Raw genomic sequence first — 461,373 nt, forward strand, 5'->3', positions numbered from 1 at the left:
GGTGCATTTGCTCACGCAAATAGTCTAGAACAGTGGTGGTGCGGCGCTCGCCCTGGGCTTCGACGATGCGGCCGTCGAGCACAAAGCGCACGGTGTTGGTGACTTGGGTCATGGTGCGGGGAGGTGGGTAAATAAACGGTAAGACTTGGATTCTAAAGAAGCATCGCCTGCATGGCAGGCTTTTTCGACGGATTAATCGGGATCTGACCCACATGTCGCCATTGACTATCCAACGCATAGTGGCTCGTGAACAGATCTTGGTTCAACATGCACAAGGTAGTGCCATAGGGATCTCGCTCCATTTCATTTTTGACAAATTTTCACAAATAAATTCATTACAAGTTACAATTTCAACGCACAATTGGTGCGTCAAATGGAGAATCATATGAAAAAATTAGCTGTTGCAATAGCTTTACTGGCTTACGGTGCTGTAGTTATGGCGTCATGCCCACCTAATGCCCCATATCGTTGCTACACGGCTTACAACGGCAAACAAGTTTGCGGTTGCGGCGTCTAATTACGAAACTAAAAACGATAGTTCGAGGGACTCACTCCCTCGACCTTCAACTTAAGCGGCAACTATTAATCAAGATTAATTGGCGTCAGTTCCCCATGGCAGGATTAATTAGGGTCAGATCTTAATTAATTTCTTCGCGCAGTAATTTGCTGCTGCACGTCGATCACTTTTACGTTGAGCATCACTACACAACACAATTAAGGAGCTATATATGAGTAGCAAAATCAAACTAGCCTTGGTGTATTTAGGAGCGATCTTTGCGAGTATTGTTTTATTAGCGGCTGTTCAGTCGCTCGCAACAGGTGGGCCAGGTGGCGCAACAATTATTGGTTACGTTATGGTTTTTGGCTATTTCATTTTGAGATGGAAGCTTGTGGCAGGAAAAATTGTGATAAGAGACAAATGGGTATCTGGCTTGCTTCGAGGTTTTGTCCTGATATGTGCATTTGTTATTTTTACCGGTGTCAGTGGTTTCCATGGGGGCAGCGCGGAAGGAAAAATGTTTGCCGCAGTTATTGCCGTGGTCCTGGCGATAGAAGCGGGGAGGCAAGTTAAGCGACTATCTATCTTCCCAAGTGGACAATACAGAAGAAACCCAGCAAACGATAAAACCGCCAGAGTCGAATAAATTTTCAGAGAGTCGCTAGTGTTTAAGAAAGTGTCGAGATGGTTTTGCAGACCGAGAGACCCTTCAGGCCACGTCTACTACGCACGGCTAAAGGCTCCGCAAGGTACCTTTTACAAACTCGGCTACACATCAAAAACCAGCTTAGTTGACCGCATGCGCTTCGCGCAGCTTGGTGATGAGAAGTTGATCGAATGTGAGCTCTTGTTCGCATTCCGAAAGGATGCGTGGGATGTCGAACAAACTCTCCTTGATCATTTTGATAAGTATCGAACGTTTGGAAAGTTCAGTAACGATCCTCAGATGCCCCTGGCGGGAAGGGGGCAGTCTGAACTATTCCGAGACGACATTCTCGGCTTAGACAGCGATTTATACCACCCATCTGATGAAGAAGCCATAGACCTCAAGAAAGAGTTTGCCGAAACTGGCGAAGGTTGTCTGCTGACTCTTATCGGTCTTGCGCTTGTGCCATTCACATTTGGTCTTTCTCTATTGTTCATTGCAGGTGGCTTATCTGGCGTCTTTGGAAACGGGGTCAAGGTACCGCCGCTAAATAAACGGCCTCAACACCCTCCACACATCAAATCACTTATTGACTCACTGGTCCAAGCGCATTCAGCTGATATTGGCTTGGCGCAGCCTAACCCTTGATTAATTTGTCGTCCCTGCAAAACCCCTGCAACCCGCATGAATGCTCGTGATCTGGGTGAATCCGGATGGCCAGAACTCTCAAATATATATTCAATGGAGCCTGTTTTCTGGGAGTATTTGAAAGCAGCGCCATGACCGATGACTTTTTCCGTAACCGCTTGGATCAGATGATCGATTTACGCCACCCATTGGCGGTGCTGGCCAACCGCATGCCTTGGCAAGAAATCGAAGCATCTCTGGCCCAGTGCTGGCCTCGCCAAGTCAAGGCGGGCAAGAAGATCGAGGATCTGGACTTGTTTGGTCTGGTCTCTGTGGTTGCCAGTGTCAGCATTTACAAGGCGGGCCGACCTCGTCTGCCGACCCGTCAGATGGTGGCCCTGCTGCAGTTAATTGGGGTCAGATCCCGATTAATTGGAAGCTGCGTCTCCGTTGGGGCACGAAGCCGGAACTTTGGCATCTACCCCGTTTCGAAAGATCCAGGGGGCCACTGCAGGTGCGGCCCACAAACCCTGCGCCGCCGCCTTGGCCGATGCCTGCGCGGCCGCAAAAGCCGTGCGCTGGTGGCTGTCGATCTCGGATTAATTGGGGTCAGATACCGATTAATTTTTAGCCCCACTTCCGTTGCGTTGTAACCAAGGAGCCACAGCATTGGTGGCGCACATACCTTTTTGGCTTTAGGTCCGCTGCACTTGTCGTTGCACACGCTTGGCGATGCCGGATGTCGATTTCGCATTCGCAAGCTTCATGAAGACCAATCCGCACCCGACGCGACTGGGTTCAATCAGGGTCTTCGCCCAGCTCGTCAGTGCGGTCAGGGTTGGCGTCGCGCATCCATTTCCCGAATCAGCGCACGGGCCTCATCCCCCTCAGGAATCGGCTGGCCGCTGTCGCGCCACTGAACGGCCGACTTGAAGCCATGTTCCTGCGCATGGCGCCGGAACCAAACGCCCTCGGGGTTGTGGCGCGTGATGCCGTCGAAGACCGTTGCCATTTGCTGGCTCTGCTCCAGGCCCATGGCCAGCATCACTTGGTTGACCACCATCTTGTGCATGGCCAAGTGACTCGACGGCACACTGGCGATGCGACTGGCCAGTGCCATCGTGGCGGTTTCCAGTTCGCTCTGCGGCACCGCGTCGTTGGCCAAGCCCCAGGCCGCAGCGGTGCGCCCATCGATCACATTGCCGGTAAACATCATTTGCTTGGCCCGCGTGGGCCCCAGGCGGTAGGTCCACATGGCCGTGGTGGGGCAGCCCCAGACGCGGGTGGGCATGTAACCGATGCGGGCATCCTCGGCCATGACCAGCAAGTCGCAGCACAGCGCGATGTCGCTGCCGCCGGCCACCGCCGCGCCATGCACCTTGGCAATGGTTGGTTTGGCGCTGCGCCACAGGCTCATGAAGTCCTCTGTGTTGCGCTTCATGTAGGCGTAGTCGACCATCGGGTCCCATGGCGTGCGCTCCTGCTGACAGGGGTGGTCGATGTCACCTTCTCCGAAAATGCTAAGGTCATAGCCGCCGGAAAAACCTTTGCCCGCCCCTTCAACCACGATGACGTGAATCGAGGGCTCGGCGTTCGCCCACTCCACTGCGGCGCGGATTTCCCGAGGCGTCTCTTCGTTGATGGCGTTCAGGCGCTCCGGCCGGTTGAGCAACAGGCGTGCCACGCGCGGGTTACCTTGGTCGGGTTGGATACTCAGAGTCGAAAAATCGGGCATGTTGTCTCCTGTTGGGAATGATGATGCCGGGTCGGTCACCTCAAGGCGAACGCGGCCAGCGGGATAACAGTGCGCTTGACTATAGTGCTTGGCATGAGCCTAGAAAACGCAGTTGACCGCTTTGAACCCGCAGGAAACCCTTACATATCCTGAACTCCGTGATCACGAAGACGCTCACCTTGTGGGTGATACCGCTACGCACCCGATGGCACAGCCCTGGGGGGCACTGGCGGTGTTGCTCGTCGTTGCAGGGGTGCAGCCTGCGTCCTCCTCGCGCCTGGCCATTGCCCCCAGGACTGCACCCTCGGGCGCGTTCAACTGCGTTTTCTAGGTTGAATTGGCACTGAATTTCGGGTGAACGGGGACAGGCACTGATTCGGCATTCATGAAAACGGGGTCAGATCAGCAATTAATTTGAAGCCCCATCCCCGTTGGGGCATGAAGCGGGCACTTTGGCCTCCACCCCGTTGCGATGCACCCAAGGGGCAACTGCGGTGGTGGCCCACAAACCTTTTTTGACTGCATGGGCCGCTGCGTGTGCAGATGCATAAGCTTGGCGTTGCCGGATGTCAATTTCGCATTTGTAAGCTTCGTAATACCAAGCCGCACCTGACGCGACTTGGTTCAAGTTGACCTGACTGCAATCGGGCTTGAAAACGGTGCCCAACACCCGGTCGTACTGGTCTTTTCGGCATAAGTGACGGTGACACTTTGACCCAAGACCATGGCGGCCAAATGTGCACGCGAAGATAGACCATAGGCTTGATCCAGTTCGGGGGCGTCGATGCTGGCCAGTCGTTAATTGGGGTCAGATCCCGATTAATTGGAAGGTGCGTCTCCGTTGGGGCACGAAGCCGGAACTTTGGCATCTACCCCGTTTCGAAAGATCCAGGGGGCCACTGCAGGTGCGGCCCACAAACCCTGCGCCGCCGCCTTGGCCGATGCCTGCGCGGCCGCAAAAGCCGTGCGCTGGTGGCTGTCGATCTCGCACTTGTAGGCCTCGTAATACCAGGCGGCACCGGAAGCCACTTGGCTCAAGTTCACGTTGCTGCAATCGGGCTTGAACACCGTGCCCAACACCCGGTCGTACTGGTCTTTTTGCGCATATGTGACGGTGACTTGCTGACCCAGTACCAGCGCCGACAAATGTTCGCGTGACTGCGCGCCATAAGCTTGCGCCAATTCCGGGGCGTCGATGCTGTCAAGCCGGATGGACTGACCGTTTACTGTGATCGTGTCGCCGTCGTGCACCGATGTGACTTTGCCAGCGATGCGCTGCGCCCCCGTGACCGCGCCACAATAAGTCGCGCCCGAAACAGACTCCGGGGACACACCATCTCCGCCGCCGCAGGCAGCCAAAAACAAACACCAAAGAATTAATAAAACGCAGCGCATGCAGCATGGTAATCAAGCCTGAACTGCTCACAAAGAAGAAACAATCGGTATCTGACCCCAATTAATTCTGTTGGAGTGTTATGAATAATTTTGAAGGGAAACAATGTTCACACACTGCTGCAGGCAGACCCAACTTTCCAGCTGGGGTAGTGGCTTAAGTTCGATGGATTGCCCCCCGCGTGGGCTTTTTTACGATTCACCTCCTAAATCGCGTGATTGACAGCACGATCAACAACACCGAGAATCACACCCTCTTCCGTTCAATATCATGATGCCATGACACAACTCACAGCCAACGACCTCAAAGTGCGCGGCATAGCCGCCATTGAATCGGTGCTGACCGATCACACCGAGGCCACCATCTCGGTACGTGGCAAAGATCGGTTTGTCGTCATGGACATGGCGCAATACCACTACCTGCGTGAATGTGAGCTTGAAGCTGCACTGATGCAAAGCAAAGCTGACGTTGCAGCAGGCCGATCTGTGCAAGAAAGCGCGCAAGACCACATGGCACGCCTAGACGCTTTGCTCAACGACACAGCAGCACACTAAGGCCATGCCCTACACGCTGGTCATCACTGACAGCTACATGCGCCGTGCGGTGCGTTTTCTCAAACGCCACCCCGAGCTGCGCAACCCCTACGCCAAAACACTAGGGCTACTTGAGCTCAACCCACACCACCCGTCTTTGCGTTTACATGCCTTATCGGGTCGTCTGGCAAGCTTGCACTCGGTATCCATCAACCTGTCATACCGCATCACCTTAGAGCTGATCATTCAAGACCAGCAGATCATTCTCGTCAATGTGGGCGATCACGACACGGTGTATTGACTCACATGAATTGGCATGAATTGGGGTCAGATCCCAATTAACCACTCGGTCCATCCCCATTCGGACACGAAGCTGGAACTTTGGCATCCACCCCATTGCGAAAAACCCAGGGTGCCATCGCAGGCGCAGCCCACAGCCCACGCGACGATGCCTTGGCCGTGGTCTGTGCCGTTGCATACGCCATCCGCAGCTGGATGTCGATCTCACACTTGTAAGCCTCGTAATACCACGCGGCCCCCGAGGCCACTTGGCTCAAGTTCACGTTGCTGCAATCGGGTGTGAACACGGTGCCCAGCACCCGGTCATACTGGTCTTTTTCGGCGTAGGTGACGGTGACTTGCTGCCCCAGCACCAGCGCAGACAAATGGTCGCGTGACTGCGAACCGTAGGCCTGCGCCAATTCCGGGGCGTCAATGCTGCCCAGTCGGATGGACTCACCATTCACAGTGATGGTGTCGCCGTCGTGCACCGATGTGACCTTGCCTGCGATGCGCTGCGCACCTGAGGGCATGCCGCAATAGCTCGCACCTGAAGCCGACAGTGAAGAGATGCCATCACTTCCGCCACAGGCCGTCAAAAACAAACACAGAAAAATGAATGAAAAACGCAACATGCGGCATGGTATCGGAGCCGCCACTGCGGCGCAAAGTTTCAACGCTTAAGCATGGGTAGACGCATGGCCAGCTGTGAAAGTTATCTATATTCGCCTGAGCGAATGCTCAATTCAAGTAAACAACTTCTACCCCACATCATTCCGCATTTCACGGACTTACATTCCGAATTTCACGGAGTCAAATTCCGAGATTTACGACGGCGATGAAACCCTGCCCTTGGGCAACAACATTTGGGCTGCGCCTTTATCGACACTGTGGGGCGCGTAATCAGCCCTGACAACGACAGTCACCCCACCCGCACCGACCTCAAGACCCCCGATAAGTCGAATAGCTCCAAGGACTGGCCAGCAGCGGCACGTGGTAGTGCTGGTCTTCGTGCGCCACACCGAAGTCCAGGCTCACTTTGTTCAAAAAGTTGGGCTCGGGCAGTTCCACGCCTTTGGCCTTGAAGTAGCCCGCCACATCGAACACCAGGCGGTAAGTGCCTTTGCGAAGGCTGGCGTGGTCGTACAACATGCCGTCGGGGTTGCGGCCGTCGTGGTTGAGGGTGAAGCTTTTTACCAAGGTGGCCTGCTCGCCTTGCGTGGTGTACAGCGCAACCTGCATGCCCGCAGCGGGGCAGCCGTGCATTGTGTCCAGAACGTGTGTGCTCAATCCCATGGTGTGGCTCGCTTGTGTTGGTGAAGGGTCAAAAGGGTGTTTTTGGCAGGGCTTTTGGAGCTCAGCCAAACCGGTCGACCGAAGTGTATACAATTTTGCATTTAGTGGCTATGATTTGCGCCACAGGTCCAAAAACACCTATAAAAACACCCGTCAAAGGGACTGCGAGACATGGAAACCTCCACCACGCACCACATCGTCGAATCGCTGACCCGCGCCATCGTGGAGCACAGGCTTTTGCCCGGCTCCAAACTGGCCGAGCAAAAGCTGGCTGACCACTTTGGCGTGTCGCGCACTTTGGTCAGGCAGGCGCTGTTTCAGCTGTCGCAAAACCGCCTGATCCGACTGGAGCCCGCACGTGGCGCGTTTGTAGCAGCACCTTCAGTGGAAGAAGCCCAGCAGGTCTTTGCCGTGCGCCGCATGCTGGAGGCCGAAATGACCCGCGCTTTTGTGCAGCAGGTCACGCCTGAACAAATCACTGCGCTGAAAGAGCATATCAAGCAAGAACGCGAAGCCGTGACGCAAGGCGACGTGACGGGCCGCACAGAACTGCTGGGCGACTTTCATGTGCGCATGGCCGAGCTGATGCACAACGATGTGCTGGCCCAGGTGCTGGGTGAGCTGATCTCGCGCTGCGCCTTGATCACGCTGATGTACCAGTCGCGCAACGAGGCCGAGCATTCGACCGACGAGCATGTGGCCATCGTGGCCGCGCTGGAAGCACAGGACTCGGACTTGGCCGTGCAGCTGATGCACGAGCACCTGCTGCACGTCGAAGCCAGCCTGACCTTCGACCGCAAAGTCCCCACCCACGACATTTCCCTGGCCCTGGCCTGAACCCCTTTCATCGACTCACATGAGCACCTACGACAGCACCCTCCCCTACCCCCGCGACCTGAAAGGCTACGGCCGCCAAGTGCCGCACGCCCAATGGCCCGGCGACGCGCGCGTGGCGGTGCAGTTTGTCTTGAACTACGAAGAAGGCGGCGAAAACTCGGTGCTGCATGGCGATGCGGGTTCCGAGCAGTTTTTGTCCGAGATGTTCAACCCCGCGTCCTTCCCCGAGCGGCACATCAGCATGGAAGGCATCTACGAGTACGGTTCGCGTGCGGGCGTGTGGCGCATCTTGCGCGAGTTTGAAAAGCGCGGCCTGCCGCTCACCGTGTTTGGCGTGGCCACTGCGCTGCAAAAGCACCCCGAGTTGACCGCCGCCTTCCAGGAGCTGGGTTACGACATCGCCTGCCACGGCCTCAAGTGGATCCATTACCAAAACATCGACGAAGCCACCGAACGCGCCCACATGGCCGAGGCGATGGAGATCATCCAGAAGCTCACAGGCGAAAGACCCCTGGGCTGGTACACCGGGCGCGACAGCCCCAACACGCGGCGTCTCGTGGCCGACTTTGGCGGCTTTGAATACGACAGCGACTACTACGGCGACGACCTGCCGTTTTGGATGAAAGTGAAGAAGAGCGACGGCACCGATGCGCCGCAACTCATCGTGCCCTACACCCTGGACTGCAACGACATGCGCTTTGCGCTGCCCCAGGGCTATTCGCATGCCGACCCGTTTTTCCAGTACATGAAGGACACCTTTGACGCACTGTATGCCGAGGGTGACCCGAGTGGTGACAACGCCCCCAAGATGATGAGCATCGGCATGCACTGCCGCCTGCTGGGGCGGCCTGGCCGCATCACCGCGCTGCAACGCTTTTTGGACCACATCCAGTCGCACGACAAGGTCTGGGTGGCGCGGCGCATCGACATTGCGCGGCATTGGAAAGCCACGCACCCGTATGCCGGCTAAATCCATCCCCCTGTAGGAGCGGCGCCCCCGCCGCGAAGAATCCTCGCAGACCACGAGACATCGCCCCGAGGGCGGGGCTCCCACAAAAGTCTAAAACAGCACCAGGACACAAATGACACTGACCTTGGAACAACTCAACAGCGCATCGCACGCCGACGCCGCGCAGATGCTCGACGGCCTCTACGAGCACTCGCCTTGGATCGCCGAGCAGGCGCTCAACGAACGTCCCTTCACCTCGCTGGCTCACTTGAAGCACGCCATGTGCGAAGTGCTGGCGCACGCCGGGCGCGACGCGCAGCTGGGCCTGATCCGCGCTCACCCGGAGCTGGCGGGCAAGGCCATGGTCAGCAAAACGCTGACCGCCGAATCCACCAACGAACAAACCAAGGCGGGTCTGACCGACTGCACGCCCGAAGAGTTCGCCAAGATACAAAAGCTCAACGCCGACTACAACGCCAAATTCGGCTGGCCCTTCATCCTGGCCGTGCGCGGCCCACGGGGCGTGGGCTACAACAAGCAGCAGATCATCGACGCCTTTGAGCGCCGCCTGCACGGTCACCCAGAATTTGAATTGCAAGAGTGCCTGCGCAACATCCACCGCATCGTCGAAATCCGCCTGAACGACAAGTTTGGCGTGGAGCCCACGCTGGGCCACCAGGTCTGGGACTGGCAAGAAAAGCTGGCCCAACACTCTGACCCCGGCTTTGCCGAACTGGGCCAACTCACCGTCACTTATCTGACCGACGCGCACCGGGCCTGCGCCCAACGCATCACGCAAAACATGCGCGACTGCGGCTTTGACGAGGTCTACACCGACGCTGTGGGCAATGTGGTGGGCCGCTACCACCCGGCCGCTGCAGGTGGCAAATACCTGCTCACGGGATCGCACTACGACACCGTGCGCAACGGCGGCAAGTACGACGGGCGCTTGGGCATCTTTGTGCCCATGGCCTGCGTGAGCGAGCTGCACAAACAAGCCATGCGCCTGCCCTTCGGGATCGAAGTCGTCGCCTTTGCCGAAGAAGAAGGCCAGCGCTACAAAGCCACCTTCCTCGGCTCGGGCGCGCTCATTGGCCAGTTCAACCCCACCTGGCTGGACCAGCAAGACGCCGACGGCATCACCATGCGTGCGGCCATGCAGCACGCTGGCCTGTGCATCGACGACATCGCCAAAATCCAGCGCGACCCGGCGCAGTACCTGGGCTTTATCGAAGTGCACATCGAGCAAGGCCCGGTGCTGAATGAAGTGAACATCCCGCTGGGCGTGGTCACATCCATCAACGGCAGCGTGCGCTACCTGTGCGAAATCATCGGCACCGCCAGCCACGCGGGCACCACCCCCATGGACCGCCGCCGCGACGCGGCCTGCGCCGTGGCGGAACTGGCGCTCTACATGGAACAACGCGCCGCGAAAGACGGCGACTCGGTCGCAACGATTGGCCAGCTGCAAGTACCCAACGGTTCCATCAACGTGGTGCCGGGCCGCTGCCTGTTCAGCCTGGACATGCGCGCCCCGACCGATGCACAGCGCGACGCGCTGGTGGCCGATGTGATGGCGCAACTCGACCAAATTGCCGAGCGCCGTGGCGTGCGCGTCAAAGCCGAACTGACCATGAGCGCCGCCGCTGCCCCCAGCGCCCCCGAGTGGCAAGCCCGCTGGGAACGCGCAGTCAGCGCCTTGGGCGTGCCGCTGTTCAAGCTGCCCAGCGGCGCAGGCCACGACGCGATGAAGCTGCACGAAGTCATGCCGCAAGCCATGCTCTTTGTGCGTGGCGAAAACGCGGGCATCAGCCACAACCCGCTCGAATCCACCACCAGCGACGACATGCAACTCTGTGTCGACGCCTTCACCCATGTTTTGAACCAACTCTCTCAGGAATTGTCATGAGCAATCATCTTGCAATTCATTCGCTATTGCAGTGGCTTCCGTGGCTAGGTTGGGCGCTTGTGTTTGCAGGATGGATCGGCCAACGTAAAACCACGCAACATTGGGTCAACAAAATTCAAACTATCGGCTGGGGTAACCACGTTCACAACGAAGTCAACTTTTCGCAAACAGCAGCAAGCTCCGACGAAAAAACGGGCGATAGTCTTGGCCGTTGGAGCAATTGGGCCACGATTGCAGGTCTCTTTGTCTCCCTCTTTCCCCTGTTGCAAAGTGCTTTTCAAAAAACGCCTTAGGCGTCAGCAACGCGAAAGACAAAATATGTTCGGCCTAGCGCAAAGCAAATTCCTAAACAGTATCCGTATTTGGGGTTTCGGCAATTCGATGACCAACATCGTCACGATACAAGGCCAGCGCCCATTGAATGCCGGAGTGCCATGGGATGCCCCTGCTAGCAACCAAAGCTTCTCGACTCGACTGACATGGCGCAGCCGTTGGAGCAAATTCCTTGGCCGCGATGCCGAAATGGCAGAGCTGCGAAATTGGGCAAATACCCCCCAGCCATGCTCGATCTGCATCATTGAAGCTGATGGCGGCTATGGCAAAACACGTTTGGCCGCTGAATTTGCAACTGCACTACAAGTTGAAAAGAAACACAACGGACAATGCTGGCAAACCCTATGGATTAGTCAACTCGAAGACTTTTCTGAAAGCTTGAGCTTGCAATGGGGCAAGGGTCATGTTCTTGTGGTGGTGGACTACCCTGAACACTCGCCTGATCGGATGGCGTTGCTCTTGCGTTGTGTGGCCAGCACAGCACAGGCCTTGGGCCACGAAACAAATCAGAAAAACATCAAACGTCTGCGCTTGCTGTTGTTATGCCGCCAAAGCGCCCCAGTTAAAACCTTGCTTGAGCGCAACGATTGCAACGCCTACACCCTGCAGCAACCTTTGCAGTTGCAGGCATTACCCGAAATATCTGCCCTGGCTTTGTTGTACGAAAGCTTGCCTATCGAAAAGCAAGCATGGGTCACTGCACCCGAGAATCGCCCCCACCTAACACAATGGTTGAACAATAGCCCTCTGCATTCCACGCCTCTGTTTTTGGCTGCATTGGCTCTGTGTTGGAGTGAGCAGGCTCAAGCCGTTTGGCACACTGGCAGCCCATTGCTGCAAGCAGTGATTGAGCACGAAGCTAAGCACTGGTCCCGCGCGGCCCAAGGACAAGGGATGAACCCAGTGGAGGGTGAACACGCCATGATGCAAGTGCACGCCTTCGCTACGCTGATGAGCGGACTAGACCACGGACAACTGCAACTACTCGCACATAGCTGGGGATGGACATCTCAGAAGCACAAACAAGTCCTCAATGCCCTTGGGCAAGTGTTTCCCAGTACATCTAACAAGATTAACTTTGCCAGCGCAAAAGCCTACTCACCCATGCAGCCCGACCTGCTGGCGGCCCAGCTTTTAGTCCATTGGCAAAGCATCCGTCACCCCGCCCAAGCGACGGCCAGTCACATCCATTTCGATCACAAAGGACATGATGCCCAAGCACTTCATCAACTGCTGACTACTCTTGAGCCAGTGCATGCCGCCCCTCTGCTGCAACGCTGGAACATGCTTTGCTACGACCAAACTGTGCGCTTGCAAACAGCTGACCAATTAGAAAATTGGCTGATAACAGTTCTTCAACCGCCTTTTGGAACTGAAAAACAAGCCCATATCTGGCGTAACGCCACGACCACTCAAACCACTTGGCACGGCATGCCACGTTTGGCTGTGGTTTTGAGCCAACCCCAAGGGATTCAAACTACAGATCAATCGTCAGATGATGCCGTCATCTCAGCACGGGTCCAACGCGCACAAGAATTGAATAAACACGCTTATTTTTTGGCTAATTCAGGCGCGCGCGAAAACGCCCTAACCGTGGCGCAAGAGGCGGTGGACATTTACTTGGACTTGCTTCAGGCGCAACCCCAAACGTTTAGGCCAGACTTGGCCCAAAGCCTGAGGAATCTAGCTGCCCGTTGGAGCGACCTGGGCCAGCACGAAAATGCCCTAGACAATGCGCATGCAGCGTTGAACATTAATCGCCAACTACATCAGGCATATCCGCAATCATTTGCGCCCCACTTGGCCGCGAACCTGGGCGATTTGGCCAACTATATGAGCGCGCTGGGGCAGCGCGAAAATGCCTTGGCTGCGGCGCAAGAGGCAGTTGACATCTTTCGTCTAATGGCCCAGAAAAATCCCAACGCGTTTGAGAAGGACTTGACCGGGTACCTGAGCAACCTAGCCAATCGTTTGAGCGAACTGGGCAATCACGAAAAGGCCCTGCCGGTAGCACAAGAAGCGATTGATATTCGCCGCCGTCTAGCCTTGGAACAGCCGCACGCTTTTGAACCGGACTTGGCAGCAAGTCTGAACAACCTTGCCATTCTTTTGATCAAACTAGGTCAGCGCAAAAACGCCCTGGCGTTGTCACAAGAGTCGGTAACCATTCGCCGCCGATTAGCCATGGCACAACCCGAAGCATTTGAACCTGTCTTAGCTAGGAGCCTGAAAAACCAGGCAGAACTTTTAAGCGAGCTGGACGAGCGAGAAAACGCCATGGAATTGGCGCAAGAAGCGGTGGGCCTTTATCAGAGCCTGTCGAATCGATACCCACAAGCTTTTTCGGAACAATTAGTCAATGCTCAGCGCATCTTGCACCGTCTTCAAAACACTTCGCCTTTATCCATTCCCCCCAACCTTTGAACGACTTGGATTGACATCACCATGAACACTCCTACACAACAACAATACCAACAACTCGACGCCTGGATCGACGCGCACTTCGACGAACAGGTGAAGTTCCTGCAAGCGCTGGTGCAAGTGCCGACCGACACCCCACCCGGCAACAACGCCCCGCACGCCGAGCGCACAGCCGAACTGCTCAAGCCCATGGGCTTTGAGGCTGAAAAACACGCTGTGCCCGCCGCCGAAGTCAAGGCCTATGGTCTGGAGTCGATCACCAACCTGATCGTGCGCCGCAAATATGGCGAAGGCAAAACCATTGCCCTGAACGCCCACGGCGACGTGGTGCCGCCCGGCGAAGGCTGGACACACCCGCCCTACGGCGGCGAAATCCACAACGGCGCGATGTACGGCCGCGCCACCGCCGTGAGCAAGTGCGACTTCTCCACCTTCACCTTTGCCACGCGGGCGCTCGAATCACTCAAGGCCCCCCTCAAAGGCGGCGTGGAACTGCACTTCACCTACGACGAAGAGTTTGGCGGCGAAATGGGCCCCGGCTGGTTGCTGGCCAAAGGCCTGACCAAGCCCGACCTGATGATCGCCGCAGGCTTCAGCTACCAAGTGGTCACCGCACACAACGGCTGCCTGCAAATGGAAGTCACCGTGCAAGGCGAGATGTCGCACGCCGCCATCCCCGACAGCGGCACCGACGCGCTGCAAGGCGCGGTGCACATCCTGAGCGCCCTGCTCGCGCTCAACACGCAATACCTGCAAGTGACTTCCAAGGTCGAGGGCATCACCCACCCCTATCTGAACGTGGGCCTGATCGAAGGCGGCACCAACACCAACGTGGTGCCCGGCAAAGTCAGCTTCAAGCTCGACCGCCGCATGATCCCCGAAGAGAACCCGGCCGAAGTGGAAGCCAGCATCCGCCAAACCATTGCCGACGCCGCTGCCAGCTTCAAGCCCCCACGCGGTGGCCATGCGCTGAAAGTGGACGTGCGCCGCATGCTGCTGGCCAACGCCATGAAGCCGCTGGCGGGCAACCAACCGCTGGTGAGCGCCATCCAAAAACACGGTGAACAAGTCTTCGGCGAAGCCATCCCCGCCTTGGGCACGCCGCTCTACACCGACGTGCGCCTGTACGTGGAGCGCGGCATCCCTGGCGTGATCTACGGCGCAGGGCCGCGCACCGTGCTCGAATCCAACGCCAAACGCGCCGACGAGCATGTGCAGCTCGATGACCTGCGCCGGGCGACCAAGGTGGTGGCGCGGACGTTGCTGGATTTGCTGGCCTGAGTTACTAAACGTTGAAGCACGGAGACCGTCTCAAACGACGGGGCTCTGAGCTTGACGTGGGAAACCTTGCAATGCTACATTTGTAGCAATTAACTTCAAGGTGAATCTCATGGGCATGCCCGTACGCATCGACGACACGCTTTACGAACAGGCCAAAGCACACGCCAGTGCTGAACGGCGCACCATTGCCGGACAGATCGAATTCTGGGCCATGGTCGGCAAAGCTGCTTTGGACAACCCGGATTTGCCCATCGATTTTGTGCGCGAACTCATGATCGCTCGGGCAGAAGGCCCCGTTCTGGCAACGCCATTTGTGCCCCAATCCCGCGCAGCATGAGCCCAGTCCAGGTTCTTCAAAGTGCGGGTTTTGCGCGCGCCTACAAAAAACTCCACGCCCCTCAGCAGGCCGATGCAGACAGCGCGGTCGAAGCCATCGTCAACGACCCCGGCTTGGGTGAGGCCAAAAAGGGCGACTTATCGGGCGTTTTTGTCTACAAATACCGCAGCCAACAGCAACTGATGCTGCTGGCCTACGAATACGACCCCGGCACGCGCATGCTCCTGCTGTTGGGATCACACGAAAACTTTTATCAAAAACTCAAGCGGTGAACGGCTTATCGCACAGCGCTTGTTCTCTCGTTAAACAGATATCTTCACCGACATGACTAACCCAGCCCTCGCCACCCTGCGCCAACGAGTTCAAGCCTGCACCACCGACCAAGACGTGGCCGATTACCAGCGCGACGGCGCGGTGTGCATCCGCAACTTGTTTACGCCCGAAGAAGTGGCCCTGCTGCGGGACGGCATCGAGGCCAATCTGGCCCACCCCAGCCCGCGCGGCATGGTGGCCAGCAGGCCGGACGACCCGGGGCGCTTTTTTGAAGACTTTTGCAACTGGCAAGACATCCCGCAGTACAAGCGCTTCATCTTTGACACGCCCTTGGCCGCCCTGGCCCAGCGCCTGATGCAAAGTCAGACGGTGCGCCTGTACCACGACCACCTGTTGGTCAAAGAGCCCGGCACGCGCCAGCGCACACCCTGGCACCAGGACCAGCCTTATTACAACGTGGATGGTCTGCAAAACATCAGTTTCTGGATTCCGGTGGACCCGGTGTCTCGCCCGTCCACGCTGGAGTTCATCGCGGGCTCACACCGTGGCCCCTGGCTCATGCCGCGCACCTTCATGACGAACCAAGCCAAATGGTTCCCTGAAGGCTCCCTGGCCGAGTTGCCCGACATCGAAAACCGCCGCCAAGACTTTCCCATCCTCGGCTGGGATTTGCAGCCCGGCGATCTGGTGTGTTTTCACATGCTCAGCCTGCACGCCTCGGCTGGGGTGGACGGCACGCAGCGCAGGCGCGTGTACTCGGTGCGTTTTTTGGGCGATGACATGACCCACGCGCCGCGCCCTTGGGTGACCTCGCCGCCCTTCTCCGGGCTGGACCAAGAATTGCCCGCCGGGGTGCCGATGGACCATGCGCTTTTTCCCTTATTGATCAGGGGCTGAAGTTTGATTTTTTGTCTGAATTTCAACCCTTTCGCCGTCTTTGAAGCTGGTGGCCCTATGACTGCCGATTTAGAGGGCACGTTTGAAGCCCTTGGCAGGAGGCAAATCACACAAAAATGGCTCGATTACCCGGCTGATGTGAGTGCTGGTGATAGAGCAAGCTGAAGACTGAAATGTTCACCTCAGGTCACCCCGTTAGGTCGGTGGCTTCAGCCCCGACATGGGCCTGCGCAAAAACCAACACCGTTGGAGCTAATGCTCCGACCTACGAAGAAGCACCTCCCCCCTTAGGTCACTGGTTTCAGCCCCGACATACCACCTGTGCTGAAGCCAGCCATGTCGGACCTGAAGGTTCGGCCCGCACCACCTATGACAATTGAATACTTCACAGGGCCGGCGCACTGATGCATAAAACCGAGCGCCCATGAAAAAACCGCTGTAAGTCATAGACTCACAGCGGTTTTTTACTTTTTGGCGGAGTGGACGGGACTCGAACCCGCGACCCCCGGCGTGACAGGCCGGTATTCTAACCAACTGAACTACCACTCCTGGTAGATAGCTTTGCTCTAACTTGCGTTAAAGCCAAGTGCTACAAACTTGGCGACCCTACGGGGATTCGAACCCCGGTACTCACCGTGAAAGGGTGATGTCCTAGGCCTCTAGACGATAGGGTCATAACCTGGACTGATTCTTTCGAATCTTCTCGACACTTTGGTGGAGGTAAGCGGGATCGAACCGCTGACCTCTTGCATGCCATGCAAGCGCTCTCCCAGCTGAGCTATACCCCCCTTTGGTACAACGTTTTGCATTTCTGCTTTACCGTTATGCCTCGTTGGTGTCGAGACTTGAATTATAGACAGGTTTTTAGGCGTTTTGCAAACTGGCGATAATTTTTTCTCTTTTATTCAAAAAAAGTACGGCATCCAGAGATGGCGTCTGGGCCGTGCCCATGACCAGCACGCGCACGGGCATGGCCAGCTGCGGCATTTTGAGTCCGCTTGCAGCCAGCACTTCTTTGATCGTTGCAGAGATGGATGCTTTGTCCCAAACACACAAAGCCAACTTGTCTGCCAGCAATGCCAGCGCGGGTTTGACCGCCTCGGTCACGTGCTGGGCTTTCTCGTCGGCATTGGGCACTACATCGAGATAGAAAGCACTGACCCACTTGGCCAGCGCCACCAGCGTGTCGCAGCGATCCTTGAACAAACCACAGATAGCCGTCAAGCGTTCATCGGCTGTCACACCCAGCCTGGCGAGGAATGGCTGCACCTTGACTGCCAGATCGGCATCGTCGATGGCCTTGAGGTGCTGGGCATTGACCCAGGCCAGTTTGGCCGCGTCCCACTGCGCTGGGCTCTTGGACAGGTGGGTGCCGTCGAACCACTGCACCATCTGATCAAGGCTGAACAACTCGTCGTCGCCATGGCTCCAGCCCAGACGAGCCAGGTAGTTGTTCATGGCCTCGGGCAGGTAGCCCGCTTCGTCGTAGTTGGACACCGCCACCGCGCCGCGGCGCTTGGACAGCTTTTGGCCATCGTCGCCCAGGATGACGGGCAGGTGACCGAACTGCGGCAGCGCAGCGCCCAGAGCGCGGTAGATGTTGATCTGCCAAGGTGTGTTGTTGATGTGCTCGTCACCCCGGAAAACATGGCTGATGGCCATGTCCCAGTCGTCCACCACCACGGCAAAGTTGTAGGTCGGCACGCCCGGCGCGCCCTCAGGTGCGCCTTCTTCGGGTGCTCTTTGAATGATCAAGTCGTCGATCTCGGTGTTGCTGATGCTGATCGGGCCCTTGACCAGATCGTCCCAGCTCACCACGCCGTCTACAGGGTTGGCAAAACGGATCACGGGCTTCACGCCCGCAGGCACAGGCGGCAGCAACTTGCCCGGCGCGGGGCGCCAGGTGCGGTCGTACAAACGCTTTTCGCCACGCGCTTCCTGCGCGGCTTTCATGGCCTCCAGGTCTTCGGGTGTGCAGTAGCAGCGGTAAGCGGTGCCTGCGGCCAGCATCTGATCAATCACCGCTTGGTAGCGGTCCAGGCGCTGCATTTGATAGATTGGGCCTTCATCGTAATTGAGGCCCAGCCAATGCATGGACTCCAGAATCTGGTCCACCGAGTCTTGTGTGGAACGGGCCACATCGGTGTCTTCGATGCGCAGGACAAACTCACCGCCATAGTGACGGGCATAGGCCCAGGAATACAAAGCGGTGCGGGCGGTGCCCAAATGAAGAAACCCCGTGGGAGACGGGGCGATGCGGGTGCGGATTTTCGTCATGGTTTCAGCTCAAGAGAGGGCCACTGTCGGCCCCCGTTCAAATATCAAAAGGTTTCGAGGCCGCGGGCCAGATCGGTCTGGACGTCTTGCGGGTACTCCAACCCCACGGCCACGCGGATCAGGCCCTGGCCAATGCCTGCGGCCTGACGCTGGGCTTCGGTCAGGCGACCGTGCGAGGTGCTGGCGGGGTGCGCCACCATGGTTTTGGTGTCGCCCAAGTTCGTGGCCAGCGACAGCATTTGCATTTGATCCATCACATGGAAAGCACGTTGACGCGATTGCTCGGGGCCCTCGGATTTCACTTCAAAGGACAAGACTGCGCCACCGAGGCCCGACATCTGGCGCATGGCCAAATCGTGCTGTGGGTGGCTGGCCAGGCCCGGGTAATACACCCGCGCCACCGAGGGGTGCTTTTCCAGCCACTCGGCCAAGATTTGCGCACGCGCGGTTTGGGCACGCATGCGCAAGTCCAGGGTTTCCAGGCCCTTGAGCACCACCCAGGCGTTGAAGGGGGCCAGCGTCATGCCGCCGCTTTTGAGCACAGGCAAGAATTTTTCGGTGATGAGTTGTTGCGAGGCGCACAGAGCGCCCGCCATGACGCGGCCCTGCCCGTCCAGGTATTTGGTGCCCGAGTGCATGATGATGTCGGCACCAATGGCCGCAGGTCGCTGCAGCGCAGGCGTGGCAAAGCAATTGTCCACTGCCAGCAAAGCGCCTGCGTTGTGGGCCATGTCGGCCAGGGCCTGGATGTCGCACACCTCGGTCAGCGGGTTGGTGGGCGTCTCGGCAAACAGCAAACGCGTGTTGGGGCGAACCGCCTCTTGCCACTCTTTCAAGTCGGTTTGAGAGACAAAACTGGACTCCACCCCAAACTTGGCAAGGTCTGAACCAACAAGTTTGATGGTCGAGCCGAACATCGACTGCGAGCACACCACATGATCACCCGCCTTCAAGAGGCCCATGCACATCATCAAAATGGCCGACATGCCAGACGCCGTGCCCATGGCCGCCTCAGTGCCCTCCAGAGCGGCCAGGCGCATTTCCATGCTGCTGACCGTGGGATTACCGTAGCGGCCGTAGGTGTAACCCTCTTCGTCACCCGCAAAACGGGCAGCCGCAGCCGCGGCTGTGGGCTGCACGTAGCCGCTGGTCAGGTACAGGGCTTCGGAGTTCTCACCGTACTGGCTGCGTTCCACAGCGGCGCGCACGGCCAGGGTTTCAATGTGCAAATCGTCCCATCGTGAATTGGTGGTCATGCGGGTCCTCACTCGCTGGCGTTGGGCAAAGCCAAACGCGAATTGTCTTCGGCGCCCTCTTCGGTCTGAGGTCGCGACTCGTTCAAACGGCTGATGTCGTCCGCCGAGATGTCGCCGGTCACATACACGCCGTCAAAACACGAGGCGTCAAAGGCCGACAAAGCACCGGCACCCGAGACACGGGCCTGGGCCACGGCTGCTTTCATCGCATCCACGTCCTGATAAATCAGTGCGTCGCAGCCAATGATCTGCCGGATTTCTTCGATGCTCCGGCCATGCGCCACCAGCTCTTCCTTGGTGGGCATGTCGATGCCATACACATTGGGGTACCGCACTGGCGGTGCCGCACTGGCCATGTAGACCTTGCGGGCACCCGCGTCACGCGCCATCTGCACGATCTCGCGGCTGGTGGTGCCGCGCACGATGGAATCGTCCACCAGCAGCACATTGCGCCCCTTGAACTCGCTGACGATCACGTTGAGCTTTTGGCGCACTGATTTCTTGCGCACCGACTGGCCCGGCATGATGAAGGTGCGGCCCACGTAACGGTTTTTGACAAATCCCTCGCGGTACGGAATACCCAGCAAATGGGCCAACTGGGTTGCGCTGGGGCGGCTCGACTCGGGGATCGGGATCACCACATCAATGTCGCTGGGCGGCACGGTAGAAATCACGCGCTTAGCCAGCGTTTCACCCAAATTCAAGCGAGCCTGGTACACCGAAATACCGTCCATGGTCGAGTCCGGACGGGCCAAATAAACATATTCAAAAATGCAGGGGCTCAGCTGCGCTTTGTCCGAACAGGCCTGGCTGTGCAGCTTGCCTTGCAGGTCCACAAAAATCGCTTCGCCCGGAGCCACATCACGCTCGAACTGGTGCATGGTGCCGTCCAACGCCACCGATTCGCTGGCCAGCATGATGCTGCCGTCGGCGCCTCGGCCCAGGCACAGGGGGCGGATGCCGTGCGGGTCACGGAAAGCCAGCAGGCCATGGCCCGCGATCAGGGCGATCACGGCATATGAGCCTTTGATGCGGCGGTTCACTCCGCGCACGGCCTCGAACACATCGGCAGGCTTGAGGGGCAAGCCACGCGTGGTTTTTTCCAGCTCGTGGGCCAGCACGTTGAGCAGCACCTCGGAATCGCTCTCGGTGTTGATGTGGCGGTGGTCGTTGGAAAACAACTCGGCCTTGAGCGCATGGGCGTTGGTCAGGTTGCCGTTGTGCACCAGCACCAAGCCAAACGGGGCATTCACATAAAAAGGCTGGGCCTCTTCTTCGCTGAAGGCGTTGCCCGCTGTGGGGTAGCGCACCTGGCCCAATCCGCAGTTACCCGGCAGGGCCCGCATGTTGCGGGTACGAAACACGTCCCGTACCATGCCCTTGGCCTTGTGCATGAAAAACTTGCGGTCCAGCTGCGTGACGATGCCTGCCGCATCTTGGCCGCGGTGCTGCAAGAGCAACAAGGCGTCATAAATGAGCTGATTGACCGGTGCGCTGCTCACAACGCCAACAATTCCACACATACTTATTTCCGTTCAAAAATCGAACCACCCCGAAACACTCAGGGCAAATATTTCACAAAGGCTTCGGGCAATAAGGGCTTCAGCCCCTCAATCGTGATGTCCAGTAAGGCTGGGCCCCGGGCAGACTGCCACCAATCCCCTCGCGACAGCCCGGTGAGTTGCACCACCACGGTCAACGCCAGCAACAGCACCACGCCACGCGCCAAACCAAAACCGGCCCCCAATACGCGGTCCACAGGGCGCAAACCCACGCTTTCCACCAGTTTTTTGATCAACCAGGTCAGCACCCCCACGGCGAGCAAAATGAACACAAAAACCACCACAAAGGCGACGGCGTATTGCACTGCGCCGGGCGCACCATTCACAAAGGGCAACCAAGCGATCACATCGGCAGCCAACCACTGCGCACCAACAAAAGCCGCCACCCAGCCTGCCAGGGACAGCACCTCAAACACAAAGCCACGCCAAAGCCCGAGCAACATGGAAAGCGTGAGCACGCCCAGCAACAACCAATCGGTCAGAACAAGCGCCATCTCAAATTTTCAGAATCGAAGGCGCGAAATCGAGCTTGCGAATACGGGCCGCAGCCTTCTCCGCCTCATCACGGTTGTCAAAAGGCCCCACGCGCACGCGTGTGGTTTTCTTGCCCTCTTTGCCATCCACCACCTGGGTGTAGGTCTTGAATCCTGACTGCTCCAGTTTGCGACGCACCTCGTGCACCTTGTCTGCATCCGAGAAAGCGCCCACTTGAATGACGACGCGTTCTGGCACAGCTTTGGCGGGTTTGCCCTCCAGCAAGGCATGCGCCTTGCTGCCATCGTCTTTGGGCTTGGCGGGCGTCGCCGGTGCCACTGGTTTTTCGGATTTTGCAGGTGCCGCAGCCTTGACCTCTGGCTTGGGACTTGTGTCTTTGGCTTTCTCAACAGATGTCTCAGGTGCAGCCGCCGTTTTAGGGGCGAGGGCTTTGGCAGATGGGGACATGACAGCCGCAGGCTCAGGCACCGGCAAAACCACCTCCTCACGCGGATCCAGACTGGCTTGAGCGGGCACAGCACCCGATGCGGCCAACAAGGGTTTGGCCGGGGCTTGCGGGGCGGGCACCGCCTGTGGACTGGTCAATGGTGATGCCGTTTGCCGATCAGGAATCACGATCGGTGTGTCCACCGCCACCGGTCTGGGCTGGGTGTCAAACAGCAAGGGAAAGCCCACCACAGCCACCAGCACCAACACCACTGCGCCCATCAGGCGATGCCGTGCACGCCTGCGAACGATGTCGATGTTTTGGCTGGGCCCGGAGGGGACCGCATCGACCGAAGCAGAGGCGGCTTGACCGGGAAAACGGAACTTGAAAAAGGCCATGGCTGAGTATTCAGGGGCTGAGGTGTTTGGCTTGAAGACGGGGAATTCCCTCTTGCAAAACACCGCCCACGGTATGGAAGGAGCCAAAGACAACGATTCTATCAGCCGGGTTGGCCGCCTGAATGGCCGCTTGCAGCGCTGTCATGGGGTCTGGATGAACGCTGGACGAGGCATCTGCACGCGCGTTTTGCGACGTCCAAGTCTTCTGCAAATCCACCGCCTTGGCCGCCCGAGGCAAGGGCAAATCGGTGAAATACCAACGGTCAATCATGGGATTGACCCGCTGCAACATGGGCAGCAAGTCCTTGTCGGCCATGGCCCCCATGACCGCGTGAGTCGTCGGATAAAAACCCATGGCGTCCAGGTTGGCAGCCAAAGCCGCCACTGAATGGGGGTTGTGCGCCACATCCAGCACCAGCACCGGTTCGCCGGGCACAATTTGAAAGCGCCCCGGCAACTCGACCATGGCCAGCCCGTTGCGCACAGCCTGGGCGGTGACGGGAATGCGCGGGCGCAGGGCGTCGAGCGCCGCCAAAACGCCCGAGGCATTGACCAGCTGATTGGCCCCGCGCAAGGCCGGATAGGCCATGCCGCTGTAACGACGCCCGCGTCCGGCCCAGGACCATTGCAGCTTGTCCCCCGAGAAATTGAAATCCTGCCCAAACCGCCACAGGTCAGCGCCAATGGCTGCTACATGGTCCAGCACGCTTTGGGGCGGCACCGGGTCGCTGACCACCACAGGGCGACCGGCGCGCATGATGCCGGCCTTTTCAAAACCAATGCTTTCTCGGTCTTTGCCCAAAATGGCGGTGTGGTCAATGTCGATGCTGGTGATCACCGCGCAATCGGCGTCGATGATGTTGACCGCATCCAGTCGTCCGCCCAGGCCCACTTCCAGAATGGCCACATCCAGAGCGGACTTCGCCATCAAATGCAGGATGGCCAGGGTGCTGAACTCGAAATAAGTCAGGGAGACATCGCCACGTACCGCATCGACCGCCGCAAAAGCTTCGGCCAGCGCCGGGGCAGAGGCCGACTCACCATGCAAACGACAACGCTCTTCAAAGCGCACCAAATGCGGCGAGGTGTAAACGCCCGTACGGTAACCCGCTTGCAACAAAATGGCCTCCAGCATGGCACAGGTCGAGCCCTTGCCGTTGGTGCCTGCGACGGTGATGACCGGGCAGTCGAAGCGCAAAGCCATCCGGTCCGCCACGGTTTTCACGCGGTCCAGCCCCATGTCAATGGCCACGGGGTGTAGTTGCTCGCACCAGTCGAGCCATTCCTGTAGAGTCTTCATAGGCGGCGATTGTCGCCCACTCCCGACCTTTTCATCTTGAACAAAGACCCCATGGAACTGACTGTTTACGGCATCCCCAACTGCGACAGCGTGAAAAAAGCACGCACCTGGCTCACCGACCAAGGCCTGAGCTACACCTTCCACGATTTCAAAAAGCAAGGCGTGCCCGCCGCAGAGCTGGCCCAGTGGGTCGCCGCAGCGGGCTGGGAAACCGTGCTCAACCGCAAAGGCACCACCTGGCGCAAGCTCGACGCCGCAGTCCAAAGCAGCGTGACCGACAGCGCCAGCGCCCAGCAAGTGATGCAAGAACACGCCAGCACCATCAAACGTCCGGTCATCGCCTGGCCATCGGGCCAATTCACCGTGGGTCATGTCCCGGAGCAATGGCCGGCATGAATTTTTTGTAAAGGTTCTTTACCTGACAGCCACGCGCCAGCGCAGGCTCACCAGTTAAACTTCTTTCAAATTTGACGGAGATCCTCAACATGAAAACACTGACAAGCATCCTATTGCTGGTCACCGCCGGATGGGCACAAGCCCAGGAGGTCGGCCAGGTGATTTCGCGAGCAGCGGTTTACCAACAAGTGGCCGTTCCGCGTCAAAGCTGTAGCCAGGCCCAAGTGGCCGTGCAAAACCCATCAACGGGTGCGGGTGCCTTGATGGGCGCCATTGCCGGGGGTGCCGTCGGTAGCCAGATTGGCGGCGGCTCGGGTCAAGCCCTGGCCACCATGGTCGGCGTGATTGGCGGCGCGGTGATGGGCGACAAGATTGAAAACCCCGGCAGCCAACTGCAAAACCAGACCACCTGCACCACCCAGAACGTGTATGAAAACCGCTTGGTGGGCTACAACGTGGTCTATGAATATGCGGGCAAACAATACAACGTGCAATTGCCGCAAGACCCCGGCCCCACCATCCAGCTGCAAGTCACCCCCCTGGGCGCAACACGATCCGAGGCACCGGCTGTCGGACCGACCGTGGTCACCGCCCCCAGCACCACCGTGGTCACCCAACCTTCGGTGGTGTATGTGCCTGCGCCGGTTTACCGCACTTACCCGCCCATTTACACCAACCTCAACCTGGGTTGGGGCTGGGGTGGCGGCTACCGCCATGGCCACTGGCGCTGAACACAGCAGGGGCAAAGCCCCGCAACTGACCTAAAATCGCGGGTTGATCGTTTGACCCAAGAGCACAGGGGCCGCATCAGGCCCCTGTTTCATTTTCAGACTCGTTCTACCCGATACACACCATGACCACCCAAAGCATCGACGGCGTCTCCGTCAACACCCAAGCCAATGTTTACTTTGACGGCAAATGCGTCAGCCACGGCCTGACCCTGCCCGACGGCACCAAGCTGTCGGTGGGCGTGATCCTGCCCGCCACCCTGACCTTCAACACCGGCGCCCCTGAAATCATGGAATGCGTGGGCGGCTCCTGCGAATACAAGCTCGACGGCAGCACCGAATGGGTCAAGTCCAGCGCAGGCGAAGAGTTCAGCATCCCTGGCAACTCCAAGTTCGAGATCCGCGTGACCGAGCCCTACCACTACATCTGCCACTTCGGTTGATCGGATTCAGAACATGAGCACCATCTTGCAAAACCTGCCCAAAGGGCAAAAAGTCGGTATCGCCTTCTCCGGCGGCCTGGACACCTCCGCTGCCCTGCTGTGGATGAAACAAAAGGGCGCCCTGCCCTACGCCTACACCGCCAACCTGGGACAGCCTGACGAAGCCGACTACAACGAGATTCCCCGCAAAGCGATGGAATACGGCGCTGAAAAAGCCCGCCTGGTCGACTGCCGCACCCAGCTGGCCCACGAAGGCATTGCCGCCATCCAGTGCGGCGCCTTCCACATCTCCACCGGTGGCATCACCTACTTCAACACTACCCCGCTGGGCCGCGCTGTGACCGGCACCATGCTGGTGGCTGCCATGAAGGAAGACGACGTCAACATATGGGGTGACGGCTCTACCTTCAAAGGCAACGATATCGAGCGCTTTTACCGCTACGGTCTGCTGACCAACCCGAGCCTGAAGATCTACAAGCCCTGGCTCGACCAGCTGTTCATCGACGAGCTGGGTGGCCGCGCCGAAATGAGCGCCTTCATGACTGCCAACGGCTTTGGCTACAAGATGAGCGCCGAAAAGGCCTACTCCACCGACAGCAACATGCTGGGCGCAACCCACGAAGCCAAGGACCTGGAAAGCCTGCAAAGCGGCATGAAGATCGTCAACCCCATCATGGGCGTGGCGTTCTGGAAGCCCGAAGTGGACGTGAAAGCCGAAGAAGTGAGCGTGCGCTTTGAAGAAGGCATGCCCGTGGCCCTGAACGGCGTGGAATACGCCGACCCGGTCGAGCTGTTCCTCAAGGCCAACGAAATCGGCGGCCGCCACGGCTTGGGCATGAGTGACCAGATCGAAAACCGCATCATCGAAGCCAAGAGCCGCGGCATCTACGAAGCCCCCGGCATGGCGCTGCTGCACATCGCCTATGAGCGCTTGGTCACCGGCATCCACAACGAAGACACCATCGAGCAGTACCGCATCAACGGCCTGCGCCTGGGCCGTCTGCTGTACCAAGGCCGCTGGTTCGACCCACAGTCCATCATGCTGCGCGAAACCGCCCAGCGCTGGGTGGCCCGCGCTGTGACCGGCACCGTGACGCTGGAACTGCGCCGTGGCAACGACTACAGCATCCTGAACACCGACTCACCCAACCTGACTTATGCCCCAGAGCGTTTGTCAATGGAAAAGGTGGAAGACGCCCCGTTCAGTCCGCTGGACCGCATCGGCCAGCTGACCATGCGCAACCTCGACATCACCGACACCCGCGCCAAGCTGGGCATCTACGCCCACACCGGCCTGCTGTCGGTGGGCGAAGGCCCGCACATTTACAAACTGGACGGCAACGGCAAGAAGTGAAGTGGGTGTCGCTTCAAATGGGAAACGGCCCTCGGGCCGTTTTTTGTTGTCTTGCTTGGTTTGGTGGTGTTTTCCGCCCCGGTGCGGGCGCCTGCCGGCTCGCCTCATAACTCGCTTCGCTCGCCAAATCGGCGAGTCCGGCAGGCGCCCGCGCCAAGGCTGCGTTGCTGACGCATTCATCGTGACCAACTTCAATTCAACCCATACAATCCGCCCATGCCCACCATCAGCATGTTTTACGGAATCCTGGTCTCCATGTTCTTTGAGGACACGGACAGGCATCACCTCGCCCACATCCATGTGCGCTACGCAGGCGATAAAGCGGCCATTGCCATTGACGATGGCCGAGTGTTGGCTGGAGGCTTTCCACCCAAACAACTGAAGATGGTTCAAGCTTGGATCGAAATCCACAAAGATGAACTGCTGGCCGACTGGGAACTTGCCAAGGCTGGTGAGCAGCCCTATCCGATTGACCCTTTGCGTTGAGGAGCAGGACCATGCATGACTTGTTGGACGTGGTCTTTGTCAAACCCATGCAAGACCATTGGCTGGCTTTGTCGTTTGAAAACGGTGAAAACCGTTTGTTCGATGTCAAACCACTGCTGAACAAGAAGCCCTTTAAGGCATTGCAGCAAAGGCATGTTTTTGAGCAAGCTTATGTGTTTGCCGGCACAGTGAACTGGCCCGGTAACATCGACATTGCCCCAGAGACCTTGTACGAGAGATCTGTAGCTGTCTGACTGAATTGAGCATCAAAACGGCCTTCAGGCCGTATTTATTTACGAGATCAATTACTTGTCTGAATTTGGCGCTGCTGGCGATTTAAGCAAAACCCAGGGCTCCAATTCCAGCGCCAAAGCAAAACGCTCTATGTTAGACAGCGACACATTCCAACGGGCACGTTCTACAGCAGACACATAGGTCCTGTCCAACTCGCACTCCAAAGCCAAATCCTCTTGTGACCACCCTTTGGTCACTCTCGCCACACGGATGTTGTAGGCCAAAACCTCCCGCAAGTTATCGCTTGCAGGCAATTTTTTGGGCAACGAGGGCTTTGCAGACATCCCTCAAATATGTTTTCTTGTATAGTTTGCATCTACGGAGTTTGCTTCACATATTTGATGCAGCCAACGTAACCCAGCCAACTTATCAAACGAAGGGTAAAAATGAACACGAAATTCAAATTCAGTCTGATCGCCTGCGCTGCTGCGGTCTTGACGGCATGTGGTGGCGGAGGCGGCAGCACTTCCGTGAATACGGCCGAAGGTCTATGGCAAGGCCCATCCTCTACGGGCGCCAATGTCACAGTGGCGGTACTTGAAAACGGCGAAGCTTGGGGTGGCGCAACCTTTGGCAATACGCTCATCAGTGCCATTGCAGGAACCGCCACCGGAAATGGCACTTCATTTTCAGCATCCGGCTCCGAATTTGCGTTCAGCTCAAACAGCGTTGGTACAGGCACTTACACCGGAACAGTGACGCAAAAACAGCGCATTCAGGCCACCAGCAACAATGGCAGCACAATCAACCTTGCCTACAACCCCTATTACGACCAAGGCGTCACGGCTGCGGAAATCGCTGGAAACTACACACTGTCTGGCAGAACCGCTCGTTATTCGATCACGAACATGACCTTCACCATTGGCGCCAATGGAAATTTCACGATTGTGGACAACGGGTGCATTACCACAGGCACAGCAACACCAAGAGCATCGGGCAAAGCCATCGTGAATGTGACCGCGACAGGAACTGGCACTTGTGCTCTTGGCAACGGTGTTTCACTCAGTGGCATCGCAGTTTTAGACAAAACAACAACGCCGAACACGCTCTCTGTCATTGCATTGAACAGTGGCAAGACGGATGGTTTGTTCTTGCTAGGTCGCAAAAACTGACCTGATGAACGCATCCCCAACGTAGCGCCGGGTTGGGGCCTGAGCGGATCGGCCGATTTGGCGAGCGAAGCGAGTATGAGGCCGACCGCTCAGGCCACAACCCGGCGCGACAAACCACCACGAACAAGCCTCAAATCACCACAGGCTCCGGCTCCAGCCGAATCCCGAACCGCTCATACACGCTGGTCTGAATCGCCTTGGCCAGCGTCATCACCTCGCCCCCCGTGCAAGGATTCTCGCGCCCACCCCGGTTGACCAGCACCAGCGCCTGCTTTTCATAGACCCCGGCGTGGCCCACGGTTTTGCCTTTCCAGCCGCAGGCGTCGATCAACCAGCCTGCCGCCAGCTTGATCGTGCCGTCGGCCATGGGGTAATGCACCACCTTGGGGTCGCGGGCGATGATGTCGGCGCATTGCTCGGGGGTCACGGTGGGGTTTTTGAAGAAGCTGCCCGCATTGCCGATCACAGCCGGGTCGGGCAGTTTGGCGCGGCGGATCGCCACCACCCAGTCAAAAATCTGGCGGGCATCGGGGCTGTGGATGCCGGTCTCGGCCATCTTGCGCTCCAGGTCCAGATAGCCCAGCTCGGGCTTCCAGCGCTTGGGTAGCGCAAAGCGCACCCGCAAAATCACCGCACGGCCCGCCAGGCCCAGGCCATCCGCCCCCCCCGATGCGTGTTTGAACACCGAATCACGGTAACTGAAACCGCACTGCGCGGCGTTCAGGCTGAACAGCTCGCCCGTGAACATGTCCATGGCGTCGAGCGAGTCAAAGCGGTCTTGCAACTCCACACCATAGGCACCGATGTTTTGCACGGGCGACGCGCCCACGGTGCCGGGGATCAGGGCCATGTTTTCGAGGCCCGGATAACCATGATCGAGCGTCCAGGCCACCAGCTCGTGCCAATCCACACCGGCTCCGACTTCGACGATCCAATGTTTGTCGGTCTCAGACGCCAGGCGCAAGCCCGGCACCTCCACCTTGAGCACCAGCGCCTTGACGTCGCCCGTGAGCACAATGTTGCTGCCGCCGCCCAGCACTTGGCGCGGCAAGGTGGCCAGTTGGGGGTCGGCCAACACGGCCCGCAGGTCGGCCTCTGAGCGCACCCGCACCAAAGCCTGGGCTTTGGCGGCGATGCCGAACGTGTTGTAAGGCTGCAGGGGGACATTTTTCTCCAGGATCATGGGAGAATTGTCGCATTCTCAACCTTTGATTTTTTCCAACATGCCCTCGTTTGATACCGTTTGCGAACCCAATATGGTCGAAGTGCGCAACGCCGTTGACACCTCCGCCAAGGAAATCGGCACCCGTTTCGACTTCAAAGGCACCTCCGCCGCCATCGAGCTCAAGGACAAAGAGATCACGATGTTCGGCGATGCCGACTTTCAGCTCACGCAGGTCGAAGACATCCTGCGCAACAAGCTCACCAAGCGCAATGTGGACGTGCGCTTTCTGGACATTGGCAAGGTCGAAAAAATCGGCGGCGACAAGGTCAAGCAGGTGATCAAGGTCAAAAACGGCATCGAAACCGAAGACGCCAAGAAGATCACCCGCCTCATCAAGGACAGCAAGATCAAGGTGCAAGCGTCCATCCAGGGCGACGCGGTGCGCGTCACCGGCGCCAAGCGCGATGACCTGCAAGCGGCCATGGCGCTCTTGCGCAAGGACATGACCGAGCTGCCACTGTCGTTCGACAACTTCCGCGATTAAGGTCAATCGCTTGCAGGGCAAGCTCCCACAAGGGTTGCGGCTACGTTGCCTGTTCGATGTGGGAGCCAGCCTTGCTGGCGATTTGATCAACAGCGGTACACGAGCGATCGCTGGCAGGGCAAGATCCTACAGAGAGCGGCCCTCCAAAGCCTGATGCGTCAGGCTTTTTTTGCGCCCAGTTTCGACTCGGTGCCCGCCAACAGGCGGTCGATGTTCTCGCGGTGACGCCAGACCAGCAGCAAGGCCATCACGGCCAAGCACAGCACTTCGGCACCAGCGGCTTGCCAGGCCACGCCATCGCCAAACAGGAAAAACACCGGCGCAAACACCGCCGCCACCATGGACGCCAGCGACACATAGCGGCTGAAATACACCACGATGGCAAAGGTGCCCACGGTGGCCAGCGCCAGCAGACCGTTCACGCCCACCAGCACCCCCACCGCCGTGGCCACGCCCTTGCCGCCTTTGAAGCCAAAGAACACCGGGTACAAATGCCCCAGAAACGCCGCCAAGCCAGCCAAGGCGGCCACGCCAGAGCCCAAACCATAAGGCTGGCCCAAGGCCAACACCAGCGCCACAGGCAACCAGCCCTTGAAAGCGTCCAGCAGCAAGGTCAGGATGGCGGCTTTTTTACTGCCCGAGCGCAGCACATTGGTGGCGCCGGGGTTTTTGCTGCCGTAGCTGCGGGGGTCGTTCAGGCCCATCAGGCGGCTGACGATCACCGCAAAACTGAGCGAGCCCACAAGATACGCAGCAAAAACCGCGCCCACTTGAATCCACATCTCCATCTTGATCTCCCTTGTTTTTGAAGTGGCGTCATTCTGCCAGCGCGCAATGGACCGGCTTGGCGTCCAGTAGCTGCACGCACACCTGCGGGTCGATGCCCACCAGATAACCACGCCTGCCGCCGTTGATGCAGATGCGCGGCAAGGCGAGGATGGTCTCCTCGATGAACACCGGCATCTGCCTGCGCGTGGCAAAAGGCGAGGTGCCGCCCACCAGGTAACCACTGTGCCGGTTGGCCACCTCGGGCGCACACGGCTCGATGGATTTGAGGCCCACTTGCCGCGCCAGGTTTTTGGTCGACACCTTGCGGTTGCCGTGCATCAGCACCACCAGCGGCTTGGCGTCTTGGTCCTGCATGATCAGGGTCTTGACCACGCTGAAGGGGTCCATGCCCAGCACCTGCGCGCTGTGCTGGGCACCGCCGTGCTCTAGGTACTCGTAAGGGTGCTCGGTAAAGCTCACCCCGTGCTGGCGCAAAAGCGCCGTGGCCGGGGTTTCACTGACTTTGTCTTTTTTGGCCATGCGCCAAAACCCCCATCACAGGGATGGATCGCGGATTTCCCAGCGGATCTGGTCAATGGCCTTGAGCACCTCGGGCGAGAGTTGCACCGACCAAGCGGCCAGGTCTTCGTCCAGCTGCGCCAACGAAGTCACGCCAATGATGGTGCTGGTCACGTTCCAGCGGTGGTAGCAAAACGCCAAGGCCATTTCGGTGGGCGTCATGCCGTTGTCACGCGCCAGCTGGTTGTAGCGGCGCGCTGCGGCCAGAGACTCGGGGCGCGACCAGCGCTGCTTGCGCACCGACTCGTAGCGGGACACGCGGCCATCGGGGGCGCCAGGGCCTTCGAAGCCGGTTTCGTCGTACTTGCCAGTGAGCAAGCCAAAGCCCAGCGGCGAATAAGCCAGCAAGGACACATTCAGGCGGTGACAGGTCTCGTCCAACCCGTTGTCGTACACCCGGTTGACCAACGCATAAGGGTTTTGCACGGTGGCCACGCGGGGCAGGCCGTGCTGCTCGGCCAGGTGCACGAATTCATGCACGCCGTAGGGTGTTTCGTTGGACAGGCCGATGTGGCGCACCTTGCCCGCCTTGACCAGCTGGGCCAAAGCATCCAGCTGCTCGTGGATGGAGGTGGCCGACTTGTCCTTGCTCGGGTCGAAATAATGGAAGCCCAATGCCATCACATGGCGCTCGGGCCAGTGGATTTGGTACAGGTCAATCACATCGGTCTGCAGGCGGCGCAAACTGCCTTCGCACGAGGTCAAGATGTCTTGCGCCGTCATGCCCGTGCCCTCTCGCACCCAAGGCATGCCACGCGAGGGCCCCGCCACCTTGGTGGCCAGCACCAGCTTCTGGCGGGCGCCGGGGTTCTTGGCAAACCAGTTGCCGATGTAGGTTTCAGTCAGGCCACAGGTGTCGGCCGTGGCGGGCACGGCGTACATCTCGGCGGTGTCGATGAAATTGATGCCAGCGGCCAAAGAACGGTCGAGGATGGCATGGGCCCCTTCTTCGCTCACTTGCTGGCCAAAGGTCATGGTGCCCAGGCAAATAGGGGTCACCTGCAGATCGGTTTGGCCAAGTTGGACAAGTTTCATGGGGTTTCCTGTGAAGTTTTTTTATTCGGTCACTGCGGGCACACACTGCGCCCGGACAGATTGTGCTTATTTTGTCATGCCCGTTTATTGGGTCGCTGAGCTGACAGGTGTTCAATCATCAGGGCTGTAGCAGCTTGTACCTTCGGGTCTGACGTTGGGGCCTCCGGCAAAGGCCCATGTCGGGGTCTTCGACCACCGACCTACAAATGCTCCCGTAGGTCGGTACTCGGAGAGTCCGACATCTCTGCGCGTCACAACCATCGCCAGCACCGGCGCCACTCGCCTGTCGGCCACCAAACGTCGGGGTCTTCGACCGCCGACCTACAAATGCCCCCCGTAGGTCGGTACTCGGAGAGTCCGACATCTCTGCGCGTCACAACCATCGCCAGCACCGGCGCCACTCGCCTGTCGGCCACCAAACGTCGGGGTCTTCGACCACCGACCTACAAGCCCCCTGTCTCCGTAGGTCGGCACTCGGAGAGTCCGACATGGACTTGTGTTCAGGCCTTTCAGGTCGCCGCGCCAGTGGCACGCGCCTCTTCCTGCAAGCGCAGCACGCGGCGCTGCACCTTGCCGGTGGTGGTCATCGGCAACTGGTCGATGAACTCGATCTCCTTGGGGTATTCATAAGGGGCCAGCAATGCACGCACATGCAACTGCAGCGACTGGCGCACCTCGTCTTCAAACTGCGCGCTGCTGGCCGCGCGCGCACGTTGCGCCAGCGCGTCGGGCGACAGCACCACATAGGCCTTCACCAACGCGCCCCGGTCCTGGTCCGGCTTGGGCACCACGGCGGCGTTGGCCACGGCCGGGTGTTTGACCAGGCAGTTCTCGATCTCGCCCGGCCCGATGCGGTAGCCCGCCGCCTTGAACATGTCGTCGGTGCGGCCTTGGTACCAAAGGTAGCCGTCCTCATCGCACACGGCCATGTCCCCCGTGCGGCACCAGTCGCCCGTGTATTTAGCGGTGGTGGCCTTGTCTTTGTTCCAGTAGCCCAAAAAGAACACCGGGTCGAGGTGGCCGTGCACATCGAGCCGGTTCACCGCCACCTCGCCAGGCGTGCCTGCGGGGCACTCGCGCCCTGCCTCGTCGATCACTGCCACGCGGTGGCCGGGATAGCCCTTGCCCATGCTGCCGGGTTTGGCGGGCCACAGGCGCGCACAGTTGCCCACCACGTAGTTGATTTCGGTCTGGCCAAACATCTCGTTCACCGTCACGCCCAACTGCTCCTGGCAGTAGGCAAACACCGCGTCACCCACCGCCTCGCCCGCGCTCATGATGGCCTGCAACTTCAGGCTGTAGCGCGATTTCGCATCGGGCACGGCCTTCATCATGGCCTTGAGCGCGGTCGGGAACAAAAAGGTGTGTGTCACCCCGTGGCTGTGCAAAATCTCGAACGCCGCTTCGGGCGAAAACCGCCCGTTGAAGGCCACGATGGGCCGTCCAAAGTACAAGCTGGGCAGCAAGGCGTCCATCAGCCCGCCGGTCCAGGCCCAGTCGGCGGGCGACCAGAACACCGCTTTCGACGGACGCTCGGCCTTGAACGGGTCAAAACCAAACCAGTTTTGGCTGCACACAAAACCCGTGAGGTTGCCGATCATGGCGCGGTGCGGGATCAAGGCCCCCTTGGGGTTGCCGGTGGTACCGCTGGTGTAGATCAGCACCGCCGGGTCTTCGGCCCGCGTGCTCACGGGCTTGAACTGGCCCGACTCTTCGGCCAGCGCCGTGTCGTAGTCCAGGTCGGCCTGTTGGGCTGCCTGCCCGACGCCAATCAGGGTCTGCAAGCCGGGGCAGTCGGGGCGCGCTTGCAGCACAGCGGCTACGGCCGCCTCGTCGCAAATGACGACCCGTGACTGGCTGTCATTGATCCGAAATGACAGCGCCTCCGGCCCAAACAGCATCGACAGCGGCATGGCCACCGCACCCATTTGCAGCACCGCCATGTAGGCCACAGCCGTCTCAAAGCGCTGGGGCATGACGATGGCCACCCGGTCACCGCGCTGCACCCCTTGGCGAGCCAGCACCCGGCTCAGACGATTGGCCGCCTGCTGTAGCTGGGCAAACGTCCACTGCCGAGCAGCGCCCTCCTGCACATGTTCTCGGATCGCCACACGCCGCGCCGCATCGCCCCCCTGCGCCCAGCGGCCGCAGCACACCTGCGCAATGTTGAAACTTTTCGGCACCTTCCAGCCAAAACCCTGGTGCACGCTGGCGTAGTGGTCATGGGTGCGACTCTTTTTCATCGTTTGTCTCCGTATGATGTGGCCCATATGTACCAAGTTTCCAGAGAATCCACGAGCACTTTGGTGTCACTGCGTGGCTGCCGCTACCACGTGCGCCACTGGGGCAAGCCCTCAGGCACCGCCACACCGCTGGTGCTGGCCCACGGCTGGATGGACGTGGCCGCGTCCTACCAGTTCATGATCGACGCCCTGAGCGACGCCTTTGTCCAGCAGCGCCCCATCATCGCCTTTGACTGGCGCGGCTACGGCCTGACCGAATCGCCCGCCACCGACAGCTACTGGCTGCCCGACTACCTGGGCGACCTGGACGCCCTGCTCGACCACTTCTACCCCGGGCAAACCATTGATTTGGTGGGTCACAGCATGGGCGGCAACGTGGTCATGATGTACGCCGGGGCTCGGCCTGAGCGCATCCGCCGCCTGGTGAATCTCGAAGGCTTTGGCATGACCCCCACACGCCCGGCTCAGGCCCCGGGCCGCATGGCCCAGTGGCTGGACGAGCTCAAGGCCCAGCGCGAGGGCAAAAACGATCTCAAACCTTATGCCGAGGCTGCAGGTGTGGCGGCCCGCCTGATGAAAACCAACCGCCGCCTGCCCCAAGACAAAGCCGACTGGCTGGCCCAGCACTGGGCCAGGCCCGGTGCGGACGGTCAGTGGCGCATCCTGGGTGACGGGGCGCACAAGGTGGTCAACCCCTATCTGTACCGGGTGGAAGAAGCGCTTGAGATGTACAAACGCATCAGTGCCCCTGTGCTGGCTGTCGAAGCCTCAGACGACTCTCTGGGTCAGTGGTGGAAGGGCACTTACACCTTGGCCGACTACCACGAACGGCTGAAATCGGTACCGCAGGTGCGTGTGCAAGTGATCCAGGACGCCGGGCACATGCTGCACCACGACCAACCCCAAGCACTGGCCGAGATGCTCGAAGCATTTCTGGCCTGATACGCCAACCCAAGACGCTGCGATGACTTTTTGTCACGTTTTGACGCTCGCGAGCCTCTAAAATCGCCCTTTTGTGTGTGGGAGCAGTGGGTGAAATATTTCATATCTTGGTGCGCGGGCTTGCTGTGGGTTCTGAACCCTTTTTTGGCGCAGGCTCAAACCAATCAGTACTACTGCCCGGACTTTCTGGCCGTTCAAGGCGCCCCTGAACCTTCGCACAAGGGCGAGTTCACCTTCTCGCCTTTTACCCACCACTTCAGCTCCAGCCCGGAACACAAACCCGTGGTGATGGTGGCGCTGGATGAGCAACTGCCCGGTGGGCGCTTGTGCGGCATCAGCTTTTTCAGCAATTCCTTCGGCCAGCCCACGGTCTATGTGTACGCTGGCCAACAATTCAACGGCCTTTTGGGCAACCCCAATTTGTTTGTGAAGGTCACTGGCGGCATGCTTTACGGCTATGTGGGCAAATACCAAAACAAGGTGCCCTATAACCACAACGGTTTTTCACCTGCCGTGATCCCGTCCATTGGCTACAACTTCAATGAACACGACTCGGTGCAAATGAAAATACTGGGCACTGCGGGGCTGATGTTCTCCTACGGCCGCAAGTTTTAAAGTCCTGCGCCCGGGGTTGCCTGCGGCAAGTCATGAGAAAATCGACGGTTTAGTGAACCGCACAGAAAAGAATCCTCATGGACGCAGAACACATCAACCAAATCGGCGCAACGCTTTCAGACCTGTCCGCTCGGACCCAAGAACTTCGGGGGTATCTTTGACTACGATGCCAAATCTGAACGACTGAGAACCGTCAACGCATCGCTCGAAGACCCGGCCGTCTGGAACGACCCCAAGAAAGCCCAGGAACTGGGCAAAGAGAAAAAAGCCCTCGACGGCGTGGTGGTGACCATCACCAACCTGACCAGCGAGTTGGCAGACAACCTAGAACTCTTTGAGATGAGCAAGGAAGAAGGTGACGACGACGGCCTGCTCACCATCGAAGCCGAAGGCGCCAAGCTGTCCAAACTGGTGGAAGAGCTGGAGTTTCGTCGCATGTTCCGCCACGAAGCCGATCCGCTCAACTGTTTTGTCGACATCCAAGCCGGTGCCGGTGGCACCGAGGCCTGCGACTGGGCCAGCATGCTGCTGCGCCAGTACCTCAAATACGCCGAACGCAAAGGCTTCAAAGCCACTGTTGAAGAAGAAACCCCGGGCGACACCGCAGGCATCAAAAGCGCGACCATCAAGGTCGAAGGCGAGTACGCCTATGGCCTGCTGCGCACCGAAACCGGTGTGCACCGCCTGGTGCGCAAGAGCCCGTTTGACTCGTCGGGCGGACGCCACACGTCTTTTGCCTCGCTGTTTGTGTACCCCGAGATCGACGACTCGATCGAGATCAACATCAACCCGTCCGACGTGCGCACCGACACCTACCGCGCCAGCGGAGCGGGTGGTCAGCACATCAACAAGACCGACTCGGCCGTGCGTCTGACGCACATCCCCACGGGCATCGTGGTGCAGTGCCAAGACGGCCGCAGCCAGCACAGCAACCGCGATGTCGCTTGGCAGCGCTTGCGCTCGCGCCTGTACGACTACGAAATGCGCAAACGCCAGGAAGAGCAGCAAAAGCTCGAAGACACCAAGACCGATGTGGGCTGGGGTCACCAGATCCGCAGCTATGTGCTGGACAACAGCCGCATCAAGGACTTGCGCACCAACGTCGAAATTTCGGCCACCCAAAAAGTGCTCGATGGCGACCTCGATGCGTTCATCGAAGCCTCACTGAAACAAGGCCTCTGAGCTGCTCAGACCTCAACGAAAACGGAGTTAGTGATGCGTGAAGGACAACCCCAGGCGATCGAGCGCGAGGCGTACACAGCCCCCGCGTTCTGGATCGACACCGTCGATCTGACGTTCGACCTCGACCCCACCAAGACCCGCGTGCTGAACAAAATGCGCCTGCGCCGCAACCCCGATGTGGCGGCCCAGCCGCTGCGTCTGGACGGCGAAGAGCTCAACCTGGCACGCGTGCTCGTCAACGGCGGCGGCACCTCGTTCAAGATGGACGGTGATGTGCTGGTGCTCGAGAACCTGCCCGAAGGCCCTGAGGCTTTCGATCTGGAAATCTTCACCACCTGCAACCCCGAGAAAAACACCCAGTTGTCGGGCCTGTACGTCAGCCAGGGCACGTTTTTCACCCAGTGCGAGGCCGAGGGCTTTCGCCGCATCACCTACTTCCTGGACCGCCCGGATGTGATGGCCAGCTACACCGTCACGCTGCGCGCCGACAAGGCCAAGTACCCGGTGCTGCTGAGCAATGGCAACCTGGTCGAACAAGGCAACTTGGAAGACGGCCGCCACTTTGCCAAGTGGGTTGATCCGCACAAAAAGCCTTGCTACCTGTTCGCCCTGGTGGCCGGTCAGTTGGTCGCACGCGAGCAGCGCATCACCAGCCGCAGCGGCACCGAGCACTTGCTGCAGGTGTTCGTGCGCCCCGGCGACCTCGACAAGACCGAGCACGCGATGAACTCGCTCATGGCCAGCGTGGCCTGGGACGAAGCGCGCTTTGGCCTGCCGCTGGACTTGGAACGCTTCATGATCGTCGCCACCAGCGACTTCAACATGGGCGCGATGGAAAACAAGGGCCTGAACATCTTCAACACCAAGTTCGTGTTGGCCAACCCGAACACCGCCACCGACGTGGACTTCGGCAACATCGAATCGGTCGTGGGCCACGAGTACTTCCACAACTGGACCGGCAACCGCATCACCTGCCGCGACTGGTTCCAGCTCTCGCTCAAAGAAGGCCTGACGGTCTTCCGCGACCAAGAGTTCAGCCAGGACATGGCAGGCGTTGCCAGCGCCCGCGCGGTCAAACGCATCGAAGACGTGCGCGTGCTGCGCACCGTTCAGTTTGCCGAAGACGCCGGCCCCATGGCGCACCCGGTCCGCCCCGACAGCTACGTCGAGATCAACAACTTCTACACCGTCACCATCTACGAAAAAGGCTCCGAAGTCGTTCGCATGATGCAGACCTTGGTGGCCAGCCCCGCTGACCTGCAAGGCCGCGATGGTTTTGCCAAAGGCATGAAGCTCTACTTTGAGCGCCACGATGGTCAAGCCGTGACCTGCGACGACTTTGCGCAAGCCATTGCAGACGCCAACCCCGGTAGCGCCCTGGCGCAAAACCTGAGCACCTTCAAGCGCTGGTACAGCCAAGCCGGTACACCGCGACTGCAAGCACGCGGTGCCTACAACGCTGCCGAACGCAGCTACACCCTCACACTGGCCCAGACCTGCCCCGCCACACCCGGCCAGGACAGCAAACAGCCCTTCGTGATCCCGGTCACGCTGGGCCTGCTCTCGCGTGAGGGCCATGCCCTGCCCCTGCAACAGGCCGGCAGCGCCGAGACCCTGCCCCAGCAAACTTTGGTCTTGACCGAAGCCAGCGCCAGCTACACCTTCGTCAACCTGGGCAGCGAACCCGTGCCTTCCTTGCTGCGCGGTTTCAGCGCCCCCGTGGTGCTTCAAGATGGCCTGAGCAGCGCCGACCTGCTGTGTCTGCTGGCCCACGACAGCGACCCCTTCAACCAATGGGAAGCCGGTCAGCGCCTGATGCTGCAAAGCGCGGTGCAAGCCCTCGCGCAAGACCAAACAGGCCCTGTGCTGTCCGACGAGCTGGTCTCTGCCCTGCGCAATGTGCTGCGCCACCCCGAGCTGGATGCGGCCTTCAAAGACCTGGCGCTCACCTTGCCGTCCGAGAACTACATCGCTGACCAGCTGAGTGTGGTAGACCCGCAACGCGTGCACGCCTTGCGCGAAGCCATGCGCCTGCAACTGGCCACCGCATTGCAAGCCGACTGGCAATGGGCTTGGGATGCCCACAAAAACAATGGTGCCTACTCGCCCGATGCGCAATCCAGCGGCCGCCGCGCCCTGGCCGGTCTGGCCATGAGCATGTTGTGCATCGCCGCCGTGCAGGCGGGTGACGACGTGACGCCGGGCCGCGTGTACCAGCAGTTCAAGGACGCGGGCAACATGACCGACCGCTTCAACGCGCTGTCGGCCCTGGTGGTCAGTGGCCATGCTTTGGCCAACGACGCGCTGGCGCTGTTCCACAAACTCTTCCAGCACGAAGCCCTGGTCATCGACAAATGGTTTGCCCTGCAAGCCGGTGCGCCCGACCGCGCTGGCGACGTGCTGCCGCGTGTTCGCCAGCTCATGCAGCATGCCGACTTCAGCCTGCGCAACCCCAACCGCGCCCGCAGCCTGATCTTCAGCTACTGCACCGCCAACCCGGCCGCCTTCCACCGCACCGACGCCGCAGGCTATGTGTACTGGAGCGAGCAGGTGCTGGCCCTGGATGCGATCAACCCGCAAGTGGCCGCCCGCCTGGCCCGTGCCATGGACCGCTGGAGCAGCTTGGCCGAGCCCTACCGCAGCGCGGCCAAAGTGGCCATCGAACGCGTGGCCGCCAAAGCCGACCTGTCCAACGACGTTCGCGAAGTCATCAGCCGTGCATTGAATGCGGCCTGAACATACGCCGCTTGAACACGCGCCGCCTGAACCGAATCAAGGAAACCCCATGAGCAAAATCTCACTCTCCCGCTACCTGGTGGAGCAGCAACGCGACAAAGGCCACATCCCGGCTGATTTGCGCCTGCTGCTCGAAGTCGTAGCCCGCGCCTGCAAAAGCATCAGCCACGCCGTCAACAAAGGCGCTTTGGGTGGTGTGCTCGGCAGCGCTGAAAGCGAAAACGTGCAAGGCGAAGTCCAGAAAAAACTGGACATCATCGCCAACGAAGTGCTGCTCGAAGCCAACGAATGGGGCGGCCACCTTGCGGCCATGGCCTCCGAAGAAATGGACAGCATCTACCTGGTGCCCAACCGCTATCCGCAAGGCGAATACCTGCTGCTGTTTGATCCTTTGGACGGGTCTTCGAACATCGATGTCAACGTCAGCATCGGCACCATCTTCAGCGTGCTGAAAAAGCCCGAAGGCAGCCAAGGCGTGACCGAGCAGGACTTCCTGCAACCGGGCAAGCAGCAAGTGGCCGCAGGCTACTGCGTCTATGGCCCGCAAACCACGCTGGTGCTCACCGTGGGCGACGGCGTGGCCATGTTCACCCTCGACCGCGAGCAAGGCTCCTTTGTGCTCACGCAAGAAAACCTGCAAGTGCCCACCGACACCAAAGAATTCGCCATCAACATGAGCAATATGCGCCACTGGGACGAACCCGTGCGCCGCTACATCGACGAATGCCTGCAGGGCAAGGAAGGCCCCCGCGGCAAGGACTTCAACATGCGCTGGATCGCCAGCATGGTGGCCGATGTGCACCGCATTCTGACCCGTGGCGGCGTCTTCATGTACCCCTGGGACAAGCGCGAGCCGCACAAACCCGGCAAGCTGCGCCTGATGTACGAAGCCAACCCCATGAGCTGGCTGATCGAACAAGCCGGTGGCGCCGCCACCAACGGCAAAGAGCGCATACTCGACCTGCAACCCACCCAACTGCACGAACGTGTGAGCGTCATGCTGGGCTCGAAAAACGAAGTCGAGCGCGTGACCAGCTACCACGCAAAGGTATAATTTTGGAAGGTTAGCCGGTGTAGCTCAGTCGGTAGAGCAGCTCATTCGTAATGAGAAGGTCGGGTGTTCGATTCATCTCTCCGGCACCATTCACATCAAGCCCTGATTCGCAAGAGTCAAGGCTTTTTTGTTGAATCAAATATCCCCATGGGTCAAATTTCATGAAGCACCGTCTCAGGCGGCTATTGGTCAATAATTTTATTGCCTGACAGCCTAAACCCGCATGCATTACGCCTTGCAGTCGGGCATGGAACACACCCCAAAAGCCATGGAATGGCTCAGCATCTTGAGTTCATGCTGTTGCGTGATTGATTCTTGCAAGACTTCATTTGGACATCGATAAAAGTCGACGGCCGCCCCATAAACGACGTATTTCAAATCATCATGATGGCCGCCTTCGGTGAGCTCCAAAGTTGCCTTGGCCGCCTCAAAATGGTTTGAGACCAAAATGCCGACATCGCACAGTTGTGTCGAAAAAACGATAAACCGTTGCCACCTTACATCGTGCATCTCCCAGCGATTGAGAATGGAGAAAAACCATATACCGTTCACGCCTTACTTTGGCTGTCAACGAACCGCAATGAACGCCCCTGCACTGCAAACCCTTGATTTACCAAAGAAAAAGGGCGTTTACTGGAAGCCAGCGAACGCCCTTGAACTTGCATATGGGCTGGGGGACTTAGAACGATCACCTGAAACCCTCATGAATGCTAGCTTTTACAAATTACCGCTTAATTTTGTTCCCCGATTTGTTCCCCGGTTTGGTCTTTGCTACCCCCCTTTTTCAGGTCATCATCGGTCGATCAACACCAGGCCAAAATCCGGCCATAAAAAAAGGGTTGTCTCATTCATGCACCAGGCGGGCAAGCACACACCCGGCGAACAGGGGGGGGGCTTGAAGGCGTACACCCTGCCCGGCCATGCGCTCACCGTTCACCGTTCGCCTTTTCCAAAACTCGCCCGCTAGAAAAAATGCACGGCATGAATCACCAACACCCCAAAACGCCTCAGGGGTACATCGACAGGAGGGCAATCGGTAAATGGTTAAGACAAGTCAACCCCCTAAGTAAAACCATGCAACAGTCCGGTTTCATGCTCGCTTCGACCCGTGTGGGCTTTTCCCCAGGAGGACCCAACACGGGCGGGGGGGTATGGCCCAAACAGACCCAGCCACACCCCAGACAGGCAAAGGGAAAGCGGCCAAACCGGGGAACAATCGGCGGGGTGTTTGTGTGTTTTGCTTCCGCTATCGTTATTTTGTGCGGGGACAAGCGGGGACAGCGGGGACACCGCATAAACAGGGGCTTGTAGCTGTCCCCGCAACTTTGAGGGCAGCGGGGACAGCGGGGACAAAATGACACTTACCCACAGCACAAAACAAGTTATCAACAGATTTTGCTTAAATAATGCGCAACTCGCTTGAATCCTTGCAGTGCAAGTCACCATTACAAGTGGATTCGAAGCCTAGCCCGTTAACGTCCAGGCACCGGGCACCCGTGGCCCCCGCAAGATCGGACAGCAGCGCCAGCAGGGACAGGCCAAACGCTGGCGCTGCCCACCAGATCGGCGGGCACCGGGTGGGCGTGGGTATGGCACCAGGTCAAGGGCTTGGCTTTTCCCTTGCTTGGTGCGAGCCTCGCCTACCAGTTGCAGCGCGAAAGGAAACCCCGCCCGCCCCCTTATCGGGCGGCACAGCGGGTGGGCCTTCATGCCCACAGCATTGACGCTCTCATAAACAGCGCCGCCGCGTTTCAGCTTGCAGGGCGTTCATCGAATCAAACCCCAGCGCCAGGGCCGCATGGGTAAAGCTTTCCTGTTCAAAGTATCGGCTCCCGTTGGTGTCATGTTGCCGCCACAGCCTGCCCACCATGGGCACATGCACGGGCCACGATGTGGGCGGGGGGTTGGTATAGGGCTTCACAATGGCCAGGTCTAAATAAAACTCGCAAGCCTGCCCCACTGTTCGCATTGCAGGCAGGTGGGGCGTGACCTGTTCACGGCGATACAGCTTCACGCCGTGAACGTGCGTCCCCCTGCATACGTGTAGCAGCGGGTCATAACCCCCGGGCCACAGATTGGGGCGCACTGGCCAGGCTTCCAGCCTCTCATTCACCATTTGCTCACCAGCCCATGCAAAAGGTGCGCCCGGGTTGTCTTGCAGCACCTTCAACAGCGCGGCAAACGTGCCCGGGTTTATTCGGTCATCGGGATCAACCGAAGTCACTAAAGGGGCGCGGCCCAAAGCAAAGCCACAGGCCCGGGCCTCACCTAACTGGCCATCAATGCCGGGCAACCAATGTTGATTCACGGGCTGGGTGTCAAGGTCTGCCCGCATCTCGTTGACCCAGCCAGGGTGAAAGCGCGGCAATTCCAACACGTGGCAGTCTATGAGGTGCGGCAAAGCCGGGGCGGGGCTGTCTTGCTCGTTGCATGGGGTGGGCGTGGTCATGTTGGTGGTCATGGCTCACAAGTCCAATGCAAAGATAGCCGGGCTGATTCGGTAGCAGCGTGAAAGCCCTATCCCCGGCAATCGGGGTTTGCAGTCATGCCGCCCTTTAGCCTCAGGGATCAAGCAACCATGGTCAACCAACACCCGGGCCACAGCGCCAGCATCAAAGCCCCTGCACACCTCAGCCTTGAACACCTCAGCGTGAACGAAATATTCGGTACTGACTGATTCGGCCATGGTTGACGCCATGCGCTCCCCGTATTCCCGTTGGTGTTCAGCATCGTTCTTGATCGGCTTACCGTCCTCGCTCACCATGCGCCGGAACCCGGCCCGGTTCAGGGTCTTGGCTGCATGGTCATCCCCTGCCCTGTGCCACCAGGTGAACCGCCCTTCACCGTGCGATTCAAGGAATGCCCGCACTTGTCGCAGCATGGCGGTCACTTCACCGTCACCAGACCCGCCCCGTGAGGCCATCCAGGCATTGAAACAGGTGATCGCGGCCCGTTCGCTCTCGCCCGGCTCCCAGCCTGTCAGGCCCGCCTTTGTGGCCATCTCGCCCGCTGCACCCACCAGGGCAAAGCGCAGGCCCACCCTGTGAACCTGCCCGCCCCCGGATTCGGGGATCATGCGGGCTTCTATCGCCTGCACCCGCTGGCGTATGTCAGCTTTCAGCGTGTGGGCGTTGTCGGTCAACCACTGCAACCAGGCACGGCCCGGGCCACCGTAGCAGCGGCCCGCCTGTTCAACGATGTGGCGTGAAAACGCAGACCCGCCGCCCTCGATCCCGTGCAGGTTTTCCAGCATCCCCAAACCAGCGCCAGCATCGGCGGGAATATCGGCCATTCGCACTTCTTGCCCTGTTCGCGCCCGCTTCATGCCTTCGGCCATGTGATCGGCCAAACCCAATTCACCAGCAGACAAAAACAGCAGCCGCCATGAAAGCCGGGGCCGTGGTGCGCCGTTACGGGTTGCCCGTGCCTTGCTTGATTCATTGGCCAGCATGTAGGCGCACTCGCCCGCCGTTTTGGGGTCCACCTGTGCCAGTTCATCCAGCACCAGCAGCGAATCGCAGTGCTGGGCTGCAATCGCTTCAAGGGCGTTATCGGTGGTGCGCCAGCGTTGCAGGTAATTGGGGCCACCGTTCACGCTTGCCGCTACTTTCAGGGCCGTGGTTTTGCCCGTTGACGATCCACCGCGAAAGTGAAAACCGCCCGATTCAACACACCCAGGGCGCAGCAAAGGCCCGGCAAAGGCGCTGGCCACAGCGAACACCAGGCGCGAATTACCCGCACACATCGCGCCCACACGGTCACGCCATTGGTCAGCAGTACCTTTGACTGTGAAAGTGTTTTCCATGGCTTGGTCACTTTGGAAAACGATCTTTTCGGCTTCATCGCCCATGGTTTCGCGTGGCAAAACAAAGGCCAGGCCGTGCCACCCTATGCGGTCGGTGCAGGTGGTGAAATCTTCGGGCTGGCGCGTTTGAATGTATTGGGTCAGCAGGTTTCGGGCGCGTGGTGAAGTGCCAATTCTCAGACCCTGCCCCATCAAAAATGCTCGGTATTCGCCACCGTCACCCGCCAGCATACGGGCGGGCATGGCCCATGTTTTGACGTGCCCCAATGGATCGGCAAAGCGCAGGTGATAACCCCAGCCGCCGCCATCATGGTCACGGGTCAATGCCAGCACGTCCAAACGACTGCACAGCCATTCGGCCTTGGTGGGTTCGCCGTCCTTGTCCACACCAGCATAAAACACACCTTCATCGGTCACGCTGAATCTGTCCCACTCGTTCGCAGCTTTGCCGCCCGTGTGGCCACCGTCACCGCCGTGGCCACCATCGCCACCAGCAGCGCCAGCACTGGCCCCGCTTGAAGGCTTTTTGTTTCGTGCTGGGGGCTTGGTCTTGCCAGGCGCGTTTGTTTGGTGCGTGGCCCCGTCTGGTGCGTCCTGTGCGCCATCGTGCGCCGCCATCGCTGCCAGTTCGTGATCGGCAATCGCGGACAACACACAGTCACGCACAGCGTCAAGGCCGTGGGCTTGGTGCATGTCGTTGAAATCGCTTTGATTCGCTGCCAGGTCAACCGGGAACACGGCCAAACCCTTCACGGCCAAAGCCGCCGCCGTGGCTTTGATCTTGCCGGGGTTGTTGCCTGTTTTGATGAACGTGGCTTGGTCATCGTCACCACACAGCACCAGCAGCGCAGCGGGGTAAAGCTGGCGCAGGGCGTGGGCCACCTTGTCCATGTTGCCCGCATCAAAGGCCACCGCCACCGGATATCCCGTGGCTTCGTGCAGGCTTGCCGCCGTGGCGTAACCCTCAGCCACCAAAATGACGCGCACAGCCGCCCCTTGATCGCCCGCATGATCGCCCGCTTGATCGCCATCCCGGCCACCAGCGCCAGCTACAGCAGCCGGGGCAGGCACCGCACCCAGCAAGTGCCAAAGGCCCGATTTACGGCCATCCTTCAAAAATCGTTTTGTGCCCTCAGCGGTCACGCCTTGCAGGTTCCACAGCTTGCCCGCACCGTCAAACAGCGGGATCATCAAAGCGCCATCCACCGCACCAAAGCGCAGGCCGTGGGCCTTCACGCCTTTTCGCACCAGGTAAGCGGATTCGCCTTGATCGCTGCCCGCCTCCCATGCCTTCACAGCAGCAGCCGCCGCCGTTTCATGTCGCTGGCGCTGGGCTTCGGCTTCGCGGGTTTGTAGTTCGTGGTGATCGCGCTGCCTTTGTGCCAGCACTTCGGGCGAAGGTTTGGCCGCTGCCTGCCCGTCTTTGGGCACGGTGTAGCCGTGTTGTTTGGCGAGGTGGATCAATGAACCCATGGTCACAGACCCGCCCGCCATGAATGATCGCCAGGCCGTTCGGCAATCGTTGCCCTTGAAGTCTGGTGCAGTGGCAGACCATTCGAAAAACAGGTCATAGCCGCCCTCATCGGGGAATTCGGATTTGATCGCCATCCCTACCTTTGCCCATTCATCGCGGGGCAGGTTTGCCGGGATATGCGCCAGGGCTTGGCGGGTCGTTTCGTGTGTGTGGTGGTTCATGGTTTTTGGTTACTCCACATCACTGGATTCGGGGGGTGAAAATTCATCCTCTAGGTCAACCACCAAACGTGCGGACAACAACTCGCAGGTTGCCCGCACCCACTCGTTACGGGCGCTGGCAATCGTGTTCATCACTTGGTCACGCGCAGCTTCGGGCAAGTCAGGGCAGGTTTTGCGAAGTGCAGCGGGTAGCTGATCTAATCGTTCGACAACCGACTGACTCGCAGCGGCCAACACTTCGGCCAACAAGGTAATCGGGGCATATTCGCCCCGTAAAACTGCGTTTTTGATTTCTTGGCCCTCACGTTGTGCCCGCTTCAAAGCCGCCGATTCGTGCGCCGGGTCAAGCCCGCCCACCGTGTCACCCAATCGCCCCGCCGCTTGTTCGCGAAGGCGGGCGCAATAGGCCGCTATCAACTCCCCCGTTGTTTGACAAGGGGGGAGCTTTCCACTGTTCACCATGGCGCTGATCGCTTGTTGTGAAACTCCAACCACTTCGGCCACCGTGTATTGCAAAACGGGGGCGTTCATGTCGATCGATTTGTTGGGCGCTTTGGTTTGGTTTGGTTTTTTCATTTTTGCTTTGTTCAAACGGGGTTGAAGTTCAATTCACATTGCCGGGTGTTTGTGGTGGTCAACACATACAAGCCCACACGGTTCACGGAACCATCGGGGTTTGTTCGGTCGATCATTTGGGTTTCGATTCGGTGTCCATCGCTTCGCAGTTCGTGAACACGAGCGCGGGGGTCTGGTGCGTTGCATTCGGTGGTCAATTGCTCCACCGTGGCCGGGCCTTTGGCAAGCCTGCAAAGGATCGCCAGGCGCTGGCCTTCTATGCCGTTGTATCGGGGCGGGGTGTTGGTGGGCTTGTCCATCACGTCACCGCCGCATGGGTAAGCGCCGGGGCTTTGGGCTGGGGCTGGGCCTTGCCGTGGGCCGGGTCAGCACCAGCTTTTGAAATGCCGTGCTGCCCTGCCTGCCCTCGATCACGTCAAGCCCATGCAACCGAAGCCGCTGGGTTTGCGTGGTCTTGGTGTTGCCGCTGGGTTTGTCGCTTTTCATGGCTTCAATCCAGTTCTTCGGCAAAGCTAACCGGGGGGACAAAGGCCGGGGCCAGTTCGCACACCATGCCAGGCACCGACACTGCCAAAGGCTGGCCAGTTTTGGTATCCGTCACGGTCAACACACCGTCACCAGACAGGGCCACAGATCGCGCCCCGTGTGTGGCTTTCAGTGGCGTGGATCGCATCGCATCAAAGCCCCAGCGAAGGCACTCCAAAGCCTCAGCGGCCCGCATGTTTTGAATTCGCTCGGTCATTGGTGCGCCCCCTCTGTTTGCGCTTCCTGTGCTTTGCGTTTGCGCCCCAGGTGGTAAGCGGTCATCACGGCATAAACCGACACGTTCAAGCCGTGGCACTGGCCTTTGTTTTGATCGGCCCACACCGATATCGAAGCCTCGCCACTCACGGCCACTGAATCGCCATCGTCAAGGGCTTGCATCGCTGCAATCGCCTTTTGTGAAAAGGTGATACAGCTACAAAGCAGGCTTTCCCCGTCTTTGCCCGGCGCTGCAATGCGCCAGGTTGCAAAGGCGTTGCCGTTTGAGGATTGGCGAACCGTCACAGCGCCGCGAAGGCGTCCGGCAATCAGTGCATCAATCATTTGTCACCCCCTTGTGGTCTTGCCTCTGTACGGCCTGCAATCCATGCCAGAACATCGGATTCACGCCAGGCCACAGCGCGGGCACCAATGCGAACAGGCGTAGGGAACCCGTGCGACTTGCTGCCCATGTACGTGTAAATTGAAGATTTGCGAAGGCCCGTTAGGTTTTCAACGGCATCAAGGCGCAACAGTCGCCCGGGGGCTGGGGTGTTGAGTGGTGTTTTTTGGTTCAAAGCGTTTCCTAGAAAGTTGCAAAGGCCCGCATGGGTGCAGACAGGTGCAATGTCGTAGAACGTGAACTTAAAAGTAATCACCGCAAATAAACGATTTGCGGGCATTTGCGGGGATGTTTTCGGCGCTAGGTGGCGTTGTCAGCTTGGTGGGCCTTGATCGGCCTGCCATAGCTTGAGGGTCGTTGCTGCCAGTTTGGCGCTGAACGGGTGTCCCATCTTTTCACCCAGGTCGCTTAACCACTTGGTAAACCAGCCGCTTTCCGACAAGGGCGGGGCTTTGCCAAAGTGCGACAAATAGGCTTGGAAAACCGTCAAGATAATGGCCCTGCTCAGGGCGTGTTTATCAGCTTTGCCCGCCTGAGGGTTAAGCAAACCAGCCGCACAGCTTGCCGCATTTTCTAGGTTTTGCACGGCATCCCAAAACGCGCCGGGGGTGGTCAGTTTTGGGCGGGCATCCTCTAGAAAATCCACCTTTTGTGAAGCGTCACCCAATAAAGCCACTTCAACAGCACCAGCGCGAAACAACCTCAATCCGACAGGGTCAAGTGCTGCAAGGCTTTGCAATAAGGCGCGGGCTTGAGTCTTGACGTTTTCAATTTTTGCCTCGGTCACTTGTGCCCGTGCTTGCCCCTTTCGCATCAAGGGAATTCGAATCCTCACCAGAACATCACTCAGGAAAATTCTTCGCATTTCGTCTGGTGCGCGGCCCGGGATGTTTTTCAGAAGGGTCTTGAAGACTCCATCATTGATCGGGTTTTTATCAAGCCAGAAGGTACGGTTTTGGATGTCATGTTGCTCAAAGTTCGGCCTAATCAATGGGCGTTTTTTGGTTGCCATTGTTTTGGATTTTGGTTTTATTTGTTCGCTCACATCATCCCCCGTTCAGCCATGGACAACACAGCAGCGCCACCCACAATCATGTGATCCAACACCCGCACGTCAACGAATGAAAGCGCATGTTTCAGCGTTTGGGTCAGGTGTTCATCGGCCCGGCTAGGCTGGGCTGATCCGCTGGGGTGGTTATGCACCAACATCACCGACGCCGCTTCATAGCGCAATGCTGCAATGGCCACTTCGCGGGGGTAAACGCTCGTTTGTGAAAGCGTCCCCACAAACATGACTTCAAAGGCAATCACCGCGTTTTGACTATCCAAGAACAGCACCGCAAACACTTCACGCCGTTCACTGGCCAGGTGCAGCCGCAAATACTGTTTCACCGCATCAGGCGTTGTAAATGCCGCCCCAGGCTGGCGCAGGTAGCCGCCCAAAATGGTCAGGGCCGCATCAATCACAGCGCGTTCATGGTCGGGCATGACAAAGCGGGCAGACAGCACCCCGGGCGCTTCACGATGCACAGGCACCGCACAGCGGGCCGGGCTTTGTCGTGGTGCGCGTTTACGGGGCGTGGGCGGGGTTGCAGTGCCTACCCCTTGCAGGGCGTCAATCAGGGCCGTGGGCGGGCGTTCGCTGGCCTTGCTGGCGCGGCGTGTGGTGTTGGGCGTGGTGGTGGTCTTGATGTTCATCGCTCAACCCTTCACCGTTGGCAAGGTGGCATCAGTCGTGGGTGAATCCAAGTTCATCCAGTGGTTGACGTTCAACGGCTCAAACAGGCCCGGTATCAATGCGTTGCCTGTGATTTCGTTCACCATGCCCATTCGGGAAAGCAGAACATGCAGCGACTGTGCAAGGGCGAAGGTTTCCCGCCCGGTTGACGCAGTGGGAACCTCGTTTTTTTCTTGAATCATTTCCAGCAAAGCTAAGGCCGTGCTGATACCGGCGGCCATGTCGGTGAATCCACCGCCTACCAGGTCAAGGTCAAATGAATGAGCCATGGTTCAACCCTCCAGCGATGCAAAAGCACGAACACCAGCGCCAGCATGTGCAGACGTATGAACAGGCATGTTCAGGCGGTTCAGTGCGCCCAATGCCTGCACAGCTTTGCGGGTTGCGCCAGGGATGTTGGCCGCATTGGATCGCAGGTAATGCAGCGCCATGGACAGGGCGTTTTCTGCCTCTTGATGCGCGGCCATCGTGGCCAGGTTTTCGGCCGTAGTGCTGGCCAAGTCTTGCGGGGTGGTGGTGGGTGTTGCCGTGCTGGGTCGGCGGGTCAAGTGAATGACGTTGGTGGTCATGGTTCAGGCTCCTCTATGAGACTCTAAAACCACTCGCCACGTTTTCAAGCGCAGCGGGTGGACGGGATGTTGAAAACACGGATAGAGCCGTGCGCCGGGCGTTGCCGCTTCGGCCATCCCGCCCAAAAGCAAAGCCCCCGCCGCCGTGGCGTGGGCATGTTCAGACGTGACAAAACCTCACTATCGGGGAGGTTGCGCCGCTCTATCAAAAGGTGTTTTCAAGCACCGGCCCCGGTCAGGGGTTTGGGCGATTATGTCACGGGGTGGGGCGTGGGTGTCAAGGGCTAGGGCTTGAAGGGGTGGGCGGGCCGCATCGGTCCGGGCACAGGTAGACACTGCACCAGGTCAAGGGCAAGCGGCCACACTGCAAGACACAGGGCCGCAGGGGCCGGGCAATCCGGGGCCACCAGATCGGACGAAAACAACAAGCACCGACAGACAAAAACCGCCCGTGGGCGGTTTGTTGCGGGGGGTGCGGGTCAGGCTGCAAGGGGTTTGCGTTTGGCCCGTGGCGTGGTGCGTGTGGTGGTTCGTGCAGGTTTGGCCGTGGCCTCTGTGCTGGCCCGCCAGCCTTTGGCCGTCTCGCTCAGGGTCACGGTGAATCGTTCGGATTCATTCAGGGCCGTGACGATGTTTTTAACCTGTTCGTGTCCGTTGGTGTGGGCCGTGTAAAACAGGCGAATCATAGAGTCTGCCATTTTGGGCACCCGCCCGGTTTTCTCCCACAGGGCCACGGCCTGCCCGCTAACCCCCAGCATTTGCCCTAGGCTGGGCTGGGACAACATGAGGCCGTTTCGCAGGTAGCGGAATTCGGCGCCGGTCAGCTTGGATGGTTTCTTGGTCAAGGCCGTGCAAATGGTTTGCGTCAAGCCTTCCAGGTCATCAATCGCCATCGCTTCACCATAGGGTGTTTTTTGCACCCGGTAGCCGTTGGCCAGCCGCACATTTTGTAAGCCCCCGTCTGTGTAGTGGTACATGTTCATTCTCCAATCAATAACGCAGTGACAACAATTCCAGCCCCGGCGCTGGCATCTTCCAGCGCCAGCACAACCCCAATGTTTCGCCCTGTAATGGCCCGCTCCATGCGGCATAGGGTATGGCCGGTTTTTATGTCCGGCTCAGGCTCTCGCCGTATCACGCCCCGCTGCAAAACCTCCAGCACTTGGAGCCGTGTGATTTGCCGCTCTCGCATCCGTGCCAGTGCGTGGCGCGTGAAAAACACACTGCCGCTTTCAACGGACAAATGCCGTATCAGCGTCTCCCATTGGTTTTTTGTTGGCTTGCGTGGCATATAAAAATTATAGGTTACTCAGGCAGTATGAACGGCTGGGCATGTCTGGCAGGGTCTTTACTTTGCCCACAGGGCCGGGCAAGGCCAGCACCCAGCCGCTGGCGCTGGCCACCGCAAACACACAGGCAGGCAAGCCACACCCAACGGGTCAGCAGCGCCGCCGATAAGGGGGCAAAGGGGGGCACTTTTCGCGGCCATTTCCGGGGCCGTGCGTTCGCGTCCGTTGGCGGGGCATCGAATACCGCACCAGGGCAAACAGCAAAGCACCGGGGGCACCGTGCAGGCGTGTGGACAGCCGCACCGCCAACACCGCCCGAAAACGTCAAAACCATGGGCGGGCCGTTGCTCACTGGAACAAAACACCAAAACCGGGCACCAGCGCCAGCGATTCAGGCGGGCAAGGCAAAAACCAGCGAAGGCAAGGGGCGAAGGCAGGCGAAAAAAGGGGCCGAATATATGTGAATGAGTAAATTTTTTTCACATACTGATACTGTCCCGGCTTTGTCCCCGTTTTGTCCCCGTTTTGTCCCCGTTTTGTCCCCGTTTTGTCCCCGCACCTCAAACCGCTGCAAACCCGCATCAATCCTCACTTCCTCCAATTTGTCCCCGCTGTCCCCGCACTTTTAGAAACTAGCAGCCGGTAAAAAAAGGTGAAAACACTGTTCACACGCCTGCACGGGCGTAAAAAAACCGCCTCGGTGGGCGGTTCGGCCGGTCGCTGGGGCGGGTCATGCGGCCCTGTGCGTGGCCAGGTCGATCACGTTGCCATCGGTCAGCCGGTCCACGTAGTCGGCCCATAGCTGCACCTGTTCAAACCGTTTTTTGATGTATTGGGTCCGGTTGTAGCTTCGCCCGTTGGCATCCTTCACGGCATGGGCAAGGTTCGCTTCAATGGCCAGGTGATCGGCGTCCAGTTCATCTACCAGCATGGTGCGGGCGCTGGCCCTGAAGCCGTGCCAGGTCTGCTCCTTGCCAAACCCCAGCGCATACAGAGCGCTTCTCACTGAGTTGTCAGACAGCGGGCGGTCATGGCTTCGCTCACCCGGGAAAACGTATTTCCCGTGGCCGGTCAGGGGTTGCAGGTCACGCAGCAGGGCCACCGCTTGCGAAGGCAAGGGCACCACATGGGGTAAGCCGTGTTCCTTGTCTTTTTTGGTGCGCTTCATCTTGGCGCTGGGGATCGTCCACAGGGCTGCATCCAGGTCAAGTTCTACCCATTCCATTTCACGCAGGTTGCCGGGGCGTTGGTACAGCAGCGGGGCCAGTTGCAGGGCCGTGCGAACCAATGGCCCGCCCTTGTATGCCCGGATAGCCCGCATCAGTTCACCAAAGCGGCCCGGCTCAGTGATCGCTGCAAAGTGGCCTTTGACCCGGGGTGTCAATCGGGCCTTCAAGCCCTCGGTTATGTTGCGGTATTGGGGCGGGGCCATGGGCAACCAGTGCGTAAAGACCTGCCCCGCCGTGTCCAGGACTCGCCGGGCCGCTTCCATCGCGCCCCGTTCTTCCACCTTTTTAACGGCCTGCATCAATTCCATGGGGTGAATCTCGGTCATCAGCTTGGCACCAATGAAGGGGAACAGGTCTTTTTCCAGATTGCGAAGTGATCGGGTAGCGTGGCTTGGACTCCAACTTGGGGTTTGCAGTTTGAACCACTCCAAAGCAATCGCCTTGAAGGTGTCGCCCTCAGGGTTTGCCGCTTTGAGCTTTTCCAGCTTCCTCGCCTGCACCGGGTCAACCCCTTGCCCCTTGATCGCCTTTGCAGCGTCCCGGGCCTTGCGGGCCGCTGCAACACTGACAGCCGGGTAAGACCCCAGCGCCATGCGCCCTTCTTTCCCGTCTTGGTAGGTTTTCCAAAACCATCGCTTTGATCCAGCGGGGGAGACTTCCAGGTAAAGCCCCCCGGCATCGGTCAGGCGAAGGCGTTTTTTGTCAGCGGGGCAAAGTGCGTTTTTGCATTCGGCATCGGTCAGCATCGGGGGAATTCCTCAGGCGTCAGGGGTTAGAACCGGGGAACATTTTCCGATTTTCTCGGCTTTGCCCCGGTTGTTCCCCGCTATGTTCCCCGGTTTGGTCTTGGCTGTCAACGAACCCTAATGAACGTCCTTGCACTGTAAACCCTTGATTTCCCAAAGAAAAAGGGCGTTTACTGGATGCCAGTAAACGCCCTTGGATTTGCATATGGTGGAGCTGGGGGGATTTGAACCCCCGTCCACAAGCCTTCTTCGTACAGTTCTACATGTGTAGTCGTCTGATTTGGATCTCGCCGTGTGCGTCGCGCAGCGACACGCTACGCACCCAGCCAGCACCCTTTTTTCTCACACCATCCCAAGGTACCCGAGGTGATGCCAGCCCATATGTTTTCCCTTGCAGTTAGGAAGTCTTGCGACCCCCTAACCCAGCCTATCGGCCAACTGTTGCAAGGCTCACCGGATTAAGCGGCGAGTGCGAAACGTTCGTCGTTTGCAGTTAGTTTTTTTCTGCGGTTTTACGAGGTAACAGAACCTCGACATGCCCTGCCACGCGTCCGAACCCATGTCGAAACCAGTGCAGCCCCTGAACTTTCCATTTTAGGCGCTATGGAGGTATTTCAAGAGGTCGATCGGAAAATCAATGTGTAAATGGGCGTTCCAAGAGGAAATATCCGTCTGTTGCCCCAAATAACCATAGCTTGCTGCCACCGTGCCCATGCCTGCCGCCAAACCGGCGATGATGTCGCGTTCGTCATCTCCCACGTAGATGCAGCGTGCAGGGTCCACAGACAAACGGCGGGCTGCTTCAAACAAGGGCTCGGGATGCGGCTTGGCGTGGGGCGTGGAGTTGCCACTGACAATCGCTCGCGCCGTTGAGAACAAGGGCATGGCGGCAGTCAAAGGATCCGTGAATCGGCTGGATTTGTTGGTGACAACACCCCATGACAAGCCTCGCGCGACCAAGGCATTGATCAAGTTCACCACGCCATCAAAGATGCGGGTGCGCTCGGTCATGCAGTTTTCGTAATTGACGAAAAACTCTTCTTTCATGGCATCGAAATCGGGGTGATCCGGTGTCATGCCAAAGGCCAGGCCAATCATGCCTCGCGCCCCAGCACCAGCCATGTGCCGGTAGTGAGCCAGTGGAAAAGACGACAAGCCGCGATCAGTGCGCATTTTGTCCACGGCTGCACCCAAATCAGGCGCACTGTCGATGAGTGTGCCATCCAGGTCAAACAAGACGGCTTCAACGTGGTGAAACATGTCTGCTCCTCAAGCCTTGCGGCAAGCCATCAGGTAATTGACGCGGGTATCTGAGGTCAGGCTGTAACGCCGCGTGAAAGGGTTGTATCCCATGCCCTTGAAACCTTTTATATCCAAGCCCGCGTCGCGCGCCCAATTGGCCAATTCGCTGGGCTTGATCATGCGCGCAAACTCATGTGTGCCCCTTGGTAAAAGTTTGAGGATGTATTCAGCACCCACTATGGCAAAAAGAAATGACTTGGGGTTGCGGTTGAGGGTCGAAAAAAAGACCCAACCACCGGGCTTGACCATTTGCACGCAGGCGGTCACCACCGAAGCTGGATCGGGCACATGCTCCAGCATCTCCATGCAAGTGACAACATCGAACTGTTCAGTTTTTTCGGCCGCCAGCGCTTCGGCACTGATCTCGCGGTATTGGACACCGACCGTGCCAGCCTCTAGCGCATGCAATTGCGCCACTTTGAGCGACTTGGTGGCCAGATCAATGCCCATCACCTGCGCACCTTTGCGGGCCATGGCATCCGCCAAAATGCCACCACCGCAACCAACATCCACGACATTCAAGCCTGACAGCGGCACCTGGCTATTGATCCAATCCAAGCGCAGGGGATTAATCTGGTGCAAGGGACGAAATTCGCTTTCTGGATCCCACCAGCGGTGGGCCAAATCGGAAAACTTGGCCAATTCGGCGGGATCGACATTGTTTGCTGCGTGATTCATGGAATGAGATTGTGATGCAAGCACTCATGCATCAAGGCGAATCACCATAAAAAAAGCCCCATCGCTGGGGCTTTTTGCTTCACGTGAACTGTGAATCAGTTGGCGCGAGTGCCCACCACTTCGATTTCAACGCGGCGGTTTTTGGCGCGGCCGGCAGAAGTCTTGTTGTCAGCAACAGGCTGCTTCTCGCCCTTGCCTTCGGTGTAAACGCGGTTTTTCTCGATGCCTTTGGACACCAAGTAAGCCTTCACAGCGTCAGCGCGCTTGACAGACAGCTTCTGGTTGTAAGCATCGGAGCCCACGGAGTCGGTGTGACCCACGGCGATGATGACTTCCAGGTTGATGCCTTTGACCTTGCCGACCAGATCGTCCAGCTTGGCTTTGCCTTCAGGCTTGAGAGCCGACTTGTCGAAGTCAAAGAAAGCGTCAGCAGCGTAAGTCACCTTAGTGGCAGCAGCAGGAACAACAGCGGCAGCAGGAGCTTGAGCTTTTGGTGCGGGAGCAGCGGATGCAGCTGGAGCGGGTGCAGGAGCGGCTTTAGGAGCGACGATAGCGCCGTCGCAACCAGCAGCTGCAGTTGCAGGTGTCCAGTTGGCATCACGCCAGCACAGTTCTTGTGTGCCGTTTTTCCAAACCAGGTCACCGGAACCATTGCGCCAGTTGTCAACGGATTGAGCGCTGGCCACGGTTGCGAGAGCTGCGGAGGCCAACAACATTGCCACTTTGCTGAGTTTTTTCATGTTCTTCCTCTTGAGAGATAAAGCCGCAGACTCGCTGCGAAAAATTACGGATCGAGTGACCGTCACCCGATTCGTTACTAATAATTGTGCCATAGACAAGGGGCGCGATAGTGAAATGACCCACACACGAGCCTTCCTTCGCTCGGAATGTATGACAATTGTTGCAAGTAAGCGACACCCAGTTGCACCTAAAATCTCTTCTTTACTCCGCCTCTCACCTCTCCTTCTGAATATATGACCCAGTTCGCCAAAGAAACACTGCCCATCAGTCTGGAAGAGGAAATGCGGCGCAGCTACCTCGATTACGCCATGAGCGTGATCGTGGGCCGGGCACTGCCAGATGCCAGGGATGGCTTGAAGCCTGTTCACCGCCGCGCCTTGTTCGCCATGCACGAATTGAACAACGACTGGAACCGCCCTTACAAGAAGTCTGCACGTATCGTCGGTGACGTGATCGGTAAATATCACCCTCACGGCGACCAGTCGGTGTACGACACCATTGTGCGCATGGCGCAAGATTTCTCGATGCGCCACATGCTGGTGGACGGCCAGGGCAACTTCGGCTCGGTGGACGGTGACAACGCGGCGGCCATGCGTTACACAGAAATCCGCCTGGCCAAGATCGCTCACGAGATGCTGGGTGACATCGACAAGGAAACCGTTGACTTCGGCCCCAACTACGACGGCTCGGAAAAAGAACCCCTGGTGCTGCCCTCGCGCCTGCCCAACTTGCTGATCAACGGCTCGGGCGGTATTGCCGTGGGCATGGCCACCAACATCCCGCCGCACAACCTCAACGAAGTGGTGGACGCCTGCCTGCACATGCTGCGCAATCCAGACGCGTCCATTGACGAGTTGATGGAAATCATCCCGGCACCCGACTTCCCGACCGCCGGCATCATCTATGGCATCACCGGCGTCAAGGACGGCTACCGCACGGGCCGTGGCCGTGTGGTCATGCGCGCCAAGTGCCACTTTGAAGACATTGACAAGGGCCAGCGCCAGTCCATCATCGTTGACGAGCTTCCCTACCAAGTGAACAAAAAGACACTGCTCGAGCGCATTGCCGAGCTGGTGCACGAAAAGAAAATCGAGGGCATCAGCCACATCCAGGACGAATCGGATAAATCCGGCATGCGCGTGGTGATCGAGCTCAAGCGCGGTGAAGTGCCTGAGGTGGTACTGAACAACTTGTACAAGCAGACCCAGCTGCAAGACACCTTCGGCATGAACATGGTGGCCCTGATCGACGGCCAGCCCAAGCTGTGCAACCTGAAAGACCTGATCCAGGTCTTCTTGCAGCACCGCCGAGAAGTGGTCACGCGTCGCACCGTGTTCGAACTGCGCAAGGCCCGCGACCGCGGCCACGTGCTGGAAGGCTTGGCCGTAGCGCTGGCCAACATTGACGACTTCATCGCCATCATCCGCAATGCGCCTACGCCCCCCGTGGCCAAAGTCGAGTTGATGAACCGCGCCTGGGACAGCCAAATGGTGCGCACCATGCTCACTCGTGCCCGTGAGGACGGATCGACCATCAACGCCGACGACTACCGCCCAGAAGGCCTGGAGCGTGAATACGGTTTGAACCAGGAAGGCCTGTACCGCCTGTCCGACACCCAAGCGCAAGAAATCCTGCAAATGCGTTTGCAGCGCCTGACCGGTCTGGAACAAGACAAGATCGTTGCCGAATACAAAGAAGTCATGGCCGAGATCGAAGACCTGCTGGACATTCTGGCCAAGCCCGAGCGTGTGTCCACCATCATTGGTGACGAGTTGGGCACGGTGCGCCAGGAATTCGGCCAGACCAAGATCGGTGCTCGTCGCAGCGAGATCGAGCACAACGCACAAGACCTGGCCACAGAAGACCTGATCACACCCACCGACATGGTGGTCACGCTCTCGCACAGCGGCTACATCAAGAGCCAACCCCTGTCCGAGTACCGATCGCAAAAACGCGGCGGCCGTGGCAAGCAAGCTGCGGCCACCAAAGAAGACGACTGGATCGACCAGCTGTTCATCGCCAACACGCACGACTATTTGCTGTGCTTCTCGAACCGGGGCCGCTTGTACTGGCTCAAGGTGTGGGAAGTGCCGGCCGGCTCACGCGGCTCACGCGGTCGCCCCATCGTCAACATGTTCCCGCTGCAAGACGGTGAAAAGATCAACGTTGTGCTGGCCCTGACAGGCGAAATGCGCAACTTCCCAGCCGATCATTACGTGTTCATGGGCACCTCCATGGGCACGGTCAAGAAGACATCGCTTGACGAGTTCAACAACCCACGCAAGGGCGGCATCATTGCGGTCAACCTGGACGAAGGCGACTTTTTGATTGGTGCAGCGCTGACCGACGGCAAGCACGATGTGATGCTGTTCAGCGATGGTGGCAAAGCCGTGCGCTTTGACGAAAACGATGTGCGCCCATTGGGCCGCAGCGCGCGCGGCGTGCGCGGCATGATGATCGAAGATCACCAGAGTGTGATTGCCATGCTGGTGGCCGGAGACGAAACGCAAAGCGTGCTGACTGCCACCGAAAACGGGTATGGAAAGCGCACATCCATTGTCGAATACACCCGCCACGGCCGTGGCACCAAGGGCATGATCGCCATCCAGCAATCCGAGCGCAACGGCAAAGTCGTCGCCGCCACCTTGGTGCATGCCGACGACGAAATCATGCTGATCACCGACACCGGCGTGTTGGTGCGCACCCGTGTCTCGGAAATCCGCGAACTGGGCCGCGCCACACAAGGCGTTACCCTGATTGGCCTGGACGAGGGCGCCAAGCTGTCGGGCCTGCAACGCATCGTTGAAAACGATGCCAATGCAAACGACGGCGAAACCGACGCTCAAGACAGCACAGACGACAACACCCCCACTGCGGAATAAGGCATGAGCCGAGCTTTCAATTTCTCGGCCGGTCCGGCCGTCATGCCCGAAGAGGTCTTGCAACAAGCCGCAGCAGAAATGCTCGACTGGCATGATGCACAAGGCCGTTCCTCTGGCATGAGCGTGATGGAAATGAGCCACCGCGGCAAGGAATTCATCAGCATCTACGAGCAGGCCGAAGCCGACCTGCGCGAGCTGCTGGCCGTGCCTGCGAACTTCAAGATCCTGTTCATGCAAGGCGGCGGCCTGGCCGAAAACGCCATCGTGCCGCTGAACCTGTCGCAAGGCGGGGCGATGGACTTTGTGCTGACCGGCAGCTGGAGCCAAAAATCTCTCCAAGAAGCGGGCAAGTACGGCACAGCCCGTGTGGCCGCAACAGCCCAGGCCGATGGCTTCACCTCACTGCCCTCGCCCGCAAGCTGGCACATCGGCGCAGACAGCCGTTATGTGCACATCTGCGGCAACGAGACCATCCACGGCGTGGAATTTCATGAACTGCCTGACCTGAAAGCTTTGGGTTGCGATGCGCCTTTGGTCGTCGACTTTTCATCGCATGTGGCCTCGCGCCTGGTGGACTGGTCCCGCGTGGGCCTGGCCTTTGGCGGTGCTCAAAAGAACCTGGGCCCCGCTGGCCTGACCTTGGTCATCGTGCGCGAAGACCTGATCGGCCTCGCCCTGCCTCACTGCCCCAGCGCCTTTGACTACAAGCTGGTGGCTGACAACCAGTCGATGTACAACACGCCACCCACCTACAGCATTTACATCGCTGGCCTGGTGTTCCAATGGCTCAAAAAGCATGGCGGCATCGCGGCCATGGAACAACGCAACATCGCCAAAGCACAGCTGCTGTACGACTGCCTGGACAACTCGGCGCTGTACGTGAACAAAGTCGACAAGGCCTGCCGCTCGCGCATGAACGTGCCCTTCTTCCTGCGCGATGAATCCCGCAACGACGCCTTCCTGGCAGGGGCCAAAGCACGCGGCTTGCTGCAGCTCAAGGGCCACAAGTCGGTCGGTGGCATGCGTGCCAGCATTTACAACGCCATGCCTCTTGAGGGCGTGCGAGCGCTGGTGAACTACCTGCGCGAATTTGAAAAAACACAGGCTTAACGCCCCCTGGACCATGAGCCAACAACCTATCCAGTCCGAAGCGCTGGGCGCTTTGCGGGTGCAAATCGACTCGCTGGACAAGCAACTGCTGCAACTGCTCAACGACCGCGCCAAAGTGGCAGAAAAAGTGGGCGAAATCAAGCGCGCCGAAGGCTCGCCCTTCTTTCGCCCCGACCGCGTGGCGCAAGTCATCGACAAGATCACCCAAACCAACCCCGGCCCGCTCAAGAATGAACACGTCGCCTCCATCTGGCGCGAGATCATGTCAGCTTGCCTGGCGCTGGAAGCGCCACAGCGCGTGGCCGTGCTGGGGCCCCAAGGCACGTTTTGCGAGCAAGCGGCGATTGAGTTTTTTGGCAGCGCCGCCAACCTGATTTATTGCGCCAACTTCGACGAAGTTTTCCACGCCACTGCGGCTGGCTCCGCCCAATATGGCGTGGTCGGCATGGAAAACTCCACCGAAGGCGTGGTGGCCCGCTCGCTCGATTTGTTCTTGCGCTCGCCTGTGCATGTGGTGGGCGAAGTCAGCTTGCAAGTGCGCTTCAATCTGCTGCGCCAGCTCAACTCCGATGCAGGCATCGAAGTCGTCATGGCTCACCCTCAGGCCTTGGCCCAATGCCAAGGCTGGCTGTCCAAGCACCTGCCGCATGTGGAGCGCCGCGCGGTGTCGAGCAACGCTGAAGGCGCCCGCTTGGCTGCCTCCAACCCCGCCTGGGCCGCTTTGGCCAGCGAACGCGCCGCCAGCCAATTTGGCTTGCACATCGTGCACCACGCCATCCAGGACGAAGCCTTCAACCGTACACGCTTCGCGGTGATTGCTTTACCGCAAACCCTGGCCACACCACCCGCCTCGGGTAAAGACTGCACCAGCCTCGTGGTGTCGGTGCCCAACCGCCCGGGTGCCGTGCACGACCTGTTGGTGCCACTCAAAAACAACGGCGTGTCCATGACCCGCTTTGAGTCGCGTCCTGCCAAATCGGGCCAGTGGGAGTACTACTTCTATATCGACCTGCAAGGCCACATCAGCGAGCCACATGTGGCCGCCGCTTTGCAAGAGTTGCAAGGCTTGTGCGCGTTTTACAAGGTGCTGGGTTCTTTCCCTGTGCCCGAGTGAGCCCACAGTGAAGATCCAACGCTTGGCCCTGATCGGCTGCGGCCTGATGGGCGGCTCGTTTGCGCTCGCCTTGCGCAAGGCCGGTCTGGTGCAAACCATCGCTGGCTTCAGCGCGTCTGAAAAAACACGCCAACGCGCACTGGAACTGAAGGTCATCGACCAGGCTTGCACCAGCGTGGCCGAAGCCGTGCAAGGCGCTGATTTGGTTTTGCTGGCCGTGCCCGTGGGCGCGATGCCAAGCAGCTTTGCCGCCATGCGCGATGTGCTGGCACCGAGCGCCTTGCTGATGGACGTGGGCTCCACCAAATGCGATGTGATTGCAGCAGCACTTGCCACCTTGGGCGATCGCCTGAGCTGCTTCGTGCCCGCCCACCCGATTGCAGGCAAAGAAGTCGCGGGCATCGAGCATGCCGAGGCCACGCTTTACACAGAGCGCCGCACCATCCTCACGCCGCTGCCCAAAACCGGCATCCGCAAAATGCAGGCCGCGCACGATGTGTGGATGGCCATCGGCAGCCATGTCAGCAACATGACCCCCGAGGCACACGACGCCACGTTTGCCGCTGTCAGCCATCTGCCCCACATGCTGGCTTTTGCCGCGGTCAATGCTTTGACAGCGCAAACCCAAGGGGCTGCATTTCTGGAAATGGCAGGCCCGGGCTTCCGGGATTTCTCGCGCATCGCCGCCTCAGATGCATCGGTGTGGCGTGACATTTTGAGTGCCAACCATGCCGAGGTGCTCACGCAAGTGGCGCACTTCCGTGCGGCCCTCGATCAATTTGAAACCGCCCTGAAACAAGGGGACACCGCCGCGCTGCAACACCTGATTCAACAAGCCAGCGATGTGCGCTCGGCCTGGACACTGCAAGCGGGCAACGCTTGCAACAAAGCCTCTGAAGACTGAACGATGTTCTCCACCGCCTTCCTCGACCTTCCTGCGCTGCAAGGCGCGTCCGGCACTGTCACCCTGCCTGGCTCCAAAAGCATTTCCAACCGCGTGTTGCTGCTCTCGGCCTTGTGCCAAGGTACGACCGTGGTGCACGACCTGCTGGACTCGGACGACACCCGCGTGATGCTGGCCGCGCTGCGCCAACTGGGCTGCGGCGTTGAGGTGGCAGGCACCACGGTGACCATCACCGGCTTGGGTGGTCGCGCCTGGCCTGCAGAGGCGATCGAGTTTTTCATGGGCAACGCGGGCACGGCCATGCGTCCGCTCACGGCGGCACTGGCTGTGCAGGGCGGCGACTTCACGCTCAAGGGCGTGCCCCGCATGCACGAGCGCCCGATTGGTGACCTGGTGAACGCGCTGCGAGAGCTGGGCTGTGCCATCGACTACTTGGGCAACGCGGGCTACCCACCGCTGCGGGTACGCCAACCCACACTCCGGCTCGACAAACCCATTCCCGTGCGCGGTGATGTGTCCAGCCAGTTCCTCACCGCGCTGCTGATGGCCCTACCGCTGGCTGCGCAGGACCGTGCCATCACCATCGAGGTCGTGGGCGAACTCATCAGCAAGCCCTACATTGAGATCACGCTGAACCTGCTGGCGCGCTACGGCATCGCTGTGGAACGCCAAGGCTGGGAACGCTTTGTCATCCCGGCAGGCAGCCGCTACCAGTCGCCGGGCACGATCCACGTCGAAGCCGATGCATCCTCGGCCAGCTACTTCATCGCTTTAGGTGCCATCGCCGCAGGTGATCCATCCAAAGGCGCGCAAGGCAACGGCATCCGCATTCAGGGCGTGGGCGCCGACTCGATCCAAGGCGACATCCGATTCATGGACGCTGCCGCCCAAATGGGCGCAAAAATCACCAGCGGCCCCAACTGGCTGGAGATTCAGCGCGGCGCATGGCCGCTCAAAGGCATCACGCTCGACTGCAACCACATTCCCGATGCGGCCATGACGCTGGCCGTGATGGCGCTTTACGCCGACGGCCCGACCACGCTGCGCAACATCGCCAGCTGGCGCGTGAAGGAAACCGACCGCATCGCGGCCATGGCCACCGAAAGCCGCAAGCTTGGCGCCACCGTCGAAGAAGGCCCGGATTGGATCACCATCCACCCGCTCCCCGCAGGCCAGTGGCAACGCGCCAGCATCCACACCTACGACGACCACCGCGTGGCCATGTGTTTCTCGCTGGCCGCTTTCAACGCCGACCAGGTGCCGGTGCGCATCGAAGACCCCAAGTGCGTGGCCAAGACCTTCCCCGATTACTTCGAGGCCTTGTTCTCGGTAGCCCACACCAGCGCCCAAAACATCCCGGTCATCTGCATCGACGGCCCCACGGCCTCGGGCAAGGGCACGCTGGCCAGCCGCGTGGCCGCAGCTTTGGGTTACCACTACCTGGACTCGGGTGCGCTCTACCGCGTGACTGCCCATGCCGCGTTGCAAGCGGGCCTCACACTGGAGGCCGCCGATGAAGCAAAGATTGCCGATCTCGCCCGCCGTCTGCCCGTGCGCTTTGAAGGCGAGCAAGTGCTGCTGGACAATGTGGACGTGACCGACGCCATCCGCAGCGAGCAAGGCGGCATGAACGCTTCCAAGGTGTCCGTATTGCCCGCCGTGCGCGAGGCCCTGGTCGATCTGCAGCACAGCTTCCAGCGCCTGCCGGGCCTGCTGGCCGATGGCCGCGACATGGGCACCGTGATCTTCCCGAACGCCCCTTTGAAAGTGTTTTTGACCGCCAGCGCTGCCCAAAGGGCCGAAAGACGGCATAAGCAATTGATTTCTAAGGGTTTTTCGGCTAATATCGACAGTCTTCGCGCAGATTTGGAAGCGCGTGACGCCCGGGACATGTCCCGCAGTGTGTCGCCCCTCCAGCCCGCGCAAGATGCCTTGCAACTGGACAACTCCAGCCTCTCCATCGACGCTTCGGTGGCGCAGGTTCTGGACTGGTGGCAAGGCAAGAGCCGCTGACCTGTCAGCGGCTCAAAAGTAGTCCACACCGCTCCCTTCCGTGCCGACAGGCACACCGGCAGTGTGGGTTGTTCAACCTGACCGCGGTTCACTCCGCAAAACCAATCGCCACAGTCAGCTCCTGGAAACGACGCATTCCGCGCTCGTCAGTCCTGTTTGTGGATGAGGAAATCACATGTCTGAATCTTTTGCCGCCCTCTTTGAGGAATCCCTGCAACGTACCGAAATGCGCCCTGGTGAAGTCATCACCGCTGAAGTGGTGCGCATCGAACACAACTTCGTGGTTGTCAACGCCGGTCTCAAGTCCGAGTCCTACGTGCCCCTCGAAGAGTTCAAGAACGACCAGGGTGAAGTCGAAGTCCAGGTCGGCGACTTTGTCTCGGTGGCCATCGGCTCCATCGAAAACGGCTACGGCGACACCATCCTGTCGCGCGACACCGCCAAGCGTCTGGCTTCCTGGATGTCTTTGGAAAAAGCCCTGGAATCCGGCGAATTCGTCACTGGCGTGACCAGCGGCAAAGTCAAAGGTGGCCTGACCGTGTTGGTCAACGGCATCCGCGCTTTCTTGCCCGGCTCTTTGGTCGACACACGTCCTACCAAAGACCTGTCTCCCTATGAGAACAAGACCCTGGAATTCAAGGTCATCAAGCTCGACCGCAAGCGCAACAACGTCGTGTTGTCACGCCGCGCTGTGGTGGAAGCCTCCATGGGCGAAGAGCGCGCCAAGCTGATGGAAACATTGCGCGAAGGCTCCATCGTTCACGGTGTGGTCAAGAACATCACCGAATACGGTGCATTCGTGGACTTGGGCGGCATCGACGGCCTGTTGCACATCACCGACATGGCATGGCGCCGTGTCCGTCACCCTTCCGAAGTGGTCACGGCTGGTCAAGAAATCACTGCCAAAATCCTCAAGTTCGACACCGAGAAAAACCGCGTGTCCTTGGGCCTCAAGCAAATGGGCGACGACCCTTGGATGGGCGTGAACCGCCGCTACCCACAGGGCACCCGCATGTTCGGCAAGATCACCAACATCGCCGACTACGGCGCGTTTGTGGAACTCGAGCCAGGCATCGAAGGCTTGGTGCACGTGTCTGAAATGGACTGGACCAACAAGAACGTGGCACCTTCCAAGATCGTCGCTCTGGGTGACGAAGTCGAAGTCATGGTCCTCGAGATCGACGAAGACAAGCGCCGCATCAGCTTGGGCATGAAGCAGTGCCGTGCCAACCCATGGCAAGAGTTCGCTCAAAACACCAAGCGCGGCGACCGCGTCAAGGGCCCGATCAAGTCGATCACCGACTTCGGCGTGTTCGTGGGTCTGGCTGCCGGCATCGACGGTCTGGTGCACTTGTCTGACCTGTCCTGGAACGAGTCTGGCGAAAACGCCGTGCGCGAATTCAAGAAGGGTCAAGAAGTCGAGGCTTTGGTCTTGGCTGTGGACGTGGACCGCGAGCGCATCAGCTTGGGCATCAAACAGCTCGACTCCGATCCTTTCACCACCTTCACATCCATCAACGACAAAGGCCAGACCGTCACCGGTAAGGTCAAGACCGTGGATGCCAAGGGCGCTGAAATCGACTTGGGCGAAGACATCGTGGGTTACCTGCGCGTGTCCGAAATCTCGCGTGACCGCGTGGAAGACGCCAGCCACGTCCTGAAAGTCGGCGACGAAGTGACGGCTGTCGTGGTGAACGTGGATCGCAAGACCCGCAACATCCAGTTGTCCATCAAAGCCAAGGACCAAGCTGACCAGCAAGAAGCCATGGCTTCGCTGTCGCAGCAATCCAAGACTGAGAATGCTGGCACCACCAGCCTGGGCGCTTTGTTGCGTGCCAAGCTGGACAACAACTGATGTAAAGGTCAGGCGTTAGGCGTTCAGCGTTGAGCGGCAAGCCGGGTTTTCCGGCTTGTTCAGCTCAACGCTCAACGCCCTACGCTCAACGCCCAACGCACATGACCCGCTCCGATCTGGTTGAAGAACTTGCAGCGCGTTTCGCGCAACTGACCCACCGTGACGCCGAATTGGCCGTCAAAACGGTGCTCGATGCCATGAGCGACGCCCTGGCCAAAGGCCACCGCATCGAAATTCGCGGCTTCGGCAGCTTCTCCATCAACCGTCGCCCGCCCCGTGTCGGACGCAACCCCCGCTCGGGCGAAAGCGTTCAAATTCCCGAAAAACGGGTTCCCCATTTCAAACCCGGCAAAGCTCTTCGCGAAGCCGTGGATGCAGGCACTGCTGCCGCCACCCAGGCATCGCCCCCAAGCGCGTCGTAAATCGCAGGCCGAAGCCCCCATTCGATGCGGGCGCCACCCAAGACGTGGCCCAGATCACCCAAGCTGCCCATCGATCCTGCCAGCCGCTCCCAGGTGCGCCGTTAGAATGCTTGCAACGTCCCGAGGTCATTCATGAAACGTCTGCTCAGGCTGCTTCAGTGGCTACTGAAAGCAGCTGTTTTTTTCACCCTGTTTGCTTTTGCGCTGAACAACCAGCAAGAAACACGCGTGAACTTCTTTTTCGGCACTTTTTGGGCCGCCCCCACCGTGCTGGTGGTGTTGTCGGCGTTCAGCCTGGGTGTGGTGATTGGCGTGCTGGGCATGGTGCCGCGCTGGTGGCGTCACCGCCAGGCTGCGCGCCAACAATTGAACCCCACCGCCAGCCCAGCGCCCACCCCCGAGGTACCCCGTGGAACTTGATCTGACCTGGATTTTGCTGGGACTGCCCGCCGCATTTGCTTTGGGCTGGGTGGCCTCCAGACTGGATTTGCGCCAAATGCGCATCGCCAACCGCCAAGCCCCTCGCGCTTATTTCAAAGGACTCAATTACCTGCTCAATGAACAGCAGGACCAGGCCATCGATGCCTTCATTGAAGCCGTCCAAAACGACCCCGACACCTCCGAGCTGCACTTTGCCTTGGGCAATCTGTTTCGCCGCCGGGGCGAATACGACCGTGCGGTGCGCGTTCACGAACATCTGATCTCCCGCGGTGACTTGAACACTGCTGACCGGCAACGCGCCCAGCACGGTTTGGCCCTCGATTTTCTGAAAGCCGGTCTGCTCGACCGCGCCGAAGAAGCCCTGCGCAAGCTCGAAGGCACCAGCTACGAAGGTCAGGCCCGACTGGCGCGCCTGGCCATCTACGAACGCTCACGCGAATGGCCTGAAGCGGCCAACGTGGCCCGCTTGCTTGAAAACTCGGGGGAAGCCAACTTCGGCGTGCGCATGTCGCATTACCAATGCGAACAAGCCCGTGAAGCAGTGCAACAAGGCGACTCGGCCAAAGCATTGGCCATCCTGAGCCAAACCCTTCGCACCACCCCGGACGCTCCCAGACCACGCATCTTGCTGGGTCAACTGCAGTTGGCGCAAGGGCAAGCCCAAGCCGCTTACGACACCCTGGCCCCTCTGTTTGAGCGCTCGGATGTCGCGGCCCCGCTGGCCGCGGCCAGCCTGGCCAAAGCCGCGCAAGCCGCCCAGCAAACCCGCCCAGCACTTAAATTGCTGAGCACCCACTACCAGCGCCAGCCCGGCATGGATGTGCTCGAAGCCATCACCACCTTGCAAGCCAATGACCCGGCAGGCGCCGCAACAGCGCAACAACACTATCTCGACCACCTGCAAAAACAGCCCTCACTGATGGCCGCCACACGCTGGCTGACGGGCCAAAGCAGTAATGCCCATCCCTTGCCCGCCCCGGTGCAAAAAGCCCTGGAACAAGCCATCCGGCCCCTGGCCCGTTACCGCTGCGCGGCCTGCGGCTTTGAAGCCAAAGAGCACTTTTGGCATTGCCCGGGCTGCCAGGCCTGGGACAGCTACCCGCCCAGACGCATCGAAGAGCTGTGACACCCGCTTGAAACAAGTTGTTTCAAGTGATGCGTCCTCCCCCCTGCACGGCAGACCGGCTGGCGGCCCACAATGGCTGGCGCTGCAACGGGTTGCAGCCACCACCAAGGGAGAAAAGCAGATGATCAAAAAGATCGCCACCGCCGTCGCCACCCTGATGCTGGCAGGCATCGCCTGGGCACAAGTGGATTTGAACAAAGCCACAGAAATTGAACTTGACGGCTTGAAAGGCGTCGGCCCCACCTTGACCCGCGAGGTCATGACCGAGCGGAAAAAAGCCCCGTTTCGGGATTGGCCAGACGTGATGCAGCGCGTCAAGGGCATCGGCCCCAAAAAAGCCGCCAGCCTCTCAGAGCAAGGGGTTCGGGTGCAAGGCCAGGGCTATGCCCAGGCTCCTGCCAGCGCTGCGCCAAGGCGCTGAATTGGGCAACGTCGGACTCTGCGAGTGCCGACCTACAGGTACGTGCTTTGTAGGTCGGTGGTCGAAGACCCCGACATGGGTGTGCAGGGAGCTCGAGCCCCTGCAAGCAGTGAAGGTGTTCAGGGAGATGTCGGACTCTTCGAGTACCGACCTACAGGACATATCGTTGTAGGTCGGCGGTCGAAGACCCCGACATGGGTGTGCGGAGAGCCCGAGCCCATGCAAGCGGTGTAATTGATCAGGGAGATGTCGGACCCTGCGAGTGACGAGCTACAGGTACGTGCATTTGTTGGTTGGTGGTCGAAGACTCCGGCGTTGATGTCAACCTTGCTCAAGTTCGCCAAACCCACCACCGCCGGGCGTGTGAATCTCAAATACATCGCCCTCCTGCATCTCCACCTGGCCAATGTGACCCAGCTCTTGCACGCTGCCATCGACGCGCACAACCCGGTTGATGCCCGGCAGGCCGCTGTGACCGCCTGCCATGCCAAAGGCCGGATGGATGCGCCCGTTGGACAAAATGCCCGCCGTCATCGGCTCCAGAAAGCGCACGCGCCGCACACCGCCGTCACCGCCGTGCCAGCGCCCCGCGCCGCCTGAGCCCTGGCGAATTGCGTAACTTTCCAGCCGCACCGGAAAGCGGAACTCCAGCACCTCGGGGTCCGTGAGGCGTGAATTGGTCATGTGGGTTTGCACCACCGAAGTGCCGTCAAAACCACCCACCAGTTGGCCCTGCGCATCAAAGCGCCCACCCGCGCCACTGCCACCCGAAATGGTTTCGTAGTACTGCACCCGCGCATTGCCGAAGGTGAAGTTGTTCATGGTCGGCTGGCTGCCCGCCATCACGCCCAAAGCGCCAAACAGCGCGTTGGTGATGCAGGTCGAGGTTTCCACATTGCCCGCCACCACCGAAGCCGGGGGGTTGGGGTTGAGCATGGAGCCCTGGGGAATGGTGACCTTGAGCGGCTTCAAGCAACCGGCGTTCAAAGGAATGTCATCGTCCACCAGGCTGCGGAACACATACAGGACGGCTGCCATGCACACCGCACGCGGCGCGTTGAAGTTGTTGGGCAGCTGGGCGCTGGTGCCGGTGAAATCGATCTCGGCCGTGCGCTCGGCGGCATTCACGCGCACCGCCACCTGGATCTGCGCGCCGTTGTCCAGCGGCAAAGTGAATGAGCCGTCTTTGAGGCGTGTGATGACGCGGCGTACCGATTCTTCGGCGTTGTCCTGCACATGGCGCATGTAGGCCTGCACCACATCCAAGCCAAACTGCTCAACCATGCGGCGCAGCTCCTGCACGCCTTTTTCGTTGGCGGCAATCTGCGCCTTCAGGTCGGCCATGTTCTGCGCAGGGTTGCGCGAGGGGTATTCACCGCTTTGCAGCAGCGCCACCATCTCGGCCTCGCGCAGGTGTCCGGCATCGACCAGCTTGACGTTGTCGATCTGCACGCCCTCTTCTTCAATGCGCGTGGAAAACGGTGGCATGGAGCCGGGCGTCAAGCCACCCACATCGGCGTGGTGCCCGCGTGAGCCCACATAAAACACCGGCTCGGCGTGGCCATCTAAATACACCGGCGTGATGACGGTGATGTCTGGCAAATGCGTGCCGCCGTGGTACGGGTCGTTCAGCACAAACACATCGCCCGGCTGCATGCGGCCTTGGTTCTCCTGAATGACGGTCTGGATGCTCTCGCCCATCGAGCCCAAATGCACCGGCATGTGCGGTGCGTTGGCGATCAAATGCCCCTCGGCGCTGAACAAGGCGCAAGAGAAGTCCAGCCGCTCTTTGATGTTGACCGAATAGGCTGTGTTTTGCAGCTGCAGCCCCATTTGCTCGGCGATGTTCATGAACAGGTTGTTGAAGACCTCCAGCAGCACCGGGTCGGCCTGCGTGCCTGCGGCGTGTTGCACCGCCCGCGCTTGCACGCGCACAAGCAGCAAATGGTCCAGCGCGGTCAGGCGCGCTTGCCAACCGGCTTCCACCACGGTGGTGGCATTCTTTTCGGCAATGATGGCGGGGCCGTCGATCACGTCGCCGGGGCGCATGTCTTCACGCACCACCAGCGCCGCGTTTTGCCACTGGGCCACACCTTGCGCGTTAGCGGCGTAGACCTGCACCGTGTCGCGGCACGGCACATCGCGCTGTGGGTGCACGGCCAACACCGCTTCTTCGGGCGCATCGCCGGGCAACACGGCCTCGACCGACACGGCTTCAACCACCAAGGCCTTGCCCTGCATCAAGTAGGCAAAGCGCTGACGGTACGCCGCCTCAAAACCGGCCACCAATTGGGCTTGATCGTCCCAAGGCACCACCAACGCCGAGTCGGTGCCTTCGTAGCGCAAATGCGCGCGTTGGCGCAGCTCAATGCGGTTGGCACCTCCGACATCCACGCCCATTTGCGCCAGCAAGGCTTGGCGCGAGGTCTCGCCCAAAGCCTGCAAACGCTCGGCCATGTAGGGCATGGCGGCCGCATCCAAGCGCCGCTCAATCGATTCTTCGCGCATCACGTTCTGGTCGGCCAAGCCCATGCCGTAGGCCGAGAGCACACCCGCCAGCGGATGCACCAGCACCTGCGACATGCCCAGTGCATCGGCCACCAGACAAGCGTGCTGCCCACCCGCGCCGCCAAAGCACTGCAAGGTGTAGCGCGTCACATCGTAGCCCCGCGCCACCGAGATTTTCTTGATCGCATTGGCCATCTGCTGCACCGCGATCTGGATGAAACCATGCGCCACATCTTCAGCAGCACGCCCGGTTTGAGCGGCCAGTTTTGCAAAATGCCCACGCACCACCTCGGCGTCCAGCGGCTGGTTGGCTTCTGGACCAAACACCGACGGGAAAAACTTGGGCTGCACCTTGCCCACCATCACGTTCGCATCGGTCACGGCCAACGGCCCGCCGCGTCGGTAACTGGCGGGCCCCGGGTTGGCCCCCGCGCTTTGCGGTCCCACCCGAAAACGCGCACCGTCATAGGCCAGCAAAGACCCGCCGCCTGCGGCCACAGTGTGAATGCTCATCATCGGGGCGCGCATGCGCACACCGGCCACCTGCGTTTCAAACTCGCGCTCGAACTGTCCGGCAAAGTGCGACACATCGGTGGACGTGCCACCCATGTCAAAACCAATCACCTTGTCGTGCCCCGCCAGCTGTGCCGTGCGGGCCATGCCCACAATGCCGCCCGCCGGGCCGCTCAAAATCGCATCCTTGCCCGCGAACACCTGAGCGTCCGTCAGGCCGCCCGAGGACTGCATGAACATGAGCTTCACACCCGGCATCTCGCTGGCCACCTGGTTCACATAGCGTCCCAAAATCGGTGACAAATACGCATCCACCACCGTGGTGTCGCCACGGCTGACCAGCTTCATCATCGGGCTGGTCTGGTGTGAAGTGCTGACCTGCGTGAAACCCACTTCACGCGCCAAACGCGCAGCAACTTGCTCGTGCGCGGTGTGCCGCCAGCCGTGCATGAACACGATGGCGACCGAGCGCACACCTTGGACGTGCCAGTGCATCAATTGGGTGCGCAAATGGGCTTCGTCCAAAGGCTGCAAGACCTCGCCATCCACCGACACACGCTCTTGCGCCTCCACCACCGCGCTGTAAAGCAACTCGGGCAGGATGATCTGGCGGTCAAACAAACGTGGACGATTTTGGTAAGCAATGCGCAGCGCATCGCCAAAGCCTTGGGTGGTGACCAACAACGTTGGCTCGCCCTTGCGCTCCAACAAGGCGTTGGTGGCCACGGTGGTGCCCATCTTCACGCATTCCACCTGCTCTGGCGTGACCGGCTCACCGGGCTTCAGGCCCAGCAAATGGCGGATGCCCGCCACCGCCGCGTCGCGGTATTGCTCGGGGTTTTCGCTCAGCAATTTGTGCGTGACCAATGTGCCGTCCGGGCGCTTGCCGACCACGTCGGTGAAGGTACCGCCCCGGTCAATCCAGAACTGCCAACGGTTTTTGCCCGGGGAGGGGTTGCTTGCTTCGCTCATCTCTGGCCTCTGTTCACAATGATGCGGCGGCACGCGCCGCCTGGTCGTACATGCCCGACAACACACGCAGCAATCGGGCCAACTCGCCAATATCGCGGTTCAGACCATCGTCGGCCTTGAGGGCGTCAATCAGGCAGTTTTCGCGGATTTCGCGGTAGCGCTGCACAAACTGACGGCCACTGTCGGTGGCGGCGTAAGTCACGTCCTTGCCGTTCTTTTGCGAAGCCACCACACCCAGGCCCTGCAGCTTTTTAAGGGCGTAGTTCACCAGGTGCGTGTCTTCTATGTTCATGATGAAACAGATGTCGGCCAGGCGCTTGTCGCGGGCGCGGTGCGTGACGTGGTGCAACACCAGCACGTCCAGGGGCGTCAGGTCTTTGAGGCCCGCCGCGCTCATGCAGTGCACGATCCAGCGGTGAAAGGCGTTGCCTGCCACGATCAGGCCAAACTCGAACTCGCTCATCTCGGCGCTGTCGGCAGACACCAGATGGGCCGAAGACACGATGGGGCTGGCGGGTTTGGGTGAGGCTGGATGTTTGCTGGGCATGGGCACGCGCTTTCTGGGCAATCGAGAGAAAGTCTATTCGCCATCATGACAATTTGCCAACAATTTGTTGACATTAAGGGAAATCACCAATCCCAAGCCCCGCCAACTTGCCTACAGTGAACAACTGTTCAATGCACCACACGCGTGCTCATTTCAGGCACAGCATTTGCAGTGCTTCATGGCTTGGTCCCCTACTCAGGAGTTTTCATGAAACGTCGCGCCCTTCACCTCAGCCTGCTGGCTGGCTTGCTCGCTGTCTCCGGTTTTGTCTCGGCCCAGACCAAGTGGGACCTGCCCGCCGCTTACCCGTCCAGCAACTTCCATTCACTGAACCTGGCCCAGTTCGCCACCGATGTGGACAAAGCCTCCGGCGGCAAGCTCAAGATCACGGTGCACGCCAATGCGTCGCTCTTCAAAGCCCCCGAAATCAAGCGCGCCGTTCAGGGCGGTCAGGCCCAGGCCGGAGAAATCTTGCTGGCCAACTTCAGCAACGAGTGGCCGATTTACGCGGCCGATGGCTTGCCCTTTTTGGCCGACAGCTACGACGAAGGCATGAAGCTCTACAAGGCTCAAAAGCCCGTGATGGAGAAGAAGCTGGCCGAACAAGGCATGGTGCTGCTGTACTCGGTGGCCTGGCCACCTCAAGGCATCTACAGCAAGAAAGCCATCAACAGTGCGGCTGACCTCAAGGGCATCAAATGGCGCTCCTACAGCCCATCGACCGCCCGCATCGCCGAGCTGGTGGGCGCGCAGCCTGTTACGGTGCAGGCGGCCGAGTTCACCCAGGCCTTGGCCACGGGCGTGGTCGAGTCGACCATGACGTCGGGTGCCACAGGCGTGGACAGCAAGCTCTACGAACACCTCAAGTACTACTACGACGTGCAAGCCTGGTTGCCCAAAAATTCGGTGATCGCCAACAAGAAGGCCTTTGACGCACTCGACAAGCCCACACAAGACGCGCTCATGAAAGCCGCAGCAGATGCAGAAACCCGAGGCTGGAGCGAGTCGCGCAAAGTCAACGACACGACACTCGCCACCCTCAAGGCCAATGGCATGACCGTGACAGCCCCGTCCGCCCAACTCAAGGCCGACATGAAGAAAGTCGGTGACACCATGCTCAAGGAGTGGCTGGAGAAATCTGGCGCCGAAGGCAAGGCCTTGGTCGACGCCTACAACCACAAGTAAGTCCACATGAACACCAGCAGCACAGGCAGCGCCAGTTTGGGCAGGCGCTTTTTGGACGGTTTGTACCTCTTGGGGGGCAACCTCGCCGCCCTGTGCGTGCTGGCCATTTTGGTCTTGATGATCGCCGCGTCCGTGGGGCGCGTGTTCGAGTGGCGCGTCTCCTGGGTCAACGACATCGTGGCCTGGCTGTGCGCGGCCGCGGCCTTTTTGGGCATGGCTTACAGCTTTCGCAACGGCGACTTTGTGCGGGTGACGCTGGTGCTCGAATCGGTGTCTGCGCCCGTGCGCCGCTGGCTGGAGCTGATCTCGCTGGCGGTGGCCGCAGTGGCCATTGGCTACCTGGGCTACTGGGCCGCACGCTTCACTTGGGAGAGCTACGAGTTCAACGACATCGCAGGCAACATGGTGGCGATCCCGATCTGGATCCCGCAAATGAGCTTTGTGATCGGCTCGGCCATTTTGGTGATCGCCGTGCTCGACGAATGCGTGTGCGTGTTCCGAGGCGGCAAGCCCAGCTATGTGGCGCGTGTCGAAGAGCGGCACGCCCGTGGTGATTTTTCCGAGGAGATGTGATGGGCCTGCTTGAAATCGGAGGCCTGCTCCTCTTTTTGATGCTGCTGATGCTCAGCGGCGGCGTGTGGATCGCCATGACACTGGCGATTGTGGGCTGGGTCGGTCAGGCATTTTTCACGAACACCCTGCCCGGCAAAAACTTGTTTTCCTCATTCTGGGAAACCTCGGCCAGTTGGGAACTCGCTGCCCTGCCCATGTTCATCTGGATGGGCGAAATTTTGTACCGCACCAAGCTGTCCGAGCAGATGTTCGACGGCCTGTCGCCCTGGTTGTCCAAAGTGCCGGGCCGCCTGATGCACACCACCATTTTGGGTTGCGGCATTTTTGGCTCGGTTTCAGGCTCATCGGCCGCCACCTGCGCCACGATCGCCAAAGTGGCCCTGCCCGAACTCGAAAAACGCGGCTACGACCGCAACATCGCGCTGGGCTCTTTGGCCGCTGCAGGCGGCTTAGGCATTTTGATTCCGCCGTCCATCACCATGGTGGTGTACGCCGTGGCGGCTGACGCCAGCGTGATCCGTCTGTTTCTGGCTGGCTTTTTGCCCGGCTTTTTGCTCATGGGGCTGTTCTCGGGTTACATCATCTGGTGGAGCCTGCGCAACCCCGACAAAGTGCCCCCCGCCGAAGCGCCCACCACCTTCTTGGAAAAAATGCGGCGCTCGGGCAGTTTGATACCTTGCTCTTTGCTGATCGTGTTCATCGTCTGGGTGCTGGTGGCCGGCATTGCCACCGCCACCGAATGCGCGGCCTATGGCGTGCTGGGGTCGCTGGCCATTGCCGCCGCAGGGCGCAGCCTGACCTGGGAGAACTTCTGGCAAGGCCTGGTGGGCGCCACGCGTGTGAGCTGCATGATCATGTTCATCCTGGCGGGCGCAGCCTTCTTGACCAAGACCATGGCGTTTACCGGCATCCCACGCGAGCTGGCCGAGTTTGTGCACAGCATGAACCTCTCGCCCTTTGGCCTGATTGGCGTGCTGGTGGTGGTGTATCTGATTTTGGGCACGGCGCTCGACGGCATCTCGATGATCGTGCTCACCAGCGCGGTGGTACTGCCCATGATCCAGAAGGCCGGGTTCGACCTGGTCTGGTTCGGCATCTTCATCATCATGCTGGTCGAGATCGCTGAAATCACGCCGCCTGTGGGCTTCAACCTGTTCGTGTTGCAAAACATGACCGGCATCGACAGCAACCGCATCGCACGCGTCACCCTGCCCTTTTTCGCCTGCATGATCGTGGGCATTGGGCTGATCACGGTGTTCCCGTCCATCGTGACCATCGTGCCCGACATGCTGATGGGTGTGGCCAAGTAAAACAGCACCCCACTCCGGTAAGATGCCGCGCTGGCCTGACAAGGCATGAAAGAGTGACAGATGTTCAAAAATGTGATGGTTTACCGCATCGGTGAGGGTTTTGCCCCCACGCTCGCCGATGTGCAAGCGGCGCTGGAGCCGACCCAATTCGTTGAATGCGGCGCCAGCCAGGAAAAGTCCGTGGGCTGGATTCCCCCACGCGGTGAAGCCCATGGCCCACTGGTCGAGTCGGTAGGCGGTCAATGGATTTTGAAGCTGATGATCGAATCCAAGGCCGTGCCCGGCAACGTGGTGCGCCGCAAGGCTGACGAACGCATCGCCGAAATCGAAGCGGCCACCGGCCGCAAACCTGGCAAAAAAGAAAAGCGCGACCTCATGGACGACGTCCTGCTGTCGCTGCTGCCCCAGGCCTTTGCCCGCCAATCCACCGTGATCGTGTGGATGGATCTGGAAAACCGCCGCCTGGTGCTCAATTCGGGCAGCCAGGGCAAGGCCGACGAGGCCGTCTCGGCCCTGATGAACGTGCTGGCGGGCTTGTCGGTCTCGCTGATCCAGACCGTGACCTCGCCCCAAGCCGCCATGACCCAATGGCTGCTGGCCCCGACCGAAGACGAATGGCCAGCCGACCTGACCGTAGAACGCGAAACCGTGCTCAAGTCCACAGGCGAAGACGCCGCCAGCGTGCGCTTTACCCGCCACCACCTGGCCAACGACGACGTGCGCAAGCATGTGATGGAAGGCAAGCTGCCCACACAGCTGGCGCTCAGCTGGGACGGCCGCGTGGCCTTTGTGCTGACCGAAACCCTGCAGCTGAAAAAAGTGCAGTTCCTCGACGGTGTGATGGACGAATCGGGCACCGACAAGAACGAAGACCGTTTCGACGCAGACGTGGCCCTGTCCACCGGCTTGCTCGGGCCGCTGATCGACAGCCTGATCGAGGCTTTGGGTGGTGAGATGGAAATCGGTGCAGCAGCGGCCCCGGCCACGGCTGGAACTCCAGCACTGACCTCCTCCCCGGCAGTTGCCCACACGGATGCGTCCTCCACAGCGGTGGACGACGACGACCCGCCTTTTTGAAGCTGCTGACTGAGAACCTCCATGCTTGCCGTAATCGCCATTTGCCTGGGCGCCTGTGTCGGCGCGCTGGCCCGCTGGCAACTGGGCCTGTGGCTCAACCCCAACCCCGCCAGCAGCGGCCTGCTGCCCTGGGGCACCTTGGCGGCCAACCTGATCGGCGGCTATCTGGTGGGCCTGTGCGTTGGGGTGTTTCAGCAACTGCCTGAGCTGGACCCGGTCTGGCGACTGGCTTTGGTCACCGGCTTTCTGGGCGCCCTGACCACGTTTTCCAGCTTTTCCGCCGAAGTCGTCGGCATGCTGCAACAAGGCCGTTTTGCACTGGCCCTGGGCACGGCCGCCCTGCACCTGCTGGGATCGCTCACACTGACCGTGCTGGGCCTGCAAACCGCCGCACTGTGGCTCAGCCGCAGCTGAACGGCATCTCAAGTTCCGTCAAACACCTGAAGCTCCGCCCTACAAAGATGCCATGCAATTGCAGGTCGGCGGCTTCAGCCCCGACATGTAGCCTGTGCCAGAGCCAGAGCCAGAGCCAGAGCCAGCGTTGTCGGAGCTGAAGCTCCGACCTACGAAGGCAAGGCCTTGTAGGAGCCAGCAGCCCTGCTGGCGATGCGGCGCCTGTGCACCATTGGCTTTTCGCTTGCAGGGCAAGCTCCTCCAAAACCTGTTGTAGCGCTGATGGACCATGAGCCTCTTCAAGCACCTGGTTTTTTGAATACCGTCTGATCCAAACGGCTTGCATCAATCTGCAAATAAATTTTCTGCCACCTCAAAACCGACACACCTTGTCGCGGGAGATTTCTAGAATTTTCAGACCACCTCGCACCCGGAAAACTGACATGCACAAAATCTTGATCCGCATCGTTGTCGTTGTGACAGCTTTGCACCTGACCTGGATTTTGCTGCTCGTCTTCCTGGCCGTACTGCGACTGCTTTTGCCCTGGATATTCATGGCAGGACTGGTCTATCTGGCATGGCGCGTTGTGGCACAAGCCTGAAATTCATTCACCCGAGGAGCCACCATGAACACCCCACACACCCACAGCGCAGCCATCGTCCAGCCATCCACCCGCACGAGCCTGCCCGCCAACAGCTTTGAAGAACGCATGGCATGGCTGGATGCCGCTCCAGTCACCACCAGCGTGGACCTCCTGAGCGCACACATCTGCCCCGAGGACATCGCCACCGCAGAACAGGCACTCCAGCAAGCCAATCTCCGTTATTGGCAACACGTCCGCCAGTCACTGAGCACCTCCACCCAGCGCATCAAAAGCAGCCAGGCATTCACGCCCAAAGAAGTCCTGTTCAATTTTCTGGGCGTGCTCAAGGACGACGAGATGTGGGACAGCCTGCAAGCGCGGCAAGACCAAATACAAAAAGACTTCGACCAAGACGAGGCGCAAACCGATCGCCTCCAAGCCCAGATTGACCAATGGGAAGCACGCCTGGAAAAGCTCCAGCCGCTGCAAGCCGCATCCTCTGCTGCGCACTGATACATCGCATACATCAAAGATGGGAGAACCATGACACATCACCAACACCCACCCCAAAAACGCCTGCTGCTGACCGCCACCGTGTGCACCCTGCTGGCAAGCAGCAGTACAGCCCTGCATGCAGAAACCATCGACGGCGTCCTTGAAAAAGGCGCCACATGGTCGTCCCTGTTCACCGTCAGTGGCGAATCGGGCGACAGCATCGGCCAGATTTTTCGCAACCAATCAGCCCTGGGCAAAACCATTTTGGCCCACTGCCTACAGGGCATGCCCTGCCAAATCGAGCAAGGCCAACGGCGCCCCCTGGAGGGCCAGGTTCCGCAAAAGTTCAGCAGCCAGGCCATGGGCTGGTACGACATCACGGCCGGGCGCAACCCACGCATGACCTCAGCCATTTACAACACCCGCCAAGCGGTCGGCACACGCCAAGGGCCGCTGGTCATTGCCGAAGACAACACCTTGCGCCTGCGCGGCAAACCCATCTTGCCCCATGTGCAAGGCAACAACTTCCTGAGCATCGTCATGGACTACAGCATCGGCAACCAGGACGTGATCTTGCTGCAAAACACCGGCGGCAGCGCCTGCCCGGCGCTCTACCAGTTCATCATCGTGCAAGCAGGCAGCGTCAAAGCCACACCCGACTTTGGCAGCTGCTCGGACATCATTTACCCCCGCTGGGACGGCCAGCACACCATCACCATCGACATGCTCGGCTACTCCGGCCCCATGGGCTCGGAAAAAGAACAACGCCAAGCCGCCATGAGCAAAGAAACCTACCGCTACGCACAAGGCCGCGTCATGTTCCAGGGCAAGGAAATCAAGTAATTTGAAGCATGGGCAATGTGAGCCGCCGCATGTGAGGGCTATGCGGCGCACCCATTTGCAAGCAAACTGGTGCATCACATACTTAGCTGGAATCAGGCTATTTTCAAATTAGCTCAAATACAGCTATGATGCAAATATCTGCTTAACAGCTAAAACTGATGTCACCACTACCCCCACAAATTCTCATTTCTGGTGATCAACTGGGTCATCTTTTGCGCAGCACGCGCAAAAGTTTGAAGTTGTCGCAAACAGCGATTGCAAACCGTTTGAACTTGAGTCAAAACCGTGTTTCCTATCTGGAGCTCCATCCCGACACATTGAGCTTTTCTCAACTTCTGGCTTGGTGCTCAGCGCTGGGGCTTGATCTGAGGTTGGGGGCCCGTGACACGGCGACTGCATTGGACAGTGATTCTGCGGAGTGGTGACATGGGGCGCAAATCGGGCAGTCAAACTTTAGGACTTTGGGCAAACGGCGAACGCATGGGTCGCTGGACAGTGACGGCGCGCGGCGACATGGAACTGCAATATGACGATGCCTGGGTCCGGTCCCCACGAGGCAGACCCATATCGCTGTCTTTGCCATTCACCCCGTTTAATGAGGCGATCAAGGGTGATGCGGTTGCTCATTACTTTGAAAATCTTCTGCCCGACAGCGACAGCATCCGAAAACGGGTGGCCATCCGGTTCAAAACGGGATCTATTGCCGCGTTTGATTTGTTGCGAGCCATCGGGCGCGACTGTGTGGGTGCTGTACAGCTTCTTGATGAATCTGAAGTTCCGCACAATGTAGACAAGGTTGAGGCCGTGCCCGTTGATGATGCTGCGATTGAGCGTCACTTAAAGAGTGTTGTCACGCCGCATGCCTCGGATGCAGCTTTTGAAGCTGATGATGACTTCCGGATTTCCTTAGCGGGCGCACAAGAAAAAGATGCTTACCTGTGGTGGAACAATGCATGGCATAAACCTCGCGGGTCGACACCCACCACACATATCTTCAAACTTGCGCTGGGCTTGGTGGGCGGCAGGCAGGCTGACTTCAGCACATCGGTCGACAACGAATGGCTGTGCTTGCGCTTGCTCAAGGCTTATGGCTTGCCAGCAGCCTCGGCAGAAATTGCCAGCTTTGGCTCGCAACGTGTACTTGTGGTCGAACGGTTTGACCGCAGGCTTGTCGAAGGCCAACTTTTTAGACTCCCCCAAGAAGATTTCTGCCAGGCAACGGGGACTTCTGCGTTGATCAAGTATGAAAATGAGGGCGGACCTGGCTTGCGCAAAATTTTCTCGCTCCTTGCACAATCTCGCGCACCGGAATTGGACATGCGCACATTGATGGCGGCCCAAATTTTGTTTTGGCTTCTTCGGGCGCCGGACGGTCATGGCAAAAATTTCAGCATCCATCTTTTGCCCGGCGGGGCATTTCAGCTCACACCTTTGTATGACGTGATGTCGGCCTATCCCGTCATTGGAAATGGCCCCAATCTGTGGTCCGGTCGGGAAGTGAAATTGGCCATGGCTTTGCTTGGCAAAAACAAGCATTACCAAATGGCCAGCATTCAGCGCAGGCATTTCAACAGCACGGCCAAGCAAGTTGGATGGGGTCCTGATGCCGAGGCCATCATGGAAGACTTGATTGCCAAGACACCGCAGGCAATGGCCTCGGTTCAACGCGATCTACCGCCCGGATTTTCGCAAGTGGTGTTGGATCGTATTCTGGGTGGTTTGGAACAAGCGGTGGCTCAGTTAGCGTCTATGCCCGCTCAGTGATCAGACAAGGCGAGCACAACAACGCCGCCGCCACTGACCCTCAACAATCCCACACCCGCCACTGACTTGCATCCATGTGCTTTTGGCAACGGTGGGAAGTCAAGATGACTGTGCCAAGTCGTTTTCCAAGAGCATACGCACATACCTGGTGTAAGGCATTCCCTTCGCCTTGGCTCGGACTTTGAGCCCCTGCAAAAGTGCTTCAGGCAGGCGCAAATGAAGTGCGGCAGACTTAGGCGCAAAATCAAAGCGCATGGGTTTGAACTGCGAAAAATCGAGATCTGAGAGGTCTTGCTCCAAGAATGCCTCAGCTTCCTGATCAGTTTTGAGAACTGGAACTTTCTTCATAACGAACTACCTCCTTGTCATGCATGTATCGTTCACTGATTGGGCGAATGATATGCTGGCCATCATGAACGGCTCTGACAGCAAAAGCGACAAACCATTTTCTCCCCCTCCTTCACCGATCCCAAACCCGCCACTGACTTGCATCCATGTGCTTTTGGCACCGGTACTTGAGCAGCCGCAAAAAATTGTCCGAGTTTTCAAAATCACCCGTGACACAGCCCGATGAAAACTGGTGGCAGTTGTCCATGATCACGTTGTAGTCACGCCAGCTCCCCACCTGCGCCAGGGCACGCTGGGCAATGTGACGCCCGCCCTGCGGGGTGGCGTTTTCATCGCACGATACATAAATGCTGATCGCTGGATTGAAGCCCCCACCGCGCCATGGGTGCGCTCAACTTTGAACCTTCCAGCGATGACCCGCACACCCCCGTCGATTGGGCGCTGCAAGAACTCGCACAAGAAGTGCAAAACGTTGTGCAAGGACAAGACGGCGAAACACTCCAACAGCTCATCACCCTGGGCGGCTCACCCCAAGGCGCACGCCCCAAAGCCCTGGTGCAATACGAACCCGACACGGGCCGCATGAGTACCCTGGCCAGCGCCCTTGGCCAAGCGTGGATGGTCAAATTTCCGGCTGCAAACGAACACCCTGAAGTCTGCGCACTGGAACACGTTTATGCCGAAATGGCCCGTCTGTGCGGCATCGACATGCCACCCACACGGTACTTTGAATTGGCCCATTCACTGGCCGCATTTGCCGTACAGCGCTTTGACCGCGCAGGCCCCAAGCGCATCCCCATGCACACCTTGGCCGGAGCCCTGCATGCGGACTACCGCATCCCCAGTTGCGACTACCTCACCTTGCTGCGCATGACACGCCTCATGACACGCAGCGAGCTCGAAGTCCTCAAAGCCTTTCGCCGCTGCGTCTTCAATGTCGTCTTCCATAACCGCGACGACCACACCAAAAACTTCTCTTACCTGCTCAACCCGCAAGGCCACTGGCAACTGGCCCCCGGCTACGACCTGACCTATTGCGAAGGCCCACGCGGCGAACACCAAATGGACATCGAAGGCGAAGGCCTCACCCCCACCCGAACACACCTCCTGCGCCTGGCCGACAAAGCCGGGCTGCACGCCCCGACATGCCAAGGACTGATGTCGGACATTTGCACGCAAGCCAGCCAATTCCAAGCACTGGCCATGCAACACCCCATCCGCAAAGATACGGTGAAGCGGATTGCACAAGTCATTCAAAGCCACATCCAGCGGCTGAGCTGAATCGCTTGGGCATCGGATGCAGCTCAGCGACCCCAGCCCTTCGACTTCGACACGAAAACGCCGCTAGCGGTGCATGATTTCATTCGAAACTAATTCAAAATTTCCATAAGAACAGGCTCAATTGGGCCTCCGGTTCGGGCTAACTGATGTTCATCAGTCGCCGACGTTGAACAGTTGCGCATCTTCTTTACAAGAGGAAATGAGATAAGTATTTCTCCAATTTTTCAGATGAAAAATATAAATGTGCATTAATACCTATATCCTGCGCTACTTCAATGTTACGCACATCATCATCAATAAAGTATATATCCTCTGGCAATGAACGCTCAATATCAATAATTCTTTTAAATATCTCTGGATTTGGCTTCTTAACTCCCATTAAGTGAGACGAATAGACAAAGTCAAATATAGAATAGTTACCGAGACGGAGATGCTCTCTAAAATGACTTTCTATTGTGTTTGTACAGCAAACAACCCTATGCCCTCTTATTTTTAATTCATTTATAAGAAAAATTATAGAATTATCAACCTCTGGCTTATAAAGCTCCTTGAAAAGGTCTTCACTTATTTCAATATTTGAATTATGTGAAAAATTTGACCAATATTCTTCGGGACTAATTAAACCTAAGCTTAAATTTTGGTATGTATTTCCCCCATCAGAATCAAGTTGAAATATATAAAAGTCATCCAAACCAATACAAAGTTTTGTACAAATATTTTTCATACAAGATGAATTTGTTACAACACCGGCCATATCAAAGATAAAAAGCATAAAATTAATTTACATCCAATTAAAGCTGAACTTGTGATTCAAAAAAATATATTATTCAAAAATGCGATAACCCAGTTCAAATGATGAAATTCTTTCACTTGCATACCAATACGAAACCATCTAAAAAAGGTACCCAGTCATTATTTCCTGGATCGTAATTTCTTAATCCCAAAGCATAACCGAGTGCGGCAATTGTTCCTGACTGCGAAACAAACAATGAAATTTTTGATTCCATGGTAGTTTTTTCGAGAAATTTTGAGAGCTCTATACACAGCTCATCAGTGGTTCTAAGGGCATCATAATTTTTACCATTTTTCCATTGGGTATACATCGCACGCGCGCCATGCTCATTGAATATTTCTAGATACCTCTTATTGTTCCTAACTTGAACACCCGGCTGACCAAGAAATGAAGTTATCGTAATATCACTTTCGCACCCCTCTGAGATTTTAAAATTTAGTATCTCCGCAGTTTGAACGCAGCGCAATTCTGGGCTGGAATAAATCTTTATCGGAAGTTTAAATTTCCTAAGACTTAGCCCTAATTGTTCAGAGGCTATTTTAGCCTGTTGGGTTATCAACGCCGGGCCGCCCGCAAGAAGATCTTTTTCTCCATGTCTTATAAAGACAACCAGCCTAGAAGAATCATTGGCCAGGAACCTCGCTATTTCATTAACAATCACGGCAAAATTCTTTATTTGAAAGATTCAATACATGTGTTATTAAATGGTTGAAAAGCAAATGTATGTCCTCCGAAATTTGCATGTTATCAATCGGAACATTGAGGTGTATATCTGCAAATTTCATTATTTCACCTCCATCATAACCAGTCATTGCAACTATATTAGCTTGTACTGATTTTGCATAAACAACAGCATTTATAATATTTCTTGAGTTCCCACTCCCTGAAATAGCAATAACAAGATCACCATTATTTATTATACCCTGCAGTTGCCTTACGTAAATCAAATCATAAGAATAGTCATTTGCTATTGCTGTAATGGTTGCCACATTGTCTGAAAGGCAGTGAATATTTATTCTCTTACCCTTTAACTGGTAGACCGTATTTCCTAGGTCACTTTGAATATGAGAAGCAGTAGACGAAGATCCACCGTTACCCATGACATAAATACTTCGCCCATTCGACACAGCCAACTCTATTTCATTAATAACCCTAACCAATTCACTTACATCAATACGTCTTAACGTATTTATAAAGGCTAAGAAATAATCTTCTGCTAATTTCTTGTAAATCATCTTCTCTCCTTAAAAATAAATCGTGTCATTTTTTCAAAAATTTCCTTATAAAATTCTGACTGATAATGTGAAGGTGATGAACCGCCGGCTATTGGCGAGTTGACATCACTAATCCAGTTTGTAGACCTCATATCAATGTATTTCGCATCAGGGAATTCCTCTAGAAAAATTGAGTCATATACATCCCAATTATTATTAGTATTTTTAACCCAATTAATTTTTGTTTGCCAAATTTCAGAATTTGTTTTAAATTTCGACAGTCTCCCACCGACAAGGATAACTCTTTTTTCCAGGTTCAATTCGTGAAGGATAGAATATAAAATTCTTACGGCTTCACGATATTTATCTATGTGCTTCAATTCACCAGGAGTAAAAATTTTTTTGTTAGAGAATTTATGTTTAAAAATCGAATCAGCAAAATATTTGTTATAGGTTATAAAGCAATTTTCTTTCATTTCTATTGCTTCGAGAGTAGAGTCAGAATAGTTGTCGATCACTATATAGTCAATACTGGCTAAAAATATGCGCTCTTTAATGTTTTTCAGAAATTCAACTTCGATATAACGAAAAACCTTATCACTCATTAAATCAGCAGTTAAAGAATATTCAGGATCTTCAAAACAACTACTCATCAGTGAAATTATGGAGTTGTGGAAAAAAGTAAGCGGAACTAAAAAAAGATTTTTATAGCCTGGATTAAAATACTCCTCGCTTCGGAACATACTTCGAGAAAAGCAGGATCCGATGACAGCGATCGTGACAGGGCTTATTTTTGATTCAGATCTTTCAAAACCGTTTGAGGAGCAGCGCGAACTTAAATAGTCAAGATTCGCCGCCCAAATCGATTTAGCTTTTTTTCTTATGAATAATAGCAGTGCACCATTCTTTTCTTTTAAAAAAAACTCGGTATTCTCCCCTTGCATATATGGTGAGTAACTATTTTGCACAACGTAATGGAGCCTATCAGTATTATTTCCTAATGATAGTTTCAGGGATGCATGCGAAAAGAGATGAGGCAACTGACTACAATTAAAGCTATAAACACCAAAGTCAGTTTTTTCTAAATCATATACTTCAGGTATATGTTTGTTATCGTTTTCGAACCATGCCTTAAATCCAGATTTTTCAAAATAAAAATTAATTTTATCTTTTTCGATCGTAACTTTGAGAAGAGTTATTATATCTTCTGTAATGTGTGCATCTAGAGAAAAAACACTTCCGTTTGTCATAGTTAGGGCCTTTGATTACGCAAATGAAACAACCCTTGCTGGACAATTGATGTGAGTTTATTTCTCGATTCAATAATAGCTTCTACATCAGTCGTCCTCCCCCAGTCTTGGGCGAGCAATTCATTAATAGAAATTAGTGTAAATACCTCGTAGCATCTTGTACTTAAAGGGATACTGCGTCGATTCAGTGAGAACTCTATTCGATTAAAGTAAAAAATAAATTCCAAAAAAGATTTTTTAAGCTCAACAATGTACGCAGTGCCAAAAAACTCTAGCAGGACTTTATTAGACCACAATTCTGATATATTCATAGAGTAACTATCGGAGAAGTTCAATTTCTTTCTGAGTGATGCGATGAAAATATAGAACTCAACAACGCCCTTCGACTTCAATACTTGCTTTATTTCGGAAACCTGGAAACTATTCTTTAGTTCATATGGATCGAGATCAAACACATATCCGTCGCAAATATCGTATTTTTGTTCTAGTGCTGATAAATCACCAAGAAAATCATGCTTCGTAGAGTTTTCTAAAATTTTTATTGAATATAGACAGTCTATGTTGCACTTATATATGTACTTTTCTTCATACCCCGTAATCATAGATTGATAATCTCGAACGTTCTTAATGTGAATCAAGTTCTCAATCAGAGTCTCTGGTCCACATTTATAATCAATAGAGCCATCTTGGAAAACAAGCCTGTAGTGATTATCTTTATCAGAATATAAGTGGATCTCTGGCATGTCAGGGTAATGCTGAAACTTGCCATGAATATGATCAATGCTAAAACCCAAAATAGATGCTAAAGTATAATCTATTAAAACCTCCGCTACTTCATACTGCTCAGTTTTTGGTTCATCATAACAAATTGTAAAATCAAGATCACTGAAAATTCTTTCAGTTCTCTTTGCAAAGCTTCCAAATTCGGCAATTAAGCATTTATCAGGAAGATAACTCCTGTACTTAGAGATAGCATCAAGCATGATGCCGTAAATTATTTCAGAATATTCATATCTAAAACTCTCATATTTTTCAAAATCACCATCCCAACAAGACTTCTCAAGTGTTGAATATTTTTTAAATAAATCATCTTTTCTCTGTTTGAAATATGACATTTTTGCTTCGACGAAAAGGTCAAAATTTTTTTTAGTTGTGATGTTTTGAGCGTCAAATACAAACATTATCTAGCCTTTTAAAATTACAAAATTTCCTATTACAAGAACGTCAAAGTTACCGTGCAAAAAACAGGCAATAGCATCCTTCGGTGTATTTACCAATGGGGTCCCTTTAAGATTAAATGAAGTATTACAAAGAACTGGAATTCCTGTTCTTTCATAAAAAGCCTTTAAAAGGCCAAAGTATTTTTGATTTTCTTTAGTCACGACCTGAGGTCTTGCGGTTTCATCTACATGGACAACAGCCGGAATTAATTTCTGCTTATCTTTATGCACAAAAGCTGCAAAATTCATAAAATACTTATTGTCAGCAACTCCTGTGAAATAATCAGCGTAATATTCATACAAAATGCTTGGCGCGATAGGACGCCACATTTCACGATCTTTTATTTTGTTGAGTCGTATCAGACTCTTCCGCTCTCTTGGATCAGCCAGAATACTTCGATTTCCTAACGCTCTCGGTCCGGCTTCAAAAGCTCCCTGCATCCAGCAAACAATACTCCCAACCGAAATGGCTTCAGCAACATTCGAAAATAATTGATCATCAGTTAAAATTTCCCAATGTAGTCTGTCCTTGTATTTCTCAAGAGATAAAACTACTTCTGCATCAGTGTACGATGCTCCCAATGAAGCGGAATTTAGTATTTCAAAAGAAGGGCACCTATTATGTAGTTTGAAATCTAACTCCAGTGCAGCGCCGATTGCTGTACCTCCATCAGAGGCAAAAGGTGGTATATAGATATTATTGAAAACACCGGACCGTTCGATTCTGCCATTAGCGGAACAATTCAAAGCAACCCCTCCGGCAATTACGAGATTATCAAAGCCTGTGCTTTCTTTAAGCTCTTCTATAAATTCAATTATTACATCTTCTAATGCGTTCTGGGCAGAAGCTGCGAAGTTCGCATAACTCATTATCTCATCTTTATTACCTGACGCGTAAGGAAAACAATTATCTTTAAAATAAGCTTCCAACTGCATTTTTCTGGCGTTGATACATTCAAATACTGATAAACCATTTAAATCTTCTAGTTCTGAAAATATCTTCCCTTTCCGTGACGAAGTTATTGGCATCCTCATATTTGGAATACCATAAGAAGAAAGTCCCATGAACTTACCTACTTCACGGTACTTTCCATATAGACCTGTATATCTACAAGCACTATCATAAAAAATCCCTAAGGAGTTCGGTATATCAATAGTCTTTATGAAATTTATTTTACCGTCACGAGCGAATCCTAGTGAAGAGGAAGCATCTTCTCCCCTGTTATCCATAACAAGAACTGCAGATTCTTTAAAGCCGCTCAAGCGATAAGCACTTGAAGCATGTGACAGATGATGAGAAATGTAATGGACCGGCGGTTGGTAACCACCAAAAATAGATTTTGGCAGGTAGCGATTAATATCATCTATTTTTAGGTATTTTAGACTCTCAAAATCTGGTTCCTCATATACCTTGTTTCTATATTTCCAATCCATTCCAATAGCAATTGCATCAACATCCTCAATCGTAATTTTATTTATATTAAGGCAGTATTGAAGGGCATCTATAGGTGCTTCACCTATAGCCATCTTATTACGACTAAAGCGCTCTTGCTCTGCGTAGGAAAGTAGAACACCATCCTTAAGCAAACAAGCTGCAGAGTCGTGATTGCCAATATTCAGTCCAACAATATATTTACTCATTCACATTCTCAAGAAATTTTATACATAAGGGTTGGTCGTTTTATCGCGTTAAATAACTCTACGATCTTTAGGCATACTATAAATCAAACGATCAAACATCGCCTCCATATTCCATCCATACTTCGCACTGTAAAAAATTGGTTTCTTTATAGCTAAACCAACTGATTCTTTCAATCGATTCACAACTGAAAAAGATTTTTCATTCAAAAAATCCAGTAATATTTCATTTGGCTTCCCATTAGCATAATCCCAGTTTCGACCTTTCATGGCCATATCAGCTTGATTTATTCCTACGAATACACGATCTGGTGATATAGCTTTCAAAACGACAGACTCCAGCAGATTAAAAGTTGTTCCCAAATCACGGCTACCGCCTTCAAGAATGACAAAAACCATATCAATGAAACCATAGTCGGTACCATTAACTGAAACTCTTTTCATTAAAATGTCCGTGATGTTTTTGGCATGTCGGTGATCAGCCGATTTACCATCTCCAAGCCCTGCCGAGTCATGTATCCGTAAAAACTCATGCACTCTGTAATCCGAAACAATTTGTGTCTCTGGATCAACACCATCTCCTACTTTTGATACCGCATCTCCGAAAATCGCATTCAATGTTGAGCTTTTTCCTGAACCCGTTGCACCAACCAATAAGACATCTAATGGATAAAGCAATTTTCGCTCACGAATTTCTTTTTCTATGTCATTCGAACGATAGTTTTTCATATATCTCCTTTAAAAATGAGGATCGAGCATTCAATCCTCATTAATTTAATTACCAACCGAAAATACTTCCAATTGCACCGACTAAAGCACCACCAAGGGCCCCTACGCCGCGCCCAATAACTTCACCAAATTTGCCAGCTATTGCACCCCCAATCGCCCCAACAATATCAGCCCCCTGGGAAGCACCTGCTTTTAATGATTCCATAAATGAATTTTTAATTTCTTCTCTGTAATTCTCAAGTTGATCATCATCTTGCCACATTGCATTGTCTTTGTTTATATCTTGAGCAAAGACAATTCTTTTTTCTTCTTTGGTATGTCGAAGAATAAATGCAAGTAATTTTGAAAGATTGTAAGGTCGCTGCTCTTCGGAACCATCCTTATAACCAGCAGAATAATAAATAGGGTCCACATCGACCGACGTAGCTTCTTTAATACGTCGCTTAGTTGATTCAACTTTCTCATCCAAAAATTTAACCAGCTCCGGCTGTGGCTTATTATCTTTATAATTCCAGTGATTTCCTCCTTTCATGGCAATATCAGCCTGATTAATGGCTACCAAAAGTCGCTTTTTATCTTCACCCAAATTAGGAATGATGACATTATTAATTAATTCAAAAGATGTACCAAGATCACGACTGCTTCCATCAAGAATAACCAAGACCAAATCAATCAGCAGATCACCATCTTTATTTTTCTCATAAAGTTTATCAATAATATTCTTTGAATGGCGACGGTCAGCCTCCTTGCCATCACCAAGGCCAGGAGAGTCAAACAAAACAATATTATCCAATTCATATTTAGCGATATCCATCGTTTCCGGATCAACACCCTGGCCGACTTTGGCTTTATTTGAATTAAAAAGTGCATTGATCGTTGATGATTTACCACAGCCAGTGGCGCCTGTGATCAAAATATTTACTTTTGTATCTTTCAATTTTGCTAAATTTCTCATTATCAATGTTTTTGATTGTTCATCAAAAGATGGATCATCACGGAACACGCTGATCAAATCGTCTGTAAAGTGTTTGTTGCTCATTTGTATTTCCTTTTTGGTTGGTTGAAAATTAGTTAAACAGGTTTTTAAAAAAAGTTGACAGTGAAAGCTGCTTTTCAGTCTTCAGCTCCGATGCCCCACACCGCCCACACACACTCGGCGGTTTGAACATCATGGCGTCGCTGCGGTTGTGCGTGACGGTGCTCCAGCCGCATTTGGGGCAGGTGCTTTGGATAGGGCTGGGTGCAATGGGCATGGGGTCTCCGGTTGGTGGTGTGGTGTTCAAGTGGCACTGACGTAGGCGCGCAGTTCGTTTTCCATGTCTTGCTGCAGGCCTTCGGGGCTGATGATGCGAACGTGGGGCAGCCAGTAGCGCACGATGGGCAGGATCTGGTTGGGGTGAGCGACTTTGCCGCTGACGATGAGGCCGCCGTCTTCGAGTTGTTTTTCGATGGTTTGTGCGCCGATGAGTTTGCGGCGCTGAAAGTAGCCTGCGGCTTCTTTGGCCACTTTGATGACGACTTCGCTTTTGTCGGTGTTGAGCCAGATGCTGTCTTCGTCTTGCAGGTTTCGCAGCACGGCTGCGTCGGGTTCAAATGGCTGGCCATGCTCCAACAGGCGGGTGATCTTGCCCACTGCAAAGGCTTTGAGCCGCTCTTGGTGGGTAGCAGCCAGGTACCAAATGCCGCCGTGATTGACCAGTTTGTAGGGCTGCACGGGTTCGTACAGTTTGGGCGCTTGCGTCTGGCCTCCCAGGGTTTTGGTGTATTCAAAGCCGAGGCTCTGGTGCGCCAAAACGGCTTGTTCCAGCGCTTTGAACAGGGGCTCGTTGCCGCTGTGGTCTTCGTATTGGTGACCTTTGACGAGCCATGCGCTGTCCATGCGGCTGTCGAGCAGATCTTTGAGAAAGTCGGTGCTGAGTGCCGGAAACATGTCTTGCACACCGGCCAGGCAGGCAAAGCGTTCGAGGTCTTTGAGGGTGAGTCGACCCAGGTAACGGGGTTCCAGGCTGTAGTGGCCTTCGGTTTTTTGCAGTGGCAAAAAGGCCAGGCGTTCGTTGATGTCTCGCTGCACGGTGCGTTCAGAGACACCAAACTCTTGCGCCAGCACCTGGGGGTTGAGCCTTTCGCCTTGGTTGAGCTTGCCCAGGATGGCGGTCAGGCGAAAGGCCAGTTTGTCGTGTTCTTTCATTTTGAAAATTTTAGTATTCCAATTTCAAAAAATTGATCATATGTAAATTATTTTGTCTTTATTCGTTAACAATTTGCGTACTTTGAAGGTCATTGCCTGACCCACAATTGTTTGCTTGTCGGGCTTTTTGCTGCACATGGTCTGTGTAGGCCCTGAGCAAGCTGGCAGACAAAAAGCCCGCGACATAGGCGATGGCAAAGGCGGTCAGGTACTCCAGGGGGGATCGGTCTTTGTACATGTGGGTCTTTCGTGTGGTTCAACGGTTGCGCCAAATGCTAAGCATCTGGTTTGCACGGTGGTGTCGTTTTTCATTTCTTCTCACTCTTATTCATTTTTTGAACATGGCTCAAATTCATCCCTCCACCCCTTTGCACACCCCTTTGTCGGGCGGCGATTACCGCGAACGTGACATCCTGAATTTGCTGGAAAAGGGCTTGCCTGCTGGCTTTGATGTGTTTCACAGCCTGACCTGGGCGGTGATGTGGGACGATGCCGCGCACATGGGTGAAATGGATTTGGTGGTGGTGTCGCCCGGTGGGCATCTGCTGGTGCTGGAGGTCAAGGCGGGCAAGGTGAGTTCGCAAGGTGGTCACTTGAGCAAGGACTACGGACAGGATGGCCGCAAGGACATTGCGCAGCAAATTCGACGCCAACACCAAGGGCTGCTGGCGCGGCTGCGCAAAGCCAAACTTTCGGCCGTGCAAGCAGATGCCATGCTGGTCATGCCAGACGATGTGGTGCGGTCTCAGGTCTTGTCTTACCCGCGTGAACGGGTGATTGACGCCAGCGATATGCCTGAGTTTTGCCAGCGGGTGATGGCGAGTTTTCCTACCAAGGTCTTGGCAGCCGATGTGCGCCAGCAGGTGATCGATTTGCTGGCCAATCGTTTTGCGGTGCAACCCGATGTGTCAACCCATGTCGGCCAAGTCCAAAGAGCCTCTAAGCAGCTGGCCAATGGGTTGGCCACTTGGGTGCCTCAGATTCGGCATGAGGCGCAGATGTATGTGATTGAGGCCACGGCGGGTTCGGGCAAAACCCAGCTAGCCCTGACTTTGCTGTCGCAAGCCGCTCGTGAGGGTTGGCGTGCGGCTTATGTGTGCTTTAACCGCCCGCTGTCAGACCATGTGGCCGCTCTGGCGCCCGCTCGGGCAGAGGTGTCCACCTTTCATCAACTGTGCCGCGAACACGCCGACCGTGTGGGCTTGACGCCCGATTTTGCGCAGGGCGATGTGTTTGGCCAGATCACACAGCGCTTTCTGGACGATGCGCCAGGCTTGGCTGCGCGCTTTGATTTGCTGGTGCTTGATGAGTCGCAAGACCTGGAGGCCGAGTGGGTGCAGGCCCTGGCGCAGCAACTCAAGCCTGGCGGACGCTTGTATTTGATGGGTGACCCCAGTCAACAAATTTACGACCGTGAGGGGTTTGACTTGCCCGGGGCAGTGGTGGTGCAGTCGATGGACAATTTTCGTAGCCCACGCCGGGTGGTGGACGTCATCAATGCTTTGGGCTTGAGCGCGCAACAGGTGCAGGCGCGCAGCGTGTATGCGGGGCAAACACCGCATTTCAAAACCTATGCGCCAGGTCAAGTCAATGGCATGACGGCGCTGCATGCCTGCCTGGCCGAACTTTGGGCCGATGGCTACACGCCCGCGCAAGTGGCGGTGTTGAGCTTCAAGGGCATTAAAAACTCCGAAGTTTTGACGCAATCGCGTTTGTGCGGGCACAGTACGCGTCGCTTTGCAGGCCAATACGACGAAGCGGGCAACCCGATCTGGACAGAAGGCGATTTGCTGGTGGACAGTGTGTACCGTTTCAAGGGGCAAAGCGCCCCAGCGGTGGTGCTGTGCGAAGTGGATTTTGAAACGCTGTCAGACAAAGACAAACGCAAACTGTTTGTGGGCCTGACGCGTGGGCAAATGCGGGTGGATGTGGTGTTGAGCGACAGGGCCGCCAACGCACTGCTGGGCGCCAGCGCATGACGCAGGCCTGTGCCTTGGCCGTCAATGTCGGACTCTTCGAGTGCCGACCTACAAGGCACGGCCTTGTGGGAGACAGCCCTGCTGGCGATATGCCGCTAGTGCGCCACAAGCTTTTCGCTTGCAGGGCAAGCTCCTACAAAATCCGCACATCGCAACCCCCGCCAGCATCAACAAATTCACCGTCGTGTGGCCGGATCGATAACGCGTGTTGTGGTCGGCGGCAACAGCCGGACTGATGGCGCATGTTGTAGGTCGGCACTCGCAGAGTCCGACATGGGGCCTGTGCCTTGGCCGTCCATGTCGGACTCTTCGAGTGCCGACCTACGGGGTACGGCCTTGTAGGAGACAGCCCTGCTGGCGATATGCCGCTGGTACGCTACAAGCTTTTCGCTTGCAGGGCAAGCTCATACAACATCCGCATATCGACCCACCGCTTCAACAAATTCACCGTCGTGTGGCCGGATCGATAAAGCATGTTGTGGTCGGCGGCAACAGCTGGACTGATGGCGCATGTTGTAGGTCGGCACTCGCAGAGTCCGACATGGGGCCTGTGCCTTGGCCGTCAATGTCGGACTCTTCGAGTGCCGACCTACGGGGCACGGCCTTGTGGGAGACAGCCCTGCAGGCAATATGCCGCTGGTGCATTACAGGTCGGACTCTGCGAGTGCCGACCTGCGGGGGACAGCGTGGGGCGGCTCAGCCGCCGCCGCGCTGGGTTGTCAGATCGAAGTGGCGCATGAAGGTGTAGCGCTCTGGGGCGTTGATGCCTTCAAACTGGAAGTGCATGCGCAGCACGGGCAGGCGTATTTGTGCGATGGCGCGAGGGGGCATGACTTGCCAGTGCAGATGCAAGCGACCATGCCCGATGGTGATGTGTGCGCTGCTGCCTTCGCGCTGCATGGGGTGCTGGCCCACAGCACGGGGCAGCCACCCCAGCCATTCGGCTTCGGTGCAGCCCATGTCGCGCTGAAAGGCTTCGGCGTAACTCGCTTGCATGGCGGGCTTCAGCCGCCTGCCACGGGGGGCCAGATGGCCAGCACATCGCCGTCGACCAAGGCGTGGGTGTCTCGGTTTTCGGGGGCGATGTATTTGCCGTTGACGAGCACCAAGTGCACCAGCTTGGGCGGTAGGCCAAAGGGCTCGATCACTTGCATGATGGTGGTGCCGGGTGCCACGTCCATGACCATCTGGTTGCTACGGCGAACCTCGGCAGGCAGATAGTCAGTGAGCGTGGCAAACAGTTTGAAGGTGATGTTCATGCGAGGATTGTCACTTCTATCTGCGCCGCGCATCCGCCGCACCGCTCCACTGCCCTTGCCCTTGCGCACAGGCCAGATAGGCGTCCATGAGGCGTGTGGGGTCTTGCATCAGGCGGTCTTTCCAGTCGCCCAAACGCACTTGGCCTTCGACCAGCCCACGCATGACGCCCACATGCTCGGTCCAGCCGACCGAGTTGCAGCCCACCATGACATCGTCCTTGAACTGCAGGCTCAGGTGTTTGCCAGCGGCACGGTCGGTCAGCTGGGCTTGTTCGCCACCTTCCACACCTTGCCAATTGCCAAAGCTGGTGGAAATCAGGCCCAGGGTGTCGAGGACGTTGATCTGGGTCACGCCCTTGAGGGTGGTGTGTTGACCGGCCATGTTGAGCGCAGCCACACGGGCTTGTTCAGCGGCGTTGGGCTGGATGGCGCTGACGATGGTCTGGCCACTGACTTTGTCAAAAGCCTCGGCGCAGTCACCCGCCGCATAAATGCCCGGCACATTGGTTTGCAGGCACTGATCGGTCAGGATGCCCTGCAAGCAGGTGATGCCGCTGTCTTTGAGGAAGCCGATGGCCGGGCGCACGCCGGTGGCGCTGATGACGAGATCGGCCTCAACGGTTTGGCCGTTGGACAGGCGGACCTGCAAACCCTGAGCTGTGGGGGCTGGACCGCCCAGGCCAATGGCGCTGGCCAATTTGCCCAAGATGCCGCTGGGTGTACCGGCAGGCTCAATGGACTCAACACGGGTGCCCACATAGACCTTGACGCCTTTGGTTTCGCACCAGTCGCGGATCATGCCGCCAGCCATGGGGCCCATCATGCGGGGCACCATGCGGTCACCCATCTCGACCACCGACAGTTCGACGCCGCGCTGCTTGAGCGCTTCCATGATGATGCAGCCAATGAAGCCCGCGCCCATTTGCAAGACCTTGGCACCAGGCTGGGCCAGTGCAGCAATGGCACGGGCGTCGGCCAGCGTCCAGCAGGGGTGCACACCGGGCAGGTCCATGCCTGCAATCGGCGGACGCACGGGCTGCGAGCCGGTGGCGATCAGCAGTTTGTCAAAGGCCAGGCTTTGTCCGTTGTCCAGCACCACTTGCCGCGCTACGGTGTCCACCTGGGTGGCGCGTGCGTTCATGATGTCGATGCGCAAGTCGGCAAAGTGGTTGGCGCCCTTGCGCAGCCAGGTGCCTTTTTCTTCAACATTGCCAATCAGCAAATAGGGAATCGCCATGCGCGAGTAAGGCGCTTCTTTTTCGTCACCGACGATGGTGATGCGGTCTTGCGGGCAGTGCTTGCGCAAGGTTTCGGCGGCGATGACGCCTGCAGGGCCTGCGCCCAGAATCAAGTGATGGGTCATGGGTTTTTCTCCAAAAGCAGGCAGCGGCCACTGAAGGCCGCTGCGCATTTCATTCAAGCCTCACCAAGCGGTGACCATGGGTTTGACGACATGACCACGCCCTGTGGGCAATGACCGTCAAAGTCCCAGACGTTCCCGGGTGGCCGATGTGGGGCGGCCTTCGCCGTCCCAGCCACGCGCGTCGTAGTACTTGGGCAGCATTTCGTCCAACTTGCTGACCATGCCTTTGCCGGGGCCGGTTTTGGCGGCTTCGGTCATCAGGCGCTTGGGCAGGTTGTCGTCGGCCTTGGTAAAGCCTGCGGCGTTGTTGAAATCGCGCTCCATGTTCCAGATGCGCTCACCGATGTGGGCCAGGTGCTCCATGGTGAACTCTTCGCCGCATGCGGCTTGCACCTGCGGAGCCACGTCGGCCAGGGTCCAGGCGAAGCTGGTGAAGATGCAGATGCCGGCCGAGTCAAACGCCGCTGTGGCGTCCTGGAAGGCCTTGACCAGTTCTGGCTTGCCTTCGTGCTCGGTAGGCTCGGTCTTGACCGGAATGCCCAGCACTTCAGACGCGATGGTGTAGCCACGCAGGTGGCAGGCACCGCGGTTGGAGGTGGCATAGGCCAGACCAATGCCCTGGATCACACGGCCGTCGTAGGCTGGGAATTCCTGGCCCTTGACGCTCATGGACAGGTCGGGATGGCCGTACTTGGCAGTCAGGCGTTTGGAGCCCAGACCGATTTCCTTGCCAAAGCCGATGCCCTTGGCCGTCATGTCGGCGAATTCGCACAGGGCTTCTGCCGAGCCGAATGGCGCTTCCACACCAATTTGCTCTTTGGTCAGCACACCCATTTCATACAGCTCCATGACGGCGCCGATGGTGGCACCGAAGCTGATCGGGTCAAAGCCTTCTTCGTTGCAAATCATGTTGGCGTATTGCAGGGCTTCGAGGTCTTTGACGCCGTTGGCTGCACCGAGGGCCCAAGCGGCTTCGTATTCGAGGCCGCCCGATGCGCCCCAGTACTCGGGCTTGTTTTTGACCGAGAAGTGGCCTTCGTCCATCTTGCTGATGCGGCCGCAGGCGATGGTGCAACCAAAGCAGGCCTGGTTGGTCACCAGGTGCTTTTTGCCGTCGGTCTCGCGGGGCGTGACCATGGCTTCGGCCGAGATGTCCTTGGCACTTTCAAACTGCACGTCGCGGTGGTTGCGGGTGGGCAAAGCGCCCACTTCGTTGATCACGTTCATCAGCACCTGGGTGCCATAAGCGGGCAGACCCTGGCCTGTGACGCCGTTGTCGGCCAGCACTTTTTTGGCGGCTTTGGCAGCTGCCATGAAGGCCTTGGGGTTTTGCACATTGCCCACGCCTTTGGTGCCACGCACGGCAATGGCCTTGAGGTTTTTGCTGCCCATGACGGTGCCCACGCCCGAGCGGCCAGCCGCACGGTGCAAGTCGTTCACCACGGCCGCATACAGCACGCCGTTTTCACCGGCCTTGCCGATGCTGGACACGCGCAGCAGCGGGTCTTGCAGGCTGGACTTGAGGATTTCTTCGGTCTTCCAGACGCTTTGGCCCCACAGGTGAGCGGCATCGCGCAGCTCGACCTCGTCGTCGTTGATGTAGAGGTACACCGGCTTGGCCGATGCACCTTCAAAAATGATCATGTCCCAACCGGCCATCTTGAGCTCGGCGCCCCAGTAGCCGCCTGAGTTGGAGCAGGCGATGGCGCCAGTCAGCGGGCCTTTGGTGATGACGGTGTAGCGGCCGCCGGTGGAGGCCATGGTGCCGGTCAGCGGGCCGGTGGCCCAGATGATTTTGTTGTCGGCCGACAGCGGATCGACTTTGGGATCGACTTCGCTGATGAGGTATTTGCTGCCCAGACCGCGTGAACCCAGGTAGGCCTTGGCCCATTCCATGTTCAGCGGTTCAGATTTGACGGTGCCAGCCGTGAGGTTGACGCGGAGAATTTTTCCAGCCCAAGACATGTTGATGCTCCTTAAGGGTGGTGGGTTTAAGCCGCAGAGGGCTGATTGCCCAGCTTGTCGGCCCACTGTTTCATTTTGTCCATGCCAGTCCAGTTGGCATCGACGAAGGTGATGGCGCCAGTGGGACAAGCGTCAGCACAGGCTGGGTCGCCGCCGCAGAGGTCGCACTTTTGCACCTTGCCAGTTTCTTGCACGTAGTTGATCGTGCCAAACGGGCAGGCGATGGTGCACACCTTGCAGCCCACGCAGGTGGACTCGTTGACCACCTTGGCACCCGTGGCTTTGTCCACAGTGATGGCTTCCACAGGGCAGGCGTGCAGGCACCAGGCTTCGTCGCACTGGGTGCAGGTGTAAGGCACTTTTTTGCCGGTGTGGTGGAAGTCGAACACCTTGATGCGCGACTTGGAGGTGGCGTATGTGCCGTAGTTCTCGAAAGAACAGGCCATTTCGCACTGCAAGCAGCCGGTACATTTGTCCGGATTGATGTGCAGGACTTTCTGCATGGTGGGTCTCCTGTGGTGTGGCCGGTTGGTTCAAATCGGCACTTATGAATCAGAATGCATAGGCATTGTTGTTGCCTGCGCGACTTCACCGGATTCGTATTAACCCTAGATTTACGGGCTTGCCTGCATAATTTCTCAGCTTGAGACACATCTGACATGCCACTGACAACCCCCACCAGCGACCGATTGATGCGCATAGAACAAGCCCGTGACCGCGTGTTTCAGGGGCATGGCACCGATTTACAGGAAGGCGTTTCGCCCTGGATTGCCCAGTCCTGGCAACGCTGCATCGCGATGGGGCTGCAACCTGAGCAGCATGTGGGTTTTGACGCGGTTTCGGCGCAACACATGCACCGCGTGCAAGAAGCCAGCCGCCCGCTGGTGCGGGCGGCCCAGCCTGTGCTGGTGGAGCTGGCCCGGGCGATTGCCGACATCCGCTACTTCGCCGTCCTGACCAATGCCGAGGGCATCGTGGTCGATGTGCATGGCGCGGTGGACCGGCAAGACCGCCGTGCCGACGCCATCGCCCGCGTGGGCGTGGACCTGTCTGAAAAGTCGGTGGGCACCACATCCATCAGTGCGGCCTTGACCGAGCTGCAGCCGGTGTGGCTGCACCGGGGCGAGCATTTTTTCAATGACAACAGTGTCTACAGCTGCGCAGGCGCCCCGGTGTTTGGCCCCGATGGTTTGTGCGCGGGCATGCTGGATTTGACGGGCATCGAAACCATGGAGCGTCCCGCCCTCAAACACCTGGTGCGCCGCTCAGCCCGCAGCATTGAAAACAGCTGGTTGCTGTCCACCGGGCACGCGCTGGTCTTGCGCCTGAACTGGCCAGGCAACCAGCCGGGCGACGACAGCGATGGCTTGCTGACCCTCGATCAGGATGGCCACATCACAGGGGCCAACCCGACAGCGCGGCAAATGTTGTCGCTTTCACCCGCTGTGGCGGGCAAAACCCTGCACGCCAGTGAGGTGTTTGCCTCCCCCTGGGAAAGCCTGTTCGACACCGCAGGCCGCGCGACACAGGAGTTGCCTTTGTGGTCTGGGCTGCGCCTGCAAACGCTGGCCACGCGTCAGGGCGGGCGTGCCACACCCGTGACCACAGCAGTGGCCGAGCCGTCAATGGCAACCGGACCCAAGGCACTCAAAGACATTCAAACCGACATGATCCGGCAAGCCGTGAAGCAAGCCCGAGGCAATGTGGCCGAAGCCGCCCGGGCCTTGGGCATCAGCCGGGCCACGGTGTACCGCAAGCTCGGCGCGCCCAGGCACTCTTGATCCGGCAGGCTGAAGTCTGGACAGTGTGTTGACAGCTGGGATGATTTTCCAGGAGCTTGCCTTGCAAGCGAAAAGCTTGTGGTGCACCAGCGGCTTATCGCCAGCAGGGCTGTCTCCTACAAGGCCGTTTTCCTGCAGGTCGGCAGCTTCAGCTCCGACGCTGGCGACTTTTGCGCAGGCTTCATGTCGGGGCTGAAGCCACCGACCTACGGCAAAGCGTAGCCCTTGTGCATTGTCGGCACTCGAAGAGTCCGACATGGACGGCCAAGATACAGGCCCCTGTCGGGGCTGAAGCCACCGACCTGCAACCAATTTTGCAGGAGCTTGCCCTGCAAGCGAAATGCTTGTGGTGCACCAGCGGCTTATTTACCGGCATTCGGGAAGAACAGCTGCTCTCCCCCAATTTTGTAATCGGCAATGTTGGCCTGGCCCGCAGCCGAGGTCACCCAATCGACAAATTTTTGGGCATCGGCTTGCTTGACATGCGGGTGTTTGGCGGGGTTGACCACCATCACACCATACTGGTTGAACAGGCGCTGATCACCCTCAACCAACACCACCAGATCGGCGCGGTTCTTGAAGTTGAGCCAAGTGCCACGGTCAGCCAGCACATAGGCGCCTTGTGAGGAAGCGATGTTGAGCGCCGGCCCCATGCCGCAGCCACACTCCCGGTAGCCGCCGCCTTTGGCCGAGTCCAGATTGGCCATTTTCCAATAGCGCAGCTCGGCGGCATGGGTGCCGCTCTTGTCGCCCCGGGACACAAAGGCCGCGTTCGAGGCGGCCACTTTGGCCAAGGCCGCCACGATGTCACGGCCCTTGGTGCCTGCCGGGTCGGCCTTCGGGCCGATCAGCACAAAATCGTTGTACATGACGGGCAGGCGCTTGAGCCCAAAACCTTCGGCCACGAACTTTTCTTCAGCGGCCTGGTCGTGCACAAAGACCACATCGGCGTCGCCTCGCCGCGCCATGTCCAACGCCTGGCCGGTGCCCAGCGCCACCACCTTCACATCCAGCCCCGAGGCCTTTTTGAAGGCGGGCAGCAAATGCGCGAACAGGCCCGACTGCTCAGTCGAGGTGGTCGACGACATGACGATGGACTGCGCCTGCGCCCAGCTGGCCGAAACCGCCAGCACAGCACACACCAAAGCACGACGGGTCATTGCAAATTGGAAAGTCATAAACGTTCTCCTTGAACAAATGCATGGGCCGCCGGACTGTGCACAGACAGTTCGGCGGCATTGAAAAACACATCAACCGGCAAATCGGCCTGTACACGACCGCTCTCCAGGTAAATGACTCGGCTGGCCAGACGCTTGACCTGACCCAGGTTGTGGCTGGCCCAAATCAACGTCAGGGGCTGGCCCTGCCCCTGACCCTGAGCAAACTCAGCGATCAAGGCTTCGACCTCGCGCTTGGCATGCGGGTCCAGACTGGCGGTGGGCTCGTCCAGCAGCAGCACATCGGGCTGCCGGACCCAGGCCCGGGCCAGTGCCAGGCGCTGCTGCTGGCCGCCCGACAATTGCCGCCCCCCTTGGGCCGCCACCGCCGACAGGCCCACCCGCTGCAAGGCTTGTGCAGCCCTTGCCTTGGCATCGGTCCAAGACAAACCCTGCCAACGGTCAAGCCAGGCACCCAGCGCCACATTGTTCAGCGCCGAGGTGCGCAGCAAATGAGGTTTTTGGAACAGCATGGCCTGGCGCAGGCTGGCATGGCGCAAGGCCTGCCCCTGCGAGGCGGGCAGCAAACCGTGCATCACGCGCAACAAGGTGCTTTTGCCGGATCCGTTGGAGCCGACCAAGGCCACCCGTTCTCCGGCATCAATCTGCAACTGGACGCCGGACAGCGCCTGCACCGCACCCAGACGCACCCCCACGCCGTCGAGCTGAACCACGATCGATGACATCATGCCACCCACCCCTTAGGCGCATCCACAGCCTGTCCTTGTCCTTGTGCACCCCATCGGCGCAGCAAAGCCAGCAACAAATTGAGCAAAAGCACCAACGCCAGCAACATCAGCCCCAGTCCCAGCGCCAGCGGCAAATCGCCCTTGCTGGTTTCCAGCGCAATGGCCGTCGTCATGACCCGCGTGAACCCATCGATGTTGCCGCCCACAATCATCACCGCGCCCACCTCCGAAATGGCCCGGCCAAACGCCGCCACACCAATGGTGAGCAAGGCGTAGCGCTCATCCCAGGCCAGCAGCCAACTGCGAAAAACAGGCCCGGCCCCCAGCGACGCCCACTGCTCGCCATGTTGACGCTCCACGTCTTCGACCACCTGGCGCGTCAGCGCAGTCACCACCGGCACCACCAGCATGACCTGCGCCACCACCATGGCCTTGAAGCTGAACAACCAGCCCAAAAAGCCCAAAGGCCCGGTGCGCGAGAGCAACAGGTACACCATGAGCCCGACCACCACTGAAGGCAAGGCCAGCGAGGTGTTCAGCACCACCAGCACCGCGCCCCGCCCGCGAAAGCGCGCCACCGCCAGCCACGCCCCGAGCACCACACCCAAACCATAGGCCAGCACAGTGGCCGTGGCACTGACGGCCAAAGACCGCAGCACCACCGTCCACAAAGCCACATCCAGCGAAAAAATAAGTGTCAGCGCGGTCAGGACGCTGTCGGTCAAGGTGTTCATAAAGTAGCGGTCGATGCTACTGGAAGCCTGCCCCCCCAAGGCTACGGGTTGCCCACTATGAAATCACCTGCATAAGAGCCCACACACAGTTCGCAAACTGGCTGCATGATTCAGGCAAACTCTGGCCTGTGCAACACATCAACCTCTCCTACAGCTGGACACCCCACTCTGAAAACGACGCCTTGCGCAATCGGCTCAGCCCGATCCGCAACCCCCTCATGGACATGCTGCAAGCCGTTCGCGAGTCGGGCTCCATTGCGGCGGCGGCCAAAGCCATGCAACTGTCTTACCGGCATGTGTGGGGCGAACTCAAACGCTGGGAGCAGGCCCTGAACCAGCCACTGATTCTTTGGGAAAAAGGCCAGGCCGCCCGGCTGAGCGAATTTGCCGACAAATTGCTCTGGGCTGAACGCCAGGCCCAGGCCCGCCTGTCACCGCAAATCAGCGCGCTGCAAGCGGAGCTGGAAAAAACTTTTGCCGTGGCCTTTGATGCCAACAGCCATCTGTTGACCGTTTACGCCAGCCACGACGATGCGCTGGTCCATCTGCGTGAGCATTCCGCCCGCCAATCGCTGCATCTGGACATGCGCTTTTGCGGCAGCGTGGACGCGCTGCGGGCCCTCAACGAAGGCCGCTGCAATGTGGCAGGTTTTCATGCCCCTGTGCAGCCCTCGCCCCGATCCCTGGTGGCCCGAACCTACAAACCGCTGCTCAGAACCGGGCAGCACAAACTGATCGGCTTTGCGCTGCGCCAGCAAGGCCTCATCGTGGCCCCCGGCAATCCGCGAGGGGTTCGCCAACTCGGCGATCTCGCACAAGCAGGCCTGCGCTACGTTAACCGCAGTCTGGGCACCGGCACCCGACTGCTGCTGGACGATGCGCTGCTGACAGCAGGCATCTTGCCCAGCCAAATCATGGGTTACGAACACGAAGAAAGCTCCCACGCCGCCGTGGCCGCTTGCGTGGCTGCCGGTCAAGCCGATGCGGGCCTGGGCATCGCTTCGGCGGCTCAGGCCCAGGGGCTGGACTTTGTCCCCCTGGTACAGGAATGCTATTGGCTGGTTTGCCTGAAGTCGGTGCTGGAGACGCCCTCGGTCCAGGCGCTGACCCAGGTACTGCAATCCGACGCCTGGCGGCAGCACATGGACACCCTGCCCGGCTATGAAAGCACCGAATTGGCTGGACAAATCCAATCCCTCAAAAAAGCCCTGCCCTGGTGGCACTTCAAAACCGGGCACAACACACATACCCCGTAGGTCGGCACTCGAAGAGTCCGACAAATGGCCGTTCAGGCAACACCGCTTGCATCAGTCGTTGTTGGTCATCAAGCCCCAATGTCGGGGTCTTCGGCCACCGACCTGCAAATACCAGCAGCGTCGTAGGTCGGCACTCGAAGAGTCCGACTTTCCCTCGCTCAGCAGCCATCGCCCAAACAAGCACTGCGCATCATCACCAGTCATCGTCGGGGTCTGCGACCGCCGACCTACGCAAGACCTACTCCTCGCAGGTCGGCACTCGAAGAGTCCGACATGTGCCCTCGCCAAACCTCTAGGTACTTACCGCAAATAACCCCATGGATTCAGCCACTTAAAATGTCCAAAATCTTTGGAGAGATCATCTTGTCTGGACTGCTTAAATTGGCTTTTGGCATCGACTGGCTCAACGACCGAATGGGTCGGCTGGCCACCTGGACTGTTTTGCTGGCTGCGTTGATCAGCGCTGGCAACGCCTTTGTGCGGTATGGCGTGGACTGGAGCTCTAACAGCCTGCTGGAAATCCAGTGGTACCTGTTCGCCTACATGGTCATGATCGGCGCACCTTATGTGCTCAAGGTCAACGAACATGTGCGCGTGGATCTGATTTACGGCAAGCTCAAAAAGAACGGCCCCGTTTATGTGGACCTTTTTGGCCTGCTGTTCTTCCTGATGCCCGTCATGGGCTTTCTGGCCTGGATTTCCTTCCCCTATTTCTGGAACACCCTCGTCTCGGGCGAGGTCAGTAGCAATGCTGGTGGTTTGATCCGCTGGCCGGCCACTTTGGCCATGCCTCTGGGCTTTGGCATGGTCTGGCTGCAAGGTCTGGCTGAATTGATCAAGCGCGTGGCCTTTCTGAGGGGCAAATACGCCATGGACACCCATTACGAAAAACCACTGCAGTGAGCGCCCCCGCCACAACTGCTCTCTGTCTCGCTGCAAGGAATTAAAAAAATGCAAATGGAAAATTTTGCGCCCATCATGTTCGTGGGCTTGGTGTTTGTGATGCTGATCGGCTTCCCGGTGGCCTTTTCTTTGGCTGCACTCGGCCTGGCCAGTGGCTTTTTCGCTATTGAAATGGGCTGGTTCCCGCAGGCATTCCTGGGCAATTTGCCCATCTCGATTTTCTCGATCCTGAACAACGACCTGCTGCTGGCCATCCCCTTCTTCACCTTCATGGGCACCATCCTTGAAAAGTGTGGACTGGCTGAAGACATGCTGGACGCCATGGGCCAATTGTTTGGACCCATCAAAGGCGGTCTGGGTTACTCGGTCATCATCGTGGGCTTCATTCTGGGCGCCATCACGGGCACAGTGGCCGGCCAGGTGATTGCCATGGCGCTGATTTCGCTGCCAGTGATGATCCGCTATGGCTACAACACCCGTTATGCCACCGGGGTGCTGGCCGCCTCGGGCACCATCACCCAACTGGTGCCGCCTTCGCTGGTGCTGGTGGTGCTAGCTGACCAGCTCGGCCGCCCCGTGGGGGACATGTACAAAGGCGCCTGGGGGCCTTCGCTCATGCAGATCGCCATGTTCGCGATTTACACCTACGCACTGGGTGTCTTCAAGCCCCATTACGTGCCCGGCATCCCCAAAGAGGCCCGCACACTCAACGGCTGGCCGCTGTGGCGCAAGTGCCTCAAAGGCATCATTCCTTCGGCTGTGCTGATTTTCACCGTGCTGGGCTCGATGGGTGGCCTGCCCTTCCAGGACCGCGCCATTGCCACCCCCACCGAAGCGGGAGCCATGGGCGTGGTTGGGGCCCTCATCTTGGCGGCCATGCACAAACGCCTGAGTCCCAAACTGCTGTGGGAAGCCATGCACGGCACCATGCGCCTGACGGCCATGGTGGTGTTCATCCTGATCGGCTCACGCGTGTTCAGCCTGGTGTTCCAGGGCGTGGACGGTGCCAAGTGGGTCGAACACCTGCTGTCGGGGCTGCCCGGTGGTCAAGTGGGCTTTTTGATCGTGGTGAACGTCTTCGTGTTCTTCCTGGCCTTCTTCCTCGACTTCTTCGAGATCGCCTTCATCATCGTGCCCATGTTGGCTCCAGTGGCCGACAAGATGGGCATTGACCTGATCTGGTTTGGCGTGCTGCTGTGCGTGAACTTGCAAACCAGCTTCATGCACCCACCGTTTGGCTTTGCGCTGTTTTACCTGCGTGGCATTGCCGACACCATGTTCAAAGAAAAACGCATCCCCGCTCCGATCAAGACCAACGACATCTACATGGGCTCCATCCCCTGGGTGATCATGCAGATCATGCTGGTCGTGATCGTGATCTTCGTGCCGCAATCGGTCACAGCCTTCCTGGACAAAGCCGAGGTGGTGGACATCAATTCAGTGGTGCTGGAGGCGGCTCCTGCGCCCGATGAAGCGCCTGCCCCCGATGCCAATGCCCCGGCTACCGATGCGCGCACATCGGATGACCCGATGAAAGACTTGCCTGGCGCCAACGACAAGAAATAAACAACGACTACTCCTTGAGTCCAGGCACCTCGTCAGCATGGCCTGAATTGCTGACGCGGTGCTTTTTTTATTTCCCCTGTGGATCGCCATGCCCGTTACCGAAGCCTCTTCTACGCTGCCCTACCCCTACCAGTCCCCCTCACAGGCCATGAGCGAGCAGGCTTTTGGCCCGCTGTTCAAGGCATTGGCATGGAGCATGGTGCTGGCTTTGCTGGTTTGGTACTGGCGTCTGGGCATCGACTGGCAATCTCGCCAGGGCATCCTGAGTGCGGTGGTCATCAGCATGATGGCTTTCACCGCCTGGCACATCCAGCGCAGCCGCATCACGTTGGACACCGATGCCATCGAACAGACCTGGATGTGGCGCCGCCGCGTCACCTTGAAGGAGCTGGCTTTCGTCAAAGTCATGCGCGTCCGTGGGCTGGAGTTCCTCATCGCCCCCCGCATCTATGTGCGCAACCTGGGCGGCACATTCACCTTCTTTTACTGCCATGACCGGGCCATGCTGGACGAATTCGCCCGTCTGGCCGAAGCCCTGAAACGTCACGAACAGCGAGTCTGACACGCCGCCTCGTCGGACTCTTTGCGTGCCGACTTACGCGATGTGTGTCTGTTTGCAGGTCGGTGGTCAAAGACTCCGACGTTAAGGGTGAATCCACCACCACACTCATGCGGGCAATGGCTGCAAAGTGGAGGTTTGTCGGACTCTTCGAGTGCTGACCTACGGGATGCTTGTCCTTCGTAAGTCGCTGGTCGAAGACTTCGACGTTAGCGGCAGATTCACCACCACACCCATGCGGGCAGTGGCTGCAAAGCGGAGGCTTGTCGGACTCTTCGAGTGCCCACCTGCAAGAGGTGATTTCTGGCGAAAAAAACCCGCCGGGCATGCGCGCGGCGGGCTGGTTTGCAGATCGAAAAACGATCAGAGCTTCTGAGCCTGCATGAAGCTGTCAAAACGGGCTTCACCGAAACGGAACCACCAGTTCTGATCGGCACGGAACTTGGCGTAGTCTTCGTAGACTTTTTTCCAGCCAGGGTTCTTGGTGTTCAGTTCGGAATACACGTCCTGCGAGTGCTTGAAGGCCACGTCCATCATTTCTTTCGGGAAAGGCAGGACCTTGGTCTTCTGAGCCGCCAGCTGTTTGAGTGCACCGGGGTTGAATGCATCGTACTTGGCCTGGATGTCCACATGGGCGAAGGTAGAAGCGGCTTCAATGATGGCCTTGTTTTCAGGGCTCAGGGCATCGTAGGCTTTTTGGTTGACCATCAGCGTCAGCTGTGGGCCGCCTTCCCACCAACCGGGGTAGTAGTAGAACGGCGCGACCTTGTTCAGGCCCAGTTTTTGGTCGTCGTAAGGGCTGATCCATTCAGCAGCGTCGATCGTGCCTTTTTCCAGCGATTGGTAAATCTCGCCAGCAGGAATGTTTTGCGCAACCACGCCCATACGCTCGAGCACTTTGCCTGCAAAACCACCCACGCGGAACTTCAAGCCTTTCAGGTCGGCCGAAGACTTGATTTCCTTGCGAAACCAGCCGCCCATCTGGGTGCCGGTGTTGCCCATCATGAAGTTGACGATGTTGTACTTGGCGTAGTGCTCACGCATCAGCTTCATGCCGTTGCCGTGCACCATCCAGGCCGTCATCTGGCGGCTGTTCAGGCCAAATGGAATGGCGCAGTCCAGGGCGAAGGTCTCGTCCTTGCCAAAGAAGTAATAAGGCGCAGTGTGGGCACATTCCACGGTGCCGTTCTGTACGCCATCGAGCACACCGAAGGCGGGCATGAGTTCACCGGCGGCGTGGGTGGTGATCTCGAATTTGCCGCCACTCATTTCCTTGACTTTTTTGGCAAAAAGCTCAGAACCACCGAAGAGGGTGTCCAGCGACTTGGGAAAGCTCGAAGCCAGACGCCAACGAACGGCACTTTGGGCATGCACAGCAGGGGCCATGCCTGCGGCCAGCACACCTGCCAAGCCTGCATTTTTGATGATGGAACGACGATCCATGAATGAACTCCTCTTTGAAAAATAAACACACCCCAAACTTCAGGGCATGGACATAAGCGGTAATGTCTATTTTAGGAACATCCCATACGCGCACCGGGCCGGGTTTACCCTTCCAGAAGCAGATGCCCTGGCACAGGAGTGCGGCGTCTGAAGTCTTTTTAACTACTGGCCGATAGACTGACTGGCTGACGGAAAGCGTTGACGGATCGCAGCCTCGATGCCCGCAGAATCCAGACCCTGCAATGCCAGCAACTTGGCCGGATCACCGTGCTCAATGAACTCATCGGCCAACCCCAATTGCAAGACGGGTCGAACCAGAGCCAACTGTTGCAGGGCTTCCAACACCGCACTGCCTGCCCCACCCATGACACAACCTTCCTCCACCGTCACGATCTGGCCGTGATCTTTGGCAATCTGCGCCAGCAATTCGGTATCAAGTGGTTTGACCCAGCGCATGTTGACCACCGTGGCATTCAACGCCTCGCCTGCCAGCAGCGCCTGGGTCAGCAAGCTGCCAAAAGCCAAAATTGCTGTACCTTGCCCCACTCGGCGCACTTCACCCTTGCCAAAAGGCAAGGGTGTCAGATCGGCAAAGGGGGCCAAGCCCACCCCGGCACCGCGTGGGTAACGCACGGCCACAGGATGGTTTTGCGCGTACGCAGTGCTCAGCAACTGGCGGCACTCGCGCTCATCTGCTGGGCAAGCCAGGCTCATGTTGGGAATGCAACGGATGAAGGCAATGTCATAGGCCCCCGCATGGGTGGCGCCATCAGCCCCCACCAGACCCGCCCGGTCAATGGCAAACAGCACCGGCAGGTTTTGCAAGGCCACGTCATGGATCAGCTGGTCGTAGGCTCGCTGCAGAAAGGTCGAATAAATCGCCACCACCGGCTTGAGGCCTTCACAGGCCATGCCTGCTGCAAAGGTCACGGCATGCTGCTCTGCAATGCCCACGTCGTAATAACGGTCCGGGAAACGGCGATGAAAATCCACCATGCCCGAGCCTTCACGCATGGCCGGGGTGATGCCAACCAGTCGGGGGTCTTGCTCGGCCATGTCACACAGCCAATGGCCAAACACTTGGGTGAATGTGGTTTTGGGGGGCGCCGCTGGCGGCAGCAAGCCCACCGCAGGATCGAACTTGCCGGGGCCATGGTAGGCCACCGGGTCGGCCTCGGCCAGCTTGTAGCCCTGCCCTTTTTTGGTGACCACATGCAAAAACTGTGGCCCGGCCAGGTGTTTGATGTTTTCCAGTGTCGGAATCAGCGATTCCAGATCGTGTCCATCGATGGGGCCGATGTAATTGAAGCCAAATTTCTCAAACAAGGTGGCGGGCACCACCATGCCTTTGGCGTGCTCTTCCAGGCGCTTGGCCAGCTCGAACAGAGGCGGGGCATTCTTGAGCACGTTCTTGCCGACGTTCTTGGCGGCGGCGTAAAACTTGCCACTCATCAGCTGAGCCAGGTAGCGGTTCAACGCCCCCACGGGTGGGCTGATCGACATGTCGTTGTCGTTCAAAATCACCAGCAGTTTGCAATCTTCCACCCCGGCGTTGTTCAAGGCTTCAAAGGCCATGCCGGCGGTCATGGCCCCGTCACCGATCACGGCAATGGCGTGGCGTGGTTCCCCCTTTTGACGCGCGGCCAAAGCCATGCCCAACGCGGCCGAAATGCTGGTGGAAGAATGGCCTACGCCAAAGGTGTCGTATTCGCTTTCATCCCGACGCGGAAAGCCCGATAGCCCGCCCAACTGGCGCAAGGTGGGCATGCGCTCGCGGCGCCCCGTCAAGATTTTGTGGGGGTAGGTCTGGTGCCCCACGTCCCAAACGATGCGATCCTGGGGTGTGTTGAAGACGTAATGCAAAGCCACGGTCAGCTCCACCGTGCCCAGGTTGGAGCTCAGATGCCCCCCCGTTTTGGAAACATTGTTCAGCACACAAGCACGCAACTCGTCGGCCAGCTGCGGCAAATCGGTGCGCGCCAGTTGGCGCAAATCGGCGGGAGATTGGATGGAATGGAGCAAAGTGGTCATGACTTAATGGGTTCGTTGCACCACCATGGCGGCCAGGGCGCGCAAGGGCATCAGTCGCTCGGCGGGCAAACCGGTGTCTGTGAGTGCTTGCGCAGCTTCCTGCGCCAATTGATCGGCCAGGCGCTGCGCAGGCTCCAGGCCCATCAGCGCCACATAGGTGGGTTTGTCAGCCGCCGCGTCTTTGCCCGCTGTCTTGCCCAGGGTGGCGGAATCGGCGGTGACATCCAGAATGTCGTCCACCACCTGAAACGCCAGGCCCAAAACTTCACCAAATCGGGTCAAGGCTGCGGACGTTTGGGGTGCTACAGCGGGACAGCAGGCCGCCCCCATTTGCACACCGCACAGCAAAAGCGCACCCGTTTTGAGACGGTGCATCTGGCGCAACTGCGCTTCATCCAGGCGATGGCCCACGCTGGCCAGGTCAATCGCCTGCCCCCCGGCCATGCCGTAATAGCCACTGGCGCGGGCCAGTAAACCCACGCAAGAAGCCTGCACCGGGGCGGGCACCGATCCGTCTTGAGGGGTCAACAACTCAAACGCCAAGGCTTGCAGCGCATCGCCTGCCAGCAAAGCCTGCGCTTGACCAAACTGCACATGCACCGTGGGTTTGCCGCGTCTTAGCACATCGTTGTCCATGCAGGGCATGTCGTCATGCACCAGTGAATAGGCATGAATCAACTCCAGCGCGCAAGCCGCACGCAAAGCAGCGGGACTGTCCGCAGGCGCACCGACGGCTTCAGCCGTGGCGTGCACCAGCAGGGGACGCAGACGCTTACCGCCATCGAGCACGGCATATCGCATGGCCTCGCCCAATTGCGCAGGCGCCTGTGGGTCAACCCATTGCGACAGCGCTGCTTCAACACGGGCCAGATGCGCTTGCATCCAGCCTTTGAAATCCAAAGCCAAGTTCATGCGCCGTTCCAGGGTTTGAGTTGACCGCCATCCAGTACTTTGATTTGGTCTTCCACGGCCTTGAGCTTGTCTCGGCAAAACGCCAGCAAGGCCGCGCCCCGTTGGTAACCGGACAACAACAGATCCAGAGGCATTTGACCCGACTCCAACTGCCCCACCAACTGCTCCAGTTCCGACAACGCCGCCTCGTATGTGGCGGGCAGTGGCGGCGCTGCGTCCGGGGTCTGGATGGGGGAAGCCTTGGGCATGGGATGATCCGAAAAAACCCTGATTTTAGGCGCTTCGCCTTGCTTTGACGCATGCCCCAGACCTCACATCGATGCAAAAACCCTGGGAGGCCGGTCTCACAAACACTTGGGGCCAACAGGGGCAAAGGGCCAAACACCTCGCAGGGTACAATCCCTACCTCCTCGACAGGGCGTACCCTGTCATTTTTTTGCGCCAGGATCGAAGGATTCAGCGCTTTGTCCCTGCCCCTTCATAGGGGGAGTCTCTAGGTCAGGTCACCCATGTCTGATTTAAGTCTTCAACTGCAGCAGGCCGCAAGCCAACTACCAGTTTCAACTTATTTCGATGAGGCGCTGTTCCAGCGCGAATTGAAAACCCTCTTCCAGCAAGGTCCGCGCTACGTAGGCCACCAACTGGCTGTGCCCCATGTGGGCGATTACTATGCCCTGCCCCATGAGGCTCAAGGCAGGGCCTTGGTGCGAAATGCCCAAGGTGGCGTAGAGCTGGTCTCCAACGTCTGTCGGCACCGTCAAGCCATCATGCTGAACGGTCAGGGCAACCTGAACACACAGCAAAAAGGCCATGCGGGTGGCAACATCGTCTGTCCCTTGCACCGATGGACCTATTCGCCTGCAGGCGAGCTGCTGGGAGCACCCCATTTCTCGCACGACCCCTGCCTGAACCTCAACAACTATAAGCTGCAGGCATGGAATGGACTGCTCTTTGAAGACAACGGTCGCAACATCGCTGCCGACCTGGCCCATATGGGTCCGCGTTCTCAGCTCAACTTTGAGGGCTACGCGCTCGATCGTGTGGAGTTGCATGAGTGCAACTACAACTGGAAGACCTTCATTGAGGTCTATCTGGAGGACTACCACGTCGGCCCCTTCCACCCCGGGCTGGGCCAGTTCGTCACCTGCGACGACCTGAGTTGGGAGTTCAAGGAGCACTATTCGGTGCAAACCGTGGGTGTATCGGGCGGTTTTGGCAAACCCGGCTCGGACACCTACAAAAAATGGCATGAGGTGCTTCTGAAATACCGCAACGGCGCCTTGCCAGAGCGCGGTGCCATCTGGTTGACCTACTACCCACACATCATGGTCGAGTGGTACCCGCATGTGCTGACGGTCTCGACCCTGCACCCGATCAGTGTGGACAAGACCCTGAACATGGTCGAGTTCTACTACCCCGAAGAAATCGTTGCCTTCGAGCGCGAATTCGTCGAAGCCCAGCAGGCCGCCTACATGGAAACCTGCATCGAAGACGACGAGATCGGCGAACGCATGGACGCAGGACGCAAAGCCCTGCTGGCGCGGGGCGACAATGAAGTGGGCCCTTATCAGAGCCCCATGGAAGACGGCATGCAGCACTTCCATGAGTGGTACCGCCGCCAGATGCCTCCCCTCTGAACAGAAAACACCGATGCAAGCCTCCTGGATGCTCCTTGCTTCGCTGTTTTTCGCATCGATGAGCGTTTGCATCAAATATGCATCCACTCATTTCAATACATTTGAGTTGGTCTTTTACCGGGGCCTGATCGGCATCGCCTTCATGGCGGCCTTGTGCCGGGTGCAGCGAGTATCGTTGCGCACTGCGATCCCCATGATGCATATCTGGCGCTCGATCATTGGCGTGGCCTCCTTGTCGGCCTGGTTTTATGCCATTGCCCACTTGCCCCTGGCCACAGCCATGACGCTCAACTACATGAGTGGCGTCTGGGTGGCGGCCTTTTTGATCGGCGGCACCCTGGTCATGGGGCGCTTGCAAGATGCGGGCAAACAAGGCCCCATCGTGCTCACCGTGATTGCGGGCTTCAGCGGTGTGATCATGATCTTGCGCCCCACCATCGAACAAAACCAGCTGTTTGCGGGCGTGATTGGATTGCTTTCAGGTCTGGGCGCTGCAATGGCCTATATGCAAGTGGCTGCACTGGGACGTGTGGGTGAGCCTGAATCGCGCACCGTTTTTTACTTCTCGATCGGCAGCACCATCGTAGGGGCCATTGCCATCGTGTTCACAGGTGCCAGTGCATGGACCTGGCCAGAAGCCTTGTGGCTTTTACCCATCGGCGTGCTGGCTGCACTGGGACAACTGAGCATGACCAAGGCGTACAGCAGTGGAGCCACCTTGGTGGTAGCCAACTTGCAATACTCAGGCATCGTGTTTGCGGCCTTGTTTGGGCTGTTTTTGTTTGGCGACCAGATTCCCTTCATGGGCTGGGCTGGCATGGGGCTCATCATCGCCAGCGGCATTGCTGCCACAGTCCTGCGCAACAGAGCCTTGCCCACAGCTCCCGCAGAAGAACACTGACAAAGGAGAAGCACCTTGTACAACCTGTTGATCACCGTCGCCCAACTTCAAGCCTTGCAACAACAAGGCGCAGCGTTAGCCGTGCTGGACTGCAGTTTTGATCTCATGAAGCCTGATTCGGCTGACCAGGGGTTTCAGACTGAGCACATTGCCGGGGCAATGCAAGCCCACCTGGACCGTGACCTGAGCACGCATGATGCCAGTCAAGCCGTCAATGGCGGGCGCCACCCCCTACCCCAACGCGAGTCCGTGGCCCGCTGGCTAGGTCAAATGGGCATCCGCAACAGCGCGCAAATCGTGGTGTATGACCGCAATGCCAGCCAGTATTGCGGGCGCTTGTGGTGGATGATCAAATGGTTGGGGCACGACGCTGTGGCCGTTCTGGATGGCGGGTTGCAAGCCTGGAAAGCCCAAGGTGGGCCTCTGGTATCCGGCCCTGCCACAACAGGCCAAGCCACAAATTTTGAGCTCAAAGCGCCCTTGCGGCGCCTGGTTTTAACTGAAGACGTGGTGTCTCAACTGGCTCGCCCCACACAAACCATTATCGACGCCCGCGCAGCCGCTCGCTACCGTGGCGAGGTGGAACCACTCGACCCGATTGCGGGACACATCCCGGGCGCGCTGAACCGGCCATTCACCGACAATTTCACGACCCAGGGATTCTTCAAACCCACCGATGTGCTGAAAGCCGAATGGGAGCAAGTCCTGGCAGGGCGCAACGCAGAAACGGTGATTCACCATTGCGGCAGCGGCGTGACAGCGGTCCCCAACCTGTTGGCCATGGAGTTGGCCGGTTACCCTCCCGCTGCCTTGTATGCGGGCAGCTGGAGTGAATGGTCACGCACACCGGGCTTGCCCTGCGCACAAGGCTGAAAAGCCACGCCCCATAAAAAAACCGCCCTGGGCGCGAACCCGGGCGGTTTTTTGTACCGTCGAAAAGACTTTACGCAGCGGCCACGGGGGCTGCTTTGCGCTGAGGCAACTTTTCTTTGATACGTGCCGACTTGCCGCTGCGGTCACGCAGGTAGTACAGCTTGGCGCGGCGCACATCACCACGACGCTTGACTTCGATGCTGGCGATCACAGGGCTGTAGGTCTGGAACGTACGTTCCACGCCTTCGCCACTGGAGATCTTGCGCACGGTGAAGCCGCTGTTCAGACCACGGTTACGCTTGGCGATCACAACACCTTCGTAGGCTTGGACACGCTTGCGCGCACCTTCAACCACATTGACGCTGACGATCACGGTATCGCCGGGGGCAAATTCAGGAATCACTTTACCCAAACGGGCAATTTCTTCCTGCTCAAGAGTTTGAATCAAATTCATTTTTTGAACTCCGTCCGATCATGCCTCGCTACACAAGGGGCGTTCTGTGCTGTAAAGGCCATCTTTTGAAAAATGACTGAGCCAGATCGCGGCGGGTAGAGGATCGAAAAGCCTGCCATTATAGCTTTTTACAATCTCAAGTTTCCAAACCCTGTTCTGCCCCGCACCAGGGTTCCACAAGGCACGAAGCCGTCACTCACCCGAAATGGGCAGATTTTTCAAAAAAATCTCATCTTGACGACTCAATCGACCCTCTTCGCGCGCCTGGTGCAGTAACTCAGGGCGATGCTGGACCGTCAGGCGCAGGCTTTGCTCACGTCGCCACCGCTCAATGTGGGCATGGTGACCGGACATCAATTCGGCAGGCACTGCATGGCCTTGCCAGACCTCAGGGCGGGTGTAGTGCGGGCAGTCCAGCAGACCATCCAGCGCGGGGTTGAAGCTGTCAAGCTGGTGGCTGCCTTCGTCGTTGAGCACGCCCGGCTGCAAACGCGCCACGGCATCCAGCAGCGCCATGGCGGCAATCTCACCACCGGACAAGACAAAATCGCCCAAGCTGATTTGCTGATCGACATATTGATCGATGAAACGTTGATCGACGCCCTCATAGCGCCCACACAACAGTACAGCACCCGCACTTTGGGACCATTGAGCCACGGCGGTGTGCCTCAGGACCTTCCCGATGGGCGAAAACAGCACCAGAGGTGCGGGTTCGGCCTCGTTGCGCTCTGCACGGATGGCGGTGAGTGTTTTGAACAAGGGCTCGGCCAACATGACCATGCCGGGACCACCGCCAAACGAACGGTCATCCACCCGGCGGTAATTGCCTTCGGCATGATCGCGGGGATTCCACAAGCGCACATCAACCAAGCCACCTTCGTAAGCGCGACGTGTGATGCCGCTGGTCAAAAGCGACGCAAACAGTTCGGGAAACAGCGTGATGATGTCAAAGCGCATGGATGTGGCCCTCCACGGCCGAGGCCGATCAGTAGTCGGGCTGCCAGTCAACGGTGATGCGTTTACCAGGTAGATCGACGTCGGCGACAAAAGCACTGACAAAAGGAATCATGCGCTCGATGGGCTTACCGCCTTCGACTTCGGGCGCGGCTTCGATCACGAGCACGGTTTGAGGTCCGGTGGACATCAGGTCGCGCACTTCACCCAAGGCAACGCCTTCGCGGTTCACCACCTGCAGGCCTATGAGGTCTACCCAGTAATACTCGCCATCGGCAGCCGTAGGAAAGCTCGAACGCGGCACGAAAATGCGTGCGCCACGCAAGGCCTCTGCGGCATTGCGATCTTCGATGTCGTGAGCGGTGGCCACGATGGTGTCAGAATGGTTTTTGGACTCTTTGATGCGCAACAGCAATGGCTCGGTCCATGCAGCAGCTTCAGAATTGGCGGCTGCAGCTTCCACTGGTCGCTTGGGTTTCATGGGCCGATCGGGCGACAACAAAAACCAGCGCTTGGAAGAAAAAAGCGCCTCGGGCGAGGCGCTGTGGGGCAAGACCTTAAACCAGCCTTTGATGCCCCAGGCATCGGCAATGCGCCCGACTTCGATGGCGTCAGCGGGCAGAGCCGCTGTCTCCAGAGGTGGACGCATGGCCGACATCAGCCGATCAGGCTGCTGCTTTGCCAGCTTGACGGATCAGGCGTTCCACGGTGGGAGAAGCCTGAGCGCCAACGCTCTTCCAGTAGGTCAGACGGTCTTGAGCAATGCGCAGACCTTCTTCGCCACCACGGGCAGTGGGGTTGTAAAAACCGATGCGCTCGAGGAAGCGACCATCGCGACGCACGCGCTTGTCGGCGACGACGATGTTGAAGAAAGGACGTGCTTTAGAGCCGCCGCGGTTCAAACGAATAACAACCATGATTTATCCTTGGGTGGTTGGGTCTCTTCGGAACAAATGCCGAGACACCCGATTTCTTCCAGCGTTTGAGACACGCAACTGGCCACCCGGCCAGTGACACACTGAAAAGCCCACCATTATATAACGGGAGCAAAGATGCCCTTGATTCGACCCAGCCGTGATGAGGATGTCGCGGCCATCACCGCGATTTACAAACACCATGTTCTGACTGGAACCGGCACTTTCGAGATCGATCCGCCCTCAAATGCCGAGATGAGCGCCAGGCGTGCGGATGTCTTGAGCAAAGGGCTGCCCTATCTGGTGATTGAAGATGGAACAGAGATTCTGGGCTTTGCCTACTGCAATTGGTTCAGACCGCGCGCGGCCTTTCGCTTCTCCGCCGAAGACTCCATTTACATGGCGGCGAGCGCACACCAAAAGGGCCTGGGCCGTGCACTGCTGAGCGAATTGTGTCGCCAGGCTGAGCAGGTGGGCGTTCGAAAAATGATCGCGGTGATTGGCGATTCGGCCAACGCAGGCTCCATCGGCGTGCACCGCAGCCTGGGTTTCAGCCATGTGGGCATCGTCACCGCCTGTGGCTGGAAATTTGATCGCTGGCTCGACATGGTGTTCATGGAAATGCCTTTGGGCCTGGGAGACACCGCTGCTCCGCAATAATGGAGCAATGAAAAACAAAACACTGGCCACTTGGCTGACATTCTGGGGCGGCCCACTGGGCTTGCACCGTTTCTACCTCAAAGGTTTTGGTGACACCTTGGGCTGGCTGCTGCCCGTGCCCACGGCATTGGGCATTTACGGCTTTCAACGCGTCCAGGCCTTGGGGGTGGATGATCAACTCAGCTGGGTATTGATCCCGCTGCTGGGCTTCACAATTGCAGGCTGCGCCCTCAATGCCATCGTCTACGGCCTGATGGACACAGAAAAATGGAATGCCCGCTTCAACCCCCAAAGCCCAAGCGATGCCAGCGCAGGACAAACCCATTGGGGCACGGTCATTGGCGTTGTCACTGCCTTGCTGGTGGGAACCGCCATTTTGATGTCCAGTCTGGCCTTCAGCTTTCAGCGTTATTTTGAATACCAGATTGAAGAAGCCCGACTGATCAGCCAATGAAAAAGCCACCGGGCTTTTTTGAAGTCCGATGGCTTGGGGTCAAGGCCGGGCAACCAAACCCGGATCAAGGGGATCAGGAAAAGATCTGGAAGCTGACCCAATAGGCGATGGCGGCCACGAATGCGCTGGCAGGAATGGTCAAAATCCACGCCCAAATGATGTTACCAGCCACGCCCCAGCGCACCGCACTGGCGCGTTGGGTGGAGCCCACACCGACAATGGCGCCGGTGATGGTGTGGGTGGTCGACACCGGAATGCCCAGTGCTGTCGCCAGGAACAAGGTCATGGCCCCGCCTGTTTCTGCACAGAAACCGCCCACAGGCTTGAGCTTGGTGATTTTCTGCCCCATGGTTTTCACAATGCGCCAGCCACCAAACATGGTGCCCATGCCAATGGCCATGTAGCAACTGATGACCGTCCAAGACGGAGGCGACTTGTCAGCCGCTGAGGCATAACCTGTAGCAATCAGCATCATCCAGATGATGCCAATGGTCTTTTGCGCATCATTGCCGCCGTGACCCAGGCTGTAGGCGCCCGCAGAGATCAGCTGCAAACGACGGAACCATTTATCCACTTTGGAGGGGCGTGCCCGGCGAAAGATGTTGGCAACGATGACCATCATCAGCGAGCCGAGCAAAAACCCCAGCAAAGGCGAGACGAAAATGAAGGAAACGGTCTTGATGATGCCCGAAGACACCAAAGAGCCCGCACCCGATTTGGCAATTACCGCACCCACAATGCCGCCAATCAAAGCGTGCGATGAGCTGCTGGGGATACCGTAATACCAGGTGATCACGTTCCAGGTGATCGCCCCCACCAACGCGCCAAACACCACATGGGTGTCGACCACACCGGGCTGAACGATGCCTTTTCCGACCGTTGCTGCCACGCTCAGGTGAAAGATGAAAATGGCCACAAAGTTGAAAAAAGCAGCAAACACCACCGCCTGAGTGGGCTTGAGCACGCCCGTAGAGACCACAGTGGCAATCGAATTGGCTGCATCATGAAACCCGTTCATGAAGTCAAAAATCAGGGCCAGGGCAACCAGCAAGATCACCACCCACAAGGCCGCTTGTACGGTTTCCATAGTCAGAATTCCTGCTTCAGATCAGGAATTTTCGAGGACGATGCCCTCGATCTGATTGGCCACGTCTTCACACTTGTCGGTGATGGTTTCCAACAGTTCGTAAATGGCCTTGAGCTTGATGATCTCGCGCACATCGGCTTCTTCACGGAACAACTTGCTCATGGCGCTGCGCATCACGCGGTCGGCATCGGACTCAAGACGGTCGATTTCCTCACAGGTTTTGAGCGCGGACTCGGCCACCGCAGGCTCACCGATGCGGGCCAGCAGTTTGACCGCATCCTGCACACGCTCACAGCAACGCACAGACAAGTCGGTCAGGCGTGTGATCTCTTCGGTCATGTGGCGCACGTCATAAAGGGCCATGGTTTCGGCAGAGTCCTGGATCAAGTCGGCCACATCGTCCATGAGGTTGATCAAGGCGTGAATCTGCTCACGGTCGATCGGGGTGATGAAGGTGGTGTGGATCAGGCGGTTGACCTCTTGGGTCACTCGGTCCGCTGCGTGCTCGGCGTTGTCCACATCACGGTTGTACTTTTCGCGCAAGTGGGTGTCGCCGTAGTTAGCCACCAAATTGGAGAACGCGCGAGCGGCTTCAACAATGCGCTCAGCGTGTTGGTTGAACAGTTCAAAAAAATTGCCTTCTTTGGGCAGCAACTTGCCAAACAGCATGGGTAACTCCTGATTGCTTGAAAAAGCGAATGTGACATTCGCATGACTGCGGCGAGTTTAACCGCAGGCCATCGCCGGGCGTATCGCGAATGGATCACCCACTTCGGAAAATGAAATAAACCGCCCCTACCATGCAAAGTCCCGCCCAAAGGTAGTCCAGCTTGAAGGGTTCCTTGAGATAAATGACCGCAAAGGGCACGAAAACGGTCAAGGTGATCACCTCTTGCATGATTTTGAGCTGCCCCACACTGAACTGCGTGTGGCCAATGCGGTTCGCGGGCACCTGCAAGAGGTACTCAAACAACGCAATGCCCCAGCTCACCAAGGCGGCGATGTACCACGGCGCCGCCGACATGTTGCGCAAATGGCCGTACCAAGCAAACGTCATGAAAACATTGCTGCCCAGCAGCAGCACCACGGTTTGCAAAGACACAGGCCACGAAGTCCAGAAACTCATGACATGGACTCACTCAATGGTTCAATCTTCTGCCCCGCCACGCCAGTCCAGTGCGCAGCAGTGACCAGATCTGGCGCCAGATCAGCCAACGGATACAGCACAAAGGCACGGCCCCACATGCGCGGATGCGGCACCGTCAAGCGAGAGCTGTCAATTTGGGCGTCACCGTAGAGCAACACATCCAGGTCCAGCGTGCGCGGCGCATGGCGATAAGGCCTGAGGCGTCCGGCATCGTTTTCCAGGGCTTGCAAGGCATCCAGCAAATCGGGCGCACAAAGCCGAGTGCTCAGCCGGGCCACGGCGTTGATGAAATCAGGCCCCTGCGCCTCATGAGGGGCTGTGCGGTAAAGGCGCGAACGACCTGTACACACCGTTGCGGGCAATTGCGCCAGCGCTGCCAAACTGTCCAAAACGGTTTGACGCGCGTCGCCCAAATTGGCCCCGACTGCCACATAGGCCGTTACAGGGCTTGACTGCAGGGCGGGCATGAAACTTATTCTGCGCTGCCCGTGGGGCCGCCCTGCTCCCCATCGGGTTTGCGACGGCGACGGCGGCGTTTCTTCGGCGCTGCCTCGTCATCGGCGGCCTCGCCCAGATCGGGCGAAGGACCCGGTGCAGTCTTGGGCGCGGGTGCGCGGGCAGCAGCTGCGCCTTCCGGTTTGGGGGCACGACGCACCTTGGGTTTGGCCGATTGTTCGGCTTTGGCCGCATTGACCAGATCCTCACGCTCGGCATCGCTGGCCATGCTGAACTCCTGCCACCAGTCGGACAGGCGCTCATCCACCTCCTGCACATCGGCACGCAGGCGCAGGAAGTCAAACCCGGCCCGAAAGCGCGGCTGCTCCACCAGGCTGAAAGGGGTGGCGCCTACACGTTTTTCAAAGCGCGGCTGCATCATCCAGATTTCACGCATGTCGGCGGCCAATTTGCCGCGTCCCGAGACATCGCCAATGCGGGCGTCAAACACCTCATCAATCGCATCCTGAAGCGCCGGATAAGGATGTTCCTTGCGGGCCAGGCGTTGCGCCCAGCCATCGCGCACATCGGCCCAGAGCACGCACGCCAGCAAAAAGCTCGGGGCCACCGGTTTGCCCTCGCCCACACGCCGATCGGTGTCAGCCAGGGCGCCTTTGACAAAAGCACTGTCCGCACGCTCCACCACCACATCGAGCAGGGGGTAAATGCCTTTGGCCAAGCCCAGATGTTTGAGCTGCTCAATCGAGGCCAAGGCGTGGCCGGTTTGCAGCAGTTTGAGCATCTCGTCAAACAAGCGACTTTGCGGCACATCGGCCAGCAAGGCTTTGGCCTCCACCAGGGGTTTGGCCGTTTTGCTCTCCAGCTTGAAGCCCAAGGGGCTCAGTTTGGCCGCGAAACGCACAGCGCGGATGATGCGCACCGGGTCTTCGCGGTAACGGGTGGCTGGGTCACCAATCATGCGGATCGTGTGCTTTTTGGCATCCTGGATACCACCGTGGTAGTCCACCACGATTTGCGACTGAGGGTCGTAATACATCGCATTGACCGTGAAGTCGCGGCGTGTGGCGTCCTCGTCTTGCGGCCCCCAAACGTTGTCGCGCAACACACGGCCTGTCGAATCCACAGCATGCTTCATGCCTTCGAGCTGGCGCTTGCTGGTGCGTTCATTGCCCTTGACCTGCTCGGCGGCCGCATTGTCCAGATGCGCACGGAAAGTCGAGACCTCGATCACCTCGTGTTCACGGCCACGCCCGTACACCACGTGCACGATGCGAAAACGTCGGCCAATGATGAAGGCCCGGCGGAACAGCCCTTTGACCTGTTCCGGCGTGGCATCGGTGGCCACATCAAAGTCTTTGGGCCGCAAGCCCAAGAGCAAATCGCGCACGGCACCGCCCACGATGTAGGCCTCAAATCCGGCTTGCTGCAAGGTGCTCACCACGTTCACCGCACGCTCGTCCACCAATTGAGGGTCAATGCCATGAACCGATGCGGGCACTTCGGTGCGACGTCCGAATTGGGGCTTGCTGCCGCCAGCCGGTTTGCCCAGCAGCTTGGTGATGAATTTTTTGATCATTCTTGAAACAGTTCGAGGATGCGCCAGCCACGCTCTGTGGCCAGTTGACGCAACCGAGCGTCAGGGTTCGTTGCCACCGGATGGTGGGCTTTTTCCAAAAGAGGCAGATCGTTCATGGAGTCCGAGTAAAAACTCATCTCCACATCGCCCCAGTCCAGGCCACGCGCGGCCAGCCATTGGGCAACCCGGGTGACTTTGCCCTCCTGGAATGAGGGCGTGCCTTGAATCTCGCCAGTGATCCAACCCGTGCTATCCCTTTCGAGTTCCACGGCAATCAACTCGCTCACGCCAAATGCCTGGGCAATCGGTCGGGTCACAAACTCATTGGTGGCCGTCACGATCATTACCGTGTCTCCGGCGTGTTGGTGCGACTTAACCAGTGCCCGCGCTTCGGGCATGATGCGGGGCCGGATCACTTCATCCATGTAGCGCGCATGCGCCTGCGCTGCCTGGGCCGCGCCGCGCTCGCGTGCCGCTTGCGTCGCAAAGCGCACATAGTCATGAATATCGAGCGTGCCAGCTTGGTAGTGGGCATAAAACTCGTCGTTGCGTTGACTGAACACGGCAGGGTCATTCCAGCCCAACTCGGTCGTGAACACCCCCCAGGTGTGATCAGAATCGATCGGCAGCAGCGTGTGATCGAGGTCAAACAAGGCAAGTTTCATTCATTCTCCAGCATGGCTCGGACCAGCGGAATGGTCAGGGCGCGCTGCGTTTGCAAGGCAAATTGATCCAGATGATCCAACAACTGCATCAAACTGCCCAGATCACGCGAAAAGCGTTTGAGCATGTAAGACATGACCTCATCGCTCAAAAAAAGGCCCCGAGCATCCGCCTCCTGGCGCAATACAGCGCGGCGCTCGGGTTCGTCCAGCACACGCAGCGCATGCACATGCCCCCAGCCCAAACGGGTGCGCAAATCGTCGCGCAACTTCAAATCGGCTGGTGGCAGAGCCCCAGCAGCCAGCACCCAGCGGGGGGCGCCCCTGCGCGGCGTGAGCGCATTGACAAACCAGTTGAATGCCGAGTGCTGTTGCTCCGAATCGTACAAATGCACATCGTCCATCAACACCGCCGACCAAGCTTCATTGAACTCTGGCGGATTCATGGTCTGGGCATCGAGCCAGCCTACCTGCGCGCCCTGCTCTCTCAGAACATGGTGAACGGCTTGCAACAAATGGGTTTTTCCTGATCCGCTTTCACCCCACAGGTAGCTGGGCACAGGCGCCCGCGTGCCGCCTGCAGTCCACAAACGCAAATGCTCCAATGCAGCGACATTGGAGCCTGCAAAAAAATTGTCAAGCGTCGGTACTGAGGCCAGGCCGATGTCCAAAGCGAGTTGCTTCATGCCTGATCAGCGCCTTTCTCACTCTGTACAGTACCGCTATTTTGGTACAAGCTGCTGTCCAAATAACGCAGCCGCAAGCCTCTCAGCGCCACCAGCAACACGGCACTGGCAGGCAAGGCGATCAACACGCCAACAAAGCCCATCAATTGCCCAAAGGCCATCAAGGCCAAAATGACCGTCAGCGGATGCAAGCCAATACGCTCCCCCACCAAACGCGGGGTGAGCACAAAACTCTCAAGCAATTGCCCCAAGCCAAACACCACAGCCACCATGAGCAGGGCCTGAGATGACGCAAACTGCAGCAAGCCCGCCAGCAAGGCCAACACCAGCCCCATGCCAAAACCCAAGTAAGGTACAAACACAGCCAGCCCAGTAAAAACACCTATCGGCAACGCCAGGTCCAAACCAAACAAACTCAAACCCACCGCGTAATACGCCGCCAAAGACAGCATGACCAACATCTGACCGCGCAAATACTCACCCAGGACCTTGTCACTGTCACTCATGAACTGATCGACAAGGCTGCGCCAGGCAGGGGGCACCAATTCGATGAACGAATCAACCAACCGGGACCAGTCATACAGCATGTAAAACAAAGCCACCGGCACCAGCACCACATGTCCCACCAGGGCCAAGGCGGTGCTGCCTCCCAATTTGAGGGAGGACATCAGAGGTGCCCACCAGTCTTCTCGGTTGGCAGTGAGGTAATCCATCAACTGATCCTTGAGGTCTTGCACATCCAAAGACACATGCAAGCCCAATTGCTCAAGCCACGGGTTGATGACCACACCCAGTTTGTCAAAGAGCAACGGCAGCTGCTGCTTGAGCAAAGGCCATGCACGTACCAAGATAGGCGCCAGCAATAGGAAAATGCTCAGCAATGCCAACAAGGCCAGGCCTTCTACGCAAATCACTATCACCACCCGATGTATGCGGCCGCGAAACAGCGTCTCCATTTTGAGCACCAGGGGATGCAACACATAAGCCAGCACGGCCGCCACCACAAAGGGGGTCAACACAGGCGCCAGCAACCAGAAAACAAGCACAGCCAGCAAAGCCAAGCCCAGCCATGCGGCCAAGCGGGTCATCGAAAATGGGAAAGAAGCTTGCAAGATCGTCTCGTCTTTTGTGGAAGGATTGGCCGAAGGTCTAGGGTCAACCCTTAAAATAAGCGTTGATTTTAGTCTGCCAGCCCGTTTATTGGCCCCCCTGCCCCCTATTTAACTGCCCGCTTCGGGCCAAAACCATGAGCCACACACCCCTTTCCTACAAAGACGCAGGCGTTGACATCGTTGCGGGCGACGCGCTGGTCGAGCGCATCAAGCCCCTGGCCAAGAAAACCATGCGCGAAGGCGTGCTGGCCGGCATCGGCGGCTTTGGCGCCCTGTTTGAAGTGCCCAAGCGTTACAAAGAGCCAGTGCTGGTGAGCGGCACCGACGGCGTGGGCACCAAGCTCAAGCTGGCGTTTGAATGGAACATGCACGACACCGTGGGCATCGACCTGGTGGCCATGAGCGTGAACGACGTGTTGGTGCAAGGCGCCGAGCCCCTGTTCTTCCTCGACTACTTTGCCTGCGGCAAGCTCGACGTGGATACCGCCGCTGCCGTGGTCGGCGGCATTGCCAAGGGTTGCGAGCTGTCGGGCTGCGCCCTGATCGGCGGCGAAACCGCCGAGATGCCCGGCATGTACCCCGCTGGCGAATACGACCTGGCTGGTTTTGCGGTCGGCGCCGTCGAAAAATCCAAAATCCTCACCGGGCAGAACGTGAAAGCCGGTGACGTGGTGCTGGGCCTGGCGTCGAGCGGCGTGCACTCCAATGGATTCAGCCTGGTGCGCAAGTGCATCGAGCGCGCAGGTGCCAATGCCCCCGCCACCCTGGACGGCAAGCCTTTCAAGCAAGCACTGATGGAGCCCACCCGTCTGTACGTGTTGAATGTGTTGGCTGCGCTGGCCAAACACCCGATCAAAGCACTGGCCCACATCACCGGCGGTGGCTTGCTGGAGAACATCCCCCGCGTGCTGCCCGATGGCCTGGCCGCGCACCTGCAAAAAGGCAGCTGGCCCAAGACCGAGTTGTTTGCCTGGTTGCAAAAAACCGCAGGTATCGACGACATCGAGATGAACCGCACCTTCAACAACGGCATCGGCATGGTGGTGGTGATCGACGCCGCCGAAGCCGAGGCTTGTGCCGCCACCTTGCGTGCAGCCGGTGAACAGGTCTACACCATCGGCGTGATTGCCCCACAAGACACAGGTGAGCAAGTGGTGGTGGCCTGACCCCCGCAAAAAATCAACCGCCTGAGAGTTCGCTGATGCGATGCCTCAGCGCGGTCTGGTCGGATGCCTGGGGTTGGGCATCCAGGTAAGTCTGCAAATCCTGCTTGGCCTCAGCGCAATGGCCCAGCTCGGCATGCACCAATCCACGGTCACGCACCTCGGTCCAGGATTCGGGCAACAAAATCACCAGCCTGTTGAGCACCTGCAACATGCGCGGCCAGTCTTCTTGCGCACGGAAGATTTCCTTGAGATTGCGCAGCATGCGCGCCAACAAATCACGCGCTGGACAGGCCTGCAAGTACAAACCCAAAGGTGTTTCCCCATCGTCCAGGTCGGCACCCGCGGCCCAATCGATGTCATCACGGTAAGGCCCCAAGCGTTCGGCCAAGTTGTCAATGCCCAAGGATTCACCCGTTAACGGATCAAGCACAACCAAACCGCCCAAAAGCGTGATCTTGACCAGAAAGTGCCCCGGAAACGAAATGCCCTGCGCACGCAAATTGAGGCCCGCCGCCAACTCCAGCCAAATGACAGCGAGGGAAATCGGAATGCCCCGGCGCGTGCGCAGCACCTCATGCAAATAGCTGTTCTCGGGCGCGTAATAGTCATTGGCGTTGGCGCCAAAACCCATGTCTTTGTAAAACACCTGGGACAAAATGGCCAGGCGCGTCAGATCATTGGCATCCACCGGCAAGCTGGCCTTGACCCGCTTGAGCAGGCGCTCCACATCGTCCAACACATGCTGCACATCCAGCTCTGGCTCTTCGTCTTGCGCCAAACTCGCCGCCGCCTCCAGCACGGGGAAATGCTCATCGCTTTGCACCAGGCTCGCGAAATAGGCCAAGGGCGACGGAGGTTCCAGGTTCAATTTCATGTTGATCGCTCCACGCTTACCGTTTGAGGAAAGCACGATGCCGCAAGCCCGAGGCCCACAAGGCGCCAAAATACAACAAGGCAGAAGCCAGCAAAACCGCCACCATCCAGCCCATGCGCTGGCCTGTGTGTTCGCGCATCGCCACCCAAGGCAGATCATGTGCCGCCCACCACAGAAAACCCATCAACAAGGCCGTCGCCATCATCACTTGCAACGCAAACCGCAACCAACCGGGCTGGGGCTTGTAACTGCCCCGCTGCAACAAGCCCCATAACAACCAGGCTGCATTTACCAATGCGCCCAAACCAATGGACAAGGCCAGACCGGCATGCGCCAGGAAAGGCACCAGGGCCAAATTCAGCAGCTGGGTGACCACCAACACCACCACAGCAATTTTCACCGGCGTGCGAATGTCCTGGCTGGCGTAATACCCTGGCGCCAACACCTTGATGGCCACCAAACCCAGCAAACCGACGCCGTAACCCGTCAAAGCCAATGTGGTTTGCTGCACATCGCGCGCGCTGAAAGCGCCGTAATGGTAGAGCACGGCTACCAAGGGTTCCGAAAAAACCAGCAAAGCGGCTGCGCAAGGCAAGGCCAGCAAAACCACCAAACGCAGACCCCAATCGAGCATGGCGGCATAGCGCTCGATGTCGCCAGTGGCTTTGGCGGCTGCCAATTGCGGCATCAGCACCACACCCAAAGCCACTCCCAGCATGGCGGTGGGAAATTCCATCAAACGGTCGGCGTAAGTCAACCAACTGACACTGCCAGGCGCCAGATGCGAGGCGATTTGGGTGTTGATCAGCAAAGAAATTTGCGCCACACCCACACCCAGCAATGCGGGCGCCATCAACCGCAAAATGTTGCGTGTGGCCGGACTTTGCCAAGCGTGACGAATGGCCGATGGCGTCGACCCCAGACGCGGCATCAAACCCAGACGGCTGAGAACCGGAATTTGAACCAGCAGTTGCAACAAGCCGCCCAACATGACACCCGCGGGCAAGGCAAATACAGCCTCAATGCCTTGCACGGACAACCAAGGCGCCAACCACCAGGCTGCAGCAATCACACTCATATTGAGTAAGACGGGTGTGGCCGCAGGCACGGCAAAACGCCTCCAGGTATTCAAAATACCCGCCGCCAGCGCCACCATGGACATGAAGCCGATGTAAGGAAACATCCAGCGCGTCATCTGCACCGCAGCGTTGTACCCGCGGGGGTCTTGCTGCAAGCCGCTGGCCAAAGCCCAAACCAGCCACGGGGAAGCCAAAACACCGACCAAAGACAAAACCAGCACTGTCCAGCCCAGTGCCGTGGCCACACTGTCGATGACCTCCTTCGTCACCTCATCGCCATGCTGGGCACGGCTGGCGGCCAAAACCGGCACAAACGCCTGACTGAAGGCCCCCTCGGCAAACAAGCGACGAAACAGATTGGGTATGCGAAACGCCACATTGAAGGCATCGGTCAATGCACTGGCTCCGAAAGCCGAAGCAATCAACAACTCACGCACCAAACCAGTGACCCGCGAGGCCAGGGTAAACAGAGAAACGATAGAGGCAGAACGAAGAAGGCTCATTGTCCCGAGAGTGTAGCGACCCATGTTGACCTGCTCGGGTGTACTGCAAGCAGTTCTTGCTGCTTTTGTGCCAGCCCCCGGTGCATCAGAAGTTCCTGATTACTGCTAGAATGCTGGGTTCGCCGACAACATCCTCAGACCCCCAAAGGAAATCATCATGGCATCAGCCAAGCCCAAGAAAAAGAACCCCCGCCTTGCCTCCGGCCGCAAACGCGTCCGTCAAGACGTCAAGATCAACGCCGCGAACTCTTCGCTGCGCTCCAAATACCGCACCGCTGTCAAGAACGTCGAAAAGGCTGTTCTGGCTGGCGACAAAACCAAAGCCACTGAACTGTTTGCCAAAATGCAAACCGTCGTGGACACGATTGCTGACAAAGGCATCTTCCACAAAAACAAGGCTGCTCGTGACAAGAGCCGCCTGAGCGCCAAAGTCAAGGGCTTGGCCCTGGCTGCAGCCTGATCCGCTTTCAAAGATCAACAGCCCGGCCGGGTCACCTGGCCGCCGTTTGAAACGGGTGCGCTGTCAGCGAAATAAAAACCGCCTTCGGGCGGTTTTTTCATTTGTGGCTTTGGTTTGCTGGGGTGAAGGTGACGTTGTACGCCGCATGATTCGCAAGTTCATGAAATCAGCGCCCACGACAGCCCGCACCTCTGCTCAATGGCTGTATTGACACCATAAAAACCGCCCGAAAGCAGTTGGATTTTGTGCTGGAATTATTTGGCTGACGGCGGGTCAGGCAACAAACAAGCTTCTGCCACTTGCAGGCCATTGTCACGGGCGAAGTTCATGACGAAGTCCCAAGCCATGACATCGTATTCACGCAAATCGCGGTGAACCACCACACATTTGACGCCGCCCAATGTGGTGGGAATGCACCAGGGCGAATAACTGAGGTGGCTGCCCGGCGTTGCGCCGCCGGGGCGAAATGGGCTCATCACACCTGCCAAACGTTCGGCCCAGTCGCTGGGGCGGAATGTTCTGCCATCCTGGGTGATGCCCTGGATGAAAACTTCTTTGGCGTTGTTGGAAACCATCGGATAGAGGTGTGAGTGAAGACTTTCCAGTGACCGGGATCGCCGAGCACTGGTTTACCCGAGTATTGTATCTTATATAAGACTTGAGCCAGTCAGACGCTCGCCAATAAGCCGCCGCAAGCGCTGCGCTCAAGCTGCGCCGTTCTGCCTCTAAAATCTCGTTTCAACGGCCCTCTTCGTTGGGCCGCTTTTTATTTCAGGAGTTCACGCATGCCCGCTTTCATTGAAGCCGCCTCACCGCACACCATGAACACCTATGGCCGACTGCCGATTGCACTCAGCCATGGTCAGGGTTGCCGAGTTTGGGACGTCAATGGCAAGGAGTACCTCGACGCATTGGCCGGTATTGCCGTGAACACCCTGGGCCACAACCACCCAGAGTTTGCCCCCGCACTTCAGGACCAAATCAGCAAGATCATCCACACCTGCAACTATTTCCATGTGCCCAACGCCGAAGTTCTGGCGGCCAAGCTGGTGGAGTTGTCGGGCATGACGAATGTGTTCTTTTGCAACTCGGGCCTGGAAGCCAACGAAGCGGCCATCAAGCTCGCTCGCAAGTTCGGCCACGACAAAGGCATCACCAACCCCAAGATCGTCGTCTACGAAAAAGCCTTCCATGGCCGCAGCATCGCCACGCTCAGCGCCACAGCCAATGTGAAACTGCAGCAAGGCTTTGGCCCCTTGCTCGAAGGTTTTGTGCGGGTGCCGCTCAACGACATCGAGGCCCTGAAAAAAGCCACTTTGAACGACCCCGATGTCGTGGCCGTGTTCTTTGAAACCATCCAGGGCGAAGGCGGCATCAACCCCATGCGCGCCGATTACCTGCGCGACGTGCGCGCCCTGTGTGACCAGCAAGACTGGCTCTTGATGATCGACGAAGTGCAGTGCGGCATTGGCCGCACCGGCAAATGGTTTGCCCACCAGTGGGCAGGCATCGTGCCCGACGTCATGCCGCTGGCCAAAGGACTGGGCTCGGGCGTGCCGATTGGCGCGGTGGTGGCCGGCCCCAAGGCCGCCAACATCTTCCAGCCCGGCAACCACGGCACCACCTTCGGCGGCAACCCGCTGGCCATGCGTGCCGGTGTGGAAACCATCCGCATCATGGAAAAAGACGACCTGCTGGGCAACGCCGCCCGCCTGGGCGCTCACTTCCACGACCAGCTGACCGCTGCATTGGGCGGACTCAAGGGCGTCAAGGAAATCCGTGGCCAAGGACTGATGATCGGCATCGAATTCGATCGCCCCTGCGGTGTGCTGCTCAAGCAAGCCGCCGACGCGGGCCTGATCATCAACGTGACTGCCGACACCGTGGTGCGCCTCTTGCCCCCCCTGATCATGACCACCGCCGAAGCGGACGAGGTGCTGGCCATCCTCTTGCCGCTGATCAAAACCTTTTTGGCAGAACAAGCATGAGCCTTCAGTCCCCCGTGCCTGTTCGGCACTACCTGCAGTTCACCGACCTGAGCGCCGACGAATACGCGCACGTCCTGACGCGTGCCGCCGAAATCAAACGCAAGTTCAAAGCCTACGAAAAATACCACCCACTGGCCGACCGCACGCTGGCGATGATTTTTGAAAAAGCCAGCACCCGCACCCGCGTGAGCTTTGAAGCGGGCATGTACCAACTGGGCGGCTCGGTGGTGCACCTGACCACCGGTGACAGCCAGCTCGGCCGCTCCGAGCCCATCGAAGACAGTGCGCGTGTGATCAGCCGCATGACCGACATCGTCATGATCCGCACCTATGGCCAAGACAAGATCGAGCGCTTTGCCTCGCACTCGCGTGTGCCCGTCATCAACGGCCTGACCAACGAATTCCACCCCTGCCAAATCCTGGCCGACATCTTCACCTACATCGAGCACCGCGGTTCGATCACGGGCAAGGTGGTGGCCTGGGTCGGCGACGGCAACAACATGGCCAACACCTGGCTGCAAGCAGCCGAGTTGCTGGGCTTCACGGTCCATGTGAGCACCCCCAGCGGCTACGAAGTCAATGAAACCGTGGCTGCCCTCAAAGGCAAGGCCAACTTCAAGCTGTTCAGCGACCCGCTCGAAGCCTGCCGGGGTGCCGATCTGGTCACCACCGACGTGTGGACCAGCATGGGTTACGAAGCCGAAAACGAAGCGCGCAAAAAAGCCTTTGCCAACTGGTGCGTCAACGAAGCCATGATGCAAGTGGCCAAGCCTGATGCCCTGTTCATGCACTGCCTGCCCGCCCATCGCGGCGAAGAAGTCAGCGCCGAAGTCATCGACGGCCCGCAATCGGTTGTGTGGGACGAAGCCGAAAACCGCATGCATGTGCAAAAGGCACTCATGGAGTTTTTGCTCTTGGGCCGGGTTGATTGATCACAGAAATGTATGGAACTGATCGAACGGCTTCTCCCGCAATGGCAGTTCAGTGAACAACACGCCTTGGTGCTGGATGGTGTGACGCCCGCTCACGCTTACGCCAGCATCCTTCCAGGCCTCAGCACGCAAGACCCACTGATCAACCAAGCGATTGCGCTTCGCGAAGTGCCCGGTCGCTTTTTGCGTGCGCTAGGCCTGTCACGGAACGCCCTGCCATCACAACCCTTTGGCTTTCACAGTTTTACGCTGCTGGGTCAAGTGCCCAACGCGGAAGTCGCCTTTGGTCTGGCTGGCCGCTTCTGGCAACTGGATTACGGGCTATGCCCTGTTGCCAATGCGGAAGAATTTGCCGCCATGATCGACCAACCGAGGCTGGTGCTCAATGTCTGTGTGGAACCCTTGGGCGATCACAGCTGCCATTTGCTGACACACACCCGCGTGCATTGCCCCGACGAGGCACAGCGCCGCCGCTTCGCGCCCTATTGGTTCGCCATCCGTCCGGTCAGTGGTCTGATCCGCCAGCGCCTGCTGCGGCGCATCGCCCAACTCGCCCGAGCCACATCGCCATGAGCGCCTGCACCACCTGCGGCGCTTGCTGCGTGAGCTTTCGGGTGGACTTTTCCGTGTACGAATACGAAGAAGGCGGCGGGGATGTGCCCGCTGGGCTGGCCTCGCCCATCACCGAGCACACCTGCCGCATGCGCGGCACCGACCACAGCCCGCCGCGCTGCGCCGCGCTCTATGGCAAAACGGGCGAGAAAGCCATTTGCGGCATTTACGAATGGCGGCCCTCGCCCTGTCGTGAATTTGAAGAAGGCAGCCCCGCCTGCGAACAAGCGCGCCGCCGCCACGGCCTGCCTTTACTGAACCCCTGAAGTCTTTTTCCCGGGTGTTGGAAATAACCGACACCACGGGTTTTTGTGGGGTGCTACCTTCGCACACCATGAAAAAACTTTGGGACATTTCCCCACCTGTGCAGGCCAGCAGCCCGGTGTTTCCGGGCGACACGCCTTACACCCAGCAATGGGCCGCCACGCTCTCGGACACCTGCCCCGTCAACGTGAGCGCCATCACGATGTCGCCGCATGTGGGCGCACATGCCGATGCGCCACTGCACTACGACCCTCAGGGTGCGGCCGTGGGCGCTTTGGACCTGCTGCCCTTTCTGGGCCGTTGCCGCATCATCCATGCGCTGGACGCAGGCCCACTGATCACCCTCGCGCACTTGCAGCATGCCCTGTCAGATCTGCCCCCACGCGTGCTCGTGCGCACGTACCGCCAGTTGCCGCTCACGCAGTTCGACACCCAGCTCACCGGCTTTGACCCCGCCTGCGTGCAGCACCTGGCCGATCTGGGCGTGCTGCTGATTGGCACCGACAGCGCCAGCATCGACCCAGCAGACAGCAAGCAATTGCCCAGCCACCAGGTGATCCGCCAGCGCGGCTTGCGCGTGCTGGAAAACCTGCTGCTCGACGATGTGCCCGAAGGCGATTACGAGCTGATCGCCCTGCCCCTCAAACTCATGACCGCCGACGCCAGCCCGGTGCGTGCGGTCTTGCGCGAACTTTGAACACCACTTGAAAGACCACCCCATGATGAACCTCACCCCTTCTTTGCAAGACTGCGAACTGCTGGACGCGCAAGACCCTTTGCGTTCATTGCGCGAACAATTTGACCTGCCCGCTGGCGTGATCTACCTGGACGGCAACTCGCTGGGCGTGATGCCCAAAACCGCCCCGGCCCGCGTGGCCCAAGCCGTCACCCACGAATGGGGGCAAGATTTGATCAAAAGCTGGAACACCGCAGGCTGGTTCACCCTGCCCCAGCGCGTGGGCGACAAAATTGCCCGCGTCATCGGTGCCCAGGCCGGCGAAGTGGTGGCCGCCGACAGCACCTCGATCAACCTGTTCAAAGTGCTGGCCGCCGCGCTGCACATCGCCGCCGCTGACCAGCCGCACAAAACCAAAATCGTCAGCGAACGCAGCAACTTCCCCACCGACCTCTACATCGCAGAAGCCCTGTGCAAAGAACGAGGATTCACCCTGCAACTGGTCGAGGCAGACGAGATCGCCGCCGCCCTGCAAGCCGATGTGGCGGTGCTCATGCTCACCCATGTGAACTACCGCACCGGCGCCATGCACGACATGCAAGCCGTCACCGCCATGGCGCACGCGCAAGGCATCCTCACGGTGTGGGACTTGGCGCACAGCGCAGGCGCGGTGCCCGTTGATCTGAACGGCTCAGGGGCCGACTTTGCGGTGGGCTGCGGCTACAAATACCTGAACGGTGGCCCCGGCGCACCCGCCTTTGTGTGGGTGCACCCCCAACACACCGACCGCTTCTGGCAACCGCTGGCCGGGTGGTGGGGCCATGCCGCACCGTTTGCCTTCACGCCCGATTACCAACCCGCCAAAGGCATCACCCGCTACCAGTGCGGTACCCAGCCTATCCTGAGCCTCACCGCGCTCGACTGTGGCCTGGACGCTTTTTTGAGCGCCGAAGCGCTGGGCGGCATGGCTGCACTGCGCCAAAAGTCATTGGCCCTCACGGGTCTGTTCATGCAGCTGGTGCGCACGCGCTTGCACGGCCACGGCTTTGGCATCGCCACACCGGCTGACGAAGCCCTGCGCGGCTCTCAAGTGAGCCTGACACGAGCCGATGGCGCCTACGCCATCGTCCAGGCCCTGATCGCGCGCGGCGTGATCGGTGACTTTCGTGCGGGCGATGGCGGCCAGCACGCCGACATCTTGCGTTTTGGCTTCACGCCGCTGTACATCGGTTACGCCGACGTCTGGCACGCGGCCGAGCACCTGTGCCAGGTCATGCAAAGCGGCGAATGGCAAGACGCCCGCTTTGCCCAAAAACATGCCGTCACTTGAAGGGCCCCACATGAGTTCCTGTCCATTTCACGCTTCTGCACCTGAGCACGCCCAGAGCACTGACACCGCCCAACCCATCGCAGCTGGCGAGCGCATCGTGCAAGAAGAGCACGCCCAGCTCGACTTTGACGGCCGCATGAGCTACGGCGACTACCTGCAACTCGACGCCATCCTGAACGCCCAAAAGCCGCTCTCCCCCGACCACAACGAGATGCTGTTCATCGTGCAGCACCAGACCAGTGAGTTGTGGATGAAGCTGATGCTGCACGAGCTGCGCGCCGCCATGGCCAGCATCGCCACCGATGAACTGCCCGATGCCTTCAAGAAACTGGCGCGTGTGAGTCGCATCATGGAACAGCTGGTCCACGCCTGGGATGTGCTGGCCACCATGACGCCACCCGAGTACAGCGCCATCCGCCCCTACCTCGCGCAGTCCAGCGGCTTTCAGAGCTGGCAATACCGCTGCATCGAGTTTTCGATGGGCAACAAAAACGCCGCCATGCTGCAGCCGCACGCGCACCGCCCTGACCTGTCGGCCATCGTGCAAGCCGCCTACGAAGCGCCATCGCTGTACGACGAGTGCTTGCGTCTTTTGAAACGGCGTGGCCTGCCCGTACCCGACAGCCACACCCAACGCGACTGGCGCCAGCCCTATCCGGCCAGCGAGGCGGTGGAAACCGCGTGGTTGGAGGTCTACCGCGACCCCAAGCAGCACTGGGACCTGTACCAACTGGGCGAAGAACTGACCGACCTGGAAGACGCTTTTCGTCTGTGGCGCTTTCGGCATGTGACCACGGTGGAGCGCGTGATCGGCTTCAAGCGCGGCACCGGTGGCACGGGTGGCGTGAGTTATCTGCGCAAGATGCTGGACACCGTGCTGTTCCCCGAAATTTGGACGCTGCGCACGCAGCTGTGACCGCCAGAGCGCAGCGCGGGCGACCTCCCAGAAGGGACATTGATGTCTGTGGGAGCCCCACCCCCGGGGCGATGGCTTGTGGTCTGCACTGCTTTTCGCGACGAGGGCGTCGCTCCTACAGGGAAAAGGAGCCCAGCTCTTGGCGAGATGCATGTTGTGGGAGCCCCGCCCTCGGGGCGATGGCTTGTGGTCTGCAAGGCTTTTCGCGACGAGGGCGTCGCTCCTACAGGGAAAAGGAGCCCAGCTCTTGGCGAGATGCATGTTGTGGGAGCCCCACCCTCGGGGCAATGGCTTGTGGTCTGCACGGCTTTTCGCGACGAGGGCGTCGCTCCTACAGGGAAAAGGAGCCCAGCTCTTGGCGAGATGCATGTTGTGGGAGCCCCGCCCTCGGGGCAATGGCTTGTGGTCTGCACGGCTTTTCGCGACGAGGGCGTCGCTCCTACAGGGAAAAGGAGCCCAGCTCTTGGCGAGATGCATGTTGTGGGAGCCCCGCCCTCGGGGCGATGACTTGTGGTCTGCAAGGCTTTTCGCGACGAGGGCGTCGCTCCTACAGGGACAAGTCACTCCTGCACGTCAAGTTCTTGCGCAAGACCGTTAACATCTTGCACCAGCTACATTCCCGGGAGACTCCGTGCAACTGAACATCAACGGCCAAAGCCGCACCTCAACCGCCGACCCGAGCATGCCCTTGCTTTGGGTGCTGCGCGATGAATTGAACCTCACCGGAACCAAATTCGGCTGCGGCGTGGCCGCTTGTGGGGCCTGCACCGTGCACATCGACGGCCAGCCCGTGCGCTCGTGCGTGATGCCCGTGTCGGCGGTGGCCAATCAAGCGATCAAAACCATCGAGTCCTTGGGCACGGCAGAAAAGCCTCACCCACTCCAAGCGGCCTGGATCGCCGAGCAAGTGCCCCAATGCGGCTACTGCCAAAGCGGCATGCTGATGGCAGCGGCCGCCCTGCTCGACAAAAACCCCAACCCCAGCGACGCCGACATTGACGCCGCCATGACCAATCTGTGCCGCTGCGGCACTTACCAGCGCGTGCGCGCCGCCATCCACCGCGCTGCTGCGCAAATGAAGAAAGGCGGTGCCGCATGAAACGCCGCACTTGGTTACTCAGCGCGCTCGGCGCGACCGGCGCATTGGTCGTCGGCTGGGGCGTGATGCCCGCCCGATCACGTTTAGGTTCACCCGAACTCATGCTCCCAACCCAAGGCGATGTCGCCCTGAACGGCTGGATCAAGATCGCTGCCGACGGCGCCGTGGTGCTGGCCATGCCTCGCAGCGAAATGGGCCAAGGCGTGCACACGGCGCTGGCCATGCTGGTGGCCGAAGAACTCGATGTGCCTCTGAACCGCGTGCGTCTGGAGCAAGCCGGTGGCGACAGCATTTACGGCAACGTGGCCATGCTGGTCGCCAGCCTGCCTTTTCACCCGCTGGACAGCGAAGGCGAGCACAAGCCCACCAAGATCAAGATGGGCGAATGGCTGGTGGGCAAAGTCGCCCGCGAACTGGGCCTCAACGCCACCGGCGGCTCGTCGTCGGTTGCCGACCTGTGGGACCCTCTGCGCATGGCCGCTGCCACGGCGCGCGCCAGTTTAGTACAAGCCGCTGCGGCCGCATGGAAAGTGCCTGTGAGCGAAATCACTGTCGCGCAGGGCGTGATGCAACACGCCTCAGGCCAGTCCGCGCACTACGGCCAGATGGTGGCCGCTGCTTCGGGCAGCACGCCCTCGGGCATCCAAACCAAATCGCGCCAGAAGTGGCAACTCATCGGTCAAGCCGCGCCGCGCACCGACATCCCGTCCAAAGTCACAGGCCAAGCCACGTTCGGCTTGGACGTGCGTCTGCCTGGCATGCTGTTTGCCGCTGTGCAGATGTGTCCAATGATCGGTGGCAGCGCTGCGTCCATGGACACGAAAGACGCATTGACCCTGAAGGGTGTGTCCAAAGTTGTGCCGCTGGACGCCTGGGGTGGCGGCACCGCAGGCTTGGCCGTGGTGGGACAAACCACTTGGCACGCACGCCAAGGCGTGCAGGCCGTCAAAGTGCAGTGGCAAGCCCCTGCCACGGGCGCAGTAGACACCCAGCGCATCCAGGCCGACTTGCTCAAGGCTTTGAACGAAGACAGCGGCTTCACCTTCCATGAACAAGGCGTGCCCACCCAAGCCGAAAAAGCTGCCACCACCCGCATCGACGCGCTGTACCAAGCGCCTTATCTGGCCCACGCCACCATGGAGCCGATGAACTGCACCGCGCAGGTCAAAAATGGCAAGGTCGAGATCTGGGTGCCCACGCAAGTGCCGCAAATGGCCCGCGACATGGCCGCCAAAGTGGCCAAGGTCGACAAAGACCAAGTTACTGTCCACGTCACCCAATTGGGTGGTGGTTTCGGTCGTCGTCTGGACGTCGACTTCATCGGCCAAGCGGTGCAAGTGGCCATGGCCTGCGAGGGTAAACCGGTGCAACTGAGCTGGTCGCGCGAAGAAGACATGAAGCACGACTTTTACCGCCCCATGCACTTGGCCAAGTTCCAGGCTTCGCTGGACGAGAAAGGTGAAGTCACCAGTTTGCGCATCAAGTCGGCCGGTGACGCCATCACCCCGCGCTGGATGGCGCGTGCAGCGCCCCACCTGTCGGGCCCCATCGACATGCCCGACAAAACCGCGTCCGAAGGCCTGTTCGATTTGCCCTACGGTTTTGCCAGCCAGCACATGAGCCATGTGGCCACGAAGTCTGGCGTGCCGGTGGGCTTTTGGCGCTCGGTTGGCCATTCGCACAACGCCTTCTTCTCGGAAAGCTTCATCGACGAACTGGCGGCTGCCACGAAACAAGACCCACTGGCCTTCCGCTTGAAACTGCTGAAAGACGCACCGCGTTACGCAGCTGTTTTGCAGTTGGCGGCGGACAAAGCGGCTTGGAGCACGCCGCTACCTGCAGGCCGTGCGCGCGGCATTGCCTTGCACGAATCGTTTGGCTCCATCGTGGCGCAAGTGGCCGAAGTGTCCCTTGCCGACGGCCAGATCCGCGTGCACCGCGTGGTCTGCGCGATTGACTGCGGCACCGTGGTCAACCCCGGCACCGTGGCCCAGCAAATGGAAAGCAGCGTGGTCTACGGTTTGAGCGCGGCACTCTTTGGCAAGATCGACATCGTGGACGGCGTGGTGCAACAAGGCAACTTCCCCACCTACCCCATGGTCTCGCTCAGCCAGACCCCGGTGGTGCAAACCCACATCGTGCCCAGCACCCGCCACCCTGCAGGCGTGGGCGAACCGGCTGTACCCCCGCTGGCACCGGCCGTGGGCAACGCGCTGTTTGCCCTCACGGGCAAGCGGCAGCGGGCTTTGCCGCTGACCGCCTGAGCTCAACCGCCTCGCAGGGCCTTGAGGATTTTTTGGCCGCCACGGCCATTTGCCTCATGGCCCAGGCGCTGTTGTTCGGCGCGGATCGCTTGGCGCGATGCGTCGCCCAGCATGCCGTCGATGGGGCCGATGTCGTGGCCGCGCATCGTGAGCAAGCCCTGCAACTCGCGCCGCTCGGCGCGTGACAGACCCGCGTCGTCGGTCGGCCAGGGTGTGACAAATGGGCCACCGCCGCGCAGGCGGTCGCTCAGATGGGCAATCGCCAGGCCGTAGCTTTCGGCGGCGTTGTAGCTGTAGAGCGTGTCAAAATTGCGCGTCACCAAAAACGCCGGACCGTTGGCACCAGCGAGCGTCAGCAAGCCCACGTTGCCCAAGCTTTCTGGCAAGGCCGAGCCGTCCACCCGGCGCACGCCACGGGCAGTCCATTCAGACACCGGGCGCTTGGTGCGGCGGCCTTCTCCGGCCAATGACAAGCCAGCAGGCAGCTTGACCTCAATGCCCCAAGGCAGGCCGCGCTGCCAGCCCGCACGGGCCAAAAAGTTGGCGGTAGATCCCAGCGCGTCCACACTGCTGTCCATCAGGTCGGCGCGTCCGTCGCCATCAAAGTCCACCGCCAAGCGTTCAAAGGTGGTGGGCATGAACTGGGTGTGGCCAAAGGCCCCCGCCCACGAGCCCACCAAGCGCTCGGGCGCGATGTGTCCGGCTTGCAAAATGCGCAGCGCCGCAAAAAATTCGCCTCTGAAATAGCTTTGCCGCCGCCCGTGGCACGACAAGGTGCCCAGCGCCTGCACCAGCGGGTATTTGCCAAAGGTCTGGCCAAAATTGCTCTCCACGCCCCACACCGCCACCACCGTGGCCGGGTCCACGCCAAAGCGCTCTTCGGCACGCGCCAACGCTGGGCGGTGCTGGGCCAAACGCGCCGCGCCATCGGCCACGCGTTCTTCGTCCACCAGCGCCGACATGTAGTCCCAAATAGCAGTGCGAAATTCGGGCTGAAAGTTCAGCTTCTCGATCACGCTGAAGTCGGCTTGCAAGCCAGCCGTGTGGCGCGCCCAGGTGGCGTCGCTCACTTTGCCGCTGCGTGCTGCAGGGCGCAACTCAACCATGCAAGCCGACAAATCGGTGCTTTGCGCCCAGGCTGCTTGGGCAAGCCCCAATGAGGCAAACACCGCACTCATGCAGGCGGTGCGCACCCAAGCTGAGGCGCATGGGGTGGATGGACGTGGTGTCATGAAAAAAGTCCCTGAAAATTTGAATGTGTCTGAGTGCATCTCAATGCGCGCCAGCGAATGTACAGCGTGCAGCAGCTACAAGGCCAAAGGCCTGGGCATTGGGGGAAAAGGGTAGGAGTTTCAGGCCATCCAAGCATTCACGGTTTGGAACTGGTCGCGGTGATACAGCAAATATGGGGCATGTCCAGGCGCAAGCCAACGCAGCTTGAGGCCATTGGACAGCCCCAGCAAATGTCTATCGGCCAAGGACACTGAACTGCCGACCAGCAACTCACCTGCATCACTGAACGAGATCAAAAACTTGTCAAACAGCGCATCCAAGTTGGCGCTGAGCAAAAAGCCGTTGAAGACGTCTAAGCGCTCGGCGTCTGTGGTGCAGTCGGCCCAAGGCTTGGCGTGGCTGGCACGCAAGGCCGGGGCCAGCGACAGTCCGGTGACTGCGCAAGCGCCGCCCCAGTAGTCAAGCATGGCCTGGCGGTAACGGTCTTGACCCACACGCTGGCGCACCAAGCGCTGCACCTCGGTGCTCAGGCTGTCGGCTGCAGGCAGCTCGGCCAATGCCTGCTGCACCTGCGCATCAAAATCCACCGCCGCCTGATTGGGCAGGGACTGGGCCAGCACAGCTGCCCGATGCAGCCACTGGGCCAATTGCGCATCGGTAGTGGCCACGTAGGCATCGCCTGCACGGGGCCAGTCGGCAAAGCTGCGAGCCAGCTCGGAAGGCAAAGTGGCCGGGCCTTGCACAAGGGCCATGGCGTAGCCCTGCTGAGCCCAAGACACCTCGGCTTTGGCGGGGTGGCGGGCCGAGCCCAAAGTCACGGCAGTGCCCATTGCAGACACGGTGTGTTCAAAACCGTGGTCGTGACCCGCTTTTTCGATCAGGGCGCGTTTGAGAGGTGTCATATGTCCGGAAAAAACCCCCGTTTATTTTGATCCGCAAGGACCTAGACAACGTGGAATTTTGAAAATAACTATAAAAATCAATGACTTATCGAAATTTAATAATCCGCAAATGATCCGCAAATGATCCGCAAATGATCCGCAAATGATCCGAATCAAATGGCTTGCGGGTCACTTTGGCTCCACATAGGCGGTCGTTTTTCCTTGTCCGCGCATGACAATTTGCCCAGCAGCCAGCATTCTTTGCAACAGCCGCTTGACCTGCCCTTCCGTCAGGCGACACAACTCCATCACCTCAGCCCGCTTGATCTGCCCGTGCTGACGGATGTAGCTCAGCAACATCTGCTCGTGCTGAATGGGCCCAAACCCTACTTGCCGGGTGTAAGCCGCCTTGTCGCTCACCACCGAATACACGGCCGCAGTCAACGTATAGCTGCGGCCACGGGTGTTGCCGTGCGCCTCTACCAAACCGGCTTCGGTCAGCGCTTCCAGCGTGCGCTTGGCGCTGGCCGCGTCACGCTGAATGTGCTTGGCCAACGCGTCGGCCGACAGGCGCTTGAACTCACGCAAAGCGGCCAGGGCGATCAGTGAATCAATGGGCAGCTCGGCGTTGCGGTTGCGCTCAGCGTCCACCACCATGCGCCTGAACGCCACATCGGCGGGCACCGTCGGCAGGCTCAGCACCACGTTGTGAAGGTCGGTGCGGCCATAGTCTGGCGCGGGGCGACCAAACTTCAGCATGCCCCGGTAAATGGTGTCCACGCCGCGACCGGAACGCTCCACCACGCCAATGCGCTTCATGGCATCGGCCAGGGCGCGGTTGCGGGGGCGTGGCTCGGTCACCAGCAGGTTGGCCAGCGTTACGCCGTCTACCAAGCCGCCGGGGTTGCTGATCACCAAGGCATCGTCCTCCAGCCGCACATGCACTGCGCCCATGCGGTGGTAGTCGCGGTGTATCAGGGCATTGGCCACCGCCTCGCGAAACGCGGCCATGTCCACCAAGGGCACCGGCACACGGAACAAGCCCACTTGCAACTCCTGCTCGGGGTTGTAGGGGCGAAAGTTGGTCTCCAGCCAATCCAGCGCCTTGAGCAATGGAAAGCGCCGAAACTCGTTGAAGCGCACCGCCTGCTGCGCCAGCACCTGAAAAGCCAGCTCGTGGGTGGCCACGCGCTGCTGCAGCACCGACTCGCGCCCAATCAACAACAAGCCAGTCAGCGTGGGCACACGGGTGCCATCGGCCAAACGCTGCGTCAAGCCCAGTGCGCCATCCATGGCCTCGTCGTCCAGCTCCAACAACACACGGTCGCCACCGTATTGCTGCACCGCTTGGCGCAGGCGCTCGCGCTCAAGCGGGTCAAAGTCGGCCAAGGTGCAACCCGCAACTGGCTGGGCCGACACATCCACCAAACCAAAACTGCTGGCGCGGCTGATGCGCTCGTGCGGCAGCATGGGCACACACTCGGGCGTGCCGTCGTGCTTGATGCGGCGGCGCACATACACGCCCGCTTGCGTGGCCACCTCGCCCTGCGCTTTGGGCACGGTGATTTTGGCCACGGGTACACCATCCACTTGAAGCGCCTCCACCCTCACATGCAAAGCGGGCGACGTGCGCGCCGCCACCATGCCCGCCAAACCCGTCAGCACCATGTGCTCGGCATGCAGGCCCGTGGCTTGCCCATCGTCCTCCACCCCGAGCCACAACTCGCCGCCCTCGGTGTTGGCCAGGCACACCAAAGCTTCGACCAGTTCAGCATCCGGTAGGCGTTTGCGGTCGCTTTTGAATTCAACGGTGAGGGATTCTGATTGGGGAATCATGTGATGCCTCTCATGTGCAGCTGATCCCATGTAATCACCCAGCTGCTGGCGGGCAGCACATGCTCAAAGCCATGGTCGTGGCCAGCTTTTTCGATCAGGGTGAGCGGGGTCATTGAAAAATTTCTTGTAGTGACAGCGCAACTGTATATAATCACGGGTTACTCATCAGCCCAAGGCTGAAGGAGCTGGGCCAACGCCATGTGCGTTGGCCTTTTCTTTTGGCGAGCCGTATTTATAAGCGCCGAGCATATTTGGACTGCAAGGTTTTCCTCTTGCTTGGGTAGTCAATCCAGTAAGCGGTGATAAGCCTGCGGGCACCATCTGAGTAACGCTTCATCACCACCACATAATCCAAGTCCTTGAGCCAGACGTACGTGCGTATGTCACTCGCGCCCTCTTCAAAATCCCAAGCGAGCACGGCCGGATCGGTGTGATTCAGCAGCGTTGGACGCGCCCAAGTCAACCTTTCAGCACGTCGAAAATCTGGCAAACGAATCCCAGAGCGGGGAGGATCTTCACGCTCCACAAGGTGCCAGAAGATCAGCTCCTTGCCCCTTTCCATTTCCGGGAAGAACCAAACACGGCATCCTTGGTATGTGACGGGATTGATAACAAAATCTGTACGAAAAATGGCGTACAAGCGCTCCATCACCTCGTCTGACCAAGGTGACATGACGAACATCGGCGGTAACCAAGCAGGCACGGACATGCTCATGCGCTCCTTGGTGTGAACAGGAACACATTCAACTTTTGCTCAGCCAGGGATGTGGATGTCAACAAGCTGCGCCCCAGCTTTTTTTCCAAGTGTTCTATCACCGCCACTTTGGCTGTGTTGGACGACAGCGCCCTGTGACGATACGCCAACGCGCCCGTCAGGAAATCCGTCACCTGCATGATCTCCATCTCGTGCGAATGCACGTTCTGAACATGGCGAACCATTTCACTGGTGAAGTCATACACGTTGTTGCAAAGCACATCTTTGAGCCGCTTGAGCTTATTTCTGCCCTGCGTGTCCTTGATGTCAAGGTAGATCGCGTACTGGCTGTCTGGCGACAAGATTTTGCTCAGCAACGAAAATTGCATTTTGTAATAAAACAGATCATGGTCACCCTGATTGAAGGCGTCGTGATTCAAGGCCTGCTTATTGCGAACAACCAACCCACGGTAATGCAAAGGAGCCTCTGCCAAAAACCAATCCACCAACTCAATATAAAACGGCAAACGAGAGGCAGATACTTTTGCCCACTTGAGTTCACCCCTGGCGTTGTAACGCGCTTTGATGTCACGCAACTCGGCACCGATCCGGCGTGCCTCGTCTTGCGGACACCATGCTGCACCCAAAACCATGATGGGCTGGCCGTCATTTTCAAGATGGCAGCTTTCGTCGCAGTAAACATTGAATATAGGTTTTTCGCTCATGTTTAGACCACTTTAAATTCAAACCTTAATGACCTCAGCCGATTGAAACTTCACCATTCCAAAACGTTCGAGTGAAGACTTCACCATTCCAAAACGTTCGAGTGAAGACTTCACATACCGCTGACCGCGCTCAGGAAAAAGCACAAAGTTTTTTCCCGCTGTTAAAGCACTGGGGTAAATCAGCCCATCCAAAGGTTTTCCATCAGGAGAAAAGACTTGGGCGAGATATTCGCAAACCAGCTGGGTAGGCACATACTCAATTTCAGGAATGTCGTCTTTGCACAAAGGCTTAGAGATGTCCTCTAAAAAATGCCACAGAAAGATTGCATAGTCCTGTGTGGGATCACGCCCCTCGAAAATGGACATGCACTTCGGTTGGTGTGTCAGGTCTAACACCCGAAGTTCTCTGCTGGGCTGCCAACGACTGACAGTCACGGCATCACCCACTACAGCACGCGCTTCGTGAAGCGCCGTTGTTTGATCAAACGCCAAGTACAGATAGGGGATGCCCGCAGGGTTCATCCGCCCTCCAGTGGCTTTGGTGTGCGGCGGTGGTCCGGCTTCACCTGCAAGCAAAGGCCAAACACCTTTTCTAACCCTCAAAAACACTGCATTTGCTGAAATGGTTTGCACCATCTGGTTGTGCTCAAACACGTGCCCCAGAAAGCCCAGCATCTCTGCAGGACTGATAGGCCGATCGCCGTACTCATCAACGGACTTGTGAACATGAAAATGAAATCGGCTTTGGTGCTTCACTGCGGCGACAAAAGCAGACCAGGACCACCGATACCGTTGATGTCCGTAGCTCCCAAAAAAATCACCTTCAGGAGCCTCAACCCAACCTACTTCATGCAGTGCACCCGCTACGTCTTCAATCAGCTCGTTGCACCAATTCACACCTTCGTTACTCAATGTTCCTTCAAGCACATCTTGCGTCGACAAGTACTCAATTGGAAAGTCCTTGCTGTAAGGCACTCCGGCATTAGCTTCGTCATTGAATCCGTAGTGAATGCCAGTCTTTACTGCATCCAAAATACAACTGACCTCAGCTGTTGACACGCCAGTGTTATCGCAGTAGTCACAGCCCGTGTGGTGTGCTGACGCTTCTACCAAACTGGCCAGATAAACATCATCTACGCAGTCAACACATACGTGCCTGTCCAATCCATCCCACCCACGATCTTGCGCTTCCATCCATGCTTGTTTTGCTCTTCCCATGCTTCACTCCAAAGCATCCCAAGCCGCAAGCACCAAGCGCTGCGTCCGGTATTCGCCAAACTCGCGGAGTTCGCCGTTTTTGAGGACGCGGAATGTTTCGCTGGGGTAGTCGTCGCCCATGACGTCGGCGGGGTCGAGGATGTAGCGCAGTTCGTCGCGGGAGAGGCCGTAAAGTCGAGCATAGTAGGCATCGAGCTCGGCGCGAAGTTGGGCACGTCGTTCCGAGTTGAAGGGGAATGGCTGGCCACTATGGCCAAGGTCTTGCGCCCAAGCGGCCAGATCGTGGGCGGTGAAGGTGAGCTCCAGCACGCGGGGGACGATGTAGGCGAGGTCAGTTAAAGAATAGTTTTCAGGCGGCAATATAGGAAATTGTCGGAAAACATAATCTGAAAGATTGGTTCCGCCCAGCTTCTGACGAGCAATAAAATCCAAAGTTATTGAATTAAGATTTGCAAGTAGGGCAGCTTGATGTCTAGGCGCTTTGTTACTAATGCACAACCGAACGGAGTAATTTGTTGCACATCTCTTCAGTACAGATGCAATTATTGTTCTCTCATTAGTAGCATTTGTGATGTTTCGATAAGCAATCAGCCATTGAAATTTTGCGTTTCTTTCAATTAACCTACGCTCAGTCTCTGAAACCTCCATTACGTAAGAAGTATTTATAGAAAAATAAGGATCAGACTTAAACTCATCTTGTACAGTAATATCATTCCCCGATGAATCAATTGATGAATATCTATGATCATATTGATGAAAATATTTAGCCTCAATCATTGGGTAAGAATTAGTTCGCTCTGACTTCTCAGCAAGTAATTGATCTGCTGATTTCCCCATATCAAAAATTCGACTTAAATTTTCATTCCAAGGATCAGCAATCTGGAACTGATGGAAACAACCCGCTTTTTTATAGATTTTTTCAGTTAGTTTTGCATCCATCTGCGACCTAAACACAGGACACGTAAGAGTATTTGGATTAATGAGCTGAAACTCTTGCGGTGTAAGGCTGAAGCGGCGACGCTGGTCGGTGAGCTGGCTTGGATGGCTGGCAAAAAAAACAAACTCAGATACAGAAGCTTGACCGAGCGTGACCAAACTGAACTTGAAGCTGCGGTGCACTGACTCAAATAAAGCTTGTTTGTTTTCAATGTCATACAAGCTAATTAATTGCCCCGACTGTGAGATATGGCCAAAAAATTGCTTCGTGCTATCGTCGGTGGCAATGCCAGTTGGCACGATAAACCCCGCCCGCCCTGTTGGGGATTTGATTTGAAGAATGGTTTCAGCAAATAACGCGTAGGTGTTGACGTCGCCCACACCGGTGAGCGGGTAGCGACCGCCCTCGCCCCCTATGCCTGTGGTGCTGCCGCTCACATGCATGAACACGCTTGCGGCCTCAGCCGAGCGGCGAGCGGTGATGAACTCAGCGTAAAGGCGCTTTTCGGAGTCGGCCAGCATGCTACTGGCGGGGTTGGCTACATCGAACAAACCGCGTGGCTCCGCGTGTGCACCTAGGTGCTCGGCCAAGGTGCCTTCACTCAGCCATTGGATACGCTGTGCACGCTCGGCCTTGTTTTTAGCAGCGGCCACTGCGGGGTGGCGGGTGGCAAAGAACTCTTCCTCTTGCAGCTTGATGCGTTCCCATGGCGGGTTACCCAGCACGCAGTCAAAACCACCACAACCGAACACTTGAGGAAAAGCCAGAGACCAATGAAGTACGCGCGCCTCAAGGCAAGCAACTTGGGCTGCTACCAATGCGCATTTTTGGTCCTCGGGCAATTCATCACCCGACAAGGTAAGGTAAAGCGTGCCACTGGTGGGGATACTTTCCGCCCCCAGACGCTTGGGTAACAGATAGGCACCAACCAAAAGATCGGCAGCATGGGCTAGTCGATTGGTTTTGGCTTGCTCCAAAAACACACGGTAGGCCGATTCCTTAGCAGCGATCTCTTGGGTATTTTTTTCTGGCAGTGCCTCTAGTGCTTGCAGAGGCTTGAGGCCACTATCGAAAGCATTAACCACATCCAACTGACCAAAGGCATTGGATTTGCGTTTTTTTTCTAGGTCTTTCAATTCACCTACATTGATCTTTGCAAGCAGTTTGCAAACTTCCTTGTCGTCACCAGAAAGTGGCTTGAATGCATCTTTCGCAATGCCGAATTCCAACGCCTTAAGGTCAGTCAACCCGAGCAACGCATCACCCACTTGCAGGTGGTGGTCCAAAAAGCTCAGCGGCCTGCCCTCTTCAAAGCCTTCCAGCCACAGCGCGGTGCGAGCCAGTTCAATGGCCATGGGGTTGCGGTCCACGCCATAAATGCAACGGGCAATGACTTCGCGCAGCGCATGGCGATAGGCGGCGGGGGTGACCACGCCGTCGTCTGACCGCAGCGCGGCCAGGCGCTCGGCCAGCTTGCGGGCGGCGGCCAGCAAAAAGTGGCCGCTGCCGCAGGCCGGGTCGCACACCTTGATGCTGAGCAATGCGTCCACAGGGTTGTCAGGTTGGGCGGCGATGCGCTGGTCAATGACGGGCACCAGTGCGGACTGGATGAGTTCTTGCACCAGGCTGTCGGGGGTGTAGTAGCTGCCGGTCAGTTTGCGTTCGTTACCGGCGGTGCTGCCCTCGCTGGTCAGGCCCACAAAGCCAAATGTGCGGGCGGGCAGGTCCACCTCGGGCACGAGTTCGAGCAAGCTTTCGTAAACGCTGCCCAACTCCTCCACGCCCATGTTGCGGTAGTCGATGGGGGCCAAGCTGCCCCCCGCTTGCGCGGCCCAGCGCATGCTTTGCATGGTGGCCAGCAGGTGAGCGTTGCTCAGTTCGGCCACATCCAGCGCGGGGCATTGGCTGGTGTTGAACAAGCCGCCCAAGGCGGACAGGCCCAAGCGGGGCTCGCCGTGGTTGAGGCCTTTGAACACGATGCGCATGCTTTGCCACAAGTCGTCAAAGCGGTTGCGGGCGCGACGGCGCAGGGCCATGTCGCGCAGGCGGGCCAAGGCATAGCCTTGGGTGTATGCCGCGTTGGTTTGGCCATTGGCGTCTTTGAGCAAGCCGCGCTCTTCGATGCTGAAGACAAAGATGAGGCGGTAAATGAGGCGCAGCAGCTGGGCGAAGTAGGCTTCTTTGGTCAGCTCACCGTTTTGCAGGGCCAGGCGCAGGGCTTCGTTGGCTTGATGCTGTAAAAATCCGTTGCCAAAAGTGAGCAACGCTTGCGTGACGCCCATGCGCAAGCCGTTGCGCACGCGGGTGCCCTCTTCTTGACCGGCTTCTCGCCATGCTTCCCACACCACGGGTGCGTGGGCTTGGCTGTCGCTGGTGGCTTGCAGGCCTGCGCGGCTGGCGTGGAGCAAGCGCCAGGCGTAGGCAAATTCGGCATAGCGCTGGCCGCTGAGCAGGTCGGCCATGTCGATGTCGAGGTAGCTGGGGCGGGTGAGCGTGGCGGCGTCGCGCAACAGGCGGATGGTTTTGCCGTTGGTGACCAAGCCCCATTGGTGGTCAGGGCTGGCGTTGAGCAGTTCTTGCATCAACTGGAAAGGGGACTTTTTGCGGGTGCCACTGGCCGAGCCGTCGGCATGGCGCACGCCGTAACGCGGGTCGGCTTCGTCCAGGCCCAAGCTGTGCGGGGCAATGACGATGGGTAGCTGTGCGCCCAAGCCGTTGCTGGCGATGTGGGTGACGGTGTAATGCCGGTCGCCCACGGTAATGCCAGTGCTGGCCCCCACGGCGGGGTAGCCCAAGGCGTCGCGCAGCAGCTCGGTCACAAAGGTGGCGGTGGCGTGCGCGGCGTCCAGGTCGGCGCGTTCCATTTGCTTTTCAAAATGCTTCCACTGGGCGGATGCGATTTGAAAGGCGCGGCTGTATTCGTCTTTTTGCTTCAGGCCCTTGGGGATGCCGTAGTCGGCATCGGCTTGCAGGCGGGCAGTGCCCAGGGCGGCTTTTTCGAGGACGTCGGGCAAGAACAAGCCGCCTTCCAGGCGAAGGGTGGGCAGGTTCAGGGTGGCGAGCTTGTGGCAGGTGATGCGTTTCATGTTCTTGTTCTTTTCAGATCACAGCAATTCGGGCAGCAACACATAGACGCCGATCACATCCACCGGCAAGCAGGGGGTGACACTGTATTGGCCCACGTCGCGGGCGGCTTCGCGCACGCGGCGGTGGTCTTCCAAAAGTGCTTGGGCGCGTTCTTTGGCCAGTTGACCCAAGTAGTCTTGGTTGGCTTGTGCAAAGTCCAGCGATTGCTGGATCTCGCGAGTGATCAGCTCACGCGGCAAGTTGCTGGTGGGTGTGCTTTGCAGCAACTGAGACACGCCCTCATCGCTGAGCCAAACCGGGTTGGTGCGGCCCTGCACGGCAACCGCCACAGTTTCTTCGGCCATCATTTGGTAGGGCTCTTTGCGGCGGACATAACTGAGCTGGTGGCGCAAACGCAGCAAGTACACCGTGGTGACCACCTGCACTGCATCGGTCTCGGTGGCAGCGCAACGGGCGGTGATGCTGGTTTCGCCCTGCAAGGCGGTTTCGATCAGGTGATCGGCCAGCACGGTCACCAGCGGGTGGCTGCGGTGCAGTTCGGCAAAGTCGATCATCAAGCCTTTGGTATCGCCCTCTTTGACCAAGCCTTCGTCATCCAGGCGTTGACGCAGGGACTCAGGCAAGTGAACGGTGGGCAACTTGAAGGACTGGCGGCGGGCTTTTTCGAGTGGGGCGTTCAGGCGAGCGCAAGCGCTTTGCACAAAGCGCTGCACATCGTCTTGGGTGCCCAGGGCTTGCTGCTGCTTTTGCCATTCGGGCATGACTTCGTCGGGCCGAATGGCACGCTGGGCAAACACGGTGCGGTTGGCTTTGGCTTTTTCGAGTGCGTCGGTCCACTGCGCTTGCAGTGGAGCCAGAAGTTCTTCGGCTTCTTCAAAACCCAAACCCATTTGGCGGCTTTCAGCGCTGACACGCTTCATGAGTGCAGCCTTGACCATGGCCTGATTGATGCGGGTTTTATCTTCGGGCATGGGCACAAGCACGCCAAGCTCTTTCTGGATGGCTTCGCCTTTGCGCAAGATGACGTTAAGCACAAAGCCATCGACCGGGTTGTCTTGGCCGTAGAGCATGGTGCATCGCACTTCGGGGGCCTGCTGGCCAAAGCGGTCTACCCTGCCCTCGCGCTGTTCGTGCCGCGTCGGATTCCAGGCCAGGTCGTAATGCACCACGGCGGTGAACAGGTGCTGCAAGTTGATGCCTTCGGACAAACAGTCGGTGGCCACCAAAATGCGCGTGTCGCCGTCTTCCATGTTCTCCACCCGATCACGGCGCTCTTCGGGGCTGAGCTCACCAGTCACGGACAACACAGTGGCTTGTTTGAAGTGTTTGCGCAGTTCGTCGGCCACGTAATGGGCCGTGGCCACGTAGCGGCAGAACACCACGGGGTGGAAGCCTTCTTTCACCAAACCATCGAGGTGGGCAATCAGGTTGGCGAGTTTGGGGTCGCCCGACTTGCCGCTCAGGCGCTTGGCGTCTTCAATCAGGGCATGCAGACGCTGGGCATCTTGCAGTTGCGGGCTGAGCTGACCAGCGGGCTCCAGATCGGTGCCGGCCATGTCGTCGGCTTCGCCGTCGTGCAGGCGGTCGTCTTCCAGCAGGTCTTCACCATCGGCTTCCAGCGCGGTGCCGGTTTTGCCTTCAAGTCGGGTGGTCAGCGCTTTCACGGCAGCGGCTGGAGAAGAAGCCACGCACCGCAGCAGAGCCAAGGTGGCGTACCAAATCAGGCGGGCTTGGCCGGTCTGCTGCCCCTCCACCGATTCGGCCATTTCGCGGCAGTAGGTTTGCACGTTGTCAAAGAAGGCACCCCAGTCGCCCGTGAGCTTGTAGGTTTGCTCGGTCTTCATGCGGCGGGCAAAGCCACGCAGGTCTTGGGTTTGGGCTTGCCATTCCACAATGTCTTTGCGGCGGCGCTGCACAAAGTGTCGCGCCAACAATTGGCGCAAGGGGTCTTGTGCCGAGGTGCGGTTTTGCAGCTGCGCAAAGTCGGGGTTGAGCAAAGACAACAGGTTGTAAAACGCAGTTTCGTCACCCGAGTGGGGCGTGGCCGTGAGCAAGAGCAAGTGGCGGGCATCGTCTTTGGCCAAGCGCTGCAACAATTCAAACCGCAGTTGCTTGCCTGCGCCGCTGCTGGCACAGGTGTGGGCCTCGTCAACGATGATGCATGCGGGCGCGATGGACAAAAAGTGTTCGCGGTGGCGTTCACTCTTGATGTAGTCCAGGCTGACGACAACGATGGGGTAGTGGTCAAACAGGCTGACGCCGTGTGGCAACTCGCGCTCCACGCGGCTGGCACTGGCCGATGTGAGGGCCACGGCTTGCAGGTTGAAGCGGCTGAGCAGTTCGCTTTGCCATTGCTCCACCAAGTGCGGGGGGCACAAAACGGCAAAGCGGGTGATTTCGCCACGGTCCATCAGCTCGCGCACGATGAGGCCTGCCTCAACCGTTTTACCGATACCGACGTCGTCAGCAATCAACAGACGCACGGTGTTCAGGCGCAGGGCCATGAGCAAGGGCACCAGCTGATAAGCACGAGGCTCCACCGCGATGTTGCCGAACGAGCGGAAGGGACCACCACCGGCACGCAACTTGAGTCGCAGGGCGTCGCGCATGAGCAGCGCGGCCGCGTGGTTGCCTGGTTGGGTGGCGTCGGGCCAAGGAAAAGTGGCGGGTTCGACAGGGGTGAACTCTAGCTCTGGAATCAGGGCGATGGTGTCTTCGTCAGAGCCGCCCAAGGGGCGCAAGCGCAGCAGGCTGGTGGCTTCGTCAAACGATGAGTCGGCCTGAACGACCCATTCGCGCCCACGGGCGCGAACGAGGTTGCCGGGTTGGAAGTGTGCGGTGGCTGTGGTCATGGGGTGTTCTGATTTCCAGGGCCAAACACTTGGGTGTTGGCGGCAAACTGTTCGGGCCATTGGGCCGGGTCTGACATGACCAGCACGTCACGGCCTTTGTCGCGGAGGTGGCCAACGATGTCGTCACTGACTGCGCTGAGGAAGACCACTGTTCTGGCCGATTTGTAAAAAGCGTCTGCAACGGCGTTGGTGCCAGAGATGGGCACATTCATGTCTGAGGGCAATGCGAAACCACCTGCTTGCAAAGCTTGTTGCCACTGGCTGAGCAAGCTTGCCCCGGTTCCATCGTCAACAGGTGCGAGGGTTGTGGGCAAGGTGGATGCGCTTTGCGGCGCAGGCACAACTTGAGCATTGGCCAATGCAACCAAGAGCTTGAGAGCATCTTCATTGCGGCGGTTGATGTTGTCGTGGTCGGGTTGGTTGAAATAAGACAACAGACATTGGTAACAGCCCGCTTCGCAAATGTGATGACCGTTTTTGTCCAGTTGCTCCAGGGTGGGCAGTTCATCAAACTTCCACGGACCCGTGGGCGCGTTGTAGTGCAACAGCTTGAGGGCTGACGCGGCCACTTGGGCAAGGGCTTGGGGTTCGGTGGCCAAGCGTGTGAGCACACCTGCACCGCCCTCGGCAGCCTCGTAGAACATGATGGCTTGCCGGTTGTCTTGCGTGGGCAGGGCTTCGGCCACTAACTCGGATTCTTCGATCTGGTAGGTCATCTCGATGCCGCGCTTGAGAGCGGCTTGCAAGGTGGCCATGGTTTCCAAGTCCAGCGTTTGCTTTGCAGGCTGCAGGATCAGGATGTTGCGGTAGTCCTCTACAAACGGAACGATTTGCTGGTTGGGCACCTTGTCGAGCAAGTTGTCTTCAGCTTCGTTGGCTTCGGTTGCACCTGGTTCGTCTTTTTTGCTCCACTGCCCCGTGACGGGGTTGATGTAGAACCCCAGTTGGTTTTTGTCTTTGCGGCGACGCCAGCCCCGGTTGATGCGCCAGATGAGCGCGGCGGGGGCGTAGGTGAGTTCGGCCAGGGGTGCCTCGTTGGCATCTGAGCTCGGCTGGACGATGGTCTTGACCTTGGAGATTTGGCCATTGGGGCCGGGCAAAAACTTGTAGGTGGTTTGAAGCTCAAAGCCTTGACGCTGACGGTCTTCGTCGTTGATGGAAATGCGCTCGACGGCCATGGTCTCGACCGTTTCGATGCGGTAAAGGTTTTTGACCCAGTCGTTGTCGGTCAATAAGGCATCGCAGTTTTCGCAACGATCCACGATGGGATCGCTGCCCCCCAGCTGACTCATGTGGGCATAGCCACAGGCACTGCAAACACGGCTGGTAACGGTAGCCAGAGAGCTGTTGCCCGAGATGTGGTCGGTGTTGCCGACGTTGAGCTTGGCACGCACCACTCGGTACATGCGGCCCTGGTGGTAAATGAGGCTGCGCGGGCCAAACTCGGACAGAGCAAGAAAGCGTGGTCGGCTGACCATGCTGCCGTCGTCGTCCTTGCCCCCTGCACCGCCTTTGGCCGGTATCCACGCCATGAGGGGCAAACGCGGGAAGTTGTAGCCGGGCAAAAAGCCTTGACTGGCCAGGTAGCGGTAGGTGTAGAAGTCGTTGTTTTGGGCGTTGCCGGTTTTGAGCAGCAAAGCGTATTGCTTGGCGGCATCGCCGTAACGGCGCTGTGAGTTGAGTTTCTCAGCGTTGCTGCTGGTGTAGCTTTGGCTGACGGTGTTGGCCATGTCCATTTGCTTGCGCGTGGCCTCGACCAGGGTGCGCCAACGCTGGAAGGCTTCTGAAAAGTCCTTCGGTGCTTTATCAATGGTGTTTTTCGCATGTTCGGGCGAATACCATGGGCTGCTTTGGACTTCTGTCACCACCTGCTTCATGAAGGCCTGTGCGCTTTGGGCAGCCCGTTGGTTCACTTCGGGCGAATTGATTTTTTGCCACAAAGCGTCTTTGAGGGGTTGGTCTATTTTGTCCAGCTCCAACATGGGAGCGATGCTGGTGTCGAGCTGAACTTGTGCAGACGAGAGCCAGATGGCGTGGAGGTGGCTTTCGACAAGATCGCGGTTGGCCAAGTCCAGTGTGGGCGCCTTGACGATGCCGTGCACCATGTCGGTAGCGTGGTGAAAGAACCATTGATCGTGCGGGCTGAGGGCGGCGCAATAAGTGATGACCAGCGCCTGCATGCCGGAGCGGCCTGCACGGCCGCTGCGCTGAGCGTAGTTGGCCGGTGTGGGCGGTACGTTGCGCAAATAGACGGCATTAAGTGCCGAAATGTCCACGCCCAGCTCCATGGTGGGCGAGCAGAACATGACGGGCAAACGCTGCAATGGCGCATCGTTGGCGGGGTTTTCTGCCCAGTCCTGTCGGTCTTTGGTGGTGTAACGAAAGCGCTGCTCCAGAAGCTGGCGGCGTCCGGCATCGACCTGGGCGGTGTGCTCTTGCGCTTCAAAGTTGAAGAGTGCGTGTTGGGATTGTTGAAGCGTCTGTGCAACGGCCAAGTAGAGGTTGCGGAAGTAGGCGTTGTGGCGGGTGTCTGTGTCTATGTCTTCGTCGCGCACCAGCAGCCAGTCCATGCTGTTGGCGTTCAGGCGCCAGCCGAGCACCTGGGAGTCGATGTCGAACTTTTGTACATAGCCGTAATTGGATGCGGCCTTCAGCAGGTCTTCAATGAAGGCTGTCCATTGCGGGTCTTTCCAGCCGCTGACTACAGCGGCAGCTGAGCTGCTCTTCCACAGCGGGGACAACTTGATGTCTTTGAGTAAGCGGGTTCGTGGACCACCCGGTACCAGGTCTGTTCGAGGCTTTCCTCGGTATTCTGGACGCTTACCCAAGATGAGGTATTTGGAGGTTTCGAGGCTTTCGTCGTACGCGAATGCCCAGCGGTCGTTCAGGTATTGGAAGGCGGTGGTCTTGGCACGCTCTTGCTCGATGGGGTCGAGGTACATGCTTTGCAAGCAAAGACCGCGACGCATGTGGTCAAACAGGCACACCGAAAGCTCTGTTCTGTGTTGGGGCGAGAGCTTTGACAAAACCGGGTTGCCTACAAACAAGGATTCTTCGGTAGCAAATTCGGCAATGCCCCGGTATTGGATGTTCAGCAGGTTGAGCTGGTCCAGGTTGGGGTTGTTGAAGCGCCAGCCTCGACGCAGGTCGCGCATCAGTCTGTACCCAATGATGAAGCGCAAGGTCTTCTGGGCATCTTGCCGGGCAAGGCCCATGATCTTGGGGTTCTTGAGGTATTCGGTCAGTGTGCCTTGATCAACTTGCTCGAACCCCAGCGCTTTGAAAACTTGGCTGGCCAATACGTCTTCAGACAGCAAGCCCTGGTTGTTTTGCAATGCGCCAATGAGCGCTGCACGCAGGGTCAGCAAAAAAATGAAGTCGTTGAAGTGGCCCGCTTGCAGAGCGGCATCCTGCCGGTTGTCGGTGAAGCCCAGAATTTTGCGGGGATCGGGTTGATCCGTCTGCGGATCGCCTTCAGCAAACAACTGACGAATGGCGGTCAAGGTCAGGATGGTGGTGGCAGATGAGCGCCCCTCACCAGACAAGCTGGCCAGGCGGTTGATGTCTTTGCCATGGACCTCATGGGACAGACCGCAGCGCAGACAAAACCTGAACTTTCCGGGAATGAACCAGAAGTCTTCACCGCCCCGCCCGTGCAGGCCATCTGGCCCCAAGGTGACCGGTTGCGGCACGGCTTTTCGGTATGTGCTTTTGATCTTAGGTTCGGCTTTGCTCAGGTCGAGCCATGTTTCGGGCAATTCTTCGAGTTGACCTGTAAAGGTTTGACCCGTAGTTTGCGGGCACAAGAAGCCGTAATGCGCGTCTTCGTTTTCGTCGGAAGAAATGTCGTCAATTTCGCGGGGACTGTATTCCTGCTGGGCATTGTCGGATCGCCAGACGGGGTGGTATTCCTGCCCGCAATCACGGCAGAAGTGCACGGGATAAAGGCGCGTTCCCTCGTCTTGCCGGCCTGGTGCAAAGCGTTGTGCATCTAGCGTGATGTGGCGCTTACCTGCTGGCTCTAAAGTCGCGAGCACCTTGCCTGGTCCGCTGATGAATTGGTGCAGCTTGAAAGCAAATGGGGGGCGGCCTTGTTCGGTCTTGACTTCGTGGGCAGCCACCAAAAACAGTTGCAGGCCTGCACGGGCCAGATCAAAGTCACAACCCGCATCGTCGGCCAACCTGGCCGCCGCGTCCTTGAGGGTCATCGGTTTGGCGCGGCGCGGTGCTTCGAGTTCGGGAAGCTCAATGCCAAGGTTCAATTCGACCCAGATGGCCAAAGGGTCGTCTTGGAATGCTTCGTAATTGGGCCATGAGAAGCTGGTTTGAGATAAAGCCGACTTGAGGTAGGGCTTGATGGCGTCTACATTTTTGGCTGGGTTGGTCACTCGGTCCAGTGTTTCACCAATGACATCGTGCTCGGTGATGGTGGTGCCAAAAAGTTTGGAGGCCACTTCGGCGACGGTCTTGTTGCGGTCAGCTTGGGTGCCCGTGGATGACATGGTGGCGGATGTGCCAATGCAAACCAGCTTATTGGCTTGCAAGCGCTCGCGCAGGCGACGTACCAGCATTGCCACGTCAGCACCTTGACGTCCCCTGTAGGTGTGCAATTCGTCCAACACCAAAAACTCAAGCCCCTGGCAGTGGTCAACCACGCCACGGTCAATTTCTTCGTGCCGCGTGAGGATCAACTCCAGCATCATGAAGTTGGTCAACAAGATGTCGGGGGGGTTGTTTTTGATGCGTTCGCGCTCGGTTGCGCTTTCCTGTCCGGTGTAGCGGGCGACCGTGAAGGGCTGCTGGCCCGGTGCGTAGCCGTGCAAAAACTTGTCGAGCTCCTCCAGCTGGCTGTTGGCCAGTGCGTTCATCGGGTAGATAACGATGGCGCGTGTACGCGGCTTGGGATCGACCTGCTTGGCTTTGAGGATACGGTCGATGATGGGGATAAAAAACGAAAGCGACTTGCCCGAACCTGTGCCGGTCGTCACCACATAGCTTTTGTCCTGCCCGGCTTTGGCCAAGGCTTCCATCTGGTGTGCATACAAAAACAAATCGACAGGCGTGCCCTCGGGCTTTTTGGCCTTGAACAACTCGGCACAGGCGGCATGTAAATCGCCCTTGGCGGCCAACTGCTGAACGGTGGCACTGCGGCGGTAGTTGGGGTTGATTTGAATCAGTGGCTCGGGCCAATAACGGCCCTCGCTGTATTCACGCTCGACCTTGTCCAAGATGTCTGGTGCATGAATTTTGGAAAAACTTCTGGAAAAGGTGCTGTATTCACTGACCAGCTGGTCTCGAAAATTGAAGACGTTTTCCATAGGGTTTTTGCTAGGTTTTGGGGGGCAAAGTATTTGATGAGTCTAGCCCGGAAAAACGAGGTTTCGGATCAACCGATCCGCCGATTGTTGCCCCACCCAAACCTTTAAAAAAATTGGCAACTCCGACAAAAGTGGTCAACCGCCTCCATACAACCAAGGCACATCCATCAGCCGCTCGCCCATCAGGCGCATCGACACATTGCGCCCCCAAGCGACTGGGCCGGTAGCGTGGAAGATGCGGCCGTTGCGAATCGCCCGCGCTTGCACGCGGGCGTTACGCGCCCAGCGTGCTTGGGCATAGGCCTGCAATCGCTCGGCCACGCTGCCCGCGTCTGCGCCCAGGCACTGCCCCAACACCTGTGCGTCTTCCATCGCCATGCCCGCGCCTTGGGCCAGATACGGCCGCATGGGATGCGCGGCATCGCCCAGCAAAGCCACGCGGCCTTGGGCCATTTCACCGGCCCCGCTCATGGGGGCTCGGTCGTGCAGCGCCCACTGCCGCCAGGCGGGCACCGACGCCAATCGCTCATGCAAATCCACACCCACCGGGCCCATGGCCTGCATCAGGGCCTGTGCGTGCCCAGTGGCGTCCCAAGCATCGGCCTGCGCCGGTTTGTCGCCGTGCACGATGGCAATCAGGTTGAGCCATTGCCCCCCGCGCACCGGGTAATGCACCACATGCAGCCGCGGCCCCATCCAGACAGTGACTTGGTCGCTGCGCAAATGCGCGGGCAAATCGCCCTGCGCCACCATCGCCCGGTAGGCCAAGTGCCCGGTAAATCGGGCCGGGGCATCGCCCAGCAACTTTTGGCGCACGGCGCTCCACACACCATCGGCTCCGATCAACACATCGGCCATCAACGGGGGCTCTGTTGCGGCGGACTCCCCGCGCTGTTGGGCGGCACCAGCGGCCAGCTCTTGTGCCGTGGTCACGGCAAGACCCTCGGCGGTCTCGCGCCAGCCCTGCACGGTTTGGCCCAGGCGCACATCCACGCCCGCCGCCTGAGCTTCGGCGTGCAGCATGGCTTGCAAATCGGCCCGGTGGATGGTGGCGTAAGGCGCGCCATACAGCGCCTGCGCCCGCTCACCTAGACGCAAACTGCCCAGCACCTGCCCGGTCTGTGCGTCCCGCGCTTGCAAGCGCTTGGGAAAAGCCGCCACCTGCGCCAGCGCAGCCCCCAAGCCCCAGGCCTGCAAAATGCGCGTCACGTTCGGTCCGATCTGGATGCCCGCGCCCACCTCGCTCAGCTGCGCGGCCCGCTCCAGCAGCTGCACCGGCACGCCCTGCCGCGCACAGGCCAACGCCGCAGCCAAGCCGCCAATGCCGCCGCCTGCGATCAACACCTGTTTGAGCCCTGTTTCGGCCATGTTTCTTGTCATGCGTCAATTGTGCACGGCGCGTGGCAGGTTCAAAAAATTGGACAATCAAAGGCTATGACCGCGATCAAAACCCCTGAACTTTTATTGCCCGCCGGGTCGCTCGACAAAATGCGCGCCGCCTACGACTTTGGCGCCGACGCCATCTATGCGGGCCACCCCCGCTACAGCCTGCGTGCACGCAACAACGAATTCAAGCTCGAACAAATCGGCATCGGCATTGCCGAAGCGCACGCTCGGGGCAAGAAGTTCTTCGTCACCAGCAACCTGCTGCCGCACAACGACAAGGTGCGCACCTACCTGCGCGACATCGAGCCGGTGATCGCCATGAAGCCCGACGCCCTGATCATGGCCGACCCGGGCCTGATCATGATGGTGCGCGAGAAGTGGCCCGAGATGCCCATTCACCTGTCGGTGCAGGCCAACACCGTCAACTGGGCGGCCGTGAAGTTCTGGCAAAAAATGGGCGTGGCCCGCATCATCCTGAGCCGCGAACTGAGCCTGGACGAAGTCGAAAAAATCCGCCAAGAATGCCCCGACATGGAGCTGGAAGTGTTCGTGCACGGCGCGCTGTGCATTGCCTATTCGGGCCGCTGCCTGTTGTCGGGCTACTTCAACCGGCGCGACCCCAACCAGGGCACCTGCACCAACGCCTGCCGCTGGAGCTATGGCACGCAAGAGGCCACCGACGAGACCGACTCCGGCGAGGTCAAACCCACCCGCATGGAAGGCGATTTCAGCTTTGAGCAAGAACAAGAAACCGCCGAGAAAAACTTCTCAGCCTGCGGCGACGGCCAACGCCACCCCGCGGCCGACAAGGTCTACCTGATCGAAGAAGCCAATCGGCCCGGTGCGCTCATGCCCATCATGGAAGACGAGCACGGCACTTACATCATGAACAGCAAGGACCTGCGGGCGGTGGAGCTGATCGAGCGCCTGGTCAAGATCGGGGTGGACTCGCTCAAGATCGAAGGCCGCACCAAGAGCCTGTATTACGTGAGCCGCACCGCGCAGGTGTACCGCCGCGCCATTGACGACGCGGTGGCAGGCCGCCCCTTCAACCCCGAGCTGATCAGCGAACTCGACGGCCTGGCCTCACGCGGCTATACCTCGGGCTTTTTGGAGCGCCGCCCCGCGCAGGACTACCAAAACTACGAAACCGGCCACTCGGTGGGCCACCGCAGCCAGTTTGTGGGCGAGGTGCGCGCTGCTCAAGACGGCTGGGTTGAAGTCGAGACGAAAAACAAGTTCTCGGTGGGCGACACGATTGAGATCATTCACCCCAGCGGCAACCGCAAGGTTCAGCTGAACGCCATGAAAAACGGCAAAGGCGAAGCCATCGACGTGGCACCGGGCAGCCCACTCAAAGTGTGGATTCCAATGGAAGGCCCATCAGATGGCGCTTTGATCGCGAGGATGTTTTGACGGTCTGCAAGTTTGAGCAGGCCCTGTGAAGTTTTAAAGGGCTTTCAATTTTGCAGGTCGGCGCCTTCAGGTATGAATAGGGCTTGCGTTCAGCTCTTTCACGTCATGTCGGAGCTGAAGCCACCGACCTACAAAACAAGACTCGGCTTCAACTTCAGACCGCCTATCACCCCCCAGGAGTATCGGCAAGCCCTGCACCGCCGAATAATCCCGTTCGTGCGTGACCAGGGCAGCAGCGCCGATGTCGAGCGCCGAGGCCAGTTGCACGGCGTCGGGCAGCTTGAGGCGGTACTGAACCCGCAACTGAGCGGCCAGACAGGCCACGGAGGGCGTCATGGGCACCACTTGGTACTGGTTCAAGGCGGTTTCATAGCGTCTGGCCAAGGCCGTTTGGCCCGCTTTGAAAGGCCCGGTCAGCACTTCGGCCAGGGTGACAGTGCTCAGCGCCAACTGGAGCTGGCCACTTTCAGCCGCTTCAAACAAGCCCGCAAATCGCGGTGCAAATTCGGGATGGTCTTCCAGCAGGTAAATCCATGGCGCCGTGTCCACCAGCACGGTGGACCCTTCGGGCAAACCACACCAGACAAGCGAACGCTGACTCATTCGCGGGCTCCTCAAGCCTGCCATTCGTCCCGCAGGTCCGCCACGGCCTGCGATGCCCCCTCTGTCCACAAACCCCGCCCCGTACCGCGCAAGGCCAAGACACCAGCCTGCTGGAATGTGCGTGCCTGTTGATCGCGCCATTGCGCCACCGGCACCACCACCGCCACCGGTTTGCCGTGGCGCGTGATCACACTGCTGTAACCCGCCACGGCCTCCGTGGCAATGTGCGGCAACTGCGCGCGCTTGTTCCAATCCGTATTGCGTGATGTCTGACATGGTGACCGCCCAATTGATATGTACAGACTGCACGGATAAATTACCAATGGTGTCAAGAAATCACGTCTTCAGGAGATGGCCCTTGCGCAACAAGCAGGGTCTGGGCCATCTGCCCTAGGCGACTGAGCGCCTTTTTCTCCGCATCGCCCCAAGCCCCTGAAAAATTCAGGCGCAAACAATGGGCATACCTGTCCGTGGCTGAAAACAAAGACCCCGGAATGAAAGACATGCCCTCACCGGCCGCGACTTCAAACAAGCGCATGCTGTTCAGCGCCACGGGCAACTCCACCCACAAGGAATAGCCCGCTGCCGGATCGCTCACCCGCGTGCCCTTGGGAAAATGCGCACTCACCAAACGGCGGGCTTCATGCAAACGGGCTTTCATGGTGGCACTCAAACGCCGCATCTGCGACTCGTAAGCACTTTGGGTCAGCAAGTCGGCCAGGGCATGTTCCATCACTTCATTGGTAGCGCCCCCCTGCACGCGTTTGAGTGTGGCCACTTGGTCCTTCCAGCGACCCGCATCCACCCAGCCCAATCGGATGCCCGGCGCAATGGTTTTGGAAAACGAGCCGCAAACCATGACCGAGCCATCCTGATCAAAGGCCTTGACGGCCCGACGTCGTTCGTCAGACGCCAGCAAATCGTTGAAGACTACATCCTCAATGAGTGGCACACGGTACTGGGCCAACAGGTGCACCAAGGCCTTTTTTTCGGCCAGGGGCATGATCGCCCCCAAAGGGTTGGACAAGGTCGGCACGGCCAGTACCGCCTTGATCGGTTGGGTGTCCAGCGCCAGCTGCAAGGCGGGCAAAGACAAACCCGTGCGCGGGTGAGATGGAATTTCGACCACACGCAAATTCAGCGACTCCAGCAAGTCCAGAAACCCGAAAAACGTGGGCGACTCCAGGGCCACCACATCACCTGGTCGGGTCACCGCCATCAGGCACAGGCTGATGGCCTGCATGCAGCTGGCGGTGATCACCACGTCTTCCCCCCTGAGCGAACAACCCAGATGCAAGGCCCGCTGGGCCACGGCGTTTTGCAGGGCTTGCGTGCCTGCCACGTTGGAATAATCAACCAAGGTGCGCCGATGCACACGGGTGGCACGCGCCACCGCAACGCGCAGCCTGTCTTCATCAAACAATTGGGAGTCACGCGGGCAATAGCCAGTGAAATTCACAGCAATCCCCCCCTTGCGACCATCACGGTCAAGCACATCGGCACGGGTGCGCGGCACCAAGGGCACGCTGTGCGGGTGTGTTTGCCCCACCAAAGGCAATGCAATGCGCTGACGCTGCTTGCGCACAAAGTAACCCGCCTTGGGCTTGGCTTTCGCCAACCCCTTGTCTTCGAGCCAGCGAAACGCCTGCATGGCCGTGGAAACGGACACCCCCTCTTGGGCGGCAGTGTCGCGCACCGAGGGCAAGCGCTGCCCGGGCTGAAAAGCACCCGACTCGATCAGGTCGGCCATGCGCGTGGCCATCTGCACATACCTGGGCTGAATCGGGACGGATGAGGACAAAAGTGGTGCATTCATGGCTCGGCCATTGTGCATCAGCGCTTGCGGCCCATCGGGCACGCAAGCAGCACAGATCCGCTCAATTTTCACCAGACAGATGGCCGCCTTGCGATGCTTGTCAGGCCCTGCATGGTGGCCTGCTGTGTCTGTCGCCCGGGTCTGTTGTGCGAGACAGTCAAGGCATCAGCGTTCACATCTTCACGGGAGACCTTCATGCACTCAGAACAACGCCAAGCCTTGCCTGCACAAGGCATCCTGACACTGCGCAAACAGCCTGCCATGCAATTGCGTGTGATCTCTGGCAGGGTGTGGCTGACGGAAAGCCGCGATCCCGGCGATCATTTTTTGCAGGCTGGAGACACCTTTCGCTTGCACAGTGATCGGGCTGTGGTGGAAGCGCTCAAAGACAGTCTGATTGCCTTCACACCCCTCGCTGCCGCCGCTCAGCGCGCTCCTCAACAGGGCGCCAGTTTGCAAGCGCTTGTCGCGTCGAGGTGGCAGCATTGGCGGCAACCCCTCGCCGCCTGGTTTCAGCGACCATTCAGTGGATAAGCTGGATCGTTGTACCCGGGGGTCGAAGGGTGCCCAGGCGCCACCAGCGCGTTGACCACGGCCTCGTCTTCGGCGGTGATCTCCACATCCAGCGCGGTGGCGTAGTCTTGCCACTGGGCCAGCGTGCGGGGGCCAGCAATCACCGCGCTCACATGGCGATTGGCCAAGACCCAGGCGGTGGCAAAGTGGGCCAGTGAAACACCTTTGCGCTCGCAATGCTGCCCCAGCGTTTGCGCAATTTGCAGCGACTCTTGGCGGAACTCGGACTCCAGAATGCGCTTGTCACCCCGGGCGGCGCGGCTGCCCTCTGCGGGCGTCTGGCCGGGCGCATATTTGCCCGTGAGCACCCCGCGTGCAATCGGGCTGTAGGGCACCACACCCAGTCCATAGTACCCGCAGGCTTCCAGAATTTCCACCTCGGGTAAGCGGTTGAGCAAGTTGTAATAAGGCTGGCACACCACAGGCCCGGGCATGTTCATTTGCTTGGCCATGTTGACCAGCTCGGCGATGCGCCAGCCCCGAAAATTGGAAACACCCCAATAGCGGATCTTGCCGTCGCGCAACAAGGCCTCGATGGCGCGCAAAGGCTCTTCCAGATTCATGCCGTTGTAGTCGCGGTGCAGGTAGTAGATGTCCAGGTGATCGGTGCCCAGGCGGGCCAGACTGCCCTCGCAGGCGCGCAACACCCAAGTGCGCGAGTAAGCCCCTTCGTTGGGCAAAGCCGACATGGTGTTACCTACTTTGCTGGCCAGCACCCAGCGGTGCCGCTGGCCCGGCAACAACTGCCCCAGCATCTCCTCGGATTTGCCCACGCTGTAAACATCGGCGGTGTCCAGAAAATTGCAGCCCAGCTCCAGCGCATGATCCAGGATGCTTCGTGCCTCGTCCAGCGGCGTCTGATCCGCAAACATCATGGTGCCCACACACAGGCGGGAAACTTTCAACGGGCTCTTGCCCAAATTGGCGTATTTCATCAGCGGCTCCTGGGTCAAAGTGACAATCAGCTAAGCGTACGCCATCAGCCTGGCGCAGGCTGTCACGCACGCATGCACAGCACAGTTTCAGACGCTGCGTGTCCCAACCAGCACAAACTTCCTTGTAGGTCGGTGGTCGGAGACCCCGACATGGAATGGTTGACCGGTCATGTTCTTGCTGGCTTGGGCGGAGATTGGTCACATGTCGGACTCTTCGAGTGCCGATCTACGAGGAAGGAATTGATTTACCCGCCGAAGGCCTCTGGCACATGCCTGTTCGCAGCGGTAAGCGCCATAAAAAAGCCCCCGGGCTTTTCGGCACGGGGGCTGGGGCAGACCTTGAGGGGTCTATCAGGCAGCAACGCCCTTGGCGATGTCTACGTACTCTTCAATCTGGTTGAAATTCAGGTACTTGTAGATGGCTTCGCCGTCTTTGTTCACCACACCCATGGCTTCGTGGTATTCGGCCACAGTGGGGAACTTGCCCATCTTGGAGGTGATGGCAGCCAGCTCGGCAGAAGCCAGGTACACGTTGGTGTTCTTGCCCAGACGGTTGGGGAAGTTGCGTGTAGACGTCGACACCACGGTCGCGCCTTCGCGCACTTGTGCCTGGTTGCCCATGCACAGCGAGCAGCCGGGCATTTCAGTGCGGGCACCGGCGGTGCCAAAGGCAGCGTAGTGGCCTTCCTTGATCAGCTCGCTCTCATCCATCTTGGTGGGCGGCGCCACCCACAGCTTGACAGGGATGTCGCGCTGACCGCCAAGCAGCTTGGCCGCTGCACGGAAGTGACCGATGTTGGTCATGCAAGAACCGATGAAAGCTTCGTCGATCTTGGTGCCCGCCACTTGCGACAGGAACTTGGCGTCATCGGGGTCGTTCGGGCAGCAAACGATCGGCTCTTTGATGTCGGCCAAATCGATTTCGATGATGTGTGCGTACTCGGCATCTTTGTCGGCTTCAAGCAGGTTGGGCGCGGCCAACCAGGCTTCCACTTTTTCGATGCGGCGGGCCAAGGTACGGGCGTCGGCGTAGCCGTCAGCAATCATGTTCTTCATCAGAACCACGTTCGACTTCAGGTACTCCTGCACAGGTTCTTTGTTGAGCTTGATGGTGCAACCAGCGGCAGAGCGCTCGGCAGAAGCGTCAGACAACTCAAACGCTTGCTCGACCTTCAGATTGGGCAGGCCTTCGATTTCCAGGATGCGACCCGAGAACTCGTTGATCTTGCCGGCCTTGGCCACAGTCAGCAGGCCTTTCTTGATGGCGTACAGCGGAATCGCGTGCACCAAATCGCGCAGGGTCACGCCGGGCTGCATTTCGCCTTTGAAGCGAACCAACACGGACTCGGGCATGTCCAAAGGCATCACGCCCGTGGCGGCACCGAAGGCCACCAAGCCAGAGCCAGCGGGGAAGGAAATGCCGATGGGGAAACGGGTGTGCGAGTCACCGCCAGTACCGACGGTGTCGGGCAGCAGCAGGCGGTTGAGCCAGCTGTGGATCACGCCGTCACCCGGACGCAGGGCCACGCCACCGCGGTTGCTGATGAAGGCTGGCAGTTCGCGGTGAGTCTTGACGTCCACGGGCTTGGGGTAAGCGGCGGTGTGGCAGAACGACTGCATGACCATGTCGGCCGAGAAACCCAGGCAAGCCAGGTCTTTCAGTTCGTCGCGTGTCATGGGGCCTGTGGTGTCTTGCGAGCCCACGGTGGTCATCTTGGGTTCGCAGTAAGTGCCGGGGCGGACGCCTTGGCCTTCGGGCAAACCCACGGCGCGACCGACCATTTTCTGGGCCAGTGTGAAACCGGCTTGGGTTGCGGCTGGTGCTGTAGGCAAACGGAACAAGGTGGAGGCTGGCAAGCCCAGGAATTCGCGGGCCTTGGCAGTCAAGCTGCGGCCGATGATCAGGTTGATACGGCCACCGGCACGCACTTCGTCAAACAGCACATCACTCTTGAGCTTGAATTCGGCAACCGTAGCGCCGTCTTTCACAATCTTGCCCTCGTAGGGCAGGATGTCGATCACATCGCCCATTTCGAGCTTGGACACGTCGACTTCAATCGGCAGGGAGCCAGAGTCTTCCTGGGTGTTGAAGAAGATGGGGGCAATCTTGCCGCCCAAGGTCACGCCACCGAAACGCTTGTTGGGCACAAACGGGATGTCCTGGCCGGTGGCCCAGATCACGCTGTTGGTGGCCGACTTGCGGCTGGAACCGGTCCCGACCACGTCGCCGACGTAAGCCACCAGATTGCCTTTTTTCTTCAGGTCATCGATGAACTGCATGGGGCCGCGCTTGCCGTCTTCTTCGGGCTTGAACGCTGCGCCTTCGCGGGTGTTCTTGAGCATCGCCAGGTAGTGCAATGGGATGTCGGGACGGCTCCAGGCATCAGGCGCTGGCGACAGGTCGTCGGTGTTGGTCTCGCCGGGCACCTTGAAGACGGTGACCGTGATTTTTTGCTCGACTTCGGGACGGGTGGTGAACCACTCGGCATTGGCCCAGCTTTGCATGACATCCTTGGCTTTGGCGTTGCCAGCCTTGGCTTTTTCAGCGACATCGTTGAAGAAGTCGAACATCAGCAAGGTTTTCTTGAGGGCTTCAGCGGCCACGCCAGCGACTTCGGCGTCGTCCAGCAACTCGATCAGGGGGTGCACGTTGTAGCCACCCACCATGGTGCCCAGCAACTCGGTGGCTTTGGCTTTGGAGATCAGACCGACTTTGACTTCACCGTGGGCGACTGCGGCCAGGAAAGAGGCCTTGACCTTGGCCGCATCGTCCACGCCTGGAGGCACGCGGTGGGTCAACAAGTCCATCAAGAACGCATCTTCGCCTGCAGGCGGGTTCTTGATCAGCTCAATCAAGTCAGCGACTTGTTTGGCGTCCAGCGGCAGTGCTGGAATGCCCAGTGCAGCGCGTTCGGCTGCGTGTTCACGGTAGGCTTTCAACATGGTTTTTTCTCCGGTCAAACAAAAGGGGGACAGTCATCGCCCCATGCCGGTCGTATCGAACAGCTTGGGCGGGGGGTTGTGTTTCATGTCTTGAGCAAAGACGACTTGCTCAGGGTGTGCGCATTCATCGGCAATGCGTCGGCCTTTGTTCTGATCCATCAACATGGACTTGTTGGCCAGCTGGAGCCACACGGCTCCGGCTTTTTTGTCTTCAAGGCGAATGGCCCCCGTGCTGGTGGCGACAGGGTGCATGCGGTAACGAAAACCTTTACCGCGCACATTGAAATACCCTGGCTGAGAAGGGTCTGCGTCCAGACGAACCGTGGCCCCCAACTCACAAGCCAGATGGCCTTGGTGTACGCGGTCCGCGATGGCCAGTTCTTCGGCGCCCATGGCTCGGTCACCCGATGCGAGGCGCGCAGGCGGGAGTGCCGAAGGAACGGCAACGGGACTTGGCGGGCTGGACACCTGGACTGCGGCATTGACCGGCGCAGGTGAGGACTTGGCCTGAACGCTGGCCAAAGCTTGTGCGTTGGCCTGGGCCTGCAGGCTGGCAGTGACGTCTGCACTGGCGTGCGACGAGGAGACACTGGGCGCGGTGCGCACTTTGGTCGCGGAAGATGGGGCATTTTTCACAGGCGCTTGCGCACATGCGGAGCCCGTTAACAACACCCAGACCATCAGAATGGCTGTTTTGAACATGGGAAGCCCTTTCATGAAAGAAAGCGCCATCATGAACCCCGAACGGCCGATTGACCAGATTCGGCAAAAAACGAATGAATGTGGCTAGGCAGTGGGCGGCCCGTCTGGTGGGCACGCTCCAGCAATTGCCAGAAAAAGCGGTAACTGGCCCGATCATGCAATTGGCCAGCATGGCTGATGGGGGCCCAATCGGCGGCATGGGCCGCCTCAATGATCTCGCTGGCCTGGTCAATTTGTGATTCGCTGGGGGACATGGCCTCCAAAATGGGACGAATCTGATCAGGGTGGATGCTCCACATGCGGGTGTAACCCAGCTCACACGCCGCTTTTTGGGCCGCTTGCCGGATCGCATCGGGGTTCTTGAATTCGGTGACCACGCAGTGCGAGGGGACTTTGCCGTGGGCGTGGCAAGCGCTGGCAATCTCGAGCTTGGCGCGCAGCACCAGCGGGTGCGTGAACTGGCCCTGGATGCCCATGCCATCAGCGGGTATCGCGCCACCATGGGCCGACACGAAATCCATCAGGCCAAAGCTGATCGACTGCACGCGGGGGTGAGCCGCAATGTCAAAAGCGCGGTGCACGGCGGCGGGTGACTCGATCAACACATGCAAAGGCAAGCCTGCAGCGCCAGCAGTAATGAGTGCAGCCTGGGCGCGGTCCACATCGGCCACGGTCTCGACCTTGGGCACCATGATGTGGGTAAGAACTTGTCCTGCACGACCAGCAATGTGGGCCATGTCGGCATCAAAACTGGGGTGGTCCACGGGGTGGACTCGAACGGCAATGCGGGCGTTCGGGCGGGTGGCGGTCGTGGCAAGTGCCATTTCAGTGACCAGCGCAGCATGTTCGGCTTCGCCACCGACTGGCGCGCCATCTTCGCAGTCCAGGGTGACATCAAAGACGCAAGTGCCGAACTCTTGCGTCATTTCAGCCTGCAGTTGCAGGCTTTTGCGCATCCGCGCTTCCACTCCGCTGTAATGGTCACACACCGGCAGCTGAACGCTACCGGCTTGTGCCCCCAGCAAAATGGTGCGCGGATGACTCACTTGGGCTTCTCTTTCGAGAATCAGATCAGGTGAGCGACGCCAGCTTGCTCGTCGGTCAGCTCTTTCAGGGTCTTGTCAATGCAAGTCTGGCTGAATTCGTCAATGGCCAGGCCTTCAACGACTTTGTATTCGCCGTTTTCGCAGGTGACGGGGAAACCGAACATGACATCTTTAGGAATGCCGTACCAGCCTTGCGATGGGATACCCATGGTGACCCACTTGCCGTTGGTGCCCAGGGCCCAGTCGCGCATGTGGTCGATGGCCGCGTTGGCTGCCGATGCTGCCGAAGACAAACCACGGGCTTCGATGATGGCCGCGCCGCGCTTGCCCACGGTGGGCAAGAACACGTTGGCATTCCATTCCTGGTCGTTGATCATGTCCTTGACGGATTCGCCCTTGATGGTGGCAAAACGGTAGTCGGCGTACATGGTGGGCGAGTGGTTGCCCCAGACACACAGTTTTTCGATGTCGGCCACGGCTTTGCCGGTCTTGGCAGCGATTTGCGAAGCAGCGCGGTTGTGGTCCAAACGCAGCATGGCGGTGAAGTTACCGGGCTTGAGATCAGGCGCGGCCTTCATGGCGATGTAGGCATTGGTGTTGGCGGGGTTGCCCACAACCAGCACCTTCACGTCGCGCGAAGCCACAGCGTTCAAGGCCTTGCCTTGGGCAGTGAAGATGGCGCCGTTGATGGCGAGCAGCTCAGCGCGCTCCATGCCTGGGCCGCGTGGACGCGAACCGACCAACAAGGCATAGTCAACGTCTTTGAATGCGGTCATCGGGTCGCCATGGGCTTCCATACCCACCAGCAATGGGAAAGCGCAATCTTCCAATTCCATCATCACGCCCTTGAGCGCTTTTTGCGGGCCTTCAACGGGCACTTCCAGCAATTGCAGGATGACGGGCTGATCTTTGCCCAGCATTTCGCCGGAGGCGATGCGGAACAACAGTGCGTAACCGATTTGACCTGCTGCGCCGGTGACGGCAACGCGGACGGGCTTTTTGCTCATGGTGGAAAACTCCAGAAGTGTTGAAAACAAGGGTCGCAGTCCTTGGCCGACAAACAGTATCAGCAGGTCTGTCCGGTGCACCGGACTCGCGCCAAGTACCGCACAACGGACACCCAACGCAAGCAAACAGTTTTCAAGTGTACCCGCGAAAACCCTGATCCGTCAATTTGTCTTATGTCTTATATAAGATATGATGGCACACCTGACAGGCACCTGACCAGCATGTCGCCGCCCCCTAACAAAACACCCGCCAACGTGACCGATTCCAATCTTCCTGCCACAGACGTGTCCACGCCTACTCCGGCGTTCAGCCCGCTGTACCAGCAGATCAAGGGGTTGATCCTGCAAAGCCTGCAATCGGGTGAGTGGAAGCCCGGCGAATCCATTCCAAGCGAGATGGAGCTGGCCGCCCGCTACCGCGTCAGCCAAGGCACTGTGCGCAAAGCCATCGATGAACTGGCCGGCGACAACCTGCTGGTGCGCAGACAAGGCAAAGGCACTTTTGTGGCCACCCATGCCGAGCAGCATGTGCAGTACCGCTTCCTCAAACTCGTGCCCGATCAGGGCGGCGACCTCAACACCGAGGGCCCCGCCCAGCGTGTGATCGTGGACTGCAAGCGCTTGCGTGCCTCGGCAGAAATTGCCCGCGCCCTGGCTTTGCGGGCAGGCGATGCCGTCTTGCAGGTGCGCCGCGTGCTGTCTTTTGCGGGCGTGCCGACCATTCTGGAAGATTTGTGGCTGCCCGGCGGCCCCTTCAAAGGCCTGACCGCCGAACGCCTGGCCGATTATCACGGCCCCATGTATGCCTTGTTCGAAACCGAATTTGGCGTGCGCATGGTGCGCGCCGACGAAAAAATCAGGGCCGTACTGCCTGACGAGACACAAAGCCAGCTCTTGCAAGTGCCTGCCAGCACTCCCTTGCTGAGCGTGGAGCGCATTGCCTACACCTACAACGACACGCCTATGGAGTTGCGCCGGGGCATTTACAGAACTGACAGCCACCACTACCACAACGCACTGAATTGATCAAAAAAGCACGATCGAACGTATTTTTCCTTACGCATCTGAAATGCTCATGTCAGTTTGCTGCGTTGCAATAGAATCCGACGGTTTGTCATTCAAAATTACATCCGAGTTACCTCCCAGAAAGTGCCTACATGACTGAACTCGCCAAAAAGCGGCCAGAATTCCGCAACATCAACGCCTTCAAAGACCTGCCCACCTACCGTCTGCCGGTCGCAGGCATCGTCTCCATCTTGCACCGCATCAGCGGTCTTCTGATGTTTTTGCTGCTGCCACTCATCATCTGGATGTTTGACAACTCGATCACGTCCGAAATTTCGTTTGCCAAATTCTCGGCAGCCTTCAACGTCGGCATCGGCTTTGTACCCGGCTGGTTCATGAAACTGGTGGCTTTGGCACTGATCTGGGCTTACCTGCACCACTTCATCGCCGGTTTGCGCCACCTCTACATGGACGTGTGCCACGCCGTGACCAAGGAATTCGGCAAATCTTCTGCCATCGTGACTTTGACCCTGAGCATTGCCCTGACCGCCGTGTTGGGTGCCAAGTTGTTCGGTCTGTACTGATCCGCCTCCATTCATCACCCCAAGGAAACAGACTTATGTCCGTGAATTACGGCTCCAAACGCATCGTGACCGGTGCTGGTTATGGCTTTCGCGACTGGCTTGCACAGCGCGTCACCGGCTCTTTGATGGCCATTTTTACCGTGGTCTTGCTGGCTGAAGTGATCTTCACTTCGGGACCTATCGGCTACGAACAATGGGCGGGCATCTTTGCCGGCCAGTGCATGAAATTCCTGACCTTCGCGGTCATCATCGCCCTGCTCTACCACGCGTGGGTGGGTGTGCGCGACATCTGGATGGACTACATCACAGAAATGCATGTTTCCAACCCTGTCGCAATACGTCTGGTCTTGCACGTGATCTCCATCGTCTGGCTGGTCGGCTGTGCTGGCTGGGCTGTTCAGGCCCTCTGGCGCTTGTGATGCGTCTGCAATTGAGTTGACCCCACACCAAGATAAAGAATCATGAGCTATACCAAAGACCAAATCTCCAACCGCAAGTTCGACGTCGTGATCGTCGGCGCTGGTGGCTCGGGCATGCGTGCCTCGCTGCAACTGGCACGCGCAGGCCTGAACGTGGCCGTACTGTCCAAAGTCTTCCCCACCCGCTCGCACACCGTGGCAGCGCAAGGCGGCGTATCCGCTTCGCTGGGCAACATGAGCGAAGACAAGTGGGAATACCACTTCTACGACACCGTCAAGGGCTCCGACTGGCTCGGCGACCAGGACGCCATCGAATTCATGTGCCGTGAAGCACCCAAGGTCGTGTACGACCTTGAGCACATGGGCATGCCGTTTGACCGCAACCCTGACGGCACCATTTACCAGCGTCCTTTTGGCGGCCACACCGCCAACTTCGGCGAAAAGCCCGTGCAACGCGCCTGTGCTGCCGCTGACCGCACCGGTCACGCCATGCTGCACACCCTCTACCAGGCCAACGTGGCTGCCCGCACCACATTCTTTGTGGAGTGGATGGCGCTCGACCTGATCCGCAACGAAGCGGGTGACTGCGTGGGCGTGACCGCCCTCGAAATGGAAACTGGCGAGCTGTACACATTGCAAGCCAAGACCGTGTTGCTGGCCACTGGCGGTGCAGGTCGCATTTACCAGTCGTCCACCAACGCCTTCATCAACACAGGTGACGGCCTGGGCATGGCTGCTCGCGCAGGCATCGCACTGCAAGACATGGAGTTCTGGCAGTTCCACCCCACCGGCGTGGCCGGTGCTGGCGTGTTGCTGACCGAAGGCTGCCGCGGCGAAGGCGCCATCTTGCTCAACAGCAACGGCGAACGCTTCATGGAGCGGTATGCGCCCACTTTGAAGGATCTGGCACCCCGCGACTTCGTGTCGCGCTGCATGGGCCAGGAAATCCTGGAAGGTCGCGGCTGCGGTCCCAACAAGGACTACATCCACATGAAGCTGGACCACCTGGGTGCCGACACCATCCACAAGCGCCTGCCTTCCGTGTACGAAATCGGTGTGAACTTCGCCAACGTGGATGTGACCCGCGAGCCGATCCCGGTGGTGCCCACCATCCACTACCAGATGGGCGGCATTCCGACCAACATCAACGGCCAAGTCGTGCACACCGTGAACGGCGAAGACCGCCCTGTGAATGGCCTCTACGCTGTGGGCGAATGCTCTTGCGTGTCGGTGCACGGCGCCAACCGCCTGGGCACCAACTCTCTGCTGGACCTGCTGGTCTTCGGCAAGGCCGCTGGCGACCACATCATCGCCAACAACAAGCCTGGCACCGCTGTGCAAGACTTGCCTGCCAACGCCACCGATCTGACGCTGGCCCGCCTGAACCGTCTCGAAAACGCTCAGAGCGGCGAGTACGCCCAGGACGTGGCCAACGACATGCGCGCCATCATGCAAGCCCACGCTGGCGTGTTCCGCAGCCAGGAAGTCATGGACGAAGGCGTCAAGAAGATCGCCGAACTGCGCGCTCGCGTGGCCAACATCGGTCTGAAGGACAACTCCAAGGTCTTCAACACGGCCCGCATCGAAGCGCTGGAAGTTGAAAACCTGATGGAAGCTGCACAAGCCACCATCGAAAGTGCCGCTGCTCGCCAGGAATGCCGTGGCGCCCACCTGGTGCGCGACTACGAACACGATGTGACCCACGCCACTTGCCCACTGGGCCGCAACGATGCCGAGTGGATGAAGCACACCCTGTGGCACAGCGCCGACAACAGCCTGACTTACAAGCCTGTGCGCATGAAGCCCCTGACAGCCGAAACCGTGCCACCCAAGCCACGTACTTTCTGAGCGGCCCGCACGAACACAAGGAATCTGAAAAATGGCAAAACGCACCTTCAAGATCTACCGCTACGACCCGGACACCGACGCCAAGCCGTACATGCAGTCCATCGACGTGGAGCTCGATGGCTCCGAGCGCATGCTGCTGGACGCACTGGTCAAGCTCAAGGCCGTGGACCCTACGCTGTCCTTCCGTCGCTCCTGCCGCGAAGGCGTTTGTGGCTCTGACGCCATGAACATCAACGGCAAGAACGGTCTGGCCTGCCTGACCAACCTGAACACGCTCAAAGGCGACATCGTCTTGAAGCCCCTGCCAGGCCTGCCCGTTGTGCGCGATCTGATCGTCGACATGACCCAGTTCTTCAAGCAATACCACTCGATCAAGCCTTACCTGATCAACGAGACGCCCCCTCCTCAGACCGAGCGCTTGCAGTCGCCTGAAGAGCGTGACGAATTGAACGGTCTGTACGAGTGCATCTTGTGCGCCAGCTGCTCGACCAGCTGCCCCAGCTTCTGGTGGAACCCCGACAAGTTCGTGGGCCCAGCCGGTCTGCTGCAAGCCTACCGCTTCATCGCTGACAGCCGCGACCAGGCCACGTCCGAGCGTCTGGACAACCTGGAAGACCCCTACCGTCTGTTCCGCTGCCACACCATCATGAACTGCGTCGATGTTTGCCCCAAGGGTCTGAACCCCACCAAGGCCATTGGCAAGATCAAAGAGATGATGGTTCGCCGCGCTGTCTGATGACTGAAACAGCACTGCTCGAAGACGCGTCCTTGTTCGGCGCTGACCGCCATGCGCCCTTGAGCGAGCGGTCACTCAGCAAACTGCGCTGGCGCAGCCGCCGCGGTTTGCTGGAGAACGATTTGTTCATCGAACGCTTCTTCGCCCGGCATGATTCTCGCCTGACCGTGGGTCAGGCCCGGGGCATGTATGTGCTGATGGACCTGTCTGACAACGATCTCATGGACTTGCTGTTGCGCCGCAAGGAACTGCAGCCCGAGATCAGCACCGAAGAGGTGCGTGAAGTCCTGGACATGTTGAGAGCGTGATCCAAACTGGATCACATCTGGAATTTTTGAGGAAACCCGCCATGAAACTCGCCGATAACAAAGCCACCCTGTCGTTCTCCAACGGCAGCCCCAGTGTCGATATGCCTGTGTACTCCGGCAACATCGGCCCAGACGTCATCGACATCCGCAAGCTGTATGCCCAAACCGGCATGTTCACCTATGACCCGGGTTTCCTGTCGACTGCATCGTGCCAGTCCGCGATCACCTACATCGATGGCGACAAAGGCGAGTTGCTCTACCGTGGCTACCCCATCGAACAGCTGGCCAACAAGGCCGACTACCTGGACACCTGCTATTTGCTGTTGAATGGCGAGCTGCCCGTTGGAAACCAAAGCAAGGAATTCCACAAGCTGGTCAACCAGCACACCATGGTCAACGAGCAGATGCAGTTCTTCCTGCGCGGCTTCCGCCGTGACGCTCACCCCATGGCTGTTTTGACCGGCCTGGTAGGCGCCTTGTCGGCCTTCTACCACGACAGCACCGACATCAACAACCCTGAGCACCGCCACATCGCTGCGATTCGCCTGATCGCCAAGATGCCTACCCTGGTGGCCATGGCTTACAAATACGGCGTGGGCCAGCCTTACATGTACCCCCGCAACGACCTGTCGTATGCAGGTAACTTCCTGCGGATGATGTTCGGCACCCCTTGCGAAGAGTACAAGGTCAACCCCGTGCTCGAGCGCGCCATGGACCGCATCTTCACGCTGCATGCTGACCATGAGCAAAACGCATCGACCTCCACAGTGCGCCTGTGCGGTTCGTCCGGCACCAACCCGTTCGCCGCCATCGCTGCGGGCGTGGCCTGCCTGTGGGGCCCTGCACACGGTGGCGCCAACGAAGCTTGCCTGAACATGCTGGAAGACATCCAACGCATGGGCGGCATCTCCAAAGTCGGCGAGTTCATGGAAAAGGTCAAAGACAAAAACTCTGGCGTCAAGCTGATGGGCTTTGGTCACCGCGTTTACAAAAACTACGACCCACGCGCCAAGTTGATGCAAGAGACTTGCGACGAAGTCCTGAAAGAACTGGGCCTGGAAAACGACCCGCTGTTCAAGCTGGCCAAAGCCCTCGAAAAAATCGCCTTGGAAGACGATTACTTCGTCAGCCGCAAGCTCTACCCCAACGTGGACTTCTATTCCGGCATCGTGCAACGCGCCATCGGCATTCCAGTGAACCTGTTCACCGGCGTATTCGCCCTGGCCCGCACCGTCGGCTGGATCGCCCAACTGAACGAAATGATCAGCGACCCCGAGTACAAAATCGGTCGCCCACGTCAGCTGTTCACCGGCTCCCCACGTCGCGACGTGCAGCGTTGATCGGTTAACACCCGAACAGGAAAGCCCGCCTTGTGCGGGCTTTTTTCATGGTCAAAGCCAAGCCCGTGCAGGTCAGCCGAATTGACGCCACCGATGCGTCAAGCCACCACAACTTGAGTGGCTGTGGCCCGGGGCTGTCAGGCCGATTTGCTGGCGCGAAGCGACTGATGAGGCCTGGCAGCCCCGGGCCACAGGTACTCAAGTCCCTGTAACGGCAGCATCTCGTTAAAGCAAGTCCCCACAGAGACCTCCGTCCCTCAACGACAGGTCGAGATACAGCCCTCTCTCCGCATAAAATGGCAGGCTGCACAGAAGGAAGCCCCATGGCACGCACGCTTTACGACAAGATCTGGGACGAACACGTCGTCCACACCGAAGAAGACGGCACCTCCGTCCTCTACATCGACCGCCATCTGGTGCACGAAGTCACCAGCCCGCAAGCCTTTGAGGGCCTGCGCCAAGCGGGCCGCAAAGTCTGGCGTGTCAGCTCCATCGTCGCCACCGCCGACCACAACACCCCCACCACTGGCTGGGAACTGGGCTACGACGGCATCACCGACCCGATCAGCAAAGAGCAAATCACCACGCTCGACGCCAACATGAAGGAATCCGGTTCGGCCGCCTTCTTCCCGTTTTTGTCAAAGCGCCAAGGCATCGTGCACGTCATTGGCCCTGAAAACGGCGCCACCCTGCCCGGCATGACCGTGGTTTGCGGCGACAGCCACACCTCCACCCACGGCGCGTTTGGTGCACTGGCCCACGGCATCGGCACCTCCGAAGTCGAACACGTCATGGCCACGCAAACCCTCTTGGCCAAAAAAGCCAAGAACATGCTGATCAAGGTCGAGGGCACCCTGGCCAAAGGCATCACCGGCAAAGACATCGTGCTGGCCATCATTGGCAAAATCGGCACCGCTGGCGGCACCGGCTACACCATCGAATTCGCAGGCTCGGCCATCCGCAGCCTCTCCATGGAAGGCCGCATGACGGTCTGCAACATGGCCATCGAAGGCGGCGCGCGCGCTGGTTTGGTGGCGGTGGACGAGAAAACCATCGAGTACGTCAAAGGCCGTTTGCTCTCGCCCACAGGCGTGGAGTGGGACCACGCCGTGGCCTACTGGAAGACACTGCAGTCCGACCCCGGTGCGCACTTTGACGCCGTGGTTGAGCTGGACGCCAGCACCATCGTGCCTCAAGTCACCTGGGGCACCTCACCCGAAATGGTGCTGGGCATCGACGGTCACACGCCCGACCCAGACAAAGAAAAAGACGACGTCAAACGCGACGCCATCGAGCGCGCCCTGACTTACATGGGTCTGCAGCCTGGCAAAGCCTTGTCCGACATCACCATCGACAAAGTGTTCATCGGCTCGTGCACCAACAGCCGCATCGAAGACATGCGCGAAGCCGCTGCCGTCGTCAAAAAGCTCGGCCAAAAAGTGGCCAAAAACGTCAAGCTGGCCATGGTCGTGCCCGGTTCGGGTCTGGTCAAAGTGCAAGCCGAACAAGAAGGCTTGCATGAGATCTTCAAGGCTGCAGGCTTTGAGTGGCGTGAACCCGGCTGCTCCATGTGCCTGGCCATGAACGCCGACCGCTTGGAACCCGGTGAGCGCTGCGCATCGACATCCAACCGCAACTTCGAAGGCCGTCAAGGCGCGGGGGGCCGCACCCACCTGGTCAGCCCCGCCATGGCCGCCGCTGCGGCTGTGCACGGCCACTTTGTTGACATCCGCAAATTCGCCTGAAGCGTTCGAGGAAACCCAGCATGCAGAAATTCACCCTCCTCAAAGGCCTGGTGGCCCCGATGGACCGCGCCAACGTGGACACCGACGCCATCATCCCCAAACAGTTTTTGAAGTCCATCCGTAAAACCGGCTTTGGTCCCAATCTGTTCGACGAATGGCGTTACCTGGACGTGGGCTACCCCGGCCAAGACCCGGCCAGCCGCAAGCCCAACCCGGACTTCGTGCTGAACCAGCCGCGCTACCAAGGCGCCAGCATCTTGCTGGCGCGAAAGAACTTCGGCTGCGGGTCATCTCGCGAACATGCGCCTTGGGCGATTGACCAATACGGCTTTCGCTGCGTGATCGCGCCCAGCTTTGCCGACATCTTTTTCAACAACTGCTTCAAAAACGGCCTGCTGCCCATCGTGCTGCCCGAAGCGGTGGTGGCCCAACTGTTCGACGAAGTGGCCGCCTTCCCCGGCTACGAACTCACCGTCGATCTGGAGCGTCAAGTGGTGGTGCGCCCCCAAGGCCAGGAAATCCCATTTGAAGTGCAAGCCTTCCGCAAGTACTGCCTGCTCAACGGCTTGGACGACATTGGCCTGACCCTGCGCCACGCCGACAAGATCAAGGCCTATGAAGCCGAGCGTCTGGCCACCAAACCTTGGTTGGCGCACATTGCTTAAATGACCATTGGAATAGTAATGGCATGAAAGTTATTAGGCGTAATTCATGACAGCATCGATTCCATCGGCACCATTTACATGGACCAAACAACTTGAAACTGCTGCCAATCTGATTGAGACCCTTTCAAATCCGCAGCAATTTGCAAATAAATTCTTTCCAAACAACTGCTTGAGCCAGTCAAGCATCTATCCTCAATGGGTTTTCCGCGGTGTAGGCAACAGTAATTATCGTTTGACACCTACATCCTTACGAACGAAAACCGAGGATTCCAACACATATGCGTTACTCAAATCTTATGGTTTGAAAGAGTCCAATTGTTCAACCAAGACTTTCGATTCCAATAATCAAAAAAGAGTTGAATTAGAAATTATTTGCGAATTCTATAAACGCGCTCATCGTGCAGGCCTGGCATTACCTCGGTTGAGCTACACATTACATCAATACCTACTTGAAAGTAATGTAAGCGAGTTGATGCATATACAGCATGGATCAATGACTTGGCCCGATCACGAGTTGCTGCCGATTTTTGGAATTGCTCAACATTATGGTGTCCCCACTCGGTTACTTGACTGGTCACACAGTCCTTTTGTAGCAGCGTTTTTTGCAGCACAAAGTGCTGCAAAAGAGAACAAAAAAATTGAAACGTCCAAATTGGCAGTTTGGATTTTAAATTCCAAATTTCTCCAACATAATAATGCAAGTGGCGTGCCTAGAGAAGTACTACACATCATCGAACCTCCAACCTCAGATAATCCAAATTTGAGTTTACAACAAGGTGTTTTCACTTTACAGTCATACGAAAATGACAATCAAGAATTCGATCTATCTAAATATTTAATTGATAGCTTGGTGAAGTATCACATTAATCTACATATACCTATTCTGCTCAAACTAGAATTACCCGCATCCCAAAGTCGCGACTTGTTGCAACAACTAAGCGCCATAGGATATTCCGCCAATCGCATTTACAATGGATTTGAAGGTGCAGCCAAGTCGGTCTGGTTACGATAAGGAGTTTATAAATGCCTTGTGTTTACATTTTTTCAAACCCAACAATCCCAGGCCTTCTAAAGATTGGATACACATCCAGAAGTGCTGGTGATAGGTGTCGCGAATTAAGTGCTCAAACAGGAGTAGCCAGCCCTTATTCTGTTGTATGGTTTATTGAAACGACGACTATCGAATCAGCTCAAGACTTAGAACTGCGGGTTCACTCATCACTAAATCAACATAGATACAACCGTGCTCGTGAATTTTTTGATTGCTCTGAAGCTATAGCAAAAGATACTGTTGAACGCATTGCCCATATAACTGGAGCTGCCGCATCTCCAAATCTTGCATTGATTGCACAAATAAGAGAAGACGAACAAGCCCAACAACGTGCAGCCCAAATAGAAATAAATAATCGCCTAGCAGAGGAAAAAGCAATAATTGATAATAATATTTCCCTAACTCGAAATATTGCACTTTCAGCAGCAAAAGAAACACTGAAATTCATTGAATCAGAAGAGTTTATTCGGTCAAAAAAATATTTTATACTTCAACGTCACAGCGAATTTGAACGTGAATTACTACATAGATCTCGTTATATTGCCTTTAAAAAATTCACAACCAATGAAAATATAAGAACAATTATGGATGCACAAGGTATATTAGATTTTCATACTCAATCTTTCCATAATACATCACTCGCAGAGCACAAAAAAAGACTTTCAAATTTTATTAAAGAAGAGCAAGATAAAAACCACAAACAAAATATTATTCACCCTCAGTTATCAACAGTATTGTTACCCGAGAAATTTTAATTTTCTCTCTAAATCAGTAGATTAATTTAAACCACCCTTGCTCAGTTAACCATGGCTAAAGGTGTGTGGACAAAGACAACCCGAGCCTCGAAATCCACCACCGAGACATGTCAAAAATCCTGACGGATGAGGAAAAGAAAGATCTCAAACGAAGGCAAGCCATAGAACCGATGATCGGACACTTAAAGGCGGACCACCGGATGAACAGGTGCCACCTCAAAGGTGCGGTGTTTGTTAACAAAGTTTGCATGCTGTGCTGCGCATAGCGGGCTACAACATTCGGTGGTTGCTGCGCATGATCGCCAAAAAGGGCATTGGCTTTTTTTACGCCTGTTGTAGGCCAGCGGTTGGAGTCAACTTGACCGTCAATTCATGCGGTTTTTTGTTGGAAATTCGACTGCTAAAGGTTCAACGAGATTAGCTTTGCAGTGACAGTCAATTTGCAGGGGCGTCCAATCCCTAACAATGAGGAAAGCATCACTCGATTTTTAACCCATCTGGTATGTCCTGAATTCCAAAGCGCCTTAGCGAACGACATCTAGAATACGGCTTACCTTTTTTATTCTTTCTGCGAGCTCGCTCGCCTCACACCATGAAAATCGCAGTCCTCCCCGGTGATGGCATCGGCACCGAAATCGTCGCCGAAGCCGTCAAAGTCCTGAATACACTCAACCTGAAGTTCGAGATGGAAACCGCCCTGGTCGGCGGCGCGGCTTACGACGCCTATGGCCACCCCCTGCCCGAAGCCACGCTCAAGCTGGCCATGGCGTCTGACGCCGTGCTGTTTGGCGCTGTGGGCGACTGGAAATACGACAAGCTCGACCGCCCCCTGCGCCCCGAGCAAGCCATTTTGGGCCTGCGCAAAAACATGGGCCTGTTCGCCAACTTCCGCCCAGCGATTTGCTACGAGCAGCTGGTGGGCGCGTCCAGCCTCAAGCCCGAGCTGATTTCGGGTCTGGACATTTTGATCATCCGCGAGCTGACTGGCGACATTTACTTCGGCCAGCCGCGCGGCCGCCGCATCGCGACCGACGGCCACTTCCCTGGCGCCGAAGAAGCCTTTGACACCATGCGCTACTCCAAGCCCGAGATCGAGCGCATCGCGCACGTGGCCTTCCAAGCCGCCCGCAAGCGCAAAGCCGCAGGCAAAGAGGGCCGCGTGACCAGCGTGGACAAAGCCAACGTCCTCGAAACCTTCCAGTTCTGGAAAGACGTGGTCACCGAAGTCGGCCAGCAATACCCCGACATCGCACTGGACCACATGTACGTGGACAACGCCGCCATGCAACTGGTCAAAGAGCCCAAGCGCTTTGACGTGGTGGTCACCGGCAACATGTTCGGCGACATCTTGTCCGACGAAGCCTCCATGCTCACAGGCTCGATCGGCATGCTGCCCTCGGCCAGCCTGAACACGAAGAACCAAGGCCTGTACGAGCCCAGCCACGGCAGCGCACCCGACATCGCGGGCAAAGGCATCGCCAACCCGCTGGCCACCATTTTGAGCGCGGCCATGATGCTGCGCTTCAGCTTGAACCAGGGCGAAGCCGCCGAACGCATCGAAGCTGCTGTGCAAAAAGTGCTGGCGCAAGGCCTGCGAACCGGCGACATCTGGAGCGAAGGCACCACCAAGGTCGGCACCCGCGAAATGGGTGACGCGGTGGTCAGGGCCCTCGGCTGAGCCCCCAAAGGATGCTGTCAGGAAGCGCTCAGGCAGCATCCATTACAATTTCGGCCATGTTTCACGCCCGCCTGTTCACCCTGAACCTGATCACTGCCGCTGTAGTGGTTGTTGGCGCGCGTGCAACTTCCACAAAAACCACGACCATTAAGGGCTGATCCGGCCTGGTTCGTCGTGCGCCCTCCCGGCCAGACGAGCCGGGCAAACAGTCAGGTCAAACACTGTTTTAAAAACTGAAAGGGCGTTGAAATGAGCAAGTTAGTAGGTTTGGTCGGCTGGCGCGGCATGGTCGGCTCGGTTCTGATGGACCGCATGATTCAGGAAAAAGACTTTGACCTGATCGAGCCATTGTTCTTCTCCACCTCGAACGCGGGCGGCAAAGCCCCCTCGATGGCCAAGAACGAAACCACGCTGCAAGACGCCTTCAACATCGAGCAACTCAAGCGCTGCGAGATCATCATCACCGCCCAAGGCGGCGATTACACCTCCGAAGTCTTCCCCAAGCTGCGTGCTGCGGGCTGGAATGGCCACTGGATCGATGCCGCATCGACCCTGCGCATGGAAAAAGACGCCGTGATCATTCTGGATCCGGTCAACATGCCTGTCATCAAAAACGCCCTGGCCCACGGTGGCAACAACTGGGTGGGCGGCAACTGCACCGTCTCGTGCATGCTGATGGGTGTTGGCGCTTTGTACAAGGCCGGTCTGGTGGAGTGGATGAGCACCCAAACTTACCAAGCAGCTTCGGGTGGCGGCGCGCAACACATGCGTGAGCTGCTGACCCAATACGGCACCCTGAACGCCGAAGTCAAAGCCCTGCTGGACGACCCCAAAAGCGCGATCCTCGAAATTGACCGCATGGTGGTCGCCAAGCAGCGCGCCCTGACCGCCTCTGAGACCGCCAACTTTGGCGTGCCGCTGGGCGGCTCGCTGATCCCCTGGATCGACAAGGACCTCGGCAACGGCATGTCCAAGGAAGAGTGGAAAGGCATGGCCGAAACCAACAAGATTTTGGGGCTCGGCGAGGCATTCAACTCTGCCGCCATTCCAGTCGACGGTTTCTGCGTGCGTGTGGGCGCCATGCGTTGCCACAGCCAGGCCCTGACCTTCAAGCTCAAAAAAGACGTGCCCTTGGCCGACATTGAAGCCATGATTGCAGCAGATAATCAATGGGTTAAAGTGGTGCCTAATACGCGGGAAGCGACCATCAAGGATTTGACGCCTGTGGCAGTGACCGGGACGATGACCATTCCAGTGGGACGCATTCGTAAATTGGCCATGGGGCCAGAGTATGTAGGCGCTTTCACGATTGGTGATCAGTTGCTGTGGGGGGCTGCAGAGCCACTGCGGCGCATGCTCCGGATCTTGTTGGACGCCTGACCGCCGCTGCTTTCGATATAAGGATTCGGGGAAAACATGGGTAAAACACAACGCTTGACAGCAAAAGGCTGGAAGTTAAAAGCCATCAGCGGCTTGGTCATCTCTGCTTGGTGTTTATCTGCCCATGCCCTGGATTTGGGGCGATTTCAGGTTTTATCGGCCATCGGCGAACCCCTGCGTGCCGAGGTTGATCTTGCCCAGTACACCCCCGACGAATTGCGCGGCTTGCGTGCCCAACTGGCCTCTCCAGCCAGCTTTCAGCAAGCGGGTATGGAATTCAACAGTGCGCTGTACAGTGTCGCCACCACCGTGGAAACCCGCAGCAATGGCAAGCCCTATATTGCATTGAACGGCAGCGTGCCTTTACAGGACACATTTGTTGACCTGATTCTTGAAACCCAATGGGCGACCGGGCGATTGGTCAAAAACTATGCCGTCTTGTTGACCGCATCCAGTGAAAAACCGGCTGCACGAAGCACGCAGGAACAAAGCGCATCGTCCAGTTACTTGGCTGTGACGCCTGCTGCGCCCATCGCGCAAGCTACACCCGTGGCACTCTCGGCATCCAGCGATACGTCGCAAGTGACTCCTGCCAGTGTTGAACTCAATGCCCAGAATATTCCGGTTTACCGCTTTGATCCCGTTGACAACAGGACTCCAGCCAAAACCACAGGAAGCGCCCCCGAAACGCCTGCCGTCGCGGGGACCCAGCAATCGTATTCAAGATCCAGCGATAAATCAGCGGAAACCTTGACTGTTCGTCCAGGAGACACCGCCTCCAAACTGGCTTTAAGAAATCTGCCCTCGCATGTTTCGCTGGATCAAATGCTCTTGGCCATGGTCAAGGCCAATCCCGATGCCTTCATTGAAGGCAATGTCAATCTTGTTCGCGCAGGCGCGGTGTTGCGCATGCCTCAGGCTGACGAAGCGGCACAGATCCCACAAGCCGAAGCGCGACAAACAGTGATAGCGCAGACTCGCGACTTTGCCACTTACGCCAGACGCCTGGCCGAATCACCCTTGCTGGTAAGCAGCACTCGTGGTCGTGAAATGTCTGGAAAAGTGACCACTGACCTCAAAAATAACGAGGACAAGACACCACAGCAAGACAAGCTGACACTGTCGAAATCACAAGTGAGCACCAACAGTGCAGAAGCCGCGCTGGCTGCGGAGCGCGAAGCCAAAGACACGGCTGAGCAATTGGCAGCGCTGAACAAAAACATGCAGGAACTCGAAGCCTTGTCCAAAAGCAACGGCGCGGACACGGGCTTACTGCCTGACGTCAAGCGCACGGACAACGGTGCAAGCATGAGCCCCTGGAGCATTTCGATCCTGGATGAGTTCAATCAGAACAAACAGATGTGGATCTGGGGCGCAGGCTTGGCGGCTGTGCTTCTGGCATTTATTTTCTGGATGCGCCGGAAGTCATCGTCCAATGAGGAGGTGTTTGCGCCATCCTATGACGATGTGCCACCCCATGCATTCCAGACATCGACCAACTCGACGATGCGTCATCAGGACATTCCCCCACAAATGTCGGCACTTGATCTGAATCTGGGTCCGGTGGCACATGCAGCCCCGGCCGCTGCGGCATCACCCCAACATGCCGCAGTCAACATCATGCCGATGCACGCCGCACCAATGGCTACAGCACAAGCTCAAACCCTGCAGCAGCCCATTCATCAGCCCATGGCACAAGCAATGGCCATGGCGCCAATCCCTCAGCCGGCGCCAGCGGCACCTGTGGCTACGCCGATGCCAGCGCCACGCCCTGCACCGTCGCCAGAAGACACTGAAATGTCCAAGCTGAATCTGGCCAGCCAGTTGCTCGCGAAAGGTGACCAGGACCTCGCTCGCGCCCTGATCTTGTCCGTCGCATCGTCTGCCACGGGCGATCTCAAAGCACGCGCCTTGCAGTTGCTCGGTCAAATCCGGTGAGACTGGCGCTGGGGGTCAGCTACTCGGGCACGGCTTACCAAGGGTGGCAAAGCCAGTCCTCTGGCCAAACCATTCAGGACAAACTCGAAAAAGCCCTCGCCCAGTTTTGTGACACGCCCCGGGTCAGCACCTTGTGTGCGGGCCGAACCGATGCAGGCGTGCACGGCCTCATGCAGGTGGTTCATTTCGACACCGAGCTGGAGCGCGATCCCTATTCCTGGGTGCGCGGCACCAACCGGTATTTGCCATCCGACATTGCGGTGCAATGGGCGCAATACGTGCCCGACAGCTTTCACTGCCGCGCCAGCGCCACGGGCAGGCGCTATGTTTATGTGCTGCTCGACTCGATCGTGCGGCCCAGCCTGGAGGCGGGCCGGGTAGGCTGGGTTTACCGCCCCCTGAGCGAAGACGCCATGCACCAAGCCAGCCTGCACCTGCTGGGCGAACACGACTTCTCTTCCTTCAGGGCCAGCAGCTGCCAGGCCCTGTCGCCGGTCAAAACGCTGCGGCACATCCGCATTTCAAAACATGGCGCTTATTGGCGCTTCGAGTTTGAAGGCAACGCTTTTTTGCACCACATGATCCGCAACATCATGGGCTGCCTGGTCACCATTGGCCAAGACCACCAGTCGCCCGACTGGATGCGCGAGGTGTTGCAGGCCAAAAGCCGTGATGCGGCAGCGCCCACGTTTTCGCCCGACGGCCTGTACTTTGCCGGGCCGGTTTACAGCTCTGAGTGGGGCTTGCCCGACACCACCCCTGCTTTTGATTGGTTGCCATGAACGCGCCCTTTCAAACCCAACACCGTACCCGCATCAAAATGTGCGGCTTTACCCGCGAAGCCGATGTGCTGGCGGCCTGCGCCTTGGGTGCAGACGCCATCGGCTTTGTGCTGTACCCGCCCAGCCCGCGAAATGTCAGCATCGAGCGTGCCGCAGAATTGGCCCACTTGCTGCCTGCCTTTGCAACGCCGGTGCTGCTGTTCGTCAACGAGACCCCCGAACGGATTGAGGCCGCGTGTGCGGCCGTGTCAGGGGCCTTGCTGCAGTTTCATGGGGATGAGCCGCCCGAATTTTGCGAAGCCATGAGCCAACGCACGGGCCGCCCGCACCTCAAAGCGGCCCGAATCCCCCTGTCCGAGGTCGCCGACTTCGACTTGCTAGAATTTGCGCTTCTTCACCAGCAAGCCCAGGCCCTCTTGCTCGACGCGCATGTCGACGGATACGGCGGGGGCGGGAAAACATTCAATTGGTCACTGCTGCCACCAAACGTCAATGCTCACCTCGTTTTGTCTGGTGGACTCACACCTGCAAACGTGGCCGATGGCATTCGGACACTGCGCTCACACGGCCTGTCACTGGCCGTTGACGTGAGCTCGGGCATCGAAGCAGGCAAAGGCCTGAAAGATGTCACCAAAATGCAGCAGTTTGTCCAGGCGGTGCGCACCGCAGACAACGATCACTCCTTGTAAACCACTTCCGCAGGTTCGTCTCACCGCTGTTGACAGCGCTTGAACGCTGGCTCAATCACTGAGCGGCCTTGCCCCCTAACTGAGTTCCATCACATGTTCGAATACCAACAACCTGACCTCAAAGGCCATTTCGGCGTTTATGGCGGCAGCTTTGTCAGCGAAACCCTGACGCACGCCATCAACGAGCTGAAAGACGCTTACGCCAAGTACCAGCACGACCCTGAATTCATCGCCGAATTCAAGTCCGAGTTGGCGCACTTTGTGGGCCGCCCCTCGCCCATCTACCACGCCGCACGCATGAGCCGAGAAATGGGGGGGGCGCAAATCTTCTTGAAGCGCGAAGACCTCAACCACACCGGCGCGCACAAAATCAACAACACCATCGGCCAGGCCATGCTCGCCAAGCGCATGGGCAAGCCGCGCATCATTGCCGAGACGGGTGCAGGCCAGCACGGCGTGGCCACCGCCACCATATGCGCCCGTTACGGGCTGGAGTGCGTGGTGTACATGGGCAGTGAAGACGTCAAACGCCAAAGCCCCAACGTGTACCGCATGAAGCTGTTGGGCGCGACCGTGATCCCGGTCGAGTCGGGCAGCAAGACGCTCAAGGACGCCCTGAACGAAGCCATGCGCGACTGGGTGGCCAATGTGGACAACACCTTCTACATCATCGGCACCGTGGCCGGCCCGCACCCTTACCCCATGATGGTGCGCGACTTCCAAAGCGTGATCGGTGAAGAGTGCCTCACGCAAATGCCCGAGATGTTCAAGTCGCTCAAGATGGCTGAGGAGCAACCCGACGCAGTGATCGCCTGCGTGGGCGGCGGCAGCAACGCCATGGGCATTTTCTACCCCTACATCGCCCACGAAAACACCCGCCTGATCGGTGTGGAAGCCGCAGGCGAAGGCATGGACTCGGGGAAGCACTCGTGCTCGCTGCAACTGGGCAGCCCCGGCGTGCTGCATGGCAACCGCACTTACATCCTGCAAGACGAGAATGGTCAGATCACTGAGACGCACAGCGTGAGCGCCGGTCTGGACTACCCTGGCGTCGGCCCCGAACATGCGTTCTTGAAGGACATTGGCCGCGCCGAGTACGTGGGCATCACCGACAAAGAATCGCTCGAAGCCTTCCACTACCTGTGCCGCACCGAAGGCATCATCCCGGCGCTGGAGTCGAGCCACGCCGTGGCCTACGCCATGAAGCTGGCCAAAACCATGCGCGCTGACCAGTCGATCCTGGTCAACCTGTCGGGCCGTGGCGACAAGGACATCGGCACCGTGGCCGATTTGTCAAACGCCGACTTTTTCTGCCGCCCCAGCTGCCAAGGCCAGTCGGTCAAAGGCATCACCGTTCAGCGTTCAGCGTAAAGCGTGATGCGCCTTGCCAAACACCCTCCAACGCCCAACACTCAACGCTTAAGGCCAAACCCATCATGAGCCGCATCGACGCCACCCTCTCCGCCCTCAAAGCCCAGGGCCGCAAAGCCCTGATCCCGTATGTCACGGCCGGTTTTCCGCAAGCGGGCACCACCGTGCCCCTGATGCACGCCATGGCCCAAGCCGGGGCCGACATCATCGAGCTGGGGGTGCCGTTTTCTGACCCTTCAGCCGACGGCCCAGTCATCCAAAAAGCCGGTGACAAAGCGCTGGCGCTGGGCATTGGCACCGTGCAGGTGCTGGCCATGGTGCGCGAGTTCCGCCAGACCAACAGCACCACCCCTGTGGTGCTGATGGGCTACGCCAACCCGGTGGAACGCTACGACCAAAAGCACGGCACCGACAGCTTCATCCGCGACGCTTCGGCTGCCGGTGTGGACGGTGTGCTGATCGTGGACTACCCGCCCGAAGAATGCGTGGAATTTGCCGCCAAACTGCGCGCCCACAGCATGGACCTGATCTTTTTGCTGGCCCCCACCAGCACCGACGAGCGCATGCAACAAGTGGCCCAGGTGGCCAGCGGCTACGTTTATTACGTGTCGCTCAAGGGCGTGACGGGTTCGGGCACGCTCGATACCGACGCGGTCGAGGCCATGCTGCCGCGCATCCGCCAGCACGTCAGCGTGCCGGTGGGCGTGGGCTTTGGCATCCGTGACGCGCAGACGGCCAAAGCCATCAGCCGCGTGGCGGATGCAGTGGTGATTGGCTCGCGCCTGATCCAGCTGATCGACGCCGCCCCGGCAGACCGCATCAACGCCGTGGCGAGTGAATTCCTCTCGGACATCCGCCAAGCACTCGACGCCTGATGTTGCGCACCGTCAACCTGCCAAAATTACCAAAAGCGTTTCGACGATAATTCGCCCCTGAAGGAGAACCCTCATGAGTTGGCTAGAAAAACTACTCCCCCCAAAAATCCAGCACACCGACCCGGCTGATCGACGCCAAGTGCCTGAAGGCCTGTGGGTCAAATGTCCCAGCTGCGAGACCGTTCTTTACAAGACCGACCTCGAAGAAAACCAGAACGTCTGCCCCAGCTGCTCGCACCACCTGCGCATGGGCGCCCGCGCCCGCCTGAACGGCTTCCTGGACGGCGAAGGCCGCTACGAAATCGGCCAGGAAGTGGTGCCGGTGGATGCCCTCAAGTTCAAGGACAGCCGCAAATACCCCGAACGCCTCAAAGAAGCCATGGACAACACCGGCGAAACCGATGCACTGGTGGTCATGGGCGGTGCGGTGCACAGCATTGAGCTGGTCGCGGCCTGCTTCGAATTTGACTTCATGGGCGGCTCCATGGGCTCGGTGGTCGGCGAGCGCTTTGTGCGCGGCATCGAAACCGCCATCGCGCAAAAAGTGCCCTTTGTCTGCTTTACAGCCACGGGCGGTGCCCGCATGCAAGAGGGCCTGCTCTCGCTCATGCAAATGGCCAAGACCAACGCCGCTTTGACCCGTCTTGCCAAAAAGGGCCTGCCCTACATCAGCGTGCTGACCGACCCGACCATGGGCGGCGTGTCTGCGGGCTTTGCCTTCTTGGGCGACGTGGTGATTGCTGAGCCCAAAGCCTTGATCGGCTTTGCCGGTCCCCGCGTGATCGAAAGCACCGTGCGCGTGACCCTGCCCGAAGGCTTCCAGCGCGCCGAGTTCCTGCAAACCAAGGGTGCCGTGGACTTCATCTGCGACCGCCGCGAACTGCGCAAAACCATCGCCAGCACCCTGGCCATGCTGCAACGCCAACCCGCCGATGCGGTGAGCTGAGCGAAGCGTTCTTGCCCCACGACAAAGGCCCTCGCAAGAGGGCCTTTGTCGTGGGGGGCACGGTGGACGCTTGATGCGTAGACCTGCCAACCATCAAATGTCGGACTCTTCGAGTACCGACCTACGAGCAACCGAGCAACGGACAGGGCGGGCAGGTTTTTTGTCGGTCGGCGGTCGAAGACCCCGACAAACTTCTGATTCCTGCAATTTGGAGATCAGAACATCAAACTCATCTGCAAGCCTGACAACAACAAACCAGCCATTTGCAGCAAAAGCAACATTACGATCGGCGATAAATCCATGCCGCCAATCAATGGCACAAGGCGCTGGAATGGGCGCAAAAACGGCTCACACAAGCGCCCAGCCAGTGCGTGCATGGGCGAGCCGGGGTTCACCCAGGACATGACGGCCAAGACCAGGACCAGTGCACTCAGGGCCGATACCACCAACTGAGCCAAACCGATCAAGCTGACCAAGGGCAACATGCCCAAAGCCCCGCGCCCGCCCGCAAGCAGCCAAAGCAGCAGAAACTGCACCACCTTGACCAACCAGGCACCCACCAGGCTCGATAAATCCCAAGTCGACCAGGCCGGAATGACCTTGCGCAAAGGCAGGATCAGCCAGTCCGTCATCGCAAAAACAAAGTTTCCCAAAGGTTGATTGAAGGAAATGCGCTGCCACTGCATCAAGAACCGCAGCAAACAGGTGCCTGCGACCAAGCCCGCCACGACATCCAACACCATATTGACCATCTGAAACCACATTGCTTTTCTCCTGCTCATGCGATGATACCCAGATGCCTGACTCCGCCACCCCACCCTCTGCAGCCTTGGCGTCAATGCCGCTGTTTCCCCTGAGCACCGTGCTGTTTCCAGGTGCTTTGCTGCCTTTGCAACTGTTCGAGCTGCGCTATCTGCAAATGATTGGCGAATGCGAGCGACAAAGTACCGGCTTTGGCGTGGTCACCCTGACCCAGGGGCGCGAGGTACACCGCCCGGGCGCAGCCGCCGAGCGGTTCGAGCCCATTGGCACGCGGGTGCAGATTGAACGCATCGAGCGGCCCCAGGCGGGCCTCGTGATGGTGTGGTGCAGAGGGGTGGAACGCTTTCAGATCCAAAGCACCGAACAACGCAGCGACGGTCTGTGGCGTGGCCAAGTGCAGGCTCTGCCCCCTGAGCCCAGCTTGCCCGTGCCGGAGCACCTGCAACACCTTTCTGGGCAGATGCATGCGGCCTTGCAAAACCTGAGTGCCCAAGCCAGCGAGGTCCCCCACTGGAACGAAGCCTGGCGCCTGCAAGACTGCAGCTGGCTATCCAACCGCTACGGCGAGCTGCTGCCTTTGCCCCTGGCCATGAAATACCGCCTGTTCGCTTTGCAAGAGCCCATGTTGCGGCTGGAGCTGATTGGCGATCTGGTCGCGCCAACTTCTGATGACGCCGCAAACGGGAAACCGCCCGCAAACTCTTAAAATAGAGGGCTTTGCGCCTGCGCGCACCCCACAACCCCGGATCGGGTGGCGCCAGTCACCTCGGCCCCAACTGCACCCTCGCCATGTCCGACACGACTGCCAACGCCTCTGCCGCTGCCGCGCCCACCCCAGCGCCCCAGGATGAAAACCAACTGATCGCCGAGCGCCGCGAGAAGCTCAAAGCCATGCGCCAGGCGCAAGCCGACGGCAAAGGTGTCGCCTTCCCCAACGACTTCAAGCCCGAACACCACGCGGCCAACCTGCACCAGGCCCACGGCGAGAAAGCCGCTGAAGAACTGAACGGCGAAGGCGTGGCCAAAACCACCGCCAAAGTCGCGGGCCGCATGATGCTCAAGCGCGTGATGGGCAAGGCCAGCTTTGCCACATTGCAAGACGCCACAGGCCGCATCCAGGTGTATGTGACCCGCGACGATGTGGGCGAAGACCTGTATGCCCTGTTCAAGCACTGGGACCTGGGCGACATCGTGGGCGTGGAAGGCCACCTGTTCAAGACCCGCACGGGTGAACTGTCGATCCACGCCACCAGCATCCGCATGCTCACCAAGAGCCTGCGCCCCATGCCCGACAAGTTCCATGGCATTGCCGACCAAGAAGTCAAATACCGCCAGCGCTACGTGGACCTGATGACCGACGAAGCCGCCCGCAAGCGCTTTGTGGTCCGCAGCAAGGCCGTGAGCGGCATCCGCGAGTTCATGGTCAAGCACGGCTTCCTCGAAGTCGAAACGCCCATGCTGCACCCCATTCCCGGTGGTGCCAACGCCAAGCCCTTTGTGACGCACCACAACGCGCTCGAGCAAGAGATGTTTTTGCGCATCGCGCCCGAGCTGTACCTCAAGCGCCTGCTGGTGGGCGGCTTTGAGCGCGTGTTCGAGATCAACCGCAACTTCCGCAACGAAGGCATCTCGGTGCGCCACAACCCCGAGTTCACCATGATGGAGTTCTACGCGGCGTACTGGAACTACCAGGACCTGATGAGCTTCACCGAAAGCCTGATCCGCGACGCGGCCATGACCGCCGCAGGCACGCTGGATTTGACCTACAACGGCAAGCCTGTAGACCTGAACAAGCCTTTCGCCCGCATGACCATCCGCGAAGCCATCGTCAAGCACACCGAAGCGGGTGACAACGTGGATAACGCCGAGTGGTTGACCAACGCCCTGAAAAAGCTGGGCATGAACGAAGAAAAAAACAAGCTGTCCACCCGCAGCCTGGCCAGCCTGCAGGTGTTTTACTTTGAAGAAACCGTGGAAGACAAGCTCTGGGAGCCCACCTTCATCATGGAGCACCCCACCGAAATCTCACCGCTGGCCCGCGCCAACGACACGCGCCCTGAAGTGACCGAGCGCTTTGAGCTCTACATCACCGGCCGCGAGTTCGGCAACGGTTTCAGCGAGCTGAACGACGCCGAAGACCAGGCCGCACGCTTCCAAGCCCAGGTGGCGGCCAAAGACGACGGCGACGACGAAGCCATGTACTACGACCACGACTTTGTGCGTGCCCTCGAATACGGCATGCCCCCTGCAGGCGGGTGCGGCATCGGCATCGACCGCCTGATGATGCTGCTGACCGACAGCGCCAGCATCCGCGACGTGATCCTGTTCCCGGCCCTGCGCCACGTGCAGGAATAAGCACACAAGGCTCTAAAAACAAACCCGGCCAAGGCCGGGTTTGTCGTTTTCTGGGGTTCAGCCCTGCTGTCGTGGCGGCAGTCGGGGCGCGTCGTCCACCACCTCGCGCACCTCAACATCCACCACCTGGTCGTCATGGGCAAATGGGGCACCTTGACCTCTGGGCGGCTCAAAGCCTTGTCCGGAACCTGCACGGAAACCACCCTGTTTGAAACCCTGGCGCATGGCATTGAACTGCTGCCAGACCATCACCACCTGGGGTTTGCGGCCCGTCAACAGCCAACGAACCGTCGCGTAAACGATGTAGCAGAGCAAGCCAAAAAGCAAGGCCACCAGAAAACCCAGGCCGAGCAGGCCCATGAAGATGCGTGCAATCCAGTTCATCGAATTCCTTCGTTTCAAGGCAAGCGGTCAAGTGCCTGCATGTAGTCGGCAGAGCGCACCAAATCATCCCAAGGGCAGGCGGGCGATCGGGGCAAGAGGTTCAAACGGCGCTCTTCGCTGATTTCATTAGGCGTCCAGCGGCCTTTGAGTTGGGCCTCGGCCAGTTGGTCGAGCACCTCGTCCAGCTCTGCGCCGCCATTCACCGCCGAGCGGTTGCACAGCAGGGCCAGGTCGCAACCGGCTTGGAGTGCGGTGATCACCGCTTCGGTGTAGCTGAGGGTGCGGCCATCCAACTGGCGGGCGGCAGCCATCGACAAGTCGTCGGTGCAGACCACGCCCTGAAAGCCCAACTGCGCACGCAGGATGTCTTGCAGCCAGCGCGGCGAGTAGCCTGCCGGGCGGCTGTCCACTTTGCTGTAGATCACATGCGCAGGCATCACGGCCGTGAGCACGCTGGTGAGCCAGCGGTAGGGCTGGGCGTCGTCGGCCAGGATGGCTTTGAGACTGCGCTTGTCCACCGGTAGCGCTATGTGCGAGTCGGCCTTGACGGCGCCATGCCCGGGGAAATGTTTGCCGCAGTTGCCCATGCCCGCTTGCAGAAGGCCCTGCATCAGGCTGCGTGCCAGCAGGCTGACCACACGCGGGTCGCGGGCGAAGGCACGGTCGCCAATGACGCCACTTTCGCCGTGGTCGAGGTCGAGCACGGGCGTGAAGCTGAAATCGACGCCACAAGCGCGCAGTTCGCTGGCCAGCACAAAGCCCGCCGAAGTGGCCGCTTCGCAGGCCTTGAGCACACCCGAACCGGGTTGACCTTTGTCGTCTTGCGACCAGAGTTCACCCAAAGCGCGCATGGGCGGCAAATGGGTGAAGCCGTCGGTGCGAAAGCGCTGCACGCGACCGCCTTCGTGGTCGACCGCGATCAAGAGGTCTGGACGGATGCTTTTGATGTCGGCACACAAGTCGGTGAGCTGCGCCCGGCTTTGCCAGTTGCGGCCAAACAGGATCATGCCGCCCACCAGCGGGTGCACTAGGCGAAGGCGGTCCACGTCGGTCAGTTCTTGGCCTTCAATGTCGATGATCAGGGGGGCGTGCAGTGTCATGGGGATTCCATTCAAGGTGGGGCGCCTGCGCGGCAAATCAAGGGTGCGATGGGTCTAGGGTTTCGACCACGCAAAAACTCGCGGCGTATTCGGACTCGTCGGTCACTGTGATGTGCGCTTGCAGGCCCTTGGCCTCAAACCATTCTTTCAAAACACCGTGTAACACGATGACCGGCTGGCCGCTGGGCAGCTTGCCCACCTCACACAGCCGCCAGGTCATGGGCATGCGCATGCCCAAGCCAATCGCTTTGCTGAAAGCCTCTTTGGCCGAAAACCGTGTGGCCAAGTAGCGCACACCCCGCTCGGGCCAGCGGGCGCTGCGGGCTTTCCAGGTGGCCATCTCGGCGTCGCTCAGCACCTTGGCGGCAAAGCGCTCGCCGTGCCGGTCCAAGCTGGTTTTGATGCGGCGGATGTCGCAAATGTCGGTGCCGATGCCGTAAATCATGTTTTTGGGGTTGAACGTTGAGCGTTGAGCGTTGAGCGTTGGGCGTTGGGCGTTGGGCGTTGGGCGTTGATCTCTTCACGCTGAACGCTGAACACTCAACCCTTAACCAACAGACCGATGTAGGCTTGCACCGTGGCGGCGTAACCCATCTCCAGCGCATCGGCCATGAAGGCGTGGCCAATCGAGACTTCTTGCAAGCCTTTTACGGCAGCCACAAAGGCAGGCAAGTTGTCGCGGTTCAGGTCGTGCCCGGCGTTCAGGCCCAGGCCCACCTGCAAAGCCGCCGCTGCCGCATCGGCATAACGCTGCAGCTGTGCGGCGTTCTCTGGCGTGCCCCAGGTGGCCGCATAGGGCTCGGTGTAAAGCTCCACCCGGTCAGCGCCCACAGCGCGGGCGGCGGCCATTTGCTCCGGCAGCGGGTCCATGAACAGACTCACGCGCACACCCAGCGCCTTGCATTCGTCGATCAGGGGTTTCAGGCGCTCGGCGTCTTGCGGAAAAGTCCAACCATGGTCACTGGTGAACTGGCCTTCGCTGTCGGGCACAAAGGTCACCTGATGCGGGCGCACAGCACGCACGTGGTCCATCAGGTTATGGAAGGGGTTGCCTTCGATGTTGAACTCGCGGTCAGGCCAGGCCTTCATCAAGGCGGTGAGCTCAGGCACGTCGCTCGCGCGGATGTGGCGCTCATCGGGTCGAGGGTGGATGGTGATGCCGTTGGCGCCCGCTTGCAGGCACAGCTCGGCTGCGCGGACAACGCTCGGGATGCCCAGGTGGCGGGAGTTGCGCAGCAGCGCGACTTTGTTGACGTTGACCGACAGGGCCACGCAAGAATTGGAATGGGTCATAGGGTTTGCAGGTCCAGCATCATTTGGCGGGTGCGCAAAGCGCCCACACCGCAATGGTAGTTGAGCATGAGGCGCAAGGGCCGCTGCAGCGGCCCCAGCAGGTCAGCGCATTCGCGCAGCAAAGCAGCCAAGGGTCTGGGAGCATCAAGCGCAGCTTGCAGCGCTAGCCATTGCGCGCCGCACAAGGCGTGTCTGCTGTCGTCGGGCACCCATTGCAGTCCGGCTTCGGGCACCAGGGTGTAAAAACCTTCTAGCTCCAGGGGCTTGAGCGTCAAGGTTTGCAAGTTGAGGGCGGGCAGCAAGCCCATGTTTTTGAGCAGCAGCAGCTCAAACGCCCGCAAGGCCCATTGCAGGGCATCGGGGTCGCCACTGGCCAGCAAACGCACGGCTGCGGCATAAACCTCGAACAATTGCGGATGGGGGTCGTCTCGCGCCGTCAGGCGCATGAGCAATTCATTGAGGTAATAGCCCGACAGCAGTGCCTCGCCCGTGGGCATGACGTGCCCGCCCACCCATTCGGCAGATTTGAGCGTGCGGATATCGCCGTCGCCCCCAAAAGCCAGCGACAAAGGCTGCAAAGGCAGCAGCACAGGCCGAAAACTCGATGTTGGACGCTTGGCCCCCTTGGCCACCAAAGCCACCCGTCCATGGTGGCGGGTGAAGACTTCGAGGATCAGGCTGGTTTCGCTCCAGTCGTAGCGGTGCAGCACATAGGCTGGCTCGTCTGCGATCCGCTGGGTGGCCATTGAAGCAGGCGTTACTCGTAACCGAAGCTGCGCACGCGCGCTTCGTCGTCGGCCCAGCCGGAGCGGACTTTGACCCACAGCTCAATGAACACCTTGGCGTCCAGCAGCTTTTCCAGCTCGACCCGAGTCTCGGTGCCGATGCGTTTGAGTTTTTCACCCTTGTCACCGATCACCATGGCCTTGTGGCCTTCCCGCTCGACCACGATGGTGGCCGCAATGCGCAGCATGCGCTTGGCGGTGCGACCGGCTTCTTCTTCGAACTTGTCAATCACCACGGTGGAGGTGTAAGGCAGCTCGTCACCCGTCAGGCGGAAGAGTTTTTCGCGCACCATTTCGCTGGCAAGGAACTTCTCGCTGCGGTCAGTGAGTTCGTCTTCGGCATGCCACCAGGGCTGCTCGGGCAGGTATTTTTCGCAAATGTCGAGCAAGCGCACGATGTCCTTGGGCTGCTTGGCGGACATGGGTACAAACTCGGTGAAAGCGTGGCGCTCTTGCATGCTTTGCAGCCAAGGCGCGATGTCGCCACGGCGGTGCACGTTGTCGAGCTTATTGGCCACCAGCAAGACCGGGATACCGGGCTTGAGCAGGGCCAGCACTTTGGCATCGGCCGTGGTGAAGCTGCCCGCCTCGACCACGAACAACACCAAATCCACATCACTCACCGCACCGACCACGGTTTTGTTGAGCGACTTGTTGAGCGCAGTACCGTGGATGGTCTGAAAACCGGGCGTGTCGACAAACACATACTGGGCCGCGCCTTGGGTGCGGATGCCGGTGATGCGGTGGCGCGTGGTTTGGGCTTTGCGCGAGGTGATGCTGATTTTTTGGCCCACCAAGGCGTTGAGCAAGGTGGATTTGCCCACGTTGGGCTTGCCCACAATGGCCACCAGGCCGCAGCGCGGGCCTTCCACCGGCACAGGCGAGGGGGCGGCAGCGACCGGGGGCAAGGCAGCGTCTTCGGACGCATCGCGTGGCTGAATGGTCACGCCCGCTATTTGCACGGGACGGCGCATGGTTTGTTCTTGCGGCGTGCGTTCAGTTTCAGGCGTTTTCTTGTCGGTGCTCATGCGGCGCTTTCAGATTTCAGGGTCTGCAGCATGGCGGCTGCCGCTGCTTGTTCGGCCGCGCGACGCGATGCGCCCGAGCCTTGCTGGGTTTGGCGCAATTCGGTCACTTCGCAAGAGACTTCGAATTGTTGGCGGTGCGCCGCGCCGGAGGTGCCGACCACGGTGTATTTGGGCAGTGCGAGCTTGCGCCCTTGCAGCCACTCTTGCAGCTCGGTCTTGGGGTCTTTGCCCACCGCCTGCATGTCGGGTTTGATGTCGACCTGGGCGAACAGGCGTTCGACCAAGGCTTGCGCGTCTTTGTAGCCGCCGTCCAAATAGACGGCACCGATGATGGCTTCAAGCACGTCGGCCAGGATAGAGGGCCGGTTTTGCCCACCCGAGCGCATTTCACCCTCGCCCAGACGCATCACAGAAGAGATGTCCAAGGCCTTGGCCAATTGATGCAGCGTATCTTGTTTGACCAGGTTGGCCCGCACACGCGACAAATCACCTTCAGGCATCGCTGTCAGCTGGGCATACAACATGTGCGACACCGAAAGGTTCAACACCGAGTCACCCAAAAATTCCAACCGCTCGTAGTGGTCAGCACTGAAGCTGCGGTGGGTCACGGCCTGCTGCAGCAGACCCTGCTGCCGAAAGGCGTAGCCCAAGCGGATTTGCAATTCAGTCAGGGCGGGAGATGTGGCCACGCTCACCTCAGTCAAAAGCGCCAATGCGCTTGAGGTTGCCAAAGTTCATCCACACGAAAAAGGCTTTGCCCACAATGTTGGCATCGGGCACGAAACCCCAGTAACGTGAATCGAGAGAGTTGTCGCGGTTATCGCCCATCATGAAGTAATGCCCTGCGGGCACCTTGCAGGTCACACCTTCCACGGTGTAGTTGCAATTTTCGCGGCCGGCGAACTGGTCGGCGCCAGGCACGAAAGCCGGACGCTCGTCATCCTGAATGTTTTCGTGCGGTTTGGCCCCCAAGGTCTCGCTTCGGTGTTTGAAATACCGCATGGTCGAGTCGTCAAAAAAGTCGGGCAAGGCCTGGATGGGCAGCTCTTTGCCATTGATGGTGAGCTTTTTGTTCAGATACGCCACCTCATCGCCAGGCACACCTACCACACGCTTGATGTAGTCCACCGTGGGCTTGGGCGGGAAGCGGAAAACCATCACATCGCCGCGTTGCACTGGCGAGCCTTGCGTGATTTTGATGTTGGCCACAGGCAGGCGGATGCCGTAATGGAATTTATTCACCAAAATCAGGTCGCCGATTTGCAGCGTCGGGATCATTGAGCCGGAAGGGATCTTGAACGGCTCGAACAGGAAAGAGCGCAAGATGAACACCACCACGATGACCGGGAACAGCCCGGCAGTCCAGTCGAGCCACCAAGGTTGCATGAGCAGCTTGTCGCTGGCTTCCTGAATGTCCGTGTCTACTTTATCTATGCCCATTTTGGACAGCTCAGCCCGGCGTCTGGCCGTTTCAGCTTGCAGACGGGCCACTGCCTGCTGGCGCCTGGGCAAAAACACAAAACGCTCGGCCAGCCAATAAATGCCCGTCACCACGGAGGCCAGCAACAAGAGCAGCGCAAAGTTGCCCTCAATGAAGCCCATATACCAAGCACCGGCATAGCCCACAAAAGCGGCCAACACCAAAGACGTTAAAAACTGCATCAATCTTCCACCTGCAAAATGGCCAAAAACGCCTCTTGTGGCACCTCGACCGAACCAATCTGTTTCATGCGTTTTTTACCCGCTTTCTGCTTTTCCAGCAGCTTGCGTTTACGCGAAATATCACCACCGTAACACTTGGCCAGAACGTTTTTGCGCAAAGCCTTGATGCTTTCACGGGCAATGATGTTGGCGCCAATGGCGGCTTGAATCGCCACGTCAAACATCTGACGTGAAATGATCTCGCGCATCTTGGCAGCCACGGCACGGCCACGGTATTGGGCCTGCGTGCGGTGCACGATGATGGACAGCGCATCAACCTTCTCGCCGTTCAGCAAAATGTCGACCTTCACCACATCCGAAGCTCGGAACTCCTTGAACTCGTAGTCCATGGATGCGTAACCCCGGCTGACCGATTTGAGCTTGTCAAAGAAGTCCAGGACGATCTCGCCCAGCGGCATTTCATAGGTCAGCATGACCTGGCGACCGTGATACGCCATGTTCATCTGCACACCGCGCTTTTGGTTGGCCAAGGTCATGACCGGGCCTACATAGTCTTGCGGCATGTACAAGTGCACGGTGACGATCGGCTCGCGGATTTCCTGCAACTTGCCCTGATCGGGCATTTTGGAGGGGTTCTCAACCATGATGACTTCACCATCGGGCTTGACCACTTCGTAGACCACACTGGGCGCGGTGGTGATCAGGTCCTGGTCGAACTCGCGCTCCAGGCGCTCTTGCACGATCTCCATGTGCAGCAAGCCCAAAAAACCGCAGCGGAAACCAAAGCCCAGTGCTTGCGACACTTCGGGCTCGTAGTGCAGCGAGGCATCGTTGAGCTTGAGCTTTTCGAGTGCATCGCGCAACGCGTCGTACTGGTTGGCCTCGGTCGGGTACAGGCCAGCAAACACTTGGGGCTGAATTTCCTTGAAACCAGGCAAGGCGTCTGTAGCAGGACCCAAGTTGTTGGGCAGCTTCTTTTCAAGCGTTACGGTGTCGCCGACCTTGGCCGCCTGCAACTCCTTGATGCCCGCGATGATGTAACCCACCTCACCTGCCCTGAGCAACTGACGGGGTTCATTGGCCGGGGTGAAAACACCCAAGCTACCCGCTTCGTAAACGGCGTTGCTGGCCATCATCTTGATGCGCTCGTTTTTGAGCAACTGGCCATCGACCACACGCACCAGCATGACCACGCCGACATAACTGTCAAACCAGCTGTCAATGATCATGGCGCGCAACGGTGCATCGGGGTTGCCCTTGGGCGGTGGAATGCGGGCCACCACGGCTTCGAGGATTTCTTCAATGCCCATGCCGGTTTTGGCAGAACACGGAATCGCGTCGGTCGCGTCAATGCCGATCACGTCTTCGACTTCGCTGCGCGCGTTGTCGGGGTCGGCGTTGGGCAAATCCATTTTGTTGAGCACCGGCACCACTTCCACACCCAGGTCGAGTGCGGTGTAGCAGTTGGCCACTGTTTGGGCCTCCACACCCTGGCTGGCGTCCACCACCAACAAGGCGCCTTCGCAAGCCGAAAGCGAACGCGAAACTTCATAAGAGAAGTCCACATGACCGGGCGTGTCGATCAGGTTGAGGTTGTAGACCTGCCCATCTTTGGCTTTGTAATGGAGTGCTGCCGTCTGTGCCTTGATGGTGATGCCGCGCTCTTTCTCGATGTCCATCGAGTCCAGAACCTGGGCTTCCATGTCCCGGGCTTCCAGACCTCCGCAGCGCTGAATCAAGCGATCGGCCAGCGTGGATTTGCCATGGTCAATGTGCGCAATGATCGAAAAATTTCTGATGTGATTCATCAAAGAAGGTCTGCAAGTATTTGTGGATCAATGATCCGTAAAAGAAAAAAGGGCGCGTCGAGTGGTGACGCGCCCTGAACCAACAATCTATGGCAACTGCGATAGTTGGGACTTCATTGTAGGCAAATTGCCCCGTTCGCACAGCCCCAAAAACCAGTTCGGCAGGTCGTTGTTGCTTTGCAACATGATTTTATACACAGGCTACCCACAACCCTGCGGGTATCTTTATGAACAACTTGTGGATCATCAGTGGACACCTGTCTGGAATCCCGCATCGTGAATCCAAACCTGCGCTTTATGCCATCAATTCCCGGTCAAGACAGCTGATTTTATCCAAATTCGTTATGAGCGGGGAATAAAGTCAGCAAACACCAACTTCAAAAGTCTTTTGAGCAGGGCTGCTTTTTTTCAATACCGCCCCTATCAGTTGTGTCCCAAGTGGCCAATACCCCGAAAAAACTCAAGGACACTTGACAAATCAGGAGGCTCAATTGACAGGTCGAATCAAGACATATTGCGCACCATCGCCTCGTCGGATCAGTACGCTGACAGGACGGGTCTTGTCAATTCGGGACATGATGGCTTCAAATTCCTTGACGGATGAAACCTCTGTATTGGCCACTGCCAAAATCAAATCGCCCTCACGGATACCCGCCCGTGACGCCACCTCGGCAACCGCATCCACGCGCACCCCCCGGCGTACACGAAACTCTTTTTTCAAGGCATCGGTCAAGTCACTAACGCTCAAGCCCAAATACTGCACGGCCGTTGTTAGAGGTTTTTTGTCAGGCAAGGCGGCAATCTGCTTTTCTGCTTCAATCTCGGCCACCATGACGTTCAATTCGTGGGTTTTACCGCGTCGAAAGACAGTAATGGCAACCCGACTTCCGGGTTTGGTATTGCCTACCGCGCGCGGCAAATCAGCCGGCTTGTCAATGGCTTTGCCCTCAAAACGGGTGATGATGTCACCCGCTTCAATGCCCGCCTTTTCAGCAGGCGAGCCTTCTTCAACGCCGCGCACCAGCACACCTTGCGTTTTACCCAAGCCAATCGACTCGGCCACCTCTTTGGTCACAGGCGCGATTTGTACACCGATGCGCCCACGGCTGACGCGGCCAGTGGAACGCAGCTGTTCACTCACGCGCATGGCCTCGTCCATGGGAATGGAAAAAGAAATGCCCATGAAACCGCCAGAGCGGGAATAGATTTGGCTGTTAATACCTACAACTTCGCCTCGCATGTTGATCAGTGGCCCGCCTGAATTGCCCGGATTGATCGCCACATCGGTCTGAATGAAGGGCAAATATTCACCCGTATCGCGTTGCTTGGCGCTCACGATACCGGCCGTTACGCTGTTTTCCAAACCAAACGGGGACCCAATGGCCATGACCCACTCGCCCACCTTGAGTCGGCTGACATCGCCCACGCGTACGGCAGGCAATCCTGTGGCTTGAATTTTGACCACCGCCACATCGGTGCGCTTGTCTGCTCCCACAATGCGGGCCTTGAATTCACGCTTGTCGGTCAGCGTCACCACCACTTCATCGGCACCCTCCACCACATGGGCATTGGTCATGATGAAGCCATCTGCACTCAGGATGAACCCCGAACCCACACCACGTGGCTGAGCCTCTTCCTGAGGGCGGTTCTGGCGTGGCCCTGGTCTTGGGGCATTGGGCACATTGGGCAAAGGCACCCCGAAAAATCGCCGGAACAGCTCTTGCATTTCTTCGTCTGGCGTCATTGGCCCAATGGCGTTGGCACGGACTTTTTCAAGCGTACGGATGTTGACCACAGAAGGACCGACTTGCTCCACCAATTCAGTGAAGTCGGGCAAGCCTCGCAAGGCAGCACCTGAGCCTTGCGCCATGGCAGCCCCTGGCGTCATCACCACCCCAGTGGTCACCAAGCATGTACTCAGCAAAACTGCTGCCGAGGCTTTGAGCCAATTGTTTCTGATCACACATTTCTCCTTGTGCTATTCATTGTCGGAAGTGCATGTGTAAATTGCGTCTGAGCATGTAAGTTCAAGTGGGTTTTACACATCCTGAACAAAATTTGCAGGCTTATCCTGTGCATGTTGGCGCGAATATACCGCGCATCGAAAACCGTGCCAATTCCGGGGCATCCGCTGCCGATACAGCCACGCAATGCGGATGGCATGCGGGTTTGCACCCACGACTGGGAGAATTCGCACCACCATGGCGTTACCAGCATCCAGCAGAAGCTGGACAACAAGTGCCGACTCGGCCCCCTGCGCATCCTGCCAAAACCATTGCTCACCCGTCCATACCAACTGCCCATCAGGCGTCTGCTCACGCGCCCACAACCACAACGCCAGCACCCAGCAAATGCCCCAGACCGTCCAGGCCCATATGACGCGCAGGCTGCTGACAGCACCCATACTTTGCCAGATAGACAAACCCAGTGCCCCCATGCCGCCCCACAGTGCAAGCCATGCCCAGCCCCAAACAAAACGCCCCACCGGGTAAACCACAGGTGGGGCGTTGTGCATGGCGTGAACCTGTCAGGCTCGTCAGATGCGTTTGAACACCAGAGAGCCGTTGGTGCCACCGAAACCGAAGTTGTTTTTCAGGGCCACATCGATTTTCATGTCGCGTGCCGTGTTGGCACAGTAGTCCAGATCACACTCCGGGTCCGGGTTCACCAGGTTGATGGTTGGCGGCACTTTTTGGTGGTGCAGCGCCAACACTGTGAACACGCTCTCAATGCCGCCCGCGCCACCCAAGAGGTGACCGGTCATGGACTTGGTGGAACTGACCACGGTTTTGTACGCGTGGTCGCCCAAGGCCGCCTTGATGGCATTGGTTTCGTTGATGTCGCCCAGTGGTGTGGAGGTGCCATGGGCGTTCAGATAGTCGATCTGGTCGGCATTGACACCGGCATTGCGCATGGCGTTGAGCATGGCGCGGCGGGGGCCGTCCATGCTGGGTGCGGTCATGTGACCGGCATCAGCGCTCATGCCATAGCCACCCAGCTCGGCATAGATCTTGGCACCGCGGGCTTTGGCGTGTTCGTACTCTTCGAGCACCATCACACCAGCGCCTTCTCCCAGCACAAAACCGTCACGGTCTTTGTCCCAGGGCCGAGATGCTTCTGTGGGGTCGTCGTTACGGGTCGACAAGGCGCGCATGGCCGCAAAGCCACCCACACCCAGCGGAGACACGCAAGCTTCAGAGCCGCCAGCCACCATCACATCTGCATCGCCGTATTCGATCAAACGACCGGCTTCGCCAATGCTATGCAAACCCGTGGTGCAAGCGGTGACAACGGCCAAATTAGGCCCCTTGAAACCACTGCGCATCGACACATGACCCGAGATCATGTTGATGATCGAGGCTGGGACGAAAAATGGGGAAATGCGACGCGCACCGCGCGCCGTATATTCAGTATGTGTTTCTTCGATCAGCGGCAAGCCGCCAATGCCAGAACCAATCACAACACCAATGCGGCAGGCCTCTTCTTCCGTCAAGGCATCACCTGCTGGCAAACCGGCGTCTTTGATCGCCTGGGTAGCCGCAGCAATACCGTAATGGATGAAGCGGTCCATCGTCCGCGCTTCTTTGGTGGAGATGTAGGACTCGAGATCAAAGTTTTTTACTTCACCCGCAAACCGACAGGCTATGGCTGAAGCATCAAAACGTGTGATCGGAGCAATGCCGGACTGGCCGGCAAGCAAGTTGGACCATGCATCGGCCACCGTGTTGCCCACGGGGCTGATGCATCCCAAACCCGTGACAACAACGCGGCGCCGGGTCATCGTCGATCAGGCCTTCTTGCTTTGGGCGTAGTCGATCGCGGCTTGCACAGTCGTGATCTTTTCTGCGTCTTCGTCAGGAATCTCGATGCCGAACTCGTCTTCGAGTGCCATCACCAATTCCACCGTGTCCAGGGAGTCTGCACCCAGATCAGCCACGAAGGCTTTTTCGTTGGTGACTTGTGACTCTTCAACGCCGAGTTGTTCAGCAATGATTTTTTTGACACGTGCTTCGATATCGCTCATGGGGTCCCTCTGAGGGTTGTGAAAAATGAAGATTTTACCTGTCCGGAAAGGGTTTCCGGAAAATCAGGCCATGAACATGCCACCATTGACATGCAATTCTTGACCGGTGACATAGCCCGCGTGCGTTCCGGCCAGGTAGGCCACGGCATGCGCGATGTCTTCGGGTTTGCCCAGATGGCCCAGAGGAATCTGGCCCAACAAGGCTTTTTGTTGTTCTTCGGGCAGGCTGGCGGTCATGTCGGTTTCGATGAAACCGGGGGCCACGCAGTTGACCGTGATGTTGCGGCTGCCCAGCTCGCGGGCCAGCGCACGGGTCATGCCCGCCACACCCGCCTTGGCAGCTGCGTAGTTGGCTTGGCCCGGGTTGCCCGATGCTCCCACCACGCTGGTGATGCTGATGATGCGGCCATAACGCTGCTTCATCATGGGGCGGATCACGGCGCGGCTCATGCGGAACACCGCCTTGAGGTTGGTGTCCAGCACCGCATCCCAGTCGTCGTCCTTCATGCGCATGGCCAGGGTGTCGCGGGTGATGCCCGCGTTGTTGACCAGCACCTGCAAGCCGCCGTGCTCTTTGACAATGGCGTCGATCAGGGCTTCGCCTGCGGCGGCGTCGTTCACGTTCAGATTGGCACCGCGGCTGCCGGGGAAGGCCGACAGGGCCTGGCTGATTTTGGCGGCGCCGTCATCGCTGGTGGCGGTGCCAATGACCACAAAACCTTGTTGGGCCAGGTGCAGGGCAATGGATGCCCCGATGCCGCGCGATGCGCCGGTCACCAACGCCACTTGTTTGTTGCTCATGCCAGGAGTCCTTTCACTTCGGCCAAGGTGGAGGGGTCGTAAAGCGCCACGCCGTTCAATTCCGCATCGATGCGCTTGGTCATGCCGGCCAGCACCTTGCCCGGGCCGCACTCCACCAAGGTGGACACCCCACGGGCCTTGATGGCCTGCACACACTCGACCCAGCGCACCGGGCCAAAAGCCTGACGGTACAGCGCATCGCGGATGCGGTCGGCATCGGTTTCGATGGCCACATCGATGTTGTTGAGCACCGGGATCTGGGGCACGCCCAGAGTCAGGGTGGCCAGTTTCTCGCGCAGCTTTTCAGCGGCGGGCTTCATCAGGCTCGAATGGAACGGGGCCGACACGGGCAAAAGCAGCGCGCGCTTGGCGCCCATGCCCTTGAGGACTTCGCAGGCTTTGTCCACCGCGGCTTTGCTGCCCGCGATCACGGTTTGCGCCGCGTCGTTGAAGTTCACGGCTTCGACCACTTCGGCGCTGCCTGCGGCAAATGTGGCCTGGGCTTCTTTGCAGCCCTCAATGACTTTGTCGGAGGCCAGGCCCAAAATGGCGGCCATCGCCCCCACGCCCACCGGCACGGCTTCTTGCATGGCGGCGGCGCGCAGACGCACCAGCGGCGCAGCTTGCGCCAGCGTCAGCACGCCAGAAGCGACGAGGGCGCTGTACTCGCCCAGCGAGTGTCCTGCCACCACGGACGGCTTGGCACCGCCTTCGGCCAGCCAGGCGCGGTAAGCGGCCACGGCCGACACCAGCATCACGGGCTGGGTGTTGGTTGTCATGGCCAGCGCCTCTTTGGGGCCTTCGTGGATCAGTTTGGCCACGTCTTCGCCCAGGGCGTCAGAAGCTTCTTGAAGCGTTTCGAGCACCGCGGGGTGGTCACCCCAGGCATCCAGCATGCCCACCGATTGGGAGCCCTGGCCGGGAAAAACAAAAGCAAATGTGGTCATGTGCAAATGGAGTATCTGGAAAGAAACTGGGTGAGCGTGCCGCGCATCGCTGACCCGGGCCTGTCAAATCAACAGCGGGTCAATAACGCAAGAGGACCGAGCCCCAGGTGAAACCACCACCCACGCCCTCGAGCATGAGGGTCTGGCCGCGCTGGATGCGCCCGTCACGCACGGCGGTGTCCAGCGCCAGGGGGATCGAAGCTGCGGAGGTGTTGCCGTGCTGATCCACCGTCACAACGACTTTGTCGGCAGTCATCTTGAGCTTCTTGGCCGTGCTTTGCATGATGCGGATATTGGCCTGGTGCGGGATCAACCAGTCGATGTCCGCGTCGGTCATGTTGGCCTTGGCCAAGCTGGCGCGGGCGGTTTCTTCGAGCACGCCCACTGCCAGTTTGAAGACGGCCTGGCCATCCATCTTGAGGACAGGATCGCCCAGAATGCCGCCACGGTTCACATGACCCGGTACGCACAAAATGTCTTTATATTTGCCATCGGCGTGCAAGTCGGTGGCCAAAATGCCGGGCTGGTCTGAAGCCTCAAGAATGACAGCGCCTGCGCCGTCACCAAACAGCACGCATGTGGTGCGGTCCTTGAAGTCAAGGATGCGGCTGAAGATTTCGGACCCGATCACCAAGGCACGCTTGACTGAGCCGGACTGGATCATTGAATCGGCAATCGTCAACGCATAAATAAAACCACTGCACACCGCCTGCACATCAAATGCGGGGCAGCCTGCGGTCCCCAACTTGTGCTGCACCATGGTTGCCACAGACGGAAACACCATGTCTGGCGTCGATGTGGCGACGATGATCAGGTCCAACTCATCGGCCGAAATGCCAGCGGCGGTCAAAGCCTTTCGGGCGGCTTCGGTCGCCAGATCGCTGCTGCCTTGAGTGTCGGCGGCAAAGTGCCGGGCACGGATGCCGGTGCGCTCGACAATCCAGTCGTCAGAAGTTTCAACGCCTTGTTGCGCCAATTCGGCGGCCAGGTCGGCGTTGGTTAGGCGTTTTTCTGGCAGGTAACTGCCAGTGCCCAGAATGCGGGAATAAATTCTCATGGTGTGGTGACCGCTGGTTCTGCCCGATCGGCCTGCGCACCCATCAATAAAGGGGCAGCATGCGCGATGCGTTCACGAACGCGATCCAGCAATTGGTTTCGGGCTGCATCATAAGCCCGGTTCAGCGCCGTCTCAAAAGCGATCTCGTCGGCCGAGCCGTGGCTCTTGAACACCAGACCCCGCAAACCCAATAACGCCGCACCGTTGTAGCGCCGATGGTCCACGCGATTTTTGAATGCAGATAAGACCGGATACGCCAAAATTGCAGCAATTTTCGTGAAAATATTGCGCGAAAACTCGGTTTTCAAGAAGCCGCCAATCATGGTCGCCAGACCTTCGCTGGCCTTTAATGCCACATTGCCTACAAAGCCGTCGCACACCACGATGTCGACCGTGCCCTTGAAAATGTCATTGCCTTCGACGTTGCCATGGAAATTCAGATCCCCTGAATTTCCGGCGGAACGCAGCAATTCACCCGTTTTTTTGATGACCTCATTGCCCTTGATGGCCTCTTCACCGATGTTGAGCAAACCGACCGTCGGATTCTGCTTGTCTTGCAACACCGACACCAAAGCCGATCCCATGACCGCAAACTGAAGTAAATGCTCGGGTGTGCAATCGACATTGGCACCCAAATCCAGCATGGTGGTGCCGCCACCCTTGAAATTAGGCATCTGCCCCGCAATGGCCGGGCGGTCAATACCGTCCATGGTCTTGAGCACATAACGCGCAATCGCCATGAGGGCGCCCGTATTGCCCGCAGACACCGCGGCACCGGCTTTGCCATCGCGCACTTGCTCAATGGCCACGCGCATGGATGAGTCTTTTTTCTTGCGCAGCGCAATTTCCAGTGGATCATCCATCTCCACCACCTCGGTGGCAGCAACCGCTTCAGCACGCGGGTCCACAAAACCGGAGAGCGCCTCAGCACGGCCTACCAACAAAAGACGTGCATCGGGATGGGTCGACAAAAAACGACGACAGGCCGCCAGCGTGACGCGGGGACCGAAGTCACCGCCCATGCAATCGACTGCCACAGTGATTGAAGTGGACGAGGTCATGGAATCCTTGGGCTCAAAACCAGAAAGTACAAAACAAAATCCACAAAAACAAAAGCCCGATGCTACTTAAAAAGTAGCGCCGGGCCTCTGGAGGCTTGAGGGCTGACGCCGATCAGGCTTCAGATTTGTTTTTCAACACCTGACGACCACGGTAGAAACCGTTAGGGCTGATGTGGTGACGCAGATGAGTTTCACCTGTCGTGGGTTCCACCGCGATGCCGGGCACATTCAGTGCATTGTGCGAACGGTGCATGCCGCGCTTGGAAGGCGATTTTTTGTTTTGCTGAACAGCCATGATGGCTCCTTGGAAGCTTGTGGAGGCCGCGCAAATACAACGCAGCTTCTGGTTGATGACAATGTCGCACAGTCAGACTGAGCGAAGCCATTGATTATAGCCCAAGCCGAGGACCTTGCCCAGCCAGGTAATTCAACTCCGTCAGGAGGTCGACTTTTTCAGCCCTGCCAACACGCCAAACGGGTTGGGGCGCTCTGCCGCCTGTTCAAACTCGGGGTCTACAGCGGACATGGGGACAAGCTCAGGACACACCTCATGCAAAGGCACGAGTGGCAAAGACAAAATCAGTTCATCTTCCACCAGGGCCAAGGCATCGAAGTCACGGCTGATCACCAGAATGTCTTCTTCTGCCTCGTCATCGAGCGCGGCAGCCGTGGCTTCATCGCTCACAAAACGGAATGACCGCTGGGCCTGCACGGTTTCGAGCACAGGCGACAGACAACGCTGGCATTGCATGGGCAACGCCACCGAAGCGTCCAATTCGAGCCAGATCTGGTCTGCGCCGCCGGATTGAGGCACTGATCGTCCCTCCAGCCGCCAGACCACAGGTCCTGCCTGCAGCGCACCAAGTACTTGCTCTTGCAACAAGCGGGGCATGGCTTGTAAAGCACCCAGCCCTTCCAGAGCGGCCCCATCGCGGGCAAACGCCACAACATCCAAGTGTTGGGGATCAAACTTTTTTTCCATGCGTGCAGTGTAAGAGAATCACCCCATGAGTATTTCCTCCAGCCCCCCTTCCTCCCCCACCAATGCCAGCCCCATCAGCCGCACCGTGGTTCTGGGCTCCACATCGCGCTACCGCCGTGAACTCATGGAGCGCCTGCGCATTCCGTTCACCGTCGAAGCACCGGACGTGGATGAAACCCCCGCCGCAGAAGAGTCACCACGCAGCCTGGCCCTGAGACTGGCCTTGGCCAAAGCCAAGGCCGTGGCTCAAAAACATCCCGAATCGGTGGTGATTGGATCCGATCAAGTCGCTGACCTGGCAGGTCACCCCCTGGGCAAGCCCGGTGAACATGCGCGTGCTGTGCAGCAATTGCGTCAAATGCGCGGTCAAACCGTGATTTTCCAGACCGCCTTGGCCGTGGTCTGCCTGGCCACAGGCTTTGAATCGGTCGATTTGGCCGCCGTCCGGGTGGTGTTTCGCGACCTGAGTGACGACGAAATCGAGTCTTACCTGCAGGCCGAAAAGCCCTACGACTGTGCAGGCAGCGCCAAAAGTGAGGGTCTGGGCATCACCCTGCTCGAATCCATTGACAACGACGACCCGACCGCCCTGGTCGGTCTACCACTGATACGCACGGCACGCATGCTGCGCCAGGCTGGAGTGAAACTGCTGTGACCGCCCCCCAAAACACCAAGGGCCGCTTGTTTCTGGTGCCCACGCCGCTGGATTTTGGCTGCGCAGAGCAAGCCCCCATCTCCGACGTTCTGCCCCTCGCCACATTGGCTGCGGCAGCGTGCCTGCGGCACTGGGTTTGCGAAAACGCCAAGACGACTCGGGCGTTTCTCAAACGCGTGGGCGAGTCACACCCGCTGATTGCCCCGTTGGCCGAACAGCAAATCACCGAATTACCGCGCCATGTGCACAAAAAGGGCGATCACCAATCCGGTTTTGACGCCAAACCTTTGCTGGCTGCCGCCCTGCAAGGGCACGACATCGGCTTGATCAGCGAAGCGGGCATGCCTGCGGTGGCCGACCCGGGCAGCTCTGTGGTGCGCGCCGCGCACGATTTGGGCATGACGGTCGTGCCACTGGTCGGGCCTGTGTCTTTGCTGCTGGCCTTGGCGGCCAGCGGGCTCAACGGCCAAAACTTCGCCTTTGTGGGTTATCTGCCGCAAGACGCCAGCGAACGCGGGGCGAGGCTCAAACAACTGGAATCCTTGGCGTTTAAAACAGGCCAGACCCAGCTGTGGATTGAAACGCCCTACCGCAACGCCGCCATGCTCAATGGTTTGCTGCAAAGCCTCCAAGGCAACACCCGCTTGGCCATCGCCAGCGGACTGACCTTGCCGTCTGCACGTATTCAGAGCCACTCGGTAGCCCAATGGAAAAAGGGGCTGCAAGGCCCCGACGGACACACGCCAGCGGTTTACGCCATCGGGCCTTAAGCCACCCAGGCCACGCGCTGATGAACATCGCCCAGCAGCGCTCATGGCCGGGATCGTGCATCCAAGATGTCAGACTCGACGAGTGCCGACCTACAGGGCCACGCGCTGATGAACATCGCCCAGCAGCGTTCATGGCCGGGATCGTGCATCCAAGATGTCAGACTCGACGAGTGCCGACCTACAGGGACAGGCCTTTTGTACGTCGGTGGTCGCCCCCTCCGACGTTGCAAATCTCAGCGCAAATTGGCCCCCAAGCGCAGAGCATGGACTGCGCCCTCACCCAAGGCGGCGCCAAAGCGCTTGGCCAGCCGCTCGGCCACGTTTTCGTGGCGGGTGTAATCCACCACTTCTGGCGCCTTGACCACATCGCGGGCTACTCCATCAAGGCTGCCCAGACTGTCGGCCAATCCCATGTCCACGGCTTGCTGACCACTCCAGAACAAACCGCTGAACATTTCAGGGGTTTCCTTGAGGCGGTCGCCGCGTCCTTTTCTGACCACGTTGATGAACTGGGCATGAATCTGATCCAGCATGGCCTGAGCGTGTTTGCGTTGCGCATCGGTTTGGGGGCTGAATGGATCGAGAAAGCCCTTATTCACGCCAGCGGTCATCAAGCGCCGCTCAATGCCCAGCTTGTCCATGAGTCCGGTAAACCCAAAACCATCCATCAGCACACCAATACTGCCCACGATGCTGGCTTTGTCCACATAAATCTTGTCCGCCGCTGCCGCGATGTAATAAGCCGCCGAAGCACAAGACTCTTCAACCACCGCATAGATGGGCTTTTTATGCAGCGCCTTGAGGCGGTGAATTTCGTCGTTGATCAAGCCCGCCTGAACAGGACTGCCGCCCGGCGAATTGATCAACAGCACCAAAGCCTGCGAGCCGGAGTCTTCCAGCGCATTGCGCATGGCTGTCATGACGTTTTCAGCACTGCCCTCACCTTCCGAGCCTATTTCGCCACGGATGGAAACCATCGCCGTATGCGGCAAGCTGGGGTTGCTGGTGGGCGTGTTGTAACTGAAGGCCACCCAAAAGACCACCGCCAACAGCACCAACCAAGCCAGTCGCAAACCGACTTTCCAGCGCCGAGCTATTTGCTGCTCACGCAGTGTGGCAAACGCCAATTGCTCCAGCAATTTGCGCTCCCATCCAGGTGCAGATGTCGCCTCAGTAGCTGCAACTGAAGAAGCAGCAGGTTCAGCCGCAGCAGTTGGGGACACATTGTCCAAAGGGTCTTGCATGGTCAAAATTCAAGGGGTTTCAAGTTGTAGGCAGTATGCCAGTGAACCACCCCGTCCCGTTCTGAAAGGTCAATTTTCACCAGGCCTCCACGGCATGGGCCGCCGGAACAAGCACCGGTATCAGGCTGGTAAGTGGCGCCATGCGTCGCGCACATCAACCAGCGGCCAGTGTTATCAAAGAAACGATCGGGTTGGTAGTCCATCTCCATGGCCACATGCGTACAGCGGTTCAGATAAGCATGCACCTGTCCCTGATACCGAATGGCGAATGCGCGACAAGTCTGTCCGGCATACACGATGTCAAAAGGGACCGCCCGACCGCCATGGATCAAATCCTTGCTGTTGCACAAAGGGATCATCGGCTCCATAGACGTTTCCTTGTTCAGGCGTGTTGCAGCAGCCAGTCATGCAAATCACGCACACTGTGCGCCACATGGCGAGGCTTCAAGGCATGAAAGGCATCGGGTTCATGCGCCCCATAGCTCACCCCCACACTGGCGCAACCGGCGTTCAGAGCCATTTGCAGGTCGTGCGTGGTGTCGCCAATCATCAAGGTGCGCTCTGGTTCCACGCCAAACTCGCGCATCAACTCATGCAGCATCAAGGGGCTGGGCTTGCCCGCCGTCTCATCGGCCGTGCGCGAGCCGTCAAACACATGGCGCAGCTCCACCGCCTGCAAGGCTTCATTGAGGCCGTGACGGCTTTTGCCTGTGGCCACCGTGAGCCAGTGGTGGCGTGATTTCAAGTCGGCCAGCAAAGGCAGCACCCCTTCAAACAGGCTGATGTCATTTTGATGTGCCAGGTAATGGTGGCGGTAGCGCTCACCCAAGGCCGGGTATTTGTCTTTGGGCACATCAGGCGCGGCATGGGCCAGTGCTTGCATCAATGCCATGCCAATCACATAGGAGGCAGCTTCACGACTGGGCTGCGCCCCGCCCACATCGACCACCGCCCGCTGGATGCAGGTCGTGATGATGGCGGTGGAGTCAAACAAGGTGCCGTCCCAATCAAATGCGATCAGGTCAAACTGGCGAGGCCGAAAATCATTCATGGGGGATGGCATGTGAAATGTAGTCTTTCAATTCAGGCGGCAAATCGGCTTGCAGGGCCACGCGCTCGTCGGTCACCGGGTGCTTGAACTGCAAGCGCCAAGCGTGCAAAAACATGCGTTTGAGCGCAGGTTGGCTGCCTGGTTTTTGAATTTGGCGATTCCAGTCGAAATCACCATATTTATCATCCCCGGCAATCGGGTGCCCTTGCGACGACAGGTGCACCCGAATCTGGTGGGTGCGCCCGGTCTTGATCGTCACCTCCAGCAGCGTAGCCCCTGGCAAACGCTGAGACACCTTGACCAAGGTGATGGAACGCATGCCATCCGGGTCTTCGGCTGTAGTCACCCGCACGCGCCGCTCGCCATCGGGCAGCAAAAATTTGTGCAAGGGCTGGTCAATCACCTTGAGTTTGGCGGGCCAATCGCCTTTGACCAAGGCCAGATAGGTCTTGCCGGTTTCACGCTCGCGGAACTGGTCTTGCAGGTTTTTCAAGGCGCTGCGCTTTTTGGCCACCAGCAAAATACCGCTGGTGTCACGGTCCAGGCGGTGCACCAACTCCAGCAACTTGGCTTGCGGCCTGGCCTGGCGCAATTGCTCGATGACCCCAAAGCTCACACCCGAGCCACCGTGCACCGCCACACCGGCAGGCTTGTCGATGGCCATCAGGCTGTCGTCTTCAAAAAGGACCGGGAATTCACGGCCTGGCGCCGGGCGTGCGGCCTTTTCAGCGACTTTTTCAGAAATTCGCACAGGTGGCAAACGCACTTCATCGCCCGTTTCGACCCGGGTTTCTGCACTGGCACGACCTTTGTTGATGCGCACTTCGCCGCTGCGGATGATGCGATAGACGTGTGTTTTGGGCACCCCTTTGAGGTGGCGCATCAGAAAATTGTCCAGTCGTTGGCCGGCAGATTCGTCATCCACCAACAACCATTTGACAGCAGGTGCCGTGGCCGCAGTTTGGCCCCCTATAATGTGATTCACTGGCTATTGGCGGTAAGTGGTTGATTCAAATGGAAATGAATTCCTGAAGACAGGAGTTTAGTCCACCACCACCACGCCAAACCAGACGGTCGATGCCACCCCCGGCACGAACTTGCAGACTGAAGGCCAACGCCAACAGTGGCAAACCACCCCGGAGGTCAGGCCGACGCCCAGAAACCCAGATACGGAATACCCCAAGTCCAGCAGCTTTGAAGAGCTGTTGGGCGGATCAAAGCGAGATGGTTGTGTTGTTCGGAACTTTGCTGATATGGATGGAGTGGCTCACGAAGCCCGGCTCTGTCGTCACGCCTTGTGCCCGGCAGTTTGTCTTGGACACCGGGGGGAGCCCCCGGAAGTGGATGAATCTCTGCACACCTTTGAACTCGCCCCATCCACGCGCCACGATCCCCATTCCTGTGCTCACGCGCAGCTGAATGGTCGATCATCTTCGGCAATTCCTTTCGTTTCAGGCGTCAGCTCCGGCAACGGGGACCCCTTGAGGGTCAGAACGTAAACCGGTCGTGCGCGCGCAATCAGAAAAACTGCGCCGCCCGGCCGACACTGATTAAAGAAGGAACGCATCATGAAACGGATGCTGATCAACGCCACGCAAGCTGAAGAGCGCCGCTTGGCCATCGTCGACGGACAAAAACTCCTCGACTACGAAATCGAAATCGAAGGGCGCGAACAGCGCAAGGGCAACATCTACAAAGCCATCGTCACCCGCGTTGAGCCCTCGCTCGAAGCCTGCTTTGTGGACTACGGCGAAGACCGCCACGGCTTTTTGCCCTTCAAGGAAATCTCGCGCCAATATTTTGCTGAAGGCGTGTCCGTCAGCCAGGCACGCATCCAGGACGTCATCAAAGAAGGCCAGTCCCTCCTGGTGCAGGTCGAAAAAGAAGAGCGCGGCAACAAAGGCGCAGCGCTGACCACCTTCGTCAGCCTTGCGGGCCGTTATGTGGTGCTCATGCCCAACAACCCCCGTGGCGGTGGCGTCAGCCGCCGCATCGAGGGCGACGACCGCGCCGAACTCAAAGAGGCGATGGACCAGCTGGAGTACCCCAAGGGCATGTCCATCATCGCCCGCACCGCAGGCATTGGCCGCTCCGCGCCTGAGCTGCAGTGGGACCTGAACTACCTGCTCAAACTCTGGACCGCCATTGACGGCGCCGCCCAGGGCAAAGGCGCTTTCTTGATTTACCAGGAATCCTCGCTCGTCATTCGCGCGATTCGTGACTATTTCAACAACGACATCGGCGACATCCTGATCGACACCGACGACATCTACGACCAGGCTCAGCAGTTCATGAGCCACGTGATGCCCGAGTTCGCCAACCGCGTGAAGCGCTACCGCGACGACGCACCGCTGTTCAGCCGCTTCCAGATCGAGCACCAGATTGAATCGGCCTACGCCCGCACCGTGCAACTGCCGTCTGGCGGCGCCATCGTGATCGACCACACCGAAGCCTTGGTGTCGGTGGACGTGAACTCGGCCCGCGCCATCAAGGGTGGCGACATCGAAGAAACCGCGACCCGCACCAACCTGGAAGCCGCTGACGAAGTGGCCCGCCAGATGCGCCTGCGCGATCTGGGTGGCCTGATCGTGATCGACTTCATCGACATGGACGAGTCGAAAAACCGCCGCGATGTGGAAAACCGCCTGCGCGACGCGCTGCGCCAGGACCGTGCCCGCGTGCAATTTGGCACCATCAGCAAATTCGGCCTCATGGAAATGAGCCGCCAGCGCTTGAAGCCTGCCCTGTCCGAAGGTGCGTCCATCCCCTGCCCACGTTGCGGCGGCGCTGGCCACATCCGCGACACCGAAAGCTCGGCACTGCAAATCCTGCGCATCATCCAGGAAGAGTCCATGAAGGACAACAGCGCCGCTGTGCACGCCCAAGTGCCGGTGGAAGTGGCGTCTTTCCTGCTCAACGAAAAGCGCTCCGAGATCGCCAAGATCGAACTGCAGCAACGCATCAACGTGCTGCTGGTGCCCAACAAGTCGCTGGAAACCCCGCACTACAAGCTGGAACGCTTGAAGCACGACGACCCACGTCTGGACCGCATCGAAGCCAGCTACAAGATGGCCGAAGAGATCGAAGACGCCACCACCGTGACGCGCCGTTCGCAAGAGCCCACCAACAAGCAGACCCCGGTCATCAAGGGCGTGCTGCCCGACGCACCCGCGCCTGTGGCACCGGTCAAAGTCGAAGCACCTTCCCCTGTGGCCAAGCCAGCCGCCAAAGCCGCGCCTGTGGTGGCTGCACCAGCCGCCAGCGCCACTAGCTCGGGTGGCTTCTTTGGATGGATCAAGGGCCTGTTCGGTGGCGCCAGCGCCGCCACGCCTGCCGTGCAGGACAAGAAAGAAGAGAAAGCCCGCGAAGGCCGTCGTGACGGTGAGCGCCGTGATGGCGGCCGCGAAGGGGGTCGAGATGGCCGCCGTGGTGGCCGCCGTGGCGAAGGCCGCAACGAAGGGGCACCCGGCGAAAACCGCGCACCCCGTGAAATTGGCCGCCGAGGCGACAGCCGAAGCGAAGGCCGCAACGAACTGCGTGATGGTGAAGCACGTCCCGCACGCGGTGAGCGTGCTGAGCGTGGCGAACGCGCCGAGCGCCCTGCCGCAGACCGCGCACCCCGTGAAGGCCGCCGCAATGAGCGTGGCGACAACCGCCAGGACGCCCGCAGCGAAGCACCCGCCGAGCTGAGCGCTGAAGGCAGCGACAACCGCACAGAACGCGCCCCACGCGCTGAACGCGGTGAAGGTCAAGGTCGCCGTGAACGCGGTGAGCGTGGCGAAGGCCGCCGTGAACGTGGCGAGCGTGGTGAACGCCGCAACGACGAACGCGCACCCAGCGAACTCAACCTGAACAACGAGTCCACCCCTGTGGCCGAAGGCCAGGATGCCCCAACCCAAGCCGAAGCCGGTACAGGGTTTGAGAACAACGGTGAACGCCGCGAACGCCGCTCACGTGACCGCTACGGCCGCGATCGCCGTGAACGCGCTGGCGAACCTCGTCAAGAGCGTCCAGACAATGGTGCTGAAGCAGCCCCCCAAGGCGAGTTCGATGCAGCGCCAGCCACTCAAGCCCACAGCGAAGATCGACCAGCAGGACGCTCTTACTTTGAGCAGCGTGCGCAGCAAGCGTCTGCACCCGTGGCTCAGGGCCAGGTTGCGGCTGAAACACCTGTGCAAACGATGGCTGCGCCTGCTCCAGCAGCTGAACTTGCCGTGGTGGCACCAGCCCAAGTGACAACACCTGTCACAGCATCAGCGGCAGCACCCGTCCCAGCTCCCGCCGCGGCATCTGTTGCTGTGGCTGTGGCCGCACCGGCCGCCCCCCCAGCAGGTTTGCCCACCGTCACCGACTACAAGCTGCCCATCGACAGCCTGCAGCAAGTGGCTCAAGGCTCCGGTCTGGTCTGGGTGAACTCGGATGCAGCCAAGATAGCGGCCGTGCAAGCGGCGATTGCTGCTGAACCCCAGCCCGTGCGTGTGCCGCGTGAGCGACCACCGGCCGTGGTGGTGAACGAAGGCCCCCTGGTTCTCGTGGAAACACGCAAAGACCTGAAAGACCTGAACGTGCCGTTCTGAGGAATGCGCTGACACCCGTCAGCCTTTTCATGCCAAGCCGGACCTGCGAGTCCGGCTTTTTTTATGCGCGCAAGCAAGGCGAGCCAACGCGCCCTCACCTCACGTCAGAGTATCCGGCCACCGCCCTGCGGGCCGACTGCGTTTCATGGGTTGGGGCTGTGGTCGGAGAGCCTGACAGGGGACCTGGGCCATGCCCGCAAAGCCTTCAGCCAACGCAGAAGGGGCGGGCGCGGTCAGATTTTGGCGGCTTGTTTCCAGGCTTGGGCGGCGGCAATCGGTTCCTGTCGTTGTTCGGCCAACTCGGCCAAAGCGCACCAGGCGCTGCGGCCCAACTCGGGCTCTTGCAAACCCTTGACGGCCTGCGACAACAGGGATTGCGATTTGCCCCAGAGTTGATGGCGCAAGCACACCATGCCCGACAGGTACTGCAAGCGGGGGTCTCGCGGCTGGGCTTGCTGGGCCGATTCGACGCGGGCCAGCCACTGGCGAGCATCGCCCAAATCGGGGTCCAGCAGACTGCTTTCAACAGCACGAACAAACCGAACGCACTGCGCAGGCGTCCACTGTGCGGTCAGGAGCTGGGGCCACAAAGGCAGCAACCACTGGCGCGCCAATACGGCAGAGCCGCCTTGCGCCATGAAACGCAAGGCCACTTCGGCCACCACATCGGGCATGCTGCGCTGCGCAGAGCTCAGGGCATTCCATAAACGGTGGGTCGCATCGGCATCGTGCACATGGGTTAACCATTCCATGATCAAGCCGCGTATCAGGCTGTCAGCTGCAGCGGGGGTAAAGGCGCGGTGCTTGGCCAGCAACGCGGCCGTTTCCAGCGCCTGAGCAGGCTGTCCGGCCAAGCGTGCGGCCTTGAGTTGCAAGCGCATGGCCACCATGCGACGCCCCACGGCAGGAGACAGCTCGTGCAAACGGTCCAGACTGGCCTGGGCATCCCGGTCGTCCAACAGCCAGCGTGCGGCACGCAACTGAGCCCCCTCCATCAGCGTTTGTCGCTCGGTGACGTTTGCTTGGTTGGCATGGAACACTGCCTGTGCCCAATGGTGTTGGCGAAGCCCCTTGTCTTGCAACGCATGGGCGGACTCGGCCGCCATGATGTGCGCCAAGGTGCGCAAAGACACGGCATGGTCCAGGCTCATGCCCGCCTCACTCAAGAGGGCTTCTTTGATCAGGGTCGTCTGCGCCGCCTTGCGCGCCCGCAAAAAACGTCCGGCCATGAAATGGCTGATTGAATCGAGCAAAGCCGCATGGGCAGCACGTTCTTTTTGCTGCAAACGCCAGCGTTGGGCCTGCCTGGGCAAGGACAGCAAAGCCGACAAAGCCTGCTGCGCCAGTACGACCACCAGCACCACCGCACCAAACACCAGCAAGACCAGATTGAGTGACACATCAACACGGTAGGGTGACAGGAAAAAAGCGACGGTGCCGTTGTTGTGGCCAGCCAGCCAGGCGCCCGCAACGGCCAAGGCGAAAAGACTCAGGAGCCAAAGAGCTGCACGCATAAAGCCCCTTACCTTCCTGCGGCAGCGGTGGCCAAGGCGGTCAACGAGGCCTCCAGCCGCGGCATGTCACCGGCCTTCATCTGCTGCCCGGATTGCTCCAGCATCTGCAACAACTGGGTCGTTTTGCGCGAACTGGCGTCGGCGTAGCGTCGCACCATGACAGAAGCGGATGCCAGGTCGGCACGGGCAGCGTCTTTTTGACGGGCCAGCAAGCCCAGGCGAGCATTCAACAGCTTGAGTTTCAGGTTTTCCCGCAAGAAAAATGCCTGATCAGGCGAGAGCAAGGCGGCCTCGGGCGAGTCAAGGCGGCTGACCCGCACCAGGCCCTTGAGTTGTTCACCCCACAGAGAAAGCTCGGTCTTCCACCAACTGCCAGGGCTTGGGCTACCGGACAAATCCCCTTGGGGACGCGGTGCAACAGTCGATGCCAACGGCTGATTGGCCAAAGGCAAGCCATCGACCAGGGCCACGCCCTCGTCCAGCTTGATCAATAAGCCTGGCAGATCAAACACCTGTGCGGCGCTCAGGCGCTCCAGGTCTTTTTCAAGTGCCCGCTGCAAGGGGGCCAAACGGGGTTGCGCTGCGCGCTGCACCCGCTGCTGGGCCGATTTGAGCGCGGCCAGCAAAGGCTCGATGCTGCCGGTCAACTGGGCCTGCTGCTGCGCCATGCGCAAAGCCGCATCAATGTCCACCACCAGGTTTTCATCGCGTGAGCGTGACAGGCTCTGCATCAACTCTTCAAGTTGGCTGCGCTGCAGCGCCACCTCGCCCAGCCGGGCTTCCACCAGGGCCAGGCGTGCTGCGCTGTCCTGAACGGTTTCCTGCGCCTGCTTGGCCCAGGCTTTGGCCTCCAGAGACTGCTGGCCTGCATCGGCACTTTGGCGGGCCAATTGTTCTTGAATGCGCGAGAGTTTTTGCCACAAGGACACCGACACGAGCAAAGCCAGCGCCCCCAATGCCACAGCCAGCCACAGGCCCCATGGACGGCTCGCGTTGCGCCCCACCGGCGTGGGCGTGAGGGTGGCTTGGGCGGATTCGGGCGAAGAGGTCATGCAAGCGATTTTATCGACATGGCCTGTGCGCCAAGACCCGCAGGCACCAGATCCACCCGGCCCCAGCCCGCCTGCTGCAAGCGCTGGGCAATGCGCGGGTGCGTGGCCATGGCGCGGGCATGCCTGACGTCCAGCCCAGGACAGCCCTGAAGCAAATGTTGTGCCGCTTCTGAACTGCTGAACAACCACCAACTGCCATCGGTCATCGCCTGCCGGGCACGCTGCTGCCTGGCAGGTGTGAGCACTGGGGCCTGGCGCACATAAGCCACGGTCTGCAAAACCTCGACACCCGCACTGGACAGCTGCTGCGCCAACCAGTCACGCCCGGCCAACTGGCCTTGCGCATCAGCCCCCCGCACGATCAGCACCTTGGGCGCAGTGTGTGGGCCCATTGCAGACACCGCACGATGCGCCCGTTCAGCCACCACAGTCCACAAGGCTTCCGAATCGAATTGATCGGCCTGCGCATCAGGCGAGTCGATCTGATCGGCTGGCCAACCCGCCGCCAGCAAAGCGGCCTGAGTGCCTGGCCCGGTGGACCAAGCATGGCACAGTGTCCCCTCAGGCCCAAGAGGGCGAGCCGCCATGAAAAACCGCACCGCATTGGCGCTGACAAACATCACCGCCAGACAGGCGGGCACCAGCGCCCAGGCGTCTTGCAAGACCGAAGGATCAGGCGGGGGGGCGATGTCGATCAGCGGAAAAATCTCGGCCTGTACGCCCTCGGCCCGTAAGGCCTGGACCCAAGGCAGCGCTTCGCGCTCGGGCCGGGTGACGATGACGCGGGGGCCTTGCTCAGACATGGAAAACGCCATGTCAAGCCTCACCCATCAATGCGCACCGCCGCGTTGCAGCGTCTGCGCCACGCGCAGGCCCAGGGCCTCGGCGCTGGCCAAGTCATTGGAGACGACATCTTCGGCAGCGGTGACCAATGCAGCTGAACCTTCCGGCTCGCCCCAAGCCGCTTGCAACTTGAGCACATCGCCCAACATGACCGCATGCGCCGCCAATGGCATGGAGCAACTGCCCCCCATGGCGCGGCTCACGGCCCGCTCAGCGGCCACACGTTGCCAGGTCACGCGGTCGGCCAGCGGCGCCAGCAAGGCACGCAAATCGGCGCGGTGGCTGCAAATCTCGATGCCCAAGGCGCCTTGGCCTGCGGCCGGCAGCATCTCGGTGATTTCGAAAATGTGGCGAATGCGGTCGGTCAAGCCCAAACGCTTGAGGCCCGCCGCAGCCAGCACGATACCCGCATATTGACCTTCATCGAGCTTGCGCAGGCGGGTGTCGAGGTTGCCACGCAGGGGCTCGATCTTCAAATCGGGGCGCAGCGCCCGCAGCAACACCGTGCGGCGCAGACTGGAGGTGCCCACGACCGCGCCTTGCGGCAAATCTTCCAGCCGGGCGTATTGCGACGACACCCAGGCGTCACGCGGGTCTTCCCGATCCATCACGCAGGCCAGCTCAAAGCCTTCGGGCATGTCCATGGGCACGTCCTTGAGCGAATGCACGGCGATGTCGGCGCGACCTTCGTGCAGCGCGACTTCCAGCTCCTTGACGAACAGCCCCTTGCCGCCCACCTTGGACAGGCTACGGTCCAGAATCTGATCGCCTTGTGTGGTCATGCCCAGCAATTGCACCGTACAACCCATGCCTTCAAGCAAGGCTTTGACATGCTCGGCCTGCCACAGCGCCAGACGGCTTTCTCGGGTGGCGATAACAATGTGGGGAGCAGAAGGCGAAGACACGTTGAATTTCTCTGTGAAAGGATTTCATCGCAAGATGAAACCCGTTGGTAATTTATGGGGGCTGGCCGATGCTAGCATGAGGTACACGCTGTCCTGGGCGCATCCGGGCTGGCTGTAGGGGCCACAAGCCCCACCCGCGCTCTTGCCGAAACACCACCTTCACCGCACACCCCCCGATGAAACAGGCCACCAAAGACACCACCTCCGCGCTTGCCAAAACAGCCCCCAGCCGCGCCAGCCAACAAAGCGACAAACGCGACAGCGAACGACCCCTGGTGGAAGACATCCGCCTGTTGGGCCGCATTTTGGGCGACGTGATCCGCACGCAAGAAGGCCCCGAAGCCTTTGAGCTGGTCGAGCAAATCCGCAAGTTGTCGGTGGCCTTCCGGCGCGATGCCGACCACGAAGCCGACAAGGCGCTGAAAAAACTCCTGAAAAGCCTGAGCGGCGATCAAGCCGTGAGCGTGATCCGCGCCTTCACTTACTTTTCGCACCTGGCCAACTTGGCTGAAGACCGCCACCACATCCGCCGCCGCGCCATCCACGAACGTGCAGGCCACACGCAAGAAGGCAGCATCGACGTGGCACTCCAGCGCCTGCGCTGGGCGGGCATCACGCCCAAAAGCATCTCGGACATGCTGGCCACCAGCTACGTGGCCCCAGTGCTCACCGCCCACCCGACCGAAGTGCAGCGCAAAAGCATTCTGGACGCCGAGCGCGACATTGCCCACCTGCTGACCGAGCGCGACGCCATCAAAGCCCGCGCCGCTGCTGTCAACGCCGCCAAAGACGCTCTGACGCCCAAAGAGCTGGCGGCCAACGAATTGCAAATGCGCGCCCGCGTGATGCAGCTGTGGCAAACACGCTTGCTGCGCTTTACCAAGCTCACCGTGGCCGACGAGATCGAAAACGCACTGAGTTATTACGAAGCCACCTTCTTGCGCGAGATCCCCAAGCTCTATGCTGAATTGGAACAAGCCCTGCCGGGCCAGCCCGTGGCCAGCTTCTTGCGCATGGGCCAGTGGATCGGTGGCGACCGCGACGGCAACCCCAACGTGACCGCGCAAACACTGGAGCACGCCCTGACCCGCCAAAGCGATGTCGCCCTGCGCCACTACCTGACCGAGGTGCATTACCTGGGCAGCGAGCTGTCGCTGTCGGCCATGCTGGTGCCCTTTGGCCCCGAAATGCAGGCCTTGGCCGCGCAGTCACCCGACACCAACGCGCACCGTCAAGACGAGCCGTATCGCCGGGCGCTGACCGGCATGTATGCCCGCCTGGCCGCCACACTCAAGCATCTGACCGGCGGCGAAGCCGCCCGCCACGCCGTGGCGCCACAAAACCCTTACGCGAGCGCCGAAGAATTTTTGGCCGACCTGCGCGTGATCGAAGCTTCGCTGTGCAGCCATCACGCCGAAGCGCTGGCCGCCCAACGCCTGCACCCGCTGATCCGCGCCGTAGAGGTGTTTGGCTTCCATCTGGCCACGGTAGACCTGCGCCAAAGCTCGGACAAGCACGAAGAAGTCGTTACCGAACTGCTGACCACTGCCCGTGTGGAAAAGCACTACAGCCAGCTCGACGAACACGCCAAGCAAGCCCTGCTGCTGGGCCTGCTCAACGACGCCCGCCCGCTGCGCGTGCCCGGCGCCGATTACAGCGCCCACGCCGTGTCGGAGCTGGCCATTTTTGAAATGGCCCGCCGCATGCTGGTCAGCTTTGGCAAGCAGGCGATTCGCCACTACATCATCAGCCACACCGAAACCGTGAGCGACTTGCTGGAGGTGTTGCTGCTGCAAAAAGAAGTCGGGCTGCTGCGTGGCACCCTGGACTTTGAGGCGCACAACGACCTGATCGTGGTGCCGCTGTTCGAGACCATCGAAGACCTGCGCAACGCCGCGCCCATCATGCGTGACTTTTATGCCCTGCCCGGCGTAGCCGGGTTGATCCAGCGCTCGGGCGGCGAGCAAGACATCATGCTGGGCTATTCGGACAGCAACAAAGACGGCGGCATCTTCACCAGCAACTGGGAGCTGTACCGCGCCGAAATCGCCCTGGTCGAGCTGTTTGACAAGCTGCAAAGCAGCCACGGCATCACGCTGCGCATGTTCCACGGCCGAGGCGGCACCGTGGGCCGGGGCGGTGGCCCCAGCTACCAGGCCATCCTGGCCCAGCCACCGGGCACCGTGCGCGGGCAGATCCGACTGACCGAGCAAGGCGAAGTGATTGGCGCCAAATTCGCCAACCCCGAAATCGGCCGCCGCAACCTGGAAACCCTGGTCGCCGCCACCCTGGAGGCCACGCTGCTGCAACCCACCAAGCCCGCCACACGGGCATTCCTTGACGCCGCAGCCGAGCTGTCAGAGGCCAGCATGGACGCCTACCGAGGGCTGGTGTACGAAACGCCCGGTTTCACCGACTACTTCTTTGGTGCAACGCCGCTCAAGGAACTGGCCCAGCTGAACATCGGCTCGCGCCCTGCGTCGCGCAAGGCCCTGCAAAAAATCGAAGACCTGCGGGCGATTCCTTGGGGCTTCAGCTGGGGCCAATGCCGCCTGACCCTGCCCGGCTGGCTGGGCTTTGGCTCGGCGGTTCAAGCCTTTTTGGACAAGCCCGACGCGGCCGAGCGCAAAGCGGCTCTGGCCCTGCTGCAAAAGATGTACCGCCAATGGCCGTTTTTCCGCACCTTGCTGTCGAACATGGACATGGTGCTGGCCAAGAGCGACCTGGCCTTGGCCTCGCGCTACGCCGAACTGGTCAGCGACAGCCGCCTGCGCAAAAAAATCTTCACCGCCATCGAAGCCGAATGGCACCGCACCGCCGACGCGCTGGCTCAGATCACCGGCGAGAAGAACCGGCTCGAAGGCAACCCCGCCTTGGCCCGCTCGATCCGCCACCGTTTCCCCTACATCGACCCGCTGCACCACCTGCAAGTCGAGCTGATCCGCCGCTACCGGGCAGGCTTGGCCGACGAACGGGTGCAACGCGGCATTCACATCAGTATCAACGGGATTGCGGCGGGGCTGCGCAACACGGGTTGAGGCGTCAAACGCATCCAGGCGATTGATGTCTGATGGATTAGGCACGCTGAAGTTTGAACTGTGTGAGAAATGTCATCTCGCAGGTCGGTACTCGCAGAGTCCGACATGATGGGTTTCGGCACAGGCCCATGTCGGGGTCTTCGACCGCCGACCTACAACATCTTTGAGCATTGAAAACTTCACAGGGCCGGATCAATCACTCGGCTGCTTGTTCAGCTTTGCTGTCACGCGCCAGATGGTGTTGCCCACATCATCTGCCACCAAAAGGGCACCCTGTCGATCCAGGGCCACGCCGACTGGACGCCCCTGCGCATGGCCGTCGGCAGTGAGAAAGCCTGTCAGCACTTCAATGGGGGCCTGGTCTTGAGGTCGGCCATTCGCAAACGGCACAAAGACCACCTTGTAGCCGCTGTGAGGCTTGCGGTTCCACGAGCCGTGCAGGCCGACAAACATGCCGTTGGCAAATGCGGCGGGTAATTCGGCGGGTAAAGTGGTCCCCACCGAAGAGGCCAGCCCCAAGGGTGCAACATGCGCACCCAGGGCATAGTCCGGCACCTTGGCTCGTGCCACCAGCTCGGGGCGTTCTGGGCTGACGCGTGCATCCACATGCGCGCCGTAATAGCTGTAGGGCCATCCATAGAAGTCGCCATCGCGCAGCGCAGTCAGGTAGTCCGGCACCAAATCACTGCCCAGTTCATCACGCTCATTGACAACCGCCCACAGCATGCCGCCGTGCGGCTCCCAAGCCATACCCACGGGATTACGCAAGCCCGAGGCATAAATACGGTGCTTGCCGCTGGCCACATCCACCTGCCAGATGGCTGCTCGCTCAGCTTCCACCGCCATGCCACGCTCAGCCACATTGCTGTTGGAGCCGACCGCCACATACAAGCTGCGACCGTCGGCACTGGCGATCAGATTTTTGGTCCAGTGGTGGTTGATGTCCCCCCCTGGCAATGTCACCAGGGGTGTTCCGGCCGCCTGGATGTGCGTGTCGCCTGGTGAGTAGGGAAAGCGCAACACCGCATCCGTATTGGCCACAAACAACGTGTCCCCCACCAGCGCCATACCAAATGGGGAATGCAAACCGTCCAACAAGACCGTGCGCACATCGGCCACACCATCGCCATCCGTATCGCGCAGCAGCGTGATGCGGTTGGCACTGGCCACTGCCGCACCGGCGCGCTGCATGAACACCCCCATCAGCCAGCCCTTGATGCCGCGTGCATCGTCTGGTTTGGGCGGGGCATTGGTTTCGGCCACCAACACATCGCCATTGGGCAGCACCAGCAACCAGCGTGGGTGATTCAGGTTCTTGGCAAAAGCTGCAACCTGCATACCGGGTGCGGCCGTTGGCTTGGCACCGCTGGCCCAACCAACGGATGGTGCAATGTGCACAGTAGGAATCAGCGTGGAAACCGGTGGCGGCAGCGTCGGCGAAAGGCCGGTACCTGCCGCCACCGGCAACTTGGCAACATCGCCGCAGGCCGCAAGCAGCAGTGCGGCCATCACCCCCAAGGCGGGTGTGAGTTTGCTGGGCCAAGACGGCAACACTGGCCCGGTTTTGGTGGCATCGCGGTTCAAGTCGACCCTGCCCAAGTTCCGATCTTCGGTCAGGCACACGACGGGTTCGAACCCGCTATCGGTGGCGAGGATGACAAAATTTTTCAAGTCGTTCGCAAAGCGCAACACAGTCATCTTCCTTCAAAAGGCTGGGGTGCAAGGCACCGTGAAGGGGACGCAGTCTTAAGACAAACCAGCGATCCAAGCTGTCAATATTTTTGCCAATGTGTCCCCAAAGTACGGCCATGACAGTGCGCTGGAATACCCGCAGCCGCGAATACCACTTACTGTCTGGGACGCATGCTGAGACCTTGTGTGATATCGGAGATGAAGTGCCCGTCATGAAATTGCACCTGGTTTACAAGCTTCGATGGCCGCCCATTTTTGTGAGAGATATGTCGGTTCGTTGGCGCACTGAATAAAAAATGCCTCTGTTGCAAAGTGAAATTTTTAATTTCATGAAACTCCATGTCCACGCCATTGAACCCTGACAGGATGGCGGTCTTGTGCTCTGCGGCGCACGGCCTGCTTGTCGCGCCACATCGGACTTTGACTTGATCAAGCCTTGGCATTGGGCACCTGCAGCTTTGGTGCTGATCCTGGGCGTGGGCTTTGCTGTGGGTGAGACGATGGGCTGGCCCTTTCTGGCGGGGCCATTGCAAAGTCAGTTGCAACAAAAATTGGGGCGCAATGTGCGCCTGAGTGCGGCAAACGACAAGGACCAAGCCTCGGTGGCATTGCACTTTTGGGGTGGCATCCGTTTGCAAAGTCGCGTCCTGGAAATCGGCGCACCTTCATGGAGTCGTGCGCCTTATTTTCTGTTGGCACAAGACGTCGATTTACACCTTCGCTACAGCGATGTGTGGCGTGCATGGCAGGGTCAGCAGTTGGTCGTGCAGGCCTTGGCGGCCCGCAAGCTCACGGTCTATCTGGAACGCACCGCCGATGGGCATGCAAGCTGGCTACCGACGACGACGGGTGCAGCCTCCAAGCCACCGCGCGTGCAAAACATGGATTTGCTCGATGGCACTGTGCATTACACCGATGTGCCTCTGGCGTTGAACTTTGAAGCCCAGCTGAGCCTGAGCAGCCCTGCACTCTCGTCATCCACGCCTTTGGCACCACAAAACCGTGTGTTGCGCAGCACTGCCCGCGGTCATTACCGGCAGGACGCCTTCCAAATCACTTTGCAATCCACCGGCGCACTGCCTTGGGAAGTGGAGGCGGGACAGGGCACACCGGTGGCTGTCAAGCTGGCTGCAACCCTGGGCCAAGCCAGTCTGAATTTTGAAGGTGCCGTACGCGACTTTCTCCATCTCAATGGCTTGGACGGTGCGTTCCGCGTGCAAGGCCCGTCGCTGGCAGTCATCGGTGAGCCCTTGGGCGTGACGCTGCCCACCACGCCTGCTTTCAACGCCAGCGGTCAAGTGCAGCGCAACGGAGCACATTGGACCGTAGCTCTGCACAATGCCCTCGTTGGCAGTAGTCAATTCAGAGGTGACTTTGTGTTCGATAAAGCGGCCACGCCGCCGCGGCTCAGCGGAACGCTGAACGGAACACGCTTGAAAATGGCGGATCTCGCACCGGCGGTGGGCGCTCCCGGAGGAGCCAGCAACAGCGTAACTCGAGCCAAAGTCCTGCCTACCCGGCCCTTTGATCTGGCCTCTTTACGCGCCATGGATGCCGATCTGCAAATAGCCTTCAAGCAAGTCGACACCCACACCAAGTGGCTCGAACCCCTGCGCCCTTTCAAGACGCATTTGACGCTCAACAAGGGCGTGCTCACGCTGTCCAACATCGAGGCCCGCACTGCCCAGGGCCATCTGACTGGCACCCTGTCGCTCAACGGCCAGCGAAACACGGCGCAATGGGTGGCCGATTTGAACTGGAACGGCGTGCAACTGCAGCGCTGGATTCACCAGGAGCGCCCCGAGGGTCGGCCACCTTATGTGTCCGGTCTGCTGAAAGGTCACGCCAAGGTGCATGGCCAAGGGCGTTCTACCGCTGAAATCCTGGCAACTCTAGAAGGTGACATCGACGCCAGTGTGGTGCATGGCACCCTGTCGCATTTGCTGGTGGAGATGGGAGGATTGGATGTGGCCGAGTCACTGGGCGTGTATTTCCAAGGCGATAACCCGTTGATACTGGACTGCGCTCTGGCAGACCTGCGTGTGTCCGCAGGCACACTGCGCCCGCGCTTGTTGGTACTTGACACCGGTGACTCGACACTCTGGGCAGATGGAACCGTATCCCTCGCCTCAGAAAAGCTGGATCTGCGCACCGTGGTGGCGCCCAAAGATTTCAGTGTGCTGACGCTGCGCGCTCCACTGCGAATCCAGGGCAGTTTTGCCCATCCCTTGGTGACCGTGGAAAAAGGGCCACTGGGTATGAAGCTGGGTTTAGCGCTGCTGCTGGGACTGGTGAACCCACTAGCGGCTATGCTGCCGTTGGTGGATACGGGCAACGTGCAAGAGGCCGACGCCAGCGCCGCAAAATGCAAAGCGCGCATGCATAAAAAACTGCAAGCTGCCCAGCCAAATGGCCCCCGCAAACGTTAAAGGCCTGATGCGCCAAAAAACCATTTTGCTGCTGACCATCGGGGCGGTGCTGGCCAGTCTGGTCGCCATCGTGGCCGAGCTGTCCGCCATCAAGTCGCTCAGCGGCAGCGACAAATTGCTGCACATCGCCCTGACCGGGGCGACGGTGGCCAGTTCGTGGGTGTTCATGCACCTCATGTTTGCCATGCACTACGCCCACGACTACTACCTGAGCGGGCGGCACGGGCGCGAACCGGGGCTGGCTTTTCCGCAAGAGCCTGCGCCTGACTATTGGGACTTTTTGTATTTTTCAGCCGTGATCGGCACCTCGGGGCAGACGGCGGACGTGTCGTTCACCTCCAAGGCCATGCGACGCACGGGCCTTGTGCACTGCGTACTGGCCTACTTCTACAACACCACCGTGCTGGCCCTGACGATCAACATGGCGGCCAGCCTGATGTGAACCCGGCCGGGGGACAGGCCCCGCGCCCGATAAAATCGGCGTCTATGACAAACCAACTCGACAAAAAATCCCAAGCCTGGTCCGCGCTCTTTTCTGAACCCATGAGCGAGTTGGTCAAGCGCTACACCGCCAGCGTGTTCTTTGACAAGCGCCTGTGGCAAGCCGACATCCAGGGCTCTTTGGCCCACGCCGACATGCTGGCCGCGCAAAACATCATCGGCGCCAGCGACCTGGCCGACATCCAGCGCGGCATGGCGCAAATCACCCAAGAGATCGAATCCGGCGCTTTTGAATGGAAGCTCGACCTCGAAGACGTGCACCTGAACATTGAGGCGCGTCTGACCCAGCTGGTGGGCGACGCGGGCAAGCGCCTGCACACTGGGCGCAGCCGCAATGACCAAGTGGCCACCGACGTGCGCCTGTGGCTTCGCAGCGAGATGGACCTGATCATCGATTTGCTGGTGGACCTGCAAAAGTCGCTGGTCGATGTGGCCGAGCAAAACGTCGAAGTCATCCTGCCCGGCTTCACCCACCTGCAAGTGGCCCAGCCGGTGAGCTTTGCGCACCACCTGCTGGCCTATGTCGAGATGTTTGCCCGCGACGCCGAGCGCATGAGCGACGTGCGCCGACGCACCAACCGCCTGCCCTTGGGCAGCGCCGCTTTGGCGGGCACCACTTATCCGCTAGACCGTGAACGTGTGGCACGCACTTTGGGCATGGTTGACGAGCAGGGCAACGCACAGGTTTGCCAAAACAGCCTGGACGGCGTGAGCGACCGCGACTTCGCCATCGAATTCACCGCCGCCGCTTCGCTGTGCATGGTGCACATCAGCCGTTTCTCTGAAGAACTGATTTTGTGGATGAGCCAGAACTTCGGCTTTGTGCGCATTGCCGACCGCTTCACCACCGGCTCGTCGATCATGCCGCAGAAGAAAAATCCCGACGTGCCCGAACTGGCGCGCGGCAAAACTGGTCGCGTGGTCGGCCACCTGATGGGCCTGATCACCCTGATGAAAGGCCAGCCACTGGCCTACAACAAAGACAACCAGGAAGACAAAGAGCCGTTGTTTGACACCGTCGACACGCTCAAGGACACCCTGCGCATCTTCAGCGAAATGGTCGGCGGCCAGGTGAACCCCGCTACGGGCCAAAAAGAAGGCGGCATCACTGTGAATGCCGCCGCCATGGAAGCGGCCGTGAAAAAAGGCTACGCCACGGCCACTGACTTGGCCGACTATTTGGTCAAGAAGGGCTTGCCTTTCCGCGACGCCCACGAGGTGGTGGCCCACGCCGTCAAATCCGCGCAAGGCCTGGGCGTGGACCTGTCAGAGCTGCCGCTGGAAACCCTGCAAAAGTTCGACAGCCGCATCGAAGCCGATGTGTTTGGGCCGCTCAGCCTGCAAGGCTCGCTGAATGCACGCAACACCTTGGGCGGCACAGCGCCTGCGCAGGTGCGGCTGCAGATTGCGCGCCATCGCGTGCGTTTGGGCTGATACCCCGCAGGTCGCAAGCCTGCGCGCCAGTCAGGTGGGCTTCGGCGAAGGCCCACGTCGTGGCTGAAGCCACCGATCTACAGGGGCCAAATGATTCGGCCCTGTGAAGTTTTCAATGCTCAAAGATGTTGTCGGTGGTCGAAGACTCCGACATGCTCCTGTGCAGAAACCCATCATGTCGGACTCTGCGAGTGCCGACCTACAGGGACGTAGCGCGCTCGCAAAGTCCGACCTTGACTGACTCGCCCAGTCGTTGAAGTACGATGCGTCAAAACCACGGCTCCCCATACTCCAAGAGGTCGGCAGATGAACTTTGCATGCAATCACGCTATCCAAGCTTTACGTATCCATGCAAGTCAGGTGTGCAAACTGTCGCTGCTGTTGTTTGCCAGCGCAAGCTGGGCACAGTCGCTGCCGACCGAAGGGACATCCACCATTCAAAACGTGACCGTCTACCCCGGTGTGGCCGTGATTGAGCGTGTAGCCAAAGTGCCTGCAGGTACGCGACAGCTGGTGCTGTCCTGCCTGAGTACAGCGTTTGACATGTCGGCTTTGCGCGTCGATACAAGCCACGGCGTCATGCTGGGCGCCATCAGCGCGGTGGACATGCCCCGCTCCGAAGTACCCGCATGTGCCAACAGCTCGCTGGACGAGAAAATCACAACGCAGGAGCAGCGCATTGCCGCTTTGCGTGCAGAAGAAGCGTCCTACGATCTGGTTCTGAACTATCTTAAAAATTTGGGTTCCAATGTCACGCCTCGAAAAACCAAGCAGGGCATGACAACGATGATGGCGCACATGCAGCGCAGCGGTCTGGATGCCAGTTTGCAGCAGTTGCGTGTCGCACGCGAACGCGAAACACTCGAACGCGATCTCAAACCCCTGCTGAGTCAACGCGAGCGTCAACAATCGCAAGAGCAAGTGCGGCAATTGAGCCTGCAGGTCACGGCTGAACAAGTCAGTGAGCTGCGACTGGTCTACCCTGTACAAACTGCCACCTGGGCGCCCGCCTATCGGGCCACGCTGGACACCACTCAGGCCAGCTTACAAATGGAACGCCTGGCACAGGTCAGTCAAAACAGTGGCGAAGACTGGCGTGGTGTGAGCTTGCGGCTGTCAACAGGCGCCCCCCGTTCAGCACCACAAGGACCTTTGCCACGGGCTTGGACTATTTCAACTCGCCCTCTGTTACTAGAAGGTCGCGTCATGTTGCTAGCACCCACGGCCGCACCCGCGGCCGCGGTCTCCTACCGCCAAGGCACTGAGCCTGTTTTGGACTTTGCCGTGCAAGTGGCGCAGGGTGAATACGCAACCGAATTTCAGGTGCCCGGTAAAGTGGATGTCTCCAGCAGTCATCAGCGTGTGGCGTTCAGTCTTGAGCATCAAACCTGGCCTGCCAAAATATTTGTCCAAACCAGCCCCAAACTGGAAGCCAGCGCCTGGCTGAAGGCACAAGTGGCACGGCCTGACGGAGTCTGGCCTGACGGGATCTTGCATCTGTTGCGCGACCGACAAACCATCGGCCAAAGTACCTGGCGCATGGGTGACGACACCCAAATAAAGCTGCCCTTCGGAAGAGATGAACAAGTGCGCGTTCAGGTCAACGCGACCCCCGATCAAACAGCGAGCGCTGGGTTGCTCAGCACACGTCTGGAACGACGTGAATCGCATCACTATGAAATTCAAAACCTGCATCGCACACCCATTGAGCTGGAGGTGTTGGAATCGCGACCAGTAGGAACCGATGCACAGATCAGCATCGAAGCTGGGTTTGAACCCGCGATAGAACCTCAACCTTGGGGCCATCAAGCAGGCATCGTGGTCTGGAGAAAGACTTTGCCCGCTTCGGCGACAGCCACTTTCAAGGCCAACTATCTGATCACACACCCCAAGGACGTTCGGATCAGCGAAACCCGCTGATGACCACACACACCTGCCATCTGCCCCCAAGAGCCTGTCAAAGCCGCACAAGCCAACGGGTCACAGTCGGCCTTGGATCATCGCCCTGCGCACCATGAAGGGCGCAATGAAACGGTGAAACGGCTTGACGATGAACATGTAGACATGGCCTAGCCGATTGTGGATTTGCACCACAGTGGAGAGTGTGATGAAAGCCTGTCCATCGCGCGGGGTCTTCAAACACGAGATGCGGAAATTCAAGTGCTTATCGTCATCTCCCACGATCAGTTCAGTGGCAGAGACAGATTGCACCGTGAACGGTCCCACGCGAAGTCCTGGCTGAAAAAGAGGTATTCCGCCTGACAACATCCGGGGTGAATTGAATGGGTGCGCCAAGCCCAAGCGCACAGCGATGAGTCCACGCACGCGCATCAACCATTGAACCCATGTGGGCTCAGCGCCAAACACGGCCCAATAGGCTTCTTCCACACCTATGTCGGCTTGACAGCAAGGGGCTTCATAGGCATCGGCAAAGTCTATGCGCTGGAATGAAGTCAATACCTCACTGCTGACAGGTACAGGGACAACACGCGGGCCAGCATGACGATCGACCATGATGCGTCAACCCCACTCCCGCCCCAAGCGAGGCGCCTCAACGCCCCTTTGCAAGCGGATCACCGGCACCGCCATGCTGATGACACGGGGTTTTTCGTCCTTCAGCAGGACAACGTTCAAAAACAAGGTGCCCAAGCCTTTTTCGGTTTTAAAGAGGCCCCAGCGCCGCTGGGGTGCGATGGCCGTCAACAGCGCTTGTTCGTCCCAGTCGTCGGTCAAAGGCAAATAGCTGTAGGCCTGTTCGCGATGGCGCAGCATCACATGGGTGTAGCTGTAGCCGGGAATGGGCAGACCATCCGTGCCCATGGGGCGAAACTTGATTTCGTAATCACCCGTGGCGGTGTTGCCATGCGCATAACGTCCGGCATGAACGCCTTTGGCAAATTTGAAGTTGGGCCTGCCAATCACCAGCGGTGCGTCCATCAGGTTGCGCAGCTCGATGTTGAGGACGTTGGGGTAGTTTTTGTGTCCCGTGCCCATGGAGTATGTGAGGTGGACGGAAAACTCAGGGATCTTCTTTTTGTGTCCACCCAGGACAAAGACCGAAATCATCACACCCGAACCTGCAGTGATGAAGTCCCATAAGCCCTGGTCTTTGGCCCATTTGATCCAAGCCAGGGGAATTTGAACCAAGTGCCAGAGCTCATCAATCATCATGGATGGATTTTAATCACCACAAAGTATTCAAAAAGAGTATCCATCCACCTCGCCACATGGACTGCCGCCAAGGCGTGGGCCAGAGACTGGCGTTCACATGGCCAAGGCGCTGAGGATTGCAGACCTGCAAGCTGGGCCGCGCAATACGGACATCTTTGACAACTCACAGTGCGGCCCGAGACCAGGGGCAACAACGATGGCCGGGCACACAGGGGATTCAGCCATGCGCGACCCTACCCTTTTGCTCTTTTTCCCTATTTATTGATCCGGCCTTGTGAAGTATTCAATGAGCAAAGGTTTTGTAAGTCAGCAGCCACAGCGCCGACAAGTGCCCACGCCGAAGCCAGCAAGGTCGGCGCTCAAGCCACCGACCTACGGGGTGACGGTGCACAAAATTCAAACCTCAGCATGCCGGTTCAATGTATGCGCGTCAGTGAGCCTTGACCGCTCGATCAAGGTCTTGAAAGGGACGAGACAGGGCTGGATCAGCACTTCCACGATAATTTGCCTAACTTTTTGACCTTGCCTCCTTCAAACCATGACCACAGCCACCCCCACCCACATGCCCTGGACCGAATCCCTCCGCACAGGCGACGAGCGCATGGACGAAACCCACCAGGAGTTTGTGGACAAGATCAACCAGATCCTGGCCACGCCCGAAGACGAGCAATTGCCGCTTTACAAGGAATTCCTGAACCACACGGTGGAGCACTTTGCCCAGGAAGAGCGCTGGATGCTGGCCACCGGGTTTTCGGCCGACAACTGCCACGCCGAGCACCACGCCACCATTTTGGAGACCATGCGCGTGGTCGAAGCCCATTACCTGGACAGCGACAAAACCATCATCACCCGCCTGGCCGAAGCTTTGGCCGAGTGGTTTCCGGGGCATGCCAACAGCATGGACGCCGGTTTGGCCGCGCACCTCCAGTCGGTGGGCTTTGACAGCGTGACCGAAACTTTGGCTGATCCTTCGGTGATCCAGAACGTGACCATGTCGGGTTGTGGCAGCGTCAGCTGCAGCAGCTGAAAGCCGATAGGCAGCGCCGCCCAGCCGTCTGGCGCTGTCAACTGCGGCACTCGCTGTGGGCTGCCGCTCTTTACGCACAGGGCATGGGGCCACTACCATGCCGGTCATGACAAAACACCTCTACATCCTCACAGGCGCCTCTCGGGGCATGGGTTTGGCCATTGCAGAAGCACTGCTGCAGGCAGGCAACAGCCTGCTGTGCATCTCTCGCCACACCAACGACGCACTGGCCGCTGCGGCGCAAAAAGCCGATGTGCCTTTGTGGCAATGGACGCAAGACTTGGCAGACGGGCAAAGCGCCAGCGAGCGCTTGCGCATGTGGTTGGGTACCCAAGACGTCACCCAGCTGAGCGGCGCCACCTTGATCAACAACGCCGGGGTGATTCCGCCCATCTGCCCACTGAGCCAGTCCCAACCCGCCGATTTGGCCCTGGCCTTGCGGGTGGGCCTTGAAGCGCCCTTGCAGCTGTGCGCCGCATTTTTGGGGGCGACTGAAGCTTGGCCTGTTGCGCGCCGCGTGCTCAATATTTCTTCAGGCCTGGGTCGAAGCGCCATGGCGTCTCAGGCCGGGTACTGCGCTGCCAAAGCCGGGATGGACCACTTCACCCGATGCATGGCGATGGACGAAGCCCTCAAAGCCAACGGCGCCAAAGTCTGCTCGCTGGCCCCCGGGGTGATCGACACCGACATGCAGGTGCAATTGCGTGGCGCAGCGGGCGATGCGTTCCCGGACCAGGCGAAATTTGCCCAACTCAAGGAAAAAGGCTTGCTCAGCTCGCCGCAGCAGGCGGCCCATCAAGTGTTGTCCTACCTGGCCCGGGCCGAATTCGGACACAACCCCATCGGAGATGTGCGGGACTGAGCCCTTTCCAGCCCAGCAAATCGCCGCCCCTGTCAGGTCAATGTAGCGATTGGCCCTGACACTGAGCGGCTTTTTCAATTTTTATTTCCCCACTGGAGACTTTTCCCATGAGCCGTGAAGTTGTTGTTGTCAGCGGTGTGCGCACCGCCATTGGTACCTATGGCGGCAGCCTGAAGGACATCGCCCCCACCGAGCTGGCCGCGCAAGTCGTGCGCGAAGCCCTGTCCCGCGCGGGCACCGATGGTAAAGACGTTGGCCATGTGGTGTTTGGCCATGTGGTCAACACCGAACCCAAAGACATGTATTTGTCACGCGTGGCGGCCATCAACGGCGGCTGCGCCGAAGGCACGCCCGCTTTCAACGTGAACCGCCTGTGCGGCTCGGGCCTGCAAGCCATCGTCAGCGCCAGCCAGTCCATCTTGCTGGGCGACTGCGACATCGCCATTGGAGGCGGCGCTGAAAACATGAGCCGTGGCCCCTACGCCAGCCTGAGCGCCCGCTGGGGTGCCCGCATGGGTGACACCAAGATGGTCGACATGGTCGTGGGCGCGCTGCATGACCCCTTCCACACCATCCACATGGGCGTGACGGCTGAAAACGTGGCCGCCAAATACGGCATCACCCGTGAAATGCAAGACGCGCTGGCTGTCGAAAGCCACAACCGCGCCGAACGCGCTACCGCAGCGGGCTACTTCAAAGACCAGATCATGCCGGTCATGCTGAAAAGCAAAAAAGGCGAAGTGGCCTACGCCACCGACGAGCACTTCCGCCCCGGCTGCAAGCTCGAAGACATGGCCAAACTCAAGCCCGTGTTCGTGAAAGAAAACGGCACGGTGACCGCTGGCAACGCCTCGGGCATCAACGACGCCGCTGCCGCCGTGGTGCTGATGGAAGCCGGTGCCGCCAAGGCCCGTGGTGCCAAGCCTCTGGCCCGCCTGGTGGGTTATGCCCACACCGGCCTGGACCCCAAGATCATGGGCGTGGGCCCCATCTCGGCCACGCAAGCCGTGCTCAAGAAGACCGGCCTCACGGTCAATGACTTGGACGTGATCGAAGCCAACGAAGCCTTTGCTGCACAAGCCTGCGCCGTGACCCGCGAATTGGGTCTGGACCCCGCCAAGGTCAACCCCAACGGCTCGGGCATTTCGCTGGGCCACCCCATCGGCGCGACCGGCGCTTTGATCACCGTGAAGGCTTTGTATGAGCTGCAACGCGTGAACGGCCGCTATGCGCTGGTGACCATGTGCATTGGCGGCGGTCAGGGTATTGCGGCGATTTTCGAGCGCATGTGATCCATGCTGATCCCGGTTCGCCGGGATCACGCCAAAACAAAGAGCCCGGTGTTTTTACACCGGGCTCTTTGTTTTGGGGACAGCGCAGCTGTTCAGATTTTTGTTGCAGGTTCATCCAAAAAGCTGCCTGAGCGCAAGGTGATGACCAGCGTGTCGCGCCAGCCACCCTCTCGCTCAGGCTGAATCGGTGTGGTTTCGTGGATCACGCGGGTGTCGTCCAGCAGCAAAAGCGACCAGGGCTCGCTCAACGTGAAACGCTGGCCGCGCGGGCTGTCCATGTCGAACACACGGGTCTCACCGCCCTTGATGCCGTGGCGGCCGATCAAAAACACCGCCACCCAGTTCACGCCATCGCGGTGCGCGCCTTCGGGCGTGGGGCGACCGATGCCGTCGGTGGTGTCGATGCGAAACTGGTGCGCTTCAGTGAACCAGGTCTGATCACCCTGCGCCGCCGAGGCCACGCGGGCCAGCCAGCGCAGCAGCGCAGACCATGCCGCTTGTTGCACCACCTCTTGGACCATGGGCTCAAACCAGCGCTGCATACCGCCATGCAAGGCGTTGTAGGACAGAGGCTGCCAATGGGCGCGGTGTGGCACAGCATGCATGGCGTCGGCAGTGACTTCAAAACTGGCGTGGCGCCTACGGCGGTAACGGCCACCGTCTTTGAGGTACTGGTCGGGCGGCAAATCGTTCCAGGTGAATTCCAGCGACTGCAATGTCTGGGCAGACACCCCCGCCAAAGCGCACACGCTGGACGCACTCAACACGGCAAAGCCCTGCGCAGACAAGGTGGCATTGAGCTGCTCAGGCGAAGTCAGCGGTGGCGTCAAGGTGTTTTGAGGCATGAAAACGTCCAGGCAATCAGGCAAAGCCGCAAGCATAACGCCCAGTGAAGCCCTTCTTCGCCATGAGCGCACACCAAACGGCCGATCGCAGCCGCAGCTGATGTGGATCAAGACCCCTTGGGGCGCAAAAAATGAAGCTGCAAAGCCTGCGCAAGGCGGGCTACGACCCGGCAACAGGTGTGCTCAGCCTGCCTCAGACGTCTTGAGCTGATCCATGTCGGGGCTGAAGTCACCGACCTGCAGCTCGGCCATGCCCTGAGCCGCGACATGCACCGGCTTCAGGCGTAGCGCTGGCTCGCCAGCTTGGCGCCTTCAGCCAGGGCCTTGAGCTTGGCCTCGGCCACAGCGCGGCTCATGGGGGCCAAGCCGCAGTTGGTGCAAGCGATCAGACGGTTCTTGGGCACGAACTGCAAGGCGCGGCCAATGGTGTCGGCAATTTCTTCGGGCGTCTCGATGGCCGGGTTGGCCACATCGATCACGCCGACCATCACGTCTTTGCCTTCAAGCAGCTTCATCATTTCCATCGGCACATGCGAGTGCATGCACTCCAGGCTGACTTGCTGGATGCTGCTCTTGGCCAGGGCCGGGAACACCTTTTCGTACTGACGCCATTCGTGGCCCAGCGTCTCTTTCCATTTGTTGTTGGCTTCGATGCCGTAGCCGTAGCAAATGTGCACGGCGGTGGTGCAGGTCAAGCTGCGTGCGGCCACCTCCAGCGCCTTGACGCCCCAATCGGCCGCGTCGTCCATGTAGACGTTGAAGGCGGGCTCGTCGAACTGGATGATGTCCACGCCGTCGGCTTGCAGCGCCAACGCTTCCTGGTTCAACAATTCGGCAAAGGCCATCGCCATCTTGACCTTGTCGCCGTAAAAGCGGTCGGCCACGGTGTCCACGATGGTCATGGGGCCAGGCAAGGTGAATTTGAGCTTTTTCTTCGTATGGGCACGGGCCAGTTGGGCTTCGAAGGCGTGCACGCGGCCCTTGAGGCGCAGGGGTGCGATGACCTGCGGCACCTGCGCGTCGTAGCGGTTGTTGCGGATGCCCATGGTGACTTTGTTCACAAAGTCGATGCCTTCGACCTGCTCCACAAAACCGTGCACAAAGTGCTGGCGGGCTTGCTCACCGTCGCCGATCACGTCCAGGCCTGCGTCTTCTTGTGCCTTGATCCACAGCAGCGTGGCGTCGGCCTTGGCTTGCTGCAACTCGGGGCCCTGGGTGGTCCACTGGGGCCAGAGTTTTTCGGTTTCGGCCAGCCAGGCGGGTTTGGGCAGGCTGCCAGCGATCGCGGTGGTGAACATGTCAAAAGTCCTTGGGTTGAAAATTCAAAGCTCAGCAGTTTGCCGACAAACCAAACTCCTGGGCGAGCAGCTCGTAAGAACGCATTTGGGCTGCAGGGTCATGCGTCCATGTAATGACGACCAGCTCGTCGACTTCCAGCCGTGCCGCCAACTGGCGCAGCTTGGCACCCACCGTGGCGGCCGAGCCGATCAAGGCCCCTTCGCGCAGGCGCTGCAGCGCGAACGCCTCGGCCGGGCTGTAGTCACGCGCCGCTTCTTCGGGGGGCAGCAAGGCGCCGATGCGGCCCAAGTTGCGGTCCATCTTCCAGCGGGCGCGGCTTTCAAACAGGTGCAGCGCCTCTTCATCGGTGTCGGCGGCAAGCGCCCAAACACACAAGGCGGCAGATGGCTTGTGCAGGTCGGCGCTGGGACGGAAGGTTTCGCGGTAGATCTGCAGCGCCTCCTCAGCGCCCTGCCCATCGGTGATGAAATAAGCAAACGCATAGGGCAGCCCCAAGTGCGCGGCCAGCTGGGCGCCATAGTCCGAGCTGCCCAACATCCAGACCGTGGGCGAAGTCTCTGACTGCGGATAGGCGTACACGTTGTGCCCCGGGTGGCCGGGCGGCATGTTCTGCCCGCTCACCCAGGCTTGCAATTCCATGACCTGCTGCGGAAAGCGCTCGGAGGCATGGCGGTCGGGATTGAGCAATTGCGCCGTGCGCCCGTCGCTGCCAGGCGCACGGCCCACACCCAAGTCGATGCGGCCCGGTGCCAGCGCATCCAAGACACGAAACTGCTCAGCCACCTTCAGGGCGGCGTAGTGCGGCAGCATCACGCCAGCGCTGCCAATGCGGATGCGCTGGGTGCGTGCGGCAATGGCGGCCATGAGCACTTCGGGTGCGCTGCCCACGATGCTGGGGTGGCTGTGGTGCTCGCTCACCCAAAAACGCTCATAGCCCCAAGCCTCGGCCTTTTGCGCCAGCGCCAGGGTCTGCCGAATGGTCGCGTCCTGGCCGCGCCCGGAGGCAGCGGCCGATTGGTCGAGGATGGAAAGTTTCAAGTTCATGAGGATGGGGCGATCACAAGGTCTCAAGCCTTGGCAGGCGCCCCCGTGGCCGCCAATTCGGCTTCTTGCAGAGCCCGCCACATGACTTTGCCGCTGCCGCTCTTGGGCAGGGCATCGACAAAACTCACAGCGCGGGGCATTTTGTAAACCGCCATGTTCTCACGACACCAGTCGATGATGTCCTGCTCGCTCACTTGGCCCTGGTGGCTCTGACGCAAGACCACCACCGCCTTGACCGATTCGCCCCGGTAAGCATCCCGGGTCGAGATGATGCAAGCCTCCTGAATGGCCGGGTGGCGGAACATCAAGGCCTCGACTTCGGCCGGCCAGACCTTGAAGCCGCTGGCGTTGATCATGCGTTTGAGGCGGTCGGTCATGAAAAAATAACCTTCTTCATCGATCCGCCCCATGTCGCCCGTGCGGAAAAAGCTTTTGCCATCCCGCTCAAAAAACGCCGCAGCTGTCGCCTCAGGGCGCTTCCAGTAACCCTTGAACACCTGCGGCCCACAGGTCACGATTTCACCGGCCTCACCGACTGGCAATTCCACCAGGGTTTCCGGGTCCACGATGCGCGAATCCACATTCATGAAGGGAATGCCCAAACATTGTTTTTTGGGCGCATCCGGCGGATTGGTGTGCGAGGGCGCGGCGGTTTCGGTCAAGCCATAGCCTTCGACATAACGCAGGCCGTATTGGTCCAGCAGGCGCTGTGCGACCGCCTCGGGCATGGCCGCACCGCCGCCACCGATGTAAACCAGACTCGACAAGTCATAGCGATCCAGATTCGGACTGCCCAACAAATCAATCACCATGGTGGGGATATTCGTCCAATGGGTGACCTTCCATTTGGAGATCAGGTAACCCGCCACATCGCGGTCCCAGCGCGGCATGATGACCAGGCAAGAGCCCAACAAGATGTTGGTGTGCATCAGGCTGACCATGCCGGTGATGTGGAACATGGGCACCACGCAGAGTGTGACGTTTTCGGGTGTTCCGCTGCCCCACAGGCCACTGGACATGGCGTTGTGCATGATGGTGCCGTGTGTGTGCACACACCCTTTGGGCAAACCGGTGGTGCCGCTGGTGTAAGGCAAAACCGCCATGTCTGAGGGCGTGGCCTGGACCGGGGGCAAGGTGGCAGGCACCCCTTGCGCCATGAGCTCGGACCAAGCATGCACCTGCCCGGATGACAACACAGGCAATCCACGTTGGGGCAGCAGCCAGCTGCGCCAAGCCTCAGGCAGATCCTCGGCGGTCACTTGGTCTGGCTCAAACACATCGGTGAACTGCGTCACGACCAGGTGCTTGAGCCTTTGCTCGGCAGGCAAGGCTTCGCTGGCCTGCACCAGATCGGGCGCCAAATCGGCCGTGGTGATCGCCACACGCGTGTCCGGGTCGGTGATGTAGTGCTTGAGCTCTTCGGCCCGGTTCATCGGGTTGACCGGTACCACGACCGCGTCGAGCCGCAAAATGGCGAAATGGGAGATGACCAGCTGGGGGCAGTTTTGCATGTTGAGCACCACCCGATCCCCGGCTTGCACGCCCAAAGCCGACAACTGAGCCGCCATGTGCTCTGCTGCCTGCATCAGCTCACGAAAAGTCCAGACACGTCCCATGAACACCAGTGCGGCCTTGTCTGGGTAGCGCATTGCACTGATCGCCAGGTTCATCCACAGTGAAGTAGCTGGTGGTGTGATCTGGGTCGGTAAGCGGGCTGGCCAAACAGCGGCGTGGGCGGGCATCAAGGGTCTCCTCATTCTTTGGGTGTGGTGCATGTTAATCTTCAAAGGACTCCAGCAAATCCCCTGCTTTGTCGCAGGGGAGACCACCACAAAGAGCCACGGGTCAACTCGATCAAATGTTTCTAATTGTTTATTTTTTCATCCCTTAGTGTTATTTTTGTGCCCAATTAACATTTTTATCACTAAAATAACCACATGCAAACACATCACACCCCCGACACCCTCGAAGATTATTGCGGCACCACTTACGCAGCCAAATTACTTGGACTGTCGGTGGGAACTATTCAGACGCTGGTCGAGAAAAATGAACTGCAAGCCTGGAAGACCCAAGGCGGACACCGCCGCATTTCCATGCCTTCCATCCGCGAATACCAGCGTAAACACAATATGCTGATGTCGCCTCTCGACAACCGGGAAGGCCGACTGAAGGTTTTGCTGGTCGAAGACGATGCGGTCACACGCGACATGCTGCGCGATTTTTGCCACCGCTGCGAAATGCCTGTCGACTGCACCGCCATGTCCTCCGGTCTGGAAGCACTGATCGACATCGCCAGCATCCAGCCTGACGTCATGATCGCCGACCTCAATATGCCTGGCGTCGACGGTTTTGAGTTGCTGCGCACCCTGCGTCAGACAGCCCAATTCAATCGCATGACTTGCCTGGTCATTTCTGCCCTGTCCCAAGAAGAAATTGCAGCTCGCGGTGGCTTGCCCGAAGGCACCATCTTCATGGCCAAGCCTATCAACATGCAGTGGTTCAACGGATTTTTCACGGCATTGATGGCAGGTCGAAAAGTGGAACTGCAAGCGGCCTGAAACCCACAGCCGCTTCTTCATTTGAAGCCTTCAGGTGCTGCGGTTTGCACCACCACCTGATCAGAAACAGAGCCACTGCATACCGTGCAGTGGCTTTTTTTTGCCTGCCAATTTCATGACAGGGTTTTTACGCATCCCATCACCCCCCATTTTGTATACAGTTCAGCACACAAAGCTGCAAAATTCTAGCCGCTTTGGGATTGTCCCCCTCCCGTTTACTTCCAAGGAGCCCCCTCCATGAGTTCAACCATCCACCCCGTGGACGAGAAACTGCCCTCGGGCAAGCTCGCCGCTTTGGGCCTGCAACATGTGCTGGTGATGTACGCCGGCGCCGTGGCCGTGCCTCTGATCGTGGGCCGCGCCCTCAAACTGAGCCCGCAAGACGTGGCCTACCTGATTTCCGCCGACTTGTTTTGCTGCGGTCTGGTCACCTTGATCCAATCGCTGGGCGCGACCCAACTGTTTGGCATTCGCCTGCCCGTGATGATGGGCGTGACCTTTGCCTCCGTGGCACCCATGGTGGCCATGGCCAACGCCAACCCCGGCGAAATGGGGGCCCAGCTGATCTTTGGCTCCATCATCGGAGCAGGGGTGATATCGATCCTGATTGCGCCACTGGTCAGCCGCATGTTGCGCTTCTTCCCGCCGGTGGTCACCGGCACCATCATTGCCGTCATCGGCATCAGCCTGATGCGCATCGGCATCAACTGGATTTTTGGCAACCCCTTCGGCCCCACGGCACCCAGCGTGGTGACGCCTGAACACAAAGCCTGGCTGGACGCCGCCACCGCTGCAGCGGGTGCGCCCGGCTCGACCTTGCCAGCCCTTCCCAAAGACCTGGCCCTACTGCCCAAGATGCCCAACCCCAAATACGCGGACCTGGGCGGTGTGGGTGTGGCCGCTTTGGTGCTGGTCTCGATCCTGCTGATCGCCCGCTACGCCAAAGGCTTTGTGGCCAACATCTCGGTGCTGTTGGGCATCGTGATCGGTGGCGTGGTCGCCACCGGCATGGGCCTGATGAACTTCGACAAAGTCGGCAAGGCCGACTGGTTCGGCATCGTGACGCCTTTCCACTTTGGCATGCCGGTGTTTGACCCGGTGCTGATCCTGACCATGTCGCTGGTCATGATCGTGGTGATGATCGAGTCGACCGGCATGTTCCTCGCTTTGGGCGAAATGACCGACAGCAAGGTGGACCAAGCCGCGCTGACACGCGGTTTGCGCACCGATGGTTTGGGCACCTTGATTGGCGGCATCTTCAACACCTTCCCCTACACCAGCTTCTCGCAAAACGTGGGTCTGGTCGCTGTCACCGGCGTCAAGAGCCGCTTTGTCTGCGTGGCCGGTGGTTTGATCCTGGTGGCCTTGGGCCTGTTGCCCAAGATGGCCGCACTCGTCGAGTCGCTGCCCACCGTGGTGCTGGGCGGCGCAGGTCTGGTGATGTTCGGCATGGTGGCCGCCACCGGCATCCGCATCCTGGGTGGCGTGGACTTCAAGAACAACCGCTTCAACGCGCTCATCGTGGCCATTTCGATCGGCATCGGCATGATCCCGCTGATCGCCCCCAACTTCAAACAGTGGATGCCACACAACCTGCACCCCCTGATCGAGTCGGGCATTTTGCTGGCCTCCATCAGCGCGGTGATCCTGAACCTGTTCTTCAACGGCGCCAGTGGTGACAACCGCGACGCGATCGAGGCTGCCAAGCAGGCCGAGGCGCACTGATCCAGAAAACCATTTGTGGGAGCGACGCCCCCGTCGCGATTCGGCGCTCACACGAGCACCCCGCATTCGCCCCGAGGGCGGGGCTCCCACAAAGTACCCCAAGGCCAAGCCAAGTGCTTGGCCTTTTGCTTTTTAGGGGGGTAATGGTCAGCAAAAGCGGGTTACAAATGGGTTACGCTGTCGCCCATTCTGTGTTTTTACCCCTAGAGACAACCACAATGAGCGACAACCTCTCCCCCGCCGAACAAGCCCTGCGCGACGCCGCCCGTGACTACCACCGCTACCCCACACGCGGCAAGATTTCGGTCAACCCCACCAAGCCCATGTCCAACCAGCGCGACCTGTCGCTGGCCTATTCGCCCGGCGTGGCCTACCCGTGTCTGGACATCGCGGCGGACCCGTCCAAAGCGCACGAGTACACCTCGCGCGGCAACCTGGTGGCCGTGATCACCAACGGCACCGCCGTGCTGGGTCTGGGCGACATCGGCCCGCTGGCCAGCAAACCGGTCATGGAAGGCAAAGGCGGCCTGTTCAAGAAATTCGCCGGCATCGACGTGTTCGACATCGAGCTGGCCGAGCGTGACCCCGACAAACTGGTCGAGATCATCGCCAGCATGGAGCCCACCTTGGGCGGCATCAACCTCGAAGACATCAAAGCCCCCGAGTGCTTCTACATCGAGAAGAAGCTGCGCGAGCGCATGAACATCCCGGTCTTTCACGACGACCAGCACGGCACGGCCATCATCTCGGCCGCCGCCATGCTCAACGGCCTGGAACTGGTGGGCAAAGACATCGGCCAAGTCAAAGTGGCCGTCTCGGGCGCAGGTGCTGCGGCCATCGCCTGCCTGGACGTGATGGTGGGCCTGGGCGTCAAGACCAGCAACATCTTTGTGTGCGACTCCAAAGGCGTGATCTACGAAGGCCGCCCCGGCGGATATGACGAGTCCAAAGCCCGCTACGCTCAAAAGACCGAAGACCGCACACTGGCCGATGCGGTCAAGGGCGCTGACGTGTTCCTCGGCTGCTCGGCCCCCGGCGTGATGACGGTGGACATGGTCAAGACCATGGCCGACAAACCGATCATTTTGGCGCTGGCCAACCCCGAACCCGAAATCCGCCCCGAACTGGCCAAGGCCGCCCGTCCGGACTGCATCATCGCCACCGGCCGCTCGGACTACCCCAACCAGGTCAACAATGTCCTGTGCTTCCCCTACATCTTCCGGGGTGCATTGGATTGCGGTGCCACCAAGATCACCGAGGCCATGAAGCTCGCCTGCGTGCGCCAGATCGCCGACCTGGCCAAGGCCGACATCAGCGAGGAAGTGGCCAGCGCCTACGCCGGGCAAGACCTGACCTTTGGCAGCGAGTACCTGATCCCCAAGCCGTTTGACTCGCGCCTGATCTTGCGCATCGCGCCCGCCGTGGCGCAGGCTGCGGCCGACTCGGGTGTTGCCACCCGGCCGATCACCGACATGGATGCCTACCGCCAGCAGCTGCAGAGCTTTGTCTCGCAAACCGGCCTGCTGATGCGCCCGATCTTCAACGCGGCCAAGGCCGTGCCCCATGGCGCCAAACGCGTGGCCTACGCCGATGGCGAAGACCAGCGCGCCCTGCGTGCCGCCCAAATGGCCATCGACGAAAAACTGGCCCACCCGATCCTGATCGGTCGCCCCTCGGTCATCGCCGCCCGCATCGAAAAAGCCGGTCTGCGCATGCGCCTGGGTGTAGACGTGGACAACGTGAACCCCGAGGACGATCCGCGTTTCCGTCAATATTGGGAGCACTACCACCAGCTGATGAAGCGCAACGGCGCCACCCCCGCCGTGGCAAAGGCCGCCGTGCGCAGATCCAACACCATCATCGGCTCGCTGATGGTCTCGCTGGGTGATGCCGACGCCATGATCTGTGGCCTGGCTGGCACCTACATGACGCACCTAGAGCGCATCGACGCCATCTTGGGCAAGCGCGTGGGTGCTGGCAACTACGCTGCCGTGAACGCCCTCATGACCAACCAGGGGCCGCTCTTCGTCACCGACACCTATGTCAACGAAGACCCCAGCGCCGAGCAACTGTCCGAGATCGCCTTCATGGCCGCCCAAGAAGTGCAGCGCTTTGGCATCGTGCCCAAGGTGGCTTTCCTCTCGCATTCGAGCTACGGCTCTTCCAAGCGGGCATCCGCTCGCAAGATGCGCCTGGCGCGCGACCTGTTTGTGGCGCAGCACCCCGACATCGAGTGCGACGGCGAGCTGCACGGCGACGCCGCCCTGCAGCCCGAGATCCGCAGTGCCTACATCGAGGACAGCACCCTGAGCGGTTCTGCCAACCTGCTGGTCTGTCCCAACCTGGACGCGGCCAACATTTTGTACAACGTCATGAAGACCACCACCAGCGGCGGGGTCACCGTGGGCCCGGTGCTGATGGGCACAGCGGCCTCGGCGCACATCCTGACGCCTGCTGCCACCGTGCGCCGCGTGCTGAACATGACGGCACTGGCCGTGGCCTGCGCGCAAGGCTGATGCCCCCAAAGAGGTCGGACTCTTCGAGTGCCGACCTGCGTCACCGACGCCCGCACAAACTCAAGCACCTCGCCCCGATTCAGTGCGCCTTGCCCTGCGCAGCGCACCAGATTCGGGCGTTTCATCGGGTAAACCTGACAAATAGCGTCAAAGGCTTGGTCGATAATGGCACCGAATTTGCTTAATGGCATTCACCGTTTATTGACTCAGGAGTTCCCATGGACAAGCGCTTCTTCCTCAAAACCACCACCCTGCTGGCTGCAGCTTGCGCCTTCGGCTCAGCCCAGGCCCAGACCACCCCGATCAAGTTTCAAATGGACTGGCGTTTTGAGGGCCCTGCTGCCTTCTTTCTGGTGCCCGGTGCCAAGGGTTATTTCAAGGACGCCAAGCTCGACGTGACGGTGGACTCGGGCAACGGCTCGGGCGGCGCAGTCACCCGCGTGGCTTCGGGCACTTACGACATGGGCTTTGCAGACTTAGCCGCCTTGATGGAATTTCACGCCAACAACCCCGACGCGCCCAACAAGCCCGTGGCGGTGATGATGGTCTACAACAACACACCTGCATCGGTCATGGCGCTCAAGAAGTCGGGCATCAAGACCCCCGCTGACCTGGCTGGCAAAAAGCTGGGCGCGCCCGTGTTTGATGCAGGCCGCCGCGCCTTCCCGATCTTTGCCAAGGCGAACAACGTGGGCAATGTGGCCTGGACCGCGATGGACCCGCCACTGCGCGAAACCATGCTGGTGCGCGGCGATGTGGACGCCATCACCGGCTTCACCTTCACCTCACTGCTCAACATCGAGGCGCGTGGCGTCAAAGCGGCTGACGTGGTGGTCATGCAATACCCCGACTACGGCGTCAAGCTGTACGGCAACGCCATCATCGCTTCGCCCAAGATCATCAAGGAAAACCCAGCGGCTGTGAAAGCCTTCCTGGCCGCCTTCACCAAGGGCGCCAAGGACGTGATGGCCGATCCGGCCAAAGCCATTGAAACCGTCAAGGCCCGTGACGGCATCATCAACGTGGAACTCGAAACCCGCCGCTTGCAGCTGGCGATTGACACGGTGATCAACAGCCCCGACGCCCGCAGCGAAGGTTTTGGTCAGGTCAAAGGCCCACGCCTGAGCCTGATGTCGTCACAAGTGTCCGACGCCTTCAACACCAAGACTCGCGTCAAAGCCGACGACATCTGGAACGGCTCATTCCTGCCTTCTGCCAAGGACCTGGACATCCTGCCCAAAGGCAAGAAGTAATCCACACCCGCCTGATGCCGCATCAGGCTTGGCTGGATTTCAGTCATTGCCCGCCCCACAAACCCCAGCTACGCGCTGCGGTTTGTTTCGGGTCAGGCTGTATGCACGTTAGAACACCCCTTCAAAGTTGACACCATGTCCCAAGACGCATTCGTCGATTTCCAGAATGTCTGGCTGGCCTACAACGACGAGTTGCTGGCACAAAACCACTTTGCGGTAGAAGACATCAACCTGCAGGTCAAGCAGGGCGAGTTCATCGCCATCGTCGGTCCGTCGGGCTGCGGCAAATCGACCTTCATGAAGCTGACCACGGGCCTGAAGATGCCCAGCCGTGGCCGCATTCTGGTCGATGGGCAGCCCGTGACCGGCCCGCTCAAGATCAGCGGCATGGCTTTTCAGGCTTCTTCGCTCTTGCCCTGGCGCACCACACTCGACAACGTGCTGCTGCCGCTTGAAATCGTGGAGCCCTACCGCTCCAACTTCAAGCAAAAAAAGGCCGAATATGCGGAGCGCGCCCGCAAGCTGCTGAACACCGTGGGCCTGGCCGGTTACGAAGACAAGTTCCCCTGGCAACTGTCAGGCGGCATGCAGCAACGCGCCAGCATCTGCCGAGCCCTGATCCACGAACCCAAAATGCTCTTGCTGGACGAGCCCTTTGGTGCGCTGGACGCCTTCACCCGTGAGGAACTCTGGTGCATCCTGCGCGACCTGTGGACCGAGCAAAAATTCAACGTGATTCTTGTCACGCACGACCTGCGCGAATCGGTGTTTCTGGCCGACACGGTGTACGTGATGAGCAAGAGCCCGGGCCGCTTTGTGGTCAAGCGCGACATCGACCTGCCCCGCCCCCGTGATCTGGAAGTCACCTACACCCCGGAATTCACAACAATAGTGCACGAGCTGCGCGGCCACATCGGTGCCATGCGCAAGACCGGCGCAGCGATCAACCAATAAACGGGAGCCATGCACATGAAACAAAAAACACTGGAACGCTGGTCCCCCTGGGTTTTGCTGGTCATCAGCATCCTGATCTGGGAAGGCCTGTGCCGCGCCTTCAACGTGTCGGAATTCGTTTTCCCCAGCCCCTCGCGCATCGCGCAGCAAACCATCGAATTCAAGGACGTGATCGCCGGTCACGCCTGGCGTACCTTCTGGGTGACCATGGTCGGCTTTGGCATCGCCATCGTGGTGGGCGTGTTGCTGGGCTTTGTCATCGGCAGCTCACGCCTGGCCTATGCCGCCGTGTACCCGCTCATGACCGCTTTCAACGCCTTGCCCAAAGCGGCCTTTGTGCCGATTTTGGTGGTGTGGTTTGGCATCGGCATCGGCCCGGCCATCCTCACGGCTTTCCTGATCAGCTTCTTCCCGATCATGGTGAATATTGCCACCGGTTTGGCCACCTTGGAGCCTGAGCTGGAAGACGTGCTGCGCGTGCTGGGCGCCAAGCGCTGGGACGTGCTGATCAAAGTGGGCCTGCCCCGCTCCATGCCTTACTTTTATGGCTCGCTCAAAGTCGCCATCACGCTGGCCTTTGTGGGCACCACCGTCTCCGAGATGACCGCCTCGAACGAAGGCATTGGCTACCTGTTGATTTCTGCTGGCTCGGCTATGCAGATGGGCCTGGCGTTTTCGGGTCTGGTCGTGGTCGGGGCCATGGCCATGATCATGTACGAGCTGTTCAGCACCATCGAAAAACACACCACCGGCTGGGCACACCGCGGCTCGCAAGGGGAATGAACATCCTGCGAGTGAGGGCATGACCTGGCACGCCAGCCTGCAGCTGGACTACACGCAAGAGTCAGGTCGCAGTGTGGCCCGCTACCTGCATCAAGGGCCGCTGCGCATTTTGCAAAGTCTTTACCCCGAAGGCGATGCGGTCTGCCACAACGTGCTGGTGCACCCGCCCAGCGGCCTGGTGGGAGGCGACACCCTCGACATGACCGTGACTGTGGGCGCAGGCGCCCATGGCTTGGTCACCACGCCTGGGGCCACACGCTTTTACCGATCCGATGCTGGCCTGGCCACGCAGCAAGTGCATGCGCGTGTGGCCGCCGATGCACGGCTGGAGTGGCTGCCACTGGAAGCCATTGCCTACAACGGCTGCGACGGCCTCAACCGCGCCGTGTTTGACCTGGCCCCCGGCGCAGAAATGATGACTTGGGACATCACCGCATTGGGCCTGCCCGCTGCCGACTTGCCTTTTGCTCGAGGCAGCTTCCGCCAGCACCTGGAGATTCCGGGCGTGTGGCTGGAACGCGGCAACATCAACGCCACCGACACCCGATTGATGAACAGTCCGCTGGGTTTAGCAGGGCAGCGCTGCATGGCCACGCTGGTGTTTGCGGCGGGCAGTTCGATTGCCGCAGAACGCTCAGATCGCGCCTTGGCCTGCGCCCGGGAATTGCTGGAAGCGTCTGAACTGCGCCTCACGGCCGGGGCCACCTCCCCGCACAAGCAGGTCATCGTGCTGCGCGTGCTGTCACCTGTGACCGAGCCGACCATGCAATTGCTGCGGCAGGTGTGGGCCGCATGGCGGCATGAAATGTGGGGCATGAGCGGCACGGTGCCGCGGTTGTGGAATCTATGAGCTGACAAATGCCATTTGGCTTGATTGAATAGGGTGGACTGAAAAGAGGCAATGAAACTGTCAAAAATCCTTGACAGTTCAAAACGAGACAGAAGCATCACCCTGACCATAAAACAACACCAAGGCTGTTTACTTTGAATTATTCCCGAAGGATAATTATCGCCATCAGATAAATCCAGGTAATTGCCATGGCTGAAAACCCTTTCTTCCACCGCCCCCAGTACGCCAATGACTTGGCACAGCAACTGCTCAAGCCCACGGCCTTGCAGTTGCAAGTGCGTTCAGGCGTATTTCTCTCGGGCATCCGTCGCATCGGGAAGACCACCTTCTTGCGGCAAGACCTGATCCCCGCGCTGGAGTCCATGCAGGCCTTGGTGATTTATGTGGACCTGTGGGCGGACCGCAGCAAGAGCCCCGCCTTGCTGGTGCATGAGGCGGTCAAGTCCACACTGTCCGAACTGGCCTCTCCGGGCACCACGCTGCTGGAACGGTTCAAGGGACTGAATGTCGGCGCCGCGGGGTTCAGCTTTGGTTTTCAGGTGGACTCCGTTGGCAAACCGGGCGGCGCCACGCTCAGCGAGGTATTCACCGAACTGGTGGACAAAGTCAGCACCAATGTTGTGCTGATACTGGATGAAGTGCAACAAGCGCTGGGCACCGAAGATGGCAACAACCTGCTGTTTGCCCTCAAGGCTGCGCGCGATGCCGTCAACACCCGCCCTGGCACGGCAGGTTATCTGCTGTTTCTGGGCACGGGCTCACACAAATCTCTGGTGGCCGACATGGCCACACGCCGCTCGCAACCCTTTGCAGGTGCCGTCGCGACGGAGTACGAACCTCTGGGTGCCGAATTTGTGCGCTGGAAGCACGAACAACTGCAGCCTCTCAAGGGCGTCAAACTGCCTTCGCAAGAGGTGATGTACCAAGGTTTTCTGGCCATAGGCCAACGGCCAGAGGAATTGCAGAACGCACTGGTGCTGCTTCAGTCGCGCCCCGAAGACCCCGACATGGCCTTCCCCATCATCTGTACGACGCTGGCCGCATCAGCGGCAGAGGTGGAAATTGCCACGGTCGAATCCATGGGGGCTTTGGCATCGGCCATCTTTGACCGTGTGGCGCATGGAAACGAATCCGGCGAGTCCGGCCTGTTTTCAGCAGATGCGATACAACAATACGGCGCGCTGATCGGGGTCTCTGTCGATACGACGCAAGTCCAGAACATGATGGATCGGATGATCACGGCCAACCTCATCCACCGCCGTTCACATGGCGTCTATGCGATTGCCGACCCGTTTGTGCGGCAGGCATGGCAACAACGCAAGGCCATGCAGCTCCCAAGCCGATAGTGGCTGACGTTACATATTAAGCAGAACTTCATAGTTGCCGCAAACGCGCAGGTGCCTTCCCTTTCTGAATCTAAAAAATTCGTCAACCGCATCGCACCCTTAGAAGAAGAGAGATGGCTGATGCAAAAACGGTCATGGATGGCGCCCCCGCACCCCCAGCAAGCCATCCTGGATAAGTACTTGCAATGAACAGGATTGAAATTCGAGCAGCCGGCCTTTCGATAGTTTGCCAACCATCCACTGGCAAGAGACCCCTCAGATTGCCACCAACTGCTGAATGTTCTTGGCTTTCATCTCGCTGCCCGGACCGCGTGCAATGACTTCGCCACGCTCCATCACCAAATACTGGTCAGCCAGTTCTTCGGCAAAGTCGTAGTACTGCTCGCAGAGCAACACCGCCATGCGCTGGCCTTGCAGGCCCACGTCGGCCAGCTGTCGGATCACGCGGCCGATGTCTTTGATGATGCTCGGCTGAATGCCTTCGGTAGGTTCGTCCAGGATCAGCAAGCGCGGTTTAGCGGCCAATGCGCGGGCAATGGCCAGTTGCTGTTGTTGACCGCCAGACAAGTCACCGCCACGGCGGTGCAGCATTTGTTTGAGCACCGGAAACAGCTCAAACAACTCGGGCGGGATCGGCGTGCCACCCGGCTGCGTTGCCAGACCCATCAGAAGGTTGTCTTCGACCGTCAAGCGGGCAAAAATTTCTCGGCCCTGCGGCACATAGCCGATCCCGGCTGCAGCACGTTCGTAGGGTTTGGCATTGGAGATGTCTTTGCCGTCCAACACCACACTGCCGCTTTTGATGGGCACCAGGCCCATGAGCGATTTGAGCAAAGTGGTTTTGCCCACACCATTGCGCCCCAAGAGCACGGTGACCTGGCCTTGCTGCGCGTTCAGGCTCACATCGCGCAGGATGTGGGAGCCGCCGTAGTACTGATGAATATTCTTGACTTCCAGCATGTTTCACTCTTCAAGTAGGTCGAACCTTCATGTCCGACATTCGGTCATGGGGGGGCACTTGTCGGCGTTAAAGCGCCGACCTGCAAGAACCCAGACGCATCAGCGTCCCAAATAAACTTCAATCACCCGCTCGTCGGCCTGCACCTGATCGAGCGTGCCCTGGGCCAACACCGAGCCATCGCACAGCACGGTGACGATGTCCGAGATGGTGCGGATGAAGCTCATGTCGTGCTCCACCACCATCAGCGAGTGCTTGCCTTTGAGCGTCAAAAACAACTCGGCGGTGCGCTCGGTCTCGTGGTCGGTCATGCCGGCAACGGGTTCATCCAGCAGCAACAGCTTGGGGTCTTGCATGAGCAACATGCCGATCTCCAGCCACTGCTTTTGACCGTGACTGAGCAGACCCGCCTGTTTGCTGACGCTGTCCGCCAAATGGATGGTATGCAGCACTTCGGCCAAGCGGTCACTTTGGCGTGAGTCGAGCTTGAAGAACATCGAAGCCTTCACGCCCTTGGGTGTTTTCAGGGCCAGCTCCAGGTTTTCAAACACCGTCAAATGCTCGAACACCGTGGGCTTTTGGAACTTGCGGCCAATGCCCAGCTGGGCAATCTCGGGCTCGTTGTGTCGCAACAAGTCGATGGTGCTGCCAAAGAACACGCTGCCTTCGTCAGGGCGGGTCTTGCCGGTGATGATGTCCATCATCGTGGTCTTGCCTGCACCGTTGGGGCCGATGATGCACCGCAGCTCACCGGGCGCAATGTCGAGCGACAGCTTGTTGATGGCCTTGAAGCCGTCAAAGCTCACGCTCACGTCTTCGAGGTACAAGATGCGGCCATGGGTCACATCCACCTCGTTGGCGTCTTGCACCACGCGGCCATAGCCTGCGCTGCGGCCACCGGACTCGGTCGATTCGGCCACCAGCTTGGCGTGTTCAGCCACGCGCTCAGCGCCTTTTTTCAGCAGGTCGGGCGTCATGCGGCACCGCCTTTCTTGTTTTTGATTTTGGCGACCAGCCCCACCACACCCTGGGGCAAATACAAAGTCACCGCGATGAACAACGCACCCAAAAAGTACAACCAGAACTCGGGCGCAGTCACCGTGAGCCAGCTTTTGGCCCCGTTGACCAGGAATGCGCCCACGATGGGGCCGATCAAAGTGCCACGGCCACCCACTGCGGCCCACACGGCAATTTCAATCGAGTTGGCCGCGCTCATCTCACCCGGGTTGATGATGCCCACTTGCGGCACATACAAAGCCCCGGCAATACCGCACATCACGGCCGAAATGACCCAGATGCTCAGCTTGTAAGGCAGTGGCGAATAGCCCGAGAACATCACACGCGTTTCGGCATCGCGGATCGCCATCAACACGCGGCCGTACTTGCTGCCCACCAACCAGCGCGAGAACACATAAAAGCCCAGCAAGGTCAGGCCGGTGATGACAAACAGCACCATGCGCATATTGGGTGTCGCAATGGGCAAGTCCAAAATGCGTTTGAAATCCGTGAAGCCGTTGTTGCCGCCAAAGCCGGTTTCGTTGCGGAAGAACAGCAGCATGGCCGCATAGGTCATGGCCTGGGTGATGATGGAGAAATACACTCCTTTGATGCGCGAGCGGAACGCGAAGTAACCGAACACGAAGGCGATGAAGCCTGGCGCCAGCACCACCAAACACAAGGTCGCGATGAAGCTGTCCGACAGCATCCAGTGCCAGGGCAGCTCTTTCCAATCCAGAAAGACCATGAAGTCGGGCAAGTTGCTTTTGTAGTTGCCGTCTTGCCCGATCTGGCGCATGAGGTACATGCCCATCACATAGCCGCCTAAAGCGAAGAACAAGCCATGGCCCAAGGACAAGATGCCGGTGTAGCCCCAGATCAGGTCCATGGCCAAGGCGCAGATGGCATAGCACATGATCTTGCCAATCAAAGCAATGGCGTAGTCACTCAGGTGGAAAGCGCTGCCCGCAGGCACCAGCAAGTTGAACACCGGTGCCAAGACACCGACCACGATCAGGGCCAGCAAAAACACCGACCAGGCTTTGCGCGTCAGCAAGGGCGCGGCTTGAGGGAGTTTGAAAGTTGTCATGGTCATGTCCATATTCACGCTTCGGCGCTGCGACCCTTCATCGCGAAGATGCCTTGAGGCCGCTTCTGGATGAAGATGATGATGAACACCAGCACGCAGATCTTGGCCAGCACAGCGCCGGTCCAGCCTTCGAGCAACTTGTTGACCAGGCCCAAGCCCAGCGCGGCATACACGGTGCCGGCCAACTGGCCCACGCCGCCCAAGACCACCACCATGAACGAGTCCACGATGTAGCTTTGGCCCAGGTCTGGGCCGACGTTGCCGACCTGACTCAAGGCGCATCCGGCCAGACCGGCAATGCCCGAGCCCAGCGCAAACGCATAGGTGTCGATGCGTGCCGTGTTCACGCCCATGCAAGACGCCATGGGGCGGTTTTGCGTGACACCACGCACAAACAGGCCCAGACGCGTTTTACCGATCATGAGCGACATGCCGATCAGTACCGCGGCTGCGAAAACGATGATCAGCACACGGTTCCAGGGCAATTGCAAATTGGGCAGAAGTTGCAAGGAACCACTCATCCATGACGGGTTTTCCACCCCCACGTTTTGCGCGCCAAACAGACTGCGCACGCCTTGCATGAGCACCAGGCTGATGCCCCAGGTGGCGAGCAAGGTCTCCAGTGGACGGCCATACAAGTGCTTGAGCACGGTGCGCTCCATCACCGCGCCCACCAGGGCCGAAGTGATGAACGCGACCGGAATCGCCACGGCCAGATAGGCATCAAACGCGCCGGGCAGGTAATGGCGGAACAAGGCTTGCACCACATAGGTGGCGTAAGCACCGATCATCATCAGCTCGCCATGCGCCATGTTGATCACGCCCATCAAACCATAGGTGATGGCCAAACCCAGCGCCACCAGCAGCAAGATGGAACCCAGACTGGCACCGGTGAACAGCGTTCCCAAGCGTTCGCCCCAGCGCAAGCTTTCCTGCACGGCGGCCAAGGAGGTTTGAAGTTGTTTTTTGACCGAAGGGTCCTGCTCCTCAGCCAAGCGCTGGTTGAGCAGCAACAGGGTCTCAGGTTGCCGGCTGGCAGCCAACTCTTGCGCAGCCAGCAAGCGGTCATTGGCCACGTTGCTGCCCAAAAGCGCTGCAGCACGGGCTTGACGCACCAGGCTCTTGACGGTCTCGTCTTGTTCGGCGGTCAGCGCCTTGTTCAGCAGGGGCGCGCGGCTGGCGTCGGGCTCCTTGAGCAGCGACAAGGCGGCCAAGCGGCGCACCTTCACATCGGCACTGAACAACTTAAGTGCTGCCAAGGCGGTGTCCAACTCGCCACGCAGGCGGTTGTTCAGCATCACATCTTCGGCATCATCGGGCACTTGCACCGACTGACCTGTGACCGGGTCTGTCCCCCGGCCATCACGGGCAATGATCACCTGAGACTTGCTGATCTTGACGACATCGTCCGACAGCGCCTGCAGGTAAACAGCCGTTTTTTCATCGCCCTGTGCCACCGCCTTGGCCAAGGCTTCTACGCGGGCATCGCTGTCTCCTGTCGCAATGCCTCGGGCTTCGTCCATCGTCAGGGCGTGCGCAGCCGTCAGGCTCCACACCGCACTGGCGATCAACGCGCCTTTCACAATCCATCTTTTCATTTTGATCATCTCTTGGCCTCACATGACTTTGGCCGTAGGTCGGAGCTTCAGCTCCGACAAGCACCCATGTCGGGGCTGAAGCCACCGACCTACAAAACGCTGTTGCCATCCGGAAAAAGGGAGGGAATGCGCCCTCCCTTTTTCAGAACGACTTCAAACGATCATTTCTTGGCTGGCTCGTCAGGCTTCTTGTCGTTGCCTTCAATGAAGGGGCTCCATGGCTTGGCCTTGACGGGGCCAGGTGTCTTCCAGACCACGTTGAACTGGCCGTCGGCCTTGATCTCGCCGATGAACACCGACTTGTGCAGATGGTGGTTTTTCTCGTCCATCTTGCTGGTGATGCCGCTGGGTGCCTTGAAGGTTTGACCGGCCATCGCGGCGATCACTTTGTCGGTGTCGGTGGACTTGGCTTTTTCAACCGCTTGCTTCCACATGTTGATGCCGATGTAAGTGGCTTCCATCGGGTCATTGGTCAAAGGCTTGTCTTTGTGACCGGCGATGTTCTTGGCCTTGGCGTAAGCAGACCACTTCTTGATGAAGTCATCGTTGGCGGGGTTCTTGATGCTCATGAAATAGTTCCATGCAGCCAAGTGACCCACCAAAGGCTTGGTGTCCACGCCGCGCAACTCTTCTTCACCCACAGAGAAGGCCACCACAGGCACGTCTTTGGCTTTCAGGCCAGCGTTGCCCAGTTCCTTGTAGAAAGGCACGTTGGAGTCACCGTTGATGGTGGAGACCACAGCGGTCTTGCCACCGGCTGAAAATTTCTTCACGTCAGCCACGATGGTCTGGTAATCGCTGTGACCAAATGGGGTGTATTTTTCGTCGATGTCAGACTCTTTCACGCCCTTGCTTTTGAGGTAAGCGCGCAAGATTTTGTTGGTGGTGCGGGGGTACACGTAGTCTGTACCGAGCAAGACCCAACGCTTGGCCGCGCCGCCTTCTTTGCTCATCAGGTAGTCCACGGCAGGAATCGCTTGCTGGTTGGGCGCAGCGCCTGTGTAGAACACATTTTTGGACAGCTCTTCACCTTCGTATTGCACGGGGTAGAACAGCAGGCCGTTCATTTCTTCAACGACCGGCAACACCGATTTGCGTGACACCGAAGTCCAGCAACCGAAGATCACCGAGACTTTGTCTTGACCCAGCAACTGCTTGGTTTTTTCAGCAAACAAAGGCCAGTTGGAAGCGGGGTCCACGATCACGGGCTCGAGCTTTTTACCGAGCACGCCACCCTTGGCGTTGATTTCATCAATGGCCATGAGCACGGTGTCTTTCAACACGGTCTCGGAAATGGCCATGGTGCCGGACAAGCTGTGCAGCACGCCCACCTTGATGGTGTCAGCGGCCAGTGCTTGGACCGAAAAAGTCAAGCTGCCTGCCACGAGGGCGGCAGCAGTAGCGAGGGCTTTGAGATTGCCACGACGGTTCATCATGTGATCACTCCAATCAGGTTAAGGATGTTTGAAAAAACAAGCGGAGACTTGCAACGCTGATTCCTCACTTGCAAACGCCGTGCCAGCTTTTGAAAATACGTTCATGCACCAGAAACGCCTGGGCCTGCCCATGGAAAATTTCAAAGTCCCTATAAAGAGGCACGCTCTTTGCTACATTGAAGGCATCAGACCGATCCACTTTCAAAGCACGCACCAATATGGAACTCACCCCTCGCGAAAAAGACAAGCTGCTGATCTTCACAGCCGCTTTGCTGGCCGAACGCCGCAAGGCCCGCGGCTTGAAACTGAACTACCCCGAAGCCATCGCCCTGATCAGCGCTGCGGTCATGGAAGGCGCACGGGATGGGAAGACTGTGGCCGAACTGATGAGCGAAGGCCGCACCGTTTTGACTCGTGCCTACGTGATGGACGGCATCGCCGAAATGATTCCCGACATCCAGGTCGAAGCAACCTTTCCCGACGGCACCAAATTGGTGACCGTGCACCAACCTATCGTTTGAACACCCCTCAGCCCGACCCACCTGGAGACATGCCCATGAAAAATATCGCAACGCTTTTCATCGCCACGACGGCCATCACCGCAAGCGCTCACGACGGACACGGCCTGGAAGGCGCCCACTGGCACAGCACCGACGCCTGGGGCTTTGTGGTTTTTGGCGCCGTGGCGCTGGCCGCCTGGTTCTTCGGTCGCGGCAAGTGAGGCCCACATGACACCCGGAGAATTTTTGATAGACAGCGGAAGCCATCCACTCAATGTGGGCCGACGCACATGCACGCTGGTGGTGCAAAACGCCAGCGATCGGCCGATTCAGGTGGGCTCGCATTACCACTTTGCAGAAACCAATGGCGGCCTGAGCTTTGACCGCGCTGCCGCGCAAGGCATGCGCCTGAACATCGCCTCGGGCACGGCGGTGCGCTTTGAGCCCGGCCAACAACGCACCGTCGAGTTGGTGGACTATGCGGGCGACCGTGTGGTGTATGGCTTCAGGGGCCTCACGAATGGTGCACTCGATGGTGCACCTGACAACGCACAGAAAGCAGACTGACATGGCCCACATCGACAAACGCGCTTACGCCGAAATGTTCGGCCCCACCGTGGGCGACCGCGTCCGCCTGGCCGACACGGCCCTGATCATCGAGGTGGAAAAAGACTTCACGCTGCAAGCCGGTGGCTATGGCGAAGAGGTCAAGTTCGGCGGCGGTAAAACCATCCGTGACGGCATGTCGCAATCGCAACGCACAAACGCTGCCTACGGAACGGGCCCCGAAGCGCCCGGCGCGATGGACTGCGTGCTGACCAACGCCCTCATCGTCGACCACTGGGGCATCGTCAAAGCCGACATCGGCCTCAAGGGCAACCGCATCGCCGCCATTGGCAAAGCAGGCAACCCCGACACGCAACCGGGCGTGGACATCGTCATTGGCCCCGGCACCGAGATCATCAGCTGCGAAGGCCTGATCGTCACCGCCGGCGGCATCGACTCGCACATCCACTTCATTGCCCCCCAGCAGATCGACGAGGCGCTGGCCAGCGGCGTGACCACCATGTTGGGCGGCGGCACGGGCCCGGCCACCGGCACCTTTGCCACCACCTGCACACCCGGCCCTTTCAACATCGAACGCATGATGCAAGCGGCCGATGCCTTTCCGATGAACCTGGGCTTTCTGGGCAAGGGCAATGCGGCCCTGCCTGCGGCGCTGCATGAGCAGATCAGCGCGGGCGCGATTGGCCTGAAGCTGCACGAAGACTGGGGCACCACGCCTGCGGCCATCGACAACTGCCTGAACGTGGCGGAAGAAACCGATACGCAAGTGGCGATCCACACCGACACGCTCAACGAGTCGGGCTTTGTGGAAGACACCGTGGCCGCATTCAAGGGCCGCACCATCCACACCTTTCACACCGAAGGCGCGGGCGGCGGGCACGCGCCCGACATCTTGAAAGTGGTGGGCGAAGCCAACGTGCTGCCGTCTTCGACCAACCCCACACGCCCCTACACCATCAACACGCTCGACGAGCATGTGGACATGCTCATGGTCTGCCACCACCTGGACCCGGCGATTGCCGAAGACCTGGCCTTTGCCGAGAGCCGCATCCGCAAGGAAACCATTGCGGCCGAAGACATCCTGCACGACCTGGGCGCCATCAGCATGATGAGCAGCGACAGCCAGGCCATGGGCCGCGTGGGCGAGGTGATCATCCGCACCTGGCAGACCGCGCACAAGATGAAGCAACAACGCGGCAGCCTGCCCGGCGACACCGACCGCCACGACAACGCTCGCGTCAAACGCTACATCGCCAAGTACACCATCAACCCGGCGATTGCTCATGGCATGAGCCACGAAGTGGGCAGCATCGAAGTGGGCAAGTGGGCTGACTTGGTGATCTGGAAGCCGGCCTTCTTTGGCGTCAAGCCTGCGCTCATCTTGAAGGGTGGCTTCATCGCCTTGGCCGCCATGGGCGACCCGAACGCGTCCATCCCCACGCCGCAGCCGGTGCATTACCGCCCCATGTTTGGCAGCTTTGGTGGTGCGCTGACCCGCAACTCGCTGACTTTTGTGTCGCAAGCAGCTTTGAATGCCGGCATCGGCGCACGTTACGGCCTGGCCAAAACCCTGAGCGCCGTGAAAAACATCCGCCAAGTCGGCAAAAAAGACATGGTCCACAACGACTACGCGCCCCGCATGGAGGTCGATGCACAGACCTATGCGGTGCGTGCAGACGGCCAATTGTTGGTGTGCGAGCCAGCCACCAGCTTGCCCATGACGCAACGCTACTTTTTGTTCTGATGCATGCTCACATACCTCACCATCCATTTGACCCTTGGAGCAGCGGCGCTGTTATTGGCGCTTTTGGTGTATTCCTTTTCCAGAAAGAATTTCCTGAAGACTTATAGGTATGCAGACTCAGCGATTGGAGTATTGCTCATCGTGGCCGGAGTCGTTGTCACTTTGATTTATTCTTGACATGTTGCAAATTTCAAAAATTCTTCCTGCAGGCAAAGGCTTGGCATCGGTACTGCTGCGACGGGCAGCAACGGTCAGTCTTGATTGGGACATCCGTCAAAAAAGTCGATTTCCCACCACAGATACCCAAGGGCGAAAACTGGCAGTTTTCCTTCCACGTGGCACGGTGCTGCGTGGCGGCGATGTGTTGGTGGCCGAAGACGGCTCGCTTATCCGTGTGGAGGCCGCACCGCAAAACGTGCTGCGCATCACCGCCTGCACCGAGCAGGGCTCGTCCTTTGACCTGACCCGCGCCGCCTACCACCTGGGCAACCGCCATGTGCCGATCGAACTCAAGCCCGACCACCTGAAGATCGAGCCCGACCATGTGCTGGCCGACATGCTGCGTGCCATGCACATGACGGTGGTGCTCGTGTCCGAGCCCTTCGAACCCGAAAGCGGCGCTTATGGCGACCATGGTGGGTCTTCACACCATCATGGACATAGCCACGATCACGGGCACGATCAACCGGGCCATGAACACACAGCTCTCGGCGAGCCACATATGCACGGGCCAGATTGCAAGCACGAGCATGCGGCTCCAGCAGCGAGCCCCATGGCAGGCAAACGGATCGCCATCCCGATCCGTTCCGCCGGTGCCGACCATGTGCACAGCCCCGGCGGCAACCATGACCACTGACACCGCGCCTTCGGGTTTGCTGCAACTGATCTGGCTCGCATCGCCCGCGCTGCCCATTGGCGGCTTCTCATACTCCGAAGGCCTGGAAGCCGCCATCGAGCAAGGCCTGGTGCACAGCGAAGCCAGCGCCACCGACTGGGTGGTGGACCAGCTACATCTGACGCAGTCACGCGGCGACATGGCCGTGATGGCACAAGCCATCCCTGCCTGGCAAGGCATGGACACTGCCCGCCTGCAAGCGCTGAACGATTGGGTCATGGCCACCCGCGAAAGCGCCGAGATGCGCTTGCAAGCCGAGCAAATGGGTCGCTCCTTGCTCGATTGGCTGCGCAATTTGCAGCAAGCCAGCGAATCCCAACTGCAATGCTGCGCGCAACTGCCCCCCACCTACCCACTGGCCATGGCGCTGGCTTTGTCCTTGGCACAAGCGCCCATCGACCATGCGCTGCAAGCCTGTGCTTTCGGCTGGGCCGAAAACATGACCCAGGCCGCGCTCAAGGCCGTGCCCTTGGGCCAAAGCGCAGGGCAGCGCATGCTGGCGCGATTGGCCCGCGAAATCCCATTGGCTGTACAAACGGCCACTGAACTACAAGATGAAGATCGCCAAGCCTTCAGCCCCATGCTGGCCATCTTGTCGTCGCGCCACGAAACCCAATACTCCCGCATCTTCCGATCATGAACAGCCCATCCTTTTCTGCACTGCACCACATTCCCAACCGCAGCAAAAAACTGCCGCCCCTGCGAGTGGGCATTGGCGGACCTGTGGGCTCCGGCAAAACCACGCTGCTGGAGATGCTGTGCAAAAACATGCGCGAACGCTGGGACCTGATCGCCATCACCAACGACATTTACACCAAGGAAGACCAACGCTTGCTCACCGTGAGCGGCGCGTTGCCTGCCGAGCGCATCATGGGCGTGGAAACCGGCGGCTGCCCGCACACGGCCATCCGCGAAGACGCGTCCATCAACCTCGAAGCGATTGACCGCATGCTGGAGAAATTTCCGAATGCCGACGTGGTCTTCATCGAAAGCGGCGGCGACAACCTGGCCGCCACCTTCAGCCCGGAACTCTCCGACCTCACGATCTACGTGATCGACGTGGCTGCAGGTGAAAAGATCCCCCGCAAAGGCGGCCCGGGCATCACCAAGAGCGATTTGTTCGTGATCAACAAGACCGACCTGGCACCGCATGTGGGGGCCGATCTGGAGGTGATGCGCACCGACACCGACCGCATGCGCCCCAACCGCGAAACCCGCCCCTGGGTCATGACCAACCTCAAAACGCTGGACGGTCTGGCCGACGTGGTGGCCTTCATTGAAAAGCGCGGCATGCTGGTTTAAGGCAGCCCGCGCAGCCTCTAGACCTCAATGGCCACCATCGGCCATGAAGGACTGAAAGGCGGTGACCGAATCCACATGGGTTTGCCCCTGCAAATCCAACAATTGCGCCCAGACCTGCGCCATGTCGGTGCCTGCTACCGAGGGGGTCTCGACCGGCCAAGAACGGGCATAACGCCCGCCCCCCGCCACCAGCACCTGGCCGTTGATCGCGCACTCAGGACTGAGCAACCAAACCGCCGCAGGGGCCAGCGCCTCGGGCGCCAGCACATCGGCCCAGGCCGGTGGCAAATGCGATGCGGTCATTTGCGAATGCGCATAGGGCGACAGCGCATTGCATTGGATGCCATGCTTGATGCCCTCCAGCGCCAGTGAGCGCATCAGAGATTCGATGGCCCCTTTGGAGGCGGCGTAAGCCGTCAAGCCATGGTTGCCAAATCGGCCAGCACTCGAAGAGCTGACCAGGGCGCGGCCGTAGCGCTGCGCACGGAACACGGGCCAGGCCGCATGCAACAAGGACAAGGTGCTGACCACGCCCGAGTCGATGATGGTCCTGAGTTCATTCAGGCTCAGGGTATGAAAGGCGGCCTGCTGGGGAATGGCCGCATTGGCATACACCATGTCCAGGCGCCCCCATGTGTTCATGGCCTGCTCGACCATGCGGGCGCCCGCATCGGGGTCGAGCGCATCGTCATGGTTGGCTTGAGCCTGCCCGCCTTGCGCACGGATCAGCGCCACCACCTGTGCGGCACTGGTCTGCTCATCCTGCTCCCCCGGATGACGGCGGTTGTTGACCAGCACCCTGGCCCCACGGCTGGCCAATTGCAGGCTGACAGCCCGGCCGATGCCCTTGCCTGCACCGGTCACGATCACCACGCGCCCTGTCAATAAGGTGGAGGTGGCTTGGCTTGCTTCGTTCATGAAATCTCCTCTTGTGAAAACCGTGCGCTCGGCCGTCAGACCCGACGCCTGCGCTTGAAAACTCAAGGCATTGAATACGGGAAGTGCCCCCAAAAATAGTCGCGTAAGTTACTGGACACCCGATCAAACCCCATTGCGTTGCGAAATCAAGTGACCTATTCTCAGTTCAACAGCGATAGTAATCAAGGTGAAAAACGATGACAACTGAAATAGTGAGCACACTGCGCAGCGACCTGGTCGCTGGTGACCATCCCTATCTTCAAGGTGCCTGGACACCCTTGCTCGAAGAAGTCAATGCGACCGATCTGAAGGTCCTGGAAGGCGCTATTCCCCTGGACATCGATGGCGTGTATTTGCGCAACACCGAAAACCCGCTCTTCCAGGCCAAGGGCAAGTACCACCCCTTTGATGGCGACGGCATGCTGCACATGGCCGCCTTCAAAAATGGCCAGGTCAGCTACCGCAACCGCTTCATCCAAACCAAGGGTCTGCAGGCTGAACTGGAAGCCGGGCGCGCCCTGTGGGCGGGCCTGATGGAAGACCCGGCCTTGTCCGAGCGCGCAGGCTGGGGCGCTCACGGCAGCCTCAAGGATTCGTCGAGCACCGATGTGGTGGTGCACGCGGGCCGCGCTCTGACCACGTTTTACCAATGCGGCGAAGGCTACCGTGTTGATCCACTGAGCCTGGAGCACGAGGGCATCCCGCCCTGGTCACCGCTGGACGGTATTTCTGCCCATTGCAAAGTGGACGAAAGCAACGGCGAACTGCTGTTTTTCAACTACTCCAAGCATGCCCCCTACATGCACTACGGCGTGGTCGACAAGCACGACAAGCTGGTGCATTACGTGCCCATTCCCTTGCCAGGCCCCCGCTTGCCACACGACATGGCCTTCACGGAAAACTACGCCATCCTCAACGATTTTCCTCTGTACTGGGACCCCGAGTTGCTGGCCCAAGGCAAGCATGTGGTGCGCTTTTTCAAAGACACGCCCTCACGCATCGCCATCATTCCACGGCGCGGTCAGACCGAAGACATCATCTGGTTTGAAGCCGCGCCCACCTTTGTGCTGCACTGGCTCAATGCTTACGAAGAGGGTGACGAGATCGTGCTTGACGGCTATTTCCAGGACGACCCCATGCCGCGCAACTACGAAGGCGCGCCTGCGGGTTACGAGCGCATGATGTCGTATCTGGACCAGAAAAAAATGGGCTGCCACCTGCACCGCTGGCGCTTCAACCTGAAAACCGGCAAGACCACGGAAAAGCGTCTGGACGAGCGCATTCTGGAATTTGGCATGTTCAACCAGCGCTACGCCACAAAGCCTTACCGCTATGCCTACAGCGCCGTGCAAGTGCCCGGCTGGTTTTTGTTCCATGGCTATGTCAAACACGACTTGCAAACCGGTGACTCCTGGGAGATCCGTTTGCCCGAAGGCCAATACGCCAGTGAAGCACCGTTTGCCCCACGCGTGAACGCCAAGGACGAAGACGACGGTTACTTGGTGAGCTTCATCACCAATGAAAAAACCCAGCGTTCAGAAATCATCCTGATCGACTCGAAGAAGTTTGAAGCCGGGCCGGTCTGCCGCATCGAGCTGCCGCACAAACTGTGCAGCGGCACGCATGCCTGCTGGGCGAGTGGGGCCGACATGCAAGCCGGTGGCTTGCTCTCCGGGCAAGCACGCTGATCCCGCCCCGCTGCCACCCCCCCCCCCGAAACGCACACTGATTTGGAGAACACCATGGGACTTGAAACCTTCGTTGAGACACCCCCCTATCTGATTGACAACCCGAATTTGCAGGGGGGGTTTGCCCCTGTGGACCAGGAGTTGGTGGTGCAAGATTTTGAAGTCATCGGTGAAATACCCAAAGACTTCAGCGGCATGTATGTGCGCAACGGACCCGTTCCGCAGTACAGCCCCAAGGGCAAATACCACTGGTACGACGGCGATGGCATGTTGCATGCCGTGCATTTCCGCAACGGCCAGGTCACTTACCGCAACCGGTGGGTCGACACCGAAGGCTTGCAGGCCGATCAGGCCGCTGGAGAAAGTCTGGCCCCAGGCCTCAAGCAGCGCCTGCCCGAAGGTGCTTTGCCTGACGATGCGCTCAAAAACACCTCCAACACCGATGTGAAATTTCACAACGGCAAACTGCTGTCGATGTGGTACCGCGGTGGCGCCGTCTACCAAGTCGACCCCTTAACGCTGCAGACCGTGGGCAAGCTCGAATCCGATCCACGCCTGAAGGGCCTGCAAATTTCAGCGCACTCACGCGTGGACGAGCGCACGGGCGAATACCTGTTTTTCGCCTATGGCAACAAGCACCCTTACATGCATTACGGTGTGGTCAATGCGCAGGGTCAATTGCAAACCCTGGTCCCGGTGGAATTGCCAGGCCCACGCTTGCCGCACGACATGGCCATCACGGCCAACTACAGCGTCTTGCATGACTTCCCGCTGATCAACAACCCTGAAGCCTTGAAGGCAGGGCGTTACAGCCTGGAGTTTCACCCCGAGTGGAAATCGCGCTTTGCCGTCATCCCCAGACACGGCAGCGCGCAAGACATCCGCTGGTTTGAAGCCGACCCGCGCTACATGCTGCATGTGGCCAATGCTTGGGAAGAAGTCAATGACAAGGGTGAAACCGAAATCGTCATGCTGGGCACGCCTTACGCCATGCCCAAGCAGTTTGACGGCAGCCTGGATGTCAAGCGCTTGCTGTTCACCATTGGCACCCAAGGCACCGAATACGAGTTCTACCAATGGCGTTTTAACCTGGCCACTGGCCAGACCCGCGAGAGCGTGGTGGACGACATCCTGAACACCGAGTTCCCGATGATCAACGCTTGGTACCAAGGCTACAAAACCCGCTACACCTACCATGTGCTGATGGGCCGTGCGCGCACTGTGGAGCAACCCCACTTTGCAGGTTTGGCCAAGTACGACCTGGAAACCGGCAGTGCGGTGACCTACCACCCCGGCGAAGGCTATTGGTTCAGCGAAGCCCCATTTGCCCCGCGCGACAACCCGCAGGCCGAAGACGACGGTTACCTGATTGGCTTTGTCTGGAACGGTCTGGAAAATCGCTCGGAAGTCTGGATCATCGATGCTCAAAAAGTGGCCAATGGGCCGGTGGCTCGGGTCATCTTGCCGCAACGTGTGCCCCACGGTTTTCACAGCACCTGGGTGCGTGAATCCCTCTTGCCTCAGGCCTGATTCGGTCGCGAACACCATGAGCACCTCCACAACCCTAAGAACAGCCCAGGATTTGTTGGGTGTCTGGAACCTGGTGCGCTGGGAAATCACCTACGACGATGGTCGCCCCACCACCTACCCCTTTGGCCCGGATGCCACCGGTCTGATCCAGTACACGCACGACGGCGGCATGGCCGCCTGCATCGCCCGCGCAGGCCGCGCCCCCCTGTCCAGCGCCAGCGTGCGCAGCGCACCAGAGGCCGAACGCCTGGCCGCGTTCGAGAGTTTCTTCCAATACGCCGGGCGTTACGAAGTGCTTCAACACGAAGGCCGGGCCCAGGTGGTGCACCACGTCAGCCATGCGCTGAACCCCAACTTTGTGGGCAGCGACCAGATTCGCAACATGGACTTTGCAGCCGATGGCACGCTGACCCTGTCGGCATCTGACCCGGTGCCCGGCACCGCCATCTTGCGCCACCACCGATTGATCTGGAGACGTTGATGACCCTCTTCGAAAAGCACCAAGCCCGCTTTGAGCAGGCCCAGCAAGCCTGTGCCACGCGCCACTGCTGGAGCCCTTATCCGGAAATGCCCGACAAGTACCCCGAGGCCGCGCACGCCAAAAGCGCGGGACTTGCCGCTTTCGAACAGCACCTGAAAAACGGCCGATTTGAACTGGACCAACCCGGTATCACCGGCTGGATCGGCGAAGAGATATCGCCTTACACCCAGCAAGCTCTGGGTGTGGTCTACCCGCAATCGGACATCAACACCCTGTTCAACGCCGCCGAACAAGCGATGGACAGCTGGGCACAAGCGCCTTACACGCAGCGCATTGGCGTGCTGATGGAAGTGCTTGAAGTTTTGTACCGTGACCACCTCTTTGAAGTCTTGCACGCGGTCATGCACACCGCAGGGCAAAGCTACAACATGGCCTATGCCGGCTCGGGCGTGAACGCGCTCGACCGCAGCATCGAAGCCCTGGTGTATGCCGAGCAAGCCATGTGCTCGGTGGCTCCTTCGGCCCACTGGTCCAGGCGCTTTGGCAGCTCTGAGATCCACTTGCAAAAAACCTACCGGCTGGTGCCGCGTGGCACAGCCGTGTGTTTTTCGTGCGCGAGTTTTCCCACCTGGAACGCCTGGCCTTCCATGATGGCCAGCCTGGCAACTGGCAACCCGGTGATCCTCAAACCCCACCCGGCCACCGTGTTGCCCATGGCCATCACGGTCAAGGCCTTTCGCCAGGTGCTGCAGGCCGCAGGCTTTGACCCCAACCTGGTGACCCTGGCCATTGACACGACCAGTGAGCCGATTGGCAAAGTGCTGATCAAGCACCCCAAAACGGCCATCGTGGACTTCACCGGCAGTGTTCGTTTTGGCCAATGGGTGGAACAAAACGCCCACCCTGCATTGGCCTTCACCGAAACAGCCGGTTGCAACACCGTGGTGCTGGAGTCGGCGCAAGACCTGGACGCGGCTTTGCGCAATCTGGCCACCACCATGTGCCTGTTCAGCGCACAAATGTGCACCAGTCCGCAAAACATTTACATCCCGAAATCGGGCGTGAACACGCCGCAAGGCACGGTGCCTTTCAACGAAGTTGCCCAACGCCTGGCCACGGCCGTGCAAGCCCTGACCTCGGACCCGAAAAAAGCGTCCATGATTTTGGCCACCATCCAATCGCCGCAAACACTGGCGCTGCTGCAAGAGATGCAAGCCCAAGGCCAGCAGCGTGGCCAAGTGCTGCTGTCACCCCGGCCCTATTCACACCCGGACTTTCCAGGCGCCCGCACCAGCACGCCGCTCATGCTGCAGGTCAGCACCCGCGAGCGTGACCTGTACGCCGAAGAACGTTTCGGCCCGATCAGTTTTGTCATCGCCTGTGAAGATGCAGACGATGCACTCAAACAAGCCACGCAAGACGCCCGCAGCCAAGGCGGTTTGACCGCATTTTTGTATTCAATGCGCGAAGACTTCATCGCCCAGGCCGAAAAGGCCTATGCCCGTGCAGGCGCCCAGCTGACGATTAACCTGGTGGGGGCCATGCCTTTGAACTTTGCAGCGGCTTACAGCGATTACCACGTCACGGGCCTGAATCCGGCGGGCAATGCCACGCTGACCAACCTGGCGTTTGTGGCCGGTCGCTTTGGCATTGTTCAATCGCGTCGCCCGGTCACGCAAGATAGCGGCACCACCCCATGACACACGACCGCATGAGTTCCTCACGCCTGCCCCTGCGACTGCCGGTGTTTGCTGCCCCCATGTTTTTGATCTCGGGCCCCGAGATGGTGATGGCCGCTTGCAAGGCGGGCATTGTGGGGGCTTTTCCCACACCCAATGCGCGCCCCATCGACAAACTCGACGAGTGGATGAAAACCATCACCGAAGGCCTGGCGGCCGCCCGTGATGTGCAAGGTGCCGACACGGTGGGCCCCTGGTGCGCCAACCTCGTCACCCACTCGTCCAACACCCGGCTGACACAAGACCTGGAATTGATTGCCCGCTACAAACCGCCGGTGGTGGTCACGGCTTTGGGCAGTCCCAAACCCGCCATCGAGGTGGTGCACGGCTATGGGGGTCGGGTATTCGCCGATGTCATCAACCTGTCGCTGGCGCAAAAAGCCGTCAAGGCCGGGGCCGATGGCCTGGCTTGCGTCTCGGCAGGTGCAGGGGGGCACACCGGCTTTTTGTCGCCGTTTGCGTTCGTCAGCGCCATTCGTGAGTTTTTCGATGGCGAAGTGGTTTTGGGCGGCGGCATCAGCGACGGTTGGGGCATTGCCGGGGCCATCGCAGCAGGCGCCGATTATGTGTACATGGGCACACGCTTCATTCCAGCCCTTGAGAGCATGGCGCCCGAGGCCTACAAACAAATGGTCGTCGACAGCACAGTGGACGACCTGATCGTCAGCGCCGGGGTGACCGGCACATCGGCCAGTTGGCTCAAGCCCTCGCTGCGCCTGAACGGCCTGGACCCGGACAACATGCCCGATGCCCCTTCCCGCCAATACGACAGCAGTGCTTCGTTTGCGGGCAAGAAATGGCTGGATGTCTGGGCTGCAGGTCAGGGCCTCGGAACCATCCACCAAACCGCCCCCATGGCCAGCATCGTGGACCAGCTGGCCATCGAATACACCACTGCCATGCAGCGCCTGCAAGCCCTGCCCTATCCCCAAAGGAGTTTCCAATGAGCGCACCTGTTTACATCCTCGGCGGCTACCAGTCCGACTTTGCCAAGTCCTGGGCGCGTCAGGGTCAAGACATCTCTGACATGGTGCAAGAAGCCACCCAGGGCGTGCTGGACCATGCCGGACTGGACACCTCGGCGATTGAGAGCATTCATGTGGGCAATGCCTTTGGTGAAATGCAACGCCAGCAAGCCCACCTGGGCTCCATGGTGGCGCAAATGACCCCCGAACTCTGCGGCGTGCCAGCCATGCGCCATGAAGGCGCCTGCGCATCCTCTTCGCTGGGCGTGTTGGCAGCCATGGCCGAAATCGAAGCGGGCCGCTACGACTGCGTGCTGGTGATGGGTGTCGAAGAGTTCAAGAACACTTCGGGCAATGTGGCCTCGGTCAACCAGAACGCTGCGGCCTGGCAGGGGCATGAAGACATCGATTGCACCTTCATGTGGCCCGCCGCCTTTGGTTTGCTGGCTCAAGAATACGAACGCCGCTATGGCCTCGACCGCAAACACCTGAACCGGATTGCCGAAATCAATTACGGCAACGCCAAACGCAACCCTTTGGCACAAACCCGCGCTTGGCAATTCGATGCCCTGAGCTTCACCGACGACGATGAAGCCAACCCGATCATCGAGCCCGGCACACGCCGCCAGGACTGCGGCCAGATCACCGATGGTGCTTGCGCTGTGGTGCTGGCCTCTGCCCGTTTTGCACAGGCCTATGCCCAAAAGCGTGGCCATGGCCTGGACCCATTGGCCCGCATTGCGGGCTGGGGCCATCGCAACGCGGGTCTGCGCTTGCGCGACAAGATCGAACGCAGCCAAGGCCAGCCCTATGTGTTTCCCCATGTGCGGCAAACCATCGAAGACGCCTGGCGCCGTGCCGGTGTGTCGGGCATTGACGCGATGAGCGGCATCGAAACCCACGACTGCTTCACCACCACCGAGTACATGGCCATTGACCACCTGGGCCTGACGGCTCCTGGGCAAAGCTGGCAAGCGGTGGAAGACGGCTCGATTGCCCCCGGTGGTCGCTGCCCGGTCAACATGAGTGGCGGCCTGATCGGTTGTGGTCACCCGGTGGGTGCCACCGGTACGCGCATGCTCTGGGACGCGGCTCGCCAAGTCACCGGACAAGCCGAGGCCTGTCAGATAGAAGGCGCCAATCGGATTCAGACCTTGAACATCGGTGGCTCTTGCGCCACTGTGGTGAGTTTTGTGGTGGAGGCAGGACAAGCATGATCAATTCTTTATGGCAACAACACGCGCCAACCCTTTTGGTGGCTTGGGCCTTGCTCGCCGCCGTGTGGCTGTGGGCCATGCCGCGCGAAAACATCCGCTGGATTGACCGGGCTTACCCTGTGCTGCCCCTGGCGGTGGCAGCCGTGGCCGCCAGCGGCCAGGTGGCCCCGGGGTTTTTGGCTGATTTTTTGCAGTTCGGCATCTGGCTGTGGCTGTGGCTGACCGTGGTGTGGGTCATCAGCCTGATCAAACGCGATGCCAGCATCATGGACATTGCCTACGGCCTGCTCTTGTTGGCTGCACCCTGGTGGCTTTACCAGCATTTGGGGGCTGATGGACAAGCATCGCATCTGCTTTTGCTGGCCATGGCCACGGTGGGTTTCGGCCGTTATTCGCTCTACATTCTGTGGCGCAATCTGCCGCACGGTGAAGACCCGCGCTACGCCCGCTGGCGTCAGCGCTCAGGCGCGCGCTTTTGGTGGTGGAGCTATTTCCAGGTCTTTTTGCTGCAAGGCGTGGTGATCTGGGTGTGGGCCATTCCCTTGTTGTTTGGCATGACCTCTCCTGGCCCCATTGGCTTTTGGCATGTGGCGGGCGCCTTGGTCTGGCTGGTCGGTTTTGTCTTCGAGGCCGGTGCTGATTGGCAGCTGACCCGGTTCAAGCGCCTGCGCACAGACAAGTCTCAATTGCTCAACACCGGTTTGTGGGCCCTGACACGCCACCCCAACTATTTCGGTCAGACCTGCATGTGGTGGGGCTACAGCGTGTTTGCGCTGTCTCATCCGTGGGGCTGGCTGTCGGTTGTTCCAGCGATTTATGTGACCTGGTTCATGAACAAAGGATCGGCCACCTCGCTCATGGAACGCCACATGGCCAAAAGCAAGCCCGGCTACGCCGACTATTGCGCCAATGTGCCGGCATTTTTTCCCCGCCTGCCGACCAAGACCTCTCAAGCCAAGGACAAGGCATGACCCAAGCTCTCATCATCGAAGCCCTGCGCACCCCCCGGGGGCGAGGCAATGACAAAGGCGCGCTGCGCAGCCTCAAACCGGTGGATTTGCTGGCCAGGCAATTGCAGGCACTGGCCCAACGCACCGGTATTGATACGGCCCAGGTGAGCGACGCCATCATTGGCTGTGTGACGCAAACGGCCGATCAAGGCGCCAACATCGCCAAACTCGCCCTGGTGCGGGCAGGCTGGAGCGATCAGGTGCCCGGCCTGAGCATCAACCGCTACTGCGCCTCGGGCCTGAGCGCTGTTCATTTGGCTGCACAGCAGGCCATGGACAACGACAGCTTGGCCGTGGGTGGTGGCGTGGAAATGATGTCGCGCGTGCCCATGGCGTCTGATCAGGGACCCCTGACGCACGACTTCGAATTTCAGCAACAGACCACGCTGGTGCCCATCGGCATTTCAGCCGACACCATTGCCACCATGGAAGGTTTTGACCGCGCCCAATGTGACGCCTACGCGCTGGCCTCGCAGCAACGTGCTGTGGCGGCCTTGCAGCAAGGCCGTTACCGGTCCGTGACCCCGGTGCTCAATGCCGAGGGTGCTGTGCTGCTGGCGCAGGACGAAACGCCCAGAGCGCAAACCACACTTGAAAGTCTGGGCCAATTGCCACCCGCATTCGCGGCCATGGCCGAGAAATACGGCATCGACAAGCTCATGTGCCAACGCTATGGCCTGAGCCACGTCGACCATGTGCAGCACGCAGGCAACTCCCCCACCATGGCCGATGGGGCCTCGGCCGTTTTGCTCGCCAGCCCTGCGGCCGCCCAACGCCTGGGGCTCAAGGCCCGCGCCCGCATCCTGGCCACCGCCACGGTGAGCGTGGACCGCACCCTGGCCCTGACGGGGGCCGTGCAAGCCACCGAGAAGGCCCTGGCACTGGCGGGCCTGACCGTGCAAGACATCGACCTGTTTGAGGTCAATGAATCCTTTGCCTCGCTCATGTTGCACTACATGAAGCACCTGAACGTGCCCCACGACAAGCTCAATGTGAACGGCGGCGCCATCGCCCTGGGTCATGCCATGGGCTCGACCGGCAGCACGCTGCTGGGCATGGCCATGGACGAGCTGGAACAGCGTCAGGCCCGCTACGCACTGGTGTCCTTGTGTGGTGCGGCAGGCTTGGCCGTGGCCATGGTGATTGAGCGGATTTGAACCGGCGACATGCCCATCATTGAGCCGCCGTCCATGCTGAAAGCCCTCGACCTTGAGCTGACGCACGATGCGCTCGCCACGAGCACGCTGAGCCACGGCCTGAAGGTCTTTGGCGACCGCTGGACCGTGCAGGTCATGTTGTCGGTGTTTCTGGGCATCCGGCGTTTCGATGAACTGCAAAGTCACTCCGGCATTCCTCGCCCCACTTTGTCGAACCGGCTGCGTGCGCTGGTGCAAATCGGCGTCCTCAAACCCCGGCTCTACCAGGAAAGACCACCGCGCCATGAGTACCACCTGACGCGCAAAGGCACGGGCCTTTATGACGCGACCTTGATGGTCTGGTTATGGGAGCAACGCTGGGGCAGCCGCGCTGTGGCCTTGCCTCAAAAATTGCACCACAAGACCTGCCAGCACGACTTTTCGCCCGAATTGACCTGTCAGGCCTGTGGTGACAAGGTCGGCATGAACGACCTGAGTTTCAGCCTGTCGCCCAACGCGCGTTTGCGCCACGAGCCGCTTGAGGGCATGTCCCCACCCCGCATGTCCACCCGTGAATCGGCAGAAATGAGCCTCGGTTTGCGCGTGGACCGCTGGAGCCTGCTGGTGTTGACCGCCGTGGTTCTGGGATGCCATTACTTTGACCAGATCTCCAAAGTCCTGGGCATTGGTCCCAACGTCTTGTCCCGGCGCTTGTCCGGCATGGTCGAAGTCGGCTTGCTGCGCTGTGCAACCGATGCCCACGACGCCCGCAGACGCCTGTACCGCCTGACCCCCAGCAGCCGCGATCTGTTCGGCTACATCGTGTGCCTGTCCACTTGGGCGGGCGAGTCACATCTGCACGAACCCAGCTCCATCCGCCCACGTCACCTGGCCTGTCAACACAGTTTCATGCCCCGTGTGGCCTGTGACCATTGTCACCAGACGCTTTTCCCCTGGGACGTGAGCTTCACATCTTCGAAAGCTAAAAACACATGAATGATCTCTGGTCAACCTTGGCCCAATTGACGGTGAATGGCATCGCCGTGGGGGCCATTTATGCCCTGGTGGCGCTGGGCATTGTGCTGATCTACAAAGCCACCGAAGTGCTGAATTTTGCACACGGCGACTTGCTGGTGGTCTCGGCCTTCAGCGCCTGGGGGCTGATCACCGTTTGGGGACTGCCGTTCTGGCTGGCCCTGCTGATCACCGTCATCAGTGTGGCGCTGTTCGCTTACGCCCTCGACGCTTTCATCATCCGCCGCATCGCCGGTCAACCCCAGTTTTCAGGGGTGATGCTGACCATTGCCCTGGCCTTCATGATCCGGGGCGCTGTCAGCATGGTGTTTGGCCCGGAGTCGCGCAACTACCCCACGCCCTGGACCAACCAGAGCAGCCAGATTGCGGGACTGTCCATCGCCAACTTGCAATTGGTGATTCTGGGCACCTCCATGCTGGTGACGTTGGTGCTGTTTTTCTTTTTCCGCTACACGCGTTTGGGCGTGGCCATGCAAGCCGCTTCGCAAAACCAGCTGGCCGCTTACCTCAACGGTGTGCGTGTCAAACGGGTCAACTCGCTGGTGTGGGCACTGGGCGGCATCACCGCAGCCTTCGCTGGGGTTTTGCTCGCGCCCATCACCTTGGTGGACATCAGCTTGTGGTTTGTCACGCTCAAAGCACTGTCAGCCCTGGTGCTGGGGGGATTTGGCAGCATTCCGGGCGCCATTGTTGGCGGCTTGCTGATCGGTCTGATTGAACAATACGCCGGGGTCTACATGCCCGATGGCACCAAGGACATCGTGGCCTATCTGGTGCTGATCGGGGTCCTCATCGTGCGCCCGCATGGTCTGCTGGGTGAAGCCCACGGACGCCGCGTCTGAACAGGAAAAGCTGCATGCAATTCGATTACCACACCCGATACCGCGAAGGCTTTGCGCTGTGGCGCACCGCTTTTGACCGCAACGTTTATGCCTTGCTGCTGCTGGTCTTGTGCGCCCTGCCCTGGTTCATCACGCCCTTTGCACTGGGTGAGATGGCCTACGTGTTCATTTTGTGCGTGGCCAGCCTGGGCTTGATGGCCCTCACAGGGCTGACAGGTCAGGTCTCACTCGGTCATGCCGCTTTCGTGGCCATTGGTGCCTATGGCCACGCCTGGTTCTTGTCCAAGGGCTTGCCCCTGCCCGTGTCCATGTTACTGGCAGCCTTGACCAGTGCAGCAGCAGGTCTGCTGGTGGGCATTCCGGCCATCCGGGTTTCGGGGCTTTACCTGGCCATGGTCACCATGGCTTTTGCCATCATCATTGAACAGGTCATTGGCCACTGGAGCTCGGTGACCGGCGGCTTCACGGGCCTGGCCGTGAACGACCCGATCGTGTGGGGCCTGTCCCTGAGCGGACCCAAGGCCTTCTATTACTTTTGCCTGGCGATGCTGACCCTGGTGTTGCTGGCCTTGCTCAACCTCTTGCGTTCGGGCATGGGCCGCGCCTTGATGGGCGTGCGTGAGTCCGAGGCGGCATCGTATGCGCTGGGCATTCCGGTCGAGCGCGTCAAAGCGGGCGCCTTTGCACTTTCAGCCGGTATCACCGGTCTGGCGGGCAGCATGCTGGCGCATCACCTGAAATACCTGACACCCGATGGTTTCACCTTGCTGCTGTCCCTGGAGCTGGTGCTGATGGTGGTCATTGGGGGCTTGGGCAGCCTGCGGGGCGCGGTGCTGGGCGCCATTTTGATCAGCTTGCTGCCCACGGCGATCTCGCGCATCAAGCCCTTTTTGCCAGATGGACTGGCCCGGCAATTCGGGCTTGAAACTTTTATTTTTGGCCTCGTGCTGGCCATCTTTGTGCTGTATGAACCCATGGGCCTGAATGGCCGCTGGATCAAGATCCGCAGTCTTTTGGAGTCTTTCCCCCTCTACCGCAAAGACACCTTCAAGCGCAACAAGCGCTACATGAAATCGGAGCGTTACCGTTGAGCCCCATCCAAGCCCCAAGCCCTTTGCTGTCGGTCCAGAACCTGTCGCTCGCCTTTGGTGGCGTGAAGGCCATCACGGACCTCAGCCTGGAGGTTCATCCCGGTGAAGTCCTGGCCGTGATCGGACCCAATGGCGCTGGGAAAACCTCCCTGCTCAATGCCGTGACCCGCGTGTTCGACCCCACCAGTGGGCAGATCAACTTCAAAGGCCAGGACCTCACACGCCTGCAACGCCACCAGATCGCCCATCTGGGTGTGGCGCGCACCTTCCAGAACATCGAACTCTTTGAAGCCGCCACAGTGCTGGACAACTTGCTCTTGGGTCGAAACCGCTTCTTCCAGGGCCATTGGTGGCAGCAAATCCTGCGCACCCCGGCACTGACACGCCTGGAAGAGGCTGCACACGCTGAGGTGGAAGATGTCATCGATTTTCTGGAACTCACCCCCTGGCGACATGCCCAGATTGCAGGCCTGCCCTATGGCGTGCGCAAGGTGGTTGAGCTGGGCCGCGCCCTGTGCGCCAAACCCGAATTGCTCTTTCTGGACGAGCCCGCTTCCGGTCTGAACCCGGAGGAAACGCGCGAGCTGGCATTCTGGATCGACGACATCCGCAGTGAACTGGGCATCACCGTGGTCATGGTCGAACACGACATGTCCCTGGTCAGTGCTGTGGCCGACCGGGTCATCTGCATGGCGCAAGGGCGCGTGCTGGCCGAAGGCAGCCCCAGTGCTGTGCAAAGTCACCCGGCCGTGATCGCCGCTTATTTGGGAGCCTGAAGATGGGCGTTTTGCTGGACATACGAAACCTGGAAACCTGGTACGGCCCGATTGCGGCCATGCAAGGCGTGAACCTGCAGGTTGAACAAGGCCAAATGGTGACCGTGCTGGGTGCCAATGGCGCAGGAAAAACCACCTTGCTCAACACCCTGGCAGGCGTGATCGACCCTTTCAAGGGAGAAGTTCTTTTCAACGACCAGAAGGTGCATGGCCTGGATGCCGACGAGGTCTGCCGCCGTGGTTTGGTGCTGGTGCCTGAAGGGCGTCAAATCTACCCCTTCCTGAGTGTTCGGGAAAACCTCAACATGGGCGCTTACACACGAACCGATGGCTCGCAGACTGAACAAGATTTGGCGCGGGTCTTTGAATGGTTTCCTCGCTTGCTGGAACGCCAGGAGCAGCACGCCGGTTTACTCTCCGGTGGTGAGCAGCAAATGCTGGTGATCGGCCGCGCTTACATGAGTCAGCCGAAACTGCTGATGCTCGACGAACCGTCTTTGGGTCTGTCGCCTTTGCTGACCAAGGAAATTTTCAACATCATCAGCCGCATCCGGCATGAAACCGGCACCGCTGTGTTGGTGGTTGAACAAAATGCGGCCATTGCGCTGGCCCATGCTGACTATGGCTACATCATGGAGTTGGGTCGCATTGTGGCGGCGGACACCTGCAGTGCCCTGAGCCAAAAAGCCGATGTGCGCGAAGCCTATCTCGGCGGACATGCCACGCAAGGCCTGAGCGGCACCCAACAACGCTGGAAACGGCGCAAGACCTGGCGATGAAACGGCCCCCCATGCACACCATTCATACGATGACACCCTCCGCCATCACCTACCTGGGCGAAGACACACCTGCCAAGGTCTTTCGCCAACGTTGCAAGGCTTGGGCCGCGCTGCCCGCCCTGCGTTACAAGCAACGGGGCCTTTGGCAAACCACGACGTGGGGCGAGTACTACGGCCATGCCCGAGCCACAGGCCTGGCTTTGCAAGCCTTGGGCATGGAGCGCGGTCAGGTGGTATGCGTCCTGGCCGAAAACCGCCCCGAATGGCTGTTTGTCGACATGGGCGCGCAGTGCATGGGCTTCATCGGCAACGGTGTGTACCCCACCTCCTCCGAAGGTCAGTTGCAACACATCCTGGTCGACTCCGGTGCGCGCATCCTGTTTGTGGAAAACCAGGAGCAACTGGACAAGGCCCTGGCCATTCGGGATCAATGCCCGCTGCTGCAACGCATCGTGGTTATGGAACGCGAAGGTCTGCGGGGGTTCAGCGACCCGGCGGTTGAATTCTTTGACGACTTTCTGGCACAAGGCCACACCCTGGCACAAACCCGTCTCAACGACTTTGAAACCTCGATCGATCACACCCAAGGTGATGCACTGGCCTTTCTGGTTTACACCTCGGGCACCACGGGCGCGCCCAAGGGTGCCATGATCCTGAACAGTAACCTGGTGTTTCAGCTGAGCCTGGCCACCGAATACCTGGATGTGCAGCAGGGCGACAAATCGGTGTCATTTTTGCCCTTGTGCCACATCGCCGAGCGCATGTCCTCGGTCTACAACCCACTGGCTGTGGGTTTGATTGTTCACTTCCCGGAAAACTCCGGCACGGTGTTCAATGACCTGCGCGAAGTCGCCCCGCATCTTGTGTTTGCGCCCCCGCGCTTCTGGGAAAAAATGTACTCCCAGATCGACCTGTTCATGCGCGATGCGATTGCACCCGCCCGATGGGCCTACCAGACGGCCAGAAGATGGGGCGCGGCCCATGTCGAAGCGCAATTGCAAGGTCAACACATCTCACCACCGGGTTTTTTGCAAAAGGCCTTGCAATGGCTGGCCCTGCGCAATGTGCGCATCTTTTTAGGCCTGCAAAACGTCAAAAGTGCCTTGACCGGCGCTGCACCGGTGCCGCCCGATTTGATCCGCTGGTATCTGGGCTGCGGCATTGAATTGCGCGAAGCCTTTGGCATGACCGAAACCACCGGCTTTTGCACCGCCACACCCCAAGGGGCATTGCGCCTGGGCTGGGCGGGCATCAAGGCCCCGGGCACCGAAATGCGAATTGGCGTTGACAATGAAGTGCAGGTGCGCGGCCCCAACGTTTTTGGCGGCTACTGGAACATGCCTGAGAAAACCCGCGAAAGCATCGACGACGAAGGTTGGTTGCACACCGGTGACTGCGGCGAAATCAGCGCTGAAGGCTATCTGGCGATCCGCGATCGCATCAAGGACATCCTGATCACCTCCGGGGGCAAGAATGTCACGCCCAGCCACATTGAAAGTCTGCTCAAGTTCAGCCCCTACATCACCGACGCCGTGGTCATTGGTGATGGCCGCAAATACCTCACTTGCCTGGTCATGATCGATCAAGAGCATGTGGCCCGCTATGCCCAAGAACATCAAGTGCCCTACACCGACTTTGCCAGCCTGACCCGTGCGCCGGAGGTGATTGCCCTTATCCATGCCGAAATCGAGCGGATCAACCCCCAACTGGCCCGGGTGGAACAAATCAAGTCTTTCAAAATCATTGGCGAATTGCTCACGGCCGAGGACGAAGAGCTCACGCCAACGATGAAACTCAAACGCAAGGTCATTGCCAGCAAATACGCGGCCTTGATCGACAGCATGTATGAAAACTGAGAAGGCCACTCAGGATAAGCACGGTTCCATGAAACAGGCCAGATGGCTACCTTTTACCAACCAGGAGACAACCATGAAACTCAGCAGAAGACTTCTCATCCTCAGCGCCGCGGGCGCCCTCATGGCCTCGGCGCAGGCCCAGACCTCACAAGGTGTCAGTGACACCGAAATTGTGATCGGCACCCACATTGACCTGTCCGGCCCGGCAGCAGCGGGCATGCCCATGCTGCGCAACGGCATGCAGTTGCGCATCGATGAACTCAACGCCGCAGGCGGTGTGCATGGTCGAAAGATCAAACTGATCGTGGAAGACAACGCCAGCCAGCCCCAACAAGCGGTGCGGGCAGTGCAAAAACTGATCAAAAGCGACAACGTGCTGGCCATCGTGAACCCCTTCGGTTCCGGTCCCACAGCGGCCACCGTGAAAATGGCCACCGATGCAGGGGTCATGGTGTTTGCGCCTTGGGCCGCCTCAGGCATCATCCAGAAGGTCAGTGCCAACAGCCCCTTGCTCTTCACCACCGTCCAAAATTACGACACCACCACCGCCAACGGCCTTTCCTGGGCTGTCAAAAACTGGAAAAGCCAAAAAGTGGGGGTGATTTATCAGGAAGGTCCATTCGGTGACCTGGTCAGAGCAGGTGTCAACCAAGCCCTGAAAGACGCAGGCCAAACCGTGGCCGCCGAAGCCGCCTACAAAGTGGGCGACATCGACTTCTCGTCCCAGGTGGCCAAGATGAAAGCCGCCAACGTCGATCTGATCGTGGCAGGCACCCTGGTGCGCGAGTCGGTAGGCGTCATGACCGAAGTGAAAAAACTCAACTGGAGCCAAGTCAAGGTCCTGACCACCATTCCAGGTCGCTCGACCATCGTGGCCAAATTGGGCAAAGAGGCGACCGAAGGCATGTATGGCATCGGTGGCTGGAAATTGCACGACCCGGACACCAGTGACGCTGCGGCCAAGAAGTTCATGACAGACTTCAAAGCCAAGTTCAACATGGATGCCGATGAAAACGCCGCCAATGCGTATTCCTACACTTCGTGGTTCATTGCCGGGCTGCAAGCGGCCGGTCGCAACCTGAACTCCCAATCCCTGGCCAAGGCCATGCCCGCTGTGGCCCACCAGGATTTCACGACCTTTTCGCGCCAGACCTTCGTGAACAACCACGTCGGTCAGGAACTGGCCTCGATCGATCAGATCAAGGGCGGCAAGTGGGTGCAAATTGCACCACCCAGCGGCAAGTGATCACCTGACGGGCCCGTTCCATGTGATCGGGCCCGGCGATGCTTTACAATACCGGCCATCGACGGAAGCGTGGCAGAGTGGTCGATTGCAACGGTCTTGAAAACCGTCGACTCGCAAGGGTCCGTGAGTTCGAATCTCACCGCTTCCGCCAGCATTCCAGAATGCGACCATTTCTGCACCCTTGCGCCTATGAGGCGCATTTTTTATGCGCGAATCGGTGCAAATGCGATCCAATCATTGATTGACCTCAGACGCTGCATGCACACCGTCATATTCCTAAGGCATGGACAAGACATGTTGAGCGCTGGCTGCGCAAGGCGCTCAAGTTACACTGGCCTGTTGATGATTCTGATGGCCCGCAAGCCATGAGCCGTCCGACGAAGATCACCGCAAAACCACCCATCGCGCTTAACCAATGACAGAGAACAAAAAGTCCTGGCTGACCATCGCATGCATCTGGCTATTGCTGCTGATCCTCGCGACCATCAGACCCTTGTCCCTGCCGGATGAGGGGCGTTACGCAGACATTGGCCGCTGGATGTTCCTGTCTGGCGACTGGTTGGTTCCCCGGCTCAATGGCATCCCGTTCTTTCACAAACCCCCTTTGCTGTATTGGTTGCAAGCCGAAGTTTTCAGCCTCATGGGCGTGCATGTTTGGACGGCTCGGCTGGTCACCGCTGTCCACGCCCTGATCATGCTGAGCTGTGTCTACCTCGGCGTGCGGCACATTCAGGGCGATATCACAGCCCGTAAAGTGAGCATGGTGCTGGGCTCAAGCGTGGGTTTTTTGATTGGCGGTCAGTACATCAACCATGATTTTTTGGTGGCGACCTGGATCACGGTGGCCATTGGCCTGTTTGCCATCTCTTTGAAAGATGACGATCAGCCGAATGCCCTTTGGGCTCGGCTTGGCTTTGTCGCTTGCGGCCTGGGTGTTTTGAGCAAAGGCTTGATCGGTGTCGTGCTGCCCGGCATGGTGATGTTGCCCTGGGTGCTCATGACCGGCAAAACCCGCCAGCTGATCCACTTTCCCTGGATCAGCGGCCTGCTGTTGCTCGCCTGCACCGCCATGCCCTGGATGCTCGAAGCGCAAAGGCATTACCCGGAGTTCTTTGACTATTTCATCATCGGACAGCATTTTTCCCGTTTCAGCGGAAACCAATTCAACAACCAGCAAGCCTGGTGGTTTTACCCCGGGGTCATTGCGATCTTCATGTTTCCATGGGTGATTTTCATCGCCTGGAATGCATTGCAAAAACTCCTCGTGTGGCGCCCCTTCGGCGACAAAGGCCTGACTCAGCGCGATCCCTGGACTGCTTTGGCCTGGATCTGGCTGTTGATGATTCTGCTTTTTTTCTCGCTGCCAACTTCCAAACTGATGGGCTACATCCTGCCCGTCATTCCACCGGTCGCCCTCCTGGCGGTCTACAGCTGGAACCAGCTCACTTCTCAGAAAAAATCCGCACCGTTCTGGTTCACGGGGCTGTGTGGCTTGAGCATGGCGTTCGCCATCGGTGGCAATTTCCTGGCCCGTTACAACAGTCTGGAAGATGCCGCGCTGGATACCGCCCAAAAATTGACCTGCCTTTCAGCCCCCAAGGATCCAGTGTTTGTCACCGGAGACTATCCCTTCGATGTGCCGTTTTTGGCCAATCGCTCCCAAGCATTGATTGTGGTTGAGAACTGGGATGAGGCCCGCCGCAATTCAGGAGACAACTGGCGGAGGGTATTTTTTGAAGGTGCAGACTTTGATCCTGCATCGGGCAAGGTCCTGCAAAACCCGGATGTCCTGCAACAGTCTTCATCAGATGTCCGGTGGCTGATCACCCCTGCACAGTTTCAATTGACACCGGCCATGCAAACTGTCTGGCAAATCGCTTTCGAGGAAAAGGCCTGGAAGCTTTGGCGCTCAGGCCCCACGCCATCGGACACCGGTGCAGCGCATTGTGGTCCCCCCCGGACAAACGGCAAGCCATGAGCCATCCTGCTTTGACAGCCTTGGATTGAGGGAGGCTCCGTGGTTTTTCAGTCCTCGCTCCGTAAGGATCTCGCCCAATCGTTCGTGACCACTTTGGTGGTTCTGCTCACTGTGGTCATGACCAACATGCTGATCCAGACACTGGGGCAAGCCAGTCAGGGAAGCATTAACCCCTCGGATGTTCTTTTGGTCATGGGATTCACGGCACTGGGTTATTCCGCCACCTTGCTGACCTTGAGCCTGTTTCTTTCTGTGGTGTCTACGCTTTCACGCATGTACAGTGACAGTGAGATGGTGATCTGGTTTTGCAGTGGTCGTAGCCTATTTTCTTTTGTGCGGCCCATATTGCGGTTTGCTTGGCCCATCTTGCTGGCCATATTTTTCTCGGCCTTGGTGGTTTGGCCATGGAGCAACCAGAAAATTCAGGAGCTCAAAAACCGCTTTGAATCCAGAAGCGATGTGGAACGTGTAGCCCCTGGAAAATTCCAGGAGTTCTCGGGCGGCAAAAGTGTATTTTTTATCGACAAGGAAAATACTGGCAGTTTGGCTGGCACCAACGTCTTTGTGTCCACCACGGATGGTGACTGGCAAGTCATCACCACAGCACAGCAGGGCCGTGTCGACAAAATCAAAGACGAGCGTTTCTTGAAACTGCAAAATGGTCAACAAGTCTCGCTCAATACTGTTACGCATGAAACCCGCATCACCTCCTTTGAGAACTACCAACTGCTGATCAGCGAACAGGCAACGACGGCCTCCAGTGCTCTGGCCAATTACATGGTGCACAGCCTGGAACTGATCCAGAGCCCCAATGAGTCGCGCATGGGTGAGCTTTTTTGGCGAATCGGACAAGGTCTTTGCGCGCTGAATCTGGTGTTTTTGGCTGTCGCCTTAGCGGCAGTCAATCCAAGAGCGGCCAAAAGTTACCATTTGATGAAGGCCATTCTGACCTTCATCATTTACTACAACATGATCAATTTCGGACAACGTTGGATTGCTGAAGGACGCATGTCACTCACTTTGCTGTTGATCTGCCTACACGGATCTGCTGCTTTGTTCGCCTCCCTGTGGATCATGACCCGCCAGTCCAACTGGACGATCAGACTTTGGCTCTTTCGACGTCAAAATATTTAATGATGAGGAATAAAACGGTATTTAGGGAATTTCCTAAAAATGCAGGCACCCGATCCATCCAACTGTGTTTTCATGGTTAATTGAATATTTCAATTTGATTGATAAAATCAACCTCATGGAAAAAATCGATAGTCCTTTTGCCACTGCTTACTTGCGATTTTTGCAATTGACGCGGGTCATTAAAGCCTTACCGGCAGGCATGGAGATGGATGCCAATGAAAGCGCGCTTTTGCACGCCGTGGTTTTGCGTTGGTACGAAAATCAGCCCATGACCGTGCGTGAGGCCATTGGTCTGGCGCAATTAGGCTCTCCGGCCACCTTGCACAAGCGCATTACGCGCCTTCGCGAAAAGGAAATGCTCGGCACCCTCAATCTGGAAGGTGATCGACGAGCCAAGTTTCTGATTCCAACACCGCGCACCATCGAGTATTTCAGCCATCTCGGCCAATCCATGCAGCAGGTACATCAAAGCTTGGCTGCATGAGAACGACTGTCCAGGAAGCTTTACAAACCGCAATGCTGATGCTGGCGAGCGCGGCTTTGTTTGCAGTTTTCTTCCAATTCAACGCCTGGATTTTCTCCGCGCTGGAATACCGCTCCGGGATCAATTGGGTCTTTTTGCCCTCCGGTTTTAGGGTCATTCTGGTGCTGATCCTGGGTTTACCTGGTGCTGTCGGCATCATGCTGGGCACTTGGTACATTGACCGAATGGATCTCAGCAATGAATTCATTTGGCTGGCCTTGTGCAATGGCCTCGTTTCCGGGTGGACACCGTGGCTGACTCTCAAGTGGTTTGAGAAACGCAAAATGATCAGCCTGCACTTAAATGACATGACGGTGCAACAACTGCTGAACTTCACCATGGTCTATGCCGCAGCCAACGCCTTGGCACACCACGGCATCTGGCTTTTACTTCACCGAGTCAACATCAATGGGTGGGTCGATGTGTGGCCCATGTTCGTTGGCGACATGACTGGCGCGCTCTTGATGCTTTACGCATGGAAGCTGCTGCTCAAGTTTGTCAAACAAGGGCTGCCCCTTCCCAAGAAATGAAACAGTTTTTCAGGCGTTTTCGCTCAAAAAGAGCGCCTGCAAATCGCTCAAAAAATCAAAGCCCCGTTCAGTCGGCCATACCTGATTCAGGTCACGCCCTATCAAGCCCAATCGTTCCGCCTCTTGCAAGCCCTTTTGCAGACTGGTCATCGCCAGGCCCGTGCGGTCGACAAAGTCCGTCAGGGCAAAGCCTTTGCGCAGGCGCAAGGCATTGAGCATGAATTCAAATGGCAGGTCTTGACGGGAAACTTCCGTGCTTTGGGTCACGGGCTCGCCTTTCGCGGCTTGCTGCATGTACAGCTGAGGCTCGCGGTAACGCACCTGACGCACCACGCGGTGTGCAAAACTCAGTTTGCTGTGTGCCCCTGCGCCAATGCCCAGGTAATCCCCAAACTGCCAATAATTCAGGTTGTGCGCACATTGGTGACCTGACTTTGCATAGGCCGAAACCTCATAGCGTGACAAGCCATGCGCCGCCGTCAACTCGGTGATGGCGTCCATCATCTCGTAAGCCAAATCATCTTCAGGCAGCACCGGTGGGAACTTGGCAAAGACTGTGTTCGGCTCAATCGTCAGGTGATAGATCGAGATGTGCGGTGGCGCAAATGCCAGTGCAGTCTGCATGTCCTGGCTCAAATCATCCAAGGTTTGACCGGGCAAGGCATACATCAAGTCAAGGTTGAAGGTGTCAAACACCTGCGCCGCCTCGGTCACGGCGGCCAAGGCCTGATCGCGGTCATGCACCCGCCCCAACGATTTCAGATGGTCATTGTTGAAGCTCTGCACCCCAATGGACAAACGGGTGATTCCAGCTTGTCGGAAAGCCTTGAAACGGTCTTTTTCAAACGTCCCTGGATTGGCCTCCATGGTGATTTCGGCATCAGGCGCCAAACGCAAACGCGCACGGATGCCACCGATCAAACGATCAATGGCTTCGGGAGAAAACAGACTGGGCGTTCCGCCCCCCAAGAACACGGTCTGAATGCTGCGCCCCCAAATCAGAGGCAAGCTGGCCTCCAAATCGGCCAGCAAAGCGTCCACGTATTGGTCTTGAATGGCGCGATCATCGCCTGCTCGCCACTCATGCGAATTGAAATCGCAATAAGGGCATTTTTTGATGCACCACGGCAAATGCACATACAGCGAAAGCGGCGGCAACGCATTCAACTGCAACACACCCGGGCGCATCGCATGGACGGGATCCAGCGGATGGGTCATGCGTCAAATCATCCAGCGTTCACGCATCAGGGTCAACATGGCCTGTGCGGCTCGGCCACGGTGGCTGTTGGCATTTTTCACCTCCACGGGCAACTCGGCAAAAGTCTTGCCAAATTCCGGGATGAACATGATGGGGTCAAAACCAAAACCATTCGTGCCGCGTCGCTCTCGGGTGATCTCCCCGACCACGCGGCCGACTGCGATCAAAGGCTCGGGGTCATCGGCACTGCGCACAGCCACCAGCGTGCTGACCATGGCGGCACGTCGCTTGTCGATGCCCTGCATTTGCTCCAGAAGCGCTGTGACGTTGTTGTCATCACTTTTGGCGTAACCAAAACGAGTGGCGTAGTAAGCCGTGTCGACGCCTGGCTGCCCACCAAAGGCATCCACGCACAGGCCCGCATCATCTGCCAAAGCAGGCAAGCCGCTGAGCTGAGCTGCATGGCGTGCCTTGGCCAGCGCGTTTTCAACAAAGGTTTTGAAAGGCTCTTCGGCCTCGGGAATGTTCAATTCAGACTGGCGCACCAAAGTCATCTGCAGCGGTGCGAACATCGTTTGCAGTTCGGCCAATTTGCCCACATTGTTGGAAGCAAGAACGATTTTCATGGACGCGTCCAAGCGCCGATCAGGCGGAGAAGGTCAAGGTTTGGGGTTCGTCATGCGCCTTTTGTTGCAAACCAGCCAATTGGGCAATGCCTTTTTCGGCCAAAGCCAGCATGCGGTCCATCTCGCTGCGGGTGAAAGCCACACCTTCGGCCGTGCCTTGCACCTCGACAAAATGACCCGAGCCGGTCATCACCACATTCATGTCGGTGTCGCAAGCGGAGTCTTCGGGGTAATCCAGATCCAGCAAGGCGGTGCCCGCTTTCAGCCCCACCGAAATGGCTGCCACCCGGTCAATGATCGGCGACTCTTGCAGCTTGCCGGTGGTCATCAGCCAACTGACCGCATCTTGCGCGGCCACAAAAGCCCCGGTGATGCTGGCCGTGCGCGTGCCCCCATCGGCTTGCAGCACATCGCAGTCGAGGTTGATGGTGCGCTCCCCCAATTTTTTGAGGTCAAACACCGCCCTCAGCGAGCGGCCAATGAGGCGCTGGATTTCTTGGGTGCGGCCACTTTGCTTGCCACGGGCAGCCTCACGGTCGCCACGGGTATGCGTGGCGCGGGGCAGCATGCCGTATTCAGCCGTGACCCAGCCCTCGCCACTGCCTTTTTTATGGCCAGGCACTTTCTCTTCCACCGAAGCCGTGCACAAAACGCGGGTCTGGCCAAACTCGATCAACACCGAGCCCTCGGCGTGAATGGTGTATCCACGGGTGATGCGCACTGGACGCAAGGCATCGGCAGCGCGGCCGGTTCGGACATAAGTGGAAGCGGTGGTGTTCATGAAGGTGCTCGGAATGGTCCTGGACGGCACCCTATCGAGGAAATGAATCGGGTGGTCAGGCGAGAGTTTGAGATAATGCCTCGTTTGATGCTCAGCTGCCCGGCTGGGCATCTGCAGCGCTCAAAAGCCAAGTTGGCCAAGCGCTGTCACAAGGAACCTGATTGATGCCAGTTTACAGTATGACCGGTTACGCCAGCGTGCAGCACAGCCCGCTGCCCGTAGACGTCGAGACCCCCGCCACAGCGGTGGCGCCAGCCCCCACTGCACGACTCGGGCTTGAAATCCGCTCGGTCAACAGCCGCTTTCTGGACCTGAGCTTTCGCCTGCCTGAAGAGCTGCGCCAACTCGAACCTGCTCTGCGTGAACTGATCACACGCCACATCAAGCGCGGCAAGGTTGAAGTTCGTGCCAGCCAGGACGCAGGCGATGGCGCTGTTTTGCAGGCCCCCAATCACCAGGCACTGCAGAAAATCGCCGCCCTGCAAGACAAGATTCAGGACTGGTTGCCCAAAGCCCGTGACTTGAGCGTGGCCGATGTGCTGCGCATGACAGCGGGCAGCTCGGGTCCCATCGCGCTCGACGAAGCCGCCTGGCTCCAACTGGCGCAAGCGGCGGTGGACGCCTTGCGCGATGCCCGTGCCCGAGAAGGCGCTCGCCTGACCGATATGCTGCAAGGCCACATTGGCCAACTGCGCAGCTTGGCCGAACAAGCCGGCCCCTTGGTGCCGCAGCTCGTTGAGCAACAGCGCCAACGTTTTTTGGAACGCTGGAAAGACGCCATGGCGCTGGCCGACGGCAGCCACCTGCCAGAAGCGGCTCAAGACCGCGCACTGACCGAAGCCACCGCGTTTGCCATCCGCATTGACGTGGCCGAGGAGTTGACGCGCCTGCGCTCACATCTGGATGAGATCTCCCGCTTGCTCCAGAAAGGTGGCGACATCGGCAAACGCCTGGACTTCCTGATTCAGGAACTGCACCGCGAAGCCAACACCCTGGGCTCCAAATCGGCTGTGCTGGAAATGACCCGGATTTCCGTGGACATGAAAGTGCTGATCGAGCAAATGCGCGAACAAGTCCAAAACATCGAATAAGCCATTGACACCATGGAATACCCAGGAAACCTATTCGTAGTGGCCGCCCCCAGCGGGGCTGGCAAATCCAGTCTGGTCAAAGCTTTGATGGAGCTCGACTCAGGCGTGCACCCATCGGTCTCACACACCACCCGTGCGCCACGAGGTCAGGAAAAGCACGGTCGGGAATACTTCTTTGCCTCACACCAGGAATTTGATGCGATGGTGCTGGCGGACGCCTTTGTCGAGTGGGCCAATGTGCATGGTCAGCGCTACGGCACCTCCAAGAAAATGATTGAAGAGCGCATGGCACAAGGCTCCGATGTAGTGCTGGAAATTGATTACCAGGGCGCCATACAGATCAAACAGATGTATGGCAATGCCGTACTGATCTTCATCCTCCCCCCCAGCTGGGAAGAATTGCGCTCAAGGCTGGAGCGCCGAGGTGAAGACGCCCCAGACATCATCGAGTTGCGCATGCAAAATGCCGCGGTGGAGCTGGCCCAAGCCAAGGAATTCGACTTCGTTATAATCAATGAAGTTTTTGAGCGTGCTTTGTTTGACCTCAAAGCCATCGTTCATGCCCAAAGGCTCAAATATCCCGCCCAGCGGAGAGCCCGCGCAGACACATTCGAGGCGCTGCATCTCGCCTAACCTGAAGGAAATTCCACCATGGCCCGTATCACTGTTGAAGACTGCCTGGAGCAGATCCCGAACCGCTTCCAACTGGTGTTGGCGGCCACCTACCGCGCTCGCATGCTGAGCCAGGGCCACACCGCCCGCATTGAAAGCAAAAACAAGCCTGGCGTGACGGCTTTGCGCGAGATTGCAGCAGGCAAAGTCGGCATCGAAATGCTCAAGCGCGTTTCCTGATCCGCCCCAGCCTGGCTGGCCAGGTCATCGAAAGCCCCAGTAATGGGGCTTTTTTTCGTCTGCGCATCAAGTCACGGACGGCTTCAGTTACATTGATGTCATGAGCTCCCTCATGCCCCCCTCCCCTCAAACTGGTCACAATCGCCATGCCGCGGTGAGTCCTGCCTCCGCCAATGCGGCGGCAGCCAGTTTTGCGGCTCTGACTGCCAGACTTGATTACCTCAGCGCATCCGATGCAGAAATGGTGCGCAAAGCTTACAAATTTGCGGATGAGTCCCACCTGGGTCAAATGCGCAAAAGCGGCGAACCTTACATCACCCATCCGATTGCGGTGGCAGCGCTGTGTACCGAATGGAAGCTGGATGCGCAAGCCTTGTCGGCCGCCTTGCTGCACGATGCCATGGAAGACTGTGGCGTCACCAAAGTCGAACTGATTGAACGCTTTGGCGCTCCGGTTGCCGAACTCGTTGATGGACTGACCAAGCTCGAAAAGCTGGAATTCAATACCCGCGAAGAAAACCAGGCCGAGTCATTTCGCAAAATGCTCCTGGCCATGGCGCGCGATGTGCGGGTGATCCTCATCAAGTTGGCGGACCGCACGCACAACATGCGCACCATGTCAGACATGCCGCGCAGCAAATGGGGACGCATCGCCTCCGAAACGCTCGAAATTTATGCGCCGATCGCGCACCGTCTGGGTCTGAACCAGATCTACCGGGAACTGCAGGACTTGTCTTTCAAGCACTTGCTGCCATGGCGCTATGCCGTTCTGACCAAGGCCGTATCGCGCGCTCGCAACCGTCGACGTGACCTGATCCAAAAGGTGCAAGCCGAAGTGGAATCCGTCTTTTCTCAAGCGGGCATGGACGTGCGCATCAGTGGTCGCGAAAAAACGCTTTACTCCATTTACAAAAAAATGGATGACAAGCACCTGAGCTTCGCACAGGTCACCGACATTTACGGCTTTCGAGTCATCGTTCCGTCTGTCATCGACTGCTACACGGCCATGGGCTTGTTGCATCAGATTTACAAACCGGTCCCCGGCAAATTCAAAGATCACATCGCGATTGCCAAAGTCAATGGTTACCAATCCTTGCATACGACGCTGGTAGGACCGTCTGGCGTGAATGTCGAATTTCAGATGCGCACCGAAGCCATGCACTTGGTGGCCGAATCAGGGGTCGCCGCACACTGGCTTTACAAGGAAAACAGCCATGCAAAAGCCCAATCGGATCGGTTGGGCACACAATGGCTGCAATCACTGCTGGACATTCAAAGCGAAACCCGGGATGCAGCCGAGTTCTGGGACCACGTCAAAGTCGATTTATTTCCCGATGCGGTCTACGTCTTTACGCCAAAAAGCCAAATCATGGCCTTGCCGCGCGGGGCCACCGTGGTGGACTTTGCCTACGCTATTCACAGCAGCGTGGGTGACCACGCCATGGCGGCCAAAATCAATGGTGAGCAAGTACCCCTTCGCACCGAGTTGAAAAATGGCGATGTGATCGAGGTGATCACCGCCCCTGTATCCTCCCCCAACCCCGCATGGCTGGGCTTTGTGCGCACGGGTCGCGCCCGCTCCAAAATCCGCCACCACCTCAAGACCATGGCGCAAACCGAGTCCGTTGAGCTGGGTGAAAAACTGCTCAACCAAGCCCTTCGTGCCGAAGGGATTGACGAGTTACCTACAGACGATGCAAAGATGCAACCTTTGTGGGACAAGTTGCTGCGTTTTACAGGCAACAAGAATCGGCAAGATTTATTGATGGATTTGGGCTTGGGCAAACGCATTGCCAGCATCGTGGCCAAACGCCTGGTCTTGCTGGTTGGCGAATTGGGACAAAAACCCGATGCCTTGTTGATGACCCGTGAACGCTTTACGGCCCATGAAACTGTGTCACAAGGCGCCATCACACTGGATGGCAGCGAGAACGCCTCAGTGGTTTATTCGCGTTGCTGCCGCCCACTGCCAGGCGATGCCATCCTGGGCTATCTCGGTCGGGGCGAGGGCTTGGCCGTCCACCGCCGCGATTGCACAATCGCCCTAAAACTGGAACACAAGGACAGCGAACGGTTCATCGGTGTCGAATGGTCAGATGAGCCAGTGCGCAACTTTGAAACCGCCATCGAAGTTACAGTGGTCAATGGCAAAGGTGTATTAGCCCGCGTGGCTGGCGCACTGGCCACTGCTGAAGCCGACATCGTGCATGTGGACATGGGACAGGAAACGCCTCAGGACGCGGCCGAATTGAGATTTGTGATTGCCGTCAGAGATACATCCCACTTGGACAGTGTGCTGCGCCAGCTCAAACGCACAACGTCGGTCATTCAAGCGAGCCGCCAAACCACCACAGGCACTACAGTCAGCTGACACCTTTCATGCAGGGGATGGATAACTCACCTGCAAAACTTCAATGGCCATGACGCCTGAAGGCGTCACCAGCTGAAGTTCATCACCTTCACGCGACTTGATCAATGTGCGCGCAATGGGCGACACCCAACTGACTTGGCCCTTCAAACTGTCGGCCTCATCGATGCCCATGATGGTGACTGTGCGTTCAAGCCCGGAGGGCTCCAGATAAGTGACGGTGGCGCCAAAGAACACCTGGTCACTGCCATGGTGAACCGAGGGATCGACCACCTCGGCCATTTCAAGGCGCTTGGTCAAGAACCTTATGCGACGGTCAATCTCGCGCAAACGTTTCTTGCCGTAAAGGTAGTCACCATTTTCTGAACGGTCACCGTTGCTGGCTGCCCAATGCACGATCTCCACCACCTTGGGGCGCTCATCGTCGATCAAGGAAAACAACTCAGCCCGCAAGCGGGCATATCCAGCAGGCGTCATGTAATTGCGCGTGCCTGTCGGTAAAGCGGGCAAGCTCACTTCATCGTCGTCGTCAGAATCGGTTTCTTTGGTGAAAGCTTTGCTCATGGGATGAAGGCCAATGATGCGACATGTGGAACCCACAAAGAGAAAAAGCCCACAACTTTCGTTGTGAGCTTTTCAATATGGTGCGGCTGGCAGGAATCGAACCCACGACCCCTTGGTTCGTAGCCAAGTACTCTATCCAGCTGAGCTACAGCCGCGCTATGCATTGAATTATAGCGGCATTTTTAGCCGCTTTTGAGACGGGGCTCAAATTATTGCCAAGAAACTGCAGCAATGTCGTTGGCAAAAATGGGCGAGCTGGACCACAGGCCTTTCAAGCCTTTTCGGTACACCGCGGTGTTGGACGCATTGAACAAGAAAACGTTCACCGCATCGTTGGCAATCATGCGCTGCATGTCACCAAACAATTTGGTGCGCTCCTTGGCACCGGTGGCCTCTGAATGTTTGGCCGACAACTCACGAAATGCCTTGCTGTCGTAACCCCAGTAATACTGAGGGTTGGCATAGGCCATGTAGTCCAGCGGCTCCACATGGTTGATGACCGTCAGATCAAAGTTGCCCTTGAACGCACCACCCAACCATTGAGCCCACTCCACGTTTTCAATCTTGGCATTGATACCGACCTTGGCCAGCTGGGCGGCCAGAATTTCTCCGCCTTTGCGTGCATACGGCGGTGGGGGCAAAGTCAGCGTCACGTTCAAGGGTGTCTGAACCCCGGCCTCCTTGAGCAAGGCCTTGGCTTTTTCCGGGTCGTAAGCATACAGGCCACTCAACTCCACATAGCCCGCGTCGGTCGGTGCCATGTGGCTGCCAATCGGTTTGGCCATGCCTTCAAACACACCGTCGATGAATGCTTTTTTATCGACCGCATACGACAAGGCACGACGCACACGCACATCGTCAAACGGCTTCTTGCGGTTGTTGATCGTCATGATGCCCTTGCCAGCGGTGCTGCCCAACTCAACCACAAAGCGCTTGTCACTTTGAAATTGCTTGAGGCTCTGAGGGGACTGAAAGCGCGGCATGCCGTCAATGTCTCCGGCCAGCAAAGCCGCCACTTGCGCTGCCGAGTCATTGATGAAGCGGAAGGTCACTTTCTTGATCTTGACGGCCCCTGGATCACGGAAACCATCCCATTTGGACATTGAAATCGAGGACCCCTTGGCCCATGAGTCCAGTCTGTAGGGGCCAGTGCCCACGGGTTTGGTCGCCGCATTGGCCGCACTGTTGGGATGCAAAATCACAGCCGTGTTTTCACCCAGGCGGAACAGGAAGTTGCCATCAGGGTTGTTGAGCACCATGACCACCGTGTGGGCATCAGGCGTGGCGATGTGGCTGATGTTGTTGAACACCGACTTGGCCTTGTTGGTGCTCTTTTCATTTTTGGCGCGCTCAAAACTGAACTTCACCGCCGAGGCATCAAAGTCCGAACCGTCTGAAAACTTCACGCCCTTACGCAACTTGAAGGTGAACGCCTTGCCATCTGCATCCATCTTCCAACTCTCTGCCAGCAAGGGCGTGATGGCGCCATCGACGTTGATCTTGGTCAAGCCCTCCAGAATGTTGTAGTGCACCACTTCCCCAATGGCTGCAGCCGGGGCCATGGTGGGGTCCAGGCTGGTCGGCTCCAAAATCATGCCCAACACCAGACTGTCTTTGCGCACTTGGGCTTGAGCCAGTGAAGGCATCACCCAGCTTGCGCCAGCCAGCAAGGCCACCGCGCACCAGCCGATCGAGCGACGCGTCAAAGCGTGTTCATTGAATTTCATAAGGTCTCCTCAAAAACGGGTTAATTCTGTCCGGGTACAGCAGCGATCAAAGCCTGCGTGTAAGGATGTTGCGCATGCCTGAACACCTGCTCGGCACCGCCATGCTCCACCACATGGCCCGACTGCAAAACCAGCACATCGTCGCACATGAGGTTGATGACAGCAAGGTCATGGCTCACAAACAAATAACTCAAGCCATACCGGTCCTGCAAATCCAGCATCAAATTGAGCACCTGCGCTTGCACGGAGACGTCTAGGGCGCTCACAGGCTCATCGGCCACGATCAAGGACGGCCGCGTGATCAAAGCCCGCGCAATGGCAATGCGTTGTCGCTGCCCACCTGAAAACTCATGCGGGTATTTGTCCAGATCAGACGTCCGAAGACCCACTTCAGCCAAGGCTTGCGCCGCACGCTCACTCAACTCATGCTGCCCATGATGCGACAAGGTTTCCAGGGGTTCCGTCACGATCTGGCGCACCTTCTGGCGGGGGTCGAGGGAGCCATACGGGTCCTGAAAAACCATCTGGAACCGCGGTCGCACCTGGCGCAAAGCAGAGGCGCTGAGTTGGTGCAAGTCCACGCCCTCCAGCAAGACTTGGCCTTCAGTGGGTTTGTCCAGGGCCATCACCAACCTGGCCAGCGTGGACTTGCCAGAACCCGACTCGCCCACAATCCCCAGACTGCGCCCGGCCTCCAGGCGAAAACTGACATCGGACAGCGCCTGCAAACTGCCCGCAGGCCCCAGCAAGGATGTCCGCGGCAAGGCAAACCGCTTGCCCAAATGCTTCACCTCCAGCAAGGGAGCTGCCTTCACCGCGCGATCGGTCCTCATGACAAACTCCAACGCGGACAACTCACTCGGTGCGCTGTGTCCGTCGGCACACAAGGGGCAATGGTTTGCGCCAGCACAGGCGCCCTGCGGCAATCCTCGACCGCCCATGCGCAACGGTCTGAAAAAGCGCAACCCGCAGGCAGGTCCCTCAACTCGGGCACGCTGCCTGCAATGGTCTCCAGGCGACTGCCGCGTGGCAAGCCCAGCCTGGGCCGCGCCGCAAACAAGCCTCGGGTGTAGGGATGCGCCCTTTGCGCAAACAACTCTGGCGTAGCGGCTTCCTCGACCACGGTGCCGCCGTACATCACCATCACGCGATCGACCTGGTCCTGCATCAGCCCCAAGTCATGGCTGATCAGCACCAAGCCCATGCCATCTTCCCGAACCAATTGCTTGATCAGTGCCAAGACCTCTTTTTGCACGGTCACATCCAATGCCGTGGTCGGCTCGTCCGCAATCAGCAAATCCGGACCACACGCCAAGGCGATCGAAATCATCACCCGCTGACGCTGTCCGCCAGACAACTGGTGGGGATATGCCTCCAGCCGCTCGCGGGCACGCGGCAGTTGCACACGCTCCAGCAACTCCAGGGCTTTGGCCTTGGCTTGCGCCGCCCCCATGTTCTGGTGCAAGCGCAAAGGCTCTGCAATCTGCCGCCAGATCGGATGCAGCGGGTTGAGCGCCGTCATCGGCTCCTGAAAAATCATGCCCATGCGTGCGCCGCGCAAACGGCCATACGCCGCATCGGCCATGCCCACCAACTCGGTGCCTTGAAAACGGATGGACCCGCTGACCTGCGCCTGCTCTGGCAGCAAGCCCATCAAAGCCAGCGCCGTCAGCGACTTACCGCAGCCACTTTCACCAATCAAGCCCAGTGTCTGACCCCGCTCCAGCTTGAAGCTCACCTCCCGCAAAGCCTGCGCCCGACCACGGGCCGTGGGCAAACTCACACGCAAGTCCTCGACCTGCAACAAGGGCTGGAGCACGTTGTGGGTCTCGGCGCTCATCTTTGCCTGGCCAAACGGGGGTCCAGCAAATCACGCAAGCCATCGCCCATCAGGTTCAAACCCAAAACAGCCAGGGCAATCGCGACCCCGGGATACACCGCCAACCAAGGGGCCTGAAACATCTGCGACTGCGCCTCATTGAGCATGCGCCCCCAGCTCGGTTGCGGTGGCTGCGTGCCCAAACCCAGATAGGACAAAGCAGCTTCGGCCAGAATGGCAATGGCAAACTGGATCGTGGCCTGCACGATCAGAACGCTCAAGATGTTGGGCAACACATGCTCGCGCGTGATGCGCCAAGCACCCTTGCCCGCCGTACGGGCAGCCGCACAAAAATCCCGCGACCACACGGCATTTGCCGCCCCACGGGTGATGCGCGCAAACACCGGGATGTTGAAAATACCGATGGCCACCACGCTGACCACCAAACCCGGCCCATAAATGGCAGACAGCATGATTGCCGAAAGCAAGGCGGGAAAGGCGAAGGTCAAATCAGCGGCCCGCATGACCAGCTCCTCCACCCAACCGCGACGCGCCGCAGCCAGCAAACCCAAAGGCACACCGGCCCCCATGCCAATCCCGACGGCAATCAAACCCACCCACAGCGAATTCTGGCTGCCCACCAACAACAAGCTCGCAATGTCCCGCCCCAGACTGTCGGTGCCCAGCCAATGCGCTGCACCGGGCGAAGCCAACTTGTTGGGAATGTCGATATCAGCCACCGGGTAAGGTGACCAAAACGCCGACACCAGCGCACTGAGCACCAGCAAAAAGACCATGCTCCCCCCCGCCACGAAACTGGGATGGCGCAAAGCACGGCGCCATGACGCATTCAGCCGTCTCATGCAGCACCTTTCAAACGGGGATCAATCCAGACATACAAGACGTCGATCAAAAAATTGATGACGATGACCATGACCGACAGCAACATCACCACATCGCGCACCACGATCAAATCACGGTTGGCAATGGCCTGAAAAATCAGGCGCCCGATACCCGGCAAGACAAACACGTTCTCGACCACGATCGCGCTGGTGATCAGGTTGCCAAACTGCAAGCCCATTACCGTGAGCACCGGAATCATGGCATTGCGCAACACATGCCGCCACAGCACCTGCCTGCGGCTCAGGCCTTTGGACCGGGCCGTGCGCACAAAGTCCTCGCGCATCGTCTCCAGCACGGCCGAGCGCGTCACCCGCGTCAAAATGGCCGTCTGCACTGCCGCCAACGCCATGGCAGGCAAAAGCAAAGCCTTGACCGCCTCCAAAACCCCACCGCCGGATTCTTCGGTCCAGCCCGGAAAGCCCCCTGCACTGACCCACTCCAGATGCACGGCAAACAGCAAAATCAGCAAGATGGCCAACCAGAAATTGGGCAGTGCCAAGCCCAACTGACTCAAACTCATGACGCCGACATCCCCTGCGCGGTTTTGCCTGGAAGCGGCATAAATGCCCAGCGCCAAGGACAGCACCACCGTCAGGCCCATGGCCATGATCGCCAAAGGCAAGGTCACTTGCAGGCGCTCGGCCATCAATTGCACCGTGGGGGTCTCATAAGAAATGCTGATGCCCGAGCGCCCGGCCAACATGCCGCCGACCCATTGCACATAACGGACGCTGGCGGGTTGATTCAGACCCAGCTTTTCTTCCATCGCCGCCAAAGACTCGGGCGTGGCTGTCTCGCCCAGAATCACCTGCGCGGCATTGCCGGGCAGCAACTCCAGCACAGCAAACACAATGACCGAGGCGGCCACCAGCGTCACCACAAAGCTGATCAGTCTTTTCAGGAAAAATAAGGACACACGTTCGCCTAAGATGAAGCACACCACGGAACCCATGCACCATTCAAAACGAGCACGCCCATGACATCTCAAAACATTGTAAACACAGGCCATGGCTCGCTGGTGGATGTGCCAGGCTTGCAAATTGGCCACTTCACCCACAGCCAGCGCTTGACGGGCTGCACCGTGGTGCTGGCCCCTGACGGCGCGGTCGGTGCGGTGGATGTCCGGGGCGCCGCCCCTGGCACACGCGAGACCGATTTACTCGACCCCGCCAACCTGGTCGAACGGGTGCATGCCGTGCTGCTCAGCGGCGGCAGCGCATTCGGACTGGACGCCGCCAGCGGCGTGATGCGCTGGCTGGATGAACACCAAATCGGCTTTGAAACCCCCTATGGAAGGGTGCCGATCGTACCTGCTGCGGTGCTCTTTGATCTGCCCGTGGTCCGGCCCGGTGACTCGCCCAACATCCGGCCCGATGCAGCAGCCGGTTACGCTGCCTGCCAAGACGCCTCATCCCAGCCACCGGCCGCAGGCAATGTGGGCGCCGGTGCGGGTGCCAGTGTGGGCAAACTCTTTGGGATGGATCGCGCCATGAAAGGCGGCATCGGCCATGCCAGCGTGCGCACAGGCCCTTGGGTGGTCGCCGCCCTGATCGCCTGCAACGCCGTCGGTGACGTGCTCGACCCGCACACCGGCCAAATCATTGCCGGAGCCAGAAGCGCCGACGGCACCACACTGCTCGATACACAAAGCGCCCTGCTCAGCGGCAACCCTGGCAGCCGCCCGCTGCCTGGCACCAACACCACCATCGGCGTGGTGGGCACCAACGCCACCCTGAGCAAAGCGCAGGCCAAACGCCTGGCCATGAGTGCCCACGACGGCCTGGCCCGCAGCATCCGCCCAGCTCACACCACCCTCGACGGCGACACCCTCTTTGCCTTGGCCACCGGCACCGAAACCCGAACAGCCGACCTGATGCTGCTGACCGTCATGGCCGCACAAGCCACTGCCTTGGCCACACTGGACGCCATCCAGAAGGCGCAAGGCATTGCAACGACCTTGGGCTATTTACCGGCCGCACGGGAACTCGTGGCCTGATTGCTCGCCCTGTGAAGACCCATCAACCCTCCACCGGATCGCCGCAGCCGATCCATGGAAGACGGGATGACATGGAATTTGCAAAGTTCCGCAACGCAAGCGACAAACAGGCCCAAATTTGTGTCATAATTTGCGTCTTCACAAATACCTGCCCGGGTGGTGAAATTGGTAGACTCAGGGGACTCAAAATCCCCCGCCGCAAGGCGTGCCGGTTCGAGTCCGGCCCCGGGCACCAGATCAAGCCTCCAGTTCCGACGAACTGGAGGCTTTTTTCTTGCCAGCACCTATCCCCTTGCGCATGCCTGTGACATGCGCTGTCAACCGCCCTCAAGCCCCAACACCGGGCTCCATCACCTCGATGTGCCCAGCCAAGTCCACTGCGGTCACGCCGCGCATGGGCACGCCCACGGTCATGAAGCCTTGTTCGGCCCAATGGGCGCGGCTGTCCAGGCTGTCGTGCTGGTGGCCGTGCACCACCAGACGGGCGCGCATGTCGCGGGCCAGGGTGTCCAGGGCGGCAAAGCCGTGGGGGTGGTAACCAGGGGCTTCGTGCAGCACGAGCACATCGCAACGTTGTGCGCGCAGTTGCTCAAAATGCGAGGGATACAAGGTGGACCAATGCCGCAAATGGGGGCCATTGCGCCAGCGGTCTTGGCGAGGGGTGCGTGCGGCGTGGGCCTGCGGGTTGTCGTAGACCGGTGCCTGTGCATGCTTGGGATACCAGACGGCTCCGCGAAACACCCCGCCCAGACCGGCCAGCCGCACATCGCCGGGCAGGGTGTGCACGCTGGCATGCACCAAGCGCTGGGCGTAGCGCGGGTTCCAGGCGTGCTCGGCAGCCTGCGGGGTGTCGGTGTCGTGGTTGCCCAGGATGTACCAGGTGCGTTCCATCAAGCCGGGCAGCACTTCGTCCAGCGGCTGCTGCAACTCCATATCACCCAGGATGATGATGGGGGCCTCTGGCAAACGCTTTGCGGCGCGCACGATCTGTTCAAACTGACCGTGGGGGTCGCCGCAAAAGAGAAAGGTCATAGGCTTTGGAAAAAATCAGGGTTTGGTGCCGATGGGCCAGACAGCAAAGCGGGTCATGTACTTGATCGCGTCGCCAATGCTGTCGCGCCACACAGACCATTCATGGTCACCATCCACCACGCGGTACTCGACCATTTTGGGCTGGTACTCAAAGAGCTTCTGGAACAGTCCGGCCGCATGGTACGCGATGGAGAAGGTGTCGTGGTCGCCGCTGTTGATGTACATGGGCACCACCAGTTTTTTGGCTTTGTAGGTGTCCAGGTTGGCGGTGTAGTTCAGGCGGTCCCAGCTGGCTTGGTCAAACTTACCATCTTTCTGAAAGGGGGCCACGCGCATGGCCGAAGAGTGCGAGGGGGGCGTGGGGCTGTAGATGGCCGGGCTCAAGGCCGCCGCCGACACAAACATTTCCGGGAATTTCATGACCGCGTTGGCCGTGCCAAAGCCGCCCGCCGACAAGCCAGCCACCATGCGGCCTTCGCGTGCGCTGATGGTGCGGTAGGTGGCGTCAATGTGGGGGATCAGCTCCTTGATCAGCGCATCTTCCGCTCTGTCTTTGTTGCCATTGACCCACCAGCTTGAGCCCGCTCCGGGCATGACGATGATGAAGGGCTGCACACTGCCTGACTGGATCAGCTTGTCCACTGTGGGGTGGACCTGGCCACTGACCAGCCATTCGTTTTCATTGCCGCCGTTGCCATGCAGCAGGTACAAAACGGGGTAACGCAGACGCCCGTTGTCGTAGCCGTCGGGCAAATAGATCGTGTATTTGAAATCGGCATTCAAGGCCGCTGATTTCATGCTCCGCGCCGTGACCTCACCGGCCGTGGCCGCCGACAAATGGATCAGGCACAGGGCCAGTCCACAAGCCATGGCGAATCGTTTCATGAGTCCGAATAATTTCATGGTCATCCTTAAAGTGAATCTGAGGAAATACGTGGGTCTGTGCGCCCGTTCAGCGCAGGAGACTCTTGCACTTTGAGGGTTCAGCACAGGCCGGTCTGTCACATCACGGACAGCCGTGGCGGGGCGGCGCTCTCCAACACCTCAATCTATCCCGGCACTCCAACGGTCATCCCATGTGCGCTCGATCTGCCTGCGGTCGCGCTTGGTGGGCCTGCCTTGCTCAATGCTCAGCGCAGGCTCGCGCGCCAGGCGGTGCTGCTCGGCCGCCTCGGCTCGGGCCTGGATGCTTTCAGGCGTCTCGGTGTAGAGCAGTTGCGCAACCGGCGCTGGGCCACGCACACCACTGAGGCCTTGCACCACCACCGTGCGCTGGATGGCTCCTTGCCGCAAACGCACCGTGTCTCCGGGTTTGACCTCTTTAGAGGGCTTGGCGTCCTGGCCATTGACCTGCACACGGTTCTTGCCGATTTCGTCACTGGCGATGCTGCGGGTTTTGTAAAAACGTGCGGCCCACAACCATTTGTCGATGCGCAAGGAATTCATCAGCCCTCCGAAAACAAAGCGCCTTGCGGGCTCAGGCCGTCACGCACATGCGGGTAAAGCAGCTTGAGCCTCAACTCTTGCTTCATGCGGGTGTTGTCCAGACGGCGAGACTCGTTCATGAAACTCAGCAGCATCAGCGGCAGCGCCGCATTGGCATCGCGGCGCGACAAGCGGGGTGGGCGGGTCAAGCCATACAGATCTGCGGCCAAATCAAAGTAGTCGCCCATCTTGAGGTCGGTGTCGTCCGTGACGTTGACCACCCGCTGCGCTTTGCCGCGCCACAAGGCGGCCGCGCAAGCGCGGGCCAGGTCATTGGCGTGGATGTGGTTGGTGTAGACGTCTTCCTTGGCCACCAGCACCGGCGTGCCTTTGAGCAAGCGCCCGCGCGGCGTGCCGCCCTCGCGGTCTGGCGCATAAATACCGGGAATGCGCAAGACGCTCACCCGCACGCCAGAGCGGCCCAAAAACCGCATCGCGGCTTCGGCATCCACCCGGCGCTGGGCGCGCGGGGTGTGCGGGTTCACAGCCCGCGTCTCGCTGACCCGTTGCCCGCCGCAATCGCCATAAACGCCCGTGGTCGAGCCATACACCAGCGCCAAAGGAGGCGTGCGCAAGCGCAGCACACGCCCCAGCGCCACGCTGCGCAAATCCCGCTCCGAGTCGCCCTGGCGCTCTGAAGCCGGGGGGGCCAGATGCAGCACCCGATGCGCCAGGCCCGCCAGCCGCTTCACACTGCCCGGATCATCCAGATCGCCCAGCAAAGGCGTGATGCCGCAGGCCCTGAGTAAGCGAACGCGCTCAGGCGATGAGGTCAGGGCCATCAAGCGCACCCGCTGGCTTTGCGGTGCGCCCAGCTGGCCTGCGGTGCGCAAGCCCACATCGCCACAACCCACGATCAAAACACGCTGACGGCGAAAGCGGGCGGGCAAGGCGCCCAGGGGGGTCTGGTTTGAAGGCAAAATCAGGGGTTCCGGGTCAAAGACAACCCCTCAAGGATACCGAAAAGATGAGCTTCCAAATTTCCGTGCAGCCCAGTGGCCGCAGCTTCACCGCCGATGACAACGAAACCCTGCTGGCCGCTGGCATTCGTCAGGGCATTGGCCTGCCCTATGGCTGCAAGGACGGGGCCTGCGGCTCGTGCAAATGCAAAAAGATTTCGGGCACCGTGGTGCACGGCCCGCACCAGTCCAAAGCCCTGAGCGACGAGGAAGAAGCCCAAGGCCTGGTGCTGACTTGCTGCGCCACCGCCCAAAGCGATGTGGTACTCGAATCCAAGCAAGTGACGGCTGAAGGCGGCTTGCCCGTCAAGAAGATGCCCGTGCGCGTGGTCAGCCTGGAGAAAAAATCGCACGACGTGATCGTGCTGAAACTCCAGTTGCCCGCCAACGACGTGATGAAGTTTCACGCCGGTCAGTACATCGAATTTTTGCTGCGTGATGGTTCGCGCCGCAGCTACAGCATGGCCAATGCGCCGCACACCCTCGAAGTGGCCCCGCCCACGGTGGACCTGCACATCCGCCACATGCCTGGCGGCAAATTCACCGACCCGGTGTTCACCACCATGAAAGAAAAAGACATCCTGCGTGCCGAAGGCCCGTATGGCAGCTTTTACCTGCGCGAAGACAACGACAAACCCATCGTGCTGCTGGCTTCGGGCACCGGTTTTGCGCCCATCAAGGCGCTGATCGAGCACATGCAGCACCGCGGCATCACCCGCCCGGCCACGCTGTACTGGGGCGGTCGCCGTCCGGCTGACCTGTACATGGCCGACTGGGTCGAGGCCCGCCTGGCCGAGATGCCCAACCTGAAATATGTGCCCGTGATCTCGAACGCCGAGGTTGAAGACAACTGGACTGGCCGCGCAGGCTTTGTGCACCAGGCCGTGCTGCAGGACTTCCCGGATTTGTCGGGCCATCAGGTCTATGCCTGCGGTGCGCCCATCGTGGTGGACTCGGCCAAGCGCGACTATGTGGCGCAAGGCGGTTTGCCCGAAGAAGAGTTCTACGCCGACTCGTTCACGTCTGAGGCGGACAAGGCCAAGGCCTGAGCCAGCCGCCGACCTACAAATACCTCCCCCTGTAGGTCGGTACCTTCAGGTCCGACATTGCAGGCTTCGGCAAACGCCCATGTCGGGGCTGAAGCCACCGACCTACAAAAACCGCCCCCGTAGGTCGGCACCTTCAGGTCCGACATTGGTGGTTTCGGCGCAGGCACCTGTCGGGGCTGAAGCCGCCGACCTACAATTTGGCGCTGTTTTGGCTCATCTTTCTTAAGGACACCCCATGCAACGCCGTGATTTTTGCTTGAGCACTCTGGCCGCTGCGCTGCCAGCCTGGAGCGGGGCTCAGGGCAAGCCGGTCCGCATCATCGTGCCCTATGCCCCCGGTGGCCCCATCGATGTCACGGCGCGGGCCTTGGCCGAGCGCGTCAAGGACAGCTTGGGCACCGTCATCATTGAAAACCGCCCCGGCGCAGGGGGCAATTTGGGCGCCGACCTGGTGGCCAAAGCGGCGCCCGATGGCTTGACGATAGGCATTGCGGCCACCGCCACCCATGCCATCAACCCCTGGCTGTTTGCCAAGATGCCCTATGACGCCAGCCGTGACTTTGCGCCCATCACGCAAATGCTGCGCGTGCCCAATGTGCTGGTGATGAACGCCGACACCGCCCAACGCCTGAACATCCACACCCTGGCCGATCTGGTCGCCTATGCCAAGGCCCACCCGGCCAAGCTGAATTTTGGGTCTGGCGGCAACGGCAGTGCGGGCCATCTGGCCGGTGAAATGTTCAAACGAGCCGCTGGTGTTTTTGCGGTGCACATCCCCTACAACGGCGGCAACCCGGCGCAACTGGCTTTGCTGTCGGGTCAGGTCGATTTCAACTTCGACAACTTGGCCACCGCAGCCCCCAACATCAAGGCGGGCAAACTCAAGGCCCTGGCCGTGACCACAGGACAGCGCAGCAGCGCCCTGCCCGACATCCCGACCATGAGCGAAACCCTCCAAGGTTTTGAAATTGACACCTGGTGGGGCCTGGTGGCCCCCGCGGCCACGCCCCGCGATGTGGTGCAGCGGCTCAACAAGGCTTTTGTGGCAGCGCTGCAAACACCCGAAACCCAAACCCGCTTTGGCATGCTGATGGCCGAGCCCGTGGGCAATACGCCCGAACAGTTTGGCGCCTTCATGAAAAAAGAGCTGGCCCGCTACGAATCCGTGGTCAAAGCCAGCGGTGCCCGGGTCGACTGAGCTCCCGGCCAACGTGATCGGTCCGCGTGGAGTCGTCGGGGTCTTCGACCGCCGACCTACGAGTAGACTACTTGTCGCTTTGCCTTGTAGGTCGGTACTCGCAGAGTCCGACACCCTTGCGGATCAGTACGTGCCGGGATACGCCCCACCATCGGCCAACACGTTCTGGCCTGTCATGTAGGCCGCGTGCTGGCTGCACAAAAAGGCGCAGATCGCACCGAACTCCTGCGGGTTGCCGTAGCGACCAGCGGGAATTTGCGCCTGCTGGATGGCGCGCATTTCTTCCACCGTCTTGCCCTGCTTTTGCGCCATGGCGGGCAGCGTGGAACGGATGCGGTCGGTGTCGAACTTGCCGGGCAGCAAATTGTTGATGGTCACGCCCTGCCCTGCGATCTTGCTGCGCGATGTGCCGGCCACAAATCCGGTCAGGCCACTGCGGGCGCCATTGGACAAGCCCAGCACATCGATGGGCGACTTCACCGAGCTGGAGGTGATGTTCACAATGCGGCCAAAGCCGCGTGCGGCCATGCCGTCCACCGTGGCTTTGATCAGCTCAATGGGCGTGAGCATGTTGGCGTCGATGGCCTTGATCCAGGCCTCGCGGTCCCAGTCGCGGAAGTCGCCGGGGGGTGGGCCGCCTGCGTTGGTAACCACGATGTCGTAGTCTTTGCCGGGACCACCGGCCACCTTCCAGATCGCTTCGCGTCCGGCTTCGGTGGTGATGTCTTGCGCCACTGCGATCAGTTGCACACGGCCTGCGGTTTCGGCGCGCAAGTCGTCGACGGCCTTGTTCAGCACTTCGGCGCCACGCGCCACCATGACCACGTTGACACCTTCAAGTGCCAAGGCACGCGCACAACCCCAGCCCAAGCCTTTGCTCGCGCCGCCCACCAAAGCCCATTTGCCTGCAATGCCCAAATCCATGTTGATCTCCTGAAAGTTAACTTGTGCGGCCCGCTGGCCGCGTCACCCAAAACACACCACTGACCACCAGACAGGTGCCCGCAATGACCCATGCATTGAAGGGCTCCCCCAGAATCAGCACGCCCATCACAATGGTTGACATGGGGCCGATCATGCCCGTCTGAGCGGTGAGGCCCGGCCCAATGCGCTCAATGGCCATCATGACCAACAGCACCGGCAAGGCGGTGCAGGCCGTGGCGTTGAGCAGCGACAACCAAAGCACAGGTTCGGGCACCAGCGCGGCCCCCAAAGGCCTGAGCAGCGCAAACTGCAGCAGGCAAAAAAAGCAGGCCACCGATGTGGCCAGGCCCGCCAGGCGCAAAGAGCCCAGGCGCTGCACCAGCTGGCCGCTGTAGATCATGTAAACCGCATAGGTGAAGGCGCTGCAAAACACCAGCAAGGCCCCCAGCGCAGCATGCGTTCCGGCCAGACTGACCTCGTGCCCGAACACCAGCAAGACACCAGAGTAACTGATGGCCATAGCCACCGCCTGGCGCGTGGTGATGCGTTTTTTGAACAGCACCCAGCCCAGCACCAGCACCAGCGTGGGGTTGAGGTACAGGATCAAACGCTCGAGCGAAGCGCTGATGAACTCCAGCCCCCAAAAATCCAGAAAGCTCGACAGGTAATAACCACAGAAACCCAGGCCCATCACGCCCAGCCAGTCTCGCCCCGTGAGGGCAGCCTTGCCCCGCCCGGCCCACCAAGCCATGAGCAAAAACATGGGCAGCGCAAACAGCATGCGATACATCAAAAGCGTGACCGCATCCACGCCATGGCGATAAGCCAGCTTGACGATGATGGCTTTACCGCTGAAGGCAATCGAGCCCGATGCGGCCAAAAGCAAACCTGTGGTGGCTTTGGAGTAATGCGTGCCCACCATCAAAAGCCCACCGCCTGCCCGTCACGGCGCGGGTCGCTGGCCGCCATATAGCCTTCCACCCCCGGATCGCCCATGCGCCAGATGAACTGGCCAGCGCCAAAGTCCTGGTAAGAGTCATTGATGATGTCCAGCTCATGACCGCGAGCGATCAGGCCCTGCACCGTCTGGCCATTCATGGCGGCTTCGACGTTGATGTTCATGCCGCTGTTGTAGCGCCAGCGCGGTGCGTCGCAGGCGGCTTGTGGGTTCTGCTGGTAATCCAGCATGCGCACCAGGGTTTGCATGTGGCCTTGGGGCTGCATATTGCCGCCCATCACCCCGTAGCTCATGACAGGCTGACCGTCTTTGGTAAGGAAGGCCGGGATGATGGTCTGGAAAGGCCGCTTGCCAGGCTTGACCAAGTTGGCCATGTTGGGGCCGTTCAGGTTGGTGCTGAAACCATGCCCCCGGTTTTGCAGGCTGATGCCGTAGGTCGGCTCCACCACGCCCGATCCAAAGCCCATGTAATTGCTCTGGATGAAGCTGATCATCATGCCGTTTTCATCGGCCGCCGTCAGGTAAATCGTGCCGCCTTTGACCGGGTTGCCCGCCTGGAAGTTTTGCGCCTTCTTCATATCGATCAGCTTGGCACGGCTGGCCAGATAGGCCGGGTCGAGCATCTGCTCGGGCGTGACTTCCATGTAGCGCGGATCGGCCACATAGCGGTACACGTCGGCAAAGGCCAGCTTCATGGCTTCAATCTGCAGGTGCTGCGAATCGACGCCATCCACCGCATGGCTAGCCAGGTCAAAGTTGGACAAGATGCCCAAGGCGATCAGCGCCGCGATGCCCTGCCCGTTGGGCGGGATCTCGTGCAGGGTGTAGCCCCGGTAGTCTTGCGCAATCGGCTTGACCCATTCGGGCTTGAAGTCGGCCAGGTCTTTGGCGGTGATGCTGCCGCCGTTTTCCTTGGCGAACTTTTCAATCGCCTCGGCGATCTCGCCGCCATACAGGGCCTGGCCCTTTGTGGCGGCAATGGCTTTGAGGCCCCGCGCTGCGTTCTTGAACTGGAACAGCTCGCCCACTTCGGGCGCACGGCCCCAGGGCAAAAAGCTCTGCGCAAAGCCGGGCAGTGACTGCAACTCGGGTGTGGCTGCCGCCCACTTTTGCTGCACCACCACCGGCATCAAATAACCGCGCTCGGCCACATCGATCGCGGGCTCCAATAAATCGGCAAAGGGCAGCTTGCCAAAGCGTTCACTCAAAGCCACCCAGCTGGCCACCGCACCGGGCACAGTGACCGAGTCAAAGCCACGCTTCGGCGGCGTGACCGCGTCGGCGCCGTATTTGCGGTGAAAGTAATCGGGCGTCCAGGTGGCCGGTGCCGGGCCGGAGGCGTTGAGGCCATGGAGCTCTTGGCCATCCCAAAGGATGGCAAAGGCGTCGGAGCCCAGACCATTGCTGACGGGCTCCGTCAAGGTGATGACAGCGGCGGCAGCGATGGCGGCATCGACCGCGTTGCCGCCTTTGAGCATCATGCGCAGACCCGCCTGCGCGGCCAGCGGGTGCGAGGTGGACACCACATTGCGCGCAAACAGTGGCAGGCGGGTGCTGGTGTAGGGGTATTGGTTTTGAAAGTGCATGTCAGTCCAGCGTGATCTTGCGTTCACTGATGATTTTTTTCCATTTGGCCGATTCCTTGGCCAGCATGGTGGTGAATTGGGCTGGCGTGCCGCCCACGGGCTCAATGCCCAGGCGGTGCAACTTGTCGATGACTTCAGGATCTTGCAGCACCTGATTGGCGGCGGCATTCACACGCGTCACCACATCCGCGGGCAAGCCTTTGGGGCCAAACAGACCAAACCAAGTGGTGGACTCGTAACCCGGCAACACATCGGCAATCGGGGGCACGCCGGGCGCCAGCGGTGTGGCCTTGAGCGAGGTCACACCCAAAGCACGCAAACGGCCATCGCGCACATGCGGCAAGCCGGTGGGCAAGCTGTCAAACAGCACATCGACCTTGCCACTGACCAGATCCGGAATGGCCAGGGCCGTGCCCTTGTAGGGAATGTGCACGACAAACACATCGGCCTGTGACTTGAACAGCTCAGCCGTCAACTGCACGATGGTGCCGTTGCCGCTCGATGCGTAATTCAGGCGGCCCGGGTTCTTTTTGGCGTGGTCGATCCATTCCTTCACCGTCTTGGCCGGGGAACTGTTGGGCACCAGCATGATGCTGGGCGCATTGCCCACCTGGCTGATGGGGGTGAAATCTTTCACCGCGTCATAGGGCATGCGCGGGTTCAGGTTGGGGCCAATCGAGTGGGTGCTCGATGTCGCCAGCAGCAAGGTGTAACCGTCCGGCTGCGCTTTGGCCACCAGGTCCGAGCCCAGGGTACCGCCCGCGCCAGGCCGGTTTTCCACGACCAGGGATGCGCCCATTTTTTCGCTGAGTTTTTGCGACAGCGTGCGGGCAAACAAATCGGTGGCGCCCCCGGCCGGGAAAGGCACGATGAGCCGAACGGGCTTGACGGGGTAGGTCTGTGCTTGCACCACTGCCCCCAAGGGCCAGGCCAGCACCAAGGCCAGAGCGGTGTAAATCAGGTGTCGTTTTTTCATGAAATGCGCCCTCACAAAAAGAAAAAAGTGAGCCCATTGCCCATCGTGACAACCATTTTGGCAGAGGCACAGGCGGCGCGGCGCCCACGGGTGACATGACCCCGCTTCAAGGCCGCACAAAGCTTGTGGCTGCGAGACCTATCGCTTGTAAGGCACGACCTGCAAATACTGCGGCACCATGACAAACGGCCTCCGAAGAGGCCGTTTGTCAATGCACTGGGGGGACCCCGGGCATCAGGCGGCGGTCATTCTTCCACGAAGGCTTCTTCACGTTTGGATTTGACCGAAGGCAGCAGCACGATGATCAGCAGCACCAGGGCAGCCGCCAACAGGCTGGCCGACAGGGGACGCGTCACAAACACGCTCCAGTCACCACGCGACAGCAGCATGGCGCGGCGCAGGTTCTCTTCCATCATCGGGCCCAAAATGAAGCCCAGCAGCAAGGGCGCTGGCTCCACACCCAGCTTGATGAAGGTGTAACCGATCACACCAAACATGGCCACCATCCAGATGTCGAAGGTGTTGTTGTTGGTCGAGTACACACCGATCGCGCAGAACAGCACGATGGCCGGGAACAACCAGCGGTAAGGCACTGTCAGCAGCTTGATCCACATGCCGATCAAAGGCAGGTTCAAGATCACCAGCATCAGGTTACCGATCCACATCGAGGCAATCAGGCCCCAGAACAGTTCGGGGTTGCTGGTCATCACCTGGGGGCCAGGCTGGATGTTGTGGATCGTCATCGCGCCCACCATCAAGGCCATCACGGCGTTGGGCGGAATGCCCAGCGTCAGCAAGGGAATGAAGGAGGTTTGCGAACCGGCGTTGTTGGCCGACTCAGGCGCGGCCACACCACGGATGTTGCCTTGACCGAAAGGCACTTCACCGGGCTTGAGCTTGGTTTTCTTCTCGATGGTGTAGGCCGCAAACGCTGCCAGCAAGGCACCGCCACCAGGCAAGATGCCCAGGATGGAGCCGATGGCCGTGCCGCGCAACACGGCAGGCACCATGTTCCGGAAGTCTTCTTTGGTCGGCATCAAGCCCTGCACCTTGCCGGTGAAGACTTCGCGGTCTTCCTCTTTTTGCGACAGGTTGGAGATGATTTCGCCGTAGCCAAACACACCCATGGCGATCACGATGAAGCCAATGCCATCGGTCAATTCGGGAATGTCAAAGCTGAAGCGCGCCACGCCAGAGTTCACGTCGGTGCCGACCAGGCCCAGCAGCAAACCCAACACGATCATGGCCACGGCCTTGAGCAAAGAGCCAGAAGCCAACACCACGGCGCCGATCAAGCCCAAAATCATGAGCGAGAAGTATTCGGCAGGGCCGAACTTGAAGGCCACTTCGGTCAAGGGCGCAGCAAATGCAGCCAGGATCAAGGTGCCCACACAACCGGCAAAGAAAGAACCCAGACCGGCAGCAGCGAGCGCCGGACCCGCCCGCCCTTTACGGGCCATCTGGTAGCCGTCGATCACCGTGACCACCGACGACGATTCGCCAGGCAGGTTCACCAAAATCGCGGTGGTCGATCCGCCGTACTGGGCGCCGTAGTAAATACCGGCCAGCATGATCAGCGCAGCCACGGGGGGCAGTGCATAGGTCGCGGGCAGCAGCATGGCGATGGTGGCGACTGGGCCAATGCCAGGCAACACACCAATCAGCGTGCCCAACAGGCAGCCGATGAACGCATAAATCAGGTTCTGAAAGGTGAATGCCACCCCAAAACCGAGGGACAGGTTATTGATCAGATCGGTCATGAATGTCTCCTCAGCCGACGATGAAAGTGGGCCACACAGGGAACTGCAACTTCAGCAGCACGATGAAAGCCAGGTAGCTGCCAATGGACAGCACCACGGACAGGATCAGCACTTCCTTGAGGCTGAAGGTGTCACCGGCCAGGCTGGCCACAATCGTCACACCAAAAATGGCCGCGATCAGGCCCATGGCCGGAATGCCCACGCTGGGCAAGCCACCCAGCAAAATACCAAACAGCAAGTTGGCCGCGATGATGTAGAACAAAGGCTTCCAGGCCCAGGCGCCAATCTTGTCGCCGCTGGGTGTCTCAACCACAAGGGCCTTGAACATGACCACGCTGCCCAGCAGTGCCAGGATGATGCCCAGCAACAGCGGGAAGTAACCCGGCCCCATGCGGCCACCGGTGCCAATGGTGTAGTTGGTCGCACCATAGGCAAATGCAGCACCGACGACGGTGAACATCAGCCCTGAGAAAAAGTCTTTTTGACTCTTGATTTTCACGAGATATCTCCTCTGATTGAGTTGGGGTGATTCTGCGTGAAGATGCTCTCTTGGCGGATGTGGGTTACACCTATATCCCGAGGGTGACAAACCGATGGTTTACCCTGATGCGCTCGGGTATTTTTTCCCGATTTTGTGACCCCTGTAGTGACTTCGCATTCACTTGGTCAGTGGCTTGAAAACGCGCAACCACTTGGGTGCGGGCAAGCCCCACTTTTCCTGAATTTTGTCGGCGGCCGCCAGCAACTGCTCGCGCTTGGGCCGCGAGGCGGTGCGCTGCGCCAGCACGATGGCATTGCCTTCACGGGTGGGCTTGAAAATCCACACCGCGTCTTCGCCAAAGGTGGCGCAGATTTTTTCCACACTTTCGCCATAACTCGACGAGCGGCCAAACAGGTTCACCGTCATCACGCCTTGCGGGGTCAGCACATCGCGGCAATGGCGGTAAAAGTCGGGCGTGTCCAACACGGGCGCGGCGGCTTCTTCGTCGTACAGGTCAACCTGCAAAGCATCCACCGTGCCCCGCCACTCTTCCTTTTGAATCTCCTGCAGGGCATCGGCCAGCACCACACGCAAGCGTTCATCGTCGGGCGGCAGGCGAAACCAGCCCCGGCAAGCGTGCAGCACCCCGGGGTTGAGTTCGATGGCAGTGCAGGTCATCTTGAGTTTTTTGTAGCAAAACTTGGTGATCGTGCCCGCCCCCAGGCCCAGCTGCATGGCGTGGGCGCCTTTCACATCGGCGTGCGGGTAAAACAGCAGCCAGCCAAACATGCGCTGCACATATTCCAGTTCGATGTCGTAGGGTCGATCGAGGTACATCGAGCCCTGAATCCACTCGGTGCCCAGGTGCAGGTAACGGATTTCGCCGTCTTCCGAGAAGTTGACTTCGGGCAGTTCAATGGCTTGGGCGCCAGCTTTTTTTCGGCTCATGGAGTGGTTCTGTGGTGCATGGCGCTGTCGTCAGCGGGCGGTGTCATCACGGCCCGCCAGGCGGCCAGTTTTTGTTCAAACGTCCAGGACGCGTGGGCCGGACTGGTCGATGGTAGGCGATGAATCGTCACCCGCCCGGCCAAACCGGCCACTTCCAGCGCTTTTTTGAGCACCCGGGCGTGGCGAAAGCTCTCGCCACCGTTGTGCGCGATGGTGCTGAGCTGTGGGCACTGCATCAGCAGGCCCGGAAAATCATTGAGCTGGGCCTGCTGAATGGCACTGTCCAGGCTGCCCTCGCGCTCGCAAGCGGCATACACATCCCACACGCCCACACCTTGCGACAGCAGGCATTGGCAGCGCCGGGCGTAATCGCGGTCTGCGGGCCACCCGGCATCGGGCCACAGCGCCTGCATGATGGGCCAGAACTGGTTTTGCGGGTGCGCGTAATACTGCTGCGCCCGCAAGGACTTGACGCCCGGAAAACTGCCCAGCACCAGAATTTGAGTGGCGCGCGAGACCAGCGGGGCCAGACCTTGCAGCCGTGGGCTTGCACTCATGCCTGCACCACCCTAGTGGCCGGAGTGGCCAGTGCGGCCAGCCGGGGCAAGGCCCGCTGGGCATTGGCGGTGGTGAGCTGCGCCAGCGCCGCCAGCGGCATGCCACGCAACTGGGCCAGCTGCTGGGCAATGCGGGGCAACTCGGCCGGGCTGTTGCGCCCTTGCGGCAGGCCCAAGGCGCGTTGTTCGGCGGTCTGGTAGAGCCAATGCGGGGGCATGTCGGGCGCATCGGTTTCCAGCACCAGGGCGCTCGCGGGCAGCTCAGCGGCCAGGCGGCGCAACTGCAAAGCCCGGTCGTAAGTCAGTGCCCCGCCAAAGCCCAGCGCACAACCCAGGGCCACAAACGCCTGCGCCTGCTGAATGCTGCCATTGAAGGCATGCGCTATGCCGCCGGTCACCGCCGCCTGGCGCAAGCCCTTGAGCAAGAGATCGGCCGATCGGCGCACATGCAAGATCACGGGCAGGCCATGCTTTTGCGCCAGTTGAAGCTGCGCCGTGTAGAAAAACCATTGGCGCTCACGCATGGCGGGCGTGCACAGCGCAGGCACAAAATAATCCAGCCCGATCTCGCCCACCGCCACCAGTCTGGGGTCTGCTTGGCGTTCGGTCAGCGCAGCGTCCAGCGCCTGCAAATCGTCGTCCTGGGCCTGCGGCACATACAGCGGGTGAATGCCCAGGGCATACGCATCGCCGTCCCGTGCCGCCAGCTGCGTCACACGCGCCCAATGCGAACGCTCAACGGCCGGGATCACGCACAAGCTCACCCCCTGCTGGCGCGCCTGCTGTCTCACCGCATCGCGGTCCGCATCGAATTCGGCCGCGTCCAGGTGGCAATGGGTGTCGATCCACATGGCGCGATCTGCCGCCGCTCAAACGGACGCTTGCAGCACGCCCTTGACCAGGTGCAGCTGCCGGTCACAACGCGCGGCCAGCGCGGCGTCGTGCGTGACCACCACAAAAGCGGTGCCACGTTCGCGGGCCAGCTGCAGCATCAGGGCAAACACGCCATCGGCGGTTTCGCGGTCCAGATTGCCGGTGGGCTCGTCGGCCAGCACGCAAGCGGGCTCATTCACCAGGGCGCGGGCCAGCGCCACACGCTGGCGTTCGCCCCCCGACAGCTCGGAAGGCCGGTGGTGCAAGCGTTTGTCCAGGCCCACACGCGCCAGCCACTGCGCCGCCACCAGGGCGGCATCGCTGCGCTTTTGACGGCGAATCCACAGTGGCATGGCCACGTTGTCCAGGGCGCTGAACTCGGGCAGCAAATGGTGAAACTGGTAGACAAACCCCAGGTAGCGGTTGCGCCACTGACCTTGCTCAGCCGGGTTCAAAGCCGACAGCAACTGGCCTTGCAACTGCACACCGCCCTGGGTGGGCGCATCCAGACCGCCCAGCAAATGCAAAAGCGTGCTCTTGCCCGAGCCCGACGCACCCACTATGGCCAGCGTCTCGCCCGCGTGCACCTGCAGGTCCACGCCTTGCAGCACGGTCACGTCCAGACGACCTTCGGTGAATCGCTTGGTCAGGCCTTGGGCCTTCAACACGACATCTGCTTTGGGACTGCGCAGGGGTGGGCTTGATAGCGATCGACTGTCATCGAGCGGGCTTGAAAGTGACGTGCTGGTCAGGGACAAGCCTTCCAGAGGCAAGCTTGCCTGCGAGGGGCTGGCCACACAGGGGCTCACTGTCGTGAGGCTGTCCACTACAGGCGGCAAATCGCAAGCCCCCGTGGTGCCGGAGTCAGGCTCCGGCACAGTACCCGTGGTCGACGTCGTCACGGCGCCCAAGCTGGGCGTGGCTAAGGAGCCCAAGGTCTCGGGCAGCGTGGGCAGAGAAAGTTTATTCATAACGCAAGGCCTCCGCCGGGTTCACTTGGCTGGCGCGCCAGCTGGGGTAGAGCGTGGCCAGGAACGCCAGCACCAAAGAAATGATGGCAATCGGCCAGATGTCGCTGGCCAGCGGTTCGCTGGGCATGCGGCTGATCAGGTAAATGTCACGCGGCAAAAAGCTGGCGTTGAACAGCCGCTCCAACCCAGGCACGATCACGTCGATGTTGAAGGCCACCAGCAGGCCCAGCCCCAAACCGCTGAGCGTGCCAATCACGCCCACTGTGGCGCCCTGCACCACAAAAATGCCCATGATGCTGCGCGGGCTGGCGCCCAAGGTGCGCAAGATGGCGATGTCGGCGCGCTTGTCGGTCACCGTCATCACCAGCGTGCTGACCAAGTTGAAGGCCGCCACCGCCACGATGAGCGTGAGGATGATGAACATCATGCGTTTTTCGACCTGCACGGCGGCAAACCAGGTTTTGTTTTGCTGCGTCCAGTCGCGCACAAAGAACCGGCCGCCCAGTTGCATCTGCAAATCGCGCCCCACTTCGCGGGCCAGGTGCAAGTCGCGCAGCTTGAGCCGGATGCCGCTGGGACCTTCAAGCCGGAACATGCGGGCCGCGTCGTCCACATGCATCATGGCCAACGCAGAGTCGTATTCGTAGTGGCCCGAATGGAAGGTGCCCACCACCTCCATCTGTTTCATGCGTGGCACCACGCCCGCTGGTGTGACTTGCCCGGAGGGCGAGACCAGCGTGACCGGGTCACCGGTTTGAACGCCCAGGTTTTGCGCCAAATCGGCGCCCAGCACGATGCCAAACTGCCCCGGCACCAGCCGCGCCAGCACGCCCGCTTGACCATCCGCCGACAGATCGGTCACCTCAGGCTCCAGCGCCGGGTCAATGCCGCGCACCATCACCCCCTTCATGTCTTCGCCCCGCGCCAACAAGGCCTGCGCGGTGATGAAGGGTGCAGCGCCCAGCACATGCGGATGTGCCTTGAGTTTGACCAGCACCTCGGGTAAGTCAGCCACCGCGTTGCCATCGGCGGCATACACCTCGATGTGCGAGACCACGCCCAGCATGCGGTCACGCACCTCGCGCTGAAAACCGTTCATCACGCTCAGCACAATGATCAGCGCCGCCACGCCCAAGGCAATGCCCAGCATGGACACGCCCGAAATGAAGGAAATGAAGCCATTGCGCCGCGTGGCGCGGCCCGCGCGCGTGTAGCGCCAGCCCAGCACCAGCTCGTAAGGGATATTTTTAAAAAACGACATGGGGCCTATTGTGCAATGCGGCTCCATGAGCACCCGCACGAGCAGGGACTCAAATACCGACTTGGGTCCTGAATTGGTCACAATGTGCGCATGAAATCTGACAACGACTCTGCCTTTGTGCGCTTTTTTGCCAACGAATCGGCTGCCGGCATGGTATTGGCCATGGCGGCCATGGCCGCCATGCTCATCAGCAACTCACCATGGGGACAGTGGTACGCATCCTTTTTGCACATGCCCGGCCAAGTGATCATCGGGGACCAGGCCTTGGTGCTGTCCAAACCGCTGATCGTTTGGGTGAACGACCTGTGGATGGCGGTGTTCTTCTTTTTGGTGGGGCTGGAAATCAAACGCGAGTTTCTCGAAGGCGAGTTGAGCGGCCCCGGCCAGTTGGCGCTGCCCGCCGTGGCAGCACTGGGCGGCATGGTCCTGCCCGCACTGATTTACACCGCCTTCACTTGGGGCGATGACTTGGCCTTGCGCGGCTGGGCCATTCCGGCAGCCACCGACATTGCCTTTGCTCTGGGCATTGTGGCCTTGCTGGGCTCGCGAGTGCCCTTGTCGCTCAAGGTGTTCCTGACCGCCGTGGCCATCATCGACGACTTGGGGGCCATCGTCATCATTGCCCTGTTCTACACCTCGAGCCTGCACTGGCCCATGCTGTTGGGGGCACTGCTTGCGGGCTTGGTGCTGCTGAGCTTGAACCGATGGCGCATCACCCGAACAGATGTGTACATCGTGGTCGGCCTGGTCATGTGGTTGTGCGTGCTCAAGTCCGGGGTGCATGCCACGCTGGCCGGGGTGGTCACGGCGCTGGCCATTCCCATGCGGGATGCACAGGGCCAATCTCCGCTGGAATCCCTGGAGCACGGGCTGCACCCTTGGGTGGCATTTGTCATCTTGCCCTTGTTTGCGTTTTGCAATGCCGGGGTGGTGCTGTACGGCGTGAGCCTGAGCACCTTGATGTCACCCATCCCCCTGGGCATTGGCCTGGGTTTGCTGCTGGGCAAAGCTGTGGGGGTGTTTGGCGCTGCGTACCTGATGGTTCGATCCGGCCTGGCCCAAGCCCCCACCGAAGCATCGACCCGCCAACTGCTGGGCGTGAGCATCTTGTGCGGCATTGGCTTCACCATGAGTTTGTTCATCGGCGGCCTGGCGTTCAGCGGCCTGGGTCCGGCTTATGAACTGCAGCTCAAATTGGGCGTATTGGGTGGCTCCACGTTGGCTGGCCTGTTGGGCGCCTTGGTTTTGGGGGTAGGCAAGCAGACGAAGGGTTGAGTCCCATCCAAGAACCCTTTTTTCAGGGTGTTTTCACTTAAAAAGTCACGGTTGTGACGGTTTGACCGGGACAGGCGCAGCAAAACTTGCACGTCGCATGCCCGCACGCCAGAAAACCCACCATGACAACACACATCGCCACGCCAAAGACAACCTTCCTCATTGCCTTGTTGAGCGCCATCCCCGCCGCCCTGCTGCTGAGTGCCTGCCAGACCGCCCCAGTCAAAACTGCCGAGCCCCCCACCTCACCCGACGTGGTGGGCGAGTTCCGCAAGGGTTCGGGCTATCTGAATGGCTACCTGGACCGCAAAGCCCTGCCCGACAGCCTGGCGTTGGTGCCACCGCCGCCCACCGCAGGTTCGGCCCGCCAGGCGGCTGATCTGGAGATACACCGTCAAACCCGCGCCCTGCGCAACTCGCCGCGCTGGGAACAGGCCGCCAAAGACGTGAACCTCAAGTTCCCCGAGGCGGCCGGGGTGTTTTCATGCGCGCTGGACATGCCAATTTCGCAAGAAGCCACGCCGCACCTGAACATGTTGCTGCGTCGGACCTTGATCGATGCCGGTTTTGCCACCTACAAAGCCAAAGACCATTACCAGCGCAAGCGGCCTTTTGCCGAGCTGGGTGAAACCACCTGCGCGCCCAAGGAAGAAGCGCATTTATCCAAAGACGGCTCTTACCCCTCGGGACACGCCGCCTTGGGCTGGGCCTGGGGCCTGATCCTGACCGGCGTGGCGCCCGACAAGGCCGACGCCTTGCTGCAGCGCGCCCACGCCTTTGGTGACAGCCGCATGGTGTGTGGCGTGCACTGGCAAAGCGACCTGGAAGCCGGTCGCGTGGTCGGTGCCGCTGCCGTGGCCCGATTGCAAGCCGACCCGGTGTTTCAGGCGCAAGCCCAGCTGGCGAGGGCCGAGATTGCCTCCGCCCGAGCCAAAGGCCTGAAGTCAGACCGGCAAGATTGCGCCGCCGAGGCCGCGGCCCTGAAGCGCTGAAAAGGAGTGCCGACCTACAAAACACAAGGCGGTGTCCCGCAGGTCGGCGGTCGAAGACCCCGACATGAGGCTGTGCCGGAACCCGAATACATGGGCCTGCGCCGGAGCCCGCATGTCGGACTCTCCGAGTGCCGACCTACAAAGCACAAGGCGGTTTCCCGCAGGTCGGCGGTCGAAGACCCCGACATGAGGCTGTGCCGGACCCCGGTACATGAGCCTGCGCCGGAGCCAGTATGTCGGACTCTGCGAGTGCCGACCTACAAAACACAAGGCGGTTTCCCGTAGGTCGGTGGTCGAAGACCCCGACATGAGGCTGTGCCGGAGTCCGAAATGGGTTTTCAGAGGCAAGCCTTGTCCAACGCTTGATCGATGTCCCACAAGATGTCGTCCAAATTCTCCAAGCCCACCGAAATGCGCACCATGTCGGGCGGCACGCCTGCGGCCAGTTGCTGGGCAACGCCCAGCTGGCGGTGGGTGGTGCTGGCGGGGTGGCTGATCAGGGTGCGGGTGTCACCGATGTTGACCAGGTGGCTCATGAACTGGGCCGACTCGATGAACTTGACACCCTGCGCCAGACCGCCTTTCACACCAAAGGACAGCAGGCCCGAGGCCCCGCGCATCTGGCGCTGCATCAGGGCGTGCTGTGGGTGATCGGGCAGGCCGGGGTAGTTGACCCAGGCCACACGCGGGTCGGCCTGCAAAAACTTCGCCACGCCCAGCGCGTTGTCGCAGTGCTTTTGCATGCGCAGGGGCAGGGTCTCGACGCCTTGCAAAATTTGCCAAGCGCTCATGGGGCTGAGCGATGCGCCAAACACACGCAGGCTTTCCATGCGGCAGCGCATGGTGAAGCCAAAGTCGCCAAAGGTCTCGTAAAACTTCACGCCGTGGTAACCCTGCGAGGGCTCGGTCATGCCCGGAAACTTGCCGTTGTCCCAAGGAAATTTGCCGCCCTCAACCACCACGCCACCCAAGGTGGTGCCGTGGCCCGCTAAATATTTGGTGGCCGAATGCACCACGATGTCGGCCCCCAGCGACAAGGGGTTGCACAGCAGCGGGCTGGGCACGGTGTTGTCGATGATGAGCGGCACGCCGTGCGCGTGGGCCACCTCGGCCACGGCCGCGATGTCCAGCACCACCATGCTCGGGTTACCCAAGCTTTCGGCGTACACCGCGCGGGTGTTGGGGCGCATGGCGGCGGCAAAGGTTTCGGGTTGGGTAGCGTCCACAAAGGTGGTCTCGATGCCGAACTTGGCCAGGCTCACGGCCAGTAGGGTGACCGAGCCGCCGTACAAAGCCCCGGCCGCCACCACATGGTCGCCCGCTTGCAAGATGGTCATCAGCGCCATGGTTTCGGCCGCCATGCCCGAGGCACTGGCCACGGCAGCGCGCCCGCCTTCGAGCGCGGCCACACGTTCTTCGAGCACCGCCACCGTGGGGTTGCTCAGGCGCGAATACACATTGCCAAAGGTCTGCAGGTTGAACAGCGAGGCGGCGTGCTCGGCGCTGTCAAACACAAAGCTGCTGGTTTGGTAGATGGGCAAGGCGCGTGCGCCGGTGGCCGCGTCGGGAATCTGTCCGGCGTGGATGGCCAGGGTTTCGGGGTGGAATTGGCGGTCGGTCATGGTGTTGGGGATGAATAAAAGGGGTCAAAAATGGCAAGTGCAGAGCGATTGATCCGGCCCTGTGTCGTTTGAAGTGGAGGGCTTGTCTTGGGCTTAGCGGTCAGCAATATCTGTGTGGGAGCCCCGCCTTCGGGGCGATGGGTGTTGGTCTGCGAGGCTCCATCGCGGCGAGGGCGCCGCTCCTACAAAAAAGGGTTCATGCAAACATCATCGGACCTGATCCATAAGAAGCTTTCACACCAGCCGCCGCGCCGAAATGATGCCGGTGTTCACGCCCACCCAGTTCAGGCCGCCAAACAGCCGGGCGTGTTCGATCTTCACGCAGCGGTTGGTGACCGAGTCCAACCCGGCTTGGCGGGCCAGCGCATCGGCCTCGGGGTTGGCCACGCCCAGTTGCTGCCACAGGCACTTCGCGCCAATCTGCACCGCTTGCTCGGCAATCGGCAACACGTCTTCGGTGCGGCGAAACACATCGACCATGTCCACTTGGAAAGGAATGTCTCCCAAGCTGGCATAGCAGATTTCACCGAGGATCTCGCCGCCCGCATAGCGAGGGTTGACCGGCACGATCTTGAAACCGTGCGACTGCATGTACTTGGCCGCAAAGTAGCTCGGCCGGTGCCACTCGGCCGACAGACCCACCACGGCGATGGTGGGGCACGTTTTGAGGATGCGCCTGAGCGCGTGCAAATCGTTGTGCATAAAGTCCTTTTGTCTTTTCAGCGTCGTTCCGTTGAAACCTCAAGCTTAAGCGGTGCAAGGATATTTGTAGGAGCCCACAGGCGATGGTTTTTGTCTTTGTAGGAGCCCACCCTGTGGGCGATTTCACGCACATCGCTAAGGCAAGCCATCGCCCACAGGGTGGGCTCCTACAAAAAACCATCCACCTCCATGTCGAGTCCATCTGCTGCCAACAGATCGCAGGCTCAATACGTCACCTGCCCGCTGCGCTTCATCTGCCTCGAGGCCCAGGTGGCGCTCAGCGACAACACGCCGCACACCGCCATCACGCCCAAATAATGGCCGCTGTGGTCAAACACCGCCCCGGCCAGCACCGGCCCCAGCAAGTTACCCAAGGCCGCGCCGCTGTAGAGCGTGCCCACCACGCTGGCCACCGATTTGCCGCCAAAGTAGTCCATGCAAATGGCGGGCAAGAGCGACACGATGGAGCCATAACTCAAGCCAAACCACAGCGCAAACACCACCAACAACCCCTGCCCGCCTGCCGCACCCCACAGCACATACGACGCGCCCATGGACAGCTGCATCAGCACCAGCGTCTGCGCCCGCCCCAGCCGGTCGGCCAGCAGGCCAATGGCAAAGCGCCCCACCAAACTGCCCACGCCAATCAAGCCCACCAGCCCCACGGCAAAGGCTTCGCCCAAGCCCAGATCACGCGCCGAGGCCGACACATGGGCAAATGGGATGAACATCACCGGGGAGGCCAGCACCGTGGCCAAGTACAGCCAGCGGAAAGTGGGGCTGCGCAAAGTTTCGCGCAAACTCAGGCCAGAGGCCGAGCCACCTGCCCCCGAGGACGGGGCAGCAGGTGCGCGCCGCAACAAAGCTGCCGCCACCAAACCGAGCACCAAGACCCCCAGCGCCAACACCCGCATCGCCTCGCGCCAGGGCATGGGGCCAATGGCCATGGCCACCAGCACAGGCACCAGCAAGGTGCCCGCGCCCACGCCCGAACTGGCAATGCCCCCGGCCAAACCGCGCCGGGTGGTGAACCAGGGTTGCACGCTGGCAATCGACGGGGTGTAGACGAGCGCAATGCCCAGGCCCACCAACAGGCCGTAGCTCACGTACACCGCCAACAGCGAAGACGCCCAACTGGTGGCCAGCAAGCCCAGTGCAATCAAAGCCATGCCGGCCGAGCAGACGATGCGTGGACCCAAGCGGTCGGCCAGCATGCCGCCGCCCGCGCCCAGCACAAAGTAGACAAAACCCGAGAGGCCAAAAATCCAGGACACATCAGCCCGCTGCGCCGAAAACTCGGCTGCAAACGATTCAAAAAACGCCGCGAACGAATACGACACCCCGAAGATCAGGGCCAGGCACACAAACGTGGCCCAGACCACCACCCAGGCGTAGGGGGTTTCTTTCATGGTGTCTCCGTATGTTTCTCAGGTGTTGGCGATTGTGCCCTCTAGGCACAGTCGCAACTGCCCATAATGAACACCCCAACACCGTCAATGAATTTGCCATGTACCAGGACCCTTGCCCCCCGCACACCTCCAAAAGCCTGGAGGACGTGGTGCTCAAATTCATTGAGAAAAACAACCGGGCCATTTGGGCCGTCATTTTTGCCGTGGCCTTGGCCGTGATTTACGGCATGAATGCCCACTGAGCCCACGCTCTCACGCCTGCAGCCCCAAGCAAGGACTTGGGGCCTGCGACAATCAGCCCCCATGCACCTGATCATTCCCTACGCGGCCAGCCACGCCTTCACCGGCCCCGAGGTCTGGGGCGGTTTGCAGCTGCCCCACTTGCACACCCTGCTGGGCCAATTGCAGCGCCAACAGGTCTGGCAAGACCCTGAGCCCACCCCCTTGCACCTGCCCCACGAACGCCTGCAGGCCCAAGCCCTGGGCTGGAGCAGCGACGCCACGGCCCTGCCCTGGGCCGCTTGGCATCATGCACAACACGGCCAGACCAGCACACAGGCCCAAGCCTGGATGACGCCCTGCCACTGGCAAGTGGGCATGGACCAGGTGGTCATGACCGACCCGGCGCACCTGCACTTGACCGACGACGAGTCGCAGCAACTGCTGCAAGCCATGCAACCCTTTTTGCAGGAAGACGGCCTGCAAGTGACTTGGCACAGCGCCTTGCTGTGGCATGCCCAGGGCGAACTGTTGGCCGATCTGGCCACCGCTTCGCTGGACCGCGTGATCAACCAGAACGTCAAAGCCTGGATGCCCAACAGCCCGGCGGCCAGACCACTGCAGCGCCTGCAAAGCGAGATGCAAATGCTGCTGTACAACCACCCCGTCAACAACGCCCGCGATGCGCGCAGGCAAATCGCCGTGAATTCTTTTTGGCTGCACGGCGCGGGCAGCTTGCCAGTTGGCACACAGCCAAAGGTGCACCCCGTGACCGTGACAGAGAGCCTGCGCACAGCCGCCTTGCATGGCGATGTGCCGGCCTGGCGGCAAGCCTGGCAGCAGCTGGATGCCACCGCCGTGGCCGATGTGCTGGCCCACTTCAAAGCCACTGGCCAGGCCACGCTGAGCCTGTGCAGCGAACACGCTGCCCACACCTACACCGCTGCACCTGCGGCCTGGCACCAGCGGATCACCCGCCTTTTCAACAAGACCGCCCCTGCGGCGGCATTGGCAGCCCTCATCACCCCTTAAACGCTCATTGATTGCCCCATGAATTTGCTCACCCGAGATGTGCCCCCCCGCAGCGCCTGGGCGCTGGAACAAGCGGGCATCCACCCCCTGCTGGCCCGCCTGTACGCTGCGCGCGGCGTGCAGTCCAAAGAAGAACTCGACGATGCGCTGAACCTGCTGCTGCCCCCGGCGGGCATGCTGGGCACGCACGAAGCGGCGAAGATGCTGGCCGACGCCATCGCGCACAACAAGCGCTTGTGCATCGTGGCCGATTACGACTGCGATGGCGCGACCGCCTGCGCCGTGGGCGTGCGCGGGCTGCGCATGCTGGGTGCCCAGAACGTGAGCTATCTGGTGCCCGACCGGGTAGTCGACGGCTACGGCCTGACACCCCCCATTGCCCAGCGCGTGCACGCGCAAGGGGCCGATGTGCTGATCACGGTGGACAACGGCATCGCCAGTGTGGCGGGCGTGCAAGCTGCGCAAGCCCTGGGCCTGCAGGTGCTGGTGACCGACCACCATTTGCCGGGCAACGAACTGCCCACGGCCGAGGTCATCGTCAACCCCAACCAGCCCGGCTGTGCCTTTGCCAGCAAGTCCATCGCCGGTGTGGGCGTGATGTTTTATGTGCTGCTGGCCCTGCGCGCCGAACTGCGCCAGCGCGGCGTGTTTGACGCCAGCAACCAACCGAGGTTGGACGCCCTGCTGCCGCTGGTGGCTTTGGGCACCGTGGCCGACGTGGTCAAGCTCGACCCCAACAACCGCCGCCTGGTGGCCCAAGGCCTGCGCCGCGTGCGGGCGGGCGCATTGCCCCCGGGCATGTCGGCGCTCATGCGAGCGGCCAGCCGCGAAACCGCCAAGGCCACGACCTTTGACTTTGGTTTTGCCTTGGGCCCACGCATCAACGCCGCAGGCCGCCTGGCCGACATGACGCTGGGCATCGAATGCCTGCTGACCGACGACGCGGGCCGTGCTGACGAGCTGGCCAAGCAGCTGGACGCGATCAACCGCGAACGCCGCGTGATCGAGGGCGACATGCGCGAGATGGCCATGGAAATGGCCGAGTCGCTGTTTGACGAGGGCGACGAGCCGCCCCCGGCCATTTGCGTGTTCGATCCGGACTTTCACGAAGGCGTGGTCGGTATCGTGGCCTCGCGCATCAAGGACAAGCTGCACCGCCCCACGTTCGTGTTTGCGGCCAGCAGCGCGCCGGGTAAGGAACACGAACTCAAGGGATCGGGCCGCTCGATTGCGGGTTTTCATTTGCGCGACGCGCTCGACCTGGTGGCCAAACGCGCCCCGGGCGTGCTGTTGCGTTTTGGTGGGCATGCCATGGCGGCGGGCTGCACCATTGCCGAAGAGCACCTCGATGTGTTTGAAGAAACCCTGAACCAGGTGGCCATGGAATGGCTGGACGCCGCCACGCTGCAACGCCGCCTGGAAACCGATGGGCCGTTGCCCGCCGAATACCGCAGGGTCGATTTGGTGGACATGTTGCACCACGAGGTCTGGGGCCAAGGCTTTGCGCCACCCGTGTTTTGTGAAGAGATCGAGATCGTGTCGCAACGCTTGGTGGGCGAGAAACACCTGTCACTCAAGATGAAACACCAGGGCCAGCCGGTGGACGGCATCTGGTTTGGCCGCACCGAGCCGCTGCCTGCAAGGGTGAAGCTGGCTTATCGGCTGGACGCCGACGAGTGGCAAGGCCAAAAGCGCGTGCGGTTTTTGGTGGAAGGCGCAGAGCTGTAACCCCAACATCACCGCTCATCGCACACATGTCGGACTCTGCGAGTGCCGACCTACGAGAAGACCTTTGGTGTTGTAGGTCGGTGGTCTAAGACCCCGACATTTGCTTGCCATGCCCACAGGCCCATGACAAACATCACCGCTCACCCCAGAAACGTCGGACTCTACGAGTACCGACCTACGGTAAGACCTGTGGTGTTGTAGGTCGGTGGTCGAAGACCCCGACGTTTGCTTGCCATGCCCACAGGCCCATGACAAACATCACCGCTCACCGCAGAAACGTCGGACTCTGCGAGTGCCGACCTACGGTAAGACCTGTGGTGTTGTAGGTCGGCGGTCGAAGACCCCGACATTTGCTTGCCATGCCCACAGGCCCATGACAAGCAGCACCGCTCATCGCAGAAACGTCGGACTCTGCGAGTACCGACCTACGAGAAGACCTGTGGTGTTGTAGGTCGGCGGTCGAAGACCCCGACGTTTGCTTGCCATGCCCACAGGCCCATGACAAACATCACCGCTCACCGCAGAAACGTCGGACTCTGCGAGTGCCGACCTACGGTAAGACCTGTGGTGTTGTAGGTCGGCGGTCGAAGACCCCGACGTTTGCTTGCCATGCCCACAGGCCCATGACAAGCATCACCGGTCATCCAAGAAACGTCGGACTCTGCGAGTACCGATCTACGAGAAGACCTGTGGTGTTGTAGGTCGGCGGTCGAAGACCCCGACGTTTGCTTGCCATGCCCACAGGCCCATGACAAACATCACCGCTCACCGCAGAAACGTCGGACTCTGCGAGTGCCGACCTACGGTAAGACCTGTGGTGTTGTAGGTCGGCGGTCGAAGACCCCGACGTTTGCTTGCCATGCCCACAGGCCCATGACAAACATCACCGCTCATCGCAGAAACGTCGGACTCTTCGAGTGCCGACCTACGGTAAGACCTGTGGTGTTGTAGGTCGGTGGTCGAAGACCCCGACATTTGCTTGCCATGCCCACAGGCCCATGACAAACATCACCGCTCACCCCAGAAACGTCGGACTCTGCGAGTGCCGACCTACGTGGAGGCTTGTGGTGTTGTAGGTCGGTGGTCGAAGACCCCGACGTTTGCTTGCCATGCCCACAGGCCCATGACAAACATCACCGCTCACCGCAGAAACGTCGGACTCTGCGAGTGCCGACCTACGGTAAGACCTGTGGTGTTGTAGGTCGGCGGTCGAAGACCCCGACGTTTGCTTGCCATGCCCACAGGCCCATGACAAACATCACCGCTCATCGCAGAAACGTCGGACTCTTCGAGTGCCGACCTACAAGAAGACTTGTGGTGTTGTAGGTCGGCGGTCGAAGACCCCGACATTTGCTTGCCATGCCCACAGGCCCATGACAAACATCACCGCTCACCGCAGAAACGTCGGACTCTGCGAGTGCCGACCTACGTGGAGGCTTGTGGTGTTGTAGGTCGGCGGTCGAAGACCCCGACATTTGCTTGCCATGCCCACAGGCCCATGACAAGCAGCACCGCTCATCGCAGAAACGTCGGACTCTGCGAGTACCGACCTACGAGAAGACCTGTGGTGTTGTAGGTCGGCGGTCGAAGACCCCGACATTTGCTTGCCATGCCCACAGGCCCATGACAAGCATCACCGGTCATCCAAGAAACGTCGGACTCTGCGAGTGCCGACCAACAAGGCTACCGGGTTGCGTGGGTCAATTGGAGAACGCCGCGATGCCGGTGATGGCGCGGCCCAGGATCAGGGCGTGCACATCGTGCGTGCCTTCGTAGGTGTTGACCACTTCCAGGTTGACCAAGTGGCGGGCCACGCCGTATTCGGCGCTGATGCCGTTGCCACCCATCATGTCGCGCGCCAGGCGGGCGATGTCGAGTGCCTTGCCACAGCTGTTGCGCTTGAGGATGGAGGTCACTTCCACCGAGGCAGTCCCTGCGTCTTTCATGCGGCCCAGCTGCAAGCAGCCCTGCAGGCCCAGGCTGATTTCGGTCAGCATGTCGGCCAACTTCTTTTGGATGAGCTGGTTGGCGGCCAAGGGGCGGCCAAACTGCTGGCGGTCCATCACGTATTGGCGGGCGCGGGCGTAGCAGTCTTCGGCAGCGCCCAAGGCACCCCAGGCGATGCCGTAGCGGGCGCTGTTCAGGCAGGTGAAGGGGCCTTTCAAGCCGCGCACTTCGGGGAAGGCGTTTTCTTCTGGGCAGAAGACTTCGTCCATGACGATCTCGCCCGTGATCGAGGCGCGCAGACCAACTTTGCCGTGCACGGCGGGGGCCGACAGGCCTTTCCAGCCTTTTTCCAAAATGAAACCGCGAATGGCGCCACCGTCATCCTTGGCCCAGACCACGAACACGTCGGCGATGGGGCTGTTGGTGATCCACATCTTGGCGCCGGACAGGCTGTAGCCGCCGGGCACCTTCTTGGCGCGGGTGATCATGCTGCCGGGATCAGAGCCGTGGTTGGGTTCGGTCAGGCCAAAACAGCCGACCCACTCGCCACGGGCCAGCTTGGGCAGGTACTTTTGCTTTTGGGCTTCGGTGCCAAACTCATTGATCGGCACCATCACCAGGGATGACTGCACGCTCATCATGGAGCGGTAGCCCGAGTCCACGCGCTCGACTTCGCGAGCGACCAAGCCGTAGCAAACATAGTTGAGGCCTGCACCGCCGTATTGCTCGGGGATGGTGGCGCCCAAGAGGCCCAGCTCGCCCATCTCATTGAAGATGGCGCGATCGGTGGTCTCATGAAGAAAGGCGTCCGTCACGCGGGGCAGCAGGCGTTCCTGGCAATAGGCGCGGGCGGCCTCGCTGACCTGGCGCTCGTCATCGGTGAGTTGAGACTCGAGCTGAAAAGGGTCAGACCAGGAAAAGCGGTGACTGGAACTCATGATGGTGTCTTTCAAAAAACAAGAAGATGCTGCGATCCTAGAGTGAAAACCGCCAAGAATCAAACGATTGTTTTTCACCCAGATATGACATTTTGTATGATCTGACAACCCCAGAACCCACACCATGCGCCGCAAACTCCCCTCCACCCAGGCCCTGATCTGCTTTGAAGCCGCCGCCCGGCACGCCAGCTTCACCAAAGCGGCGCAAGAGCTGGCCCTGACACAAGGCGCCGTCTCGCGCCAGGTGGCCGCGCTCGAAGACCTGCTGGGCGTGCCGCTGTTCAAGCGCGGGCAGCATGGCATGCAATTGACACCGGCCGGGCAAGACTATGTGCGCCAGATCAGCACCCGGTTGGACGCGCTGGAGCGCGACACGCTGGACCTGATGGGCAGACAAGGCCTGGGCGAGAGCCTGACGCTGGCGGCCGTGCCCACCTTTGCGTCACGCTGGCTCATTCCCCGCCTGCCCGGCTTTGCCAAGGCCCACCCGCAAACGCCCATCCACATCGAAACCCGCACACGCCCCTTCATGTTCAGCGACTCGGGGCTGGACGCGGCCCTGTACGCGGGCACTCCGGCGCAAGTGGCGCAATGGGCGGGCACAGCGGCCACGCACTTGTTTGACGAAGAAGTCCTGCCCGTGTGCAGCCCCGAACTGCTGGGCCAGACCCAAGCTCTGCCGCCCGAAGCCCTGGCGCACCTGCCCTTGCTGCAACCCTCCACCCGCCCCGAGGCCTGGCGCCAGTGGTTTGACGCGCAGGGCGTGGATGCCCCACGGGCCATGGCCGGGCCGAGGTATGAGCTTTTTTCAATGCAGGTGGCCGCGGCCCGCTGCGGCTTGGGCGTGGCCCTCATGCCCACGCTGCTGATTCCATCAGAGCTGGCCAGCGGCGAGCTGGTGGTGGCCTGCGACCGCCCGATTCGCGGACAGCGGGCCTATTACCTGGTGCAGCCGCAAACAGCCCAACCCCGGCCCATGCTGGAACACTTCAAGGCCTGGCTGCTGCTGCAAAAAGAGGTGGACGCTGCACCCTGAGCAGCATGCAAGGCCATCCAATGTCGGGGTCTTCGACCGCCGACCTACAAAACCACAAGCCTCCCCGTAGGTCGGTACTCGCAGAGTCCGACGTTTCTGCGATGAGCAGTGCAGCTTGCCATAGGCCTGTGGGCGAGATGAACAAACGTCGGGGTCTTCGACCACCGACCTACAAAACCACAGGTCTTCTTGTAGGTCGGCACTCGCAGAGTCCGACGTTTTTGCGATGAGCAGTGCTGCTTGCCATAGGCCTGTGGGCGAGATGAACAAACGTCGGGGTCTTCGACCACCGACCTACAAAACCACAGGTCTTCTTGTAGGTCGGCACTCGCAGAGTCCGACGTTTCTGCGATGAGCGGTGCTGCTTGCCATGGGCCTGTGGGCGTGATGAACAAACGTCGGGGTCTTCGACCACCGACCTACAAAACCACAAGCCTCCCCGTAGGTCGGTACTCGCAGAGTCCGACGTTTGTGGGGTGAGCAGTGCTGCTTGCCATGGGCCTATGGGCGTGATGAACAAATGTCGGGGTCTTCGACCACCGACCTACAAAACCACAGGTCTTCTTGTAGGTCGGCACGCGCAGAGTCCGACGTTTCTGCGATGAGCAGTGCTGCTTGCCATGGGCCTGTGGGCGTGATGAACAAACGTCTGGGTCTTCGACCACCGACCTACGGGGTGACGGTGCAATCAATTCAAACTTCAGCTTGTCGGATCCATAGACTCAGGCGTAACGCTGGCGCAAGTCACGCTTGAGCAGCTTACCGCTCGGGTTCTTGGGCAGCGCGTCGGCAAAGACCACGCGCTTGGGTGTCTTGAAGCCCGCCATGTGCTGGGCGCAGTGGGCGATCACCGCTGCTTCGTCCAAAGACTGACCAGCCTTGACCACGATGACCGCCGTCACAGCCTCCACCCATTTAGGGTCAGGCAAGCCGATCACAGCCACCTCGCTCACTTGCGGCAGGCGGTAGATCATCTCTTCCACCTCGCGACTGGCCACGTTTTCGCCGCCGGACTTGATCATGTCCTTCTTGCGGTCCACCACGGTGATGTAGCCCTCGTCGTCGATCATGCCCAGATCCCCGCTGTGGAACCAGTCGCCCTCAAACGAGGCCTTGGTGCGCTCATCGTCGTGAAAGTAACCCAGCATCAAATGCGGCGAGCGGTGCACGATCTCGCCCACCTCGCCCACGGCCACATCCTGCATGGCGTCATTCACCACACGGGTCTCAACGTTGCGCACCGCCTTGCCGCACGAGCCGGGTTTGCGCAGCTGGTCTTCGGGGGCCAGCATGGTGGCCAAGGGCGCGATTTCGGTCTGGCCGTACAAGTTCCACAAGCGCACCTTGGGCAGACGTGCGGCCAGCTCTTTGAGCACCTCCACCGGCATGATGGACGCGCCGTAGTAGCCCTTGGCCAGCTTGGAGAGTTTGTCGGCATCCAGCAGGGGCGAGCGCAGCAAGGCGATCCACACCGTAGGCGGTGCAAAGAAGCTGGTGATGCCGAACTTCTCGATCATCGGCAACAGGTTGTCGGGCGTGGGTTTGGACGTGATGACGTTGGTGCTGCCCATGTAAATGGCCGGACCAAAAAATACATCGAGCTGGGCGCAGTGGTACAGCGGCAGCGCGTGCAGGGCCACATCAGCCTCGGCGATTTCGGCGTCGATCACGCAGCTGACGTACTGCCACATGACGGCGTCGTGCGTGAGTTGTGCGCCTTTGGGCGACGATTCGGTGCCGCTGGTGTAGACGATCTGCGCCACGTCGTAACTGCCCAGCCGCAAATCGGGCAGAGCATCGGGGCAAGCGGCCAAGGTGTCAAAGCTGTGCATGCCGACCACAGGCTGGCTCGGGTCTTCGGACGGCAGCCAAATGAACTGCTGCACCTGCGTGTCCAGCTTGGCTGCAGCCTGCGCCAGCTCGGCCAGGCCGCTGTCGGTGGCCAGTGTTTTGGCGCCTGCGTGTCGCAAGATGTAGGCGACCTCTTCGGCCTTGAGCATGAAGTTGATCGGCACCATGACCGCGCCCCGGCGGGCCAGTGCAAAGCGCAGCGCGGCAAAGCCGTGCGAGTTGCGGGCCAGCACCGCCACCTTGTCGCCCTCGGCCACGCCGATGCTGGCCAGGCCTGCGGCCAGGCGCGTCACCAGCGCATCGAACTCGGCATACGTCCAGGTGGTGCTGCCACACACGATGCCGGTCTTGGCGGGCAGGCGGATCGCGGTGCGGCGCAAGGCATCGGCGATGGTCTGGCGGCGGACGGCGGGGTGGATGGTGTGGGACATGTTCGGGGCTCCTGCGTGGCTATGATCAGGTGATTCAACATCAGACCCGCGAGAATTCCATTGGCACTTCCCCCTCCCTCCCCCCGAAAACTGTCACATACGCGAACCGTGGTGTACCAAGGCTATGACCGCGAAGACGGCCTGTGGGACATCGAAGCCCAACTGACCGACGTCAAGACCTATGGTTTTGAAGTTTCAAACGAACGGCCCTTTCCAGCCAACGAGCCGATCCACAACCTGAAAATCCGCGTCACACTCGACAACAAGATGGTCATCCAGGACATCGCCACCTCGATGGACGACATCCCCCACCCTGAGTGCACGCAGGCCCCCGCCACCTTGCACCGGCTGATCGGCTGCACCATGGGCCCAGGCTGGCGCAAAGTGATCAACCAACACGTAGGCGGCACCGAAGGCTGCACCCACTTGCGCGAAATGCTGTTCAACATGGCCACCGCCGCCTTCCAGACCCTGCCCGCCGGTCAATGGCACCGCCGCGAGCTGGCCGGACAGCCCCAGCCCGAAATCACCCAAGCGCCCTACTTCCTGGGCCAATGCCACAGCTGGGCCTATGACAGCCCGACGGTGCAAAGGGCTTATCCGATGTTTTTCAAGCCGAAGAATGCCTAAACACTCAAGGCCACTCACGACTGCGGCTGACCGTCAAAGAGTTGTGGCCAATACCCTGGGAACCTTGCGCATCGAAAACTTGAAACCCAGCAAAAATCTTCTGCACAAGCTGAACAATTACATCAACGGTCAAACAACGACTGCCGATCTTCTTGCTGATGCGCGTCTGACATATTTCATTCAAATTAGGTCACTGTGACTCTTACGCCATTCCAGCACAAAGGCATTGCGGCCATTGAGGAAACAAAACGTCTGGGTAATGGAATCGCCGCCGAAGTTGTGATGTCAAATCTGGATGATCGCTTAGCGGCAGCCAGAACTACTCAAGCAAAAGTGAGACATCCAGCGAACTTCGTTGCTGAACAAACAGCCGAGCGTTCAGGCGTTGCGGACATCGTCGGACAACTCGTCTTTGAGCAAATCGATCGATGTCACACCAAATCTTGACAACTCTCCCATAAATGAAAGGCGGTCTAACCCGGCCAGTGCTGCCGCCATGCCCGCAGACAGGCGTTTCATTTCAAAAAATTTGATAGCTATGGCCAATTTGGCATCCCGCTGGAAATCCTCTTTGCTGCAATGCATCACATCCAAGTATTTTTCTGGAACGTCTAACAAAATTTGCATGGGAATATCCGAAGGATCAAATGATCATCAAGCCGCAGCTCGGTGCTTGATGTCATCCAGCACCTGAACCAGCTCAGTCACCTTGGTAGGTGGGGCAATGCTTCAAGCCTTCAATGTACTGAACCAACTCATCCACATTCGTCCAGGGGTTGGCGTGGATTTGAGGATCTTGTTTGAGGGTTTTGGCGGCGGACTGCCGCAACTTGTTGGCATGCTTGGCGGCGGTGGCCAGCTTGCCTTGAAGCAGCGCGGCCAAGCCACGTTGAGCCTTCCCGTATTGCGCCAAGCCCGCTTTGGTTTTGAACTGGCTGACCACCACGTCGCCCACCGATTTGTTGCCCGCCTTGGCAAAAGGCGCATCCGAATAGCCAAAATGCAGCAAAAACCAGAACTCAAAACAAGGCGTTGACGTGATGGCATTGAAAGGCTTGCCGCCTGCTGCCAGCTCACGCGCGCGTTGCAAGGCCGCGCTGAACGTTGGGTGCGCATCGCGATCAAAGACGCAAAAAACCTGGTCAAAACTGTCGCCCATTTGAGCGTCTTCGGCATACAGTTTCTCGGCCGTCTGCACTACACGGTCTGGCGACGAACCCTCACTGGGCTTGATGTTCACCCATGAATGTGGAATGCCCCGCACCTCGCGTAACTCGGCCAGGTAATGCGGCTCGGTCTTGCTGCCTTCACAGACGATCAAGCAGCGTGGGCTCTGCGCCCGCTGCTGCTGCTGCCTGGCCAGGGCGTTGCTGGCCCTGGCCTTGCGCTTTTTGAACAGATCGTCAGACCCCATAAAAGTCCAGACCCTTCAAAAACGGAATACCGCCATAACGGCCATTCAGATAACCGCGTTCAATCGCTTCGTTCTCGCGCGGGCTGAAGTCAGACAAGGGGTACAACTTGGAGGCCCGTTGTGCGTCTTTTTCCATGAACCACACCTGGTCACGCCGCAGAATTCTTTGGCTCAGCAGCGTGGTGTCGTGCGTCGTGAAAATCAACTGCGCCTTGGAGTTCTCCAAGTGCAAACGCTTGACCAGGTAATGGACCAGCATCGGGTGCAAGCTGGTATCAAGCTCATCCACCACCAGCACACGGTTGTTTTCGGTCACATCCAGCCAAGGCCCAGCAAAAGCAAACAAGGCGCGGGTGCCGTCTGACTCTTCATCTTCCGCAAACTCCACGCCCTCGCCAGTGACCACGTCCTGGTGCACAAACTTGATCGAGGTGATCTTCTTGCCATCCAGGTCCTTGGCAATTTGATCGCGGACAGCAGACGGCATGCCTTTGGGCAACTGCTCAACGGCAAACGTAGACTCTTCAAGCCGAAGGTCTGCAATGCACAGGTCTGCCATGTTCATGAAATCAACAATCCGCTGCCGGTCGGCGGCGTTTTGGCAGCGTTGCATCGTGTAGCCCGCGCTCAGACTGTGCGGCGCATCCACCACGCGCAAGCGGTCTTTGAACCAATCAAACACGGGGCGCAGTTGCTCTTGCTTGTTTTGAACGGCTTTCGAGAAATACAGCGTGTTCTCCAAGGTTTCATCCGCCCAGTCCTGGCGTTTACGCCCGCCCACAAACTGGGCGCTGAACTTGTAAACGTCTTTGCCTGCCTCGGCATCCCAGGCACGGTGGAACCACTTTTGAGCACGGCCTTGCGGGTAGGCGAATAGCCACTCTTCGGTCACCCGCACGGCGTTGCAGCGCACGCCGTATTCGTAACGCACCGCGCCCTCTACAAAAGTGACTTCAAACTCGCTGTCTTCGGAACGCGATTGGGGCGACAGCCTGAAAGGCACCACATCAAGTGCGTCCCCCGCCTGATGCTGGTGCGAACGCAAAACCAGCTCTTGCAGAAATTTCAGCGCAGCAATCAATGTGCTCTTGCCAGACGCATTGGGACCATACATCACCGCCGAGCGCACCAAGCGTGGCAGGCTGCTGCCCGCACTGACTTCAAACGTGTTCGTCGCCAGCAACTCGTCATAGGCGACCGCAGCCGCCATGCTCAGAGTCTGGCGTTGGTGGATGGAGCGGTAATTGCTCACTGAAAATTCAATCAACATGGATCAAATTATGCATCAGATGCATTTTTTTGCACGTTATGCGCAAAAATTATTATGGAAATTTAATTTATATAAGATTACGTTAACCACAAACACAGTCCGTGCAAGTCTTGGAACGCACAACTTAAGGACAGGATAAGGCTCGTTTTATTAAAGACAGTCATTGCGACAGTATTTATGTCACAATAACCCCATGACCACCACCTACTCCATAGACCAGCTCTGTGCGCTGACCGATTTGCCCAAGCGCACGGTCCGCTATTACATGCAGCTGGGCTTGGTGGACCGGCCAGTGGGCGAGACACGGGCAGCGCACTACACGCCCTTGCATTTGGGCCAACTCATGCAAATCCGCAAGCTGGCCGACTCAGGGGTGTCGTTGGAGCGCATCCGCGCCGTCATGGCCGGTGGCGAATCGCCCGTGCCTGAGCGCCAACAACAGCCCGGCAGCATCCGCGTGCGCAGTCATGTGTTCATCGCGCCAGGGGTGGAACTGCAAATCGACCCGCAAGAAGCGGGCTTGTCACCCGAACAACTCCGCGCCTTTGTGCGCACCGTCATGTCTGCATGGGAAAACAAAAATGAGCAATGAAGTGATGGGCCTCAAAAGCCGCGATGACGGACAAGCCGTCGCCCTGCAATCGGTGCTGGCCCAAGGCCAACTGCAAGGCCTGATGCTGCGCATGAAGCTGCGGCAGGTCTACCGCAACACCACGGGCGACAACCTCGAATGCGTTTACACCTTCCCCTTGGCTTGGGGTAGCGTGTTATTGGGCATGGCGGTCGAACTCAACGGCAAACGCATGACCGGCACCGTGGTCGAAAAGAAAGAAGCAGAAACCACTTACGAAAAAGCCATCCAGTCCGGCGACTTGCCCGTGATGCTGGAGCGCTCGGGCAAAGACCTCTACACCGCCAACCTGGGCAACATACTGCCCGGCGACGAGGTGGTGATCGAGCTGGAATACGCCCAACTGCTCAAGCTGGAGGGCGGCATGCTGCGTTTGAGCCTGCCCACAACAATAGCCCCGCGCTATGGTGACGAACACAGCCAAGGCGGCCTGGCTCCACACCAGACCGCAGCGGCCAGTCCACTCGCCGAATACCGCCTGCATGTGTCGCTCGACATCGCCAACCCATTGGCCCAAGGCACCATCACCAGCCCATCGCATGGCGTACAGCGGGTTAAACACCAAAACGGTGTGATGGTCAAACTGCAAAACAAAGCCTGGTTGGACCGCGACTTTGTGCTGACCATCCACGGCCTGAAAGACATGGTCTTTGCCATGGCCAGCGCCGACGCCACGCAACCCGGCCAATACACCCTGCTGACCAGCGCTACAGCCCATTGGGATGCTGCCAACACCGCGCCTGCCAAGCTGCGCATGAAAGTGCTGGTGGACGGCTCGGGCTCCATGCAAGGCGACAGCAACGAACAAGCCCGTGATGCTCTGGACTGGCTGTTCCATCAACTGGAGAATGACGACGAAGTCTCAATGACGCGCTTTGGCAGCCATCCTTTGCATGTACTGCCCCGGCTACAACGGTGCACCGAGTCTTATCAGCGTCGCCTGCGTTCAGAAGCCCGCAACATCAAAGCTGAATTGGGTGGCACCGAAATGGACCGCGCACTTGAAGCAGTGATTCGGATTAGGCATGAAGACGAACGCCCTGTTGAAGCGGCCAGCATCCTACTCATCACAGACGGCGAAGTCTGGAACATTGAAAACATCGTTGCCACTGTGCGTCAGTCGGGCCACCGTCTGTTTGCGCTGGGCGTGGGCAGCGCCCCGGCCGAAAGCCTGCTGCGAGAGCTGGCCGAAGTCAGCGGCGGCGCCTGCGAAATGGTCAGCCCCAGCCAAAGCATGCAACAAGCCGTGGCTCGTTTGCTCGAACGCATGCGCCACGCCTGCGCCATCCAATGCAGCATGGAAAGCGATGCCGAACTGATCTACCAGTCGCCCAGCCCACGCAAAATCACCCCAGGCGATACCATTCACCAATGGGCACAAGTGGGCAGCAAACCTGTTGCCGCGCCAAGCCAGCGTTGGGCACTGTCAGACAAAACACTCACTCGCAGAGCAGAAAACCTGATGGGGGACGATGAAGGCATATTGCCCCGCCTGTGCGCAGCACAGCGCCTGCTGGACACCACCGACTCCGAACGCCAACGTGAATTGGCTATGCAATCAGTAGTGTCCGGTTAAAAAGTGAACAAATTCAACTGCTTAGCGCAGTCAGGTGGTGCGGTTATGTAAGCATCGGTCTGCAAGGCGCATGAAATCGACGTTTTCTCGAAAACAGACACCGACAAAATCTGTAGAAAAGTGTAGAGCGAGGCTTTCAATTGCAACTCCTTCTTGACAACGGCAATCAGCACGTAAGTGGCCACGGCGCACCAGATTTGCGTCTTGACTGCGTTCTCGCTGGTGCCCAAAAACTTCTTGATTCGCAGATGCTGCTTGATCCATTTGAAGAACAACTCGACCTGCCAACGGTTCTTGTACAGGGCTGTGATGGTCAACGCTGGCAGTGTCATGTTGTTGGTCAGAAAGACCAACACCTTTGCCGTCTGCGGGTCCTTGAACTTGATGCGCCGCAAGTGCTCGGGGTAGTCCTTGCTGGCGTATTGCCCATTGAGCGCAATGGTCTGATCGCAGACAAGGCCCGTGGTTCTGTCTACAGGGGCCGAGTACACACGCCGGGCGTTCATATTGCTCTTGGCACGGGTCACGAAGAAGGCGGCGCACTGGTGCATGGCGTACAGGCGAGAGAAGTCCAGATAGCCCCTGTCCATGACGTAGAAAGCGCCCGCCTCGATGGGCATCATGTCCAGCACATGCACATCGTGCATCTTGCCGTCGCTGATGTGGATGAAGGCGGGAATTGCGCCGCGCAAGTCCAGCAAGGTGTGCATCTTCACAGCGGCCTTGGTGGAGCGAAACGGTGCCCAGTCGAACAAACCCAGACACAGGTCGATGGTGGTGGAGTCCAAGGCGTAGACGGTGGCATCCAAATCCACGCCCATGGGTTCTTGTGCATACAGTCTGCGGGCTCGGTCGATCAATCGCATCGCCAGAGCATGGTAAATACGCCAGTCGCGAGAGTTCAGGGCATCGGCCAGCGTCGAGCGTGCAGGAATGTGGCGCATGCCCATGTGAAAAAGTTTGGACTGATTGGCCGTCAAACATGCTTCGATGTCGCGCAAAGACTCGCGCCAAGTCAGTTGGGCAAACGCCATGATGCGAAACAGCTCGGTACAACTGAGCGTGCGCACCCCAGCATCGCCGCGATGGCGATCGACGATGCGACCAAAGGTCTTCCAGGGCACAAAGTCCATGACCTGCGCGAACAAGGTTTTGCCTGCGTTCATGGGCATCTCCAGGTGATTGAACCCTTGGAGCATGCCTAGTGTGCAAAATAAAATTCAAATCGTGGACACCCATGAAACCTCTGAAACCCTTGCCGTTACTCGCTTGCAGCGAGTTGGCTATCAAATAAACCGGACACTACTGCAAGAAAGAATGACTTTTGACGCCCTGGGATAAGGTTTGTCCGACTTGAAAAATTCCATGCATGACCCCCTGCGATAATCACCCCTCCCCAGCGCCCCAAGCGCTTCCCCTCAACAGCCTCTGGATCTACACCATGAACCGCTGCACTTTGGCCCTTTTCGGGCGTGCTTTGCTTTGCCTTGACTTCATCACCTCCCTGAACGCCGTGGAGGCCGCATGAGCAAGAAGGTCTTCATCAAAACATTTGGCTGCCAGATGAACGAGTACGACTCGGACAAGATGGCCGATGTGCTGGGCGCGGCCCAGGGCTATGAGCCCACGCAGGATGTGGACGAGGCCGATCTGATTTTGTTCAACACCTGCTCCGTGCGCGAGAAGGCGCAAGAAAAAGTCTTCAGCGATCTGGGCCGGGTGCAGCACCTGAAAGCCAAGGGCGTGCTGATTGGCGTGGGCGGCTGCGTGGCCAGCCAGGAAGGTGCCGAGATCATCAAGCGTGCGCCTTATGTGGACGTGGTGTTTGGCCCGCAGACCCTGCACCGCTTGCCCGAGTTGCTGGCCGATCGCGAGCGCAAGCAACGCCCGCAAGTCGACATCAGCTTCCCCGAGATTGAAAAGTTTGACCACCTGCCGCCCGCCAAGGTGGACGGCGCCACGGCCTTTGTGTCGATCATGGAAGGCTGCAGCAAATATTGCAGCTACTGCGTGGTGCCCTACACCCGGGGCGAAGAAGTGTCGCGCCCGTTTGACGATGTGCTGGTTGAAGTGGCGGGCCTGGCAGCGCAGGGCGTGAAAGAGATCACCCTGCTGGGCCAGAACGTGAACGCTTACCGGGGCAAGATGGGTGGCACCTCAGAGATTGCCGACTTTGCCTTGTTGCTGGAATACGTGGCTGACATGCCAGGCATCGAGCGCATCCGCTACGTGACCAGCCACCCGAATGAGTTCACACAGCGCCTGATTGACGCGTACGAAAAGATTCCCAAACTGGTGAGCCACTTGCACCTGCCGGTGCAGCACGGCTCGGACCGCATCTTGATGGCCATGAAGCGCGGCTACACCGCCATGGAATACAAGAGCACGATCCGCAAGCTGCGGGCGATCCGCCCCGACATGTCGCTCAGCAGCGATTTCATCGTGGGCTTCCCCGGCGAGACCGAAGACGACTTCAACAAGATGATGAAGCTGATCACCGATGTGGGTTTTGACACCAGCTTCAGCTTCATCTTCAGTCCCCGCCCCGGCACGCCAGCGGCCAACCTGCAGGACGACACACCACACGCCGAAAAATTGCGCCGCCTGCACCACCTGCAAGCGACCATCGAAGAGAACGTGCAGCGCATTGGCGAGAGCCGCGTGGGCACGGTGCAGCGCATTTTGGTGGAGCGCCCTTCACGCAAGGACGCGACCGAGCTGGCGGGCCGCACCGAGTGCAACCGGGTGGTCAACTTCCCCGGCGGCCCGAACATGGACCGCCTGATCGGTCAGATGGCCGATGTGCGCATCACCCAAGGCCTGTCGCACTCGCTGCGCGGGGAGTTGGTGATCAAAGATTGATGCCGGGCGACATGCCGGGACTGATGGAACGACCTGCGTTTGTAGGTCGGTGGTCGTAGACCCCGACACTGGGTGGATCGACCTGTGACGCCATTTGTTGGCGCTGGGGTGGTGCCGGCACATGTCGGACTCTTCGAGTGCCGACATGCGGTGTCGGTGGGGATTGCGTCGTTTGTACGAACGCGAAGGGCCGTGGCGATTGCACGAACGCGCTGGTTCCGGCGTGGGGATGTGGGCACGGTGTTTTGTAGGTCGGGGGCTTCAGCCCCGACACAGCGCACGGCCAAGGCATGCCCGGGCTAAAGCCTTCGACCTACGAATCTCTCTCGTTATCTTCAGGCCTGTCCTTGTGGGCTGGGCGCAGGTTCAATGTCGGGGTCTTCGACCGCCGACCTACGGGGGATCAGGAGTCGCGCCCGACTTCGCGGATGTAGCGACGGTAGTCGCCATGCGCGATGGGCCTGCAGCCATCCACCGTGCGGTTGTACACATAGGTCTGCACCCGCTGGCCTTGCAGCGGGCCGCTGAGCACGGTCACTTCTTCGCGCCAGTATTGCGAGGCGGCTCGATCGCTGGGCACCATGTCTTCGACCCCATCGAGTCGGGCCAGGTGTGCGTCATCGACTTCGTAAACTTCGCCGACCACTGAACCCTCGCCATGCAACAAACCAGGATAGCGGCTCAGATCGACCAAGCGTCCAGGCACCTGAGCTGGCCCCATGAATCGGGCGCCATGCATTTCGGCCTCCAAGCGCAGGCCGGGCATCAGGGTGCCGTAGATGAAAAGTGCGTGTGTCATGCGCAGGATTTTGCGTCATGGCGGTCCAAATGGCCTGCCCCGAAATTGACACGCATCAAGCTCCGTCCATCGTGTCGCCTGTTGGCAGGCCGCGTCCACACAGCCGTTTAAACTGATTGACAAGAGACAGGCCTGTCCCGCCACAGGGACGAGCACACCACAAAGACAGACACACGGCGCAAGTCAGAGGCTTACATGAAAGCAGAACAGAACGAACTCATCACCCGCATTGGCCCGGGCACGCCCTGCGGCGAGGTGATGCGCCACTATTGGCAGCCCGTCGCCCTGGTGGACGAATTCAACCCCGCGCTCGACCCGCGCATGGCGATTCGTCCCGTCAAAGCTGTGCGCATTTTGGGGCAAGACCTGGTGCTGTTTCGCAACGCACAGGGCGAATATGGCTTGCTCGACCGCGACTGCCCACACCGAGGCGCTGACCTGGCCTTTGGCCGCAACGAAGGCGATGGCCTGCGCTGCCCTTTTCACGGCTGGAAGTTTGACGTCACGGGTCAATGCATCGAAACCCCCGCCGAGCCCACCGGCAGCACGCTGTGCAAGCGTGTGCGCCAGCGCAGCTACCCGATCATTGAGCGCAGTGGCATTGTGTTTGGCTGGTTCGGCCCCGAAGGCCAGACGCCTCCGCAACTGCCCGCCATCGACGCTTTCAGCGCCCCCGCCACGCACACCTTTGCCTTCAAAGGGCTGTGGCATTGCAACTGGTTGCAAGCGTTTGAGGTGGGCATTGACCCGGCACACGCGTCGTACCTGCACCGCTTTTTCAATGACGAGTCGCTCGAAGGCAGCTATGGTCGCCAGTTTCGCGGCGCGAGCGCGGGCGATGTGCAAGGCGAGCGCTGGCCCATGACGCGGGTGATGCGCGAGCTGGACCAGCCGGAAATTTCGTTTGAGCCCACCGATGCGGGCCTGCGCCTGACGGCCCTGCGCCCGATCAACGAGGCGCTGACCCATGTGCGGGTGACCAACGCGCTGTTTCCGCACACCTTTGTGATTCCGCTGTCGGAGACCATGACCATCACGCAGATGCATGTGCCGGTGGACGACACGCACACCTATTGGTATTCGGTGTTCACCAGCTTTGCCGGGCCGGTGGACAAAGAGGCCATGCGCAACCAGCGCCTGCCCTCGGTCACCCTGCCCGACTACATCCCCAAAGCGGGCAAGCACAACCACTGGGGCTTCAACCCCGAAGAGCAAGTGGCGCGCACCTACCTGGGCATGGGGGAAGACGACATCAACGTGCACGACCAGTGGGCCTGCGAGAGCATGGGCGCGATCCAGGACCGCACCCGCGAACACCTGGGCACCAGCGACAAGGTCATCATGGCCAACCGCCGCATCTTGCTCAAAGCCATTGAGACGGTGCAGGCCGGGGGCTTGCCACCCGGCTTTGCGCAGGGCGCCGTGGCCAGCCAACGCATCGGCCCCGACACGGTGGACGGCATCGCGCCCAGCGGGCAATGGCCGCAGTGGTGGCGCGAGGCTTGTGATGCCAAGCGCAGCGGCGCACCGTGGGACGCGGCACTGCCGGGCCATACGCCCACGCCAGCGGACACCCCAGCCAACACGAGCGCGGCATGAGCTTCGCTGAACGCTGCGGCCTGCACAGCCGCGAACGCCAAGCAGCTTGCGAGCAATTGGTGCGGCAGGTCGAGGCCTCGGGCATCGAGCTGATCCGCCTGGGCTGGTGCGACCTGCACGGCGTGGTGCGCGGCAAAACCATCGTGGCCTCGCAGCTGCGCCAAGCGCTGGCCAACGGCATCGGCATGGTCAGCACCTTGCTGCTCAAAGACAGCTCGGACCGCACCGCTTTCAAGGTGTTCGAGTCGGGCATCGAAGACACCCTGCCTGGCTTTGCCGGGGCCAGCAATTTCACGCTCATGCCCGACCCGGCCAGCTGGCATGTGCTGCCCTGGGCCGACAAGACCGGCTGGCTGCAGTTCCAGCCCTACTTTGCCGACGGCCGCATCGTGCCGCTCGATTCGCGCCATGTGCTGCAACAAGCCGTGTTGCGCTTGGCCGAGCGCGGCTGGCAAATGCGCTGCGGGCTCGAAGTCGAATTCCACATCTACCGCCTCAAAGACCCGCTGCATGGGGCAGACCTGGACCCGGATCGCGCCGCCTGGCCCGGCCCCGCGCCCGAAGTCAGCCTGATCCACCCGGGCTACAACCTGCTGACCGAAGGCTGGATGGACCGGGCCGAAGAGCCGCTGCGCATCGTGCAGCGCACCGCGCAGGCGCTGGGCTTGCCGCTGATCTCGCTCGAAATCGAACTCGGCCCCAGCCAGGTCGAAGCGGTGTTTGACGTGAGCGACGCGCTCACGGCCGCCGACCAGATGGTGCTGTTTCGCAACGCCACGCGTCAGGCCCTGCGCCGCGCCGGTTACCACGCGACCTTCATGTGCCGCCCGCCGTTTGAACACATCATGTCCAGCGGTTGGCACCTGCACCAATCGGTCTGCGAGTTGGCCACGGGGCGCAACGTGTTCATGCGCGACACGCCCGCGCCCGGCAGCAGTTCACGCGATGCACGGCAGGTGCTGAGCGATGCGGGTGCTGGCTGGCTGGCCGGATTGTTGGCGCACGCTCCGGCGCTCACCGCCCTGTGCACCTCCACCAGCAATGGCTATGGGCGCTTTCGGCCCAACGCGATGGCACCGCAGTCGATTTTGTGGGGTCGTGACAACCGGGGTGCGATGCTGCGCGTCATCGGCGAACCCGGCGACCAGGCCACCCGCATTGAAAACCGCTTGGGCGAACCGGCGGCCAACCCTTATCTGTACATGGCCTCGCAAATCCACGCAGGGCTTGATGGTGTGGACGCGCAGTTGCAAGCACCTGAGGCCACTGAAACGCCTTATGCATCAGGGTCTGTCTCTATTCCCACGTCTTTGGCCGATGCGGTGCAGGCGCTGCAGCAAGATGCGGCCTTGTGCCAAGCCATGGGTCAGCCCTGGGTGGATTACTACAGCACCATCAAACTGGCCGAACACCGGCGCCTGACCCAGGCCGAAGACGTGCTGGAGTTTCACAAGCGCGAATACTTCGGCCGAATTTAACAACCCCTATAAAGCGCGTTTGAGCGCCATGCCCCCATGATCACGATCCACCTGCAACCCCACGACCCGACCCAAGCCGCGCACAGCCTGCAAGTGCAGCCCGGCCAGAGCCTGATGCAAGCCGCAGTCGATGCCAACTTGGACGGCATCCAGGCCGATTGCGGCGGTCTGCTGACCTGCGCGACCTGCCATGTGGTGGTTCAATCAGATTGGCAATCCAAGCTGCCGCCTGCTTCAAGTGACGAGGACGGCATGCTGGCCTTCACCGCCCAAGCACGCGCGCCGGGCAGCCGCCTGTCGTGCCAGATCATGCTGACCGAAGCGCTGGACGGCCTGCAGGTGACGCTGCCCGAGAGCCAGTATTGAAACCACCGTAGATTTTGTAGGTCGGTGGTCGAAGACCCCGACATTGGCCCGTCAAGTAACAACGCCCATGCCCGAACGTGTCGACCCACAATCATGTCGGACTCTTCGAGTACCGACCTACGAGGATTTGGTCGGCGGGGGGTCACAACCCAATTCGATCGACGGAGGTCAACGACCCAAGCAAATGGAAATTCGATCGGTGTTGATCACGCCCCAAGCCGTTGGGATTTCGATCGGCGGTGATCAACGCCCCGGGCTATTGGGAATTCGTAGGTCGGTGGTCGAAGACCCTGACGTTGGGCAGCCAAGCAGCAACGCCCATGCCCGAACGTGTCGGCCCACAATCATGTCGGAATCTTCGAGTAGCGACCTACGGGGAGTATTGGCGATCAGCGTGGCATGCCGGGGAAGCCCCCGCCGCCCATCATGCCTTTCATGGCACCCATTCGTTTCATCATTTTCATCATGCCGCCGCCGGACATTTTTTTCATCATGTCCTGCATTTGCTCAAACTCCTTGAGCATGCGGTTGACGTCTTGCACCTGAACGCCCGCGCCCGCAGCAATGCGCCGCTTGCGTGTGGCCTTGATCAATTCAGGCTTGCTGCGCTCTTTGGGCGTCATGCTGTGGATGATGCCTTGCTTGCGGCCAATGTCTTTTTCAACCTTGTCCATGTCCATGGACCCAGCCTTGGCAGTCAATTGCGATGGCAGCTTGTCCATCAGGCTGGACAGGCCACCCATTTGCTTCATCTGCTGGATCTGCGCCAAAAAGTCGTTCAGGTCGAAGCTGCCGCCGCTCTTGACCTTGGCGGCCAGTTTTTGCGCGGCCTCCATGTCCACGCCCGCAGTGACTTGTTCCACCAAGGCCACGATGTCGCCCATGCCCAGCACACGGCCTGCATGACGCTCAGCATCGAACACTTCCAGTCCGTCAATTTTTTCGCTGGTACCTGCAAACTTGATCGGCACGCCCGTGATCTGGCGCACAGACAGGGCAGCACCGCCGCGCGAGTCGCCATCGAGTTTGGTCAACACAATGCCGGTCAAAGGCAAGGCGTCGCTGAACGCCTTGGCGGTGTTGGCCGCGTCCTGACCTTGCATGGCATCCACCACGAACAAGGTTTCAACCGGCTTGAGTTCAGCGTGCAGGCCCTTGATTTCAGTCATCAAGGCTTCGTCAATCGCCAGGCGACCGGCGGTGTCAACCAGCAACACATCAAAAAAGTGCTTGCGGGCGTAGTCGATGGCGGCGCGGGCAATGTCAATGGGCTTTTGGTCGGGTGAGCTGGGGAACCATTCAGCACCGGCCTGCGCAGTGACGGTCTTGAGCTGTTCAATCGCGGCGGGGCGGTACACGTCACCTGAAACGGTCAGCACCTTTTTCTTACGCTTTTCGATCAGGTGTTTGGCCAGCTTGGCGGTGGTGGTCGTTTTACCAGCACCTTGCAGACCGGCCATCAAAATCACAGCGGGCGGCTGCGCGGCCAGGTTGATGTCTGACACACCTTCGCCCATGGTGGCGGCCAGCTCGCGGTTGACCACGCCCACTAAGGCTTGGCCGGGCTTCAAAGAACCCATGACTTCTTGCCCCAGCGCTTTGTCTTTCACGCGGGCGATGAAATCGCGCACCACGGGAAGTGCCACGTCAGCCTCCAGCAGGGCCATGCGCACTTCGCGCAGCATGTCGGCCACGTTGGATTCGGTGATGCGGGCCTGTCCGCTGAGGGTCTTGACGAGGCGTGAAAGTTTGTCGGTCAGGGCGGAGGCCATGGGGAGATCCAGAAATAACCGGTCAACCGTGGTGGTGAAGCCCCTGTGGCCACACCTGAAAGGCTAAACTCGGACCCATGATTTTAGCGAGTACCCCATTCTGGATGTTGCCCGCCTCAGGGCTGGCTGCGCTGGCCTATGCACTGGCCGCCGTGGCCGGCACGCGCTTGAGCGATGAACGCGCTCGCCGCTTGCTGTGGTTGGCTTGGGCCGCCCATGCCGTTGCGTTGCTGGGCTTGCTGGCGGGGCCAGTGCGCTTCGGGTTTGCACCAGCCTTGTCGGTCATGGCTTGGTTGGTGGTGACCGCTTATATGGTGGAGCGACACATTTTTCCTCAGCTCAAGGCCCGTTGGGCCATGGGTGGGCTGGGGGCGGTGGCCGTGCTGCTGGCCTGTTTTTTTCCAGGCAGTTTGCTGTCGTCTCTGACCTCGCCTTGGCTGCCTTTGCATTGGGCTTTGGGTTTGTCCGCTTATGGCATGTTTGCCGCTGCCGTTGTTCACGCCTGGATGATGACCCGCACAGAGCACGACATCCGACAAGGACAGGAAGCGGACAGCGGTTTGCCCTTGCTGACGCTGGAGCGGCTGACCTTTCGTTTTGTGAGCGTCGGGTTCGTGCTGCTGAGCGCGACGCTGGTGGCGGGTGCTCTGTTTGGTGAAAGCCTGTACGGGCAAGGCCATAGCCATTGGCGTTGGGATCACAAAACCGTGTTTGCCTTGCTGTCCTGGCTGACTTTTGCGGTTTTGCTGATCGGGCGCAGCCAATGGGGCTGGCGGGGTCGCCGCGCCGTGCGGGTGCTGTACACGGGCGCGGGTTTGCTGCTGCTGTCTTATGCAGGCTCGCGCTTTGTTCTTGAAATTTTGTTGGGACGTGCAGGATGAAGTACCTGTTTTGGCTGTTGATCATTTTGCTGGCCATTTGGGCGTTCAAACGCAGCCGTGCGGGCAACGCCACACCCTCTCAGAATCCACCGACCGCAGGACCCACTGAAATGGTCACATGTGCCCACTGCGGCATTCACCTGCCGGTGGAAGAAGCCGTGTCGGGTCAAAAGGGCGCTTATTGCAGCACCGAGCACCGCACTTCAGCCCATGACCGCAACGCGGGCTGATGCAGCGCACGATGCCTGAGCTGCCCTCAACACCTGACCACCTTTGGCAGGACGGCTGGTACCAACCGGCCCAGCGACTTGATTCACCCAATTTCGGCCCGCGCCCCACAAACGCCTGTATTGATCTGGTGGTCATCCACTCCATCAGCCTGCCTCCAGGCCAATACGGCGGTCATGAAGTTCAGGACTTGTTCACCAACCGCCTGGATTGGCAGGCCCATCCTTACTTTGAACACATACGTGGCCTGCAGGTGTCGGCCCACTTTTATATCCAGCGCGATGGCGCGCTGTGGCAATTTGTCAGTTGTGACGACCGGGCCTGGCATGCCGGTCCATCGCACTACAGGGGCCGCAGCAATTGCAATGACGATTCCGTGGGCATTGAGCTCGAAGGCCTGGAAGGCGATTGGTTTGAAGATGTGCAATACAGCCGTCTGACACAACTGTGTAACGATCTGAAAAAGCACTACCCCATTGCGCACTTGGCAGGTCACGAGCACATTGCCCCGGGTCGCAAGCAAGATCCGGGTGCGGGTTTTGAATGGCGGCGTTTGCAATCTGCGCTGAATTTTTCAGCATCCTGTTTCCCCGCCATCTGAGCGATCTCATCCAGATCAAAAAAATAGAGTTGTGTGACCGCGCACACCTCTTCATCCAGATGTCCCTGTAACCCGCGCGCGCCCAACAACGCATTCCCTGTGTTTTCAGGGTTTTGCAAAGGAAAACCCTTCAAAAGCCACCAGAGGCTTGAATCACGTCGCAAAAAGTGGATGTTTTCTGGGGTTTTAAGGCCTCGTTTCACCCACTGAAAATCTCCACTGACTTTGACAGTTTGGAATTTTTTAGATCCAAGCTCAAAGACCACGCAAATGCCCCGGTACACTACCTGTAGTGGCTTGAATTGCTCCCGGACACCATATATAGTGTCCAACACAAATTAAAAAAATTCACATTAGTGACAATTCAACCCTCCTTAACAGAGACCAAACACCCCCATTGAAGCCCATGACCATGCAAACCAACCCAATCATTACCTCCTCGTCTTCTGGCGCAATGACCCAGCCAGAATCCGACAGCCTCAGTGCAACAAGCGGTCATGCACTGACCCACTACCAGATCATTCGCCGCAACGGCGCCGTGGTCCCGTTTGAACCCAACAAAATCGCCGTGGCCTTGATGAAGGCTTTTCTGGCGGTTCATGGCACGCAAGGCGCAGCATCTGCCAGCGTTCGCGAAGTGGTGGAAGATTTGACCAAGAATGTGGTGCGTGCACTGATGCGCTCCCGGCCAGGTGGCGGCACGTTCCATATTGAAGATGTGCAAGACCAAGTCGAACTGGGCCTGATGCGCAGCAGCAACCACGAGGTCGCACGAGCCTACGTGCTGTACCGCGAACGCCGCAATCAGGACCGTGCGCAGCAGCAAGTGGCCTCAGCCCCTCAAGAACCCACTTTGCACGTGCTCGATGGCGGCAACCTCGTCGCACTGAATCAGGACTACCTCAAAGGCATCATGGTCAACGCTTGCCATGGCCTGGGTAAAGACGTGAGCCCCGAGCCTATCGTGGCTGAGACCATGCGCAACCTGTACGACGGCGTGCCCATGGAAGAGGTTTACAAAGCCTCCATCCTGGCGGCCCGCACCTTGATCGAAAAAGACCCGGACTACACCTACGTCACCGCCCGCCTGTTGATGCACACCATTGCCAAGGAAATCCTGGGCAAGGAAGTGACGCAAGACCAGATGTCACAGGCGTACCTCGACTATTTCCCTCAGTTCATCCAAAAGGGCGTAGACAACGATCTGCTGGACGAAAAGCTGTTGCAGTTTGACTTGAAACGTCTGGCCGCAGCCCTCAAGCCCGAGCGCGACATGCAGTTCGACTACCTGGGCCTGCAAACCCTGTATGACCGCTATTTCCTGCATGTGCGCAAGACCCGCATCGAGATGCCTCAGGCCTTTTTCATGCGCGTTGCCATGGGCTTGTCGCTCAATGAAACCGACCGCGAAGCCCGAGCGATCGAGTTCTACGAAATCCTGTCGTCATTCGATTTCATGTCGTCGACGCCTACGCTGTTCAACAGCGGCACCTTGCGCTCACAGCTGTCGAGCTGCTACCTGACCACCGTGCCCGACGATCTGGACGGCATCTACGAATCGATCAAGGAAAACGCCCTGCTGTCCAAATTTGCTGGTGGCTTGGGCAACGACTGGACCCGTGTGCGCGCCATGGGCTCGCACATCAAGGGCACCAACGGTGAATCACAAGGCGTGGTGCCATTCCTCAAAGTCGTCAACGACACCGCCGTGGCGGTCAACCAGGGCGGCAAACGCAAGGGCGCGGTCTGCACCTATCTGGAGACTTGGCACCTGGACATCGAAGAATTCCTGGAACTGCGCAAGAACACCGGCGACGATCGCCGCCGCACGCACGACATGAACACAGCCAACTGGATTCCGGACCTGTTCATGCGACGCGTGATGGAAAAGGGGGACTGGACCTTGTTCTCCCCATCCGACTGCCCTGACCTGCACGACCTGTTTGGCGCTGCATTTGAAAAAGCCTATGTTGCCTATGAGCAAAAAGCCGAACGCGGCGAGCTCAAGCCCAGCAAAAAGGTGCCAGCCACAGACCTGTGGCGCAAGATGCTGTCCATGCTTTTTGAAACCGGCCACCCATGGATCACCTTCAAGGACCCTTGCAATGTGCGCTCCCCACAGCAACATGCGGGTGTTGTGCATTCCTCCAACCTCTGCACGGAAATCACGCTCAATACCAGCGATACCGAAACGGCGGTGTGTAACTTGGGCTCGGTCAACTTGTCCAAGCACCTGAAAGACAGCCCAAACGGCAAGATCATTGACCAAGAGAAGTTGCGCAAGACCATCTCAACAGCCATGCGCATGCTGGACAACGTGATCGACATCAACTATTACGCCGTCAAAAAGGCACGCGACTCCAACTTGCGCCACCGCCCTGTGGGTCTGGGCCTGATGGGCTTCCAGGATGCGCTGTATGAAATGCGCATTCCTTACGCCTCACAAGCGGCCGTGGAATTCGCCGACCAGTCGATGGAAGCGATTTGCTATTTCGCCTATTGGGCATCGACTGACTTGGCCAAAGAGCGCGGTCAATATGACAGCTACAAAGGCTCGCTGTGGGATCAAGGGATCTTGCCCCTGGACACCCTCGACCTGTTGGCCCGCGAACGTGGCGGCTACGTTGAAGTAGACCGCTCCGCCACTCTGGACTGGGATGCATTGCGTCAGAAAATCGCGCAAAACGGCATGCGCAACTCCAATTGCGTGGCCATTGCGCCCACGGCCACCATCTCCAACATCATTGGTGTCGATGCCTCCATCGAGCCATGTTTTGGCAACCTGTCCGTGAAGTCCAACCTGTCGGGCGAATTCACCGTCATCAACAGCTACTTGGTACGTGACTTGAAACGCCAGGGCCTGTGGGACGACGTGATGGTCATGGACCTGAAGCACTTCGACGGTTCACTGCGCCCTATCGACCGTGTTCCCCAAGAAATCAAGTCTTTGTACGCTACCGCGTTTGAAGTCGAAACCACTTGGTTGGTCGAAGCTGCAGCACGTCGTCAGAAATGGATCGACCAGGCGCAGTCGCTCAACATCTACATGGCTGGTGCATCGGGCAAAAAACTCGACGACACCTACAAGCTGGCCTGGTTGCGTGGACTCAAAACCACTTACTACCTGCGCACATCAAGTGCCACACAAGTCGAAAAATCGACGGTGCAAGCCGGTTCGCACAATGCCGTTTCTTCTGGTGCGCCCTCTGCTGGCATGGGTGCATTGGAAGCAGCCGCCGCTGCGGCGCAAGCTCAAATGAACGCCATACCGGCGACCGACATCAAGTTCTGCGCTATCGACGATCCTGGATGCGAAGCCTGTCAGTGATTTTTCAATGCATCGCACCTCGACGCTTAGACCTGGTGCGATGCAATTGAACAACACTTCTGGCCAGCGCAAACGCATAACGTCAATCACTGCTTTGCATTTTGTGTGCATGCTTTCATAATTTGAAGACTGGAATTTTTTATGCTGTCCTGGGACGATCAAGTCAAACCCGCATTGCAACCTGCAATGCCTGCCTCATCTGGTGCTGATGCAATGGCAGCGCCCGCTGCGGCATCTCCCGTTGCAAGTCCACGCCGCATGAACGCCGCAGACAAGCGCATCATCAACGGCCAAACCGACGTCAATCAGCTGGTGCCTTTTAAATACAAATGGGCTTGGGAAAAATACCTCGCCACCTGCGCCAACCACTGGATGCCGCAGGAAGTGAACATGAACCGCGACATCGCCCTATGGAAAGACCCCAACGGTCTGACCGAAGACGAGCGGCGCATCGTCAAGCGCAACCTCGGTTTCTTTGTGACCGCTGATTCACTGGCCGCCAACAACATCGTCTTGGGCACATACCGTCACATCACAGCCCCCGAGTGCCGCCAGTTCCTGCTGCGCCAAGCCTTCGAAGAAGCGATCCACACCCATGCTTATCAGTACATCGTGGAATCGCTGGGCCTTGATGAGAGCGAAATCTTCAACGCCTACAACGAAGTCAAATCCATCCGCGACAAAGACGAGTTCCTGATCCCGTTCATCAACGCGATCATGGACCCCAACTTCAAGACGGGAACACTGCAAACCGACCAGACCTTGCTCAAGTCTCTGATCGTGTTCGCATGCTTGATGGAAGGCCTGTTCTTCTATGTCGGCTTCACGCAAATCCTGGCATTGGGTCGTCAAAACAAGATGACAGGCGCTGCAGAGCAGTACCAATACATCCTGCGCGACGAGTCGATGCATTGCAACTTTGGCATTGACCTGATCAACACCGTCAAACTCGAAAATCCGCAATTGTGGACAACCGAGTTCAAAGCCGAAATCAAGGACCTGTTCCTCAAGGCCGTCGAACTGGAATACCGCTATGCCGAAGACACCATGCCACGCGGTGTGCTGGGCATGAACGCCTCCATGTTCAAAGGCTATTTGCGCTACATTGCCAACCGTCGGGCCACCCAAATTGGCCTAGAAGCTCTCTTCCCGAACGAAGAAAATCCCTTCCCCTGGATGAGCGAGATGATTGACCTGAAAAAAGAACGCAACTTCTTTGAAACCCGGGTCATTGAATACCAATCTGGCGGGGCCTTGTCTTGGGACTGAAGCTCTGAACACCCCTCGCATGACTCACCTCTTCAAGCCACACTCCCCAACGCCTCAAGGCGTTGTGCAGTGTGGCTTTACCGCGTTCATGGCGTTGAGGAATTCCTCAGCGCCATGGATCGCTTTGTGCACTCCAACAAGCACCAAGCGTTCCCTTTCCGTTGAGTTCTCAACTTGATCAAGGAGAAAATCATGGCAACTGCAAAAAAAGCAGCAGCAAAAAAAGCTGCCCCCGCGAAGAAGGCCGCTCCGGCCAAAGCTGCTCTAGCTAAAAAAGTAGCTGCAGCCAAGAAACCCGCTGCAAAGAAAGCCGCTCCGGCAAAAAAGGCTGCTCCAGCTAAAAAAGCCGCTGTAGCCAAAAAGCCAGCGGCCAAAAAAGCTGCGCCAGCCAAAAAAGCTGCACCCGCTAAAAAAGTAGCCGCAGCGAAAAAGCCGGCCGCCAAAAAAGCCGCTCCAGCAAAGAAAGCAGCACCAGCCAAGCAAGCTGCAGCGAAAAAAGTAGCGGCCAAAAAGCCAGCTGCCAAAAAAGCTGCACCCGCCAAAGCTGCAGCACCAGCAAAAAAAGCCACAGCCAAAAAAGCTGCTGCCAAAAAGCCAGCCGCCAAAAAGCCTGTTGTAAAAAAAGCTGCGAAAAAGCCTGCTGCAAAGAAGGCCAAGGCACCCGCTGCCCCTGCTGCACAAACTACTCTGAATCCTCAAGCTGCATGGCCGTTTCCCTCGGCCGCCAAGCCCTGATTCAGCTGTCGAACGTCAGCACTAAAAACCCGACACGGTCACACGTGCCGGGTTTTTTTATGGGATTTCAAGGGTAAAAACTCAGAACGCGATAACCCACCACGGGTAAATCCGCACCGATACGCAGCATCAGCTCGCCGGACCAAGTTTGCCCGCCTGCCAGTGTAGAGGGAGCACCCATGTCGTGCGGCAAAAGCACACGCCGCACCAAATCCTTGTCTTGCGCATCCTTGAGCGTCAACTCCAAAGCAGTCATGCCCAAAGTTTGTGCTGAGCTGTTACGTACCGTCCAATGGAGCACAAAACCGTCTTGACGCCGCACAAAGCTGGAGCTGTCGATCACCATACTGTCCGGATTGCGCAACACGGCAGACTCACAGCCTGTGATTTGGCACACCGCTTGAAAAGCTGGTGCCGAAAAAGAAAACTCTGAGGCCAGCACATCCCTTTGCAGCCAAAGCCCTTGACTCAGTAAAGTCAATATCAAGCCGACCGACAAAAAAGTCCAAGGCCAACGGTGTGCTGGCTCTGGTATTGAAGGCATATCTTGCAGGTCTGAGACAGCAAGTGGGCTGAACATACCCTCATCGACAGCCGGGAAGGCAGTTGGACTTGCGCCAGAAAGTACAGGCTCAGAACTGGAAACTTGGCCTGACAACGCCGCCTCGGGCAAAGCAGTTACGACGGGATCGTGCAGGAAGTCTGGCTCTGGTGGATGCGCTGGCTGCCAAGAGCGCTCAGAATGCTCAGAAGACAGCGGCGTTTCACGCGACTTGACCACATCAGTTAGACCTTCGGTAGCCCCTTGCCAGGCCAGCACCCGACCCGTGCTGTCAAAAACATGGTCGCAATGCCCGCACCGCAACCAGCCTTTGGCCATTTTGAACTGTTCGGGCACGACCTGATAGACCGTGACGCACTCTGGGCAGCGGGTGATCCAATTCATGCCCGATTTTAGTCAGAGTCCGCAATCGAGCTCAAGCGTTCGCAGCTTGTGCTGTCATCAAAATCCAGCCATCTTCCGAATCAGCCACCTGCAACTGCACCCAGGGCGCGTAGGCGTCCTGCAACTCCTGGGCCTGTCGCTCCAAAATTCCGGCCAAAACCAGCGAGCCACCGGGTGCGACATGCGAACACAGTAAAGGTGCGAGCACCTTCAAGGGCGTGGCCAAAATATTGGCCAAGACTGTCTGATAGCGCCCTTGGGCCTGCTCTGGCAGACCCGCCACCAACTCGACATGGTTGGCTTCGGCATTCAAACGGGTCGAGGTCACCGCCGCCTCATCAATGTCCACCGCGTCAAGGTGGGTGGCACCGTATTTGGCTGCACCAATGGCCAGGATGCCCGAACCACAGCCGTAATCCAGCACACGTTGGCCTGCCAAGTCATGCCGGGCAATCCATCGCAAGCACATGCGGGTGGTTGGATGCGTTCCGGTACCAAACGCCAGCCCCGGGTCCAGACGAATGATCTGGCGGGCTTGTGCTGGTGGCTCATGCCAGGTCGGCACAATCCAGAAATCGGGCGTGACCTCTACCGGTGCAAACTGGGACTGCGTCAAACGCACCCAATCCTGATCGGCCAGCGCTTGAATGCCCAGCAGGCGGCATTCTTCAAAAAAATCCTGCGCACCCAGCAACACCGCCGCCTCTTTGGCAGCTGCTTCCTGTGCAAACAGGGCCACCATGCGCGAACGCTGCCAGCCGTCTTTGGGCGGTGGCATGCCAGGCTCGCCAAACAAAGCCTGCTCTGCAGGGGTCTGGGCGTCAGCGTCTTCCACCGACACGCTCAAGGCATCCAAGGCATCGAGCGCATCGCTCAAGACATCGACCCGCTCTTCCGGGCACAGCAAGCTGAGTTCAAACATGCGTGATCCGTTCAGCGCTTATGCTGGCTGAGCCAGTGTTCGAGATAGTGGATGTTGGTACCACCCGACATGAATTTGGCGTCAACCATCAACTCGCGGTGCAGCGGAATGTTGGTGCTGATGCCTTCGATCACGGTCTCGGCCAAAGCCGTTTGCATGCGGGCCAGCGCCTGTTCTCGCGTGTCGCCATGCACAATGATTTTGCCGATCATCGAATCGTAGTTGGGTGGCACAAAGTAGTTGTTGTAAGCATGCGAATCCACTCGCACCCCAGGGCCACCGGGCATGTGCCAGGACGTGATGCGGCCAGGAGAGGGCGTGAACTTGAAGGCATCTTCAGCATTCACGCGGCACTCAATGGCATGCCCGCGGATCTGGATGTCGCGCTGGGTGAAAGGCAGCTTTTCGCCTGCCGCCACCATGATCTGGGTTTTCACGATGTCCACACCCGTGATCCATTCGGTCACCGGATGCTCCACTTGAACACGGGTGTTCATTTCAATGAAATAGAACTCGCCATTTTCGTACAGGAACTCAAAGGTGCCCGCGCCACGGTAGCCGATCTTCTTGCAAGCGGCCACGCAACGCTCACCGATCTTTTCAATCAGCTTGCGGGGAATGCCTGGCGCTGGCGCCTCTTCGATCACTTTTTGGTGACGACGCTGCATGGAGCAGTCACGCTCGCCCAAATAGACGGCGTTCTTGTACTTGTCGGCCAGGATCTGGATCTCGACATGGCGCGGGTTCTGCAAGAACTTTTCCATGTAGACCGCAGGATTACCGAAAGCCGCACCGGCTTCGGCCTTGGTCATTTGCACCGCATTGATCAGCGCCGCTTCGGTGTGTACCACACGCATGCCGCGACCGCCGCCGCCGCCTGCAGCCTTGATGATCACCGGGTAACCCACGCTCTTGGCAATGCGCCGGATCTGGGCAGGATCGTCGGGCAATTCACCTTCAGAGCCGGGCACGCACGGCACGCCCGCGCGGATCATGGCCTGCTTGGCCGACACCTTGTCACCCATGATGCGGATCGACTCAGGTGTTGGGCCAATGAACTGGAAACCACTTTTTTCGACGCGCTCGGCGAAATCAGCGTTCTCGCTCAAAAAGCCATAGCCAGGATGAATCGCCTCGGCATCCGTCACTTCTGCCGCCGAAATGATCGCAGGCATATTGAGGTAGCTCAGGGGCGAGGCTGCAGGGCCGATACAGACGGCTTCTTCTGCCAACTTCACGTATTTGGCTTCTTTGTCCGCCTCGGAATAGACCATCACGGCCTTGACACCGAGTTCGCGGCAGGCCCGCTGGATACGCAAAGCGATCTCACCGCGGTTGGCCACCAGGATTTTCTTGAACATGAAATCCCCGTTCGGTTTATTCAACGATGAACAAAGGCTGGCCGTATTCGGTCGCTTGACCGTTTTCGCACAGGATTTGTGTCACGGTACCGGACTTGTCCGATTCGATCTCATTGAGGATTTTCATTGCTTCAATGATGCACAGCGTATCGCCTTCCTTGACGACCGAGCCAATTTGCACAAAAGGCGCTGCACCAGGGCTGGACGAGCGGTAGAAGGTTCCGACCATGGGTGATTTGACGGCGTGGCCTGCAGGCGCTGCAGGAACTTCAGCAGCCACAGGTGCCGCTGCTACAGGTGCTGCGACAACCGGTGCGGGTGCTGCGACTTGCTGCATCACCATCGGGGCAGCGACACCCATGCTCTTGACAATGCGAACTTTGCCTTCGGCTTCGGTGATCTCCAATTCAGAGACGTTTGAGTCTGATACCAAGTCGATCAGGGTTTTGAGTTTGCGCAAATCCATAGGTCCTCCATTGCGTAAGCCAACGTAATGGTTTGAATTTACACCAATTTCCGGCAAAAGCACGCTAAATCAGCGCCTTCTTTGCGCAAAAATTTGATTTTTTAATCAAATTTGATAAATTCAACAGTACAAAGCACGGGCTTTGCCGCATCCATGAGATTCAAGCGCCTTGAGAGCGCCATCGGGACAAGTCATCTGGCGACAATTGCCCCAGTTTTTGCAGCCAAATGGCGCCATCACTCTTAAAAAACACGCTAAAAGGCAAACCGCCCGCGCTGTTCCCCAATGATTTAGCCAATTCTGTGCCCCCCAAACCCGCCAGACCGATCGGGAAACCCAAAGGCTGCCGAGCGAGGAAGCGCTTGACTGCACTCGGTTGATCAATCGCCAATGCCAACACTTGAAAGCCGTTGACATGCTGTTCGCGCCAAAAGGCATCAATCAGGGGCAACTCCTCGACACAAGGTGGACACCATGTGGCCCAAAAATTCACCAACAGCGGTTTGCCGCGAAAAGTGGCCAGGTCGAGCACTTCGCCCGTCACCGTTTCAAATTTTTGCGTCCAAAAAGTCTGCCCCACATCGCTGGTGAGTGCGCGCGGCTGCAAACGCCACCAAGACAGCGCAGCGCCACCCACAGCAGCCAGGGCACCGGCCCCCAGCAACCAGCGCCGACGGGAAGGCGTGTGAATTGTTTGTGTCATGGCGGGCATTGTCTTTCAAGCAGCCAACAAGCGCTCCAGCGCCTGCAAATCGCCCCGAGGGGGGCGGCCTTGCGCATCAGGCAGCAAAGCCCCTCGCACATCATCCAGGTCATAAATGCGCAAATGCACACCAATGTCTTCGCCCAGTGCTTCACAAAAACTGTGCAGACTGAGCACATCGACATCATCGCCATGCATGCCCCGAACGGTCTGAACTTCATAGCGCTGGTTCTGGTTGATCAGGGCAATTTCGGCCGACTTGGGGTCATCGCAAAACAAGGCCAAATCCACATCCGATAAACGCGTGGCCCACCCTTGCCAGACTGCCCCCCCCAAGTGGGGGCGAAATTCTGCCAGCCGCTGCATCCAGACGCGGGCCAATTCGCGCAGGGCCAGCAATTCGCCGGGCTGGGTATCGGCACAAAACAGGGCGATGTAATCACGAACCTCGCTCTCCAGCAGCTCATTGGGTGGTAAAGCGGTGCGCCCCGGTAAGCCCAACTCCTTCAATGCGCGGTGCTTGGCGGGACCAAAAGCCAAGCCCTCTTCCACCACCAAGCGCGCCGCCGTGGCAGCAATTTCGTGTGCGACATCATTCATGGCGTTCGATTGTGCCTGTGCGCTTGCGGGCCGCTCAGCCCCCGGCGCCTAAAATCCTGCCATGCATATTCATATTCTGGGCATTTGCGGCACCTTCATGGGTGGATTGGCAGCACTGGCACGCGAAGCCGGGCATCGGGTCACCGGTTGCGATACCGGGGTCTACCCCCCCATGAGCGAGCAATTGCGGGCTTTGGGCATCGACTTGATCGAAGGCTTTGGTGCTGATCAGATGGCGCTCAAACCTGACATGTATGTGATCGGCAACGTGGTCAGCCGCGCCAGACAGGCCGATGGCAACCCGAAATTCCCGCTGATGGAGGCCATTCTCGAAGCTGGGGCCCCCTACACCAGCGGGCCCCAATGGCTGTCAGAACATGTCTTGCAAGGCCGCCATGTGCTGGCGGTGGCTGGCACGCACGGCAAAACCACCACCACCTCCATGCTGACTTGGGTGCTGGAGCAAGCGGGTCTTCAACCGGGCTTTCTGGTGGGTGGCGTGCCTTTGAACTTTGGCGTCTCGGCACGCCTGGGGGCCGGCAACTGTTTCGTGATCGAAGCCGATGAATACGACACCGCCTTTTTCGACAAGCGCAGCAAGTTTGTGCACTACCGCCCCCGAACCGCCATCCTGAACAATCTTGAATTCGACCACGCCGACATCTTTGACAACCTGGCCGCCATCGAACGGCAGTTCCATCACCTGGTGCGCACCATCCCGGGCTCCGGCCGTGTCGTCGTCAATGGTCTGGAAGAAAGCCTGACCCGCGTGCTCTCACAAGGCTGCTGGAGCGAAGTGCGCAGCTTTGGCGCAGCGGTCAGTGACTTCGCGGCAGAAGGTGAGCCCTCAGACTTTCAGGTCCTTCAAGCTGGCCGGTCTGTGGCCCGCGTGCAATGGTCCATTGGCGGCGTGCACAACCAGCTCAACGCCCTGGCTGCCATCGCAGCAGCCGAGCATGTCGGGGTCGCCCCTGAAACGGCAGCTCGGGCTTTGTCCAGTTTTGAAAACGTCAAACGCCGCATGGAAGTGCGTGGCACCGTGAAGGGCATCACCGTCTATGACGACTTTGCGCACCACCCCACCGCCATCCGCACCACCATCAACGGCTTGCGTCGTCAGATCGGCCCGGATGCGCGCATCCTGGCCATCTTTGAGCCACGCAGCAACACCATGAAACTGGGCACCATGAAAGCCCAACTGCCTTGGAGCCTGGAAGAAGCAGACCTCGCCTTTTGCCATGCAGGTGGCCTGGACTGGGACGCCGCTGCGGCGCTGGCCCCCATGGGCCAGAAGGCTCAAGTCGGTGCCAACGTGGCCGAAGTCATTGGCCAGGTGCTGGCGCAAGTCAAGCCTGGCGATCACCTCTTGTGCATGAGCAATGGCGGTTTTGGTGGTATCCATGCACAGCTGCTGAAGGCACTGGGCCAAGCCTGAGCCCCTTTACACCTGCTGCCCCATAAATCTGCCAGATTGCTCACTCATGCCCCCCATCCTTTACAGCATCGAAGCTGCCGACCTTCACGCCCACCTTTTTCGCGTCACCCTGACCGTCAGTGAACCCGCGCAATTGCAAACCGTGTCTTTGCCGGTCTGGATTCCTGGCAGCTACCTGGTGCGCGAGTTCTCCAAAAACCTGCAAAAACTGCAGGCCAAACAAGGCCGCCGCACAGCGCCGATCGAACAAAAAGACAAATGCACCTGGCACATCACTTGCCGCACAGCTGAGCCTCTGGTGCTGAGCTATGAGGTGTATGCCTTTGACAATTCGGTGCGCACCGGCTGGCTGGACAGCCAACGGGGCTTTTTCAATAGCACCAGCTTGTGCCTGCGGGTGCACGGGCAAGAGCAGCATCCGCAGCAGTTGCTGCTGCACCCCGTCAAAGGCCAAGCCAGCTGGCAAGCGGCCACAGGACTGATGCCGGTCAAGACCGACAAACGCGGTTTTGGCCTCTACCAAGCCGCCAACTATGACGAACTGGTGGACTGCCCCGTGGAGATGGGCGATTTCTGGTCTGGCAGCTTTGTGGCCTGCGGCATCACGCACCGATTTGTCGTGGCGGGTGCCCTGCCCTCTTTCGATGGTGATCGCTTGCTGGCCGACACCCAAAAAATTTGTGAAGCCGAAATCCAGTTCTGGCACGGCCCTGGCAAACAAGCAGGCCGCAAAGCCCCCCATCAAAACTACCTCTTCATGCTCAACGCCGTGCATGATGGCTATGGCGGTCTGGAGCATCGCAACAGCACCGCCCTGATCTGCAACCGTGCGGACTTGCCACGCCAGACCAGCCCCCGCACCAACGAGGGCTACACCACGCTGCTGGGGCTGATCAGCCATGAATACTTCCACACCTGGAACGTCAAGCAGCTGCGCCCCGACGCCTTCACCCGCTACGACTACACGCAAGAAAACTACACCCCATTGCTGTGGTTCTTTGAAGGCTTCACCAGTTACTACGACGACCTCTTGCTGCGCCGCGCAGGGCTGATTGACGACGCCACTTACATCCAACTGCTGGGCAAAACCATGGCGCAAGTGCAGCAAACACCGGGCCGCCTTGTGCAGACGGTGGCCCAGGCGAGCTTTGACGCCTGGGTCAAGTACTACCGGCAAGACGAGAACACGCCCAACGCCACCGTGAGCTACTACACCAAGGGCGCGTTGGTGGCGCTGTGCCTGGACCTGACGCTGCGCAGCGAATTCAAGACCGAAGGCCACACGCTTGACGCTGTGATGCGGGGCTTGTGGAAACACTGCAAAGCCGGACCCATGCGCGAACAAGACCTGCTCGACGAACTGCAATCGCTCACTGGCCGCAGTTGGCAGCGAGAGATCAAGGCCTGGGTGCACAGCACGGCCGAGCTGCCACTGGCCAAACTGCTCGAATCACAAGGCCTGCGCATCCACGCAGAACCGGGCAACTTTGCCCAGCACCTGGGCGTTCGCGCCGTGGACAGCCAAGGCTCGGTGCAGATCAAGGCGGTGCTGCGCGGCAGCGCGGCCGAGCAAGCCGGGCTGTCGGCAGGCGACGAATGGTTGGGGCTGGAGGTCGGCGCGCGCGGCCAAGGCGGCAGCTGGCGCGTGAGCCAGCTCGACCATGTGCCCACCCTGCTGGGCAAGGAGCGCCAACTCATTGCGCTGGTATCGCGCGACCGGAAACTGTTGCGCCTGCCCATGACCGTGCTTCAGCAAAGCACCGTGTGGCGGCTGGAAGTGCCCAAGGACCGCCAGGCCAGCTGGCCTGCGGTCTGAATTTCGGGGAAACCCTCGCGGCGAGAGCGCCGCTCCTACACTGCAAGGATGTTGGGCACGCCTTGTGGGAGCCCCGCCCTCTGGGCGATAGCCGGTGGACTGCGCACGCCCAATCGCGGCGAGAGCGCCGCTCCTAGGCTGCAACGATGATGGGCACGCCTTGTGGGAACCCCGCCCTCGGGGCGATAGCCGGTGGACTGCGCACGCCCAATCGCGGCGGGGGCGCCGCTCCTACACTGCAACGATGTTGGGCACGCCTTGTGGGAGCCCCGCCCTCGGGACGATAGCCGGTGGACTGTGCACGCCCAATTGCGGCGAGGGCGCCGCTCCTACACTGCAACGATGATGGGCACGCCTTGTGGGAGCCCCGCCCTCGGGGCGATAGCCGGTGGACTGTGCACGCCCAATTGCGGCGAGGGCGCCGCTCCTACCCCCCCCGCCCACGACAAGCTTCACTTCTTGCGAAGGTCGACCACCCGTTTGGCCTTGCCCTGGCTGCGTTCGACGCCGCCCTCGGCCTTGAGCTCGATCGCCACGCTCGAACCGATGAACACCTTGATCTCGTGCTGCAGCATCTTGGCGGCAGCGCGGGCTTCGATGCTGTCGGGTGACACGCCGGGCTTGGTCTCAACCAGCACCTTCAGGTCGTCCATAGGGCCATCACGGGTGAGCACGCACTGGTAGTGCGGGGCCAGTTCGCTGCGCTTCAAGATCAGCTCTTCGATCTGGCTGGGGAACACGTTCACGCCGCGGATGATCATCATGTCGTCGCTGCGGCCGGTGATCTTTTCCATGCGGCGCATGGTGCGGGCGGTGCCCGGCAACAGGCGCGTCAGGTCACGCGTGCGGTAGCGGATGATGGGCAGCGCTTCTTTGGTGAGGCTGGTGAACACCAGCTCACCCATCTCACCGTCGGCCACGGGCTCGCCGGTCTCGGGGTGGATGATCTCGGGGTAGAAATGGTCTTCCCAGATGGTCGGGCCGTCCTTGGTCTCGATGCATTCGCTGGCCACGCCCGGCCCCATCACTTCAGACAAGCCGTAGATGTCCACCGCGTCAATGTTCATGCGCTTTTCGATGGCGGCTCGCATGTCGTTGGTCCAGGGCTCGGCGCCAAAGATACCGATGCGCAGAGAGCTGGTCTTGGGGTCGATGCCTTGCCGCTCAAACTCATCAGCAATGGCCAGCATGTAGCTGGGCGTGACCATGATGATGGTGGACTTGAAATCCTGGATCAGCTGCACCTGGCGCTCGGTTTGGCCGCCGCCAAAAGGCACCACAGTGAGGCCCAGTTTTTCAGCGCCATAGTGCGCACCCATGCCACCTGTGAACAGTCCGTAGCCGTAGCTGACGTGCACCATGTCACCAGGCTTGGCACCACCCGCGCGGATGCTGCGGGCCACCACGGTGGACCAGGTGTCAATGTCTTTCAAGGTGTAGCCCACCACCGTAGGTTTGCCCGTGGTGCCGCTGGACGCGTGGATGCGGGCGCAGTTTTCACGCGACACGGCGAACATGCCAAAGGGGTAGCTGTCGCGCAGGTCCGACTTGGTGGTGAAGGGGAACTTGGCGATGTCGGCCAGCGTTTTGCAGTCGTCCGGGTGCACGCCTGCGGCGTCGAACTTGGCGCGGTACACGGGCGAGTTGGCATAGGCGTGCTGCAGGGTTTGTTGCAGGCGCTTGAGCTGCAGGCTGCGCAGCTCGTCGATGCTGGCCTTTTCAATCGGCTCCAGGGGGAAGGCTTTTTGACTCATGAGAACTCCACTTGTTCAGTTGAAGGCAGCGCTCAAGCTCTGCCCTGATGGATTTATTCAGGCACCACGGTGCCAGGGATTTGCGCACTCTTGCCACGGAACATGGCGATCACTTCGCCGTTCTGGTTCGTGACCTTCATGTCGTAGATGCCGTGGCGGCCGCTGAGCGTTTGCTCAAGGCCTTCACAGGTCAGCACATCGCCCAATTTGCCGGGCTTCAAAAATTCGATGCTGCAACCGGCCGCCACCGCGTTCTTGTTGTAGCTGTTGCAGGCAAAGGCAAAGGTGGAGTCGGCCAGCGTGAAGATGAAGCCGCCATGGCAAATTTGGTGGCCGTTCAGGTGCAGCGCTTTGACCTCCATTCGGATGACGGCGCGGCCAGGCTCGCAACTGAGCAGCGCCATGCCCATGGTGTCTTTGGAGGCCACGTCGACGGCGAACATGGTTTCGCCCACCAGACGGGCCAGGGCTTTGGGGTCGGTTGTGCTCATCATTCGCCTTTGAATTGGGGGGCACGCTTTTGCAGGAAGGCGTTCACACCTTCCATATAGTCGTGCGTTTTGCCCAGCGCCGATTGCGTGTCGCGCTCCACATTCAGGTGGGCGTCCAGCGAGCGGGTGCCCGCGTCGCGCAACAGGTGGCGCGTAGCGACCAGCGCCTTGGTCGGCATCACCGCCAGCTTGTCGGCCAGCGCCAGCGCAGCGGCAACGCAATCCTCGGCCACATCCCAGATCAAGCCCCACTCCTTGGCCTTGTCGGCGCTCAGCTTGTCGCCTGTCATGGCCAGCGCCATGGCGCGGGGCAGACCCAAGCGCTCCACCAGCAGCCAGCTGCCACCCGCGTCCGGAATCAGGCCGATCTTGCTGAACGCCTGCACAAAGCTGGCCGTGGGTGCGGCGATCGCGATGTCGCAGGCCATGGCCACCGAGGCGCCTGCACCCGCCGCCACGCCGTTGACAGCGCAGATCACGGGCATGCGCAGTGATTGCAAGCGGCGCGTGGTGGGGTTGAAGGCGTCATTGATCACCGGACCGGGATCAGCGCGCTCCAGCAAGCCGGGGCCGGGTGTGAAGTCGAGTTCAGACAGATCCAGCCCGGCGCAAAAGCCACGACCTGCTCCCGTCAGCACCAAGGCGCGCACGGCCGGATTGGCCTCAGCTTGGTCCAGCGCAGCCCACAGGGCCTGGTGCATTTCCCGGGTGAAGCTGTTGAGGGCTTGGGGGCGGTTGAGGGTGACCAGCGCCACGGCGCCTCGCACTTCATACAGCACCGATGCGGTTGATTCGGTCATATGGTGTCTCCAGAATCCACGAATGTACCATTAACCGACCGATCGGTTGGTTAATGTTTTCCCTATGAAATCAGCTCTATCGCTCTCCGGCGACAGACAAGTGACAGGGGGCTTGGTTATAGTGCGAGGCAATCATTTTCACCCCCTGCTGGAGAAGCACTTGAGCTACGAAAACATCGAAGTCCGCACCGAAGGCGGCAAGGTCGGCATCATCACCTTGAACCGTCCCAAAGCGCTCAATGCGCTCAATGGTCAGCTCATGGACGAACTGGGCGCCGCCCTCAAAGTATTCGAAGCGGACGACGCCATTGGCTGCATGATCATCACCGGCAGCGAAAAAGCTTTTGCCGCGGGCGCCGACATCTCGGCCATGGCCAAGTACAACTTCCACGAGGTCTACAAACAGGACTTCATCACACGCAACTGGGAAACCATCCGCAGCATCCGCAAGCCCGTGATCGCCGCAGTGAGTGGTTTTGCGCTCGGTGGCGGCTGCGAGCTGGCCATGATGTGCGACTTCATCATCGCCGCCGACAACGCCAAGTTTGGCCAGCCCGAAATCAAGATTGGCATCATTCCCGGCGCAGGCGGCACACAGCGTCTGCCCCGCGCCTTGGGCAAGTCCAAAGCCATGGACCTGGTGCTGACCGGCCGCATGATGGACGCCCAAGAAGCAGAACGTGCAGGCCTGGTCAGCCGTGTGGTGCCACTGGACAAGATGATGGACGAAGCGCTGGGCGCGGCCTTGATGATCTGCGGCTATGGCCAGCTGTCGGTGATGGCCGCCAAGGAAAGCGTGAACCGCGCCTTTGAAAGCGGCCTGTCGGATGGCGTGATGTTTGAGCGCCGCCTGTTCCACAGCCTGTTTGCCACGGCCGATCAGAAAGAGGGCATGGACGCCTTCCTGAACAAACGTGCACCGAACTTTGTGAACGGCTGAAAAGCAGATCGCCAGCAGGGCTGGCTCCTGCGTGTAAGACCCGTGCTGGCCTGCCAGCGTTCAGCTGTTCGATGTTTTATCGACCAGCTCGGGTTGCCAGACCAAGCGCTCAGCCCCGCTGAAGCACAAAAAGCGCTTGTTGGTGGCCCGGCCAATGGCGCACAAACCCAGACGATTCGCCACATCCAGGCCCATTTGGGTGATGCCGCTGCGCGAGACCACCACCGGAATGCCCATCTGGGCCGATTTGATGACCATCTCGCTGGTCAGTCGTCCGGTGGTGTAGAACACCTTGTTGTGCCCGCTGATGTCGTTCATCCACATCCAGCCCGCAATCGTGTCCACCGCGTTGTGACGGCCCACGTCTTCGACAAACATGACCATCTTATCGCCTTCAAACAAGGCACATCCATGCACCGAGCCCGAGGATTTGTAGGTGGTTTCCTGCAAACGGATGGCGTTCACCAAGCCATAGAGCTGGCCCTGGGTGATCTGTGCGGGCGGAAGCTGAATGTCGTCCAGATGCGCCATCAGGTCACCAAACACACTGCCCTGGCCACAACCCGTGGTGACCACGCGTTCAGCACTGCGCTGCACGATCACCTCGGCACCGGGTCGGGTCTTGACGGCTGCCACACCAGGCTCGCCCACTTCGCCCTCACCCACCGTCCAGTCCACGGTGATGGATTCAATCTGGTCGACCGAATCGATCAGGCGCTGGTTGCGCAAAAAGCCCAGCACCAACAACTCGGGCTGAGCCCCCAGGGTCATGAGCGTCACCAGTTCATGCTTGTCCAGATACACCGTGAGCGCCCGCTCCGCCGGAATCGCCGTCTTCAGTGGCTCACCGCGTTCGTCGACGACAGGCACAGTGCGTGTCAAGCGGGCACGCGTCTGGGTCAGATGGGGCTTGGTGGGGGAATCAATCACAACAGCAGACATGGGTGGAGCCTAACGCAAAAAAATCCCCCGCCGCTGCCGACGGGGGATTTTGGACAACAGGCAAAGAAGAGGTCAGCCTTTTTTGGCAGGTGCTGCTGCAGGCACAGGAGCCGCAGGCTTGACCGCGGCGGGCGCGGCTGCAACACCAGCAGGCGCAGCCGGATCGGCGGGTTTGTAAGCCCCGGGGTCCACACAAGCGGGCGTGGCAGTGGGGGCGGCTTTGCCCTTGCCGTTGGTTTTGTAATAGTGCGCAGCCACTTTCTCACGTGACTTGCACAGCTGGAAATCGGCCACTTTGTTGCCGTGGGCGGTCTTGGCCGCAGCTTCCGCTGCTTTGGCTTTGGCCTCGTCGCTGGGCGCGGGCAATTTGGCCCAAGCGCTTGAGGCGAGAAGCAAGGCAACTGCCAGGGTGATGTTCTTGATCATGAAGGTCTCCAGATTCAGACTGAGGCCGAAGAAGCCGGGGTGCTGGTCGTTGCAGGCGTTGGTGACGGTGCAGTAACGGTCCGTTGGGCAGGGATCTTGCCCGACTTGATGTCGTCGTACCAGAGTTCGTGGTGCTCCTTGGCCCAAGTTTCGTCTACATAGCCGTCGCGCATGGCGCTGTAGGCGCCGCGCATGCCGATGGTGCCCATGTAGATGTGACCAATGAACATGGCCATCATCAAGCAGGTGGCCACGCCGTGGACCATGTTGGCGATCTGCATGGTGCTGCGCTCGTAAATCAGACCAGGCACCAGTTTGTCGAGCACCAGGCCCGACGCCACCACCACCAAACCCAAAAAGAACACACCGCCCCAGAACAGGAGTTTTTCACCGGCATTGAAGCGGTGCGAAGGCACCTCGGTGCCCGAGATCATGCCGCCACCCTTGAGCAACCAGGTGATGTCTTCCTTGCGCGGCAGGTTGTCGCGCACAAAGGTCACGATCACAATCACCAGCGACACCGCAAACAGCGGCCCGGCAAAGTTGTGGATGTTCTTGAGCGCATAGCTCAGCCAACCAAACAAGGCGTTGCCAATGATGGGCTGGATGAAGAACTTGCCAAAGGCCATGACGATGCCCGACACCGCCAAAGCCACAAACGCGATGGCATTGGCCCAGTGGGCCGAGCGCTCAAACGGCGTGAAGCGCTCGATCTTGCGGCCGGTCTCCTGGCCATGCAGCTCCATCGTGCCTTTGCGCCAGTAAAACAGCGCCACAGCGCCCAGCACGATCAGCAAGAGCGAACCACCATAAGGAATGATCCACTGGTTGCGCACCTGGCGCCAAGCTTCACCCGCGTTGGTCAAGCGCGAACCCGGGTACTGCACGAACTTCTGGATCAGGTTACCCGCTTCGGGGGCTTGGCTGAGGGGAAGACTGCTGTAGCCCGTCACGCCCTGCCCCACCTGGCGCCACATGGGCGCGTTGTTGCCGGGCTGGACCTGGCCGCGCTCGGCGTTGGTCTGGTCTTTGTACTTGGGATCCGTGTCGGCACCGGGTGCGACCTGGAAGATGTTGGCGCTCTTGACACCAGCGACCGCATCGGCGGGCAAAGCAGTCTGGGCAACAGCACCCAGGGCCATCCAGCCCCAGGCCAAAGTGAAGATCAAGCGACGCATGATCGGCTCCTCAATGTGCTCACTTGGGAGCACGCAGGTGATCGTTCATGCCGTAATTGGCACGGGCCTTGAGGTGGTTGGACCAGCTGGCCTGGTCACCGGCTGTCCAGCCTTCGGCGGTGAAAGCCGCCACACCCGTGCCCGCTTGCGCAGGTTGGTCGCTGCGGATGCCCGCACGGTCTTGTGGTTTTTCGCCACAGGCTGTCAAGCCAGCCAGAGCCAGCAGCACAGAAGTCGAGATCAGAATGCGGCGCATGGTCAGGCTCCTTGCTTGGCGGCAGTGCCGTAGGCCGTGCCCCAACCCCAGACTTCGGCACCCTTGCCGCGTTGGACCACGCGGCTGCGGAAGATCTCGGAGACCACGTCACCGTCACCGGCGAGCAGGGCCTTGGTCGAACACATCTCGGCACAGGCGGGCAGCTTGCCTTCGGCCAGGCGGTTGCGGCCGTATTTATCGAACTCGGCCTGGCTGCCGTGCTCTTCGGGCCCACCGGCACAGAAGGTGCACTTGTCCATCTTGCCGCGCACGCCGAAAGTGCCCTGACTGGGGAACTGTGGCGCACCGAAGGGGCAGGCATACGAGCAGTAACCGCAGCCGATGCACACGTCTTTGTCGTGCAACACCACGCCTTCATCGGTTTTGTAGAAACAGTTGACCGGGCACACCGCCATGCAAGGGGCGTCGGAGCAGTGCATGCAAGCCACCGAGATGGATTTTTCGCCAGGGATGCCGTCGTTGAGTGTGACCACGCGGCGGCGGTTCACACCCCACGGGACTTCGTGCTCGTTCTTGCAAGCGGTGACGCAGCCATTGCATTCGATGCAGCGCTCGGCGTCACAGATGAATTTCATTCGTGCCATCGTGTTCTCCTCAAGCCTTCTCGATGTTGCAGATGGTGGTCTTGGTCTCTTGCATCATGGTGACGCTGTCGTAACCGTAGGTGGTGGCCGTGTTGACCGCCTCGCCGCGCACAATGGGCGCTGCCCCTTTGGGGTAATGCGCCAGCATGTCTGCGCCTTGCCAGCGACCCGAGAAGTGGAATGGCATCCAGACGGTGCCCGTGTCCACACGCTCGGTGACCAACGCCTGGACATTCAGGCGGGCACCCGTGGCACCCAGCAACCAGACGCGGTCACCGTTGCGGATGCTGCGGTCGGCCGCCGTCTTGGGGTTGATCTCGACAAAGGCTTCTTGCTGCAACTCGGCCAGCCAGGGGTTGGAGCGGGTTTCTTCGCCGCCGCCTTCGTATTCGACCAAACGGCCAGACGTCAGGATGAGTGGGAATTTTTCGTAGGCTTTGTCGGCGATGTTCTTGTCCTGCACGGTTTTGTACAGGGTGGGCAGACGCCAGAAGGCTTTCTTGTCGTCGTGCGTGGGGTACTTGGCCGCCATGTCAGGGCGCGTGCCGTACAAAGGCTCGCGGTGCTGCGGGATGGGGTCTGGGAAGTTCCAGACCACGGCCCGTGCCTTGGCGTTGCCAAAGGGGTGGCAGCCGTGGTTTTGCATGAACACACGGATCATGCCGCCCGAAGCATCGGTCTTCCAGTTCTTGCCTTCGGCCTTGGCTTTTTCGGCATCGCTCAGCTCGTCCCACCAGCCCAACTTTTTCAGCAGGATGTGGTCAAGTTCGGGATAGCCTGTGGTGATGTCAGCCCCCTTGGAGTGCGAGCCGTCTTCGGCCAGCAAGCTCTTGCCTTCACGCTCCACACCGAAGTTGGCGCGGAAGTTGCCGCCGCCTTCCATGACGTGCTTGGAGGTGTCGTACAGATTGGGCGAGCCGGGGTGCTTGAGCTCGGGCGTGCCCCAGCAAGGCCATGGCAAGCCGAAATAGTCGCCGGTGAAGTCGTAGCCGGTTTCCTTGTCCTTGCCGCCTTTGGCCTTGAGGGTTTTCACGTCGAACACGTTCATGTTCTTCATGTGGGCCTTCAGCCGCTCAGGGCTTTGGCCGGTGTAGCCAATGGTCCAGACACACTTGTTGATTTCACGCAGGATGTCTTCGGGCATGGGCTCGTCCATGCCACCGACTTTTTGCATCTTGTAGTTCTTGGACAGCTCTTTGGCAAAGCCCAGTTTCTCGGCGAACTGGTGCATGATCATGTGGTCGGAGCGGCTTTCCCACAAAGGCTCAATGACCTTTTCACGCCACTGCAGCGAGCGGTTGGAGGCGGTGCACGATCCGCTGGTCTCGAACTGGGTGGCGGCGGGCAAGAGGTACACGGCGCGGTTGGGGTTCAGGTCTTCCGCCTTGCCGGGCATCGCAGCCATCGCGGCAGTGGCCGATGGGTAAGGGTCCACCACCACCAACAAGTCCAGCTTGTCCATGGCGCGTTTCATCTCCAGACCCCGGGTCTGCGAGTTGGGTGCATGTCCCCAATAAAACACGCCGCGCAGGTTGCTGTCCTGGTCGATCAGTTCGTTTTTCTCGAGCACACCGTCGATCCAGCGGGACACAGTGATGCCGTTTTTGCCCATCATGGCCGGGCTGGCGAACTGCTTTTTGATCCACTCAAAGTCCACGCCCCAGGCATTGGCAAAGTGTTTCCACGAGCCTTCGGCCAGCCCGTAGTAACCGGGCAGCGAGTCGGGGTTGGGGCCGACGTCGGTGGCGCCTTGCACGTTGTCGTGACCACGGAAGATGTTGGTGCCGCCACCGCTCTTGCCCACGTTGCCCAAGGCCAGTTGCAAGATGCACGATGCGCGCACGATGGCGTTGCCAATCGTGTGCTGGGTTTGGCCCATGCACCAGACGATGGTGCCGGGGTTGTTCTCGTGCAGCATCTTGGCGATCTTGAAGACTTGCTCTTCTTTGACGCCGCAGGCCTCTTCGACCTTGTCGGGTGTCCACTTGGCCATGACATCGGCCTTGACAGCGTCCATGCCGTACACGCGGTCATTGATGTATTTTTTGTCTTCCCAGCCATTCTTGAAGATGTGGTACAGCACGCCAAACAAGAATGGGATGTCGGTGCCCGAGCGGATGCGCACGTATTCGTCGGCCTTGGCGGCGGTGCGGGTGAAGCGCGGATCGACCACGATCATCTTGCAGCCGTTTTCCTTGGCGTGCAGCATGTGCAGCATCGACACGGGGTGGGCTTCGGCCGCGTTGGAGCCGATGTACAAAGCGACCTTGCTGTTTTGCATGTCGTTGTACGAGTTGGTCATGGCGCCATAACCCCAGGTGTTGGCCACACCGGCCACCGTGGTGGAGTGGCAAATACGGGCCTGGTGATCGCAGTTGTTGGTGCCCCAGAAGCTCACGAACTTGCGCATCAGGTACGCCTGTTCATTGTTGTGCTTGGACGAGCCGATGAAATACACGCTGTCCGGGCCGCTGGCTTTTTTCAGCTCCAGCATCTTGGCGCTGATCTCAGTCAGGGCGGTGTCCCAGCTGATGCGCTCGTACTTGCCGTTCACCAACTTCATGGGGTAACGCAGGCGGTACTCGCCATGGCCGTGCTCACGCAAGGCAGCACCTTTGGCGCAATGGGCGCCCAGGTTGATGGGCGAATCGAACACGGCTTCCTGACGCACCCAGACGCCGTTTTCAACCACGGCGTCGACGGCACAGCCTACCGAGCAGTGGGTGCACACGGTGCGCTTGACTTCGACCTTGCCTTTGCCAATGTTGTCCACACCGCCGGCGGCATGGGCTTTTTGCACCAGGCTCAGCTGTGAGGCGGCCAGGCCAACGCCCACGCCCAGGCCAGAACGGCGCAAAAAGCTGCGGCGGTCCAGTGTCGGCAAGGCTTGCGACAAGCCACGGCGCAAACTGTGAACAAAAGCAGAAGGGGCAGCGCCTGAGGCACCGGATTGTTTTTTGGTCAGCAACATGGAGGGCTCCAGTTGGGAAAAGAATAAAAATGAATCAAATGCGGGTGGTCTTGTAGTAGCGCTGGACGTGTTCGCTCAGGCTGTAACCCCCACCGCGCTCAGGCTTGGGCAAGGCCATGGCAGGCGCTGCGGGCAGATTGTTCTTGATCACGGTCGGCAAGACACTGGCTGCAGCCGCCACGGCGCCAACAGTTGCTGCGCCCGCAAACAAGCTGCGACGCGATACGGGTGAAGATTTTTCGCTCATGGTTTTTCTCCTGAACTGTGGGGGGCAAAAGCGCACGGACCTAGGCAAACCTTTGCATAACGGTCGATATTATCGATGGGTGATGTCCAAACCATCGGGGTAAACCGGTAGGTGGACAAAAAATCTTTTCAACGGCTGCCATCCAAAAGATCAAAACCCTGGGTCTCCACACTCACAAAAGCGGCCGTGAACGCGGCCACACGGGCATAAAAAACAGCCCGGGGGTGGGCCGCCAGCGCCTGACACAAAGCGGGCACCCAAGGCTGCACATGCTGAGTGAAGAACGCTTGCTGTTGCGTCAGGTTGGCCACCGACACGTCCTCACCGGCAATCAGGTAGCGCATGACCTCCATCACATAGGCCACATGGTCCTCGGTTTCGGGCATCTCATGGCTGCGGCCCAAACCCAATTCAGCCAAATCATTGCGCAACCTGACCAGGGGTTTTTCATTGAGGAAACCGCTCAAATAGTGCGAGCCAAACAAATACACCTCGGGCTTGCCCACGCCGCCAAACAGGCTGTTGTATTCGTTGGCAATGCGTGTCTCATCCAGGCTGCGGGCACAGGCCACGAGGTAGCGCCAGGATTCTTCCAAAAAGGCCCCGGCATCGGGCGCCTCGGTCACGGCCACCTGCAAGAGGCTGAGCAAATCGGCGCTGGGCGCCTGGTAATACAGTTGGGACAGCAGCCCGTAAATTTCGGCGCGAGCCGTCTCTTCATCCAGCGCATTGCCGGGTACGGCGGACAGGTGCAAGTCTGTGCTCATGTCTGATTCCATCACAGGGGTTTGTCATTGGCAGGTGCCACGCGCACCTGATCGGCGTCAGTGAACATGTCCACCACGCGGCAGTCGCCACACATCTTGAGTCGCTCCAGCGCCGCGCCCTGGAACATGCTGTGCCCCGCCAGACGACCCAGCATGGTTTCGATCGCCTTCACGGTGCCAAAGGGTTTGCCGCAACGCACGCAACCATAGGGTGGGCTGTTGTGCAGCACACGGGCTTGGTGCCGCTCGGGCAAGAGCGACAGACGCGGCTGCAAGCGAATGGCCTGCTCCGGGCAGGTCGTGGCACACAGGCCGCACTGCACGCAGTTCTTCTCGATGAATTTGATCTCGGGCTGCTGGGGGTTGTCTTGCAAGGCCGACGATGGGCAGGCCCCCACACAGCTCATGCACAAAGTGCATTTGAAGCCATCCACCACAATGGCCCCGAAAGGTGCGCCCGCCGCAGGCAAGGCCAAGGCCTGCGGACGACTTGCAGCCTCCTGCGACATGACCGGGGACTGGGCCATCAGGTGGTCAAGTGCCAACTCCAGGTTGCTGCGTTTTTCAGCTTGCACCGCATGGCGCGCAACCACAGCAGGCCCCGCTGGCGCCTTCACGCTGCGCCCGGCCAAGCGCTGCAAATCCGCATCCAGCGATTGCGGGTGCCCGGCTTCGATCAGCTGGAAATGCACCCCGGCATAACCCAGCCCCTGCAACAGGCTCTGGGCCACCGCCATTTGCTCCGTGAGCGCGGCGCGATACTGCGTCGCCTCTTCGTCGGTCAGCAGCACCAGCACCTGCCGCGCGCCATAAGCCACGGCCGACAGCCACAATTCCAGACCCACACTGGCCGTGTGCCACAAGGCCACAGGCAGCACACGGGCGGGCACGCCCTGCATGACCTGAAGTTGTGCGCCCCGGCCGAGTTCATCGATCAAGGCCTGGCCTTTGACCTGGCTGTGCAATAGCAGCACGGCATCGCGCCCCCCAGCAGCCTGATACGTCGTGAGCAAGGTGCGGATTTTGGCGCCCTGCTCTGCCGGGCGTGGATAGGCGTAGGTCAGTGCGCCCGTGGGGCAAGCCGTAGTACAGGCGCCACAGCCCACGCACAGGTGGGGGTTGACCACGATCTGCTGGCGGCTTTTGTCCGAACTGACCGCCTCGGCCGAGCAAATGTCGATGCAGGCGCTGCAGCCGACTTGTTCGTTGCGGCTGTGGGCGCAGAGCTTTTGTTTGTAGGCAAAGAAGCGGGGCTTTTCAAACTCGCCCACCAGCTCGCGCACCTTGAGCAAGGTTTGCAGGTCCTGGCCGTCCCAGCGGAAGTAACCCTGCGGCAGGGCGTGCGTGTGGAAGGTCGGCGATGCCTGGGCACCACGCAGATCAAGCACCACGTCAAAGCGTTCGGTTTGTGGCCGGGCGTCACGCATGAAATCGATGGCGCCAGCGGCCTCACAAGCCTTGACGCAGTCGCGGTGCGAAGTGCAACGCGACAAGTCCACCTGGTAATCCAGGCCAATGGCCTGCTCCGGGCAAGCGGACACGCAGGCATTGCATCGGGTGCACAGGTCCAGATCAATCGGGTTGCTCGCATCCCAGGCCACATCAAAGACGCCCAGCCAGCCCTTGAGACTTTGCAAGCGCCCAGCCAGCACCGGGAATCGCCGCTCTTGGCTGCCACCAGCGTTGCCGGGACCCTGGGCAAACACCGTGACTTGCATCGCATCCGACAAGAAGCTGGCGGCGCGTTCGGCGGCATCCACAGCGCCGATGATGAGCAAGCGCCCTGCGCTTTTGTAGGTGACCGTGGGCACCGGCTCAGGTTCAGGCAGGCGGGCTGCTGCCAACAAAGCGGCCATTTTGGGCATGGCGTGCGCGGCTTCGCGGCCCCAGCCGCCGGTTTCACGGATGTTGACAAAGCGAATGGGGGAAATGGCGCCTTCGGTTTGCTCCGCCAGCTCGGAGAACAGGCGTTTTTCCTGGGTACAGGCCACGACGACGGTGTCGCCGGTTTTCACGGCTTTTTGAAAGTTCCCGGCCTCACGGCGGCACAAAGTGCTGTGTAGCGTCAGGTCTTCACCCAGTGCTTTGCCCAGCGTCTGGGCTTGCAGGGGCATGGTTTGGTTGCAGTTGCAAATCAGGGTTGTCATGTTCACTCGGTGACCGTTGCGTGTCAGGTTCTCGAACCTGCGAATGCGGCGACTGTGCCACAAGTGCGGTCTGTGCTGTCGCCACCGAGTCCACAGCAGGGTTTTCATGGGGCGGCATTTCAGTGCTCACCGGATCACCCTGTTCGCGCTCCGGCGGCACCAGATTCAAAAACTGGGCGCCCACCATTTTTTCCAGCATGCCCGCGGGCAGCGGGTCTGGCGTGCTGTAGTCCCCAATGTAGATGTCCAGGCCGTCCATCACGTTGAAATGCGGATCGGTGAACAGCTTTTTGACCGCTGCATTTCGCACCTCAGCGGGCACGCCCTGGCGCATGAACGACTGAAAGTCCGACGATGGCGTCAGGGCTTGTGCGTCTTGCAGCGTGGGCAAAGCCTCGGCGGCTGTCGCTTCGGGGGGCGCATTGACACCGCTTGCATGCGGGTCTTGAGGCACGTCACCCTCTGCAGGCAAGCCCTCGCGCCCTTCCCCTGCGCCTGGTTGGGCCAATGGTTGATCGGGCTCATCGGCAGGTAAACCTTGTGCGGCTGCCTGCTTGCGGCGCGACCAGCGGCTGAAAAAATGATCGCTCATGCGCCCGCCCCACCGCCGCCGGGGCCTCGGCGTTTTTCTGTGGTGCTGACCGATGCGGGCTGCCCAAAGCGATCGGTCAAGCCTTGGAAACTTTGTGGGCGCTGACGTTTTTTGACCTCGGGCACAAAGTGTTGTTGCACGAAATCACGCAAGGCCGCCAACACCACCGGAGGCGCAGGGACGGTCTCGACCGTTTCCTGCGCATCCAGCCAGCGCCCGGCATCGTGGTAACTCAAACTCACCGCCTGGGGCACGGCCACCGGCTCCTGGCCCTCACGCTCTTGCAAGCGCCACATCACAAAAAAGCAAGGCGTGGTCGAGCTCAGGTTCAGCCAATAGCCCTCGGCATCATCGGTGAACAACTCGACTGGCCAACCAGGGTAAAGCCACAAGGACTCCAGCCCGCTTTCGCGCAAACAGCGCGGCTCAGCACCAAAACTGTCTTCGTGCGGCACCAAATCGTCCAGCACCCAACGCGTGGCCTGCCAGCGGGCCATGGGGCCTTGCAAGGCCTCCTGGCGCATCAGCACTGCCACCGTGGTCAAAACTTGTGCGGACATAAGACCTTTCTGCTTTACAAGAGCGCGTAATCGATGGTGGGCAAGCTCAGGGTGAACACCGTCCCCTTCCCTGGTTCGGACTTGAATGTCAGCTTGCCACCATGCGACTCGATGATCGATTTGCTGAGCCACAAGCCCACCCCCATGCCTTGGGACTTGGTGGTTTTGAACAAGCTGAACACATCGTCGGCGCGCTCAGGGTCGATGCCCATGCCATTGTCTTGCACATGCAACTCCAGATGATCTTGGAGAACTTGACCGTGAACCTTCAAATGCGGATAGCGAACAGGGGACTCCAACATGGCATCGATCGCGTTGTTCAGCAAATTCAGCACCACTTGTTGCAATTGGGTCGCATCGCCCGTCAAACGGAAATTTTCATCAAATTCAGTGCTCAGCCGAATTTCAGACTCCAGCATTTTGAAACTCACCAAATCAATCACATCCATCACCAGGCGCTCAAAATCCATGCGCGTGTATTCGCCTTTGCCCATGCGAAACAAGTTCCTGAGCTTGCGAATGATGTCCCCTGAACGCTGGGTATTTTTGACGATGGCATCGGCGACGGTCTTGAGCGTTTTCAGATCCGGCTGTGTCTGCTCCACCATGGCTGTTGACAGTTTGCTTTGTACCAATTCCGCATGCAGCATCGTCGCGGTCAATGGCTGGTTAAGCTCATGGGCAAAACTGGCCACCAGCGCCCCCATGCCTGCGCTTTTGTTGGACAGGGTCAGCTGACGGATGATTTCCTCGCGCTCACGCAGCAAGGCGCCCAAGTCGTCCGAATGTTGCTGAAACAAGGAGGCGCGCTCTTGTTCGCGCGCCAATTGCTGCTCAGCCTGCAAGCGTGCACGGTGCGTCTGATCGATAAAGATCTGCATGAAGCCCACATTCAACATGCTGATCGCCACAAACTGCCCGGCAAACACAATGAACTGGTCCCAGGACACGTCGTAAAGTTCGGTGGCTCCCCACCCCATCAACAACGCAAACGTCTTGATGCCCAAGCTGACGGTCAGCACGCCCCCCGCCGCCTTGACCGAGGTCGCCCCAATCGTGTCGTGCTCAACTCCGATGCGCTGACCAGACACAAAATATTCAAAGCAATTGAAGGTGAAATAGCCATAAAAAACCAACATGACCACTTCGACAGATGCGCCTGAAAACTGCAGCGTATAGCTGCCCGCCAGAAAAGCCAGATTCAGCAGGCCATGCACCCACAGCCAGGATGTGGGGGCGGCATCTGCCAAGGAGCGCAGGGCAATTTGCCGCCCCCAGTTGCCCAAAGCCATGAGCAAGACGCCCAAGACGACCACCGTGTCATCACTCAGCCATCCCCGGCTGCCAAACACACACAGGCTCAGTGCACTGAAGATGCCTGACAGACTCCACAAAGAGACCAGCTGGCTGCGAAAACGCGCCAAGCCATACCAAATGGCAGCATGCAACATCAAATAAAGGAACGCGTCCATCCAGAAGATGGTTTGCACGTCTGGGATCAAAAAAGCTCTCCTTGGCTGTCAGCAGTCATATTCAAAAGGGGGTGCAATTCCCCCTCCTTGATGACTTTCAAGCCGCAGATTATGCGGTCAGCGCACGACCAGGGCGTCATGTGCGGGGCATGGGGCCCGCCATGTCAAGGGCTGGTCGTTGCTTGCTGAGCGTAACCCTGCACCACCGAAAGATCACCCCCAGCCCGGATGGCGACTGCGCAATACTTGAACTCGGGAATTTTCCCGAAAGGGTCCAGCGCTGCATTGGTCATCAGGTTGGCCGCCGCTTCGTAATACGCAAAGGGCACAAACACCGCACCTTGGGGTGTGCCATCGTCGCGCCTGACATGCAGGGTGACTTGACCGCGGCGGGACTGGATTGTCAGCACATCGCCCGTACTCAAACCCAGCTGAGCCAAATCGCTGGCGCACATCGATGCCGTGGCCATGGGCTCAATGGCGTCGAGCACGGTGGCACGCCGGGTCATGCTGCCCGTGTGCCAGTGCTCCAGTTGTCTGCCGGTGATCAGCACAAAGGGGTATTGGGCATCGGGCCGCTCGTTAGCGGGAATGATGTCAGCGGGCACCAGATTCACGCGGCCGTCTTCGGTCGCGAAATGGTCAATGAACACCGTGGGGGCACCCGGGTCATCGGCGGTCAAGCAAGGGTAAGTCACGCTGGACTCGCGCTGCAAACGTTCCCAAGTGATGCCCGAGATGGCGGAGTGCATGGCCCGGCGCATTTCGTCATAGACCTCGGCCACGCCATCGAATTCGCCTTCGTAGCCGCAGGCCAGTGGACGGCCACGGCCCCAATCCCCCACGGGGGTCGACAGGGTGTGCGAGGCATGGGCCCCGATGCGCTCAGCCATCTGCTGGATGATCCACAAATCGGGTTTGGCCTGGCCGGGCGGGTCAATCGCTTGCTTGCCCAATTGCACCATGCGGTCGGTGTTGCTGACGGTGCCGTTTTTCTCGGGCCAAGCGGTCGCGGGCAACACCACATCGGCCAGCCAGGCGGTTTCGGTCATGAAGATGTCCTGCACCACCAAATGGTCGAGCGATGCCAGCGCGTGGCGGGCATGGTTCAAGTCCGGGTCGCTCATGGCGGGGTTCTCGCCCATGATGTACATGCCGCGCACCTTGTGCGCATCGGTCTCGGGTGCCAGGATCTTGTGCATGATCTCCACCACCGTGTAGCCCGGTTGGGCATCCAGCGGGGTGCTCCAGAAGTCTTCAAACCAGGCGTGCGCCGCCCCGTTGGTCACGCGTTGGTAGTTGGGGAACATCATCGGGATCAAACCCGCGTCCGATGCACCTTGCACGTTGTTCTGGCCACGCAAAGGGTGCAGACCCGAGCCGGGTTTGCCGATCTGGCCCGTCACGGTGACCAAGGCGATCAAGCAACGGGCGTTGTCGGTGCCGTGGACGTGCTGGCTCACGCCCATGCCCCACAAAATCATGGCGCCTTTGGCTTTGGCAAACTCGCGTGCCACTTCGCGCAAGGTTTCTGCGGGCACGCCGCAAATGGGCGCCATCGCCTCAGGGCTGTAGCCTTTGACGTTCTCTTTCAGAGCTTCGTAATTGTTGGCACGATGGGCAATGAAGTCCTGATCGACCAAGCCTTCTTCGATCACCACATGGATGAGCGCATTGAGCATGGCCACATCGGTGTCGGGCTTGAATTGCAAGGTGCGCCAGGCGTGTTTGCCAATGTCGGTGACCCGGGGATCGGCCAACACGATTTTGGCGCCGCGCTTGGCGGCATTTTTCATCCAGGTCGCGGCCACAGGGTGGTTGGCCGTCGGGTTGGAGCCAATGACAAAAATCAAGTCTGAATGCTCCACGTCATTCACTTGGTTACTCACTGCACCTGAGCCTACGCCTTCCAGCAAAGCGGCCACACTGGAGGCATGGCACAAGCGTGTGCAGTGGTCGACGTTGTTGGAGCCAAATCCGGTGCGCACCAATTTTTGGAACAAGTAGGCTTCTTCGTTGCTGCCTTTGGCGGAACCGAATCCGGCCAAGGCCTTGGGGCCAAACTGGTCACGCAATTGTTTCAATTGGCCAGCGCCCAAGGCCAGGGCTTCTTCCCAAGTGGCTTCGCGGAACACCTCGGACCAATCGGCACTGTCGCGGTTCAAGCGGTTGAGCAACTCTGGGTCTTTGGAAACCCCGTCCTTGCGGATCAAGGGCACTGTCAGGCGCTGTGGGCTGGCGGCGTAGTCAAAGCCAAATCGCCCTTTGACACAGAGGCGGTTGTGGTTGGCGGGGCCATCGCGCCCGTCCACACTCACGATCACGTTGTCTTTGACGTTGTAAGTCAACAAACAACCCACGCCGCAAAATGGACACACCGAATCGACCTTTTTGTCGACCACTTGCGTGCCCACTTGGGTTTTGGGCATCAGGGCACCTGTGGGGCAGGCCTGCACACATTCACCGCAAGCCACGCAGGTGCTGTCGCCCATGGCATCGCCCAGGTCAAACACGATTTCACTGTGCGCGCCGCGCGAGGCGTAACCAATGACGCCATTGACCTGCTCTTCACGGCAAGCACGAACGCAGCGGTTGCACTGGATACAAGCGTCCAGATTCACGGCCATGGCGGGATGGGAGACATCGGTCTCGGGCTGTTCGCGGCGCAGGGCTTTCAGCTCAGGGCGCACCGTCACGTCCATGCGGCTGGCCCAGTCGCTCAGTTCACCGTGCTGCCCCGTGTCGGTGGCTGCACCCTGACCGGTCACGTCAGCGTCGTTCCATTTGTGTCCCACGTCGGGCATGTCAGACAGCAGCATCTCCAGCACCATCTTTTGGCTTTTGACAGCGCGCTCACTTTGGGCCTGCACTTGCATGCCCTCGGTGGCACTGCGACAGCAACTGGGGGCCAGTGTGCGTTCGCCTGCGATCTCGACCACACAAGCGCGGCAATTGCCGTCGGCGCGGTACCCGTCCTTGTAGCAAAGGTGGGGAATATCGATGCCATGGCGCTTGGCGGCCTTGAGGATGGTTTCGCCCTCATAAGCATGGATGGTTTGGGCGTCGAGCTTGAATTCGACGGTTTTCGGGGTCACTTCGGACAAAGAGGTCGGTGCGTTCACAGCGATGCTCCAATTTCCTGAGGAAAATATTTCTGGACGCAGCGAACCGGATTGGGCGCCGCTTGACCGAGACCACAAATGGAGGCATCGGTCATCACCCCATTGAGGTCCTCCAGTGTGGCGTTGTCCCACACCTGGGCGTCCATCAATGCGGCCGCTTTGGCCGTGCCCACCCGGCATGGCGTGCACTGCCCGCAGCTTTCGTGGGCAAAGAAGTTCATCATGTTCAAAGCAGCATCTCGCGCTTTGTCTTGGTGTCCCAACACGATCACGGCCGCTGAACCGATGAAGCAGCCATACGGCTGCAGGGTGTCAAAGTCGAGTGGAATGTCACCCATGCTGGCGGGCAAAATGCCGCCCGAAGCGCCACCTGGCAAATAGGCATACAGCTCATGGCCTGGGGCCATGCCACCGCAGTATTCGTTGATCAACTCTTTGACAGTGATGCCCGCTGGTGCGAGTTTCACCCCGGGGTGTTTGACGCGTCCGCTGACACTGAAACTGCGCAAGCCTTTGCGCCCATTGCGGCCAAAGCCACTGAACCATTGCGGCCCCCGCTGCACGATGTCGCGCACCCAGAACAGGGTTTCGAAGTTGTGCTCCAGCGTCGGGCGGCCAAAGAGGCCCACTTGCGCGATGTAAGGCGGGCGCATGCGCGGCTCACCCCGTTTGCCTTCAATGCTTTCGATCATGGCGGACTCTTCGCCACAGATGTAGGCACCGGCACCGCGACGCAGCTCGATCAAGGGCAATTTGCAAGGCGGGTTCGCCTGCAACTTGGCCAACTCGGCCTCCAGCAGTTCGCGGCAGCCGTGGTATTCGTCACGCAAATAAATGTAGCAAGCGTCAATGCCCACCACCTGCGCGGCCACCAGCATGCCTTCCAAAAAACGGTGCGGGTCGCGCTCCAGATAAGTGCGGTCTTTGAAGGTGCCAGGCTCACCCTCGTCAATGTTCACCGCCATCAGTTTGGGAGCGATTTGGTCGCGCACGATGCGCCACTTGCGCCCGGCCGGGAAGCCTGCGCCACCCAAGCCGCGCAGGCCCGAGTCTTCCATGGCTTGGATGCACGACTCGGCGTCGAGACGACCCGAAGCGACGTCCTTGAGCAAGGCGTAACCGCCTTGGGCCAAATACGCGTCCATGCCCACATAGGCGGGCGCGGTGCTCACATCGGACACAGGCGAGACCGCTTGTTCTGCCAACGCTGCCGCATCGAACTGCGCTTGGTCTGCCGCCTTGGGGTGGCCGTGCAAGTTGGCAGTGACTGCCTTGGCCACCGCCTCGGTGGTCGCAAAGGGCACGGGATGCTGGTGCACCACCACTGCAGGCGCTTGCTCACAGCGGCCAATGCAGGGCGCTGCGATCACACGCACATCGCCTGAACCCAAAATTTGGGGCAATCGGGCCAACAAGTCTTGCGCCCCCGCCAGCTCACAGCTCAGGCCATCACAGACCCGTACAGTCAAGCCCGGCGCGACGTCGTCACCCTTGATCACTTCAAAGTGGTGATAGAAGGTGGCGACCTCGTACACCTCGGCCATCGGGATGTTCATCTCTTTGGCCAGCGCCACCAGATGGTGATCGTGCAGCCCGCCGAAATGGTCATTGAGCACATGCAAGTGTTCGATCAACAGATCACGCCGATGGGGTGCCGCACCCAACAATTCGCGCACGGCGGCCAAAGAGGCATCGTCAGTTTGACGGCCTTTGAGTTTGCTTTTGGAGCGGATGCGCTGGCGCATGTCGTCGACCGTGGCCAAGGTCACGGCAGACGACGAATGGGGAACTGAACTTTGAGAATTTTGCATGGATCGTCCATTGAAACATATGCGCACCAAGGCAGTTTCGCCAAAACCAAAAAGCCCCGCAAACGCAATGACTGCGACAGCGGGGCTTGAGCAGGCGCTTTACCGACGCGGTGTTGGGCGCATCAGGCGAAGAACTTCGCGACGCTGAGCAAGGTTCTGTAGATGCCCCAAGCCAAGGGGATGCCAACAGCCACCCAAGCCAATGCCACGAACATGGGACTCACCGCATCCGACCCTGAGGCTTCGCCACCGCGCACCACTTCAGAGGCGACCGCCTTTTCGTGGGCCAGGCGTTTTTCGTGCGCCAGCTCGTCTGGCGTCATGAACCATTTGTCGTTCAGCGGTTTGACCAGCAAGTTGCAAATCAAGCCCACCACCAGCATGCCCACCAGGATGTACATGGTTTGGTTGTAAACCTGCTCACGCGGGATGCCCAAGCCCAGTTGGTATTCGCGCATGTAGTTCACCACCACCGGGCCGAGCACACCCGCCGTAGCCCATGCCGTGAGCAAGCGGCCATGGATGGCGCCCACCATTTGTGTGCCAAAAATGTCGGCCAGGTAAGCCGGCACGGTCGCGAAGCCACCGCCGTACATGCTCAAAATGATGCAGAAGGCGGCCACAAACAACACAATGCTGCCCGCTGCGGCGCTGCCTGGCACACTGAAATACAGCACGCCACCGAGCACAAAGAACACGATGTAGGTCAGCTTGCGGCCCAGTTTGTCAGACAGGCTGGCCCAGAAAAAGCGGCCACCGATGTTGAACAAGCTCAAGAGCGCAGTGAAACCCGCAGCCACCGTGGCAATGGCTTTGAGTTGGTCCTTGTCCAGATCACCAAACTTTGCAGGGACACCGATCAAGGTGCCACCAAAAACTTCTTGCAGCATGGGCGAAGCCATGCCAATCACACCGATGCCTGCGCTCACGTTCATGCACAGCACCATCCAGATCAGCCAGAACTGGGGAATGCCCCAGACCTTGCTCACATGCACGTGACGCTGCGTGATCATGGCGTTGTTCACTTGGGCAGGGGGTGGCGTCCAGCCCGCTGGCTTCCAGCCCGTTTCAGGCACCCGGTAACCCAGAGCGCCCGCCATCATGAACACGAAGTACCCCAAGGCCATGACGATGAAGGTTTGCATCACGCCCACGTCGGTGGGGGTGGCGAAATACTTCATCAGGTCAGCGGCCAAAGGCGAACCAATCATTGCGCCGCCGCCAAAGCCCATGATGGCCATGCCCGTGGCCATGCCGCGGCGATCGGGGAACCACTTGATCAAGGTCGAAACCGGCGAGATGTAGCCCAATCCCAAACCAATGCCGCCGATGATGCCGGAGCCGACAATCATCAACCAGAACTGGTGCAGGTAAATGCCCAAGGCCGACAGCAGCATGCCGCCACACCAGCACAGCGCCGAAACGACACCCGCCTTGCGAGGACCGGCACGTTCAAGCCAGCCACCCCAAGTGGCCGCACTGGTGCCCAGCAACACGAAGAACAGGGTGTACATCCACCCCAAGGTTGAAATTTGCCAGTCGCAGCTGGTGGTGAAGAGTTGCGCCCAGAACCCCACATCAGGGCCACATTTGACTGCATCCTTGATGCCGATCGCTTTGGACAGCGGCAACCAAAACACCGAAAAACCATACGCCATGCCAATGCACAGGTGAATGGCCAAGGCAGCAGGGGGAACCAACCAACGGTTAAAGCCGGGGCCGGCGATGATCCGTTCTTTGTCCAACCAACCAGGCGATTGAGTCGTCATGCAAATACTCCAAAGGTTCATGGATGCTGGTCTAAGCCAACACGGCCGAGATCAAGTGAACGTTGAGAATCTGCGCCAAAGCTGAATGAAAACTTACATGAATCACTGATTCACCTCAAGGCAAGGGATAACCATGACCAATGACTGAATCCAATTTTTCACTGAGCCCTATAAAAAAAATCAATTGAATCAGTAAGTTTCCAGATGCAGTCGACCTTGTTGCTTGAGGGACTGACCCAACGCTTCCCAATCCAAGCCCGCGTTTTGTGCGATGTCACGCAAGGCCATGACCACGCCCTCTTCCATGCTCTTGAGGCCACACACATAGAAACAGGTGTTGCCGTCTTTGAGCAGGGCCGCCACATCGGCAGCGCGGTCGCGCAGGGCGTCCTGCACGTAGCGTTTTGTTTTGCCTGCTTCGCGCGAGAAAGCAAATTCGATGTCGATGAAGTCTTTGGGCAGGTTGTTCAGCGGTCCAAAGTACGGCAACTCAGCGGGCGTGCGGGCGCCGAAAAACAGCATCAGCTTGCCGCCTTCAAACTTGCCGCTGGCGCGCAGGCGGCGACGCCATTCGGTCATGGCGCGCATGGGCGCAGAGCCTGTGCCGGTGCAGATCATGACGATGTTGCTCTTGGGGTGGTTGGGCATCAGGAAGCTGGCACCGAACGGCCCAATCACCTGCACCTTGTCGCCCACATTGAGGTCGCACATGTAGTTGGAGCCCACACCGCGCACAGGCTTGCCGTCGTGGTCTTCGAGCACCCGCTTGATGGTCAGCGACAAGTTGTTGTGGCCTGGCCGCTCGCCGTTGCGGGGGCTGGCAATCGAGTACTGGCGCGCATGGTGCGGCTTGCCTTTGGCGTCTTCGCCGGGAGGCAAGATGCCAATCGATTGGCCTTCGAGCACCGGGAAAGGCAGGTTGCCGAAATCGAGCACGATGTGGTGGGTGTCGTAGTCTTTGCCGACTTCGGTCACGCGCAGGTTGCCCGTGACGGTGGCGGTGATGGTTTTGTCGGCAGCTTTGGGGCCATAGAGGTTGGTGTAGGCGTGGGCGGCCGACCAAGGGGGAATGGTCGCACCGAACTGGGCCGAATTGAAGCCCGAAGCGACAGCGGTTGTGGCTGCCGATGCCGAAGAGGCGGCAGCTTGCACAGCGGCTTGTGCTTCTTGTTCTGCGACAGCGGCATCACCGCCACCCGTGTCACCTGTTGCTTCGGCCAGTTCTTCGGCACTCAGTTCAGCAGGCAGCTCGTCCCACTTGAGTTGTTCTTCGATGCTGTAGGCCTTGGCCTTGGGCATCATGCGCCAGTTGTCAATCGAGCCTGTAGGGCATGGCGAGATGCAGTCCATGCAGAGGTTGCAGATGTCGGCCTTGACCACGTAGTTGAGCGAGTCGTGCGTGATCGCACCCACCGGGCAGATCGCTTCGCAGGTGTTGCAGCGGATGCAGATCTCGGGGTCGATGACGTGCTGTTTGATCAGCGTTGCTTCGGTGCTCATGTCTTGACTTTCGGGTGTTTTGTCTTTGGGGTCTGCGTGGTCCGCAACGGCATGGCCTGGGGCCGGGCGCCTCATACTGGGGTACCAGAAATCGGCGCCCGGCCCCAGGCCATGCCGTCGCTCTGTGCCAGTTTTAGCCTCGGCAGTCTACCGGTGTTTGTGCGCTGTGCGCACTCATGCAGTTGACAGGGGAAGGGGCGGGTGACGATTTCTGGTACCCCAGTATGAGGAACCCGCCCCTTCCTCTGTCAACTGCCGCCCCCAACATGGAGGCAGCAGTCGATCAAGGAATCAATCAGTTAAAACGGACGTAATCAAAGTCCACGGGCTGACGGTTGATGCCCATGACGGGTGGTGCGATCCAGTTGGCGAACTTGCCTGGCTCGACGACACGGCCCATCAGGCTGGCCACATAAGCGCGGTCTTCATTGGTGGGCAGCCACTCGCCCACTTGCGCCATCCACTGCTCGTCGGTCACCACTTGGCCGTCGGGCGTGATCTTGGAGCCGGACAAAGAGCCGATGTTGCGGTGGAAGGCTTTGTGCGGTGCCTTCAAGGTGAAAGGAATGCCAGCCTTGGCAATCACGCGGTTCCAACGGTCAATGCCGCCTTTGGAATCGGTGATGTAGTCGTCGCGCAGCACTTCGTTCAAAGCGTTGAGCATCGGCACTTCTTTTTCGACCAGCTTGCCGTCTTCGACCGACAAGATCTTGTAGCTGTTGCCCTTCAGGATGTGGTCATCACCACGCTTGCCTTCTTCGTAACGGCCTTTCAAGCCGGAGCTGTAGAAGGTGGCCGCATTCGACGACTGGTCGGCACCGAACAGGTCGATGGTCACCGAGAAGTGGAAGTTGATGTAACGCTGGATGGTGGGCAAATCGATCACGCCGGCAGCGCGCAGCTTGGCCACGTCGTCGGTCTTGAGTTCGTTCATCACATCGACGGTGCGCTGGATGGTGCGGCTCACACCGGACTCGCCCACAAACATGTGGTGCGCTTCTTCGGTCAGCATGAACTTGGTGGTGCGGGCCAGTGGGTCGAATGCCGACTCGGCCAAGGCGCACAACTGGAACTTGCCGTCACGGTCGGTGAAGTAAGTGAACATGAAGAACGACAACCAGTCAGGGGTCTTCTCGTTGAAGGCCTGCAAGATGCGGGGGTTGTCTTGGTTGCCGCTGTTGCGCTCCAGGAGGCCTTCGGCTTCTTCACGGCCGTCCTTGCCGAAGTATTTGTGCAGCAGGTAGACCATGGCCCACAGGTGGCGGCCTTCTTCCACGTTCACCTGAAACAGGTTGCGCAGGTCGTACTGGCTGGGGGCCGTGAGGCCCAGGTGGCGCTGTTGCTCCACAGACGCTGGCTCGGTGTCGCCTTGCGTCACGATGATGCGGCGCAGGTTGGCGCGGTGTTCGCCAGGCACGTCTTGCCAGGCGGCTTCGCCGATGTGGTCACCGAAGTGGATCTTGCGGTCTTGCTCGCCGGGGTTCAGGAAAATGCCCCAACGGTAGTCGGGCATCTTCACGTGGCCGAACTGGGCCCAGCCTTGAGGGTCCACGCTCACGGCGGTGCGCAGGTAGACGTCGAAGTTTTGCGAGCCGTCAGGACCCATGTCATTCCACCATTGCAGGTAGTTGGGCTGCCAGTGCTCGAGCGCACGCTGCAAGGTGCGGTCTTCGCTCAAGTTGACGTTGTTGGGGATTTTTTCGCTGTAGTTGATACCGGACATGATGTTCTCCTGGGGTGGTTAATCGGGTTGAGTTGTTTCGGGTTATGCGTTGAGCGTTCGGCGTTGAGCGTTGGGAGTCAGGCGTTGAGCGTTATTGACCAGCTTCACGCTGAACGCTCAACGCCAAACGCTGAACGAATCAGACACGGTTCATGTCGAATTGGACTTTTTCGCCTTTGCCGTAGACCTTCAAGGCACCTTTTTCGCCAACAGCGTTGGGGCGCTGGAAGATCCAGTTCTGCCAAGCGGTCAGGCGGCCGAAGATGCGGGTCAGCATGTTTTCCTGGCTGGCGAAACGCAGGTTGGCTTCCAGACCGGTCAGGGCGTCGGGCGACATGGATGCACGCTCTTCCAGGGCCAGGCGGATTTCGTCAGCCCAGTCGATGTCGTCAGGGGCGGCAGTCACCAAACCCAGGGCCAGAGCAGCGTCAGCGTCCAAGGCCTTGCCGATGGCAGCGCGAGCGGCTTCCATGACAGGCACTTCTTCATAGAAGCGGCGCTGCAAGCGGGTCTGGTCGTTGACCATGGGGAAAAAACCGAAGTTCATTTCGTTCAGTTGGATCTTGGGGGCCTTGGCTTCGTCGTCGGGCAGGGCCAGCATGTAAGCACGGTCGGCGCAGAAAGCCAATTCAGCCAGTGTGCCCACAAAGCAGGTGCCTTCTTCGATCAGAGCGAACAGGCTGCGCGAGGTCACGTCCATGCGTGCCAAGGTGCGGCGCAGGTGGCCGATGGTTTCGCGCACAAACCAGTGGTCTTTGTGGGCCAACAAAGTCGCGTCAGACGCCAGCACGGCCGCAGCGTCGCCCGCTGTTTTGAGCACCCAGGTGCCGATGTCGAGTTCGTTGGTGCGCATGTGCAAGATGGCATCGTCGAGTTCGCGCACCATCTGCAAAGGCCACCAGTTCACACCAGCGGCTTCGATGCCAGCGATGTCGGTCGGTTGCGCTGTGGCAGGGGCTTTGACAGTGAAGGTGGCGATCCGCTTGGCGCGGTCGATCTCCACCGTGACGTTGGTGTAAGTCAACGCATCGGCCGCGATGGTGCGGTTCAACGGTGTCAACTCCACGCCTTTGACGCCTGCGGTGCGGATGCTGCCAGCGGCCAGTTGGGTGGCACGGGCTTTGACGGCTTCTTTGAACACAGCCGGCTTGGCGATCGCATCGACCAAACGCCAGTCCACGGCTTTTTGGCCGCGCACACCTTCGACGCTGGTGCAAAAGATGTCGGCCAGGTCATGGCGCACATGGCGCTTGTCGGTCACGCGGGTCAGGCCACCGGTGCCAGGCAACACGCCGAGCAAAGGCACTTCGGGCAGCGACACAGCGCTGGAGCGGTCGTCGACCAAGACGATTTCATCGCAAGCCAGGGCCAACTCGTAGCCGCCGCCAGCACATGCACCGTTCAGGGCAGCCACAAATTTCAGGCCGTCGTGCTTGCTGGAGTCTTCGATGCCGTTGCGGGTTTCGTTGGTGAACTTGCAGAAGTTCACTTTCCAGCCGTGGGTGGACACACCCAACATGAAGATGTTGGCGCCGGAGCAGAACACGCGGTCCTTCAAGCTGGTCACCACCACCGAGCGCACTTCAGGATGCTCGAAACGGATGCGCTGCAGTGCGTCGTGCAGTTCAATGTCCACACCCAGGTCGTAGCTGTTGAGCTTGAGCTTGTAGCCAGGGCGGATACCGGCGTCTTCGTTGATGTTGATCGACAAGGTCGCGATCTCGCCATCAAAGGCCAGATGGATGTGCTTGTATTGGGAAGGGTTGGTTTGGTAGTCAACCTGGAAAGCTTGCGTCATGTGGGTGTCTCCGTGGAAGAAGGTGGATGTTGATTTCGGTCAGAAAATGCATTTCAGTGCATGTTGGACGGAATTTTAGTGCAGGTCATCACCCCGCACAACATGCACTTTATTGCATTTACTAAGTATTTACCCTAGGAAATGTATTTTCCTTCCACCCTTCAAACCGGCAGCGTCAAATGCTGGCGCACCGAAGTACGCAAGGCGTCAAAGGCCTGGTCTTCGCTGCGGCCACTGGTGTTGATGGCCAAGTCGGCTTTGGAATAAAAAGCCGAGCGCCCTTCCAGGATGCGCTTGAGGTCTTCCATCGCCTCGCGGCTGGCGGCCATGGGGCGCATGTCGCCCTGCGCGGCCACACGGCCCATGTGGTCTGCGGCGTCGGCCTGCAGCCACACGGTGGTGCAGTGCGAGAGCAGCAAATTGAAGTTGGCCGAATCCGACACCAGCCCGCCGGGCGTGGCGATCACCACTTCGGGGTAAATCTGGATCGCCTCTTCGAGTGCCCGCCGCTCGTAGCGGCGGTACGCGTTGGCGCCATACAGGTTGTGGATCTCGCTGATCTGGCAACCGGCAAACTGCTCGATCTCGCGGCTGAGCTCAATGAACGGAAAGCCCATGTCATCGGCCAAGCGTTGTCCCAGTGAAGTTTTGCCTGCACCGCGCAATCCGATCAGGGCGATGCGGTTCTTGCGCTCCTGGGCGTTGCCACCTTCGCCAAACATTTCGCTCAGCTGCACTCGGGCGCGGCGCAAATCGGCCTCACTGCGCTTTCCCAGCAACTCACGGATCAACAACCACTCAGGCGATGTGGTCGTCACATCGCCCAACAACTCGGCCAAAGAACATTGCAGCGCTTGCGCCACCTGCAGCAGCACCAAAACCGAGACGTTGCCCGTGCCATATTCGAGGTTGGCCAAATGGCGTTCGGACACGTCGGCAGACAGGGCCACAGCGCGGCGCGTCATGCCTTGGCGTGAACGCAAAGTGCGCACGCGCTCGCCCAACGCCTCCAAAAATGGGCTGCGCTTGGTCTCCGGCTCGCTGGGTTCCATCACTGTGGAATCTTGACTGCTCATGTTCAACTTTTGATCAAAGACAAGGGAAAACCCTTAATTTTCAACAAGCCCAAAACATGCACTTTATTGCATACTTGCAGGCACGCACAATAGTGCATCAATCGTTGTTTATACCGCCAACTGGACAGCAAGAACAGTTTTTTGTTGCATGCCACGGCCTGCCCGCCCACACCACTCTTGGAAAGCCCCCCATGACCACCGCATTGCTCCCCAACTTTTTCGCAGGCCGCTGGCAAACCGGCACCGGCGCTGGCACGCCGATGTTTGACCCGGTGCTGGGCACCGAGCTGGCCCGTGTGTCGAGCGCAGGCATCGACTTGGCCGAGGGCTTTGCCTTTGCCCGCGAACAAGGCGGTGCGGCCCTGCGTGCCATGAGTTACGGCCAGCGCGCAACCCTCCTGACGAAAATCACCGAAGTGTTGCAAGCCAACCGAGACGCTTACTACGAGATCGCCACCGCCAACAGCGGCACCGTGGCCAAAGACTCGGGCGTCGACATCGACGGCGCCATATTTACTCTGGGCTACTACGCCAAGCAAGGCGCAGCCTTGGGCGACGCGACGCTGCTGCTCGACGGCGAGCGCATCCGCATGGCCAAGGACCCGGCCTTCCAGACACAACACATCCAGGTGCCCACGCGCGGCGTGGCGCTGTTCATCAACGCTTTTAACTTCCCCAGCTGGGGCTTGTGGGAGAAAGCCGCACCCGCCCTGCTCGCTGGCGTGCCGGTCATCATCAAGCCCGCCACCGCCACCGCTTGGCTCACCCAGCGCATGGTCAAAGACGTGGTCGATGCAGGCGTGCTGCCCGTGGGCGCTTTGTCGGTGATTTGCGGATCGTCCGCAGGCCTGATGGACCAGCTGCAGGCCTTTGACGTGGTCAGCTTCACCGGCTCGGCCGAGACGGGCAAGATCATCCGCAGCCACCGCGCCGTGACCGAGCTGTCGGTGCGCTGCAACATCGAAGCCGACAGCCTCAACAGCGCCCTGCTCTCGCCCGACGCCACGGCCGACAGCGAAGCCTTCAAGCTGCTGGTGGCCGAAGTGGCCCGCGAGATGACGGTCAAATCGGGCCAGAAGTGCACGGCCATTCGCCGCGTTTTTGTGCCCCGCGCTTTGTACCCAGCCACCGCTGAGGCCATTGGCGCGCGCCTGGCCAAAACCACCGTGGGCAACCCGCGCAACGAGACCGTGCGCATGGGCGCACTGGTCAGCCAGGAGCAAAAAGCCAGCGTGCTGGCGGGCTTGGCCCAGCTCAAAACCGAAGCCACCGTGCTGTTTGACGGCAGCGCCGCGGGTCTGGTCGATGCCGACGCCAACAGCGCCTGCGTGGCCCCGGTGCTTCTGGGCACCGAGTCGCCCATGACGGCCCAAGTGCTGCACGCGGTCGAAGTGTTTGGCCCCGTGTCCACCCTGATGCCTTACGACAGCATCGACGAGGCTTACGCCATGATCCGCCGGGGCGAAGGCTCGCTGGTGTGCTCGGTCTACAGCGAAGACCCGGTCTTCACCGCGCAAGCCTCGGTCGAGCTGGCCAGCAGCCACGGCCGGTTGCATGCGATTTCGCCCGATGTGGCCGCCCTGCACAGCGGCCACGGCAACGTGATGCCCATGAGCCTGCACGGCGGCCCTGGCCGCGCCGGTGGCGGCGAAGAGCTGGGGGGCCTCAGGGCGCTCAACTTCTACCACCGCCGCACAGCGGTGCAGGGCAGCTCGCTCGCGCTGGACCAACTCGCGGCCCAAGGCGGCAAGCTGGCCCTCTGACCCCCCTTGTAGGCGCCGCGCCCTCGCGGTCAAAATCCCCAGCAGGCTGATCGCCGCGAGGGCGCGGCTCCTACAAAAGATTGGCCAACACAGGTCATTTCGACAACACAGACACCCCGAGGAGACAAAAATGACATCGCCCGTGAATGCCCCGAGCACCGACTTCAACTTTGCCCAACACCTGATCGCCAGCAACGCTGGCCGCGCTGCCAAAACCGCGCTGATCGACGATGAGGGCGCGCTGACCTATGGCGAGTTGACCGAGCAGATCCGCCGCTTTGCAGGTGGTCTGCAGGCCATGGGCCTCAAGCGCGAAGAACGCGTGCTCTTGCTCATGCAAGACAGCAGCGACTGGGTCGTGGCCTTTTTGGGCACGCTGTATGCGGGCGTGGTGCCGGTGGCGGTCAACACCTTGCTGACGGCCGAAGACTACGCCTTCATGCTGAGCAACAGCCGAGCGCAAGCGGCGCTGGTGTCGGGGGCCTTGCTGCCCACCTTGCAAGCGGCCATGGATTTGGTCAAAACCGAAGTGCGCCATGTGGTCGTTTCGCGCCCAACCACAGCACTGGCACAGGGCCAATTCAACATGGCCGACTTTGTGGCGCAAAACACCCCGGTGTTGCCCGCACAAACACTGGCCGATGAACCAGCGTTCTGGCTTTATTCGTCGGGCTCCACAGGCAAGCCCAAGGGCACGGTGCACAGCCAAGGCAACCTGTATTGGACGGCCGAGCTGTACGGCAAGCGCGTGCTGGAGCTGAAAGAAAGCGACACCGTGTTCTCAGCAGCCAAGCTGTTCTTTGCCTACGGCCTGGGCAATGCCCTGACTTTCCCTTTGAGCGTGGGTGCCACCGTGGTGCTGATGGCCGAGCGCCCCACACCGCAAGCCACCTTCAAACGCATGGTTCAGCATCAACCCACTGTGTTTTATGGCGCGCCCACCGGCTACGGTGGCATGCTGGCCAGCCCCGACCTGCCCGCCAAGAAACAGGTCGCGCTGCGCCTGTGTTCCTCAGCCGGCGAAGCCTTGCCCAGTGACATTGGTGAGCGTTGGTCCAATCACTTTGGCTGCGAAATCATCGACGGCATCGGCTCCACAGAAATGCTGCACGTCTTCCTGTCCAACCGCCCCGGCGACGTGCGCTACGGCACGACCGGCAAGGCCGTGCCCGGCTACGAAGTGCAGCTGCGCAACGAAGACGGCAGCGTGGTCACCGGCCACAACGAGATTGGCGACCTCTACATCCAGGGCCCCAGCAGCGCGCTGATGTACTGGAACAACCGCGAAAAGTCGCGCGACACTTTCCAGGGCGTGTGGACCAAAAGCGGCGACAAGTACACCCGCGACCCCGATGGCTACTACACCTATGCAGGTCGCAACGATGACATGCTCAAGGTCAGCGGCATCTATGTGTCGCCTTTTGAGGTCGAAGCCACCCTGGTGCAGCACCCGGCCATTTTGGAAGCCGCTGTGATCGGCAAGGAAGACACCGACGGCCTGACCAAGACCAAGGCCTTCATCGTGCTCAAAGCCGGTCAAAGTCTGACACAGGAAGAGGTCAAGGCATTCGTGAAAGAGCGCTTGGCCCCCTACAAGTACCCGCGCTTCATCGAGTTTGTGGCCGAGCTGCCCAAGACCGCCACGGGCAAGATCCAGCGCTTTCGTTTGCGCGACCTGGAAAAAGCCAGCGCCTGAACACAGCTGAACGGAACAGGCAAAGGGCTCAGGCAGGCACCCTATTGATCCGGCCCGATGAAGTTTGCATGAGCGCTTTTTTTTAGGAGCGGCGCCCTCGCCGCGATGGAGCCGCGCAGACCACCACCCATCGCCCCGAGGGCGGGGCTCCTACACTGATCGCAAAGCTGATCGCTATGCCAAGAAAAGCCTTTCACTTCAAACTTCACAGGGCCGGATCAATAAGTGCGCCTGAGCACAGCACTTTGCCCTGCGGGGCTCAAGACGCATCCACCTGACGATCTGCCGCCACCCGGTTGATTTCTTTGAGCAAGGCGACCTGAGACATTGGTTTGGACACATACCCGTCCGCACCGGCCGCCAAAAACCGCTCCTTGTCGCCCGTCATCGCGTGGGCGGTCACCATCAAGACGGGTGTTCGGCGCCCTGTCAGGGCTTCTTTTTCACGCAACAGACGCAAAGCCGTCAGACCATCCATCACGGGCATCATCACGTCCATGAGCACCACATCAAAGCGGTGTTCATCCAGCAATTCCAGCGCTTGCTGCCCATCGTTGGCCGTGGCAAAACAAAAGCCCATGCGCTGCAACATGATTTCAGCCAGTTTGCGGTTGATGTCATGGTCTTCCACCAGCAACACGGACAAGGACCGCCCCACCGGCTGGCTGGCTGAAACTTGTTGATTGGCTTGGCTGGCTGCAGCTTCATGTGCCAAATCACGCACCACCAATTTCACAGGCAAAGTGGCCACAAACGTGGCCCCCTGGCCCGGCTGGCTCTGGGCCGTGATGTCTCCGCCCATGAGCTGCAACAGGCTGCGTGTGATTGCCAGACCCAACCCCGTGCCCCCAAACGAGCGGGTCACCGACCCGTCGGCCTGCGTGAACGGACTGAACAAGGCGTCTGTGCGTGCCGGGTCAAAGCCAATGCCTGTGTCGATGATGCGGATGCACAACAGGCGGGTCTGCGCATCAGGCCCTGGCAAGGCCTCGGCTTTAACGGTCACGCTGCCTTGAACGGTGAACTTGATGGCGTTGCCAATCAGGTTGGTGAGCACCTGACGCATGCGCACCGGATCCAGCCACACCAGTTCGGGCAGCGATGACTCGGTCTGTACCTTCAACTCAACGCCTTTGACACGCGCCAGCTGCTCCAGCGAACGCGCTGTGTGCCGGATCAATTGCGCCGGGGCCACCTCCAAAAGCTCCAGCTCCAGGGCTTTGGCCTCAATCTTCGAAAAGTCCAGGATTTCATTGATGATGTGCAGCAGGTGGTGGGCCGAATCACGGGCCAGCGTCAAATACTCCTTTTGCTGCCTGCCGTCTTCTGTGTCCAACGCCAGCTCGGTCATGCCCAAAATGCCATTCATCGGCGTGCGGATTTCATGACTCATGTTGGCGAGGAATTCCCCCCGCAGGCGGTTGGCCTGCTCGGCCTTGTCCTTGGCGTCCACCAGCATGTCCTGCGCATCCTGAATGGCTGTGAAATCCTGCATCACACCGATGAAAAAGTGTGCATTATCGACCCGCATTTCATTGATGGTCAGACGCACCGGGAACGACGTACCGTCGTGACGGCGCCCCAGCAAAACGCGGGGCTGATTCATCAGTTTTTTCTCGCCACTGCTGAGGTAGCTCTGCAGGTAAGCATCGTGTTGCGTGCTCTCGGTGGGGTTCATCAGCAAATTGATGCGTTGCCCCATGAGTTGGTCCATGCTGTAACCAAAAATCGCTGTGGTGGCATCGTTGCACTGAACAATGCGGCCATGGGCATCGGCTACCACAATCGCTTCGGGCACCGACTTGAAGATGCTGTTGAGCTTGCTTTCGCTCAAACGCAGACTGAGCTCCACCGATTTGCGCTCGGTGATTTCATCACTCAATTGACGAATCGCCTGCTTGCGCTCGGCAGACAGATGCCGTGAATCCAGCAAAGCACCGCGCAGGCGCCGCACCGAAAACCAGATCAGCCACAAACCACCAAACAGCAGGGCCAGCAAAATGCCAAAAGTGCGGTTGAGCACCTCGGTGCTGGCCACTTGCCATTGCGACACCGGCAAAATCACTTCGAGTGCCCCGCGCACATCCCCGACTTTCCAATCCGTGCGTGGCGAGCCCGGATAGCTGTTGTGGCAAGCCACACACTTGGGCAACATGCGATCGGCCTGCGCAAAACGCAACACACGGACACCGTTCAAAATTTCTTCGCGCACAAAGGGCTCATCAGGACGCTCTTTGAGGTGCAGCAAAGCCTGTTGCTGAAAGGTGTCCAGCTGCCGCTCCGCCAGGCGCCAGGGAAAGGGCTGATCGCTGTACAGGCGCACTTGGGTGCCCCCATCCACTTTGGACAAATAGTGGCCCAAATCAATTGTCAAGGTGGCAGGCAAAGGCAGGGCGTTGTGACGCAACTTGTAGTCGTGCGTGATCTCCATGCCGCCTTCCACCGCTCTGGGAACCAGCTCCTGGGTATAAAAGTTGCGAAACTGCGTGATCGAAGCCGCATGAGCCGCAGCACTTTCGGTTGCATATTGCTGAACCACACGCTCACTGGACTGGTAGGTATAGACCACCATCCAAACGCCCATGGCGAGCAAAACGACACCCAGCCACTGCATTGGCCAGCGCAACATGAACAGCCCGAAACCTGAAATCCAACGATAAAAAACCTTCACATGTCACTTTCAAATAGCCGCTGGATGATAACAATGAATACTTTGATACCCACATAACATAACACTCTGCTGAATAAGGTCGCACGCCAAAGCAAACCCATCACGGGGTACTGGGCTCGGCCGCCAGCCAACCAGCACGAACACCAGGCCCCACTGAAGCCAGCACTTGCTCGATCTTGCCGATCAACCACAAAGCCGCGGGCGACAGCACCCGGCCCTGGGCATGGATGACCGATGTGGCCAGCGCCTGTGCAGCGGCGTAGTGCACATGCGGCAAGGCAATGCAAGGCGCAGTGGGCAAAGCGGCATCCATCGCTTCGAACGTAGCGAACAAGACACAGTCGCTGGACAGCATCACCGAGCGCAGCACGGCCACACTGTCGCAGCTCAGGCCCATGGGCAATTCTTCGTGGTGCTGCAGTTGATAGATGTCTTGCAAGGCCAGTCTGGCCTGGTGCGGCAAGACCGGACCGATGAGCTTGTACTGGCGCAAAGCTTGGCGCTGCGCCAAGGCATCCATGGCCAGCAAGGGATGCGCCTGCCGCACAAAAAACCCAAAGCGCTGCGGCGGCAAGGGGTGCACGGCAAAGTCGGCAGGCGGGGGCAAGCTGTGGGTCAGGGCCACCACAAAATCAAGCTCGTTGCGTTGCAACTTGCCCCGCAGCCGCTGCCAGTTGCCAATGTCCACATCCACCGTCAGGCCCGGTTTTTCGCGCACCTGCTCGATCAGCAATCGGGTCAAAAACGCTTCTGCCGGGAAAACCCCGACCCCGAAATTCACATGCCCCGACTCCACGCCAACCAGTTGCTGCGCCTCGCGTTTGAGGCTTTCGGCATCGCCCAAAATTTGCAAGGCCCGGGGCAAGATGCGCTGCCCGGCGTCCGTCAGGTTCACCCCTTCATGCGCCCGGTTGAGCAACTGCAAGCCCAAGGACTCTTCCAGCGTCTGGATGCTGCGCGTCAGGGCCGGTTGGGTCAGGTTCAGGCGCAGCGCCGCCTTGAGGAAGGATTTTTCCTCCGCGATGACGGCCAGGTGTTCCAGTCTGCGCAGGTTCAACATATAAAAATATTTTATGAAAATTCAATTTAATTGCAATTGTTTTTTATTTCTTGCAGCCCCTAAGCTGAACAGCGCGCAGCGTCACACGCGCTGCTGCGACCGATAAAACCACAGGAGACAACCATGACATCACCTCACCAGGCGTTTCTGGGACGCCGACGGACCTGGGCCAGCGCCCTGCTTGCCAGCCTTTGCATGGGGCCGCTGAGTGGCCTCGCCTTTGCGCAAGACGCCGCCTGGCCGACGCCCGGCAAACCCGTTCGGATCGTGGTGCCCTTCCCGGCCGGTTCAGGCTCCGACGGACTGGCCCGCACGATCGCGCGCAAGCTCAATGAGGACACCGGTGGCAACTTTGTCGTGGACAACAAACCCGGCGCGGGCACGCTGATCGGCGCCCAGGACGTGGCGCGTGCGGCCAACGATGGCCACACCTTGCTCTACACCATCGTGGTCACGCACACCCAAAACCCGCACCTGTACAGCAAGCTGCCCTACGACCCCTTCAAGGACTTCACGCCCATCACCCAGGTGGCCCGCTCCGCCACAGTGCTGGTGGTCAACAAGGAGTCGCCCTTCAACTCGGTGCGCGACATGGTCAGCTTTGCGCGCAGCAACCCCGGCAAACTCAACTTTGCCTCCTACAGCCAGGGCTCAACCTCGCACCTGAATGCCGAAATGCTGATGTTGCGCAGCAACACACAGATGGTGCATGTGCCCTACAAAGGCACGCCCGACGCCACACGGGCGCTGATGGCAGGCGATGTTCAGTTTTACTTTGACGGCACCGCTACTGCTGTGGAAGGGGCCAAGGCCGGACGCTTCAAGCTGCTGGCCGTTGCCGCCGACAAGCGCCTGTCTGTGCTCCCCGATCTGCCCACCATGACCGAGGCCGGGGTGGAGGGCATCGACATTGTGGGCTGGCAAGGCTTTTTTGCCCCCGGCAACATGTCACCTGCATTGGCCAAAAAGATCTCGGACGCCATGGGCCGCGCTTTGAAATCGCCCGAGGTCAGCCAGCTGATCATCAACCAGGGCAATGAAGTCAGCGGCGCTGGGCCGGAAGAGTTTGCCCGCATCGTCAAACGTGACCACGAACGCTGGGGTGCCGTCATCAAGCGGCTGAACCTCAAACTCGACTGAAACCACCCATTCAATCACCACAGGAATTTCCCCATGCACGATCTCGTGATTCGCGGCGGCAGCCTCATTGACGGCACCGGCGCTCCGGCCCAAGCGGGCGACATCGCCATTGACCAAGGCGTCATCAGCCAGGTGGGTGGCAAAGCAGGCCCGGCCCGACGCACCCTTGACGCCCAGGGCGCCTTGGTGACCCCGGGCTGGATCGACATCCACACCCACTACGACGGCCAGGCCACCTGGGACCCTTACCTCTCGCCCTCCACGGCGCACGGCGTGACCAGCGTCGTCATGGGCAACTGCGGCATGGGCTTTGCCCCGGTCAAGCCCGACAAACGCGACTGGCTGATTTCGGTCATGGAAGGCGTGGAAGACATCCCCGGCGCGGTGCTGTCCGAAGGCATTCAGTGGGATTGGGAGAGTTTTCCCGAATACATGGACGCCCTGGCACGCCGCCCCAAGGCGCTGGACATTGCCACGCAAATCCCCCATTCGGCCGTGCGGGCCTATGTGATGGGCGAGCGCGGCATCCAGCACGACGAAACCACACCGGACGATCTGTTCGAGATGTGCAACATCGTTCGCGAAGCACTCAAAGCCGGGGCTTACGGCTTTTCCACCTCGCGCACCTTCCTGCACAAATACGACCAGCGCAAATACCCACCCGGCACCTTTGCCACCGGAGAAGAAATCTCCACCCTCGGTCAGGTGCTGGGTGAAGTGGGTCACGGCGTCTTCCAGATGACGTCCAACCACATCTCGATGCACCACGAGATCCCGTGGATGCGCAACCTGGCCCTCAAAAACAAGCTGCCCGTGCTGTTCAACCTGCAGCAAACCGACCCGGCCCCGGACCTGTGGAAAGACATTCTGGGCACGCTCAAAGAGGCGCATCAGCAAAACATCCCCCTGTACGGCGGCATTTGCGGACGTCCCGTGGGCCTGCTGTTTTCATGGCACAGCAGCTTGCACCCTTTCATTATCAGCCCGGCCTATTTGGAAATCGCCAAGCTGCCCTGGCCCGAGCGCATCGCACGGCTGCGCCAGCCCGAAGTGCGCCAGGCCATCCTGACCGGCGAACGCCTGCGAACCGATGAGCGCATGCGCACCATGTTTGGCAACTTCCACAAAATCTACCGCCTGGCCGACAACCCGGACTACGAGCCCGAAGCCAGCGAAAGCGTGCAAGCCATGATGCAGGCCCAGGGCCGAAGCGGCCTGGAAGTGGTGTACGACCTGATGATGGAGCGCGAGGGCATGGCCATGCTCTATTACCCCAGCTTCAACTACTCGTATGGCAACCTGGACCACCTGCACGAATGGCTGCAGACCGACGTGACCGTCAACAGCCTGTCGGACGGCGGCGCGCACTGCAACTACATTTGCGATGTCAGCATGCCCACCTTCATGCTCACCCACTGGAGCCGCTCACGCACCCGGGGCGGCACCTTCAGCGTGGAGGCCATGGTCAAACGCCAAACCCAGGACACGGCCCGCATCTACGGCATGCACGACCGGGGCACGCTGCAAGTGGGCAAGAAGGCCGACATCAACATCATCGACTACGACAAACTGCGCCTGTACGCCCCCGAAATGGTCTACGACCTGCCTGCAGGCGGACGGCGCCTGACCCAGCGCTGCGATGGCTACATCGCCACCCTGGTGGCTGGCCAGCCCATCTTTGAAAACCAGCAAGCCACAGGCGCTTTGCCGGGTCAGCTCTTGCGGGCGGGTCAAAAAGATTGATCGCGCCGCACAGGGATTTTGTAGGTCGGTGGCTTCAGCCCCGACATGAAGCCTGCGCCAAAACCACCAACGTCGGAGCTGAAGCTACCGACCTACGAGGAAACGGTCTTTGTAGGTCGGCGGCTTCAGCCCCGACATGGGCCTGCGCCGGAGCAAGAAAACGTCGGACCTGAAGGTGCTGACCTACGGGGAAACGGTCTTTGCAGGTCGGCGGCAACAGCGCCGCCATGGCGCCTGCGCCGAAGCACCCAATCAGGTGTCCTTGCTGACCTTGATGGTGGGGAACTTGCTAGAAAAATCCTTGGCCTTGGCCGCGATCTTGACCGCCACCTGGCGGGCCACGGCTTTGTAAATCTGGGCCACTTCGCCGTCGGGGTCGGACACCACCGTGGGCTTGCCTTGGTCGGCTTGCAGGCGAATCTGCATGTTCAGCGGCAAGGCGCCCAGGTAGTCGATGCCTTTGTCTGACGCGTAGCGCTTGCCACCGTCTTCGCCAAAGATGTGCTCCACATGGCCGCAGTTCGTGCACACATGCACCGCCATGTTTTCCACGATGCCCAGAATCGGCACGCCCACTTTCTCGAACATCTTGATGCCTTTTTTGGCGTCCAGCAGGGCGATGTCTTGCGGCGTGGTCACGATCACGGCGCCGGTCATGGGCACCCGCTGACTCAGTGTGAGTTGGATGTCGCCCGTGCCGGGTGGCATGTCGACGATCAAATAATCGAGTTCTTTCCAGTTGGTCTGGCGCAGCAACTGCTCCAGCGCCTGCGTGGCCATGGGGCCGCGCCAAATCATGGCTTCGTCCTGGTCGACCAAAAAGCCGATCGACATGACCTGCACGCCGTAGTTTTCCATGGGCTCCATGTTCTGGCCATCCAGGCTTTCGGGGCGGCCTTCGATGCCCATCATCATGGGCTGGCTGGGGCCGTAGATGTCAGCGTCCAGCAGGCCCACCTTGGCACCTTCGGCGGCCAACGCCAGCGCCAGGTTCACGGCGGTGGTGCTCTTGCCCACGCCGCCCTTGCCCGAGGCCACGGCCACGATGTTTTTCACCTGCGGCAGCAACGCCACGCCGCGCTGGGCAGCGTGAGCCGTGATTTTGCTGGTCACATTGGCCGACACATTGGCCACACCCGCCACGCCTTTGGCAGCCGCAATCAGGGCCTGACGCAAAGCCGGGATCTGGCTCTTGGCGGGGTAACCCAGCTCCACGTCGAACGACACATCACCGCCTTCCAGCTGAAGGTTCTTGAGGGTTTTGGTGGAAACGAAATCTTTGCCCGTGTTCGGGTCGATGACGGTTTGCAAAGCTTGCAGGAGTTGTTCGGTGGTCGCCATGGGGGTCTGATGCTTTCTGAGCTATCCAAGAATGGGGGGCAGTTTAACGATATGCAGCCCGGTACACCCTAAAATCACCGATTCCCCTACAAGTTGCCCCACCATGTCTGCCCCCAACGCGCCCCGCCAGCTTTTCGTCACCACCGCCTTGCCGTATGCCAACGGCAATTTCCACATCGGCCACATCATGGAATACATCCAGGCCGACATCTGGGTGCGGTACCAGCGCATGCAGGGCAGCCAGGTCAACTTTGTGGGTGCCGACGACACGCACGGCGCGCCGATCATGATCGCCGCCGAAAAGGCGGGCAAGACGCCCCAGCAGTTCGTGGCCGACATCGCAGCCGGCCGCAAGCCGTATCTGGACGGTTTTCACATCGCTTTTGACAACTGGCACAGCACCGATGGCCCCGAAAACCACGAGCTGGCCCGCCAGATTTACCGTGACCTGCGCGACATCCCCTTGGACAAAGGCGGCTCGCTGATCGAAGTGCGCGCCGTAGAACAGTTCTTTGACCCCGAAAAGAACATGTTCCTGCCCGACCGCTTCATCAAGGGCGAGTGCCCCAAGTGCCACGCCAAGGACCAGTACGGCGACAACTGCGAAGTCTGCGGCGCGGTGTACGCCCCCACCGACCTGATCAACCCGTTCTCGGCCCTGTCGGGTGCCAAACCTGAGCTGAAAACCTCAGAGCATTTTTTCTTCAAGCTGTCCGACCCACGTTGCGTGGAGTTTTTGACCCATTGGACGCAAGACGGCAAGCTGCAACCCGAAGTGGCCAACAAGGTCAAAGAGTGGTTCAGCGTGCGCACCAACCCCGACGGCTCGACCAGTGAGGGCCTGGGTGATTGGGACATTTCGCGCGACGCACCTTACTTCGGCATCGAAATTCCTGACGCGCCGGGCAAGTACTTTTATGTCTGGCTGGACGCGCCTGTGGGCTACCTGGCGTCGCTCAAAAACCTGCTGGACAAGCGTGGCGAAGACTACAACGCCTACATGGCCAACCCGAATCTGGAGCAGATCCACTTCATCGGCAAGGACATCGTGACCTTTCACACGCTGTTTTGGCCCGCCATGCTGCACTTTTCCGGCCGCAAGACGCCCAACAAGGTGAACGTGCACGGCTTCCTGACGGTGAACAACGGCGAAAAAATGAGCAAGAGCCGGGGCACGGGCCTGGACCCGCTCAAGTACCTGAGCTTGGGCATGAACCCCGAGTGGCTGCGTTACTACCTGGCCACGAAGCTCAACAACCGCAACGAAGACGTGGACTTCAACGCGGAAGACTTCATGCTGCGCGTGAACAGCGATTTGATTGGCAAATTCGTCAACATCGCCAGCCGTGCAGCGGGCTTTTTGACCAAGCGGTTTGAGGGCCAGCTGACCGCCTCGTTTGGCGAGCAAGGCAGCGTGCTGCTGTATGACATCCACACAGCGAAAGACAGCATCGCCCAGGCCTATGACGCACGCGAGTTCGGCAAAGCCACCCGTGAAATCATGCTGCTGGCCGACAAAGTCAACGCCTATGTCGACCAACACAAGCCCTGGGACTTGGCCAAAGACGCCGCCAACAACGAAGCCCTGCACCAAGTGTGTTCGCTGCTCATCAACGCCTTTGCCGAGCTGAGCCGCTACTTGGCGCCGGTGCTGCCATCGCTTGCGCAAGCTGTTGAAGCCTTCACAGGCACCCCCATGCAAAACTGGGACACCACCGGGTATGTGACCCGCATTCAGCCTTACCAGCACCTGATGCAACGCGTCACGCCCGAGCAACTCGAAGCCCTGTTCGAGCCGCCTGCCGTGGTGGAAGAAAAGACCATCCCCGGCGGTGAAGAGATCGCCCCCACCATCAGCATCGATGACTTCGCCAAGGTCGATTTGCGCATCGCCGAGATCGTCAACTGCGAACCGGTGGAAGGCTCGGTCAAGCTCTTGCGCCTGACCCTTAACGTGGGTGAGGGCAAGACCCGCAATGTGTTCAGTGGCATCGCCAGCATGTACAAGCCCGAAGACCTGATCGGCAAACTCACGGTGATGGTGGCGAATCTGGCCCCGCGCAAGATGAAGTTCGGTATCAGCGAAGGCATGGTGCTGGCCGCCAGCCATGCCGACGAAAAAGCCGAACCCGGCATTCATGTACTGCACCCCTGGCCCGGCGCCAAGCCCGGCATGCGGATTCACTGATCTGCATTTCACGGAAAGCCCCTGCACATGTTTCCCCTGATTCGAGGATGGACCGATGTGCAGCGAAACCCTCAAGTCAATTTGCGTCTGGGGTGGGTGCTTTGTTTTGTAGCGGGGGCCACCAACGCCGGAGGTTTTCTGGCCGTGGGCCGTTACACCTCGCACATGACGGGCATCGTGTCGTCCATTGCGGACGACCTGGTGCTGGGTCATGGCGTTCTCGTCTTGGCCGGACTGGCCTGCCTGATCGCTTTTGTGCTGGGCGCCATGTGCACCGCCATCATGGTCAACTGGGGGCTGCGCAAACAGCTGCGCAGCAGCTACAGCCTGCCGCTGTTGCTGGAATCCCTGGCTTTGCTGGTTTTTGGCCTGTTTGGGGCGGCCATCACGTCCTGGTCCCAGGTTTTCATGCCCATGACGGTGGTTTTGCTGTGCTTCATCATGGGTTTGCAAAACGCGGTCATCACCAAAATCTCCCATTCCGAAATCCGCACCACCCACATCACCGGCCTGGTCACCGACATTGGCATTGAATTGGGCAAGTTGCTGTATATCAACCGCTTGCGCATTGACGCCCCTGTGCGCGCCAACCGTCAACGCTTGCGCATGCACAGCAGCCTGGTGCTGAGCTTTTTGCTGGGGGGCCTGATCGGCGCATTGGGCTTCAAAACACTGGGTTACATCACCACGCTGCCATTGGCGGCTTTGCTGTGGCTGCTGAGTTTGCGCCCACTGATGGATGACCTGCGCCAACGTGCAGCCGCCTTTTCCAATGCCCGCATTCACTGACCCGTCATGACCCGCTTTGCGTTCTCTTTTTTCCACCCTCGATTGATCGACAGCCTGCAAGGCTACAACCGGCAGCGCCTGATGCGCGACATCGGTGCCGGGTTCACGGTGGGGGTGGTGGCCTTGCCGCTGGCCATGGCTTTTGCGATTGCCTCCGGCCTCAAGCCTGAAGCCGGGCTGTTCACCGCCATCATTGCGGGTTTCCTGATTTCTGCGCTGGGCGGCAGCCCGGTTCAGATCGGCGGCCCGGCGGGCGCCTTCATCGTCATCGTCTACGGCATTTTGGAGCGCTACGGCTTGGCCAATCTGATTTTGGCCACGGCCATGTCGGGGGTCTTGTTGTTCTTGATGGGCGTGTTTCGGCTGGGCACGCTGATCCGTTTCATCCCGGTGTCGGTGGTGATTGGTTTTACCAATGGCATCGCGGTGCTCATCATGCTGTCGCAGATCAAGGACTTTCTGGGGCTCAAAATTGTCGCCATGCCGGCCGATTTCTTCGGCATCCTGAACAGCTTGAGCCAGAACCTGCACACCACCAACCTGGCCGCCTTGCTGGTGGCGCTGGGCTCTTTGTCCCTGGTGGTGGGCTGGATGCGCCTGAGCCGACGCCTGGACGGCACCCGCTACCAGTGGATCAGCATGGTGCCGGGCTCCATCATTGCCCTGGTGTTTGCCACCTTCGCCTGTCTGGGCCTGTCCTTGCCGGTCGAGACCATTGGCAGCAAGTTCGGTGGCATCCCGGCGGCCATGCCCGGTTTGCAATGGCCCGACTTCAGCTGGGACAGCGCCCGCTTTTTGCTCATGCCCACCCTCACGCTGGCCTTGCTGGGCGCCATTGAATCGCTGCTGTGCGCCCGCATCGCCGACGGCATGATCGGCGACCGGCACAACCCCAACCAGGAGCTGATGGCGCAAGGCGTGGCCAATTTCGTGACCCCATTTTTTGGGGGCATGCCCGCCACGGGCACCATTGCCCGCACGGTGACCAACATCAAAAGCGGCGGCACCAGCCCGATTGCAGGCATGGTGCATGCCCTGACCTTGCTGGCCGTGGTGCTGGTGGCCGCGCCGCTGGCAGGCCATGTGCCCCTGGCCGCCCTGGCCGCCATCTTGATGTTTGTGGCCTGGAACATGGGCGAGTGGCGCGAGTTTTTGCACCTGCGGCAATTTCGCCTGCCTTACCGCATCACCTTGCTGGCGGTGTTTTTCCTCACCGTGGTGTTTGACCTGACGGTGGCGGTCGAAGTGGGTCTGGTGGCCGCGTGCCTGACTTTTATTTACCGCATCTCCAGCTTGAGCCGCAGCGAGACCGTGACCCGTTATGAACACCCCACGCTGGAAGGCCATGAGGCCCACATCCAGGCCTGGCGGATTTACGGCGCGTTGTTCTTTGGCGCCGTCAAGCTGATTGAAGAGATCGAAGACAAAATCAGCACCCCGGTCTTGGTGGTGGACCTGAAAAACGTGATTTATGTCGACTCCTCCGGCGCCGATGCCCTGGTGAACCTGATCGACACTTGCCACAAAAAACAAGTGCAATTGATCATCTGCGGCTTGCTGCATCAACCGCTGGACATTGCCCGACGCAGCGGCATGCTGGAACTGCTGGACGGTCAGCTGGCGCCCGATCTGTCTGCCGGTCTGAATCGCGCTGTCAGCCTGCTCACCCCTGCGCCCGGTAAAATGGCCGACTCCCGGTGATGGGCGGCTGTTTGCCCGTCCTTGGCCATCCTACCGAGCCTGTGCCGCGTCCCTCTTTCACTGATTTTTTGCTTCCCAGAAAGCCTCCACATGTCTTTTTTCCGCCGACCTGACTACGCCTCTGATACCACCCAGTTCATCGACCAGCTCAAGGCCCAACACCCCGAGCTCGAAGCACAGCAGCGCGAAGGCCGCGCCTTGCTGTGGGACAAAGCGGTGGACCGCAACGCCCAGCAAGAGTTCAAAGCCGCCCGCGTGACCCAAAAACCCTACGTGTACCAAACACAGTCCTGAACGCCTGCGGGGGTGACATCCACCCCTTGACCGACGCGCACGCCCCACAGCCTGATGACCCACCCCACCGAGCCGACTGCACTGCCCGAGTTGCAAGCGCCATCGACTGCGACCATGCCGCAGGTGGTGGACCAGGTGGCACTCGCCCGCTTGTATGGCGAGCCGCTGTTTTCGATGCCCACCGACTTGTACATCCCGCCGGATGCGCTGGAGGTGTTTCTGGAGGCATTCGAGGGGCCACTGGACTTGCTGCTCTACCTGATCCGCAAGCAGAACTTCAACATCCTCGACATCCCCATGGCCGGGGTGACGCGCCAGTACCTGAGCTATGTCGATGAAATCCGGGCACGCAACCTGGAGCTGGCCGCCGAATACCTGCTGATGGCCGCCATGCTGATTGAAATCAAGTCGCGCATGCTGCTGCCGCCCAAAAAAGTGGCCGAAGGCGAGGAAGCCGAAGACCCCCGGGCCGAACTGGTGCGCCGCCTGCTCGAATACGAGCAGATGAAGCTGGCTTCCATGCAACTGAACGCCTTGCCCCACTACGGCCGGGACTTCCTCAAGACGCAGGTCTACATCGAGCAAAGCCTGCAGCCGCGTTTTCCGGATGTGAACATGGAAGAGCTGCAATCGGCCTGGCGCGACATTCTCAAGCGCGCCAATTTGGTCCAGCACCACAAGATCAGCCGCGAAGAGCTCAGCGTGCGCGAGCACATGAGCATCGTGCTCAAGCACCTGCAAGGCCGCAAATTTGTCGAGTTTGAAAACCTCTTCGACCCCACCCAAGGCACGCCCGTGTTGGTCGTCACCTTCATCGCCTTGCTCGAATTGGCCAAAGAAACCCTGATCGAAATCACCCAGGCCGAAGCCTTTGCGCCCATTTACGTGCGCCTGGCGTTCACACCGGTCTAACCGCATTTTTAATGGTCGGGGTCTTCGATCGTTGACCTACAAATCACCGCATACCCGGAGGTCGGCACTCGCAGAGTCCGGCAGATGCCCGCACAACAACCACCACACGCCTTAAGAGCCCTGGCCTCAATACCCAAATGTCGGGGTCTTCGACCACCGACCTACAAATACACGGCGGCCGCATCGTCGGTCAGGGCTGAGACTGCGGCGTCAATGGCTGCGGCCGCTTCTGAACATGCCATGGGTTTTGCGGTTGAGCACCCCTTGGGCGGCGAGTTTGTTCATGGACGGGCTGGCGTGGGCGTGGGTGATGGCCATGCCCAGTGCGTCGGCGGCGTCCTGACGGGGCACCACCGGTAATTGCAGCAAGCGTTTGACCATCTCCTGCACCTGCGATTTGGCGGCCCGGCCATGGCCGGTGACGGACTGCTTCATCTGCAAGGCGGTGTATTCGGCCACGGGCAAGTCGCAAGACACCAGTGCCGTGACGCAGCAACCGCGTGCCTGGCCCAGCAACAAAGTGGCCTGGGGGTTGACGTTGACAAAAACGATTTCCACCGAGGCCACATCGGGTTGGTAGCGCGCATGGATTTCGCGGATGCCGTCGTACAGCACTTTCAAGCGGGCAGGCAGGTTGCCCATTTCTTCGCGGGTGGTCTCGATCACCCCGCTGGCCACGTATTGGAGCTTGGAGCCGGTCATGTCGAGCACGCCAAAGCCCGTGGTTTGCAAGCCCGGGTCAATGCCCAGGATGCGCAGGGTTTGGGGCGCCGAGGTGGTCAGGCTGCTCATGGCAGGGCCACATCGTTCATGCGGGCCATGATGGTTTCTGCCCGACTGGTCAGGTAGGCCGACTGGGGCAACTTTTCAAAGTAACGGGGTCGGGGCAGCATCACCGCCAAACGAGCTGCCTCCCAGGCGGTCAGGCGCGCCGCACTTTTGCGAAAGTAATGCTGGGCCGCAGCTTCGGCGCCAAACACACCCTCGCCCCACTCCACGCTGTTGAGGTAAATCTCCAAAATGCGTCGCTTGCTGAGCAGGGTTTCCAGGGTCAGGGTCAGCAGCATTTCCTGGCCTTTGCGCAGCAAGGTGCGCTCACCAGAGAGCAACAGGTTTTTGGCCAGCTGCTGGGTGATGGTGGAGCCGCCCACAATCTTCACCGCGGCGGGCTTCGTATCGGGCCTGCGCTGGGCACGCTGTTCGGCCTGGGCTTTGGCTTTGGCGTTTTTGTCCCAGGCTTTTTCCAGCGACTCCCACCAGATGCCGTTGTGTTGCGTGAATGCACTGTCTTCAGAGGCCATGACCGCACGTTGCAGCAAGGGGGAAATGGCCTTGAATTCGACCACCTCCTGGCGCCAGGGCAGCCGCCCCTGCCGACTGACAATTTGCCAGATTTGCGAGCGCTCAAACGTGGTGGACTCGGGCATCCACACCGCCATGCAAGCGATGCGCAAGACAAAAAACAGCTGCAATCCGGCAAAAGCCAGGACCACCAGCAACAAACAACGTCCTAATGCACGCATCGGTGAACTTTATCCCTTGGTCACTTTTTGTCGGGATCGGGGGCCAGCATGCGGGTTTCCAGCGTGTCATCACGCGAGAAATTGAAGCGCGTGACCACCACGATCTGGTCGGCCTGCTGGCGCATTTTTTTGTTGAATTCGCCAAACGGTGCCGAACTGCGCACGATGGCGATGGCCCGCTCATCCAGCAAAGGGTTTCGGGAAGAGCTGGCCACTTCGGTTTTCAACAGCAGGCCTTTGCTGTCCACCGTGATGATCATGGTCAGCTGGCCATAGAGTTTTTCGCCCCCCGACTCCGGAAAATTCAAGGTGCCTTGCTGCTCAATCGTCCGGCGCATTTTGTCGTAGTAAAGCGCATACACCACCTCTTTGGTGGCAGGGCTGATGTAGCGCTTACGGGCCGCGCCCTGGGTTTGCACCACCCGCTGTTCGATGCGCGCCAGTTGTCGGGCCAGCTGCTGCTTGCGCTCTTCGCGGGCCTGACGGTCGGGACTGTCGACTTTGTCGCCAGCGTTGTCCCGGGAAAGCACAGCCAACTCGTCCTTGAGCTGGGTCAGCAAACGCATTTGCTGCATTTTCAGCGCCTCAATTTTGCGCTGCATTTCACTGATGTCAGTGCCCGCTTCGGTTTCCAGTGCCGGTGGCAAAGGTGTGCTGGACAGACTGACATCAGGCACTTGCCCGCCCCCCGCCAGTCGCACCTGAGCCAAGACCTGTGCATCGTCGGGTTTGTCCTCGCTGCGGGCATTGACCAACACCACTTCGAGTGGCGTGTCCGCAAACACCCGGTTGTAGGTTTCGGGTGCGGCAAAGCGCAGCGTGACCAAGCCCAGGTGCACCGCCACAGAAAACGCCAAAGCCCAAGTCAAGCCCCTGTGGGGAGATGGCTTGCTTTCCTCGGGGGCTGGCAAAGAGGTGTCTTCAGCTTGCATCGCTTGGAGTGCTGTCATTCAGATCCACGGCAATGGTCAATGGCCCTGCGGCCATGGCTTCATCGTCTTCCTCATCGTCTTGCGCTGCGTCGGCTTTACTGCCCTCGGTCGCCTCTGGCAGGTCCAGATGCGCCGTCACGGTGCCGCTCACATCGAGTGCCATGAGGTCAATGTCGCCCAGTTTGACGCGTACACGGGCACCCCGGGCCAGACCCTGAGCCCCCATGACGCTGAGCATCAGCGGCAGGCTGTCGGCCCGCACCAGCCAGATGCCGCCGCCCATTTCCTTGACCAGACTGGCCTCCAGCTCTTCGATGCCTTGCTGCTGCACGTAGCGCAGCGTCCAGTAACGCTCCATGCTCGATTGCACGCTGTTGTAGGCGCTGTAGGCCGCATCAAAGCCGCTGATGATGGAAAAAAGCTCGGCATCCTTGGGCTTGAAAGGGGCCGCCAGTGCCGCCGTGGCGCCGTGGCGGGCACAGGCAATGATCTGCCACTGGTTGACCAGATCGGTGTAACGGCGCAGGGGCGAGGTGCTCCAGGCGTAGCTGGGCACGCCAATGCCGGCATGCGGCAGGGCCTTGGTGCCCATGCGCACCTTGACGCCAGGCGCCATGCTGGCCTGGCTGCGGTAGATGCCGGGCACGCCCAGCTGGGCCATCCATTGGCCCCAGGTGCTGTTGGCCAAAATCATGGCCTCGGCCACCATCAAATCGAGCGGGGCACCGCGCTGGCGGGTACCAATCAGCACCGTCTCTTCGCCGCTGGGAGGCAGTTCGTTGCTGGGACGGTCGATCTTGAAGCTGTAATCGGGGCGATTGAAGTTTTCTGGCTTGCCGCGCACCACTTCGCGGCGCGCCTTGAGGGTTTGCGCCAGGCGCCAGAAAAAGCCCAGCGTGGCACGGTCTACCGGCAAATCGGCCGGGGTCTCGGCTTGTTCGGCCTCCAGCCATTCACGGGTGATGGTCTGATCGAGCTGGTCGTGCCGCAAATTGGCGAGGATCGACACACGCTCCAACCGCGTTTCGGTTTTTTGCACCTCGAGGTCGGCCTCATTGAAAGTCACATACAGCGACACAGCCGGGCAGTCACGCCCTTCAATCAGGGTGTAGGTCTGCACCACACTGTCGGGCAACATGGTGATTTTGTAGCCTGGCATGTAGACCGTGGACAGGCGCGCACGGCCCAGCTGGTCAATCGGGCTGCCGGGCGTCAAGGCCAGACCGGGGGCGGCGATGTGGATGCCCACGGTGACCGTGCCGCTGCCCAGGCCTTGCAGGGACAGGGCATCGTCGATTTCCGTGGTGTGCGAGTCGTCGATCGAGAAAGCCTGCACGGGGGCCAACGGCAGTTCGTCCTGAATGGCGGGCGCCTGCAAGGCCGGAAAACCGGTGCCCTTGGGAAACAGGTCAAACAGGAAACGCTGCCAATGGAAATCCCAGGCCGAAGCGATGGCGCCTGCGTTTTGCAGCAAATCCAAAGGGGCGGTCTGGCTGCTTTTGCTGGCCTCGACCACGGCCTTGTATTCAGGGGTGTTCTTGTCGGGGCGAAACAGGATTTTGTACAGCTGCTCGCGGATGGGCTCAGGGCAACGGCCCGCCACCAGGTCGGCAGACCAAGCCTCGATCTGCGCCTGCACCTGCTTCTTTTTCTCGATGGCGGCCAGGGCCTGCTGCACGATCTCGGCTGGGGCTTTACGAAAGCGGCCTTTGCCTGCACGGCGGAAATAGTGCGGCGCCTCGTGCAGGCGCAGCAAAGCGGCCACCTGCTCCACCGTGGTGGCGCCCGTACTGAAGTAATCGCGGGCCAGATCTGCAAAGCCGAACTCTTCGTCCGCAGCGAATTCGTAGGCCAGCTCCAGCTCAATGCTCTGGCTCAAGGCTGTGGCCTCGCTGAGCAAGGCGGCGGGCGTGGGTTTTTCGAACTTGAGCAGCATGTTCGCTGCCTTGACTTTGACCCGTTTACCGGAGTCCAGTTCGACTTGGGCGGAGGCGTCGGCCTCTGACATCACCCGACCGGCCATGAATTTGCCGGCATCTTCAAATAGTACGTACATGCCCTGATTTTCCCATGCCCCTTGAACTTTCTGCGGACAGCGCTCAGGCCAATCGCAGAAATTCCAGGATTTCGGGCAAGTGCTCGTCAAAATCACTCAGGGCATGGTCGCCGCCCTCGATCAGTCGCACCCGTCCACCCTGGTGGGCGGCCAGCATCTCACGCCAGTCCAGGACCTCGTCACCTTGGGCGATCACAGCCAGGGTGTCCACAGGGCTGGACTGGGGTTGAGTCTCCAGATCGGCCAGTTCTTGCACATAGGCTGCATCGAAAAAGATGCTTTGAGAAGGATCGTGCCACGCCGGGTGCTCGCCGATGTAGCCCGCCAGATCGCGCGAAGGGTGGACGGCCGGGTTGATCAACACCGCTGGACAGCCCAGGTGGTGGGCCAGCCAGGTGGCATAAAAACCACCCAAAGAAGAGCCCATCAGGGCGGTGCTTGCCAAGGGCCAGTCAGCCAGCCCCGACAACAGCATCTTGATGGCTTGACGGGGCGAAGCAGGCAACTGAGGGCACCACCAGCTCACATGGGGGTGCTGCGCTGCGACAAGGGCGGCCATTTGCCTGGCTTTGACCGACTGCGGCGAAGACCGAAAACCGTGGAGGTACAGCAAATGGGTGGTTTTTTGCATGGCGCCAATGCGGCAATTGTTTTTTGGAGCGCCCCAGGACAGATCGCTGCGCTAAACCATAAGGTCGAACTCTGCGAGTGCCGACCTTCAAGCGCTGTGCCCATGACGGGAGAAGGCTTGTCAAATCTCGATTTTTGAGCCCAATTCCACCACCGCGTTGGTCGGCAAGTTCAAGAACTCGGCCGCCGCGCTGGCGTTGTGGTGCATCTGCGCAAAAAGCTTTTCGCGCCAGGTGGCCATGCCGCCGCCAATGGTCGGGATCACGATGTCTCGCGACAGGAAGTAGCTGGTCATCATCGGGTCGATTTTGTAGCCATCTCCCTCAATGGATGCCAAGGCTGTGGGCAAATCGGGGTTGTCCTTGAAGCCGTAGTTGACGATGACTTGCCAGCAGTCATGGCCCAGCGGCGTCACTTCGAGGCGCTTGTCTGCATCCGTGCGCGGGATTTCGTGGCTGCGCACCGTGACAAACAGGTTGCGCTGGTGCAAGACTTTGTTGTGCTTGAGGTTGTGCAGCAATGCGTTGGGCACGTTTCCGGGTTCAGAGCTCAGAAAAACGGCTGTGCCCTCCACGCGCGTGGGTGGGGCCACAAACACAGCTTCCAGAAAGTCGTTGAGTCGAAAAGCATCTGAGCGCAAGGAGTCATTGAGCAAACGTCGGCCATCGTGCCAAGTCAGCATGAGGGTGAACACGGCTGCGCCAATGAGCAAGGGGAACCAGCCACCATCGAACAATTTGAGCAAGTTGGATGCCCAGAAAGCCAGATCGACCGCAAAGAAAAAACCGGTCGCGCCGATGCACAGTGCCAGCGGCAATTTCCAGGCATAACGAATCACAAAGAACGTCAGCACCGTGGTGATCAGCATGTCAGTACATACGGCGATGCCGTAGGCTGCGGCCAGGTTGCTCGACGACTTGAACATGACCACCGCCATGACAATCGCTGCGAACAGGCCCCAGTTCACAAAAGGCATGTAAATCTGGCCGGTGTCGGTCTCGCTGGTGTGCTGCACCTGCAAGCGCGGCAAATAGCCCAGCTGGATGACCTGCTTGGTGACGCTGAAGGCTCCCGAAATGAGGGCCTGCGAAGCAATCACCGTGGCCATGGTGGCCAAACCCACCAAGGGCAGCAAGGCCCAATCGGGGGCCATCATGAAGAACGGATTTTCTTTGGCCTCGGGATTGGACAACAGCAATGCGCCTTGGCCGAAATAGTTCAAGGTCAGGCACGGCATGACCACGCTGAACCAGGCCAAACGGATCGGCTTTTTGCCAAAGTGCCCCATGTCCGCATACAAGGCCTCGCCACCCGTGACGCACAAAACGACGGCGCCCAAAATGATGAAGGTGGTGCCGGGGTTGTTCCAGATGAAACCCACGGCGTAGTGAGGGCTGATGGCGAACAGAATCTCGGGGTGATCCACGATCTGCGACACGCCCAGCAGGGCAATCGTGAAAAACCAGACCAGGGTAATGGGACCAAAGAACTTGCCAATGCCGGCTGTGCCGCGCTTTTGCACCCAAAACAGCAAAAACAAGATCACCAGGGTCAGTGGAATGACCGATTTCTTGAAGGTGGGGGAGATGACTTCCAGCCCCTCCACCGAGGACAAGACGGAAATCGCCGGGGTGATCACCCCGTCACCATAAAACAGACAGGTACCAAAGATGCCCACGACCAGCAACACCTTGCGCAATTGAGGCCGGTCTTTGACCGATTGAGAAGCGAGCGCCAACATGGCGACCAGCCCCCCCTCACCGTGGTTGTCGGCCCGCAGCACCAGCACCACGTATTTGACCGACACGATGGTGGTCAGCGTCCAGAAAAAGATGGACAGAATGCCGTAAATGTTCTCGGACGTTAAGGGCACATGGCCAGAGCCAAAGACCTCTTTCATGGCGTAAAGCACGCTGGTGCCGATGTCGCCGTAAACCACGCCAATGGCGCCCAGGGTCAGGGCAGCGAGTGAGGATTTGGATGAGGACACAAAAAAACAGCCTGACCGGGGTCAGGCTTTTGATGACTAAGATGTGCGCTATTTTGCGCCTGATCAAGGACAGATGTCATCCTTGATTGGTGCAATTTGTTGCAGCGCAACAACTTCAGTCGTACACCTCGGCCTCGGGGTCGGTCGCTTCCAGCTCGTAACTGGCCGCCAACATGGCCAGGCGGCCAATCACACCGTACATGTAAAAACGATTGGGCACACTGGCACCGGGCTTGATGCCTGGCTGGGGCAGGTGCGGGGTGTCGGCGAAGGCCAAAGGCACAAAGCTGGCGCCCGGGGCGTTGAGGTTTTCGTCCACGCCGCGTTCGGCATGCACGCGGTAAAAACCACCCACCACATAGCGGTCCATCATGTAGACGACCGGCTCGGCCACCGCGTCGTTGATGCGCTCGTTGGTCAGCACGCCTTCCTGGATGATCACATCGTTGACGGTCTGGCCGTCCTTGATGACGTTCATCTTGTTGCGGGTCTTGCGGTTGAGCGCGTCCAGATCGGCCACGTCGCGCACCGTCATGATGCCCATGCCGTAAGTGCCGTTGTCGGCCTTGACGACCACAAACGGCTTTTCGTTGATGCCGTATTCCTTGTATTTGCGCTTGATCTTGGTGAGCAGCGCATCCACATTGCTGCGCAGGCATTCCATGCCCGTGCCTTCGGCAAAGTTCACATCGCCGCACTGGCTGAACATGGGGTTGATCAGCCAGGGGTCAATGCCCAGCAGCTTGCCAAAGCGCTTGGCCACTTCCTCGTAGCTCTGAAAGTGCTTGGTCTTGCGGCGCACACTCCAGCCCGCATGCAGAGGCGGCAGCAAAAATTGCTCGTGCAGCTCTTCCAGAATGCCGGGGGCACCGGCCGACAGGTCGTTGTTGAGCAAGATGGTGCAGGGGTCGAAGTCTTTCAGGCCCAGGCGGTGTTTGCTGCGCACCACGGGTTCGAGCGTGATGCTCTCGCCGTTGGGCAGCTCAATGCGGGTCGGCTCCTTGATGTCGGGGTTGATCGAGCCCACCCGCACGTTCAAGCCCGCCATGTGGAAGATGCGCTGCAGCTGCAACACATTGGTCAGGTAAAAGGTGTTGCGCGTGTGGTTTTCGGGAATGATCAGCAGGTTTTTGGCCTCGGGGCAGATTTTTTCGATGGCTGCCTGTGCCGCCTGCACCGCCAACGGCAGCATTTCCTGCGTCAGGTTGTTCCAGCCGCCTGGATACAGATTGGTGTCCACCGGGGCCAGCTTGAACCCCGCATTGCGGATGTCCACCGAGGTGTAAAACGGTGGCGTGTGCTCCATCCACTCCAGGCGAAACCAGCGCTCGATCGCGGGCATGGAGTCGAGGATGCGCTGCTCCAGCTCATTGATGGGGCCGTTCAGGGCGGTGACGAGATGAGGAACCATGGACTTGCCTTCAGTGAACCAGAAAAATCAAAGGGATCATACGGGGCTGGTTGGCGGCATTGCAAGAACCCACCGGACAGCCCCGCTGTGTTTCGTGTGCTCAGGTACGGACTTCACCTTCGCCCAGCACCACGTACTTGAGCGAAGTCAGGCCTTCGATGCCGACCGGGCCCCGAGCGTGGAACTTGTCGGTGCTGATGCCGATTTCGGCCCCCAGCCCGTACTCGAAGCCATCGGCAAAACGGGTGCTGGCGTTGACCATGACGCTGGACGAGTCCACCTCGCGCAAAAAGCGCTGGGCGTGCATGTGGTCGCGGGTCAGGATGGCTTCGGTGTGGTGGCTGCTGTAGTGGTTGATGTGGGCAATCGCCTCATCCACCCCTTCAACCACCTTGACGCTGATGATGGGCGCGAGGTATTCCTCGGACCAATCCTGCTCGGTGGCGTCTTTCAGGTTCGCGCCGCTGACCTGGCTCAAGATGGCCTTGGCCTTGGGGCAGCAACGCATCTCGACGCCTTTGGCTGCGTAAATGGCGCCAATCTTGGGCAAAAACTCACCCGCCACACCGCGCGCCACCAGCAGGCTTTCGCTCGCGTTGCAGGGGCTGTACTTTTGGGTCTTGGCGTTGTCGGCCACGCGGACCGCCATGTCGATGTCACAGGGCTCGTCCACATAGGTGTGGCAATTGCCGTCCAGGTGCTTGATGACGGGCACTTTGGCCTCGGCGCTGATGCGCTCGATCAAGCCCTTGCCGCCACGCGGAATGATCACGTCCACATACTGCGGCAAGGTGATCAGCTGGCCCACAGCGGCCCGGTCGGTGGTTTGCACCAGCTGCACAGCGTTGACGGGCAAACCGCTTTCGGTCAGGGCTTGCTGCACCAGCAACGCCAGCGCCTTGTTCGACTCGATCGCCTCGGAGCCGCCGCGCAAGATGCAGGCGTTGCCGCTCTTGATCGAGAGGCTGGCTGCTTCGATGGTCACATTCGGGCGACTCTCGAAAATCATGCCGAACACGCCAATGGGCACACGCATCTGACCCACACGGATGCCGCTGGGCATTTGCTTCATGCCCAGGATCTCGCCGATCACGTCGGGCATGGCGGCCAGCTGTTCGCAGCCTTGGGCACAGGTCTCCAGCACCTTGGGGGTGAGCTTGAGGCGGTCCACCATGGGCTCAGACAAGCCATTGGCCTGGGCACGGGCCAAGTCTTTGGCGTTGTCGTGCTGCAAGGCATCAATGTTTTCACGCAGCAAATCAGCCAATCGGCGCAAGGCCTGGTTCTTGACAGCAGCCGAGGCCTTGGCCATCAAGGCAGAAGCTATCTTGGCCTGCAGCCCCAGGGCCTTCACATGTTCAGCGGTGTTCAGATCGGTCATGGGGTCATTTTCGCAGATGCGGCGGCCGGGTTCTTTGAAAGAAATATGTCGCTGCTTTGAGGGTTTATCAGGTCGGCACCGAGGCCGCAGACAAGCGGTGACTTGGAGTTTTGTAGGTCGGTGGTCGAAGACCCCGACATGGGCACGCCACGCGCTCAGGCCCATGCAGCTGGTGCAGGTGATCGGGCAAATGTCGGACTCTTCGAGTGCCGACCTACGGGTGCATTGATTGCTGCGACGACACTGGCTTGGGGTTTTGTAGGTCGGTGGTCGAAAACCCCGACATGGGCAAACCATGCGCTCAGGCTCATGCAGGCGGTGCAGGTGATCGGGCAAATGTCGGACTCTTCGAGTGCCGACCTACGGGTGCATTGATTGCTGCGACGACACTGGCTTGGGGTTTTGTAGGTCGGTGGTCGAAGACCCCGACATGGGTGGGCCACGCGCTCAGGCCCATGCAGGTGGTGCAGGTGATCGGGCAAATGTCGGACTCTTTGAGTGCCGACCTACGGGTGCATTGATTGCTGCGACGACACTGGCTTGGGGTTTTGTAGGTCGGTGGTCGAAGACTCCGACATGGGCAAACCCTGCGCTCAGGCCCATGCAGGCGGTGCAGGTGAACGGGCAAATGTCGGACTCTTCGAGTGCCGACCTACGGGTGCATTGATTGCTGCGACGAAACGGGTTTGGGGTTTTGTAGGTCGGTGGTCGAAGACTCCGACATGGGCAAACCCTGCGCTCAGGCCCATGCAGGCGGTGCAGGTGATCGGGCAAATGTCGGACTCTTCGAGTGCCGACCTACGGGTGCATTGATTGCTGCGACGACACTGGCTTGGGGTTTTGTAGGTCGGTGGTCGAAAACCCCGACATGGGCAAACCATGCGCTCAGGCTCATGCAGGCGGTGCAGGTGATCGGGCAAATGTCGGACTCTTCGAGTGCCGACCTACGGGGGGATTTTTTCGGCGGTGAAACGGATGGACCGACGTGCAACGCTTATTTGGCGCTGGGACAGGCTCAGCGCACGATGCAAAAGCGCGAAAAGCGCACGGCCAGGCGTTGCAGGGCTTGCCAAGGATCGGTGGGCCAGTCGGCCACTTTCAGGCCTTTGACGATGCCGTCGACCTGGTGGGCCGCTTGCAGCAGGCCGTTCAGTCGGGCTTCGGTCATGCGGGGCAATACGCGCTCGAACAGGCGTTCGCGCGGCCCCCACACGCGCTGCTCGCGCAAGGCCATGGGCATGGGTTTGCCTGCGGCGATGGCATCCTTGACGCGTTTCAAGGCGCGGATGTCTTCGGCGATGGTGTAGTGCACCAGCACGGCTGCCTCGCCTTCGGCCTGCAGGCCGTCAAGCATGCGCTGCACCCGGGCCACTTGCCCGGCCAGCACAGATTCAGAGAGTTTGAACACGTCGTAGCGCGCCACATTGAGCACGGCCGATTCGACTTGTGCCTGCGTCAGCTCGCCGGGCGGATGCAGCAAACCGAGCTTTTGAATCTCCTGATGGGCCGCGAGCAGGTTGCCTTCGACCCGATCGGCAAAAAACTGCAGGGTGCGCTGGCCTTCTTCGCCTGCTGCCACGTTTTGCCCTTGGCGTTGCAGGCGCTGGGCAATCCATTGGGGCAAGGCATGGCGTTCGATTGGCTCGACGGGAATCACGACGCCGCCGCCTTCGAGTGCAGTGAACCACGCCCCCTTTCTGGTGGCCGCATCCAGGCTGGGCAGTAAAAACAGGGTCAGGGTCGAGTCGTTGCCTTGCGCCGAAGCCACCAATTGCTGGATGGCGGTGCTGCCTTCCTTGCCCGGTTTGCCGGTGGGAATGCGTACCTCGACGATCTGCTTGTCGGCAAACAGGCTGAGCGAGCCGCCTGCGGCCAGCACTTCGCTCCAGTCAAAGTGGGCACCCGACACGGTGTGCACCGAGCGCTCGGTATAACCCTGGGCGCGGGCGCTGGCACGGATGGTGTCGGCAGCTTCCTGCATCAGCAAGGCTTCGTTGCCGTGCAAGGTGTAGAGGCTGCGCAAGCCCTTTTGCAGGTGCGCAGCAAGCTGTGGAAGGGCCAGTTGCATGAAGGCGCTCAGGATTTGGGAGCGGGCACGGGTCGGGCCTTGACGGCCGACAGGCGCCGCATGATCTGCTGCACGATGTCGGTCTGCATGTCGCGGTACATCATGCCCATCTCGATCTCTTTGGACAGCGCCGCCGTTTCGCTGAAGCTCAGGTCACGCTGCTGGTACAGCTCGACCGACTCGATCAGCTCCACGCCTTGCGGCGTGCGCAAGCGGAATCTGACGCGTAAACGCAATTGCATTTCGCGAATCTGCCCCGAAGCATTCATGCCCACAATCACCTGCTGGCGATCTTCTCCGAGGATGTCAAGAATCGCATCGGCCTTGAGCATCTGCTTGGCGTCGGTCCACAAATCGATGCGGCCAGTGCCCAGCAAGTTGCGGCGCAACTCCACTCCCAGGGGCGATGTGGCAGAAAAATTGCCATAAAGGGTCTTGAAGGCGTAGTCGCCCGCCTGACGCAGCTGAAAGCCGCAGCCCACCAGCAGCGCGGCCACAGGCAACAGGCCCAAGGCATGCAAAACGTGGCGACGGGATGCGGTCATGCGGCGCAAGGCGTTCACACCACGATGTTGACCAAACGGCCTGGCACCACGATGACCTTTTTGGGCGCAGCGCCTGCGGCCTGCTTGACGAAGGCTTCGCTGGCCAGGGCTGCCGCTTCGATCTGCGCTTTGTCAGCCGTTGCAGGCACCAGAATCGAACCGCGCAGCTTGCCGTTGATTTGCAGCATGAGTTCAAGCTCATCGCGCTGCAAAGCCGACTCGTCCACACCAGGCCATGCCACATCGAGCAGTTCGCCGCAGCAAGCGGCGTAGCCCAATTCGGTCCACAGCTGCTCCGCAATGTGCGGGCAAGCGGGGTAGAGCACGCGCAGCAGGATCGAGAAGCCTTCAGCCAAAGCAGCCGCGTCTTCGGGGCTTTCAGACAAGGCCACGTCTTCCAGCGTGTTGAGCATCTTCATCACCGCCGAGACGACGGTGTTGTACTGCATGCGCTCGTAGTCGTAATTGGCCTGCTTGAGCACGGTGTGGATATCCAGGCGCAGCGCCTTGGCGGCCTTGCTGAAGTCCACCGCTTGGCTGCGGTCGACCGCTATGCCCGCCTTCAAAGCGGCTTCTTGCTTGACGCCAAAGTTCCACACGCGGCGCAAGAACCGGTAGCTGCCTTCCACGGCGGCATCGTTCCACTCCAGCGTCACCTCGGGGGGCGCGGTGAACATGGTGTACAGGCGCGCGGTGTCTGCACCGTATTTTTCGATCAGGTCCTGCGGGTCCACGCCGTTGTTCTTGGACTTGGACATGGTGCCCACGCCCTCGTAGTCGATGGCGGTGCCCACGGGCAGACGCCCATCGCCGCTGTCGGCTTCGTTTTTGAGCTTGGCGCCCACCACTTTGCCGGTCTCGTCGAGCACATGCTCCACGTCGTGTGGCCAGAAGTAGTCCTTGCCGCCTTTGGCGGTGCGACGCGAGTAAATGTGGTTGAGCACCATGCCCTGGGTGAGCAGCTTGCTGAAGGGCTCGTCCACCTTGACCAGACCCAGATCACGCATGACCTTGGTCCAAAAGCGCGCATACAGCAGGTGCAGAATGGCGTGTTCGATGCCACCGATGTATTGGTCCATCGGCATCCAGTAGTCCGCACCCCCTGCCACCATCTTCTCGGTGTTGTTCGGGTCGCAGTAGCGCATGAAGTACCAGGACGAATCCACGAAGGTGTCCATGGTGTCGGTCTCTCGGCGGGCGGGCTTGCCGCACACGGGGCAGGTCACACCCGCATGGAAACCTTCGTGCTTGTGCAACGGGTTGCCCGAACCGTCAGGAATGCAGTCTTGCGGCAGCACCACGGGCAGGTCTTTTTCGGGCACGGGCACCGCGCCGTGCTCCTCGCAATGGATGATCGGGATCGGCGTGCCCCAGTAGCGCTGGCGGCTCACACCCCAGTCGCGCAGACGCCAGGTGGTTTTCTTCTCGCCCAGGTCTTTGGCGGCGAGCAGTTCGGCCACCTTGATGACGGCGGCTTTCTGGGTCAGGCCATCGAGTTCGCCGGAGTTGACGCACACACAGTTTTGCTTGTCGGCATACCACTCTTGCCAGGTCTTGTCGTCAAAGGCCTGGTCCTTGACAGACACGACCTGCTGGATCGGCAGCGCGTACTTGAGTGCAAACGCGAAGTCACGCTCATCGTGCGCAGGCACGCCCATGACGGCACCGTCGCCGTAACTCATGAGCACGTAGTTGCCAACCCAGACTTCTACTTGCGCACCGGTCAGTGGGTGCGTGACGAACAGGCCCGTGGGCATGCCCTTCTTTTCTTGGGTGGCCAGCTCGGCTTCGGTCGTGCCGCCGGTTTTGCACTCTTCCAAGAAAGCCGCCAAAGCGGGATTGGTCGAAGCAGCGTGCAGCGCCAGCGGGTGTTCGGCCGCCACCGCGCAAAACGTCACACCCATGATGGTGTCGGCACGGGTGGTGAAGACGTACATCTTGCCCTCGCCGATCAAGGCACCGTCAGCGCCCGCAATGCTGTGCGGGAACGCAAAGCGCACACCTTCGGATTTGCCGATCCAGTTTTCCTGCATCAGGCGAACCTTGTCGGGCCAGCCGTTCAAAGTGGCTTTGTCGTTGCCGATCTGCACATGGTCCAGCAGCTCTTGCGCGTAAGCGGTGATGTTCAGGTAATAACCAGGAATCTCGCGCTTTTCGACCGGGGCACCTGTGCGCCAGCCTTTGCCATCGATCACTTGTTCGTTGGCCAGCACGGTCTGGTCCACCGGGTCCCAGTTCACAACCTGGGTCTTGCGGTAGGCGATGCCTTTTTCGAGCATCTTGAGGAACAACCACTGGTTCCATTTGTAGTACGTCGGGTCGCAGGTCGCGACTTCGCGTGACCAGTCGATGGCCAAGCCCATCGCCTGCATCTGCTTTTTCATGTACGCGATGTTGTCGTACGTCCACTTGGCGGGCGGCACTTTGTTCTTGAGCGCCGCGTTTTCGGCGGGCAAGCCAAAGGCGTCCCAGCCCATGGGCATGAGCACGTTGTAGCCGCGCATGCGCAGCTGGCGCGTGAGCATGTCGTTGATGGTGTAGTTGCGCACGTGACCCATGTGCAGTTTGCCGCTGGGGTAGGGCAGCATGGAGCAGGCGTAAAACTTCTTTTTGCTCTGGTCTTCGGTGACGCGGTAGGCGTCGCGGGCCGTCCAGCGGGCCTGTGCGGCGGCTTCGACGTCGAGGTGGGTGTACTTGTCTTGCATAGCCTGCGATTGTAGAGGGGGCGGATCAGGTCAAACGTGGACCTCGGGCTGCACCGGCAGGCAATGGCCGGGGGGTCGTCAGACGCCAGCGCCACAGCATCACCAGACCCCCTGCCCATGCCCAGATGAAGGGCATGCCGCTCAGCGCGTGCCAGTGACCGGGGTTTGCGCCACAAAACCGATGCGCGTGAGGCCGGCTTTCTGGGCCAGACCCATGGCCTCGACCACCCGGCCATAGGGCACGGTCTGGTCGGCGCGCAACTCGAGCTCGGTGTTGGGGTTGCGCTTAGCGACTTCGGCCAGACGCAGGCGCAAAGCCTCAGGGCTGATGGCTTTGTCGTTCAGGAACAGGGCGCCCTGGGCATCCACCACTAGGGACACCGCTTGCGGCGAAGACCCGGCTTCTGCGCCTTCGGCCTGGGGCAAATCCAGGCGAATGGCACTGGTCATGAGGGGGGCCGTGAGGATGAAGATCACCAGCAGCACCAGCATCACGTCCACCATGGGGGTGACGTTGATGTCGCTCATGGGCGCATCGGGTTTGGCAGAGGCCAGACGACCAAAGGCCATGTCTCAGTCCTTGGGGCCTGCCCGCAGACCCAGCACATCGTGCGCGAAGCCTTCGAGTTCGGCCTCAATGTGCCCCACTTGGCGCCCCAGAATGTTGTAGCCCAGCACGGCCGGAATGGCCACGGCCAAACCGGCGGCCGTCATGATCAGGGCTTCCCCCACAGGGCCTGCCACCTTGTCGATGCTCAGCGGGCCGCCTTCGGCCATGCCGGTGAGGGCATTGAAAATGCCCCAGACCGTTCCCAGCAAGCCGATGAATGGCGAAGTGGAACCGGCCGTGGCCAGCAACAACTGCCCCCAGTGCAAACGGCGCACCACGCTTTGTAAGGCGTCGCGCAAGTTGCGGGTCAATTGCTGGTGGCGGTCGCCCGCAGCAGCCAGCGTACCCCCAGAAGGCGCAGACGTGGCCAGCAGCAAGGGCAGCACACAAGCATCCCGGTCAAACTGCGCCACCCTGTGCTGGGCATCGTCCCAGGAAGACGCTTGCCAAAAAGCCGCCACGCTGCGGCGCACATCCAACGACACGCGTGCCAGCAGACGCCATTTCCACAAAATCACCACCCAGCTGCCCACCGACAAGGCGAGCAACAACAGGGCCAGCCATCGGCTCACACCATCGCTGTGCAGCAAAAAGTCATTCAGGTTCATGGCGGCAGCAAATTGGCGACTCAGCGCAGGTTCAGCACATCAAACATGTCGAACAGGCCGCGCTGTTGCCCTGCCAGGTAGCGCACGGCGCGCAGGCTGCCTTGCGCGTAGGTGGAACGGCTGGATGATTTGTGGGTCACCTCAATGCGTTCGCCGATCCCGGCAAACAAGACCGTGTGGTCGCCCACAATGTCGCCACCACGGATGGTGGAAAAACCGATGGTGGACGGGTCGCGCTCGCCCGTGTGACCATAACGCTCATACACGGCGCATTCTTTAAAGTCGCGGCCAATCGCCTCGGCAATCACCTCCCCCATCTTGAGGGCGGTGCCCGAAGGGGCATCCACCTTGTGGCGGTGGTGGGCTTCGATGATCTCGATGTCGTAGCCGGTGGCCATGGCTTGAGCTGCCATTTGCAAGAGCTTCAGGGTCACGTTCACGCCCACGCTCATGTTGGGCGCCATGACGATGGCGATGTCTTGGGCGATGTCAGCGATTTCGGCTTTTTGGGCTTCGGAAAAACCGGTGGTGCCGATCACGGCTTTGACACCCAGCTCGCGGCAGACCTTCAGGTGCGCCAAGGTGCCTTCCGGGCGGGTGAAGTCGATCAGAAAGCCCGATGGCTTCAAGCCTGCATGCAGATCGGACACGACTTGCACGCCACTGGCCTGGCCCAGATAAGCGGCCGCATCCTGGCCCAAAGACGCACTGGTCTGGAGGCACAAAGCCCCCGTCAAGCGGCAATCTTCGGAAGCCATGATGGCTTCGATCAACATGTGTCCCATGCGGCCAGAGGCCCCTGCAACGGTGATGGACAAATCGGTCATGGCGGTCATTTATGTATACAAAGAAACGGGTAATTGGGGGCACCAAAGCCCTCAGCCCTTCAGGTCACCGGGGTGTGGCCTCGAGAGGGGGGTAGCTGGCAGGCAATGCAGCCCCAGTTGGACGTGTGGTGTCCGAGGCCGATTTGGAGGCGGGAAACTTCTTCAAGTCTTCTTCACTGGCTTGCAAGTTCGGCACCTTGCCAACCTGGCGCTTGCTCACCAGACGCCCCACAAATTCCGACTCACTGGGCAATTCGTCGTTGTCGATCTGCGCCAACACATCGCCTTTGAAAAACACGGTTACGCGGAAATTTTGTGAGGGTACGCCCTGGCGTTTGATGCTGAAGACATAGTCCCAGCGGTCAGCATGGAACACACTGGCCACCAAAGGGGTGCCCAGAATGTCTTTGACCTGAGCACGAGACATGCCCGGACGCAGTGCCTGGCGCTGCTCTTTGGACACAAAATTGCCCTGCACCACTTCGGCAACGTAGGGTTTGAAGGTGTCTTGATTGATGCCAGAAGACAAGCCGCTGCAGCCCGCCAGGCCGACGCCCAGCAAGAGCGAAGTGAGGAAGGCACCAGTAAAGCGAAATGTCATGAAAGATGTCATGGTTGAAGGCGGGCCGATATGATCGAGGCATTGTAGCGGCTGCTTCACACCCGAGCCTGATGTGCAACACCCAAACACTGCGCCCATGACCCAAATCGATGAACTCAAAAACAATGGCCTGAAAGCCACCTTGCCCCGTTTGAAAATCCTGGAGATTTTTCAAAGCGGTGTGCAGCGTCATATGACGGCCGAAGATGTTTTTCGTCACCTGATCAACGACAACACCGACATTGGCCTGGCCACGGTGTACCGAGTGCTGCTGCAATTTGAGCAAGCTGGCATCTTGAACCGCAACCATTTCGAAAGCGGCAAAGCAGTCTATGAGCTCAATGAAGGGCAGCACCATGACCACATGGTGTGTCTGGACTGCGGTCGGGTGGAGGAGTTCTACGACCCCGAAATCGAGTCACGTCAACAGGCGGTAGCGCAGGCCAAGGGCTTCGTGATCGCCGAACATGCATTGAGCATTTACGCGCATTGCATGCAAAACCCTTGCCCTCACCGTCAGCGCTGAAGGCCGCTGAGTCTCATTCCATGGCGCGGCGCTGTCGGTCGATGAAATCCTGGTAAGTGTCGATCCCGCGCATCTGCAAGATGGTGTTGCGCACTGCAGCCTCGACCAACACAGCGATGTTGCGCCCTGCCACCACCTGGATGACCACCTTACGCACAGGGATACCCAGTACATCCTGCGTCAAAGGCTCTGAAGGCAAGCGCTCATAGTCCCGCTCCAGCGTCTCACGGCGCACCAGGTGCACGATGAGCTTCAGGCGCATTTTGCGACGCACCGCCGTCTCACCAAAAATGGCCCGGATGTCGAGCAAGCCGATGCCCCGCACTTCCAGCAGGTTTTGCAACAGATCGGGGCACCGTGCCTCGATGGTGGTCTGGTTGATGCGGTAAAGGTCCACCGCATCATCGGCGACCAGACCGTTGCCACGAGAAATCAATTCCAGGCCCAGCTCGCTTTTGCCCAGGCCAGACTCACCGGTGATCAAGACCCCCATGCCCAAAATGTCCATGAACACGCCATGCATGGTCATGCGGTCTGCAAAATGCTTGGACAGATAGGCCCGCAGCACATCGATCACAAAGGCCGAGGACTGGTCTGTGGCAAACATCGGAATCTGGGCACGTTCGCACATTGACAAGAGCGCATCGGGTGCGGCTTGTCCATCGGCCAGGACCAGCACAGGCGGCTCCAGGGTCACGATGCGGGCAATGCGCCGGGCACAGTCTTCAGGCGTTGAGTTGCTCAGATAGGCCACTTCTCGTGGCCCCAGGATTTGCACCCGGTAGGGATGAATGTAGTTCAGGTACCCGACCAGATCGGCACCCGAGCGGGCTTCTCGCACCGCGACCTCGTCAAAGCGGCGCTCGGAGGCGCCCAGACCGGCCACCCATTGCCATTTGAGTTTGCTTCGGTGGTCCTCAAAAAGGACATCAGCACTGATAACGCTGGGCTTCATGGCTCAAGCTCTATGGGGAACGGGTTCAGGCCGGTTGGGCCGATTGCCACTGGGCAATCAATTGGTGCAGATTTTCCTGAACCGTGCTGTTCTTGATGTTTTCGCGCAAAGCCGTGTCACTGAGCAACTCGGCGATCTCAGACAAGATTTCCAGGTGCTTTTGGGTGGCAGCTTCTGGCACCAGCAAAAAAATCAGCAGGCTAACAGGTTGCTCGTCCGGTGCGTCAAAGCCAATGGGCTGGGCCAGTCGAAAAACTGCAGCCATTGGCGCTTTGAGCCCCTTGATGCGACCATGCGGGATGGCCACGCCGTGCCCCAGACCGGTCGACCCCAAACGTTCACGGGCAAACAGGCTGTCTGTGACAAGTGCACGTGAGAGCCCGTGCAGGTTCTCAAAGAGAAGTCCAGCTTCTTCGAATGCACGTTTCTTGCTGGTGGCTTCCACCCCTACAAGAACTTGGGCAACAGGCAATATGGATGAGAGACGGTTCATGTTCGAGGGCGGATTATGCACCTGTCGCACCAGACCTGGTTGAAGTCGCTTGGCGTCAGGTTCAAACTCCTGCCCAAAAAAACCAGAAAACACGGCCTGCTTCAGAGGCAGGCGCACCATTGAAAAGGGCCGCTTTAGGCGGCCCTGAAGACATGGTTTTCAACGACGAATCACATCATGCGCTTGGGGGCAATGTGGTGGTGATCCGTGAGGCGGTCTTTGTGTTTGACCACTTGCCGGTCCAGTTTATCAACCAATTCATCGACTGCGGCGTACAAATCTTCATGCGCACATTCAGCGAAAAGATCGCTGCCTTTGACATGGATATTGCACTCAGCACGCTGGCGCTTTTCCTTTTCTTTCTGCTTCTCGACGGTCAGCAGCACTTTCACATCGACCACCTGATCGAAATGCCGTGTGATTCGATCGAGTTTCCCCGTGACGTACTGACGCAAGGCAGGGGTCACTTCAAGATGGTGTCCGCTGATGGTTAAATTCATAGTCGTAGCCTCCATAGAACCAAGGTTGAAAAAGCCCCACCGAAGCCGGGCTCTGAAACCACCTTGTGCAGGTGGTTCAGCCCCACTATGCGCCCGACCCCTTATGAAAAGCAACGTATCCACAAGTACCCTCCTAAAGCAGTCCCCCTTTGCCCACAAGCGGGCATTTCAGTGCTATCGTGCGGGTTTAAACGATATATACCCTAACGCCATCTGAGGCGTCCTCGGCTTTATGCCCTGACAGGCGTGCTGGACTCGTGCAACCGAATACGCCCAGCCAGCCAGACCGACGCCAAGCTGGCAACCACCCCCAAAAGACCCGCGACCCAGTAATGTGTCAATTGGCCCAGCCCATCACGGCCAATGATCAGTCCGGACACAATGGCCGCCAAACCCATGGCACCCGACTGAACGGCCGAATTGAGCGTCATGAAGGTGCCACGAAGCCTGGGCTCTACCGCAGAAGAGACCAGCGCCATGCCAGGAATCATGCGGCCACTCATCAAGGTGAAGAACAGCGTGGAAATGGCCAGCAAACCCGCCAAAGGCAGGCCCTGAGACAAGGTGGTGGCCATCAAGGGCACCGCCACCGCCAGGGCAAGGCGACGGAAAACCACCACTTTGCCCACCCGGTCGGTCAGCCTCCCAAAAAAGCGCGATGACAGCAAAGTGGCAACCCCACCGAGCAGGTACACCCAAGGCACTTGATCGGATCGCATGCCCGAATTCGATTGCAGGTAAATCGTGATGTAGGGAATGACGGTGAAGCCCGCAAACATCATCAAAGCCGACAGGCCAAAGGCTTTGAGGTGGTTGGTATCTGCCAAGACTTGCCCGATGCTGCGCCAAACCGAGGTGCGGTGGGGATGGTGCAAATGTTCATCCAGACGCGGCAAGGTTTGCCAGGCGGCAAAACACAACACGCCTACCAGGGCGGCTATGCCAAAAAACGGCGCATGCCAGCTCAGGTGTGCCGCCAAAAACAGGCCCAAAGGCACGCCCGCCACCGTGGACACGGAAAACGAGGTCATTACCACGCCCATGGCACGGCCACGCCGCTCGAACGGGATCACATCGGCCACGATGGTTTGCGACAAGGCCGACAAGACCCCGCCAAACAAACCCGCAGCCACACGGGCCACCATCAACCAGCCATAGCCGGGCGCCAGACCACAGGCCAGGGTGGCCAGACCAAACAGGGCGTACATGCTGAGCAACAAGCGCTTGCGGCTGAATTGATCCACATACGTGGCGGCCACCAGGCCCGAAACCCCGGCTGACAGGGTGTAAGCCGAGACCAACAAGCCGAATTCGGCATTGCTGATGTCAAAAAGTCGGGTGAACTGAGGCCCCAGGGGCATCATGATCATGAAGTCGAGAATGTGGGTGAACTGGATGCCCGCCAAAGTCAGCAGGAGCCAGCGTTCACGCCGAGGGGTCAAAGGTGCAGTCATGGGAATCAATGGGACGAAGCGGGGGAATCTAACACTCTCATGGCAAAAAGCATATTCAGAGCCATGGCGCAGTGCGATAATCCGCCAACATTTCTGGAGACATCTGCCGTGGAAACTACCCCGAGTCGGTAGCTTTCGGACGCCTTGAGCATTGCGCCCATCGTTCGAAAGCTGCATTCCCCCTTCGCCGCCCCTTTGAACTTTTGGCACCTGGCCATTTTTCGGATTCGCCATGCTCAACATCTTCACCCTTGTCAACGGTCGCCTTTTTCAGGAAGAAATCGAATCCCTGGAAGAGTTGTCACGCTTTCAGCCCATCTGGGTCGACCTCGAATCGCCCACGCTGGAAGAAAAACGCTGGATAAAACAGTACTTCGGCCTGTCCATCCCCGAAGATGCAATGGACGAGGACATCGAAGAATCGGCCCGTTTCTACGAGGAAGACAACGGCGAGCTGCACATCCGTTCGGACTTCTTGATCGCAGACGAGGACGAGCCCCGCACGGTACGCTGCGCGTTCATTCTGAATCAGCACAACGCCGACCTGAAAAGCTTGGGCGTGCTGTTTTCGATCCACGACGAAGACGTGCCGGTCTTTCGCCTTTTGCGCATGCGGGCACGCCGCGCACCGGGCCTGATCGAAGACGCCAAGGAAGTGCTGCTCAAGCTGTTTGACGCTGACGCCGAGTACTCGGCCGACACGCTCGAAGGCATTTACGACCAACTCGAAAAAGCAGGCAAGCAGGTGTTGTCGGGCGATGTGACCGACGCCTTGGCGGGAGAGGTGCTGGGCGCGATTGCCCGCCAGGAAGACTTGAACGGGCGCATCCGCCGCAATGTGATGGACACACGCCGCGCCGTGAGCTTCATGATGCGCTCCAAGATGCTCAACGCCGAGCAGTTTGAAGAAGCCCGCCAGATCCTGCGCGACATCGACTCGCTGGACTCGCACACGGCCTTTTTGTTCGACAAAATCAACTTCTTGATGGACGCGACGGTTGGTTTCATCAACATCAACCAGAACAAGATCATCAAGATCTTCTCTGTGGCCAGCGTCGCCTTGCTGCCGCCCACGCTGATCGCCAGCATCTACGGCATGAACTTCCAGTACATGCCCGAGCTGAACCAGTCCTGGGGCTACCCCATGGCCATCGCCCTGATGGCCGCCAGCGCCGTGGTGCCCATGTGGTACTTCCGTCGGCGTGGCTGGTTGAAGTAAGTTTCCAACTTGGGGTGTATCTGTCGGGCTTGGGCTGTACAGGGTCCCAGCCTGTCTGATGCGGCTCGGCCGTAGCGGGTGACGATGTTGAGCTTGCGTCTGAGGAGCCCGGTATGGCCGGGCCGCATCAGACAGGCTTACTGGACGTCAACCACTCTGACAACATGGCCACACTGTAACGGCTGGCGACGGCACGAATGAAGCGGCTGAAGTCGGCATGGGCATCGTCGTCGGCTCGGTCTGAAATCGTGCGCAGCGCGGCAAACGGCACGCCGTAATCTGCACAGACCTGAGCCACCGCCGCGCCCTCCATCTCGACCGCCAATGCCTCGGGCAGCGATTGCTGCAGGCTGCGGCACTCGGCGGTGGTGGAGACAAAGCGGTCGCCGCTGGCGATCAAGCCCTCATGCACACGGACTGACTGCAGGGCAAACTCGCTCATCGCCTCGGGGCCCACATGGACAGCCACCTGCGCCAGCACAGCTTGGACAGCTGGCAGCAACTGCGCAGACAAATCGGTATCCGTCTCAAAACGGCTGCGGCCATACAAAGGCACTTCATGCTTGGGAAACAAGGGCGAGGCGTCCATGTCGTGCTGCACAAAGCCATGGGCCAGCACCACATCGCCCACCTTCACGCCCGACCCCAGACCGCCCGCCACTCCGGTGAAGACGATCTGGCCCACGCCAAAGCGCTCAATCAAGGCCGTGGCCGTGGTGGCAGCCGCCACCTTGCCGATGCGGGAGAGGACTGCCACCACCGGACGGCCATGCCAATGGCCTTGCCAAAAATCGCGGCCTGCCACCTGCACGCGCTGCTCGTCGGGCAAGACCTGCAAGACGGCCGCGAGTTCTTCGTGCATGGCACTCATGATGCCGATGGGGGTCATGTCATGTCTCCAAAAGAAAGCGGCCCCCAAGGGGCCGCCCAATACCTCACGCGGGGAAACACCTCAGCTTGGGTTGCGCAACTCGCGCCGCAGGATTTTGCCCACAGGCGTCTTGGGCAGTTCGTCGCGGAACTCCACCACGCGCGGCTGCTTGTAGGCCGTCATGTTCTCACGGCAGTAGGCCTGGATCTGCTCGGCAGTCAGCGCCGGGTCTTTGCGCACCACCACCAGCTTGACGGCTTCGCCGGTTTTTTCATCGGGCACCCCGATGGCGGCGCACTCGAGCACACCGGGGCAGGCCGAGGCCACTTCTTCGACCTCGTTGGGGTAGACGTTGAAGCCACTGACCAGGATCATGTCCTTCTTGCGGTCCACGATCTTGAAGAAGCCGCGCTCGTCGACGATACCGACGTCACCGGACTTGAAATAGCCATCGGCCGTCATGACCTTGGCGGTTTCGTCGGGGCGCTGCCAATAGCCTGCCATCACCTGAGGGCCCTTGATGGCGATCTCGCCGTGCTGGCCGGGCGTGGTCACCTCGTGGCCATCATCGTCGAGCAGCTTCATCCATGTGCTTGGAATCGGCACGCCAATCGTGCCGGTGAATTCCGGACTGGTGGTCGGGTTGCAGCTGGCCGAAGGGCTGGTCTCGGACAGGCCGTAACCCTCACAAATAGGACATCCGGTCTTTTCCAGCCACAGCTTGGCCACGCTGGGGGTCACGGCCATGCCGCCACCGACCGACACCTTGAGGTTGGACCAATTGACGGTGTTGAAGTCGGGATGATTGACCAAGCCATTGAACAATGTATTGACGGCCGGAAAACTGTGAAAAGTGTGCTTGGACAGCTCCTTGAGCACCGCAGACAAGTCACGGGGATTGGGGATCAGGATAGTCTTGCCTCCGGTGCGCATGGACAGCATCATGTTCACCGTGAACGCGAAGATGTGGTACAGCGGCAAAGCACACACCGAGGCGGGTTGTTCGTTAGCCGGTACGCGCTTCATGACCGGGTCGTTCCAGGCCTCAGACTGCAAGACGTTGGCAATCACATTGCGGTGCAGCAGCACAGCGCCTTTGGACACCCCGGTGGTGCCACCGGTGTACTGCAAAACGGCAATATCTTCCGGTCCAATTTGGGGTTTTCGCCAAGGCAGTTTGCGCCCCCGGGACAATGCCGCATTGAAAGTCACTGCTTCTGGCAAGTTAAAGGCGGGCACCAGCTTCTTGACCTTGCGCACCACATGATTGACAACCATGCCCTTGAGCAAACCCAGCCGGTCACCCATGGTGGCCAGCACCACATGCTGAACAGGGGTCTGGGCAATGCATTTTTCCAACGTGGCAGCGAAGTTTTCGATGATCACAATGGCCCGAGCCCCAGAGTCCTTGAGTTGGTGCTCAAGCTCGCGTGCGGTGTACAGCGGGTTGACATTGACCACCACATAACCAGCTCGCAAGATAGCCGCCACCGTGACCGGGTATTGAGGCACGTTGGGCATCATGATGGCCACCCGGTCCCCCTTGGCCAAACCCAAGGACTGCAGATAAGCGGCAAGCGCCTGGCTCTCTTCGTCGGTGCGGCGATAGCTGATGTCCTTGCCCATAAAACTGTATGCCGTGCGGTCGGCGTAATGGGCAAAACTCTCTTCCATCAAGCCGACCAATGAGCTGTATTGGCCAGGATCGATGTCAGCAGGAACGCCTTCAGGGTAGCTGCTGAGCCAAACACGGTCGGGGGTCATTGCGTCGTTCTCCATGCAAGCCAGTCTACCGCACAACTGACTACAAACTGACTTATAAAGATGCAGGGTTTCCCGAGGTTTACGCCTTCAAGGCCACCAACACCTCATCCAGCATCTTCTTGGCATCGCCAAACAGCATGCGGTTGTTCTCTTTGTAGAACAGGGGGTTGTCCACACCCGCATAGCCGCTGGCCATGGAGCGCTTCATCACGATGCTGGTGCGGGCCTTCCAGACTTCCAGCACCGGCATGCCGGCGATCGGGCTGGTGGGGTCGTCTTGCGCCGCCGGGTTCACGATGTCGTTGGCGCCGATCACCATGGCCACATCGGTGTCCGGGAAGTCGTCGTTGATTTCGTCCATCTCCAGCACGATGTCGTAAGGCACCTTGGCCTCAGCCAGCAACACATTCATGTGGCCGGGCATGCGACCGGCCACCGGGTGGATGCCAAAGCGCACATTGACACCTTTTTCACGCAGGTGTTTGGTGATTTCATTCACCGTGTGCTGCGCTTGCGCCACCGCCATGCCATAGCCAGGCACGATGATCACGCTCTTGGCATCGCGCAGCAGTTCGGCAGTTTCGGCCGCGCTGACGGGCACCACTTCGCCTTGCGGCTCGGCAGGCGCGTCATCGGCCTTGGGTGCAGGTTTGCCCGCACCCCCCCCAAAGCCGCCCGCAATCACGCTGATGAAATTGCGGTTCATCGCGTTGCACATGATGTAGGACAGGATGGCACCGGACGAGCCCACCAGCGCGCCAGTCACGATCAGCAAGTCGTTGCTCAGCATGAAGCCGGTGGCCGCTGCGGCCCAGCCGGAATAGCTGTTGAGCATGGACACCACCACCGGCATGTCGGCGCCGCCAATGGCCATGACCATGTGGATGCCGAACAGCAAGGCGATGGCGGTCATCACGATCAGGGGCGTCATGCCGCTTTGCACATCGTGCGCATTCACGAACTCGCGGCCAAACCAGATCACGACCAAAAGGCCCGCCAAGTTGAGCCAGTGGCGCGCAGGCAGCAAGAGCGGCTTGCCACCGATCTTGCCGTTGAGCTTGCCAAAAGCGATCAGCGAGCCCGAGAAAGTGACCGCACCGATCAAGATGCCGACATAAATCTCCACTTCGTGGATGGCTTTTTCAGCCCCGGTGAACTGGATCGAGGTGTCCACATAGCTGGCAAAGCCCACCAGACAAGCGGCCAGGCCGACCAGGCTGTGCATGAGCGCGACCAACTCGGGCATCTGGGTCATCTTGACGGTTTTGGCGGCATAAAGACCAACGCTGCCGCCAATGAGCAATGCGCCAATGATCCAGGCGATGCCCGCTGGGGCCACACGCGGACCCACGATGGTGGCGAGCACTGCGAGCGCCATGCCGACAACGCCGTAAAGGTTGCCGCGACGCGAGGTTTCCGGGTTGGACAAGCCACCCAGGCTGAGGATGAAGAGAATGGCTGCGCCGATGTAGGCGACCGTGGCCAGGCTGGAAGTCATGAACGTCTCTTTTCTTTCACTTGATCAGTTGGGGACAGAGCTGAAGATCTGTCCCCAAAGAAATTATTTTCGGAACATGTCGAGCATGCGACGGGTCACGGCAAAGCCACCAAACATGTTGATGGCCGTGAGCACAATGCCGGCAAAGGCCAGCCACTGGATGAGCTGATCGGCCCGGCCATTGGTGCCCGCTTCGGGCGGCAGGATCTGCACCAGCGCACCGATGACGATGATGCTGGAGATCGCGTTGGTCACGCTCATGAGCGGCGTGTGCAGCGCAGGTGTCACGTTCCACACCACCATGTAACCAATGAAGCAAGCCAGCACAAACACGGTGAAGTGGCCCAGGAAAGCCGCCGGGGCATAAGCACCCATGGCCCAGAAGACCAGTGCACCCAGGCCAAACACCATGGCCAGTGTTTTGACGGGCATCGGGCCGCTGCTGCCGTGGCCGTGACCGCTTTTCTTTTCGGCCACAGCCGTTGTGGGCTTGGGCGCGGGTTTGGGGGCGACGACCAATGGCGGCGCAGGCCAAGTGATTTCGCCGTCCTTGATGACCGTCAGGCCCCGGATGGCGTCGTCTTGCATGTTGACGTTGATCACGCCGTCTTTGGTCTTGCACAGCTCTTCGGTCAGGCGGAACAAGTTGGTGCCGTACAGCGTGGACGACTGGCGCGCCATGCGCGAAGCCAGATCGGTGTAACCGACGATGGTCACGCCGTGCTTGACCACGGCTTGGCCGGGCTCGGTCAGTTCGCAGTTGCCGCCTTGCTCAGCAGCCATGTCCACGATCACGCTGCCGGGCTTCATGCTTTGCACCATCGCGGCGGTGATCAACTTGGGCGCGGGCTTGCCGGGGATCAGCGCGGTGGTGATGATGATGTCGCACTCTTTGGCCTGCTGCGCGTACATCTCGCGCTGAGCGGCCTGAAAGCCTTCACTCATGACCTTGGCGTAACCGCCGCCGCCCGAGCCTTCTTCTTCGTAATCGACTTTGACGAACTCACCGCCGAGCGACACGACCTGGTCGGCCACTTCAGCGCGGGTGTCGTTGGCGCGCACGATGGCGCCCAGACTGGCGGCTGCGCCAATGGCGGCCAATCCGGCCACACCGGCACCGGCAATGAACACCTTGGCAGGGGGCACTTTGCCTGCGGCCGTGATCTGGCCGTTGAAGAAACGGCCAAAGGCATTGGCCGACTCGACCACGGCGCGGTAACCGCTCACGCCGGCCATGGAGGTCAAGGCGTCCATTTTTTGGGCGCGGCTCAATGTGCGGGGCAGTGCGTCAATCGACAGCGCGGTGACCTTTTTGGCCGCCAACTGCTGCATCAAATCGGGGTTTTGCGCAGGCCACAAGAAGCCGATCAGCGTCTGGCCTTCGTGCATCAGCGCGACCTCGTCAGGGGTGGGGGCGCGTACTTTGAAGACAATGTCGCTGCCGCTCCACAGCGCAGCGGCACTCGGCGCGATGGCGGCACCGGCTTCGACGTAGGACTCGTCCGACAGGTCGGCGAGCGCACCCGCGCCTTGCTCCACGTCCACCTCAAAGCCGAGTTTGACCAGTTTGGTCACCACATCGGGCACAGTGGCCACCCGTTTTTCGCCGGGGAAAATCTCTCTCGGCACGCCTATGCGCATGGTTGTTCTCCTGAAAATGATGAAATCGGTGGGCCTGCTTTTGTGAGGCGCAAGTCAACTGCCCAATATAAACCGAAAGCCACAACACCCAACTCAGTCAGACACCGGGCATACCCTGATAAGCCGCAACAGATAATCACCCCTATGGACACTCGCTGGAAACCCAACGTCACCGTGGCCGCCATCATTGAAAAAGATGGTCGCTATTTGCTGATTGAAGAACACACCCAAGAAGGCTTGCGCCTGAACAACCCTGCGGGACACCTGGACCCGGGCGAATCGCCTGCCGAAGGCTGTGCCCGCGAAGCCCTGGAAGAAACCGCCCATCCCTTCACCCCCACGGCCCTGGTGGGGGTCTACCTGTCGCGCTTTCAGCGACCGGCCAGCGGCGAAGACATCACCTATTTGCGCATGGCCTTTTGTGGCGACATTGGCGATCTGCAAGCAGACCGCGGCCTGGACACCGGCATCGTGCGCACAATTTGGATGACCCCCGAAGAAATCCGGGACAGCGCGGCGCGCCACCGCAGTCCGCTGGTTTTGCGCTGCATTGAAGACCACCTGGCCGGTCAACGCTATCCGCTGGACCTGATTTACACCGATGAGGCGGTGGCCACATTGCCGCCCCTGACCCCATGAATGGTGGTCTGCCCTTGGACGCGGTGTGGCTGGTCACCGGCGCCGCCGCATTGGGCGCCGGGGTGCTCAATGCGATAGCGGGCGGCGGAAGTTTCCTGACTTTTCCTGCCCTGGTGTTTGCGGGCGTCCCTCCTTTGGCGGCCAACGCCACGAGCGCCATGGCCGTCAGCCCCGGCTACCTGGGCAGCAGCTGGGGCTTCAAAGCAGAAATCCAGGCCCTGCCCACCCACACACTGCGCCGCGAAGTGAGTGTGGCCGCCATAGGCGGTCTGATCGGCGCAGGCTTGCTGCTGGTGACCCCGGCACGCCTGTTTTCAGGGCTGGTGCCTTGGTTGCTGCTTTTGGCCACCTTGCTGTTTGCTGCGGGGCCGTGGATCGCCAGGCGGGGCAGCGGACTGGGTCACCCGACCTGGCGTCTGCCTGGCTTGCTGGCCGTGGCCATTTACGGTGGCTACTTCAACGGCGGACTGGGCATCTTGTTGATGGCGCTTTACACCCTGACCGGTGAGCCGCGCCTGAACACGGTCAACGCACTCAAAAACCTCAACTCCTTTGTGCTGTCCCTGCTGTCCGTGGCGGCCTTTGCGGCTGCGGGCGCCATCGTCTGGCCGCAAGCCCTCTGGATGATGACCCTGGCCACCGCCGGTGGCTGGCTGGGCGCCCGCTTGGCCAAACGCTTGCCCGTGCGCTGGGTTCGCTGGCTGGTGATCAGCACAGGCCTGGTGATGAGCGCCGTGTTTTTCAGTCGCTTGTAGGCTTGGGGCCTGCACCTAGCTGGTGCTGATTCGGTCACGCCCCACCCCCAGACAAGACCGCTCCTGTAGGTCGGCGGCTTCAGCCCCGACATGAAGCCTGCGCCAAAACCACCAACGTCGGAGCTGAAGCTACCGACCTACGGGGAGGTATTTGTAGGTCAGCGGCTTCAGCCCGGACATGGGGCACCCAAGGCCGAATCTGCCCCTGTCAGGCCTGAAGGCCAGGCTCTCAGTCTGCGGCGGATGCGGGGGCCGGGCGGGCAAACACGGCGGGGTTCCAGCCCAGGTCATGGGCAAAACTCTGGGCCAAACGCTGGTAGCCTGGCACCGTGAAATGGATCAGGTCACGGGCCATGAGCGCTGGCGTTTGCTTGGCCCAGCGGTAGGCCCCGCCTGCGCCGCCCATGGCGTCAAGCATGCTCCAGTAACGGCAGCCGTGCGCCACCGCCACCTGCTGCTGGATGCGGCCAATGTGGGCATGCACCCGCGTGAAACGTAACAGGTCGGTGCCGCCCACTGGCGGGGTATCCGTTCGAGCGGCATGCGCCTTGTGCGGGCTGGCAGCTGGCGCCCGTTTTTGGGAACGCCGCACCAGCACCCCTCGGTCACCTGGCGCCACCAGCACACAAGCGGCCTGCGGAAACTGCTGGCGCCAGGCGGCCACCGAAGCTTGCAGCATTTGCGCATAGGCCGGGGCGTCAAACGGCTGCACATTGCCCTCGTTGGTGCCGAACTCCAAAATGACCACGTCATAAGGCGCACGCCCCCACCAGGCCGCCAGATCGTCAGGCCTGACCTGCTTCCAACCTGCCACCGTGGCGCCGGGGAAACCGAACACATCCAGCTGCAAGCGCGTCTGGGCAGGCAAAGGCCACTCCAGCCCCTGCCACCTGAAAGCCCCTTGTACCAAGCGCAGCTGCACCGTCGACAAAGGCGCATCACCGACCAGCTCCAGCACCGCCGGGCCTTCAGGGCCTTGCAAGTCAATGCGCTGCTCCGCGCCATCGTCCACCCGAATGAGCACGGTGATCGGGCTGTTCGTTTGTTGGTACAGCCAGCGCACTTGCCGCTTGTCGGGTTGACCCTGGGCGTTTCTCAAATCCCAGGCCAACCAGGCCCCCTCTTGCTGGCTGAACAGGTTGACCAGGCCCGGCCCGGTGTCAGGCACTGTATGGGGCACATGGGCGGGTTCATACTGCCACTGGGGACTCACGCAACTTTTGCGCAAGGGCAATCGAACGCCCGCGCGGTTCATGTTGGCCGGCACAAAGCGGCTGGCCACCTGATCGGCAGGCAATTGCGACAGGCGCACCAATTCCGCCGTGAAAAACCCGGCCGCCAGATGGCTGTCGCCCCAAATGCCCACCCGCAAGGGCCCCTCAGGCTGAGCCGGGCGCCAAAGCCGGGCTGCCGCAGGCCTGCCCCCGCTGGGCAAGGCCACGGGCACATCGGGGCTGCTGCGAAAATCCTGGAGCTGACGCGCCACCGCTTCGTCGTCTGGCACCTCGGGCGGGTCGGTATCCACCGGCTTGTCTGCGCGGGGCTTGGCGCGCGCCGGGCTGCATTGCAAGTCCGGCACATCGGACAAGGTCTGGACCCGCAGGCTGGTCAGCGCCGAACGCGGCTGAGGTTGAGGTTGAGCCTGAGCCCCCGCAACACCCGCGCAGCCGAGCCACAGCGACAGTGCAGCAGCGCCACCCAACAGGCAAGGCTTCATGGCTGAACCGCCTGCTCAATGTGCTCGACCACCAGCCGCTTGACGCGGTTCAGGCCCGAGGGCGTCATGTGGATGCCGTCTTCAGCGCGCAGGTTGAGCGGACGCCCGCCCTCGTCGATGACGAATTTCTGGAATGGCTCCGACAGCTTGCCGATCAAGGGCTCGGTGGCCAGGTAGTCCATGCCCCAGGTTTGAGCCCGCGAATGAAAAATCCGGTTTTGCAGCATGGCGCCGTCGCGAATGCGGCCTTCGCGCATGGCAGGCAGGCCGAGCCAGATCACCCGCACCTGGCGCTGTGCGGCCGCCGCCAGGATCTCGTCAACCCGCAAGGCGTAGTTCAAAGCCCAACCGGGTGAGGGAAAGCCATGCCGCTGGCCGTCGACCAACATGTCGGCCGGGTCATTGGGGCCCAGAAACACCACCACCAGGGTCAGGTTTCGGGCATCCATCTCCTCCTGAATCCGCGCTGGCCAATCGAAATACTTGCGCACCGTCAGGCCCGTGCTCTGGCGGCTCAGATCGAGCATTTCCCAGTCAGGGTGTTGTGCAGACAGGGCCCGCATCACCAGCGGCGCCACGCCCTGCATCATCGAATCGCCCGCAAACAGGATGCGCTGCGGCCCGGGCAACAATTTTTGCTGCTGCAAACTGGGCACAAATTCTCCGGTCGGCAAAGGCGCTGGCAGCGGCCCCAATTCGGGTGGCTTTGGCGATTTGTCCAACAGGGCCACCTGCGCAGGCTCTGACCAGCCTGTGGCCGTGGGCCAGGCCAGACGGAACAACGGTTTGGAGGCGCCCTGGCGCACATGCGCATCCAGCCAACGCGATGGCCCGAACACCCCATCGGCCAGCGCCTCGGGCAAGGCCGACTCCAGGCTCAGGTGGTAACGGCCGCCCAGATAGCGCTCCAAAGAAGTCAGCCAACACACACACACGATCAGGCCCATCACGGGCAGCATCCAGCTCAACTGGCGCTCGGACAAACGATCAGACATTTCAAAACCGGTAATAAATAAAGCCTGGCACCCCTTCCGGGCCCAGGTACAACACAGCGCACAGCAGCGCCGACAAACACCCGCACGCGGCCACGCGGCCCATGCGCTGCAAGCCATCGGTGCACCAGTCCTCCAGGGCTTGGGCCCAGTGGCTCAAACCCAAGACCAGACCCAGGATCAGCAGCAAGGGCGGCCACGGCACGGGCTGCCCCAGACCGGCGGTTTCATGGGGCAGGATCACCAAACCTTGCAGCATCTGCAGGGCCTGCGGCACGGTATCGGCCCTGAAAAACACCCAGGCCAGGGTCACAAACCCGAACGTCATGGCCTGCGCCGCCAGGCGTGGCCAGGGCTTCATGCCCCAGCGGCTGGCCAGATTCAACACGACCACCCCCAGGCCATGCATCAGACCCCAGGCCACAAAGGTCCAGTTCGCGCCATGCCACAGACCGCTGATGAACATGCCCGCCAGCACATTCCACTGGGTGCGCGCCCAACCCCGGCGATTGCCGCCCAGAGGGATGTAGATGTAATCGCGAATGAAACTCGACAAAGACACATGCCAGCGTGTCCAGAAATCGGAGAGATTGCGCGCCAAATAGGGCTGCCGAAAATTGACCGGCAAGCGGTAACCCATCAACAACGCCAGCCCCGTCACGATGGCGGTATAGCCCGCAAAGTCGAGAAAGATCTGCAAGCTGTAGCCCAGCATGGCCGCCACCAGCGAGGCACTGTTGTATTGCTCGGGGAACTTGTAGACAGGATCCACCACCTGGGCCGCCAGCCACGAAGCCAGCACCACCTTTTGCACCAGCCCCAAAGCGATCAGGTACAGCGCCCGCCAGCCTTCAAACGGGCGTCCGACTTGCGCCGCATCCACCTGGGCAAAGAAATGTTCGGCCCGCAAAATCGGCCCGGCAAACAAGGTGGGCCAAAAGCTCAAGAAGAGCAGCACATCGGCCCAGGACCGCGCAGGCAGCGACTGCCGCCCCACCGACACCAGATAAGTGATGGCCTGAAAGGTGAAAAACGACACCCCCACCGGCGCCACCACATCCAGCACCGGCAGCAAGGACTGAAACCCCGTGCCCTCCAGCAGCGCCTGAAACGACTCCCGCACAAATTCGTAGTACTTGAGCACCACCAAAAAGCTGCCCGCCAGCCACAGCCCCAAAGCCAGGGGCTTGTGGCTCGACCGGGCCACCTGCATCCAGCGGCCCAAGGCCCAGACCCCGGTGCTGTAAGCCAGCAGCACGGCGGCAAACACCGGCACCCAGCTTGTGTACAGCGCATAGGCGGACACGATCAACAGTCCACGCTGCCAGCGCCAGTGATCGGCCAAAGCCCAGTACAGGGGGAAAAACAGCAAACAGGCCAGCGCAAACTCTGGCGATACAAAACTCATTGGAATCGACTCACTGAATGGGCACGTTCACGCCAGCGGCCACCTGATCCAGGCGCGCCTGCTCGGCCAAGACCTTGGCCACGTAACCGCCGTCTTCGACAACCGCGTCGCCGCCCAGGTAAAACTTCAGCCCCTCTTCGAGCGAGCCGCCTTTGAGCTTGATGGCATCGACCAGCACCCCCACCCCCACGCGCAAATTGGTGATGGGGTCAAAAGCGGCCAGCCTGCCGCCATAAGCGTCATAGCGTTTGGCGTGGATGCCGGTCATCACCTGCATCAGCCCTTGCGCACCGGCCTGGCTTTGCACAAAGGGATGGAAATTCGACTCGATGGCCATGACCGCCAAAATCAGGTGCGGCTCCAATTTGGATTTTTTGGACACGGCATAAGCCTCTGCCACCAAGGCGGCCAAGGGCTCGGGGGCCACCTTGTATTTGCGCGCCAGCCACTGGGCCACAGCCGCCTGCTTGGGCGGCAAATCGCGGATATTGACGGCAGTGGCGCGCTCGGCCGTGTTTTCGGGCAACCACGACACCAGCACCTGCCGATCACGCAGCCAATTGAACAACTCCACTTCGGCCGCCTGCAGCCATTGCGGCTCTACCCACAGAGCCAGCACGCACGCAGCCACCGTCAAGCCCACCATGGCCAGACCACTGTGGGTGACGAGGAACATGCCATGGGCAATATCACTCAGGAATATTCGAAAGAGTTGGCACCAGGTGCAGTGTTTGAGCATGAATTTTTAAGAATTCGGCATTATAAATTTTCGGACTCAGCGCTCACAGGATAATCGAGCCATGTCTCACCTTCCACGCGTGGTCGTCGGCTTGTCCGGCGGCGTCGATTCTGCCGTCACTGCCTACCTGCTCAAGCAGCAGGGTTACGAGGTCATTGGCATCTTCATGAAAAACTGGGAAGACGACGATGACAGCGAATATTGCTCTTCCAACATCGACTTTGTCGACGCCGCCGCCGTGGCCGATGTGCTGGGCATTGAAATCGAGCACATCAACTTCGCCGCCGACTACAAAGACCGCGTGTTTGCCGAATTCCTGCGCGAATACCAGGCCGGGCGCACGCCCAATCCCGACATCCTGTGCAACGCCGAGATCAAGTTCAAATCTTTTCTGGACCACGCCATGCGCCTGGGGGCAGAAAAGATTGCCACCGGCCACTACTGCCGGGTGCGACGCAATGAACAAACCGGCCGCCACGAACTGCTCAAAGGCCTGGACCCGTCCAAGGACCAGAGCTACTTTTTGCACCGCCTGAACCAGGCGCAACTGGCCAAAACCCTGTTCCCGGTGGGCGAGCTGCACAAGACCGAAGTTCGCCGCATCGCCGAAGAAATCGGTCTGCCCAACGCCAAGAAGAAAGACTCCACGGGGATCTGCTTCATCGGCGAGCGGCCCTTTCGCGAGTTTTTGAACCGCTACATCAGCAAGGAACCCGGCCCCATCAAGGACCCGACGGGCCGCACCATCGGCCAGCATGTGGGCCTGAGCTTTTACACGCTGGGCCAGCGCCAGGGCTTGGGCATTGGCGGCATCAAGGCCAAAGGTGCGCAAAAGGGTGGGGGCGAGCACACGCCCTGGTTTGTGGCCCGCAAGGACATCGAGAAAAACACCCTGTGGGTTGTGCAAGGCCACGACCACCCCTGGCTGCTGTCGCCCGCCCTGCTGGCCGATGACGCCAGCTGGTGCGCGGGTGAGCCGCCAGCGCCCGGCGCCTATGCTGCCAAAACCCGTTACCGCCAGGCCGATGCGCCTTGCCTGCTGGTCGCGGGCGCAGACGGCAGCACCTCACCGGGTTTTGGTCTGCAGTTTCCCGAAGCCCAATGGGCGGTCACGCCAGGCCAAAGCGCCGTGTTGTACGACGGTGACGTGTGCCTGGGCGGCGGCGTGATCTCTGCCGCCATCCCCCACGCCTGAGACCGCGCCGGAGCCCGCCTTGAAAATCGACTTCGACGGGCTCCAGGCTTTTGTCTGCGTGGCCGAGCTGGGCAGCTTCGTCAAGGCAGCGCTGCAACTGCACCTGACGCAAACCGCGCTGACCCGCCGCATCCAGAAACTCGAGGGCCTGCTGGACACCCGGCTGCTGGATCGCACCACCCGCAAGGTGGAACTCACCGCCACCGGGCGCGACTTTTTGCCGCAAGCACGCCACCTGGTGCTGGACGCCACCCGCACACTGACACGTGTGCGCGACAAGGCGCAGCTGGGCGGCGGGCACTTCACCCTGGCCTGCGTGCCCTCGCTCACTACGCACGTGTTGCCCGAACTCATCCGCGCCTATGCGCAGCAAAGTCCGGGCAACACGCTGCGGCTGCTCGACGCCTCGTCGCACGATGTGCGCGCTGCCGTGTTGGACGGGCAAGCGGAACTGGGCATCGCCATCAACGGCGAGCAACACGCCGAGCTGGAGGAGGTGGCGCTGTTCGAAGACCCGCTGACTCTGTTGTGCCCTACACCGCACACCTTGCAGGCCCGCACCACAGTGAGCTGGACCGACCTGCAAGGGATCGACCTGATCGTGGTCAGCAGCTTCATGGCCACCCGCATGTTCCTGGACTACCAACTGGCCCAGCGCGGCATCCGCCTGAGTGGGCATTACGAAGTACAGCACCACGCCACCGCCATCAACCTGGTGGCCGCAGGCGTGGGCTGCGCCGTCCTGCCGTCATCTACGTTTGAAAACGGTGACCGCCCCAATGTGGTCAAGATCCCCTTGACCGGCCCCGTGGTCAAGCGCCGCGTGACCTTGCTGCGCCGCAAGCAGGCCAGCCTGTCGGCTGCAGCAGAGGGGTTTTATCAATTGAGTTTGCGCCACTTCGGCAAGCGTCGCCGAAAAGATTGATGCATCAATCGCAATAAATCAGCCAAATATTTCATTTCACAAAAATCCTGCTTTCACCGACACTGCGCGCTGACGCGACAAACAAGGACAAGCGATGGGCACCGATGTGCTGGTGATTGGCGGCGGCAACGCCGCCCTGTGCGCGGCCCTGATGGCCGCAGAGGCTGGCGCCAGCGTGATGCTGCTCGAAGCCGCCCCCCGCGAGTGGCGCGGCGGCAACTCGGGCCACACCCGCAACCTGCGCTGCATGCACGATGCCCCGCAAGACGTGCTGGTGGACGCCTACCCCGAAGAAGAATTTTGGCAAGACCTGCTCAAGGTCACCGGCGGCATCACCAACGAAAAACTGGCGCGCCTGACCATCCGCGCGTCCAGCACCTGCCGCGACTGGATGCGCAAGCATGGCGTGCACTTTCAGCCGCCGCTGTCGGGCGCGCTGCACGTGGCCCGCACCAACGCCTTCTTCATGGGCGGGGGCAAGGCCTTGGTCAACGCCTATTACCGCAGCGCCGAAAAACTCGGCGTGCAGATCCGTTACGAGGCACCTGTGGAGCGGCTGGAGATCGAGAACGGCCGCTTTGTGGCCGCCTGGGTGGGCGATGAGCGCATCACCGCCAAAAGCTGCGTGCTGGCCGCCGGGGGCTTCGAGTCCAACCGCGAATGGCTGCGCGAGGCCTGGGGCCAAAACGAGCGCGGCGAATGGCCCGCTGACAACTTCTTGATCCGGGGCACCCGCTTCAACCAGGGCGTGCTGCTCAAGCACATGCTGGCGCAAGGCGCTGACCCCATTGGCGACGCCACACAGGCGCACATGGTGGCGATCGACGCCCGCGCACCGCTGTATGACGGCGGCATCTGCACCCGCATCGACTGCGTCTCGCTGGGCGTGGTGGTCAACACCGAGGCACGCCGCTTCTACGACGAGGGCGAAGACTTCTGGCCCAAGCGCTACGCCATCTGGGGCCGCTTGGTGGCCCAACAACCTGGCCAAACCGCCTATTCGATCATCGACAGCAAGGCCATTGGCCGCTTCATGCCACCCGTGTTTGACGACGTCAAAGCCAACACCCTGCCTGAGCTTGCCCAAAAAATCGGGCTCGATGTGGACACCTTCATGCAAACCCTGAACGACTACAACGCGGCTTGCCGCCCGGGCACCTTTGACCACACCACACTGGACGACTGCCACACCGATGGCGTGACGCCTGCCAAAACCCACTGGGCGCGCACCATCGACTCCGGGCCGTTCTACGCCTATGCGTTGCGCCCCGGCGTGACCTTCACCTACCTGGGGCTGGAGACCGACGACACCGCCGCCGTGCGCTTTGGTGGCGTGCCCAGCGACAACCTGTTTGTCGCGGGCGAGATGATGGCCGGCAATGTGCTGGGCAAGGGCTACACCGCTGGGGTGGGCATGTCGATCGGCACCGCCTTTGGCCGCATCGCGGGCACGCAAGCGGCGCAAGCCGCATTGGCAGGAGCCCAACCATGAGCTCGCTGCAACAACTCACGCAAGAGGCCAAGGCCCTCGCCAACGGCCAATGGGTGCCCACAGAAGCCGAGAGCGAAACCGCGCGCCAGCTGCAAATTTGCAATGCCTGCCGCTACTGCGAAGGCTTTTGCGCCGTGTTTCCGGCCATGACACGCCGCCTCTCGTTCGGGCAAGCCGACATCCATTTCATGGCCAACCTGTGCCACAACTGCGGCGCCTGCCTGCACGCCTGCCAGTACGCCCCGCCCCACGACTTTGCTGTCAACATCCCCAAAGCCATGGCGCAGGTTCGCGGCCAAACCTACGCACATTACGCCTGGCCCGCCCCGCTGGGCCAGCTGTACCAGCGCAATGGCTTGACGCTGAGCTTGGCGCTGGCTGCCGGTCTGGCGCTGTTCCTGTGGCTGGCGCAGCGGAGCGCATCGGCCGGTCCCATCGAGAATTTTTACAGCATCTTCCCGCACAACTTGCTGGTGAGCCTGTTCGCACCGGTGTTCCTGTTCGCAGTGCTGGCCCTGTCGCTGGGCGTGCGCCGCTTCTGGCAAGACATCACCCCGGCCACCAGCGGTGCAGCGCTCACCCCGCCCGCGGCAGCCGAAGCCACACACGATGTGCTGCGCCTGAAATACCTGGACGGCGGTCACGGCGAGGGCTGCAACAACGAAGACGATGCTTTCTCGCAGGCTCGCCGACGCGCCCACCACCTGACCTTCTACGGCTTCCTGCTCTGCTTTGCAGCCACCAGCGTGGCCACGCTCTACCACTATGCGCTGAACCTGCCCGCGCCTTATGACCTGCCCAGCTTGCCCAAACTGCTGGGCGTGGTGGGTGGCGTCAGTTTGACTTTGGGCACAGCGGGCCTGTTCAAGCTCAAGCTGCAGCGCCACCCCGAGCAAGGCGACGCCGCGCAAAAACCCATGGACCTGGGCTTCATCGCGCTGCTGTTCCTGATCAGCGTGAGCGGGCTGGGCCTTTGGCTGGCACGCGGTCACGCATCCATGCCCACCTGGCTGGCCGTGCACCTGGGTGCGGTGATGGCCTTGTTCACCACCTTGCCGTACAACAAATTCGCCCACGGCATTTTCCGCACCGCATCGCTGCTGCGCCATGCCGTCGAAAAACGCCAACCCAACCCCATCGGGCTGGGCAGTGATTGACCCCTGAGGAGACTTCCATGAACAAACGCAACACCCTGCAAGCCATCGCCTGCGCCGCACTGGCCTGTATCGGCCTGAATGCTTTGGCGCAAACCTTCCCACCCAAGAAAACCATCACCATGGTCGTCGGCTTTGCCGCCGGCGGCGCAGCCGATACCGGTGCGCGCATCATCGCCAAAAAGCTCGGCGAGAACATTGGCGCATCGGTCGTGATCGACAACAAGCCCGGCGCGGGCGGCAACATCGCCCACCAGTTCACCGCACAGGGCCCGGCCGACGGCAGTGTGATCCTGTTCGGCTCGGTCGGTCCACTGACCATTGCGCCGCACATGATGAAGCTGCCCTATGACCCCGTCAAAGACCTCTCGCCCATCACCATGGGCGTGAACTTCCCCAATGTGCTGGTGGTCGGCGCACACACCGGCATCAAATCCTTTGCAGAATTTGTCGCCTACGCCAAAAAGAACCCGGGCAAGCTCGACTTCGCATCGACCGGCGCGGGCTCCGCATCGCACCTGGCCGGTGAATTGCTCAACGACATGGCCAACATCGACACCGTGCACGTGCCCTACAAAGGCGGCGCACCTGCCATGCAGGACCTGATCGGCGGCCGCGTGGCAGCCTATTACTCCACCCTGTCCACATCATTGCCCCACATCGAAAGCGGCAAACTGATCCCCCTGGCCAGCACAGGCACCATGCGACTGAATGCGCTGCCCAAAATCCCGACGATTGCCGAGTCCGGCTACCCCGGTTTTTCCGCCACCAACTGGTACGCCTTTGTGGCCTCTTCCAAGGTACCCGCACCCATGCTGGACCGCTGGAACACTGAGCTGGTCAAAGTGCTCAAGAGCCCCGACGTGGTCGAGCAACTCAACAGCCACGGCCTGACACCCCAGCCCAGCACACGCGACGAGTTTGCCAAGTACATGGCCAAGGAAACCGCCACCTGGGGTCGCGTGATCCGTGAGCGCAAGATCACCGCCGAATAAAACAACACCCAGGAGACACACCTTGAAATTTTTGAAGACACTCACCCGCCGCAACTTGCTCGCCAGCGCCTTGCTGGCCTTCGCGTCCTTGGCAGCACAGACTGCAGCGTATTCGGCTGAAATCCACGTCGTCACCTCCGGCGCTTTCACCGAGGCCTACAAAAAGCTGGTGCCCATCTACGAAGCCGCCAGCGGCCACAAGGTCATCAGCGCATATGGGGCATCCATTGGCAATGCACCCGACTCGATCCCCAGCCGCTTTGCCCGCGGCGAGAAGTTCGACCTGGTGATCCTGTCGGAAGGCGGCCTGGAAGCCCTGATGAAAGACGGCAAGCTCGTGGTTGGCAGCCGTGTGGACCTGGCCCGCTCGCAAATCGGTGTGGCGGTGCGCAAGGGCACGCCCAAGCCCGACATCAGCACCGTCGAAGCGCTCAAACAAACGCTGCTGAATGCCAAGTCGGTGGCCTACTCGGCCAGCGCCAGCGGCACCTACCTCTCGACCGAGATGTTCCCCAAGCTGGGCATTGCCGAGCAAATGCAAAAGACCGCTAAAAAGATCATGAGCGAGCGCGTGGGCGCTGTGGTGGCGCGCGGCGATGCCGAGCTGGGCTTTCAGCAGGTGAGCGAGCTGATCTATTTCAAAGAACTCGACTTCGTGGGCACCCTACCCGACGCCGTGCAGCAGACCATCTTCTTCTCGTCGGCGCTGGTGCAAGGCGCTCAGCAGCAAGAAGCCGCCAAACATCTGGTGCGCTTTTTCACATCGCCTGCGGTGGCCGAGATTGTGCGCGGCACAGGCCTGGACCCTGCCGCCAAACCCTGAATGAAAACGACTTGCAGGTCGGCGGCTTCAGCCCCGACATGGGCCTGCGCCAAGTCCAGCAATCGTCGGACCTGAAGGCACCGACCTACGGGGGTGACCATTCGGTGGCATCACCCCTGGCTGTGAATGCGGGCGTGAATGCGTTGGACGGTCTTCCATACCCCCAACAGCACGATCGGAATCGACAGGCCCGCCGCCATTTCAGGGTTCATCGGCAGGCCCAGTTTGTTCAGAGCCTTGGCGCCATACAGCACCAGACTCACCACGTAGTAGCTGATGGCCGCGATCGACAGGCCTTCCACCGTGGACTGCAGGCGCAGTTGCAGGTCTTGCCCCCGGGTGAGCTTTTCGAGCAGCTGCTGGTTTTGCGATTCGGTGGCGATGTCCACCCGCGTACGCAGCAAGGCACTGGCGCGTGCCACACGCTCTGACAACGCCGCCAGGCGCTGCGAAGTGGCTACCACCGTGGCCATGGCGGGTGACAAGCGCCGCTGCATGAACTCCCCCACCGTTTGCGTGCCGGCCAAGGGGCGTTCGCGCAACTCGGCAATGCGCTCACCCACAAGCCGGTCGTACGCCCGCGTGGCCGAAAACCGATAACCGTGCTCAGCCGTGGCGCGCTCGACCCGTGCAGCCAGCCCCACCAGATCATCCAGCAGCGACTGGTCGCCGTCCTGCTTGCGCTCCAGCCGCGCCGTGATGTCGGCGAGCTGCGCCTCGGCCTGAGCCAGCACGGGCGACAGGTGCTTGGCCACAGGCAGCCCGCGCAGCGCCATCAGGCGGTAGGTTTCCAGCTCCAGCACACGCTGAGAAATGCGCCCCGCACGGCCTTCAGGTGTGTCGGCAGGGGCCAGCACCAGCATGCGCTCAAAACCGTCTTCGCCAATGCGGAAATGTGTCAGCAAACAAGAGTGCGATTGCCCTTCGCTGGTGTTGCCCATGCGCGAGCCGATGATCGCGCCCGCGCCCAGCCAGGCCTGGGCCTTGTTCAGCAGATCCGCATCTTGCATGCCCTCGGGCAGCATGGCCAGCTGGATGGCGGCCACCGTTTGCCCCGGAATGCCGCGCAGCCACTCGGTCCCCACCGCCACATGGGGCGCCAGCTCAGGCAGCGTGGCCCCCCACTGCGCGTGGACGGGTAAGGCCTGAACAATGGAATAGCGGGTGAACTCGGTGTGCCGCTCCCACTTGACCGTGTAGCCATCGCAGCGCAGGCGCAAAAAGTTGCCGCCCAGCTTGTCCAAGTTCAAATCGGCATGCCCGGGCAAGCGGCACAAATGCTGCCATTCCTGCTCGCGGCTGATGCCTGCATTGAGCACCGCCACATACACAATCAGCGCGGGCAAACGCACCCGCGCTGAAGGGCGGGCATGGATTTCGTTGTGCAGGGTACGGCGCTGGGCGTCGTCCAGCGGCAAATAACGCGAAGTGATTTCGTTCATGGGAACATTTTGGCGCAAGTGCGCGAAGCCACGCTTTGCCTGAAACAGGAGACTGAGCTGGAGCGAGCAACGTCGGACTCTTCGAGTACCGACCTACAACATACCCTCTCCGTAGGTCGGTACTCGAAGGGTCCGACATTTGCCTATCTCCTTAACCGGCTGCGCAGGTCAAGCCGATGACGCAACCGGCGCCGCTTCAGCTTGCAGCAACTGCCCCTGCCACAGGCCCCGAAGGGTCCACCACAGCAGCAAAGCGATCACCAAACTCACACACGTGAGCCAAGCCAATGCCAGCGCCTGAAGCCAGGGCACATCAGGCACCAGGCGCAGCGACAAGGCGGCAAAGCCGGACAAGGGGAATGACATGCCCCAGAACGCGACACCAAAGGGCTGGCTGATGCTGCGGCGAAACACGGTCAGCGACAGGAGTGTGAAAAACAGGGCCACCCCCCAGGCCATCTGCACCAGCAGCAGGGGCGCACCCAGCAAGCCGCCCGACAAGCCCACCAGCGCGGGGGGCGCGATGGTGATGAAGGTGGTGGCCAGCAGGCGCTCAGGCCACAGGCCGACCATGCCAATGCGCACCAGCACGAGGGTCAGCGCCACCGGCCACAGCAGCAGCGCCACCCCGAACTGGGCGGCAGACCAGACCTCGTGGCCCAGGGCCACCCCGGCCAGCGGTGGCAGCACATTGCCCACGACCGGGATGAACAAGGCAGGTGTCATGGCGGGCCAAAATGCGGCCGCTGAGCGCCCGGCATGCAACCAGCGCTGCACCACCCAGACAGTGGCCAAGAGCAAGGTGGCCGAGCCGAACATCCACACAGCATCGGCCAGCGCACTGGGGCCCAACAGGGTGACCATCACCGTGGCCACCAGCACAAAGGAAGTGGGCACCGCCGCCACAAACACATGACGCACCGGATGCGCCAGGTCTTCGCGCACCGCTGCGGCGTAGTGCAGCACACGCCAGCCGGTGGCCAGCAGCAGCACCCCAAAAATCACGCTCGCCAAAGCACCTATGCCCAGCGACACCCTGAAGGCCAGTTCACCCAGCAAGGGCGTTGCACGCTGCCAGGCCAGCGACAAGCCGCACAAACCCAGCACCATGGAAAACCACCCCAAAACCAGATGTTGCACAGAAGAAGGGTTGGGGGTCTGGCTCATGTGAAAGTGTGGGAAAGGTGAGAGGTTCTATTTCAGGATGTGGCCCTGACTGTCCAAGACCTGGATTGTGACCGGAATGCCCTGCCCGACGCTCTGCGTCACGGTGCAATAGGTCTCGAAGGTGTCCAGCACCCGGTCCAGATGTTCCAGGCTGTCGGCAGGCACACCAAATGTCAGCACGGCATGCATGCCCAGCACGCGCAGGCGCTTGTCGGCGTTGCGGCCTACCTCACTCGTGACCACGCAGTGGATCGGCTCGGGCGCCTGATTGAACTTGCGCAGCGCAAACAGCAGTGAATCCGACAGGCAGTTGCCCACGGCTGCACTGAGCAGCTGCACAGGCGATGGCCCCAGGCCTGTGCCCAGTGGCGCGGGCTCGTCACTGGTGAGCATGGGCACGTCGCCGCCAAAGGCGATGTCAAAGCGGTAGTCGTGCTGCTGAATCAGGCGGACCTGAATGGATTTTTCGCTCATGGTTTCAGCAGCATTTGCTGCCGCATGCGGCCTGGTCTTTCACGCCCAGCTTGCGCAAGATGAGGCCCATGGGGCAGAAATTGGTGAAGCCGAACTGAAACAGGTTCAGACCCACAAAGGCGGTGAAGGCCAAACACCATTTGTTCACAAACACGGGGCTGCCTTCGACGCCCAGCGCGAGCGAAACCATGATGAACAGGCCAGCAAAAATTCGGATGTAACGTTCTACAGTCATGCTTTTCTCCAGTTAAAAATCAAACAGATTCGTGCTGCTTGCGGTACAGCGCGTAATACAGCACCGGGATGACCACCAGCGTGAGCACGGTGGACACCAAAATGCCAAAAATCAGGGAAATGGCCAGCCCGTTGAAAATCGGGTCGTCCAGAATGAAGAAGGCGCCGATCATGGCCGCCAGGCCCGTCAGGGCAATCGGCTGGGCGCGCACAGCGGCCGACTGCACCACCGCGTCCTTGAAGGCCATGCCGGTTTTGACCTGCAATTCGATGAAGTCCACCAGCAAGATGGAGTTGCGCACGATGATCCCGGCCAGCGCGATCATGCCGATCATGCTGGTGGCCGTGAACTGCGACTGCAGCAGCGCATGCCCGGGCATGACGCCGATGATGGTCAGCGGGATCGGCGCCATGATGACCAGGGGGGTCAAATAGCTCTTGAACTGCGCCACCACCAGCAGGTAAATCAGGATCAGACCCACGCCATACGCGGCCCCCATGTCACGGAAAGTTTCATAGGTGATTTGCGATTCGCCGTCCCACTTGATGGCGTATTGGCGGTACGGGTCTTGCGGCTGCGAAATCCAGTATTCGCCCAGTTCACCCATGCCCGGCAAGGCGGCTTCGGCCAAATGCGGACGGATGGCAAACAGGCCATACAGCGGCGAATCGAGCTGCCCCGCCATGTCGCCAAACACATAGCTCACGGGCATCAGGTCTTTGGTGAACAAGGGTTTGTTGATGACGCCGCGCTCGACCTTGACCAGCTCGGACAGGGGCACCAGGCGACCGTTCGATGCCCGCAGCGGCAGCGCCAGCAAGCTGTCCAGCCCCACCTGCGAGACCTGGGGCAATTGCAGACGCACCGGCACCGGCAGCTTCGACTGACCATCGTGCAGATAGGTCGCATCCATGCCAGACAAGGCGCCATACACCGTCTGCGCGATGACGGCCACCGGAATGCCCAGCGACTCGGCCTGCTGACGGCGCACCGTCAGATGCACGCGGGGCGCGTCTTCCTTGAGCGAGCTGTCCACGCCCACGATGTCGGGCGTCTTGGCAAAAGCCTTGGCGATGCGCTGGGCCAATGCCTGGCGACCGGCTTCGTCCGGGCCATAGACCTCGGCCACCAGCGGGCTCATGACGGGCGGGCCGGGGGGCACTTCGACCACTTTGACGCGGGCGCCGTGGCGCTGGCCTATTTTTTCGAGCGCGGGGCGCAGGCGCTGCGCAATGGCGTGGCTCTTTTCGTGGCGGTGCTTTTTGTCCACCAGATTGACCTGCAGATCACCCTGATCAGCATCGGCGCGCAAATAGTATTGGCGCACCAAGCCATTGAACGTGATCGGGCTGGCCGTGCCCGCGTAGCCTTGCAAATCGCGCACTTCAGGTTGCTGCGACAGGAATGCTCCCATCTCGTGCAAGGCCGACGCGGTGTTCTCCAGCGGGGTGCCTGCAGGCATTTCCAGCACCACCTGGAACTCGCTCTTGTTGTCAAAGGGCAGCATCTTGAGGACAACCCCAATCCCCGAAGTTGGCACGAGCGTCAGGCCCACCGACAGCAGCAGCGCCGCCACGATGCCCACCAACAGAAACCAGCGCTTGCGGCTGCTCGCCAGGAACGGCGTCAACACTTTGGCAAAAGCGGCTGGCAACTTGCTGGCCAAACCACCATGTGCGGCCTGGGCATGCGCTACGCTGTGCGGCTTCATGAGTTTCAGGGCCAGCCAGGGCGTGACGGTGAAGGCAATGCCCAATGACAAGGCCATGCCCAGACTGGAGTTGATCGGGATCGGGCTCATGTAAGGACCCATCAAACCGCTCACAAAGGCCATGGGCAGCAAGGCGGCAATCACCGTCAGCGTGGCCAGGATGGTGGGGCCGCCCACTTCATCGACTGCGGCCGGAATGATGTCTTTGAGCGATTTGCCCGGAAACAGTTGCTGGTGCCGGTGGATGTTTTCCACCACCACAATGGCGTCGTCCACCAGAATGCCGATGGAGAAAATCAGTGCAAACAGGCTCACGCGGTTGAGCGTGAAACCCCAGGCCCAGCTGGCAAACAGCGTGGCCGTCAGCGTCAGGATGACCGCGCCGCCCACGATGACCGCCTCGCGGCGGCCCAGCGCCAGGCCCACCAGCAAGATCACCGAGCCGGTGGCAAACGCCAGTTTCTGGATCAACTTGTTGGCTTTTTCAGCCGCCGTTTCGCCGTAGTCGCGGGTCACGGTGGCCTGCACGCCAGCCGGGATCACGGTGTTGCGCAGCACATCCAGCCGCGCCCGTGCGGCCGAGGCCACATCCACAGCGTTTTCGCCGGGCTTTTTGGTCACGGTCAGAGTCACCGCCGGAAACACCTGCCCGGCAGCTGGCCCGGTTTGCGCCTCTTTGTTGGCATCGCCCTGAGTCTGTCCAGCCGCAGCCCCCGGGGTGTACCAGACATAGCGCTGCGGCATCTGGGCGCCCAAATCCACCCGCGCCACTTCGCGCAGGTACACCGGTTTGCCCTGGTGCACACCCACCACCAAGCCCGCCACATCGTCTGCCGAGGTCAAAAACTCACCGGTCTCCACCGTCAGCATCTGGCCGCTGTCGGCTTGCAGCACGGCGCCCGAAGGCATGCCGAAGTTGGCCGCCGCCAGGCTGGCTTTGAGGCTCAGCAAGTCCACACCGCGCTCACGCAAACGGGTCGGGTCCAGCCAGACTTGCACCGCACGGCCCGGGCCGCCCAAGGTCTGCACCTCGCGGGTGCCTTTGACCTGCTTGAGCTCCATCTCCAGGGTGCGGGCCACCTGCTCCAGATCGTGCGCCGAATCTCCGTCCTGGCTCCACAGGGTGACACCCAGCACCGGCACATCGTCAATGCCCTTGGGTTTGACGATGGGCGGCAAAGTGCCCAGCTCACGCGGCAACCAGTCCTGGTTGGCATTGAGCACGTCGTACAGGCGCACCAGCGCTTCGGTGCGCGGCACACCCACCTTGAACTGCACCGTGAGCACCGCCACACCCGGGCGGGCCACCGAATACGTGTGCTCAATGCCCGCGATCTGGCTGAGCACCTGCTCGGCCGGCCGGGCCACCATGTTTTGCACATCCACGCTGCTGGCCCCGGGGAAGGGAATCAGCACATTGGCCATGGTCACATTGATCTGCGGCTCTTCTTCACGCGGCGTGACCAGCACGGCAAACAGGCCCAACAGCAGAGCCACAATCGCCAGCAAAGGCGTCAGCGCATTGGACTGAAAGGCTGCGGCCAGGCGGCCTGAAACGCCCAGTTTTTGTTCGGGGGAGGTGTAGTTGGACATGCCCACCTCACTTGGCCGCAGGGGCTGCAGGGCTTGCAGACGTCGCCGCCGCTTTGGAGCCCAACAGGCCCGCCTGCACGGCATTGACCGCCACGGCGTCACCCGCCTTCAGACCTGCCAGCACCTCGATACCGGCTGCGCCATGGTCTTGCCCCACACGCACCGCCTTGAGGGCAAAGCCCTGGGCCGTGGCCACATACACGCCGGTGATTTCACCGCGCCGCAACACCGCTGCCGCAGGCACCACCATGCGCTGGGTCTGCCCCCCCACAAACTTCACACGGGCAGACTGACCGGGAATCATCTGGGCTGCCGCCTGTGCAGGCAAATCAAGTCGCCACGCCAGGGTCTGGCTCACCGGATCGGCCGCGCCCACCGGCTGGCTGCCCGCAGGCGCCACCCAGGTCATCTGGCCATCGGCACCCGGCACTTGCAGCTGAATTTGCTTGGCGTTTTTGGCCTGTGTGTTCATGGATGCGGGCACCTGCACCACCACCCGCAAAGGCTGGGGGGCGTAGACCACCGCCACCGGCTTGCCCGGCACCGCCAGATCACCGGCTTGCGCCAGCGTTTCCATGACAAAGCCGTCAAACGGTGCGGTCACCTGGGTGAAGGACTGGGCCAAACCGGCCTGGCGGGCACCGGCGCCCGCGCCATCACGGGCGGCCTGGGCGCCTTTGTATTGGGCAGCGGCCACGTCCAGTGCGGCCTGGCTCACAAAGCCCTTGGCCCGAAGGTCTTGCTGGCGTGCATAGTTGGCTTTGGCATTGCTCAACTCGGCTTCGGCCTGCGCCACCTGCGCCTGGCTGCGCTGCACGCCGGTCTGGGTGTCGCGGTCATCGATGGTGGCCAGCACCTGCCCGGCCTTGACCGAGTCGCCGGCACGCACCAGCAAACGGGCCACACGCCCCGAAGCTTGCGCCGCCACGGTGCTGTAACGCACAGGCTCCACCACCCCATCGATTTCATAGCCGGTGCTCACCGACTGCGCCCCCATGACCAGAACGGGTACCGCAGGCGCGGCATGCACAGCAGGCACCACACACGCTGCGGTACACAGCACAGCCCGCAGGCTGAGTGACAGAAAGGGGGGATGAGTGAGCAGGCGCATGAAAAGTCTCCTTGCGCCCCATTCTACATGTACCCCATGGGGTATATACCTGACACCAGCTGTTCACCCCTTTTCAGCACAGTTTTGACAGCGCCGTGCCTTGCAGGTCGACGGTCAAAGCCCCCCAACATGCGACCGCATGATCACAACGCTTGCCCTGGCTCCACCTGTGCTGCAAGGCATGTCGGAGTCTTCGACCACCGACCTACCAAACACCACGCCCCCTTAGGTCGATGGATGGAGATCATCGGCCATGACCTTGATGTGACATATCCATAACGGTGTGTCAGGCAACAGACAACCGCGCTTGTAATTTTTAAACTGAACTTTCATTGTTCATTTACTCATGCAAAGGTAGCCATGTCAGACCCCAAAGTAACTCAAGAAAAAATGTCGGCCGTTGGCGCTGAAATTTCCAGCACAGTCAACGACGTTCTGGATGAGGCACGTCCAGTGCTGCACCGCATCGCTGATCGCGTCACCGACAGCGCGCAGGAATTGGTCAAGAAAAGCAAAGACGCCGCCTATGAGGCACAAGAAAAAATCGAAAGCGGTGTTCAAAATGTTCGCGACAACGCAGAACACTACATCCACGATGCACCTCTCAAATCCATCCTGATCGCAGCAGGCACTGGTGCCGCGATGGCGTTGGCCTTGTCCTGGTTCATGAGTTCCAACAAACGCTGATGTTCAAGCTGCTGCTCAAACTTCTGGTGTTGCCTCCTGAATTGCTCAAAGTGCATGCACTAGGTTACGCAGATTTGGCCAGCCAGGCGTGGGCAGATCACCTGTGCACACTGAAAAACCGTTGGGTGATTTATTCACTCAGCGCATTGAATCTGTTGCTGGCCCTGATATTTGGAGGCATGGCCTTGTTGCTGTGGAGCACTTTGCCCCTCACCGACTTACCCCATGCCTGGGTCTTGCTGGCGTTGCCACTGACTCTGTTGGTCCTGAGTGGTCTGTGTTGGGCTTGGGCTCGCAGTCTGCGCACGCGCCCCCTCATGGACGACATCAAATGTCAGATTCAGCTGGACCTTCTGGCCATCCAAAAAGCGCAAATGTCATGAGCACCGAATTGACGCCTGCACAGCGCCTGGCCGTGTCGAGGGCCAGACTGGCAGATGCTTTGCGCGACCCGGCGTGGCTGATTTTGCTACAGCGCTGGCTCCAGGCCAAAGCAAGGGAATCGTCGACCCGGACACCATCCGGACCCGGTACCGAAAGTTAACACCGTGAACAACAAAGCAATTTGATGAACACCCGATTTCGACACAGGCATTTCGCCTATTTTTTGGAGAAAGACAAATGAAACGCTTGATTTTCACCCCACGGCCAGTACTTTTGGTAATGACTGTTCTGGCCAGTGCCTTGGCACATGCGCAATACGACACCCCCAACAACGGGGTGTATATCGGCATTGGCGCGGGCGAATCCAAAGCCAACTTTGACATGCGAAGAACCGATCCGGACCTGAACTCCAGAAACTTCGCTCAAGACCGCAGAGGTGCACACTACAAAGCC

426 protein-coding genes, 7 tRNA genes, 1 other RNA gene and 3 pseudogenes (2 of these 437 only partly in view) are annotated in these 461,373 nt (G+C 59.4%); 195 read left to right on the forward strand and 242 right to left on the reverse strand.

Annotated features, from left to right (window positions below; genetic code table 11):
* Positions 1–112, reverse strand: the start of a protein-coding gene (gene xdhA / locus B9Z51_RS02315) for a xanthine dehydrogenase small subunit (protein WP_108371428.1). 1,361 nt of this gene lie to the left of the window's left edge; only the first 112 of its 1,473 coding nucleotides appear in the window; the start codon lies at positions 110–112; its stop codon lies beyond the left edge, outside the window.
* A 616-nt stretch (positions 113–728) separates the two neighbouring features.
* Here xdhA and B9Z51_RS02320 point away from each other — a divergent pair.
* The 3 genes from B9Z51_RS02320 (at position 729) to B9Z51_RS02330 (ending at position 2,425) form a co-directional block, all read left to right on the forward strand.
* A complete protein-coding gene (locus B9Z51_RS02320) occupies positions 729–1,145 on the forward strand; it encodes a hypothetical protein (protein WP_108371430.1) in 417 nt (138 codons plus the stop codon).
* 153 nt (positions 1,146–1,298) lie between these two features.
* The gene (locus B9Z51_RS02325; protein WP_108371432.1) at positions 1,299–1,793 is read left to right on the forward strand and encodes a hypothetical protein; all 495 of its coding nucleotides are present in this window, start codon (positions 1,299–1,301) and stop codon (positions 1,791–1,793) included.
* Positions 1,794–1,924: 131 nt separating this feature from the next.
* Positions 1,925–2,425 carry a hypothetical protein gene (locus tag B9Z51_RS02330; protein WP_108371434.1) on the forward strand — a complete coding sequence of 167 codons (501 nt, stop codon included), beginning with the start codon at positions 1,925–1,927 and terminating at the stop codon, positions 2,423–2,425.
* A 179-nt stretch (positions 2,426–2,604) separates the two neighbouring features.
* Here B9Z51_RS02330 and B9Z51_RS02335 read toward each other — a convergent pair whose 3' ends face one another.
* From B9Z51_RS02335 to B9Z51_RS02345, 3 genes are all read right to left on the reverse strand, one after another.
* Complete coding sequence (locus B9Z51_RS02335; RefSeq protein WP_108371436.1) at positions 2,605–3,507, reverse strand: crotonase/enoyl-CoA hydratase family protein; 903 nt, start codon at positions 3,505–3,507, stop codon at positions 2,605–2,607.
* Between the two features lie 409 nt (positions 3,508–3,916).
* On the reverse strand, positions 3,917–4,258 hold the full coding sequence (locus tag B9Z51_RS19045; protein WP_108371437.1) for a thermonuclease family protein: 342 nt from the start codon (positions 4,256–4,258) through the stop codon (positions 3,917–3,919).
* Between the two features lie 68 nt (positions 4,259–4,326).
* Complete coding sequence (locus tag B9Z51_RS02345) at positions 4,327–4,839, reverse strand: thermonuclease family protein (protein WP_158272807.1); 513 nt, start codon at positions 4,837–4,839, stop codon at positions 4,327–4,329.
* Positions 4,840–5,178: 339 nt separating this feature from the next.
* On the opposite strand from B9Z51_RS02345, the gene B9Z51_RS02350 reads away from it, so the two are divergent.
* Both B9Z51_RS02350 and B9Z51_RS02355 read left to right on the forward strand, forming a co-directional pair.
* Entirely contained in the window at positions 5,179–5,454 is a 276-nt protein-coding gene (locus B9Z51_RS02350) for a prevent-host-death protein (RefSeq protein ID WP_108371441.1), read from the forward strand.
* 4 nt (positions 5,455–5,458) lie between these two features.
* Positions 5,459–5,734: a plasmid stabilization protein gene (locus B9Z51_RS02355; protein ID WP_108371442.1), complete on the forward strand. Its 276-nt coding sequence runs from the start codon at positions 5,459–5,461 to the stop codon at positions 5,732–5,734.
* A 37-nt stretch (positions 5,735–5,771) separates the two neighbouring features.
* Here B9Z51_RS02355 and B9Z51_RS02360 read toward each other — a convergent pair whose 3' ends face one another.
* Positions 5,772–6,347, reverse strand: coding sequence for a thermonuclease family protein (locus B9Z51_RS02360; protein ID WP_108371444.1), 576 nt, complete (start codon positions 6,345–6,347; stop codon positions 5,772–5,774).
* Positions 6,348–6,654: 307 nt separating this feature from the next.
* Positions 6,655–7,008: a hydroxyisourate hydrolase gene (gene uraH, locus B9Z51_RS02370; protein ID WP_108287030.1), complete on the reverse strand. Its 354-nt coding sequence runs from the start codon at positions 7,006–7,008 to the stop codon at positions 6,655–6,657.
* 171 nt (positions 7,009–7,179) lie between these two features.
* On the opposite strand from uraH, the gene B9Z51_RS02375 reads away from it, so the two are divergent.
* The 9 genes from B9Z51_RS02375 to B9Z51_RS02415 all read left to right on the forward strand — a co-directional run bounded on the left by B9Z51_RS02375 (position 7,180) and on the right by B9Z51_RS02415 (position 16,245).
* On the forward strand, positions 7,180–7,845 hold the full coding sequence (locus tag B9Z51_RS02375; RefSeq protein WP_108371448.1) for a GntR family transcriptional regulator: 666 nt from the start codon (positions 7,180–7,182) through the stop codon (positions 7,843–7,845).
* A gap of 19 nt (positions 7,846–7,864) precedes the next feature.
* Entirely contained in the window at positions 7,865–8,815 is a 951-nt protein-coding gene (gene puuE / locus B9Z51_RS02380; RefSeq protein ID WP_108371450.1) for an allantoinase PuuE, read from the forward strand.
* A 112-nt stretch (positions 8,816–8,927) separates the two neighbouring features.
* A complete protein-coding gene (uraD, locus tag B9Z51_RS02385) occupies positions 8,928–10,703 on the forward strand; it encodes a 2-oxo-4-hydroxy-4-carboxy-5-ureidoimidazoline decarboxylase (protein ID WP_108371452.1) in 1,776 nt (591 codons plus the stop codon).
* On the forward strand, positions 10,700–10,996 hold the full coding sequence (locus tag B9Z51_RS02390) for a hypothetical protein (RefSeq protein ID WP_146187673.1): 297 nt from the start codon (positions 10,700–10,702) through the stop codon (positions 10,994–10,996). The genes uraD and B9Z51_RS02390 overlap by 4 nt, the downstream gene beginning before the upstream one ends.
* Positions 10,947–13,460, forward strand: coding sequence for a tetratricopeptide repeat protein (locus B9Z51_RS02395; RefSeq protein ID WP_146187674.1), 2,514 nt, complete (start codon positions 10,947–10,949; stop codon positions 13,458–13,460). The genes B9Z51_RS02390 and B9Z51_RS02395 overlap by 50 nt, the downstream gene beginning before the upstream one ends.
* A gap of 21 nt (positions 13,461–13,481) precedes the next feature.
* The gene (locus B9Z51_RS02400) at positions 13,482–14,738 is read left to right on the forward strand and encodes a M20/M25/M40 family metallo-hydrolase (protein WP_108371458.1); all 1,257 of its coding nucleotides are present in this window, start codon (positions 13,482–13,484) and stop codon (positions 14,736–14,738) included.
* A gap of 109 nt (positions 14,739–14,847) precedes the next feature.
* Positions 14,848–15,075: a ParD-like family protein gene (locus B9Z51_RS02405; RefSeq protein WP_108371460.1), complete on the forward strand. Its 228-nt coding sequence runs from the start codon at positions 14,848–14,850 to the stop codon at positions 15,073–15,075.
* Positions 15,072–15,347 carry a type II toxin-antitoxin system RelE/ParE family toxin gene (locus B9Z51_RS02410; RefSeq protein ID WP_108371462.1) on the forward strand — a complete coding sequence of 92 codons (276 nt, stop codon included), beginning with the start codon at positions 15,072–15,074 and terminating at the stop codon, positions 15,345–15,347. Before B9Z51_RS02405 ends, B9Z51_RS02410 begins: the two co-directional genes overlap by 4 nt.
* Positions 15,348–15,399: 52 nt before the next feature.
* Positions 15,400–16,245, forward strand: a complete 846-nt coding sequence (locus B9Z51_RS02415; protein ID WP_108371464.1) for a phytanoyl-CoA dioxygenase family protein — start codon at positions 15,400–15,402, stop codon at positions 16,243–16,245.
* A 472-nt stretch (positions 16,246–16,717) separates the two neighbouring features.
* Here B9Z51_RS02415 and B9Z51_RS02420 read toward each other — a convergent pair.
* From B9Z51_RS02420 to folC, 9 genes are all read right to left on the reverse strand, one after another.
* Positions 16,718–16,794: transfer RNA gene (locus B9Z51_RS02420), tRNA-Asp, on the reverse strand.
* A 49-nt stretch (positions 16,795–16,843) separates the two neighbouring features.
* Positions 16,844–16,919 (reverse strand) — tRNA-Glu (locus B9Z51_RS02425).
* 38 nt (positions 16,920–16,957) lie between these two features.
* Positions 16,958–17,033: transfer RNA gene (locus B9Z51_RS02430), tRNA-Ala, on the reverse strand.
* Positions 17,034–17,109: 76 nt separating this feature from the next.
* Positions 17,110–18,522, reverse strand: coding sequence for a glutamate--tRNA ligase (gene gltX, locus B9Z51_RS02435; protein WP_108371466.1), 1,413 nt, complete (start codon positions 18,520–18,522; stop codon positions 17,110–17,112).
* 44 nt (positions 18,523–18,566) lie between these two features.
* Entirely contained in the window at positions 18,567–19,778 is a 1,212-nt protein-coding gene (locus B9Z51_RS02440) for an O-succinylhomoserine sulfhydrylase (protein WP_108371468.1), read from the reverse strand.
* An 8-nt stretch (positions 19,779–19,786) separates the two neighbouring features.
* A complete protein-coding gene (purF, locus tag B9Z51_RS02445) occupies positions 19,787–21,301 on the reverse strand; it encodes an amidophosphoribosyltransferase (RefSeq protein WP_108371470.1) in 1,515 nt (504 codons plus the stop codon).
* A gap of 38 nt (positions 21,302–21,339) precedes the next feature.
* Positions 21,340–21,834: a CvpA family protein gene (locus tag B9Z51_RS02450; RefSeq protein WP_108371472.1), complete on the reverse strand. Its 495-nt coding sequence runs from the start codon at positions 21,832–21,834 to the stop codon at positions 21,340–21,342.
* Between the two features lies 1 nt (position 21,835).
* Positions 21,836–22,660, reverse strand: coding sequence for an SPOR domain-containing protein (locus B9Z51_RS02455; protein WP_108371474.1), 825 nt, complete (start codon positions 22,658–22,660; stop codon positions 21,836–21,838).
* Positions 22,661–22,670: 10 nt separating this feature from the next.
* Positions 22,671–23,960 carry a bifunctional tetrahydrofolate synthase/dihydrofolate synthase gene (gene folC / locus B9Z51_RS02460; RefSeq protein ID WP_108371476.1) on the reverse strand — a complete coding sequence of 430 codons (1,290 nt, stop codon included), beginning with the start codon at positions 23,958–23,960 and terminating at the stop codon, positions 22,671–22,673.
* 51 nt (positions 23,961–24,011) lie between these two features.
* Between folC and B9Z51_RS02465 the strand changes: the two genes are divergently transcribed.
* The 6 genes from B9Z51_RS02465 to B9Z51_RS02490 all read left to right on the forward strand — a co-directional run bounded on the left by B9Z51_RS02465 (position 24,012) and on the right by B9Z51_RS02490 (position 27,621).
* Entirely contained in the window at positions 24,012–24,356 is a 345-nt protein-coding gene (locus B9Z51_RS02465) for an arsenate reductase (protein WP_108372655.1), read from the forward strand.
* Between the two features lie 89 nt (positions 24,357–24,445).
* Positions 24,446–25,087, forward strand: coding sequence for a glycine zipper 2TM domain-containing protein (locus B9Z51_RS02470; RefSeq protein WP_108371478.1), 642 nt, complete (start codon positions 24,446–24,448; stop codon positions 25,085–25,087).
* Positions 25,088–25,209: 122 nt separating this feature from the next.
* Positions 25,210–25,527: a pyrimidine/purine nucleoside phosphorylase gene (locus tag B9Z51_RS02475; RefSeq protein WP_108371480.1), complete on the forward strand. Its 318-nt coding sequence runs from the start codon at positions 25,210–25,212 to the stop codon at positions 25,525–25,527.
* A 13-nt stretch (positions 25,528–25,540) separates the two neighbouring features.
* On the forward strand, positions 25,541–26,881 hold the full coding sequence (gene argG, locus B9Z51_RS02480) for an argininosuccinate synthase (protein ID WP_108371482.1): 1,341 nt from the start codon (positions 25,541–25,543) through the stop codon (positions 26,879–26,881).
* A gap of 216 nt (positions 26,882–27,097) precedes the next feature.
* Entirely contained in the window at positions 27,098–27,367 is a 270-nt protein-coding gene (locus B9Z51_RS02485; protein ID WP_090142254.1) for a DUF4160 domain-containing protein, read from the forward strand.
* 11 nt (positions 27,368–27,378) lie between these two features.
* Positions 27,379–27,621 (forward strand): DUF2442 domain-containing protein, encoded by a 243-nt coding sequence (locus B9Z51_RS02490; RefSeq protein ID WP_108371484.1) that lies wholly within the window; start codon positions 27,379–27,381, stop codon positions 27,619–27,621.
* A 51-nt stretch (positions 27,622–27,672) separates the two neighbouring features.
* On the opposite strand, the gene B9Z51_RS02495 is transcribed toward B9Z51_RS02490, so the two are convergent.
* Entirely contained in the window at positions 27,673–27,945 is a 273-nt protein-coding gene (locus B9Z51_RS02495; protein ID WP_108371485.1) for a helix-turn-helix domain-containing protein, read from the reverse strand.
* A 102-nt stretch (positions 27,946–28,047) separates the two neighbouring features.
* Here B9Z51_RS02495 and B9Z51_RS02500 point away from each other — a divergent pair, with 102 nt between their 5' ends.
* The gene (locus B9Z51_RS02500) at positions 28,048–28,773 is read left to right on the forward strand and encodes a hypothetical protein (RefSeq protein ID WP_108371487.1); all 726 of its coding nucleotides are present in this window, start codon (positions 28,048–28,050) and stop codon (positions 28,771–28,773) included.
* A 130-nt stretch (positions 28,774–28,903) separates the two neighbouring features.
* Here the strand turns inward: B9Z51_RS02500 and murB are convergent, their stop codons facing one another.
* Positions 28,904–29,956, reverse strand: a complete 1,053-nt coding sequence (gene murB / locus B9Z51_RS02505; RefSeq protein ID WP_108371489.1) for a UDP-N-acetylmuramate dehydrogenase — start codon at positions 29,954–29,956, stop codon at positions 28,904–28,906.
* A 40-nt stretch (positions 29,957–29,996) separates the two neighbouring features.
* On the opposite strand from murB, the gene B9Z51_RS02510 reads away from it, so the two are divergent.
* Positions 29,997–30,482, forward strand: coding sequence for a YajQ family cyclic di-GMP-binding protein (locus B9Z51_RS02510; RefSeq protein WP_108372656.1), 486 nt, complete (start codon positions 29,997–29,999; stop codon positions 30,480–30,482).
* A 158-nt stretch (positions 30,483–30,640) separates the two neighbouring features.
* On the opposite strand, the gene plsY is transcribed toward B9Z51_RS02510, so the two are convergent.
* The 4 genes from plsY to B9Z51_RS02530 form a co-directional block, all read right to left on the reverse strand.
* Complete coding sequence (plsY, locus tag B9Z51_RS02515; protein WP_108371491.1) at positions 30,641–31,270, reverse strand: glycerol-3-phosphate 1-O-acyltransferase PlsY; 630 nt, start codon at positions 31,268–31,270, stop codon at positions 30,641–30,643.
* A 28-nt stretch (positions 31,271–31,298) separates the two neighbouring features.
* Positions 31,299–31,790, reverse strand: a complete 492-nt coding sequence (locus B9Z51_RS02520; protein WP_108371492.1) for an aminoacyl-tRNA deacylase — start codon at positions 31,788–31,790, stop codon at positions 31,299–31,301.
* 15 nt (positions 31,791–31,805) lie between these two features.
* A complete protein-coding gene (locus B9Z51_RS02525; RefSeq protein ID WP_108371494.1) occupies positions 31,806–32,864 on the reverse strand; it encodes an aldo/keto reductase in 1,059 nt (352 codons plus the stop codon).
* A gap of 509 nt (positions 32,865–33,373) precedes the next feature.
* Positions 33,374–35,107, reverse strand: a complete 1,734-nt coding sequence (locus tag B9Z51_RS02530) for an acyl-CoA synthetase (protein WP_108371496.1) — start codon at positions 35,105–35,107, stop codon at positions 33,374–33,376.
* 27 nt (positions 35,108–35,134) lie between these two features.
* On the opposite strand from B9Z51_RS02530, the gene B9Z51_RS02535 reads away from it, so the two are divergent.
* The 6 genes from B9Z51_RS02535 (at position 35,135) to B9Z51_RS02560 (ending at position 41,725) form a co-directional block, all read left to right on the forward strand.
* Positions 35,135–36,049: an alpha/beta fold hydrolase gene (locus B9Z51_RS02535; protein WP_108371498.1), complete on the forward strand. Its 915-nt coding sequence runs from the start codon at positions 35,135–35,137 to the stop codon at positions 36,047–36,049.
* A 90-nt stretch (positions 36,050–36,139) separates the two neighbouring features.
* Entirely contained in the window at positions 36,140–36,664 is a 525-nt protein-coding gene (locus tag B9Z51_RS02540) for a hypothetical protein (protein ID WP_108372658.1), read from the forward strand.
* Between the two features lie 77 nt (positions 36,665–36,741).
* A protein-coding gene (gene prfB, locus B9Z51_RS02545) for a peptide chain release factor 2 (RefSeq protein ID WP_108371499.1) occupies positions 36,742–37,846 on the forward strand; the annotation gives its coding sequence in 2 pieces (ribosomal slippage) (positions 36,742–36,822 and positions 36,824–37,846; 1,104 coding nt in all).
* Between the two features lie 33 nt (positions 37,847–37,879).
* Positions 37,880–40,582 (forward strand): aminopeptidase N, encoded by a 2,703-nt coding sequence (gene pepN / locus B9Z51_RS02550; protein WP_108371501.1) that lies wholly within the window; start codon positions 37,880–37,882, stop codon positions 40,580–40,582.
* Positions 40,583–40,631: 49 nt separating this feature from the next.
* Complete coding sequence (locus B9Z51_RS02555; RefSeq protein ID WP_108371503.1) at positions 40,632–41,636, forward strand: class 1 fructose-bisphosphatase; 1,005 nt, start codon at positions 40,632–40,634, stop codon at positions 41,634–41,636.
* 13 nt (positions 41,637–41,649) lie between these two features.
* Positions 41,650–41,725, forward strand: a tRNA-Thr gene (locus tag B9Z51_RS02560).
* A 139-nt stretch (positions 41,726–41,864) separates the two neighbouring features.
* Here B9Z51_RS02560 and B9Z51_RS02565 read toward each other — a convergent pair.
* Positions 41,865–42,188, reverse strand: a complete 324-nt coding sequence (locus tag B9Z51_RS02565) for a transcriptional repressor (protein WP_146187675.1) — start codon at positions 42,186–42,188, stop codon at positions 41,865–41,867.
* A 28-nt stretch (positions 42,189–42,216) separates the two neighbouring features.
* On the opposite strand from B9Z51_RS02565, the gene B9Z51_RS18130 reads away from it, so the two are divergent.
* Positions 42,217–42,603 (forward strand): hypothetical protein, encoded by a 387-nt coding sequence (locus B9Z51_RS18130; protein ID WP_146187676.1) that lies wholly within the window; start codon positions 42,217–42,219, stop codon positions 42,601–42,603.
* A 762-nt stretch (positions 42,604–43,365) separates the two neighbouring features.
* On the opposite strand, the gene B9Z51_RS02570 is transcribed toward B9Z51_RS18130, so the two are convergent.
* From B9Z51_RS02570 to ompA, 19 genes are all read right to left on the reverse strand, one after another.
* Entirely contained in the window at positions 43,366–44,097 is a 732-nt protein-coding gene (locus B9Z51_RS02570) for a hypothetical protein (RefSeq protein ID WP_108371506.1), read from the reverse strand.
* A gap of 3 nt (positions 44,098–44,100) precedes the next feature.
* Positions 44,101–47,136: a DUF927 domain-containing protein gene (locus B9Z51_RS02575; protein ID WP_108371508.1), complete on the reverse strand. Its 3,036-nt coding sequence runs from the start codon at positions 47,134–47,136 to the stop codon at positions 44,101–44,103.
* Between the two features lie 9 nt (positions 47,137–47,145).
* Positions 47,146–47,712 carry a hypothetical protein gene (locus B9Z51_RS02580; protein WP_233254798.1) on the reverse strand — a complete coding sequence of 189 codons (567 nt, stop codon included), beginning with the start codon at positions 47,710–47,712 and terminating at the stop codon, positions 47,146–47,148.
* An 11-nt stretch (positions 47,713–47,723) separates the two neighbouring features.
* Positions 47,724–48,011, reverse strand: coding sequence for a helix-turn-helix domain-containing protein (locus tag B9Z51_RS02585; protein ID WP_108371510.1), 288 nt, complete (start codon positions 48,009–48,011; stop codon positions 47,724–47,726).
* A gap of 4 nt (positions 48,012–48,015) precedes the next feature.
* A complete protein-coding gene (locus B9Z51_RS02590) occupies positions 48,016–48,198 on the reverse strand; it encodes a hypothetical protein (RefSeq protein ID WP_108371512.1) in 183 nt (60 codons plus the stop codon).
* 4 nt (positions 48,199–48,202) lie between these two features.
* Positions 48,203–48,454 carry a hypothetical protein gene (locus tag B9Z51_RS02595; RefSeq protein WP_146187677.1) on the reverse strand — a complete coding sequence of 84 codons (252 nt, stop codon included), beginning with the start codon at positions 48,452–48,454 and terminating at the stop codon, positions 48,203–48,205.
* Positions 48,451–48,798, reverse strand: a complete 348-nt coding sequence (locus tag B9Z51_RS02600; protein ID WP_108371516.1) for a single-stranded DNA-binding protein — start codon at positions 48,796–48,798, stop codon at positions 48,451–48,453. The genes B9Z51_RS02595 and B9Z51_RS02600 overlap by 4 nt, the downstream gene beginning before the upstream one ends.
* A complete protein-coding gene (locus B9Z51_RS02605; RefSeq protein WP_108371517.1) occupies positions 48,795–49,136 on the reverse strand; it encodes an AlpA family transcriptional regulator in 342 nt (113 codons plus the stop codon). The genes B9Z51_RS02600 and B9Z51_RS02605 overlap by 4 nt, the downstream gene beginning before the upstream one ends.
* Before the next feature lie 33 nt (positions 49,137–49,169).
* Positions 49,170–49,868: a hypothetical protein gene (locus B9Z51_RS02610; protein WP_146187678.1), complete on the reverse strand. Its 699-nt coding sequence runs from the start codon at positions 49,866–49,868 to the stop codon at positions 49,170–49,172.
* A gap of 29 nt (positions 49,869–49,897) precedes the next feature.
* Positions 49,898–50,554 (reverse strand): JAB domain-containing protein, encoded by a 657-nt coding sequence (locus B9Z51_RS19050; RefSeq protein WP_108371521.1) that lies wholly within the window; start codon positions 50,552–50,554, stop codon positions 49,898–49,900.
* A 3-nt stretch (positions 50,555–50,557) separates the two neighbouring features.
* On the reverse strand, positions 50,558–50,863 hold the full coding sequence (locus B9Z51_RS02620; protein WP_108371523.1) for a hypothetical protein: 306 nt from the start codon (positions 50,861–50,863) through the stop codon (positions 50,558–50,560).
* Between the two features lie 3 nt (positions 50,864–50,866).
* Complete coding sequence (locus tag B9Z51_RS02625) at positions 50,867–51,163, reverse strand: hypothetical protein (protein WP_108371525.1); 297 nt, start codon at positions 51,161–51,163, stop codon at positions 50,867–50,869.
* A 479-nt stretch (positions 51,164–51,642) separates the two neighbouring features.
* A complete protein-coding gene (locus B9Z51_RS02630) occupies positions 51,643–52,140 on the reverse strand; it encodes a hypothetical protein (protein ID WP_199227428.1) in 498 nt (165 codons plus the stop codon).
* 2 nt (positions 52,141–52,142) lie between these two features.
* Positions 52,143–52,454 carry a DUF4258 domain-containing protein gene (locus B9Z51_RS02635; protein ID WP_108371526.1) on the reverse strand — a complete coding sequence of 104 codons (312 nt, stop codon included), beginning with the start codon at positions 52,452–52,454 and terminating at the stop codon, positions 52,143–52,145.
* A gap of 728 nt (positions 52,455–53,182) precedes the next feature.
* Positions 53,183–54,427 carry an integrase arm-type DNA-binding domain-containing protein gene (locus tag B9Z51_RS02640; protein ID WP_108371527.1) on the reverse strand — a complete coding sequence of 415 codons (1,245 nt, stop codon included), beginning with the start codon at positions 54,425–54,427 and terminating at the stop codon, positions 53,183–53,185.
* A gap of 206 nt (positions 54,428–54,633) precedes the next feature.
* Positions 54,634–55,008, reverse strand: a transfer-messenger RNA (tmRNA) gene (gene ssrA / locus B9Z51_RS02645).
* 13 nt (positions 55,009–55,021) lie between these two features.
* Positions 55,022–55,687: an HAD-IA family hydrolase gene (locus tag B9Z51_RS02650; RefSeq protein WP_108371528.1), complete on the reverse strand. Its 666-nt coding sequence runs from the start codon at positions 55,685–55,687 to the stop codon at positions 55,022–55,024.
* A 9-nt stretch (positions 55,688–55,696) separates the two neighbouring features.
* Complete coding sequence (gene ubiG / locus B9Z51_RS02655; protein ID WP_108371529.1) at positions 55,697–56,407, reverse strand: bifunctional 2-polyprenyl-6-hydroxyphenol methylase/3-demethylubiquinol 3-O-methyltransferase UbiG; 711 nt, start codon at positions 56,405–56,407, stop codon at positions 55,697–55,699.
* A gap of 95 nt (positions 56,408–56,502) precedes the next feature.
* Positions 56,503–57,147 (reverse strand): outer membrane protein OmpA, encoded by a 645-nt coding sequence (ompA, locus tag B9Z51_RS02660; protein ID WP_108371530.1) that lies wholly within the window; start codon positions 57,145–57,147, stop codon positions 56,503–56,505.
* A gap of 234 nt (positions 57,148–57,381) precedes the next feature.
* Between ompA and gyrA the strand changes: the two genes are divergently transcribed.
* From gyrA to B9Z51_RS02710, 10 genes are all read left to right on the forward strand, one after another.
* Positions 57,382–60,030 (forward strand): DNA gyrase subunit A, encoded by a 2,649-nt coding sequence (gene gyrA, locus B9Z51_RS02665; RefSeq protein WP_108371532.1) that lies wholly within the window; start codon positions 57,382–57,384, stop codon positions 60,028–60,030.
* 3 nt (positions 60,031–60,033) lie between these two features.
* Positions 60,034–61,140 carry a 3-phosphoserine/phosphohydroxythreonine transaminase gene (serC, locus tag B9Z51_RS02670; RefSeq protein ID WP_108371534.1) on the forward strand — a complete coding sequence of 369 codons (1,107 nt, stop codon included), beginning with the start codon at positions 60,034–60,036 and terminating at the stop codon, positions 61,138–61,140.
* Positions 61,141–61,153: 13 nt separating this feature from the next.
* Positions 61,154–62,254, forward strand: a complete 1,101-nt coding sequence (gene pheA / locus B9Z51_RS02675) for a prephenate dehydratase (RefSeq protein WP_108371536.1) — start codon at positions 61,154–61,156, stop codon at positions 62,252–62,254.
* Between the two features lie 7 nt (positions 62,255–62,261).
* Positions 62,262–63,158, forward strand: a complete 897-nt coding sequence (locus B9Z51_RS02680; protein ID WP_233254799.1) for a prephenate dehydrogenase/arogenate dehydrogenase family protein — start codon at positions 62,262–62,264, stop codon at positions 63,156–63,158.
* A 3-nt stretch (positions 63,159–63,161) separates the two neighbouring features.
* Positions 63,162–65,171 carry a bifunctional 3-phosphoshikimate 1-carboxyvinyltransferase/cytidylate kinase gene (locus B9Z51_RS02685; RefSeq protein ID WP_108371540.1) on the forward strand — a complete coding sequence of 670 codons (2,010 nt, stop codon included), beginning with the start codon at positions 63,162–63,164 and terminating at the stop codon, positions 65,169–65,171.
* A gap of 175 nt (positions 65,172–65,346) precedes the next feature.
* Complete coding sequence (gene rpsA, locus B9Z51_RS02690; RefSeq protein WP_108371542.1) at positions 65,347–67,026, forward strand: 30S ribosomal protein S1; 1,680 nt, start codon at positions 65,347–65,349, stop codon at positions 67,024–67,026.
* Between the two features lie 29 nt (positions 67,027–67,055).
* Entirely contained in the window at positions 67,056–67,448 is a 393-nt protein-coding gene (locus B9Z51_RS02695) for an integration host factor subunit beta (protein ID WP_255419286.1), read from the forward strand.
* A 132-nt stretch (positions 67,449–67,580) separates the two neighbouring features.
* Positions 67,581–67,868, forward strand: a complete 288-nt coding sequence (locus tag B9Z51_RS02700; RefSeq protein ID WP_108371546.1) for a lipopolysaccharide assembly LapA domain-containing protein — start codon at positions 67,581–67,583, stop codon at positions 67,866–67,868.
* The gene (gene lapB / locus B9Z51_RS02705; RefSeq protein ID WP_108371548.1) at positions 67,858–69,015 is read left to right on the forward strand and encodes a lipopolysaccharide assembly protein LapB; all 1,158 of its coding nucleotides are present in this window, start codon (positions 67,858–67,860) and stop codon (positions 69,013–69,015) included. Before B9Z51_RS02700 ends, lapB begins: the two co-directional genes overlap by 11 nt.
* A gap of 121 nt (positions 69,016–69,136) precedes the next feature.
* Positions 69,137–69,436 carry a helix-hairpin-helix domain-containing protein gene (locus B9Z51_RS02710; RefSeq protein WP_108371550.1) on the forward strand — a complete coding sequence of 100 codons (300 nt, stop codon included), beginning with the start codon at positions 69,137–69,139 and terminating at the stop codon, positions 69,434–69,436.
* A gap of 321 nt (positions 69,437–69,757) precedes the next feature.
* On the opposite strand, the gene B9Z51_RS02715 is transcribed toward B9Z51_RS02710, so the two are convergent.
* Positions 69,758–73,429 (reverse strand): hydantoinase B/oxoprolinase family protein, encoded by a 3,672-nt coding sequence (locus B9Z51_RS02715; protein ID WP_108371552.1) that lies wholly within the window; start codon positions 73,427–73,429, stop codon positions 69,758–69,760.
* Between the two features lie 13 nt (positions 73,430–73,442).
* Entirely contained in the window at positions 73,443–73,976 is a 534-nt protein-coding gene (locus B9Z51_RS02720) for a winged helix DNA-binding protein (RefSeq protein WP_108371553.1), read from the reverse strand.
* Positions 73,977–74,183: 207 nt separating this feature from the next.
* On the opposite strand from B9Z51_RS02720, the gene B9Z51_RS02725 reads away from it, so the two are divergent.
* From B9Z51_RS02725 to B9Z51_RS02770, 10 genes are all read left to right on the forward strand, one after another.
* A complete protein-coding gene (locus B9Z51_RS02725; RefSeq protein ID WP_108371555.1) occupies positions 74,184–75,161 on the forward strand; it encodes a TRAP transporter substrate-binding protein in 978 nt (325 codons plus the stop codon).
* A 6-nt stretch (positions 75,162–75,167) separates the two neighbouring features.
* On the forward strand, positions 75,168–75,734 hold the full coding sequence (locus tag B9Z51_RS02730) for a TRAP transporter small permease (protein WP_108371557.1): 567 nt from the start codon (positions 75,168–75,170) through the stop codon (positions 75,732–75,734).
* A complete protein-coding gene (locus B9Z51_RS02735) occupies positions 75,734–77,044 on the forward strand; it encodes a TRAP transporter large permease (RefSeq protein ID WP_108371558.1) in 1,311 nt (436 codons plus the stop codon). Before B9Z51_RS02730 ends, B9Z51_RS02735 begins: the two co-directional genes overlap by 1 nt.
* Before the next feature lie 60 nt (positions 77,045–77,104).
* Positions 77,105–78,121 (forward strand): recombination-associated protein RdgC, encoded by a 1,017-nt coding sequence (locus tag B9Z51_RS02740; RefSeq protein ID WP_108371560.1) that lies wholly within the window; start codon positions 77,105–77,107, stop codon positions 78,119–78,121.
* Between the two features lie 21 nt (positions 78,122–78,142).
* Positions 78,143–78,535: a fluoride efflux transporter CrcB gene (gene crcB, locus B9Z51_RS02745; protein ID WP_108371562.1), complete on the forward strand. Its 393-nt coding sequence runs from the start codon at positions 78,143–78,145 to the stop codon at positions 78,533–78,535.
* Between the two features lie 422 nt (positions 78,536–78,957).
* Positions 78,958–79,116, forward strand: a complete 159-nt coding sequence (locus B9Z51_RS18355; RefSeq protein WP_158272808.1) for a hypothetical protein — start codon at positions 78,958–78,960, stop codon at positions 79,114–79,116.
* 24 nt (positions 79,117–79,140) lie between these two features.
* Positions 79,141–79,611 carry a hypothetical protein gene (locus B9Z51_RS02755; RefSeq protein ID WP_108371566.1) on the forward strand — a complete coding sequence of 157 codons (471 nt, stop codon included), beginning with the start codon at positions 79,141–79,143 and terminating at the stop codon, positions 79,609–79,611.
* 30 nt (positions 79,612–79,641) lie between these two features.
* Positions 79,642–80,436, forward strand: a complete 795-nt coding sequence (locus B9Z51_RS02760; RefSeq protein WP_108371568.1) for a hypothetical protein — start codon at positions 79,642–79,644, stop codon at positions 80,434–80,436.
* A gap of 158 nt (positions 80,437–80,594) precedes the next feature.
* Positions 80,595–80,861 carry a helix-turn-helix domain-containing protein gene (locus tag B9Z51_RS02765; protein WP_108371570.1) on the forward strand — a complete coding sequence of 89 codons (267 nt, stop codon included), beginning with the start codon at positions 80,595–80,597 and terminating at the stop codon, positions 80,859–80,861.
* Position 80,862: 1 nt separating this feature from the next.
* Entirely contained in the window at positions 80,863–82,200 is a 1,338-nt protein-coding gene (locus B9Z51_RS02770; protein WP_108371572.1) for a type II toxin-antitoxin system HipA family toxin, read from the forward strand.
* Positions 82,201–82,299: 99 nt separating this feature from the next.
* Here the strand turns inward: B9Z51_RS02770 and B9Z51_RS02775 are convergent, their stop codons facing one another.
* Both B9Z51_RS02775 and B9Z51_RS19055 read right to left on the reverse strand, forming a co-directional pair.
* Positions 82,300–82,548 carry a CopG family antitoxin gene (locus tag B9Z51_RS02775; protein ID WP_108371574.1) on the reverse strand — a complete coding sequence of 83 codons (249 nt, stop codon included), beginning with the start codon at positions 82,546–82,548 and terminating at the stop codon, positions 82,300–82,302.
* A 112-nt stretch (positions 82,549–82,660) separates the two neighbouring features.
* A complete protein-coding gene (locus B9Z51_RS19055) occupies positions 82,661–82,903 on the reverse strand; it encodes a lecithin retinol acyltransferase family protein (RefSeq protein ID WP_108371576.1) in 243 nt (80 codons plus the stop codon).
* A 26-nt stretch (positions 82,904–82,929) separates the two neighbouring features.
* On the opposite strand from B9Z51_RS19055, the gene B9Z51_RS02785 reads away from it, so the two are divergent.
* Positions 82,930–83,829 carry a type II toxin-antitoxin system HipA family toxin gene (locus B9Z51_RS02785; RefSeq protein ID WP_108371578.1) on the forward strand — a complete coding sequence of 300 codons (900 nt, stop codon included), beginning with the start codon at positions 82,930–82,932 and terminating at the stop codon, positions 83,827–83,829.
* Between the two features lie 187 nt (positions 83,830–84,016).
* Here the strand turns inward: B9Z51_RS02785 and B9Z51_RS02790 are convergent, their stop codons facing one another.
* From B9Z51_RS02790 to B9Z51_RS18765, 10 genes are all read right to left on the reverse strand, one after another.
* Positions 84,017–84,601: an HAD-IA family hydrolase gene (locus B9Z51_RS02790; RefSeq protein WP_108371579.1), complete on the reverse strand. Its 585-nt coding sequence runs from the start codon at positions 84,599–84,601 to the stop codon at positions 84,017–84,019.
* Positions 84,602–84,695: 94 nt separating this feature from the next.
* Positions 84,696–85,283 carry a histidine phosphatase family protein gene (locus B9Z51_RS18135; protein WP_146187679.1) on the reverse strand — a complete coding sequence of 196 codons (588 nt, stop codon included), beginning with the start codon at positions 85,281–85,283 and terminating at the stop codon, positions 84,696–84,698.
* Entirely contained in the window at positions 85,273–85,857 is a 585-nt protein-coding gene (locus B9Z51_RS02795; protein WP_108371581.1) for an SIS domain-containing protein, read from the reverse strand. Before B9Z51_RS02795 ends, B9Z51_RS18135 begins: the two co-directional genes overlap by 11 nt.
* The gene (locus tag B9Z51_RS18140; RefSeq protein WP_146187680.1) at positions 85,854–87,086 is read right to left on the reverse strand and encodes a DUF6270 domain-containing protein; all 1,233 of its coding nucleotides are present in this window, start codon (positions 87,084–87,086) and stop codon (positions 85,854–85,856) included. Before B9Z51_RS18140 ends, B9Z51_RS02795 begins: the two co-directional genes overlap by 4 nt.
* A 2-nt stretch (positions 87,087–87,088) precedes the next feature.
* Positions 87,089–88,267 carry a hypothetical protein gene (locus B9Z51_RS02805; RefSeq protein WP_108371585.1) on the reverse strand — a complete coding sequence of 393 codons (1,179 nt, stop codon included), beginning with the start codon at positions 88,265–88,267 and terminating at the stop codon, positions 87,089–87,091.
* A 3-nt stretch (positions 88,268–88,270) separates the two neighbouring features.
* Positions 88,271–89,947, reverse strand: coding sequence for a carbamoyltransferase C-terminal domain-containing protein (locus tag B9Z51_RS02810; protein ID WP_108371587.1), 1,677 nt, complete (start codon positions 89,945–89,947; stop codon positions 88,271–88,273).
* Positions 89,948–89,995: 48 nt separating this feature from the next.
* The gene (locus B9Z51_RS02815; protein WP_108371589.1) at positions 89,996–90,673 is read right to left on the reverse strand and encodes a GTPase family protein; all 678 of its coding nucleotides are present in this window, start codon (positions 90,671–90,673) and stop codon (positions 89,996–89,998) included.
* 49 nt (positions 90,674–90,722) lie between these two features.
* Positions 90,723–91,712 (reverse strand): GTPase, encoded by a 990-nt coding sequence (locus B9Z51_RS02820; RefSeq protein ID WP_108371591.1) that lies wholly within the window; start codon positions 91,710–91,712, stop codon positions 90,723–90,725.
* Between the two features lie 240 nt (positions 91,713–91,952).
* The gene (locus tag B9Z51_RS02825) at positions 91,953–92,861 is read right to left on the reverse strand and encodes a YafY family protein (protein ID WP_108371593.1); all 909 of its coding nucleotides are present in this window, start codon (positions 92,859–92,861) and stop codon (positions 91,953–91,955) included.
* 58 nt (positions 92,862–92,919) lie between these two features.
* Complete coding sequence (locus tag B9Z51_RS18765) at positions 92,920–93,099, reverse strand: hypothetical protein (RefSeq protein ID WP_108372661.1); 180 nt, start codon at positions 93,097–93,099, stop codon at positions 92,920–92,922.
* 103 nt (positions 93,100–93,202) lie between these two features.
* On the opposite strand from B9Z51_RS18765, the gene B9Z51_RS02835 reads away from it, so the two are divergent.
* Positions 93,203–94,840 (forward strand): nuclease-related domain-containing DEAD/DEAH box helicase, encoded by a 1,638-nt coding sequence (locus tag B9Z51_RS02835; protein WP_158272809.1) that lies wholly within the window; start codon positions 93,203–93,205, stop codon positions 94,838–94,840.
* A 696-nt stretch (positions 94,841–95,536) separates the two neighbouring features.
* On the opposite strand, the gene B9Z51_RS02840 is transcribed toward B9Z51_RS02835, so the two are convergent.
* The 5 genes from B9Z51_RS02840 to B9Z51_RS02860 form a co-directional block, all read right to left on the reverse strand.
* Positions 95,537–95,836, reverse strand: a complete 300-nt coding sequence (locus B9Z51_RS02840; RefSeq protein ID WP_108371597.1) for a hypothetical protein — start codon at positions 95,834–95,836, stop codon at positions 95,537–95,539.
* Between the two features lie 8 nt (positions 95,837–95,844).
* Positions 95,845–96,099: a MoaD/ThiS family protein gene (locus B9Z51_RS02845; RefSeq protein WP_108371599.1), complete on the reverse strand. Its 255-nt coding sequence runs from the start codon at positions 96,097–96,099 to the stop codon at positions 95,845–95,847.
* Positions 96,100–96,115: 16 nt separating this feature from the next.
* On the reverse strand, positions 96,116–97,462 hold the full coding sequence (locus B9Z51_RS02850) for an NAD(P)/FAD-dependent oxidoreductase (RefSeq protein ID WP_108372663.1): 1,347 nt from the start codon (positions 97,460–97,462) through the stop codon (positions 96,116–96,118).
* 117 nt (positions 97,463–97,579) lie between these two features.
* A complete protein-coding gene (locus tag B9Z51_RS02855) occupies positions 97,580–99,427 on the reverse strand; it encodes an aldehyde ferredoxin oxidoreductase family protein (protein ID WP_108371601.1) in 1,848 nt (615 codons plus the stop codon).
* 26 nt (positions 99,428–99,453) lie between these two features.
* On the reverse strand, positions 99,454–99,930 hold the full coding sequence (locus B9Z51_RS02860; RefSeq protein ID WP_090142188.1) for a 4Fe-4S dicluster domain-containing protein: 477 nt from the start codon (positions 99,928–99,930) through the stop codon (positions 99,454–99,456).
* Positions 99,931–100,086: 156 nt separating this feature from the next.
* Between B9Z51_RS02860 and B9Z51_RS02865 the strand changes: the two genes are divergently transcribed.
* Entirely contained in the window at positions 100,087–101,208 is a 1,122-nt protein-coding gene (locus B9Z51_RS02865) for a helix-turn-helix domain-containing protein (RefSeq protein WP_108371603.1), read from the forward strand.
* Between the two features lie 362 nt (positions 101,209–101,570).
* Here B9Z51_RS02865 and B9Z51_RS02870 read toward each other — a convergent pair whose 3' ends face one another.
* From B9Z51_RS02870 to B9Z51_RS02880, 3 genes are read right to left on the reverse strand one after another with little or no spacing between them, the layout of a single operon-like run.
* Positions 101,571–102,386 carry a substrate-binding domain-containing protein gene (locus tag B9Z51_RS02870; protein ID WP_108371605.1) on the reverse strand — a complete coding sequence of 272 codons (816 nt, stop codon included), beginning with the start codon at positions 102,384–102,386 and terminating at the stop codon, positions 101,571–101,573.
* Positions 102,383–103,114, reverse strand: a complete 732-nt coding sequence (locus tag B9Z51_RS02875; RefSeq protein WP_369958504.1) for an ATP-binding cassette domain-containing protein — start codon at positions 103,112–103,114, stop codon at positions 102,383–102,385. The genes B9Z51_RS02870 and B9Z51_RS02875 overlap by 4 nt, the downstream gene beginning before the upstream one ends.
* A complete protein-coding gene (locus B9Z51_RS02880; RefSeq protein WP_108371607.1) occupies positions 103,111–103,848 on the reverse strand; it encodes an ABC transporter permease in 738 nt (245 codons plus the stop codon). Before B9Z51_RS02880 ends, B9Z51_RS02875 begins: the two co-directional genes overlap by 4 nt.
* Before the next feature lie 128 nt (positions 103,849–103,976).
* Between B9Z51_RS02880 and B9Z51_RS02885 the strand changes: the two genes are divergently transcribed.
* From B9Z51_RS02885 to B9Z51_RS02900, 4 genes are all read left to right on the forward strand, one after another.
* Positions 103,977–105,104, forward strand: a complete 1,128-nt coding sequence (locus B9Z51_RS02885; protein ID WP_369958507.1) for a substrate-binding domain-containing protein — start codon at positions 103,977–103,979, stop codon at positions 105,102–105,104.
* Between the two features lie 363 nt (positions 105,105–105,467).
* Positions 105,468–106,007: a TRAP transporter small permease subunit gene (locus B9Z51_RS02890; RefSeq protein WP_108372667.1), complete on the forward strand. Its 540-nt coding sequence runs from the start codon at positions 105,468–105,470 to the stop codon at positions 106,005–106,007.
* Between the two features lie 48 nt (positions 106,008–106,055).
* Positions 106,056–107,573: a TRAP transporter large permease subunit gene (locus tag B9Z51_RS02895; protein ID WP_108371608.1), complete on the forward strand. Its 1,518-nt coding sequence runs from the start codon at positions 106,056–106,058 to the stop codon at positions 107,571–107,573.
* Positions 107,574–107,661: 88 nt separating this feature from the next.
* A complete protein-coding gene (locus B9Z51_RS02900) occupies positions 107,662–108,135 on the forward strand; it encodes a hypothetical protein (RefSeq protein WP_108371610.1) in 474 nt (157 codons plus the stop codon).
* A gap of 360 nt (positions 108,136–108,495) precedes the next feature.
* Here B9Z51_RS02900 and B9Z51_RS02905 read toward each other — a convergent pair whose 3' ends face one another.
* The 4 genes from B9Z51_RS02905 to xseB form a co-directional block, all read right to left on the reverse strand.
* The gene (locus B9Z51_RS02905; RefSeq protein ID WP_108371612.1) at positions 108,496–109,575 is read right to left on the reverse strand and encodes a TRAP transporter substrate-binding protein; all 1,080 of its coding nucleotides are present in this window, start codon (positions 109,573–109,575) and stop codon (positions 108,496–108,498) included.
* A gap of 162 nt (positions 109,576–109,737) precedes the next feature.
* Positions 109,738–111,606: a 1-deoxy-D-xylulose-5-phosphate synthase gene (dxs, locus tag B9Z51_RS02910; protein WP_108371614.1), complete on the reverse strand. Its 1,869-nt coding sequence runs from the start codon at positions 111,604–111,606 to the stop codon at positions 109,738–109,740.
* A gap of 3 nt (positions 111,607–111,609) precedes the next feature.
* Positions 111,610–112,518 carry a polyprenyl synthetase family protein gene (locus B9Z51_RS02915; protein ID WP_108371616.1) on the reverse strand — a complete coding sequence of 303 codons (909 nt, stop codon included), beginning with the start codon at positions 112,516–112,518 and terminating at the stop codon, positions 111,610–111,612.
* A complete protein-coding gene (gene xseB / locus B9Z51_RS02920; protein WP_108371618.1) occupies positions 112,515–112,766 on the reverse strand; it encodes an exodeoxyribonuclease VII small subunit in 252 nt (83 codons plus the stop codon). Before xseB ends, B9Z51_RS02915 begins: the two co-directional genes overlap by 4 nt.
* Positions 112,767–113,027: 261 nt before the next feature.
* Here xseB and B9Z51_RS02925 point away from each other — a divergent pair, with 261 nt between their 5' ends.
* From B9Z51_RS02925 to B9Z51_RS02935, 3 genes are read left to right on the forward strand one after another with little or no spacing between them, the layout of a single operon-like run.
* Positions 113,028–114,155 (forward strand): aromatic ring-hydroxylating dioxygenase subunit alpha, encoded by a 1,128-nt coding sequence (locus tag B9Z51_RS02925; RefSeq protein ID WP_108371620.1) that lies wholly within the window; start codon positions 113,028–113,030, stop codon positions 114,153–114,155.
* 13 nt (positions 114,156–114,168) lie between these two features.
* Positions 114,169–115,056: a DMT family transporter gene (locus tag B9Z51_RS02930; protein WP_108371622.1), complete on the forward strand. Its 888-nt coding sequence runs from the start codon at positions 114,169–114,171 to the stop codon at positions 115,054–115,056.
* A 15-nt stretch (positions 115,057–115,071) separates the two neighbouring features.
* On the forward strand, positions 115,072–115,929 hold the full coding sequence (locus B9Z51_RS02935) for a sulfurtransferase (protein WP_108371624.1): 858 nt from the start codon (positions 115,072–115,074) through the stop codon (positions 115,927–115,929).
* A 70-nt stretch (positions 115,930–115,999) separates the two neighbouring features.
* On the opposite strand, the gene rplS is transcribed toward B9Z51_RS02935, so the two are convergent.
* From rplS to rpsP, 4 genes are all read right to left on the reverse strand, one after another.
* Positions 116,000–116,383 carry a 50S ribosomal protein L19 gene (gene rplS / locus B9Z51_RS02940; RefSeq protein ID WP_108371626.1) on the reverse strand — a complete coding sequence of 128 codons (384 nt, stop codon included), beginning with the start codon at positions 116,381–116,383 and terminating at the stop codon, positions 116,000–116,002.
* A 192-nt stretch (positions 116,384–116,575) separates the two neighbouring features.
* Positions 116,576–117,340, reverse strand: coding sequence for a tRNA (guanosine(37)-N1)-methyltransferase TrmD (trmD, locus tag B9Z51_RS02945; protein WP_108371628.1), 765 nt, complete (start codon positions 117,338–117,340; stop codon positions 116,576–116,578).
* 28 nt (positions 117,341–117,368) lie between these two features.
* Complete coding sequence (gene rimM / locus B9Z51_RS02950) at positions 117,369–117,986, reverse strand: ribosome maturation factor RimM (RefSeq protein ID WP_108372669.1); 618 nt, start codon at positions 117,984–117,986, stop codon at positions 117,369–117,371.
* Positions 117,987–118,002: 16 nt separating this feature from the next.
* Positions 118,003–118,254, reverse strand: a complete 252-nt coding sequence (gene rpsP, locus B9Z51_RS02955) for a 30S ribosomal protein S16 (protein ID WP_108322193.1) — start codon at positions 118,252–118,254, stop codon at positions 118,003–118,005.
* A gap of 135 nt (positions 118,255–118,389) precedes the next feature.
* On the opposite strand from rpsP, the gene B9Z51_RS02960 reads away from it, so the two are divergent.
* Together B9Z51_RS02960 and B9Z51_RS02965 are read left to right on the forward strand one after the other, a co-directional pair.
* Positions 118,390–118,911 (forward strand): GNAT family N-acetyltransferase, encoded by a 522-nt coding sequence (locus B9Z51_RS02960; RefSeq protein WP_108371630.1) that lies wholly within the window; start codon positions 118,390–118,392, stop codon positions 118,909–118,911.
* A gap of 7 nt (positions 118,912–118,918) precedes the next feature.
* The gene (locus B9Z51_RS02965) at positions 118,919–119,365 is read left to right on the forward strand and encodes a hypothetical protein (protein WP_108371632.1); all 447 of its coding nucleotides are present in this window, start codon (positions 118,919–118,921) and stop codon (positions 119,363–119,365) included.
* A gap of 73 nt (positions 119,366–119,438) precedes the next feature.
* Here the strand turns inward: B9Z51_RS02965 and B9Z51_RS02970 are convergent, their stop codons facing one another.
* The 8 genes from B9Z51_RS02970 to B9Z51_RS03005 form a co-directional block, all read right to left on the reverse strand.
* Complete coding sequence (locus B9Z51_RS02970) at positions 119,439–120,452, reverse strand: inorganic phosphate transporter (RefSeq protein WP_108371634.1); 1,014 nt, start codon at positions 120,450–120,452, stop codon at positions 119,439–119,441.
* Positions 120,453–120,473: 21 nt separating this feature from the next.
* A complete protein-coding gene (locus tag B9Z51_RS02975; RefSeq protein WP_108371636.1) occupies positions 120,474–121,121 on the reverse strand; it encodes a DUF47 domain-containing protein in 648 nt (215 codons plus the stop codon).
* Between the two features lie 94 nt (positions 121,122–121,215).
* A complete protein-coding gene (locus tag B9Z51_RS02980; protein WP_108371638.1) occupies positions 121,216–121,578 on the reverse strand; it encodes a DMT family protein in 363 nt (120 codons plus the stop codon).
* A complete protein-coding gene (folK, locus tag B9Z51_RS02985; protein ID WP_108371639.1) occupies positions 121,575–122,066 on the reverse strand; it encodes a 2-amino-4-hydroxy-6-hydroxymethyldihydropteridine diphosphokinase in 492 nt (163 codons plus the stop codon). The genes B9Z51_RS02980 and folK overlap by 4 nt, the downstream gene beginning before the upstream one ends.
* Before the next feature lie 5 nt (positions 122,067–122,071).
* Positions 122,072–123,631 carry a polynucleotide adenylyltransferase PcnB gene (pcnB, locus tag B9Z51_RS02990; RefSeq protein ID WP_108371641.1) on the reverse strand — a complete coding sequence of 520 codons (1,560 nt, stop codon included), beginning with the start codon at positions 123,629–123,631 and terminating at the stop codon, positions 122,072–122,074.
* On the reverse strand, positions 123,628–124,296 hold the full coding sequence (locus B9Z51_RS02995) for an HAD family phosphatase (protein WP_108371643.1): 669 nt from the start codon (positions 124,294–124,296) through the stop codon (positions 123,628–123,630). Before B9Z51_RS02995 ends, pcnB begins: the two co-directional genes overlap by 4 nt.
* Positions 124,293–124,979, reverse strand: coding sequence for a DnaA regulatory inactivator Hda (hda, locus tag B9Z51_RS03000; RefSeq protein ID WP_108371645.1), 687 nt, complete (start codon positions 124,977–124,979; stop codon positions 124,293–124,295). The genes B9Z51_RS02995 and hda overlap by 4 nt, the downstream gene beginning before the upstream one ends.
* Positions 124,976–126,067, reverse strand: coding sequence for an AI-2E family transporter (locus B9Z51_RS03005; RefSeq protein WP_108371647.1), 1,092 nt, complete (start codon positions 126,065–126,067; stop codon positions 124,976–124,978). Before B9Z51_RS03005 ends, hda begins: the two co-directional genes overlap by 4 nt.
* Positions 126,068–126,225: 158 nt before the next feature.
* On the opposite strand from B9Z51_RS03005, the gene purM reads away from it, so the two are divergent.
* Positions 126,226–127,257, forward strand: a complete 1,032-nt coding sequence (gene purM / locus B9Z51_RS03010; protein ID WP_108371649.1) for a phosphoribosylformylglycinamidine cyclo-ligase — start codon at positions 126,226–126,228, stop codon at positions 127,255–127,257.
* Positions 127,258–127,270: 13 nt separating this feature from the next.
* Here purM and B9Z51_RS03015 read toward each other — a convergent pair whose 3' ends face one another.
* Positions 127,271–128,131 carry a SirB1 family protein gene (locus tag B9Z51_RS03015; RefSeq protein ID WP_108371650.1) on the reverse strand — a complete coding sequence of 287 codons (861 nt, stop codon included), beginning with the start codon at positions 128,129–128,131 and terminating at the stop codon, positions 127,271–127,273.
* Between the two features lie 16 nt (positions 128,132–128,147).
* Positions 128,148–129,713, reverse strand: coding sequence for a murein biosynthesis integral membrane protein MurJ (gene murJ / locus B9Z51_RS03020; protein WP_108371652.1), 1,566 nt, complete (start codon positions 129,711–129,713; stop codon positions 128,148–128,150).
* Positions 129,714–129,870: 157 nt separating this feature from the next.
* Here murJ and rpsT point away from each other — a divergent pair, with 157 nt between their 5' ends.
* The gene (rpsT, locus tag B9Z51_RS03025; RefSeq protein ID WP_108371654.1) at positions 129,871–130,173 is read left to right on the forward strand and encodes a 30S ribosomal protein S20; all 303 of its coding nucleotides are present in this window, start codon (positions 129,871–129,873) and stop codon (positions 130,171–130,173) included.
* Positions 130,174–130,427: 254 nt separating this feature from the next.
* Here the strand turns inward: rpsT and B9Z51_RS03030 are convergent, their stop codons facing one another.
* Complete coding sequence (locus B9Z51_RS03030) at positions 130,428–130,748, reverse strand: DUF3579 domain-containing protein (RefSeq protein ID WP_108371656.1); 321 nt, start codon at positions 130,746–130,748, stop codon at positions 130,428–130,430.
* 210 nt (positions 130,749–130,958) lie between these two features.
* Here B9Z51_RS03030 and B9Z51_RS03035 point away from each other — a divergent pair, with 210 nt between their 5' ends.
* The 9 genes from B9Z51_RS03035 to B9Z51_RS03080 all read left to right on the forward strand — a co-directional run bounded on the left by B9Z51_RS03035 (position 130,959) and on the right by B9Z51_RS03080 (position 140,254).
* Positions 130,959–132,161: an aspartate aminotransferase family protein gene (locus B9Z51_RS03035; protein ID WP_108371658.1), complete on the forward strand. Its 1,203-nt coding sequence runs from the start codon at positions 130,959–130,961 to the stop codon at positions 132,159–132,161.
* Positions 132,158–133,093, forward strand: coding sequence for an ornithine carbamoyltransferase (argF, locus tag B9Z51_RS03040; RefSeq protein ID WP_108371660.1), 936 nt, complete (start codon positions 132,158–132,160; stop codon positions 133,091–133,093). The genes B9Z51_RS03035 and argF overlap by 4 nt, the downstream gene beginning before the upstream one ends.
* Before the next feature lie 12 nt (positions 133,094–133,105).
* Entirely contained in the window at positions 133,106–133,666 is a 561-nt protein-coding gene (locus B9Z51_RS03045) for a hypothetical protein (protein WP_108371662.1), read from the forward strand.
* Complete coding sequence (locus tag B9Z51_RS03050) at positions 133,663–133,971, forward strand: YkgJ family cysteine cluster protein (protein ID WP_108371664.1); 309 nt, start codon at positions 133,663–133,665, stop codon at positions 133,969–133,971. The genes B9Z51_RS03045 and B9Z51_RS03050 overlap by 4 nt, the downstream gene beginning before the upstream one ends.
* A gap of 68 nt (positions 133,972–134,039) precedes the next feature.
* The gene (gene kynB, locus B9Z51_RS03055; protein ID WP_108371666.1) at positions 134,040–134,666 is read left to right on the forward strand and encodes an arylformamidase; all 627 of its coding nucleotides are present in this window, start codon (positions 134,040–134,042) and stop codon (positions 134,664–134,666) included.
* A gap of 22 nt (positions 134,667–134,688) precedes the next feature.
* On the forward strand, positions 134,689–135,975 hold the full coding sequence (gene kynU / locus B9Z51_RS03060; RefSeq protein ID WP_199227429.1) for a kynureninase: 1,287 nt from the start codon (positions 134,689–134,691) through the stop codon (positions 135,973–135,975).
* Between the two features lie 10 nt (positions 135,976–135,985).
* Positions 135,986–136,891 carry a tryptophan 2,3-dioxygenase gene (kynA, locus tag B9Z51_RS03065; RefSeq protein ID WP_108371667.1) on the forward strand — a complete coding sequence of 302 codons (906 nt, stop codon included), beginning with the start codon at positions 135,986–135,988 and terminating at the stop codon, positions 136,889–136,891.
* 631 nt (positions 136,892–137,522) lie between these two features.
* Positions 137,523–137,990: a (2Fe-2S)-binding protein gene (locus B9Z51_RS03075; protein ID WP_108371671.1), complete on the forward strand. Its 468-nt coding sequence runs from the start codon at positions 137,523–137,525 to the stop codon at positions 137,988–137,990.
* Positions 137,987–140,254, forward strand: coding sequence for a xanthine dehydrogenase family protein molybdopterin-binding subunit (locus tag B9Z51_RS03080; protein ID WP_108371672.1), 2,268 nt, complete (start codon positions 137,987–137,989; stop codon positions 140,252–140,254). The genes B9Z51_RS03075 and B9Z51_RS03080 overlap by 4 nt, the downstream gene beginning before the upstream one ends.
* A gap of 2 nt (positions 140,255–140,256) precedes the next feature.
* On the opposite strand, the gene B9Z51_RS03085 is transcribed toward B9Z51_RS03080, so the two are convergent.
* From B9Z51_RS03085 to B9Z51_RS03130, 10 genes are all read right to left on the reverse strand, one after another.
* Positions 140,257–141,486: a lytic murein transglycosylase gene (locus tag B9Z51_RS03085; protein ID WP_108372672.1), complete on the reverse strand. Its 1,230-nt coding sequence runs from the start codon at positions 141,484–141,486 to the stop codon at positions 140,257–140,259.
* Positions 141,487–141,606: 120 nt separating this feature from the next.
* Positions 141,607–142,389, reverse strand: coding sequence for an HNH endonuclease (locus B9Z51_RS03090; RefSeq protein ID WP_108371674.1), 783 nt, complete (start codon positions 142,387–142,389; stop codon positions 141,607–141,609).
* Between the two features lie 168 nt (positions 142,390–142,557).
* Positions 142,558–144,204, reverse strand: a complete 1,647-nt coding sequence (locus B9Z51_RS03095; RefSeq protein WP_108371677.1) for a DNA glycosylase AlkZ-like family protein — start codon at positions 144,202–144,204, stop codon at positions 142,558–142,560.
* Positions 144,205–144,436: 232 nt separating this feature from the next.
* Entirely contained in the window at positions 144,437–144,913 is a 477-nt protein-coding gene (locus B9Z51_RS03100) for a hypothetical protein (RefSeq protein ID WP_199227430.1), read from the reverse strand.
* A 2-nt stretch (positions 144,914–144,915) separates the two neighbouring features.
* Complete coding sequence (locus B9Z51_RS03105) at positions 144,916–145,623, reverse strand: DUF3800 domain-containing protein (RefSeq protein ID WP_108371681.1); 708 nt, start codon at positions 145,621–145,623, stop codon at positions 144,916–144,918.
* Between the two features lie 18 nt (positions 145,624–145,641).
* Entirely contained in the window at positions 145,642–146,841 is a 1,200-nt protein-coding gene (locus tag B9Z51_RS03110; protein ID WP_108371683.1) for a HEPN-associated N-terminal domain-containing protein, read from the reverse strand.
* Positions 146,842–146,844: 3 nt separating this feature from the next.
* Positions 146,845–150,360, reverse strand: coding sequence for an N-6 DNA methylase (locus B9Z51_RS03115; RefSeq protein WP_233254800.1), 3,516 nt, complete (start codon positions 150,358–150,360; stop codon positions 146,845–146,847).
* 522 nt (positions 150,361–150,882) lie between these two features.
* Positions 150,883–153,717: a helicase-related protein gene (locus B9Z51_RS03120; protein ID WP_108371687.1), complete on the reverse strand. Its 2,835-nt coding sequence runs from the start codon at positions 153,715–153,717 to the stop codon at positions 150,883–150,885.
* Complete coding sequence (locus B9Z51_RS03125; protein ID WP_108371688.1) at positions 153,714–159,035, reverse strand: DEAD/DEAH box helicase; 5,322 nt, start codon at positions 159,033–159,035, stop codon at positions 153,714–153,716. The genes B9Z51_RS03120 and B9Z51_RS03125 overlap by 4 nt, the downstream gene beginning before the upstream one ends.
* Positions 159,036–159,170: 135 nt before the next feature.
* Entirely contained in the window at positions 159,171–160,403 is a 1,233-nt protein-coding gene (locus B9Z51_RS03130; protein WP_108371690.1) for an FAD-dependent monooxygenase, read from the reverse strand.
* Between the two features lie 66 nt (positions 160,404–160,469).
* Here B9Z51_RS03130 and yegQ point away from each other — a divergent pair, with 66 nt between their 5' ends.
* Positions 160,470–161,837, forward strand: a complete 1,368-nt coding sequence (gene yegQ, locus B9Z51_RS03135; RefSeq protein WP_108371692.1) for a tRNA 5-hydroxyuridine modification protein YegQ — start codon at positions 160,470–160,472, stop codon at positions 161,835–161,837.
* Between the two features lie 66 nt (positions 161,838–161,903).
* Here the strand turns inward: yegQ and B9Z51_RS03140 are convergent, their stop codons facing one another.
* From B9Z51_RS03140 to B9Z51_RS03150, 3 genes are all read right to left on the reverse strand, one after another.
* On the reverse strand, positions 161,904–162,440 hold the full coding sequence (locus B9Z51_RS03140; protein WP_158272810.1) for a PIN domain-containing protein: 537 nt from the start codon (positions 162,438–162,440) through the stop codon (positions 161,904–161,906).
* 11 nt (positions 162,441–162,451) lie between these two features.
* The gene (locus tag B9Z51_RS03145; RefSeq protein WP_158272811.1) at positions 162,452–162,673 is read right to left on the reverse strand and encodes a type II toxin-antitoxin system prevent-host-death family antitoxin; all 222 of its coding nucleotides are present in this window, start codon (positions 162,671–162,673) and stop codon (positions 162,452–162,454) included.
* A 95-nt stretch (positions 162,674–162,768) separates the two neighbouring features.
* A complete protein-coding gene (locus B9Z51_RS03150; RefSeq protein ID WP_158272812.1) occupies positions 162,769–164,256 on the reverse strand; it encodes a PLP-dependent aminotransferase family protein in 1,488 nt (495 codons plus the stop codon).
* Positions 164,257–164,451: 195 nt separating this feature from the next.
* On the opposite strand from B9Z51_RS03150, the gene B9Z51_RS03155 reads away from it, so the two are divergent.
* Positions 164,452–164,790 carry a DUF2917 domain-containing protein gene (locus tag B9Z51_RS03155; RefSeq protein ID WP_158272813.1) on the forward strand — a complete coding sequence of 113 codons (339 nt, stop codon included), beginning with the start codon at positions 164,452–164,454 and terminating at the stop codon, positions 164,788–164,790.
* On the opposite strand, the gene B9Z51_RS03160 is transcribed toward B9Z51_RS03155, so the two are convergent.
* The 5 genes from B9Z51_RS03160 to B9Z51_RS03180 form a co-directional block, all read right to left on the reverse strand.
* The gene (locus tag B9Z51_RS03160) at positions 164,769–165,764 is read right to left on the reverse strand and encodes an aldo/keto reductase (RefSeq protein ID WP_108371701.1); all 996 of its coding nucleotides are present in this window, start codon (positions 165,762–165,764) and stop codon (positions 164,769–164,771) included. The genes B9Z51_RS03155 and B9Z51_RS03160 overlap by 22 nt on opposite strands.
* Before the next feature lie 351 nt (positions 165,765–166,115).
* The gene (gene acnB, locus B9Z51_RS03165; protein ID WP_108371703.1) at positions 166,116–168,707 is read right to left on the reverse strand and encodes a bifunctional aconitate hydratase 2/2-methylisocitrate dehydratase; all 2,592 of its coding nucleotides are present in this window, start codon (positions 168,705–168,707) and stop codon (positions 166,116–166,118) included.
* 33 nt (positions 168,708–168,740) lie between these two features.
* Entirely contained in the window at positions 168,741–169,409 is a 669-nt protein-coding gene (locus B9Z51_RS03170) for a hypothetical protein (protein ID WP_233254801.1), read from the reverse strand.
* A 29-nt stretch (positions 169,410–169,438) separates the two neighbouring features.
* Positions 169,439–170,365, reverse strand: a complete 927-nt coding sequence (locus B9Z51_RS03175) for a CoA ester lyase (protein WP_233254844.1) — start codon at positions 170,363–170,365, stop codon at positions 169,439–169,441.
* 110 nt (positions 170,366–170,475) lie between these two features.
* The gene (locus B9Z51_RS03180) at positions 170,476–171,462 is read right to left on the reverse strand and encodes a malate dehydrogenase (RefSeq protein ID WP_108371707.1); all 987 of its coding nucleotides are present in this window, start codon (positions 171,460–171,462) and stop codon (positions 170,476–170,478) included.
* Positions 171,463–171,684: 222 nt separating this feature from the next.
* On the opposite strand from B9Z51_RS03180, the gene B9Z51_RS03185 reads away from it, so the two are divergent.
* The 20 genes and pseudogenes from B9Z51_RS03185 to accD all read left to right on the forward strand — a co-directional run bounded on the left by B9Z51_RS03185 (position 171,685) and on the right by accD (position 191,577).
* Positions 171,685–172,488 carry a GntR family transcriptional regulator gene (locus B9Z51_RS03185; RefSeq protein ID WP_233254802.1) on the forward strand — a complete coding sequence of 268 codons (804 nt, stop codon included), beginning with the start codon at positions 171,685–171,687 and terminating at the stop codon, positions 172,486–172,488.
* A 131-nt stretch (positions 172,489–172,619) separates the two neighbouring features.
* Positions 172,620–173,051: a succinate dehydrogenase, cytochrome b556 subunit gene (gene sdhC, locus B9Z51_RS03190; protein ID WP_108371708.1), complete on the forward strand. Its 432-nt coding sequence runs from the start codon at positions 172,620–172,622 to the stop codon at positions 173,049–173,051.
* A gap of 35 nt (positions 173,052–173,086) precedes the next feature.
* A complete protein-coding gene (gene sdhD / locus B9Z51_RS03195) occupies positions 173,087–173,470 on the forward strand; it encodes a succinate dehydrogenase, hydrophobic membrane anchor protein (protein WP_108371710.1) in 384 nt (127 codons plus the stop codon).
* Between the two features lie 42 nt (positions 173,471–173,512).
* Positions 173,513–175,318: a succinate dehydrogenase flavoprotein subunit gene (gene sdhA / locus B9Z51_RS03200; protein WP_108371712.1), complete on the forward strand. Its 1,806-nt coding sequence runs from the start codon at positions 173,513–173,515 to the stop codon at positions 175,316–175,318.
* Positions 175,319–175,349: 31 nt separating this feature from the next.
* On the forward strand, positions 175,350–176,054 hold the full coding sequence (locus B9Z51_RS03205) for a succinate dehydrogenase iron-sulfur subunit (protein ID WP_108371714.1): 705 nt from the start codon (positions 175,350–175,352) through the stop codon (positions 176,052–176,054).
* Positions 176,054–176,362: a succinate dehydrogenase assembly factor 2 gene (locus B9Z51_RS03210; RefSeq protein WP_108371716.1), complete on the forward strand. Its 309-nt coding sequence runs from the start codon at positions 176,054–176,056 to the stop codon at positions 176,360–176,362. Before B9Z51_RS03205 ends, B9Z51_RS03210 begins: the two co-directional genes overlap by 1 nt.
* Before the next feature lie 41 nt (positions 176,363–176,403).
* Entirely contained in the window at positions 176,404–177,702 is a 1,299-nt protein-coding gene (locus B9Z51_RS03215) for a citrate synthase (protein ID WP_108371718.1), read from the forward strand.
* Positions 177,703–178,025: 323 nt separating this feature from the next.
* Positions 178,026–179,447, forward strand: a complete 1,422-nt coding sequence (gene leuC, locus B9Z51_RS03220) for a 3-isopropylmalate dehydratase large subunit (protein ID WP_108372677.1) — start codon at positions 178,026–178,028, stop codon at positions 179,445–179,447.
* 20 nt (positions 179,448–179,467) lie between these two features.
* Positions 179,468–180,112 carry a 3-isopropylmalate dehydratase small subunit gene (leuD, locus tag B9Z51_RS03225; RefSeq protein ID WP_108371720.1) on the forward strand — a complete coding sequence of 215 codons (645 nt, stop codon included), beginning with the start codon at positions 179,468–179,470 and terminating at the stop codon, positions 180,110–180,112.
* A gap of 46 nt (positions 180,113–180,158) precedes the next feature.
* A complete protein-coding gene (locus B9Z51_RS03230; protein ID WP_108371722.1) occupies positions 180,159–181,124 on the forward strand; it encodes an FRG domain-containing protein in 966 nt (321 codons plus the stop codon).
* A gap of 11 nt (positions 181,125–181,135) precedes the next feature.
* On the forward strand, positions 181,136–181,918 hold the full coding sequence (locus tag B9Z51_RS03235; protein ID WP_108371723.1) for a GIY-YIG nuclease family protein: 783 nt from the start codon (positions 181,136–181,138) through the stop codon (positions 181,916–181,918).
* Positions 181,919–182,052: 134 nt separating this feature from the next.
* Positions 182,053–182,339 (forward strand): annotated as a pseudogene (locus B9Z51_RS19060) (hypothetical protein); the annotation flags it as partial.
* Positions 182,340–182,510: 171 nt separating this feature from the next.
* Positions 182,511–183,596: a 3-isopropylmalate dehydrogenase gene (leuB, locus tag B9Z51_RS03245; RefSeq protein ID WP_108371726.1), complete on the forward strand. Its 1,086-nt coding sequence runs from the start codon at positions 182,511–182,513 to the stop codon at positions 183,594–183,596.
* 249 nt (positions 183,597–183,845) lie between these two features.
* Positions 183,846–184,976, forward strand: coding sequence for an aspartate-semialdehyde dehydrogenase (gene asd / locus B9Z51_RS03250; RefSeq protein ID WP_108371728.1), 1,131 nt, complete (start codon positions 183,846–183,848; stop codon positions 184,974–184,976).
* Between the two features lie 36 nt (positions 184,977–185,012).
* Positions 185,013–186,914 carry a FimV/HubP family polar landmark protein gene (locus B9Z51_RS03255; protein WP_108371730.1) on the forward strand — a complete coding sequence of 634 codons (1,902 nt, stop codon included), beginning with the start codon at positions 185,013–185,015 and terminating at the stop codon, positions 186,912–186,914.
* On the forward strand, positions 186,911–187,696 hold the full coding sequence (gene truA, locus B9Z51_RS03260) for a tRNA pseudouridine(38-40) synthase TruA (protein WP_108371732.1): 786 nt from the start codon (positions 186,911–186,913) through the stop codon (positions 187,694–187,696). The genes B9Z51_RS03255 and truA overlap by 4 nt, the downstream gene beginning before the upstream one ends.
* Entirely contained in the window at positions 187,693–188,385 is a 693-nt protein-coding gene (locus B9Z51_RS03265) for a phosphoribosylanthranilate isomerase (RefSeq protein ID WP_108371734.1), read from the forward strand. Before truA ends, B9Z51_RS03265 begins: the two co-directional genes overlap by 4 nt.
* Positions 188,386–188,478: 93 nt before the next feature.
* Positions 188,479–189,756, forward strand: a complete 1,278-nt coding sequence (gene trpB, locus B9Z51_RS03270; protein ID WP_108371736.1) for a tryptophan synthase subunit beta — start codon at positions 188,479–188,481, stop codon at positions 189,754–189,756.
* Between the two features lie 65 nt (positions 189,757–189,821).
* Entirely contained in the window at positions 189,822–190,631 is an 810-nt protein-coding gene (gene trpA, locus B9Z51_RS03275; protein ID WP_108371738.1) for a tryptophan synthase subunit alpha, read from the forward strand.
* A gap of 73 nt (positions 190,632–190,704) precedes the next feature.
* Positions 190,705–191,577: an acetyl-CoA carboxylase, carboxyltransferase subunit beta gene (gene accD / locus B9Z51_RS03280; RefSeq protein WP_108371740.1), complete on the forward strand. Its 873-nt coding sequence runs from the start codon at positions 190,705–190,707 to the stop codon at positions 191,575–191,577.
* A gap of 215 nt (positions 191,578–191,792) precedes the next feature.
* Here accD and B9Z51_RS03285 read toward each other — a convergent pair whose 3' ends face one another.
* Complete coding sequence (locus B9Z51_RS03285; protein WP_108371741.1) at positions 191,793–192,341, reverse strand: YggT family protein; 549 nt, start codon at positions 192,339–192,341, stop codon at positions 191,793–191,795.
* Positions 192,342–192,373: 32 nt separating this feature from the next.
* Between B9Z51_RS03285 and B9Z51_RS03290 the strand changes: the two genes are divergently transcribed.
* Together B9Z51_RS03290 and lysS are read left to right on the forward strand one after the other, a co-directional pair.
* Entirely contained in the window at positions 192,374–193,045 is a 672-nt protein-coding gene (locus B9Z51_RS03290) for an LON peptidase substrate-binding domain-containing protein (protein WP_108371743.1), read from the forward strand.
* 83 nt (positions 193,046–193,128) lie between these two features.
* Entirely contained in the window at positions 193,129–194,694 is a 1,566-nt protein-coding gene (gene lysS, locus B9Z51_RS03295) for a lysine--tRNA ligase (protein ID WP_108372679.1), read from the forward strand.
* A gap of 57 nt (positions 194,695–194,751) precedes the next feature.
* On the opposite strand, the gene B9Z51_RS03300 is transcribed toward lysS, so the two are convergent.
* From B9Z51_RS03300 to B9Z51_RS03390, 19 genes are all read right to left on the reverse strand, one after another.
* Complete coding sequence (locus B9Z51_RS03300; protein WP_108371744.1) at positions 194,752–195,078, reverse strand: hypothetical protein; 327 nt, start codon at positions 195,076–195,078, stop codon at positions 194,752–194,754.
* Between the two features lie 14 nt (positions 195,079–195,092).
* Entirely contained in the window at positions 195,093–196,178 is a 1,086-nt protein-coding gene (gene nagZ / locus B9Z51_RS03305) for a beta-N-acetylhexosaminidase (protein WP_108371746.1), read from the reverse strand.
* Positions 196,179–196,215: 37 nt separating this feature from the next.
* Entirely contained in the window at positions 196,216–196,623 is a 408-nt protein-coding gene (acpS, locus tag B9Z51_RS03310; RefSeq protein WP_108371748.1) for a holo-ACP synthase, read from the reverse strand.
* A gap of 95 nt (positions 196,624–196,718) precedes the next feature.
* The gene (locus B9Z51_RS03315; protein WP_108371750.1) at positions 196,719–197,471 is read right to left on the reverse strand and encodes a pyridoxine 5'-phosphate synthase; all 753 of its coding nucleotides are present in this window, start codon (positions 197,469–197,471) and stop codon (positions 196,719–196,721) included.
* On the reverse strand, positions 197,468–198,217 hold the full coding sequence (gene recO, locus B9Z51_RS03320) for a DNA repair protein RecO (protein ID WP_108371752.1): 750 nt from the start codon (positions 198,215–198,217) through the stop codon (positions 197,468–197,470). The genes B9Z51_RS03315 and recO overlap by 4 nt, the downstream gene beginning before the upstream one ends.
* An 11-nt stretch (positions 198,218–198,228) precedes the next feature.
* Complete coding sequence (era, locus tag B9Z51_RS03325; protein ID WP_199227433.1) at positions 198,229–199,284, reverse strand: GTPase Era; 1,056 nt, start codon at positions 199,282–199,284, stop codon at positions 198,229–198,231.
* Positions 199,281–199,973 (reverse strand): ribonuclease III, encoded by a 693-nt coding sequence (rnc, locus tag B9Z51_RS03330; RefSeq protein WP_369958535.1) that lies wholly within the window; start codon positions 199,971–199,973, stop codon positions 199,281–199,283. Before rnc ends, era begins: the two co-directional genes overlap by 4 nt.
* A 7-nt stretch (positions 199,974–199,980) precedes the next feature.
* Positions 199,981–200,946, reverse strand: a complete 966-nt coding sequence (lepB, locus tag B9Z51_RS03335; RefSeq protein ID WP_108371754.1) for a signal peptidase I — start codon at positions 200,944–200,946, stop codon at positions 199,981–199,983.
* The gene (lepA, locus tag B9Z51_RS03340; protein ID WP_108371756.1) at positions 200,946–202,754 is read right to left on the reverse strand and encodes a translation elongation factor 4; all 1,809 of its coding nucleotides are present in this window, start codon (positions 202,752–202,754) and stop codon (positions 200,946–200,948) included. The genes lepB and lepA overlap by 1 nt, the downstream gene beginning before the upstream one ends.
* A gap of 487 nt (positions 202,755–203,241) precedes the next feature.
* On the reverse strand, positions 203,242–204,642 hold the full coding sequence (locus B9Z51_RS03345) for a DegQ family serine endoprotease (protein WP_108371757.1): 1,401 nt from the start codon (positions 204,640–204,642) through the stop codon (positions 203,242–203,244).
* Positions 204,643–204,792: 150 nt separating this feature from the next.
* Positions 204,793–205,269 (reverse strand): hypothetical protein, encoded by a 477-nt coding sequence (locus B9Z51_RS03350; RefSeq protein ID WP_146187683.1) that lies wholly within the window; start codon positions 205,267–205,269, stop codon positions 204,793–204,795.
* A gap of 21 nt (positions 205,270–205,290) precedes the next feature.
* The gene (gene fabF / locus B9Z51_RS03355) at positions 205,291–206,535 is read right to left on the reverse strand and encodes a beta-ketoacyl-ACP synthase II (RefSeq protein WP_108371761.1); all 1,245 of its coding nucleotides are present in this window, start codon (positions 206,533–206,535) and stop codon (positions 205,291–205,293) included.
* A gap of 6 nt (positions 206,536–206,541) precedes the next feature.
* Positions 206,542–206,778, reverse strand: coding sequence for an acyl carrier protein (acpP, locus tag B9Z51_RS03360; RefSeq protein ID WP_019427049.1), 237 nt, complete (start codon positions 206,776–206,778; stop codon positions 206,542–206,544).
* Positions 206,779–206,841: 63 nt separating this feature from the next.
* Complete coding sequence (gene fabG / locus B9Z51_RS03365; RefSeq protein ID WP_108371763.1) at positions 206,842–207,579, reverse strand: 3-oxoacyl-ACP reductase FabG; 738 nt, start codon at positions 207,577–207,579, stop codon at positions 206,842–206,844.
* Positions 207,576–208,526: an ACP S-malonyltransferase gene (fabD, locus tag B9Z51_RS03370; RefSeq protein WP_108371765.1), complete on the reverse strand. Its 951-nt coding sequence runs from the start codon at positions 208,524–208,526 to the stop codon at positions 207,576–207,578. Before fabD ends, fabG begins: the two co-directional genes overlap by 4 nt.
* Before the next feature lie 79 nt (positions 208,527–208,605).
* Entirely contained in the window at positions 208,606–209,583 is a 978-nt protein-coding gene (locus tag B9Z51_RS03375) for a beta-ketoacyl-ACP synthase III (protein ID WP_108371767.1), read from the reverse strand.
* Positions 209,580–210,644: a phosphate acyltransferase PlsX gene (gene plsX, locus B9Z51_RS03380; RefSeq protein ID WP_108371769.1), complete on the reverse strand. Its 1,065-nt coding sequence runs from the start codon at positions 210,642–210,644 to the stop codon at positions 209,580–209,582. Before plsX ends, B9Z51_RS03375 begins: the two co-directional genes overlap by 4 nt.
* A gap of 112 nt (positions 210,645–210,756) precedes the next feature.
* Positions 210,757–210,939, reverse strand: coding sequence for a 50S ribosomal protein L32 (gene rpmF, locus B9Z51_RS03385; protein ID WP_005794249.1), 183 nt, complete (start codon positions 210,937–210,939; stop codon positions 210,757–210,759).
* Positions 210,940–211,080: 141 nt separating this feature from the next.
* Positions 211,081–211,626 carry a DUF177 domain-containing protein gene (locus tag B9Z51_RS03390; RefSeq protein ID WP_108371771.1) on the reverse strand — a complete coding sequence of 182 codons (546 nt, stop codon included), beginning with the start codon at positions 211,624–211,626 and terminating at the stop codon, positions 211,081–211,083.
* A gap of 25 nt (positions 211,627–211,651) precedes the next feature.
* Between B9Z51_RS03390 and B9Z51_RS03395 the strand changes: the two genes are divergently transcribed.
* A complete protein-coding gene (locus tag B9Z51_RS03395) occupies positions 211,652–212,281 on the forward strand; it encodes a Maf family nucleotide pyrophosphatase (protein WP_108371773.1) in 630 nt (209 codons plus the stop codon).
* Positions 212,278–213,051 (forward strand): SAM-dependent methyltransferase, encoded by a 774-nt coding sequence (locus B9Z51_RS03400; RefSeq protein ID WP_108371775.1) that lies wholly within the window; start codon positions 212,278–212,280, stop codon positions 213,049–213,051. The genes B9Z51_RS03395 and B9Z51_RS03400 overlap by 4 nt, the downstream gene beginning before the upstream one ends.
* A 233-nt stretch (positions 213,052–213,284) precedes the next feature.
* Here the strand turns inward: B9Z51_RS03400 and B9Z51_RS03405 are convergent, their stop codons facing one another.
* The 4 genes from B9Z51_RS03405 to B9Z51_RS03420 are packed head-to-tail and all read right to left on the reverse strand — an operon-like array spanning position 213,285 to position 216,331.
* A complete protein-coding gene (locus tag B9Z51_RS03405) occupies positions 213,285–214,295 on the reverse strand; it encodes a S49 family peptidase (RefSeq protein WP_108371777.1) in 1,011 nt (336 codons plus the stop codon).
* A 2-nt stretch (positions 214,296–214,297) separates the two neighbouring features.
* Positions 214,298–214,663: a Rieske 2Fe-2S domain-containing protein gene (locus B9Z51_RS03410; protein WP_108371779.1), complete on the reverse strand. Its 366-nt coding sequence runs from the start codon at positions 214,661–214,663 to the stop codon at positions 214,298–214,300.
* A gap of 14 nt (positions 214,664–214,677) precedes the next feature.
* Positions 214,678–215,346 (reverse strand): HAD family hydrolase, encoded by a 669-nt coding sequence (locus B9Z51_RS03415; RefSeq protein ID WP_108371781.1) that lies wholly within the window; start codon positions 215,344–215,346, stop codon positions 214,678–214,680.
* The gene (locus B9Z51_RS03420; protein WP_108371782.1) at positions 215,339–216,331 is read right to left on the reverse strand and encodes an RluA family pseudouridine synthase; all 993 of its coding nucleotides are present in this window, start codon (positions 216,329–216,331) and stop codon (positions 215,339–215,341) included. Before B9Z51_RS03420 ends, B9Z51_RS03415 begins: the two co-directional genes overlap by 8 nt.
* Positions 216,332–216,914: 583 nt before the next feature.
* Here B9Z51_RS03420 and B9Z51_RS03430 point away from each other — a divergent pair.
* Entirely contained in the window at positions 216,915–219,923 is a 3,009-nt protein-coding gene (locus B9Z51_RS03430) for an Rne/Rng family ribonuclease (RefSeq protein ID WP_108371786.1), read from the forward strand.
* A 233-nt stretch (positions 219,924–220,156) separates the two neighbouring features.
* Here B9Z51_RS03430 and B9Z51_RS03435 read toward each other — a convergent pair whose 3' ends face one another.
* Genes B9Z51_RS03435 through hemC form a run of 4 tightly spaced genes read right to left on the reverse strand, consistent with a single transcriptional unit; the run spans position 220,157 to position 224,237 of the window.
* On the reverse strand, positions 220,157–221,437 hold the full coding sequence (locus B9Z51_RS03435; RefSeq protein ID WP_108371787.1) for a heme biosynthesis HemY N-terminal domain-containing protein: 1,281 nt from the start codon (positions 221,435–221,437) through the stop codon (positions 220,157–220,159).
* An 8-nt stretch (positions 221,438–221,445) separates the two neighbouring features.
* A complete protein-coding gene (locus B9Z51_RS03440; protein ID WP_108371789.1) occupies positions 221,446–222,489 on the reverse strand; it encodes a uroporphyrinogen-III C-methyltransferase in 1,044 nt (347 codons plus the stop codon).
* Positions 222,486–223,292, reverse strand: coding sequence for a uroporphyrinogen-III synthase (locus B9Z51_RS03445; protein ID WP_108372684.1), 807 nt, complete (start codon positions 223,290–223,292; stop codon positions 222,486–222,488). The genes B9Z51_RS03440 and B9Z51_RS03445 overlap by 4 nt, the downstream gene beginning before the upstream one ends.
* A 27-nt stretch (positions 223,293–223,319) precedes the next feature.
* The gene (gene hemC / locus B9Z51_RS03450; protein WP_108371791.1) at positions 223,320–224,237 is read right to left on the reverse strand and encodes a hydroxymethylbilane synthase; all 918 of its coding nucleotides are present in this window, start codon (positions 224,235–224,237) and stop codon (positions 223,320–223,322) included.
* A 176-nt stretch (positions 224,238–224,413) separates the two neighbouring features.
* Between hemC and ppc the strand changes: the two genes are divergently transcribed.
* Positions 224,414–227,275, forward strand: coding sequence for a phosphoenolpyruvate carboxylase (ppc, locus tag B9Z51_RS03455; RefSeq protein ID WP_233254803.1), 2,862 nt, complete (start codon positions 224,414–224,416; stop codon positions 227,273–227,275).
* A 192-nt stretch (positions 227,276–227,467) separates the two neighbouring features.
* On the opposite strand, the gene B9Z51_RS03460 is transcribed toward ppc, so the two are convergent.
* Positions 227,468–228,784 carry a sorbosone dehydrogenase family protein gene (locus tag B9Z51_RS03460; RefSeq protein ID WP_108372687.1) on the reverse strand — a complete coding sequence of 439 codons (1,317 nt, stop codon included), beginning with the start codon at positions 228,782–228,784 and terminating at the stop codon, positions 227,468–227,470.
* 608 nt (positions 228,785–229,392) lie between these two features.
* Between B9Z51_RS03460 and B9Z51_RS03465 the strand changes: the two genes are divergently transcribed.
* The 4 genes from B9Z51_RS03465 to B9Z51_RS03480 all read left to right on the forward strand — a co-directional run bounded on the left by B9Z51_RS03465 (position 229,393) and on the right by B9Z51_RS03480 (position 235,251).
* Entirely contained in the window at positions 229,393–231,396 is a 2,004-nt protein-coding gene (locus tag B9Z51_RS03465) for an AsmA family protein (RefSeq protein WP_108371793.1), read from the forward strand.
* 7 nt (positions 231,397–231,403) lie between these two features.
* On the forward strand, positions 231,404–231,838 hold the full coding sequence (locus tag B9Z51_RS03470; protein ID WP_233254804.1) for a DUF1345 domain-containing protein: 435 nt from the start codon (positions 231,404–231,406) through the stop codon (positions 231,836–231,838).
* Between the two features lie 44 nt (positions 231,839–231,882).
* On the forward strand, positions 231,883–233,331 hold the full coding sequence (gene argH / locus B9Z51_RS03475; RefSeq protein WP_108371797.1) for an argininosuccinate lyase: 1,449 nt from the start codon (positions 231,883–231,885) through the stop codon (positions 233,329–233,331).
* A gap of 306 nt (positions 233,332–233,637) precedes the next feature.
* Complete coding sequence (locus tag B9Z51_RS03480; protein ID WP_108371799.1) at positions 233,638–235,251, forward strand: DUF4139 domain-containing protein; 1,614 nt, start codon at positions 233,638–233,640, stop codon at positions 235,249–235,251.
* 60 nt (positions 235,252–235,311) lie between these two features.
* Here the strand turns inward: B9Z51_RS03480 and B9Z51_RS03485 are convergent, their stop codons facing one another.
* Entirely contained in the window at positions 235,312–235,788 is a 477-nt protein-coding gene (locus tag B9Z51_RS03485; protein WP_158272814.1) for a DUF2867 domain-containing protein, read from the reverse strand.
* Positions 235,789–235,851: 63 nt separating this feature from the next.
* Positions 235,852–236,499 carry a hypothetical protein gene (locus B9Z51_RS03490; protein WP_233254805.1) on the reverse strand — a complete coding sequence of 216 codons (648 nt, stop codon included), beginning with the start codon at positions 236,497–236,499 and terminating at the stop codon, positions 235,852–235,854.
* 541 nt (positions 236,500–237,040) lie between these two features.
* Between B9Z51_RS03490 and B9Z51_RS03495 the strand changes: the two genes are divergently transcribed.
* The 3 genes from B9Z51_RS03495 to bktB all read left to right on the forward strand — a co-directional run bounded on the left by B9Z51_RS03495 (position 237,041) and on the right by bktB (position 239,683).
* Complete coding sequence (locus B9Z51_RS03495) at positions 237,041–237,529, forward strand: bacteriohemerythrin (protein ID WP_108371805.1); 489 nt, start codon at positions 237,041–237,043, stop codon at positions 237,527–237,529.
* 106 nt (positions 237,530–237,635) lie between these two features.
* Complete coding sequence (locus tag B9Z51_RS03500; RefSeq protein ID WP_199227434.1) at positions 237,636–238,391, forward strand: SDR family NAD(P)-dependent oxidoreductase; 756 nt, start codon at positions 237,636–237,638, stop codon at positions 238,389–238,391.
* Between the two features lie 107 nt (positions 238,392–238,498).
* Positions 238,499–239,683, forward strand: a complete 1,185-nt coding sequence (bktB, locus tag B9Z51_RS03505; protein ID WP_108371809.1) for a beta-ketothiolase BktB — start codon at positions 238,499–238,501, stop codon at positions 239,681–239,683.
* A 92-nt stretch (positions 239,684–239,775) separates the two neighbouring features.
* Here bktB and B9Z51_RS03510 read toward each other — a convergent pair whose 3' ends face one another.
* The 4 genes from B9Z51_RS03510 to B9Z51_RS03525 all read right to left on the reverse strand — a co-directional run bounded on the left by B9Z51_RS03510 (position 239,776) and on the right by B9Z51_RS03525 (position 244,613).
* Positions 239,776–240,528, reverse strand: coding sequence for a 2OG-Fe dioxygenase family protein (locus tag B9Z51_RS03510; RefSeq protein ID WP_108372689.1), 753 nt, complete (start codon positions 240,526–240,528; stop codon positions 239,776–239,778).
* 278 nt (positions 240,529–240,806) lie between these two features.
* Positions 240,807–241,826 (reverse strand): methionine synthase, encoded by a 1,020-nt coding sequence (locus tag B9Z51_RS03515; protein WP_108371811.1) that lies wholly within the window; start codon positions 241,824–241,826, stop codon positions 240,807–240,809.
* Positions 241,827–241,857: 31 nt separating this feature from the next.
* On the reverse strand, positions 241,858–242,871 hold the full coding sequence (locus B9Z51_RS03520) for an LLM class flavin-dependent oxidoreductase (RefSeq protein ID WP_199227435.1): 1,014 nt from the start codon (positions 242,869–242,871) through the stop codon (positions 241,858–241,860).
* Between the two features lie 23 nt (positions 242,872–242,894).
* Positions 242,895–244,613, reverse strand: coding sequence for a long-chain fatty acid--CoA ligase (locus tag B9Z51_RS03525; RefSeq protein ID WP_108372692.1), 1,719 nt, complete (start codon positions 244,611–244,613; stop codon positions 242,895–242,897).
* 195 nt (positions 244,614–244,808) lie between these two features.
* On the opposite strand from B9Z51_RS03525, the gene B9Z51_RS03530 reads away from it, so the two are divergent.
* From B9Z51_RS03530 to B9Z51_RS03565, 8 genes are all read left to right on the forward strand, one after another.
* On the forward strand, positions 244,809–245,429 hold the full coding sequence (locus B9Z51_RS03530) for a response regulator (RefSeq protein WP_108371813.1): 621 nt from the start codon (positions 244,809–244,811) through the stop codon (positions 245,427–245,429).
* Positions 245,430–245,666: 237 nt separating this feature from the next.
* Positions 245,667–247,154 (forward strand): nucleobase:cation symporter-2 family protein, encoded by a 1,488-nt coding sequence (locus B9Z51_RS03535; protein WP_108371815.1) that lies wholly within the window; start codon positions 245,667–245,669, stop codon positions 247,152–247,154.
* A 218-nt stretch (positions 247,155–247,372) separates the two neighbouring features.
* Positions 247,373–249,670, forward strand: a complete 2,298-nt coding sequence (locus B9Z51_RS03540; protein WP_108371817.1) for an NADP-dependent malic enzyme — start codon at positions 247,373–247,375, stop codon at positions 249,668–249,670.
* A gap of 218 nt (positions 249,671–249,888) precedes the next feature.
* Positions 249,889–250,923: an ABC transporter substrate-binding protein gene (locus tag B9Z51_RS03545; protein ID WP_108371818.1), complete on the forward strand. Its 1,035-nt coding sequence runs from the start codon at positions 249,889–249,891 to the stop codon at positions 250,921–250,923.
* A gap of 135 nt (positions 250,924–251,058) precedes the next feature.
* The gene (locus tag B9Z51_RS03550) at positions 251,059–251,877 is read left to right on the forward strand and encodes an ABC transporter ATP-binding protein (RefSeq protein ID WP_108371819.1); all 819 of its coding nucleotides are present in this window, start codon (positions 251,059–251,061) and stop codon (positions 251,875–251,877) included.
* Positions 251,878–251,892: 15 nt separating this feature from the next.
* A complete protein-coding gene (locus B9Z51_RS03555; RefSeq protein WP_108371820.1) occupies positions 251,893–252,660 on the forward strand; it encodes an ABC transporter permease in 768 nt (255 codons plus the stop codon).
* 19 nt (positions 252,661–252,679) lie between these two features.
* Positions 252,680–253,510, forward strand: a complete 831-nt coding sequence (locus tag B9Z51_RS03560) for an urease accessory protein UreD (RefSeq protein ID WP_108371821.1) — start codon at positions 252,680–252,682, stop codon at positions 253,508–253,510.
* 188 nt (positions 253,511–253,698) lie between these two features.
* Positions 253,699–254,856 carry an ATPase gene (locus tag B9Z51_RS03565; protein ID WP_108371822.1) on the forward strand — a complete coding sequence of 386 codons (1,158 nt, stop codon included), beginning with the start codon at positions 253,699–253,701 and terminating at the stop codon, positions 254,854–254,856.
* A 255-nt stretch (positions 254,857–255,111) separates the two neighbouring features.
* Here B9Z51_RS03565 and urtE read toward each other — a convergent pair whose 3' ends face one another.
* The 5 genes from urtE to urtA form a co-directional block, all read right to left on the reverse strand.
* Entirely contained in the window at positions 255,112–255,816 is a 705-nt protein-coding gene (urtE, locus tag B9Z51_RS03570) for an urea ABC transporter ATP-binding subunit UrtE (RefSeq protein WP_108371824.1), read from the reverse strand.
* A 99-nt stretch (positions 255,817–255,915) separates the two neighbouring features.
* Positions 255,916–256,791, reverse strand: a complete 876-nt coding sequence (gene urtD / locus B9Z51_RS03575) for an urea ABC transporter ATP-binding protein UrtD (protein WP_108371826.1) — start codon at positions 256,789–256,791, stop codon at positions 255,916–255,918.
* Complete coding sequence (gene urtC / locus B9Z51_RS03580) at positions 256,788–257,906, reverse strand: urea ABC transporter permease subunit UrtC (protein ID WP_369958546.1); 1,119 nt, start codon at positions 257,904–257,906, stop codon at positions 256,788–256,790. The genes urtD and urtC overlap by 4 nt, the downstream gene beginning before the upstream one ends.
* Positions 257,907–257,914: 8 nt before the next feature.
* A complete protein-coding gene (gene urtB / locus B9Z51_RS03585; protein WP_108372695.1) occupies positions 257,915–259,498 on the reverse strand; it encodes an urea ABC transporter permease subunit UrtB in 1,584 nt (527 codons plus the stop codon).
* Positions 259,499–259,659: 161 nt separating this feature from the next.
* Positions 259,660–260,931 (reverse strand): urea ABC transporter substrate-binding protein, encoded by a 1,272-nt coding sequence (urtA, locus tag B9Z51_RS03590; RefSeq protein ID WP_108372697.1) that lies wholly within the window; start codon positions 260,929–260,931, stop codon positions 259,660–259,662.
* 221 nt (positions 260,932–261,152) lie between these two features.
* On the opposite strand from urtA, the gene B9Z51_RS03595 reads away from it, so the two are divergent.
* The 7 genes from B9Z51_RS03595 (at position 261,153) to ureG (ending at position 265,942) form a co-directional block, all read left to right on the forward strand.
* Positions 261,153–261,455: an urease subunit gamma gene (locus B9Z51_RS03595; protein ID WP_108371828.1), complete on the forward strand. Its 303-nt coding sequence runs from the start codon at positions 261,153–261,155 to the stop codon at positions 261,453–261,455.
* 35 nt (positions 261,456–261,490) lie between these two features.
* Positions 261,491–261,655, forward strand: a complete 165-nt coding sequence (locus B9Z51_RS18360; RefSeq protein WP_158272815.1) for a hypothetical protein — start codon at positions 261,491–261,493, stop codon at positions 261,653–261,655.
* A gap of 7 nt (positions 261,656–261,662) precedes the next feature.
* Positions 261,663–262,001: an urease subunit beta gene (locus B9Z51_RS03600; RefSeq protein ID WP_108371830.1), complete on the forward strand. Its 339-nt coding sequence runs from the start codon at positions 261,663–261,665 to the stop codon at positions 261,999–262,001.
* 1 nt (position 262,002) lies between these two features.
* Positions 262,003–263,745 (forward strand): urease subunit alpha, encoded by a 1,743-nt coding sequence (gene ureC, locus B9Z51_RS03605; RefSeq protein ID WP_108371832.1) that lies wholly within the window; start codon positions 262,003–262,005, stop codon positions 263,743–263,745.
* Between the two features lie 178 nt (positions 263,746–263,923).
* On the forward strand, positions 263,924–264,601 hold the full coding sequence (gene ureE / locus B9Z51_RS03610; protein WP_108371834.1) for an urease accessory protein UreE: 678 nt from the start codon (positions 263,924–263,926) through the stop codon (positions 264,599–264,601).
* Positions 264,591–265,280, forward strand: a complete 690-nt coding sequence (locus tag B9Z51_RS03615; protein ID WP_108371836.1) for an urease accessory protein UreF — start codon at positions 264,591–264,593, stop codon at positions 265,278–265,280. Before ureE ends, B9Z51_RS03615 begins: the two co-directional genes overlap by 11 nt.
* Entirely contained in the window at positions 265,277–265,942 is a 666-nt protein-coding gene (ureG, locus tag B9Z51_RS03620) for an urease accessory protein UreG (protein WP_108371838.1), read from the forward strand. Before B9Z51_RS03615 ends, ureG begins: the two co-directional genes overlap by 4 nt.
* Positions 265,943–265,966: 24 nt before the next feature.
* On the opposite strand, the gene B9Z51_RS03625 is transcribed toward ureG, so the two are convergent.
* Positions 265,967–266,860 (reverse strand): SDR family NAD(P)-dependent oxidoreductase, encoded by an 894-nt coding sequence (locus B9Z51_RS03625; RefSeq protein ID WP_108371840.1) that lies wholly within the window; start codon positions 266,858–266,860, stop codon positions 265,967–265,969.
* 197 nt (positions 266,861–267,057) lie between these two features.
* On the opposite strand from B9Z51_RS03625, the gene B9Z51_RS03630 reads away from it, so the two are divergent.
* The 20 genes from B9Z51_RS03630 (at position 267,058) to B9Z51_RS03725 (ending at position 288,416) form a co-directional block, all read left to right on the forward strand.
* Positions 267,058–268,548 carry a carotenoid oxygenase family protein gene (locus B9Z51_RS03630; protein WP_108371842.1) on the forward strand — a complete coding sequence of 497 codons (1,491 nt, stop codon included), beginning with the start codon at positions 267,058–267,060 and terminating at the stop codon, positions 268,546–268,548.
* Positions 268,549–268,602: 54 nt separating this feature from the next.
* Positions 268,603–270,078, forward strand: coding sequence for a carotenoid oxygenase family protein (locus B9Z51_RS03635; protein ID WP_108371844.1), 1,476 nt, complete (start codon positions 268,603–268,605; stop codon positions 270,076–270,078).
* A gap of 16 nt (positions 270,079–270,094) precedes the next feature.
* The gene (locus tag B9Z51_RS03640) at positions 270,095–270,559 is read left to right on the forward strand and encodes a lipocalin-like domain-containing protein (protein ID WP_158272816.1); all 465 of its coding nucleotides are present in this window, start codon (positions 270,095–270,097) and stop codon (positions 270,557–270,559) included.
* Entirely contained in the window at positions 270,559–272,259 is a 1,701-nt protein-coding gene (gene paaN, locus B9Z51_RS03645) for a phenylacetic acid degradation protein PaaN (protein WP_108371846.1), read from the forward strand. The genes B9Z51_RS03640 and paaN overlap by 1 nt, the downstream gene beginning before the upstream one ends.
* An 11-nt stretch (positions 272,260–272,270) precedes the next feature.
* Complete coding sequence (locus B9Z51_RS03650) at positions 272,271–273,245, forward strand: nitronate monooxygenase family protein (protein ID WP_199227437.1); 975 nt, start codon at positions 272,271–272,273, stop codon at positions 273,243–273,245.
* A complete protein-coding gene (locus tag B9Z51_RS03655; protein WP_108371850.1) occupies positions 273,242–274,480 on the forward strand; it encodes an acetyl-CoA acetyltransferase in 1,239 nt (412 codons plus the stop codon). Before B9Z51_RS03650 ends, B9Z51_RS03655 begins: the two co-directional genes overlap by 4 nt.
* Positions 274,477–275,451 carry a DUF1295 domain-containing protein gene (locus tag B9Z51_RS03660; RefSeq protein WP_108371852.1) on the forward strand — a complete coding sequence of 325 codons (975 nt, stop codon included), beginning with the start codon at positions 274,477–274,479 and terminating at the stop codon, positions 275,449–275,451. Before B9Z51_RS03655 ends, B9Z51_RS03660 begins: the two co-directional genes overlap by 4 nt.
* Positions 275,448–276,647, forward strand: a complete 1,200-nt coding sequence (locus tag B9Z51_RS03665) for an acetyl-CoA C-acyltransferase (RefSeq protein WP_108371854.1) — start codon at positions 275,448–275,450, stop codon at positions 276,645–276,647. The genes B9Z51_RS03660 and B9Z51_RS03665 overlap by 4 nt, the downstream gene beginning before the upstream one ends.
* 33 nt (positions 276,648–276,680) lie before the next feature.
* The gene (locus B9Z51_RS03670; RefSeq protein ID WP_158272817.1) at positions 276,681–277,622 is read left to right on the forward strand and encodes a helix-turn-helix domain-containing protein; all 942 of its coding nucleotides are present in this window, start codon (positions 276,681–276,683) and stop codon (positions 277,620–277,622) included.
* Positions 277,619–278,503: a branched-chain amino acid ABC transporter permease gene (locus tag B9Z51_RS03675; protein ID WP_108371858.1), complete on the forward strand. Its 885-nt coding sequence runs from the start codon at positions 277,619–277,621 to the stop codon at positions 278,501–278,503. Before B9Z51_RS03670 ends, B9Z51_RS03675 begins: the two co-directional genes overlap by 4 nt.
* A 14-nt stretch (positions 278,504–278,517) precedes the next feature.
* Complete coding sequence (locus B9Z51_RS03680) at positions 278,518–279,594, forward strand: branched-chain amino acid ABC transporter permease (protein ID WP_108371860.1); 1,077 nt, start codon at positions 278,518–278,520, stop codon at positions 279,592–279,594.
* On the forward strand, positions 279,591–280,370 hold the full coding sequence (locus B9Z51_RS03685) for an ABC transporter ATP-binding protein (protein WP_108371862.1): 780 nt from the start codon (positions 279,591–279,593) through the stop codon (positions 280,368–280,370). The genes B9Z51_RS03680 and B9Z51_RS03685 overlap by 4 nt, the downstream gene beginning before the upstream one ends.
* A 2-nt stretch (positions 280,371–280,372) precedes the next feature.
* The gene (locus B9Z51_RS03690) at positions 280,373–281,149 is read left to right on the forward strand and encodes an ABC transporter ATP-binding protein (protein ID WP_108371864.1); all 777 of its coding nucleotides are present in this window, start codon (positions 280,373–280,375) and stop codon (positions 281,147–281,149) included.
* Positions 281,150–281,160: 11 nt separating this feature from the next.
* Entirely contained in the window at positions 281,161–283,005 is a 1,845-nt protein-coding gene (locus B9Z51_RS03695) for a long-chain fatty acid--CoA ligase (RefSeq protein WP_108372700.1), read from the forward strand.
* 73 nt (positions 283,006–283,078) lie between these two features.
* Positions 283,079–284,251 carry an ABC transporter substrate-binding protein gene (locus B9Z51_RS03700; RefSeq protein ID WP_158272818.1) on the forward strand — a complete coding sequence of 391 codons (1,173 nt, stop codon included), beginning with the start codon at positions 283,079–283,081 and terminating at the stop codon, positions 284,249–284,251.
* 63 nt (positions 284,252–284,314) lie between these two features.
* Positions 284,315–284,402 (forward strand) — tRNA-Ser (locus tag B9Z51_RS03705).
* Between the two features lie 264 nt (positions 284,403–284,666).
* Positions 284,667–286,229, forward strand: coding sequence for a glycosyltransferase family 39 protein (locus B9Z51_RS03710; RefSeq protein ID WP_108371867.1), 1,563 nt, complete (start codon positions 284,667–284,669; stop codon positions 286,227–286,229).
* A gap of 39 nt (positions 286,230–286,268) precedes the next feature.
* Positions 286,269–287,363 carry an LPS export ABC transporter permease LptF gene (gene lptF / locus B9Z51_RS03715; protein WP_108371869.1) on the forward strand — a complete coding sequence of 365 codons (1,095 nt, stop codon included), beginning with the start codon at positions 286,269–286,271 and terminating at the stop codon, positions 287,361–287,363.
* A 115-nt stretch (positions 287,364–287,478) separates the two neighbouring features.
* Positions 287,479–287,847 carry a hypothetical protein gene (locus B9Z51_RS03720; protein WP_108371871.1) on the forward strand — a complete coding sequence of 123 codons (369 nt, stop codon included), beginning with the start codon at positions 287,479–287,481 and terminating at the stop codon, positions 287,845–287,847.
* On the forward strand, positions 287,844–288,416 hold the full coding sequence (locus B9Z51_RS03725) for a hypothetical protein (RefSeq protein WP_108371873.1): 573 nt from the start codon (positions 287,844–287,846) through the stop codon (positions 288,414–288,416). Before B9Z51_RS03720 ends, B9Z51_RS03725 begins: the two co-directional genes overlap by 4 nt.
* A 9-nt stretch (positions 288,417–288,425) precedes the next feature.
* On the opposite strand, the gene hemW is transcribed toward B9Z51_RS03725, so the two are convergent.
* The 3 genes from hemW to rph are packed head-to-tail and all read right to left on the reverse strand — an operon-like array spanning position 288,426 to position 291,021.
* Positions 288,426–289,634, reverse strand: a complete 1,209-nt coding sequence (gene hemW / locus B9Z51_RS03730) for a radical SAM family heme chaperone HemW (RefSeq protein ID WP_108371874.1) — start codon at positions 289,632–289,634, stop codon at positions 288,426–288,428.
* Positions 289,635–289,637: 3 nt separating this feature from the next.
* On the reverse strand, positions 289,638–290,240 hold the full coding sequence (gene rdgB / locus B9Z51_RS03735; protein ID WP_108371876.1) for an RdgB/HAM1 family non-canonical purine NTP pyrophosphatase: 603 nt from the start codon (positions 290,238–290,240) through the stop codon (positions 289,638–289,640).
* A gap of 19 nt (positions 290,241–290,259) precedes the next feature.
* A complete protein-coding gene (gene rph, locus B9Z51_RS03740) occupies positions 290,260–291,021 on the reverse strand; it encodes a ribonuclease PH (protein ID WP_108371878.1) in 762 nt (253 codons plus the stop codon).
* Between the two features lie 164 nt (positions 291,022–291,185).
* On the opposite strand from rph, the gene B9Z51_RS03745 reads away from it, so the two are divergent.
* From B9Z51_RS03745 to B9Z51_RS03760, 4 genes are all read left to right on the forward strand, one after another.
* On the forward strand, positions 291,186–292,112 hold the full coding sequence (locus B9Z51_RS03745) for a YicC/YloC family endoribonuclease (RefSeq protein WP_199227438.1): 927 nt from the start codon (positions 291,186–291,188) through the stop codon (positions 292,110–292,112).
* Between the two features lie 12 nt (positions 292,113–292,124).
* Positions 292,125–292,745 carry a guanylate kinase gene (gene gmk / locus B9Z51_RS03750; RefSeq protein ID WP_108371881.1) on the forward strand — a complete coding sequence of 207 codons (621 nt, stop codon included), beginning with the start codon at positions 292,125–292,127 and terminating at the stop codon, positions 292,743–292,745.
* A gap of 18 nt (positions 292,746–292,763) precedes the next feature.
* A complete protein-coding gene (rpoZ, locus tag B9Z51_RS03755; protein ID WP_019425866.1) occupies positions 292,764–292,964 on the forward strand; it encodes a DNA-directed RNA polymerase subunit omega in 201 nt (66 codons plus the stop codon).
* A 112-nt stretch (positions 292,965–293,076) separates the two neighbouring features.
* Positions 293,077–295,335 (forward strand): bifunctional (p)ppGpp synthetase/guanosine-3',5'-bis(diphosphate) 3'-pyrophosphohydrolase, encoded by a 2,259-nt coding sequence (locus B9Z51_RS03760; RefSeq protein WP_199227439.1) that lies wholly within the window; start codon positions 293,077–293,079, stop codon positions 295,333–295,335.
* Positions 295,336–295,341: 6 nt separating this feature from the next.
* On the opposite strand, the gene greB is transcribed toward B9Z51_RS03760, so the two are convergent.
* The 7 genes from greB to B9Z51_RS03795 all read right to left on the reverse strand — a co-directional run bounded on the left by greB (position 295,342) and on the right by B9Z51_RS03795 (position 301,261).
* A complete protein-coding gene (greB, locus tag B9Z51_RS03765) occupies positions 295,342–295,896 on the reverse strand; it encodes a transcription elongation factor GreB (protein ID WP_108371885.1) in 555 nt (184 codons plus the stop codon).
* A gap of 78 nt (positions 295,897–295,974) precedes the next feature.
* A tRNA-Arg gene (locus B9Z51_RS03770) sits at positions 295,975–296,051 on the reverse strand.
* Positions 296,052–296,105: 54 nt separating this feature from the next.
* The gene (locus tag B9Z51_RS03775) at positions 296,106–297,623 is read right to left on the reverse strand and encodes an ABC transporter substrate-binding protein (protein ID WP_108371887.1); all 1,518 of its coding nucleotides are present in this window, start codon (positions 297,621–297,623) and stop codon (positions 296,106–296,108) included.
* A 20-nt stretch (positions 297,624–297,643) separates the two neighbouring features.
* Complete coding sequence (locus B9Z51_RS03780) at positions 297,644–298,456, reverse strand: ATP-binding cassette domain-containing protein (protein WP_108371889.1); 813 nt, start codon at positions 298,454–298,456, stop codon at positions 297,644–297,646.
* Positions 298,453–299,463, reverse strand: coding sequence for an ABC transporter ATP-binding protein (locus B9Z51_RS03785; RefSeq protein WP_108371891.1), 1,011 nt, complete (start codon positions 299,461–299,463; stop codon positions 298,453–298,455). Before B9Z51_RS03785 ends, B9Z51_RS03780 begins: the two co-directional genes overlap by 4 nt.
* Positions 299,460–300,305 (reverse strand): ABC transporter permease, encoded by an 846-nt coding sequence (locus B9Z51_RS03790; RefSeq protein ID WP_108371893.1) that lies wholly within the window; start codon positions 300,303–300,305, stop codon positions 299,460–299,462. Before B9Z51_RS03790 ends, B9Z51_RS03785 begins: the two co-directional genes overlap by 4 nt.
* Complete coding sequence (locus B9Z51_RS03795; protein ID WP_108372702.1) at positions 300,302–301,261, reverse strand: ABC transporter permease; 960 nt, start codon at positions 301,259–301,261, stop codon at positions 300,302–300,304. Before B9Z51_RS03795 ends, B9Z51_RS03790 begins: the two co-directional genes overlap by 4 nt.
* A gap of 60 nt (positions 301,262–301,321) precedes the next feature.
* On the opposite strand from B9Z51_RS03795, the gene B9Z51_RS03800 reads away from it, so the two are divergent.
* Entirely contained in the window at positions 301,322–302,341 is a 1,020-nt protein-coding gene (locus B9Z51_RS03800; RefSeq protein ID WP_108371895.1) for a P1 family peptidase, read from the forward strand.
* Positions 302,342–302,491: 150 nt separating this feature from the next.
* Positions 302,492–302,576: transfer RNA gene (locus B9Z51_RS03805), tRNA-Leu, on the forward strand.
* Positions 302,577–302,668: 92 nt separating this feature from the next.
* Here B9Z51_RS03805 and B9Z51_RS03810 read toward each other — a convergent pair.
* From B9Z51_RS03810 to B9Z51_RS03825, 4 genes are all read right to left on the reverse strand, one after another.
* Positions 302,669–303,373, reverse strand: coding sequence for a metallophosphoesterase (locus B9Z51_RS03810; RefSeq protein WP_108371897.1), 705 nt, complete (start codon positions 303,371–303,373; stop codon positions 302,669–302,671).
* A gap of 15 nt (positions 303,374–303,388) precedes the next feature.
* Positions 303,389–304,276: an esterase family protein gene (locus tag B9Z51_RS03815; protein WP_199227440.1), complete on the reverse strand. Its 888-nt coding sequence runs from the start codon at positions 304,274–304,276 to the stop codon at positions 303,389–303,391.
* 141 nt (positions 304,277–304,417) lie between these two features.
* Positions 304,418–304,819, reverse strand: a complete 402-nt coding sequence (locus B9Z51_RS03820; RefSeq protein ID WP_108371902.1) for an RNA-binding S4 domain-containing protein — start codon at positions 304,817–304,819, stop codon at positions 304,418–304,420.
* Complete coding sequence (locus B9Z51_RS03825) at positions 304,819–305,778, reverse strand: SDR family oxidoreductase (RefSeq protein WP_108371904.1); 960 nt, start codon at positions 305,776–305,778, stop codon at positions 304,819–304,821. Before B9Z51_RS03825 ends, B9Z51_RS03820 begins: the two co-directional genes overlap by 1 nt.
* 47 nt (positions 305,779–305,825) lie before the next feature.
* Here B9Z51_RS03825 and B9Z51_RS03830 point away from each other — a divergent pair, with 47 nt between their 5' ends.
* Both B9Z51_RS03830 and B9Z51_RS03835 read left to right on the forward strand, forming a co-directional pair.
* Complete coding sequence (locus B9Z51_RS03830; protein WP_108371906.1) at positions 305,826–306,866, forward strand: CDP-6-deoxy-delta-3,4-glucoseen reductase; 1,041 nt, start codon at positions 305,826–305,828, stop codon at positions 306,864–306,866.
* 235 nt (positions 306,867–307,101) lie between these two features.
* On the forward strand, positions 307,102–308,064 hold the full coding sequence (locus B9Z51_RS03835) for a tripartite tricarboxylate transporter substrate binding protein (protein WP_108371908.1): 963 nt from the start codon (positions 307,102–307,104) through the stop codon (positions 308,062–308,064).
* Between the two features lie 123 nt (positions 308,065–308,187).
* Here the strand turns inward: B9Z51_RS03835 and B9Z51_RS03840 are convergent, their stop codons facing one another.
* The 11 genes from B9Z51_RS03840 to B9Z51_RS03890 form a co-directional block, all read right to left on the reverse strand.
* The gene (locus tag B9Z51_RS03840; protein ID WP_108371910.1) at positions 308,188–308,988 is read right to left on the reverse strand and encodes an SDR family oxidoreductase; all 801 of its coding nucleotides are present in this window, start codon (positions 308,986–308,988) and stop codon (positions 308,188–308,190) included.
* A 16-nt stretch (positions 308,989–309,004) separates the two neighbouring features.
* Positions 309,005–309,910: a DMT family transporter gene (locus tag B9Z51_RS03845; protein WP_108371912.1), complete on the reverse strand. Its 906-nt coding sequence runs from the start codon at positions 309,908–309,910 to the stop codon at positions 309,005–309,007.
* The gene (locus tag B9Z51_RS03850) at positions 309,910–311,532 is read right to left on the reverse strand and encodes a gamma-glutamyltransferase family protein (protein ID WP_108371913.1); all 1,623 of its coding nucleotides are present in this window, start codon (positions 311,530–311,532) and stop codon (positions 309,910–309,912) included. The genes B9Z51_RS03845 and B9Z51_RS03850 overlap by 1 nt, the downstream gene beginning before the upstream one ends.
* 1 nt (position 311,533) lies before the next feature.
* Positions 311,534–312,508, reverse strand: coding sequence for a tripartite tricarboxylate transporter substrate binding protein (locus tag B9Z51_RS03855; RefSeq protein ID WP_108371915.1), 975 nt, complete (start codon positions 312,506–312,508; stop codon positions 311,534–311,536).
* A gap of 245 nt (positions 312,509–312,753) precedes the next feature.
* Positions 312,754–314,268: a tripartite tricarboxylate transporter permease gene (locus B9Z51_RS03860; RefSeq protein ID WP_108371917.1), complete on the reverse strand. Its 1,515-nt coding sequence runs from the start codon at positions 314,266–314,268 to the stop codon at positions 312,754–312,756.
* 10 nt (positions 314,269–314,278) lie between these two features.
* The gene (locus B9Z51_RS03865; protein ID WP_108371919.1) at positions 314,279–314,767 is read right to left on the reverse strand and encodes a tripartite tricarboxylate transporter TctB family protein; all 489 of its coding nucleotides are present in this window, start codon (positions 314,765–314,767) and stop codon (positions 314,279–314,281) included.
* 159 nt (positions 314,768–314,926) lie between these two features.
* Positions 314,927–315,697, reverse strand: a complete 771-nt coding sequence (locus B9Z51_RS03870; protein WP_108371921.1) for a spermidine synthase — start codon at positions 315,695–315,697, stop codon at positions 314,927–314,929.
* Positions 315,694–316,254, reverse strand: a complete 561-nt coding sequence (locus B9Z51_RS03875) for a DNA-deoxyinosine glycosylase (protein ID WP_108371923.1) — start codon at positions 316,252–316,254, stop codon at positions 315,694–315,696. The genes B9Z51_RS03870 and B9Z51_RS03875 overlap by 4 nt, the downstream gene beginning before the upstream one ends.
* Entirely contained in the window at positions 316,251–317,105 is an 855-nt protein-coding gene (locus B9Z51_RS03880) for a TatD family hydrolase (RefSeq protein ID WP_108371926.1), read from the reverse strand. Before B9Z51_RS03880 ends, B9Z51_RS03875 begins: the two co-directional genes overlap by 4 nt.
* Positions 317,106–317,123: 18 nt before the next feature.
* Positions 317,124–317,819 (reverse strand): lipoprotein-releasing ABC transporter ATP-binding protein LolD, encoded by a 696-nt coding sequence (gene lolD, locus B9Z51_RS03885; protein ID WP_108372704.1) that lies wholly within the window; start codon positions 317,817–317,819, stop codon positions 317,124–317,126.
* Between the two features lie 271 nt (positions 317,820–318,090).
* A complete protein-coding gene (locus tag B9Z51_RS03890) occupies positions 318,091–319,359 on the reverse strand; it encodes a lipoprotein-releasing ABC transporter permease subunit (RefSeq protein ID WP_108371928.1) in 1,269 nt (422 codons plus the stop codon).
* A gap of 90 nt (positions 319,360–319,449) precedes the next feature.
* On the opposite strand from B9Z51_RS03890, the gene nhaA reads away from it, so the two are divergent.
* Together nhaA and B9Z51_RS03900 are read left to right on the forward strand one after the other, a co-directional pair.
* On the forward strand, positions 319,450–320,634 hold the full coding sequence (gene nhaA, locus B9Z51_RS03895; protein WP_108371930.1) for a Na+/H+ antiporter NhaA: 1,185 nt from the start codon (positions 319,450–319,452) through the stop codon (positions 320,632–320,634).
* A 122-nt stretch (positions 320,635–320,756) separates the two neighbouring features.
* Positions 320,757–321,626, forward strand: coding sequence for a phosphatase PAP2 family protein (locus tag B9Z51_RS03900; protein WP_108371932.1), 870 nt, complete (start codon positions 320,757–320,759; stop codon positions 321,624–321,626).
* A 338-nt stretch (positions 321,627–321,964) separates the two neighbouring features.
* On the opposite strand, the gene B9Z51_RS03905 is transcribed toward B9Z51_RS03900, so the two are convergent.
* The 3 genes from B9Z51_RS03905 to B9Z51_RS03915 all read right to left on the reverse strand — a co-directional run bounded on the left by B9Z51_RS03905 (position 321,965) and on the right by B9Z51_RS03915 (position 325,359).
* Positions 321,965–323,248: an O-acetylhomoserine aminocarboxypropyltransferase/cysteine synthase family protein gene (locus B9Z51_RS03905; RefSeq protein WP_108371934.1), complete on the reverse strand. Its 1,284-nt coding sequence runs from the start codon at positions 323,246–323,248 to the stop codon at positions 321,965–321,967.
* Between the two features lie 234 nt (positions 323,249–323,482).
* On the reverse strand, positions 323,483–323,950 hold the full coding sequence (locus B9Z51_RS03910; protein WP_108371936.1) for a CoA-binding protein: 468 nt from the start codon (positions 323,948–323,950) through the stop codon (positions 323,483–323,485).
* A gap of 224 nt (positions 323,951–324,174) precedes the next feature.
* Positions 324,175–325,359 (reverse strand): MFS transporter, encoded by a 1,185-nt coding sequence (locus tag B9Z51_RS03915; protein WP_108371938.1) that lies wholly within the window; start codon positions 325,357–325,359, stop codon positions 324,175–324,177.
* Between the two features lie 98 nt (positions 325,360–325,457).
* On the opposite strand from B9Z51_RS03915, the gene B9Z51_RS18365 reads away from it, so the two are divergent.
* The 3 genes from B9Z51_RS18365 (at position 325,458) to recJ (ending at position 328,338) form a co-directional block, all read left to right on the forward strand.
* Positions 325,458–325,601 (forward strand): hypothetical protein, encoded by a 144-nt coding sequence (locus B9Z51_RS18365; RefSeq protein WP_158272819.1) that lies wholly within the window; start codon positions 325,458–325,460, stop codon positions 325,599–325,601.
* A 61-nt stretch (positions 325,602–325,662) separates the two neighbouring features.
* Positions 325,663–326,610, forward strand: a complete 948-nt coding sequence (locus tag B9Z51_RS03920) for a hypothetical protein (RefSeq protein ID WP_108372706.1) — start codon at positions 325,663–325,665, stop codon at positions 326,608–326,610.
* An 18-nt stretch (positions 326,611–326,628) separates the two neighbouring features.
* Positions 326,629–328,338: a single-stranded-DNA-specific exonuclease RecJ gene (gene recJ, locus B9Z51_RS03925; protein WP_108371940.1), complete on the forward strand. Its 1,710-nt coding sequence runs from the start codon at positions 326,629–326,631 to the stop codon at positions 328,336–328,338.
* Between the two features lie 1,700 nt (positions 328,339–330,038).
* Here the strand turns inward: recJ and B9Z51_RS03930 are convergent.
* Positions 330,039–331,223, reverse strand: a complete 1,185-nt coding sequence (locus B9Z51_RS03930; RefSeq protein ID WP_108372708.1) for an acyl-CoA dehydrogenase — start codon at positions 331,221–331,223, stop codon at positions 330,039–330,041.
* 124 nt (positions 331,224–331,347) lie between these two features.
* Between B9Z51_RS03930 and B9Z51_RS03935 the strand changes: the two genes are divergently transcribed.
* A complete protein-coding gene (locus tag B9Z51_RS03935; protein ID WP_108371942.1) occupies positions 331,348–332,259 on the forward strand; it encodes a LysR substrate-binding domain-containing protein in 912 nt (303 codons plus the stop codon).
* Between the two features lie 722 nt (positions 332,260–332,981).
* Here the strand turns inward: B9Z51_RS03935 and B9Z51_RS03940 are convergent.
* Entirely contained in the window at positions 332,982–334,541 is a 1,560-nt protein-coding gene (locus B9Z51_RS03940; RefSeq protein WP_199227441.1) for an acyl-CoA synthetase, read from the reverse strand.
* Positions 334,542–334,649: 108 nt separating this feature from the next.
* Here B9Z51_RS03940 and B9Z51_RS03945 point away from each other — a divergent pair, with 108 nt between their 5' ends.
* The gene (locus B9Z51_RS03945) at positions 334,650–335,171 is read left to right on the forward strand and encodes a DUF2889 domain-containing protein (protein WP_108371944.1); all 522 of its coding nucleotides are present in this window, start codon (positions 334,650–334,652) and stop codon (positions 335,169–335,171) included.
* Positions 335,172–335,549: 378 nt separating this feature from the next.
* Here B9Z51_RS03945 and B9Z51_RS03950 read toward each other — a convergent pair whose 3' ends face one another.
* From B9Z51_RS03950 to B9Z51_RS03960, 3 genes are all read right to left on the reverse strand, one after another.
* On the reverse strand, positions 335,550–335,798 hold the full coding sequence (locus B9Z51_RS03950; RefSeq protein ID WP_108371946.1) for a UPF0175 family protein: 249 nt from the start codon (positions 335,796–335,798) through the stop codon (positions 335,550–335,552).
* Between the two features lie 73 nt (positions 335,799–335,871).
* Positions 335,872–336,585, reverse strand: a complete 714-nt coding sequence (locus tag B9Z51_RS03955; RefSeq protein ID WP_108371948.1) for an RloB family protein — start codon at positions 336,583–336,585, stop codon at positions 335,872–335,874.
* Positions 336,575–337,855: an ATP/GTP-binding protein gene (locus B9Z51_RS03960; RefSeq protein WP_108371950.1), complete on the reverse strand. Its 1,281-nt coding sequence runs from the start codon at positions 337,853–337,855 to the stop codon at positions 336,575–336,577. The genes B9Z51_RS03955 and B9Z51_RS03960 overlap by 11 nt, the downstream gene beginning before the upstream one ends.
* 193 nt (positions 337,856–338,048) lie before the next feature.
* Between B9Z51_RS03960 and B9Z51_RS03965 the strand changes: the two genes are divergently transcribed.
* Together B9Z51_RS03965 and B9Z51_RS03970 are read left to right on the forward strand one after the other, a co-directional pair.
* On the forward strand, positions 338,049–338,447 hold the full coding sequence (locus B9Z51_RS03965) for a helix-turn-helix domain-containing protein (protein ID WP_108371952.1): 399 nt from the start codon (positions 338,049–338,051) through the stop codon (positions 338,445–338,447).
* Positions 338,437–340,062: a VIT and VWA domain-containing protein gene (locus tag B9Z51_RS03970; protein WP_158272820.1), complete on the forward strand. Its 1,626-nt coding sequence runs from the start codon at positions 338,437–338,439 to the stop codon at positions 340,060–340,062. The genes B9Z51_RS03965 and B9Z51_RS03970 overlap by 11 nt, the downstream gene beginning before the upstream one ends.
* Here B9Z51_RS03970 and B9Z51_RS03975 read toward each other — a convergent pair.
* Positions 340,059–341,228: an IS4 family transposase gene (locus B9Z51_RS03975; protein WP_108372711.1), complete on the reverse strand. Its 1,170-nt coding sequence runs from the start codon at positions 341,226–341,228 to the stop codon at positions 340,059–340,061. The genes B9Z51_RS03970 and B9Z51_RS03975 overlap by 4 nt on opposite strands.
* A 358-nt stretch (positions 341,229–341,586) precedes the next feature.
* Between B9Z51_RS03975 and miaB the strand changes: the two genes are divergently transcribed.
* Positions 341,587–342,924, forward strand: a complete 1,338-nt coding sequence (gene miaB / locus B9Z51_RS03980; protein WP_108371956.1) for a tRNA (N6-isopentenyl adenosine(37)-C2)-methylthiotransferase MiaB — start codon at positions 341,587–341,589, stop codon at positions 342,922–342,924.
* A 403-nt stretch (positions 342,925–343,327) separates the two neighbouring features.
* Here the strand turns inward: miaB and B9Z51_RS03985 are convergent, their stop codons facing one another.
* A complete protein-coding gene (locus B9Z51_RS03985; protein ID WP_108371958.1) occupies positions 343,328–343,723 on the reverse strand; it encodes a gamma-glutamylcyclotransferase in 396 nt (131 codons plus the stop codon).
* Between the two features lie 195 nt (positions 343,724–343,918).
* Here B9Z51_RS03985 and B9Z51_RS03990 point away from each other — a divergent pair, with 195 nt between their 5' ends.
* Genes B9Z51_RS03990 through B9Z51_RS04000 form a run of 3 tightly spaced genes read left to right on the forward strand, consistent with a single transcriptional unit; the run spans position 343,919 to position 347,166 of the window.
* A complete protein-coding gene (locus B9Z51_RS03990) occupies positions 343,919–345,322 on the forward strand; it encodes an aromatic ring-hydroxylating dioxygenase subunit alpha (RefSeq protein WP_108371960.1) in 1,404 nt (467 codons plus the stop codon).
* Positions 345,319–346,800 (forward strand): glutamine synthetase family protein, encoded by a 1,482-nt coding sequence (locus B9Z51_RS03995; RefSeq protein ID WP_108372713.1) that lies wholly within the window; start codon positions 345,319–345,321, stop codon positions 346,798–346,800. Before B9Z51_RS03990 ends, B9Z51_RS03995 begins: the two co-directional genes overlap by 4 nt.
* A 36-nt stretch (positions 346,801–346,836) precedes the next feature.
* A complete protein-coding gene (locus B9Z51_RS04000; RefSeq protein ID WP_108371962.1) occupies positions 346,837–347,166 on the forward strand; it encodes a 2Fe-2S iron-sulfur cluster-binding protein in 330 nt (109 codons plus the stop codon).
* Positions 347,167–347,555: 389 nt separating this feature from the next.
* Here the strand turns inward: B9Z51_RS04000 and ffh are convergent, their stop codons facing one another.
* Positions 347,556–348,938: a signal recognition particle protein gene (ffh, locus tag B9Z51_RS04005; RefSeq protein WP_108371964.1), complete on the reverse strand. Its 1,383-nt coding sequence runs from the start codon at positions 348,936–348,938 to the stop codon at positions 347,556–347,558.
* Positions 348,939–349,015: 77 nt separating this feature from the next.
* On the opposite strand from ffh, the gene B9Z51_RS04010 reads away from it, so the two are divergent.
* From B9Z51_RS04010 to B9Z51_RS04035, 6 genes are all read left to right on the forward strand, one after another.
* Entirely contained in the window at positions 349,016–349,819 is an 804-nt protein-coding gene (locus tag B9Z51_RS04010) for an inner membrane protein YpjD (RefSeq protein ID WP_108371966.1), read from the forward strand.
* Positions 349,816–350,049, forward strand: coding sequence for a PP0621 family protein (locus tag B9Z51_RS04015; RefSeq protein WP_108371967.1), 234 nt, complete (start codon positions 349,816–349,818; stop codon positions 350,047–350,049). The genes B9Z51_RS04010 and B9Z51_RS04015 overlap by 4 nt, the downstream gene beginning before the upstream one ends.
* Positions 350,049–350,648: a 1,6-anhydro-N-acetylmuramyl-L-alanine amidase AmpD gene (ampD, locus tag B9Z51_RS04020; protein ID WP_233254806.1), complete on the forward strand. Its 600-nt coding sequence runs from the start codon at positions 350,049–350,051 to the stop codon at positions 350,646–350,648. The genes B9Z51_RS04015 and ampD overlap by 1 nt, the downstream gene beginning before the upstream one ends.
* Before the next feature lie 454 nt (positions 350,649–351,102).
* Positions 351,103–353,976, forward strand: a complete 2,874-nt coding sequence (locus B9Z51_RS04025) for a ribonucleoside-diphosphate reductase subunit alpha (protein WP_233254807.1) — start codon at positions 351,103–351,105, stop codon at positions 353,974–353,976.
* A gap of 141 nt (positions 353,977–354,117) precedes the next feature.
* Entirely contained in the window at positions 354,118–355,245 is a 1,128-nt protein-coding gene (locus B9Z51_RS04030; protein ID WP_108371969.1) for a ribonucleotide-diphosphate reductase subunit beta, read from the forward strand.
* A 192-nt stretch (positions 355,246–355,437) separates the two neighbouring features.
* Positions 355,438–355,980, forward strand: a complete 543-nt coding sequence (locus B9Z51_RS04035) for a histone (RefSeq protein WP_108372717.1) — start codon at positions 355,438–355,440, stop codon at positions 355,978–355,980.
* A 67-nt stretch (positions 355,981–356,047) separates the two neighbouring features.
* Here B9Z51_RS04035 and B9Z51_RS04040 read toward each other — a convergent pair whose 3' ends face one another.
* From B9Z51_RS04040 to B9Z51_RS04065, 7 genes and pseudogenes are all read right to left on the reverse strand, one after another.
* Entirely contained in the window at positions 356,048–356,800 is a 753-nt protein-coding gene (locus tag B9Z51_RS04040; RefSeq protein ID WP_199227469.1) for a DUF3426 domain-containing protein, read from the reverse strand.
* A 24-nt stretch (positions 356,801–356,824) separates the two neighbouring features.
* Positions 356,825–356,926, reverse strand: a pseudogene (locus tag B9Z51_RS19065) (zinc-ribbon domain-containing protein); the annotation flags it as partial.
* 31 nt (positions 356,927–356,957) lie between these two features.
* Positions 356,958–357,848 carry a 50S ribosomal protein L11 methyltransferase gene (prmA, locus tag B9Z51_RS04045; protein ID WP_108371973.1) on the reverse strand — a complete coding sequence of 297 codons (891 nt, stop codon included), beginning with the start codon at positions 357,846–357,848 and terminating at the stop codon, positions 356,958–356,960.
* Positions 357,849–357,859: 11 nt separating this feature from the next.
* The gene (gene accC, locus B9Z51_RS04050) at positions 357,860–359,209 is read right to left on the reverse strand and encodes an acetyl-CoA carboxylase biotin carboxylase subunit (RefSeq protein ID WP_108371975.1); all 1,350 of its coding nucleotides are present in this window, start codon (positions 359,207–359,209) and stop codon (positions 357,860–357,862) included.
* 16 nt (positions 359,210–359,225) lie between these two features.
* Complete coding sequence (accB, locus tag B9Z51_RS04055; RefSeq protein ID WP_108371977.1) at positions 359,226–359,675, reverse strand: acetyl-CoA carboxylase biotin carboxyl carrier protein; 450 nt, start codon at positions 359,673–359,675, stop codon at positions 359,226–359,228.
* 160 nt (positions 359,676–359,835) lie between these two features.
* A complete protein-coding gene (locus B9Z51_RS04060) occupies positions 359,836–360,378 on the reverse strand; it encodes a TlpA disulfide reductase family protein (protein ID WP_233254808.1) in 543 nt (180 codons plus the stop codon).
* 15 nt (positions 360,379–360,393) lie between these two features.
* Entirely contained in the window at positions 360,394–360,978 is a 585-nt protein-coding gene (locus B9Z51_RS04065; protein WP_108371981.1) for a hypothetical protein, read from the reverse strand.
* 61 nt (positions 360,979–361,039) lie between these two features.
* Between B9Z51_RS04065 and mpl the strand changes: the two genes are divergently transcribed.
* Positions 361,040–362,413, forward strand: a complete 1,374-nt coding sequence (mpl, locus tag B9Z51_RS04070; protein ID WP_108371983.1) for a UDP-N-acetylmuramate:L-alanyl-gamma-D-glutamyl-meso-diaminopimelate ligase — start codon at positions 361,040–361,042, stop codon at positions 362,411–362,413.
* 46 nt (positions 362,414–362,459) lie between these two features.
* Positions 362,460–364,229 carry a M61 family metallopeptidase gene (locus B9Z51_RS04075; protein WP_108371985.1) on the forward strand — a complete coding sequence of 590 codons (1,770 nt, stop codon included), beginning with the start codon at positions 362,460–362,462 and terminating at the stop codon, positions 364,227–364,229.
* Between the two features lie 452 nt (positions 364,230–364,681).
* On the opposite strand, the gene paaK is transcribed toward B9Z51_RS04075, so the two are convergent.
* Genes paaK through B9Z51_RS04090 form a run of 3 tightly spaced genes read right to left on the reverse strand, consistent with a single transcriptional unit; the run spans position 364,682 to position 367,274 of the window.
* On the reverse strand, positions 364,682–365,983 hold the full coding sequence (paaK, locus tag B9Z51_RS04080) for a phenylacetate--CoA ligase PaaK (protein WP_108371987.1): 1,302 nt from the start codon (positions 365,981–365,983) through the stop codon (positions 364,682–364,684).
* Positions 365,984–366,036: 53 nt separating this feature from the next.
* Positions 366,037–366,474 carry a hydroxyphenylacetyl-CoA thioesterase PaaI gene (gene paaI / locus B9Z51_RS04085; RefSeq protein WP_369958571.1) on the reverse strand — a complete coding sequence of 146 codons (438 nt, stop codon included), beginning with the start codon at positions 366,472–366,474 and terminating at the stop codon, positions 366,037–366,039.
* On the reverse strand, positions 366,474–367,274 hold the full coding sequence (locus B9Z51_RS04090; RefSeq protein WP_108371991.1) for an enoyl-CoA hydratase-related protein: 801 nt from the start codon (positions 367,272–367,274) through the stop codon (positions 366,474–366,476). The genes paaI and B9Z51_RS04090 overlap by 1 nt, the downstream gene beginning before the upstream one ends.
* Positions 367,275–367,434: 160 nt before the next feature.
* Between B9Z51_RS04090 and B9Z51_RS04095 the strand changes: the two genes are divergently transcribed.
* Positions 367,435–368,214, forward strand: a complete 780-nt coding sequence (locus tag B9Z51_RS04095; RefSeq protein ID WP_108371993.1) for an enoyl-CoA hydratase — start codon at positions 367,435–367,437, stop codon at positions 368,212–368,214.
* A gap of 60 nt (positions 368,215–368,274) precedes the next feature.
* On the opposite strand, the gene B9Z51_RS04100 is transcribed toward B9Z51_RS04095, so the two are convergent.
* The 19 genes from B9Z51_RS04100 to B9Z51_RS04190 all read right to left on the reverse strand — a co-directional run bounded on the left by B9Z51_RS04100 (position 368,275) and on the right by B9Z51_RS04190 (position 393,176).
* Entirely contained in the window at positions 368,275–369,156 is an 882-nt protein-coding gene (locus B9Z51_RS04100) for a formate dehydrogenase accessory sulfurtransferase FdhD (protein WP_108371995.1), read from the reverse strand.
* 72 nt (positions 369,157–369,228) lie between these two features.
* Entirely contained in the window at positions 369,229–369,582 is a 354-nt protein-coding gene (locus B9Z51_RS04105; RefSeq protein WP_108371997.1) for a hypothetical protein, read from the reverse strand.
* A 14-nt stretch (positions 369,583–369,596) separates the two neighbouring features.
* On the reverse strand, positions 369,597–370,763 hold the full coding sequence (locus B9Z51_RS04110) for a formate dehydrogenase subunit gamma (protein WP_369958646.1): 1,167 nt from the start codon (positions 370,761–370,763) through the stop codon (positions 369,597–369,599).
* A gap of 16 nt (positions 370,764–370,779) precedes the next feature.
* Positions 370,780–371,016: a hypothetical protein gene (locus B9Z51_RS04115; RefSeq protein WP_108372001.1), complete on the reverse strand. Its 237-nt coding sequence runs from the start codon at positions 371,014–371,016 to the stop codon at positions 370,780–370,782.
* Between the two features lie 2 nt (positions 371,017–371,018).
* On the reverse strand, positions 371,019–371,621 hold the full coding sequence (gene fdh3B, locus B9Z51_RS04120) for a formate dehydrogenase FDH3 subunit beta (RefSeq protein ID WP_108372003.1): 603 nt from the start codon (positions 371,619–371,621) through the stop codon (positions 371,019–371,021).
* A gap of 10 nt (positions 371,622–371,631) precedes the next feature.
* Complete coding sequence (locus B9Z51_RS04125; RefSeq protein ID WP_108372004.1) at positions 371,632–374,592, reverse strand: formate dehydrogenase subunit alpha; 2,961 nt, start codon at positions 374,590–374,592, stop codon at positions 371,632–371,634.
* 34 nt (positions 374,593–374,626) lie between these two features.
* Complete coding sequence (locus B9Z51_RS04130; RefSeq protein ID WP_108372006.1) at positions 374,627–374,839, reverse strand: formate dehydrogenase; 213 nt, start codon at positions 374,837–374,839, stop codon at positions 374,627–374,629.
* A gap of 128 nt (positions 374,840–374,967) precedes the next feature.
* On the reverse strand, positions 374,968–375,606 hold the full coding sequence (locus B9Z51_RS04135) for a molecular chaperone (RefSeq protein WP_108372719.1): 639 nt from the start codon (positions 375,604–375,606) through the stop codon (positions 374,968–374,970).
* Positions 375,607–375,617: 11 nt separating this feature from the next.
* Entirely contained in the window at positions 375,618–377,720 is a 2,103-nt protein-coding gene (locus B9Z51_RS04140; RefSeq protein WP_108372007.1) for a 4Fe-4S binding protein, read from the reverse strand.
* On the reverse strand, positions 377,680–378,345 hold the full coding sequence (locus B9Z51_RS04145; RefSeq protein ID WP_108372009.1) for a DUF3306 domain-containing protein: 666 nt from the start codon (positions 378,343–378,345) through the stop codon (positions 377,680–377,682). Before B9Z51_RS04145 ends, B9Z51_RS04140 begins: the two co-directional genes overlap by 41 nt.
* Complete coding sequence (locus B9Z51_RS04150) at positions 378,342–378,905, reverse strand: DUF3305 domain-containing protein (protein ID WP_108372011.1); 564 nt, start codon at positions 378,903–378,905, stop codon at positions 378,342–378,344. The genes B9Z51_RS04145 and B9Z51_RS04150 overlap by 4 nt, the downstream gene beginning before the upstream one ends.
* A gap of 14 nt (positions 378,906–378,919) precedes the next feature.
* A complete protein-coding gene (locus tag B9Z51_RS04155; RefSeq protein ID WP_108372013.1) occupies positions 378,920–380,407 on the reverse strand; it encodes a sensor histidine kinase in 1,488 nt (495 codons plus the stop codon).
* A 134-nt stretch (positions 380,408–380,541) separates the two neighbouring features.
* Positions 380,542–383,499, reverse strand: coding sequence for a molybdopterin-dependent oxidoreductase (locus B9Z51_RS04160; RefSeq protein ID WP_108372015.1), 2,958 nt, complete (start codon positions 383,497–383,499; stop codon positions 380,542–380,544).
* Entirely contained in the window at positions 383,496–385,310 is a 1,815-nt protein-coding gene (locus B9Z51_RS04165) for an NADH-ubiquinone oxidoreductase-F iron-sulfur binding region domain-containing protein (protein ID WP_233254810.1), read from the reverse strand. Before B9Z51_RS04165 ends, B9Z51_RS04160 begins: the two co-directional genes overlap by 4 nt.
* 122 nt (positions 385,311–385,432) lie before the next feature.
* Positions 385,433–387,079 (reverse strand): OFA family MFS transporter, encoded by a 1,647-nt coding sequence (locus B9Z51_RS04170; protein ID WP_108372017.1) that lies wholly within the window; start codon positions 387,077–387,079, stop codon positions 385,433–385,435.
* Positions 387,080–387,268: 189 nt separating this feature from the next.
* Positions 387,269–388,579: a benzoyl-CoA 2,3-epoxidase subunit BoxA gene (gene boxA / locus B9Z51_RS04175; protein ID WP_108372722.1), complete on the reverse strand. Its 1,311-nt coding sequence runs from the start codon at positions 388,577–388,579 to the stop codon at positions 387,269–387,271.
* A gap of 295 nt (positions 388,580–388,874) precedes the next feature.
* Positions 388,875–390,302: a benzoyl-CoA 2,3-epoxidase subunit BoxB gene (gene boxB / locus B9Z51_RS04180; protein WP_108372019.1), complete on the reverse strand. Its 1,428-nt coding sequence runs from the start codon at positions 390,300–390,302 to the stop codon at positions 388,875–388,877.
* 139 nt (positions 390,303–390,441) lie between these two features.
* Positions 390,442–392,100: a 2,3-epoxybenzoyl-CoA dihydrolase gene (gene boxC / locus B9Z51_RS04185; protein ID WP_108372021.1), complete on the reverse strand. Its 1,659-nt coding sequence runs from the start codon at positions 392,098–392,100 to the stop codon at positions 390,442–390,444.
* Between the two features lie 161 nt (positions 392,101–392,261).
* A complete protein-coding gene (locus B9Z51_RS04190; protein WP_108372023.1) occupies positions 392,262–393,176 on the reverse strand; it encodes a helix-turn-helix transcriptional regulator in 915 nt (304 codons plus the stop codon).
* Positions 393,177–393,367: 191 nt separating this feature from the next.
* Here B9Z51_RS04190 and B9Z51_RS04195 point away from each other — a divergent pair, with 191 nt between their 5' ends.
* Positions 393,368–394,939 carry a 3,4-dehydroadipyl-CoA semialdehyde dehydrogenase gene (locus tag B9Z51_RS04195; RefSeq protein WP_108372025.1) on the forward strand — a complete coding sequence of 524 codons (1,572 nt, stop codon included), beginning with the start codon at positions 393,368–393,370 and terminating at the stop codon, positions 394,937–394,939.
* Between the two features lie 130 nt (positions 394,940–395,069).
* The gene (locus B9Z51_RS04200; protein ID WP_108372027.1) at positions 395,070–396,635 is read left to right on the forward strand and encodes a benzoate-CoA ligase family protein; all 1,566 of its coding nucleotides are present in this window, start codon (positions 395,070–395,072) and stop codon (positions 396,633–396,635) included.
* A 259-nt stretch (positions 396,636–396,894) separates the two neighbouring features.
* On the opposite strand, the gene B9Z51_RS04205 is transcribed toward B9Z51_RS04200, so the two are convergent.
* Both B9Z51_RS04205 and B9Z51_RS04210 read right to left on the reverse strand, forming a co-directional pair.
* Complete coding sequence (locus B9Z51_RS04205; RefSeq protein WP_108372029.1) at positions 396,895–399,264, reverse strand: response regulator; 2,370 nt, start codon at positions 399,262–399,264, stop codon at positions 396,895–396,897.
* Between the two features lie 142 nt (positions 399,265–399,406).
* Positions 399,407–400,366, reverse strand: a complete 960-nt coding sequence (locus B9Z51_RS04210) for a LysR family transcriptional regulator (RefSeq protein WP_108372032.1) — start codon at positions 400,364–400,366, stop codon at positions 399,407–399,409.
* Between the two features lie 123 nt (positions 400,367–400,489).
* Between B9Z51_RS04210 and B9Z51_RS04215 the strand changes: the two genes are divergently transcribed.
* Together B9Z51_RS04215 and B9Z51_RS04220 are read left to right on the forward strand one after the other, a co-directional pair.
* Positions 400,490–401,506: a tripartite tricarboxylate transporter substrate binding protein gene (locus tag B9Z51_RS04215; protein ID WP_108372034.1), complete on the forward strand. Its 1,017-nt coding sequence runs from the start codon at positions 400,490–400,492 to the stop codon at positions 401,504–401,506.
* A gap of 33 nt (positions 401,507–401,539) precedes the next feature.
* Positions 401,540–403,249 carry an amidohydrolase family protein gene (locus tag B9Z51_RS04220; RefSeq protein WP_108372036.1) on the forward strand — a complete coding sequence of 570 codons (1,710 nt, stop codon included), beginning with the start codon at positions 401,540–401,542 and terminating at the stop codon, positions 403,247–403,249.
* Between the two features lie 252 nt (positions 403,250–403,501).
* On the opposite strand, the pseudogene apbC reads toward B9Z51_RS04220, so the two are convergent.
* Positions 403,502–404,593, reverse strand: a pseudogene (gene apbC / locus B9Z51_RS04225) (iron-sulfur cluster carrier protein ApbC); the annotation flags it as partial.
* A gap of 100 nt (positions 404,594–404,693) precedes the next feature.
* On the opposite strand from apbC, the gene metG reads away from it, so the two are divergent.
* From metG to B9Z51_RS04250, 5 genes are all read left to right on the forward strand, one after another.
* Positions 404,694–406,778 (forward strand): methionine--tRNA ligase, encoded by a 2,085-nt coding sequence (gene metG, locus B9Z51_RS04230; RefSeq protein ID WP_108372040.1) that lies wholly within the window; start codon positions 404,694–404,696, stop codon positions 406,776–406,778.
* Between the two features lie 27 nt (positions 406,779–406,805).
* Positions 406,806–407,567: a YoaK family protein gene (locus B9Z51_RS04235; protein WP_108372042.1), complete on the forward strand. Its 762-nt coding sequence runs from the start codon at positions 406,806–406,808 to the stop codon at positions 407,565–407,567.
* Positions 407,568–407,573: 6 nt separating this feature from the next.
* Positions 407,574–409,268, forward strand: coding sequence for a SulP family inorganic anion transporter (locus B9Z51_RS04240; RefSeq protein WP_108372044.1), 1,695 nt, complete (start codon positions 407,574–407,576; stop codon positions 409,266–409,268).
* 90 nt (positions 409,269–409,358) lie between these two features.
* Positions 409,359–409,562 carry a DUF3460 family protein gene (locus B9Z51_RS04245; RefSeq protein ID WP_108372046.1) on the forward strand — a complete coding sequence of 68 codons (204 nt, stop codon included), beginning with the start codon at positions 409,359–409,361 and terminating at the stop codon, positions 409,560–409,562.
* Between the two features lie 114 nt (positions 409,563–409,676).
* Positions 409,677–410,474 (forward strand): ScpA family protein, encoded by a 798-nt coding sequence (locus B9Z51_RS04250; protein ID WP_233254846.1) that lies wholly within the window; start codon positions 409,677–409,679, stop codon positions 410,472–410,474.
* Between the two features lie 210 nt (positions 410,475–410,684).
* On the opposite strand, the gene ruvC is transcribed toward B9Z51_RS04250, so the two are convergent.
* The 15 genes from ruvC to B9Z51_RS04325 form a co-directional block, all read right to left on the reverse strand.
* Positions 410,685–411,233, reverse strand: a complete 549-nt coding sequence (ruvC, locus tag B9Z51_RS04255) for a crossover junction endodeoxyribonuclease RuvC (protein ID WP_108372724.1) — start codon at positions 411,231–411,233, stop codon at positions 410,685–410,687.
* Between the two features lie 29 nt (positions 411,234–411,262).
* Entirely contained in the window at positions 411,263–411,997 is a 735-nt protein-coding gene (gene mtgA / locus B9Z51_RS04260; RefSeq protein ID WP_108372050.1) for a monofunctional biosynthetic peptidoglycan transglycosylase, read from the reverse strand.
* Between the two features lie 20 nt (positions 411,998–412,017).
* On the reverse strand, positions 412,018–412,947 hold the full coding sequence (locus tag B9Z51_RS04265) for an energy transducer TonB (protein ID WP_233254811.1): 930 nt from the start codon (positions 412,945–412,947) through the stop codon (positions 412,018–412,020).
* Positions 412,919–414,985, reverse strand: coding sequence for a ribonuclease catalytic domain-containing protein (locus B9Z51_RS04270; protein ID WP_108372054.1), 2,067 nt, complete (start codon positions 414,983–414,985; stop codon positions 412,919–412,921). The genes B9Z51_RS04265 and B9Z51_RS04270 overlap by 29 nt, the downstream gene beginning before the upstream one ends.
* A gap of 43 nt (positions 414,986–415,028) precedes the next feature.
* Positions 415,029–415,616 (reverse strand): YqiA/YcfP family alpha/beta fold hydrolase, encoded by a 588-nt coding sequence (locus tag B9Z51_RS04275; protein ID WP_108372056.1) that lies wholly within the window; start codon positions 415,614–415,616, stop codon positions 415,029–415,031.
* A gap of 120 nt (positions 415,617–415,736) precedes the next feature.
* Positions 415,737–417,605, reverse strand: a complete 1,869-nt coding sequence (locus tag B9Z51_RS04280; RefSeq protein WP_199227443.1) for a potassium transporter Kup — start codon at positions 417,603–417,605, stop codon at positions 415,737–415,739.
* Between the two features lie 115 nt (positions 417,606–417,720).
* Entirely contained in the window at positions 417,721–419,016 is a 1,296-nt protein-coding gene (gene gshA, locus B9Z51_RS04285) for a glutamate--cysteine ligase (protein ID WP_108372058.1), read from the reverse strand.
* A gap of 100 nt (positions 419,017–419,116) precedes the next feature.
* Positions 419,117–420,397 carry a glutamate-5-semialdehyde dehydrogenase gene (locus B9Z51_RS04290; protein WP_108372060.1) on the reverse strand — a complete coding sequence of 427 codons (1,281 nt, stop codon included), beginning with the start codon at positions 420,395–420,397 and terminating at the stop codon, positions 419,117–419,119.
* Between the two features lie 1,015 nt (positions 420,398–421,412).
* Positions 421,413–422,465: a DNA polymerase III subunit delta gene (gene holA, locus B9Z51_RS04295; RefSeq protein ID WP_108372062.1), complete on the reverse strand. Its 1,053-nt coding sequence runs from the start codon at positions 422,463–422,465 to the stop codon at positions 421,413–421,415.
* An 8-nt stretch (positions 422,466–422,473) separates the two neighbouring features.
* A complete protein-coding gene (gene lptE / locus B9Z51_RS04300) occupies positions 422,474–423,010 on the reverse strand; it encodes an LPS assembly lipoprotein LptE (RefSeq protein WP_108372727.1) in 537 nt (178 codons plus the stop codon).
* Positions 423,011–423,024: 14 nt separating this feature from the next.
* Entirely contained in the window at positions 423,025–425,715 is a 2,691-nt protein-coding gene (leuS, locus tag B9Z51_RS04305) for a leucine--tRNA ligase (protein WP_108372064.1), read from the reverse strand.
* A gap of 141 nt (positions 425,716–425,856) precedes the next feature.
* Positions 425,857–426,285 carry a biopolymer transporter ExbD gene (locus B9Z51_RS04310; protein ID WP_108372066.1) on the reverse strand — a complete coding sequence of 143 codons (429 nt, stop codon included), beginning with the start codon at positions 426,283–426,285 and terminating at the stop codon, positions 425,857–425,859.
* A 3-nt stretch (positions 426,286–426,288) separates the two neighbouring features.
* Positions 426,289–426,933: a MotA/TolQ/ExbB proton channel family protein gene (locus tag B9Z51_RS04315; protein WP_108372068.1), complete on the reverse strand. Its 645-nt coding sequence runs from the start codon at positions 426,931–426,933 to the stop codon at positions 426,289–426,291.
* Between the two features lie 20 nt (positions 426,934–426,953).
* On the reverse strand, positions 426,954–427,769 hold the full coding sequence (gene dapB / locus B9Z51_RS04320; protein ID WP_108372070.1) for a 4-hydroxy-tetrahydrodipicolinate reductase: 816 nt from the start codon (positions 427,767–427,769) through the stop codon (positions 426,954–426,956).
* 55 nt (positions 427,770–427,824) lie between these two features.
* The gene (locus B9Z51_RS04325) at positions 427,825–428,361 is read right to left on the reverse strand and encodes an outer membrane protein assembly factor BamE (protein ID WP_233254812.1); all 537 of its coding nucleotides are present in this window, start codon (positions 428,359–428,361) and stop codon (positions 427,825–427,827) included.
* Positions 428,362–428,458: 97 nt separating this feature from the next.
* Here B9Z51_RS04325 and fur point away from each other — a divergent pair, with 97 nt between their 5' ends.
* Positions 428,459–428,887, forward strand: a complete 429-nt coding sequence (gene fur, locus B9Z51_RS04330; protein ID WP_108372074.1) for a ferric iron uptake transcriptional regulator — start codon at positions 428,459–428,461, stop codon at positions 428,885–428,887.
* Between the two features lie 13 nt (positions 428,888–428,900).
* On the opposite strand, the gene hprK is transcribed toward fur, so the two are convergent.
* The 4 genes from hprK to B9Z51_RS04350 form a co-directional block, all read right to left on the reverse strand.
* Positions 428,901–429,842, reverse strand: coding sequence for an HPr(Ser) kinase/phosphatase (hprK, locus tag B9Z51_RS04335; RefSeq protein WP_108372075.1), 942 nt, complete (start codon positions 429,840–429,842; stop codon positions 428,901–428,903).
* A gap of 25 nt (positions 429,843–429,867) precedes the next feature.
* A complete protein-coding gene (locus B9Z51_RS04340) occupies positions 429,868–430,335 on the reverse strand; it encodes a PTS sugar transporter subunit IIA (RefSeq protein ID WP_108372729.1) in 468 nt (155 codons plus the stop codon).
* 170 nt (positions 430,336–430,505) lie between these two features.
* Positions 430,506–430,835 carry a ribosome hibernation-promoting factor, HPF/YfiA family gene (gene hpf / locus B9Z51_RS04345; protein WP_108372077.1) on the reverse strand — a complete coding sequence of 110 codons (330 nt, stop codon included), beginning with the start codon at positions 430,833–430,835 and terminating at the stop codon, positions 430,506–430,508.
* 230 nt (positions 430,836–431,065) lie between these two features.
* Positions 431,066–432,289, reverse strand: a complete 1,224-nt coding sequence (locus tag B9Z51_RS04350; RefSeq protein WP_108372079.1) for an MFS transporter — start codon at positions 432,287–432,289, stop codon at positions 431,066–431,068.
* Between the two features lie 232 nt (positions 432,290–432,521).
* Between B9Z51_RS04350 and corA the strand changes: the two genes are divergently transcribed.
* Positions 432,522–433,508 (forward strand): magnesium/cobalt transporter CorA, encoded by a 987-nt coding sequence (gene corA, locus B9Z51_RS04355; protein WP_108372081.1) that lies wholly within the window; start codon positions 432,522–432,524, stop codon positions 433,506–433,508.
* A gap of 127 nt (positions 433,509–433,635) precedes the next feature.
* Here the strand turns inward: corA and B9Z51_RS04360 are convergent, their stop codons facing one another.
* From B9Z51_RS04360 to B9Z51_RS04375, 4 genes are all read right to left on the reverse strand, one after another.
* On the reverse strand, positions 433,636–434,397 hold the full coding sequence (locus B9Z51_RS04360) for a 5'-methylthioadenosine/adenosylhomocysteine nucleosidase (RefSeq protein ID WP_108372083.1): 762 nt from the start codon (positions 434,395–434,397) through the stop codon (positions 433,636–433,638).
* Between the two features lie 63 nt (positions 434,398–434,460).
* Positions 434,461–436,143, reverse strand: coding sequence for a long-chain-fatty-acid--CoA ligase (locus B9Z51_RS04365; protein ID WP_108372730.1), 1,683 nt, complete (start codon positions 436,141–436,143; stop codon positions 434,461–434,463).
* A gap of 79 nt (positions 436,144–436,222) precedes the next feature.
* Entirely contained in the window at positions 436,223–437,641 is a 1,419-nt protein-coding gene (gene pntB / locus B9Z51_RS04370; protein ID WP_108372085.1) for a Re/Si-specific NAD(P)(+) transhydrogenase subunit beta, read from the reverse strand.
* Positions 437,642–437,704: 63 nt separating this feature from the next.
* Entirely contained in the window at positions 437,705–439,282 is a 1,578-nt protein-coding gene (locus B9Z51_RS04375) for a Re/Si-specific NAD(P)(+) transhydrogenase subunit alpha (RefSeq protein ID WP_108372087.1), read from the reverse strand.
* A gap of 144 nt (positions 439,283–439,426) precedes the next feature.
* On the opposite strand from B9Z51_RS04375, the gene B9Z51_RS04380 reads away from it, so the two are divergent.
* Positions 439,427–439,921 (forward strand): NUDIX hydrolase, encoded by a 495-nt coding sequence (locus tag B9Z51_RS04380; RefSeq protein WP_108372089.1) that lies wholly within the window; start codon positions 439,427–439,429, stop codon positions 439,919–439,921.
* The gene (locus B9Z51_RS04385) at positions 439,918–440,676 is read left to right on the forward strand and encodes a sulfite exporter TauE/SafE family protein (protein ID WP_108372091.1); all 759 of its coding nucleotides are present in this window, start codon (positions 439,918–439,920) and stop codon (positions 440,674–440,676) included. Before B9Z51_RS04380 ends, B9Z51_RS04385 begins: the two co-directional genes overlap by 4 nt.
* A 229-nt stretch (positions 440,677–440,905) precedes the next feature.
* Here the strand turns inward: B9Z51_RS04385 and B9Z51_RS04390 are convergent, their stop codons facing one another.
* Genes B9Z51_RS04390 through B9Z51_RS04405 form a run of 4 tightly spaced genes read right to left on the reverse strand, consistent with a single transcriptional unit; the run spans position 440,906 to position 445,469 of the window.
* Entirely contained in the window at positions 440,906–442,393 is a 1,488-nt protein-coding gene (locus B9Z51_RS04390) for a GDSL-type esterase/lipase family protein (protein WP_108372093.1), read from the reverse strand.
* Complete coding sequence (locus tag B9Z51_RS04395) at positions 442,390–443,388, reverse strand: DUF459 domain-containing protein (RefSeq protein ID WP_158272821.1); 999 nt, start codon at positions 443,386–443,388, stop codon at positions 442,390–442,392. The genes B9Z51_RS04390 and B9Z51_RS04395 overlap by 4 nt, the downstream gene beginning before the upstream one ends.
* 1 nt (position 443,389) lies before the next feature.
* Complete coding sequence (locus B9Z51_RS04400; protein WP_108372096.1) at positions 443,390–444,793, reverse strand: MBOAT family protein; 1,404 nt, start codon at positions 444,791–444,793, stop codon at positions 443,390–443,392.
* Positions 444,794–444,803: 10 nt separating this feature from the next.
* Complete coding sequence (locus B9Z51_RS04405; protein ID WP_233254813.1) at positions 444,804–445,469, reverse strand: transglycosylase SLT domain-containing protein; 666 nt, start codon at positions 445,467–445,469, stop codon at positions 444,804–444,806.
* Positions 445,470–445,593: 124 nt separating this feature from the next.
* Here B9Z51_RS04405 and mnmA point away from each other — a divergent pair, with 124 nt between their 5' ends.
* The 6 genes from mnmA (at position 445,594) to B9Z51_RS04435 (ending at position 452,116) form a co-directional block, all read left to right on the forward strand.
* The gene (gene mnmA, locus B9Z51_RS04410; protein ID WP_108372100.1) at positions 445,594–446,727 is read left to right on the forward strand and encodes a tRNA 2-thiouridine(34) synthase MnmA; all 1,134 of its coding nucleotides are present in this window, start codon (positions 445,594–445,596) and stop codon (positions 446,725–446,727) included.
* 19 nt (positions 446,728–446,746) lie between these two features.
* Positions 446,747–447,652 (forward strand): LysR family transcriptional regulator, encoded by a 906-nt coding sequence (locus B9Z51_RS04415; protein ID WP_108372102.1) that lies wholly within the window; start codon positions 446,747–446,749, stop codon positions 447,650–447,652.
* A 94-nt stretch (positions 447,653–447,746) separates the two neighbouring features.
* Positions 447,747–449,144 carry an FAD-dependent tricarballylate dehydrogenase TcuA gene (tcuA, locus tag B9Z51_RS04420; RefSeq protein ID WP_108372104.1) on the forward strand — a complete coding sequence of 466 codons (1,398 nt, stop codon included), beginning with the start codon at positions 447,747–447,749 and terminating at the stop codon, positions 449,142–449,144.
* On the forward strand, positions 449,141–450,301 hold the full coding sequence (tcuB, locus tag B9Z51_RS04425; RefSeq protein WP_108372106.1) for a tricarballylate utilization 4Fe-4S protein TcuB: 1,161 nt from the start codon (positions 449,141–449,143) through the stop codon (positions 450,299–450,301). Before tcuA ends, tcuB begins: the two co-directional genes overlap by 4 nt.
* Before the next feature lie 17 nt (positions 450,302–450,318).
* On the forward strand, positions 450,319–451,293 hold the full coding sequence (locus tag B9Z51_RS04430; protein WP_108372108.1) for a tripartite tricarboxylate transporter substrate binding protein: 975 nt from the start codon (positions 450,319–450,321) through the stop codon (positions 451,291–451,293).
* 22 nt (positions 451,294–451,315) lie between these two features.
* Entirely contained in the window at positions 451,316–452,116 is an 801-nt protein-coding gene (locus B9Z51_RS04435; RefSeq protein WP_199227444.1) for a substrate-binding domain-containing protein, read from the forward strand.
* Positions 452,117–452,226: 110 nt separating this feature from the next.
* Here the strand turns inward: B9Z51_RS04435 and B9Z51_RS04440 are convergent, their stop codons facing one another.
* The 6 genes from B9Z51_RS04440 to B9Z51_RS04465 all read right to left on the reverse strand — a co-directional run bounded on the left by B9Z51_RS04440 (position 452,227) and on the right by B9Z51_RS04465 (position 459,849).
* Complete coding sequence (locus tag B9Z51_RS04440) at positions 452,227–453,558, reverse strand: DUF3422 family protein (protein ID WP_108372112.1); 1,332 nt, start codon at positions 453,556–453,558, stop codon at positions 452,227–452,229.
* Positions 453,559–453,726: 168 nt separating this feature from the next.
* On the reverse strand, positions 453,727–454,725 hold the full coding sequence (locus tag B9Z51_RS04445; RefSeq protein ID WP_108372114.1) for a C4-dicarboxylate ABC transporter: 999 nt from the start codon (positions 454,723–454,725) through the stop codon (positions 453,727–453,729).
* A gap of 27 nt (positions 454,726–454,752) precedes the next feature.
* Entirely contained in the window at positions 454,753–455,199 is a 447-nt protein-coding gene (locus tag B9Z51_RS04450) for an OsmC family protein (protein WP_108372116.1), read from the reverse strand.
* Positions 455,200–455,203: 4 nt separating this feature from the next.
* Complete coding sequence (locus B9Z51_RS04455) at positions 455,204–455,434, reverse strand: DUF2892 domain-containing protein (protein ID WP_108372118.1); 231 nt, start codon at positions 455,432–455,434, stop codon at positions 455,204–455,206.
* 19 nt (positions 455,435–455,453) lie between these two features.
* Entirely contained in the window at positions 455,454–458,738 is a 3,285-nt protein-coding gene (locus B9Z51_RS04460) for an efflux RND transporter permease subunit (RefSeq protein WP_108372732.1), read from the reverse strand.
* Between the two features lie 7 nt (positions 458,739–458,745).
* Positions 458,746–459,849, reverse strand: a complete 1,104-nt coding sequence (locus B9Z51_RS04465) for an efflux RND transporter periplasmic adaptor subunit (RefSeq protein ID WP_108372120.1) — start codon at positions 459,847–459,849, stop codon at positions 458,746–458,748.
* A 360-nt stretch (positions 459,850–460,209) separates the two neighbouring features.
* Here B9Z51_RS04465 and B9Z51_RS04470 point away from each other — a divergent pair, with 360 nt between their 5' ends.
* From B9Z51_RS04470 to B9Z51_RS04480, 4 genes are all read left to right on the forward strand, one after another.
* A complete protein-coding gene (locus B9Z51_RS04470) occupies positions 460,210–460,536 on the forward strand; it encodes a YqjD family protein (protein ID WP_108372122.1) in 327 nt (108 codons plus the stop codon).
* Positions 460,536–460,919: a hypothetical protein gene (locus tag B9Z51_RS04475; protein WP_108372124.1), complete on the forward strand. Its 384-nt coding sequence runs from the start codon at positions 460,536–460,538 to the stop codon at positions 460,917–460,919. Before B9Z51_RS04470 ends, B9Z51_RS04475 begins: the two co-directional genes overlap by 1 nt.
* Positions 460,916–461,080, forward strand: coding sequence for a hypothetical protein (locus tag B9Z51_RS18770; protein ID WP_233254814.1), 165 nt, complete (start codon positions 460,916–460,918; stop codon positions 461,078–461,080). Before B9Z51_RS04475 ends, B9Z51_RS18770 begins: the two co-directional genes overlap by 4 nt.
* A gap of 77 nt (positions 461,081–461,157) precedes the next feature.
* Positions 461,158–461,373, forward strand: the 5' portion of a protein-coding gene (locus B9Z51_RS04480; RefSeq protein WP_108372126.1) for an OmpA family protein. 921 nt of this gene lie beyond the right edge of the window; the window shows 216 of its 1,137 coding nt (coding positions 1–216); its start codon is at positions 461,158–461,160; its stop codon lies off the right edge, out of view.

It is taken from the genome of Limnohabitans sp. T6-5, from assembly GCF_003063315.1.
Lineage (GTDB): Bacteria > Pseudomonadota > Gammaproteobacteria > Burkholderiales > Burkholderiaceae_C > Limnohabitans_A.

Coding starts and splice junctions, on each gene's coding strand:
- B9Z51_RS03760 (WP_199227439.1), top strand. CDS start 293,077: ATGCCCCCCTCCCCTCAAACTGGTCACAATCGCCATGCCGCGGTGAGT.
- B9Z51_RS04475 (WP_108372124.1), top strand. CDS start 460,536: ATGTTCAAGCTGCTGCTCAAACTTCTGGTGTTGCCTCCTGAATTGCTC.
- B9Z51_RS03050 (WP_108371664.1), top strand. CDS start 133,663: ATGAGCGCCTGCACCACCTGCGGCGCTTGCTGCGTGAGCTTTCGGGTG.
- leuB (WP_108371726.1), top strand. CDS start 182,511: ATGAAAATCGCAGTCCTCCCCGGTGATGGCATCGGCACCGAAATCGTC.
- B9Z51_RS02495 (WP_108371485.1), bottom strand. CDS start 27,945: ATGTCTGCAAAGCCCTCGTTGCCCAAAAAATTGCCTGCAAGCGATAAC.
- B9Z51_RS02980 (WP_108371638.1), bottom strand. CDS start 121,578: ATGAGTTTCTGGACTTCGTGGCCTGTGTCTTTGCAAACCGTGGTGCTG.
- B9Z51_RS03955 (WP_108371948.1), bottom strand. CDS start 336,585: ATGGGGTCTGACGATCTGTTCAAAAAGCGCAAGGCCAGGGCCAGCAAC.
- paaI (WP_369958571.1), bottom strand. CDS start 366,474: ATGAGCACAACCGACCCCAAAGCCCTGGCCCGTCTGGTGGGCGAAACC.
- fabF (WP_108371761.1), bottom strand. CDS start 206,535: ATGACCCGGCGCCGCGTTGTTGTCACGGGTTTGGGATGCATCAGCCCC.
- rpsP (WP_108322193.1), bottom strand. CDS start 118,254: ATGGTTGTTATTCGTTTGAACCGCGGCGGCTCTAAAGCACGTCCTTTC.
- B9Z51_RS03180 (WP_108371707.1), bottom strand. CDS start 171,462: ATGAGCAAAAAGCCCGTCCGCGTTGCCGTCACCGGCGCAGCAGGTCAA.
- B9Z51_RS03495 (WP_108371805.1), top strand. CDS start 237,041: ATGACCACAGCCACCCCCACCCACATGCCCTGGACCGAATCCCTCCGC.
- B9Z51_RS03430 (WP_108371786.1), top strand. CDS start 216,915: ATGAAACGGATGCTGATCAACGCCACGCAAGCTGAAGAGCGCCGCTTG.
- B9Z51_RS03970 (WP_158272820.1), top strand. CDS start 338,437: ATGAGCAATGAAGTGATGGGCCTCAAAAGCCGCGATGACGGACAAGCC.
- sdhA (WP_108371712.1), top strand. CDS start 173,513: ATGAGCTATACCAAAGACCAAATCTCCAACCGCAAGTTCGACGTCGTG.
- ampD (WP_233254806.1), top strand. CDS start 350,049: ATGCAGCGCACGATGCCTGAGCTGCCCTCAACACCTGACCACCTTTGG.
- B9Z51_RS03920 (WP_108372706.1), top strand. CDS start 325,663: ATGCACCTGATCATTCCCTACGCGGCCAGCCACGCCTTCACCGGCCCC.
- asd (WP_108371728.1), top strand. CDS start 183,846: ATGAGCAAGTTAGTAGGTTTGGTCGGCTGGCGCGGCATGGTCGGCTCG.
- lptE (WP_108372727.1), bottom strand. CDS start 423,010: ATGACCGCATCCCGTCGCCACGTTTTGCATGCCTTGGGCCTGTTGCCT.
- B9Z51_RS04240 (WP_108372044.1), top strand. CDS start 407,574: ATGACCCGCTTTGCGTTCTCTTTTTTCCACCCTCGATTGATCGACAGC.
- B9Z51_RS04015 (WP_108371967.1), top strand. CDS start 349,816: ATGAAGTACCTGTTTTGGCTGTTGATCATTTTGCTGGCCATTTGGGCG.
- B9Z51_RS04170 (WP_108372017.1), bottom strand. CDS start 387,079: ATGACGACTCAATCGCCTGGTTGGTTGGACAAAGAACGGATCATCGCC.
- B9Z51_RS04470 (WP_108372122.1), top strand. CDS start 460,210: ATGTCAGACCCCAAAGTAACTCAAGAAAAAATGTCGGCCGTTGGCGCT.
- B9Z51_RS02600 (WP_108371516.1), bottom strand. CDS start 48,798: ATGATTGATGCACTGATTGCCGGACGCCTTCGCGGCGCTGTGACGGTT.
- B9Z51_RS02470 (WP_108371478.1), top strand. CDS start 24,446: ATGAAAACACTGACAAGCATCCTATTGCTGGTCACCGCCGGATGGGCA.
- metG (WP_108372040.1), top strand. CDS start 404,694: ATGTCTGCCCCCAACGCGCCCCGCCAGCTTTTCGTCACCACCGCCTTG.
- B9Z51_RS04025 (WP_233254807.1), top strand. CDS start 351,103: ATGACCCAGCCAGAATCCGACAGCCTCAGTGCAACAAGCGGTCATGCA.
- trpA (WP_108371738.1), top strand. CDS start 189,822: ATGAGCCGCATCGACGCCACCCTCTCCGCCCTCAAAGCCCAGGGCCGC.
- B9Z51_RS03820 (WP_108371902.1), bottom strand. CDS start 304,819: ATGAATTCCTTGCGCATCGACAAATGGTTGTGGGCCGCACGTTTTTAC.
- B9Z51_RS18365 (WP_158272819.1), top strand. CDS start 325,458: ATGTACCAGGACCCTTGCCCCCCGCACACCTCCAAAAGCCTGGAGGAC.
- B9Z51_RS04265 (WP_233254811.1), bottom strand. CDS start 412,947: ATGACAGCACTCCAAGCGATGCAAGCTGAAGACACCTCTTTGCCAGCC.
- B9Z51_RS02490 (WP_108371484.1), top strand. CDS start 27,379: ATGCATGACTTGTTGGACGTGGTCTTTGTCAAACCCATGCAAGACCAT.
- fur (WP_108372074.1), top strand. CDS start 428,459: ATGACCCAAATCGATGAACTCAAAAACAATGGCCTGAAAGCCACCTTG.
- B9Z51_RS04130 (WP_108372006.1), bottom strand. CDS start 374,839: ATGAGCGAAAAATCTTCACCCGTATCGCGTCGCAGCTTGTTTGCGGGC.
- B9Z51_RS03565 (WP_108371822.1), top strand. CDS start 253,699: ATGGCTGAAAACCCTTTCTTCCACCGCCCCCAGTACGCCAATGACTTG.
- B9Z51_RS03170 (WP_233254801.1), bottom strand. CDS start 169,409: ATGTTCAAAACAGCCATTCTGATGGTCTGGGTGTTGTTAACGGGCTCC.
- B9Z51_RS18770 (WP_233254814.1), top strand. CDS start 460,916: ATGAGCACCGAATTGACGCCTGCACAGCGCCTGGCCGTGTCGAGGGCC.
- B9Z51_RS03045 (WP_108371662.1), top strand. CDS start 133,106: ATGGAACTGATCGAACGGCTTCTCCCGCAATGGCAGTTCAGTGAACAA.
- B9Z51_RS02595 (WP_146187677.1), bottom strand. CDS start 48,454: ATGACCGAGCGAATTCAAAACATGCGGGCCGCTGAGGCTTTGGAGTGC.
- B9Z51_RS03595 (WP_108371828.1), top strand. CDS start 261,153: ATGGAACTCACCCCTCGCGAAAAAGACAAGCTGCTGATCTTCACAGCC.
- B9Z51_RS02775 (WP_108371574.1), bottom strand. CDS start 82,548: ATGAAGAAAGTTCCAGTTCTCAAAACTGATCAGGAAGCTGAGGCATTC.
- B9Z51_RS02330 (WP_108371434.1), top strand. CDS start 1,925: ATGACCGATGACTTTTTCCGTAACCGCTTGGATCAGATGATCGATTTA.
- rpoZ (WP_019425866.1), top strand. CDS start 292,764: ATGGCCCGTATCACTGTTGAAGACTGCCTGGAGCAGATCCCGAACCGC.
- B9Z51_RS04430 (WP_108372108.1), top strand. CDS start 450,319: ATGAACAAACGCAACACCCTGCAAGCCATCGCCTGCGCCGCACTGGCC.
- B9Z51_RS03745 (WP_199227438.1), top strand. CDS start 291,186: ATGCCAGTTTACAGTATGACCGGTTACGCCAGCGTGCAGCACAGCCCG.
- B9Z51_RS04000 (WP_108371962.1), top strand. CDS start 346,837: ATGATCACGATCCACCTGCAACCCCACGACCCGACCCAAGCCGCGCAC.
- B9Z51_RS02725 (WP_108371555.1), top strand. CDS start 74,184: ATGAAACGTCGCGCCCTTCACCTCAGCCTGCTGGCTGGCTTGCTCGCT.
- B9Z51_RS02350 (WP_108371441.1), top strand. CDS start 5,179: ATGACACAACTCACAGCCAACGACCTCAAAGTGCGCGGCATAGCCGCC.
- B9Z51_RS02630 (WP_199227428.1), bottom strand. CDS start 52,140: ATGTACCACTACACAGACGGGGGCTTACAAAATGTGCGGCTGGCCAAC.
- B9Z51_RS02700 (WP_108371546.1), top strand. CDS start 67,581: ATGAAACGTCTGCTCAGGCTGCTTCAGTGGCTACTGAAAGCAGCTGTT.
- ompA (WP_108371530.1), bottom strand. CDS start 57,147: ATGAAAAAACTCAGCAAAGTGGCAATGTTGTTGGCCTCCGCAGCTCTC.
- B9Z51_RS18130 (WP_146187676.1), top strand. CDS start 42,217: ATGAACGCCCCTGCACTGCAAACCCTTGATTTACCAAAGAAAAAGGGC.
- purM (WP_108371649.1), top strand. CDS start 126,226: ATGAGCCACACACCCCTTTCCTACAAAGACGCAGGCGTTGACATCGTT.
- plsY (WP_108371491.1), bottom strand. CDS start 31,270: ATGGAGATGTGGATTCAAGTGGGCGCGGTTTTTGCTGCGTATCTTGTG.
- B9Z51_RS02580 (WP_233254798.1), bottom strand. CDS start 47,712: ATGAAAAAACCAAACCAAACCAAAGCGCCCAACAAATCGATCGACATG.
- B9Z51_RS02975 (WP_108371636.1), bottom strand. CDS start 121,121: ATGCTGTTTGGCAAGTTGCTGCCCAAAGAAGGCAATTTTTTTGAACTG.
- B9Z51_RS03695 (WP_108372700.1), top strand. CDS start 281,161: ATGCACACCATTCATACGATGACACCCTCCGCCATCACCTACCTGGGC.
- B9Z51_RS03890 (WP_108371928.1), bottom strand. CDS start 319,359: ATGTCGTTTTTTAAAAATATCCCTTACGAGCTGGTGCTGGGCTGGCGC.
- B9Z51_RS03440 (WP_108371789.1), bottom strand. CDS start 222,489: ATGACCTCTTCGCCCGAATCCGCCCAAGCCACCCTCACGCCCACGCCG.
- B9Z51_RS02520 (WP_108371492.1), bottom strand. CDS start 31,790: ATGGCCAAAAAAGACAAAGTCAGTGAAACCCCGGCCACGGCGCTTTTG.
- B9Z51_RS03155 (WP_158272813.1), top strand. CDS start 164,452: ATGCACTCAGAACAACGCCAAGCCTTGCCTGCACAAGGCATCCTGACA.
- B9Z51_RS03560 (WP_108371821.1), top strand. CDS start 252,680: ATGACCTGGCACGCCAGCCTGCAGCTGGACTACACGCAAGAGTCAGGT.
- recO (WP_108371752.1), bottom strand. CDS start 198,217: ATGGCCACCCAGCGGATCGCAGACGAGCCAGCCTATGTGCTGCACCGC.
- acpP (WP_019427049.1), bottom strand. CDS start 206,778: ATGAGCGATATCGAAGCACGTGTCAAAAAAATCATTGCTGAACAACTC.
- B9Z51_RS03115 (WP_233254800.1), bottom strand. CDS start 150,360: ATGCAAGAACTGCTCAACGCCAGCCCTGACCACCAATGGGGCTTGGTC.
- B9Z51_RS03410 (WP_108371779.1), bottom strand. CDS start 214,663: ATGGAGCCGATGATCCCTTTGTGCAACAGCAAGGATTTGATCCATGGC.
- B9Z51_RS04395 (WP_158272821.1), bottom strand. CDS start 443,388: ATGTCTGATCGTTTGTCCGAGCGCCAGTTGAGCTGGATGCTGCCCGTG.
- B9Z51_RS02455 (WP_108371474.1), bottom strand. CDS start 22,660: ATGGCCTTTTTCAAGTTCCGTTTTCCCGGTCAAGCCGCCTCTGCTTCG.
- B9Z51_RS02815 (WP_108371589.1), bottom strand. CDS start 90,673: ATGAAAAACTATCGTTCGAATGACATAGAAAAAGAAATTCGTGAGCGA.
- B9Z51_RS02335 (WP_108371436.1), bottom strand. CDS start 3,507: ATGCCCGATTTTTCGACTCTGAGTATCCAACCCGACCAAGGTAACCCG.
- B9Z51_RS03625 (WP_108371840.1), bottom strand. CDS start 266,860: ATGAACGAAGCAAGCCAAGCCACCTCCACCTTATTGACAGGGCGCGTG.
- B9Z51_RS03100 (WP_199227430.1), bottom strand. CDS start 144,913: ATGTCCGTGCCTGCTTGGTTACCGCCGATGTTCGTCATGTCACCTTGG.
- B9Z51_RS03850 (WP_108371913.1), bottom strand. CDS start 311,532: ATGCACTTTCAAAACCAATACCCCTACACCAGCACCCGCCTGCCACTG.
- B9Z51_RS02995 (WP_108371643.1), bottom strand. CDS start 124,296: ATGAAACTTGCCTTGTTTGACCTCGATCACACGCTGCTGCCGATCGAT.
- B9Z51_RS02625 (WP_108371525.1), bottom strand. CDS start 51,163: ATGACCACCAACGTCATTCACTTGACCCGCCGACCCAGCACGGCAACA.
- B9Z51_RS04325 (WP_233254812.1), bottom strand. CDS start 428,361: ATGACATTTCGCTTTACTGGTGCCTTCCTCACTTCGCTCTTGCTGGGC.
- B9Z51_RS02770 (WP_108371572.1), top strand. CDS start 80,863: ATGGGGCGCAAATCGGGCAGTCAAACTTTAGGACTTTGGGCAAACGGC.
- B9Z51_RS04445 (WP_108372114.1), bottom strand. CDS start 454,725: ATGAGCCAGACCCCCAACCCTTCTTCTGTGCAACATCTGGTTTTGGGG.
- B9Z51_RS02905 (WP_108371612.1), bottom strand. CDS start 109,575: ATGGATCGTCGTTCCATCATCAAAAATGCAGGCTTGGCAGGTGTGCTG.
- B9Z51_RS02845 (WP_108371599.1), bottom strand. CDS start 96,099: ATGAACATCACCTTCAAACTGTTTGCCACGCTCACTGACTATCTGCCT.
- trmD (WP_108371628.1), bottom strand. CDS start 117,340: ATGCGCTTTGACATCATCACGCTGTTTCCCGAACTGTTTGCGTCGCTT.
- B9Z51_RS03205 (WP_108371714.1), top strand. CDS start 175,350: ATGGCAAAACGCACCTTCAAGATCTACCGCTACGACCCGGACACCGAC.
- B9Z51_RS03490 (WP_233254805.1), bottom strand. CDS start 236,499: ATGATTGATGAGCTCTGGCACTTGGTTCAAATTCCCCTGGCTTGGATC.
- lepA (WP_108371756.1), bottom strand. CDS start 202,754: ATGAATCACATCAGAAATTTTTCGATCATTGCGCACATTGACCATGGC.
- B9Z51_RS04135 (WP_108372719.1), bottom strand. CDS start 375,606: ATGAGCACAGACTTGCACCTGTCCGCCGTACCCGGCAATGCGCTGGAT.
- tcuB (WP_108372106.1), top strand. CDS start 449,141: ATGAGCTCGCTGCAACAACTCACGCAAGAGGCCAAGGCCCTCGCCAAC.
- ureC (WP_108371832.1), top strand. CDS start 262,003: ATGGCCCACATCGACAAACGCGCTTACGCCGAAATGTTCGGCCCCACC.
- B9Z51_RS02875 (WP_369958504.1), bottom strand. CDS start 103,114: ATGATGTCATCGATCGTGGTTCAGCTCGACGGCGTGGGGGTGCGTCTG.
- B9Z51_RS04030 (WP_108371969.1), top strand. CDS start 354,118: ATGCTGTCCTGGGACGATCAAGTCAAACCCGCATTGCAACCTGCAATG.
- sdhC (WP_108371708.1), top strand. CDS start 172,620: ATGACTGAACTCGCCAAAAAGCGGCCAGAATTCCGCAACATCAACGCC.
- B9Z51_RS03915 (WP_108371938.1), bottom strand. CDS start 325,359: ATGAAAGAAACCCCCTACGCCTGGGTGGTGGTCTGGGCCACGTTTGTG.
- argH (WP_108371797.1), top strand. CDS start 231,883: ATGACAAACCAACTCGACAAAAAATCCCAAGCCTGGTCCGCGCTCTTT.
- gshA (WP_108372058.1), bottom strand. CDS start 419,016: ATGGTTCCTCATCTCGTCACCGCCCTGAACGGCCCCATCAATGAGCTG.
- B9Z51_RS03035 (WP_108371658.1), top strand. CDS start 130,959: ATGCCCGCTTTCATTGAAGCCGCCTCACCGCACACCATGAACACCTAT.
- B9Z51_RS03845 (WP_108371912.1), bottom strand. CDS start 309,910: ATGGTGGGCACGCATTACTCCAAAGCCACCACAGGTTTGCTTTTGGCC.
- B9Z51_RS02325 (WP_108371432.1), top strand. CDS start 1,299: ATGCGCTTCGCGCAGCTTGGTGATGAGAAGTTGATCGAATGTGAGCTC.
- B9Z51_RS03905 (WP_108371934.1), bottom strand. CDS start 323,248: ATGACCGACCGCCAATTCCACCCCGAAACCCTGGCCATCCACGCCGGA.
- hemW (WP_108371874.1), bottom strand. CDS start 289,634: ATGACCCATCCGCTGGATCCCGTCCATGCGATGCGCCCGGGTGTGTTG.
- B9Z51_RS03515 (WP_108371811.1), bottom strand. CDS start 241,826: ATGTTCACCACCGCGATCGCTGGCAGCCTGCCCAAACCCGCCTGGCTG.
- B9Z51_RS02465 (WP_108372655.1), top strand. CDS start 24,012: ATGGAACTGACTGTTTACGGCATCCCCAACTGCGACAGCGTGAAAAAA.
- B9Z51_RS03215 (WP_108371718.1), top strand. CDS start 176,404: ATGAAACTCGCCGATAACAAAGCCACCCTGTCGTTCTCCAACGGCAGC.
- leuC (WP_108372677.1), top strand. CDS start 178,026: ATGGCACGCACGCTTTACGACAAGATCTGGGACGAACACGTCGTCCAC.
- B9Z51_RS02555 (WP_108371503.1), top strand. CDS start 40,632: ATGAGCAAAATCTCACTCTCCCGCTACCTGGTGGAGCAGCAACGCGAC.
- B9Z51_RS03985 (WP_108371958.1), bottom strand. CDS start 343,723: ATGACACACGCACTTTTCATCTACGGCACCCTGATGCCCGGCCTGCGC.
- B9Z51_RS03600 (WP_108371830.1), top strand. CDS start 261,663: ATGACACCCGGAGAATTTTTGATAGACAGCGGAAGCCATCCACTCAAT.
- B9Z51_RS03830 (WP_108371906.1), top strand. CDS start 305,826: ATGAGCTTCCAAATTTCCGTGCAGCCCAGTGGCCGCAGCTTCACCGCC.
- boxC (WP_108372021.1), bottom strand. CDS start 392,100: ATGACGCAAGCTTTCCAGGTTGACTACCAAACCAACCCTTCCCAATAC.
- B9Z51_RS02855 (WP_108371601.1), bottom strand. CDS start 99,427: ATGTCTTGGGCTGGAAAAATTCTCCGCGTCAACCTCACGGCTGGCACC.
- B9Z51_RS03445 (WP_108372684.1), bottom strand. CDS start 223,292: ATGTCTGAGCAAGGCCCCCGCGTCATCGTCACCCGGCCCGAGCGCGAA.
- B9Z51_RS03930 (WP_108372708.1), bottom strand. CDS start 331,223: ATGAGTTCCAGTCACCGCTTTTCCTGGTCTGACCCTTTTCAGCTCGAG.
- rplS (WP_108371626.1), bottom strand. CDS start 116,383: ATGAATTTGATTCAAACTCTTGAGCAGGAAGAAATTGCCCGTTTGGGT.
- B9Z51_RS02400 (WP_108371458.1), top strand. CDS start 13,482: ATGAACACTCCTACACAACAACAATACCAACAACTCGACGCCTGGATC.
- gyrA (WP_108371532.1), top strand. CDS start 57,382: ATGACCCAGTTCGCCAAAGAAACACTGCCCATCAGTCTGGAAGAGGAA.
- B9Z51_RS02590 (WP_108371512.1), bottom strand. CDS start 48,198: ATGAAAAGCGACAAACCCAGCGGCAACACCAAGACCACGCAAACCCAG.
- B9Z51_RS02805 (WP_108371585.1), bottom strand. CDS start 88,267: ATGTTTGTATTTGACGCTCAAAACATCACAACTAAAAAAAATTTTGAC.
- B9Z51_RS18360 (WP_158272815.1), top strand. CDS start 261,491: ATGAAAAATATCGCAACGCTTTTCATCGCCACGACGGCCATCACCGCA.
- B9Z51_RS03085 (WP_108372672.1), bottom strand. CDS start 141,486: ATGACACCACGTCCATCCACCCCATGCGCCTCAGCTTGGGTGCGCACC.
- rph (WP_108371878.1), bottom strand. CDS start 291,021: ATGAACACCACCGCTTCCACTTATGTCCGAACCGGCCGCGCTGCCGAT.
- rpmF (WP_005794249.1), bottom strand. CDS start 210,939: ATGGCTGTTCAGCAAAACAAAAAATCGCCTTCCAAGCGCGGCATGCAC.
- B9Z51_RS03875 (WP_108371923.1), bottom strand. CDS start 316,254: ATGAGTGCAAGCCCACGGCTGCAAGGTCTGGCCCCGCTGGTCTCGCGC.
- B9Z51_RS03150 (WP_158272812.1), bottom strand. CDS start 164,256: ATGAATGCACCACTTTTGTCCTCATCCGTCCCGATTCAGCCCAGGTAT.
- fdh3B (WP_108372003.1), bottom strand. CDS start 371,621: ATGGCACGAATGAAATTCATCTGTGACGCCGAGCGCTGCATCGAATGC.
- B9Z51_RS02375 (WP_108371448.1), top strand. CDS start 7,180: ATGGAAACCTCCACCACGCACCACATCGTCGAATCGCTGACCCGCGCC.
- pcnB (WP_108371641.1), bottom strand. CDS start 123,631: ATGATCAAAAAATTCATCACCAAGCTGCTGGGCAAACCGGCTGGCGGC.
- B9Z51_RS02730 (WP_108371557.1), top strand. CDS start 75,168: ATGAACACCAGCAGCACAGGCAGCGCCAGTTTGGGCAGGCGCTTTTTG.
- mpl (WP_108371983.1), top strand. CDS start 361,040: ATGCATATTCATATTCTGGGCATTTGCGGCACCTTCATGGGTGGATTG.
- sdhD (WP_108371710.1), top strand. CDS start 173,087: ATGTCCGTGAATTACGGCTCCAAACGCATCGTGACCGGTGCTGGTTAT.
- B9Z51_RS03300 (WP_108371744.1), bottom strand. CDS start 195,078: ATGAACTGGATTGCACGCATCTTCATGGGCCTGCTCGGCCTGGGTTTT.
- rpsT (WP_108371654.1), top strand. CDS start 129,871: ATGGCATCAGCCAAGCCCAAGAAAAAGAACCCCCGCCTTGCCTCCGGC.
- B9Z51_RS03175 (WP_233254844.1), bottom strand. CDS start 170,365: ATGCGCAAAAGCCTGCAACTGCAGGCTGAAATGACGCAAGAGTTCGGC.
- B9Z51_RS03725 (WP_108371873.1), top strand. CDS start 287,844: ATGAGAACGACTGTCCAGGAAGCTTTACAAACCGCAATGCTGATGCTG.
- B9Z51_RS03940 (WP_199227441.1), bottom strand. CDS start 334,541: ATGTCCCACACCATCCACCCCGCCGTCCGCCGCCAGACCATCGCCGAT.
- urtB (WP_108372695.1), bottom strand. CDS start 259,498: ATGAAAAGATGGATTGTGAAAGGCGCGTTGATCGCCAGTGCGGTGTGG.
- B9Z51_RS18765 (WP_108372661.1), bottom strand. CDS start 93,099: ATGTACAAAGACCGATCCCCCCTGGAGTACCTGACCGCCTTTGCCATC.
- B9Z51_RS04310 (WP_108372066.1), bottom strand. CDS start 426,285: ATGGCCTTTGGTCGTCTGGCCTCTGCCAAACCCGATGCGCCCATGAGC.
- B9Z51_RS03815 (WP_199227440.1), bottom strand. CDS start 304,276: ATGAAATTATTCGGACTCATGAAACGATTCGCCATGGCTTGTGGACTG.
- lepB (WP_108371754.1), bottom strand. CDS start 200,946: ATGCAGTTTTTAACGTCTTTGGTGTTGGCCGCTTTTGTGGGCTATGCC.
- B9Z51_RS02870 (WP_108371605.1), bottom strand. CDS start 102,386: ATGACTTTCCAATTTGCAATGACCCGTCGTGCTTTGGTGTGTGCTGTG.
- dapB (WP_108372070.1), bottom strand. CDS start 427,769: ATGACCGCCATGACCGATTTGTCCATCACCGTTGCAGGGGCCTCTGGC.
- B9Z51_RS03540 (WP_108371817.1), top strand. CDS start 247,373: ATGAGCGACAACCTCTCCCCCGCCGAACAAGCCCTGCGCGACGCCGCC.
- B9Z51_RS04270 (WP_108372054.1), bottom strand. CDS start 414,985: ATGTACGTACTATTTGAAGATGCCGGCAAATTCATGGCCGGTCGGGTG.
- B9Z51_RS02390 (WP_146187673.1), top strand. CDS start 10,700: ATGAGCAATCATCTTGCAATTCATTCGCTATTGCAGTGGCTTCCGTGG.
- uraD (WP_108371452.1), top strand. CDS start 8,928: ATGACACTGACCTTGGAACAACTCAACAGCGCATCGCACGCCGACGCC.
- bktB (WP_108371809.1), top strand. CDS start 238,499: ATGAGCCGTGAAGTTGTTGTTGTCAGCGGTGTGCGCACCGCCATTGGT.
- B9Z51_RS02790 (WP_108371579.1), bottom strand. CDS start 84,601: ATGCTTTTTATCTTTGATATGGCCGGTGTTGTAACAAATTCATCTTGT.
- B9Z51_RS04350 (WP_108372079.1), bottom strand. CDS start 432,289: ATGACTGCACCTTTGACCCCTCGGCGTGAACGCTGGCTCCTGCTGACT.
- B9Z51_RS04035 (WP_108372717.1), top strand. CDS start 355,438: ATGGCAACTGCAAAAAAAGCAGCAGCAAAAAAAGCTGCCCCCGCGAAG.
- B9Z51_RS03860 (WP_108371917.1), bottom strand. CDS start 314,268: ATGACCGATCTGATCAATAACCTGTCCCTCGGTTTTGGGGTGGCATTC.
- holA (WP_108372062.1), bottom strand. CDS start 422,465: ATGCAACTGGCCCTTCCACAGCTTGCTGCGCACCTGCAAAAGGGCTTG.
- B9Z51_RS02895 (WP_108371608.1), top strand. CDS start 106,056: ATGCAAATGGAAAATTTTGCGCCCATCATGTTCGTGGGCTTGGTGTTT.
- ubiG (WP_108371529.1), bottom strand. CDS start 56,407: ATGAATCACGCAGCAAACAATGTCGATCCCGCCGAATTGGCCAAGTTT.
- B9Z51_RS03105 (WP_108371681.1), bottom strand. CDS start 145,623: ATGAGCGAAAAACCTATATTCAATGTTTACTGCGACGAAAGCTGCCAT.
- B9Z51_RS03120 (WP_108371687.1), bottom strand. CDS start 153,717: ATGACCACAGCCACCGCACACTTCCAACCCGGCAACCTCGTTCGCGCC.
- rdgB (WP_108371876.1), bottom strand. CDS start 290,240: ATGAAAATCGTTCTTGCTTCCAACAATGTGGGCAAATTGGCCGAACTG.
- B9Z51_RS02475 (WP_108371480.1), top strand. CDS start 25,210: ATGACCACCCAAAGCATCGACGGCGTCTCCGTCAACACCCAAGCCAAT.
- acnB (WP_108371703.1), bottom strand. CDS start 168,707: ATGTTGAAAGCCTACCGTGAACACGCAGCCGAACGCGCTGCACTGGGC.
- B9Z51_RS02760 (WP_108371568.1), top strand. CDS start 79,642: ATGACACATCACCAACACCCACCCCAAAAACGCCTGCTGCTGACCGCC.
- B9Z51_RS03030 (WP_108371656.1), bottom strand. CDS start 130,748: ATGGTTTCCAACAACGCCAAAGAAGTTTTCATCCAGGGCATCACCCAG.
- dxs (WP_108371614.1), bottom strand. CDS start 111,606: ATGACCACTTTGCTCCATTCCATCCAATCTCCCGCCGATTTGCGCCAA.
- B9Z51_RS03640 (WP_158272816.1), top strand. CDS start 270,095: ATGAGCACCTCCACAACCCTAAGAACAGCCCAGGATTTGTTGGGTGTC.
- B9Z51_RS03480 (WP_108371799.1), top strand. CDS start 233,638: ATGAACTTTGCATGCAATCACGCTATCCAAGCTTTACGTATCCATGCA.
- B9Z51_RS19050 (WP_108371521.1), bottom strand. CDS start 50,554: ATGAACATCAAGACCACCACCACGCCCAACACCACACGCCGCGCCAGC.
- B9Z51_RS03670 (WP_158272817.1), top strand. CDS start 276,681: ATGCTGAAAGCCCTCGACCTTGAGCTGACGCACGATGCGCTCGCCACG.
- B9Z51_RS02485 (WP_090142254.1), top strand. CDS start 27,098: ATGCCCACCATCAGCATGTTTTACGGAATCCTGGTCTCCATGTTCTTT.
- B9Z51_RS03005 (WP_108371647.1), bottom strand. CDS start 126,067: ATGACCCGCTTGGCCGCATGGCTGGGCTTGGCTTTGCTGGCTGTGCTT.
- B9Z51_RS03520 (WP_199227435.1), bottom strand. CDS start 242,871: ATGAACTTGAAACTTTCCATCCTCGACCAATCGGCCGCTGCCTCCGGG.
- B9Z51_RS04190 (WP_108372023.1), bottom strand. CDS start 393,176: ATGAGCAGTCAAGATTCCACAGTGATGGAACCCAGCGAGCCGGAGACC.
- B9Z51_RS04200 (WP_108372027.1), top strand. CDS start 395,070: ATGACATCGCCCGTGAATGCCCCGAGCACCGACTTCAACTTTGCCCAA.
- folK (WP_108371639.1), bottom strand. CDS start 122,066: ATGCCCGCCCTGCAGTCAAGCCCTGTAACGGCCTATGTGGCAGTCGGG.
- argF (WP_108371660.1), top strand. CDS start 132,158: ATGAGCCTTCAGTCCCCCGTGCCTGTTCGGCACTACCTGCAGTTCACC.
- B9Z51_RS03775 (WP_108371887.1), bottom strand. CDS start 297,623: ATGAAATTCAATGAACACGCTTTGACGCGTCGCTCGATCGGCTGGTGC.
- B9Z51_RS02575 (WP_108371508.1), bottom strand. CDS start 47,136: ATGAACCACCACACACACGAAACGACCCGCCAAGCCCTGGCGCATATC.
- B9Z51_RS02880 (WP_108371607.1), bottom strand. CDS start 103,848: ATGAACACCTTGACCGACAGCGTCCTGACCGCGCTGACACTTATTTTT.
- B9Z51_RS03790 (WP_108371893.1), bottom strand. CDS start 300,305: ATGAGACGGCTGAATGCGTCATGGCGCCGTGCTTTGCGCCATCCCAGT.
- B9Z51_RS03950 (WP_108371946.1), bottom strand. CDS start 335,798: ATGCAAATTTTGTTAGACGTTCCAGAAAAATACTTGGATGTGATGCAT.
- B9Z51_RS03870 (WP_108371921.1), bottom strand. CDS start 315,697: ATGAGCCGAAAAAAAGCTGGCGCCCAAGCCATTGAACTGCCCGAAGTC.
- B9Z51_RS02825 (WP_108371593.1), bottom strand. CDS start 92,861: ATGAAAGAACACGACAAACTGGCCTTTCGCCTGACCGCCATCCTGGGC.
- B9Z51_RS04140 (WP_108372007.1), bottom strand. CDS start 377,720: ATGCCCCTGCAAGCCCAGACGCTGGGCAAAGCACTGGGTGAAGACCTG.
- B9Z51_RS03405 (WP_108371777.1), bottom strand. CDS start 214,295: ATGCAAGACCCTTTGGACAATGTGTCCCCAACTGCTGCGGCTGAACCT.
- ppc (WP_233254803.1), top strand. CDS start 224,414: ATGAAACAGGCCACCAAAGACACCACCTCCGCGCTTGCCAAAACAGCC.
- B9Z51_RS03210 (WP_108371716.1), top strand. CDS start 176,054: ATGACTGAAACAGCACTGCTCGAAGACGCGTCCTTGTTCGGCGCTGAC.
- B9Z51_RS04385 (WP_108372091.1), top strand. CDS start 439,918: ATGAATGGTGGTCTGCCCTTGGACGCGGTGTGGCTGGTCACCGGCGCC.
- B9Z51_RS04115 (WP_108372001.1), bottom strand. CDS start 371,016: ATGCGCCGCATTCTGATCTCGACTTCTGTGCTGCTGGCTCTGGCTGGC.
- B9Z51_RS02525 (WP_108371494.1), bottom strand. CDS start 32,864: ATGAAACTTGTCCAACTTGGCCAAACCGATCTGCAGGTGACCCCTATT.
- B9Z51_RS03345 (WP_108371757.1), bottom strand. CDS start 204,642: ATGACGCCAGGGGCTGCCATGGCGCAAGGCTCAGGTGCTGCCTTGCGA.
- urtC (WP_369958546.1), bottom strand. CDS start 257,906: ATGACCATGACAACTTTCAAACTCCCTCAAGCCGCGCCCTTGCTGACG.
- B9Z51_RS03375 (WP_108371767.1), bottom strand. CDS start 209,583: ATGAGAATTTATTCCCGCATTCTGGGCACTGGCAGTTACCTGCCAGAA.
- folC (WP_108371476.1), bottom strand. CDS start 23,960: ATGAAGACTCTACAGGAATGGCTCGACTGGTGCGAGCAACTACACCCC.
- B9Z51_RS03615 (WP_108371836.1), top strand. CDS start 264,591: ATGACCACTGACACCGCGCCTTCGGGTTTGCTGCAACTGATCTGGCTC.
- B9Z51_RS03680 (WP_108371860.1), top strand. CDS start 278,518: ATGCAATTCGATTACCACACCCGATACCGCGAAGGCTTTGCGCTGTGG.
- B9Z51_RS03655 (WP_108371850.1), top strand. CDS start 273,242: ATGAGCGCACCTGTTTACATCCTCGGCGGCTACCAGTCCGACTTTGCC.
- accC (WP_108371975.1), bottom strand. CDS start 359,209: ATGTTCAAGAAAATCCTGGTGGCCAACCGCGGTGAGATCGCTTTGCGT.
- B9Z51_RS04100 (WP_108371995.1), bottom strand. CDS start 369,156: ATGTCTGCTGTTGTGATTGATTCCCCCACCAAGCCCCATCTGACCCAG.
- fabG (WP_108371763.1), bottom strand. CDS start 207,579: ATGAGCAACAAACAAGTGGCGTTGGTGACCGGCGCATCGCGCGGCATC.
- B9Z51_RS03435 (WP_108371787.1), bottom strand. CDS start 221,437: ATGCGTGCAGCTCTTTGGCTCCTGAGTCTTTTCGCCTTGGCCGTTGCG.
- B9Z51_RS03350 (WP_146187683.1), bottom strand. CDS start 205,269: ATGCACAACGCCCCACCTGTGGTTTACCCGGTGGGGCGTTTTGTTTGG.
- B9Z51_RS02860 (WP_090142188.1), bottom strand. CDS start 99,930: ATGCAGAAAGTCCTGCACATCAATCCGGACAAATGTACCGGCTGCTTG.
- B9Z51_RS03660 (WP_108371852.1), top strand. CDS start 274,477: ATGATCAATTCTTTATGGCAACAACACGCGCCAACCCTTTTGGTGGCT.
- hpf (WP_108372077.1), bottom strand. CDS start 430,835: ATGAATTTAACCATCAGCGGACACCATCTTGAAGTGACCCCTGCCTTG.
- pheA (WP_108371536.1), top strand. CDS start 61,154: ATGAGCCAACAACCTATCCAGTCCGAAGCGCTGGGCGCTTTGCGGGTG.
- B9Z51_RS18355 (WP_158272808.1), top strand. CDS start 78,958: ATGCACAAAATCTTGATCCGCATCGTTGTCGTTGTGACAGCTTTGCAC.
- B9Z51_RS03110 (WP_108371683.1), bottom strand. CDS start 146,841: ATGGGAAGAGCAAAACAAGCATGGATGGAAGCGCAAGATCGTGGGTGG.
- B9Z51_RS03160 (WP_108371701.1), bottom strand. CDS start 165,764: ATGAAATACGCCAATTTGGGCAAGAGCCCGTTGAAAGTTTCCCGCCTG.
- B9Z51_RS02410 (WP_108371462.1), top strand. CDS start 15,072: ATGAGCCCAGTCCAGGTTCTTCAAAGTGCGGGTTTTGCGCGCGCCTAC.
- B9Z51_RS03990 (WP_108371960.1), top strand. CDS start 343,919: ATGAAAGCAGAACAGAACGAACTCATCACCCGCATTGGCCCGGGCACG.
- urtD (WP_108371826.1), bottom strand. CDS start 256,791: ATGACGCCCGACCTGCTGAAAAAAGGCGCTGAGCGCGTGGCTGAACAC.
- nagZ (WP_108371746.1), bottom strand. CDS start 196,178: ATGACACTGCACGCCCCCCTGATCATCGACATTGAAGGCCAAGAACTG.
- accB (WP_108371977.1), bottom strand. CDS start 359,675: ATGGATTTGCGCAAACTCAAAACCCTGATCGACTTGGTATCAGACTCA.
- B9Z51_RS03935 (WP_108371942.1), top strand. CDS start 331,348: ATGCGCCGCAAACTCCCCTCCACCCAGGCCCTGATCTGCTTTGAAGCC.
- B9Z51_RS04275 (WP_108372056.1), bottom strand. CDS start 415,616: ATGCAAAAAACCACCCATTTGCTGTACCTCCACGGTTTTCGGTCTTCG.
- B9Z51_RS03910 (WP_108371936.1), bottom strand. CDS start 323,950: ATGCACAACGATTTGCACGCGCTCAGGCGCATCCTCAAAACGTGCCCC.
- B9Z51_RS03975 (WP_108372711.1), bottom strand. CDS start 341,228: ATGAACGCAGGCAAAACCTTGTTCGCGCAGGTCATGGACTTTGTGCCC.
- ffh (WP_108371964.1), bottom strand. CDS start 348,938: ATGGCCTCCGCCCTGACCGACAAACTTTCACGCCTCGTCAAGACCCTC.
- leuS (WP_108372064.1), bottom strand. CDS start 425,715: ATGCAAGACAAGTACACCCACCTCGACGTCGAAGCCGCCGCACAGGCC.
- B9Z51_RS02715 (WP_108371552.1), bottom strand. CDS start 73,429: ATGAGCGAAGCAAGCAACCCCTCCCCGGGCAAAAACCGTTGGCAGTTC.
- B9Z51_RS03500 (WP_199227434.1), top strand. CDS start 237,636: ATGACAAAACACCTCTACATCCTCACAGGCGCCTCTCGGGGCATGGGT.
- B9Z51_RS02610 (WP_146187678.1), bottom strand. CDS start 49,868: ATGGCAACCAAAAAACGCCCATTGATTAGGCCGAACTTTGAGCAACAT.
- B9Z51_RS04165 (WP_233254810.1), bottom strand. CDS start 385,310: ATGCAAAATTCTCAAAGTTCAGTTCCCCATTCGTCGTCTGCCGTGACC.
- B9Z51_RS04400 (WP_108372096.1), bottom strand. CDS start 444,793: ATGAGTTTTGTATCGCCAGAGTTTGCGCTGGCCTGTTTGCTGTTTTTC.
- B9Z51_RS02930 (WP_108371622.1), top strand. CDS start 114,169: ATGCAAGCCTCCTGGATGCTCCTTGCTTCGCTGTTTTTCGCATCGATG.
- B9Z51_RS04360 (WP_108372083.1), bottom strand. CDS start 434,397: ATGACCCCCATCGGCATCATGAGTGCCATGCACGAAGAACTCGCGGCC.
- B9Z51_RS03700 (WP_158272818.1), top strand. CDS start 283,079: ATGAAACTCAGCAGAAGACTTCTCATCCTCAGCGCCGCGGGCGCCCTC.
- puuE (WP_108371450.1), top strand. CDS start 7,865: ATGAGCACCTACGACAGCACCCTCCCCTACCCCCGCGACCTGAAAGGC.
- B9Z51_RS04405 (WP_233254813.1), bottom strand. CDS start 445,469: ATGTTCCTCGTCACCCACAGTGGTCTGGCCATGGTGGGCTTGACGGTG.
- tcuA (WP_108372104.1), top strand. CDS start 447,747: ATGGGCACCGATGTGCTGGTGATTGGCGGCGGCAACGCCGCCCTGTGC.
- B9Z51_RS03530 (WP_108371813.1), top strand. CDS start 244,809: ATGCAAACACATCACACCCCCGACACCCTCGAAGATTATTGCGGCACC.
- B9Z51_RS03995 (WP_108372713.1), top strand. CDS start 345,319: ATGAGCTTCGCTGAACGCTGCGGCCTGCACAGCCGCGAACGCCAAGCA.
- urtE (WP_108371824.1), bottom strand. CDS start 255,816: ATGCTGGAAGTCAAGAATATTCATCAGTACTACGGCGGCTCCCACATC.
- B9Z51_RS04245 (WP_108372046.1), top strand. CDS start 409,359: ATGTCTTTTTTCCGCCGACCTGACTACGCCTCTGATACCACCCAGTTC.
- B9Z51_RS02710 (WP_108371550.1), top strand. CDS start 69,137: ATGATCAAAAAGATCGCCACCGCCGTCGCCACCCTGATGCTGGCAGGC.
- miaB (WP_108371956.1), top strand. CDS start 341,587: ATGAGCAAGAAGGTCTTCATCAAAACATTTGGCTGCCAGATGAACGAG.
- B9Z51_RS04090 (WP_108371991.1), bottom strand. CDS start 367,274: ATGACCGAATCAACCGCATCGGTGCTGTATGAAGTGCGAGGCGCCGTG.
- B9Z51_RS03285 (WP_108371741.1), bottom strand. CDS start 192,341: ATGTGGTTTCAGATGGTCAATATGGTGTTGGATGTCGTGGCGGGCTTG.
- ureE (WP_108371834.1), top strand. CDS start 263,924: ATGTTGCAAATTTCAAAAATTCTTCCTGCAGGCAAAGGCTTGGCATCG.
- B9Z51_RS03185 (WP_233254802.1), top strand. CDS start 171,685: ATGTCGCCGCCCCCTAACAAAACACCCGCCAACGTGACCGATTCCAAT.
- B9Z51_RS02450 (WP_108371472.1), bottom strand. CDS start 21,834: ATGGCGCTTGTTCTGACCGATTGGTTGTTGCTGGGCGTGCTCACGCTT.
- B9Z51_RS04060 (WP_233254808.1), bottom strand. CDS start 360,378: ATGACACAAACAATTCACACGCCTTCCCGTCGGCGCTGGTTGCTGGGG.
- gmk (WP_108371881.1), top strand. CDS start 292,125: ATGGAATACCCAGGAAACCTATTCGTAGTGGCCGCCCCCAGCGGGGCT.
- B9Z51_RS04380 (WP_108372089.1), top strand. CDS start 439,427: ATGGACACTCGCTGGAAACCCAACGTCACCGTGGCCGCCATCATTGAA.
- B9Z51_RS03460 (WP_108372687.1), bottom strand. CDS start 228,784: ATGGCCGCACTGCTGCTTGCGGCCTGCGGCGATGTTGCCAAGTTGCCG.
- B9Z51_RS02785 (WP_108371578.1), top strand. CDS start 82,930: ATGGGTGCGCTCAACTTTGAACCTTCCAGCGATGACCCGCACACCCCC.
- B9Z51_RS04145 (WP_108372009.1), bottom strand. CDS start 378,345: ATGAGCGATCATTTTTTCAGCCGCTGGTCGCGCCGCAAGCAGGCAGCC.
- kynU (WP_199227429.1), top strand. CDS start 134,689: ATGATGAACCTCACCCCTTCTTTGCAAGACTGCGAACTGCTGGACGCG.
- B9Z51_RS03665 (WP_108371854.1), top strand. CDS start 275,448: ATGACCCAAGCTCTCATCATCGAAGCCCTGCGCACCCCCCGGGGGCGA.
- B9Z51_RS04195 (WP_108372025.1), top strand. CDS start 393,368: ATGACCACCGCATTGCTCCCCAACTTTTTCGCAGGCCGCTGGCAAACC.
- murB (WP_108371489.1), bottom strand. CDS start 29,956: ATGATCCTGGAGAAAAATGTCCCCCTGCAGCCTTACAACACGTTCGGC.
- paaN (WP_108371846.1), top strand. CDS start 270,559: ATGACCCTCTTCGAAAAGCACCAAGCCCGCTTTGAGCAGGCCCAGCAA.
- B9Z51_RS02900 (WP_108371610.1), top strand. CDS start 107,662: ATGCCCGTTACCGAAGCCTCTTCTACGCTGCCCTACCCCTACCAGTCC.
- B9Z51_RS04105 (WP_108371997.1), bottom strand. CDS start 369,582: ATGATCAAGAACATCACCCTGGCAGTTGCCTTGCTTCTCGCCTCAAGC.
- B9Z51_RS03470 (WP_233254804.1), top strand. CDS start 231,404: ATGCGCCAAAAAACCATTTTGCTGCTGACCATCGGGGCGGTGCTGGCC.
- B9Z51_RS03900 (WP_108371932.1), top strand. CDS start 320,757: ATGACAACACACATCGCCACGCCAAAGACAACCTTCCTCATTGCCTTG.
- B9Z51_RS03130 (WP_108371690.1), bottom strand. CDS start 160,403: ATGGCCGAAACAGGGCTCAAACAGGTGTTGATCGCAGGCGGCGGCATT.
- B9Z51_RS02640 (WP_108371527.1), bottom strand. CDS start 54,427: ATGCTGACCGATGCCGAATGCAAAAACGCACTTTGCCCCGCTGACAAA.
- purF (WP_108371470.1), bottom strand. CDS start 21,301: ATGTGTGGAATTGTTGGCGTTGTGAGCAGCGCACCGGTCAATCAGCTC.
- B9Z51_RS02720 (WP_108371553.1), bottom strand. CDS start 73,976: ATGCCCAGCAAACATCCAGCCTCACCCAAACCCGCCAGCCCCATCGTG.
- trpB (WP_108371736.1), top strand. CDS start 188,479: ATGTTCGAATACCAACAACCTGACCTCAAAGGCCATTTCGGCGTTTAT.
- B9Z51_RS02755 (WP_108371566.1), top strand. CDS start 79,141: ATGAACACCCCACACACCCACAGCGCAGCCATCGTCCAGCCATCCACC.
- B9Z51_RS03710 (WP_108371867.1), top strand. CDS start 284,667: ATGACAGAGAACAAAAAGTCCTGGCTGACCATCGCATGCATCTGGCTA.
- B9Z51_RS02620 (WP_108371523.1), bottom strand. CDS start 50,863: ATGGCTCATTCATTTGACCTTGACCTGGTAGGCGGTGGATTCACCGAC.
- B9Z51_RS04235 (WP_108372042.1), top strand. CDS start 406,806: ATGTTTCCCCTGATTCGAGGATGGACCGATGTGCAGCGAAACCCTCAA.
- B9Z51_RS03675 (WP_108371858.1), top strand. CDS start 277,619: ATGAATGATCTCTGGTCAACCTTGGCCCAATTGACGGTGAATGGCATC.
- B9Z51_RS04210 (WP_108372032.1), bottom strand. CDS start 400,366: ATGTTGAACCTGCGCAGACTGGAACACCTGGCCGTCATCGCGGAGGAA.
- boxB (WP_108372019.1), bottom strand. CDS start 390,302: ATGTCCGGTATCAACTACAGCGAAAAAATCCCCAACAACGTCAACTTG.
- uraH (WP_108287030.1), bottom strand. CDS start 7,008: ATGGGATTGAGCACACACGTTCTGGACACAATGCACGGCTGCCCCGCT.
- B9Z51_RS02685 (WP_108371540.1), top strand. CDS start 63,162: ATGTTCTCCACCGCCTTCCTCGACCTTCCTGCGCTGCAAGGCGCGTCC.
- B9Z51_RS02510 (WP_108372656.1), top strand. CDS start 29,997: ATGCCCTCGTTTGATACCGTTTGCGAACCCAATATGGTCGAAGTGCGC.
- B9Z51_RS02795 (WP_108371581.1), bottom strand. CDS start 85,857: ATGATTTACAAGAAATTAGCAGAAGATTATTTCTTAGCCTTTATAAAT.
- greB (WP_108371885.1), bottom strand. CDS start 295,896: ATGAGCAAAGCTTTCACCAAAGAAACCGATTCTGACGACGACGATGAA.
- B9Z51_RS04450 (WP_108372116.1), bottom strand. CDS start 455,199: ATGAGCGAAAAATCCATTCAGGTCCGCCTGATTCAGCAGCACGACTAC.
- mnmA (WP_108372100.1), top strand. CDS start 445,594: ATGTCTCACCTTCCACGCGTGGTCGTCGGCTTGTCCGGCGGCGTCGAT.
- kynA (WP_108371667.1), top strand. CDS start 135,986: ATGAGTTCCTGTCCATTTCACGCTTCTGCACCTGAGCACGCCCAGAGC.
- B9Z51_RS03690 (WP_108371864.1), top strand. CDS start 280,373: ATGGGCGTTTTGCTGGACATACGAAACCTGGAAACCTGGTACGGCCCG.
- pntB (WP_108372085.1), bottom strand. CDS start 437,641: ATGACTTCCAGCCTGGCCACGGTCGCCTACATCGGCGCAGCCATTCTC.
- B9Z51_RS03550 (WP_108371819.1), top strand. CDS start 251,059: ATGTCCCAAGACGCATTCGTCGATTTCCAGAATGTCTGGCTGGCCTAC.
- B9Z51_RS03525 (WP_108372692.1), bottom strand. CDS start 244,613: ATGCCCGCCCACGCCGCTGTTTGGCCAGCCCGCTTACCGACCCAGATC.
- B9Z51_RS03140 (WP_158272810.1), bottom strand. CDS start 162,440: ATGAGTCAGCGTTCGCTTGTCTGGTGTGGTTTGCCCGAAGGGTCCACC.
- B9Z51_RS03635 (WP_108371844.1), top strand. CDS start 268,603: ATGGGACTTGAAACCTTCGTTGAGACACCCCCCTATCTGATTGACAAC.
- ureG (WP_108371838.1), top strand. CDS start 265,277: ATGAACAGCCCATCCTTTTCTGCACTGCACCACATTCCCAACCGCAGC.
- B9Z51_RS03965 (WP_108371952.1), top strand. CDS start 338,049: ATGACCACCACCTACTCCATAGACCAGCTCTGTGCGCTGACCGATTTG.
- B9Z51_RS02765 (WP_108371570.1), top strand. CDS start 80,595: ATGTCACCACTACCCCCACAAATTCTCATTTCTGGTGATCAACTGGGT.
- acpS (WP_108371748.1), bottom strand. CDS start 196,623: ATGATTTACGGCATCGGCACCGACATTTGCGACATCCGCCGCATCAAA.
- B9Z51_RS03015 (WP_108371650.1), bottom strand. CDS start 128,131: ATGAAATTGAACCTGGAACCTCCGTCGCCCTTGGCCTATTTCGCGAGC.
- B9Z51_RS03785 (WP_108371891.1), bottom strand. CDS start 299,463: ATGAGCGCCGAGACCCACAACGTGCTCCAGCCCTTGTTGCAGGTCGAG.
- B9Z51_RS03290 (WP_108371743.1), top strand. CDS start 192,374: ATGCCTGACTCCGCCACCCCACCCTCTGCAGCCTTGGCGTCAATGCCG.
- B9Z51_RS03545 (WP_108371818.1), top strand. CDS start 249,889: ATGGACAAGCGCTTCTTCCTCAAAACCACCACCCTGCTGGCTGCAGCT.
- prmA (WP_108371973.1), bottom strand. CDS start 357,848: ATGTTTGAACTCAGCTTGCTGTGCCCGGAAGAGCGGGTCGATGTCTTG.
- rpsA (WP_108371542.1), top strand. CDS start 65,347: ATGTCTGAATCTTTTGCCGCCCTCTTTGAGGAATCCCTGCAACGTACC.
- boxA (WP_108372722.1), bottom strand. CDS start 388,579: ATGAGCACCGAAGCAACGCTGATCAAACAGCACGTCATCGACCCCGAG.
- B9Z51_RS04315 (WP_108372068.1), bottom strand. CDS start 426,933: ATGAACCTGAATGACTTTTTGCTGCACAGCGATGGTGTGAGCCGATGG.
- B9Z51_RS02850 (WP_108372663.1), bottom strand. CDS start 97,462: ATGACCCATCACTTGATTCTGGGCGCAGGCCCTGCAGGCGTCATCGCC.
- yegQ (WP_108371692.1), top strand. CDS start 160,470: ATGACCGCGATCAAAACCCCTGAACTTTTATTGCCCGCCGGGTCGCTC.
- B9Z51_RS04075 (WP_108371985.1), top strand. CDS start 362,460: ATGCCCCCCATCCTTTACAGCATCGAAGCTGCCGACCTTCACGCCCAC.
- B9Z51_RS02320 (WP_108371430.1), top strand. CDS start 729: ATGAGTAGCAAAATCAAACTAGCCTTGGTGTATTTAGGAGCGATCTTT.
- B9Z51_RS03510 (WP_108372689.1), bottom strand. CDS start 240,528: ATGCCTCAAAACACCTTGACGCCACCGCTGACTTCGCCTGAGCAGCTC.
- B9Z51_RS02965 (WP_108371632.1), top strand. CDS start 118,919: ATGAAAAACAAAACACTGGCCACTTGGCTGACATTCTGGGGCGGCCCA.
- gltX (WP_108371466.1), bottom strand. CDS start 18,522: ATGACGAAAATCCGCACCCGCATCGCCCCGTCTCCCACGGGGTTTCTT.
- B9Z51_RS04250 (WP_233254846.1), top strand. CDS start 409,677: ATGCCGCAGGTGGTGGACCAGGTGGCACTCGCCCGCTTGTATGGCGAG.
- B9Z51_RS04205 (WP_108372029.1), bottom strand. CDS start 399,264: ATGTTGCGCTGGCCAATGCAGTGGCTGGGTGTCGTTTTGCTCGCCATG.
- B9Z51_RS02735 (WP_108371558.1), top strand. CDS start 75,734: ATGGGCCTGCTTGAAATCGGAGGCCTGCTCCTCTTTTTGATGCTGCTG.
- lysS (WP_108372679.1), top strand. CDS start 193,129: ATGTCCGACACGACTGCCAACGCCTCTGCCGCTGCCGCGCCCACCCCA.
- B9Z51_RS03880 (WP_108371926.1), bottom strand. CDS start 317,105: ATGTGGATCGACACCCATTGCCACCTGGACGCGGCCGAATTCGATGCG.
- B9Z51_RS03800 (WP_108371895.1), top strand. CDS start 301,322: ATGACATCTCAAAACATTGTAAACACAGGCCATGGCTCGCTGGTGGAT.
- B9Z51_RS04010 (WP_108371966.1), top strand. CDS start 349,016: ATGATTTTAGCGAGTACCCCATTCTGGATGTTGCCCGCCTCAGGGCTG.
- hprK (WP_108372075.1), bottom strand. CDS start 429,842: ATGAAGCCCAGCGTTATCAGTGCTGATGTCCTTTTTGAGGACCACCGA.
- pepN (WP_108371501.1), top strand. CDS start 37,880: ATGCGTGAAGGACAACCCCAGGCGATCGAGCGCGAGGCGTACACAGCC.
- B9Z51_RS02835 (WP_158272809.1), top strand. CDS start 93,203: ATGGCTCAAATTCATCCCTCCACCCCTTTGCACACCCCTTTGTCGGGC.
- hda (WP_108371645.1), bottom strand. CDS start 124,979: ATGAAGCAACTCGCTTTGGACATCGGCCTGGCCTCAGTACCGACGCTT.
- B9Z51_RS04290 (WP_108372060.1), bottom strand. CDS start 420,397: ATGACCGATCTGAACACCGCTGAACATGTGAAGGCCCTGGGGCTGCAG.
- B9Z51_RS02820 (WP_108371591.1), bottom strand. CDS start 91,712: ATGAGCAACAAACACTTTACAGACGATTTGATCAGCGTGTTCCGTGAT.
- B9Z51_RS02440 (WP_108371468.1), bottom strand. CDS start 19,778: ATGACCACCAATTCACGATGGGACGATTTGCACATTGAAACCCTGGCC.
- B9Z51_RS02530 (WP_108371496.1), bottom strand. CDS start 35,107: ATGAAAAAGAGTCGCACCCATGACCACTACGCCAGCGTGCACCAGGGT.
- fabD (WP_108371765.1), bottom strand. CDS start 208,526: ATGACCACATTTGCTTTTGTTTTTCCCGGCCAGGGCTCCCAATCGGTG.
- B9Z51_RS04455 (WP_108372118.1), bottom strand. CDS start 455,434: ATGACTGTAGAACGTTACATCCGAATTTTTGCTGGCCTGTTCATCATG.
- B9Z51_RS03080 (WP_108371672.1), top strand. CDS start 137,987: ATGAAACGCCGCACTTGGTTACTCAGCGCGCTCGGCGCGACCGGCGCA.
- B9Z51_RS03265 (WP_108371734.1), top strand. CDS start 187,693: ATGAACGCGCCCTTTCAAACCCAACACCGTACCCGCATCAAAATGTGC.
- mtgA (WP_108372050.1), bottom strand. CDS start 411,997: ATGCGTGCATTAGGACGTTGTTTGTTGCTGGTGGTCCTGGCTTTTGCC.
- B9Z51_RS03840 (WP_108371910.1), bottom strand. CDS start 308,988: ATGGATTTGGGCATTGCAGGCAAATGGGCTTTGGTGGGCGGCGCGAGC.
- B9Z51_RS03810 (WP_108371897.1), bottom strand. CDS start 303,373: ATGACCTTTCTCTTTTGCGGCGACCCCCACGGTCAGTTTGAACAGATC.
- accD (WP_108371740.1), top strand. CDS start 190,705: ATGAGTTGGCTAGAAAAACTACTCCCCCCAAAAATCCAGCACACCGAC.
- B9Z51_RS02635 (WP_108371526.1), bottom strand. CDS start 52,454: ATGCCACGCAAGCCAACAAAAAACCAATGGGAGACGCTGATACGGCAT.
- B9Z51_RS02650 (WP_108371528.1), bottom strand. CDS start 55,687: ATGTTTCACCACGTTGAAGCCGTCTTGTTTGACCTGGATGGCACACTC.
- B9Z51_RS02810 (WP_108371587.1), bottom strand. CDS start 89,947: ATGAGTAAATATATTGTTGGACTGAATATTGGCAATCACGACTCTGCA.
- B9Z51_RS02500 (WP_108371487.1), top strand. CDS start 28,048: ATGAACACGAAATTCAAATTCAGTCTGATCGCCTGCGCTGCTGCGGTC.
- B9Z51_RS03230 (WP_108371722.1), top strand. CDS start 180,159: ATGACAGCATCGATTCCATCGGCACCATTTACATGGACCAAACAACTT.
- B9Z51_RS03780 (WP_108371889.1), bottom strand. CDS start 298,456: ATGAGGACCGATCGCGCGGTGAAGGCAGCTCCCTTGCTGGAGGTGAAG.
- B9Z51_RS02740 (WP_108371560.1), top strand. CDS start 77,105: ATGTTCAAAAATGTGATGGTTTACCGCATCGGTGAGGGTTTTGCCCCC.
- B9Z51_RS02585 (WP_108371510.1), bottom strand. CDS start 48,011: ATGGACAAGCCCACCAACACCCCGCCCCGATACAACGGCATAGAAGGC.
- B9Z51_RS04365 (WP_108372730.1), bottom strand. CDS start 436,143: ATGACCCCCGACCGTGTTTGGCTCAGCAGCTACCCTGAAGGCGTTCCT.
- B9Z51_RS04375 (WP_108372087.1), bottom strand. CDS start 439,282: ATGCGCATAGGCGTGCCGAGAGAGATTTTCCCCGGCGAAAAACGGGTG.
- B9Z51_RS02535 (WP_108371498.1), top strand. CDS start 35,135: ATGTACCAAGTTTCCAGAGAATCCACGAGCACTTTGGTGTCACTGCGT.
- B9Z51_RS02970 (WP_108371634.1), bottom strand. CDS start 120,452: ATGGAAACCGTACAAGCGGCCTTGTGGGTGGTGATCTTGCTGGTTGCC.
- B9Z51_RS04150 (WP_108372011.1), bottom strand. CDS start 378,905: ATGTCCGCACAAGTTTTGACCACGGTGGCAGTGCTGATGCGCCAGGAG.
- B9Z51_RS03315 (WP_108371750.1), bottom strand. CDS start 197,471: ATGACCCATTCCAATTCTTGCGTGGCCCTGTCGGTCAACGTCAACAAA.
- B9Z51_RS02415 (WP_108371464.1), top strand. CDS start 15,400: ATGACTAACCCAGCCCTCGCCACCCTGCGCCAACGAGTTCAAGCCTGC.
- B9Z51_RS04460 (WP_108372732.1), bottom strand. CDS start 458,738: ATGTCCAACTACACCTCCCCCGAACAAAAACTGGGCGTTTCAGGCCGC.
- B9Z51_RS02360 (WP_108371444.1), bottom strand. CDS start 6,347: ATGTTGCGTTTTTCATTCATTTTTCTGTGTTTGTTTTTGACGGCCTGT.
- B9Z51_RS04220 (WP_108372036.1), top strand. CDS start 401,540: ATGCACGATCTCGTGATTCGCGGCGGCAGCCTCATTGACGGCACCGGC.
- xseB (WP_108371618.1), bottom strand. CDS start 112,766: ATGCCCAAGGCTTCCCCCATCCAGACCCCGGACGCAGCGCCGCCACTG.
- B9Z51_RS03855 (WP_108371915.1), bottom strand. CDS start 312,508: ATGAAAAAACGACACCTGATTTACACCGCTCTGGCCTTGGTGCTGGCC.
- B9Z51_RS04125 (WP_108372004.1), bottom strand. CDS start 374,592: ATGTTGCTGACCAAAAAACAATCCGGTGCCTCAGGCGCTGCCCCTTCT.
- B9Z51_RS03415 (WP_108371781.1), bottom strand. CDS start 215,346: ATGAATGATTTTCGGCCTCGCCAGTTTGACCTGATCGCATTTGATTGG.
- B9Z51_RS03390 (WP_108371771.1), bottom strand. CDS start 211,626: ATGGAAAAAAAGTTTGATCCCCAACACTTGGATGTTGTGGCGTTTGCC.
- B9Z51_RS02960 (WP_108371630.1), top strand. CDS start 118,390: ATGCCCTTGATTCGACCCAGCCGTGATGAGGATGTCGCGGCCATCACC.
- urtA (WP_108372697.1), bottom strand. CDS start 260,931: ATGAACCGTCGTGGCAATCTCAAAGCCCTCGCTACTGCTGCCGCCCTC.
- kynB (WP_108371666.1), top strand. CDS start 134,040: ATGAAAAAACTTTGGGACATTTCCCCACCTGTGCAGGCCAGCAGCCCG.
- B9Z51_RS03090 (WP_108371674.1), bottom strand. CDS start 142,389: ATGACACCTCTCAAACGCGCCCTGATCGAAAAAGCGGGTCACGACCAC.
- B9Z51_RS03535 (WP_108371815.1), top strand. CDS start 245,667: ATGAGTTCAACCATCCACCCCGTGGACGAGAAACTGCCCTCGGGCAAG.
- plsX (WP_108371769.1), bottom strand. CDS start 210,644: ATGACCTCGTCCACTTCAATCACTGTGGCAGTCGATTGCATGGGCGGT.
- nhaA (WP_108371930.1), top strand. CDS start 319,450: ATGAAATCTGACAACGACTCTGCCTTTGTGCGCTTTTTTGCCAACGAA.
- B9Z51_RS03235 (WP_108371723.1), top strand. CDS start 181,136: ATGCCTTGTGTTTACATTTTTTCAAACCCAACAATCCCAGGCCTTCTA.
- serC (WP_108371534.1), top strand. CDS start 60,034: ATGAGCCGAGCTTTCAATTTCTCGGCCGGTCCGGCCGTCATGCCCGAA.
- B9Z51_RS03630 (WP_108371842.1), top strand. CDS start 267,058: ATGACAACTGAAATAGTGAGCACACTGCGCAGCGACCTGGTCGCTGGT.
- leuD (WP_108371720.1), top strand. CDS start 179,468: ATGCAGAAATTCACCCTCCTCAAAGGCCTGGTGGCCCCGATGGACCGC.
- B9Z51_RS02840 (WP_108371597.1), bottom strand. CDS start 95,836: ATGCAAGCGAGTTACGCCGAAGCCTTTCAGCGCGACATGGGCTGCACC.
- B9Z51_RS04340 (WP_108372729.1), bottom strand. CDS start 430,335: ATGAACCGTCTCTCATCCATATTGCCTGTTGCCCAAGTTCTTGTAGGG.
- B9Z51_RS03395 (WP_108371773.1), top strand. CDS start 211,652: ATGAGTATTTCCTCCAGCCCCCCTTCCTCCCCCACCAATGCCAGCCCC.
- B9Z51_RS03835 (WP_108371908.1), top strand. CDS start 307,102: ATGCAACGCCGTGATTTTTGCTTGAGCACTCTGGCCGCTGCGCTGCCA.
- B9Z51_RS03255 (WP_108371730.1), top strand. CDS start 185,013: ATGGGTAAAACACAACGCTTGACAGCAAAAGGCTGGAAGTTAAAAGCC.
- B9Z51_RS02605 (WP_108371517.1), bottom strand. CDS start 49,136: ATGCCCGCAAATCGTTTATTTGCGGTGATTACTTTTAAGTTCACGTTC.
- B9Z51_RS04065 (WP_108371981.1), bottom strand. CDS start 360,978: ATGAATGATGTCGCACACGAAATTGCTGCCACGGCGGCGCGCTTGGTG.
- B9Z51_RS02405 (WP_108371460.1), top strand. CDS start 14,848: ATGGGCATGCCCGTACGCATCGACGACACGCTTTACGAACAGGCCAAA.
- B9Z51_RS04465 (WP_108372120.1), bottom strand. CDS start 459,849: ATGCGCCTGCTCACTCATCCCCCCTTTCTGTCACTCAGCCTGCGGGCT.
- B9Z51_RS02915 (WP_108371616.1), bottom strand. CDS start 112,518: ATGAACTTGGCTTTGGATTTCAAAGGCTGGATGCAAGCGCATCTGGCC.
- recJ (WP_108371940.1), top strand. CDS start 326,629: ATGAATTTGCTCACCCGAGATGTGCCCCCCCGCAGCGCCTGGGCGCTG.
- B9Z51_RS02355 (WP_108371442.1), top strand. CDS start 5,459: ATGCCCTACACGCTGGTCATCACTGACAGCTACATGCGCCGTGCGGTG.
- B9Z51_RS04390 (WP_108372093.1), bottom strand. CDS start 442,393: ATGAAGCCTTGCCTGTTGGGTGGCGCTGCTGCACTGTCGCTGTGGCTC.
- B9Z51_RS18140 (WP_146187680.1), bottom strand. CDS start 87,086: ATGACAAACGGAAGTGTTTTTTCTCTAGATGCACACATTACAGAAGAT.
- B9Z51_RS03720 (WP_108371871.1), top strand. CDS start 287,479: ATGGAAAAAATCGATAGTCCTTTTGCCACTGCTTACTTGCGATTTTTG.
- argG (WP_108371482.1), top strand. CDS start 25,541: ATGAGCACCATCTTGCAAAACCTGCCCAAAGGGCAAAAAGTCGGTATC.
- B9Z51_RS03960 (WP_108371950.1), bottom strand. CDS start 337,855: ATGTTGATTGAATTTTCAGTGAGCAATTACCGCTCCATCCACCAACGC.
- B9Z51_RS02570 (WP_108371506.1), bottom strand. CDS start 44,097: ATGACCACCAACATGACCACGCCCACCCCATGCAACGAGCAAGACAGC.
- B9Z51_RS04215 (WP_108372034.1), top strand. CDS start 400,490: ATGACATCACCTCACCAGGCGTTTCTGGGACGCCGACGGACCTGGGCC.
- crcB (WP_108371562.1), top strand. CDS start 78,143: ATGCTTGCCGTAATCGCCATTTGCCTGGGCGCCTGTGTCGGCGCGCTG.
- B9Z51_RS02925 (WP_108371620.1), top strand. CDS start 113,028: ATGTCTGATTTAAGTCTTCAACTGCAGCAGGCCGCAAGCCAACTACCA.
- B9Z51_RS03095 (WP_108371677.1), bottom strand. CDS start 144,204: ATGATTCCCCAATCAGAATCCCTCACCGTTGAATTCAAAAGCGACCGC.
- B9Z51_RS03555 (WP_108371820.1), top strand. CDS start 251,893: ATGAAACAAAAAACACTGGAACGCTGGTCCCCCTGGGTTTTGCTGGTC.
- murJ (WP_108371652.1), bottom strand. CDS start 129,713: ATGAGCCTTCTTCGTTCTGCCTCTATCGTTTCTCTGTTTACCCTGGCC.
- era (WP_199227433.1), bottom strand. CDS start 199,284: ATGAGCACCGACAAGAAAACGCCTGAAACTGAACGCACGCCGCAAGAA.
- B9Z51_RS03125 (WP_108371688.1), bottom strand. CDS start 159,035: ATGGAAAACGTCTTCAATTTTCGAGACCAGCTGGTCAGTGAATACAGC.
- corA (WP_108372081.1), top strand. CDS start 432,522: ATGCTCAACATCTTCACCCTTGTCAACGGTCGCCTTTTTCAGGAAGAA.
- B9Z51_RS02865 (WP_108371603.1), top strand. CDS start 100,087: ATGCCACTGACAACCCCCACCAGCGACCGATTGATGCGCATAGAACAA.
- paaK (WP_108371987.1), bottom strand. CDS start 365,983: ATGAGTCAAAAAGCCTTCCCCCTGGAGCCGATTGAAAAGGCCAGCATC.
- B9Z51_RS04440 (WP_108372112.1), bottom strand. CDS start 453,558: ATGAACGAAATCACTTCGCGTTATTTGCCGCTGGACGACGCCCAGCGC.
- B9Z51_RS03650 (WP_199227437.1), top strand. CDS start 272,271: ATGAGTTCCTCACGCCTGCCCCTGCGACTGCCGGTGTTTGCTGCCCCC.
- rimM (WP_108372669.1), bottom strand. CDS start 117,986: ATGCGTCCACCTCTGGAGACAGCGGCTCTGCCCGCTGACGCCATCGAA.